At 70.4% G+C, this 428,407-nt stretch carries 450 protein-coding genes, 9 tRNA genes, 1 other RNA gene and 1 pseudogene; 169 read left to right on the forward strand and 292 right to left on the reverse strand.

Going from position 1 to position 428,407, the window contains the following annotated elements; genetic code table 11:
• Positions 1 to 123 precede the first annotated feature (123 nt).
• The gene (locus BK819_RS17110; protein WP_083391723.1) at positions 124 to 627 is read right to left on the reverse strand and encodes a helix-turn-helix domain-containing protein; all 504 of its coding nucleotides are present in this window, start codon (positions 625 to 627) and stop codon (positions 124 to 126) included.
• Positions 543 to 902 carry a hypothetical protein gene (locus BK819_RS16790; RefSeq protein ID WP_177173816.1) on the reverse strand — a complete coding sequence of 120 codons (360 nt, stop codon included), beginning with the start codon at positions 900 to 902 and terminating at the stop codon, positions 543 to 545. The genes BK819_RS17110 and BK819_RS16790 overlap by 85 nt, the downstream gene beginning before the upstream one ends.
• A gap of 109 nt (positions 903 to 1,011) precedes the next feature.
• Between BK819_RS16790 and BK819_RS08475 the strand changes: the two genes are divergently transcribed.
• Positions 1,012 to 2,007 (forward strand): Gfo/Idh/MocA family protein, encoded by a 996-nt coding sequence (locus BK819_RS08475; protein ID WP_071328783.1) that lies wholly within the window; start codon positions 1,012 to 1,014, stop codon positions 2,005 to 2,007.
• Positions 2,000 to 2,980 (forward strand): NYN domain-containing protein, encoded by a 981-nt coding sequence (locus BK819_RS08480; protein WP_071328784.1) that lies wholly within the window; start codon positions 2,000 to 2,002, stop codon positions 2,978 to 2,980. Before BK819_RS08475 ends, BK819_RS08480 begins: the two co-directional genes overlap by 8 nt.
• Positions 2,981 to 3,004: 24 nt before the next feature.
• Here the strand turns inward: BK819_RS08480 and BK819_RS08485 are convergent, their stop codons facing one another.
• The 7 genes from BK819_RS08485 to BK819_RS08515 form a co-directional block, all read right to left on the reverse strand.
• The gene (locus BK819_RS08485; protein WP_071328785.1) at positions 3,005 to 4,012 is read right to left on the reverse strand and encodes a sugar phosphate isomerase/epimerase; all 1,008 of its coding nucleotides are present in this window, start codon (positions 4,010 to 4,012) and stop codon (positions 3,005 to 3,007) included.
• 44 nt (positions 4,013 to 4,056) lie between these two features.
• A complete protein-coding gene (locus tag BK819_RS08490; RefSeq protein WP_071328786.1) occupies positions 4,057 to 4,908 on the reverse strand; it encodes a sugar phosphate isomerase/epimerase in 852 nt (283 codons plus the stop codon).
• A 78-nt stretch (positions 4,909 to 4,986) separates the two neighbouring features.
• On the reverse strand, positions 4,987 to 6,183 hold the full coding sequence (locus BK819_RS08495) for a substrate-binding domain-containing protein (protein WP_371259839.1): 1,197 nt from the start codon (positions 6,181 to 6,183) through the stop codon (positions 4,987 to 4,989).
• Positions 6,184 to 6,197: 14 nt separating this feature from the next.
• A complete protein-coding gene (locus tag BK819_RS08500) occupies positions 6,198 to 7,247 on the reverse strand; it encodes an ABC transporter permease (RefSeq protein WP_256209421.1) in 1,050 nt (349 codons plus the stop codon).
• Complete coding sequence (locus BK819_RS08505) at positions 7,244 to 8,380, reverse strand: ABC transporter permease (protein ID WP_025105580.1); 1,137 nt, start codon at positions 8,378 to 8,380, stop codon at positions 7,244 to 7,246. Before BK819_RS08505 ends, BK819_RS08500 begins: the two co-directional genes overlap by 4 nt.
• A complete protein-coding gene (locus tag BK819_RS08510) occupies positions 8,377 to 9,897 on the reverse strand; it encodes a sugar ABC transporter ATP-binding protein (RefSeq protein ID WP_071328787.1) in 1,521 nt (506 codons plus the stop codon). The genes BK819_RS08505 and BK819_RS08510 overlap by 4 nt, the downstream gene beginning before the upstream one ends.
• Positions 9,894 to 11,003: a Gfo/Idh/MocA family protein gene (locus BK819_RS08515; RefSeq protein WP_071328788.1), complete on the reverse strand. Its 1,110-nt coding sequence runs from the start codon at positions 11,001 to 11,003 to the stop codon at positions 9,894 to 9,896. Before BK819_RS08515 ends, BK819_RS08510 begins: the two co-directional genes overlap by 4 nt.
• Positions 11,004 to 11,118: 115 nt before the next feature.
• Between BK819_RS08515 and BK819_RS08520 the strand changes: the two genes are divergently transcribed.
• Positions 11,119 to 12,336, forward strand: a complete 1,218-nt coding sequence (locus tag BK819_RS08520) for an ROK family protein (RefSeq protein WP_071328789.1) — start codon at positions 11,119 to 11,121, stop codon at positions 12,334 to 12,336.
• Here the strand turns inward: BK819_RS08520 and BK819_RS08525 are convergent.
• Positions 12,288 to 13,424, reverse strand: coding sequence for a Gfo/Idh/MocA family protein (locus BK819_RS08525; protein ID WP_025105576.1), 1,137 nt, complete (start codon positions 13,422 to 13,424; stop codon positions 12,288 to 12,290). The two genes, BK819_RS08520 and BK819_RS08525, sit on opposite strands and share 49 nt — an antisense overlap.
• Positions 13,424 to 14,230, reverse strand: coding sequence for a sugar phosphate isomerase/epimerase (locus tag BK819_RS08530; RefSeq protein ID WP_071328790.1), 807 nt, complete (start codon positions 14,228 to 14,230; stop codon positions 13,424 to 13,426). Before BK819_RS08530 ends, BK819_RS08525 begins: the two co-directional genes overlap by 1 nt.
• 106 nt (positions 14,231 to 14,336) lie before the next feature.
• Here BK819_RS08530 and BK819_RS08535 point away from each other — a divergent pair, with 106 nt between their 5' ends.
• From BK819_RS08535 to BK819_RS08545, 3 genes are read left to right on the forward strand one after another with little or no spacing between them, the layout of a single operon-like run.
• Positions 14,337 to 14,978: a TetR/AcrR family transcriptional regulator gene (locus BK819_RS08535; RefSeq protein ID WP_071328791.1), complete on the forward strand. Its 642-nt coding sequence runs from the start codon at positions 14,337 to 14,339 to the stop codon at positions 14,976 to 14,978.
• Between the two features lie 9 nt (positions 14,979 to 14,987).
• Entirely contained in the window at positions 14,988 to 15,620 is a 633-nt protein-coding gene (locus BK819_RS08540) for a DUF4166 domain-containing protein (protein ID WP_071328792.1), read from the forward strand.
• Positions 15,617 to 16,603, forward strand: coding sequence for an epimerase (locus BK819_RS08545; RefSeq protein WP_071328793.1), 987 nt, complete (start codon positions 15,617 to 15,619; stop codon positions 16,601 to 16,603). The genes BK819_RS08540 and BK819_RS08545 overlap by 4 nt, the downstream gene beginning before the upstream one ends.
• 20 nt (positions 16,604 to 16,623) lie before the next feature.
• Here the strand turns inward: BK819_RS08545 and BK819_RS08550 are convergent, their stop codons facing one another.
• The 4 genes from BK819_RS08550 to BK819_RS08565 are packed head-to-tail and all read right to left on the reverse strand — an operon-like array spanning position 16,624 to position 19,231.
• Positions 16,624 to 17,568: a DUF1214 domain-containing protein gene (locus tag BK819_RS08550; RefSeq protein WP_071328794.1), complete on the reverse strand. Its 945-nt coding sequence runs from the start codon at positions 17,566 to 17,568 to the stop codon at positions 16,624 to 16,626.
• A gap of 33 nt (positions 17,569 to 17,601) precedes the next feature.
• Positions 17,602 to 17,988 (reverse strand): PLDc N-terminal domain-containing protein, encoded by a 387-nt coding sequence (locus BK819_RS08555; RefSeq protein WP_071328795.1) that lies wholly within the window; start codon positions 17,986 to 17,988, stop codon positions 17,602 to 17,604.
• A gap of 39 nt (positions 17,989 to 18,027) precedes the next feature.
• A complete protein-coding gene (locus tag BK819_RS08560; protein WP_071328796.1) occupies positions 18,028 to 18,957 on the reverse strand; it encodes an aldo/keto reductase family oxidoreductase in 930 nt (309 codons plus the stop codon).
• A gap of 55 nt (positions 18,958 to 19,012) precedes the next feature.
• Positions 19,013 to 19,231 carry a helix-turn-helix transcriptional regulator gene (locus BK819_RS08565; protein ID WP_256209422.1) on the reverse strand — a complete coding sequence of 73 codons (219 nt, stop codon included), beginning with the start codon at positions 19,229 to 19,231 and terminating at the stop codon, positions 19,013 to 19,015.
• 94 nt (positions 19,232 to 19,325) lie between these two features.
• Here BK819_RS08565 and BK819_RS08570 point away from each other — a divergent pair, with 94 nt between their 5' ends.
• From BK819_RS08570 to BK819_RS08580, 3 genes are read left to right on the forward strand one after another with little or no spacing between them, the layout of a single operon-like run.
• Positions 19,326 to 19,697, forward strand: coding sequence for a helix-turn-helix domain-containing protein (locus BK819_RS08570; RefSeq protein ID WP_240743011.1), 372 nt, complete (start codon positions 19,326 to 19,328; stop codon positions 19,695 to 19,697).
• A 24-nt stretch (positions 19,698 to 19,721) separates the two neighbouring features.
• Complete coding sequence (locus tag BK819_RS08575) at positions 19,722 to 20,117, forward strand: ImmA/IrrE family metallo-endopeptidase (protein WP_071328799.1); 396 nt, start codon at positions 19,722 to 19,724, stop codon at positions 20,115 to 20,117.
• A 38-nt stretch (positions 20,118 to 20,155) separates the two neighbouring features.
• A complete protein-coding gene (locus BK819_RS08580; protein ID WP_071329112.1) occupies positions 20,156 to 20,758 on the forward strand; it encodes a GNAT family N-acetyltransferase in 603 nt (200 codons plus the stop codon).
• Positions 20,759 to 20,782: 24 nt separating this feature from the next.
• Here BK819_RS08580 and BK819_RS08585 read toward each other — a convergent pair whose 3' ends face one another.
• Entirely contained in the window at positions 20,783 to 20,989 is a 207-nt protein-coding gene (locus BK819_RS08585) for a hypothetical protein (protein ID WP_025105563.1), read from the reverse strand.
• 88 nt (positions 20,990 to 21,077) lie between these two features.
• Between BK819_RS08585 and BK819_RS08590 the strand changes: the two genes are divergently transcribed.
• Complete coding sequence (locus BK819_RS08590; protein WP_071328800.1) at positions 21,078 to 21,689, forward strand: flavodoxin family protein; 612 nt, start codon at positions 21,078 to 21,080, stop codon at positions 21,687 to 21,689.
• A 9-nt stretch (positions 21,690 to 21,698) separates the two neighbouring features.
• Here the strand turns inward: BK819_RS08590 and BK819_RS08595 are convergent, their stop codons facing one another.
• The 4 genes from BK819_RS08595 to galU all read right to left on the reverse strand — a co-directional run bounded on the left by BK819_RS08595 (position 21,699) and on the right by galU (position 24,637).
• Positions 21,699 to 22,010 carry a hypothetical protein gene (locus tag BK819_RS08595; RefSeq protein ID WP_071328801.1) on the reverse strand — a complete coding sequence of 104 codons (312 nt, stop codon included), beginning with the start codon at positions 22,008 to 22,010 and terminating at the stop codon, positions 21,699 to 21,701.
• A gap of 148 nt (positions 22,011 to 22,158) precedes the next feature.
• Positions 22,159 to 23,010, reverse strand: a complete 852-nt coding sequence (locus BK819_RS08600; RefSeq protein ID WP_071328802.1) for a hypothetical protein — start codon at positions 23,008 to 23,010, stop codon at positions 22,159 to 22,161.
• Between the two features lie 82 nt (positions 23,011 to 23,092).
• Positions 23,093 to 23,704, reverse strand: a complete 612-nt coding sequence (locus BK819_RS08605; protein WP_060921801.1) for a GNAT family N-acetyltransferase — start codon at positions 23,702 to 23,704, stop codon at positions 23,093 to 23,095.
• 45 nt (positions 23,705 to 23,749) lie between these two features.
• The gene (galU, locus tag BK819_RS08610; protein ID WP_071328803.1) at positions 23,750 to 24,637 is read right to left on the reverse strand and encodes a UTP--glucose-1-phosphate uridylyltransferase GalU; all 888 of its coding nucleotides are present in this window, start codon (positions 24,635 to 24,637) and stop codon (positions 23,750 to 23,752) included.
• Between the two features lie 40 nt (positions 24,638 to 24,677).
• Here galU and BK819_RS08615 point away from each other — a divergent pair, with 40 nt between their 5' ends.
• From BK819_RS08615 to mscL, 3 genes are read left to right on the forward strand one after another with little or no spacing between them, the layout of a single operon-like run.
• Positions 24,678 to 25,274 carry a 5-formyltetrahydrofolate cyclo-ligase gene (locus BK819_RS08615; RefSeq protein WP_071328804.1) on the forward strand — a complete coding sequence of 199 codons (597 nt, stop codon included), beginning with the start codon at positions 24,678 to 24,680 and terminating at the stop codon, positions 25,272 to 25,274.
• A 15-nt stretch (positions 25,275 to 25,289) separates the two neighbouring features.
• Positions 25,290 to 25,562 carry an FmdB family zinc ribbon protein gene (locus BK819_RS08620; RefSeq protein ID WP_025105556.1) on the forward strand — a complete coding sequence of 91 codons (273 nt, stop codon included), beginning with the start codon at positions 25,290 to 25,292 and terminating at the stop codon, positions 25,560 to 25,562.
• A 24-nt stretch (positions 25,563 to 25,586) separates the two neighbouring features.
• A complete protein-coding gene (gene mscL, locus BK819_RS08625; protein WP_062636366.1) occupies positions 25,587 to 26,018 on the forward strand; it encodes a large conductance mechanosensitive channel protein MscL in 432 nt (143 codons plus the stop codon).
• A 69-nt stretch (positions 26,019 to 26,087) separates the two neighbouring features.
• Here the strand turns inward: mscL and BK819_RS08630 are convergent, their stop codons facing one another.
• Positions 26,088 to 26,285, reverse strand: coding sequence for a hypothetical protein (locus BK819_RS08630; protein WP_071328805.1), 198 nt, complete (start codon positions 26,283 to 26,285; stop codon positions 26,088 to 26,090).
• On the reverse strand, positions 26,278 to 29,958 hold the full coding sequence (locus BK819_RS08635) for an AAA family ATPase (protein ID WP_256209423.1): 3,681 nt from the start codon (positions 29,956 to 29,958) through the stop codon (positions 26,278 to 26,280). Before BK819_RS08635 ends, BK819_RS08630 begins: the two co-directional genes overlap by 8 nt.
• 227 nt (positions 29,959 to 30,185) lie before the next feature.
• Between BK819_RS08635 and BK819_RS08640 the strand changes: the two genes are divergently transcribed.
• Positions 30,186 to 30,698, forward strand: a complete 513-nt coding sequence (locus BK819_RS08640; RefSeq protein WP_071328807.1) for a methylated-DNA--[protein]-cysteine S-methyltransferase — start codon at positions 30,186 to 30,188, stop codon at positions 30,696 to 30,698.
• 62 nt (positions 30,699 to 30,760) lie between these two features.
• Here BK819_RS08640 and BK819_RS08645 read toward each other — a convergent pair whose 3' ends face one another.
• Both BK819_RS08645 and BK819_RS08650 read right to left on the reverse strand, forming a co-directional pair.
• Positions 30,761 to 32,398 (reverse strand): cation acetate symporter, encoded by a 1,638-nt coding sequence (locus tag BK819_RS08645; protein WP_071328808.1) that lies wholly within the window; start codon positions 32,396 to 32,398, stop codon positions 30,761 to 30,763.
• Positions 32,395 to 32,742: a DUF485 domain-containing protein gene (locus BK819_RS08650; RefSeq protein WP_071328809.1), complete on the reverse strand. Its 348-nt coding sequence runs from the start codon at positions 32,740 to 32,742 to the stop codon at positions 32,395 to 32,397. The genes BK819_RS08645 and BK819_RS08650 overlap by 4 nt, the downstream gene beginning before the upstream one ends.
• Positions 32,743 to 32,851: 109 nt before the next feature.
• Between BK819_RS08650 and BK819_RS08655 the strand changes: the two genes are divergently transcribed.
• A complete protein-coding gene (locus BK819_RS08655; protein ID WP_071328810.1) occupies positions 32,852 to 33,709 on the forward strand; it encodes a LuxR C-terminal-related transcriptional regulator in 858 nt (285 codons plus the stop codon).
• A gap of 89 nt (positions 33,710 to 33,798) precedes the next feature.
• A complete protein-coding gene (locus BK819_RS08660; protein WP_071328811.1) occupies positions 33,799 to 34,161 on the forward strand; it encodes an Lsr2 family protein in 363 nt (120 codons plus the stop codon).
• 17 nt (positions 34,162 to 34,178) lie between these two features.
• Here BK819_RS08660 and BK819_RS08665 read toward each other — a convergent pair whose 3' ends face one another.
• Complete coding sequence (locus BK819_RS08665) at positions 34,179 to 34,811, reverse strand: MarR family winged helix-turn-helix transcriptional regulator (protein WP_083391724.1); 633 nt, start codon at positions 34,809 to 34,811, stop codon at positions 34,179 to 34,181.
• 75 nt (positions 34,812 to 34,886) lie between these two features.
• On the opposite strand from BK819_RS08665, the gene idi reads away from it, so the two are divergent.
• The 8 genes from idi to BK819_RS08705 are packed head-to-tail and all read left to right on the forward strand — an operon-like array spanning position 34,887 to position 42,785.
• Positions 34,887 to 35,408, forward strand: coding sequence for an isopentenyl-diphosphate Delta-isomerase (idi, locus tag BK819_RS08670; protein WP_071328812.1), 522 nt, complete (start codon positions 34,887 to 34,889; stop codon positions 35,406 to 35,408).
• A 3-nt stretch (positions 35,409 to 35,411) separates the two neighbouring features.
• Entirely contained in the window at positions 35,412 to 36,494 is a 1,083-nt protein-coding gene (locus BK819_RS08675) for a polyprenyl synthetase family protein (protein WP_071328813.1), read from the forward strand.
• Positions 36,491 to 37,399, forward strand: a complete 909-nt coding sequence (locus BK819_RS08680) for a squalene/phytoene synthase family protein (protein ID WP_071328814.1) — start codon at positions 36,491 to 36,493, stop codon at positions 37,397 to 37,399. Before BK819_RS08675 ends, BK819_RS08680 begins: the two co-directional genes overlap by 4 nt.
• The gene (crtI, locus tag BK819_RS08685) at positions 37,396 to 38,988 is read left to right on the forward strand and encodes a phytoene desaturase family protein (protein WP_071328815.1); all 1,593 of its coding nucleotides are present in this window, start codon (positions 37,396 to 37,398) and stop codon (positions 38,986 to 38,988) included. Before BK819_RS08680 ends, crtI begins: the two co-directional genes overlap by 4 nt.
• Positions 38,988 to 39,335, forward strand: a complete 348-nt coding sequence (locus BK819_RS08690) for a lycopene cyclase domain-containing protein (RefSeq protein ID WP_071328816.1) — start codon at positions 38,988 to 38,990, stop codon at positions 39,333 to 39,335. Before crtI ends, BK819_RS08690 begins: the two co-directional genes overlap by 1 nt.
• Positions 39,332 to 39,667: a lycopene cyclase domain-containing protein gene (locus tag BK819_RS08695; protein ID WP_071328817.1), complete on the forward strand. Its 336-nt coding sequence runs from the start codon at positions 39,332 to 39,334 to the stop codon at positions 39,665 to 39,667. The genes BK819_RS08690 and BK819_RS08695 overlap by 4 nt, the downstream gene beginning before the upstream one ends.
• Positions 39,664 to 40,557: a prenyltransferase gene (locus BK819_RS08700; protein WP_071328818.1), complete on the forward strand. Its 894-nt coding sequence runs from the start codon at positions 39,664 to 39,666 to the stop codon at positions 40,555 to 40,557. The genes BK819_RS08695 and BK819_RS08700 overlap by 4 nt, the downstream gene beginning before the upstream one ends.
• A 41-nt stretch (positions 40,558 to 40,598) precedes the next feature.
• Complete coding sequence (locus BK819_RS08705; RefSeq protein WP_071328819.1) at positions 40,599 to 42,785, forward strand: MMPL family transporter; 2,187 nt, start codon at positions 40,599 to 40,601, stop codon at positions 42,783 to 42,785.
• A gap of 18 nt (positions 42,786 to 42,803) precedes the next feature.
• Here BK819_RS08705 and BK819_RS08710 read toward each other — a convergent pair.
• The 4 genes from BK819_RS08710 to BK819_RS08725 form a co-directional block, all read right to left on the reverse strand.
• Positions 42,804 to 42,877, reverse strand: a tRNA-Arg gene (locus BK819_RS08710).
• Positions 42,878 to 42,925: 48 nt separating this feature from the next.
• The gene (locus BK819_RS08715; RefSeq protein WP_060921795.1) at positions 42,926 to 43,423 is read right to left on the reverse strand and encodes an HNH endonuclease; all 498 of its coding nucleotides are present in this window, start codon (positions 43,421 to 43,423) and stop codon (positions 42,926 to 42,928) included.
• Positions 43,424 to 43,730: 307 nt separating this feature from the next.
• Positions 43,731 to 44,456, reverse strand: a complete 726-nt coding sequence (locus BK819_RS08720; protein ID WP_256209424.1) for a M23 family metallopeptidase — start codon at positions 44,454 to 44,456, stop codon at positions 43,731 to 43,733.
• A gap of 342 nt (positions 44,457 to 44,798) precedes the next feature.
• Positions 44,799 to 45,500 (reverse strand): metal-dependent transcriptional regulator, encoded by a 702-nt coding sequence (locus BK819_RS08725; RefSeq protein WP_025105536.1) that lies wholly within the window; start codon positions 45,498 to 45,500, stop codon positions 44,799 to 44,801.
• A gap of 101 nt (positions 45,501 to 45,601) precedes the next feature.
• Between BK819_RS08725 and serC the strand changes: the two genes are divergently transcribed.
• Entirely contained in the window at positions 45,602 to 46,714 is a 1,113-nt protein-coding gene (gene serC / locus BK819_RS08730) for a phosphoserine transaminase (protein ID WP_071328820.1), read from the forward strand.
• Between the two features lie 9 nt (positions 46,715 to 46,723).
• Here serC and BK819_RS08735 read toward each other — a convergent pair whose 3' ends face one another.
• Together BK819_RS08735 and BK819_RS08740 are read right to left on the reverse strand one after the other, a co-directional pair.
• Positions 46,724 to 47,356, reverse strand: a complete 633-nt coding sequence (locus tag BK819_RS08735; RefSeq protein WP_071328821.1) for a DUF3027 domain-containing protein — start codon at positions 47,354 to 47,356, stop codon at positions 46,724 to 46,726.
• Positions 47,340 to 47,720 carry a cold-shock protein gene (locus BK819_RS08740; RefSeq protein WP_025105533.1) on the reverse strand — a complete coding sequence of 127 codons (381 nt, stop codon included), beginning with the start codon at positions 47,718 to 47,720 and terminating at the stop codon, positions 47,340 to 47,342. The genes BK819_RS08735 and BK819_RS08740 overlap by 17 nt, the downstream gene beginning before the upstream one ends.
• 113 nt (positions 47,721 to 47,833) lie before the next feature.
• Between BK819_RS08740 and BK819_RS08745 the strand changes: the two genes are divergently transcribed.
• The 3 genes from BK819_RS08745 to BK819_RS08755 are packed head-to-tail and all read left to right on the forward strand — an operon-like array spanning position 47,834 to position 51,500.
• On the forward strand, positions 47,834 to 48,109 hold the full coding sequence (locus tag BK819_RS08745; protein WP_071328822.1) for a multidrug ABC transporter ATPase: 276 nt from the start codon (positions 47,834 to 47,836) through the stop codon (positions 48,107 to 48,109).
• Positions 48,110 to 48,119: 10 nt separating this feature from the next.
• Positions 48,120 to 49,823 carry a helicase-associated domain-containing protein gene (locus BK819_RS08750; protein ID WP_071328823.1) on the forward strand — a complete coding sequence of 568 codons (1,704 nt, stop codon included), beginning with the start codon at positions 48,120 to 48,122 and terminating at the stop codon, positions 49,821 to 49,823.
• Positions 49,824 to 49,859: 36 nt separating this feature from the next.
• Positions 49,860 to 51,500, forward strand: a complete 1,641-nt coding sequence (locus tag BK819_RS08755; RefSeq protein WP_071328824.1) for a DNA repair helicase XPB — start codon at positions 49,860 to 49,862, stop codon at positions 51,498 to 51,500.
• 15 nt (positions 51,501 to 51,515) lie between these two features.
• Here the strand turns inward: BK819_RS08755 and BK819_RS08760 are convergent, their stop codons facing one another.
• On the reverse strand, positions 51,516 to 52,523 hold the full coding sequence (locus BK819_RS08760) for a CPBP family intramembrane glutamic endopeptidase (protein ID WP_071328825.1): 1,008 nt from the start codon (positions 52,521 to 52,523) through the stop codon (positions 51,516 to 51,518).
• A 118-nt stretch (positions 52,524 to 52,641) separates the two neighbouring features.
• Here BK819_RS08760 and BK819_RS08765 point away from each other — a divergent pair, with 118 nt between their 5' ends.
• The 3 genes from BK819_RS08765 (at position 52,642) to BK819_RS08775 (ending at position 55,493) form a co-directional block, all read left to right on the forward strand.
• Positions 52,642 to 53,334 (forward strand): response regulator transcription factor, encoded by a 693-nt coding sequence (locus tag BK819_RS08765; RefSeq protein WP_025105529.1) that lies wholly within the window; start codon positions 52,642 to 52,644, stop codon positions 53,332 to 53,334.
• 61 nt (positions 53,335 to 53,395) lie between these two features.
• Complete coding sequence (locus BK819_RS08770; RefSeq protein WP_071328826.1) at positions 53,396 to 55,084, forward strand: cell wall metabolism sensor histidine kinase WalK; 1,689 nt, start codon at positions 53,396 to 53,398, stop codon at positions 55,082 to 55,084.
• A gap of 121 nt (positions 55,085 to 55,205) precedes the next feature.
• The gene (locus BK819_RS08775; protein ID WP_060921915.1) at positions 55,206 to 55,493 is read left to right on the forward strand and encodes a WXG100 family type VII secretion target; all 288 of its coding nucleotides are present in this window, start codon (positions 55,206 to 55,208) and stop codon (positions 55,491 to 55,493) included.
• 68 nt (positions 55,494 to 55,561) lie between these two features.
• Here BK819_RS08775 and groL read toward each other — a convergent pair whose 3' ends face one another.
• The 4 genes from groL to BK819_RS08795 all read right to left on the reverse strand — a co-directional run bounded on the left by groL (position 55,562) and on the right by BK819_RS08795 (position 59,201).
• Entirely contained in the window at positions 55,562 to 57,181 is a 1,620-nt protein-coding gene (groL, locus tag BK819_RS08780) for a chaperonin GroEL (protein WP_071328827.1), read from the reverse strand.
• 124 nt (positions 57,182 to 57,305) lie between these two features.
• On the reverse strand, positions 57,306 to 57,872 hold the full coding sequence (locus BK819_RS08785; protein WP_256209425.1) for a LytR C-terminal domain-containing protein: 567 nt from the start codon (positions 57,870 to 57,872) through the stop codon (positions 57,306 to 57,308).
• A gap of 66 nt (positions 57,873 to 57,938) precedes the next feature.
• On the reverse strand, positions 57,939 to 58,199 hold the full coding sequence (locus BK819_RS16520) for a DUF3263 domain-containing protein (RefSeq protein WP_071328829.1): 261 nt from the start codon (positions 58,197 to 58,199) through the stop codon (positions 57,939 to 57,941).
• A 9-nt stretch (positions 58,200 to 58,208) separates the two neighbouring features.
• A complete protein-coding gene (locus BK819_RS08795) occupies positions 58,209 to 59,201 on the reverse strand; it encodes a DUF2332 domain-containing protein (RefSeq protein ID WP_071328830.1) in 993 nt (330 codons plus the stop codon).
• 71 nt (positions 59,202 to 59,272) lie between these two features.
• Here BK819_RS08795 and msrB point away from each other — a divergent pair, with 71 nt between their 5' ends.
• Together msrB and BK819_RS08805 are read left to right on the forward strand one after the other, a co-directional pair.
• Positions 59,273 to 59,677: a peptide-methionine (R)-S-oxide reductase MsrB gene (msrB, locus tag BK819_RS08800; RefSeq protein ID WP_071328831.1), complete on the forward strand. Its 405-nt coding sequence runs from the start codon at positions 59,273 to 59,275 to the stop codon at positions 59,675 to 59,677.
• A complete protein-coding gene (locus BK819_RS08805; RefSeq protein ID WP_083391727.1) occupies positions 59,674 to 60,357 on the forward strand; it encodes a nitroreductase family protein in 684 nt (227 codons plus the stop codon). Before msrB ends, BK819_RS08805 begins: the two co-directional genes overlap by 4 nt.
• On the opposite strand, the gene BK819_RS08810 is transcribed toward BK819_RS08805, so the two are convergent.
• Entirely contained in the window at positions 60,354 to 61,268 is a 915-nt protein-coding gene (locus BK819_RS08810; protein ID WP_071329115.1) for a DMT family transporter, read from the reverse strand. The genes BK819_RS08805 and BK819_RS08810 overlap by 4 nt on opposite strands.
• A 164-nt stretch (positions 61,269 to 61,432) precedes the next feature.
• On the opposite strand from BK819_RS08810, the gene BK819_RS08815 reads away from it, so the two are divergent.
• From BK819_RS08815 to BK819_RS08830, 4 genes are read left to right on the forward strand one after another with little or no spacing between them, the layout of a single operon-like run.
• Positions 61,433 to 62,344 (forward strand): ABC transporter ATP-binding protein, encoded by a 912-nt coding sequence (locus BK819_RS08815; protein WP_071329116.1) that lies wholly within the window; start codon positions 61,433 to 61,435, stop codon positions 62,342 to 62,344.
• On the forward strand, positions 62,341 to 63,165 hold the full coding sequence (locus tag BK819_RS08820; protein WP_083391728.1) for an ABC transporter permease: 825 nt from the start codon (positions 62,341 to 62,343) through the stop codon (positions 63,163 to 63,165). Before BK819_RS08815 ends, BK819_RS08820 begins: the two co-directional genes overlap by 4 nt.
• Positions 63,166 to 63,173: 8 nt before the next feature.
• Positions 63,174 to 64,442 (forward strand): sensor histidine kinase, encoded by a 1,269-nt coding sequence (locus BK819_RS08825; RefSeq protein WP_256209426.1) that lies wholly within the window; start codon positions 63,174 to 63,176, stop codon positions 64,440 to 64,442.
• On the forward strand, positions 64,439 to 65,107 hold the full coding sequence (locus BK819_RS08830; protein WP_071328832.1) for a response regulator transcription factor: 669 nt from the start codon (positions 64,439 to 64,441) through the stop codon (positions 65,105 to 65,107). The genes BK819_RS08825 and BK819_RS08830 overlap by 4 nt, the downstream gene beginning before the upstream one ends.
• A gap of 7 nt (positions 65,108 to 65,114) precedes the next feature.
• On the opposite strand, the gene BK819_RS08835 is transcribed toward BK819_RS08830, so the two are convergent.
• The 4 genes from BK819_RS08835 to BK819_RS08850 all read right to left on the reverse strand — a co-directional run bounded on the left by BK819_RS08835 (position 65,115) and on the right by BK819_RS08850 (position 67,704).
• The gene (locus BK819_RS08835; protein ID WP_071329119.1) at positions 65,115 to 66,068 is read right to left on the reverse strand and encodes an aldo/keto reductase; all 954 of its coding nucleotides are present in this window, start codon (positions 66,066 to 66,068) and stop codon (positions 65,115 to 65,117) included.
• 146 nt (positions 66,069 to 66,214) lie between these two features.
• Entirely contained in the window at positions 66,215 to 66,520 is a 306-nt protein-coding gene (locus tag BK819_RS08840) for a hypothetical protein (RefSeq protein WP_071328833.1), read from the reverse strand.
• Between the two features lie 115 nt (positions 66,521 to 66,635).
• Positions 66,636 to 66,711: transfer RNA gene (locus tag BK819_RS08845), tRNA-Thr, on the reverse strand.
• Between the two features lie 42 nt (positions 66,712 to 66,753).
• Positions 66,754 to 67,704 carry a thioredoxin domain-containing protein gene (locus BK819_RS08850; RefSeq protein ID WP_071328834.1) on the reverse strand — a complete coding sequence of 317 codons (951 nt, stop codon included), beginning with the start codon at positions 67,702 to 67,704 and terminating at the stop codon, positions 66,754 to 66,756.
• 228 nt (positions 67,705 to 67,932) lie between these two features.
• On the opposite strand from BK819_RS08850, the gene BK819_RS08855 reads away from it, so the two are divergent.
• Entirely contained in the window at positions 67,933 to 69,036 is a 1,104-nt protein-coding gene (locus BK819_RS08855) for an ABC transporter ATP-binding protein (RefSeq protein ID WP_060921924.1), read from the forward strand.
• A 78-nt stretch (positions 69,037 to 69,114) separates the two neighbouring features.
• Positions 69,115 to 70,416, forward strand: coding sequence for a DUF4032 domain-containing protein (locus BK819_RS08860; RefSeq protein ID WP_071328835.1), 1,302 nt, complete (start codon positions 69,115 to 69,117; stop codon positions 70,414 to 70,416).
• A 36-nt stretch (positions 70,417 to 70,452) separates the two neighbouring features.
• Here the strand turns inward: BK819_RS08860 and BK819_RS08865 are convergent, their stop codons facing one another.
• The 5 genes from BK819_RS08865 to BK819_RS08885 form a co-directional block, all read right to left on the reverse strand.
• Complete coding sequence (locus BK819_RS08865) at positions 70,453 to 71,094, reverse strand: NAD(P)-dependent oxidoreductase (RefSeq protein WP_071328836.1); 642 nt, start codon at positions 71,092 to 71,094, stop codon at positions 70,453 to 70,455.
• Positions 71,095 to 71,109: 15 nt separating this feature from the next.
• Positions 71,110 to 72,114 (reverse strand): 23S rRNA (guanosine(2251)-2'-O)-methyltransferase RlmB, encoded by a 1,005-nt coding sequence (gene rlmB, locus BK819_RS08870; protein WP_071328837.1) that lies wholly within the window; start codon positions 72,112 to 72,114, stop codon positions 71,110 to 71,112.
• Positions 72,107 to 73,513, reverse strand: coding sequence for a cysteine--tRNA ligase (cysS, locus tag BK819_RS08875; RefSeq protein WP_071328838.1), 1,407 nt, complete (start codon positions 73,511 to 73,513; stop codon positions 72,107 to 72,109). Before cysS ends, rlmB begins: the two co-directional genes overlap by 8 nt.
• Positions 73,514 to 73,522: 9 nt before the next feature.
• Positions 73,523 to 74,770, reverse strand: coding sequence for a 2-C-methyl-D-erythritol 4-phosphate cytidylyltransferase (ispD, locus tag BK819_RS08880; protein WP_071328839.1), 1,248 nt, complete (start codon positions 74,768 to 74,770; stop codon positions 73,523 to 73,525).
• Positions 74,771 to 74,838: 68 nt separating this feature from the next.
• Positions 74,839 to 75,321, reverse strand: coding sequence for a CarD family transcriptional regulator (locus BK819_RS08885; RefSeq protein ID WP_045255828.1), 483 nt, complete (start codon positions 75,319 to 75,321; stop codon positions 74,839 to 74,841).
• Positions 75,322 to 75,455: 134 nt separating this feature from the next.
• Between BK819_RS08885 and BK819_RS08890 the strand changes: the two genes are divergently transcribed.
• Positions 75,456 to 75,926: a DNA modification methylase gene (locus BK819_RS08890; RefSeq protein WP_071328840.1), complete on the forward strand. Its 471-nt coding sequence runs from the start codon at positions 75,456 to 75,458 to the stop codon at positions 75,924 to 75,926.
• A gap of 54 nt (positions 75,927 to 75,980) precedes the next feature.
• Here BK819_RS08890 and BK819_RS08895 read toward each other — a convergent pair whose 3' ends face one another.
• Together BK819_RS08895 and BK819_RS08900 are read right to left on the reverse strand one after the other, a co-directional pair.
• The gene (locus tag BK819_RS08895) at positions 75,981 to 76,664 is read right to left on the reverse strand and encodes a response regulator transcription factor (RefSeq protein WP_071328841.1); all 684 of its coding nucleotides are present in this window, start codon (positions 76,662 to 76,664) and stop codon (positions 75,981 to 75,983) included.
• On the reverse strand, positions 76,661 to 77,884 hold the full coding sequence (locus tag BK819_RS08900) for a cell wall metabolism sensor histidine kinase WalK (protein WP_071329120.1): 1,224 nt from the start codon (positions 77,882 to 77,884) through the stop codon (positions 76,661 to 76,663). The genes BK819_RS08895 and BK819_RS08900 overlap by 4 nt, the downstream gene beginning before the upstream one ends.
• 214 nt (positions 77,885 to 78,098) lie before the next feature.
• On the opposite strand from BK819_RS08900, the gene phoU reads away from it, so the two are divergent.
• Complete coding sequence (gene phoU / locus BK819_RS08905; protein ID WP_025104304.1) at positions 78,099 to 78,797, forward strand: phosphate signaling complex protein PhoU; 699 nt, start codon at positions 78,099 to 78,101, stop codon at positions 78,795 to 78,797.
• Positions 78,798 to 78,877: 80 nt separating this feature from the next.
• On the opposite strand, the gene BK819_RS08910 is transcribed toward phoU, so the two are convergent.
• A complete protein-coding gene (locus tag BK819_RS08910) occupies positions 78,878 to 79,627 on the reverse strand; it encodes a phosphoglyceromutase (protein ID WP_071328842.1) in 750 nt (249 codons plus the stop codon).
• A gap of 59 nt (positions 79,628 to 79,686) precedes the next feature.
• Here BK819_RS08910 and BK819_RS08915 point away from each other — a divergent pair, with 59 nt between their 5' ends.
• Complete coding sequence (locus BK819_RS08915; RefSeq protein ID WP_071328843.1) at positions 79,687 to 80,508, forward strand: class I SAM-dependent methyltransferase; 822 nt, start codon at positions 79,687 to 79,689, stop codon at positions 80,506 to 80,508.
• 142 nt (positions 80,509 to 80,650) lie between these two features.
• Positions 80,651 to 82,168, forward strand: coding sequence for an amino acid permease (locus BK819_RS08920; protein ID WP_083391729.1), 1,518 nt, complete (start codon positions 80,651 to 80,653; stop codon positions 82,166 to 82,168).
• A 15-nt stretch (positions 82,169 to 82,183) separates the two neighbouring features.
• Here the strand turns inward: BK819_RS08920 and BK819_RS08925 are convergent, their stop codons facing one another.
• The 3 genes from BK819_RS08925 to BK819_RS08935 all read right to left on the reverse strand — a co-directional run bounded on the left by BK819_RS08925 (position 82,184) and on the right by BK819_RS08935 (position 84,352).
• On the reverse strand, positions 82,184 to 83,299 hold the full coding sequence (locus BK819_RS08925; protein WP_071328844.1) for a folate-binding protein YgfZ: 1,116 nt from the start codon (positions 83,297 to 83,299) through the stop codon (positions 82,184 to 82,186).
• Between the two features lie 12 nt (positions 83,300 to 83,311).
• Entirely contained in the window at positions 83,312 to 83,914 is a 603-nt protein-coding gene (locus BK819_RS08930; RefSeq protein ID WP_071328845.1) for an FABP family protein, read from the reverse strand.
• Positions 83,915 to 84,061: 147 nt separating this feature from the next.
• Complete coding sequence (locus BK819_RS08935) at positions 84,062 to 84,352, reverse strand: hypothetical protein (protein WP_062636289.1); 291 nt, start codon at positions 84,350 to 84,352, stop codon at positions 84,062 to 84,064.
• A gap of 74 nt (positions 84,353 to 84,426) precedes the next feature.
• Here BK819_RS08935 and BK819_RS08940 point away from each other — a divergent pair, with 74 nt between their 5' ends.
• The 8 genes from BK819_RS08940 to BK819_RS08975 all read left to right on the forward strand — a co-directional run bounded on the left by BK819_RS08940 (position 84,427) and on the right by BK819_RS08975 (position 93,688).
• On the forward strand, positions 84,427 to 85,110 hold the full coding sequence (locus BK819_RS08940) for a response regulator transcription factor (RefSeq protein ID WP_060923071.1): 684 nt from the start codon (positions 84,427 to 84,429) through the stop codon (positions 85,108 to 85,110).
• Between the two features lie 45 nt (positions 85,111 to 85,155).
• Positions 85,156 to 87,324, forward strand: a complete 2,169-nt coding sequence (locus BK819_RS08945) for an RNA degradosome polyphosphate kinase (protein WP_071328846.1) — start codon at positions 85,156 to 85,158, stop codon at positions 87,322 to 87,324.
• The gene (locus tag BK819_RS08950) at positions 87,321 to 88,307 is read left to right on the forward strand and encodes an NUDIX hydrolase (RefSeq protein WP_071328847.1); all 987 of its coding nucleotides are present in this window, start codon (positions 87,321 to 87,323) and stop codon (positions 88,305 to 88,307) included. Before BK819_RS08945 ends, BK819_RS08950 begins: the two co-directional genes overlap by 4 nt.
• Before the next feature lie 220 nt (positions 88,308 to 88,527).
• Positions 88,528 to 89,631: a phosphate ABC transporter substrate-binding protein PstS gene (locus BK819_RS08955; RefSeq protein ID WP_071328848.1), complete on the forward strand. Its 1,104-nt coding sequence runs from the start codon at positions 88,528 to 88,530 to the stop codon at positions 89,629 to 89,631.
• A gap of 106 nt (positions 89,632 to 89,737) precedes the next feature.
• The gene (gene pstC / locus BK819_RS08960; protein ID WP_071328849.1) at positions 89,738 to 90,721 is read left to right on the forward strand and encodes a phosphate ABC transporter permease subunit PstC; all 984 of its coding nucleotides are present in this window, start codon (positions 89,738 to 89,740) and stop codon (positions 90,719 to 90,721) included.
• 1 nt (position 90,722) lies between these two features.
• The gene (gene pstA, locus BK819_RS08965; protein WP_060923076.1) at positions 90,723 to 91,820 is read left to right on the forward strand and encodes a phosphate ABC transporter permease PstA; all 1,098 of its coding nucleotides are present in this window, start codon (positions 90,723 to 90,725) and stop codon (positions 91,818 to 91,820) included.
• A gap of 29 nt (positions 91,821 to 91,849) precedes the next feature.
• Positions 91,850 to 92,629 (forward strand): phosphate ABC transporter ATP-binding protein PstB, encoded by a 780-nt coding sequence (pstB, locus tag BK819_RS08970; RefSeq protein WP_062636281.1) that lies wholly within the window; start codon positions 91,850 to 91,852, stop codon positions 92,627 to 92,629.
• A 246-nt stretch (positions 92,630 to 92,875) separates the two neighbouring features.
• Complete coding sequence (locus tag BK819_RS08975) at positions 92,876 to 93,688, forward strand: endonuclease domain-containing protein (RefSeq protein ID WP_071328850.1); 813 nt, start codon at positions 92,876 to 92,878, stop codon at positions 93,686 to 93,688.
• A gap of 119 nt (positions 93,689 to 93,807) precedes the next feature.
• Here BK819_RS08975 and BK819_RS08980 read toward each other — a convergent pair whose 3' ends face one another.
• The 5 genes from BK819_RS08980 to BK819_RS09000 all read right to left on the reverse strand — a co-directional run bounded on the left by BK819_RS08980 (position 93,808) and on the right by BK819_RS09000 (position 98,642).
• Complete coding sequence (locus BK819_RS08980; protein ID WP_071328851.1) at positions 93,808 to 94,692, reverse strand: aminodeoxychorismate lyase; 885 nt, start codon at positions 94,690 to 94,692, stop codon at positions 93,808 to 93,810.
• A 171-nt stretch (positions 94,693 to 94,863) separates the two neighbouring features.
• Positions 94,864 to 95,493: a DNA-directed RNA polymerase subunit beta gene (locus BK819_RS08985; RefSeq protein ID WP_071328852.1), complete on the reverse strand. Its 630-nt coding sequence runs from the start codon at positions 95,491 to 95,493 to the stop codon at positions 94,864 to 94,866.
• Between the two features lie 29 nt (positions 95,494 to 95,522).
• Positions 95,523 to 96,299, reverse strand: a complete 777-nt coding sequence (locus tag BK819_RS08990) for an anti-sigma factor domain-containing protein (protein ID WP_071328853.1) — start codon at positions 96,297 to 96,299, stop codon at positions 95,523 to 95,525.
• A complete protein-coding gene (sigK, locus tag BK819_RS08995; RefSeq protein WP_177173817.1) occupies positions 96,296 to 96,898 on the reverse strand; it encodes an ECF RNA polymerase sigma factor SigK in 603 nt (200 codons plus the stop codon). Before sigK ends, BK819_RS08990 begins: the two co-directional genes overlap by 4 nt.
• A 31-nt stretch (positions 96,899 to 96,929) precedes the next feature.
• Entirely contained in the window at positions 96,930 to 98,642 is a 1,713-nt protein-coding gene (locus tag BK819_RS09000; protein WP_071328854.1) for a cytochrome c biogenesis protein DipZ, read from the reverse strand.
• A gap of 167 nt (positions 98,643 to 98,809) precedes the next feature.
• Here BK819_RS09000 and BK819_RS09005 point away from each other — a divergent pair, with 167 nt between their 5' ends.
• From BK819_RS09005 to BK819_RS09020, 4 genes are all read left to right on the forward strand, one after another.
• Complete coding sequence (locus tag BK819_RS09005; RefSeq protein ID WP_071328855.1) at positions 98,810 to 99,469, forward strand: fasciclin domain-containing protein; 660 nt, start codon at positions 98,810 to 98,812, stop codon at positions 99,467 to 99,469.
• Positions 99,470 to 99,604: 135 nt separating this feature from the next.
• Positions 99,605 to 99,677: transfer RNA gene (locus tag BK819_RS09010), tRNA-Lys, on the forward strand.
• Between the two features lie 158 nt (positions 99,678 to 99,835).
• Entirely contained in the window at positions 99,836 to 100,585 is a 750-nt protein-coding gene (locus tag BK819_RS09015; RefSeq protein ID WP_256209443.1) for an FRG domain-containing protein, read from the forward strand.
• Complete coding sequence (locus tag BK819_RS09020; RefSeq protein ID WP_071328857.1) at positions 100,582 to 101,676, forward strand: DUF262 domain-containing protein; 1,095 nt, start codon at positions 100,582 to 100,584, stop codon at positions 101,674 to 101,676. Before BK819_RS09015 ends, BK819_RS09020 begins: the two co-directional genes overlap by 4 nt.
• 700 nt (positions 101,677 to 102,376) lie before the next feature.
• Here the strand turns inward: BK819_RS09020 and BK819_RS16795 are convergent.
• Positions 102,377 to 102,841, reverse strand: a complete 465-nt coding sequence (locus tag BK819_RS16795; protein WP_071328858.1) for a hypothetical protein — start codon at positions 102,839 to 102,841, stop codon at positions 102,377 to 102,379.
• Between the two features lie 155 nt (positions 102,842 to 102,996).
• Here BK819_RS16795 and BK819_RS09030 point away from each other — a divergent pair, with 155 nt between their 5' ends.
• Positions 102,997 to 103,542: a type 1 glutamine amidotransferase domain-containing protein gene (locus BK819_RS09030; protein ID WP_025104283.1), complete on the forward strand. Its 546-nt coding sequence runs from the start codon at positions 102,997 to 102,999 to the stop codon at positions 103,540 to 103,542.
• 3 nt (positions 103,543 to 103,545) lie between these two features.
• Here BK819_RS09030 and BK819_RS09035 read toward each other — a convergent pair whose 3' ends face one another.
• Positions 103,546 to 104,064 (reverse strand): CGNR zinc finger domain-containing protein, encoded by a 519-nt coding sequence (locus tag BK819_RS09035; protein WP_071328859.1) that lies wholly within the window; start codon positions 104,062 to 104,064, stop codon positions 103,546 to 103,548.
• Positions 104,065 to 104,089: 25 nt separating this feature from the next.
• Here BK819_RS09035 and BK819_RS09040 point away from each other — a divergent pair, with 25 nt between their 5' ends.
• Complete coding sequence (locus tag BK819_RS09040) at positions 104,090 to 104,308, forward strand: hypothetical protein (RefSeq protein WP_071328860.1); 219 nt, start codon at positions 104,090 to 104,092, stop codon at positions 104,306 to 104,308.
• On the opposite strand, the gene BK819_RS09045 is transcribed toward BK819_RS09040, so the two are convergent.
• The 12 genes from BK819_RS09045 to BK819_RS09100 form a co-directional block, all read right to left on the reverse strand.
• The gene (locus tag BK819_RS09045; protein WP_071328861.1) at positions 104,289 to 104,822 is read right to left on the reverse strand and encodes a DUF1697 domain-containing protein; all 534 of its coding nucleotides are present in this window, start codon (positions 104,820 to 104,822) and stop codon (positions 104,289 to 104,291) included. The genes BK819_RS09040 and BK819_RS09045 overlap by 20 nt on opposite strands.
• Entirely contained in the window at positions 104,819 to 105,400 is a 582-nt protein-coding gene (locus BK819_RS09050; protein WP_071328862.1) for an isochorismatase family protein, read from the reverse strand. The genes BK819_RS09045 and BK819_RS09050 overlap by 4 nt, the downstream gene beginning before the upstream one ends.
• 78 nt (positions 105,401 to 105,478) lie before the next feature.
• Positions 105,479 to 105,551 (reverse strand) — tRNA-Thr (locus BK819_RS09055).
• 69 nt (positions 105,552 to 105,620) lie between these two features.
• Positions 105,621 to 107,174 (reverse strand): alpha/beta hydrolase, encoded by a 1,554-nt coding sequence (locus tag BK819_RS09060; protein WP_071328863.1) that lies wholly within the window; start codon positions 107,172 to 107,174, stop codon positions 105,621 to 105,623.
• Entirely contained in the window at positions 107,171 to 108,328 is a 1,158-nt protein-coding gene (locus BK819_RS09065; RefSeq protein ID WP_071328864.1) for a DNA polymerase III subunit delta', read from the reverse strand. The genes BK819_RS09060 and BK819_RS09065 overlap by 4 nt, the downstream gene beginning before the upstream one ends.
• Before the next feature lie 84 nt (positions 108,329 to 108,412).
• Complete coding sequence (gene tmk, locus BK819_RS09070; protein WP_071328865.1) at positions 108,413 to 109,042, reverse strand: dTMP kinase; 630 nt, start codon at positions 109,040 to 109,042, stop codon at positions 108,413 to 108,415.
• Positions 109,039 to 111,894: a type I DNA topoisomerase gene (gene topA, locus BK819_RS09075; RefSeq protein ID WP_071328866.1), complete on the reverse strand. Its 2,856-nt coding sequence runs from the start codon at positions 111,892 to 111,894 to the stop codon at positions 109,039 to 109,041. The genes tmk and topA overlap by 4 nt, the downstream gene beginning before the upstream one ends.
• A 78-nt stretch (positions 111,895 to 111,972) precedes the next feature.
• On the reverse strand, positions 111,973 to 112,302 hold the full coding sequence (locus BK819_RS09080; RefSeq protein ID WP_071328867.1) for an Rv3654c family TadE-like protein: 330 nt from the start codon (positions 112,300 to 112,302) through the stop codon (positions 111,973 to 111,975).
• On the reverse strand, positions 112,302 to 112,682 hold the full coding sequence (locus BK819_RS09085) for a TadE family type IV pilus minor pilin (RefSeq protein WP_071328868.1): 381 nt from the start codon (positions 112,680 to 112,682) through the stop codon (positions 112,302 to 112,304). The genes BK819_RS09080 and BK819_RS09085 overlap by 1 nt, the downstream gene beginning before the upstream one ends.
• Positions 112,679 to 112,885 (reverse strand): DUF4244 domain-containing protein, encoded by a 207-nt coding sequence (locus BK819_RS09090; RefSeq protein WP_071328869.1) that lies wholly within the window; start codon positions 112,883 to 112,885, stop codon positions 112,679 to 112,681. Before BK819_RS09090 ends, BK819_RS09085 begins: the two co-directional genes overlap by 4 nt.
• A 29-nt stretch (positions 112,886 to 112,914) precedes the next feature.
• The gene (locus tag BK819_RS09095) at positions 112,915 to 113,808 is read right to left on the reverse strand and encodes a type II secretion system F family protein (RefSeq protein ID WP_071329123.1); all 894 of its coding nucleotides are present in this window, start codon (positions 113,806 to 113,808) and stop codon (positions 112,915 to 112,917) included.
• Entirely contained in the window at positions 113,808 to 114,812 is a 1,005-nt protein-coding gene (locus BK819_RS09100) for a TadA family conjugal transfer-associated ATPase (RefSeq protein WP_071328870.1), read from the reverse strand. The genes BK819_RS09095 and BK819_RS09100 overlap by 1 nt, the downstream gene beginning before the upstream one ends.
• Before the next feature lie 398 nt (positions 114,813 to 115,210).
• Between BK819_RS09100 and acs the strand changes: the two genes are divergently transcribed.
• Positions 115,211 to 117,178: an acetate--CoA ligase gene (gene acs / locus BK819_RS09105; protein WP_071328871.1), complete on the forward strand. Its 1,968-nt coding sequence runs from the start codon at positions 115,211 to 115,213 to the stop codon at positions 117,176 to 117,178.
• Between the two features lie 99 nt (positions 117,179 to 117,277).
• Here acs and BK819_RS09110 read toward each other — a convergent pair whose 3' ends face one another.
• Both BK819_RS09110 and BK819_RS09115 read right to left on the reverse strand, forming a co-directional pair.
• Complete coding sequence (locus BK819_RS09110; RefSeq protein WP_071328872.1) at positions 117,278 to 117,736, reverse strand: RidA family protein; 459 nt, start codon at positions 117,734 to 117,736, stop codon at positions 117,278 to 117,280.
• Complete coding sequence (locus tag BK819_RS09115) at positions 117,733 to 117,957, reverse strand: hypothetical protein (RefSeq protein WP_060921874.1); 225 nt, start codon at positions 117,955 to 117,957, stop codon at positions 117,733 to 117,735. The genes BK819_RS09110 and BK819_RS09115 overlap by 4 nt, the downstream gene beginning before the upstream one ends.
• 89 nt (positions 117,958 to 118,046) lie before the next feature.
• Here BK819_RS09115 and BK819_RS09120 point away from each other — a divergent pair, with 89 nt between their 5' ends.
• From BK819_RS09120 to BK819_RS09140, 5 genes are all read left to right on the forward strand, one after another.
• The gene (locus tag BK819_RS09120) at positions 118,047 to 120,608 is read left to right on the forward strand and encodes a transglycosylase domain-containing protein (protein ID WP_071328873.1); all 2,562 of its coding nucleotides are present in this window, start codon (positions 118,047 to 118,049) and stop codon (positions 120,606 to 120,608) included.
• Entirely contained in the window at positions 120,599 to 121,540 is a 942-nt protein-coding gene (locus BK819_RS09125; RefSeq protein ID WP_071328874.1) for a metallophosphoesterase, read from the forward strand. The genes BK819_RS09120 and BK819_RS09125 overlap by 10 nt, the downstream gene beginning before the upstream one ends.
• Positions 121,541 to 121,623: 83 nt before the next feature.
• A tRNA-Pro gene (locus BK819_RS09130) sits at positions 121,624 to 121,700 on the forward strand.
• 68 nt (positions 121,701 to 121,768) lie between these two features.
• Positions 121,769 to 122,245, forward strand: coding sequence for a VanZ family protein (locus tag BK819_RS09135; protein WP_083391731.1), 477 nt, complete (start codon positions 121,769 to 121,771; stop codon positions 122,243 to 122,245).
• On the forward strand, positions 122,242 to 123,009 hold the full coding sequence (locus BK819_RS09140; RefSeq protein ID WP_071328876.1) for an HAD-IIB family hydrolase: 768 nt from the start codon (positions 122,242 to 122,244) through the stop codon (positions 123,007 to 123,009). Before BK819_RS09135 ends, BK819_RS09140 begins: the two co-directional genes overlap by 4 nt.
• An 85-nt stretch (positions 123,010 to 123,094) precedes the next feature.
• Here BK819_RS09140 and BK819_RS09145 read toward each other — a convergent pair whose 3' ends face one another.
• The 16 genes from BK819_RS09145 to ffs all read right to left on the reverse strand — a co-directional run bounded on the left by BK819_RS09145 (position 123,095) and on the right by ffs (position 142,327).
• A complete protein-coding gene (locus BK819_RS09145) occupies positions 123,095 to 124,372 on the reverse strand; it encodes an alpha-hydroxy acid oxidase (protein WP_071328877.1) in 1,278 nt (425 codons plus the stop codon).
• Between the two features lie 10 nt (positions 124,373 to 124,382).
• On the reverse strand, positions 124,383 to 125,105 hold the full coding sequence (locus tag BK819_RS09150) for a FadR/GntR family transcriptional regulator (protein WP_071328878.1): 723 nt from the start codon (positions 125,103 to 125,105) through the stop codon (positions 124,383 to 124,385).
• A gap of 154 nt (positions 125,106 to 125,259) precedes the next feature.
• On the reverse strand, positions 125,260 to 125,913 hold the full coding sequence (locus tag BK819_RS09155) for a thymidine kinase (RefSeq protein WP_071328879.1): 654 nt from the start codon (positions 125,911 to 125,913) through the stop codon (positions 125,260 to 125,262).
• A gap of 9 nt (positions 125,914 to 125,922) precedes the next feature.
• Positions 125,923 to 127,395: a malate:quinone oxidoreductase gene (locus BK819_RS09160; RefSeq protein ID WP_071328880.1), complete on the reverse strand. Its 1,473-nt coding sequence runs from the start codon at positions 127,393 to 127,395 to the stop codon at positions 125,923 to 125,925.
• 45 nt (positions 127,396 to 127,440) lie between these two features.
• Positions 127,441 to 128,511: an aspartate-semialdehyde dehydrogenase gene (locus BK819_RS09165; protein ID WP_071328881.1), complete on the reverse strand. Its 1,071-nt coding sequence runs from the start codon at positions 128,509 to 128,511 to the stop codon at positions 127,441 to 127,443.
• Between the two features lie 353 nt (positions 128,512 to 128,864).
• A complete protein-coding gene (locus BK819_RS09170) occupies positions 128,865 to 130,145 on the reverse strand; it encodes an aspartate kinase (RefSeq protein WP_025104257.1) in 1,281 nt (426 codons plus the stop codon).
• A gap of 81 nt (positions 130,146 to 130,226) precedes the next feature.
• Positions 130,227 to 131,141, reverse strand: a complete 915-nt coding sequence (locus BK819_RS09175) for a DMT family transporter (protein WP_071328882.1) — start codon at positions 131,139 to 131,141, stop codon at positions 130,227 to 130,229.
• A complete protein-coding gene (recR, locus tag BK819_RS09180; protein WP_025104255.1) occupies positions 131,138 to 131,731 on the reverse strand; it encodes a recombination mediator RecR in 594 nt (197 codons plus the stop codon). The genes BK819_RS09175 and recR overlap by 4 nt, the downstream gene beginning before the upstream one ends.
• Positions 131,731 to 133,980, reverse strand: coding sequence for a DNA polymerase III subunit gamma and tau (locus BK819_RS09185; RefSeq protein ID WP_071328883.1), 2,250 nt, complete (start codon positions 133,978 to 133,980; stop codon positions 131,731 to 131,733). The genes recR and BK819_RS09185 overlap by 1 nt, the downstream gene beginning before the upstream one ends.
• A 126-nt stretch (positions 133,981 to 134,106) precedes the next feature.
• Positions 134,107 to 136,614, reverse strand: coding sequence for a glycoside hydrolase family 65 protein (locus BK819_RS09190; protein WP_071328884.1), 2,508 nt, complete (start codon positions 136,612 to 136,614; stop codon positions 134,107 to 134,109).
• Entirely contained in the window at positions 136,611 to 137,369 is a 759-nt protein-coding gene (locus tag BK819_RS09195) for a beta-phosphoglucomutase family hydrolase (RefSeq protein ID WP_071328885.1), read from the reverse strand. The genes BK819_RS09190 and BK819_RS09195 overlap by 4 nt, the downstream gene beginning before the upstream one ends.
• A gap of 100 nt (positions 137,370 to 137,469) precedes the next feature.
• The gene (locus BK819_RS09200; RefSeq protein ID WP_071328886.1) at positions 137,470 to 138,690 is read right to left on the reverse strand and encodes an acetate kinase; all 1,221 of its coding nucleotides are present in this window, start codon (positions 138,688 to 138,690) and stop codon (positions 137,470 to 137,472) included.
• On the reverse strand, positions 138,687 to 140,816 hold the full coding sequence (gene pta, locus BK819_RS09205) for a phosphate acetyltransferase (protein ID WP_071328887.1): 2,130 nt from the start codon (positions 140,814 to 140,816) through the stop codon (positions 138,687 to 138,689). Before pta ends, BK819_RS09200 begins: the two co-directional genes overlap by 4 nt.
• A gap of 62 nt (positions 140,817 to 140,878) precedes the next feature.
• Positions 140,879 to 141,577, reverse strand: a complete 699-nt coding sequence (locus BK819_RS09210) for a hypothetical protein (protein WP_071328888.1) — start codon at positions 141,575 to 141,577, stop codon at positions 140,879 to 140,881.
• Positions 141,574 to 142,182 (reverse strand): rhomboid family intramembrane serine protease, encoded by a 609-nt coding sequence (locus BK819_RS09215; RefSeq protein WP_071328889.1) that lies wholly within the window; start codon positions 142,180 to 142,182, stop codon positions 141,574 to 141,576. Before BK819_RS09215 ends, BK819_RS09210 begins: the two co-directional genes overlap by 4 nt.
• Positions 142,183 to 142,230: 48 nt before the next feature.
• Positions 142,231 to 142,327: signal recognition particle sRNA small type (gene ffs / locus BK819_RS09220), an RNA gene on the reverse strand.
• A gap of 116 nt (positions 142,328 to 142,443) precedes the next feature.
• Here ffs and BK819_RS09225 point away from each other — a divergent pair.
• Genes BK819_RS09225 through BK819_RS09235 form a run of 3 tightly spaced genes read left to right on the forward strand, consistent with a single transcriptional unit; the run spans position 142,444 to position 146,888 of the window.
• Positions 142,444 to 143,433, forward strand: a complete 990-nt coding sequence (locus tag BK819_RS09225) for a MoxR family ATPase (protein WP_071328890.1) — start codon at positions 142,444 to 142,446, stop codon at positions 143,431 to 143,433.
• Between the two features lie 10 nt (positions 143,434 to 143,443).
• Positions 143,444 to 144,634, forward strand: coding sequence for a DUF58 domain-containing protein (locus BK819_RS09230; RefSeq protein WP_071328891.1), 1,191 nt, complete (start codon positions 143,444 to 143,446; stop codon positions 144,632 to 144,634).
• On the forward strand, positions 144,621 to 146,888 hold the full coding sequence (locus BK819_RS09235) for a DUF3488 and transglutaminase-like domain-containing protein (RefSeq protein ID WP_071328892.1): 2,268 nt from the start codon (positions 144,621 to 144,623) through the stop codon (positions 146,886 to 146,888). The genes BK819_RS09230 and BK819_RS09235 overlap by 14 nt, the downstream gene beginning before the upstream one ends.
• 19 nt (positions 146,889 to 146,907) lie before the next feature.
• Here BK819_RS09235 and BK819_RS09240 read toward each other — a convergent pair whose 3' ends face one another.
• From BK819_RS09240 to mpaB, 12 genes are all read right to left on the reverse strand, one after another.
• Positions 146,908 to 147,816 (reverse strand): rhodanese-related sulfurtransferase, encoded by a 909-nt coding sequence (locus BK819_RS09240; RefSeq protein ID WP_071328893.1) that lies wholly within the window; start codon positions 147,814 to 147,816, stop codon positions 146,908 to 146,910.
• 29 nt (positions 147,817 to 147,845) lie between these two features.
• The gene (locus BK819_RS09245) at positions 147,846 to 148,577 is read right to left on the reverse strand and encodes a hypothetical protein (RefSeq protein ID WP_071328894.1); all 732 of its coding nucleotides are present in this window, start codon (positions 148,575 to 148,577) and stop codon (positions 147,846 to 147,848) included.
• On the reverse strand, positions 148,574 to 149,302 hold the full coding sequence (locus BK819_RS09250; RefSeq protein ID WP_071328895.1) for an ABC transporter permease: 729 nt from the start codon (positions 149,300 to 149,302) through the stop codon (positions 148,574 to 148,576). Before BK819_RS09250 ends, BK819_RS09245 begins: the two co-directional genes overlap by 4 nt.
• Positions 149,299 to 150,021 (reverse strand): ATP-binding cassette domain-containing protein, encoded by a 723-nt coding sequence (locus tag BK819_RS09255; protein ID WP_143049269.1) that lies wholly within the window; start codon positions 150,019 to 150,021, stop codon positions 149,299 to 149,301. Before BK819_RS09255 ends, BK819_RS09250 begins: the two co-directional genes overlap by 4 nt.
• Entirely contained in the window at positions 150,018 to 151,703 is a 1,686-nt protein-coding gene (mpaP, locus tag BK819_RS09260; RefSeq protein ID WP_071328896.1) for a daptide biosynthesis intramembrane metalloprotease, read from the reverse strand. The genes BK819_RS09255 and mpaP overlap by 4 nt, the downstream gene beginning before the upstream one ends.
• Complete coding sequence (mpaM, locus tag BK819_RS09265) at positions 151,700 to 152,512, reverse strand: daptide-type RiPP biosynthesis methyltransferase (RefSeq protein ID WP_071328897.1); 813 nt, start codon at positions 152,510 to 152,512, stop codon at positions 151,700 to 151,702. The genes mpaP and mpaM overlap by 4 nt, the downstream gene beginning before the upstream one ends.
• Before the next feature lie 68 nt (positions 152,513 to 152,580).
• On the reverse strand, positions 152,581 to 152,700 hold the full coding sequence (mpaA3, locus tag BK819_RS17075; RefSeq protein WP_292788270.1) for an MpaA3 family daptide-type RiPP: 120 nt from the start codon (positions 152,698 to 152,700) through the stop codon (positions 152,581 to 152,583).
• 10 nt (positions 152,701 to 152,710) lie between these two features.
• Complete coding sequence (mpaA2, locus tag BK819_RS16985; protein ID WP_256209429.1) at positions 152,711 to 152,836, reverse strand: MpaA2 family daptide-type RiPP; 126 nt, start codon at positions 152,834 to 152,836, stop codon at positions 152,711 to 152,713.
• A 43-nt stretch (positions 152,837 to 152,879) separates the two neighbouring features.
• A complete protein-coding gene (gene mpaA1, locus BK819_RS16990; protein WP_256209430.1) occupies positions 152,880 to 153,014 on the reverse strand; it encodes an MpaA1 family daptide-type RiPP in 135 nt (44 codons plus the stop codon).
• Between the two features lie 5 nt (positions 153,015 to 153,019).
• The gene (gene mpaC / locus BK819_RS09270; protein WP_071328898.1) at positions 153,020 to 154,192 is read right to left on the reverse strand and encodes a daptide-type RiPP biosynthesis dehydogenase; all 1,173 of its coding nucleotides are present in this window, start codon (positions 154,190 to 154,192) and stop codon (positions 153,020 to 153,022) included.
• On the reverse strand, positions 154,189 to 155,448 hold the full coding sequence (mpaD, locus tag BK819_RS09275) for a daptide-type RiPP biosynthesis aminotransferase (protein ID WP_071328899.1): 1,260 nt from the start codon (positions 155,446 to 155,448) through the stop codon (positions 154,189 to 154,191). Before mpaD ends, mpaC begins: the two co-directional genes overlap by 4 nt.
• Complete coding sequence (gene mpaB / locus BK819_RS09280) at positions 155,445 to 156,512, reverse strand: daptide biosynthesis RiPP recognition protein (RefSeq protein WP_071328900.1); 1,068 nt, start codon at positions 156,510 to 156,512, stop codon at positions 155,445 to 155,447. The genes mpaD and mpaB overlap by 4 nt, the downstream gene beginning before the upstream one ends.
• Positions 156,513 to 156,677: 165 nt before the next feature.
• Between mpaB and BK819_RS09285 the strand changes: the two genes are divergently transcribed.
• Positions 156,678 to 156,765, forward strand: a tRNA-Ser gene (locus BK819_RS09285).
• Between the two features lie 52 nt (positions 156,766 to 156,817).
• Here the strand turns inward: BK819_RS09285 and BK819_RS09290 are convergent.
• From BK819_RS09290 to BK819_RS09320, 7 genes are all read right to left on the reverse strand, one after another.
• Positions 156,818 to 157,420 (reverse strand): GNAT family N-acetyltransferase, encoded by a 603-nt coding sequence (locus BK819_RS09290; protein WP_177173819.1) that lies wholly within the window; start codon positions 157,418 to 157,420, stop codon positions 156,818 to 156,820.
• A gap of 18 nt (positions 157,421 to 157,438) precedes the next feature.
• Positions 157,439 to 158,080 carry a phosphatase PAP2 family protein gene (locus BK819_RS09295; protein WP_256209431.1) on the reverse strand — a complete coding sequence of 214 codons (642 nt, stop codon included), beginning with the start codon at positions 158,078 to 158,080 and terminating at the stop codon, positions 157,439 to 157,441.
• A gap of 47 nt (positions 158,081 to 158,127) precedes the next feature.
• Complete coding sequence (locus tag BK819_RS09300) at positions 158,128 to 159,288, reverse strand: cystathionine gamma-synthase (protein WP_071328902.1); 1,161 nt, start codon at positions 159,286 to 159,288, stop codon at positions 158,128 to 158,130.
• Between the two features lie 54 nt (positions 159,289 to 159,342).
• Complete coding sequence (locus BK819_RS09305; RefSeq protein ID WP_071328903.1) at positions 159,343 to 160,713, reverse strand: cystathionine beta-synthase; 1,371 nt, start codon at positions 160,711 to 160,713, stop codon at positions 159,343 to 159,345.
• 104 nt (positions 160,714 to 160,817) lie between these two features.
• Entirely contained in the window at positions 160,818 to 161,786 is a 969-nt protein-coding gene (locus BK819_RS09310; RefSeq protein ID WP_025104231.1) for a carbohydrate ABC transporter permease, read from the reverse strand.
• Positions 161,786 to 163,123, reverse strand: coding sequence for a carbohydrate ABC transporter permease (locus BK819_RS09315; RefSeq protein WP_025104230.1), 1,338 nt, complete (start codon positions 163,121 to 163,123; stop codon positions 161,786 to 161,788). Before BK819_RS09315 ends, BK819_RS09310 begins: the two co-directional genes overlap by 1 nt.
• 111 nt (positions 163,124 to 163,234) lie before the next feature.
• Positions 163,235 to 164,563, reverse strand: a complete 1,329-nt coding sequence (locus BK819_RS09320; RefSeq protein ID WP_071328904.1) for an ABC transporter substrate-binding protein — start codon at positions 164,561 to 164,563, stop codon at positions 163,235 to 163,237.
• Positions 164,564 to 164,846: 283 nt separating this feature from the next.
• On the opposite strand from BK819_RS09320, the gene BK819_RS09325 reads away from it, so the two are divergent.
• Positions 164,847 to 165,851 (forward strand): LacI family DNA-binding transcriptional regulator, encoded by a 1,005-nt coding sequence (locus BK819_RS09325; RefSeq protein ID WP_071328905.1) that lies wholly within the window; start codon positions 164,847 to 164,849, stop codon positions 165,849 to 165,851.
• Between the two features lie 66 nt (positions 165,852 to 165,917).
• On the opposite strand, the gene rplL is transcribed toward BK819_RS09325, so the two are convergent.
• From rplL to BK819_RS09340, 3 genes are all read right to left on the reverse strand, one after another.
• The gene (gene rplL / locus BK819_RS09330) at positions 165,918 to 166,301 is read right to left on the reverse strand and encodes a 50S ribosomal protein L7/L12 (RefSeq protein ID WP_025104227.1); all 384 of its coding nucleotides are present in this window, start codon (positions 166,299 to 166,301) and stop codon (positions 165,918 to 165,920) included.
• Between the two features lie 48 nt (positions 166,302 to 166,349).
• Positions 166,350 to 166,838 (reverse strand): 50S ribosomal protein L10, encoded by a 489-nt coding sequence (rplJ, locus tag BK819_RS09335; RefSeq protein ID WP_025104226.1) that lies wholly within the window; start codon positions 166,836 to 166,838, stop codon positions 166,350 to 166,352.
• 318 nt (positions 166,839 to 167,156) lie between these two features.
• Positions 167,157 to 168,131: a hypothetical protein gene (locus BK819_RS09340; RefSeq protein WP_143049270.1), complete on the reverse strand. Its 975-nt coding sequence runs from the start codon at positions 168,129 to 168,131 to the stop codon at positions 167,157 to 167,159.
• Positions 168,132 to 168,371: 240 nt separating this feature from the next.
• Here BK819_RS09340 and BK819_RS09345 point away from each other — a divergent pair, with 240 nt between their 5' ends.
• The gene (locus BK819_RS09345) at positions 168,372 to 169,052 is read left to right on the forward strand and encodes a YqaJ viral recombinase family protein (RefSeq protein WP_071328907.1); all 681 of its coding nucleotides are present in this window, start codon (positions 168,372 to 168,374) and stop codon (positions 169,050 to 169,052) included.
• A 41-nt stretch (positions 169,053 to 169,093) separates the two neighbouring features.
• On the opposite strand, the gene BK819_RS09350 is transcribed toward BK819_RS09345, so the two are convergent.
• Positions 169,094 to 169,978 (reverse strand): LysR family transcriptional regulator ArgP, encoded by an 885-nt coding sequence (locus BK819_RS09350; protein WP_177173820.1) that lies wholly within the window; start codon positions 169,976 to 169,978, stop codon positions 169,094 to 169,096.
• A 69-nt stretch (positions 169,979 to 170,047) separates the two neighbouring features.
• Here BK819_RS09350 and lysE point away from each other — a divergent pair, with 69 nt between their 5' ends.
• Positions 170,048 to 170,701, forward strand: a complete 654-nt coding sequence (gene lysE / locus BK819_RS09355; protein ID WP_071328909.1) for an L-lysine exporter — start codon at positions 170,048 to 170,050, stop codon at positions 170,699 to 170,701.
• Positions 170,702 to 170,705: 4 nt separating this feature from the next.
• Here lysE and BK819_RS09360 read toward each other — a convergent pair whose 3' ends face one another.
• The 9 genes from BK819_RS09360 to BK819_RS09400 form a co-directional block, all read right to left on the reverse strand.
• Complete coding sequence (locus tag BK819_RS09360) at positions 170,706 to 171,062, reverse strand: iron chaperone (protein ID WP_071328910.1); 357 nt, start codon at positions 171,060 to 171,062, stop codon at positions 170,706 to 170,708.
• Positions 171,063 to 171,102: 40 nt separating this feature from the next.
• On the reverse strand, positions 171,103 to 171,906 hold the full coding sequence (locus tag BK819_RS09365) for an amino acid ABC transporter ATP-binding protein (RefSeq protein ID WP_071328911.1): 804 nt from the start codon (positions 171,904 to 171,906) through the stop codon (positions 171,103 to 171,105).
• A complete protein-coding gene (locus BK819_RS09370) occupies positions 171,893 to 172,558 on the reverse strand; it encodes an amino acid ABC transporter permease (RefSeq protein WP_025102334.1) in 666 nt (221 codons plus the stop codon). Before BK819_RS09370 ends, BK819_RS09365 begins: the two co-directional genes overlap by 14 nt.
• Before the next feature lie 3 nt (positions 172,559 to 172,561).
• The gene (locus BK819_RS09375; RefSeq protein ID WP_071328912.1) at positions 172,562 to 173,377 is read right to left on the reverse strand and encodes an amino acid ABC transporter substrate-binding protein; all 816 of its coding nucleotides are present in this window, start codon (positions 173,375 to 173,377) and stop codon (positions 172,562 to 172,564) included.
• A gap of 198 nt (positions 173,378 to 173,575) precedes the next feature.
• On the reverse strand, positions 173,576 to 174,265 hold the full coding sequence (rplA, locus tag BK819_RS09380; protein ID WP_025102336.1) for a 50S ribosomal protein L1: 690 nt from the start codon (positions 174,263 to 174,265) through the stop codon (positions 173,576 to 173,578).
• 11 nt (positions 174,266 to 174,276) lie between these two features.
• On the reverse strand, positions 174,277 to 174,708 hold the full coding sequence (rplK, locus tag BK819_RS09385) for a 50S ribosomal protein L11 (RefSeq protein ID WP_025102337.1): 432 nt from the start codon (positions 174,706 to 174,708) through the stop codon (positions 174,277 to 174,279).
• A 264-nt stretch (positions 174,709 to 174,972) separates the two neighbouring features.
• The gene (gene nusG / locus BK819_RS09390; protein WP_025102338.1) at positions 174,973 to 176,007 is read right to left on the reverse strand and encodes a transcription termination/antitermination protein NusG; all 1,035 of its coding nucleotides are present in this window, start codon (positions 176,005 to 176,007) and stop codon (positions 174,973 to 174,975) included.
• 42 nt (positions 176,008 to 176,049) lie between these two features.
• A complete protein-coding gene (gene secE / locus BK819_RS09395) occupies positions 176,050 to 176,322 on the reverse strand; it encodes a preprotein translocase subunit SecE (RefSeq protein ID WP_025102339.1) in 273 nt (90 codons plus the stop codon).
• Between the two features lie 39 nt (positions 176,323 to 176,361).
• A tRNA-Trp gene (locus BK819_RS09400) sits at positions 176,362 to 176,434 on the reverse strand.
• Between the two features lie 192 nt (positions 176,435 to 176,626).
• Here BK819_RS09400 and BK819_RS09405 point away from each other — a divergent pair.
• Both BK819_RS09405 and BK819_RS09410 read left to right on the forward strand, forming a co-directional pair.
• On the forward strand, positions 176,627 to 178,447 hold the full coding sequence (locus tag BK819_RS09405; RefSeq protein WP_071328913.1) for an HSP90 family protein: 1,821 nt from the start codon (positions 176,627 to 176,629) through the stop codon (positions 178,445 to 178,447).
• Positions 178,448 to 178,475: 28 nt separating this feature from the next.
• Positions 178,476 to 181,268 carry a hypothetical protein gene (locus BK819_RS09410; protein WP_071328914.1) on the forward strand — a complete coding sequence of 931 codons (2,793 nt, stop codon included), beginning with the start codon at positions 178,476 to 178,478 and terminating at the stop codon, positions 181,266 to 181,268.
• Positions 181,269 to 181,330: 62 nt separating this feature from the next.
• On the opposite strand, the gene poxB is transcribed toward BK819_RS09410, so the two are convergent.
• From poxB to gabT (BK819_RS09450), 8 genes are all read right to left on the reverse strand, one after another.
• Positions 181,331 to 183,055 carry a ubiquinone-dependent pyruvate dehydrogenase gene (gene poxB / locus BK819_RS09415; protein ID WP_071328915.1) on the reverse strand — a complete coding sequence of 575 codons (1,725 nt, stop codon included), beginning with the start codon at positions 183,053 to 183,055 and terminating at the stop codon, positions 181,331 to 181,333.
• Positions 183,056 to 183,095: 40 nt separating this feature from the next.
• Positions 183,096 to 183,533: a pyridoxamine 5'-phosphate oxidase family protein gene (locus BK819_RS09420; protein WP_071328916.1), complete on the reverse strand. Its 438-nt coding sequence runs from the start codon at positions 183,531 to 183,533 to the stop codon at positions 183,096 to 183,098.
• A 122-nt stretch (positions 183,534 to 183,655) separates the two neighbouring features.
• A complete protein-coding gene (locus tag BK819_RS09425) occupies positions 183,656 to 185,020 on the reverse strand; it encodes an NAD-dependent succinate-semialdehyde dehydrogenase (RefSeq protein ID WP_071328917.1) in 1,365 nt (454 codons plus the stop codon).
• A gap of 25 nt (positions 185,021 to 185,045) precedes the next feature.
• A complete protein-coding gene (locus tag BK819_RS09430) occupies positions 185,046 to 186,512 on the reverse strand; it encodes an NAD-dependent succinate-semialdehyde dehydrogenase (protein ID WP_071328918.1) in 1,467 nt (488 codons plus the stop codon).
• 14 nt (positions 186,513 to 186,526) lie between these two features.
• The gene (locus BK819_RS09435) at positions 186,527 to 188,083 is read right to left on the reverse strand and encodes an APC family permease (protein ID WP_062765097.1); all 1,557 of its coding nucleotides are present in this window, start codon (positions 188,081 to 188,083) and stop codon (positions 186,527 to 186,529) included.
• Positions 188,083 to 188,967, reverse strand: a complete 885-nt coding sequence (locus BK819_RS09440) for a universal stress protein (RefSeq protein ID WP_071328919.1) — start codon at positions 188,965 to 188,967, stop codon at positions 188,083 to 188,085. The genes BK819_RS09435 and BK819_RS09440 overlap by 1 nt, the downstream gene beginning before the upstream one ends.
• Complete coding sequence (locus tag BK819_RS09445) at positions 188,967 to 190,349, reverse strand: NAD(P)/FAD-dependent oxidoreductase (RefSeq protein WP_071328920.1); 1,383 nt, start codon at positions 190,347 to 190,349, stop codon at positions 188,967 to 188,969. The genes BK819_RS09440 and BK819_RS09445 overlap by 1 nt, the downstream gene beginning before the upstream one ends.
• Positions 190,350 to 190,439: 90 nt before the next feature.
• A complete protein-coding gene (gene gabT, locus BK819_RS09450) occupies positions 190,440 to 191,801 on the reverse strand; it encodes a 4-aminobutyrate--2-oxoglutarate transaminase (RefSeq protein ID WP_071329126.1) in 1,362 nt (453 codons plus the stop codon).
• Between the two features lie 93 nt (positions 191,802 to 191,894).
• Between gabT (BK819_RS09450) and BK819_RS09455 the strand changes: the two genes are divergently transcribed.
• Entirely contained in the window at positions 191,895 to 193,403 is a 1,509-nt protein-coding gene (locus tag BK819_RS09455) for a PucR family transcriptional regulator (protein ID WP_071328921.1), read from the forward strand.
• 158 nt (positions 193,404 to 193,561) lie between these two features.
• On the opposite strand, the gene BK819_RS09460 is transcribed toward BK819_RS09455, so the two are convergent.
• Together BK819_RS09460 and BK819_RS09465 are read right to left on the reverse strand one after the other, a co-directional pair.
• A complete protein-coding gene (locus BK819_RS09460; protein WP_071328922.1) occupies positions 193,562 to 193,951 on the reverse strand; it encodes a riboflavin kinase in 390 nt (129 codons plus the stop codon).
• Positions 193,948 to 194,457 carry a flavin reductase family protein gene (locus tag BK819_RS09465; protein WP_071328923.1) on the reverse strand — a complete coding sequence of 170 codons (510 nt, stop codon included), beginning with the start codon at positions 194,455 to 194,457 and terminating at the stop codon, positions 193,948 to 193,950. Before BK819_RS09465 ends, BK819_RS09460 begins: the two co-directional genes overlap by 4 nt.
• A gap of 103 nt (positions 194,458 to 194,560) precedes the next feature.
• On the opposite strand from BK819_RS09465, the gene BK819_RS09470 reads away from it, so the two are divergent.
• A complete protein-coding gene (locus BK819_RS09470; protein ID WP_071329127.1) occupies positions 194,561 to 195,154 on the forward strand; it encodes a PadR family transcriptional regulator in 594 nt (197 codons plus the stop codon).
• Between the two features lie 23 nt (positions 195,155 to 195,177).
• Here the strand turns inward: BK819_RS09470 and BK819_RS09475 are convergent, their stop codons facing one another.
• The 7 genes from BK819_RS09475 to BK819_RS09505 form a co-directional block, all read right to left on the reverse strand.
• Positions 195,178 to 196,062, reverse strand: coding sequence for a ribokinase (locus tag BK819_RS09475; RefSeq protein WP_071328924.1), 885 nt, complete (start codon positions 196,060 to 196,062; stop codon positions 195,178 to 195,180).
• Positions 196,055 to 197,434 carry an NtaA/DmoA family FMN-dependent monooxygenase gene (locus BK819_RS09480; protein WP_071328925.1) on the reverse strand — a complete coding sequence of 460 codons (1,380 nt, stop codon included), beginning with the start codon at positions 197,432 to 197,434 and terminating at the stop codon, positions 196,055 to 196,057. The genes BK819_RS09475 and BK819_RS09480 overlap by 8 nt, the downstream gene beginning before the upstream one ends.
• Before the next feature lie 109 nt (positions 197,435 to 197,543).
• On the reverse strand, positions 197,544 to 198,392 hold the full coding sequence (locus tag BK819_RS09485; RefSeq protein WP_071328926.1) for an ABC transporter permease: 849 nt from the start codon (positions 198,390 to 198,392) through the stop codon (positions 197,544 to 197,546).
• On the reverse strand, positions 198,385 to 199,182 hold the full coding sequence (locus BK819_RS09490; protein WP_083391732.1) for an ABC transporter ATP-binding protein: 798 nt from the start codon (positions 199,180 to 199,182) through the stop codon (positions 198,385 to 198,387). The genes BK819_RS09485 and BK819_RS09490 overlap by 8 nt, the downstream gene beginning before the upstream one ends.
• Positions 199,182 to 200,285 carry an ABC transporter substrate-binding protein gene (locus BK819_RS09495; RefSeq protein ID WP_256209432.1) on the reverse strand — a complete coding sequence of 368 codons (1,104 nt, stop codon included), beginning with the start codon at positions 200,283 to 200,285 and terminating at the stop codon, positions 199,182 to 199,184. The genes BK819_RS09490 and BK819_RS09495 overlap by 1 nt, the downstream gene beginning before the upstream one ends.
• Positions 200,286 to 200,508: 223 nt before the next feature.
• Positions 200,509 to 201,636 carry a DUF6226 family protein gene (locus BK819_RS09500; protein ID WP_071328929.1) on the reverse strand — a complete coding sequence of 376 codons (1,128 nt, stop codon included), beginning with the start codon at positions 201,634 to 201,636 and terminating at the stop codon, positions 200,509 to 200,511.
• Positions 201,637 to 201,658: 22 nt separating this feature from the next.
• Positions 201,659 to 203,104, reverse strand: a complete 1,446-nt coding sequence (locus tag BK819_RS09505) for a helix-turn-helix transcriptional regulator (RefSeq protein ID WP_071328930.1) — start codon at positions 203,102 to 203,104, stop codon at positions 201,659 to 201,661.
• 242 nt (positions 203,105 to 203,346) lie between these two features.
• Between BK819_RS09505 and aceA the strand changes: the two genes are divergently transcribed.
• The 3 genes from aceA (at position 203,347) to BK819_RS09520 (ending at position 206,958) form a co-directional block, all read left to right on the forward strand.
• The gene (gene aceA, locus BK819_RS09510) at positions 203,347 to 204,672 is read left to right on the forward strand and encodes an isocitrate lyase (RefSeq protein ID WP_071328931.1); all 1,326 of its coding nucleotides are present in this window, start codon (positions 203,347 to 203,349) and stop codon (positions 204,670 to 204,672) included.
• Positions 204,673 to 204,803: 131 nt separating this feature from the next.
• The gene (aceB, locus tag BK819_RS09515) at positions 204,804 to 206,438 is read left to right on the forward strand and encodes a malate synthase A (RefSeq protein WP_071328932.1); all 1,635 of its coding nucleotides are present in this window, start codon (positions 204,804 to 204,806) and stop codon (positions 206,436 to 206,438) included.
• An 88-nt stretch (positions 206,439 to 206,526) separates the two neighbouring features.
• Positions 206,527 to 206,958 carry a hypothetical protein gene (locus BK819_RS09520; protein ID WP_071328933.1) on the forward strand — a complete coding sequence of 144 codons (432 nt, stop codon included), beginning with the start codon at positions 206,527 to 206,529 and terminating at the stop codon, positions 206,956 to 206,958.
• A gap of 16 nt (positions 206,959 to 206,974) precedes the next feature.
• Here the strand turns inward: BK819_RS09520 and BK819_RS09525 are convergent, their stop codons facing one another.
• Positions 206,975 to 207,493, reverse strand: coding sequence for an Lrp/AsnC family transcriptional regulator (locus BK819_RS09525; RefSeq protein WP_083391733.1), 519 nt, complete (start codon positions 207,491 to 207,493; stop codon positions 206,975 to 206,977).
• Positions 207,494 to 207,599: 106 nt separating this feature from the next.
• On the opposite strand from BK819_RS09525, the gene ald reads away from it, so the two are divergent.
• Both ald and BK819_RS09535 read left to right on the forward strand, forming a co-directional pair.
• Positions 207,600 to 208,694, forward strand: coding sequence for an alanine dehydrogenase (gene ald / locus BK819_RS09530; protein ID WP_071328935.1), 1,095 nt, complete (start codon positions 207,600 to 207,602; stop codon positions 208,692 to 208,694).
• A gap of 81 nt (positions 208,695 to 208,775) precedes the next feature.
• Positions 208,776 to 209,978, forward strand: coding sequence for a pyridoxal phosphate-dependent aminotransferase (locus BK819_RS09535; protein WP_071328936.1), 1,203 nt, complete (start codon positions 208,776 to 208,778; stop codon positions 209,976 to 209,978).
• Positions 209,979 to 210,060: 82 nt separating this feature from the next.
• On the opposite strand, the gene BK819_RS09540 is transcribed toward BK819_RS09535, so the two are convergent.
• The 17 genes from BK819_RS09540 to BK819_RS09620 all read right to left on the reverse strand — a co-directional run bounded on the left by BK819_RS09540 (position 210,061) and on the right by BK819_RS09620 (position 226,532).
• A complete protein-coding gene (locus tag BK819_RS09540) occupies positions 210,061 to 210,462 on the reverse strand; it encodes a glyoxalase/bleomycin resistance/extradiol dioxygenase family protein (protein ID WP_071328937.1) in 402 nt (133 codons plus the stop codon).
• Positions 210,463 to 210,556: 94 nt separating this feature from the next.
• On the reverse strand, positions 210,557 to 211,978 hold the full coding sequence (locus BK819_RS09545) for a GntP family transporter (protein ID WP_071328938.1): 1,422 nt from the start codon (positions 211,976 to 211,978) through the stop codon (positions 210,557 to 210,559).
• Between the two features lie 39 nt (positions 211,979 to 212,017).
• On the reverse strand, positions 212,018 to 212,908 hold the full coding sequence (locus BK819_RS09550; RefSeq protein WP_071328939.1) for an NAD(P)-dependent oxidoreductase: 891 nt from the start codon (positions 212,906 to 212,908) through the stop codon (positions 212,018 to 212,020).
• Positions 212,905 to 214,332 (reverse strand): four-carbon acid sugar kinase family protein, encoded by a 1,428-nt coding sequence (locus tag BK819_RS09555; protein ID WP_071328940.1) that lies wholly within the window; start codon positions 214,330 to 214,332, stop codon positions 212,905 to 212,907. The genes BK819_RS09550 and BK819_RS09555 overlap by 4 nt, the downstream gene beginning before the upstream one ends.
• Before the next feature lie 132 nt (positions 214,333 to 214,464).
• On the reverse strand, positions 214,465 to 215,175 hold the full coding sequence (locus BK819_RS09560) for a FadR/GntR family transcriptional regulator (protein ID WP_083391734.1): 711 nt from the start codon (positions 215,173 to 215,175) through the stop codon (positions 214,465 to 214,467).
• Positions 215,172 to 216,302, reverse strand: a complete 1,131-nt coding sequence (locus BK819_RS09565; RefSeq protein ID WP_071328941.1) for a UDP-N-acetylmuramate dehydrogenase — start codon at positions 216,300 to 216,302, stop codon at positions 215,172 to 215,174. Before BK819_RS09565 ends, BK819_RS09560 begins: the two co-directional genes overlap by 4 nt.
• Complete coding sequence (locus BK819_RS09570) at positions 216,299 to 216,703, reverse strand: MaoC/PaaZ C-terminal domain-containing protein (protein WP_062632840.1); 405 nt, start codon at positions 216,701 to 216,703, stop codon at positions 216,299 to 216,301. The genes BK819_RS09565 and BK819_RS09570 overlap by 4 nt, the downstream gene beginning before the upstream one ends.
• Complete coding sequence (locus BK819_RS09575; protein ID WP_036292129.1) at positions 216,700 to 217,155, reverse strand: MaoC family dehydratase N-terminal domain-containing protein; 456 nt, start codon at positions 217,153 to 217,155, stop codon at positions 216,700 to 216,702. Before BK819_RS09575 ends, BK819_RS09570 begins: the two co-directional genes overlap by 4 nt.
• Before the next feature lie 60 nt (positions 217,156 to 217,215).
• Positions 217,216 to 218,418, reverse strand: coding sequence for a glycerate kinase (locus tag BK819_RS09580; protein WP_071328942.1), 1,203 nt, complete (start codon positions 218,416 to 218,418; stop codon positions 217,216 to 217,218).
• Between the two features lie 99 nt (positions 218,419 to 218,517).
• A complete protein-coding gene (locus BK819_RS09585) occupies positions 218,518 to 220,077 on the reverse strand; it encodes an SLC13 family permease (RefSeq protein ID WP_071328943.1) in 1,560 nt (519 codons plus the stop codon).
• Entirely contained in the window at positions 220,074 to 220,733 is a 660-nt protein-coding gene (locus BK819_RS09590) for a response regulator transcription factor (protein ID WP_062632846.1), read from the reverse strand. Before BK819_RS09590 ends, BK819_RS09585 begins: the two co-directional genes overlap by 4 nt.
• Before the next feature lies 1 nt (position 220,734).
• Positions 220,735 to 222,204 carry a cell wall metabolism sensor histidine kinase WalK gene (locus tag BK819_RS09595; RefSeq protein ID WP_071329129.1) on the reverse strand — a complete coding sequence of 490 codons (1,470 nt, stop codon included), beginning with the start codon at positions 222,202 to 222,204 and terminating at the stop codon, positions 220,735 to 220,737.
• Positions 222,197 to 222,487 carry a hypothetical protein gene (locus tag BK819_RS16800; RefSeq protein ID WP_071328944.1) on the reverse strand — a complete coding sequence of 97 codons (291 nt, stop codon included), beginning with the start codon at positions 222,485 to 222,487 and terminating at the stop codon, positions 222,197 to 222,199. Before BK819_RS16800 ends, BK819_RS09595 begins: the two co-directional genes overlap by 8 nt.
• A 72-nt stretch (positions 222,488 to 222,559) precedes the next feature.
• The gene (locus tag BK819_RS09605) at positions 222,560 to 223,357 is read right to left on the reverse strand and encodes a sulfite exporter TauE/SafE family protein (RefSeq protein ID WP_071328945.1); all 798 of its coding nucleotides are present in this window, start codon (positions 223,355 to 223,357) and stop codon (positions 222,560 to 222,562) included.
• Positions 223,358 to 223,403: 46 nt separating this feature from the next.
• Positions 223,404 to 224,951: a tripartite tricarboxylate transporter permease gene (locus tag BK819_RS09610; protein ID WP_071328946.1), complete on the reverse strand. Its 1,548-nt coding sequence runs from the start codon at positions 224,949 to 224,951 to the stop codon at positions 223,404 to 223,406.
• The gene (locus BK819_RS09615; RefSeq protein ID WP_071328947.1) at positions 224,951 to 225,511 is read right to left on the reverse strand and encodes a tripartite tricarboxylate transporter TctB family protein; all 561 of its coding nucleotides are present in this window, start codon (positions 225,509 to 225,511) and stop codon (positions 224,951 to 224,953) included. The genes BK819_RS09610 and BK819_RS09615 overlap by 1 nt, the downstream gene beginning before the upstream one ends.
• A 1-nt stretch (position 225,512) precedes the next feature.
• On the reverse strand, positions 225,513 to 226,532 hold the full coding sequence (locus tag BK819_RS09620) for a tripartite tricarboxylate transporter substrate binding protein (protein WP_071328948.1): 1,020 nt from the start codon (positions 226,530 to 226,532) through the stop codon (positions 225,513 to 225,515).
• Between the two features lie 160 nt (positions 226,533 to 226,692).
• Between BK819_RS09620 and BK819_RS09625 the strand changes: the two genes are divergently transcribed.
• On the forward strand, positions 226,693 to 227,913 hold the full coding sequence (locus BK819_RS09625) for a PAS domain-containing protein (RefSeq protein WP_071328949.1): 1,221 nt from the start codon (positions 226,693 to 226,695) through the stop codon (positions 227,911 to 227,913).
• A 54-nt stretch (positions 227,914 to 227,967) separates the two neighbouring features.
• Here the strand turns inward: BK819_RS09625 and rplQ are convergent, their stop codons facing one another.
• The 45 genes from rplQ to BK819_RS09845 form a co-directional block, all read right to left on the reverse strand.
• Positions 227,968 to 228,540, reverse strand: coding sequence for a 50S ribosomal protein L17 (gene rplQ, locus BK819_RS09630; RefSeq protein ID WP_071328950.1), 573 nt, complete (start codon positions 228,538 to 228,540; stop codon positions 227,968 to 227,970).
• Positions 228,541 to 228,574: 34 nt separating this feature from the next.
• Positions 228,575 to 229,564, reverse strand: a complete 990-nt coding sequence (locus BK819_RS09635; protein WP_025102386.1) for a DNA-directed RNA polymerase subunit alpha — start codon at positions 229,562 to 229,564, stop codon at positions 228,575 to 228,577.
• Positions 229,565 to 229,694: 130 nt separating this feature from the next.
• Positions 229,695 to 230,093, reverse strand: coding sequence for a 30S ribosomal protein S11 (gene rpsK / locus BK819_RS09640; protein ID WP_017829189.1), 399 nt, complete (start codon positions 230,091 to 230,093; stop codon positions 229,695 to 229,697).
• 30 nt (positions 230,094 to 230,123) lie between these two features.
• Entirely contained in the window at positions 230,124 to 230,498 is a 375-nt protein-coding gene (rpsM, locus tag BK819_RS09645) for a 30S ribosomal protein S13 (protein ID WP_025102387.1), read from the reverse strand.
• A 177-nt stretch (positions 230,499 to 230,675) separates the two neighbouring features.
• Positions 230,676 to 230,792 (reverse strand): 50S ribosomal protein L36, encoded by a 117-nt coding sequence (gene rpmJ / locus BK819_RS09650; RefSeq protein ID WP_005050492.1) that lies wholly within the window; start codon positions 230,790 to 230,792, stop codon positions 230,676 to 230,678.
• A 97-nt stretch (positions 230,793 to 230,889) separates the two neighbouring features.
• Positions 230,890 to 231,111, reverse strand: a complete 222-nt coding sequence (infA, locus tag BK819_RS09655) for a translation initiation factor IF-1 (RefSeq protein WP_017201569.1) — start codon at positions 231,109 to 231,111, stop codon at positions 230,890 to 230,892.
• Positions 231,112 to 231,285: 174 nt separating this feature from the next.
• The gene (locus BK819_RS09660) at positions 231,286 to 231,957 is read right to left on the reverse strand and encodes a thioredoxin domain-containing protein (RefSeq protein ID WP_062632864.1); all 672 of its coding nucleotides are present in this window, start codon (positions 231,955 to 231,957) and stop codon (positions 231,286 to 231,288) included.
• Positions 231,957 to 232,808, reverse strand: coding sequence for a type I methionyl aminopeptidase (map, locus tag BK819_RS09665; RefSeq protein WP_071328951.1), 852 nt, complete (start codon positions 232,806 to 232,808; stop codon positions 231,957 to 231,959). The genes BK819_RS09660 and map overlap by 1 nt, the downstream gene beginning before the upstream one ends.
• A 1-nt stretch (position 232,809) precedes the next feature.
• Positions 232,810 to 233,415 carry an adenylate kinase gene (locus tag BK819_RS09670; protein ID WP_071328952.1) on the reverse strand — a complete coding sequence of 202 codons (606 nt, stop codon included), beginning with the start codon at positions 233,413 to 233,415 and terminating at the stop codon, positions 232,810 to 232,812.
• On the reverse strand, positions 233,412 to 234,734 hold the full coding sequence (secY, locus tag BK819_RS09675) for a preprotein translocase subunit SecY (protein ID WP_025102391.1): 1,323 nt from the start codon (positions 234,732 to 234,734) through the stop codon (positions 233,412 to 233,414). The genes BK819_RS09670 and secY overlap by 4 nt, the downstream gene beginning before the upstream one ends.
• A gap of 153 nt (positions 234,735 to 234,887) precedes the next feature.
• Entirely contained in the window at positions 234,888 to 235,505 is a 618-nt protein-coding gene (rplO, locus tag BK819_RS09680) for a 50S ribosomal protein L15 (protein ID WP_082758410.1), read from the reverse strand.
• Complete coding sequence (gene rpmD, locus BK819_RS09685) at positions 235,505 to 235,690, reverse strand: 50S ribosomal protein L30 (RefSeq protein WP_017201575.1); 186 nt, start codon at positions 235,688 to 235,690, stop codon at positions 235,505 to 235,507. Before rpmD ends, rplO begins: the two co-directional genes overlap by 1 nt.
• On the reverse strand, positions 235,690 to 236,364 hold the full coding sequence (rpsE, locus tag BK819_RS09690) for a 30S ribosomal protein S5 (RefSeq protein ID WP_200838869.1): 675 nt from the start codon (positions 236,362 to 236,364) through the stop codon (positions 235,690 to 235,692). The genes rpmD and rpsE overlap by 1 nt, the downstream gene beginning before the upstream one ends.
• A 20-nt stretch (positions 236,365 to 236,384) precedes the next feature.
• Positions 236,385 to 236,744 (reverse strand): 50S ribosomal protein L18, encoded by a 360-nt coding sequence (gene rplR / locus BK819_RS09695; RefSeq protein WP_025102394.1) that lies wholly within the window; start codon positions 236,742 to 236,744, stop codon positions 236,385 to 236,387.
• A gap of 2 nt (positions 236,745 to 236,746) precedes the next feature.
• Positions 236,747 to 237,283, reverse strand: coding sequence for a 50S ribosomal protein L6 (gene rplF / locus BK819_RS09700; protein WP_025102395.1), 537 nt, complete (start codon positions 237,281 to 237,283; stop codon positions 236,747 to 236,749).
• A gap of 6 nt (positions 237,284 to 237,289) precedes the next feature.
• On the reverse strand, positions 237,290 to 237,688 hold the full coding sequence (rpsH, locus tag BK819_RS09705; protein WP_025102396.1) for a 30S ribosomal protein S8: 399 nt from the start codon (positions 237,686 to 237,688) through the stop codon (positions 237,290 to 237,292).
• Between the two features lie 132 nt (positions 237,689 to 237,820).
• The gene (gene rplE / locus BK819_RS09710; RefSeq protein ID WP_025102397.1) at positions 237,821 to 238,411 is read right to left on the reverse strand and encodes a 50S ribosomal protein L5; all 591 of its coding nucleotides are present in this window, start codon (positions 238,409 to 238,411) and stop codon (positions 237,821 to 237,823) included.
• Positions 238,411 to 238,770, reverse strand: coding sequence for a 50S ribosomal protein L24 (gene rplX / locus BK819_RS09715; RefSeq protein ID WP_025102398.1), 360 nt, complete (start codon positions 238,768 to 238,770; stop codon positions 238,411 to 238,413). The genes rplE and rplX overlap by 1 nt, the downstream gene beginning before the upstream one ends.
• 2 nt (positions 238,771 to 238,772) lie before the next feature.
• Positions 238,773 to 239,141 (reverse strand): 50S ribosomal protein L14, encoded by a 369-nt coding sequence (gene rplN / locus BK819_RS09720; RefSeq protein ID WP_025102399.1) that lies wholly within the window; start codon positions 239,139 to 239,141, stop codon positions 238,773 to 238,775.
• Complete coding sequence (gene rpsQ / locus BK819_RS09725) at positions 239,138 to 239,455, reverse strand: 30S ribosomal protein S17 (protein ID WP_025102400.1); 318 nt, start codon at positions 239,453 to 239,455, stop codon at positions 239,138 to 239,140. Before rpsQ ends, rplN begins: the two co-directional genes overlap by 4 nt.
• Positions 239,455 to 239,772 (reverse strand): 50S ribosomal protein L29, encoded by a 318-nt coding sequence (rpmC, locus tag BK819_RS09730; RefSeq protein ID WP_025102401.1) that lies wholly within the window; start codon positions 239,770 to 239,772, stop codon positions 239,455 to 239,457. The genes rpsQ and rpmC overlap by 1 nt, the downstream gene beginning before the upstream one ends.
• Complete coding sequence (gene rplP / locus BK819_RS09735) at positions 239,772 to 240,191, reverse strand: 50S ribosomal protein L16 (protein WP_025102402.1); 420 nt, start codon at positions 240,189 to 240,191, stop codon at positions 239,772 to 239,774. The genes rpmC and rplP overlap by 1 nt, the downstream gene beginning before the upstream one ends.
• Complete coding sequence (gene rpsC / locus BK819_RS09740; RefSeq protein WP_025102403.1) at positions 240,191 to 240,943, reverse strand: 30S ribosomal protein S3; 753 nt, start codon at positions 240,941 to 240,943, stop codon at positions 240,191 to 240,193. Before rpsC ends, rplP begins: the two co-directional genes overlap by 1 nt.
• Complete coding sequence (rplV, locus tag BK819_RS09745) at positions 240,943 to 241,341, reverse strand: 50S ribosomal protein L22 (protein WP_025102404.1); 399 nt, start codon at positions 241,339 to 241,341, stop codon at positions 240,943 to 240,945. The genes rpsC and rplV overlap by 1 nt, the downstream gene beginning before the upstream one ends.
• A gap of 25 nt (positions 241,342 to 241,366) precedes the next feature.
• Positions 241,367 to 241,648 (reverse strand): 30S ribosomal protein S19, encoded by a 282-nt coding sequence (gene rpsS / locus BK819_RS09750; RefSeq protein ID WP_017201589.1) that lies wholly within the window; start codon positions 241,646 to 241,648, stop codon positions 241,367 to 241,369.
• A gap of 12 nt (positions 241,649 to 241,660) precedes the next feature.
• Complete coding sequence (gene rplB, locus BK819_RS09755; protein WP_025102405.1) at positions 241,661 to 242,500, reverse strand: 50S ribosomal protein L2; 840 nt, start codon at positions 242,498 to 242,500, stop codon at positions 241,661 to 241,663.
• A 20-nt stretch (positions 242,501 to 242,520) separates the two neighbouring features.
• Positions 242,521 to 242,844, reverse strand: coding sequence for a 50S ribosomal protein L23 (rplW, locus tag BK819_RS09760; protein ID WP_025102406.1), 324 nt, complete (start codon positions 242,842 to 242,844; stop codon positions 242,521 to 242,523).
• The gene (gene rplD / locus BK819_RS09765; RefSeq protein ID WP_025102407.1) at positions 242,841 to 243,503 is read right to left on the reverse strand and encodes a 50S ribosomal protein L4; all 663 of its coding nucleotides are present in this window, start codon (positions 243,501 to 243,503) and stop codon (positions 242,841 to 242,843) included. Before rplD ends, rplW begins: the two co-directional genes overlap by 4 nt.
• Before the next feature lie 2 nt (positions 243,504 to 243,505).
• Positions 243,506 to 244,165, reverse strand: a complete 660-nt coding sequence (gene rplC / locus BK819_RS09770; protein WP_025102408.1) for a 50S ribosomal protein L3 — start codon at positions 244,163 to 244,165, stop codon at positions 243,506 to 243,508.
• 8 nt (positions 244,166 to 244,173) lie between these two features.
• On the reverse strand, positions 244,174 to 244,482 hold the full coding sequence (gene rpsJ / locus BK819_RS09775) for a 30S ribosomal protein S10 (protein ID WP_017201594.1): 309 nt from the start codon (positions 244,480 to 244,482) through the stop codon (positions 244,174 to 244,176).
• An 858-nt stretch (positions 244,483 to 245,340) separates the two neighbouring features.
• A complete protein-coding gene (locus tag BK819_RS09780) occupies positions 245,341 to 245,553 on the reverse strand; it encodes a hypothetical protein (RefSeq protein ID WP_071328953.1) in 213 nt (70 codons plus the stop codon).
• A gap of 147 nt (positions 245,554 to 245,700) precedes the next feature.
• Positions 245,701 to 246,894 (reverse strand): elongation factor Tu, encoded by a 1,194-nt coding sequence (gene tuf / locus BK819_RS09785; protein ID WP_025102410.1) that lies wholly within the window; start codon positions 246,892 to 246,894, stop codon positions 245,701 to 245,703.
• A 166-nt stretch (positions 246,895 to 247,060) separates the two neighbouring features.
• Entirely contained in the window at positions 247,061 to 249,175 is a 2,115-nt protein-coding gene (gene fusA / locus BK819_RS09790) for an elongation factor G (protein ID WP_025102411.1), read from the reverse strand.
• Between the two features lie 87 nt (positions 249,176 to 249,262).
• Entirely contained in the window at positions 249,263 to 249,733 is a 471-nt protein-coding gene (gene rpsG, locus BK819_RS09795) for a 30S ribosomal protein S7 (protein ID WP_017201608.1), read from the reverse strand.
• A 5-nt stretch (positions 249,734 to 249,738) separates the two neighbouring features.
• The gene (gene rpsL / locus BK819_RS09800) at positions 249,739 to 250,107 is read right to left on the reverse strand and encodes a 30S ribosomal protein S12 (protein ID WP_018187369.1); all 369 of its coding nucleotides are present in this window, start codon (positions 250,105 to 250,107) and stop codon (positions 249,739 to 249,741) included.
• 227 nt (positions 250,108 to 250,334) lie between these two features.
• Positions 250,335 to 250,982: a spermidine/putrescine ABC transporter substrate-binding protein gene (locus tag BK819_RS09805; RefSeq protein ID WP_071329131.1), complete on the reverse strand. Its 648-nt coding sequence runs from the start codon at positions 250,980 to 250,982 to the stop codon at positions 250,335 to 250,337.
• A gap of 49 nt (positions 250,983 to 251,031) precedes the next feature.
• A complete protein-coding gene (locus tag BK819_RS09810) occupies positions 251,032 to 251,460 on the reverse strand; it encodes a hypothetical protein (protein ID WP_256209433.1) in 429 nt (142 codons plus the stop codon).
• Positions 251,461 to 251,531: 71 nt separating this feature from the next.
• Positions 251,532 to 252,647 carry an ABC transporter gene (locus tag BK819_RS09815; RefSeq protein WP_071328954.1) on the reverse strand — a complete coding sequence of 372 codons (1,116 nt, stop codon included), beginning with the start codon at positions 252,645 to 252,647 and terminating at the stop codon, positions 251,532 to 251,534.
• Between the two features lie 113 nt (positions 252,648 to 252,760).
• On the reverse strand, positions 252,761 to 252,913 hold the full coding sequence (locus BK819_RS16805) for a hypothetical protein (RefSeq protein ID WP_177173821.1): 153 nt from the start codon (positions 252,911 to 252,913) through the stop codon (positions 252,761 to 252,763).
• A 64-nt stretch (positions 252,914 to 252,977) separates the two neighbouring features.
• Positions 252,978 to 253,628, reverse strand: coding sequence for a hypothetical protein (locus tag BK819_RS09820; protein WP_071328955.1), 651 nt, complete (start codon positions 253,626 to 253,628; stop codon positions 252,978 to 252,980).
• Between the two features lie 2 nt (positions 253,629 to 253,630).
• Entirely contained in the window at positions 253,631 to 253,957 is a 327-nt protein-coding gene (locus BK819_RS09825; RefSeq protein WP_025102416.1) for a PadR family transcriptional regulator, read from the reverse strand.
• A 49-nt stretch (positions 253,958 to 254,006) separates the two neighbouring features.
• Positions 254,007 to 254,915, reverse strand: a complete 909-nt coding sequence (locus BK819_RS09830) for a sugar ABC transporter permease (RefSeq protein WP_071328956.1) — start codon at positions 254,913 to 254,915, stop codon at positions 254,007 to 254,009.
• Position 254,916: 1 nt separating this feature from the next.
• Positions 254,917 to 256,521, reverse strand: a complete 1,605-nt coding sequence (gene malF / locus BK819_RS09835; RefSeq protein WP_071328957.1) for a maltose ABC transporter permease MalF — start codon at positions 256,519 to 256,521, stop codon at positions 254,917 to 254,919.
• A gap of 72 nt (positions 256,522 to 256,593) precedes the next feature.
• A complete protein-coding gene (locus BK819_RS09840; protein WP_071328958.1) occupies positions 256,594 to 257,805 on the reverse strand; it encodes a maltose ABC transporter substrate-binding protein in 1,212 nt (403 codons plus the stop codon).
• A 170-nt stretch (positions 257,806 to 257,975) separates the two neighbouring features.
• Positions 257,976 to 258,449 (reverse strand): NUDIX domain-containing protein, encoded by a 474-nt coding sequence (locus BK819_RS09845; RefSeq protein ID WP_071328959.1) that lies wholly within the window; start codon positions 258,447 to 258,449, stop codon positions 257,976 to 257,978.
• Positions 258,450 to 258,534: 85 nt separating this feature from the next.
• Here BK819_RS09845 and BK819_RS09850 point away from each other — a divergent pair, with 85 nt between their 5' ends.
• On the forward strand, positions 258,535 to 259,023 hold the full coding sequence (locus BK819_RS09850; protein ID WP_025102421.1) for a YajQ family cyclic di-GMP-binding protein: 489 nt from the start codon (positions 258,535 to 258,537) through the stop codon (positions 259,021 to 259,023).
• An 856-nt stretch (positions 259,024 to 259,879) separates the two neighbouring features.
• Here BK819_RS09850 and BK819_RS16535 read toward each other — a convergent pair.
• From BK819_RS16535 to BK819_RS09865, 3 genes are all read right to left on the reverse strand, one after another.
• Positions 259,880 to 260,314 carry a hypothetical protein gene (locus tag BK819_RS16535; protein ID WP_143049271.1) on the reverse strand — a complete coding sequence of 145 codons (435 nt, stop codon included), beginning with the start codon at positions 260,312 to 260,314 and terminating at the stop codon, positions 259,880 to 259,882.
• Positions 260,311 to 260,811 carry a hypothetical protein gene (locus BK819_RS16540; protein WP_143049272.1) on the reverse strand — a complete coding sequence of 167 codons (501 nt, stop codon included), beginning with the start codon at positions 260,809 to 260,811 and terminating at the stop codon, positions 260,311 to 260,313. The genes BK819_RS16535 and BK819_RS16540 overlap by 4 nt, the downstream gene beginning before the upstream one ends.
• A gap of 891 nt (positions 260,812 to 261,702) precedes the next feature.
• Positions 261,703 to 262,008 carry a helix-turn-helix domain-containing protein gene (locus BK819_RS09865; protein ID WP_071328962.1) on the reverse strand — a complete coding sequence of 102 codons (306 nt, stop codon included), beginning with the start codon at positions 262,006 to 262,008 and terminating at the stop codon, positions 261,703 to 261,705.
• Between the two features lie 441 nt (positions 262,009 to 262,449).
• Between BK819_RS09865 and BK819_RS09870 the strand changes: the two genes are divergently transcribed.
• A complete protein-coding gene (locus tag BK819_RS09870; RefSeq protein WP_071328963.1) occupies positions 262,450 to 263,082 on the forward strand; it encodes a GntR family transcriptional regulator in 633 nt (210 codons plus the stop codon).
• Here BK819_RS09870 and BK819_RS09875 read toward each other — a convergent pair.
• The 6 genes from BK819_RS09875 to BK819_RS09900 are packed head-to-tail and all read right to left on the reverse strand — an operon-like array spanning position 263,073 to position 269,025.
• Entirely contained in the window at positions 263,073 to 264,083 is a 1,011-nt protein-coding gene (locus BK819_RS09875; RefSeq protein WP_071328964.1) for an alpha/beta hydrolase, read from the reverse strand. The two genes, BK819_RS09870 and BK819_RS09875, sit on opposite strands and share 10 nt — an antisense overlap.
• Before the next feature lie 35 nt (positions 264,084 to 264,118).
• On the reverse strand, positions 264,119 to 265,150 hold the full coding sequence (locus BK819_RS09880) for a hypothetical protein (RefSeq protein ID WP_071328965.1): 1,032 nt from the start codon (positions 265,148 to 265,150) through the stop codon (positions 264,119 to 264,121).
• A gap of 60 nt (positions 265,151 to 265,210) precedes the next feature.
• Positions 265,211 to 266,584, reverse strand: a complete 1,374-nt coding sequence (locus tag BK819_RS09885) for an FAD-dependent oxidoreductase (RefSeq protein ID WP_071328966.1) — start codon at positions 266,582 to 266,584, stop codon at positions 265,211 to 265,213.
• A gap of 56 nt (positions 266,585 to 266,640) precedes the next feature.
• Positions 266,641 to 267,702 (reverse strand): polyprenyl synthetase family protein, encoded by a 1,062-nt coding sequence (locus BK819_RS09890; protein WP_062632900.1) that lies wholly within the window; start codon positions 267,700 to 267,702, stop codon positions 266,641 to 266,643.
• 43 nt (positions 267,703 to 267,745) lie between these two features.
• Positions 267,746 to 268,405, reverse strand: a complete 660-nt coding sequence (locus BK819_RS09895; protein ID WP_371259840.1) for a class I SAM-dependent methyltransferase — start codon at positions 268,403 to 268,405, stop codon at positions 267,746 to 267,748.
• A gap of 56 nt (positions 268,406 to 268,461) precedes the next feature.
• The gene (locus tag BK819_RS09900; RefSeq protein WP_071328968.1) at positions 268,462 to 269,025 is read right to left on the reverse strand and encodes a DUF402 domain-containing protein; all 564 of its coding nucleotides are present in this window, start codon (positions 269,023 to 269,025) and stop codon (positions 268,462 to 268,464) included.
• A gap of 35 nt (positions 269,026 to 269,060) precedes the next feature.
• On the opposite strand from BK819_RS09900, the gene BK819_RS09905 reads away from it, so the two are divergent.
• Positions 269,061 to 270,314, forward strand: coding sequence for an isochorismate synthase MenF (locus tag BK819_RS09905; protein WP_071328969.1), 1,254 nt, complete (start codon positions 269,061 to 269,063; stop codon positions 270,312 to 270,314).
• Between the two features lie 12 nt (positions 270,315 to 270,326).
• Here BK819_RS09905 and BK819_RS09910 read toward each other — a convergent pair whose 3' ends face one another.
• The 3 genes from BK819_RS09910 to BK819_RS09920 are packed head-to-tail and all read right to left on the reverse strand — an operon-like array spanning position 270,327 to position 273,200.
• Positions 270,327 to 271,169: a polyphosphate kinase 2 family protein gene (locus tag BK819_RS09910; RefSeq protein ID WP_071328970.1), complete on the reverse strand. Its 843-nt coding sequence runs from the start codon at positions 271,167 to 271,169 to the stop codon at positions 270,327 to 270,329.
• 16 nt (positions 271,170 to 271,185) lie between these two features.
• On the reverse strand, positions 271,186 to 272,853 hold the full coding sequence (gene menD / locus BK819_RS09915) for a 2-succinyl-5-enolpyruvyl-6-hydroxy-3-cyclohexene-1-carboxylic-acid synthase (protein WP_071328971.1): 1,668 nt from the start codon (positions 272,851 to 272,853) through the stop codon (positions 271,186 to 271,188).
• Positions 272,850 to 273,200 (reverse strand): PLD nuclease N-terminal domain-containing protein, encoded by a 351-nt coding sequence (locus tag BK819_RS09920; RefSeq protein ID WP_025102432.1) that lies wholly within the window; start codon positions 273,198 to 273,200, stop codon positions 272,850 to 272,852. The genes menD and BK819_RS09920 overlap by 4 nt, the downstream gene beginning before the upstream one ends.
• A 76-nt stretch (positions 273,201 to 273,276) precedes the next feature.
• Between BK819_RS09920 and BK819_RS09925 the strand changes: the two genes are divergently transcribed.
• From BK819_RS09925 to BK819_RS09935, 3 genes are all read left to right on the forward strand, one after another.
• Positions 273,277 to 273,696: a hypothetical protein gene (locus BK819_RS09925; protein WP_071328972.1), complete on the forward strand. Its 420-nt coding sequence runs from the start codon at positions 273,277 to 273,279 to the stop codon at positions 273,694 to 273,696.
• 64 nt (positions 273,697 to 273,760) lie between these two features.
• Entirely contained in the window at positions 273,761 to 274,414 is a 654-nt protein-coding gene (locus BK819_RS09930; RefSeq protein ID WP_071328973.1) for a thioredoxin domain-containing protein, read from the forward strand.
• A gap of 49 nt (positions 274,415 to 274,463) precedes the next feature.
• A complete protein-coding gene (locus BK819_RS09935) occupies positions 274,464 to 276,536 on the forward strand; it encodes a bifunctional lysylphosphatidylglycerol flippase/synthetase MprF (RefSeq protein WP_071328974.1) in 2,073 nt (690 codons plus the stop codon).
• Positions 276,537 to 276,574: 38 nt separating this feature from the next.
• Here the strand turns inward: BK819_RS09935 and BK819_RS09940 are convergent, their stop codons facing one another.
• Positions 276,575 to 277,852: an MFS transporter gene (locus BK819_RS09940; RefSeq protein ID WP_256209435.1), complete on the reverse strand. Its 1,278-nt coding sequence runs from the start codon at positions 277,850 to 277,852 to the stop codon at positions 276,575 to 276,577.
• Positions 277,853 to 277,922: 70 nt separating this feature from the next.
• Here BK819_RS09940 and BK819_RS09945 point away from each other — a divergent pair, with 70 nt between their 5' ends.
• Positions 277,923 to 278,588 (forward strand): TetR/AcrR family transcriptional regulator, encoded by a 666-nt coding sequence (locus BK819_RS09945; protein ID WP_071328976.1) that lies wholly within the window; start codon positions 277,923 to 277,925, stop codon positions 278,586 to 278,588.
• On the opposite strand, the gene arfB is transcribed toward BK819_RS09945, so the two are convergent.
• From arfB to BK819_RS09955, 3 genes are all read right to left on the reverse strand, one after another.
• Positions 278,554 to 278,994 (reverse strand): alternative ribosome rescue aminoacyl-tRNA hydrolase ArfB, encoded by a 441-nt coding sequence (gene arfB / locus BK819_RS09950; RefSeq protein ID WP_071328977.1) that lies wholly within the window; start codon positions 278,992 to 278,994, stop codon positions 278,554 to 278,556. The genes BK819_RS09945 and arfB overlap by 35 nt on opposite strands.
• 42 nt (positions 278,995 to 279,036) lie before the next feature.
• A tRNA-Met gene (locus BK819_RS16810) sits at positions 279,037 to 279,112 on the reverse strand.
• A gap of 59 nt (positions 279,113 to 279,171) precedes the next feature.
• The gene (locus BK819_RS09955; RefSeq protein ID WP_071328978.1) at positions 279,172 to 280,164 is read right to left on the reverse strand and encodes a YafY family protein; all 993 of its coding nucleotides are present in this window, start codon (positions 280,162 to 280,164) and stop codon (positions 279,172 to 279,174) included.
• Positions 280,165 to 280,227: 63 nt separating this feature from the next.
• On the opposite strand from BK819_RS09955, the gene BK819_RS09960 reads away from it, so the two are divergent.
• The 3 genes from BK819_RS09960 (at position 280,228) to BK819_RS09970 (ending at position 283,061) form a co-directional block, all read left to right on the forward strand.
• Complete coding sequence (locus BK819_RS09960) at positions 280,228 to 281,274, forward strand: ABC transporter ATP-binding protein (RefSeq protein ID WP_071328979.1); 1,047 nt, start codon at positions 280,228 to 280,230, stop codon at positions 281,272 to 281,274.
• Positions 281,271 to 282,053, forward strand: coding sequence for an ABC transporter permease (locus BK819_RS09965; RefSeq protein ID WP_071328980.1), 783 nt, complete (start codon positions 281,271 to 281,273; stop codon positions 282,051 to 282,053). The genes BK819_RS09960 and BK819_RS09965 overlap by 4 nt, the downstream gene beginning before the upstream one ends.
• Positions 282,054 to 282,233: 180 nt before the next feature.
• Positions 282,234 to 283,061: an SDR family oxidoreductase gene (locus BK819_RS09970; RefSeq protein ID WP_071329133.1), complete on the forward strand. Its 828-nt coding sequence runs from the start codon at positions 282,234 to 282,236 to the stop codon at positions 283,059 to 283,061.
• Between the two features lie 18 nt (positions 283,062 to 283,079).
• Here the strand turns inward: BK819_RS09970 and BK819_RS09975 are convergent, their stop codons facing one another.
• The 5 genes from BK819_RS09975 to BK819_RS09995 form a co-directional block, all read right to left on the reverse strand.
• On the reverse strand, positions 283,080 to 284,486 hold the full coding sequence (locus BK819_RS09975) for a DUF6716 putative glycosyltransferase (RefSeq protein WP_071328981.1): 1,407 nt from the start codon (positions 284,484 to 284,486) through the stop codon (positions 283,080 to 283,082).
• On the reverse strand, positions 284,483 to 285,355 hold the full coding sequence (locus BK819_RS16910) for an N-acetylneuraminate synthase family protein (protein ID WP_025102446.1): 873 nt from the start codon (positions 285,353 to 285,355) through the stop codon (positions 284,483 to 284,485). The genes BK819_RS09975 and BK819_RS16910 overlap by 4 nt, the downstream gene beginning before the upstream one ends.
• 93 nt (positions 285,356 to 285,448) lie before the next feature.
• Positions 285,449 to 286,609 (reverse strand): acylneuraminate cytidylyltransferase, encoded by a 1,161-nt coding sequence (locus BK819_RS16915; protein WP_071328982.1) that lies wholly within the window; start codon positions 286,607 to 286,609, stop codon positions 285,449 to 285,451.
• Between the two features lie 11 nt (positions 286,610 to 286,620).
• Positions 286,621 to 287,985 carry a polysialyltransferase family glycosyltransferase gene (locus BK819_RS09990; protein WP_071328983.1) on the reverse strand — a complete coding sequence of 455 codons (1,365 nt, stop codon included), beginning with the start codon at positions 287,983 to 287,985 and terminating at the stop codon, positions 286,621 to 286,623.
• On the reverse strand, positions 287,982 to 288,995 hold the full coding sequence (locus BK819_RS09995) for a glycosyltransferase family 2 protein (protein ID WP_071328984.1): 1,014 nt from the start codon (positions 288,993 to 288,995) through the stop codon (positions 287,982 to 287,984). The genes BK819_RS09990 and BK819_RS09995 overlap by 4 nt, the downstream gene beginning before the upstream one ends.
• 337 nt (positions 288,996 to 289,332) lie before the next feature.
• On the opposite strand from BK819_RS09995, the gene BK819_RS10000 reads away from it, so the two are divergent.
• Both BK819_RS10000 and BK819_RS10005 read left to right on the forward strand, forming a co-directional pair.
• Positions 289,333 to 290,259, forward strand: coding sequence for a hypothetical protein (locus BK819_RS10000; RefSeq protein ID WP_071328985.1), 927 nt, complete (start codon positions 289,333 to 289,335; stop codon positions 290,257 to 290,259).
• 9 nt (positions 290,260 to 290,268) lie between these two features.
• Positions 290,269 to 290,559, forward strand: a complete 291-nt coding sequence (locus BK819_RS10005; protein ID WP_071328986.1) for a DUF4229 domain-containing protein — start codon at positions 290,269 to 290,271, stop codon at positions 290,557 to 290,559.
• A gap of 235 nt (positions 290,560 to 290,794) precedes the next feature.
• Here BK819_RS10005 and BK819_RS10010 read toward each other — a convergent pair whose 3' ends face one another.
• The 3 genes from BK819_RS10010 to BK819_RS10020 are packed head-to-tail and all read right to left on the reverse strand — an operon-like array spanning position 290,795 to position 292,464.
• Positions 290,795 to 291,763 (reverse strand): 1,4-dihydroxy-2-naphthoate polyprenyltransferase, encoded by a 969-nt coding sequence (locus BK819_RS10010; protein ID WP_071328987.1) that lies wholly within the window; start codon positions 291,761 to 291,763, stop codon positions 290,795 to 290,797.
• Between the two features lie 36 nt (positions 291,764 to 291,799).
• The gene (locus BK819_RS10015) at positions 291,800 to 292,090 is read right to left on the reverse strand and encodes a DUF4287 domain-containing protein (RefSeq protein WP_071328988.1); all 291 of its coding nucleotides are present in this window, start codon (positions 292,088 to 292,090) and stop codon (positions 291,800 to 291,802) included.
• A 14-nt stretch (positions 292,091 to 292,104) separates the two neighbouring features.
• Positions 292,105 to 292,464 carry a cupin domain-containing protein gene (locus BK819_RS10020; RefSeq protein ID WP_071328989.1) on the reverse strand — a complete coding sequence of 120 codons (360 nt, stop codon included), beginning with the start codon at positions 292,462 to 292,464 and terminating at the stop codon, positions 292,105 to 292,107.
• A 45-nt stretch (positions 292,465 to 292,509) separates the two neighbouring features.
• Between BK819_RS10020 and BK819_RS10025 the strand changes: the two genes are divergently transcribed.
• Positions 292,510 to 293,535, forward strand: a complete 1,026-nt coding sequence (locus BK819_RS10025) for a DUF5937 family protein (RefSeq protein WP_071328990.1) — start codon at positions 292,510 to 292,512, stop codon at positions 293,533 to 293,535.
• Positions 293,536 to 293,542: 7 nt separating this feature from the next.
• Here the strand turns inward: BK819_RS10025 and BK819_RS10030 are convergent, their stop codons facing one another.
• Positions 293,543 to 294,001 carry an Lrp/AsnC family transcriptional regulator gene (locus BK819_RS10030; protein WP_060922394.1) on the reverse strand — a complete coding sequence of 153 codons (459 nt, stop codon included), beginning with the start codon at positions 293,999 to 294,001 and terminating at the stop codon, positions 293,543 to 293,545.
• Between the two features lie 72 nt (positions 294,002 to 294,073).
• Here BK819_RS10030 and BK819_RS10035 point away from each other — a divergent pair, with 72 nt between their 5' ends.
• Positions 294,074 to 295,525, forward strand: a complete 1,452-nt coding sequence (locus BK819_RS10035) for a DUF6421 family protein (protein ID WP_071328991.1) — start codon at positions 294,074 to 294,076, stop codon at positions 295,523 to 295,525.
• Positions 295,526 to 295,627: 102 nt separating this feature from the next.
• A complete protein-coding gene (locus BK819_RS10040; protein ID WP_071328992.1) occupies positions 295,628 to 296,287 on the forward strand; it encodes an SDR family oxidoreductase in 660 nt (219 codons plus the stop codon).
• 18 nt (positions 296,288 to 296,305) lie between these two features.
• Here the strand turns inward: BK819_RS10040 and BK819_RS10045 are convergent, their stop codons facing one another.
• Positions 296,306 to 297,739, reverse strand: coding sequence for an MFS transporter (locus tag BK819_RS10045; RefSeq protein WP_071328993.1), 1,434 nt, complete (start codon positions 297,737 to 297,739; stop codon positions 296,306 to 296,308).
• Between the two features lie 60 nt (positions 297,740 to 297,799).
• Between BK819_RS10045 and BK819_RS10050 the strand changes: the two genes are divergently transcribed.
• On the forward strand, positions 297,800 to 298,867 hold the full coding sequence (locus BK819_RS10050; protein WP_071328994.1) for a low specificity L-threonine aldolase: 1,068 nt from the start codon (positions 297,800 to 297,802) through the stop codon (positions 298,865 to 298,867).
• 109 nt (positions 298,868 to 298,976) lie between these two features.
• Here BK819_RS10050 and BK819_RS10055 read toward each other — a convergent pair whose 3' ends face one another.
• Together BK819_RS10055 and BK819_RS10060 are read right to left on the reverse strand one after the other, a co-directional pair.
• Positions 298,977 to 300,758, reverse strand: a complete 1,782-nt coding sequence (locus tag BK819_RS10055; RefSeq protein ID WP_071328995.1) for a hypothetical protein — start codon at positions 300,756 to 300,758, stop codon at positions 298,977 to 298,979.
• Between the two features lie 209 nt (positions 300,759 to 300,967).
• Positions 300,968 to 301,573 carry a DUF4916 domain-containing protein gene (locus tag BK819_RS10060; RefSeq protein ID WP_071328996.1) on the reverse strand — a complete coding sequence of 202 codons (606 nt, stop codon included), beginning with the start codon at positions 301,571 to 301,573 and terminating at the stop codon, positions 300,968 to 300,970.
• Positions 301,574 to 301,638: 65 nt separating this feature from the next.
• Here BK819_RS10060 and BK819_RS10065 point away from each other — a divergent pair, with 65 nt between their 5' ends.
• Complete coding sequence (locus BK819_RS10065; RefSeq protein ID WP_071328997.1) at positions 301,639 to 302,319, forward strand: alpha/beta hydrolase; 681 nt, start codon at positions 301,639 to 301,641, stop codon at positions 302,317 to 302,319.
• Here BK819_RS10065 and BK819_RS10070 read toward each other — a convergent pair.
• Positions 302,292 to 302,561, reverse strand: coding sequence for a hypothetical protein (locus tag BK819_RS10070; protein ID WP_071328998.1), 270 nt, complete (start codon positions 302,559 to 302,561; stop codon positions 302,292 to 302,294). The two genes, BK819_RS10065 and BK819_RS10070, sit on opposite strands and share 28 nt — an antisense overlap.
• Before the next feature lie 281 nt (positions 302,562 to 302,842).
• Between BK819_RS10070 and BK819_RS10075 the strand changes: the two genes are divergently transcribed.
• The 7 genes from BK819_RS10075 (at position 302,843) to BK819_RS10105 (ending at position 311,905) form a co-directional block, all read left to right on the forward strand.
• Positions 302,843 to 304,525 (forward strand): ABC-F family ATP-binding cassette domain-containing protein, encoded by a 1,683-nt coding sequence (locus BK819_RS10075; protein ID WP_071328999.1) that lies wholly within the window; start codon positions 302,843 to 302,845, stop codon positions 304,523 to 304,525.
• Between the two features lie 150 nt (positions 304,526 to 304,675).
• Positions 304,676 to 309,259, forward strand: a complete 4,584-nt coding sequence (locus tag BK819_RS10080) for an ATP-dependent helicase (protein WP_071329000.1) — start codon at positions 304,676 to 304,678, stop codon at positions 309,257 to 309,259.
• Between the two features lie 57 nt (positions 309,260 to 309,316).
• A complete protein-coding gene (locus BK819_RS10085) occupies positions 309,317 to 309,565 on the forward strand; it encodes a type II toxin-antitoxin system Phd/YefM family antitoxin (RefSeq protein ID WP_071329001.1) in 249 nt (82 codons plus the stop codon).
• A complete protein-coding gene (locus BK819_RS10090) occupies positions 309,562 to 309,828 on the forward strand; it encodes a Txe/YoeB family addiction module toxin (RefSeq protein WP_071329002.1) in 267 nt (88 codons plus the stop codon). The genes BK819_RS10085 and BK819_RS10090 overlap by 4 nt, the downstream gene beginning before the upstream one ends.
• A gap of 20 nt (positions 309,829 to 309,848) precedes the next feature.
• On the forward strand, positions 309,849 to 310,643 hold the full coding sequence (locus BK819_RS10095) for an EI24 domain-containing protein (RefSeq protein WP_071329003.1): 795 nt from the start codon (positions 309,849 to 309,851) through the stop codon (positions 310,641 to 310,643).
• A complete protein-coding gene (locus BK819_RS10100; RefSeq protein WP_071329004.1) occupies positions 310,643 to 311,416 on the forward strand; it encodes a DNA-formamidopyrimidine glycosylase family protein in 774 nt (257 codons plus the stop codon). Before BK819_RS10095 ends, BK819_RS10100 begins: the two co-directional genes overlap by 1 nt.
• An 81-nt stretch (positions 311,417 to 311,497) precedes the next feature.
• Positions 311,498 to 311,905, forward strand: coding sequence for a DapH/DapD/GlmU-related protein (locus BK819_RS10105; RefSeq protein WP_071329005.1), 408 nt, complete (start codon positions 311,498 to 311,500; stop codon positions 311,903 to 311,905).
• Positions 311,906 to 311,911: 6 nt separating this feature from the next.
• Here BK819_RS10105 and BK819_RS10110 read toward each other — a convergent pair whose 3' ends face one another.
• Positions 311,912 to 312,571, reverse strand: a complete 660-nt coding sequence (locus tag BK819_RS10110) for a response regulator transcription factor (protein ID WP_071329006.1) — start codon at positions 312,569 to 312,571, stop codon at positions 311,912 to 311,914.
• A complete protein-coding gene (locus tag BK819_RS10115; protein ID WP_071329007.1) occupies positions 312,564 to 313,790 on the reverse strand; it encodes an ATP-binding protein in 1,227 nt (408 codons plus the stop codon). Before BK819_RS10115 ends, BK819_RS10110 begins: the two co-directional genes overlap by 8 nt.
• Before the next feature lie 114 nt (positions 313,791 to 313,904).
• Here BK819_RS10115 and BK819_RS10120 point away from each other — a divergent pair, with 114 nt between their 5' ends.
• From BK819_RS10120 to BK819_RS10140, 5 genes are read left to right on the forward strand one after another with little or no spacing between them, the layout of a single operon-like run.
• A complete protein-coding gene (locus tag BK819_RS10120; protein WP_071329008.1) occupies positions 313,905 to 315,467 on the forward strand; it encodes a PspC domain-containing protein in 1,563 nt (520 codons plus the stop codon).
• Positions 315,464 to 315,739: a hypothetical protein gene (locus tag BK819_RS10125; protein ID WP_071329009.1), complete on the forward strand. Its 276-nt coding sequence runs from the start codon at positions 315,464 to 315,466 to the stop codon at positions 315,737 to 315,739. The genes BK819_RS10120 and BK819_RS10125 overlap by 4 nt, the downstream gene beginning before the upstream one ends.
• Before the next feature lie 10 nt (positions 315,740 to 315,749).
• Entirely contained in the window at positions 315,750 to 316,499 is a 750-nt protein-coding gene (locus BK819_RS10130) for a LysR substrate-binding domain-containing protein (RefSeq protein ID WP_071329010.1), read from the forward strand.
• Between the two features lie 40 nt (positions 316,500 to 316,539).
• Positions 316,540 to 317,256 carry a GMP synthase gene (locus BK819_RS10135; protein ID WP_071329011.1) on the forward strand — a complete coding sequence of 239 codons (717 nt, stop codon included), beginning with the start codon at positions 316,540 to 316,542 and terminating at the stop codon, positions 317,254 to 317,256.
• A gap of 45 nt (positions 317,257 to 317,301) precedes the next feature.
• Complete coding sequence (locus BK819_RS10140) at positions 317,302 to 317,487, forward strand: hypothetical protein (protein WP_071329012.1); 186 nt, start codon at positions 317,302 to 317,304, stop codon at positions 317,485 to 317,487.
• A gap of 78 nt (positions 317,488 to 317,565) precedes the next feature.
• Here the strand turns inward: BK819_RS10140 and BK819_RS10145 are convergent, their stop codons facing one another.
• Entirely contained in the window at positions 317,566 to 318,036 is a 471-nt protein-coding gene (locus BK819_RS10145; RefSeq protein ID WP_071329013.1) for a glutaminase, read from the reverse strand.
• Positions 318,033 to 319,247: a cation:proton antiporter gene (locus tag BK819_RS10150; protein WP_071329014.1), complete on the reverse strand. Its 1,215-nt coding sequence runs from the start codon at positions 319,245 to 319,247 to the stop codon at positions 318,033 to 318,035. Before BK819_RS10150 ends, BK819_RS10145 begins: the two co-directional genes overlap by 4 nt.
• 83 nt (positions 319,248 to 319,330) lie before the next feature.
• Here BK819_RS10150 and purU point away from each other — a divergent pair, with 83 nt between their 5' ends.
• Positions 319,331 to 320,182, forward strand: a complete 852-nt coding sequence (gene purU / locus BK819_RS10155; protein WP_071329015.1) for a formyltetrahydrofolate deformylase — start codon at positions 319,331 to 319,333, stop codon at positions 320,180 to 320,182.
• An 11-nt stretch (positions 320,183 to 320,193) separates the two neighbouring features.
• Here the strand turns inward: purU and BK819_RS10160 are convergent, their stop codons facing one another.
• From BK819_RS10160 to BK819_RS10170, 3 genes are read right to left on the reverse strand one after another with little or no spacing between them, the layout of a single operon-like run.
• Complete coding sequence (locus tag BK819_RS10160) at positions 320,194 to 320,583, reverse strand: type II toxin-antitoxin system VapC family toxin (RefSeq protein WP_071329016.1); 390 nt, start codon at positions 320,581 to 320,583, stop codon at positions 320,194 to 320,196.
• Positions 320,580 to 320,837, reverse strand: coding sequence for a type II toxin-antitoxin system Phd/YefM family antitoxin (locus BK819_RS10165; RefSeq protein WP_071329017.1), 258 nt, complete (start codon positions 320,835 to 320,837; stop codon positions 320,580 to 320,582). Before BK819_RS10165 ends, BK819_RS10160 begins: the two co-directional genes overlap by 4 nt.
• A gap of 31 nt (positions 320,838 to 320,868) precedes the next feature.
• On the reverse strand, positions 320,869 to 321,906 hold the full coding sequence (locus BK819_RS10170; RefSeq protein WP_071329018.1) for a nitronate monooxygenase family protein: 1,038 nt from the start codon (positions 321,904 to 321,906) through the stop codon (positions 320,869 to 320,871).
• A 93-nt stretch (positions 321,907 to 321,999) separates the two neighbouring features.
• On the opposite strand from BK819_RS10170, the gene BK819_RS10175 reads away from it, so the two are divergent.
• The gene (locus BK819_RS10175; protein ID WP_071329019.1) at positions 322,000 to 322,272 is read left to right on the forward strand and encodes a DUF6412 domain-containing protein; all 273 of its coding nucleotides are present in this window, start codon (positions 322,000 to 322,002) and stop codon (positions 322,270 to 322,272) included.
• A gap of 64 nt (positions 322,273 to 322,336) precedes the next feature.
• The gene (locus BK819_RS10180) at positions 322,337 to 323,101 is read left to right on the forward strand and encodes a membrane protein insertase YidC (RefSeq protein WP_071329020.1); all 765 of its coding nucleotides are present in this window, start codon (positions 322,337 to 322,339) and stop codon (positions 323,099 to 323,101) included.
• Between the two features lie 22 nt (positions 323,102 to 323,123).
• Here the strand turns inward: BK819_RS10180 and BK819_RS10185 are convergent, their stop codons facing one another.
• From BK819_RS10185 to BK819_RS10195, 3 genes are all read right to left on the reverse strand, one after another.
• On the reverse strand, positions 323,124 to 324,041 hold the full coding sequence (locus BK819_RS10185) for a DMT family transporter (RefSeq protein ID WP_071329021.1): 918 nt from the start codon (positions 324,039 to 324,041) through the stop codon (positions 323,124 to 323,126).
• A gap of 59 nt (positions 324,042 to 324,100) precedes the next feature.
• Entirely contained in the window at positions 324,101 to 325,000 is a 900-nt protein-coding gene (locus BK819_RS10190; protein ID WP_071329022.1) for an SDR family oxidoreductase, read from the reverse strand.
• A 112-nt stretch (positions 325,001 to 325,112) separates the two neighbouring features.
• Positions 325,113 to 325,451 carry an ATP-dependent DNA ligase gene (locus BK819_RS10195; RefSeq protein WP_071329023.1) on the reverse strand — a complete coding sequence of 113 codons (339 nt, stop codon included), beginning with the start codon at positions 325,449 to 325,451 and terminating at the stop codon, positions 325,113 to 325,115.
• A 198-nt stretch (positions 325,452 to 325,649) separates the two neighbouring features.
• On the opposite strand from BK819_RS10195, the gene BK819_RS10200 reads away from it, so the two are divergent.
• A complete protein-coding gene (locus BK819_RS10200; RefSeq protein ID WP_071329024.1) occupies positions 325,650 to 326,183 on the forward strand; it encodes an FHA domain-containing protein in 534 nt (177 codons plus the stop codon).
• Here BK819_RS10200 and BK819_RS10205 read toward each other — a convergent pair.
• Entirely contained in the window at positions 326,159 to 326,836 is a 678-nt protein-coding gene (locus BK819_RS10205; protein WP_071329025.1) for a DUF6766 family protein, read from the reverse strand. The genes BK819_RS10200 and BK819_RS10205 overlap by 25 nt on opposite strands.
• 265 nt (positions 326,837 to 327,101) lie before the next feature.
• Between BK819_RS10205 and BK819_RS10210 the strand changes: the two genes are divergently transcribed.
• Positions 327,102 to 327,611: a CinA family protein gene (locus BK819_RS10210; RefSeq protein ID WP_071329026.1), complete on the forward strand. Its 510-nt coding sequence runs from the start codon at positions 327,102 to 327,104 to the stop codon at positions 327,609 to 327,611.
• A gap of 4 nt (positions 327,612 to 327,615) precedes the next feature.
• Here the strand turns inward: BK819_RS10210 and BK819_RS10215 are convergent, their stop codons facing one another.
• Genes BK819_RS10215 through phnD form a run of 6 tightly spaced genes read right to left on the reverse strand, consistent with a single transcriptional unit; the run spans position 327,616 to position 334,100 of the window.
• Entirely contained in the window at positions 327,616 to 328,704 is a 1,089-nt protein-coding gene (locus BK819_RS10215) for an alcohol dehydrogenase catalytic domain-containing protein (protein WP_071329027.1), read from the reverse strand.
• A 10-nt stretch (positions 328,705 to 328,714) separates the two neighbouring features.
• Positions 328,715 to 329,422, reverse strand: a complete 708-nt coding sequence (locus BK819_RS10220; RefSeq protein ID WP_071329028.1) for an HAD family hydrolase — start codon at positions 329,420 to 329,422, stop codon at positions 328,715 to 328,717.
• On the reverse strand, positions 329,419 to 330,558 hold the full coding sequence (locus BK819_RS10225) for a TIGR03364 family FAD-dependent oxidoreductase (protein WP_071329029.1): 1,140 nt from the start codon (positions 330,556 to 330,558) through the stop codon (positions 329,419 to 329,421). Before BK819_RS10225 ends, BK819_RS10220 begins: the two co-directional genes overlap by 4 nt.
• Complete coding sequence (gene phnE, locus BK819_RS10230; RefSeq protein WP_071329030.1) at positions 330,555 to 332,324, reverse strand: phosphonate ABC transporter, permease protein PhnE; 1,770 nt, start codon at positions 332,322 to 332,324, stop codon at positions 330,555 to 330,557. Before phnE ends, BK819_RS10225 begins: the two co-directional genes overlap by 4 nt.
• Positions 332,321 to 333,148 carry a phosphonate ABC transporter ATP-binding protein gene (gene phnC, locus BK819_RS10235; protein ID WP_071329031.1) on the reverse strand — a complete coding sequence of 276 codons (828 nt, stop codon included), beginning with the start codon at positions 333,146 to 333,148 and terminating at the stop codon, positions 332,321 to 332,323. The genes phnE and phnC overlap by 4 nt, the downstream gene beginning before the upstream one ends.
• Before the next feature lie 28 nt (positions 333,149 to 333,176).
• Positions 333,177 to 334,100, reverse strand: a complete 924-nt coding sequence (gene phnD, locus BK819_RS10240) for a phosphate/phosphite/phosphonate ABC transporter substrate-binding protein (RefSeq protein ID WP_071329032.1) — start codon at positions 334,098 to 334,100, stop codon at positions 333,177 to 333,179.
• Between the two features lie 170 nt (positions 334,101 to 334,270).
• Here phnD and BK819_RS10245 point away from each other — a divergent pair, with 170 nt between their 5' ends.
• On the forward strand, positions 334,271 to 335,014 hold the full coding sequence (locus BK819_RS10245) for a GntR family transcriptional regulator (protein ID WP_071329033.1): 744 nt from the start codon (positions 334,271 to 334,273) through the stop codon (positions 335,012 to 335,014).
• A gap of 215 nt (positions 335,015 to 335,229) precedes the next feature.
• Here the strand turns inward: BK819_RS10245 and BK819_RS10250 are convergent, their stop codons facing one another.
• Positions 335,230 to 336,372, reverse strand: a complete 1,143-nt coding sequence (locus BK819_RS10250; protein WP_071329034.1) for a sensor histidine kinase — start codon at positions 336,370 to 336,372, stop codon at positions 335,230 to 335,232.
• 226 nt (positions 336,373 to 336,598) lie between these two features.
• Here BK819_RS10250 and BK819_RS10255 point away from each other — a divergent pair, with 226 nt between their 5' ends.
• On the forward strand, positions 336,599 to 337,252 hold the full coding sequence (locus BK819_RS10255) for a response regulator transcription factor (protein ID WP_256209438.1): 654 nt from the start codon (positions 336,599 to 336,601) through the stop codon (positions 337,250 to 337,252).
• Positions 337,253 to 337,261: 9 nt separating this feature from the next.
• Here the strand turns inward: BK819_RS10255 and BK819_RS10260 are convergent, their stop codons facing one another.
• Entirely contained in the window at positions 337,262 to 338,125 is an 864-nt protein-coding gene (locus BK819_RS10260) for an EamA family transporter (protein ID WP_071329036.1), read from the reverse strand.
• Positions 338,126 to 338,352: 227 nt separating this feature from the next.
• Here BK819_RS10260 and BK819_RS10265 point away from each other — a divergent pair, with 227 nt between their 5' ends.
• The 3 genes from BK819_RS10265 to BK819_RS10275 are packed head-to-tail and all read left to right on the forward strand — an operon-like array spanning position 338,353 to position 341,707.
• Positions 338,353 to 339,636, forward strand: a complete 1,284-nt coding sequence (locus tag BK819_RS10265; protein WP_071329037.1) for a M18 family aminopeptidase — start codon at positions 338,353 to 338,355, stop codon at positions 339,634 to 339,636.
• A gap of 44 nt (positions 339,637 to 339,680) precedes the next feature.
• The gene (locus tag BK819_RS10270; protein WP_071329038.1) at positions 339,681 to 341,120 is read left to right on the forward strand and encodes a cytosine permease; all 1,440 of its coding nucleotides are present in this window, start codon (positions 339,681 to 339,683) and stop codon (positions 341,118 to 341,120) included.
• Positions 341,117 to 341,707, forward strand: coding sequence for a cysteine hydrolase (locus BK819_RS10275; RefSeq protein WP_256209439.1), 591 nt, complete (start codon positions 341,117 to 341,119; stop codon positions 341,705 to 341,707). The genes BK819_RS10270 and BK819_RS10275 overlap by 4 nt, the downstream gene beginning before the upstream one ends.
• Positions 341,708 to 341,945: 238 nt before the next feature.
• Here the strand turns inward: BK819_RS10275 and BK819_RS10280 are convergent, their stop codons facing one another.
• The gene (locus BK819_RS10280) at positions 341,946 to 342,656 is read right to left on the reverse strand and encodes an MBL fold metallo-hydrolase (protein ID WP_071329039.1); all 711 of its coding nucleotides are present in this window, start codon (positions 342,654 to 342,656) and stop codon (positions 341,946 to 341,948) included.
• A gap of 78 nt (positions 342,657 to 342,734) precedes the next feature.
• Between BK819_RS10280 and BK819_RS10285 the strand changes: the two genes are divergently transcribed.
• The 5 genes from BK819_RS10285 to BK819_RS10305 all read left to right on the forward strand — a co-directional run bounded on the left by BK819_RS10285 (position 342,735) and on the right by BK819_RS10305 (position 347,479).
• Entirely contained in the window at positions 342,735 to 343,259 is a 525-nt protein-coding gene (locus BK819_RS10285) for a TetR/AcrR family transcriptional regulator (protein ID WP_071329040.1), read from the forward strand.
• 298 nt (positions 343,260 to 343,557) lie between these two features.
• A complete protein-coding gene (locus BK819_RS10290) occupies positions 343,558 to 344,409 on the forward strand; it encodes a tryptophan 2,3-dioxygenase (RefSeq protein WP_071329041.1) in 852 nt (283 codons plus the stop codon).
• Positions 344,409 to 345,395: an amidohydrolase family protein gene (locus tag BK819_RS10295; RefSeq protein ID WP_071329042.1), complete on the forward strand. Its 987-nt coding sequence runs from the start codon at positions 344,409 to 344,411 to the stop codon at positions 345,393 to 345,395. The genes BK819_RS10290 and BK819_RS10295 overlap by 1 nt, the downstream gene beginning before the upstream one ends.
• A gap of 1 nt (position 345,396) precedes the next feature.
• Positions 345,397 to 346,668, forward strand: a complete 1,272-nt coding sequence (locus BK819_RS10300; protein ID WP_071329043.1) for a kynureninase — start codon at positions 345,397 to 345,399, stop codon at positions 346,666 to 346,668.
• A complete protein-coding gene (locus BK819_RS10305; protein WP_083391739.1) occupies positions 346,658 to 347,479 on the forward strand; it encodes a PaaX family transcriptional regulator C-terminal domain-containing protein in 822 nt (273 codons plus the stop codon). The genes BK819_RS10300 and BK819_RS10305 overlap by 11 nt, the downstream gene beginning before the upstream one ends.
• Here the strand turns inward: BK819_RS10305 and BK819_RS10310 are convergent.
• A complete protein-coding gene (locus tag BK819_RS10310; RefSeq protein WP_071329045.1) occupies positions 347,476 to 347,970 on the reverse strand; it encodes an FBP domain-containing protein in 495 nt (164 codons plus the stop codon). The genes BK819_RS10305 and BK819_RS10310 overlap by 4 nt on opposite strands.
• Before the next feature lie 291 nt (positions 347,971 to 348,261).
• Between BK819_RS10310 and BK819_RS10315 the strand changes: the two genes are divergently transcribed.
• The gene (locus BK819_RS10315) at positions 348,262 to 348,609 is read left to right on the forward strand and encodes a hypothetical protein (RefSeq protein ID WP_071329046.1); all 348 of its coding nucleotides are present in this window, start codon (positions 348,262 to 348,264) and stop codon (positions 348,607 to 348,609) included.
• A gap of 21 nt (positions 348,610 to 348,630) precedes the next feature.
• Here the strand turns inward: BK819_RS10315 and BK819_RS10320 are convergent, their stop codons facing one another.
• Entirely contained in the window at positions 348,631 to 349,032 is a 402-nt protein-coding gene (locus BK819_RS10320) for a hypothetical protein (protein ID WP_025102514.1), read from the reverse strand.
• Positions 349,033 to 349,242: 210 nt separating this feature from the next.
• Here BK819_RS10320 and BK819_RS10325 point away from each other — a divergent pair, with 210 nt between their 5' ends.
• Complete coding sequence (locus BK819_RS10325; RefSeq protein WP_370670658.1) at positions 349,243 to 349,431, forward strand: CsbD family protein; 189 nt, start codon at positions 349,243 to 349,245, stop codon at positions 349,429 to 349,431.
• A 69-nt stretch (positions 349,432 to 349,500) separates the two neighbouring features.
• On the opposite strand, the gene BK819_RS16815 is transcribed toward BK819_RS10325, so the two are convergent.
• Positions 349,501 to 349,665 carry a hypothetical protein gene (locus tag BK819_RS16815; RefSeq protein ID WP_164498167.1) on the reverse strand — a complete coding sequence of 55 codons (165 nt, stop codon included), beginning with the start codon at positions 349,663 to 349,665 and terminating at the stop codon, positions 349,501 to 349,503.
• A 121-nt stretch (positions 349,666 to 349,786) separates the two neighbouring features.
• On the opposite strand from BK819_RS16815, the gene BK819_RS10330 reads away from it, so the two are divergent.
• The 6 genes from BK819_RS10330 (at position 349,787) to BK819_RS10355 (ending at position 354,794) form a co-directional block, all read left to right on the forward strand.
• The gene (locus BK819_RS10330) at positions 349,787 to 350,053 is read left to right on the forward strand and encodes a Rho termination factor N-terminal domain-containing protein (RefSeq protein WP_025102516.1); all 267 of its coding nucleotides are present in this window, start codon (positions 349,787 to 349,789) and stop codon (positions 350,051 to 350,053) included.
• A gap of 5 nt (positions 350,054 to 350,058) precedes the next feature.
• Positions 350,059 to 351,135, forward strand: coding sequence for a YbdK family carboxylate-amine ligase (locus BK819_RS10335; RefSeq protein ID WP_071329047.1), 1,077 nt, complete (start codon positions 350,059 to 350,061; stop codon positions 351,133 to 351,135).
• A 38-nt stretch (positions 351,136 to 351,173) separates the two neighbouring features.
• Complete coding sequence (locus BK819_RS10340) at positions 351,174 to 352,580, forward strand: MFS transporter (protein ID WP_071329048.1); 1,407 nt, start codon at positions 351,174 to 351,176, stop codon at positions 352,578 to 352,580.
• Positions 352,577 to 353,440, forward strand: coding sequence for an endo alpha-1,4 polygalactosaminidase (locus BK819_RS10345; protein ID WP_083391752.1), 864 nt, complete (start codon positions 352,577 to 352,579; stop codon positions 353,438 to 353,440). Before BK819_RS10340 ends, BK819_RS10345 begins: the two co-directional genes overlap by 4 nt.
• A gap of 104 nt (positions 353,441 to 353,544) precedes the next feature.
• Positions 353,545 to 354,591: an iron-containing redox enzyme family protein gene (locus tag BK819_RS10350; RefSeq protein WP_071329049.1), complete on the forward strand. Its 1,047-nt coding sequence runs from the start codon at positions 353,545 to 353,547 to the stop codon at positions 354,589 to 354,591.
• Positions 354,588 to 354,794 carry a CDGSH iron-sulfur domain-containing protein gene (locus BK819_RS10355; RefSeq protein ID WP_071329050.1) on the forward strand — a complete coding sequence of 69 codons (207 nt, stop codon included), beginning with the start codon at positions 354,588 to 354,590 and terminating at the stop codon, positions 354,792 to 354,794. Before BK819_RS10350 ends, BK819_RS10355 begins: the two co-directional genes overlap by 4 nt.
• 7 nt (positions 354,795 to 354,801) lie before the next feature.
• On the opposite strand, the gene BK819_RS10360 is transcribed toward BK819_RS10355, so the two are convergent.
• Complete coding sequence (locus BK819_RS10360; protein WP_071329051.1) at positions 354,802 to 355,581, reverse strand: YggS family pyridoxal phosphate-dependent enzyme; 780 nt, start codon at positions 355,579 to 355,581, stop codon at positions 354,802 to 354,804.
• A 73-nt stretch (positions 355,582 to 355,654) separates the two neighbouring features.
• On the opposite strand from BK819_RS10360, the gene gabT (BK819_RS10365) reads away from it, so the two are divergent.
• Complete coding sequence (gabT, locus tag BK819_RS10365; protein WP_071329052.1) at positions 355,655 to 356,998, forward strand: 4-aminobutyrate--2-oxoglutarate transaminase; 1,344 nt, start codon at positions 355,655 to 355,657, stop codon at positions 356,996 to 356,998.
• Here the strand turns inward: gabT (BK819_RS10365) and BK819_RS10370 are convergent.
• Positions 356,982 to 357,662 (reverse strand): HAD-IA family hydrolase, encoded by a 681-nt coding sequence (locus BK819_RS10370; protein WP_071329053.1) that lies wholly within the window; start codon positions 357,660 to 357,662, stop codon positions 356,982 to 356,984. The two genes, gabT (BK819_RS10365) and BK819_RS10370, sit on opposite strands and share 17 nt — an antisense overlap.
• A 26-nt stretch (positions 357,663 to 357,688) precedes the next feature.
• On the opposite strand from BK819_RS10370, the gene BK819_RS10375 reads away from it, so the two are divergent.
• Positions 357,689 to 358,402 carry a glutamine amidotransferase gene (locus BK819_RS10375; protein ID WP_071329054.1) on the forward strand — a complete coding sequence of 238 codons (714 nt, stop codon included), beginning with the start codon at positions 357,689 to 357,691 and terminating at the stop codon, positions 358,400 to 358,402.
• Between the two features lie 65 nt (positions 358,403 to 358,467).
• Here the strand turns inward: BK819_RS10375 and BK819_RS10380 are convergent, their stop codons facing one another.
• Complete coding sequence (locus BK819_RS10380) at positions 358,468 to 359,013, reverse strand: carboxymuconolactone decarboxylase family protein (RefSeq protein WP_071329055.1); 546 nt, start codon at positions 359,011 to 359,013, stop codon at positions 358,468 to 358,470.
• A gap of 122 nt (positions 359,014 to 359,135) precedes the next feature.
• Between BK819_RS10380 and BK819_RS10385 the strand changes: the two genes are divergently transcribed.
• Positions 359,136 to 359,987, forward strand: coding sequence for an AraC family transcriptional regulator (locus tag BK819_RS10385; protein WP_071329056.1), 852 nt, complete (start codon positions 359,136 to 359,138; stop codon positions 359,985 to 359,987).
• Between the two features lie 2 nt (positions 359,988 to 359,989).
• Here BK819_RS10385 and BK819_RS10390 read toward each other — a convergent pair whose 3' ends face one another.
• From BK819_RS10390 to BK819_RS10405, 4 genes are all read right to left on the reverse strand, one after another.
• Positions 359,990 to 361,102, reverse strand: a complete 1,113-nt coding sequence (locus tag BK819_RS10390) for a DegT/DnrJ/EryC1/StrS aminotransferase family protein (RefSeq protein ID WP_071329057.1) — start codon at positions 361,100 to 361,102, stop codon at positions 359,990 to 359,992.
• 44 nt (positions 361,103 to 361,146) lie between these two features.
• Positions 361,147 to 361,217: transfer RNA gene (locus tag BK819_RS10395), tRNA-Cys, on the reverse strand.
• A 13-nt stretch (positions 361,218 to 361,230) separates the two neighbouring features.
• Complete coding sequence (locus BK819_RS10400; protein WP_071329058.1) at positions 361,231 to 362,478, reverse strand: aminotransferase class I/II-fold pyridoxal phosphate-dependent enzyme; 1,248 nt, start codon at positions 362,476 to 362,478, stop codon at positions 361,231 to 361,233.
• The gene (locus tag BK819_RS10405) at positions 362,475 to 363,830 is read right to left on the reverse strand and encodes an aminotransferase class I/II-fold pyridoxal phosphate-dependent enzyme (protein WP_071329059.1); all 1,356 of its coding nucleotides are present in this window, start codon (positions 363,828 to 363,830) and stop codon (positions 362,475 to 362,477) included. Before BK819_RS10405 ends, BK819_RS10400 begins: the two co-directional genes overlap by 4 nt.
• A 182-nt stretch (positions 363,831 to 364,012) precedes the next feature.
• Here BK819_RS10405 and BK819_RS10410 point away from each other — a divergent pair, with 182 nt between their 5' ends.
• Positions 364,013 to 364,702, forward strand: coding sequence for a DedA family protein (locus BK819_RS10410; protein WP_071329060.1), 690 nt, complete (start codon positions 364,013 to 364,015; stop codon positions 364,700 to 364,702).
• 3 nt (positions 364,703 to 364,705) lie between these two features.
• On the opposite strand, the gene BK819_RS10415 is transcribed toward BK819_RS10410, so the two are convergent.
• A complete protein-coding gene (locus BK819_RS10415) occupies positions 364,706 to 365,608 on the reverse strand; it encodes a phosphotransferase (RefSeq protein WP_177173822.1) in 903 nt (300 codons plus the stop codon).
• 52 nt (positions 365,609 to 365,660) lie between these two features.
• Here BK819_RS10415 and BK819_RS10420 point away from each other — a divergent pair, with 52 nt between their 5' ends.
• The gene (locus BK819_RS10420) at positions 365,661 to 366,446 is read left to right on the forward strand and encodes a DNA/RNA non-specific endonuclease (protein WP_071329062.1); all 786 of its coding nucleotides are present in this window, start codon (positions 365,661 to 365,663) and stop codon (positions 366,444 to 366,446) included.
• 16 nt (positions 366,447 to 366,462) lie between these two features.
• On the opposite strand, the gene BK819_RS10425 is transcribed toward BK819_RS10420, so the two are convergent.
• The 8 genes from BK819_RS10425 to BK819_RS10455 all read right to left on the reverse strand — a co-directional run bounded on the left by BK819_RS10425 (position 366,463) and on the right by BK819_RS10455 (position 372,899).
• The gene (locus tag BK819_RS10425) at positions 366,463 to 367,575 is read right to left on the reverse strand and encodes an alkene reductase (protein WP_071329063.1); all 1,113 of its coding nucleotides are present in this window, start codon (positions 367,573 to 367,575) and stop codon (positions 366,463 to 366,465) included.
• 39 nt (positions 367,576 to 367,614) lie between these two features.
• Positions 367,615 to 368,082 (reverse strand): MarR family winged helix-turn-helix transcriptional regulator, encoded by a 468-nt coding sequence (locus BK819_RS10430; protein ID WP_071329064.1) that lies wholly within the window; start codon positions 368,080 to 368,082, stop codon positions 367,615 to 367,617.
• 52 nt (positions 368,083 to 368,134) lie between these two features.
• On the reverse strand, positions 368,135 to 368,590 hold the full coding sequence (locus BK819_RS10435) for a MarR family winged helix-turn-helix transcriptional regulator (protein WP_071329065.1): 456 nt from the start codon (positions 368,588 to 368,590) through the stop codon (positions 368,135 to 368,137).
• 1 nt (position 368,591) lies between these two features.
• On the reverse strand, positions 368,592 to 370,319 hold the full coding sequence (locus BK819_RS10440) for an MDR family MFS transporter (RefSeq protein ID WP_071329066.1): 1,728 nt from the start codon (positions 370,317 to 370,319) through the stop codon (positions 368,592 to 368,594).
• 75 nt (positions 370,320 to 370,394) lie between these two features.
• Positions 370,395 to 370,763, reverse strand: a complete 369-nt coding sequence (locus BK819_RS10445; RefSeq protein WP_071329136.1) for a hypothetical protein — start codon at positions 370,761 to 370,763, stop codon at positions 370,395 to 370,397.
• 56 nt (positions 370,764 to 370,819) lie between these two features.
• On the reverse strand, positions 370,820 to 370,984 hold the full coding sequence (locus BK819_RS16820) for a hypothetical protein (protein ID WP_177173823.1): 165 nt from the start codon (positions 370,982 to 370,984) through the stop codon (positions 370,820 to 370,822).
• Positions 370,985 to 371,090: 106 nt separating this feature from the next.
• Complete coding sequence (locus BK819_RS10450; RefSeq protein ID WP_071329067.1) at positions 371,091 to 372,416, reverse strand: NAD(P)/FAD-dependent oxidoreductase; 1,326 nt, start codon at positions 372,414 to 372,416, stop codon at positions 371,091 to 371,093.
• A gap of 108 nt (positions 372,417 to 372,524) precedes the next feature.
• On the reverse strand, positions 372,525 to 372,899 hold the full coding sequence (locus BK819_RS10455) for a VOC family protein (RefSeq protein WP_071329068.1): 375 nt from the start codon (positions 372,897 to 372,899) through the stop codon (positions 372,525 to 372,527).
• A 171-nt stretch (positions 372,900 to 373,070) separates the two neighbouring features.
• Between BK819_RS10455 and soxR the strand changes: the two genes are divergently transcribed.
• Both soxR and BK819_RS10465 read left to right on the forward strand, forming a co-directional pair.
• A complete protein-coding gene (gene soxR, locus BK819_RS10460) occupies positions 373,071 to 373,505 on the forward strand; it encodes a redox-sensitive transcriptional activator SoxR (RefSeq protein ID WP_060922707.1) in 435 nt (144 codons plus the stop codon).
• A gap of 151 nt (positions 373,506 to 373,656) precedes the next feature.
• On the forward strand, positions 373,657 to 373,995 hold the full coding sequence (locus BK819_RS10465; RefSeq protein WP_071329069.1) for an ATP-dependent DNA ligase: 339 nt from the start codon (positions 373,657 to 373,659) through the stop codon (positions 373,993 to 373,995).
• Between the two features lie 37 nt (positions 373,996 to 374,032).
• On the opposite strand, the gene BK819_RS10470 is transcribed toward BK819_RS10465, so the two are convergent.
• Positions 374,033 to 375,472, reverse strand: a complete 1,440-nt coding sequence (locus BK819_RS10470) for a serine/threonine-protein kinase (protein WP_071329070.1) — start codon at positions 375,470 to 375,472, stop codon at positions 374,033 to 374,035.
• Between the two features lie 134 nt (positions 375,473 to 375,606).
• Between BK819_RS10470 and BK819_RS10475 the strand changes: the two genes are divergently transcribed.
• Positions 375,607 to 377,007, forward strand: a complete 1,401-nt coding sequence (locus BK819_RS10475) for a threonine/serine exporter ThrE family protein (RefSeq protein ID WP_071329071.1) — start codon at positions 375,607 to 375,609, stop codon at positions 377,005 to 377,007.
• A 10-nt stretch (positions 377,008 to 377,017) separates the two neighbouring features.
• Here BK819_RS10475 and BK819_RS10480 read toward each other — a convergent pair whose 3' ends face one another.
• Positions 377,018 to 377,533, reverse strand: coding sequence for a GNAT family N-acetyltransferase (locus tag BK819_RS10480; RefSeq protein ID WP_071329072.1), 516 nt, complete (start codon positions 377,531 to 377,533; stop codon positions 377,018 to 377,020).
• A gap of 86 nt (positions 377,534 to 377,619) precedes the next feature.
• The gene (locus BK819_RS10485; RefSeq protein WP_071329073.1) at positions 377,620 to 378,111 is read right to left on the reverse strand and encodes a DUF1269 domain-containing protein; all 492 of its coding nucleotides are present in this window, start codon (positions 378,109 to 378,111) and stop codon (positions 377,620 to 377,622) included.
• Positions 378,112 to 378,279: 168 nt separating this feature from the next.
• Between BK819_RS10485 and BK819_RS10490 the strand changes: the two genes are divergently transcribed.
• Complete coding sequence (locus tag BK819_RS10490) at positions 378,280 to 379,110, forward strand: zinc-ribbon domain-containing protein (protein WP_083391741.1); 831 nt, start codon at positions 378,280 to 378,282, stop codon at positions 379,108 to 379,110.
• 16 nt (positions 379,111 to 379,126) lie between these two features.
• Here BK819_RS10490 and BK819_RS10495 read toward each other — a convergent pair whose 3' ends face one another.
• Positions 379,127 to 380,722 (reverse strand): DHA2 family efflux MFS transporter permease subunit, encoded by a 1,596-nt coding sequence (locus BK819_RS10495; RefSeq protein ID WP_071329075.1) that lies wholly within the window; start codon positions 380,720 to 380,722, stop codon positions 379,127 to 379,129.
• 105 nt (positions 380,723 to 380,827) lie between these two features.
• On the opposite strand from BK819_RS10495, the gene BK819_RS10500 reads away from it, so the two are divergent.
• Positions 380,828 to 381,172, forward strand: a complete 345-nt coding sequence (locus BK819_RS10500) for a hypothetical protein (RefSeq protein WP_071329076.1) — start codon at positions 380,828 to 380,830, stop codon at positions 381,170 to 381,172.
• Positions 381,173 to 381,198: 26 nt separating this feature from the next.
• On the opposite strand, the gene BK819_RS10505 is transcribed toward BK819_RS10500, so the two are convergent.
• On the reverse strand, positions 381,199 to 381,855 hold the full coding sequence (locus tag BK819_RS10505; RefSeq protein ID WP_071329077.1) for a metal ABC transporter ATP-binding protein: 657 nt from the start codon (positions 381,853 to 381,855) through the stop codon (positions 381,199 to 381,201).
• A 55-nt stretch (positions 381,856 to 381,910) separates the two neighbouring features.
• Between BK819_RS10505 and aztB the strand changes: the two genes are divergently transcribed.
• From aztB to aztD, 4 genes are read left to right on the forward strand one after another with little or no spacing between them, the layout of a single operon-like run.
• Entirely contained in the window at positions 381,911 to 382,777 is an 867-nt protein-coding gene (gene aztB / locus BK819_RS10510) for a zinc ABC transporter permease AztB (RefSeq protein ID WP_071329078.1), read from the forward strand.
• Between the two features lie 20 nt (positions 382,778 to 382,797).
• Positions 382,798 to 384,021 carry an ABC transporter gene (locus BK819_RS10515; protein WP_071329079.1) on the forward strand — a complete coding sequence of 408 codons (1,224 nt, stop codon included), beginning with the start codon at positions 382,798 to 382,800 and terminating at the stop codon, positions 384,019 to 384,021.
• 1 nt (position 384,022) lies between these two features.
• The gene (gene aztC, locus BK819_RS10520) at positions 384,023 to 384,937 is read left to right on the forward strand and encodes a zinc ABC transporter substrate-binding protein AztC (protein ID WP_071329080.1); all 915 of its coding nucleotides are present in this window, start codon (positions 384,023 to 384,025) and stop codon (positions 384,935 to 384,937) included.
• A gap of 29 nt (positions 384,938 to 384,966) precedes the next feature.
• Positions 384,967 to 386,166 carry a zinc metallochaperone AztD gene (aztD, locus tag BK819_RS10525; RefSeq protein ID WP_083391743.1) on the forward strand — a complete coding sequence of 400 codons (1,200 nt, stop codon included), beginning with the start codon at positions 384,967 to 384,969 and terminating at the stop codon, positions 386,164 to 386,166.
• Positions 386,167 to 386,230: 64 nt separating this feature from the next.
• On the opposite strand, the gene BK819_RS10530 is transcribed toward aztD, so the two are convergent.
• The 5 genes and pseudogenes from BK819_RS10530 to BK819_RS10545 all read right to left on the reverse strand — a co-directional run bounded on the left by BK819_RS10530 (position 386,231) and on the right by BK819_RS10545 (position 391,093).
• Positions 386,231 to 389,008, reverse strand: coding sequence for a hypothetical protein (locus BK819_RS10530; protein WP_143049273.1), 2,778 nt, complete (start codon positions 389,006 to 389,008; stop codon positions 386,231 to 386,233).
• Positions 389,009 to 389,271: 263 nt separating this feature from the next.
• Positions 389,272 to 389,787, reverse strand: a complete 516-nt coding sequence (locus BK819_RS10535) for a hypothetical protein (RefSeq protein WP_071329082.1) — start codon at positions 389,785 to 389,787, stop codon at positions 389,272 to 389,274.
• Positions 389,788 to 389,800: 13 nt separating this feature from the next.
• Entirely contained in the window at positions 389,801 to 389,950 is a 150-nt protein-coding gene (locus BK819_RS16545) for a hypothetical protein (RefSeq protein ID WP_143049274.1), read from the reverse strand.
• Positions 389,951 to 390,149: 199 nt separating this feature from the next.
• A pseudogene (locus tag BK819_RS17115) lies at positions 390,150 to 390,287 on the reverse strand (aminoglycoside phosphotransferase family protein); the annotation flags it as partial.
• Between the two features lie 188 nt (positions 390,288 to 390,475).
• Entirely contained in the window at positions 390,476 to 391,093 is a 618-nt protein-coding gene (locus BK819_RS10545; RefSeq protein WP_071329084.1) for a cyclodeaminase/cyclohydrolase family protein, read from the reverse strand.
• 64 nt (positions 391,094 to 391,157) lie between these two features.
• Between BK819_RS10545 and BK819_RS10550 the strand changes: the two genes are divergently transcribed.
• Positions 391,158 to 391,547 carry a hypothetical protein gene (locus tag BK819_RS10550; RefSeq protein WP_071329085.1) on the forward strand — a complete coding sequence of 130 codons (390 nt, stop codon included), beginning with the start codon at positions 391,158 to 391,160 and terminating at the stop codon, positions 391,545 to 391,547.
• A 16-nt stretch (positions 391,548 to 391,563) separates the two neighbouring features.
• Here BK819_RS10550 and BK819_RS16830 read toward each other — a convergent pair whose 3' ends face one another.
• The gene (locus BK819_RS16830) at positions 391,564 to 392,235 is read right to left on the reverse strand and encodes a hypothetical protein (RefSeq protein WP_071329086.1); all 672 of its coding nucleotides are present in this window, start codon (positions 392,233 to 392,235) and stop codon (positions 391,564 to 391,566) included.
• Between the two features lie 90 nt (positions 392,236 to 392,325).
• Between BK819_RS16830 and BK819_RS16835 the strand changes: the two genes are divergently transcribed.
• A complete protein-coding gene (locus tag BK819_RS16835; RefSeq protein WP_071329087.1) occupies positions 392,326 to 392,580 on the forward strand; it encodes a type II toxin-antitoxin system VapB family antitoxin in 255 nt (84 codons plus the stop codon).
• Complete coding sequence (locus tag BK819_RS10565) at positions 392,577 to 392,981, forward strand: hypothetical protein (RefSeq protein WP_071329088.1); 405 nt, start codon at positions 392,577 to 392,579, stop codon at positions 392,979 to 392,981. The genes BK819_RS16835 and BK819_RS10565 overlap by 4 nt, the downstream gene beginning before the upstream one ends.
• A gap of 8 nt (positions 392,982 to 392,989) precedes the next feature.
• Here BK819_RS10565 and BK819_RS10570 read toward each other — a convergent pair whose 3' ends face one another.
• The gene (locus BK819_RS10570) at positions 392,990 to 394,798 is read right to left on the reverse strand and encodes an oleate hydratase (protein WP_071329089.1); all 1,809 of its coding nucleotides are present in this window, start codon (positions 394,796 to 394,798) and stop codon (positions 392,990 to 392,992) included.
• A 131-nt stretch (positions 394,799 to 394,929) separates the two neighbouring features.
• Here BK819_RS10570 and BK819_RS10575 point away from each other — a divergent pair, with 131 nt between their 5' ends.
• The 3 genes from BK819_RS10575 to BK819_RS10585 all read left to right on the forward strand — a co-directional run bounded on the left by BK819_RS10575 (position 394,930) and on the right by BK819_RS10585 (position 396,255).
• The gene (locus BK819_RS10575) at positions 394,930 to 395,244 is read left to right on the forward strand and encodes a hypothetical protein (RefSeq protein ID WP_083391744.1); all 315 of its coding nucleotides are present in this window, start codon (positions 394,930 to 394,932) and stop codon (positions 395,242 to 395,244) included.
• Positions 395,245 to 395,278: 34 nt separating this feature from the next.
• The gene (locus BK819_RS10580; protein WP_071329090.1) at positions 395,279 to 395,896 is read left to right on the forward strand and encodes a hypothetical protein; all 618 of its coding nucleotides are present in this window, start codon (positions 395,279 to 395,281) and stop codon (positions 395,894 to 395,896) included.
• An 83-nt stretch (positions 395,897 to 395,979) separates the two neighbouring features.
• Positions 395,980 to 396,255, forward strand: coding sequence for a hypothetical protein (locus BK819_RS10585; RefSeq protein WP_025102568.1), 276 nt, complete (start codon positions 395,980 to 395,982; stop codon positions 396,253 to 396,255).
• A gap of 364 nt (positions 396,256 to 396,619) precedes the next feature.
• On the opposite strand, the gene BK819_RS10590 is transcribed toward BK819_RS10585, so the two are convergent.
• Positions 396,620 to 398,194: a histone-like nucleoid-structuring protein Lsr2 gene (locus BK819_RS10590; protein ID WP_071329091.1), complete on the reverse strand. Its 1,575-nt coding sequence runs from the start codon at positions 398,192 to 398,194 to the stop codon at positions 396,620 to 396,622.
• 269 nt (positions 398,195 to 398,463) lie between these two features.
• On the opposite strand from BK819_RS10590, the gene BK819_RS10595 reads away from it, so the two are divergent.
• The 3 genes from BK819_RS10595 to BK819_RS10605 all read left to right on the forward strand — a co-directional run bounded on the left by BK819_RS10595 (position 398,464) and on the right by BK819_RS10605 (position 400,728).
• Entirely contained in the window at positions 398,464 to 398,814 is a 351-nt protein-coding gene (locus BK819_RS10595) for a hypothetical protein (protein WP_071329092.1), read from the forward strand.
• Between the two features lie 68 nt (positions 398,815 to 398,882).
• Complete coding sequence (locus BK819_RS10600; RefSeq protein WP_071329093.1) at positions 398,883 to 399,692, forward strand: hypothetical protein; 810 nt, start codon at positions 398,883 to 398,885, stop codon at positions 399,690 to 399,692.
• Positions 399,682 to 400,728 carry an ImmA/IrrE family metallo-endopeptidase gene (locus tag BK819_RS10605; RefSeq protein ID WP_083391745.1) on the forward strand — a complete coding sequence of 349 codons (1,047 nt, stop codon included), beginning with the start codon at positions 399,682 to 399,684 and terminating at the stop codon, positions 400,726 to 400,728. The genes BK819_RS10600 and BK819_RS10605 overlap by 11 nt, the downstream gene beginning before the upstream one ends.
• Before the next feature lie 322 nt (positions 400,729 to 401,050).
• Here the strand turns inward: BK819_RS10605 and nrdF are convergent, their stop codons facing one another.
• The 4 genes from nrdF to nrdH are packed head-to-tail and all read right to left on the reverse strand — an operon-like array spanning position 401,051 to position 404,886.
• Complete coding sequence (gene nrdF / locus BK819_RS10610) at positions 401,051 to 402,031, reverse strand: class 1b ribonucleoside-diphosphate reductase subunit beta (protein WP_060922463.1); 981 nt, start codon at positions 402,029 to 402,031, stop codon at positions 401,051 to 401,053.
• 39 nt (positions 402,032 to 402,070) lie between these two features.
• Positions 402,071 to 404,215 (reverse strand): class 1b ribonucleoside-diphosphate reductase subunit alpha, encoded by a 2,145-nt coding sequence (gene nrdE, locus BK819_RS10615; protein WP_029989124.1) that lies wholly within the window; start codon positions 404,213 to 404,215, stop codon positions 402,071 to 402,073.
• The gene (nrdI, locus tag BK819_RS10620) at positions 404,212 to 404,646 is read right to left on the reverse strand and encodes a class Ib ribonucleoside-diphosphate reductase assembly flavoprotein NrdI (RefSeq protein ID WP_071329095.1); all 435 of its coding nucleotides are present in this window, start codon (positions 404,644 to 404,646) and stop codon (positions 404,212 to 404,214) included. The genes nrdE and nrdI overlap by 4 nt, the downstream gene beginning before the upstream one ends.
• A 6-nt stretch (positions 404,647 to 404,652) precedes the next feature.
• Positions 404,653 to 404,886 carry a glutaredoxin-like protein NrdH gene (nrdH, locus tag BK819_RS10625; RefSeq protein WP_017202656.1) on the reverse strand — a complete coding sequence of 78 codons (234 nt, stop codon included), beginning with the start codon at positions 404,884 to 404,886 and terminating at the stop codon, positions 404,653 to 404,655.
• A gap of 377 nt (positions 404,887 to 405,263) precedes the next feature.
• Between nrdH and BK819_RS10630 the strand changes: the two genes are divergently transcribed.
• From BK819_RS10630 to BK819_RS10650, 5 genes are read left to right on the forward strand one after another with little or no spacing between them, the layout of a single operon-like run.
• Positions 405,264 to 406,472, forward strand: coding sequence for an MFS transporter (locus tag BK819_RS10630; protein ID WP_177173824.1), 1,209 nt, complete (start codon positions 405,264 to 405,266; stop codon positions 406,470 to 406,472).
• On the forward strand, positions 406,469 to 407,386 hold the full coding sequence (locus tag BK819_RS10635) for a sugar kinase (RefSeq protein ID WP_071329097.1): 918 nt from the start codon (positions 406,469 to 406,471) through the stop codon (positions 407,384 to 407,386). Before BK819_RS10630 ends, BK819_RS10635 begins: the two co-directional genes overlap by 4 nt.
• A gap of 40 nt (positions 407,387 to 407,426) precedes the next feature.
• Entirely contained in the window at positions 407,427 to 408,185 is a 759-nt protein-coding gene (locus BK819_RS10640; RefSeq protein ID WP_071329098.1) for an alpha/beta fold hydrolase, read from the forward strand.
• Entirely contained in the window at positions 408,182 to 409,342 is a 1,161-nt protein-coding gene (locus BK819_RS10645; RefSeq protein ID WP_071329099.1) for an acyl-CoA dehydrogenase family protein, read from the forward strand. The genes BK819_RS10640 and BK819_RS10645 overlap by 4 nt, the downstream gene beginning before the upstream one ends.
• Before the next feature lie 54 nt (positions 409,343 to 409,396).
• The gene (locus BK819_RS10650) at positions 409,397 to 409,864 is read left to right on the forward strand and encodes an Lrp/AsnC family transcriptional regulator (RefSeq protein ID WP_071329100.1); all 468 of its coding nucleotides are present in this window, start codon (positions 409,397 to 409,399) and stop codon (positions 409,862 to 409,864) included.
• A gap of 9 nt (positions 409,865 to 409,873) precedes the next feature.
• Here the strand turns inward: BK819_RS10650 and BK819_RS10655 are convergent, their stop codons facing one another.
• Positions 409,874 to 411,412: a PucR family transcriptional regulator gene (locus tag BK819_RS10655; protein ID WP_256209441.1), complete on the reverse strand. Its 1,539-nt coding sequence runs from the start codon at positions 411,410 to 411,412 to the stop codon at positions 409,874 to 409,876.
• A 100-nt stretch (positions 411,413 to 411,512) separates the two neighbouring features.
• Between BK819_RS10655 and BK819_RS10660 the strand changes: the two genes are divergently transcribed.
• A complete protein-coding gene (locus BK819_RS10660) occupies positions 411,513 to 412,997 on the forward strand; it encodes a CoA-acylating methylmalonate-semialdehyde dehydrogenase (RefSeq protein WP_071329101.1) in 1,485 nt (494 codons plus the stop codon).
• Positions 412,998 to 413,012: 15 nt separating this feature from the next.
• Entirely contained in the window at positions 413,013 to 414,401 is a 1,389-nt protein-coding gene (locus BK819_RS10665; protein ID WP_071329102.1) for an aspartate aminotransferase family protein, read from the forward strand.
• Between the two features lie 21 nt (positions 414,402 to 414,422).
• Here BK819_RS10665 and BK819_RS10670 read toward each other — a convergent pair whose 3' ends face one another.
• A complete protein-coding gene (locus BK819_RS10670; RefSeq protein ID WP_060922948.1) occupies positions 414,423 to 414,695 on the reverse strand; it encodes a metal-sensitive transcriptional regulator in 273 nt (90 codons plus the stop codon).
• A 36-nt stretch (positions 414,696 to 414,731) separates the two neighbouring features.
• Between BK819_RS10670 and BK819_RS10675 the strand changes: the two genes are divergently transcribed.
• The gene (locus tag BK819_RS10675) at positions 414,732 to 416,009 is read left to right on the forward strand and encodes a DUF445 domain-containing protein (protein WP_071329103.1); all 1,278 of its coding nucleotides are present in this window, start codon (positions 414,732 to 414,734) and stop codon (positions 416,007 to 416,009) included.
• 1 nt (position 416,010) lies between these two features.
• Positions 416,011 to 416,925 carry an agmatinase family protein gene (locus BK819_RS10680; protein WP_071329104.1) on the forward strand — a complete coding sequence of 305 codons (915 nt, stop codon included), beginning with the start codon at positions 416,011 to 416,013 and terminating at the stop codon, positions 416,923 to 416,925.
• Positions 416,926 to 416,955: 30 nt separating this feature from the next.
• Here BK819_RS10680 and BK819_RS10685 read toward each other — a convergent pair whose 3' ends face one another.
• Complete coding sequence (locus tag BK819_RS10685; RefSeq protein ID WP_071329105.1) at positions 416,956 to 417,960, reverse strand: LacI family DNA-binding transcriptional regulator; 1,005 nt, start codon at positions 417,958 to 417,960, stop codon at positions 416,956 to 416,958.
• Between the two features lie 116 nt (positions 417,961 to 418,076).
• On the opposite strand from BK819_RS10685, the gene BK819_RS10690 reads away from it, so the two are divergent.
• Genes BK819_RS10690 through BK819_RS10705 form a run of 4 tightly spaced genes read left to right on the forward strand, consistent with a single transcriptional unit; the run spans position 418,077 to position 423,128 of the window.
• Positions 418,077 to 419,327: an extracellular solute-binding protein gene (locus tag BK819_RS10690; RefSeq protein WP_071329106.1), complete on the forward strand. Its 1,251-nt coding sequence runs from the start codon at positions 418,077 to 418,079 to the stop codon at positions 419,325 to 419,327.
• A 2-nt stretch (positions 419,328 to 419,329) separates the two neighbouring features.
• Entirely contained in the window at positions 419,330 to 420,427 is a 1,098-nt protein-coding gene (locus BK819_RS10695) for a carbohydrate ABC transporter permease (RefSeq protein WP_071329107.1), read from the forward strand.
• Positions 420,424 to 421,263, forward strand: a complete 840-nt coding sequence (locus BK819_RS10700) for a carbohydrate ABC transporter permease (protein WP_256209442.1) — start codon at positions 420,424 to 420,426, stop codon at positions 421,261 to 421,263. The genes BK819_RS10695 and BK819_RS10700 overlap by 4 nt, the downstream gene beginning before the upstream one ends.
• A complete protein-coding gene (locus BK819_RS10705) occupies positions 421,260 to 423,128 on the forward strand; it encodes a glycogen debranching N-terminal domain-containing protein (RefSeq protein ID WP_071329108.1) in 1,869 nt (622 codons plus the stop codon). Before BK819_RS10700 ends, BK819_RS10705 begins: the two co-directional genes overlap by 4 nt.
• Positions 423,129 to 423,140: 12 nt before the next feature.
• Here the strand turns inward: BK819_RS10705 and hutI are convergent, their stop codons facing one another.
• The 3 genes from hutI to hutH are packed head-to-tail and all read right to left on the reverse strand — an operon-like array spanning position 423,141 to position 427,496.
• Positions 423,141 to 424,307, reverse strand: a complete 1,167-nt coding sequence (gene hutI, locus BK819_RS10710) for an imidazolonepropionase (RefSeq protein ID WP_071329109.1) — start codon at positions 424,305 to 424,307, stop codon at positions 423,141 to 423,143.
• Complete coding sequence (gene hutU, locus BK819_RS10715) at positions 424,304 to 425,962, reverse strand: urocanate hydratase (RefSeq protein ID WP_071329110.1); 1,659 nt, start codon at positions 425,960 to 425,962, stop codon at positions 424,304 to 424,306. The genes hutI and hutU overlap by 4 nt, the downstream gene beginning before the upstream one ends.
• Positions 425,955 to 427,496, reverse strand: coding sequence for a histidine ammonia-lyase (gene hutH / locus BK819_RS10720; protein ID WP_071329111.1), 1,542 nt, complete (start codon positions 427,494 to 427,496; stop codon positions 425,955 to 425,957). Before hutH ends, hutU begins: the two co-directional genes overlap by 8 nt.
• A 94-nt stretch (positions 427,497 to 427,590) precedes the next feature.
• Here hutH and BK819_RS10725 point away from each other — a divergent pair, with 94 nt between their 5' ends.
• Positions 427,591 to 428,328, forward strand: a complete 738-nt coding sequence (locus BK819_RS10725; RefSeq protein ID WP_256209444.1) for an IclR family transcriptional regulator — start codon at positions 427,591 to 427,593, stop codon at positions 428,326 to 428,328.
• The last annotated feature ends 79 nt before the right edge of the window (positions 428,329 to 428,407 follow it).

Genomic DNA, 428,407 nt, shown 5'->3' on the forward strand with positions numbered 1-428,407 from the left:
CATGTCCGAAGAGCCCCCAATGGCTCTGGCGGAGGAGCGACCTACGACATGGAGTCGTGGCGCCCAGATGTGTTCTGGTGGGTTCAGGTGGCGCAAGGATGCAACCCCTGATGCCGAGTTAGCTCACTGATCGAGCGTGCCCCGGGGGTCTACCCGGGGCACGCTCCGTCGCTCACACCCGATGTGCACGACCACAGGGACCCAAGAGCGTGCATCTGGCTGTCGCACTCTCGCTTGATATTGACGAGGCAGCAATCCCGTAGCGGCCTTGAACCGGTTTCTGAAAGTGTTCGAATCGTTAAATCCCACCGTTTCGGAAACATGCCGAAGTGGCAGATCCGGTCGCTCGCGAATGATCTTCAATGCGGCACCAATACGCACGTGAGAGATCGTCGACGAAACTCCGATTCTGCCACACGTTCGGAATGCTCTGGAAAGGTGCCTTCTCGAAACATGGAGCTTCTTCGCCAAGTTAATCGGGCAGAGTCGCGGATCGGCGAACTTCAGGTTGATTATTCCTATTGCCCGGGAGCGAAGCCTGATCACACCTGAGGGGTACTTTCCCAGGCGAAGATCGCCGCTGCAAGCATGATGAGGAGTGCGCCTCCAACAAACCACGCACCCCATACGACTCGTTTGCTCGGCTGGCGGACTGCGGCCACAATACCGAGCCCGACCGTCAAGAAAGCCCCGGCAGTGGCGATTCGGTAGGCCATCTCACCGGTTTGCCAAGTGGCCAACTCAGCAGGAGTCGGATCGTATGCCTCAATTTCGCCACCCATGGAGCCGAAATTGATGGCAGTGATGACAATCGGGATGAGAGTCAGGAGCAGGCTAACCGCAAAGGCGAGGAGCCACCATGACCATCTGAAAGTTCTGGTTGTCGGCATGGGTTCAATCACTCCTTCACCCTACGAATTGGTCGAGTCAGCCGCACGAGACTTTCGTCCTGGGAAGCTGACAAAGTTCTGTGAGAGAGCGATCGCCCGCCGCACCCCCTACGCTGAGACCATGACAGGTCTTCGGTGGGGAATCCTCGCGACCGGCGGCATCGCCGGCGCCTTCGCATCCGATCTGCGCACGGCCGGCCTCGACCTCGTCGCGGTGGGCTCGCGCTCGCAGGAGTCGGCCGACGCCTTCGCCGCACGCTTCGACATCGCGCACGCGCATCCGTCGTACGAGGCGCTGGTCTCCGATCCCGACGTCGACATCGTCTACGTCTCTACGCCGCACCCGATGCACCACGAGAACGCCCGGCTCGCCCTGGAGCACGGCAAGCACGTGCTCGTGGAGAAGGCGTTCACCCTGAACCGCACGCAGGCCGAAGACCTCCAGCAGCTCGCCGCCGAGCGCGGGCTGCTCGTGATGGAGGCGATGTGGACGCGCTACCTGCCGCACATGGTCCGCATCCGCGAGCTCCTCGCCGACGGCGCCCTGGGTGAGATCCGCGCCGTGAGCGCCGACCACACGCAGCAGCTGCCCACCGACCCCGCCCACCGTCTGAATGCGCTCGAGCTCGGCGGCGGCGCGCTGCTCGACCTCGGCATCTACCCGATCTCCTTCGTCTGGGACGTCCTCGGGGCACCGACCACCATCCGCGCGGTGGGGCGTCTGGTCGAGACCGGAGCCGATTCCGAGGTCGCCACCGTCATGATCCACGAGAGTGGAGCGGTCTCCACGACTCTCTCCTCCTCGCGCGGCGCCGGCCCCAACGCCGCGAGCATCGTCGGCACCGAGGCCCGCATCGACATCGATCGGGTCTGGTACACGCCCACCACCTTCCGTGTCGTGCGGCCGGACGGCACCGTGCAGGAGGAGTACGTCTCGGAGGTCGAGGGCCGCGGCATGCAGTACCAGGCGCTCGCGGCCGAGCGTCTGGTCCGCGACGGTCTCCTCGAGGGCGACATCCTCCCCATCGCGGAGAGCGTCGCCATCATGGGCGCCCTCGACGAGATCCGCGCGCAGATCGGCGTCCGGTACCCCGGTGAGGAGGACGACCGTGGCTGAGACGACCGACGCCCGCGTGGCGGTGTACCTGGACTTCGACAACATCGTCATCTCCTGGTACGACCGCGTCCACGGCCGCAACTCCTACGGCAAGGATCGCCAGCGCATCACGGAGCACCCGAACGACCCCGAGGTCGCCGAGCGACTGAACCGGGCGATGATCGAGGTCGGCGCCATCATCGACTACGCGGCGTCCTTCGGCACGCTCGTGCTCACGAGGGCCTACGCGGACTGGTCGTCGCCGGTCAACGCCGAGTACCGCTCGCAGCTCGTGGCGCGCGCGGTGGATCTCGTGCAGCTCTTCCCGGCCGCGGCGTACGCGAAGAACGGCGCGGACATCCGGCTGGCGGTCGACGCGGTCGAGGACATGTTCCGCCTGCCGGACCTGACCCACGTCGTCATCGTGGCGGGCGACAGCGACTACGTCCCGCTCGCGCAGCGCTGCAAGCGCCTCGGCCGCTACGTGATCGGCGTGGGCGTCGCCGGGTCCACGGCGAAGTCTCTCGCCGCCGCCTGCGACGAGTTCGAGTCGTACGACTCGCTCCCCGGCGTGGCGCGTCCGACGAAGACCACACAGCCCGCCGCCACCCCCGCGGTCGAGGTTCCGGCGGAGCCGTCCGCCCCGGCCACCTCGGACGCGGGTGCCGCGAAGCCCAAGACCGCGTCGAAGTCGCGCGCGAAGGCCAAGAGCAAGCCCACCGCCGAGGAGCCCAAGGTCGAGGAGAAGATCGACGACCAGGGCGAAGCCACGCGGCTGCTGGAGCGCGCGCTGCGTCTCGGCCACGACAAGGCGGACGCCGACGAATGGCTGCACAGCTCCGCGGTCAAGACGCACATGCGCCGCATGGACCCGTCCTTCAGCGAGAAGGCCCTCGGCTACCGGTCGTTCTCCGACTTCCTCAAGTCGCGCGACGACATCGCCGAGCTCGAGGAGACTGGGCACGAGCGCCTGGTCCGCCTGCGGGAGCCCTGAGCACAGCGGTCGTCCTCCCTGCCGTCACTGGTGGCGGAACGCGGCGTCGAAGGCAGCTTCGGGCTGCGGCCACAGCAGGGAGCGCACGAAGGCCAGAGCCTCGGGCGCTCCGTGCAGGCGGTCCATGCCGGCGTCCTCCCACTCGATCGAGATCGGCCCCTCGTAGCCGACCGCGTCCAGCGCACGGAAGGCGTCCTCCCACGGCACGTCGCCGTGGCCGGTGGAGACGAAGTCCCAGCCGCGCCGGGGGTCGCCCCACGGCAGGTGCGAGCCGAGCACCCCGGCCCGGCCGTTCCGCGGGCGCAGACGGGTGTCCTTGCAGTCGACGTGGTAGATCCGGTCGGCGAAGTCGACGATGAAGCCGACCGGGTCGATGTTCTGCCACATCATGTGCGAGGGGTCCCAGTTGAAGCCGAACGCGTCACGGTGGTCGATCGCATCGAGGGTGCGGACGCTCGACCAGTAGTCGTACGCGATCTCCCCCGGATGCACCTCGTGGGCGAAGCGCACTCCCTCCCCGTCGAACACGTCGAGGATCGGATTCCACCGGTCAGCGAAGTCCTGGAAGCCCTGGGCGATCACCGTCTCCGGCACCGGCGGGAACATCGCGACATAGGGCCAGATCGACGACCCGGTGAAGCCGACGACGGTGTCGACGCCGAGCTTCCTGGCCACCCTGGCCGCCCGCTTCATGTCCTCCGCGGCCCGCTGCCGCACGCCCTCAGCCTCGCCGTCGCCCCAGATATTCGGGCGCAGGATGCCCTCGTGCCGGAAGTCGATCGGGTCGTCGCACACCGCCTGCCCTGCCAGGTGGTTGGAGATCGCGAACACCCGCAGGCCGTGCCGGTCGAGGATCTCGCGCCGGGAGGCGACGTAGGCGTCGTCCTCGTCCGCCCGACGGAGGTCGAGGTGGTCGCCGGACGCGGCGATCTCCAGACCGTCGTAGCCCCACTCCGCGGCGAGGCGGGCCACCTCCTCGAACGGGAGGTCGGCCCACTGGCCGGTGAACAGGGTGACCGGGTGACTGCTCATGGATACTCCTTCGTCTCGCGGGGCTTCGTGTCGCGAGCGGGGGTTCAGGCCCCGAGGGCGCGCAGGTGGGCGATGCTGCGGGCGGCGAGGTCGTCCTGGCTCGCGGCGAGCGGTCTCCACACGGAGGCGGCGACGGCGATCGTCGCGTTCTCGCCCGTGAAGCTCTCCAGTCCCAGGGCGCCGCGGTAGCCGGCATCGTCGAGCGCGCGGAGCATCTCCGGCCAGTCGGTGTGGTCGTCGCCCACGGCACCGCGGTCGCTGCCGCACACCTGCACGTGCGCGATGGCGGCGCCGGCCGCGCGGACCGCGTCGGCCGGCCGCTTCTCCTCGATGTTGAGGTGGTAGGTGTCGAGGGCCAGCCCCACCCCGGCACCGAGCAGCGGCGCCAGCGCATCCAGACTCTGCGCCACGGTGTTCAGCACGCTGGTCTCGTAGCGGTTGAGCGGCTCGACGGCCAGCGTCACGCCGATCGCCGCGGCCTCCCGGGCGAGCGGAGCGAGGTTCTCCCGGAGCTCGCCGACGACCTTCGCCCGTTCCGCCTCGTCCATGCGCCAGGTGACGCCGGTCGGCGCGTAGAAGGGTCCGGCGACGATCGAGGCCCCGAGCACGGCCGCGGCGTCCAGGCACGCACGGAGGTAGTCCTGCGTCGCGGCGACGTCTCCGGCGCGCGCGAGCAGCGAGCGACCAGGACCCATCGCGCCGACCACGACCGCGCCCATGCCGAGGCCGTCCAGCACGGTGCGGGCCCGGAGCGGATCCCAGTCGCCGACGCTCTCCAGCGGCAGCTCCAGGGCGTCGTAGCCCATCCGCGCCGCCGTGCGGGCGAGCGGCTCCAGGGTGTCGTCCGTCAGCGGAGACGTCCAGACCCAGGTGTTGACGGCGATCGTGCGGGGCATCGTTGTCCTTGTGATCGTACGGGTGCTCCCACCCTCCCATTCGGCGCGGGCCGAGCGGAAGGGCGGGAGCACACGGGGTTACGGGATCTGACGCTCCTGCCAGACCGTCGGGTAGCCGGGGAGGTCCTCGCCGCCGAACTTGGCGTAGTGGCCGTCGGGCATCCCCTCGTTCGCCGCGAGGTAGTCGTCCAGCTCGGCCTCGGTGATCGGCTTCTGCGGGAGCACCCACTCCTTCGGCACCTCTTCACCCGCGAAGATCATCTGCGCCGCGAGCAGCGGGGTGCGCCACTGGAAGTTCGAGTACACCGGAGCGAGGCCGGTGAGACCCGTGTCCTTCCACTTGCGCAGGAAGCTCATCTCGTCCTCGCCGGTCATCACCGGGTAGTCGGCTCCGGCATCCTCGAAGGCCTCGATGGCGGCGACGGCACCGTCACCGGCGTCCATCCAGATGCCCTGCACGTCGCCCTTGGCGAGCTCGTCGCTGATGATGCTCTTGATCTCGGCGGGGTCGGCACCGGTGAAGTGGTCGACGGCCTCGATCCCGGCCTCCTCGAACAGCTTCTCGGCGCCGGCCCAGCGGTGCTCCAGCACGTCGACGCCGGGGAGGATCCGGAGAGCCACGACCTTGTCGCCCTCCTCCAGGTTGTCGATGAGGAACTCCGCGGTGTCGATGCCCCAGGCGAAGCCGCCGATCGGGTGGATGAACGTGACGGGGCAGTCGGTGTTCACGCCGCGGTCGAACACGACCACCGGCTTGCCCGTCTCGCACGCCCGCTCGACCGCGGGGGTCATCGCCGCCGTGCTGTTCGGCGAGATGAGGAAGACGTCGCAGTTCCCCTCGGAGATGAAGTAGTCGATGTCGGCGATCTGGGTGTCGTCGGAGTCCTGCGCGTCGCGGGTCTCCATCTCGCTGATCGCGCCCGACTCCTGCAGCACCTTCAGCTGCTCGTTCATCGTGATCCAGCCCGTCTGCCGCCACGGGTTCGAGATCGAGGCGTTCGCGAAGCAGGCCTTCTTGGCGCCGGTGCTGGCGAACTCCGACGTGTCGACCATCTCGGCGTTGATGTGCTGCAGGTAGGGCTGGTCGGCGGGGCCCTGGGGGTCGACGCCGCGCTCCTCGTCCTGCTTGTCGAAGAGCTCCTGGTCGAACCACTCGGTGGTCTCGGCCGACTCCTCGGGGTTCTCCGACTCCGCCGGCGCCACGGACGGGTCGGTCGTGCACCCGGCGAGCGCGATGAGGCCGAAGAGGGCCACCCCTGCGGTGGCGATCTTCATCGATCGTCGCATTGCTAATCTCCTCTGGTTGTAGGGCTTGATGCGGTGGTGCGGTTCTCGGCGTTCTCGGTCCCCGCGGTCGGGACGTCCGTCGGCTGGGGACCGCGCCGGCGGCGGGCTCGGAAGGCGACCCCCGCATAGGCGACGGCCGCGATGATGATGACGCCCTGCACGGCGTCGCGGAGCGTGGAGGGCACGCCCGCGATGTTCAGGAGCAGGAACAGCGCTTCCAGCGCGAACGCTCCGGCCACGGCGCCGACGATCCACCCTCGTCCTCCGCCGAGCACGACGCCGCCGAGCACCACCGCGGTGATCGCGGTGAACTCGTAGCCGCGGCCGACGGACGGGTGCACCCCCGCGTACCCGACGAGCAGGACGGCGGAGAGGGTGGCGGAGAGGGAGGACAGCACGAACGCGCGGGTCGTGACCCAGGCCCGGCGGGCACCGGCGTAGTCCACCGCGCGGGCGTTGTCGCCGATCGCGATGAGGGTCTTGCCCAGCGGGCGCGTGGTGATGACGATGCCGAGGGCGAGCCAGGCGGCGAGCAAAAGGACGGCCCAGGGCAGGAACTCCAGCACGGGGAGGTCGCGGATCCCGCCGCGACCGATCTCCCGGAAGCTGTCGGCCGGGTTCCCCGTGGCCGCGCCGCCCGTCCACCACATCACGCCGCCGAGCAGGGCGAGCATCATGCCCAGCGTCACGATGAACGACGGCACCTTGAGCAGCGTCGTGAGGACGCCGTTCACGAGCCCGACGACCACACCGAACACGATCATGAGCAGCAGGACAGGGAGGGTGCGGGCGTCGTCCTGGCCGACGAGGTTGCCGGCGATGATGACCTGCGCCGTGATGAGCGATCCCTGGGAGAGGTCGAACTCCCCCGCGATGATCACGAAGTACTGCCCGATCGCGACGATCGCGATGGGGGCGACGCGCTGCAGGTACCGCATGAACTGCCCGGGCTCGGCGAAGCTCGGGTTGAGCACGGCGACCGCGACGAGCAGGATCACGAGCAGCAGGAAGACCGCCCCGCGGGGGCTGACGAGCGTGCGCAGCGCGTTCATGAGCGTCCTCCTTCCCGCACGGAGGCGGTATCCCCGGCGCTGTCGACGGCGGCGACCTCGGTGGTCGGATCCGCGAGCTCGGCGGCCGCGACCGCCATGTCGGCTTCGGCCGCCTTCGCGGCGTCGTCTCCCCCGGTGCGCGTGCCGCCGGCGCCGAAGCGGGGACGACGCCGCACGATGGCCCGGCGGCTGTAGACGGCGACCGCGGCGACGATGACGATGCCGCGCACCACGTCCTTGAGGAAGGGATTCACCTGCAGCACGCTCATGACGTTGTCGACGACGGCGAGGATGGCGACGCCGCCGATGGTGCCCCAGATCGAGCCGCGTCCGCCGAGGAGCAGGGTGCCGCCGAGCACGACCGCGGCGATGGAGAGCAGCGCGTAGCCACCCTGCTGACCGACCGTCGGGCTGCCGACGCCGAGACGGCTGGCGAGCAGGAGTCCGGCGAGGCCCGCGAACACGGAGCACAGCACGTGCGCCCAGATCAGCGGGAGGCGGGTGCGCACACCGCTGAGCCGCGCGATCTCGGGGTCGCCGCCGACTGCGTAGAGATGGGCGCCGGTACGGGTGCGGTTCAGCAGCACCCAGACCAGCACGGCGAGCGCGATCATGATGAGCGTGGACACCGGGATCGGTCCGACGCCGGTCGCGCCGATGAGCTGGAACGCCCACGGGACCTCGCCCGCCGAGCCTTCGAAGTTCGTGTTGAGGATGCCCTGGAGGATCAGCCCGACGCCGAGCGTCGCGATGAAGCCGTTGACCTTGAGCACGGTCACGATGAGCCCGTTCACGAGCCCGATCCCCGCGCACACGAGGAGCGTCACGATCACCGCGAGCGGGATGTTCCCCGCGTTCCCGGCCATCATCGTCGCCGCGAGCAGGCTCGACAGGCTGATGACGTAGGTGACCGACAGGTCGAGCGAGGCCCCGAGCACCACGAGCGTCTGCCCGATGGCCACGAGGCCGAGCACGCTCATCCCGGTCAGGATGTCGCGGATGTTCCCCGGGCTGAGGAAGTTGCGACCGACCGTGGCGACGAGGATCGCGCCGACCACGAGCGCGAGCAGCAGGATGCCGAGCACGATGACGGTCGAGTCGATGCGGAGACGGGCTCCGGTGCGGCGGCTCATCGCGCACCCCCGTTCGTCGAAGGACCGCGGTCGGCGCCGGTGGCCGCCGCGAGGATCTCGTGCTCGGCCGCACCGGCCGGCAGCTCGGCGACGAGTTCGCCGTCGTGCATGACGAGGATGCGGTCGCTCATGCCGATGACCTCCGGGAGCTCGCTCGAGACCATGAGCACGGCCTTCCCCTGTGCCGCCAGCTCGCGCATGAGCTGGTAGACGGCGTACTTGGCCCCCACGTCGATGCCCCGGGTCGGCTCGTCGAAGAGCACGATCTGCGGCTGGGTGAGCAACCACTTCGCCAGCACCACCTTCTGCTGGTTGCCGCCGGACAGGAAGCGCACCTCCTGGTCGAGACCGCGCGAGGACACCTCCAGTGTGCGGAGCACCCCCGGCACCTCCCGGCGCGACGCGGCGGTGCGTCCCGCGAACACGTTCCGCACCACGAGCAGGGCGTTGTCGAGGATCGACTGCCCCAGCGCGAGCCCCTGCGCCTTGCGGTCCTCGGAGACGAGGGCGAGTCCGGCGCGCACAGCCGCGCGTGGTCCGCCGATCCGCACCGGCTTCCCGTCGATCCGCACGGCGCCGCGGGTGAAGGCCTGGATGCCGAACACGCCCTCCACCAGCTCGGTGCGCCCCGACCCCTGGAGCCCGGCCACCCCGACGATCTCCCCCGCACGGAGCGTCAGCGACACCCCGTCCACGTAGGCGTTCCCGCAGCCGTCGAGTTCGAGTCGGGGCGCGCCGACTGCGGTGCCGGCCACCGGGTCAGGGAAATACGACTGGATCGACCGCCCCACCATCCGGCGCACGAGCTCGTCGGTGGTCAGCGCCGCGGTCTCGTCCGTGGAGACGAGGGCGCCGTCCTTCAGGATCGTGATGCGGTCGCAGAGGTCGAAGATCTCCTTCAGCCGGTGCGACACGTAGATGACGGCAACCCCTCGGGACGTGAGCCGGCGGATGATCGCGTACAGCAGCTCCACCTCGCGGTCGCTGAGGGCGGCGGTCGGCTCGTCCATCGAGATCACCTGCGCGTCGAACGACAGCGCCTTCACGATCTCGACGATCTGCTGCTCGGCCACCGTCAGCGAGCCCACCCGGGACTGCGGATCGATGAAGGAGACGCCGAGGTCGCTCAGCAGCTCCCCGGTACGCACGTTCATGGCCCGGACGTCGATGAGCCCCGCGCGCCGCGGCTCCCGGCCGAGATAGACGTTCTGCGCGACCGTGCGCTCCGGGAGCAGGGTGAACTCTTGGAACACCGTGACGATGCCGGCGTCCATCGCCTGCCGCGGGTGCGCGTGGCGCACTTCCGCGCCACGGTACGTGATCGTCCCCTCGTCGGCCGGCTGCACGCCCGCGATAATCTTCATGAGGGTGGACTTGCCCGCGCCGTTCTCGCCGACGAGGCCGTGCACCTCCCCGGGCCGCACGTCGAAGTCGATGCCCTTCAGCACCTCGACGCCGAAGAACGCCTTGCGGATCCCCGCCACCTGCAGCACGGGCTGCGTGGTCGTCACGGTCATGCCGGCACCTCCGTCCAGCGGCCCTGGTGGGCGGCGGAATCGAGCACCGCCGCGGTCAGCACGGCGGCGCGGTGGCCGTCGGCGAACGTCGGCAGTCCGTCAGGGACCTCGCCCGCGATCGCGGCGTAGACGTCGGCGACGAAGCCGTTGAAGGCGTCCTGATACCCCATGGCATGCCCGGCCGGGACGCGCTGCAACCGGGCGGACTCCGGGTCGGCCGTGGCGGGGTCGCGCAGCAGCAGCCGCGACTCCTCGCGCATGCCGACCCAGAGCTCCTCCGGCCGTTCCTGCTCGAACCGCAGACTCTGCCGCGTGCCGTGCAGCTCCAGGGTGAGGGCGTTCTTCCGGCCGGCCGCCATCTGGGAGATGAGCAGCGTGCCGAGGGCCCCCGCCGTGGTCTCGACGAGCACGGCGACGATGTCCTCCGTGTCGACGGCCTGCCCGGCCCGCTCGGCGAAGACCCGGCGGGTGCGGGCGCTCAGCGCGCGGATGCGGTCTCCCGTGACGAACTCGAGCAGGTCGCACAGGTGCGAGCCGATGTCGGCGAACGCCCGGGAGGCGCCGCCGGACGAGGATCGCACGCGCCAGTCGTCGTCGGTGGGCCGCAGCATCCAGTCCTGCAGGTAGGAGCAGTCGAGCGTGAGGAGGTCGCCGGCCTCGCCGCGGGCGACGCGGGCCCGGGCCTCGCGCACCATCGGGTGGTAGCGGTAGACGAAGGGGACGGCGGCGACGAGGCCGGTCTCCTCGGCGGCCCGGGCGAGCATCGCGGCGTCCGCGGCGGTGGTCGCGAGCGGTTTCTCGCACACGACGTGCTTGCCGGCACGCAGCGCCCGCAGGGCGAGGTCGGCATGCGTCGCGTTCGGGGTGCAGATGTGGACGACGTCGATGTCATCCGCGGCGAGCAGGTCATCCGCGTCGTGCGCGGCGCGTTCGGCTCCGAGCATCTGCGCGGCGTCCCTGGCTCCCTGGGCGGATCGGGTGGCGACGGCGCGCAGCGCGCCGCCCGCGTCTCGGGCGGCCGTGCGGTGCACGCGGGCCATGAAGCCCCCGCCGAGGATCCCGGTTCGGATCGTCCCGAGACCGGTGTCAGTGACATCCGTTGTCATGCCGGTGAGTCTGACACAGCCGTACCTACTTTTACTAGCACCTCGTCAAAAGTTGTTTGTAACGAAACCGAAGTCGCACAACCGACTGCGAGAAGTGCTGTGCTTTACTGACGCCATGGTTGACGTGCTGAGACCGCTCGCGGCGCCCTCCCCCGGGACCGGCGAGATCTTCCAGATCCTCCGTGACGGACACGCGCGCACCAAGGCGGAGCTCGCCGCCCTCACCGGCCTCGCCCGCTCCACCGTCGCCTCCCGGGTCGACGCGCTGCTGGCCGCCGACCTCCTCCGCCCCGCCGGTGAAGCGGTGTCGACCGGCGGCCGCCCTCCCGCCCGCGTGGCGTTCAACCCGCGCGCCGGACTCGTCCTCGCCGTCGACCTCGGAGCCACGCACGCGACCGTTGCCGTAGCCGACCTCGCCGGCGTGATCCTCGTCGCGCGCACCCGCACCTTCGACATCGGCGACGGCCCCGAGGCCCTGCTCGACGCGATCCTCGCGGAGGGGACGGCCCTGCTCGCCGCGACCGCCGACGGCCTTCCCCTCGTGGGCGTGGGCATCGGCGTGCCCGGCCCCGTCGAGCACTCCACGGGGCGCCCGACGAACCCGCCGATCATGCCGGGCTGGGACCGCTTCGACGTCCCCGGCTACGTGCAGCGCACGTTCGACGTCCCCGTCCTCGTCGACAACGACGTGAACATCCTCGCGCTCGGCGAGCAGGCCACGAGCTGGCCACGGGTGGACGACCTCGTGTTCGTGAAGGTCTCGACCGGCATCGGCGCCGGCATCATCGCCGGCGGTCAGCTCCAGCGCGGTGCCCAGGGGTCGGCGGGCGACATGGGTCATGTCCAGGTGCCGATGAGCGCCGGCTCGGGGCGGGAGCCGGGCGACGAACGGGATCTCGAGGCCCTCGCGAGCGGTTCGGCCCTCGCCGTGGCGCTGCGCGCCGAAGGCCACGACGTGCACAGCGCCTCCGACGTCGTCGACCTCGTCCGCGCCGGCAATGCGGCGGCCATCGAGGCCACCCGCCAGGCGGGTCGCGATGTCGGCGAGGTGCTCGCGACGGTCGTGAACCTGCTCAACCCGTCGATCATCGTGCTCGGCGGCAGCATCGCCCGCGCGGGCGAGCACCTGCTCGCCGGTGTCCGCGAGGTCGTCTACCGCCGCTCGATCCCGCTCGCCACCCAGCACCTCGCGATCGTGCAGTCGCAGGCGGGCGACCGCGCGGCGGTGCTGGGGGCGGCGATCATGGTCGCCCGCGAGGTGCTCTCCCCCGCGAACGTGGACCGCTACGTCGCCGCGAAGGGATCGAAGTCGGCGGGCAGCGCGCCCACCTGATCCAGCGTGCTCGCGACCTCCACGAACGTGCGCCGCGCTGCGGCTTCCTCGATCGAGAGGAGCGTGTCGAGCACGTGGTACCCGAAGTCGCCGGTGGCGACGTGCGGTCGGTCCTCCGCGATCGCGCGCACCATGTCGAGCAGCCCGAGCCCGCGCCCCGCGAGCACCCCCTCCGGCGCGACATCGACGACCTCCTGCACCACCGGCTCCGGCGGCACGAAGTGCCGGGACAGCGGCCGGGTGATCGTGATCGGCCCGCCGAACGTGTTCGGGTCGGGGATGACGAGGGTGCCCTCGGTTCCCGTGATCTCCACGATGCCCTGCCGCACCAGCGGCGAGTCCGTGCTGTAGAGGCTCTGCGCCTGACCGCCGCCTTCGAAGTCCATCAGGACGCTGAGCGTGGACGGGATCTCGACCGGGAACTCCTCCCCGGCGCGGTCGCCGACCTGCACGCGGCGGGTCGGCGACCCCTGCAGCCCGAGGGCGGCCACGGCGGCCACCGGCCCGAAGACGTGGACCAGGGTCGAGACGTAGTACGGCCCCATGTCGAGGAGCGGCCCCGCCCCCTTCGCGTAGAGGAATGCGGGGTTCGGGTGGAAGATCTCCGGCCCCTGCCACTGGAAGGTCGTCTGGCCGAACAGCGGACGGCCGATGTCGCCGCGCGCGATCGCGCGCTTCGCGGTCTGCACACCGGGGCCGAGGACGGTGTCGGGCGCGACGCCGACACGGAGTCCGGCCGCTGCGGCCGTCTCCAGCAGGCGTCGCGCCTCCTCGCGGTCCACGCCGAGCGGCTTCTCGGTCCACACGTGCTTCCCGGCGGCGACGATCGCCTCCGAGACGGCGACGTGCGCGGCGGGGATCGTGAGGTTCACGACGATGTCGATGTCGGGATCGTCGAGCACGACCTCGACGCCCCCGGCCCGCGGTACGCCGTACGCCGCGGCCTGCGCGCGCGCTCGCTCCTCGACGAGGTCGCCGATCGCCCGCACCTCCACGTCCGGGAAGCGCGTGAGGTTCTGCAGGTACTGGTCGCTGATGTTGCCCGCGCCGATGAGGCCGACGCCGACGACTCCGCCCCCGCGCACCATCAGTGCGCCGCCTCGGCGTCGAGGAAGACCCGGCTGCGCTCGATGGCGTCGAACAGATCGCCGTCGTAATGGTCGAACTCCACGATGGCGAGCTCGAGCGCGGACGCGGCGGCGATGGCCTCCCGGAGCGGCACGGCCCCGTCGCCCGCGGGCACCTGATCCGCCGGCGGGTAGGCATCGAGCAGCGCGGGGTCGAGCGTGCCGTCCTTCGCGTGCACGGCGATCACGCGCTCGCCCAGGCGCTCCAGGAGGGCCACCGGATCGACGCCGCCGCGGGCGACCCAGTACAGGTCGACCTCCAGCACGACGCGCTCGTCGAGGTGCTCCGCGAGGATCTCCAACCCGGTCACCCCGTCGAACACGGCCTCCAGCTCGTGCGCGTGGTTGTGATAGCCGACCCGCACACCCGCCTCGGTGCCGATCTCCGCCGCTTCGTTGAGCAGCCGCGCGGTCTCGACGATCTGGTCGACCGATTCCCAGCGCGCCGGCTCGGTGTAGGGATCGATCACCGTGTCCATCCCGAGCGTCTTCGCGGCCGCGAAGACCTCGGCGGGCGGCGGGACGGGAGCCGTGGTGCCGGAGCCGTCAGGGCGCACGAAGGTCGGCGTGGCCAGGAACGCGTGCCCGGAGGGGGCGGTCAGTCCCGCGGCCGACACCGCGGCGGCCATGGCCTCCGCGCGCCGCACGAAGTCGTAGGGCTCGACCGCGGTGAACCCACGCGCCGCCACCGCGGCGAGCGTGCCCTCGAGGTCGGCCTCCAGCTGCTCGCGGATCGTGAACAGCTGCAGAGAGGTCTGGATCGTCATCGGTCGTGCTCCTCGGTCGTCGGTGACAGGAGGGCGTCGCGCGCCCTGCAGGCACGCTAGCACCGAATACCTCCAAGTGGAAGTTTCTAGTCGGTAGACTCGGGATATGCCCGCCGCATCCTCCGACGACTCCGGACGCCCGCGTCCCCGCGGGGCGTACGCCAAGGGCATCGCCCGCCGCCAGGAGATCCTGGACCGCGCGATCGAGGTCTTCGCGGCCCGCGGCGCCGACCGCACGAGCCTGCGGGCGATCGCGAAGGAGGTGGGGGTGACGCATGCCGCCCTCACCCACTACTTCGGATCGCTGGAGGAGCTGCTCGTCGCGGTGTACGTGGAGAGTAACGCCCCGGGACGGAAGACCGAGCCGGAACCCGCGAACCCCGTCGAGGGGATGATCCGGTCGGCCAGGGCCAACCGCGAGGTCCCCGGTCTGGTGCAGCTGTACTCCACGCTCGTCGCCAGCGCGCTCGAGGAAGGCCATCCCGCCGCCCGCGGCTTCGCGACCGAGCGTTTCGCCCGCCTGCGGGCCGACATCGCCGAGACGGTCAGGGAGCAGCAGACGGACGGGCGCATCCGGGCCGACGTCGATCCTCTCGCGGTCGCCGCCCTCGTCGTCGCCGCTTCGGACGGCCTGCAGACCCAGTGGCTCCTGGATGACACGGCTCCGCAGCACGAGGCCCTCGCCCTCCTCGACCGTCTGCTCCGCCCGGCGGACGGCGCGGGTCGGGACAGCGTCCCCGAGGGCTAGGCTCGAACCGTGACGCCCGTGCCGCAGTCCCCGTACGCGAGGGCCCTCGGCGAGCGCCTCGCCGAGCTTCATCCCCGGCTCCGGACCTACTTCCAGGCGGTCCCGGACGGGATGGTCGGCGTGGGCGAAGGCACGTTCCAGCGCGTCGGCACGCCGCGCCGCGCGCTGTGGCCGCTCCTCCGCCGCCTCGAGCGGCGCGGGGTGATCGCCGCCCGTTGGGAACGCGACGTGCCCTTCCGCATCGAGAACCGGACCATCGCCTCCCGCGCGATCGCCGAGCGCACCTTCCGGTTCGCGAGCGGGCCATGGGTGATGCGCGACGCCGTCGCGCCGACGCGGCACGGCCGCATCGTCGACGAGCTCGGCGAGCCCGGGCTGGTCGTGGCCTGCTTCACCGTGGAGCCCCGCGCGGGCGCCCTGCACCTGACCAGTCTCGCGGTGGGCATCCGCCTCGGGCGCTTCCGGCTCCGCATCCCGCGGATCGTGGCTCCCGTGGTCCGGCTCGTCGAGCGCTGGGACGACGAGGCCGGTCGCCAGCGGGTGCGCCTGACGGTCGACGCCCCGCTCCTCGGCCGCCTCTACGAGTACCGGGGCGATTTCGATTACGCCCTCGAACCCGATCGGAAGGACGACAGCGCATGAGCACGGACCGGGTGGTCATCGGCGGGGCCACAGGATTCATGGGGCGCTTCCTCACGGCCCGTCTCCAGGACGCCGGCCGCGAGGTCGTCACGATCTCCCGTTCGGGAAGCGACCTCACCTGGAGCGATCAGGACGGCATCGACGCCGCCGTCGACGGGGCCTCGCTCGTGATCGGCCTCGCGGGCAAAAGCGTGAACTGCCGCTACACGCCGCGCAACCGTGCCGAGATCTTCCGCTCCCGCCTGGACACGACCGCGGCCCTGAGCCGCGCCATCTCCCGCGCGGCCACCCCGCCGCCGCTGTGGATCAACTCCTCGACGGCCACGATCTACCGGCACGCGGAAGACCGGCCGATGACGGAGTCCTCCGGCGAGATCGGCACGGGCTTCTCGGTCGAGGTCGCCAAGGCGTGGGAGCGTGCCCTCTTCGCCGAGGCGCTCCCCGGCACCCGCCGCGTGGCCCTCCGCACCGCCATCGTCCTCGGCGACGGCGGGGTGCTGGAACCGCTGCGCACCCTCGCGCGGCGGGGCCTCGGCGGCCCGCAGTACGACGGGTGCTGGCCGGTCGGTCCCGCGCGCCGCGCCGCCGGCACCGCGCACCTTCCCGGCGCCCGTCGCGGGCGACAGCGCTTCAGCTGGATCCACATCGAGGATGTGGCGCGCATCATCGAGTTCCTCGAAGAGTCCCCCGCTCTGGACGGGCCGGTCAACGCCGCCTCACCGCACCCCGTCGACAACGCCGCCTTCATGGCCACCGTGCGCCGCGTGCTGGGGGCGCAGGTCGGCCCGCCGATGCCGCGCTGGATGCTCGAGCTCGGCGCCATCGGCATCCGCACCGAGACCGAGCTCGTGCTCAAGAGCCGCTGGGTCCTCCCCGAGAAGCTCACCGCCGCCGGCTTCACCTTCCGCTACCCGGACCTCGAGGAGGCCGTCCGCGCCTCCTTCGCCGCCGCCGACGCGAACGCCCGGACGCACGCGGCGTGACCCGGCGGGCGCAGAGCTCGTCAGTCCGATTCCCGGAGCGTCGGGAACGTCCAGGTCCCGTCGAAGACCTCGGGGCGGGGTCGATAGAGGCGGACGAGGTAGTTCCAGCCCTCCGTGATCGGCAGCACGTTCGGCACGCCCTCCGGATGGTCGCCGAAGCGGACGGTGATCGTGCCGTCGTCGTTGCGGACGCCGGTGATGTCGTTGATCGTGTAGGCCTCGCGATCGTTCGGCTCGAAGAAGCCGTCGGCGTTGTACACCGAGATCGACCAGAAGCCGTCGACCGGCACCTCGCCGACCGTGAGCTCGTACCGGCCCACCGGCAGACGCGGATCGACGCCGATGTAACTCGCCTCGGATGACGGCAGCCCGCCCCAGCCCGCCGCCGTGCCGATGAGGTGCCGCACCGGGTCGACCTCGTCCTCGCTGCCGAACATGCGGTCGAAGCCGCGCAGGTTCCGCGCCAGCGCGAGCAGCGCCTGGCGGGTCTCGTCGAGGCTGACGGTGTCGTAGTCCGGCATCGCGAACGGCGTGGCCGACCCGCTGCGCAGCGCGATGCGGTCCTGCAGGGCCCCCACCTCCGCCACGTCCGCCGGGTCCGCCGGGTCCACGAGGATGCGCACGGCCAGCACGACGTACGGCGTCCCGAACTGCGCCACCGTCAGCGTGTGCTCGCCCGCCTCGTGGAAGATCGCATCGACGTAGTGGTTCTCGTCGACGACCATCGCCGAGAGGTAGCGGTCGCCGTGCTCCGGGATGGTGAACGTCGCGCCCTCCCTGATGTCGAGGACCGCGAAGCTATACAGGGTGTCCCGGTTCAGCCGGATCACGGTCTGCCGGTCGATCGCGGCCGGAGCCCTGTTATGCAGGAACCGATCCACACCCCCGGCCTCCTTCTGGAGGTCGCGCATCATGCGGTGGGTCTCGGCGAGGGCGAAGTTGTCGACGTTCACGAGGATGCTCATGACGGCATCCTGGCAGGCCGGACCGCTCGGCGGCTAGGACGAAGGAAGAGCGTCGTCTCCCCGTTCCCGACGCCGCTTCTCGATCTCCTCGCGGAGCCGCCACTCCTCGATCTCGCGGTCGAGGTCCGCGATCTGCTGCTCGGTGGAGCGGACGTCGACCGGCGGCGCGGGGCGTGCGACCGTGGCCGTCGGGGCGGTCGGGCGCTCGGCGCGCCGCATCCGCGGGAGCCGGACACCACCCTCCCCGTACTCGCGGCCGATCGCGAACCACAGCGCGCTGCCGATCAGCGGCAGGAGGATCACGATGATGATCCAGACCATCTTCGGCAGATACTTCACCTGGGAGTCGTCGCGCGTGATGATGTCGATCAGCGCACCGATCATCAGCGCGATGACCAGAAGCGAGAACAGGAACGGCATGGGTTCAGGGTAGACGACGCGGAGACCGGAACCGCGACCTCACGGCAGCAGGTGTCCGGCGGCGCGGAAGAGCTCGTACCACTCGGCCCGGGTGAGCACGAGGTCCACCCCGGCTGCCGCCTCCTGCACGCGGTGCGGCGTCGTGGTGCCGAGCACGACCTGCATCCCGGCGGGGTGCCGGGTGATCCAGGCGGTGGCGATCGCGGTCGGTGTCACTCCATGGATTCCGGCCAGACGCTCGATCACCGCGTTGAGCTCGGGGTAGTCCGGGTGTCCGAGGAAGACGCCGCCGCCGAAACCGCTCTGGTAGGGCGACCAGGCCTGCATGGTGATGCCGTGGATCCGGCAGTAGTCCACGATGCCACCGCCGTCGCGCCCGATGCTCTGATCGTGCCCGGCCATGTTCGCGGCCACCGGCTGCGCGATGATCGGCGCGTGCGTGAGGGACAGCTGCAGCTGGTTCGCGACCAGGGGCTGCCGCACCGCGGTCTTCAACAGCTCGATCTGCGAGGGCGTGTGGTTCGACACCCCGAACGCCCGGACCTTGCCGGAGGACTCGAGGTGGTCGAAGGCACGAGCCACCTCGTCCGGCTCGACGAGCGCATCCGGCCGGTGCAGCAGGAGCACATCGATGTGGTCGGTGCGGAGGGCTGCGAGCGAGCCTTCCACCTGTCCGACGATGTGGTCGTAGGAGAAGTCGAACATGCCCTGCGCCGGCACGATGCCGCACTTGGTCTGCAGCACGATCTCGTCCCGCTCCGCGCCGCCGAGCTGCAGGGCATCCGCGAAGCGCGCCTCGCAGTGGTGCATCTGGCCGCCGTAGATGTCCGCGTGGTCGAAGAAGTCGATCCCGGCGTCGCGTGCGGTCGTGTACAGCGCGCGGATCTGCTCGTCATCGAGGCTGTCTATGCGCATCATCCCGGCGATCAGGGCCGGAGCGGTCGTCGATCCGAAGGAAACGGTCTTCATGCGCCCACGCTACTTCATCGCGTCCCGGCCGCCCGTGGCACGAACGGGCCTCTCCTCAGGGCGCGCAGGGGAGCAAGCGCGTGACGGGGACGCCGAGGACCATCGCGATCCCCGCGACATCCTCCATCGTGAAATCCGCACGCTCCTCGAGGAGGTCGGCCAGGGTGGCAGGGGCGATCCCGGCCTGCTCGGCGAGCTCCATGAACGACACTCCGGCGTGCAATCGCGCCGCCTCCACCGCTGATGCCATCAGATGACGCAATTCTGTCCCCATGCGCCTACGGTACCGCCCCGCACGGACACCCACACTCCCACAACCCGCCAATATGACGGCATCCTGCTCTCGGTGCGCTGCTAAGGTGAGCCGGATGAAGACACCAGCCGAGCAGTTCAACGAGGCGATCGGTCGTCAGATGCGGGCGGAGATCGCGGCGGCACGCAGCAGCATCGCTGCCATGGCGCGCGACGTGGGCATCGCCCGGAGCGCGCTCGACAACTACGTGACGGGCAAGCGCGCCATTCCCGTCCCCGTGGTCTACGCGGTGTGCGCCACGCTCGGGGTCGAGCCGCACGTCCTCGTCGCCCGGGCCGAGGAGCGCCTGGCCGCCGACGGCATGTCGGCGATCATCACCCCCTTCCGGCGCCGCACCGATGTCGCCACCCCGCGCGACAATACCCGCGAGGTCGCCTTCGAATCCGGATCCACCCGCGAGACGGACACCGACGACCTCTACGAGTAGACGACATCGACCGGACGGAGGCCCATGCAGCAGCTCCTCCGCCTGGCCGACGAACTCGATCTCCGTGTGATCGAACGCACAGGTCCCACCCCCGGGGGCTTCCAACCCGTCACCCGGACCATCCGGCTCGCTCCCGGGATGAGCAGGCGTACCGCCCGCAGCGTGCTCGCCCACGAGCTCGGCCACGCCCATCTCGGCCATCAGCCCACATGGCAAGCCACCTTCCGCGCGCGACAGGAGCGACAGGCCGATGAGTGGGCCGCGCGATGTCTGATCACGCCGGCGGCGTACGCAGCAGCGGAGCAGCTCCGCGGCACCCACCTGGCCAGCCTGGCGTTCGAACTCGACGTGACGATCGAGATCGTCCTCGCGTTCCAGCGTGTGCTCCTCCGGAAGCACCCGTCCGAGCCCGCCGCCTGATGATCGGCGACGGCGGGCGACGCTGGTTGAATGACACCATGGCCTTCCTCGTCGCCCCCGCCCCCGTCACTCTCACCGGCGAGCTCGTCGAGCTCCGCCCTCTCGACCGGTCGCACGTCGACGGCCTCGTCGAAGCGGTCACCGAGGGCGACCTGTGGAGGACGGCCTGGTACACGTCGGTTCCGGCGCCCGACGGCGTCGCGGCTGAGGTCGACCGCCGCCTGGGCCTCGTCGCCACCGGCGAGATGGTGCCCTTCACGGCCTTCGACGTCGCGGGACGCGTGCTGGGACTGACGTCGTACTACGACATCGTCGCCGACGTCCCCCGGCTGCACATCGGATACACCTGGAACCGCCCGTCCGCCCATGGCACGGGCACCAACGCGGAATCGAAGCTGCTGCTCCTCCGCCACGCCTTCGAGACGCTGGGGGTCTTCCGAGTCGGACTGACGACCCAGTGGGTGAACTTCCAGTCCCGCGCCGCGATCGAACGGCTGGGAGCGAAGCAGGACGGCGTGATGCGAGCCATGAGCCGCTACCGCAACGGCGCACTCCGCGACAGCGTGGAGTACTCCATCATCGAGCCGGAATGGCCCGCGGTGCGGGCGAACCTCGAAGCGAGGCTCGCCCGGCGACGGTGAGCGCGGGGAGCCACCCCGCGGCGGTCACTCGGTCGGGCTGCCGGTCCAGTTCTTGGAGCGACGCGTGGCGGAACCGCGCTGACGCATCGCGAACCCGAGAGCCAGCGAGACGAGCAGGATGCCGCCGACGAAGGTGAGCGCGGCGAGCGTGTCCGGCATCTCGTGGGCGATCCCCAGCAGCCAGAAGCCTCCGAGGAACATGATCATGAAGAAGAGGAAGCTGAGGATCACGGGATCTCCTGTCGTCGGTGCTCTACCAGGATAGCCCGGACCCGGAAAGGCCCTGTGCCGCCGCCCGGATGTCTGGTGGAGTCGGACCATGGACACCTCCCTCACCGCCCTCGCGATCTCCTGCACCCTCAAGCCCTCCCCCGCATCGTCGAGCTCCGATCTGCTCGCACGTCAGCTGCTCGATGCCCTCGCCGAGCACGGGGTGACGGGTGACCTCGTCCGCGCCGTCGACCTCGACATCCGCCCCGGCGTCGAGAAGGACATGGGCGACGGCGACCAGTGGCCGACCCTGCGTCAGCGCGTCCTCGACGCCGACATCCTCGTGTTCGTCACGCCGACGTGGATGGGGCAGCACTCCAGCGTCGCCCAGCGCGTGCTGGAGCGCCTGGACGCCGAGCTCAGCGAGACGGACGAGCAGGGCCGCCCGATCCTCTTCGACAAGGTCGCGATCGCCGGTGTCCTCGGGAACGAGGACGGCGCGCACCACATCTCCGCGATCCTCTTCCAGGCGCTGAACGACATCGGCTACACGATCCCCGCGCAGACCTCGGTGTACTGGAACGGCGAGGCCATGCAGACCGTGGACTACAAGGACCTCGACGAGACCCCGGAGGCCGTGAGCTCCGCGATCACGACGGCGTCCCGCAACGCCGCGCACCTCGCCCGGCAGCTCGCCCGGCAGGCGTACCCCGCCGAGTAGCGGCTGCGCTCAGTCGGCTGGGCCGTCGACGACCTCGTCCACGAGGCTGATGCCTCCCGACGAGCTCGCCTCCACCATGAGGGCCTGGACCCACTTCACGTTCAGCTCCGGCGTCTCCGGCTCCGCGAAGGTGAAGCGCAGCGGGATCGACGGGTGCAGCCAGATCGTCGAGCGCCCGGGTACGTCGCCGTCCGGGTGCCTCCAGGACAGCGTGAAGCTCTCGTTCCGGCGGAGCTTGGTCGCGATCGCGACCTTCAGATGGGCCAGGGCGCGGTCCTCGATCTGGATCTCGCTGCCGGAGCCGTACTGCATGGTTCCCATCCCACGACTCTACGGGCGGACACGGCGCCGACGCGAGCAGCGACACTCGTGGTCGTCGTCGGCGCGCCGGCACGGACGAGGTGTCGGCATCGCTCTCGCTGAGCGGCACCGAGGCGTCAGCGGTGCAGACCCGCGCTCACCGCGACGGTCATCCGGCGGCCCGACGCTGGAGGAGCTGGCGGACGTGCGCCTCGATCTCGGCGTCGTCGACGAAGCCCATGCGGGCGTACGGGGATTCCGGTGCTGCCGGGAGGCTGACGGGCGCGGCCGGCGCCATCTCCTCGGCGCGGGCACGGAGCGCGGCGACCCGAGCGGCCTTGCGGCGCTCCTCCTGCGCATCGATCTCGGCGCGAGCCGCCTGGGCGCGCGATCCCGTGACCGACACCATCGGCTCCGGCAGCGGACGCGGGGTCCAGGTGGCGGGGCCCTGGTCATGCAGAGCCGGAGCGACCCTCTCCGCGACGGTCTCGACGGCCGCGGGCTGCGGACGCCGTGCAGCGCGCACAGCGACCGCGGCCATCCGCTGCAGGACGATGGTGGCGATGAGGGCTGCCACCCCACCGCTCCAGAGGAGCACCGCTCCCCCGGTGGCCAGGAGCTGCCAGATGCCGAGCCCGACGGCTGCGAGGCCGAGGCCGAGCGCGACGGTCGCCGTCAGCCGCACCCGTCGGCGGGCGCGAGCCCGACGGATCACGGGATCGGCGCGGGTGGCGGCGAGTTCCTGGCGGAGCGCCTCGAGCTCCGCGGCTTCCCGCTGGGCCTGCAGCCGCTTCGCGAGCTTCTGCTGGGCGACGACGGTCCGGGCGTTGAGCTCCATGTGCACCTCGCTGGGCGTCTCGCTCGTCTCGGCGAGGATCCGCAGCGCCTGATTGAGCCGCACGGCGTTCCGCTCGGCCGCGTTGTACTGGAAACGACCGCGCCAGGAGGGCAGCAGGTACAGCATCCACAGGAGCACGGCGACGAGCACGATCACTCCCCCGCTCAGCACCGGCCCGTCCATAGGTCAACGGTAACGGCGGCGGACCGGCCGCGCCGTGCAGTCGGGGCGCGTGTCGCGGCGTGTCCTTCCGTAACGGGCGACGTCAGAGGCTGATGCGGTCCGCCGGCGGGATCGTCGCCGCGTGCGGCGGCACCTGCCCGTGGATCCACCGGGCGAGGACGCCCTGGGGAACCTCCTCCTGCGTGAGGGCGAAGGCGTAGTGGTCGCGCCAGTCCCCGTCGATGTGGATGTACCGACGGCGCAGCCCCTCGTACCGGAAGCCGAGCTTCTGCACGACCCGCAGGCTCGCGGCGTTCTCGGGCCGGATGCAGATCTCCATCCGATGCAACCCGTACTCCGTGAAGCAGGCATCGGTCGCGAGCGCGACCGCGGTCGGGGTGATCCCCCGCCCCGCGAAGCGCTCGCTCACCCAATAGCCGATCGTCGCCGAGCACAGCGAGCCCCGCGCGACGCCCCAGACGTTCAGCTGTCCGGCGACCTCACCGTCGTACTCCATGACGAACGGGTAGCCGCCGCCATCCCGGTACTGCTGGAGCAGCCGGCGAATGCTGACCCGCATGTCGAAGGAGACCGCCCCGTGCGGGATCGTCGCCTCCCACGGCTGCAGCCACGCGCGGTTCGCGAGCAGCTCCTGCTGCAGAGGCCGCGCGTCCTTCGTCCGAATCAGACGCAGTTCGACCGGTCCGTGCCGCATCCCCGTCGACAGCTCCACGCCGCACCTCCGCCGACCGCGAGGCGCCTAGAGGCGCTCCGCGAAGTCCTTGAGCCAGGGGCGCAGCTCCGAGCCCAGGTCGTCGCGGTCGGCCGCGAGCTGCACGATCGCCTTGATGTAGTCCACACGGTCGCCGGTGTCGTAGCGGCGGCCCCCGAAGACGACGCCGACCACGCCGGGACCGCCGTCCGCCGTCGCGAGCTCCTGCAGGGCATCGGTGAGCTGGATCTCGCCGCCCTTGCCAGGCTCGGTGCGCTCGAGGATCTCGAAGACGGACGCGGGGAGCACGTAGCGACCGATGATCGCGAGGTTGGACGGGGCGTCCTCCTTCGCGGGCTTCTCGACGAGGCCCGTGACGCGCACGGCGTCGGATCCCTCGATCGCCTCGACGGCGGCGGCGCCGTACATGTGGATGCTGTCCGGGTCGACCTCCATGAGGGCGATGACGGCGGCGCCCGTACGCTCGTGCTCCGCGATCATCTCCGTGAGCAGCGGGTCGCGCTCGTCGATGAGGTCGTCGCCGAGCAGCACGGCGAACGAGCTGTCGCCGACGTGCGTCCTGGCGCGGAGCACGGCGTGGCCGAGACCCTTGGGCTCGCCCTGGCGGACGAAGTGGATGTCGGCGAGGTCGCTCGACTTCATCACGCGCTCCAGGCGACCGGTGTCGCCCTTCTCCATGAGCTTCACCTCGAGCTCCGGCACGGAGTCGAAGTGGTTGGAGATCGCGTTCTTGTTGCGCCCGATGATCACGAGGATGTCCTCGATCCCGGCGTTCGCCGCCTCCTCGACGACGTACTGGATCGCCGGCTTGTCGACGACGGGGAGCATCTCCTTCGGCATCGCCTTCGTCGCGGGCAGGAATCGTGTCCCCAGTCCGGCGGCGGGAATGACAGCCTTGATCTTCTCGTGAGCCATTCCCACAGCCTACCGGTGGGGGCCGCCCTAGACTCGGACCATGGCTAACGACGTCGAGCACGCCAAGCGAGCCCTCCGCGCGGAGCTGCGCGAGCGGCGTCAGCTGCTGTCCGATCCGCAGCGCGAGGCCGCTGCCGCGGCGATCGGCGAGCGCCTCGACGCCCTCGTCGACGAGCTCGGCGCCCGCTCCGTCTCCTGCTTCCTCTCCACCACCACGGAGCCGGGCACCAGGGAGTTCGTCACCCGCGCGGTCCGCCGCGGGATCCGGGTCCTCCTCCCCGTCACTCGCTCCGACGGACTGCTCGACTGGGCGGTCGCCGACGACACCGACGAGATCGCGGAAGGCCTGTACGGGCTACCGGAGCCGACCGGCGAGGTGCTGGGACCGATCGCGGTGAACGACGTCGACCTGATGATCGTCCCCGCCGCCGCCGTCGACCGCTCGGGGATGCGCATGGGCTGGGGCCGCGGCTACTTCGACAAGACCATCGGCTCCATGGAGAAATGCCCTCCGGTGTACGCGGTGATCTATGATTCCGAGGTACTCGACGAACTGCCGCGCGAGGTGCACGATCAGCCGGTCGACGGCATCGTGACCCCGTCGCAGACGCTGCATCTGTCGCCTCGGCGACGCTGACCCGCAAGGACCGCCATGCCTACCTACGCCTATGCCTGCACCGCGTGCGGGCACCAGTTCGACGCCGTCCAGAGCTTCTCCGATGACGCGCTCACGGTCTGCCCCGAGTGCGGCGGCGCACTGCGCAAGCAGTACGGCTCGATCGGCGTGACCTTCAACGGCTCCGGCTTCTATCGCACGGACTCGCGCGCCAAATCCGGGGGTTCGAAGGATGCTTCGGCATCATCGAAGTCGGATTCGACGACGAGCGCCAAACCGGCTGCTGCGTCGACTCCCGCCTCGAACTGAGGCCCAGTCGACTTGGGGGTTTCCATGCTCAAAGGTTTCAAGGACTTCCTGCTCCGCGGGAACGTCATCGATCTCGCCGTCGCGGTCGTCATCGGCACCGCCTTCACGGCCGTCGTGACGGCCGTGGTGAACAGCGTCATCAACCCGCTCATCGCGCTCTTCCTCAAGGCCGATGCGGCCGGCAAGTTCGGCATCCAGATCACGAACATCTACGGCGAGAAGGTCACCTTCCCGATCGGCGACCTCATCTCGGCGATCATCAGCTTCCTCGCCGTCGCGGTCGTGGTCTACTTCGTCTTCGTCCTGCCGATGAACACGTTCAAGGCCCACGTCGAGGCGCGCAAGGGCACGCCGGCCGAGGAGCCGGAGGAGGAGCCGGCCGCCGCGACCGAGGCGGAGCTGCTCGTCGAGATCCGCGATCTGCTCAAGACCCAGCAGGGCCCACGCGGCGTCTGACCGCACCGGCCTGACGACCCACGGCTCTCCTCGGAGGGCCGTGGGTCTTCCTCTTTCCGGGGGGCCGCGTCAGTAGTGCGGAGGCACGTCGCGGAGGAGCTGGTCGTCGTTGGGCCCCTTCCGATCGCCGGGGGCGGACCGGCGCGGCGTCTCACCCTCCGGGACCTCCGGCGTCGGGTCGCTGCCCTCGACGGGCGTCAGACGCGCCCGCCGGGAGCCCGGCACCCGGACGACCCGCTGACGCGGCTCGTCACGGCCGTCAGTCATTCCGGTGGTCGCCGAGGTCGAGGGGCTGCGTGTCGTTCTCCGCGCGCGGCGCCGACTCCGAGATGCCGAGCACCGTCGCGATCCGCGACGCCACGGTGCGCGGGTCGCTGTAGAGGTCGAACGCGTGCACGCGGACGTAGTGCCAGCCGAGGCGGCGGAGCACATGAGGGCGCAGTCGGAGCGTCTCGCGCAGCGACTCCCCCCGGGACTCCGGATCGGACTCGATCACGACGGCCTTGCCCTTGTGCTGCGCCACGAGCGGCAGAAGCCCCCGGTAGTCGACGTCGACGGAGGCCCCGAGACGCCGGAGCTCCCTGGCCAGTGCGAGCGTGAGCGGGTCGGCCAGATCCTCCAGCCTCGCATCGCGGGCACGAGCCGCGAGACCGCCGAGGATCGACATGAGCGTGGCCGCGCCGTGCTCGAGACGCCCGTCGTCGAAGGCCGAGGGGCGGATGGACGAGACGATCACCATGGAACGCCGCGCCCGGGTCATCCCGACCGTCAGCAGCCGCTCGCCGTCCGGCGTCGACAGGTCGCCGAAGTCGCTGAGGACCCGGCCGTGCTTGGTGAGCCCGAAGCCGAGCGAGAAGATGACGCGGTCGCGGCTCTCCGCGACGGACTCCTCGAGCGTGAGCACGGCGAACGGCTCCGCGGTGTCGCGCGCGACGAAGTCCGCGACGTCGGAGCGGCCGGCGAAGGCGGCGGTCACAGCGGCGCGCACACGCTCCGCGTGACGGGTGCTGGCGGTGACCACCATGAGCGACTCCGTCGGGCGATGCACCGCGTGCTCGACGACCAGCGTGACGACGCGGGCGACCTCGGCGTCCGGGCTCTCGACGGCGCCGGAGACGGGATCGGGCGTCCCGGTGCCTCCTTCGACGTAGTCGACCGTGAGGCTGCCGCGGCCCAGGTACGATCCGGCCCACGGAAGGGAGACGATCTCACCGCCGTAGAAGGCGTCGTTGATGAGCTCCGCGAGATCCTCGCCGCCGGCACGGTAGCTCCGGGTCAGCGTCATCACGGGGAACAGCTCGGACAGGCGCTCGAAGACGGAGACCTCGTCGAACGGGACCTCCTCCTCCCAGTCCTCCACGGGGTCGACCGCGATGCGGAAGGGAGAGGGCCGCTGCGTGACCGGGTCTCCGAAGGCGACGACCTGGCGAGCACGGCGGATGGCCGGGGCCGCCTCGGCGAGGTTGATGGCCGCGGCATCGACGAGGAGCACGGTGTCGAACTCCACCGCGTCCGGGATCTCCGGGACGAGGTAGGGCGACGAGATCCAGACCGGAGCCAGCACGTCGACGAGGGTCGGTGCGGCGCTGACGACCTCGGCCGCCGTCGTGGCGGACTGGGTCAGGGCGCGGCGCAGGTTCTGGGACTGCTCGGGCTCGTCGACGATGGCGATGCGCCACTGGTTCGCGAGCTGCCAGGCGAGCAGCGGTCCGGCCATGGCCGCGTGCGCCTCGTCGACCAGCCGGAAGTCGCGCTCGAGGCGGTCGACCACCGCGGTGTTCGCTCCGAGCAGCGCACGGTTGTCCTGCAGCGCTCGTTCGAGGAGGGACTGCCACCAGGCGTACTCGAGCTCGTCCCCCACCCGCGCTTCGGAGACGTGGCGCACCGAGAGCTCGGTCAGCAGGGGCTCCAGGCCGAGAAGGGCGAGCTTGTCGCGCAGCTGCGCGCGCTCGACGAGGTTCTCGAAGACGTCGGACTTCGCGGCGAGACCCGCGAGCATGCGCACGAGTCGCGCGACCGGCAGCGAGGACAGCGGTTCGCGGCGGCCGAGTGCCGCGTCCAGCTCGGCGAGCTCGGCCTCCACCCGCTGCCAGGCGGCGAACACGTCGGCGAGCCCGAGCGGGATCTCCGGGGCGACGCCCGCGTCCACGTAGCGCTGCCACTGGGTGCGCTGGGTCTGGATGCGCAGCAGCGCCTCGTGCATCTCCGTCACGTGCACGCCGGGGCGGACATACTCCTTGGCGAGGCGGCGGAGCCGACGGCGGTTGGCCCCGGACATGCCGGGCGCGTCCCGTCGCGAGCCGTGCGCCTGGATGAGCTCGCCGAGCGGACGCTCGAACACCGTCGGGCTGAACCGGTCCAGGGTGTCGCGGATCCCCTGCAGCAGCTCGAGGTAATCGCCGAGCTCGTCGATCGTGGAGAACGGCCGCATATGGGTCTGCGCGATGAGCTCGTACCCGCGCTCGAGCAGGGCGGGCACGCTGTCGGCGTGGAGGCGTCCGGCGAGCTCATGGGCGGCGCGGGCCGCTTCGGTGCTGCCGAAGGTGACCCCGTACCAGGGCGAGTCGTTCGGTCCGACGCGGAATTCGCCGAGGCGAGCGGCCTGCGCCAGCGCTGCGGCCGCCTCCGTGCGGTCCTTGGCGAGCCTTCGCAGGGCGTCCACGCTCAATCGAGCCGTGGTCGACGGCGGGATCGACAGGGACGCGAGGCGGGTGAGGTGGCGGGTCGCGTCCAGGACGGAGGCGTCGAGACCGGGGACGGGGACGGTCAGCGCATCACGGTAGTCGCGCAGTACCGTGCGCAGCCGCACGAGCGCGTCGTCGACCTCGCTCACCTTGGGTGCGGTGGCCTTCTCGTTCCTGCCGATCGCACGGACGAGGTCCCGGCGCAGGCTCGCCGGGGACACTGCGAGGCCATCGAGGCCGATGCCGGCGAGGCGGTGGCGCACACCATCGAGCGTCGACCGGCGAGCCGAGACGACGAGCACCTTCTTGCCCGCGCGGACGAGCTCGCCCAGCGCGTTGATGACGGTCTGGGTGCCCCCGGTGCCCGGCAGCGTCGCCACGGTGAGGGAGTGACCGGCGGTGATGCGGGCCAGCACCGCCTCCTGCTCGGCATCCGCGTCGAGGAGCAGCGTGTCCGAGGCGGGCGCGCGGTCGTCCGGACCGACGTGGTGCGGGACGGCGCGCGGTGCCGTGACCTGCTCGCGATCGCCGACGTGGCCGCCGAGCGCGTTGAGGACCGGGTGGTCGAGGGTGCCGCCGTCCTGGGCCATGGCTCCCGCGACGTCGGCGAAGGTGGAGACGACGAGTCGCGGCTCGACGGAGAACGTCTCGATGGATCGGGTCAGGCCGCGCAGGCTGTCGATCACGGGCTGCGGCTTGAAGATGCCGCCGTCGTAGGCGAGCGCGGCGAGGGCCGCGGCGTCGAGGGACAGACCGAAGTGCTCGCGGGCGACGCGGACGAGCTCCGGATTCACCTCGAACGCGCCCTGCAGCTTGAGCTCGAAGTCGGTGTGGTGGCGGCGGATCGCGAGCGGGCGCAGCAGGACGGGAGCGGCGAACGTCGCCCCGCCGATGCGCCATCGGGCGACGCCGACGGCGAGGTGCACCGCCTCGATGCCGCGAACCGTGCGCAGCTCGGTGTTCTTGGCCGTGATCCGCTCCGCGGCCAGTCGCGCGGTGCGCAGGCCCACCTCGTCGCGGAAGAGGTTGGACAGGAGCGTCGACTTGCCGGTGATGAACTGCGGAAGACTGCCCGGGTGCGCCTTGGAGATGTCGATCCCGGATTCGGGCCCGTCGCGGAAACTGCTCAGCGGCGAAGGACCGCCCAGATCGGCGGCTTCGGCCCGCAGACGCGTGCGCTCGGCCTCGGCGGCGTGCGCGATGCCGACTCCGGTGGACGAGTCGTGCAGGTCACCGAGGGACACAGCGCTGTCCACCGCTGTGTTGTTCGCAGACCTGCTTTCCCGTCGCCACACACTCACACCCTAGGCGCGACACCGTCGGAGATCGGTATCCACGGCGGGTTTCCGGTGAAAAACAGCCGGTACGACGCCCGCTCGGACTGCTCCTCCCCGCGCGGTCGTGCGCTCACGTTGTCCACGGAACGCGCGACCAGGCCGACGACCGGTTCTCTCGGGTCGAACGGGCCGGTCAGGATGGGGACATGACTTTCCGCTACGACTTCGCTCCGACGCCCTTCGGCGACGCCCTCGCGGTCTTCTCCGACGAGGGCATCGTGCGCTTCGATCTCTCCGAGTCCGCAGACCCGCAGGTGCCGTGGCTGCTCGAGAGCGTGTCGCGACAGCTCGGTGCAGTCCCGGAGCCCGACCCCGGCGCCGCCGACGAGCTCGTCCCGCTCCTCGACGCGTACTTCGACGGCGAGCCCGTGCGCTTCGACGAGCACATCCGCCTCGACTGGCGCCTCGTGGACGGGTTCCACCGGACGGCGCTGCACACCGTGAGCGACATCCCCTGGGGCCAGACCCTGAGCTACGGAGACGTCGCGGTGCTGGCCGGCCACCCAGGGGCAGCGCGCGCCGTCGGGACGGCGTGCCGCCTCACGCCGTTCTCGATCATCGTGCCCGTGCACCGGGTCGTGCGCTCCGACGGTTCGCCGGGGCACTACGGCGGCCACCCGGAGCGGAAGCGCTTCCTGCTGGACCTCGAGTCTCGGTGAGACCGCCCCTGGGGTGCGGGCCCGGCGAGTAGGCCGCCGGGCCCGCACCCGAGGAGGTCGCGTCAGTGGTCGACGGCCTTCTCCGCACCGAAGCCGGTGAGCGAGCGGACCTCCATCTCGGCTGCCAGCTCGGGAGACTCGCGCCGGGTGCTGGTGACGGTTCCGAGCCAGCCGAGGGCGAACCCGAGCGGTATGGACACGATGCCCGGGTTATTCAACGGCCAGATGGCGATGTCGATCCCGGGGATCATCGACGTGGGCGTGCCGGAGAACACGGGCGACAGGATGATGAGGATGATCGCCGAGCCGAGCCCTCCGTACATGCTCCACACCGCGCCCCGCGTCGTGAACCGGCGCCAGAACAGGGAGTAGAGGATCGTCGGCAGGTTGGCCGACGCCGCCACCGCGAAGGCGAGCGCCACGAGGAAGGCGATGTTCTGCCCCTGCGCCCCGATGCCGCCGACGATCGCGAGGATGCCGATGACGATGACCGTCCGGCGAGCGACGCGCACCTCGCCGTTGGGATCAGCCTCGACCGGCTTGCCCTCCGCGTCTTTCCGTCCCTTCTGGATCACGTTCGCGTAGATGTCGTGCGCGAACGACGCCGCCGCCGTGATGGTGAGTCCGGCGACGACCGCGAGGATCGTGGCGAACGCCACCGCGGAGATGAACCCGAGGAGCACGGGACCGCCGAGCTTCAACGCCAGCAGCGGCGCGGCGGAGTTCACTCCCCCTGGTGCCGCGGCGATCACATCGGCGCCGACGAGCGCACCGGCTCCGTAACCGAGCACCAGCGTGAGCAGGTAGAACCCGCCGATCAGCCAGATCGCCCATACCACCGAACGCCGCGCCTCCTTGGCGGTCGGCACGGTGTAGAAGCGCATGAGCACGTGCGGCAGCCCCGCGGTGCCGAGCACCAGTGCCATGCCCAAGGACAGGAAGTCCCACGGGTTGGCGCCGTACTGCAGGCCCGGCGCCAGCACCGCCTCGCCCTTGTCGGAGTTGGCCACGGCAGCCTCCAGCAGGGTGTTCAGGCTGAAGCCGTTGATCGCGAGGACCCAGATCGTCATCGCCAATGCGCCGCCGATGAGGAGGACCGCCTTGACGATCTGCACCCAGGTGGTGCCCTTCATCCCGCCGATCAGCACGTAGACGATCATGAGGATGCCGACGACGGCGATGACGACCGACTGCCCGACGCGCCCGTCGATCCCGAGCAGCAGGGATACGAGACCGCCCGCACCCGCCATCTGCGCGAGGAGGTAGAAGAAGCAGACAGCGAGCGTGGTGATCGCCGCCGCCATCCGCACCGGGCGCTGCTTCAAGCGGAACGAGAGCACGTCCGCCATCGTGAACTTGCCCGTGTTGCGCATGAGCTCCGCCACGAGCAGCAGCGCGACCAGCCAGGCGACGAGGAATCCGATGGAGTAGAGGAATCCGTCGTACCCGTTGATCGCGATGGCACCGCAGATGCCGAGGAACGATGCCGCGGACAGGTAGTCGCCCGCGATCGCGAATCCGTTCTGGGGTCCCGTGAAGGAGCGTCCGGCCGCGTAGTAGTCGGCGGCCGTCTTGTTGTTCCGGCTGGCGCGGATGACGATGAACAATGTCACCGCGACGAAGGCCAGGAAGATCGAGATGTTGAACACCGGGTTGATGTCGAGTGCGACATCCTCGGTGGCCGTGCGGATGATGGTCATGCGTCCGCCTGCGCCTTCTCGAGTTCTTCACGGATCTCCGACGCCAGCGGATCGAGCTTCCTATTCGCGAATGCGACGTACGCCATCGTGATGGCGAATGTCGTCACGAACTGACCGAGCCCGAAGAGCAGCCCGACGGTGATATCGCCCCAGACGCGCTGGGCCATGAAATCGCGGGCGAATGCCGCCAGCAGCACGTAGACGAAATACCACACGAGGAAGAACGCGGCGAGGGGGAAGATGAAGGACCGCTGCGTCCGTTTCAACCGCAGGAATCGGGGGGATTGCTCGACGGCGACATAATTGATCGCACCGTTCTGAGGGGTCGGAATTGGTTCGCTCATGGGGCCTCCTTGCCACATGTCCGCTGCACGCGCGGCCGTCGCCGCCCGAGTGGTAGGGTCGACGCTACGAAACGGGGAACGGTGCCGTCACCCCCGAAAGTAGGTATTCGTGAGCTCTCCGATCACCGTCGAATCCGAGGCGGAGCTCGTCGCCAACGCGGTGCGCGAGCTGGCGCGGCGCACCCGCTTCCCCGTCGCGTTCGGCGGGCTGATCGACGAGGGCGTCGTGAGCGTCACGAGCATCGTCGGGGCCCGCACGCGTGCTCTCGACGGGCTCCGCGTGCGCCCCGAGCGTGGCCTCGGGGGCCGGGCGATGATGGAGCTGCGTCCGCGGATGACGAGCGACTACGGGTCCTCTCGCCAGATCACCCACGACTACGACGTCTTCGTGCTCGGCGAGGGTCTGCGGACGCTGCTCGCCCTGCCGATCGTCGTCCAGGGCCGCCCTCGCGGCGTGCTCTATGCCGGAGCCTGGGCCGAGGAGAGGATCGGCGGCGTGACGACGGCCCCGGCCATGCAGGTCGCGCAGTCCGTCGCCGACGAGCTGCGCATCCGGGACGAGGTGCAGCGCCGCCTCCGCGCTGCATCACCCGCGCCCGCAGCGGTCGCGCCCGCGCAGCGCGAGGAGCTGCGCGAGAGCTTCGCCGAGCTCCGCAGCATCGCCGCCGCGGTCGATGACGCCGACGTCCGCGCACGACTGGCGCAGGTCGAGCGCCGGCTGCTGACCCTCGCCGGAGACGACCTCCCGATCACGACCGGGCCGGTCCCTGTTATCCACCTCTCCCCGCGCGAGACGGACGTGCTCGCGTGCGCGGCACTCGGATCGACGAATGCCGAGATCGCCGCCCATCTCGGTCTGCGCGAAGGCACCGTCAAGGCCTATCTCGGAACCGCGATGTCGAAATTGGACGCGTCGACGCGGCATGCCGCCGTGACCAAAGCGCGTCGCGCGGGCCTGCTCCCCTGAATCGGCATTCTCCGCGGATGCGTCACACGGCGCCATGAAGGAAGCGCCTTTGTTGTGCGCATTCCCGCCGCCGCGATAAAGTCGCTGGCATGGCGAGAAGAATTGTGCACCAGCTGGTCGACGATATCGACGGCACCGTCCTGGAGGTCGGAGAAGGCGAGACCGTGCATTTCTCGCTGAACGGCACCTCCTACGAGATCGATCTGAATTCCGCGCACGCCGAGGAATTGCGCCAGGCACTCGAGCCGTACATCACGGCTGGGCGTCGGGCGGGATCCGGAGCGTCCTCCGGCGGGGGCCGCTCCTCGTCCTCGTCTTCGTCGCGGAAGCGGCCCTCACGTAATCCCGAGGTCGCGGCGATCCGCGCCTGGGCGAAGGAGAACGGGTACACGCTCTCGGAGCGGGGCCGCGTTCCGGCCCCCATCCTCGACGCGTACCGCGCCGCTCATTGATCCGGTCCCGCCCCACCTCACGGTCGGGCGGGATCTTCTTTCGCGCCCTCGATCGCCCAGGCCTCGTCCCGGAGGGTGATCTCCTCCGTCATGTCCTGCAGGAAGCGGATGACCACGTCGCGCTCCGCCGCCGACAGCCGCGCGGCCGCGTAGAAGCGCTTGGCCTGCTGACGCCCGACCGTCTCCATCGCGGCATGCCTGGTCTCCGGGGTGATGGTGATCGCGAGGGCGCGGCGATCGGTGGGATGCGGCGCCCGCCGGATGTGCCCGCCCTTCTCCAGCCGGTCGAGGAGCTTCGTGGTCGCCGCGGTCGAGACGCCGAGGTGGTGGGCGATCCCGCTGGGCGTCGCCACGACCGAGCGGTTGTCGCACACGATCAGATAGTGCAGCGCCCGCATGTCGGTCTCGTTCAGCTGCATGTACCTCCGCGACGCCTGCGAGAGACGCTGCTCGGCCTCGCGCAACCCGCCCAGCGCCTCCATGAGGCGCCCGATCTGACGCAGGTCCTCCGGAGCGACACCGGAGCGATCGACGAGCGTGCTGCGGGGGTCGCTGGCGTCGACGTCGTAGATGGAGCCCTGGGCGAGCCCGTCGGGCCCTGCGGTCGCCGAAGCCTCGGCGACCGGGGTGGTGCGGGGCTCGGAGGGCATGCGATCATGTTACACACCAACAGCTTCATGCTAAGTTGATATTTCGCCAGGTTAGCTAAACGACGAGAGGGAGCCATGGACAACGTCACACTCCTCGCCGAAGACGGGACTGCCGTCGGCATCCTGCCGAAGAGCGAAGTCCACACGACCGACACCCCCCTCCACCTCGCCTTCTCCTGCTACGTGCAGGATCGAGAGGGACGCCTGCTCGTCACGCGTCGCGCCCTCGGCAAGCGCACGTGGCCGGGCGTCTGGACCAACAGCTTCTGCGGTCACCCGCAGCCCGGCGAGGACATGATCGAGGCGGTGCGCCGCCGCGGCTCCGAGGAACTGGGGATCCAGGTCACCGACGTGCGGCTCGCCCTCCCCGACTACCGCTACCGCGCCGTGGACGCGAGCGGCATCGTCGAGAACGAGATCTGCCCGGTACACATCGCGGTGGTCGACGGGCAGCCCGTCGCGAACCCCGACGAGGTGGCGCAGTGGGAATGGGTCGATGTGGACGACCTGCTCGCCGCGGTCACCCGCACCCCCTTCGCCTTCAGCCCCTGGCTCGCGGAGCAGCTCCCGCTCCTCCGGCGACACGGAGAGGTCTGAACCATGGTCGTCACGCTGACAGAGGAAGACCTCGGCACCCGCATCGAGGCGGTGCTGCGGCAGCGGTTCACCGAGCGCACCGCCGCCGCCGAGCACTACGGGTCAGAGTTCGCAGCACTGTGGCAGACCGCCGCAGAGCACGCCCTCGGCGGGAAGCTCCTGCGTCCGCGCATGCTCATGGACCTGCTCACCGCACTCACCGCGGCTCCGCTCACGGAGAAGGACACCGCACGGGCGATCGATGTGGCCGCTCATGTCGAGCTGCTGCACTTCGCGTTCCTCCTGCACGACGACGTCATCGACGGCGACCTCACGCGCCGTCGTCGTCCCAATCTCATCGGCTCTCTCGTCTCCCGTCGTCCCGACGAGTCCGGCGACGCGGCTCTGCACTGGGGCCGCTCGAGCGCCATCCTCCTCGGAGACCTCCTGCTGTCCAGCGCCGTGCTCGGCTTCGCGCGCGCCGACCTCCCCACCGCGCGACGGGAGCGGCTGCTCTCCCTCCTCGAGACGACCGTGTTCGAGACCGTCGCCGGCGAGCACTCCGACGTGGCCCTCAGCGATGGCATCATCGCGGCGGACCTCCGCACCATCCTCGCCACGAGCGCGTCGAAGACCGCCGCCTATTCCTTCGTCCTCCCGCTCCGCGCGGCGGCGATCCTGTCCGGGGCGCCGACGGCAGCCGAGGAGCAGCTGACCGAGATCGGCGGCCACCTCGGGCTCGCCTACCAGCTCCAGGACGACCTTCTTTCCGTGTTCGGAGACCCGGACCTCCACGGCAAGGACCCCTATTCCGACCTCCGCGAGGGCAAGGAGACCGCGATCATCGCCTATGCACGGATGACCAGCCACTGGCCCGGCATTGAACTGCGGTTCGGCGAGACCGACCTCAGCATCGACGACGCGGCGGAGATGCGCGACCGCCTCCGCGAGTGCGGCGCGGAGGGCTTCGTCCGCGGACTTGTGGAGGAGCAGCTCGCCGCCGTCTCGAACGTCCTCGCGGAAGCCGAGGAGGCGGGCACGCTCTCGGCCGACGCCGGACGCGTCGTCCTCGCGCTGGCCGACCGGATCGAGGGCCGCAGCCGATGACCGCGACCCCCGCAGAGCACCGCGACGACGCGGCGCTGCGCCGCTTCAGCCGCACCGCCGAGATCGCGACCTCCGATGTGATCCGCACCTACTCGACGTCGTTCGGCCTGGCCACCCGCCTCCTCGGGCGACGCCACCGTCAGCACGTCCGCAACATCTACGCCATGGTGCGCATCGCGGACGAGATCGTCGACGGAGTCGCCGCCGAGGCCGGGCTCGACGCGGGCGCCCAGGCCGCCGCCCTGGACTCGTACATCGCGGAGACCCATCGGTCGATGCGGACCGGCTACAGCAGCGACCTCATCCTGCACGCGTTCGCACGGACAGCGCGCGAGTGCGGGATCGGCGAAGAGCTCACCCAGCCGTTCTTCGACTCGATGCGCGCCGACATCGCCGGCCCCTCCGGCTTCACGGCCTACGACGCCGACGCGCACGCCGCGTACGTCTACGGGTCGGCGGAGGTCGTCGGCCTCATGTGCCTGCGGGTCTTCCTCCGCGATGCCACGCGCACGCCGGCCGAACTCGAGATCCTCGACCGCGGGGCGCGACGGCTGGGAGCCGCGTTCCAGAACGTGAATTTCCTCCGCGACCTCGCCGACGACACCGACCGCCTGCAGCGCGGCTACCTCGGCGGCTCGGAACGTCTCACCGACGAGGACCGCGACGCCTGGGTCGACACCGTCCACCGTCAGCTCGCCGACGCGAGAGCCGCGATCCCGCTGCTCCCGAAGGACGCCCGTGCCGCTGTCCGGAGCGCCCTCGCCCTCTTCGCCGCCCTGACCCAACGCGTCGCGCGGACCCCTGCAGCCGAGCTGTACCGCCGCCGGGTCCGCGTGCCGGATCCGATCAAGGCGCTGCTCGCCGCGCGCGCCGTCGTCGTCACGAGCCTGGAGCGGGACCGATGAGCCGCATCGTTGTCATCGGCGCCGGTGTGGCCGGTCTGGCCACGGCCGGGCTGCTCGCGCGCGACGGGCACGACGTCGTGGTGCTGGAGAAGAACGACCGCGTCGGCGGACGGGCGGGCACCATCGAGCGCGACGGCTTCCGGTTCGACTCCGGCCCCTCGTGGTACCTCATGCCCGAGGTGTTCGACCACTACTTCGCGATGATGGGGACCAGCACCGCGGAGCAGCTCGACCTGACGCTGCTCGATCCGGGCTATCGCGTCTTCCGCTCCCCCGAGTCCGGCGACGATCCGGTGACGGTCCCCGCCGGACGGGGCGCCGTCGCGGAGCTGTTCGAGTCGATGGAACCGGGGTCCGCCGCCGCCCTCGACACCTACCTCACCTCCGCGCACGACGCCGGCGCCATGGCACGGAGCTACTTCCTCTACAACCCGTTCACCCGGACCAGGACGCTCGCCGCGGCCGAGGTGGTGCGCGCGCTGCCTCGGCTCTTCTCGCTGCTCGGCACGCGCCTCCAGGCGTTCGCCGCCCGGCGCTTCCGGCACCCGGTGCTGCGGCAGATCCTCGGCTACCCCGCCGTCTTCCTGGGCACCGACCCGCGGACGGCGCCGGCGATGTACCACCTGATGAGCGCGCTCGACCTCGACCAGGGCGTGCTGTATCCGCAGGGCGGCTTCTGGCGTGTCGTCGAGCGGTTGGCGGCGCTGGCCCAGGATGCCGGCGCGCGCATCGTCACCGGGGCGGAGGTCACCGGGATCCGCACCCAGGACGCGGACGGCGCAACCCATGCGACCGGGGTCGGCTGGACGGACCGCGACGGCCACCAGCACGTCGAGGACGCGGACATCGTGGTCTCCGGCGCCGATCTGCACCACACCGAGACGACGCTGCTGCCCCCCACGCTGCAGTCCTACCCCGAGTCCTGGTGGGCGCGGCGCACGAGCGGCCCTGGCGGCGTGCTCGTGATGCTCGGCGTCCGCGGCACGCTGCCCCAGCTCCCGCACCACTCGCTCTTCTTCACCGACGACTGGGACGCGAACTTCGACGCGATCTTCGGTCGCACCCCTGCCGTGCCGACCCCGGCGTCCACCTACGTCTGCCGCCCCAGCGCCACCGACGCCGAGGTCGCGCCCGACGGGTACGAGAATCTCTTCGTGCTGGTCCCGGTGCCGGCGGACGTCGAGCTCGGGCACGGGGGAAGCGACGGCGCCGGTTCCCCGGCCGTCGAGGAGGCCGCGGACGCCGCGATCGAGATGATCGCGACGTGGGCGGGGATCCCCGATCTGCGGGAACGGATCGTCGTCCGGGAGACGGTGGGGCCGGCCGACTTCCGCGACGACTACCACTCCTGGCGGGGCGGCATGCTCGGCCCCGCGCACATCCTCTCGCAGAGCGCCATGTTCCGCGCGCAGAACGCCTCCCGCCGGGTGCAGGGGCTGTATTACGCCGGGGCGACCACCGCACCGGGCGTCGGGGTGCCGATGTGCCTCATCAGTGCCGAGATCGTGCTCAAGCGCATCCGGGGCGACCACTCCCCCGGTCCGCTGCCGGAGCCGGCCCCACGACCGGCGAGCGCGGAGCGGGCATGATGGGCGCGATCTACCTGACGGCGCTCCTCGTGTCCCTCGGCTGCATGCTGCTGCTGGACTGGCGGTTCCGCCTCTTCTTCTGGCGCGACGCCGTGGCGGCGGCCGTCGTCACCGCCGTCGGCCTCGCCTTCTTCCTCGTCTGGGATGTGGCCGGCATCGCGGCGGGGATCTTCTTCCGAGGTGAGGCGGCGATCGCCACGGGCATCGTCCTGGCCCCCGAACTCCCCCTCGAAGAGCCGATCTTCCTGGTCTTCCTCGTCGTCTGCACCATGGTGCTCTACGGCGGCGCCGTGCGCCTCCTCGACGGCCGCCGTGGCCGTACTGACGCGGAAGGAGCGTCGGCATGAGCTACCTCCAGCTGTCGGCGGTCTTCCTCGCCGTCGCCGCCGTGGCCGCGGTCGCGCTCTGCGTCGGCGCGCGGCGGACCCCGCACCTCGGCGCCCTCACGCTCACGGCCCTCGCCCTCCTCGTGCTGACCGCCGTGTTCGACACCGTCATGATCGCCACCGGGCTCTTCCACTACGCCCCCGGCCCACTCGCCGGCGTGCACATCGGGCTCGCCCCGATCGAGGACTTCGCCTACCCGCTGGCCGGGGTGCTGCTGCTCCCTGCACTGTGGACCGCCCTCCGCGGGCGCCGCTCCCGGACGCGCGCCGCCGCCCGACAGGAGCAGGCATGACCGATCAGACGTCCCGCACCGGGGGCCTCGGCCGCGACATCGCCCAGATCGTGCTCTCCTCCCGACCGATCAGCTGGATCAACACGGCTTTCCCCTTCGCCGCCGCTTACCTGTTGAGCACCAGGGAGATCGACGCGACGTTCGTGATCGGCACGCTGTACTTCCTCATCCCGTACAACCTCGCCATGTACGGCATCAACGACGTCTTCGACTACGCCTCCGATCTGGCCAATCCGCGCAAGGGCGGGATCGAGGGCGCGCTGCTGTCCCCGCGGATCCATCGCGCGACGCTGTGGGCGGCCGCGGCGACGAACGTGCCGTTCCTCGTCTACCTGTTCGCGGTCGGCACCCCGGCGTCGTGGCTGTGGCTCGCCGTCAGCGTCTTCGCCGTCCTCGCCTACTCCGCGCCGGTGCTGCGGTTCAAGGAGCGCCCCTTCCTGGACTCCGTGACCTCGAGCACGCACTTCGTCAGCCCCGCCCTCGTCGGACTCTCGCTCGCCGGAGCCCCCGTCACCACGACCGCCGTCCTCGTCCTCGTCGCCTTCTTCCTCTGGGGTATGGCCGCCCACGCCTTCGGCGCGGTGCAGGACATCGGGCCCGACCGTGAAGGCGGGATCTCGTCGATCGCGACCGTGATCGGAGCCAGGGCCACCGTCCGGCTCTCCCTCGTGCTGTGGGCGATCGCGGGCGGCGCGATGCTGCTGACCCCGTGGCCCGGCCCGCTCGCCGCCGTTCTCGCCGTGCCCTACATCATCAACGCCGCGCCGTGGTGGAACGTCACCGACGAGACCTCGGCCGGCACGAACCGCGCCTGGCGCCGGTTCATCGCGCTGAACTACATCGCGGGCTTCCTCGCCACGATGATCCTCATCCTCGCCTGGGTCTCCTGACCCGTCGCACCCTCCCCCGACCGCCGCCTGAAAGGACCCCGATGTCCCGCCCCGCCCCCGCACCGACGCCGCCGACCCGCGAGCGCACCCGACGCCATTCGTGGCTGCGGGTGTTCCTGCCCGTCGCCCTCATCCTGGTGTGGCTGGCGGGTGCGTCCCTCGGCGGTCCGCTGTTCGGGAAGGTCGACGAGGTGTCGTCGAACGACCAGACCACCTACCTCCCGGAGTCTGCGGACGCGACGACCGTCCAGCAGCTCCTCGGCGAGTTCACCGACAGCGACGCGATCCCGGCGATCGCGGTGTTCACCTCGGAGGAGGAGCTGACGCCGTCCGAGCTCGAGGCGATCTCCGACGCGGTGGCCGACGCGCCGGACGTGGAGGGCGTCGCGGACGACGTCTCCCCCGCGATCCCGTCCGAGGACGGCCGAGCCGTGCAGGCCTTCATCCCGATCGACGGCGACGCCGAGCTCAGCGATGCCACCGCCGCTCTCGGCGACGAGCTGCGCGCCGCAGTGCCGGACCGCATCACGGTCTCCATCACCGGACCTGCAGGCTTCACGGCCGACCTCGCCGCCGGCTTCGCCGGTATCGACGGCCTCCTTCTCGGCGTCGCGCTGCTCGCCGTGCTCGTGATCCTCGTCCTCGTCTACCGCTCGTTCCTGCTGCCCCTCGTCGTGCTCTCCACGAGCCTGTTCGCGCTCTGCGTCGCACTGCTCGTCGTGTGGTGGCTGGCGAAGTGGGAGATCCTGCTGCTCAGCGGGCAGACCCAGGGCATCCTCTTCATCCTCGTGATCGGCGCCGCCACCGATTATGCGCTGCTGTTCGTCGCGCGGTTCCGGGAGGAGCTGCGGGTCGCGCAGGACAAGGGCGTCGCCCTTCTCGCCGCGTGGAAGGGATCGGTCGAGCCGATCGTCGCCTCCGGCGGCACGGTGATCGCGGGACTCCTGTGCCTGCTGCTCAGCGATCTGAAGTCGAACAGCACCCTCGGCCCGGTCGCGGCGATCGGCATCGTGTTCGCGATGCTGTCCGCGCTCACGCTCCTGCCTTCGTTGCTGCTGCTGTTCGGGCGCGCCGTCTTCTGGCCCCGTCGCCCCCGGTTCGAGCCGGAGGTCGTGGCCGAGGAGCACGGCATGCGCACCACCGGCCTCTGGGCGCGGCTGTCCGGCCTCATCAAGAAGCGCCCCCGCGTGATCTGGATCGCGACCACACTCGTCCTCCTCGCGGGCGCGGCCGGGGTGACCCAGCTGGACGCGCAGGGTGTTCCGCAGTCCGACCTCGTCCTCGGGGCGTCGGAGGCGCGCGACGGCCAGGTCGCGCTCGGCGAGCACTTCCCCGGAGGCTCGGGGAGCCCGGTCTCCGTGATCGTGGACGAGGACCGCCTGCAGGATGCCGCCGACGTGCTCCTCGCGAACGACGGGATCGACGGGGTGACCGTCACCGCAGCCGATTCCCCGAGCGGCTCCGCTCCGGTGACGGCCGACGGGATCACGGCCGTCGGCCCTCCCGGGACCCCGGCTCCCGAGCCGACGACGGTCGACGGTCAGGTGCTCCTGCAGGGGACGCTGACGGACGCCGCCGACTCCGCTGCGGCGGCCTCCACCGTGCGCGAGCTGCGGGGAGAGCTCGATGACCTCGGCGCCGTGGTCGGCGGGGTGACGGCCACCTCGATCGACACGAACGACGCGTCCATCCACGACCGCAACCTCATCATCCCCGTGATCCTCGTCGTCATCATGATCATCCTCATGCTCCTGCTGCGCTCGATCCTCGCGCCGGTCCTGCTGATCCTCACGACAGTGCTGTCCTTCGGCACGGCCATGGGGGTCTCGGCACTCGTGTTCAACGGCATCTTCGACTTCCCCGGCGCCGATCCCGCCGTCCCGCTTTACGGCTTCGTGTTCCTCGTCGCCCTGGGCATCGACTACAACATCTTCCTCATGACGCGGGTGCGGGAGGAGTCGACGCAGCACGGGACGAGGGAGGGCATCCTCCGCGGGCTCTCGATCACCGGAGGTGTCATCACGTCCGCGGGCCTGGTGCTGGCGTCGACCTTCGCGGCGCTGTCGGTGATCCCGATCCTCTTCCTCGTGCAGCTTGCCTTCATCGTCGCGTTCGGAGTGCTGCTGGACACCTTCGTGGTGCGCTCGCTGCTCGTGCCGGCGCTGGCCTACGACATCGGCAAGGCCATCTGGTGGCCGTCGAAGCTCTGGCGGCGCGGTCGGCCCTGACGCGCGCGGAAGCGGGAGTGCCCTCGACAGGATTCGAACCTGCGACCTGCCCTTTAGGAGAGGGCTGCTCTATCCTGCTGAGCTACGAGGGCGCGCAGCCCAGTCTACGGGACCACGGCTGCGCGCCCTCGCGCTGTCCGTCACGCGGCGAGGGCGAGGTAGGGCTCCCAGCGGGGATCGCTGCGCTCCACCCCGCGCACCGTCCACGCCGTGCCGTGCGGCGGGCGCGGCGTGAACCGCAGCTGCCACCGCATCTCCTGCGGGGTGCGGTTGCTCTTGAGGTTGTTGCAGCGCAGGCAGCACGCGACGAGGTTCTCCCAGGAATCCGCGCCGCCGCGCGACCGTGGCAGGACGTGGTCGATGGTCGCAGCAGCCTTGCCGCAGTATCCGCAGCGATGCCCGTCACGACGCAGCACGCCACGTCGGGTGACCGGCACGCGACGGCTGAGGGGGACGCGCACGTAGCGGGAGAGGATGATCACCGCCGGGCGATCGTAGACGCCGTGGGTACCCCAGACAGGGTCGTCCTCGACTCTCTCGATGACCGTCGCCTTGTCGTTCATCACCAGGACGAGGGCTCTCTTGAAGGACACGATCGCCAACGGCTCGTATCCGGCGTTTAGGACCAGTGTGCGCATTCGTCATCCTCTCGATCCGCCGGGACGGCTTCCCGGCACTCTCGACTCACACGACGTCGTGCAGGAGGAAGAGTGTTCGCAGGGACGAGAAAAGGCGCCGTCTACAGACGGCGCCTCTCGCGCGCGGCAGCACCGCGGCGTCCCTGCGGGCAATGCCGAAGGACGTGACGACCGAGAGCGTCCATGGTTCGGATGCTCGGTGTTCGCTCCATCAGCCTCTCCCGTCTGTATGACGACGGGTTCAGGCTAACCCATCCCGCGAGGACCGAGGCGAAACGGGAGATGAATGCTCGAGAACGTGTCCCGCTCAGCCGGCGTTGACGGAAAGCCAGGACATCGGCTCGACCAGACCGCCGTTGATCCAGACCTCGAAGTGGAGGTGGTTCGCGGTCGACCGGCCCGTGCTGCCCACGTAGCCGATCAGCTGCCCGGCGGCGACGGTCTGGCCTGCCTGCACCTGGCGCGACCCGTAGAGCATGTGGCCGTACGTGGTCTGGACCTGCTGTCCGCCCACGACGCTGTCGAGCATGACGGCGACGCCGTAGCCGCCGATGCTCTCCGCGGAGGCGCGCACGACGCCGGCGGCGGCGGCATAGATCGGTGTACCGGCCGGCGCGAGCATGTCGGCACCGTTGTGCCCGCCGCCGACGGTACGGCTCACGTTCCACGAACCGAGCGGCAGGGGGTAGCGGACCTGGCCGGAGCCGGGGGCGACGAGCGCGTAGCCGGACGTGTTGAAGGTGCCGGAGGACGGCGCGGACGCGGATGCGGACGCGGCAGCAGCGGCAGCACGGGCCGCGGCGGCGGCCGCTTCTTCTGCCTTCTTCTTCTCGATCTCCTCCGGCGTGGTCGCGCTGAAGGCCCCACGGACGAGCGGAGCCGCCGTGGCCTCCGATGCGACGACGAGCGACTGTGCGTCGACTGCGGCGAGCTGCTGCACGGTCTGCGCCGTGGCGTCCGTCGGCTTCGAGGCCGCGTAGGCGGGCAACGCGACGGCCGCGACGAGAGCACCGACGGCACCGAAGATCGCCACCGACCGGAGAGGGGCTGCGATCTTCCGAGCACTGACCCTGGCACCGGTGCGCCGGGCGGGTACTCGATCTTCAGATGTCTTCGCGGTCGGTTCGATGTCTGCGGCCAAAACGTGGTCCTCCTGAGCCTTCGCACCTCGGGTGGCGCTGGCTCGTCGGCCTCTGCCCGAGGGCAGAGATGCACTGCTCGGGTTCGAGCGCATCCCTCTCGGGAAGACGACGAGCCGGAAGGCGGATCTTCGCGGTTCGCCCCCAGCGGGCTTCTTCGCTGAGGACCTGACCGAGGTTACCGGAAGATAACGATCATGTCACCCTGGGAAACTGACAATCCTCGGTGAGGGTTCTCAGGCCGGTTCGCCGACGAGGAAGATGTGCGAGGCCAGCTCCACCGGAAGCTCCAGGCCCTCCTCCTTGCCGTCCATCTGGATGAGCACGTAGCCCTCGTTGAAGCGGAAGTCTCCGCGCGCACCCGGGACGACGCCCGCGTCGCGCAGCTGCTCCAGGAGCTCGGGGTCGACCTGGGCCGGCTCGGCGAGACGGCGGACCGTCCCCTCGACAGGCTCGCCTGCTGCATTCAGCCGCTGCACGAGACCGATCACACCCTCGTCGAAAGTGCGGGCGGGAAGGTCGCCGAGCTGGTCGAGGCCCGGGATCGGGTTGCCGTACGGTGACTCGGTGGGGTGACCGAGCAGCTCGACGAGACGGCGCTCGACCTGCTCGCTCATGACGTGCTCCCAGCGACAGGCCTCCTCGTGCACGAACGCCCAGTCCAGCCCGATCACGTCGGACAGCAGGCGCTCGGCGAGGCGGTGCTTGCGCATGACGTCGACGGCCTTGCGGCGTCCGGCGTCGGTGAGCTCGAGCGTGCGGTCTTCGGACACCACGACGAGGCCGTCGCGCTCCATGCGCCCCACAGTCTGCGAGACGGTGGGACCGGAGTGGCCGAGGCGCTCCGAGATGCGCGCCCGCAGCGGCACGATGTTCTCCTCCTCGAGCTCGAGGATGGTGCGGAGATACATCTCCGTGGTGTCGATCAGATCCGTCATGTGGCCCTCCGAAAGTTCTTAGGCAAGCCTACATTCCTCCGGCGACATCGGACGGGGCGGGGGCGGGAGGAACGGCGGCGTGATCCCCCTAGAATCTAGCCATGGCGATCGAGATTCCCCGTGACCTCCTGCCCACAGACGGCCGCTTCGGCTGCGGTCCCTCGAAGGTGCGCGGCGCGCAGCTCGAGGCGCTCGTCACGACGGGAGCCTCGATCCTGGGCACATCGCATCGCCAAGCGCCCGTGAAGAACCTCGTCGGCAGCGTCCGCGAGCAGCTGGCCGCCCTCTTCCGTCTCCCGGAGGGATACGAGATAATCCTCGGCAACGGCGGCTCGACGGCGTTCTGGGACGCCGCGGCCTTCGGTCTGATCGAGCGCCGCAGCCAGAACCTCGTGTTCGGCGAGTTCGGCGGGAAGTTCGCCAAGGCCGCAGGCGCCCCCTGGCTGGAGGCTCCCGACGTCCGTTCCGCCGACCCCGGCTCGCGCAGCACCGCAGAGCTCGTCGAGGGTGTGGACGTGTACGCCTGGCCGCACAACGAGACCTCCACCGGCGTGGCCGCGCCGATCGAGCGCGTCCACGCGGAAGGAGCGCTCACCGTGATCGACGCGACGAGCGCCGCGGGCGGCATCGACCTCGACATGGCGCAGGCCGACGTCTACTACTTCGCCCCGCAGAAGAACCTCGGCTCCGACGGCGGACTCTGGTTCGCCGCGGTCTCCCCCGCCGCGATCGACCGCATCGAGCGGATCGCCGCCTCGGGGCGGTACATCCCGGAGTTCCTGAGCCTGAAGCACGCGGTGGACAACTCGCGGCTCAACCAGACGCTCAACACCCCCGCTCTGACGACGCTGCTCCTCCTGGACGACCAGCTGCGCTGGATCCTCGACAACGGCGGGCTCGCCTGGGCTGCGGCACGGACGGCGGAGTCGTCGTCGGTGCTCTACGACTGGGCGGAGGCGTCCGCCGTGGCGACCCCGTTCGTGGCGGACCCGGCGCACCGCTCGCCCGTGGTCGCGACCATCGACTTCGACGAGAGCGTCGACGCCGCGGCGATCGCGAAGGCGCTGCGCGCCAACGGCATCGTCGACACCGAGCCATACCGCAAGCTCGGCCGCAACCAGCTGCGGGTGGCGACCTTCGTCTCGATCGAGCCGGACGACGTTCGTCAGCTCATCCGGGCCATCGACTTCGTACAGGAGAACCTGGGCGGCTGACCGCCCGGCTCACTCCTCGTCGTCGCCGGCGTCCGCATCGCGGGCGTCGGCGTCGTCGTCTTCGGAGTCCTCCGCCTCGTCGTCTTCGGCTTCGTCGTCTTCCTCGGCGTCGTTGTCGATGTCTTCAGCCTCGGACGCATCGTCGTCGTCGGAGTCGTCGAGCTCGTCGATGTCCACGCCGTCGAGATCGCCGGCGTGGAGGATGTCGGAGCCATCCTCATCGAGCTCGTCATCGTCGACGCCGTCGTCGAGGTCGCCGTCGGTGTCGTCCCCGTCGGCGTCTTCGTCCTCACCGCCGGCTGCCGCAGCCTCGGCCAGCTCCGCCTGGTGCGCACGGTACTCGGCAAGGCGCTCCGCCCACGGGACCCATTCCGGGGCCAGGAGCGCTCCGTCGCCGGGGAGCAGCTCGACCTCGAGGACGGTCGGCTCCTCGTCGTCGACCCGAGCGACCGTCACGGTCCAGTACCAGCCCGGGTAACCGGGGAGACGGTTCTCGAACCGCAGCGAGACGGATCCGTCGTCCTCCGACGTGAAACCCGCAGCCGGCCCGATCGTGGCGGCGGGAGTGATCTCACGCAGAGCGGAGAGCGCGAGGTCATGCGCCTCGACGAGACGCGCGTCGGCGTCAGGCTTCGAGGTCATCGGCGACCTTGCGCAGGACGGCCGCGATCTTGCGGCCATGGCTGGAGGAAGGGTAGCGGCCGCGGCGCAGATCGCCGCCGATGCCGTCGAGGAGCTTCACGAGGTCCTCGATGATGATGGCCATGTCGTCGGCGGGCTTGCGCTTCGCCTTCGCCAGGCTGGGCGGCGCTTCGAGCACGCGCACCGACAGGGCCTGGAGGCCGCGCTTGCCGTCGGCCACGCCGAACTCCACGCGTGCACCGGCCTTCACGGCGGTGCCGGCCGGCATCGCGGAGGCGTGCAGGAAGACATCCTGGCCGTCATCGCTGGCGATGAAGCCGAAACCCTTGTCTTCGTCGTAGAACCTGACCTTGCCGGTGGGCATGGGAGAACCTCGCTGGATCGAATGCTGACGGAACGCGCTCGTGCGCGTGCTCCCAGCCTACCGGTCACGGGCGGAACGGAACCGCTCCCGCGCGTGCGAGTAGGCTGGGGCCGATGAGTACGCAGAGTCCCGGACCGGAGGTCCCCATCCGTCGGATCGACCGCATCCTGGCGTTCACCGCGCTCGGCATCGCGGCCGCGTCGGTGATCTGCTTCTTCGTCATCATCATCGGCACGGCACTGGGCATGGACCGGGCCGCGTTCGGCGAAGGCCTCTGGCCGGTGATCGCGGCGATCCCGTACTGGGGACTGCCTCTCGCCTTCGTCATGATCATCGTGCTGCTGGTGATGAGCTTCGTGCGGAAGGGCCGCGCCGAGTCGCGTCGTTGAGGCCGCATCGATGAGCACGCACGCACGCCCGTTGGCCGACGACCTGGCTGCGGCGAGCGATGACGAGCTGGCGGCGCTGCTGACCGCGCGCGGCGTGCGCCCTGACGCCGCCTGGCAGGATCTCTTCGACGCCGCGGAGGCTCTGCTGGAGCCCTCGTCGATCGGCCGCGTGCTCCCGACCCTCACCGCCGGGGAGGCCGCCGCGCTCGTCGATGCTGCGACGGGAGGCGACGCCGGCACCGGGCGTGAGCGCCTGACCGCACTCGCCCTGCTCCGCCGCGACGGCACGCTGCATCCCCCGGTCGCCGACGCCGTCGCCGGGAGACCACGGCCTGCTCCGCTCGATGAGACGCCCGCACCGGCCGCGGAGGAGTCCGCGGCCGCGCACGCCGCCGAGCGCGCGTTCACCACTGTCGGCGTGCTCGCCGACATCCTCCTGCTCGCCAGAGAGCAGCCGTTCGCACTCCTCATGGGCGGGGCGGTGAGCGCAGGACAGAAGCGCCAGCTCGCCGAGGCGGGTCTCGCCGTCGAGAGCGTGGACCCGCTGGTAGCTCTCGCCGTGCGAGCCGGCCTGGCCACCCCCGTCGAGCGGCTGCTGCGCACCACACCGGCAGCAGAGGACTGGCTCCGCTCCCCCGCTCCCGCCCGCTGGGGCCTCCTGGCCACGGCCTTCCGCGACACCCTCCCTCACGGGATCCGCACCGCGACGGGCGGCTGGCTGCCACCCAGCCAATGGCCTCTGGCCCACCCGTGGGATCCGGCCTGGCCGGAAGAGGCAGCCCGACAGCTCGAGGCCGCCCGTCTGCTCGGCCTCATCGCCGAGGACGGCTCCGAGCCCCCGTGGTCCCCGCCGTTGCGAAGCGGCGAGGCTGCGGACCCCTCGCCCCTGGCGACGGTCCTGCCCGCAGAAGTGGACCGGATCTTCCTCCAGAACGACCTCACGGCGATCGCCCCCGGTCCGCTGCAGCCCGCACTGGACGTGCGCCTGCGCACCATGGCCCGCCGAGAGTCCGCCTCCCAGGCCTCGTCGTACCGGTTCACGGCGGAGTCCGTCGCACACGCCTTCGCCGCCGGAGAGGACGAGGCGTCGATCCTGGAGTTCCTCGGTGGAATCTCGCTCACGGGCATCCCGCAGCCCCTGGGCTACCTCGTCGCGCAGACCGCGCAGCGTCACGGGCTCGTACGGGTCTCGGTCGATGACGAGACCGGACGCACACGGGTGGAGAGCGCTGATGCGCACCTCCTCGAGGCCATGGCGGTCGACCAGTCGCTGCGCCCCCTCGGGCTCGCCGTGCACGTGGGATCGTTGACGACCAAAGTCGGGCAGGACACCGTCTACTGGGCGCTGACCGACGCCCGGTATCCGGCGACGCTCGTCGAGCGCGACGGGACCGTCGCGGTGCGCACACGCCACCCGGCCGCCGTGCCGGATCCCGACTCCGACCCCGGCTACGGACCGCTGATCGCCCGACTGCGCGAACGTCAGGGTCCTGACGCGGACGCCGCGTGGCTGGACAGGGAGCTGGAGGCGGCCGTGCGCGCGAAGGCCGTGCTGCGGGTGACGGTCGGCATGCCGGACGGTTCCACCAGGGACCTCCTCCTCGAAGCCACCGGGATCGGCGGTGGACGACTGCGCGGGAGGGACAGGGCGGCTGACGTCGAGCGCACCCTTCCGGTGTCGAGCATCCGCGCCGCGACCGTCGTCCCGTCCTAGGCCCCGTGCAGCCAGGGGCCGGTAGACTGGTCAGCTATGTCTGATGGCCCCCTGATCGTCCAGAGCGACCGCACCGTGCTCCTCGAGGTCGCCCACGCCGACGCCGAGAGCGCCCGCCACGAGCTCGCGATCTTCGCCGAGCTGGAGCGCGCGCCCGAGCACATCCACACGTACCGGATCACGCGGCTCGGTCTGTGGAACGCCCGCGCGGCCGGGCACACCGCCGAGGACATGCTGGAGACGCTCGACCGCTGGTCGCGCTTCCCCGTGCCGCCCTCCGTCGCGGTCGACCTGCGCGAGACGGTCAACCGGTACGGGCGCCTGGTCATCGAGCGCGACGACGAGGGCGTGCTCATCCTGCGCTCGACCGACCCCGCCGTGCTGGCCCAGGTCGCGAACAACAAGCGCATCCAACCGCTGCTCATCGGGCACCCGACGCCGGAGACGTTCGTCGTGGACGCCTGGGCACGCGGTCAGATCAAGCAGGAGCTGCTGAAGATCGGCTGGCCCGCGGAGGACCTCGCCGGCTACACGCCGGGCACCCCCCACGAGATCGAGCTGGCCGAGGACGGGTGGGCCATCCGCCCCTATCAGCAGGACGCCGTCGACGCGTTCTCGAAGGACGGCTCGGGCGTGGTCGTGCTCCCCTGCGGCGCAGGCAAGACGATCGTGGGCGCCGGGGCCATGGCGGCGACCAAGACGACGACGCTCATCCTCGTGACGAACACGGTGTCCGCACGGCAGTGGCGGGACGAGCTTCTCAAGCGCACCAGCCTCACCCCTGAGGAGATCGGCGAGTACTCCGGCCAGGCCAAGGAGGTCAAGCCCGTCACGATCGCGACCTACCAGATCCTCACGGCGAAACGGAAGGGCGAGTACGCACACCTCGCGCTCCTCGACGCGCTGGACTGGGGGCTCATCGTGTACGACGAGGTACACCTGCTCCCGGCGCCGGTATTCAAGCTCACCGCCGACCTGCAGGCGCGGCGTCGGATCGGCCTGACCGCGACCCTGGTCCGGGAGGACGGCCGTGAGGGCGACGTGTTCAGCCTCATCGGCCCGAAGCGCTTCGACGCCCCCTGGAAGCAGATCGAGGCACAGGGGTTCATCTCCCCCGCCGCCTGCTTCGAGGTGCGGGTCGACCTTCCCCCGGCGGATCGCCTGGAGTACGCGGCGGCCACCGACGACGAGCGCTACCGGCTCGCGGCCTCCGCCCCGGCGAAGATCGACGCGGTGCGCGAGCTGATCGCGGCGCACGAGGGCGAGCAGATCCTCGTCATCGGACAGTACCTCGACCAGCTCGACGCCCTCTCGCAGGCGCTCGACGCTCCGCAGATCACCGGGTCCACCCCGGTCGAGGAGCGTGAGGAGCTCTACCGGGCGTTCCGCGAGGGCGACATCTCGCTGCTCGTGGTATCGAAGGTCGCGAACTTCTCCATCGACCTCCCCGAGGCGTCGGTCGCCATCCAGGTGTCCGGCTCGTTCGGTTCGCGGCAGGAGGAGGCCCAGCGTCTCGGACGACTCCTCCGCCCCAAGCAGTCCGGCCACACCGCGAGCTTCTACACGCTCGTGGCCCGCGACACGATCGATCAGGACTACGCGCAGAACCGCCAGCGGTTCCTCGCGGAGCAGGGCTACAGCTACACGATCATGGACGCCGAGGCGATCGCCGCCTGACCGGCGTGCGGGCGCTCAGCCGCGCAGCATCCGCGGGAGCTGATGCGTCCCCGCCGCGCCGTCGCTGATCGCCGCGGTCCGAGTGATCCCTCGTCGGCGCGCCCACCGATCTGCGACGGCGGCGAAGACGACCATCGCCGCCGCCGAGCCCAGCAGATCGACGGGCGTCCCCGAGGTCGCGTTCGCATCGACCACGGCGACGGAGCCGAGCAGGAAGATCATCAGATTGTTGACGATGTGCAGCGCGATGGCCGCCTCCAGCCCACCGGTGCGCCACGTGAGCCACGCGGCGACGACGGCGAAGAGGCCGACGCTCGCCGCGCCCCAGACGTCGTACCCGTGTCCCAGCACGAACAGCGGCACCGGCAGCAGGATGGCGAAGGCGGGGTGCCGGAGCCAGCTTCCGACGAGCTGCATCAGGTAGCCACGGAACACATACTCCTCCGCGGCGGCCTGGAACGGGATCAGCACGAGCAGGAGCACCACCATGAGCAGGAGCCCCGGATGGGAGAAGTCCGGCGTCACGGCATCGCCCGCGGCCGCCGACCAGCCGAGCACCACCGCGAAGTAGACGACGAACACCGCGAGCGCCAGCGCGAGGGTCCGGCCGAGCCAGCCCATCCGCAACCGCCCGGTGACCGACGACAGCAGGCCGACGCCTCGTCCCTGGACGACCCGCGAGGCCAGCAGCAGCGCCGGGATCATGAGGATGAGCGGGAGCACGAGCGCCACCAGGAGCCACGGACGGTCGACCTGGAAGAAGGCGGTGGTGCGGAAGAGCATCTGCAGCTCCGCTCCCCATTCCGGGGCGAGGGCCGCCACGATCACGAGCGGCACGATCACGAGCACGAGGATCGCGAGGTAGAAGGCGATGCCGAGGAGGCCGGTGAGCAGCGGCTTCCACCAGCGGGGGCGCGGGCGGAGGAGCGCCAGCCGGTGGTACTCGACCCCGCGAGCGGACACCTCCGGCGAGGGGGCGGACGGGGAGACGGGGGCGGCGGTGGCGTCCTCGATCGAGCTCATGCCTCGATCCTCCCCCGGACGGCTGTGCAACACATCCACCGGCCGGCGGATGGGCCGCATCCACGCCGTTCCGCAGGATAATCAGCCCGCGCATGGCCGAAGTCACCATAATGGGGTCATGACTGCTGCGCGCATCCTGGTCGTCGACGACGAGCCCAACATCCGCGACCTGCTTTCCACGGGTCTCAGCTTCGCCGGGTTCCAGGTGAAGACGGTGGCCAACGGCGCCGCCACGATCTCCGCCGTCCTCGAGGAGGAGCCGGACCTCATCATCCTCGACGTCATGCTCCCCGACATGAACGGGTTCAGCGTGACCAAGCGCCTCCGCGGCGCCGGCTTCACCGCACCCATCCTCTTCCTCACCGCCAAGGACGGCACGGAGGACAAGATCGAGGGCCTGAACGCGGGCGGTGACGACTACGTCACGAAGCCGTTCAGCCTGGACGAGATCGTCGCCAGGGCCCAGGCCATCCTGCGCCGCACCATGCAGGCCGACGAGGAGTCGATCATCCGCGCCGGCGAGCTCTCCATGGACCAGGACACGCACGACGTGCACGTCGGCAAGGAGCCGATCGACCTCAGCCCCACCGAGTTCAAGCTCCTGCGTTACCTCATGCTGAATCCGAATCGGGTGCTGTCGAAGGCGCAGATCCTCGACCACGTCTGGGAGTACGACTTCAACGGCGATGCCGGCATCGTGGAGAGCTACATCTCGTACCTCCGGCGCAAGATCGACCCGCACACGGAGGAGTCGCTGATCCAGACGAAGCGCGGCTTCGGTTACATGCTGAAGGTGGGCAAGACGGTCTGACACCGTCGACCCCGTACCCGCCGTCCGTCGACGGCACCGCCGTCGCAGCAGGGAGGACCGCATGGCGCACAAGCCGGATGCGGTCACCGCGTGGTGGCGACGGATCAGCCTTCGCGCCAAGGTCACCGGTGTCACCGTGGCCGTCCTCGCGCTGGGCCTGCTCGTCGCGGGTATCGGCACGGTGCCGCTGCTGCGCAACGCCCTCGTGGAGAACATCAATGCGCAGCTCCCTGCACTGGTGACCAGCGACCTCGTCAACCGCTATTTCGACACGACGACGATCGACGGCGTCACCACCTATACGCCGAGAGACGAGAAGCCCCGTGACTTCTCGTTCGCCATCTACGACGCGGAGGGCGCCCTGCGCGCGACCGCGCCCAGTGCCTCCGGCCGGGCTCCGGTCTTCCCCGCCGAGTACTCCCTGTCCGACGCCCAGGCGAACGAGGACCAGGTGCTCGCTCTCGAGGACACGGACGGCCGGGTCTACCACGCCGCCGCGGCCGTCGTGCAGCAGGAGGGCGACCCGCTCAGCATCCAGATGGTGGCACTCCCCCTCGCCGAAGCCGACCGCATCATCAGCCAGTACTTCGGGATCTACATCACCATCGCCCTGATCACGATCCTCGTCGCGGCGCTGCTCACCCGCGGTCTCGTGACCCTGACCTTCCGACGACTCGGACAGGTGGAGCAGACCGCCATGTCGATCGCCGCCGGCGACTTCCGACAGCGGCTCACCGACCTGGAGCCGACCACGGAGGTCGGCCGCCTCAATGCGGCCATCAACACCATGCTCGACCGCGTGGATCGCTCCCTCGCGCAGCGCGACCGCACGGTGCAGCACATGCGCCGATTCATCGGAGACGCCAGTCACGAGCTGCGGACGCCGCTGGTCAGCGTCCGCGGGTACGCGGAGCTGTACCGCATGGGCGCGATCAAGGGTGAGGAGGACACCGCCCGGGCGATGGAGCGCATCGAGAAGGAAGCCATCCGCATGGGCGTCCTCGTGGAGGACCTGCTGGCGCTCGCCCGTCTGGATGAGGAGCGGGAGCCGCAGATCGTTCCTCTCGACCTCCGTCCCATCGCCCGCGACGCCGCCTTGGACGTGCGCGCCGCCGCCCCCGGCCGGGTGATCTCCGTGATCGACCGCACGGTCGAGAACGTGCCGACAGCTCCCATCCGCACGCCTGTGGTGCCCATCGCCCCCGAACCCGCCCCCAAGACGCGCCCCCGGGCCACCCTGTCGCGGCTGCGCCGTCGTCCGCGGACGCCCGAGCAGCCCCCGGCCATCGATTTCACCGAGGTGGCGGACATCCCGGTCCGGACGCCGCCGATCGTGCTCGGCGAGGAGAACAAGGTCCGACAGGTGGTGACGAACCTCCTGGGCAATGCGCGCCGATTCTCGCCGGAAGACAGTCCGATCGAGATCGTCGTGGACTCGGATCGCGTCGCCGGGACCGCGAGCATCTCGATCGTCGACCACGGCGAGGGCGTGCCACCGCAGATCCGCGAGCAGATCTTCGAGCGGTTCTGGCGCGCCGACACGTCGCGGGCGCGCGAGACCGGAGGATCCGGTCTCGGGCTCGCCATCGTCGCCTCGATCCTCAAGGCGCTCAATGGCGACATCGCCGTCTCCGAGAGTCCAGGAGGCGGGGCCACCTTCACCGTGACCCTGCCGCTGGCTCCGGCGCGTTCGACACCGGAGCATCTTCTGGAGGACACGCAGCCGTTGGACCGCCTCGACCAGCCGTAGCGGCCGCTTCTGCACAGACGGCCCTCATGGCGCGTTCTCCCGCCTCCGGCGCGGTGATCCGACCCCCGACTCGTCGTCGCTGCCGTCGGCGTATCGTCGGCCTTCCTCGAAGGGAGTTCCCATGACCGTCTTCACCGTCGACACCGACGCCGTCCATGCGGCGGAAGCCGCGACCCGCGCCACCATCGAGCGCCTGCGCACCGAATCCGCCACCCTCATGTCCCAGCTCAGGCAGCTGCAGACCGCATGGGTCGGCACCGCCGCCACGGCGTTCCAAGGCTGCGCCGAAGAGTGGCAGGGCGCTCAGCAGCACGTCGAGCTCGTCCTGGACGGGATCGGGACGTCGCTCGGCGCCGTGGCCACCCAGTACGCCGAAGCGGATCAATACTCGGCGAGCCTGTTCCGCTGAGACGCAGAAAGCCCCCGGCCGGAGCCGGGGGCTTTCTGTGAGACGGAGTCTCTGAACCTCTCAGAGGATCAGAAGTCCATGCCGCCCGTGGGGTCACCCGCGGGAGCAGCGACCTTCTCCGGCTTGTCGGCGACGACGGCCTCGGTCGTCAGGAACAGACCGGCGATCGACGCGGCGTTCTGCAGCGCAGAGCGCGTGACCTTCGCCGGGTCGATGATGCCCTGTGCGAACATGTCGCCGTACTCGCCGCTGGCGGCGTTGAGGCCCTGGCCCGCGGGGAGCTCGGACACCTTGTTGGCGACGACACCCGGCTCGAGACCGGCGTTCAGCGCGATCTGCTTCAGCGGAGCCTCGATCGCCACGCGGACGATGTTCGCACCGGTCGCCTCGTCACCCTCGAGCGAGAGAGCGTCGAGAGCCTTCGTGCCGGACTGGATGAGGGCGACACCACCACCGGGGACGATGCCCTCCTCGACGGCGGCCTTCGCGTTGCGTACGGCGTCCTCGATGCGGTGCTTGCGCTCCTTGAGCTCGACCTCGGTCGCAGCGCCGGCCTTGATGACGGCCACGCCACCGGCGAGCTTCGCCAGACGCTCCTGCAGCTTCTCGCGGTCGTAGTCGCTGTCGGTGTTCTCGATCTCGCGACGGATCTGCGTGACGCGACCCTCGATCTGGTCGGCCTCGCCGGCACCCTCGACGATCGTGGTCTCGTCCTTGGTGACGATGACCTTGCGCGCACGACCCAGCAGGTCGAGCGTGGCGTTCTCGAGCTTCAGGCCCACCTCTTCGGTGATGACCTGGCCACCCGTGAGGATCGCGATGTCCTGCAGCTGCGCCTTGCGACGGTCGCCGAAGCCGGGAGCCTTGACGGCGACCGACTTGAAGATGCCCTTGAGCTTGTTCAGCACGAGGGTCGCGAGGGCCTCACCCTCGACGTCCTCGGCGATGATGACGAGCTCCTTGCCGTCCTGGATCACCTTGTCGACGATGGGCAGGAGGTCCTTGATGTTGGAGACCTTCTGGTTCGCGATCAGGATGTACGGGTCTTCGAAGACGGCTTCCTGGCGCTCCGGGTCCGTGACGAAGTACGGGTTCAGGTAGCCCTTGTCGAAGCGCATGCCCTCGGTGAGCTCGAGTTCGGTGCCGAAGGTCTGCGACTCCTCGACCGTGACGACGCCTTCCTTGCCCACCTTGTCGATGGCCTCGGCGATGAGCTCGCCGATCGCGGGGTCGGCGGCGGAGATGGAGGCGGTCGCGGCGATCTGCTCCTTGGAGTCGATCTCCTTCGCCGAGCTCAGCAGCTCCTCGGTGATGGCGGCGACGGCCTTCTCGATGCCGCGCTTGAGGGAGATGGGGTCGGCGCCGGCCGCGACGTTGCGCAGGCCTTCGCGGACCAGGGCCTGGGCGAGGACCGTGGCGGTCGTCGTGCCGTCGCCGGCGACGTCGTCGGTCTTCTTGGCGACCTCCTTGACGAGCTCCGCGCCGATCTTCTCGTACGGGTCGTCCAGCTCGATCTCCTTGGCGATGGAGACACCGTCGTTCGTGATCGTGGGGGCGCCCCACTTCTTCTCGAGCACGACGTTGCGACCACGCGGGCCGAGGGTCACCTTGACCGCGTCGGCGAGGATGTTGAGGCCACGCTCGAGGCCGCGGCGGGCCTCCTCATCGAAGGCGATGATCTTTGCCATGAGTTTTGTCGTCCCTCCTGGACGTAGACGGTGGGTTTAGCACTCAGAGTGAGAGAGTGCTAACGCCATTCTGGCACTCGACACCATCGAGTGCAAGCCGCGTCGTCCGGGAGTCGGGCGAGGGTCAGGGCGCGGGAGTCTCGGGCACCGATGCCGCCCGGTCGACGCCGATCACGATGGTGAGCTGCTTCTGCCCGTCCTCCGTCTGGCCCGCGTAGTAGTCGCTCTGCTGCACCTCGGCGCCGCCGATGACGCCGGCGAGGCCCTTCGCCGCCTCCTCGTCCTCGGCGCTGACGTAATAGACGGTCGTGGTCTCGAAGTCGTCGCTGGCGCTGTCGCTGGCGAGCACGGTCGCCGCCGCCCAGCCGGCGTTGATGAGGGTGTCGCGCATCTGGTCGTCCAGCCCGCTGTCGGGGGTCGCGTTGAGGATGAGCACCGAGTAGGTCGGGTCGATCACCCCGGTCTGCTCGGGCGTGGGAGCCACGGACGACGTCGGCTCCGGAAAGAGGTCGATCCGTCCCATGACGACCAGAGCGCCGAAGATGCCGGCGATGATGAGCACGAGAGCGGCGACGAACGACCACAGGAGCACGACCCAGCCGTTCATCCCCGGAGCTTCGGCACGGTGTGCTCCCACACGTCCGGTGGAACGGGGGACCTCGTCGAAACGGTCACGGGGGGGCTTGGACACCCCTCGATGCTAGCGGCACGTCGCTGGGAAACCGTTCCATGACGAGCACGACCCCGCAGGATCAGGTCATCCGGTGAACCCGGGGATCCGGGACGTGCGCCGGGCGCTTCTGGCGTCCCGCAGTCGACGCAGTCGGCCGACGAGGATCGGATCGAAGGCGAGGGCCGCCTCGGAGTCGATGAGACGGGCGAGCAGCTGGTAGTAACGCGCCGCGCTCATGCCCAGTCGCGCACGGATCGCTTCCTCCTTCATACCGCCGTGGCGCGGCCAGGCGGCCTCCAGGGCGAGGATCGCGCGATCGCGTTCCGTGAGGTGGTCAGCGGGCATGCCCTCAGATTAGGTCGTGGTCGACGGATCGCCCGCGCGCCACTCCCACCGGGCGCCGAGCGGGTCGGCAGCGGCGCGCACCCGCCCGTCGAGCGCGACGACGAATCCGGGCCAGGCCTCCGCGACGACCGGTGGGTCCCAGACCTCGAGGAGAGCGGGCGGGTCGATCGTGACCCAGCGCGCGGGCAGCGTCGCGATCGTCTCGATCAGCGCCTCCCGCTGCTCCCGGGGGATGTGCACGAGAACCCCGGGGGTCGTGATCACCAGCGTGGCATGCGCCGGCGCGGATCCTGCCAGCTCCTCCAGATGGGCGGCTGCGTCTCCGGCGACGAGAAGCGGCGGCTCGGCGGCCGCGATGTCGAGCGCGGCGGTGATGCGCTGCTCCCTCCCCTCCTCTCCCGGCCACACGAGCGCCCGCAGCCAGCGCCGATCCTCTTCGTCGGCGGCGTCCAGCGGGGCGAGGTCGATCCCGGCGCGCCACACCACCTCCGGCATGCGCAGCGGGGGGAGGTCGCCGGTGACGGTGCTCTCCAGCACCACGGTGGAGGGACCGTCGAGGGGGTCGAGCGCGCGACGAACGGACCCGCCGTCGTCGATGAAACGGTATGAGTAGCGATCGGGATAGAGGCAGAGGCCGGCGGAGGCGCCGACCTCCAGCAGCGCGATCGGGCCCTCGATCTCGGAGAGCACCGGCAGCAGTGCCGCGGTGCGGAGGGGCTCGTTGGTCTGCAGGGCGCGGCTCGTGCATTCCTCGACGAGTCGAGAGGCATTGGTCAGGACGAACCGACGCCACTCGCGGTACGGACCGTGACCGGCGCCGAGCAGGCGGGACACGGCGAACACGAGCGGAGGCTGGCGACGGGTGGCGGGAATCCGCAGCAGAACCTCGCTGATCTCGTCGTCTTCGGCGACCCCGGCCGCCCACTCCCCGTACAGCGCACTGCGCCCCGGAGCCTCCACGGCCGCGAATCGGGCATAGCGCTCCTGCACGGCATCCTTCATGCGTCCATTCTGACGGGGAGCGCCATGAGGGCCCTGCACAAGGGAGAATGGAGAGGACTCAGGAGGACACGATGCCCTACAGCGTGAACAAGACCGAAGACGAGTGGCGCGACGAGCTCGGCGAAGAGCAGTACGCCGTGCTGCGCCAGGCGGCGACCGAGCGGGCGTGGACCGGCGAGCTGCTCGATGAGGAGCGCGCCGGAGTCTACACCTGCGGCGCCTGCGGCGCCGAGCTCTTCAAGAGCGGCACGAAGTTCGATTCCGGCTGCGGCTGGCCGAGCTTCTACGAGTCGGTCCGGCCGGACGCCGTCGAGCTGCTCGAGGACGACAGCCTCGGCATGGTCCGCACCGAGGTCCGCTGCGCCTCCTGCGGTTCGCACCTCGGCCACGTCTTCCCGGACGGCTTCGGCACCCCCACCGGTGACCGCTACTGCATGAACTCGATCGCGCTGAACTTCACGCCCGACGAGTCGTGAGCGCCCTCGACGCCGTCCGCGCACGGCAGTCCTGGTCGAAGGTCGGGGACACCGCCCCGGGACGCGAGGAGCTGGTGACGCTCATCGGCGCCGCCGGTCGCGTCGCCGATCACTCGTCCCTGCGCCCCTGGCGGCTGATCGAGCTGCGCGGCCAGGACCGCGAGGCGCTCGGCGCCGCGATCGCGGAGGCGCAGGGGGACGCCGAGCCGTCGGCGAAACCGCTGCGGGCCCCGCTCCTCATCGCCGTGGTCGTGAGCTACCGGGCGAGCGAGAAGGTGCCACGCTGGGAACAGGAGGCGGTGGCCTCCGGCGTCGCCCACGTCCTGAGCCTGCTGCTCGACGAGGCGGGATGGGGCGTCATCTGGCGCACCGGCCAGTACACGCGCTCGGAACCGGTCGCGCGCATGCACGGGCTGGGGCCGGACGAGGAGCTTCTCGGTTGGCTCTACGTCGGGGCGAAACCCGAGGGCAAGAGCCCGGGCCGCCGCAAGACCGTCGACGCCCGCGCGCTCCTGACCCGACCGCCGAGACTCTCGCCGGAGGCGCGGGCCGCTGCTGAGGCGGCCGCACGGGAGGCCGAGAAGCAGAAGGCCGAGAAGGCCGAGAAGAAGGCCCGCAAGAGGGCGAAGAAGAAAGAGAAGAAGAAGGCCAAGAAGGCCGCCAAGAAGACCCGCTCCTAGAGCCGGCGGCGTCGCCAGGGCACCGCGACCAGCACCGAGCCGACCGCCACGATCACCATCGCGACCACCTGCCACAGCGCCGGTCCCGCCTGCGCCGGCCAGAGCAGGTCGATCACGACGGACGTGACGAGCTGCCCGAGCACCGAACCCAACCCCATCAGCAGCACGCCGGTGTGCGCGACGATGAACGCGCCGAGCAGGATGTAACCCGCCCCCAGGAAGCCGCCGAGGTAGAGCCAGGGCTCGGTCGGCAGCGCGGCCGGCCATCCCCGCACGGCGACGCTGATGCCGGCGGCGACCGCGAGCACCAGGGTGCCGGCGATGAAGCTCATGAGCGTGGCGGCGATCGGCGACTGCACGCGTTGAGCCAGCCGCCCGTTCGTCGCCGCCTGCCAGGCGATGCCGACACCCGCGGCGAAGGGCAGCAGGAGCATCCACAGCGGAGCGGTCGCCAGCACGTCGCCCGAGAGGGAGATCCCGACCGCGGCGAGCGCCAACACCCCGCCCATCACCCGACCGGGGGTGACGGCCACGACACCGGCCGGCCCGAAGCCGATGCGGTCGAGGACGAGGCCGTGCAGGGTCTGCCCTGCCACGACACCCACCGTGAAGAGGGAGACGCCGAGGATCCCCGCCGTCAGACCCTGGGTGGACACGGTGAGAGCGCCGCAGGCTCCCCCGAGGAGCATCCAGAACGGGATGCTCCGATCGCGGATGCCGCGCCCGAGGCGCAGGGCACCACGTCGCGCCGAAGGCAGGAAGGAGATGACCACGGCGAGGGCCACGAGTCCTACCGCGAAGGAGAGGAAGCCGGCGACGATGCCGTTGTCGACGCGCACGCCCAGGACCCCGTTGATGCGCGCCTGGATCGCGGTCATGACTCCGATCGCGACGGCTCCCCCGAGCGCCAGAGGAGCAGGGATGCGGCGGGCGGGGGTCACCTGTCGACACTATCGGAGCCTCCGCGCGCACCTGTCCTCCACGGTGCCGTCCTCCTGGAGGACGAGCGCACCGCATCAGGGAATCGTCCTGCAGGAGGACGCGCGCCGGCCCGATGATCCGTAGCGTGGTGCCCATGATCACCGCAGAAGGCCTCACCAAGAGATTCGGGGACAAGACCGCCGTCGACGGCGTGTCCTTCACCGTGCAGCCGGGGAGCGTCACCGGCTTCCTCGGACCGAACGGCGCAGGGAAGTCGACGACCATGCGCATGATCGTCGGGCTGGACCGTCCGACGGCGGGCCGGGCCACCGTGGCCGGCCAGGAGTATCGCAAGCTCCGCGCCCCGCTTACCGAGGTCGGCGTGCTCCTCGATGCCAAGGCCGTGCACACCGGTCGGACAGCGCGGGATCACCTCCGCGCGATGGCAGCCACGCACGGCATCCCGACCTCCCGTGTCGACGAGGTCATCGAGCTCGCCGGCATCGGCGCGGTCGCCCGCAAGCGCGCCGGGAAGTTCTCGCTCGGCATGGGGCAGCGACTGGGGATCGCCTCCGCGCTGCTCGGCGATCCGCACACCCTCATCCTCGACGAGCCGGTCAACGGCCTCGACCCGGAGGGCGTCCGCTGGGTGCGGCAGTTCGTCCGGCATGCCGCCTCCGAGGGACGGACGGTCCTGCTCTCCAGCCACCTCATGAGCGAGATGGCGCAGACCGCGGACCACGTCATCGTGATGGGACGGGGCAAGGTCCTCGCCGACGCCCCGCTCGCGGAGCTCGTCCGCTCCTGGACGACCAACCGCGTCCGCGTGCGGACACCCCGCCCGACCGACCTCGTGGCCGCTGTGGGCGGTCCGGACGTGGAGATCGTCAGCGCGGCTCCCGATCTGCTCGACATCGCAGGGCTCCCGGCAGCCCGCATCGGCGACCTCGCCGCGGAGCGCGGCATTCCGCTGCACGAACTCACCCCGACCACCGGATCCCTCGAAGAGGCCTACCTCGCCCTCACCGGCGACGCCGTCGAGTACCGCACGAAGGAGCTCTCATGACCGCCGCCCCCGCCGTGACGACTCCGGCCGTCGCGCCCCCCGCCACCGACTCGGGCCGGCGCCTCACCTTCCCGCGCGCCGTGCGCGGTGAGGCGATCAAGCTCATCACCCTCCGGTCCACCTGGTGGTCCATCGCGATCGCCGCCGCGCTCACGATCGGCATCGCCGTCCTCATCGCTCAAGCGATCGACGCCCCCGGCTTCGACCCGATCCAGGCCGTCGTCATGCCGATCCAGTTCACGATGCTGCTCGCCGGCATCATCGGAGCGATCTCGGTGACCGGCGAGTACTCCACGGGCATGATCCGCTCGACGCTGACGGCCGACCCGATCCGCGGGTCCGTGCTGCTGGCGAAGTCGCTCGTGCTCGCGGCCTTCCTCTTCCTGTCGTCGCTGGTCATCTTCGGCGTCGCCGCGGTCGCTGTGTCCGCCGTGGTCGCAGGACGGGAGCAGGGCATCGACTGGACGGACCCCGCGACCTCCGTCCTGCCGATCGTCGTCGCCTCGCTCGCCATGGCCGTCTTCGCGCTGATCGGCGTGGCCTTCGGCTTCATCCTGCGCTCGGGCGCCGGAGCGATCGCGGCGACCGTCGGTCTGCTGTTCGTGCTTCCGATCGTCGCGAGCTTCTTCTCGATGGCGGGAGAGGCCTGGGCCTGGGTCATCGACGCGTCGGCCTACCTGCCGGTCGCCGCCGCGCAGAACGCGATCCTGCCGGGTGACACCGCGACGCTGGATGCGCCGGTCGCCTTCCTCACCCTCGGCTGCTGGGTGGTCGGCGGTCTGCTGGCCGCGTGGGCGGTCCTCCGCACGCGGGACGCGTAGGAGACCGGGTGCCGGCGAAGCGACGCGGAACGGACACGGTCCGGGAGGACGGGGGGCTGCGGCTCCCTCGTCCTCCCGGCGTGTTCCGGCGTTTCTGGGCGCGCCATCCCGTCCTCGCCGACGTCCTGCTCGCCCTGCTCTGCATCGTCCTCACGATCACACCCGCCGCGCGCATCGACGATGCCGACCGCGGCCCCGTCGGGCTCGTGCTCGCCGCCCTGCTGCCGCTCTGCGTGGTCGTGGCCTCCGCCACCCTGCTCTGGCGCCGACGGAAGCCCTGGCTCCCCGCGATCGCGGCGATCCTGCTCGACGTCTTCCTCCTGTTCACCGCGCTGCCGGGGAGCAGCCCGCTGCTGCTGTTCGCCGGCTACTCCCTCGCCGTCTACCGCTCCACCCGTGCCGCGTGGACCGCTTTCGGCATCGGCGTCGCAGCCAGCGCCTCGGGAGCCGGGCTTCTCCTCTGGGCGGGCATCTTCACATTGCAAGAGGCGGTCAACGCCCTGCTCGGCACGGTCGTGCTCGGTCTCATCGGCACTCTGATCGGCGCGAACGTCGGGAGTCGGAAGCGGTATCTCGACGCTGTCATCGACCGCTCGCGACAGCTCCTCGTGGAGCGGGACCAGCAGGCGCAGCTCGCCGCGGCGGCGGAGCGGGCACGGATCGCGCGGGAGATGCACGACATCGTGTCGCACTCCCTGACCGTGGTCGTGGCACTGTCCGAGGGCGCGGCCGCCACTCCGGACCGCGAACAGGCACGCGCGGCGGCCACCTCTGCGGCGGATACCGCCCGCAGCGCGCTCACCCAGATGCGGGCGATGCTCGGCGTGCTGCGGGATGACGACGCCCCGCTCCTGCTCGCGCCGGTCTCGCCCGCCTCTCCGCAGGAGACGGTCGCGGCCGCGCAGCGGACCGGGTATCCGGTCACCCTCGCCACAGCGGGCCAGGCGGAGGTGTCGTCCGATGTCGCCCATGCGCTCGGCCGGATCGTGCAGGAGGGACTGACGAACGCGATGCGGCATGCGCCGACCGCTTCGACCGTGTCCGTGCGCCTGGAGTACGCGCCCGGTACCGTGGTCATCGAGATCGTCAACGACGGTGTCGCAGGCACTCCCGGAGAAGGGGGCTTCGGCCTCCGGGGTCTCCTGGAACGCGCCGCTCACGTCCGCGGCACACTGGAGTCACGGCCGGACGGTGCGGGCCGCTGGCTCCTGCGCGCCGTCCTGCCGACATCGTCCGAGGCGCCGGCCGTGTCGCCGCGCGGGGAGGGGAACACATGACATCGCCCATCCGTGTGCTCCTGGTCGACGATCAGGAGCTGATCCGTCTGGGGTTCCGCATGGTCCTGGAGGCGGAGCCCGACATCGTCGTGATCGGAGAGGCGGGGGACGGGAAGGCGGCGATCGCGCAGAGCGCCGCGCTCGCCCCCGACCTCGTGCTCATGGACATCCGCATGCCGGAGCTCGACGGGATCGCGGCGACGACGGCCATCGTCGGCGCCCACCCCGAGACGAAAGTGCTCGTCCTCACGACCTTCGATCTCGACGAGTATGCCTTCGGTGCGATCCGCGCCGGAGCCAGCGGGTTCCTGCTCAAGGATGCGCAGCGCCAGGAGATGCTCTCCGCCGTCCGTGCCGTGCATCGCGGGGACGCCGCCTTGGCGCCGAGGATCACCCGCGTGCTGCTGGAGCACGTCGGCACGCAGCTCGGGACCGTCGCTGTCGACGAGGTCGCGGATGCCGGGTACCGGTCCCTGACGGAACGCGAGCGCGAGGTGTTCGTCGCGATCGGCCGGGGGCTCACCAACGCCGAGATCGCGACGACTCTCTACGTCGGCGAGTCCACCGTCAAGACGCACGTCGGGCGGATCCTGGCGAAGCTCGGGGCACGCGACCGGATCCACGCCGTGATCCTCGCGCACCGGCTCGGCCTCGTCGGTCGGTGAGAGCGGGTCAGCCCTGCGGCGGTGTCCAGGCCGAGACGCGATTCAGGCGCTCGACCTCTTCGGGCGAAAGCTCCAGCCGCGCACCGGCGAGCAGATCCGGCACCTGATCCACCGTCCGGGCACTCGCGATGGGCGCGACCACGGTCGGCTGCGCACGCAGCCAGGCCAGGGCCGTCGCGGCGACCGAGGCGCCGTGCGCTCCGCCGATCTCGTCGAGGGCGTCGATGATCCGCAGCCCTGCCTCGGTGGCGTACTTCGCGGCGCCGGCGGCCCGCGGAGATCCCTCTCCCCCGGCGTCCGTCGAGCGGTACTTGCCCGTGAGGAAGCCGCTCGCCAGCGCGTAGTACGGCACGAGGCTCAGCCCGAACTCCTCGGCGACGGGGATGATGGTGTCCTCGACGTCGTTGCGGTGCACGAGGTTGTAGTGCGGCTGAATGGCGACGGGACGCGCGACGCCGAGTCGGTCCGCGATGTCGATCCACTGACGGATGCGGTCGGCCGTGTAGTTCGACACCGCCACGTGCCGCACGAGCCCGTCCGTGACGAGGGCGCCGAACGCCTCGACCGTCTCCTCCAGCGGCACGGACTCGTCGTCGAAGTGCGCGTAGTAGAGGTCGATCTCGTCCACTCCGAGGCGAGCGAGCGACGCTTCGGCCGCCCGACGGACGTTGCCGGCCGACAGACCGCGGAAGGCCGGATGCTGGCTGACCTTGGTCGCGACGACGACCCCCTGGGGCCGCCGCGACGCGAGCCACGCACCGATGATCGTCTCGCTCTCGCCGCCCTCGTTGCCGGCAACCCATGCGCTGTAGGAGTCCGCCGTGTCGATGAAGTCGCCACCCCCATCGACGAAGGCGTCGAGGACGGCGAAGGAGGCGTCACGGTCGGCCGTCCAGCCGAACACGTTGCCGCCGAGGGCGAGGGGGAAGACGTCGAGGTCACTGGAGCCGATGCGGGTCATGTTCGAGACAACCGCGACGAGCGGCGCGAACATTCCCGGAAGCGGAACACGAAGATGCGCAGGTGGCCGGGGCGGGGTGCCGACCACCTGCACCCCAGTAACATAACACCCTCCGAAGTTATACGCGATATGCGAGCGGTCGGACGTCACGGAGCACCCGCCAACCACTGGCGGCCCGCGTCCGCTCCGTGTCGCGCTTCGAAGTCTCGGATGTCCCGCAGCGCGCGCCTCACCGTGAGCACGTACGCGATCGCCAACACCATGCTCACCGTCCCGACGGCCACTCGCATCACATCGAGGGCGCGCGCGTCCGTCAGAAGACCAGAGCTCAGCCACCAGGCGGCGCTCACCGTCCAGAACACGGCGAGCACGATCGCCCACGTCCTCCGTCGCTGCAGTGCGAGCCGCTGCTGGATCAGCGACGGGCCGGGCTCGTCCGCGGGTTCGCTCATGCGCAGAGCCTAGCGCTGGGGCCGTGGGTGCCGGTGAAGTGGGCAGCGCTCCTGGCCTAGACACGAGAAAGGCCCGCATCTCCCGTGTTTCCAAGGAGACGCGGGCCTTCATGTGTGGAGCCGACTACGGGACTCGAACCCGTAACCCCCGTATTACAAGTACGGTGCGCTACCAATTGCGCCAAGTCGGCGGATGCCATCACAGCTTAGCGATGGCGGGCGCGTGCGACGGACTACTGCGCCGGCGCCGAGGTGGCTGTCGGGGTCGGCGTTGGAGTCGCCGACTCGTAGTAGGCCTCGCTGGCGACCGACATGACGAACGTCGACAGCTCCTGCGGGTCGTCCAGCGCGCCGACGTAGGCCTCGCCGTTGACGACGATCATCGGGGCGGCGGTGAGCACGAGGTCGTCGGAGCCGGGGAGCGGCCCCTCGAGCGCGCGGGTCGTCGCCTCCTTCGCCCAGCTGACGTAGTCGCCGTCCTGGATGCAGGAGCGCACGGTCTTGGCGTTGTCCACGCCGACGGCGCCCGCGAGATTGGCGAGCTCCTCGTCGGACATCCCGTCGCTGCCCACATCGGGCTGGTCGTCGAGGAGGTCGTGGTTGAACGCGTAGAACTGGTCCGGCGAGTGCGTCGCCACGCAGGCGGCGGCCGCGGCGGAACGCAGCGAGTACTTGGTGCCGTTGGAGCTGGCGGTGAGGAGAGCGACCGGGTGGTAGCTGACGGTCGCGGCACCGTCCTCGATCCACTGCGCGAGCAGCCGGGCGTTGGCGCGCTCGAACTTGCCCGCGTCGGGCGAGAGGTAGTCGACGTACACGTGGACCTCGACAGCACCTGCCGCCGACGGCTCGGGCGACGGCGTCTCGCTGGTGCCGGCCTCGCTGGGCTCGGGGTCCGGCGTGGGGGAAGCGGTACCGGCGATCGCCGCGGACGCGATGTCGGTCACCACGACGCCGTCGGCCTCCATGCCGGTCGGGCTGAGCTGCGGCTTGGACGTCTGCGAGGTCACGGCGAGCGTCACGGCGGTCCCGATCGCGCCGACCGCGATGATCGCGACCGCACCGATGATGATCCGTCGCATGAGACGCGCCCGCGACTGCTGGGCGTGCACCTTCTGTGCCTTCTCCCGCACGGCCTCGCGCGAAGTGCGAGGGGCGGGGACGTTCGGCGTTTCGTCGCTCGACATCGTTCCTCTTGAGTCTCAGGGGGTCCGGGTTGGCCCCGACCACCGTCGGGCGGTGATCGCCGCTGCGCACGGCCGGGTTCGATGCTAACCAGTGAGGCTGAGAAATACCCAGGTGCGAGGGTTCGTGCCATACTGATTCCGACCCGATGAAGGGTCACGGCGGGTCGCTCCGCCGCTTCATTCACTACGGATCGTCCGGCACGTACCTGCCGGTGAAGGAGAAACACGATGGCATCTGTGACTTTCGACGAGGCCACCCGCCTGTACCCCGGCGGCACCCGTCCGGCTGTCGACAAGCTCAACCTCGAGGTGGGAGACGGCGAGTTCCTCGTCCTGGTCGGTCCCTCCGGTTGCGGTAAGTCCACCTCCCTCCGCATGCTCGCCGGCCTCGAAGAGGTCAACTCCGGCCGCATCCTCATCGGCGACCGCGACGTCACCGACGTGCCGCCGAAGGACCGCGACATCGCGATGGTGTTCCAGAACTACGCGCTGTACCCGCACATGACCGTCGCCGAGAACATGGGCTTCGCGCTCAAGATCGCCGGCGTCGGCAAGGAGGAGCGCGCCGCGCGGGTCCTCGAGGCCGCGAAGCTCCTCGACCTGGAGCAGTACCTCACCCGCAAGCCGAAGGCCCTCTCCGGTGGTCAGCGTCAGCGTGTCGCCATGGGTCGCGCGATCGTCCGTCAGCCCCAGGTCTTCCTCATGGACGAGCCGCTGTCGAACCTCGACGCGAAGCTCCGTGTCCAGACCCGCACGCAGATCGCCTCGCTGCAGCGTCGTCTCGGCGTCACCACGGTCTACGTCACGCACGACCAGACCGAGGCGCTCACCATGGGCGACCGCATCGCCGTGCTCAAGGACGGTCTGCTCCAGCAGGTCGGCTCGCCGCGCGACCTGTACGAGAAGCCGGAGAACGTCTTCGTCGCCGGCTTCATCGGCTCGCCCGCGATGAACCTGTTCTCGGCCGACCTGGCCGACGGCGGCGTGCGCTTCGGCACCGAGATCGTCCCGCTCGACCGCGACACCGTGGGCCGCGCCAACGGTTCGCAGGTCACGGTCGGCGTCCGCCCCGAGGACATCACCGTCGGCCCGGCCGACGGCCAGGGCCTGTCGGTCGTCGTCGACCTCGTCGAGGAGCTCGGCGCCGACGGCTACCTGTACGGCCACACGGAGATCAACGGCAAGCGCACCGACCTGGTCGCCCGCGTCGACGGCCGCAACCACCCGAACGCCGGGGAGACCGTCACCCTCGCCGCGAACCCGGGCCACGTGCACGCCTTCGACCTCGAGTCCGGCGACCGCCTGAACGACAAGCCGGTCGTCTCGGCCTGATCGGACACCTCCACCGCGGCGCGGGCTGACTTCGGTCGCCCGCGCCGCGTCGTTTCCCCGGCACCCTCAGGAGCCCCCATGCAGGAATCCCTCCGGATCACGGCCAAGACGGTCGACCCCGGTCTGCTCGCTCTGCCCTGGTCGACGCCTCTGGAGAAGTGGCCGTCCGAGCACATCGTCTCCCTCCCCAAGGGCCTCTCGCGCCACCTCGTCCGCTTCGCCGACCTCTCGGGTCGCGTCGTGGCCGTCAAGGAGACGACGACCGAGATGGCGCGGCGTGAGTATGAGATGCTCGGCAACCTCGCGCGCCTCGACGTACCGTGCGTGGAACGTGTCGCGGTCATCGCGGGGCGCACCGACGCGTCGGGGGCGCCGCTCCCCGCGGCACTGGTCTCCTCGCATCTGCGCTTCTCGATGCCCTATCGGGCGCTGTTCACCCGGGTGCTCCGTCCGGACACGGCCACCCGCCTCGTCGACGCGCTGGCGCTGCTGCTCGTGCGCCTGCACAACGTCGGCTTCTACTGGGGCGACGTCTCGCTCTCCAACACCCTGTTCCGCCGGGATGCCGGAGCCTTCGCGGCGTACCTCGTCGACGCGGAGACCGGAGAGCTGCACGAGGAGGGCCTGACGGACGGACAGCGCGCCTACGACCTGGACCTCGCGCGCACGAACATCGCCGGCGAGATCATGGACCTCGCCGCGGGCGGTCGCCTGGAGCACGGCGTCGACGCCGTCGCCATCGCGGACGGCATCGTGTCGTCCTACCGATCGCTGTGGGCCGAGCTCACCGCGCAGGAATCGTTCTCCGCCGCCGAGACCTGGCGCATCACGGAACGCGTCGAGCGGCTCAACGCCCTCGGCTTCGACATCGACGAGATGTCGATGTCGACGACCGCCGACGGCACCGTGGTGGAGATCCAGCCGAAGGTCGTCGATGCCGGGCACCACCAGCGCCGGCTCATCCGTCTCACTGGTCTCGACGTCGAGGAGAACCAGGCCCGGCGGCTCCTCAACGACCTCGACGAGTTCCGTGCCCGCTCCACCAAGCAGTGGGCGGACGAGGAGATGTACGCGCACGAGTGGCTCACGCGCGTCTTCGAGCCCGTCGTGCGAGCCATCCCCTACGACCTGCGCGCCAAGCTGGAGCCGGCCGAGGTGTTCCACCAGGTGCTGGAGCACCGCTGGTACCTGTCGCAGGCGCAGGGACGCTCTGTGGCCCTCGCGGAGGTGCTGACGAGCTACATCAACGACGTGCTCCGCCACCGGCGCGACGAGGCCACCATCATGGGGCCGCCGACCGAGACGATGGGCCTCCCCGTCGTCACCGGCACGCTGGCGCTCAGCGACGACGAAGAGGTGGACTGGCGCGACCTCGTCTGAGACCGTGCCCGCACGTCGGCGCCGCGCCCGACGGCGTCAGTACCCGACGGTGAACCGCTCGCGGTGGTGGTTGGCTTGCTCGATCTCGTCGACGATGGCGACGGCGAAGTCCGCCCCGGAGATGTACGACTTCCCGTCCTCGTCGCGGACGAGCACGTCACCACCGTCCCGGTAGTGGCCGGTGCGCTCGCCCTCCGCCCACGGCCCGAAGACCTCGGCCGGGTGGACGAAGAACCAGTCCAGGCTGTCCGCGGTGCGCTCCAGGAGCGCGAGGGAGTCGATGCCGACCTGCGCCTCGTGCTTGTACTCCTCCGGGAACCCCTGATCGAACAGACGGGGGCCACCGGGCGCGACGAGGCTGCCGCCCGCGCCGCCCACGACGCCGAGCCGGGTCTCGGTGCCGTCGAGCAGCCCGACCACGTTCGTCAGCGCCTCGAGGACACGGTCCTCCATGTCGCCGCGCGGGGAGAGCGCGGAGACCACGGCATCGGCACCCGCGAACGCCTCGGTCAGCGTCGCAGGGTCGAGCGCGGACCCCTGCACGTAGGCGGCACCCGCGACCGGATCCGCCGGAGTCGAACGCGAGATGGCGACGACCGCGTGATCACGACTCACCGCCTCCGCGACGATGTGGCGTCCGGCGTAGCCGGTTCCTCCCAGGACGATGATGCGGGCCATGCGTATTCCTCTCGGTCAGTCCGCGGCGCGGACGGTCGCGACCTGGTACAGCGCGACCGAGGCCGCGATTCCCGCGTTCAGCGACTCGGTCGCCGCGGAGATGGGGATGGAGACGATCTGGTCGCAGGTGTCGGTCACGAGGCGAGACAGGCCCTTGCCCTCCGAGCCCACGACGATGACGACGGGGCGGTCCGCCAGCTCCAGCGCCGGCAGCGAGACGTCGCCGTCGCCGTCGAGTCCGAGCACGAACACGCCCTGCTTCTTGAACTCCTTGAGCTGCGTGGTGAGGTTCGAGGCCAGCGCGACCGGGATGCGCGCAGCCGCGCCCGCACTGGTCTTCCACGCCGCCGAGTTCACCCCGGCGGAACGGCGCTGCGGCAGGATGATGCCGTGGCCCCCGAACGCCGCCGTCGAGCGGATGATCGCACCGAGGTTGCGAGGGTCGGTGATCCCGTCGAGGGCGACGAACAGCGGCGTCTCGCCGCGATCGATGACCTGCTCCAGGAGGTCCTGCGGGTGCGCGTACTCGTACGGCGGCACCTTGAGGGCCACGCCCTGGTGCACGCCGTCGAAGCCGGCCATGCGGTCGAGCTCCTGACGCGTGACCTCGAGCACCGGGATGTCGCGGTGGGTCGCGATCGACAGCATCTCCTTGACGCGGTCGTCCATCTCGACGCGCTGCGCGATGTACATCGCCGTCGCCGGGATCTTCGCGCGCAGCGCCTCGAGCACGGAGTTGCGGCCGGTCACCGTCTCGGTGTCGGTGGTGTTGTCCTTCGACCGGGCGCTGCGGTTCGGGTTGCCTCCGGAGGCGGGACGCCCTCCGGGCTTGCCCTTGCCGCCCGCAGCCGCGTAGCGCTCGGCCGCGGCCTTGCGCTTACCGGCGGGGTGCCACGCGCGGTCCTCCGCCTTCGGCGTGGGGCCACGCCCCTCGAGCGCCTTGCGCCCGAGACCGCCGGTGCCCTTGGTGGGGCCCTTCTTGTTTCCCTTGCTCGCGCCGGGGCGCCCTGGCTTAGCCATCGATACTCCAATGAGTTCCGGCCGGAGTGTCCTCCAGCGTGATTCCTGCGGCGGCGATCGCGTCTCGGATGCGATCCGCCGCCGCCCAGTCCTTCTCCGCGCGCGCGGTGGCGCGCTGCGCGATCATCTCCTGCACCAGCGCGTCGAGCGCCGCTGCCTGCGCATCCCCGGCCTTCCGGGAGCCTGCGTCCTCCACGAGGCCGAGCACACCGGTCATGGCGAGCACCGCCTGCGCCGCGTCCAGAGCCGCCGCGGTGTCACCTGCGTCGAGAGCCGAGTTCCCGGCCCGCACGCTCTCATGGACGACGGCCAATGCCTGGGGCACGCCGAGGTCGTCGTCCATCGCCTCGACGAAAGCGGCGGGCAGGCTCTGCGCGTCACCGCCACCGAACCCTTCTTCGGCCCCCCGGAATGCGCGATCGAGGAACGAGCGGATGCGGCCGAGCGCCGCCTCCGCCTCGGTCCAGGACGATTCCGAGAGGTCGAGGCTCGACCGGTAGTGCGCGGCGGCGAGGGCGTAGCGCACGACCAGCGGGTCCCGCTCCGCGAGCACGTCCCGCGCGAGCGTGAAGTTGCCGAGCGACTTCGACATCTTCTGGCCATCGACGGTCACGAGGCCGTTGTGCACCCAGTAGCGGGCGAAGCCGTCTCCTGCTGCGGTCGACTGCGCCAGTTCGTTCTCGTGATGAGGGAACCGCAGATCCAGACCGCCGCCGTGGATGTCGAACTCCGCGCCGAGGTATCGCTTCGCCATGGCCGAGCACTCGATGTGCCAGCCCGGGCGCCCCGGCCCCCACGGCGACGCCCACGTCGCGTCGGTGGGCTCGTCGGACTTGGCGCCCTTCCACAGAGCGAAGTCCTGGGGGTTGCGCTTGCCCCGCGGGTCGGCGTCCTGCGCCGCCTCCATCGCGTCCACGGACTGATGGGTGAGATCGCCGTAGGACGGCCAGGAGCGCACATCGAAGTACACGTCGCCCGACCCGTCGGGAGCGGGGTACGCGTGGCCCCGGTCGATGAGCAGCGCGATGAGCTCCTGCATCTGCGGGACGGAGGCCGTCGCCCGCGGCTCGTACGTGGGCGGCAGGATGCCGATGCCGGCGTAGGCCGTGGCGAACTCCTGCTCCATCCGATAGGCGAGCGCCCACCACGGCTCGGCTTCCGTGGCGTTGGCGAGCACCTTGTCGTCGATGTCGGTGACGTTGCGCACGAAGGTCACGCGGCCGTGACGGTGCGTCAGCCAACGGCGCAGGAGATCGAAGCTCAGGGCCGCCCGGACATGGCCGATGTGCGGGCCGGACTGCACGGTGGGTCCGCACACGTACATCGTGATGTTCTCGGGATCGAGAGGCACGAAGTCGCGCAGCAGCTGTGCGCGGGTGTCGTAGAGGCGGAGAGTCACCGCTCAAGCCTACTCGGCGGGCGCTGAGAGACCCCGCTCCGGTCGCGGGATGACGACCGCGACGGCCGTGACCGCGATTCCCTCGCCCCGCCCGGGGAAGCCGAGGCCGTCCGTCGTGGTGGCCGTCACGGCCACCGGAGCACCCCAGAGCGCCGCCGACAGAACCGCCTCGGCCTCCTTTCGACGTGCGCTGAAGCGCGGACGATTGCCCTGGAACTGGACCGACACGTTGCCGATCGCGAAGCCCGCCTCCGCCAGGAGCTCCGCGGTACGGGAGAGGAAGACGTCGGCGTGGGCCCCCGCATACTCCGGATGGGCGGTGCCGAAGTGCTCGCCGATGTCGCCGAGCCCGGCGGCGCCGAGCAGGGCATCGACGATCGCGTGGGCGACCGCGTCCCCGTCCGAATGCCCGGAGAGCGCGGGCTCCCCCGGCCATTCCAGCCCGGCCAGCCACAGCGGTCCGTCGCCGCCGAACGCATGCACGTCCGTGCCGATGCCCACGCGGGGCGCGCCCCCGACGACGGCCGACGTACGAGGCGCAACGGAAGGCGTGGCGGGCGCGGTCGCAACGAGCAGGCGGGCGCGCTCCAGATCGGCAGGGGTGGTGATCTTGAACGAACGCTCGGAGCCGGGCACCAGCCGCACCGCGTGCCCCGCCGAGGCGAAGAGCGCCGCGTCATCCGTGTACTCGACACGCTGAGCCGTCGCCTCCGCGTACGCCGCTTCCAGCGGGCCACGAGGGAACCCCTGCGGCGTCTGCGCGGCCGCGAGCTCCGCACGATCCAGGGTGCCCACGACGAGACCGTCCGCGACCCGCTTGAGCGTGTCCACGACCGGCAGGCTCGGCACGGCGCCGGCGTCGCCGATCACGGCCTCCGCCACGGCGTCGATCACCTCGGGCGGGGTCAGCGCGCGCGCAGCGTCGTGCACGAGCACTGTGCGCACGTCCCCCCACAGCGCCGCGAGTCCGGCGGCGACGGATTCCTGCCTCGTCGCGCCTCCGGTGACCACGCGGCCCAGGTCGGCACGATCGCCGGCGGCCGCGAGCAGCTCGGTCTGCGCGTCGCCCTCGTAGCCTGCGGGCGCGACGACGACGACCTGCAGGGGTGCCGCCGCGAACACGCCGTCGAGGGCGTGCCGCAGGATGGTGCGGCCGTCGATGCCGACGAACGCCTTGGGCGCTCCGGCCTCGAGACGGGTGCCGGAACCGGCGGCGACGACGATGATCGCGGTATGCGGGACGGGGAGGATGCTCACAGCTTCACGTTACCCGCGGAGACGACAGAAGGCGGGTGCCGCAGCACCCGCCTTCCGTGAAGGACGTCTCAGGACGCGAGGACCTCGTCGAGCAGTGCGCCCGCCTTGTCCTCGTCGATCTTCTCGGCCAGGGCCAGCTCCGAGATGAGGATCTGCCGGGCCTTGGCCAGCATCCGCTTCTCGCCCGCGGACAGGCCGCGGTCCTGGTCGCGGCGCCAGAGGTCGCGCACGACCTCGCTCACCTTGATGACATCGCCGGACGCGAGCTTCTCCAGGTTCGCCTTGTACCGGCGCGACCAGTTGGTGGGCTCCTCGGTGAACGGCGCGCGCAGCACCTCGAACACGTGGTCGAGGCCCTCCTTGCCGATCACGTCGCGGACGCCGACGAGGTCGACGTTCTCGGCCGGGACCTCGATGATGAGATCGCCCTGCGTGACGTTGAGCTTTAGGTACTTCTTCGCCTCGCCCTTGATGATGCGCTCCTTGACCTCGATGATGGTCGCAGCGCCATGGTGCGGATAGACGACGGTCTCGCCAACCTCAAAAAGCATAAAAACATGTCCTTTCGGCAACCTCAAGGATACCACAGGGGATATGCGCTAAGGTTCGCGCTCCCTGTTCCCTGCGCGCTCCCGACTTACCCATAGAATGGGGAGGGATATCCCGTCGGACCTCAGGAGGACCCGTGAAATCGCGCCTTGTCGCGTCTGCCGCCATCAGCGCCCTCGTTCTGCTCGGCGCGACCGGGTGCACGTTCATCACACCGCAGTCGACGAAGATCGAGTACGCGGCCTCCGACGGCGTGAACGTCTCCGATCAGGACGGCCCCATCGCCGTGCGCAACGCCCTGATCATCGCGAACGAGGACGGCACGGTCGGCAACTTCGTCGGCGCCGTCGTCAACCCGTCGCAGGACCGCGCCACCCTCACTGTCTCGCTGGAGGGCGGCGATCCCTTCATGATCACCGTGCCGGCCGGCGGGACCGTCAGCTTCGGCGCCGACGAGGAGCCCGTGGAGATCACGGGGCTCGACACCATGCCCGGTGCCACCGTCGCGATGCACTTCCAGTCCGGCGACTCCGCCGGCGTCACGACCGAGATCCCGGTCCTCGACGGCACACTGCCGTACTACTCGGACCTCGCTCCTCAGGACTGAGTCCCCGGGGACGCGAGAGGCCGGCACCCGTGGGTGCCGGCCTCTCGCGTCTCCTCAGCCTTCGAAGCGGTAGCCCAGCCCTCGGACCGTGACCAGCATCACCGGCTCGCTGGGGTTCTCCTCGATCCGCGAGCGGATGCGCTTGATGTGCACGTCGAGCGTCTTGGTGTCGCCGAAGTAGTCGCTCCCCCACACGCGGTCGATGAGCTGGCCGCGCGTGAGCACGCGTCCCGAGTTGCGCATGAGCACCTCCAGGAGTTCGAACTCCTTCAAGGGCATGTTGATCTGCTCGCCGGCGACCGACACCGTGTGCCGATCGATGTCGAGCGAGACGCGCCCGCCTTCCAGCACCCGCTCGTCCAACTCACCCTCGGCCTGCACGACCCGTCGCAGCACCGCCCGCATCCGGGCGAGGAGCTCCCGCGACGAGTAGGGCTTGGTGATGTAGTCGTCCGCTCCGAGTTCGAGCCCCACGACGATGTCGACCTCGGAGTCCTTCGCCGTCAGCATGATGATCGGCACGGCCGAGGTGGAGCGGATCTGACGGCACACCTCCGTCCCGGGCATCCCCGGGAGCATGAGGTCGAGCAGCACGATGTCGGCGCCGCGCTCCCGGAACGCCGTGAGGGCACCGGGGCCGTCCTCGGCGATCTCCACCTCGTAGCCTTCGCGACGGAGCAGATACGCGAGCGGGTCGGCGAGGTCGGGTTCGTCTTCGACGAGAAGGATGCGGGTCATGCGGTCTCTCCGTTTCGGACGCGCGTCGCCCCGGTCGCGGGGGCGGCCTTGCGCGCGCGCTTCTTCTTGCTCTTCTTGCCCTGTCCGGCGTTCGCGGGAGCATCGATCCGGGGCAGGCGGATGGTGAACGTGGACCCGCGGCCGGGGCGCGACCACAGCCGCACCTCTCCCCCGTGCCGCTGGGTGGCGTGCTTGACGATGGACAGCCCGAGGCCGGTGCCGCCGGTGCGCCGGGAGCGGGCCTCATCCGCGCGATAGAACCGCTCGAAGATGCGCTCGCGATCGGCCTCGGCGATCCCGATGCCCTGGTCGGACACGGCGATCTCCACGACGTCGTCGTCGGCCTTCACCCCGACGCCCACGCGGGAGCCGCGGGGCGAGTAGACGATGGCGTTGGCGATCAGGTTGCCGACCGCCTCGATGAGGATCTGCGCGTCGCCGCGGACCCACACCCCGCGATCGCCGCCGCGGGCGAGTTCCACACCCGCGGAGTCGGCCTGCACGACGTGGGCTTCGATCGAGGAGGCGATGACCTCGTCGATCGAGACCGGGGCGACCTCGGTCAGCCCGTCCTCCGCCTGCAGCCGGGACAGGCTCATGATGCGTCCGGTGAGCTGACCGAGGCGGCCCGCCTCCGCCGAGATCCGGGACGCGAACGCCCGCACCTGGGCAGGGTCGTCGGCGGCGGATTCGATGGCCTCCGCGAGCAGACTCACGGCCCCGACCGGCGTCTTGAGCTCGTGGCTGGTGTTGGCCACGAAGTCCCGGCGCATCTGGTCCAGGCGCTCCTGCTCGGTCACGTCGCGGATGATGAGGAGCACCAGGCGCGTGCCGATCGCGCTCGCCCTGGCCGACACCAGGCGAGGGTCGAGGCTGAGACCGCCGCGGGTGATGCGCAGGGACTCGGTCGCCGTCTCCCCCGTCGAGCGGACGCCCCGCACGAGCTGCCGGAGCTCCGGGTTCTCGAGCGTCGATCCGACCTCGATCCCGAACCGCGCGGCGGCTTTCGACGTGGCGAGCACGAGGCCGGAGACGTCGACCACGCACGCGGCGTCATCCATGCTGCGCAGCACGTCGGTGATCCCGGTCGGGATCGTCATCGACGTCTCCTCCTCCGCCCGCGCCCGCGCCCGATAGGCCCAGACGACCAGGAGGGAGAGGCCCACCCCGATCGCCAACCCGATGGCGAGGGAGGACAGCGCGAGCTGCGGCAGGGTCATGACTCCAGCGTAGAGCGCGTTCACCGTCGATCCGGCGGGTTCCCGCGCCATCCCGGGGAGCGGAGACGTACTATTCACTCGCCGGGCACCGTTCGTTAACCTTCGGAGCAGACAATCGCTTCAGGCCTGCGCGCGCGCAGCCCTCCCCCTGCGGACGCCCCGCCGCCCCGCGCTGGACCGTCAGCCGGGATCCGAACGAAAGGTTGCGCCCACCATGCGCGAAGTCTTCCACCAGTCCCTCGAGGACCTGCAGTCCCGCCTCGTCGAGATCGCCGAGCTCGTCACGGTCTCCATCGACAAGGCCACCCGCGCGTTCGCCACGAGCGACGTCGCGCTGGCCGAGGAGGTCATCGCCGACGACGCGAAGATCGACGAGCTCGCTGTCGCGCTGGACGAGCAGGCCATCGAGATCCTCGCCCGCCAGCAGCCGGTCGCGCGCGACCTCCGGATCGTCGTCACGGCGCTCCGCGTCAGCGCGTCCCTGGAGCGGATGGGCGACATGTCCGAGCACATCGCCCAGCTCGCCCGCCTGCGCTTCCCGGAGCGCGCGATCCCGAAGGGCCTCAAGGGCACGTTCGTGAAGATGGGCGAGCTCGACGTGGAGATCTCCCGCACGCTCACGGAGCTCCTCCGTACCCAGGACCTGAAGTTCGCGGACGCGATCCGCAACGCCGATGACGACGTCGACGAGCTGCACGCCAGCGTCTTCGAGAAGGTGCTCAGCGACAACTGGAAGGGCGAGGCCGTCGCCACGGTCGATGCGACGCTCGCCAGCCGGTACCACGAGCGCTTCGCGGACCACGCGGTCGCCGTCGCCAAGAAGGTGGTCTACCTCGCGACGGGCGACTGGCACGTCGAGGAGGAAGACATCGCCCTCGCGGTGGAGCAGCAGGAGCAGCTCGGCCACGCCTGACCGAAACCCCGCCTTATCGCCGAGACCCCCTGCTGCAGTCGCCTGCAGCAGGGGGTCTCGGCGTGAAACCGGGGTCTCGGTTACTTCTTGCCCTGGGCGGCGACGGCCGCGGCACCGGCGGCGGCGGCCTCCGGGTCGAGGTAGCGACCGGGACCGGTCGGCGCGTTGTTCTCGTCGAGCTCGTACACGAGCGGAATGCCGGTCGGGATGTTGAGGCCGGCGATGTCGTCGTCGCTGATGCCCTCGAGGTGCTTGACGAGGCCGCGCAGCGAGTTGCCGTGCGCCGTCACGAGCACGGTCTTGCCGGCTTCGAGGTCGGGAACGATCTCCGCGTCCCAGTAGGGAAGGAGGCGGTCGATGACGAGCTTCAGCGACTCTGTGCGCGGCACCTCGCCGTCGATGCCCTCGTAGCGGGCGTCGCCTACCTGGCTGAACTCGCTGGCGTCGTCCAGAGGGGGCGGCGGCACATCGAACGAGCGTCGCCACAGCTGGAACTGCTCAGGACCGAACTCTTCGAGCGTCTGCGCCTTGTCCTTGCCCTGCAGAGCCCCGTAGTGGCGCTCGTTGAGCCGCCACGAGCGCTTCACCGGGATCCACAGCCGGTCGGCGGCATCCAGCGCGATGTCGGCGGTCTGGATCGCCCGGCTCAGCAGCGACGTGTGCAGCACGTCGGGCAGGATGCCGGACTCGGCGAGGAGCTCACCGCCGCGACGGGCCTCGCTCTTCCCCTGCTCGGTCAGGCGGACATCCACCCAGCCGGTGAAGAGGTTCAGCTCGTTCCACTCGCTCTGGCCGTGGCGGAGCAGGATCAGGGTGCGCTTCGCAGTCATGTCGTCAGTTTATCCGGGGTACGGAGCGGGCACGGCGGCGGAGGAGGGAGGATGGACGTATGGCGTCATCTCCCCTCGGTCGGCCGACCCGCGGCACGACCGGGACGAACCGGCTGCGTCGGAACGACCGCTGGATCGCCGCCTCCCCCGCCTTCCGTCGTGCGGCGGACCCGCTCGTCGTCGACCTCGGTTTCGGAGCGAGCGGGGTCACCGCGTTCGAGCTGGCCGCACGGCTGCGACGCGTACGGCCGGATGCGGAGGTGCGCGGTCTCGAGCTCGATCCGGACCGGGTGGCGACCGCGGAGCAGCAGCTCGCCGAGGTCAAGGCCGGCCAGAGCCCCTTCCCCGCCGACCTCCGCGTCTCCTTCGGCCGCGGCGGGTTCGAGGTGCCGCTCCCGGGCGGTCGGCGGCCCGCGGTCATCCGGGCGATGAACGTCCTGCGGCAATACGACGAGGAAGAGGTCGCCGCCGCCTGGCGGACGATGGCGCACCGCCTCGCTCCGGACGGGCTGCTCGTGGAGGGGACGTGCGACGAGATCGGACGCGTCGCGAGCTGGGTGGACGTGGATCCGCTGGGTACTCCGGTCCGCTTCACGGTGTCCCTCCGGCTTCGCGAGCTCGAGGTCCCGAGCATCGTGGCGGAGCGGCTGCCCAAGGCGCTCATCCACCGCAACGTCCCCGGCGAGCGCATCCACGCGCTGCTGGTCGATCTGGACCGAGAGTGGGAGCGCGCCGCTCCGCTGTCGACCTTCGGCGCCACGCAGCGATTCCTCGCCGCGGTGGCCGCGCTGCGCGCGCAGGGCTGGCCCGTGCAGGGCGGGCGGAGCCGCTGGCGACTGGGTGAGCTCACCCTGCCGTGGGAGGCCGTGGCACCGGCCTGACGGCACCCCGCGAGGACGCACTCCTGCTGTATACCGGTGCGCACCTCACCCCGGGCCTGCGCACCGCTAGCGTCGTACGCGGCGGGCCGTACCGACGCGTGCGCCGACTCGATCGCCATGCGTTCCCAGGGCAGGAGAGGCGATGACCACCGAGAACGCGAAGGCGGAAGGATCCGCGGAGGCACAGGAGAACGACCGCGAACGACTCGGCGACGTCCTGACGTCGGCACAGGACTTCGCCCACGAGCAGTCCGGCTACCGGACCGCGCTGAAGGCACGGCATCTGCAGATGATCGCCCTCGGGGGCGCGATCGGGACCGGACTGTTCATGGGGGCGGGAGGACGCCTGAACGCCGCGGGTCCCCTGCTGGCCGTCTCGTACCTCGTGTGCGGCGTGTTCGCCTTCTTCATCCTTCGCGCCCTCGGGGAGCTCGTCATCCACCGCCCCTCCTCCGGATCGTTCATCTCGTATGCGAGGGAGTTCTACGGCGAGAAGCTGGCCTTCGCCGCCGGCTGGCTGTACCTGCTGAACTGGGGCATGACCGCGGTCGTCGACTCCACGGCCGTGGCCCTGTACGTCCACTACTGGTCGGCGTTCCGCGTCGTCCCGCAGTGGCTGCTCGCACTGATCGCCCTGATCGTCGTCGTCGGCCTCAACCTCGTCTCGGTCCGGCTGTTCGGCGAGATGGAGTTCTGGTTCTCGCTCGTGAAGGTCGCCGCGCTCGCCCTCTTCCTCGTGATCGGCGTGGTGTTTCTCGCGGCCGGCTGGCAGACGGATCAGGGACCGACGGGAGTCGCGATGCTCGCCGCACACGGGGGCTTCGCGCCGGAAGGGGTGCTCCCCGCCGTGATCGTGATGCAGGGAGTCGTCTTCGCCTACGCCTCGATCGAGCTGGTCGGCACCGCCGCGGGCGAGACCGAGAACCCGGAGAAGGTGATGCCCCGGGCCGTCAACTCGGTGATCCTGCGCATCGCCGTGTTCTACGTCGGATCGGTCCTGCTGCTCGCCCTCCTGCTCCCGTACACGGTGTACCGCGCCCGGGAGAGCCCGTTCGTGACGTTCTTCTCGCACGTGGGAGGGCCGGACGTGGGAGCGGTGGCCGGCAGCACCATGAACTTCATCGTGATCACCGCCGCGGTCTCGGGGCTGAACGCCGGCCTCTACTCGACCGGCCGGGTCTTCCGCTCGCTCGCGGCCTCGGGCGCCGCACCACGGGCGACCGGCCGGATGAGCCGTCGCGGCGTGCCCGTCGTGGGCATCCTTCTCACCGCGGTGTTCGCCCTCGCCGGTGTCCTGCTGAACGCGGTGGTTCCGACCCAGGCCTTCGAGATCGTGCTGAACCTGTCCGCCCTGGGGATCATCGCGGCCTGGGCGACCATCATCCTCTGCCACCTCCGGCTGTACCGGCTTTCGCGGCGCGGCCTCGTCGAACGACCGTCGTTCCGCCTCTTCGGCGCGCCCTACACCTCATACCTGACGCTGGCGTTCCTCGCGTCCGTCGTCGTGCTCATGGCCTTCGACTATCCGACGGGCACCTGGACCGTCGCCAGCCTCGGCGTGCTGATCCCTGCGCTCATCGGCGGCTGGTTCCTGGCCCGAGCACGGATCGCGGAGCTCGCCGCACAGCGCTCGGCCGGCGGCTCGGACGCCAACGGCTGACCGGCTCCCGTCGGCTCAGACGCCGGCGTCGCGGGGATCGGGTGCCGTCGGTCGGCGGGACAGCCGCGTCAGCCGCGGGATGTCCGCGGTGGCGCCGGCGTCGGCCGGGACGATGATCTGCTGGGACGCGGCGATGTCGATCCCCTCGGCCCGGACGACGAGGTCGCCGACGGGAGCGCGGCGGGAAAGGAGGGCGAGGGCGATCGGCCCGTCCTCATGATGCCGCGCGGAGGAGGTGATGTGCCCGACCTCGTCGTCGCCCGCGAACACCGGGGCTCCGGGTTCCGGAAGCACGGCGTCGCTGCCGTCGAGCTGGAGCAGGGCGAGCCGCCGCGGCGGATGACCGAGGTTGTGCACCTTCGCGACGGTCTCCTGCCCGCGGTAGCAGCCCTTGTTCAGGTGCACAGCGCTGCGGAGCCAGTCCGACTCGTGCGGCAGCGACCGCTCGTCCACCTCGGCCGCCCACCGCGGACGCCAGGCGGCGATGCGCAGCGCTTCGGCGGCGAGGAGACCAGCGGCGTCCTCCCGATCGAGCTCCGCGGCGAGCGCCCGCGCCACCGTCTCGGGCACGATGGCGACCCGCCAGGCGAGGTCGGCCCCGGGGTGCGCGGCCACGTCGGCGTACTGATGCCCGCCGACGGCGACCTGCTGCCACGGGTCGACCCAGATCCGGGCGTCGTCGAGGCCGCGCACGCGCTCGGCCGCGGGACCCCCGTCGACGAAGCCGAGGAGCGCGAGGTCGGAGCGCAGCTCGACCGTGGCCTGGGTGCGGAACTTCATCCGCGTCAGCCAGCTCGCCAGACCCTCGGCGTCGCCGGCGTCCGCCAGGAGCCAGGTCGAGGTGCCGTCGTCGAGCACGCCCGCGGCGTGCTCCACCCGTCCCTGCGGATCGAGGACGAGGAGCTCGGTGCTCTCCCCCGCTCGCAGATGACCCACCGCCTGCGACGTGATGGAGTCGAGCCAGGGAAGGCGTTCGGGGCCGGATACCTCGATGACCGTCCGGTCGTCGAGGGGCGCGATCGCCGTTCCGGCCGCGAGGCGGCGCTGCTCCCGGAACGGATCGCCGAAGTGGGCGATCCCGCGCTCCCCTGCTGTCGCGCCGGGGACGCCGTCGAAGACGCTGGTGCTCACGGTGTGCTCCGTTCAGACGCGGGCGAGACGCGCCGAGGCGTGCGCCCGCAGAGGTGTGCCGAGGGCGGCGATGTCCCACGCCCACAGCAGGTGCCCGTCGACGAGTCCGTACATCCGCGAGGCGGAGCCGTAGTCCTTGGCGCCGGCGCCGCGCACGATCGCGTCCGACGCGAGGTCAACCCGCGGTCCGTTGATCTCGCCGAGGTAGTACTCGAGCATGCCGTCCGAGCGCGCCAGCGACACCTCGAGCGGGAACGCGCCGTTGGCCGACCGCAGCGCCTCCACGTCGTCGACCGTGCGGGCGACGGGCGTCGCCGTCGGCGGCAGCAGCGCCGGTCCCGCGTGGGTCGCCGCGGCCGGACGCGCCAGACGCCAGAAACCGGACTCGGCGGTCAGCGGGACGGCGGGCGCACCCTCGTCACCGACGAAGGTCGCCGTGGCCGCATAGTTGAGGAACGGCCCCCCGTCGTGGCTGAAGCTGACGCGATGCGTGAACTCGCCCTGCAGACGCTCCTCGCCGACCGGGTAGTCGATCACCCCGGACCCCTCCCACACGCCGATCAGCCACGCCAGCGGGGCGAGGTCGGCGGGAAGGTCGGTGGGGAGTTCGATCATGTCGTCAGCGCTGGCCGCGGAAGAGGTTGCGCAGCACCACGGCCGAGACGAAAACGATCGCGAGGCTCGCCAGGCCGAGCAGGCCGATGAAGAAGATTTCGAGCGCCATGATGTCCATGACCTCCACCTTACCCCCGGCGATCCGGGTCAGGAGGGGATGAGGGCGGCCAGCCCGAAGCCGACCGAGATGATCCCCATCAGCAGCAGCGCACCGGTCACGCTGCTCGCGACACGGAAGATGAAACCCTGCGTGCGGCCGTACCAGAGCTGCACGGCGAAGGAGAGCAGCACGACCGCCCCGAAGCCCACCAGCATCCAGGGGATGCGCCACTCCTCGGGAGCGAAGATCCCGATGACGATACTGCCGACGAACGCGGTCGCCCAGACCGCGATGACGCCGGTGAAGGCGTTGCGGGGCGCGAGTGCCGGTTCTGACATGTCTCCATTCTTGCGCATCGGTGGCCGCTATCATGGCGGCACGGCGTCGATCCCCCCGCCGGTGAGGAGTGCGCGTGGCCCTGGTGCTGGTTCTGACCAATGCTCCGCTCTCGGAGCAGGTGCTGCCCGCCCTCGAGCTGCTGAGCCATCGCACCCGGCAGATCCCCGCGGAGCCCGCGCAGCTCATCAACGCCCCGGAGTACGACATCGTGATCGTCGACGGCCGTCACGACCTGGTCGGGGCGAAATCGCTGTGCCGTCTGCTGCGGGCCACCGGCCAGGATGCGCCGCTGCTGCTCGTGGTGACCGAGGGCGGCATGAGCGCGCTCTCCGGCGAATGGGGCATCGACGACGTGCTGCTGTCCACCGCCGGCCCCGCCGAGATCGACGCGCGCGTGCGCCTCGCCCTCGCCCGGCGGGACGAGGTCGCGGAACCGGCGCGGGTGCAGGCCTCCGGCGTCACGATCGACGAGCAGTCCTACTCGGCGAAGCTGCACGGCCGGCCGCTGGACCTCACCTACAAGGAGTTCCAGCTCCTGCACTTCCTCGCCACGCACCCCTCGCGGGTGTTCACCCGCGAGCAGCTGCTCAGCGAGGTGTGGGGGTACGACTACTTCGGCGGCACCAGGACCGTGGACGTGCACGTGCGCCGGCTGCGCGCGAAGCTCGGCGATCAGGAGCAGATCATCGGCACCGTGCGCAACGTCGGGTACCGCTTCAACGTCTACGAGGACGACAGCCTGGTCGGCTCGCGCTGACCGCCGTTCACACGCCCGACACCTGCCGGTGCTTAGATGTACCCCATGATCGATCCCGCACTCGCCGACGCCGGACTCGGTGACGCAGAAGACGACGACTTCGACGACGCCGTCGAGGCGCCGGACTCGCAGCTCCCCGACCACCGCTATCTGGACCGCGAGCTGAGCTGGCTCGCGTTCAACCAGCGGGTGCTCGAACTCGCGGAGGACCCGTCGCTGCCCGAGCTGGAGCGGGCGAACTTCCTGGCGATCTTCGCCAGCAACCTCGACGAGTTCTTCATGGTGCGTGTGGCCGGCCTCAAACGGCGCATCATGACCGGCCTCGCCGTGCCGACCAACATCGGGCGGTCGCCCGTCGACGCCCTCGCGGACATCTCGCGGGAGGCCCACGCGCTGCAGCTCCGCCACGCGGACGCCTGGACGAAGCTCGTCCGTCCTGCTCTCGCCGACTCCGGCATCGAGATCACCGACTGGTCCGATCTCACCGACGACGAGCGCCGGGCACTGTCGGACTACTTCGGAGCGCAGGTCTTCCCGGTGCTGATGCCCCTGGCGGTCGACCCGGCGCACCCGTTCCCCTACATCTCCGGCCTCTCCCTGAACCTCGCCATCCGCATCCGCAACGCGCGGACCGGCCGCCAGGAGTTCGCGCGCCTCAAAGTGCCGCCCATGCTGCCGCGCTTCGTCGAGGTCCCGGGCGGCGGGGAGATCAAGCGTTTCCTGCGGCTGGAGGAACTCATCGCCAACCACCTCGGCGACCTCTTCCCCGGCATGGAGGTGCTCGACCACCACGCGTTCCGCCTCACCCGCAACGAGGATGTGGAGATCGAGGAGGACGAGAGCGAGAACCTCATCCAGGCGCTCGAGGCCGAGCTGCTGCGTCGTCGGTTCGGTCCGCCCATCCGGCTCGAGATCACCGACGACATGGACGACGTCACCATGGACCTGCTGGTCAGGGAACTCGACATCACCGACCTCGAGGTGTACCGCCTCCCTGGACCGCTCGACCTCCGCGGACTGTTCGACCTGTCGCGGATCGACCGTCCGGACCTGCGGTATCCGCCGCACCTGCCCACCACCGCCGTCGCCTTCCAGCCCGCGGGGTCGAGCAATCGCGCCGACATCTTCAAGGCGATCCGCAAGTCCGACGTCCTCGTGCACCACCCGTACGAGTCGTTCACCACGAGCGTCCAGGCGTTCCTGGAGCAGGCCGCCCGCGACCCGCATGTGCTCGCCATCAAGCAGACGTTGTACCGGACCTCCGGCGACAGCCCCGTCGTACAGGCGCTCATCGACGCCGCCGAGGCGGGCAAGCAGGTGCTCGCGCTCGTCGAGGTGAAAGCGCGATTCGACGAGGCGAACAACATCGTCTGGGCGCGCAAGCTGGAGAAGGCCGGCGTGCACGTGGTGTACGGCCTCGTCGGGCTCAAGACCCACTGCAAGCTCGCCCTCGTCATCCGCGAGGAGGACGGCCGGCTCCAGCACTACTCGCACGTCGGCACGGGCAACTACAACCCGAAGACCAGCCGAATCTATGAGGACTTCGGACTGTTCACCGCCGACGCCCAGGTGGGCAAGGACCTCACCCGGCTGTTCAACGAGCTCAGCGGTTACGCCATCGAGAAGAAGTTCAAGCGCCTCCTCGTCGCGCCGCTGCACCTCCGCAAGGGTCTCGTCCGGCTGATCGACGCCGAACGCCGGATCGCCGAGGCGGGCAAGCCGGCGCACATCCGCATCAAGGTCAACTCGATGGTCGACGAGGAGATCATCGACGCGCTCTATCGCGCGAGTGCCGCGGGGGTGAAGGTCGACGTGTGGGTGCGCGGTATCTGCAGCCTGCGGACCGACCTCGACGGGATCAGCGACAACATCACGGTCCGCAGCATCCTCGGCCGCTATCTCGAGCACTCCCGGATCTTCACGTTCGAGAACGACGGCGACCCGCAGGTGTACATCGGCAGCGCCGACATGATGCACCGCAACCTCGACCGTCGCGTGGAGGCCCTGGTCCGGGTCACGGACCCCGCGCATCTCAAGGAGCTCATCGCCTTCTTCGACCTGGCGATGGACGACCGGACCTCCTCGTGGCACCTGGGCCGCGACGGCGTCTGGGAGCGTCACGCCGTGGACGCCGACGGCAAGCCCCTCGTCGACCTGCAGGATACGACCATGGGGATGATCCAGCGACGTCGTCGGGCGCGGGCGGTTCGATGACGGCGCGGCAGGTCCAGCTCCCGCCGTCTGCGGCCGAAGCGAAGTGGGCGGACAAAGCCGTGTACGCGGCCGGTGCCGTCGTGTGGCGTCTGGTCGACGGCAAGCTGCGGATCCTTCTCATCCACCGCACGAAGTACCGCGACGTCACCCTGCCGAAGGGGAAGGTCGACCCGGGCGAGATGCTCGCGGAGACCGCGGTGCGCGAGGTGCACGAGGAGACCGGCATCCGGGTGGCGCTCGGCGTGCCGGTCGGGGTCAGCCGCTACCACCTCGCGTCCCGCAAGCAGAAGGTCGTCCACTACTGGGCGGCCGAGGCCACGGACGCGGCGATCCGCGCCTCGACCTTCGTGCCGAACCGCGAGATCGCCGCCCTCGAGTGGGTCAGCGTGAAGAAGGCCCGCGCCGCGCTGAGCTACCCCGTCGACCTCGAGATCCTCGATGCGTTCGCGGCGCTGGTGGACGACGGCGTGCTGCGGACCTTCCCGGTGATCGCCCTCCGGCACGCGAAGGCCCTGCCCCGCTCGGAATGGGACAAGGCGGACGCGACCCGACCGCTCACGGACCGCGGGAAGCGCCAGGCCAAAGCCATCGTCGGGCCGCTCCGCGCTTTCGGCGTGCGCAAGATCGTCACCAGCGACGCGGTGCGCTGCGTGCAGACCGTCACGCCGCTCGCCAAGGCCCTGGACCGCACGCCGGTCCTCACCGAGAAGATCAGCCAGGACGCCTGGGAGGACGGCGTCGCCGACCTCCGCTCCGTCGTCGGCCGCCGCATCCGCGCCGGTAAGCCCGCCGTACTCTGCAGCCACGGCCCCGTGCTACCCGCGCTCCTCTCGGAGATCGCCCTCGCGACCGGCACCGTGCACGGCTCGTACGTCGGCAGTGCTGCCGATCTGGAGACCGGCGCGTTCTCCGTAGTCCACGTCTCGGCGACCAACCCCGGCTCCGGCATCATCTCGATCGAGACCCACGCGCCGAAGGTCTGACCCTTCCCGTCGTTCGAGTCGCGCACTTCGCTGCATCTGTGCTCGAAATGGCGCAAAGTGGGCGATTCAAAAGGGCGCGCGGTGACGGGGGCCGGCTCCAGAGAGTCGCCGGCCGTTCACCTGCCGTTCACCTGCGCGGGAGAGTCTCGTTAACCGTCGCCCCTAGCGTCACTGTGTGCCCTGCACCGGGCCCCACCCCTCCAAGATCGAAGGATCCACAGTGAAGATCTCCCGAATCGCACGAATCGGCGCCATCGGCGCCGTCGCCGCTCTCGCCCTCGCCGGCTGTGCCGCGAACGAAGGCGGAGCCGGTGGCTCCAGCGAAGAGCCCTCGGAGTCCACGCTCTCCGGCACGATCGACGCGACCGGCGCGTCCTCGCAGACCGCAGCCCAGGAGGCCTGGGTCGCCGCGTTCCAGACCGCCCACCCCGACGTGACGGTCAACTACGAGCCCACCGGCTCCGGCACCGGCCGCGAGAACTTCCTCGAGGGCGGCAGCAACTTCATCGGATCCGACCGCGCGTTCAACGACGAGGAGATCGCCGCCGGCGGCTTCGGCGCCTGCACCACCGACGACATCGTCGAGGTCCCCCTCTACATCTCCCCCGTCGCCGTCGCCTTCAACCTCGAGGGCATCGACACGCTGAACCTCGACGCCGCCACGATCGCGGGCATCTTCGCCGGCACGATCACCAACTGGAACGACGAGGCCATCGCCGCCCTGAACGACGGCGTCGAGCTCCCCGACCTGGCGATCTCCCCCGTGCACCGCTCCGACCCCTCGGGCACCCAGGAGACCTTCGCCAAGTACCTCAGCGCGACGGCCCCCGACGTCTGGACCTACGAGGTCTCCGACGAGTGGCCGATCCAGGGTGGCGAGGCCGCGCAGGGCACCTCCGGTGTGAAGCAGGCCCTCACCGCCGGCAACGGCGCAATCGGCTTCCTCGACGCGTCCCAGGCGGACGGCCTCGGCCAGGTCGCCGTGGGCGTCGGCGAGGACTTCGTCTCCTACTCGGCCGAGGCGGCCGCGAAGCTCGTCGAGGGCTCGCCGCTCGCCGAGGGCCGCGGTGAGGGCGACCTCGTCTTCGACGTCGACCCGGCCGCTGCTGCGGACGGCGCCTACCCGATCGCCCTGGTCAGCTACCTCATCGGCTGCGAGCAGTACGAGGACAGCAACGTCGCGGAGCTCGTGAAGGAGTACTTCACGTACATCGCGAGCGCCGAGGGCCAGGACGCCGCCGCCGAGAACGCCGGCAGCGCCCCGATCTCGGACGGCCTGCGCGAGCAGGTCCAGGCCGCGATCGACCTCATCCAGGTCGGCTGATCCTGCCGATCCACTGACGACGGTGCCCCCGCGTCCCCGAGCGGGCGCGGGGGCTCCGCCAGGTCAGCACCCGATCCATCTCCACCCGGCCCGAAACAGGGAGATCATGAGCACGACCGCGCAGGAGCCGACAACGGCACCGGCACCGACACCGGCGCCGCCCACACCGATCAAGGCCAAGCAGCGCCTCGGCGACCGGGTCTTCTCCGGCACCGCGCTGGCGGCCGGCATCATCATCCTGGTCGTGCTGGCGCTCGTCGCGGCCTTCCTCATCATCCAGAGCCTGCCGGCCTTCCAGCTCGACACCACCGACAACCACATCCTCCGGGGCGAGTCTTTCTGGGTGTACGTGTGGCCACTCGTCTTCGGCACCCTCTGGGCCTCGTTCATCGCCCTGCTGATCGCGGCCCCCATCGCCATCGGCATCGCGCTCTTCATCTCTCACTACGCCCACCGACGGCTCGCGTCGTTCCTCGGCTACATCATCGACCTGCTCGCCGCAGTCCCCTCCGTGGTGTTCGGCCTCTGGGGCGGCCTCGTGCTCGCCCCCATGCTCCAGCCGATCTACGTATGGCTCAACGAGAACGCCTCGTGGGTGCCGTTCTTCGGCGGCCAGGTCTCCGCGACGGGCAAGACGATCCTCACCGCCGCGCTCGTCCTCGCTGTGATGTGCATCCCGATCATGACCGCGATCTGCCGCGAGGTCTTCCTGCAGACCCCCAAGCTCCACGAGGAGGCGGCCCTCGCCCTCGGCTCCACGCGCTGGGAGATGGTCCGCATGGCCGTCCTCCCCTTCGCCCGCGGCGGCATGGTGTCGGCGGCAATGCTCGCCCTCGGCCGCGCGCTCGGCGAGACGATGGCCGTGACGATGGTGCTCTCCCCCTCGGCGGTGGTCAGCTTCCTCGTGCTCACCGCCACGAACCCCACGCCGATCCCCGCGAACATCGCGCTCGCCTTCCCGGAGGCGCACGGCACCGGCGTGAACACGCTGATCGCGACCGGCCTCATCCTCTTCGTCGTGACCTTCGCGGTCAACGCGCTGGCGCGCTGGATCGTGGCCCGCCGCGCCGAGTTCTCGGGAGCGAACTGACATGACCGCCCTCACCAGCGCTCCGCCCGCCGCGAGCACCACCGCGCTCACCTCCGGCCGCCTGCCGAAGTGGGCTCCGTGGGCCCTCCTCGGCGTCTCCTTCGTCGTGTCCGCCGCGGTCTTCGGTGTCGCCGCCGCCGGCTCGGACACGCCGCTCGCCGACTTCAACATCGCGGGCACCGTCATCGTCGGCATCCTGCTCTACATGGTGATCATCACGGTGATCTCGTCCATCGCCGAGAGCCGTCGCAAGGCCGTCGACCGCCTGATGACGGCCCTCGTCGCCACGGCCTTCCTCATCGCCCTGCTGCCGCTGATCTCCCTGCTGTGGACCGTGGTGGCGAACGGCCTCGAGCGCTTCGACGCCGAGTTCTTCACCTACTCGATGCGCAATGTCGTCGGTGACGGCGGCGGTATCGTGCACGCCATCTGGGGCACGGTCCTCATCACGCTGACGGCCACGATCATCTCGGTGCCGGTCGGTCTGATGACCTCGATCTACCTCGTCGAGTACGGTCGCGGCAAGATCGCCAAGGCCATCACGTTCTTCGTCGACGTGATGACGGGCATCCCCTCGATCGTCGCGGGTCTGTTCATCTACGCGGTGTTCGCCCTCCTGATCCGCCCCGGCATCTCGATGGGCTTCATGGGCGCGCTCGCCCTCGCCGTGCTGATGACGCCGGTCGTCGTCCGCGGCAGCGAGGAGCTGCTCCGGATCGTCCCGAACGAGCTGCGCGAGGCCTCCTACGCCCTGGGCGTGCCGAAGTGGCTCACGATCCTCAAGGTCGTCCTGCCCACCTCGATCGCCGGCATCATGACCTCCGTCATGCTCGCCATCTCCCGCGTGATCGGCGAGACGGCCCCGCTGCTGCTCACCGCCGGCTTCACGCAGAGCCTCAACACGAACATCTTCGACGGTCAGATGATGACCCTCCCGGTGTTCGCCTACAACCAGTACATGAACCAGGGCACGAGCCCGGACGCCGCCGTCGCGCGCGCCTGGGCCGCCGCCCTCACCCTCATCCTCATCGTCATGGTGCTGAACCTGCTCGCCCGCCTGATCGCGAAGCTGTTCGCCCCGAAGGTCAACGGCCGCTGAGGCCCCGACCACTCAGAATAGGAATCCACGTGTCCAAGAGCATCGAAGTCAACGACCTCAACGTCTACTACGGCAACTTCCTCGCGGTCGAAGGCGTCTCCCTCGACATCCAGCCGCGCAGCGTCACGGCCTTCATCGGCCCGTCCGGCTGCGGCAAGTCCACCTTCCTCCGCACCCTCAACCGCATGCACGAGGTGATCCCCGGTGCCCGCGTGGAGGGTGAGGTGCTGCTCGACGGCAAGGACCTCTACGGCGCCGGCGTCGACCCGGTGCTCGTGCGTCGCCAGGTCGGCATGGTGTTCCAGCGCCCGAACCCGTTCCCCACGATGTCGATCAAGGAGAACGTGCTCGCCGGCGTGAAGCTCAACAACAAGCGCATGTCGAAGAGCGAGCAGGACGACCTCGTCGAGAAGTCGCTCACCGGCGCGAACCTGTGGAACGAGGTCAAGGACCGCCTCGACCGTCCTGGTTCCGGGCTCTCGGGCGGCCAGCAGCAGCGTCTCTGCATCGCCCGCGCGATCGCCGTCTCCCCGGAGGTGCTGTTGATGGACGAGCCGTGCTCCGCCCTCGACCCCATCTCGACCTACGCGATCGAGGAGCTGATCGGCGAGCTCAAGAACGAGTTCACGATCGTCATCGTGACGCACAACATGCAGCAGGCGAGCCGGGTCTCCGACAAGACCGCGTTCTTCAACATCGCCGGCACCGGCAAGCCCGGCAAGCTCATCGAGTACGACGACACCACGAACATCTTCACGACCCCGTCGGTGCAGGCGACCGAGGACTACGTCTCCGGCCGCTTCGGCTGACCCGCACACCCTTCGGTCTTCGGGCCCGTCCGTCCTCTCCCCCTCCGCCCGCGGGCACAACTTCGGATATGCCGTGCGAAACGCCGGCACCCGCTCCAGGGCCGCGGCGCGTCCCCTTCGGTCTCCGAAGCCGTGCACGGGTCGTGAGTCCTGCACCGACGGGGCCGTGAGGAGGATCGTCCACAGAGGGCGGACTCTGAGGTCGCGACCGGGCGGAGAGGCCGAGGCGGCGCGAATGATGGCGGGATGTGCACGGGGCGAGGGACGCAGGTGTGGACGTATGCCGCGCTCCGCGCCCGGCACGGACGACGGCAGATCGAGCGTCAGGTGCGCGGCGGCTCCCTCGTCTGGGTGCGGCGCGGGGTCTACGCGACCGCCGCTGCGTGCGTGGAGGTCGTGACCGCCGCCGCTCACGGCGGGGTCCTCGGCTGTGAGTCCGCCGCCCGGCACCTCGGGATCTGGGTGCTCGACGAGCCGGCTCTGCACGTCTGGATGCACCACGACCGTCATCAGTATCCGCACGAGGACTGCGACTGCGTGACGCACTGGGATGCCGCGAGGTCGAGCAGTGCCTTCGAGCAGCCGGGGGTGCCCCTCGTGCTCCGGCAGATCTACGGCTGCCGAGGGCCGGAGGCGTTCTTCGTCGCTCTGGAGTCCGCCCGGCGGCTCGGACTCATCGATGCGGTCGGGCTGCGCCGACTCGGTGACCGGCTCGGGCCCGAGGGGCGCGACCTCATCGCCTTCTCGCGGGCCGACGCCGACAGCGGCCTGGAATCCTTGGTGCGGCTGCGGATCCGGCGCCACGGGTGGCGCGTGCGGACACAGGTCGGCGTGGTCGGGACGGGCCGGGTGGACCTCCTCATCGACGATTGGCTCATCATCGAGACGGACGGACGCGCCAACCACGAGGAGGGCTCGCTCCGGCACCGCGATCTGGTCCGCGATGCGACCGCCGCCGGCTGGGGCCACCCCACTCTCCGCTTCGACTACGCGATGGTCCTCCACGACTGGCCCCTCGTCGAGCGCGCCATCGTCGAGACCATGCGTCGCCGTCCCTGACCCGGTCACCCCTGTGCCGTGCACAGCTTCGGAGTCCGTCGACGACACGCCGGTGTCGGGGCCGGGGCCACGGCGTGTCGTCCGGCATCTCCGAAATCGTGCCCGGGGACCCCGGAGGCTCAGTCGCGCGGGGAGAGGAGGTAGGCGTTGAGGTCGTCCGTGAGGGCGGTGTCGACGGGCACCGGCGTGCCGTCGATCGCGGTGATGGCGGTGGCGAGACGCACGCTCGACACGAGCCATGCGGCGTCGGCCCGCGTCAGATCGGCGGCGGGGATGCGGTCGTACCCGACCTCGAAGCCGCGCGCGAGGAGGTGGTCGTAGACGCTGAGCTGCGTGGTGCCGTGCAGGATCCCGCCGTTCGGGGCCGGCGTCGTGAAACGGTCGTTGAAGCGCAGGATGAGCGAGGCCGTCGGAGCCTCCAGCACGAAGCCGTCGCTCGACAGGAAGATCGCGTCGTCGGCTCCGCGGCGCTTGGCCTCGCGCAGGGCCGCCATGTTCACGGCGTAGGACAGCGTCTTGGCTCCGAGCAGCAGCCAGGGTGCCCGTTCTGCGGCCCCGAGGTCGTATCCGCGGTCGAGGGTCACGACCTTGACGCCGTTCCGCCGTACCGCGGCGAAGTCCGCCGCCGGAGCCGCCGTGACCCAGGCGGTGGGCGTCGGCCCGTGCTCGACGCCGCGACTGAGGATCAGCTTGATGACCGACTCCCCCGCCCCGAGCTGTGCGGCGGCTTGCTGGATCGCCTGCCGCCACTGCTCCTGGTTCGGCACCGGGAGGTCGCAGAGTCGCGCCGAGTGCGCAAGGCGTTCCAGATGCGGGACGACCTCCTGCGCATGTCCGTCGACGACCCCGATGGACTCGAACACACCGTCGCCGCGCTGCGTGCTCAGCTCGCCGACGCTGAGGGCGGGGGCCGCGGCGTCCACCTGCGTGAACGTGTCGGCATAGTCGGCACGCTGCTCGTCGGCGGCGACGGGATCGATCATGAGGGCGAAGCGACGGGTCATGTCACGAGCCTAGGCCGCTGGGAATACCCACCGCGTCCTCGCGTTACACTGGAGTGGCCGGGCCGCATAACCCCGGGCTCCAATTTTCGCCGCTGCGAGCGGCCTTCCGCCGAGAGGCGTTCTTGCGGCCCGGTCTTTCTCTGTCCGGATGCTGTTCCGCCCCGCTCGGACTCAGGCCAGGGCGCCGGTGCGCCACAGAACTGCCGACGCCGCGAGGTCCTGGGCATAGCTGCTCAGCCGCAGCGCCCGCGTGGTGAGCTCGCTCGCCCGGGCGGGCTCCGTGGGCTCGTAGTCGTCCGCGGTGTGCGTCGCCCCCGAGGCCTGGACCCGGCAGAACGCCGCCGCGCGCTCCAGTGCCACGGCGAAGTCGCCGCGGAAGGCGCCGCGCAGGATCGTGTCGATGAGCGCCACGAGCTCGTCCGGGCTCGCCGGCACCGGCGCCCCGGCGACCACGGCGTCGGCAGACGGCAGCTCGACCCGTCCCCGGTCATAGAGCAGGGCGGCGGTGCGCGGATCGCCGTGGATCGCGAGCTGGAGCACGTACAGCCGCCACAGCGACCCGGGGAGGGTGCGCGACGGCGCCTTGGACCACAGCTCCGCGATCTCGTCGATGCCGTGCTCGCTCGTGAAGGCAATCAGCCGCTCGACGCTCGCCCCGCTCTCGTCCTCGCGGACGCGGGTCAGCAGTGCGGAGGCCGTGGCGTGTGCGACACGCGTCTCCTCGACGGGATCATGGGCGCCGACGATGTTGTCGAAGGCGCTCGTCGGACGGCGCACGGGGCGATGGTGCTGCTCGGGCATCCCTCCAGGGTACGCCCCGCCTCCCGCGCTCAGGCCGTCGGGATGACGATCACCGGGTCGGTCGTGGGGAGCCCGGACGGCGATCCGCCCTCCTGCTCGACCGTCACCGCGATGGCGTCGCCGGCCTGCATCTCGCCCTCGAGGAGCGCGGTGGCCTCCCCGCCGTCGACGTCGAACACACCCGCGGCGATGGGGTCTTCACCGCGGACGAACCACAGCTCGTAGGTCTTCCCGTCGGCCGCCTCGGGCAGCCCGTCCGTGACGAGCACGGCCTTGCCGACCGAGCCCGACCAGTGCGCCGTCGCCGTCGCGCCGTCGTCGAGCTCGACCGTCGCCTTCTGCGCGTCGCCCGCGGACTCGATCTCCTGCAGCGCGACGACGCTCTCCGGCCTGTTCAGCTGATCGTTCAGAGCCACCGCACCGATCCCGACGCCCACGAGGAGCGCGAGGCACGCGGCGAGCGCGAACGCGAGCCGGGTCCAGCGGCGAGCCGGGCCGGGAGAGGCGGCGCCGGAGGCAGGGCTCTCGTCCGCGGGTCCGTCTGGCTCGGAGGCGGGGGCGGGCTCGGAGGCATCGCTCTGCGGAGTCTGGGCGATCTGCGCGAGCAGAGCCGCACGGATGCCGGCGGGCGGAGCGACCGGAGCCACGCCGTCGGCGAGGACAGCGGCCGTCTCGATGTCGGTGTCGTCCTGCGCCGCCCACTCCGGGTGCTCGGCGAGGGCACGGCGGTACCGGCGCTCGTCGTCCGCCGACAGCGCGTGGAGCGCGGCACCTGCCGCGAGTTCTGCGAAGTCCTTCTCGTTCATGCCGTCACCCCCATCGCCGTGCGGAGCCGGGTCAGCCCGTCTCTCATCCGTGTCTTGATCGTTCCGAGTGGCGCTCCCACGAGCGCCGCGATCTCGTTCTGACTGTAACCGCCGTAGTAGGCGAGGACGAGCGCCTCCCGCTGCGCCTCCGGAAGCCCGGTCAGCGCCGCCACGACCCGCTCTCCTTCGATCCCCAACTCGACCCGTTCCGCCACGCTGTCGTGCGCGACGCCGAGGTCCTTGAAGCCCGCGCGCACGTCCCGGTCCGCACTCGACTGCGAAGCCCGCACCCGGTCCACGGCCCGGCGATGCGCGATGGTCATCACCCAGGTTCGTCCCTGTCCCTTGTTCGGAGCGAACCGGGAAGCGGATTGCCAGATCTCGAGGAAGACCTCCTGGAGCACTTCCTCGCTCTGCGCGCGGTTCACGAGCACGCGGAGGATGAGGCCGAACACGCGGGAGGAGAGGGAGTCGTACAGCGCCGCGAAGGCAGCCTGATCACCGGAGGCGACGCGGACGAGGAGGTCGGCGACAGCATCCTGCGGCGCCGCCCCGTCCTCGGGGACGTCCATCCCATCGATGACCATCTCCATAAGCATGCCGTATCTCCTCCCTCTTCCCGTGCAGACGTCACCCGAATGTGAACGAATACACCTCGACGCCGGTGGGGACCTCGAGCGTGAACGTGCCCTTCGCGATGTCGTCCTGCTCGAGCAGGCCGTAGGAGCGTGGCGTCCCGTCGATCCGGATCGTCTGCGCGTTCCCGTCGGCGTCGGTGACCACCACCTCGCCCGACCCCGCGACGACCATGCGCACCTCGGCCGCCCGATACTGCAACCGGATCCGCGCGTCGTCAGCGGTCGGCGTGACGTACTGCGTGTCCACGGTCCAATCGCCGTCCAGCGCGAAGCTGTCGTCGGGCTGGTCATCGGGGAAGCGGAAGCTGCCCTCGCCGCGGCGGTACTCGTCGCCACCGCCGTAGTTGACATCCTTCGAGGAGCCGAGGAAGGTCTCCCGGGTCGTGGCGCCCACCTCGGGGGTCTCGTCCTTCACGTCCGTGGCGGCGGGCAGCTCGACGTCGGGGTCGGCATCCTGCAGCAGTTCCCGGATCATCGCCTCCGTCGCGGCGTAGTTGCCCTCGCCGAAGGAGATGTGGCGGACGGTCCCCTCCGCGTCGATGAGGTAGTGCGCGGGCCAGTACCGGTTGCGGTAGTTGGTCCAGGTCGAGAGGGTGTTGTCGAGGGCGACGGGGTACTCGATGCCGAAGTCGCGGGCGCCCGCCGCGACGTTCCCCGGATCCTTCTCGAACGCGTACTCGGGCGAGTGGACGCCGATCACCTGCAGCCCGGCGTCCCGGTAGGTCTCATCCCAGGCCACGACGTGCGGGATCGAGCGCTGGCAGTTGATGCAGGAGTACGCCCAGAAGTCGATGAGAACCACCTGTCCGCGCAGGTCCTTCAGATCGATCGCCTCCCCGTCCGGGGTGTTGAGCCACTGCTGGATCCCCTTGATAGACGGCGCCGTCCCGCAGGACTCCAGCTCGGTCGCGCCGTTCGTGCACTTGTCGAGGTCTTTGTTCTCGTCGTTGACCAGGCCGCCGAGGTCGAGGGCGTCCTGCACCTGCTCGGAGTCGGCGATCTGCTCCTGCAGCGGTGCGGTGTAGTCCGGCAGCAGCCGCTGCAGCGCCTGTGGCACGTTGAAGACGAGACCCACGGCGAGCGCGATCATCGCGACACCGGCGGCGATCCGCAGCGCACGCTCCTTGGTCCGGAAGGCGCGGATACGCTCGATGACGCTGCGACCCGCGAGCGCGAAGACCAGCAGGGGCACGGCGACGCCGATCGCGAACGAGACGGTGAGCAGCACGGTGCCCACCCCGATCTGCCCCGTGGAGCCGGCGACGATGATGGCCGCGAGGACCGGGCCCGCGCACGGGACGAACACGGCCCCGAGAGCGAGGCCGACGCCGAAGCCGTTGCCGCGGTTCTTCACCTCGCGCTGTCCGAAGCGCTGGAACGGCCGCTCCAGGATGTGCTGGAACCGCGGCACGATGAGTCCCACCCCGATGACGACCAGCACCGCGATGCCGACCCAGCGGATGATGTCCTGCGGCAGGTTCAGCAGGCCCAGCAGGAGCGACCCGGCGAGCGTCACGAGCGTGAAGCTCAGCACGAGGCCGGCGATGACGAAGTAGGGGCGGCTGCGCTTCGCCGGCACCGCCTCCCCCTCGTAGGACGCCGACTGGGCACCGCCGGTGAGGAAGATCACCGGGAGCACGGGCAGGATGCACGGCGAGATGCCGGTGATGAGCCCGCCGAGCAGGCCGATGATGATCAGGTCCATGAGGTCCTCGTCTCTGTCGGGTGCTGTTCGCGCCGACCCCCCGGAGCGGATTGGATCGGATCTGATTTCGGAGAATCTCGAAATTCCTCCCATCCGATCCGGGGAGGCTTCCGAACAGCCCTCGACGCCACGGAGAGGCCGTGGCCGGAGTTTCGAAGGAGCTCGACATGTTCAGCACCAAGAAGAAGGTCACCGCAGCAGTCACCCTGGGTCTGGCGAGCGCATTCCTGCTCTCGGCATGTTCCATGGGCAGCGGAACGAGCACGGAGGAGTCGTCGGAGCCGACGACCCCGGAGTCGTCGGAGTCGACGCCGATGGAGATGGATCCCGCCGCGAACCTCGTCGGTCCCGGCTGTGCGGCCTACGCGGAAGAGGTCCCGGACGGTGCCGGTTCCATCCAGGGCATGTCCCAGGACCCGGTGGCGGTCGCCGCCTCGAACAACCCCATGCTGACGACGCTCGTGTCGGCGGTCAGCGGTGAGCTGAACCCCGACGTGAACCTCGTCGACACGCTCAACGGCGACGAGTTCACCGTGTTCGCCCCGGTCGACGACGCCTTCGCGAAGATCGACCCCGCGACCATCGAGACGCTGAAGACCGACAGCGACCTGCTGACCTCGATCCTCACGTACCACGTGGTCCCCGGCCAGATCGAGCCGTCCGACATCGAGGGCACGCACACCACCGTCCAGGGCGCCGACCTGGAGGTCACCGGCAGCGGTGACGAGTGGATGGTCAACGACGCCAACGTCATCTGCGGCGGCGTGCAGACCGCGAACGCGACCGTGTACCTCATCGACTCGGTCCTGATGCCCCCGGCTGAGTAAGCCAGGGATGGTGCCGGCGACCCGACCGGCACACGGCCTCCCCTGTTGTCAGGAGGGACACGGGGCAGGTGAAGGGGCCGTCGGCGGCTGTGGCGCCGACGGCCCCTCGTCGTGCGCCCCCTAGACTGGGAGCACGGGCCTCTAGCTCAGTTGGCAGAGCATCGGACTTTTAATCCGCGGGTCGTGGGTTCGAGCCCCACGGGGCCCACCGCGCAGGCGCTGGGATCGCGTGGTGCCCCCGGAAGCCGAAATCAGAAATCCCGGCGAGAACCCGTCCTGCGCCCAGACAGGGCGCAGGGATATATTGAGCTCGTGCCGCCAGTCAATGCCGAACCTCTAGACGACATACCTGCCCTTGTGACGCATGTGGCCAGCTTCCCTGACCAGCGCCAGTATTGGTTCCGCGGACAAGGTTGCGACTCATTCAGCCTGTCACCTTCGCTCTGGCGACACTTGAAACCCAAAGTGGGTGCCGCTGAGGTTGAGCCGTCTCAGGTCTTGGACATGGAGCGGCGCCTGCTAACTCGGTTCCGACAGCGCAGTCTGCCCTACTGGCCCGCGGGATACCCGCAGACCGACTGGGAGCACCTGTTCGCGATGCAGCACTACGGCGTGCCGACAAGGCTGCTCGACTGGACCACCAATCTGCTGATGAGTGTGTACTTCGCGCTCGACCATGACGTCGCGCGATGCCCTTGTGGCACGGGAGCCTGCAAACCGACGATCTGGTTGCTCGACCCCGTGTTAATGAATCAGTCAAATAAGCGGCTCGACGGGGTGCCAGTCGGGATACTGGCAACGAGCGACGAAGATATCGCACCGTGGGAGCCAGGTGTAGCGGAGACTCGGTTTGCTCCAGATCCCGTCGCCATTTACGGAACGTACAACAGCGATCGGATTGCCGCCCAGCACGGGGCTTTCACCGTGGGTGGAAAGACCGTGAAGCCGATTGACGATCTCGACCTGGAGGACGGAGTGCTTCGCAAGATTACCTTGGAGTCTCCTCCGACTAACGTCAAGCGACAGCTACAACTGCTCGGCATCACAAAGTCCGCGGTCTATCCTGGCCTCGCTGAAGCCGCCTACGACATCACACAAGAGGAGATCTTCTCGTGACGCTTGAGCTTCAGATCGCCGACGCACGGCGAGAAGTCTCCGCAGATATCATCAGCATGTCTGTCAGCGAACTGACGAACCTCTTCAAGGAAGAAATTCTCGTCATACGCCCCGAGTTTCAACGGCTGTTTCGCTGGACAGCCGATCAGAAGAGCAAGCTGGTCGAGAGCATGCTTCTCGGCATTCCGATCCCATCCATCTTCGTATCGCAGGACGAAAGTGGCCGGTGGGAGCTCGTGGATGGGCTGCAACGCGTGAGCACGTTGCTTGAGCTACAAGGGCTCCTCCCTGCAAAGACCGGTGTGCGTCCTGAACTGGAGTTGACGGCCACTGAGTTTCTACCGGATCTTGAGGGTCGCAGTTGGAGCGGCAGCCTGCCCTTATCGGACGCGCAGAAACTCGACTTGCGGCTCGCCCGGCTCGATCTTCGCGTGATTAAGCGCGGCTCCGACCCAAAGGCGAAGTTCGATCTGTTTCAGAGACTCAACAGCTACGGCTCACCTCTCACAACTCAGGAGATTCGAACTGCCCTCATCGCGGGCATGAATGGCGATGCTCTCGCCTGGATGCAGAGGCTCAGCGAGCACGAGACTTATGTGCAATCGCTTGCGCTCGGAGACCGTCTCATAGAGGAGCAGTTCGACCTGGAACTTCTTCTGCGATTCTTGATGCTCCACAACCGGCCGATCATCGGCAAGCGCGGCGGCCTAGGAGACTTCCCTACCAAGCTGGACAACTGGGCCGTCGACTTCGCGACCAAGTTTCCGGAGTCGTCCTCCGAACTCGAGCGAGTCTTCACGCAGACATTCGACGCGATCGCAGAGTATGGTTCTGAGCAAATCTTCCGCAAGTGGGACGCCAAGTACGGCGCATTCCGCGGCGGCTTTTCGAGCACCTCGTTCGAGACGTTGGCGCTCGGCATCGGGTTCCACATCGCCAATGCGGATCCGTTCCGAACCGACCTCGTCGCAGCAGCCACAGAGCTCTGGACAACTGCGATCCCCCTGCATCTCGGAACGACAACAGGATTGGCGACCGGTGATCGGTTCGCGAAGACGGTCCCGCTTGGGCGGGATTTGATGCGCCCATAGCCAACGGCCACAAACCGCTCAAACCGAGCGATGTGCTGCGCGTGGTCAGTCGGGTAGAGATGGCTGTAAACCGTGTCCGTCGTCACGACGCTCGCCTGGCCGAGCCACCCGGCTTACCTGGTACGGCGGGAACCCCGCGGCGAGCCACAAGCTGGCCGCGGCGTGGTGGAGGTCGTGGACGCGGATCGCGGGTGGCTCGGCGCGGACGCGACCGCAGGCTTGAAGTAGTTGCGGCGGAAGCTGGCGAGGCCCCAGACCCGGGCCAACCGCGACCGCTCACCACGAATGAGCGCGCCCGCGCCGTCCGCGCGGCGGGACTCCAATCCAACACCGACACCGATCTCGGCGACACCGGCGAGCGGGTGGCCTGAGGTAGGCGGCGCTGTGCCCGAGCAGTAGCGCAACAAGCCCGCGACTCCCGGGGCAGGGAAAGTCCGGGCCTCCTACGTCGGCAGATGGGCGCAGGCGACCGCAGCACCCCGGCCCTCTCGCCGCGGAAAACCCGGCGGAATCCCTTCCGCCCACGCCAGCCCAAGGCCGACCGAAGCCGTTCGGAAGCAGGCCGATCTCCGCATCGTTCCGGGGCCAGTCCGCTCAGAGCGGACTCTCCTGGGCACCTCTGGTTCGCTGAGGAGAGCCGCCCCTGCCCTCTCTTAATCCGCGGGTCGTGGGTTCGAGCCCCACGGGGCCCACCGCATCCTCAGTCCTTTCCGTCGTCCTTCCCGGCGAGCAGGTCGTCGCGGATCCCGGCGACGCCGTCCGGCAGGGTCTCGCCGTGCAGCACGAAGTCCGGGGCTTCGGGGCTCCCCCCGATACCGCAGACGGCGACGTTGTCCTGACCGTCGATCGTCTCCGGGACGGCCACGAACCACACCGCCGACTGTTCCAGCCACTCGGTGGTCGCCATGTCGGCGAAGAAGGTGGCGTTCGGCGAGATCGTACGGATCTTCTCGGTGCAGAGGGAGACGAGCTGCCCCTTCGCGAAGGCGCCGGCGGTCGGCGGCGACGACGACTCCGTGGGCGTCGGCGAGGAGTCGGGCGTCGGCGAGGACGACGGCGTCTCCGAGGGGGTGGAGGTCACGGTCGGCGTCGGCTCCGGAGCCGGCGTGCACCCGGCGAGGACGACCAGCACCGGCAGGAGGAGGAGAGCAGGGCGGAGGCGCATGTCTGGATCGTATCGAGTCGCCGCTGCCATTCCCTCCAGCGCGGCCGCTGTATCACCGTCGTCCACGGCTGGCCACCCCCTGGCGACGACCGAGGCCGTGCGAGAGGGTCGAGGAGTCCCCGGAACAGGGCGACTTCCCACCGAAAGGACGGACCATGACTCTCACCGGAAACCGCGTGGCATTCCTGGCGACGGACGGCTTCGAGGACAGCGAGCTCACGAGCCCCTGGGAGGCGGTGACCACGGAGGGCGCCAGCGCCACCCTCATCGCCCCGGACGGAGCGGCGATCACCGGCAAGAACGGCCACGAGCAGGCCGTCGACCTGAAGGCCGCCGACGCCAGCGCCGACCAGTTCGACGCGCTCGTGCTGCCTGGCGGCGTCGTGAACGCCGACCACCTCCGCATGGATCAGGCCTCGATCGACCTGGCCCGAGCGTTCTTCGAGCAGCACAAGCCCGTAGGCGTCATCTGCCACGGCGCCTGGATCCTCATCGAGGCCGGCGTCGTGGACGGCCGGACGATCACGAGCTATCCGAGTCTGAAGACCGACCTCCGCAACGCCGGGGCGAGCTGGGTGGACGAGGAGGTCGTGGTCGACGAGGGGCTCGTGTCGAGCCGCACCCCGGACGACCTCCCGGCGTTCAACGCCAAGCTCGTCGAGGAGATCGGCGAGGGCAAGCACGCAGGGCAGACCGCCTGACCCTCAGCTGACGCGCGCCCGATGGCGCCGCACGGCCGCCCGGTTCGCGCACCTCACGGAGCAGAACCGCTGGCGGCCGTTGCGCGTCACGTCCGCGACGACGTTGGTGCACGGCGGCGCGTCGCAGCGCCCGAGTCGGTTCATCCCCCGGGTCACGAGGTGCAGCGCCGTGCCCAGGTTGATGATCGCGCGCAGCACGAAGGGGAGCGAGCGCACGTCGTCCCGGTAGTGCAGGTGCCAGCCCTCGTCATCGTGATTGGTGAGCCGCGGATAGGCGCCCGCGGTGGCGAGCTGATTATTGAGCAGGGCGGCCCGCGCATCGGGGTCCTCCTCATCCACGATGGCCAGCCAGTCGTCGATCACGGCGCGCACCTGCGCGTGATCGTCGGGGGCCGGCGGAAACGTCTGCGTCATCCCGAGCGCGAGCGACCGCTCCTCGATCCCCGCGCGGTCCTCCGGCCAGTCGTTCGCGAGGGAGGCAGCGAGGAGCACCGCATACTCGCCGTAAGGGTTGAGATGCATAAGACCATTACATCACGCTGGTCCCATGACCTCCTCCGACACCCTCCCGATCCCCCGGCTCGCCTCCCCTGCCGACGCCCACGAGCACGCCTGGCTGGTCGAGTCTCGCCATCCCACCAGCGAGGGCGTCGTGCTGTACGTCCGGTGCGCGGGCTGCGACTCCCGCCGGGTCGACCTCGCCCCGCGTGCCGAGATGCCGCCGACCGCGCTGAGCCGCGCCGTGGTCACGCCGTCAGCGCGATGAGCTTCCGCACCGTGCGCAGGTTGCGCGCCGTGCCGGGAACCCCGAGCGCCCGGTCCAGCACGGCTTTCGTGAGCTTGGTCGTGTGCACCCCGCCGGGGGCGTAGTCGATCCACAGATCGTGTCCGACCAGAGCGAGACGCTCCCCTGGCACCAGGCGCTCGTGCAGAGCTTCGAGGGCGCCCGCGGCGGGCTCACCCTCGAGGAACATCGCGTGCACGAGCTTCAGCTCTCCCTCCGGGAAGGGCTGGGCCGCCTCGGACTCGGCGAGCTCGGCGTGCGTGCGATGGATGACCGGCGTGTCGACACCGAACTCCGCCGCGATGAGCGCCCGGACCGTCGCGCAAGCCGCCGCGGGTTCTCGCGGCGTCGCGCAGAGGATGTTGCCGCTCGCGATGTAGGTCGAGACGTCACCCAGGTCGGTCTCGGCGACGAGCAGCTCGCGCAGCCGCATCATCGGCACGCTGTTGCGGCCGCTGACGTTGACCGCGCGGAGGAGGAGGACGCTGCTACTCACGCCTTCGCGCTCTCGAGGAGCTCGGCACCGGCGTGCGCGAGCTCGGCGAGGGCCGCGGCACTGGGTTCGGGCGCGACTCCGGCGACCAGGTCGGTGAGGACGCGGACGCGGACGCCGTGCGCGATCGCATCGAGTGCGGAGGCACGGACGCAGTGGTCCGTGGCGATGCCGACGATATCCGCCGTGACGACGCCGGCCGCGCTCAGCACGGCGGCGACCGTGACACCGTCGTCGGTCACCCCCTCGAACATCGAGTAGGCCGGACGGCCCTGGCCCTTGCGCACGTGGTGGGTGACGCGGTCGGTCACGAACAGCGAATCGTACTCCGCTCCCGCGGTGCCGGCGACGCAGTGCACCGGCCAGGAGTCGGTGTAGTCGGGAGTGGCGGAGAAGTGGCCGCCGTTGTCGCCGTCGGCATCGTGCCAGTCGCGGGAGGCCACGACGACCTCGTAGTCGTCGGCGTGGGACGCGAGGTAGGCGGAGACGGCGGCGGCCACCGCGTCACCGCCCGGGACCGCGAGGGCGCCGCCCTCGGTGAAGTCGTTCTGCACGTCGACGATGAGAAGCGCTCTGCTCATGCTCCGAGCGTACGCCCCGCGGCCGAGCCCGGAGACGAGGAAACCCCCGGGACCACGAGGGTTCCGGGGGTTTTCCTGAGCCGCTTGTCAGAATCGAACTGACGACCTTTTCATTACGAGTGAAATGCTCTGCCGACTGAGCTAAAGCGGCGTGCGACGCGTGAGCGGCGCGATCACCGATATTACCCTGTCTCGCGCTCGCTCGCGAATCGAGGCGCGATCACTCGCAGCGCAGGCCGTCTTCCGGCACCACGTCTTCGAGGAGAAACGCCTCCACCGCCTCGTCGACGCAGACGTTGCCCTTGTTGTAACCGGTGTGGCCCTCGCCCACGCGGGTGATGAGGACACCCTCGGAGAGCTGGTCGGCGAGCGACTCCGACCACTCGTACGGGGTCGCAGGATCGTTGGTGGTGCCGACGACGACGATGGGACCCGCGCCTTCCGCGGTGATCTTCTCGCGGGTGCCGGTGGGCGGATACGGCCACACCTCGCACGGGTCCGGCCCGGACCAGTACGGCGCGATGGTCGGCGCCCCGTCCGCGATCTTCTTCTCGGTGGCCGCCTCGGCCGCGGGGTCGTCCTCGACCGGGTAGTCCATGCAGTTGTACGCGCGGAAGGCCTCGGTCGAGTTGTCGATGTAGGTGCCGTTCTCCCGGCCGTTGTAGTAGTCGGCCAGGCGGAAGGCCGTCGAGGGGTCCCCCTGCAGCGCCTCGTCCAGGGCCTGGGTGAGGATCTCCCAGCTGTCCTCCGAGTACAGCGCCGCGATGATCGCCGTCATCAGGGCGTCGGCGCCCATGAGCCGGCCGTCGCCGTTCTTCAAGGGCGTGCGATCCGCGCTCGCGAGCAGGGCGCCGAGATCGGCCATCGCCTCGTCCACCGTGCCGTTGAACGGGCACGAGCCGGAGTCGAGGCAGTTCTGCATGTAGGCCCGCAGCGCCGACTCGAAGCCGAGTGCCTGCGTAGCACCGACCTCGAGGCCGGGGACGGAGGGATCGATCGCTCCATCGAGCACAAGCCGTCCGGCCTTCTCCGGGTAGAGCTTGGCGTAGGTCGCCCCGAGGAACGTGCCGTACGAGTACCCGAGGTAGTTGAGCTCCTTGTCGCCCAGGACGGCACGGAGGAGGTCCATGTCGCGGGCGGCGTTGACCGTGGTGATGTACGGCAGGATCCCCTCGCTGTTGGCGTCGCACGCCTCACCGAAGGCGCGGGCCGAGTCGAGCAGCTCGGACTCCCACTCCGGGGTGCCCCGCGGCGCGGAGGGGATGCCGTAGAGGTACCCGTCCATCTCCTTCGCGTCGTAGCAGGTGACCGCGGTGGAGGCGCCCACCCCCCGGGGATCGAAGCCGATGACGTCGTAGTTCTCGATGAGCGCCGGACCGACCGCGTAGTCGAGGCTGCCCTGGATGAGGTCGACGCCGCTGGAACCGGGGCCGCCGGGGTTCGTGAGCAGCGAGCCGATCGCCTCGCCCTCGGCGCGGTGCCGCACCACGGCGAGCTCGATCTCTCCCGCGCTCGGGTCTTCCCAGTCGAGCGGCGCGGTGACGGTCGTGCAGTCGAAGCCCTGACCGCAGTCGGTCCAGTCCAGCCCCTGGGAGTAGAACGGCAGCAGATCTTCCGCGACGCCCTCGGTGTCCGGCGTCTTCTCCACGGCCGGCTTCGAGGACTGCTCCGGGATCATGGCGTACAGGCAGCCGGAGAGCGCGACCGAAGCCGCGGCGAGACCGGCGACGATCGCCGCGGTGCGACGGAAGCGGGACAGGGATCGAGTCTTCACGGTTTCCTCCCGCTCGTGACGGTCACGAGCAAACTCTCGAGTGCGAGCAGCGGGGCGACGTTGCGCTCCAGCGCCTCACGGGTCTCGGCCAGGTGGTCGAGCACGACCAGCGTGCGCTCCACACTCCAGGCGGCGGCGAGGCCGGCCACCTCGGTGTGCAGTTCGCGGTTGATGAGATCGTCACCGCGACCGTACTGCAGCATCACGACGTCGCGGAAGAGCGACTGCAGGTCGGTGAGGACCCGGTCGATGCCGTCCCGCAGACTCCGCGTCGCCCGTTTCTTCTGGTCGTCCTCCAGCGCCGACACCTGAGCACGCAGCGCCGGAGGCACCGCCTGCCCCTCGGCGACCCCGACGGTGCGCAGGAGAGCGGCGCGTTCCGCCGCGTCCCGCTCGGCGGTGAGCGCCTTGGCGTCTTCCGTCGCCGCCTGGATGATGCGCCCGGCGACCTCGACCGCGTCGTTGACGCCGCGCACCCCGATCACGGCACGGAGCGTCTCGTCGCGGCGGCGGCGTGCGGCATCGTCGGTGGCGAGACGCTGGGCCATGCCGATGTGGCGCTGCGCGTGGCGGGCGGCCTGCTCGGCGACGGCCTCGTCCACGCCCGTGCGGAGGCTGATGAGGCGGGACACGTCCGCCACGTCGGGTTCGCGGAGTCGGAGCGACCGCACGCGTGACCGGATGGTCGGGAGGAGGTCGGCCTCACTGGGCGCGCAGAGGATCCAGACGGTCTGCTCCGGCGGCTCCTCCAGCGCCTTGAGCAGCACGTTCGAGGTGCGCTCGACCATCCGGTCGGCGTCCTCGACGACGATGACCCGGTAGCGCCCGGCAGAGGGCGCGAAGTAGGAGCGTTCGACGAGGGCCCGCGCCTCGGCGATGGTGATGATCACCTTGTCAGTGCGCAGCGCCGTCACATCGGGGTGCGTGCCGGCGAGGACCTGCCGCATCGTGGCCTCGTCATCGGGCCCCTCGGCGATGAGCGCGGCGGCGAAGGCGTAGGCGAGGGTCGAGCGTCCGGAGCCCGGAGGGCCCGTGATCAGCCAGGCGTGCGAGAGCGCGGCGGGATCGGACGCGGCGGCGCGCAGCGTCTCGACGGCGGCCTCCTGCCCCCAGACGTCGGCCCAGGGAAACGGCGGGGCGAGGGTCGAGGGCATGCACTCAGCCTAATCGCGACCGCCGACGCTCCCACCACCCGCCGGGGACTGGGCCTCCCAACGGACGAGGCCCCCGATGAAGGATCAGTCGAACAGTGCGGAGACGCGGGCGCGGATGCGCTCGGCGATGCGCTCGGGCGACGCCGCAGCGTCGATCACGAGGAACCGGGCAGGCTCCGCGCGGGCCAGTTCGAGATAGGCGTCGCGCACACGGGCGTGGAAGGCCTCCTTCTCGGCCTCCAGCCGATCGAACGGCTTGTCGGCCGAGTCGAGGCGCGTGCGCGCCATGGACGGATCGAGATCGAGGAGCACGGTGAGATCCGGAAGCGCCCCCTCGGCCGCCCACAGCGACAGATCGCGAATCTCCGCGGCATCGAGGACGCGTCCGGCGCCCTGGTACGCCACCGAGGAGTCGAGATAGCGGTCCTGCAGCACGATCTCGCCGCGAGCGAGCGCGGGGCGCACCACCGTCGCGACGTGGTGCGCGCGGTCGGCGGCGTAGAGCAGCGCCTCCGCGCGCGGTGCGATGTCGCCGCGGTGGTGGAGCACGATGTCGCGGATGAGCTGCCCGACCTCGGAGCCACCCGGCTCCCGGGTGCGCACGACCGTTCGACCGCTCTGCTCCAGCCAGATGGCGAGGAGGTTCGACTGGGTCGTCTTCCCGGAGCCGTCCCCGCCCTCCAGCGTGATCCAGAAGCCGGGGCCTGCGGTCACGAGTCCGCCTTCTCTGCCGCCTTCGCCGCCGCGTTCGCGGCCCGGGTCGCCGCCGCCTTCTTGGCCGCCGCCGAGCGGGCTGCCGACGTGGTCGACGCCTTCGCCGTCGAGGACTTCTTCGCCGTGGAGGCCTTGGCCGGGGACTTCTTGGCCGGGGCCTTCTTGGCCGGAGCCTTCTTCGCGGGAGCCTTCTTCGCCGCTCCCCGCTTGGGCGCCGGACCCTTGGCGCGCTTGTCCGCGAGCATCTGCACGGCGATCTCGAACGTGATGTCGTCCGGGGTCTGTCCCCGCGGGATGGTGACGTTCGTCTCGCCGTCGGTGACGTACGGCCCGAAGCGGCCGTCGCGCACGCGGATGGGCTTGCCGCTCACCGGGTCGGCTTCGAACTCGGCCAGCGCGCTCGACGCCCGCCGGGCGCCGTACTTGGGCTGCTGGTAGATCTCCAGCGCCTGTTCGAGCGTGACGTCGAAGATCTGCGACTCGCTCTCCAGCGACCGGGAGTCGGCACCCTTCTTCAGGTAGGGACCGAAGCGGCCGTTCTGCGCGGTGATCTCGTCCCCCGTCTCCGGGTCGACGCCGACGACACGCGGCAGGCTCAGCAGCTGCAGCGCGGTATCGAGATCGATCGTGTCCACCGACATCGAGCGGAACAGCGAGGCGGTGCGGGGCTTGGGCGCCGCTTCCTTCTTCGCGCCGCGCTTGGGCTTAGGGGCCTCGACGACCTCACCGGTGGCCTCATCGACGGCGGCATCGTCGGAGACCGGATCGTTCTCCTGCACGTAGGGGCCGAAGCGTCCGTCCTTGACGACGACGACCTTGCCGTTGTCCGGGTTCACCCCGAGGACACGGTCGCCGGCGACCGGCGCATCGATGAGCTCCTGGGCCTTCTCCGCCGTGAGCTCGTCAGGCGCGAGATCTTCGGGGACGTTGACGATGCGCGGCTTGGCCTCCGGATCCTTCGGGTCCGTCACCTCGAGGTAGGGGCCGTACTTGCCGAACCGGAGGGTCGCGGTATCGGTGATCCGCGTCGAGTTCAGCGCCCGGGCGTCGATCTCCCCGAGGTTGTCGACGACCTGGCGGAGACCCACGTGCGAGTCGGAGCCGAAATAGAACGACTTCAGCCATTCCACGCGGTTCTGCTCGCCGCGTGCGATGGTGTCGAGGTCGTCTTCGAGCGCCGCCGTGAAGTCGTAGTCGACGAGCTCGGCGAAGTGCTCTTCGAGCAGACGCACCACGCTGAACGCGAGCCACGTCGGAACGAGGGCCTGGCCGCGCTTGACCGCGTACCCGCGATCGAGGATGGTCTCCGGGATGGTGGCGAAGGTCGAGGGACGGCCGATGCCCTTCTCCTCGAGCACCTTCACCAGCGAGGCCTCGGTGTAGCGCGGCTTCGGCGTGGTGCGGTGCCCCTTCGCCTCTGCGGCGGACACCGCCAGCTCGTCTCCGACGGAGACCGCGGGGAGGGACTGATTCTCCGCGGCGTCGGCGTCGCTGCGCTTCTCGTCGCGGCCCTCTTCGTAGGCCTCCAGGAACCCCTTGAAGGTGTAGACCGTGCCCGAGGCGGTGAACTCCGCCGTCTGCCCGTCCGCCTCGACCGCGACGGTGACGGTCGTCGTCTCGTACTTGGCGTCCGACATCTGGCTGGCGACGGTGCGCTTCCAGATGAGGTCGTACAGCCGCTGCTCCTCGCGGTCGAGCTCGCCGGACAGCGAGGACGGTGTGCGGAAGTTCTCCCCCGAGGGGCGGATCGCCTCGTGCGCCTCCTGCGCGTTCTTGCTCTTCGACTTGTAGACGCGCGGCTTGAGGGGCACCGCGTTGTCGCCGTAGAGAGCCACGGCCTGACTCCGGGCCGCTTGCACCGCCTGGGTGCTCAGCGCCGTGGAGTCGGTACGCATATAGGTGATGTAGCCCTTCTCATAGAGGCGCTGGGCGACGCTCATCGCCTGCTTCGCGCTCATCGAGAGCTTGCGGCCCGCCTCCTGCTGCATGGTGGAGGTCGTGAAGGGCGCATAGGGGCTGCGGGTTCCCGGCTTGGCCTCGACCTTGGTGACGGTTCCCGCCCCGGCGGCATCCACGGCGCGCGCGAGGGCGGCCGCCCTCGCCTCGTCGAGGACGACGACCGCCTTCTTGAGCTTTCCGGTGTCGTCGAAGTCGGAGCCTCGGGCGAGCTGGCCGCCGTCCACGCGCACCAGGCGGATGCGGAAGGACGTACCGGTCGCGGCCGCGTCGGCGTCGACGTCCCAGTACTCCGCAGAGACGAACGCCATGCGCTCACGCTCGCGGTCGACGATCAGGCGGGTCGCGGCGGACTGCACCCGGCCGGCCGAGATCCCGGTCTTGACCTTGTACCAGAGCACGGGCGAGACATCCCACCCGTAGAGGCGGTCGAGGATGCGCCGGGTCTCCTGCGCGTCGACGAGGGCGTGGTCGAGTTCACGGGTGTTGCCGACGGCGGCCTGGATCGCGTCCTTGGTGATCTCGTGGAAGACCATGCGCTTGACCGGCACCTTGGGCTTGAGCGTCTCCAGCAGGTGCCAGGCGATCGCCTCGCCCTCGCGGTCCTCATCAGTGGCGAGCAGGACCTCATCGGCGTGCTTGAGCGCGCGCTTGAGCTCGGCGACCGTCTTGGTCTTGCGGTCCGAGACCACGTAGTAGGGGTCGAAGCCGTTGTCGATATCGATGGAGTACTTGCCGTACGCCTTCTTGTCCTCGGCCGGGATGTCCTTCTTGTCGGCGAGGTCGCGGATGTGCCCGACGGAGCTGAGCACCTCGTAACCGTCGCCGAGGTATCCCTGAATAGACCGCATCTTCGTCGGGGACTCGACGATGACGAGCTTCTTGCCTTCAGCCAAGGGGCGTCCTTTCTTCGAAGCACACCATACACACCGCTATCAGGGGTCGTTCACAGCGGGCGAGGGGTAGAGCCGCCGTCATGGTTCCTCGGGTGGCCCGGCACGAGCGCGGGAGACGGCAGCGAGTCCAGCGTACGCCGCCTCCACCGACACGGTCGCCACATACCCTTGCAGCGAACAGCTCGTCAGGGCCGCCCCGCTCGCCGCGGCGACCCTGGCGGCCAACGCACACGGCTCGTCCGCCGTCGGCACCGCGCCGCTCGCGGCATCCGCGGCGGCGAGCGCGGCGGCGTCGGCAGCGCCCGCCGCCCGCTGTGCCGTGACCGCCGCACCGCCCACCGCCGCAAGACCGACGGACAGCGTGGCGCTCACCACGAGGAGCGCGGCCGCGAGCGCCGAGCCCGCCATCAGCGACCCCCGTCCAGCGCACAGCTCGAGGCGCGCAGCGGGACGCTGACGACCGCTCCGAGAGAGAGCCGGAGCGTCGCCGTGGCGCACACGAGGTCGCCCGCAGGGGCGAACGCGGCACCGGCGCCAGGGATCGCCTCGTGGACGACCCGGGCTGCCGCCGCCGGGTCCTCGCCGCGGCCGAGCAGCCGCGCGGCGTCGGCGGCCGCATCCTGCAGCGCGACCTGCCTCGACGCCGCCACGAGAGCACCCGCCCCGAGCAGCAGCACCAGCACGATGGCCGGCAGCGCCAGGGCGAGCTCCGCCGCGACGGCGCCACGGTCACCACGCCACCGCCAGGGTGCCGGGGTCGCATCGGCATCGGGTACGCCGCCCGTCATGAGACAGTCAGAGCTCGACGGACGAGGCCCGTGAGGATTCCCCGCACCTCGTCCGAGCGCATGATCGCCACGAGCAGACCGGCGAAGGCGACCGCGGCCATGGTGGTGATGGCGTACTCGGCGGTCGCTGCGCCGGTGTCGTCTCCGAAGAGAGCCCGGGCGCGGCGCCGGTTCAGGGTGGGCAAGGTGTCGTTCATCTTCATACCTCTTTCTTTGGGTGATCACGGAAGGGTCAGGTCGGCAGGGGTGTAGAGGCGAGCACACTGAGCAGGAGGGGCGCCACACCGAGCAGGAGGAACGCCGGGAGCGTGCAGACCCCGAGCGGAAGCAGCAGCCGCGTGGAGAGGCGCGCGGCGCGAAGACGCCCCTGGACCCTCGCACGATGCCGGTCCTGTGCCGCCGCCGCACGCAGCAGCTCCACGGCGGGGACGCCAGCGGCACGCGAGAGCTCGAGAACCTGACCGACGCGGTCGCGCTCGGCGGGATCGACGACTCCGGTCTCGGTGACGAGCGCGACGGCGCGGTCGATCGGTGCACCACCCGTGAGCGCGACCGCGACGAGCTCCGCCGTCATGCCCGGCGTCCCCGGCTCGGGACGCGCACGGCGCAGCAGTCGTCTCGTCCACAGCCGGGCGACCGCGACCAGCAGCAGGCCGGCGACGACGCACGCACCCCCGAGGGGGTTGCCGATGATCGCCCCCAGGGTGTCGAAGCCCAGCGCGACGCCGAGCAGCAGACCGGCCAGCGGCATCCAGAGCAGCAGTCGCGCCATGCCCGCCGGTTCGGCCAGGGCCACCCGGACGTCGTCCGCCGCCGACGCGGCATCGCGCAGCGCCTCGGCGATGGTGCGGAGCACGTCGGCCAGGGGCGCTCCGACCGTCGTGGCGACCTCCCATGCCGCCGCCAGCTCCGTCCACATGCCGCCCTGCGCCTCGATCGCCGCGACCAGGGGCACCCCCTCGTCCGTTCGTTCCAGCACCGCCGTCGCAGACGGGTCTCCCGTTCCCGCGAGGTGCCGCCAGGCGACGAGCGGGATCGCCCCGGCCTGCAGGAGCACCGCGAGCGTCTGGACGGAATCGGCGACATGCGGACCGGCCGCCGATGCCGGCCTCGGCACACGGGGCATCACCACGGCTCGACCTCCTCGATCGCCAGCCGCTCACCCGCGAGCACGAGACGACCGGTCTTCGCGATGCGTCGCGCCCCGCCCGGGGTGCGTTCCAGGTGCAGCACGATGGTGAAGGCGCTCACCGCCTGACGCGCGAGGGCGACCGCGTCCATGCCGGCGAGCGCGCCCAGGGCCTCCAAGCGCGCGGGCACGTCCGCCAGACCGCTGGCGTGCAGGGTGCCCGCACCACCGTCGTGCCCGGTGTTGAGCGCGGTGAGCAGCTCGCGGACCTCCTCCCCTCGGCACTCGCCCACCACGAGGCGGTCCGGACGCATGCGCAGGGACTCACGGACCAATCGCGCCAGATCGATCTCGCCGGCGCCTTCGAGATTGGCCTGACGGGCCTCCAGTGCGACATGGTGCGGGTGCCGCGGCCTCAGCTCCGCGACGTCTTCGATGGTGACGATGCGCTCATCGGGCGGGACCTCCGACAGCAGGGCCGACAGCAGCGTCGTCTTGCCGGAGCCCGTGCCGCCGGTGAGCAGGAGGTTCGCCCGGTCGCGGACGAGCACGCCGAGCCAGCGCCTCTGCCGCGCATCGAAGGCCCCGCGCGCCGCGAGCGCATCGAGGTCGGCCGCGTGTACGCGAGGGACGCGGATCGACACGGCTGTGCCCAATGCCGACACCGGAGCGAGGGCGGCGTGCACCCTGACGCCCGAGCCGAGCCGCACATCGACGCACGGCGTCTGATCGTCGAGGTGTCGCCCTCCGATCGCGACGAGCGCCACGGCGAGCTCGCGGACCTCACGTTCCGTGGCCCGCCAGTCCGGCACGCGTTCCGCCCCGCTCCCTCTATCCACGAACAGCGCGTCCGCGCCGTTCAGGAACACGTCCGTCACCTCGTCGTCGACGAACGGCGCGAGCAGGGCGAATGCCGGCTCGCTCCGGAGCGCCTCCTGCGGAGCCCGCGATGCAGCACGAGTCCCGGAAAAGCGAGGGCGGATGACGAATCGATCAGGCATACGGCGACGGTAGGCCGCGGCTGTGCGCGTCGACCGCGAGGGGCGTGTGCTCCGTCGGACCCTGTGCACAAGCAGACGCCACCCGCAGCGGTGCAGGAGCCGACCGCGGCGGACGAGGAGGCGGGAGCGCTCCCATGAGAAAGGGCGGCACCTCACGGGGGGAATGAGATGCCGCCCACGGCGGCTCTCGATCGGGGGAATCGGGCACGCCAAGGCCGGAATGAGATTTCGGCTGTCGTCGAGTGTACGCAAGGCGACCGTCCTGACAAAACCCACTCGACTACCGACTTTCGGCAGTATTCGAGGGTCAGGGGCGGGGATAGATTCACCCTGACCTGGTCGCACTCCCCCTGCGGCCATGCCTGCACGACCCGAACGCCGCAAAGGAGCGCCTGCCGATGAGCAGTCAGATCGATCACCTTCTCGACGAGACCCGGCGCTTCGCGCCGTCGGAGGAGTTCGCCGCCCAATCCGTCGCCTCGCAGGAGCTCTACGAGCGCGCCGCCGCGGACCGCGAGGGCTTCTGGGCCGACCAGTCACGCGAGCTCTTCCACTGGCACAAGCCCTTCACGCAGGTCCTCGACTGGAGCAACCCGCCCTTCGCCAAGTGGTTCGACGACGGGGAGCTCAACGTGGCGTACAACTGCCTCGACCGGCACGTCGAGGCCGGCAACGGCGACCGCGTCGCGCTCTTCTGGGAGGGTGAGCCCGGCGACAGCCGCCGCATCACCTATGCCGAGCTGACGGACGAGGTCAAGCGCGTCGCGAACGTGCTCGACGAGCTCGGCATCGGTCAGGGCGACCGGGTCGCGATCTATCTGCCGATGATCCCCGAGGCGATCGCCGCGATGCTCGCCGTGGCGCGCGTGGGCGCCATCCACTCGGTCGTCTTCGGCGGGTTCAGCGCGGACAGCCTCCGCTCCCGGATCGACGACGCCGGCGCCAAGCTCGTGATCACCGCGGACGGCGGGTACCGCAAGGGCCGCGTCTCCGCGCTGAAGCCGGCGGTCGACCAGGCGCTGGCCGACCGCGGCGAGGGCGAGCAGCAGACCGTCGAGCACGTGCTCGTGGTCAAGCGCGGTGAGAACGAGGTGGAGTGGACGGAGGGCCGCGACCTGTGGTGGCACGACGTCGTCCCCGCCGCCTCCGCCGACCACACCGCCCTGGCGTTCCCCGCCGAGAACCCGCTCTTCATCCTGTACACCTCGGGCACGACAGGGAAGCCGAAGGGCATCCTGCACACCTCCGGCGGCTACCTCACCCAGGCGGCCTACTCGCACAAGAACGTCTTCGACCTGAAGCCGGAGACCGACGTCTACTGGTGCACCGCCGACATTGGCTGGATCACCGGACACAGCTACGTCACCTACGGTCCTCTCGCGAACGGCGCGACGCAGGTGCTCTACGAAGGGACGCCCGACACCCCGCACCCCGGCCGCTGGTGGGAGCTCATCGAGAAGTACAAGGTCTCGATCTTCTACACGGCGCCGACCGCCATCCGCTCGTTCATGAAGATCGGTCGCAGCGTTCCCCAGAAGTTCGACCTGTCCTCGCTCCGCGTGCTCGGCTCGGTCGGCGAGCCCATCAACCCCGAGGCCTGGATGTGGTACCGCGAGGTCATCGGCGCCGGCTCGACGCCGATCGTCGACACCTGGTGGCAGACCGAGACCGGCGCGATCATGGTGTCGGCGCTCCCCGGGATCACCGCCACGAAGCCCGGCTCGGCGCAGGTGCCCCTGCCCGGCATCTCGATCGATGTGGTCGATGAGCAGGGCGTCGAGGTCGGCAACGGCAACGGCGGGCTCCTCGTCATCACCGAACCCTGGCCGAGCATGCTGCGCGGCATCTGGGGCGACCCGGAGCGTTTCCGCGAGACGTACTGGGAGAAGTTCGAGAAGCAGGGCTACTACTTCGCCGGCGACGGTGCGCGGCTCGACGAGGACGGCGACCTCTGGCTGCTCGGACGCGTCGACGACGTGATGAACGTCTCGGGCCACCGCCTGTCGACCGCGGAGATCGAGTCCTCGCTCGTCGCGCACGAGGCCACGGCCGAAGCCGCCGTCGTCGGCGCCTCGGACGAGACCACGGGTCAGGCGGTCGTGGCGTTCGTGATCATCAAGGAGAGCTACCTCTCCGCGCACGACCCGGCGGGACTCGCTCAGCAGCTGCGGCTCTGGGTGGGCGAGCAGATCGGCGCGATCGCCCGTCCGCGTGACGTCTACATCGTCGGCGAGCTGCCGAAGACCCGCTCCGGCAAGATCATGCGGCGTCTGCTCCGCGACGTGGCCGAGGGTCGCGAGGTCGGCGACACGACGACGCTCGCCGACACCGCCGTGATGAGCATCATCTCCGCCCAGGTCAAGTAGCGCCAGCCCCCGGGTTCATGTCGAGACCCCCTGCTGCAGACGTCTGCAGCAGGGGGTCTCGACGTGCACCCGGGGGCTCGGCGAGCCGGGGCACGGGAACTACGCGAGGCGGAACGTGACCTCGACCTCGACGGGACTGCCGAGCGGGAGCTCCGCGACGCCGACCGCGGCGCGGGCGTGCCGGCCTTCCTCGCCGAAGATCTCGCCGAGCACCTCGCTCGCGCCATTGATGACGGCGGGCTGTCCGGTGAAGCCCTCCGCCGAGCCGACGAACCCGCCGACGCGGACCACACCGGCGATCCGATCGACACCGCCCGCGACATCGGCGGCCGCGGCGAGCGCGTTCAGGGCGCAGGTCCGGGCGAACGCCTTGGCGTCCTCCGCAGAGACCTCCGCACCGACCTTGCCGGTTGCCGGAAGGGCACCGTCGACGAACGGGAGCTGGCCCGAGGTGTACACGAGTCCGCCGTGCACGACGGCCGGCACGTAGGCGGCGACGGGAGCGGCGACGGCGGGCAGCTCGATGCCGAGCTCGGAGAGGCGGGTGGCGACGCTCATGCCTGGCCTCCCTCGAACTGGCGCGAGGCCTCGGCGGCGGCGGCGAGACCGGCGTTGGCCGAGCCGTCCGTCGTGACGGGGCGCTTGAAGTAGGCGACCAGACCGCCTTCGGGGCCCTGCACCACCTGGACGAGCTCCCAGCCCTGCTTGCCCCAGTTGTTGAGGATGGCCGCGGTGTTGTGGATCAGCAGCGGCGTGGTGAGATACTCCCACGTGGTCATGGCACTCCTGTCGATCAGGGCGCGTCCAGGGCAGACCGGGCCGCGCTCGTCAAAGCCGGTATTCAGGGAACTCCCCTACGATCAAGCGTATGCCCCAAAAGAACCGCACGGTGAAGGGCGTGCTCGGCGGTCTCGTCGGGCTCGTCGGACTGAGCGCCATCGCCGGTCTGCTGGTCACCGCCAGCGTCACCCCTGTCCTCGCGATGACCGGCGTCGCCGGCTCCACGGCGCTGACGATCTTCGATGAGCTGCCCGAGGTGCTCAAGGTCGACACCCCGATGGAGCAGTCGACCATCTACGCGACCAACCCCGAGGGCAAGCCGGTCGTGCTGGCGTCGTTCTACGAGCAGAACCGCGTGCCGGTCACCTACGAGCAGGTCGCGCCCGTCCTCTACGACGCGATCCTCTCCAGTGAGGACAAGAACTTCTACACCCACGGCGGCGTCAACCTCGGCGCGACCGTGAAGGCCCTCGTCGACAACGTGCGGGGCACGTCCAGCCGCGGCGCCTCGACGATCAGCCAGCAGTTCGTGAAGAACGTCCGCATCCAGCAGTGCGAGCAGAACGTCAACACGGCCTCCGAGACGTACGCGGACGAGCTGCAGCAATGCTGGCAGGACGCCACCAACGCCTCCGGTGTGGACGGCATCGAGCGCAAGCTCCAGGAGATGCGCTACGCCATCCAGATCGAGAAGGACTACTCGAAGAACGACATCCTCCTCGGGTACCTGAACATCGCGAACTTCGGCGGCACCGTCTACGGCATCGAGGCCGCCGCGCGCTACTACTTCTCCACGTCCGCGGCGAAGCTCACCGTCGGCCAGGCGGCGACACTCGCCGGGATCGTGCAGAACCCGAACACGTATCGCATCGACAAGCCGGGCGGGACCTACACGACCAAGGACGGGGTCGCGCACAACTCCGAGGCGGACGGCTACAAGGACGCGAAGGACCGCCGCGACTACGTGCTCGGCCGCATGCTCACGGACGGCAAGATCACCCAGGCGCAGCACGACGAGGCGAAGGCCGCCGCGATCACGCCCGCCATCAAGGTCCCGACCCAGGGCTGTGCCGCCGCCGGTCGCAACGCCTACTTCTGCCAGTACGTGAAGTCGATCGTCGAGAACGACGAGGCATTCGGTGCGGACATCCAGGAGCGTCGCGACCTGCTGCGCCGCGGTGGCCTGAAGATCTACACGACCCTCGACTTCCGCGTGCAGGACCCGGCGGCCGAGGAGATGGCCAACGTCGTCCCGGCGAACTTCGACAACAAGTACTTCGGTGCTGCCGGCGTCTCGATCGAGGTCGGCACCGGCCGCATCCTCTCGATCACGCAGAACACGAAGTTCTCGGAGACCCCGACCACCGACCAGCAGTACTCGTCGCTCGTCTTCGCCGGTGACCAGAAGTACGGCAACTCCGGCGGCTTCCAGGTGGGCTCGACCTATAAGCTCTTCACCCTCATCGACTGGCTCGAGAAGGGCCACTCCGTGCGGGAGAACCTGAACGGGACCGTGCAGACGAACCTGCAGATCCCCGTCTGCGGCAGCCCCCAGCCGACGGACACCGCGAAGATCGGCAACTTCGGCCGCAGCCGCGGCTATCCGGGGACGCCGATGACCTTCACGGCGCAGTCGCTCAACAGCGGCTACTTCGCAATGGCCTCCAAGCTCGACGTCTGCGACATCAACAAGGTCGCCGACAAGATGGGCGTCACGCTCGCCAGCGGCGAGAAGGTCACCGAGGAGAACGTCCCCTACGACGTCCTCGGCCCGAAGAACATCTCTCCCATCGCGATGGCCAACGCCTACGCGACGGTCGCCAGCGGCGGCACCTACTGCACGCCCCGCGCGATCGACAAGGTGATCGACGCCGAAGGCAAGGAGCGCCCGCTTCCCAAGGCCTCCTGCACCGAGGGCGTGCTCTCGAAGGAGGTCGCGGCGACCGCGGCCTATGCGCTGCAGGGCGTCATGGCCGGCGGTGGCACAGGCTCGCGAGCCAACCCGTTCGACGGCACCCCGCTGATCGGCAAGACCGGTACGCACGACCTGTGGTCGACCATGATGATCGAGTCCAGCACCAAGGTCGCGACCGCGGTCTGGGCCGGCCGCTCGAACGGCAACCACGACAACGTGTTCAACGTCTGGACCGGCAGCCACCTCCTCAACGAGGTGCGGTACCCGCTCGCCCGCGCCGCGCAGCACGCCGCGAACCAGGCCTACGGCGGTGACCGGTTCCCGGAGCCGGACGGCAACCTCATCCGCCAGATCCGCGTGGACGTGCCCGATGTCGTCGGCCAGACCGTCGAGGAAGCGACCGCGACCCTCGAGCGGGCCGGTTTCCAGGTCTCCGTGGGCGATCCGGTGGACAGCGACAAGGCGACGAACATCGTCGTCGAACAGAGCCCGTCCGGTCAGGCCACTGCCGGGGCCACCATCACGATCTCGCCCAGCAACGGTAACGGCGCGACCGTCCCCGATGTGACAGGGCAGAGTCCGACCGAGGCCAACGCCGCGCTCGTCGCCGCCGGCTTCACGACGGTCGAACGAGAAGGCTCCTGTAACGCGGAAGACGCGACGGTGACTGCGACGACCCCGGCCGCGAACTCTGCGGCGACGAAGGCCACGCCGATCCGAGTGTCGTGCAAGTAGGCACGTCCCGCGCGGCGCACCCGGCCCTCATCGCGCTCGGCGCGGTGGGGGCCGTCGGTGCGGCCGCCGCGATCTGGGGTATCGGCATCGAGCGATACCTGTTCACGGTGCGGGAGGTCTCGGCGGAGGCGCTTCCGGCAGGCGCGGCGCCGCTGCGCATCCTGCACCTCTCCGACGCGCACATGGCGCCCTGGCAGCACCGGAAGCAGGACTGGCTCGCGTCCCTGGCCGATCTGAAGCCCGACCTCATCGTCAACACGGGCGACAACCTCGGGCACGAGGAGGGCTTGCAGGGCATCCGCCGAGCGTTCGCCCCCTTCGCCGGTGTTCCCGGGGTGTTCGTGCACGGCTCCAACGACGTCAACGGCCCCTCCCCCCGGAATCCGCTGCGGTACTTCGCCGGACCATCGCAGAAGCACCGCGAGCCCACTCTGCTCGACACCGCCGCGATGGACCGCTACTTCACGGACGAGCTCGGCTGGGCCGACCTGAACAACACGGCGACGCGTCTCACGGTGCGCGGCGAGACGGTCGACCTGTTCGGCGTCGACGACGCCCACCGTGACTGGGAGCGCCTGGACGTGCTGCCCGCGGCGCTCGAACAACTCGGGTCCCGGTCGGACGCCACCCCCGTGCTCGGCGTCACGCATGCGCCGTATCAGCGCGTGCTCAACGGCTTCGTCGACCTCGGCGCGGACGCCATCCTCGGCGGGCACACCCACGGCGGACAGGTCTGTCTTCCCGGTTTCGGCGCCATCGTGGCCAACTGCGACATCCCCCTGAAGCAGGCCAAGGGACTCAGTACCTGGACACATGGCGACCGTTCGGTGCCCCTCAACGTCAGCGCAGGCTGCGGGCACTCCATCTACGCGCCCGTCCGCTTCGCGTGCCGTCCCGAGGCGACACTGCTCACGCTGACCCCGCACGCGTGACCCCGCGAACGGTTCCGCCACGCGGGTGGACGGCTCGATTCGGCGCTGGAGACATTTCGCTGTAGACTCGGAGGGTTGCAAAACGGGGTGTGGCGCAGCTTGGTAGCGCGCTTCGTTCGGGACGAAGAGGTCGCAGGTTCAAATCCTGTCACCCCGACCAGTGACACGAGAAGGCCGCCCGCAGGGGCGGCCTTCTCTGTATCGGGATGTCGTGCGAGAGGGGAACGCATGGGGAGGCTCCTGCCACCGCCGCGGCGTTCGACGCGCGTGTGGGCCGTCGCCCTCGGACTCCCCTTCCTCCTCGGCGTCGCCCTCCTCACGCTCACGCCCGCGCGCGTGGAGCAGACGATGCCCAACCTGCTCGACCTCCTCCTTCGCGCGATCCAGCGTCTCGGCTGGACGAGCCTCGACTTCACGCGACTCGAGGTTCTGGCGAACGTCGCCGTCTTCATCCCCGTCGGGGTGCTCGCGTTCCTGCTCGTGCCCCGGCGCGCGTGGCTGCTATCGCTGCTCGTGGGTCCGGCCCTCTCGCTGGCGATCGAGACGGCGCAGTACCTCGCCCTCCCCCACCGCGCCGCGACTGTGAGCGACGTGCTGGCCAATTCCACCGGGGCGAGCATCGGCGTCGTCCTTGCGATATTCTGCACGCTGCTCGCGGCCACACCGTCCTCCCGGCCGCGAACACCTACAGTGGAGGCATCATGACTTCGCCCTCTCTCGTCGCCTTCGACCTCGATGACACCCTTGCCCCTTCCAAGGGCACGATCGACCCGCAGATCGCCGCACTCCTGGGTGAGCTGCTGCGTTCGGTGGACGTCGCGATCATCTCCGGCGGCAACGAGGCGCAGTTCCGTACGCAGGTGGTGGCGCAGCTCGCCGACGCCGACCCGGCGGCCCTCGCCCGACTGCACCTGCTCCCGACCTGCGGCACGCGGTACCTGCGGCATGACGGCACCGATTTCGTCGCGGTGTACGCCCATGACCTGAGCGACGAGGAGAAGACCGCCGCCCTCACCGCGCTGCGCGAGGAGGCCGAGCGTCTCGGGCTCTGGGAGGCCGAGCCCTGGGGCGAGATCCTCGAGGATCGCGGCTCGCAGATCACGTTCTCCGCGCTCGGCCAGCAGGCCCCGCGCGACGCGAAGCATGCGTGGGATCCGACGGGTTCGAAGCGCGGCGCGCTACGCGATGCCGTCGCCGCGCGGCTCCCGGGCCTCGAGGTGCGCTCGGGCGGCTCGACCTCGATCGACATCACCCGCGCCGGGATCGACAAGGCGTTCGGCATGCAGCAGCTCGCCACCCACACCGGGATCGATCTGACCGCGATGCTGTTCTATGGCGACCGCCTCGACGAGGGCGGCAACGACTACCCCGTCCTGGCGCTCGGAGTGCCAGCGGTGGCCGTCGAGGGCTGGGAAGACACGGCTGCCCGTCTGCGGGAACTGCTGCCGACCCTCTCCACCCGGGTCTGACGGGCACAGCCGCACGACGAGACGACGCCTGCACGACGGGAGGACCGAATCCGTCGTGCAGGCGTCGTCTCGTCGTGCAGGTGGGTCAGTGCACCTCGACGCCGGCCGCGCGGGAGACGGGCACCAGGCGAGTGAGCTGGGTCACATGCCCGGGCTCCAGCTCCGCGAGCGAGGCCACGCCCAGCAGCCGCATCGTGCGCTCGATCTCGCCGCGCAGGATGGCGATCGTGCGGTCGACGCCCTGGCGACCTCCCGCCATCAGGCCGTAGAGGTAGGCGCGACCGATCAGCGTGAAGTCGGCACCCAGCGCGACGGATGCCACGATGTCGGCGCCGTTCATGATGCCGGTGTCGATCATGACCGTGAAGTCGTCGCCGACCGCCCGACGGACCTCGGGCAGGAGATGGAACGGGATCGGGGCGCGGTCGAGCTGACGGCCGCCGTGGTTCGACAGCACGATGCCGTCGACGCCCGCGTCGCGCAGGCGCACGGAGTCCTCGACGTTCTGCACGCCCTTGATGACGATCTTGCCGGGCCAGATGTCGCGGATGACCGCGAGGTCGTCATAGCTGATCGTCGGGTCCATCGCCGCGTCCAGGAGCTCGCCGACGGTGCCGCCGGTCGTGCTCAGCGAAGCGAACTCGAGCTTCGGCGTGGTCAAGAAGTCGAACCACCACCAGGGCCGCGGGATGGCGTTGATGATCGTGCCGAGGGTGAGCTGCGGCGGGATGCTGAAGCCGTTGCGCTTGTCGCGGAGACGGGCGCCGGCGACCGGGGTGTCGACGGTGAACTGCAGCGTGTCGAAGCCCGCGGCGGCGGCGCGGCGGGCGAGCTCGTACGAGATCTCGCGGTCGCGCATGACGTAGAGCTGGAACCAGTTCCGACCGGGAACGGGGCCCTGCGGCTCCCGGACCGTCGCCGCCTTGACGTCTTCGATCGAGGTGGTCCCGAGGGTGGACAGCGTGAACGGGATGCCCGCAGCGGCCGCGGCGCCGGCGCCCGCGACCTCGCCCTCGGTCTGCATGAGCCGGGTGAAGCCGGTCGGCGCGATGCCGAACGGGAGCGCGGACGGGCCGCCGAGGATCTCGACGGCCGTGTCGACATCCGGCGCCGGCTTGAGGATGCCGGGGTGGAACTCCACGTCCTGGAACGCCTGGCGTGCCCGGCTCAGCGACAGCTCACCCTCGGCGGCGCCGTCGGTGTAGTCGAAGGCGGCCTTGGGCGTGCGGCGCTTGGCGATCTTCCGCAGATCGTCGATGGTGAGCGCGGCGTCGAGGCGGCGCTTCCGTCCGTCGAGCTCCGGCTTCTTGAACTTCATGAGCTCCAACAGCTCGGCGGGATTGGGGAGCTGGCGCTGGACCATGTTCTGCCTCTCAGTTCTGCGGGGTGATGGCGCGGGTGAGGCCCGCGGCGGTGTAGTAGCCGGTGATGTGAGCGCGGACGAGACGGCGCGCGGCATGGGCATCGCCCTCGTCGATCGCCGCGACGAGGGCGCGGTGCTCGGAACGCAGACGCTCGGCCATCCGATCCCAGTCATCGACGGTCGCCGCGCCCGCGAGCACGTACGACTCGATGGCGGAGCGGAGTCCCGCCATCATCGCCGCGATGACCGTGTTGCCGCTGCCCTCCGCGAGGGAGAGGTGCAGCTGCGCGTCGAGGGCGAGGAACTCGGCCGGTGTGAGGGCGCCGTCATCCATGGCGGTGAGCAGCTCGTGCGCCCGCGTGGTGTCGCGATGGACAGCCGATGCCATGGCGTCGACGACCGCATCCTCGAGCACGAGCCGCGTGCGGACGACGTCGTCGAGGGGGAAGCCCTGCGCGGCCACCTGGAGCCGGAGGAGCGCCGACATCCCGCCGGTGGGGGTGGCGATGACGATGGCGCCCGCCTGAGGGCCCGAGCCGGTCGCCGTGCGGATGAGGCCGAGCACCTCGAGCACGCGGAACGCCTCGCGGACGCTCGATCGTCCGACACCGAGGTCGCCCGCGAGGTCCCGTTCGGACGGCAGCCGGTCCCCCGGCCCGAGACGACCGTCGAGCAGATCACGCTCGATGTGCTCGAGCACGAGTCGCCATGCGCGCGCCGGCTGCTCCGTCATCCCGCCTCCTGTGGTCAGACCACAGGCTAGCGCGTGTGGTCAGACCACGCAATACGACGATGCCGCGCACGCGATCCACCCCTTTCCGTGCGCCCCGGCCCGGTGCGTACGCACGCAGAGGGGTGGGGCGACCGGAAGGGGGTGGGTCGACGGGTCAGCCGAGGCGGCCGCCAGACTCCTCCAGGTAACAGGTGCCGCACAGCGACTCGTAGGTCGTGAGCTCGGGCGAGGCGGAGCCGTCGGCGCCCTCGTCGATCGCGACCTGGTCGCCGTCGAAGACGAAGCGGCCGCCGACCACGCGGCCGTTGAACACCGCCTTGCGCCCGCAGCGGCAGATGGTCTTGAGCTCTTCCAGGGAGTGCGCGATCGCGAGAAGACGGGCGGAGCCGGGGAACGCGTGGGTGCGGAAGTCGTTGCGGATGCCGTAAGCCATCACCGGGATCCCGTCCTCCACCGCGATGCGGAACAGGTCGTCGATCTGTGCGGGCGTCAGGAACTGCGCCTCGTCGATGAGCAGACAGGCCACGTCGACAGGCCCGGTCGGGAGGAGCTCCTCCTCCGTGGACCGCCGCATGCGCTCGCGGTGGACTGCGAAGAGCGCGCGGGCGTCGTCGTCCGGGCCGATGAGTAAGTCGACCGGTCGCGTGACCCCGAGGCGACTCTCGATCTCGCCGGCGCCCTTGGTGTCAATCGCGGGCTTGGCGAGCAGCACATGCTGGCCGCGTTCCTCGTAGTTGTACGCAGCCTGGAGCAGGGCAGTCGACTTGCCCGAGTTCATCGCGCCGTAGCGGAAGTAGAGCTTCGCCACGGTCCGAGGTCAGGCGTTGATGCCGAGGACGGCGGCGGTCGCGGTGGTCGACTCCTCCGCGAGCTCCGCGTCGCCGTTGAGCTTCCGGCCGAAGGTGGGGATGAGCTCGCGCAGCTGCGACTCCCAGCCCGGGTACTCGCCGGGGAAGCACTTCTTCAGCAGATCGAGCATGATCGGCACGGCCGTCGAGGCCCCGGGGGATGCTCCGAGGAGACCGGCGATCGAACCGTCACCCGAGGCGACCACCTCGGTGCCGAACTGCAGCACGCCACCCTTCTTCGGATCCTTCTTCATGACCTGGGCGCGCTGACCGGCGTCGATGAGCGTCCAGTCCTCGTCCTTGGCCGTCGGCATGAACGTGCGGAGGCTGTCGACCTTCTTGCGGTGGTTCTTCATCAGCTCGCTGATGAGGTACGTGATGAGGTCGGGGTTGGCGAAGGCGACGCGCAGCATCGGCCAGAGGTTGTGCGGCCGAACCTGCGTGACGATGTCGAGCATCGAGCCGTTCTTGAGGAACTTCGGGCTGAACGTCGCGAACGGCCCGAACATCAGCGACGCCTCACCGTCGACGACACGCGTGTCGAGGTGCGGGACCGACATCGGCGGCGCGCCGACCGAGGCCTGCGAATAGACCTTCGCCTTGTGCTGCGCAACGATCTTCGGGTTCGTCGTCTTGAGGAACTGGCCGCCGATCGGGAAGACGCCGTAGCCCCTGATCTCAGGGATGCCGGAATTCTGCAGGAGCTTCAGCGCCCACCCCCCGGCCCCGACGAACACGAACTTCGCCTTGATCTCGTTCGGGGTGCGGCCGACCGTCGTGCGGTACTTGATGAGCCAGGTGCCGTCCTTCTGCCGCTTGAGCGACTTGACCTCGTGGTTCGTGCGCACGGCGACGCCCGAGTCACGCAGGTGATCGAAGAGCTGGTGCGTGAGGGCGCCGAAGTCGACGTCGGCGCCGGCGGGCACCCGGGTCGCCGCGAACGGCTCGCCCTTCCGGCGCTTCTGCATGAGCAGCGGCGCCCACTGGTTGATGACGCGGGAGTCTTCGCTGTACTCGATCCCCGCAAACAGCGGCTGCTCCTTGAGCACCTCGTAACGCTTCTTGAGGTAGGCCACATCCTTCTCGCCCCGCACGAACGTCATGTGCGGGGTCGCGTTGATGAAGGTCGACGGCTCGTCCAGCACGCCCTTCTCGACGAGGGACGACCAGAACTGGCGGCTCTGCTGGAACTGCTCGTTGATCGAGATCGCCTTGGCGGGGTCGAGCGGAGCGTCGCCCTGTTGCGGCATGTAGTTCAGCTCGCACAGCGCGGCGTGCCCGGTCCCGGCGTTGTTCCAGGGGTTCGAGCTTTCCTGCGCCACGTCCGACAGCCGCTCGAAGGCGACGATCTTCCAGTCCGGCTGCAGCTCGTGCAGCAGGGTACCCAGGGTGGCGCTCATGATGCCACCGCCGATCAGGACGACATCGACGTTTTCAGTCACTCGAACAGTCTAGTTCGCGGCCAGGACACCGCAGACCATGCAGCCTCAGGAGACCGGGGCGAGCCGCTCCGCGAGGACCTCGGCGATCTGCACCGCGTTCAGCGCCGCTCCCTTGCGGAGGTTGTCGTTGCTGATGAAGAGCACGAGACCCTTGCCCTCCGGAGCCGACTGGTCCGCGCGGATGCGACCGACGAAGCTCGGGTCCTTGCCCGCGGCCTGCAGCGGGGTCGGCACCTCGTCGAGCACGACGCCGGGCGCCGCGCTCAGCACCTCCGCGGCGCGTTCCGGAGTCAGGTCGCGGGAGAACTCCGCGTGGATCGAGAGCGAGTGACCGGTGAAAACCGGCACACGGACGCAGGTGCCGGCGACGCGCAGGTCGGGCAGCTCGAGGATCTTCCGGCTCTCGTTGCGGAGCTTCTTCTCCTCGTCGGTCTCGTTGTCCCCGTCGTCGACGAGGTTCCCCGCGAGCGGGATCACGTCGAAGGCGATCGGCGCGACGTACTTCTCGGGCTCGGGGAAGTCGACCGCGGAGCCGTCATGCACGAGGCGGAGGGTGTCGCCCTGCGCGAGCACGCCCTCGACCTGGCCGAGCAGTTCCTGTGCGCCGGCGAGTCCGGAGCCGGACACCGCCTGGTAGGTCGACACGATCAGACGCTCGAGTCCGGCCTCGGCGTCGAGGACCTTGAGCACCGGCATCGCCGCCATCGTGGTGCAGTTCGGGTTCGCGATGATGCCCTTGGGCCGGTCGTCGATCGCGTGCGGGTTCACCTCGCTGACGACAAGGGGGACCTCGGGATCCATGCGCCAAGCGCTGGAGTTGTCGACGACCACGGCGCCGGCCTCGGCGAAGCGGGGGGCGTAGGCGCGGCTGGCGGTGGCCCCGGCGGAGAACAGCGCGATGTCGATCCCGGACGGGTCGGCGGCCTCGACGTCCTCGACGATGACCGTCTGTCCGCCGAACTCGATCGCCGTGCCCGCGGAACGCGCCGAGGAGAACAGCCGCAGCTCGCGGATCGGGAACGAACGCTCCGCGAGAATCTCGCGCATCACGGTGCCCACCTGGCCGGTGGCGCCGACGATGGCGACGGAGAGTCCTGATTCGGAGATGCGGGTCATGATGTTCCTTGGCTTCGTGCGGTACGGCGTACGAGGCTTCGGGCGCGGCGTCGGGATGCTGAGGCTGCGCCTGGCGCCGGTGTCAGGGTTTCCGCGAGTCTATCGCGCCGCGACCACCCCGAAGCCCGCCTGTTTCACGGAGGTAGGCCACCCCGGCGAATCAGGCGAACGCGGGAGATCAGGCACGCGTGCACAAGACGCCCTGAACCAGCGCGAACGCCTGTGCTGGCGCGGCCCCTGGAGAACAGGCAGACCCGCGCGAACAGGCGAACGCGGGAGATCAGGCACGTGTGGACAGGACAGCCTGAACCCGCGCGAACGCCTGTGCTGGCGCGAGGTGAGAGTGGCCGGGGTCAGCGGCCGGTGCCGGCGTGGACCGTAGCCTCCGCGTCGCCGTCGAGACCGTAAGCGGTGTGCACGGTGCGCGCGGCTTCGGTGAGGTCGGTGTCACGGAGCACGACTGAGATGCGGATCTCCGAGGTGGAGATCATCTCGATGTTGATGCCGCCGGCGGACAGGGCCTCGAAGAGGGTCGCCGAGACACCGGAGTGCGTGCGCATCCCCGCGCCGACCACGGACAGCTTGCCGATCTGGTCGTCGTGGATGAGGTTCTGGAAGCCGACCTCGGTCTGCTCGCCGGCGAGGGCCTTGAGCGCGGCAGCGGCGTCGGCCTTGGGGACCGTGAAGGAGATGTCGGTGCGCCCGGTGGCGGAGACGTTCTGCACGATCATGTCGACGTTGGCACCGGACTTCGCGACGATCTTGAAGATCTCGGCGGCCTTGCCCGGGACGTCGGGCACCCCGGCGACGGTGATCTTGGCCTGGCTGAAGTCGGTGGCGACGCCGGCGACGATCGGTTCTTCCATGACTGCTCCCTCGGCTTCGCGAGGGTTCTTCATGCCCTCGCCCAGAACGTATGTGCCCTCGGCCGACGAGAACGTCGACCGGGCGTGGATGAGGACGCCGTGCCGGCGGGCGTACTCCACGGCACGGATGTAGAGGACCTTGGCGCCGTTGGCGGCGAGCTCCAGCATCTCCTCGCTGGAGACGTGGTCGAGCTTCTGCGCCTTCGGGATCACCCGCGGGTCGGCCGTGAAGATGCCGTCCACATCGCTGTAGATCTCGCAGACGTCCGCCGACAGCGCGGCCGCCAGCGCGACGGCCGTCGTGTCCGACCCGCCACGGCCGAGCGTGGTGATGTCGCGGGTGTCGCGGTTGAAGCCCTGGAAGCCGGCGACGATGACGATCGCGCCCTCGTCGAGCGCCTCGCGGAGCCGCACGGGTGTGACGTCGACGATGCGCGCCGCCCCGTGCTGCGAGTCGGTGATCATTCCAGCCTGGCTGCCGGTGAACGACCGCGCTTCGAAGCCCATCGAGTGGATCGCCATCGCCAGCAGCGCCATCGAGATCCGCTCGCCGCTGGAGAGGAGCATGTCGAGCTCGCGCGGGGCGGGGATCGGCGCGACCTCGTTCGCGAGGTCCAGCAGCTCATCGGTCGTGTCGCCCATGGCGCTCACGGCGACGACGACGTCGTGACCGGCGCGACGGGTGTCGACGATGCGCTTGGCGACGCGCTTGATGCTCTCTGCGTCGGCGACGGACGAGCCGCCGTATTTCTGCACGATGAGGGCCACGTTCACTCCCTGGGATGTCGGGCGGATCCGCCCACGGTCATTCTACGATCGGCGCGCATGCCGCCCCGCGCATGTGACGGCTCAGGCGGGGGCGGGCGGAACGGGCGTCACCGGGCGCAGCCGCCCTCCGGTGGCGGCGAACCAGCACCCGATGATGATCAGCGGGAATCCGAGGAGGAGCCCAGGGGTGAGGGGTTCGGCGAGGACGATGGCCCCGAGCACGATCGCCACGACCGGGTTCACGTAGGTGAACAGCGGCGCCCTGACCGGTCCGACCTCGCGGATCAGCGCGAAGAAGGCCAGGAACGCCAGCGCCGTGCAGATGACGGCGAGGGCGAGCAGGGCGCCGATCGACGGGAGCGTGGGCACCTGGTGCTGGGTGAGCAGACCGATCGGGAGGTAGAGCATGCCGATCATGAGCAGCGACAGGGTGATCGTGCCGAGCGAGGGGACGTCATTCAGCTTGCGGGCCACGATGAACGGCGCGATCGCGTACAGCACCGCGACGAGCAGCACCTCCCCCGCCGCGAGCAGGCTCACCTCTCCCCCGAAGAGCCCCGGCCCCGCCACGACGACGGCGACGCCGATGAAGCCGACCAGCAGGCCGATGCCGCGGGCAGGACGCAGCACGCCGCGGTCGCCACCACCCAGCGCGATGAGGGCGGCGAACAGCGGCACGGTGGCGACGAGGAGTCCGGTCATTCCGGAGGGCAGCGTCATCTCGGCGTGCCCGAGGAGGAGGAACGGTCCGGCCATCTCCACGGCCCCGAACGCCAGCACCCACGGCCAGTGTCGCAGCGCCGCGCGGAGGGCGCCGCTGCGCAGGGCGAACGGCAGCAGGAGGAGAGCCGCGATCAGCGTCCGTCCCGCCACGATCGCGGGCGGGGAGATCGAATCCACCGCCACGCTGATGAAGAGGTAGGGCACGCCCCAGAGCAGGGCCATGACTCCGAAGAGCAGCCAGCCCCGGCGGGAGAAGCCGGACTGCGGGGTCACAGCACGCGCCGGCCCTCGAAGGCCCGGCCGAGCGTCACCTCGTCCGCGTACTCGAGGTCGCCGCCGACCGGGAGGCCCGAGGCGAGCCGCGAAACCGTGATCTGCATCGTCGTCAGGAGCCGGCTCAGGTAGCTCGCCGTCGCCTCTCCCTCCAGGTTGGGGTTTGTGGCGATGATGACCTCCTGCACGGTGCCGTCGGCGAGCCGCGTCATGAGCTGGGCGATCCGGAGGTCGTCCGGGCCGATGCCCGCGATAGGACTGATCGCGCCGCCGAGCACGTGGTACAGGCCGCGGAACTCCCGCGTGCGCTCGATCGCGGCGACGTCCTTCGCATCCTCGACCACGCAGATCAGCGCCTGGTTGCGGCGTGGGTCGCGACAGATCGCGCAGCGTTCCTGCTCCGCGACGTTGCCGCAGATCTCGCAGAAGCGGACCCGGATGCGGATCTCGGTCAGCAGCTCGGCGAGACGGGCGACGTCGAACGTCGGCGTCTGCAGGATGTGGAAAGCGATGCGCTGCGCCGACTTCGGGCCGATGCCGGGAAGGCGGCCGAACTCGTCGATCAGCTCTTGGACGATGCCGTCGTACATCAGGAGAACCTCGTGGGGGGCTCGTAGGGCTCTTCGCGAAGGAACGTCGCGCCGAGCACCTGGCGGATCACGGCCTCTCCGTAGCGCTGCACGCCGCCGGCGGCGGGGGTGCGCTCGACGACGACCGGTGCAGCGGCCGCGGGGGCGGCCGCCTGCGGGGCCGCCGCCGGAGTCGCGCGAGGGGAGGGAGGGCGGTCGTACGGAGCCGGGGGCTCGTAGGCCGGATCGTACGGCGGCTCCTCGTCGAACGCGGGAGCGTCGTCGTCGCCGGGCAGCGGCGGCTCATCGCGATCGATCCTGCCGTCGGCCGGCGGGGTCGGCGCGGCGGAGGCGGCCTCGACCTCCTCCGGCTCCTCGTCGACGGCGAGGGGCGCTGCCGGCGCGGCGGCCGCTGTCGTCGGGATGGGTGCGACCGCCCACTCCGTCACGGGGGCCGCGGCGGCGCGGGTCTGCGGGCGGGAGGGACGCGCTGACGCAGGCTCCGATGCGGGAGCGGTGTCGGCCGGGGCGGCGGATCCCGAGGAGGCGGGCTGCCGCGGCGCACCGCCGGGCGGCATCGGGGCCGGCAGGTACTTGACCCGCACCCCGACCTCCTGCTCGATGGCCGTGCGGAGGTGGTCGGACGGTCCGGAGCCGGGCGTGGTCCCCTTGAACTTCGCGACGTCGTGCTGACTCGTGAATCCGAGGGTCAGTACCTCGGACTCGCCGTCGTACGCGAGCGGCTGGACGGCGGTGGCGAGCAGCCAGGACGTGCGGCTGATGCCTTCGAGGCGCTTCAGCACGGCCGGCCAGGCGTCGCGGACGCGGTCGAACGTGACGGGAGCGGACGGCGCGGACGACTCCGGGGCCGGAGCGGGTGCGGGTTCCGGGGAGGGCTCGGGCTCGGCGGCCGGCGCAAGACCGGAGGGGGCCGGCGCAGGAGCCGAGGGGGCCGGCGCAGGAGCGGAGGGGGCCGGCGCGGACGAGGCCGATGCCGTGGGCGTCGCCGTCTCGGGCTCGGGCGCGGGCGCGGGCGCGGGCGCGACGGTCGTCGAGGGCGGTGCCGAAGTCGGCGGGATCACCGGCGGATGCGTCGTCGCCGGCGGGTGCAGCGCACCCGATGCCGAGGCGCCGGAGGGGGCCGAGCCACCGGGAGCGGCAGCGAGGACGCGGGCGACCATGAGCTCGAGGTGGAGCCGCGGTGACGTGGCGCCGGACATGTCGTCGAGCGCCGCGCTGACCACGTCGGCCGTGCGGGAGAGCCGCGCGGCGCCGAAGGACTCGGCCTGGCGGCGCATCCGGTCGAGCTCGTCCTCGGCGATGCCGCGCAGCACGGCGGACGCGCCGGAGCCGACGGCGGCGATGACGATGAGGTCGCGCAGGCGCTCCAGGAGGTCGTCGACGAAGCGCCGCGGGTCCTGCCCGGTCTGCACCACGCGGTCGATGGCCGGGAAGGCGGTCGCGGCATCGCCCGCCGCCAGCGCGTCGACGATCTCGTCGAGGAGCGCCCCGTGGGTGTACCCGAGCAGCGCCACCGCCCGCGCATAGCCGACTGTGACGGTCTCGGAGCCGGCCGGGGCATCCGATCCCGCGATCAGCTGATCCAGCAGCGACAGCGTGTCGCGGGGAGAACCGCCTCCGGCGCGGACGACGAGCGGCAGCACACCCTGCTCGACGATCACGCCCTCTTCCGCGCACAGCTTCTCGACGTACTCGAGCATCGCGGCGGGCGGCACCAGCCGGAACGGGTAGTGATGCGTGCGCGAGCGGATCGTGCCGAGCACCTTCTCGGGCTCCGTCGTGGCGAAGATGAACTTGACGTGCGGCGGGGGCTCCTCCACGAGCTTCAGCAGCGCGTTGAAGCCCTGCGGCGTGACCATGTGCGCCTCGTCGAGGATGAAGATCTTGAAGCGGTCCCGGCTCGGGGCGAAGGTGGCCCGTTCCCGCAGGTCGCGCGCGTCGTCGACGCCGTTGTGGCTCGCGGCGTCGATCTCGACCACGTCGAGCGATCCACCGCCGGCCCGGGAGAGCTCGACGCAGCTCGGGCACGTCCCGCAGGGGGTGTCGGTCGGCCCCTCGGCGCAGTTCAGGCACCGCGCGAGGATGCGCGCGGAGGTGGTCTTGCCGCAACCGCGCGGGCCGGAGAACAGGTAGGCGTGGCCCACGCGGTCGCCGCGCAGCGCGGTCATGAGCGGATCGGTCACCTGCGACTGCCCGATCATCTCGCCGAACGTCTCGGGTCGGTAGCGGCGGTAGAGGGCTGTGGTCACCCCTCCAGCCTACGGCGTGCCACCGACGTTGCTCCCCTCCCGGTCGACCCGGCCCCTTTCACGCGAGCCACCCCTCTGTGTGCGTCCGCAAGGGGGTGGGACGCACGTAGAGGGGTGGGTGGGCGATCAGTCGATCGTCTCGATGACGGGGATCGCGCTCGTGATCACGGGGACCGAGGCGGAGAGCCGCGTGCCGTCGTCGCGGCGGGCGTCGGCGAACTCCTGCAGGGTCGGGCGTCCGGGGATCACGGGTCCCTGGTTCGAGAGGGGGACGATGACCTCGTCCTCCAGGGTCGCGATGTACGCGTTGTCACGCACGCTGAACGGCACCGGAGGTCCGCTGCGCACCTGCACCCGCAGCTCGTGCCGCGTGACGGTCACCTGCATCGCCGTGCCCTGCCACTGCAGCGGGAACGACAACGACGGCCAGGACTCGGGGAGCCGCGGGTCGAAGCTGAGGTCGCCGCCGTAGTCGCGCATGCCGCCGAATCCGCAGACGAGGGCCGTCCACACGCCACCGGCCGAGGCGACGTGCACGCCGTCGGCCGCGTTGTGGTGCAGGTCGTGCAGATCGACGAACAGCGACTGCTCGAAGTACTTCTGCGCGAGGTCCTGATAGCCCACCTCAGCCGCGAGGATCGACTGCACGACCGCCGACAGGGTCGAATCGCCCGTCGTCAGCGGGTCGTAGTAGTCGAAGTCGGCCTTCTTCTCCTCGGGCGAGAAGTGGTTGCCCTGCAGGAACAGCGCCAGCACGACGTCGGCCTGCTTGAGCACCTGGAAGCGGTAGATCACGAGCGGGTGGAAGTGCAGCAGCAGCGGGCGCTGGTCGGCCGGGGTGTTCGCGAGGTCCCAGACCTCCCGCTCCAGGAACAGCGAGTCCTGCGGGTGGATGCCGAGGCTCTCGCTGTACGGGATGTACATCGCCTCCGCCGCCCTCTCCCAGGACTCCGCCTCACCCGAGCCGAGGCCCGTCCGCTCGACGAGGGCCGCGTAGTCCTCCGGGTAGCTGTCGCGGATCTCCCGCACGACCTTGGCCGCGTAACGGAGGTTGTACCGCGCCATGACGTTCGTGTACAGGTTGTCGTTCACGACGGTCGTGTACTCGTCCGGGCCGGTGACGCCGTGGATGTGGAACGTCTGGAGGCCGTCGCCGGCACCGGACTGCTCCACGAGCCGCGATCCCCGCCAGAAGCCGAGGGTGGCCCAGAGCCGCGCGGTCTCGATCGCGACGTCGGCGCCCTCGCGCCGCAGGAAGGCCTCGTCCCCGGTCGCCCGCACGTACTTGCCGAGCGCGAAGCTGATGTCGGCGTTGATGTGGTACTGCGCGGTGCCGGCGGCGTAGTACGCCGAGGCCTCTTCGCCGTTGATCGTGCGCCACGGGAAGAGCGCGCCCGCCTCGTTGAGCTGAGCGGCCCGGCGGCGCGCCGCGGGGAGCATCTTCACCCTTGCTCGCAGCGCGTTGTAGGCCCAGCGCGGCGTCGTGTAGGTGAGGAACGGGAGCACGTAGATCTCGGTGTCCCAGAAGTAGTGGCCGCTGTAGCCGGAGCCGGTCAGCCCCTTCGCGGGGACACCGGCGCCGTCCGCCCTGGCCGAGGCCTGAGCGAGCTGGAACAGGCACCAGCGGGTGGCCTGCTGCAGGTCGTCGCGCCCGCCGATCTGCACGTCGCTGCGCTCCCAGAACGCGTCGAGCCACTCGCGCTGGCGGCGGAAGACCGTCTCCACGCCCTCGTCCGCTGCCCGGTCGAGCGAGCGACGGCAGCGGTCCACGAGCTCCCGCGGGGGCACCCCGCGGGACGAGTGGTAGCTGACGAGCTTGGTGATCGTGATGGGGACGCCGGCCTTCGCCTGCACGCGGAAGACGTTCTTGGCGATGTCCGGCTCGATGAGCGTCCGGACGTTGTAGTCGTTCTCCGTCTCGATGACGTGATCGGCGACGACGGCGACGGTCATCCCGGACGCGGCGACCCGGTACGACAGCGCGGAGCGCAGCCCGTCCTGCCAGTGCTCGGCCGGCTCCAGCACACGGTCCGCGATGCGTTCGGCCTTGCGCGGGTCGAAGGCGGCGCCCTTGGTCGTCATCGGGGAGCCGGCGTAGACGCCCGCCCCGTCCTGACGGTTGAGCAGCTGGCAGCTGATCGTGACCGGGGCGTTGGCGTTCTCGACGACGACCTCGAGCCGCAGCACCGCGAGGTGCCGCTCCTCGAAGCTCACGAGACGCTGATCCCGCATACGCACCCGCTTGCCGGAGGGGGTCTCCCAGACCACGCGCCGCTCCAGCACACCCGTGCGCATGTCGAGGGTGCGGGCGTACTCGCGCACGTCGGCGTCGTCGAGGGAGATCGGCTCGTCGTCGACGTAGAGCCGCATCACCTTGGCGTCGGGGGCGTTGACGATCGTCTGGCCGACCTCGGCGAAGCCGTAGGCCTGTTCGGCGTGCCGGATCGGCCACGTCTCGTGCAGGCCGTTGATGAAGGTGCCGTGCTCCTGCGCGCCGCGCCCCTCGATGTGGTTGCCCCGGAGCCCGAGGTAGCCGTTGCCGACCGAGAACAGCGTCTCGCCGACGCCCTCCTCCGAGTAGCGCGTCTCGATGAGACGCCACGGGTCGACGGGGAAGCGGTCGCGGTCGATCATGCGGTCTCCGGGGTGTCGGTGCGGGCGGCGGAAAGCAGGATACCGAGGTCGTCGACGACGTGGGTCGCGCCGGCGGCGCGGAGTGCATCCGCGCCGGCGCCCCGGTCGACGCCGATGACGACGGCGTAGCCGGCGGCGGCGGCGGAAGCGGCACCGGAGGTGGCGTCCTCGACGGCGATGCTGCGGGCCGGGTCGACGCCGAGGGCCGAGGCACCGGCGGCGAACATGTCGGCCGCGGGCTTGGACGCGAGGTGCTCGCGCTCGGCGACGACGCCGTCGATCACGACGCGGAAGAAGGACCGGATACCGGCGGCCGCCAGCACCTCCTCGGCGTTCTTAGAGCTGGAGACGACGCCGAGCGGGATTCCCGCGGCGTGCAGCGCCTCGACCACGGCGAGGGAGCCGGGGAACGGAGCGATGCCCTGGCTGCGGAGGGACGTCGCGAACGCGGCGTTCTTGCGGTTGCCGATCCCGCAGATGGTCTCGGCGGACGGGTCATCGTCCACGGATCCCCAGGGGACCTCGACGTTGCGGCTGCGCAGCAGGCTCGCGACGCCGTCGTAGCGCTTCTTGCCGTCGACGTAGGCGAAGTAGTCCTCGTCGGTGTACGGCGGCGTGATGTCCCAGCGGGCGAAGACGTCGTCGAAGACCGCCTTCCAGGCGCGCATGTGCACCTCGGCGGTCGGCGTGAGGACGCCGTCGAGGTCGAACAGCACACCGTCGGCGTGGAACAGGTCGGGCAGCGCGTCTGGCACAGAGCCTCCAGGAGAAGGACGAGGGTCGGGAAAGGCACCTCTCCGTGCCACTGTGCAAGCGTAATGGCGCTGGCGCGCGCGGGGTAACCCCGGACCCGGATCAGAGCAGCTCGGCGGTCTGTCTGGCGATCTGCAGCTCCTCGTCCGTGGGCACGACGAGCACGGTCACGGGCGAGGCATCGGTCGAGATGACGCGGACGCCGCGCCCCTTCGCCTCGTTGCGGGCGGGGTCGATCTCGATCCCCGCGAAGCCGAGCGTCGCCATCGCCGCCGCGCGCACCGGCGCGGCGTTCTCGCCGACGCCGGCGGTGAAGGACACGACGTCGACCCCGCCCAGCTGGGCGATGTAGGCGCCGGCGTAGGCCCGCAGACGGTGGACGTATACGTCGAAGGCGAGCGTCGCGGCCTCCTCGCCCGCGGCGACGCCCGCGAGGATGTCGCGCATGTCGCTGCGGCCGGCCAGACCCGCGAGCCCGCTGCGGGTGTTCAGCAGCGCGTCGAGGTCGTCGATGGTGTAGCCGGCGCGGCGGGACAGATGCACGAGAGCGGCCGGGTCGAGGTCGCCCGACCGCGTGCCCATGACGAGGCCCTCGAGCGGAGTCAGGCCCATCGAGGTCTCGACCGAGCGGCCCCCGTCGATCGCGGTGACCGAGGCGCCGTTCCCGAGGTGGAACACGAGCTGCCGGAGGGTCCCGAGGTCGCGCCCGAGGAAGCGCGCGGCGGTCTCGCTGACGTACTGGTGGCTCGTGCCGTGGAAGCCGTACCGACGGACCCGGTGCTCGGCGGCGAGCGCCGCATCGATCGCGTAGGTGTAGGCCGCCGGCGGGAGCGTCTGATGGAACGCGGTATCGAAGACCGCGACGTGCGGGACGTCGGAGAACACGGCACGCGCCGCCCGGATCCCGGCGAGGTTCGCCGGGTTGTGCAGCGGCGCGAGCACGGCCAGCTCGCCGATCTGCCGCTCGACATCGGCGTCGATCAGGGTCGGCGCGTAGAAGCGCGCACCACCGTGCACGACCCGATGCCCCACCGCGACCGGCGCATGGGCGTCGAGCGAGGGACCGTGCGCGGCGAACTGCGCGCGCATGACCTCGAAGGCCGCGGCGTGGTCCGGGATGGACTGCTCGTCGCGGTAGGTGGCGTCGAGCATCGTCGCCGACGGTCCGTCACCCGGCTCCGGGCGCACGGTGTGGGCGACGGGGCTGACATCCTGTCCGATGCGCTCGATGAGCCCGCTGGCGAGCTCGTCCTCGTGCGCAGTGTCGATGAGGCTGTACTTCAGCGAGGACGAGCCGCTGTTGATGACGAGGATCGCGCTCACGCCTCCTCCCCCGATCGCTCGTCGCCCTGGGCCTGGATCGCCGTGATGGCCACCGTGTTCACGATGTCGTCGACGAGCGCACCGCGGGACAGGTCGTTGATGGGCTTGTTGAGTCCCTGCAGCACCGGACCGATGGCCACGGCGCCGGCGGAGCGCTGCACCGCCTTGTAGGTGTTGTTGCCGGTGTTGAGGTCGGGGAAGACGAACACGGTCGCCCGCCCCGCCACCGCCGAGTCGGGCAGCTTGGCCTTGGCGACCGCCGCGTCGGCGGCGGCGTCGTACTGGATGGGGCCCTCCACGAGGAGTTCGGGAGCGCGCTCGCGCACGAGCACCGTCGCCGCCCTGACCTTGTCGACGTCGGCCCCCGACCCGGACTCGCCGGTGGAGTACGACAGCATCGCCACGCGGGGGTCGATGCCGAACTGCCGGGCGGTGGTGGCGGACGAGATCGCGATGTCGGCGAGCTGCTCGGCCGTGGGATCCGGGATGACCGCGCAGTCGCCGTACACGAGCACGCGGTCGGCGAGGGCCATGAGGAACACGCTGGAGACGACGTTCACTCCCGGCTTTGTCTTGATGATCTCGAAGGACGGACGGATCGTGTGCGCCGTGGTGTGCGCGGCACCGGAGACCATGCCGTCGGCGAGCCCGAGGTGCACCATCATCGTCCCGAAGTAGGAGACGTCGGTGACGGTGTCGGCGGCCTGCGCGAGCGTGATCCCCTTGTGGGCGCGCAGCCGGGCGTACTCGGCGGCGAAGCGCTCCACGAGGGCCGGGTCGGTGGGACTCAGCACCTGCGCGCCGGCGAGGTCGAGGCCGAGTTCCGCCGCACGAGCGCGGATCGCACCGTCGTCGCCGAGGATGGTGAGCTCCGCCACCTCGCGGGACAGCAGCGCCGCCGCCGCCCGGAGGATGCGGTCGTCGTCGCCCTCGGGGAGGACGATGTGGCGACGGTCGGAGCGCGCGCGTTCCATCAGGCCGTACTGGAACATGAGCGGCGTGACGACGTGCGACTCGGCGAGCCCGAGCTGCTCGGTGAGCTCGGCCACGTCGACATGCGCTTGGAAGAGTCCGAGCGCCCGGTCGTAGCGACCGCGCGAGTCGGCGGAGATGCGGCCGCGGGTGCCCATCACCCGTACCGCCGTGTCGTAGGTGCCGAGGTCGGTGGTGACGATCGGCACCGAGGAGGCGAAGCCGTCGAGCAGCTGGAGGATCGGGTCCGGCAGGGGGAACGGCCCGTTGAGGATGATGCCGGCGATCCGCGGGAACGTGCCGGAGGAGTCGGCGAGGAGGGCGGCGAGCAGCACCTCGGTGCGGTCAGCGGGAATCACGACGACGGCCTCGTCGGTGAGGCGAGGCAGGACGTTCACCATCGACATGCCGGCCACGACGATCGACAGCGCGACCGCGGTCAGGCGATCCTCGTCGCCCTTGAGGAGCGTCCCGTCGACCGCGGAGACGATGCCGCGGATGGACGGCGCGACGAGCGCGCGATCCTCGGGGAGCGCCCAGACCGGGGTACCGGTGGGGACGACGGCCCGCACCGCGTCGACGATGGCATCGAGCGCGTCGGGGTCGGCCCTGTTCACGGCCACCGCGAACAGCTCCGCGCGCTCCTCGGCGAGTTCCGGCAGCGCCAGGGCGGCGATCTGGCCGACGGCGGCGGGCACCCGGGCGGTCGTGGTGCCGAGCTGCTCGGCCTGCCGCTGCTGGTCCCGTCCGCTCAGCACGAGCAGGACGGGGGCGCCGAGGTTCGCCGCGATCCGGGCGTTGAAGCCGAGCTCGGCGGGGCTCGCGACGTCCGTGTAGTCGCTGCCGACGATCACGACGGCGTCGCACTGCGCCTCGACGGCCTTGAAGCGCGCGACGATGGTCGACAGCGCGCCCTCCGGATCGGCGCGCACATCGTCGTAGGTGACCCCGATGCAGTCCTCGTAGTCGAGCTGGACGCCGTCATGGGCGAGCAGCAGCTCGAGGATCTCGTCCCGCTCGGCGACCGCCCGGGCGATCGGGCGGAAGACGCCGACGCGCGGCGACACGCGCATCAGCGCGTCGAGCACCCCGAGGGCGATCGTCGACTTCCCGGTGTGGCCTTCGGCCGAGGTGATGTAGATGCTCCGCGACACGGCTCCAGCTTAGGCGGGCACCCGGACACCGCACCCGGCCGCTGCCGTGACAAACGTGTGCGTCACTCGCACGGGCCGGACAGCACGTCGACGACGGCCGTCGCATCCTCCTGGTACCGCGTGTAGTAGTCCCGATCGGTGTTCACCTGCACCCGGTGGATCGCGTGCGACGGCGCCATCGACCGCCAATCGGGGATCCGCCCGAGGCGCTCGAAGAACAGACGGGCCGCGGTGGCGGGATCCATCCGCTGCTCCGCGCTGCCCCACCAGTCCTGCTGCTGGAAGAGGCCGATGCTCGTCGTGCGCGATCCATCCGGATTGGTCCAGCCGCGCGTCTCCCAGTCCCCGTAGGCGATGTTGCGCAGGCTGCTCTCCCCCATCGCGGTCATGACGCCGAGGATCTGGCCGTCCCGCGCGAACCCGAGCTCGTCGGCGGTGCGGATGATGGTCGCGGCGTTCTCGAGCTGTTCGCCGCTCCATCCGGCGACGCCCGCCTGGGGGAAGGTCGACGGGCGGTCGAGGCAGACCGGCGCCGGATCCCTCGCCAGCCCCAGGGGGATGAGCACGAACAGCACCGCCACAGCGGCCACCACCGCGGCCGACACGGCGACGCGCTGCAGGATCCGCTTCCGCCGGGCACGCCGGGCGGCCCGACGGCGAGCCTCGCGGCGCCGTCGGTTGGTGGCCTCGCGCGAAGCGGCGGGCCGCCGGGTCGATGTGGTCCGCGTCCCCGCCGTCCCCCTCGTGCGCGGGGCCGTCATCGTCCGACGGCGCGGCGCCGGTCGGGACGCCGTCCGGCGAGCGCGGCCGCACCGCCCCCGATCGCGCCGAAGAGATGGCCCTGCCAGGACACGCGGTCCGCGACGCCGAACACCCCGGCCAGCATGGTGCCGCCGTACAGGCCGATCACGACGACGGCGATCACCGCGTAGAGGATGCGGTGCGAGACACGACCGGGAGCGAACACCCGCATCACCACGTAGCCGAAGTACCCGAAAACGAGTCCGGAGGCGCCGACCGTCAGCGTGCCGGGGGCGTTCACGAGCCAGGTACCCAGCCCGCCGACGACCGCGACGATCACGGTGACCGCCCAGAACCGCCGCGTGCCCTCGACCGCGACCAGGCAGCCGAGCACGAGGAACGGCACGGAGTTCGCGATCAGATGCGCCCAGCTCGCGTGTAGCAGCGGGGCGAAGACGATGCCCAGCAGTCCCGCGGGGTCCCACGAACGGATGCCGAGGCCGCTGAAGGAGCCCGGCAGCACGGCGTCCGCGAACTGCACCGCCCACATGGCCGCGAGCAGCAGCACGGGCGACGCGAATCGCCGCAGCGGATGCTCGGGCCTGGCCGACGGAGGAACGGTCACCGCTCGATTCTCGCAGGAGCACCCTGGCGCCGGCTGGACGCAGGGAAAAGAAAAGACCCTCCGCGCACCCAGCAGAGCCCGGTTACCCTTGCTGCGTTTCCGCCCTGGGGGAATTGGCCTGGATGCCGCCACGCGGAGAGCCGTCGTCCACTCTACCCGACGCCGACGGGACCCGACGACCGCAGCCCGGCATGGTCCCGCAGGGTGTGCGGAGCGTACGATCGATGCACGCGCATCGTTGCGCCGGACGAGAGGGAACGCATGCCAGAGAACGCCCCCCTGAGCCCGGTCGCGATCGACGCCGACGGATTCGCCGCCCAGACCGCGGCCATCCTCGGCTCGATCAGCCAGGTGATCGACGGGAAGCCCGAGGCTGTGCGCAGCGCCCTCGTCTGCCTGCTCGCCGAAGGCCATCTGCTCATCGAGGACGTGCCCGGCGTCGGGAAGACGATGCTGGCCCGCGCCCTCGCCGCGACCGTCGACGCCACCGTCCGCCGTATCCAGTTCACCCCTGACCTCCTGCCCGGCGACGTCACGGGGGTCTCGGTCTACAACCCCGTCGATCGCGAGTTCGAGTTCAAGCGCGGCGCCGTCTTCGCCCACATCGTCATCGCCGACGAGATCAACCGTTCCTCCCCCAAGACCCAGTCCGCACTCCTGGAGGCCATGGAGGAGGGGCAGGTCACGGTCGACGGCTCCACCCACCGGCTCCCCGACCCGTTCCTCGTCGTCGCCACGCAGAACCCGCTGGAGATGGAGGGCACCTACGCGCTTCCGGAGGCGCAACGCGACCGGTTCATGATGCGCATCTCGATGGGCTACCCCGACCCCGCGGCCGAGGCCCTCATGCTCCGGCAACGCGATGTCGTGAACCCGCTGGCGACCGTGACCCCGGTCGCGGACGCCGCCGCGATCTCGCAGCTCATCGCCTGGGCCCGGGCCGTGCATGTGGCTCCCGCGCTCGAGGAATACGCCGTCTCCCTCGCCCAGGCGACGCGGAACGACCCCAGCCTGCACCTCGGCGCCAGCCCGCGGGCCACGTTGCAGCTCGTCCGCGCCGCGAAGGTCTGGGCCGCCCTGGACGGGCGCGACTACGTCATCCCGGACGACATCACCGACCTGCTGATCCCGGTGTTCGCCCACCGTCTGCTCCCGGCCCGCGGGGCCCACCGTGCGGGCGCGCAGCCGGTCGAGGCGGCGCTCACCCAGATCGCGGAGCGCGTCCGCGTCCCCGTCGCGACCCGTTCCTGAGCACGCGATCATGCGCCGACGTCGACTGCTCACGCCGCGCGGCACCGGTGCGTTCCTCGCCGCCCTCGCGTGCGTGATCGCAGCCAACGTCCTCGGCGCCCGGATCCTCCTGTACCTCGGGATCCTGCTGGGCGCTCTCACGCTGTTCGCCGCCCTCGCCGTGCGCCTCCCGCGGCGTTCCGGGACCGTCAGTCGGCAGATCTCGACCGACCTGCTCACGGTGTCCGAGACCTCGCGGGTCACGGTCCGCTTCACGTTGCGCGCCCTCCGGGTCCCGCACGGGCTGTGGCACGACATCCTTCCCCCCGCGGTCACCGGAGACTCGAGCGGCGAATACCCCGCGGACACACCCCAGCTCAGCTATCTCGTCACCGGCGTGCGCCGCGGCGTCTGGCCCCTCGGGCCCCTCGTGCTGCGGACGGTCGATCCGTTCGGTCTCGCCCAGCGCGAGCAGGCGTTCGGCGACACGCGCACCGTCACCGTCGTCCCGGAGGTCTTCGCGCTCACCCCGCTCGCCGTGCGGATCGGCGCCGCGGGCGGGACGGCGCACACCTCGTCCACCCGTCTCGGCCAGGGCAGCGACAACCTCTCGCCCCGTGGCTACGCGCCCGGCGACTCGATGCGACGCATCCACTGGAGGGCCACGGCACACCGCGGCGAGCTCATGGTCCGGCAGGAGGAAGAGGAATCGAGCCCGGACGCGGTCGTCGTGCCCGACCGCGCTGCCGGTGGCTGGGCGCCGGGAACCGATGTCGTCGACCCGGCGTTCGAGGCCGCCGTCTCCCTGTGCGCATCCGCCGCCGTCCACCTCGCAGCGGAGGGGTACAGCGTCGATGTCCTGGACAGCGCCGGCACGCTCCTCGGCGCGCTCCGCGGACACGAGGACGACCGGGACGGACTCCTCGTCGCCCTGGCGATGGTGATGCCGCGCGGTGAGAGACGCGATCTCGTCGCCCTCCTGGGCGGGACTCCCCCGGGACCGCTCGTCTACGTGACAGGACGGCTGGACGAGGAGGACGCCGCGCTGCTGCGCCCGGCCGGCGCTGCGGCGCCGCTGCTGTTCAGCACGGATCCGCTTCCGGGAACGGAGGCCGCCGCCCGCCACCACGGCTGGACGGTGACGCGGCTCGGCGTCGACGTGGCGGACGCCTGGGACGACGCCCTGTCGGCACGGACGGGAGCCGCCGATGTTCCGCGCTGAGCGCCCGCAGCCCGCTCCCGTCCCCGCCGACACGAGCGCACGTTGGCATCGCGACCGGGAGGAGCCGCCGCCCGGAGTGCTCGCGCCTGCGGCCCTCGCCGGGCTCGCCGCACTCACGGCGCTGTGGCCGTTCACCGCCGTCATCGCTCCGGGGACCTGGTCCTTCGTCGCGACCGTCGTCATCATCGCGGTCGTGGGGGTCGGCGCGCTCGTGCGTCACCTGCTGCGCGGGCGCTCGGAGGGCGTCGCCGGGCTGGCGGCCCTCCTGGCGCAGATCGTCGTGGCGGTCGGCGTGCTCACGCTGCTCCTCGCGGGGGACACCGCGGTCGCAGGGGTCGTGCCGACGTCCGCGACGCTGAGCCGGTTCCAGGTCATGGCTGCGGCGGCAGCGGAGGAGATCGTCTTCGGCTCCGCCCCGCTGGAGGCCTCTCCGGGACTCGCAGCGGCCCTCGGCGCGGGCTTCGCGGTCGTCGCGATCCTGCTCGATCTCCTCATCGCGAACCGATCCGCCGTGCTCACGACCGTGCTGATGGGCGTCACCGGCGCGGTGCCCATGATCATCACCCTGGGCGCCCCGAACCTGGGGTGGTTCGTCGTGGCCGCCGTCGTGGCCCTCCTCGTGTTCCACTTCACCGCCCGCCGCCATCCGGAGTCGCCACGCCGATCGTCGCCCGGGGTCGCGGTCGCCGTGGGCGCCGCCGCCCTCGCGACCACCTTCGTCGTGACGCCGCTGCTCCCGGTCGGCTCGACCATCACGGGCACCGGGGTCGGTGTGACCGTCGATGCCTCGCTGCGGCTGGGCGACGATCTGCGGCAGCCGAGCCCCGTCGAAGTGCTGACCGTGGCCGCGAAGGCGGACGCCGCCCCGTACCTCCGCCTCACGACGCTCTCCCGATTCGACGGCCGCGTGTGGCAGCCCGATCGTGGCGATCTGCAGTCTCAGGTCGACGGCTTCGGCGAACCGGAGTGGGGGGACGACATCACCACCGCCGAGCAGACGACCTCGATCCGAGTGCTGCGCATGTCGAGTTCCTGGCTGCCGCTGCCCTACCCCGCCACCGACGTGCAGGGACTCAGCGCTGCATGGCGCGTCTCGCCCGAGAACCGCACCCTGTTCTCCCGCCGCGCCGATGCGGTCGGCAACGACTACACCGTGACCTCGCTTCGGGTGACGCCGACGCTGGAGCAGATCCGCGCGACGGAGGCGGCCCCGCCCCGCGACGACGCGGAGGGCGAAGAGGTGGAGCTGCCCGGAATCATCTCGCAACTGGCGACCGAGGTCACCGCGGACGAGGAGACCGACTACGACCGCCTCATCGCCCTGCAGGACTGGTTCCGGTCGGAGTTCGAGTACTCGCTGGAGACGCCCGTCGACGAGGGGTTCGACGGCACCGGCGCCGACGCGGTGGCCCGTTTCCTCGAAGAGCGGTCCGGGTACTGCGTGCACTTCGCGGGCTCCTTCGCTCTCATGGCCGAAAGCCTGGGAATGCAGGTGCGCATCGTGGTGGGGTACCTCCCGGGGGCTCCGACCGACGAGAAGCGCGGAGACGAGTCGATCTTCTCGGTGTCGAGCGACCAGCTGCATTCGTGGCCCGAGGTGCTGTTCCCCGGGATCGGCTGGGTGCCGTTCGAGCCGACCGCCTCGCTCGGCGTCCCCACGGCTTTCCGTGCGGGGATCACCGGAGGGGGGACCGACGGCAGCCCGACCACCCCGGCGCCGACGACGGCGCCTCAGACCGAGGAGACATCGGGCCCTGAGGTCGACCGGAGGGACGCCGATGCCGGCTCCTCGGACTCCGGGGAGCTGCGCCGGCTCGACCCGACGCCGGTCCTCCTCACGACACTCGGCGTGGTGATCGTGCTCCTCCTGCCCGCCGTCGTCCGGCTCCTCGAGCGGCGCCTCCGGATGCGTCGCGCCGCCCACGGAGACGCCGCCGCGGCGTGGGCGGAGCTGCGCGACACCCTGATCGACCTCCGGATCCCCGTCTCGGACGCGGAGAGCCCGCGGTTGCGTGCCGCAGGGCTCGTCAGGGAGGCAGGTGCGGACGAGGCCGCGTTGGGCCGGTTGGTCAGGGCGGTGGAGCGCGCGAACTACGCACGATCGTCCGCCGCTGCCGACGACCTCGCCGTCCCCCTGCGGGCCGTGCTCGTCAGCCTCCGCGCGCACGTCGCCGGAGGAACTCGGGCCGAGGCGCTGCTGTTGCCGCGGTCGCTCTATGCGCCGCGGGGTTCCGACTCCCGGCTCCTGGTCTGACGGCCGGCAGGCGCCGCGGTCAGAGGTGCGCGGCGGACGGCTCCGCGTGCGTCGGGCAGGCGACCGCGTCGCAGTCCGCGCAGACCACGAACTGCATCCGGCATGAGAGGTCGGGGCAGTTCGCGGTGCGTTTGGTCGCCGCACCGCACCCTGCGCACACGCCGATGACGCGCGCGTGATCGGAGAAGTCGACGGACCCTCGCCCATCGAAGACGTAGAGCGATCCGTCCCAGAGACCGTCGTCTCCATAGGTCTCGCCGTAGCGGACGATGCCGCCCTCGAGTTGATAGACCTCGCCGAATCCGCGGGAGACCATGAGGCTCGAGAGCACCTCGCAGCGAATGCCCCCGGTGCAGTACGTGACGACGGGCTTGCCCTTCAGATCGTCGTAGGCGCCGGAGTCGAGCAGACGCACGAAGTCCCTGGTAGTCTCGGTGTCCGGCACGACGGCGCCGCGGAAGCGTCCGATCTCGGCCTCCAGCGCGTTCCGGCCGTCGAAGAAGACGACCTCGTCCCCCCGTTCGGCGACCAGGGCGTGCAGCTGGTCGGGGGTGAGCCGCGCGCCTCCGCCGACGACGCCGTCCGCGTCGACACGGAGCTCGTCCGAGGCACCGAAAGACACGATCTCGTCGCGCACCTTCACGCTCAGCTTCGGGAAGTCGAGGCTGCGGCCCGCCGCGTCGAGTCCGGTGCCCTCGCTCCACTTGATGTCAGCGTCGCGGAAGGGCGCATAGGAGCGGAACGAGCGTGCCCACTTCTTCAGCGCCGGGAGGTCGCCGCCCAGGGTTCCGTTGATGCCGTGTGCCGAGATCAGCAGCCGTCCGCGCAGCCCCAGCGCCTCGCCGAGGTCACGCTGCCAGACGCGGATGGCCTCCGGGTCGGCGAGCGGCGTGAACGCGTAGAAGAGGACGATCTTGGGGGTGGCCACCCAGGAATCCTACGTCGCCGCCGGGAACCCTACGACACGTCCCGCCGCAGGAACACGGCCGCCCCCGCGCCCACCGCGAGCAGGACCCAGCCTGCCGCGATCGGCACCGCCGCGGGTCCGAGGCCTCGATCCGCCGGAATGCCGATGACGGACACGTCGAACCGGAAGGCGTCGAGCAGGGCCGGGAGAGGCAGGTACGCGGCGCCCGCGCTCCAGAACAGCGCGACGAGCATCCCGAACCCCATCGTGAGCGCGGCGACGAACAGCGCCGCGAGATGCGCCTGCACGACGATGCCGACGCCCAGACCCCATAGAGCCGCGGACGCACCGAGGGCGACAGCCGACGCGACGGCGGACCCGTGCACGGGCACGCCGCCCATGGTGACGAGCAGCGCCGTGCGACCGCCGACCACCGCGGCGCCCGCGACGACCGCGCCGCCGAGCGCCGCGGCGGGCACCCGCGCGACGAGCATCACCCGTCGGGACTCCAGCATCAGCCGCTGCGCGACGACGCCGTCCCGTCGGTCGATCGTGTAGCGGAAGGAGCCGTAGACGGCCGCGAGGATGCCGGCGTAGGTCGCGAGCACCGCGTCGAAGGGGGCGACGAGCTCTTCCCGGGCTGCCGGCGGAGCGTCGGCGAGATCCGCCGGGATGCCGGCGGCGAGGGAGAGGGACAGCACGAGCGCCGCCAGCGCCATGCCGAGGAGGACGACGTCCCCGACGGCCCCGCGCGCCTGCGCGCGCAGCGCCCGACCGATCATGCGAGGCTCCGGCGTCCCCGGACGGCCGCGAGCACGACGAGGCCGACCGCCCACGTGATCCCGATGGCGAGGGCGGGCGCGAAGGCGAGCAGTCGGCCCTGGTACTCCGGCACGCTCAACGCCGCGATGGCCATTCCCGGCGAGAACCGCGCGACCTCGGGCGCCGTCCGCAGCATCGCGAACTCCAGTGCCATCGGGAAGACGAGGACGATGATCGCCGTCGCGTAGTAGTTCCGGGTGATCCAGCCGATCGCGCCGCCGATGAGGGCACCGAGGACCGCGCCGAGCAGGGCCCCGGCGACGATGCGCCCCGCGTCCGCGGTGAGCACGAGAGCGAGCCCGTGCCGAGCCAGGAAGAACGAGATGCCGAGCATCCACAGCAGGACGACGACCATCGCGAGCGCGAGGGCGACGAGGACGCCGGCGACCAGCTTCCCGGGGAAGGCGCGGCGGAACCCGACCGTCGTGAGCGTCCGGTCCATGGAGCCGTAGTAGTACTCCCGCGTCACCGGGTACGCGCCGACGAACGCCGCGGAGATGACCGACCACGCGAGCGGCTCCAGCAGCCGGGCCGTCGCCGTGCCCGCGTCAAGTCCGTCCACCGCGAGACGGGAGCCGTCGGAGAAGAGCACGAAGGCCGGCATGAGGACCGCGACGAGGTACACGGCCAGGATCGACAGCCCGCTCACCGCGCGCAGCAGCTCGCCACGGATCACGCCGCTCACGCGGGCGCTCCTTCGACGAGATCGAAGTACCGGCTCTCGAGCGAGTCGACCCCACCCGTGACGAGGTCGTCCAGCCTCCCGGCGAAGAGCGCGCGGCGTTTGATGACGACCACCTCGTCGACGACCTGCTCGAGCTCCGGGAGCTGATGGCTGGAGACGAGCACCGTGCCGCCGCGTTCGGCGAAGCCGCGGAGGAACCGGCGCAGCCACCGGATGCCGTCGGGATCCAGACCGTTCGCCGGCTCGTCGAGGATGAGCGTCCGCGGCGCACCGATCAGCGCCGCGGCCAGGCCCAGTCGCTGCGCCATCCCCGTCGAGTAGGTCTTCACGCGGCGGCGCGCATCGGCGGCGAGGCCCACCTCGTCCAGCACCTCGTCGACGCGGTCGCGGGGCATCCCGGCGGCGAGCCGGCAGATCTCCAGGTGCCGTCGCCCCGAGATGCCGGGCTCGAAGCCGAACCCGTCCATGTGGACGCCGACGTGCGCCGCCGGGTTGTCCAGTGCCCCGAACGGCACCCCGTCGACGATGGCCTCGCCGCCGGTCGGCCGCACGAGTCCGACGATCGCACGCAGCGTCGTCGACTTCCCCGCGCCGTTCGGGCCGAGAAGCCCGACGATCGCGCCGCGGGGCACCGCGAACGACAGGTCTTCGACGGCGGTGCGGCGCCCGTACCTCTTCGTGAGACCGTGCACCTCGATGGCGTGCTGCTTCATGGTCATCCTCTCTCCTTCTCGCTCGTGAGAGCTGCCAGCGGCGACGCGACCGTCGCCCAGATCGCCTGCCAGAGCGGGGTCGTGCCGAGGTCGACGCGCGCCTGTCCGGCTGCGGGCAGGGCACTCCGCTCCCCCGTCATCTCCGCCTCCGCCACCACCGTCACCGCGACCGAGGCCCCGGGCATCCTGACCGGGAAGAGCGCCTCGATCGGCACCTCGGTCTTCGTCGCCGGGCGGGTCCGCATCGTCCCCACGCCGCGGTACTCATTCGCGAGGATGCCCCGCGTCGACAGGACCACCGGTGCACCGTCCGGGAGGTCGATGCCGGTGTCCCGGCCGCCGTGCACCAGGACCACGCGGCCGTCATCCACGGAGAACCCCAGCGTCGCGGCCGTCGGGACCGGGATGAGGAGGCCGGCGGCCCCGATCCCGAGCGCGAGCGCGGCGGTCACCCCGGCAAGGCGGGACCGCGAGACACCGGATCGCCGCACCCGGAGCAGAGCGCGCGCCAGGAGGGCGACACCCACCGCGACCACGACGACCTCGAGGGCGAGCACGAGGAGGCTCGCCGCCGGACCGCCCCCGGCGAGCAGCTGGGCAGCCCGGACGACCGCGAACAGCACCAGGACGACCGGAGCCCCCAGGCAGCAGAGGCCGAAGGGCACGCTCCACCACCGCTCCAGCGCCCGAGGCTGCCGCGGCGCCCCGAACAGGAGGCGGGCGAGGAAGGCCGCACCGTCGCGTACCGTCCTCCCCCGCAGATTCGGCTCGTCGAGGGCGCTCATCAGGGCGAGGTACCCGTCGAAGCGCACGAAGGGGATCAGGTTCACGAGCACCACGACCGTACAGGAGATCGCGAGGAGCAGCAGCGTCTCCCTGGCCACCGACGACGGCAGGGCGAGAGCGACCACCATCGCCACCGCCGCCACAGTGGCGTGGACGGCCGGACCGGCGAGCGCGATCGCCACCCGGTGCCGGCGGTCGGGGAGCCGCCAGCCGTCCGTGACGTCGACGAAGAAGGCGGGTGTCAGGTACAGCAGCATGAACCCGGCGCGTCGCGGTCGGCCGCCCAGCCGGGTGAGGGTGAGACCGTGCGCGGCCTCGTGCAGCAGCGTCGCGAGGCCGAGCGCCACGACGGCGAGCGTGAAGCCGGCGAGGGGGACAGGACGGGCGAGCACGGCCCCCAGCTCGCCGGCGAGCAGGACTGCGGCGATGAACCCGGCAGCGAGCACCGCGACGACGGCCACGAGGACCCCGCGACCCGGGACGGGGACGACCAGACGGTCGAGACGGGCGAAGAGCGCGGGAGCGCGGAGGGTCGCGAACTGCACGGTGAACGGCGGCCGATAGGCGACACGACCGGGCGGCCGAGATGCGCCCCCGTCCAGGAGTCCGTTGTCACGGAAGCGCGCCACCAGTCGCAGCACCTCCTCGTCTGTCTCCCCCGGGGCGAAGCGCGTCTGCAACGCCGAGACGGGGGTGCGGCCGTCCATCGCCGTCAAGAGGTCGACCACCGCTCGGGACAGCCGGGCGGTCGGCACGCCCTGGACGGTGGCGAGCCACCCGGATCCCTCCGCCGTCGGCTCGAACGCGACGCCGGCGGCGAGAGACGGGCACGAGTGCGCCGTGAGGGACGCGCGACCGTCCCCGCGGCGACGCCGTCCGGGTCGAGGTCCTGCCGTCGTCATCGCCCGCCCCTTCCATCCCCGGCGAGGGAGGTCGTGAGGAGCAGGATCTCCACGCCCGCCGGCGTCCGCACGGCAGACCTCTCCGGCGCCGTGAACCCCGCGGCCACGAGCTCGCCCGCGAGGACCTCGGGGCACAGCACGTGCAGGCGGCTGGTGAGGACGGGCACCTCCGCGCGCGGGGCGATGTCCGCGAGGCGGACCCAGTTGACCACCCGCACGGCACCGTCGTTCTCGATCTGCTGCGCGAAGAGGTAGGGCTCCTCCCCTGCGCCGCCCGGGACGGTGATCTCGCGATCGGTCGCCAGGCCGAGACTGACCGCCGAGGCGCCGTCCGCGACGGTGAGGGCGAAGACACCGGTCGCGGTGAGATGACGCCGGACGCCCGCGTAGAGCCGCGAACGGCCCTCGCGGTCGAGCAGCGTGATCGAGGTCGCCCCGAGGACGACGAGACCGAAGTGCCCGGCGAGTGCGAGGTCGCGGATGTCCGCCATGATGCACTCGACCGTCGCCTTGGGCGGAACGGCGCCGCGGAGGCGCGCGAGCATGTCCGCGGAGAGATCGACCGCCGTGACGCGATGCCCGGAGCGAGCGAGCGGGATCGTCAGGCGGCCGCTTCCTGCGGCGAGGTCGAGGACGGGACCGGGGACCGCGCGCGCGAGTGCCAGGACTTCGCGGATCTCCGCCCGGTCCGGGCCGACGAGCCGGTCGTAGAAGTCGGTACCGGCCCCGGCATACAGGTCCTGTTCAATGGCGGTCGCGCCGACGAGGTCGAGCCGTGCCGCCACGGTCTCGGTGATCAGGGACGTCATCCGTGCATCGCCTCTCCTCGGATGGATGGTCGGGGAGTGCGGGCGGGTGGTCCCGCCCGCACCCTCGGTCAGGTCGCGATGGCGGCGGCTCCGCCGATGATCGCGATGATGTAGCTCGCGTGCTCCCACCACTCGAGCGGGGTGTCGATCTGTTCGAGTTCCAGGAACTCCAGCGACGTGGTCTGCAACGTGCACCTCCTAGGTCAGAGCGAGAATTCCGATGATCACGCCCACGGCGAAACCGCGGATGTAGTCGTCGGCATCGCCCGGCGCATCCATGGCGTCGAGTTCCGTGAACTCGAGCGTCGGCAGTGCTGCGGTCATGTGTCCCTCCTTCCTTTCTGTGATCCGGTGCTTCCGGTCGACATCACGTGGCGGCCGCCGCACCGATCCCGATGAGGACCAGCGCACCGATCACGCCCTGGTAGAAGCTGTCCCAACTGGGGGCCTCCATCGGGTCGAGCTCCTGGAATCGGATGCTCGTCTCCGTGCTTTCGTTCATTCCCGTCACCTCCTCTCCACGGCTCGGGGCCGGCGGTCGCCGACCGGAGACGTGCTCCACCGGGAGTCGTGGAGCACGTCGCGGACGTCCGCAGCACGGATACCGCGCAGCATGGGGCGGTGATCCCCCCACGCGGTCTCCACGGCGGCGGCGATCCGGTCGATCTCCCGTGCGCTCGGGCGCGGCGGTGACGGGAGCCCTCCCTGATCAACGACGACGGCGATGCCGGCTGCCGGGTCACGAGGCAGCGCTGTCTCCGCTGCGACGACGGCCCAGAAGGCATCGAGGCTGGTGCGGTCGCCCCAGCGCGGATCGCCCGCACCGATCCGCCGCCAGACGGCGGCGATGACCGCCGCCGTGGCCGTCATCTTGCGGACGCCGAGATGGAAGGCGACCTCGTTCGCGAGATACCAGTGGCGGGCGCTGTACGGATCGGGGCCGCGAAGGGCAGCCGTGCGCTGGGTGGCGGCACTCAGGCGTGCCAGGCGCAGGCGTCCCGTCGTCGACATCGCGTCCCCCGCGGCCGCCTCGAGCAGCGCCCGACCGAGGATCCGCGCGTCGCGCTCGGCCCGCTCGGTCCGCGGACTCGTCGAGGCGCCGGCCACCCGGAGGAAGGCCTCCAGCGCGCCCTCCCGGACAGCCGCGGGGGTGAGCGTGGCGAGCCGTTCGGGATCGAGGACGGCGTGGCGGGGGCGCAGCGGGCGACCGACGAGGAGCCGGGTCCCGCGGCGGTTCCGGAGGATGGCGACGCTGTTCGTCTCGGAGGACGTGCCGAGCGTCGTCGGCAGGGCGATGATGTCGACCGGCGGGGGCGCGTCGGGCAGGATCGTGAGCGCCGCGGTCGCCGCGTGCCGCAGGGCGAAGTCCAGGAGGCGTCCGGGGCTGAGCGCGAGGGCCGCGATCTTACTCGCATCGAGGACGCTTCCGCCGCCGACGGCCACGATGACCTCGGGCGGTCGCCGGACGATCTCCTCGGCGATCAGGAGGATGCCGAGCTCGTCCACCGCCGAGGCCTCCACGGTCATCGTCCGGGCCGACGCTGCGGCGGGAAAGGCGTGCGCGACGGCCGCGTCGGCGATCACCAGCGTGTCGCGTCCGGCCGTCAGACGCGCCGTCGCCTCCGGTGCGCGCGGCCCGTGCCACAGCGTGGGGACGTGCGCGGCGTACGGCGCGGTCATGCCGCGGCCTCCTGCACGTGCGCAAGGCCGGCCCGGACGGCCCGGTCGGTCTCGGACACCTCCGCGGCGGTGAAGCCGTAGCCGGGGATGAGCTGGAAGGAGCTCGGACCGGGGTGCACCACGACGCCGCTGTCGGCGATGGCGGACACCACCTCCAGGACGTCGGTCCCAGAGAGCGGGGACCCGTCCGGGCGGCGGAGCCCCACCCCGACGAAGCAGCCGCTGCCGGTGACGTCGGAGACGATCCCTTCCTCCTGCCAGGTCCGCGCGAGGCGGTGCAGCGTCGGCGCCAGGGCCTGCGTGGTGGCCTCGACGTCGATACGACGGAGTTCGTCGATCACGGCGAGGACCGCAGCCGCGCAGGCGGGCGTGCCCGCCTGCGTCTCCCCGTGGACGAACGTCCACCCGCCGCGCACGAACGCCGTCGCGATGCGGTCGCCGACGAGGAGCGCGGCAGCCCCCATCGCGCCGTTCGTCAGCGCCTTCGACACGAGGAGGATGTCCGGTGCGGCCGCCCAGCGGTCGGTGGCGAACATCGCACCGGTGCGCCCGAAACCGGTCGCGACCTCGTCTGCCACCAGCAGGAACCCATGCCGCTCCCTCAGCTCCAGCAGGCGCTGGACGAAGGTGGTGGACAGCGCGTGAGCGCCGCTGCCGAGGACGGGCTCCACGACGACGGAGGCGACGCGGGAGCCTTCGCGTTCTAGCAGCGCGGCGAGCTCCTCCCCGTCGTCGGCGTGCGACACGTGCCGCACCGTGCGCCGGTCGACGCCGTAGACCGACTGCAGCAGGTCGTCACCGCTCAGTACGTGGCTGCCGTACATCGTGCCGTGGTAGCTGCCGCGCAGGCCGACGACGAGCGACCGCGACCCGGCGCTCTGCTGCGCCCAGTACTGCCGGGCGAGCTTCATGGCGGCGTCGTTGGCCGCCCCGCCGGAGGTGGAGAAGATCACCCGCCGGTAGCGGTCGGAGCCCGCGAGGGCGATGAGGGCATCGGCGGCGTCCTCGGCGTACCGGTGCGGGGCGCGGAACAGCGAGAGGTAGGAGGCGTCGCGCGTCGCCCTGCTCACGGCCTCGGTCACCGCCGGGTTGCCGAAGCCGAGGGGCACGTTCCACAGCCCGCTGGTCGCGCAGAGGCGGTCGGAGCCGTCGGCGTAGAAGAGGCGATGCCCGGAGGCGCCGACCGCTACCCGATCCGGAGAGAAGGCGGTGTCGGCGGGGAGCATCGACGTCCACAGCGCGTGCGGCGCGTTCATCGCACACCGTCCTGCGAGGCGTCCTCGATGGGAGCACCGAGGTGGACGCCGAGCGCCGTGAAGGCGTCGAGACAGAGCCGGCGAGCGTGGGCGTCAGGAACGCCGCAGGCGCGGGCCACCCGCGCCGCCGCTCGCCCGCGTGTGCCGGAGGTCTGGATCGCGTCGACCACCGCAGCGGTCAGCGGGGACAGGAGGTGCCGGCGGAGCGTCCGGACATCGGCGAGCAGGAACCCCTCGGCGGTGTCGAGCAGGAACGGGTCGTCGGTCGGAGGCTCCGCATCCGCGAGCTCGTCGTCGAGGAGCGTCCATCCGAAGCCCGCGATCCGAGCAGCGCCGTTCGGCAGGCGGAGCATCTTCCGGAGATCGGCGGCGTCCAGGTATCGGCGGAGCCACGGCCGGGTGTCGAGTTCGGCGACGAGGTCGGCCGAGCCGGGCACGCCGCCCAGCGCCGACGCCCGCGGGCGGGCCCGTCCGAGAGCGGCGGGAAGGTCGTCCACGTGGCCGACCGCCTCTCCCTGCAGCCCGAGATGCACTCTCCCGTCCGCGTCGATGCGGAGGGCGCGCGGAGTCTGCACCTCCTGCGGCCGCGCGAGAGCGGAGCGATCCGCCAGCAGCACCCGGGGGTCGAGCATCGCGGCGGCGAAGACCCCGGTGCCGCGAGCGAGGTCGGCGTCGTCGAGGAAGGCACGCCAGCTCGCCTCGTCGAAGAAGCGCATGACCGTCGGTCCGACGATCTGGACGAAGGAGGCCGCGATGTAGTCCTGGAGCTCGACGCCGCGCTCCCCGAGGAAGAGCTCATCGCCGAGGTCGGCGAGCCGCCCGCCGTAGCCGACCGCACGAGCCGCCCCGTGCCGGGGCACGGATCCCGCGGGCTCGAGGATCACGTCCTCGGGGTCGGCCGCAGCCGTGACGGCCTCAGCCCCGGTCTCCGCCTCGCGCAGGAACACGCGACCGCGTGCCGCATGCCCGCCCGTCACCCACGCCCGCAGGGCCTGCGGCCCGAGGAGCGGGTCTTCCCCCGTCGCCCCTTCGTCGTGCCGTGCCGTCGTCGCACTCGTCCCCATGATCCCCCCAGAGAACCGGATCCGCCTGACGCGTTTGCGTCTTCATATGAAGATATAGAGCCCTCTTTTGACGTGCAATATAACAGCTTTCGCGGCCGTAGAGCTGGATCGCCGGTATGTCACGAGGCCCCCGGGAGATCGGATAGGATGGACAGGTTGTTCCCTGGTGACGTGTCCGAGCGGCCGAAGGAGCACGCTTGGAAAGCGTGTGTTGTGCAAGCAACCGCGGGTTCGAATCCCGCCGTCACCGCCACAGACGAAGAAGACCTCCGCATCGCGGAGGTCTTCTCTCGTCTCGGGCGGCGTCAGCCGTCGAAGCGCACCCCGTACGTCAGGCCACCGGGCGCGGACGGGAGCACGGTCATGCCGAGCCGCTCGTAGAACGCGGCCGCGCCGGAGTTCGCGGGGTCCATGCCGAGGTGCAGCGCCGGGACACCGCGCCGACGCAGCTCGACGAAGAGCGTCTCGATGAGGCCCCGACCGAGCCCCTGCCCCTGGGTCTCCGGCAGCAGGTCGATGTGCAGATGCGCCGGGTACTCCGCAGCGTGCGGCTCGACCCCCGGCTCCCGCGTGTAGCCGTACTCGATCAGCTTCTCCTCACGCGTCTGCGGGTCCGCCGATCGCGGATAGCGCGCGTGCAGGCCGGGCCACCATTCGTCGCGGAACCAGGCGTAGAAGGCGTCGGTGTCATCGGTGGCGACGATGTAGCCGATGGTGCGCCCGTCCTCCGCCTCCACGACCCAGGCGAGGTCCGGGTGCCGCTCGACGTACGGCACCGCGAAGAGGTTCCCCCACAGCTCGTCATCGGACAGCACCCCGGTGGCGTCTCCCCCGGCGTCGGCCGTCCGCAGGCAGATCTCGAACATCGCCGGGCGATCGGTCGGACGGTAGGGACGGATGCGCGACACGGGGTCTCCTCGGACGGGTCAGGTTCCGCTCAGCCTATCGGCGCGGGCGGTCGCCTCGACATCGCGTCGCACCCACGGCACCAGCCAGGCCGCGAGCACGAGGACGACGCCGGCACCGACGAACGCCCCGCCGACCGTGTCCGTCGCCCAGTGCACCGACAGGAAGGTGCGCGAGAGCGCCATGAGCACGATCCACGCGGCACCCACGATCGCCACCCACACCCGCGGGAAGAGCACCCAGAGCACGAGAGCGATGGTCGCCGCGTTCGCGGTGTGCCCCGACGGGAAGGAACCGTAGTCGCTCACGACGAGCATGTCGTGCGGCCGAGCGCGGCCGAAGACGTTCTTCAGGAGCTGGACGGCACCGGCGCTGACGAGGAAGCACAACGCGGCGAACAGCGCCCCCCGCCACCGGCGCAGCAGAAGCAGGAGCAGGATCGTCAGCAGCGGAACGGCGAGGATGGCGACCCAGCCGCCGCCGATCCAGTTCAGCGCGAGGGCGAAGCTCAGCATCCAGTCCGCGCGGACGGCGGCGATGGTGTCGTTCCACCACTGGTCGAGCCCCGGCGTCTGCGGATACACGAAGACGACGAGAGCGCCGAGGGCAGTGGCCAGGAGGAGGCAGGCGACGCCCCACCACAGCAGCATCCGTCGATTCATCGTCCCATTGTGACGGACGCCCCCGCGATCGCGGGTCGGCGTGCCGGTCAGCGGGCGATGCGGGCGAGCCCCTCCTCGAGGTCCGCGATGAGGTCGGCCACGTCCTCGATGCCGACCGAGAGGCGCACGACGTTCTCCGGCACCGCGAGCTCGGTGCCGCGGACCGACGCGTGGGTCATCTCCGGCGGGTAGCCGATGAGCGACTCCACGCCGCCGAGCGACTCGGCGAGCTGGAACACGCGCGTGCTCTCGGCGAAGGCCCGGGCGGCGTCCGCACCTGCGGCGAGGCCGAGCGACAGCATCCCGCCGAAGCCGCTCATCTGCCGTGCCGCGATCTCGTGACCGGGGTGCGACGGGAGGCCGGGATAGAACACCTGGGCGAACTCCGGCCGCGCCTGGGCCCATTCGGCGATGGCCTGCGCGTTCTCGGAGTGCTGGCGCACCCGCACCGCGAGGGTCTTGATGCCGCGGGTCGTCAGCCAGGCGTCCAGAGGCGCCGAGACCGCGCCCACCGCGAACTGCTGGAACTTCACGGCCTCGACGAAGCGGTCGTCACCGAAGACGACGGCGCCGCCCAGCACGTCGGAGTGCCCGCCCAGGTACTTCGTCGTCGAGTGCACGACGAGGTCGGCGCCGAGCGCGAGCGGCTGCTGCAGAGCCGGCGAGGCGAACGTGTTGTCCACCACGACGAGGGCACCGGCCGCGTGCGCCACCTCGACGATGAGCGCGATGTCGACGACCTTCAGCAGCGGGTTGCTCGGCGTCTCCAGCCACACGATGCGCGTCTCGGGACGGATGGCCGCCCGGATCACGTCGACGTCGGAGAGCTCGACCGTGGTCGTGTCGATCCCCCAGGGCGCGAGCACCTTCGTGAGCAGGCGGTAGGTGCCGCCGTAGACGTCGTTTCCGAGGAGCACGTGGTCGCCCGGCTTGAGGATGCCGCGCAGCAGCGCGTCCTCGGCCGCGAGACCGGACGCGAACGACAGCGCCCCGACCCCGCCCTCGAGTGCGGCGAGCTGCGTCTCCAGCGAGGAGCGCGTCGGGTTGCCCGCGCGGTTGTACTCGTAGCCGTCCCGGAAGCCGCCGATGCCGTCCTGCACGTGCGTCGACGACTGGTAGATCGGCGGGATGATCGCCCCGGTGATCGGGTCGGGCGCCTGTCCGGCGTGGATGGCTCGTGTGGCGAAGGCGTGGTCGTGGTCGGACATGCTCTCAGCCTACGTCCGGGCCCTCCGACGGGCCCCGGCCTGTTACGTCCCGCGTCACCGGGAGAGGTAGCCGAGCAGGTCCTGTCGGGTCAGCACGGTGTGCGGCTTGCCGTCCTCGGTGACGAGGAGGGCGTCGGCGTCGGCGAGCGCGGCCCGTGCCTGCGCGACCGACGCGTGGATGCCGATGAGCGGCAGCCGCTCCCCCACGTGCGCGCCGAGGGCATCGCTCGGCTCGGCCTCGCCGCGGAAGAGCAGGTCGAGCAGTCCCTTCTCGTCGACGGTGCCCACGACCTCGCCCATCATCACGGGCGGCTCCGCGCTGAGGACGACGAGCTGCGACACCTCGTACTCCGTCATCATGCCTATCGCCTCGAGCACCGTGTCGGTGGGATGCGCGTGCACGAGGTCGGGAAGGCCGTGACGGGAGGACCGGGCCGCGAGCACATCCGCGACCGTCTCCCCCTCCTCCACCTCGCTGAACCCGTAGGAGCGCATCCACCCGTCGTTGAAGATCTTGCCGAGGTAGCCGCGCCCGCCGTCGGGCAGGAGCACGACCATGACCGCGTCCGCCGGCAGCTCCTTCGCCACCCGCAGCGCCCCGACGACGGCCATGCCGCTGGAGCCCCCGACGAGGATGCCCTCCTCGCGGGCCAGGCGCCGCGTCATCGCGAACGACTCCGCATCGCCGACCGCGACGATCTCGTGCGGGACGGCGGGATCGTAGGCACCAGGCCAGATGTCCTCGCCCACGCCCTCGACGAGGTAGGGACGGCCGGTGCCGCCACTGTAGACGCTGCCCTCGGGGTCGACGCCGACGATGCGCACCGCGTCGTCGGACACCTCGCGCAGGTAGCGCCCGGTGCCGGTGATGGTGCCGCCCGTCCCCACGCCGGCGACGAAGTGGGTCACGCGCCCGTCGGTGTCGCGCCAGATCTCCGGTCCCGTCGTCTCGTAGTGGCTGCGCGGCCCGTTCGGGTTCTCGTACTGGTTCGGCTTGAAGGCCCCGGGGATCTCGCGTGCCAGGCGGTCGCTCACGCTGTAGTACGACTCCGGGCTGTCCGCCGGGACGGAGGTCGGGGTCACGACGACCTCCGCGCCGTAGGCACGGAGCACGTCGATCTTGTCCTCGCCCACCTTGTCCGGGAGCACGAAGACGCACCGGTAGCCACGCTGCTGGGCCACGAGGGCGAGCCCGACCCCGGTGTTGCCGCTCGTGGGCTCGACGATCGTCCCGCCCGGCTGCAGATCGCCCGCGGCCTCGGCGGCGTCGATGATGCGCGCGGCGATCCGGTCCTTCGCCGACCCCCCGGGGTTCAGGTACTCGAGCTTCACGAGCACCGTGCACGCGATGCCCTCGGTGACGTGCTGGAGCTTCACCAGGGGGGTGTCGCCGACGAGGTCGACGATGGAGTCCGCATACTTCATCTGTTCAGGGTACGGCGCGGGCTCCGGCCACCGGGGCTGTGTTTCACCCGCGCTCCGACAGGCTCAGCGACCCGGAAACCTGGGTCCCTGAGCCTGTCGAAGGGTCAGCCCTTCGTCGCGCCGGCCAGCAGGCCGCGCACGAAGAAGCGCTGCAGGGCGAAGAACACGATCAGCGGGACGATGATCGAGATGAACGTTCCCGCCGACTGCAGGAACCACTTGTTCCCCCAGGTTCCGGAGAGCGAGTTCAGCGCCTGGGTGATCGGCAGGGCGCCGGGCGAGGCGAAGATCGTCGCGACCAGCAGGTCGTTCCACACCCAGAGGAACTGGAAGATCGCGAAGGAGGCGATCGCCGGAGCAGCGAGCGGCAGGATGATGCGGAAGAACACCTGTCCGTGCCCGGCCCCGTCCACGCGCGCCGCCTCGATGATCTCGCCCGGGATCTCGGAGATGAAGTTGTGGAGCATGAACGTCGCGAGCGGCAGAGCGAAGATCGCGTGCGCGATCCAGACGCGCGCGAAGCTGTACTGCACCTCGTTCAGGCCGAATCCGGGGAAGATCGGCACGTCGTTGATCGTCAGCCCATCCGAGAACAGGCTCAGCAGCGGCACGAGGGCCATCTGCAGCGGCACGATCTGCAGCGCGAACACGAAGATGAAGAGCATGTTCCGACCCTTGAAGTCGATCCATGCGAACGCGTACGCGGCGAGCGACGCCATCACGATCGGGAACACGGTCGCCGGGATCGTGATCGCCAGCGAGTTGATGAACGCCGTCGCGAGAGTCGTCGAGGTGCCGCCCGAGTTCCACGCCTGCACGTAGTTGTCGAACGTGAACTCCGGGTTGGAGAAGACCGTCCACCAGCCGCTGTTCTGCGTGTCGGCGCCCGGGCGGAACGACGTCACGAAGAGGCCGAAGGTCGGGATCGTCCAGAAGAGCGCGATGACCGCGGCCGCGATCGTCGCCCCCTTCGAGGTGAGCTTCTTGTGGGCGGTCGCCTCGTTGCGGCGCGTGTCCCGCGCCACCTGGCGCTTGGTGCGGTTGTCCACGACGGTGGCCTGCGTTGCGCTCATCAGCGGATCTCCCTCTGCTTGGCCATCGATCGGGCGTTGTAGATGATCAGCGGCAACACGAACAGGAACAGCACGACGGCGAGCGCCGACGAGTGCCCATAGCTCTGGAACCGCTGCTGCTGGTTGACCATCTCGAAGCCGAGGACGCTGGTCTCATCCCGTCCGCCGGTCATCACGGCGACGATGTCGTACACCTTCAGGGAGGCGATCGTGATGGTCGTGAGCACGACGATCAGCGACGACCGGATGCCGGGCACGGTCACGTTGCGGAAGCGCTGCCAGGCGTTCGTGCCGTCGAGCTCGGCCGCCTCCATCTGCTCGACCGGCACGGCCTTGATCGCGGCCGAGAGGATGACCATGGCGAAACCGGTCTGGGTCCAGATGAACACGATGAGCAGCATCAGCGTGTTGAGGATCGGCTTGATCGCCAGCCACTGCACGGGGTCGCCGCCGAAAGCGGTCACGATCGCGTTGAGGAGACCGATCTGGTCACCCTGCCGGGCGTCGTACATGAACTTCCAGATGATGCCGGCGCCGACGAACGAGATCGCCACCGGCATGAAGACCAGCACCTTGAGGAACTTCTCGCCGCGAGCCCTGTCGATGAAGACGGCGTAGGCGAGGCCGATGACCACCGAGATCACCGGAGCGAGCAGCGCCCAGATGATCGTGTTGATCACCGACGACGTGCCGACCGGGTTGGTGAAGACCCAGATGTAGTTCTCGAGCCCGACGAACTCGTCGCCGGTCTTGTCGAAGAAGGACTTGAAGATCGTCGAGATCGCCGGGTAGATGAGGCCGAGCAGCAGCATGATGGCCGCCGGGGCCATGAACAGCACGAGCTGGAAGAGATAGCCAGCTCCCTGCCGCGCGCGGAAGTCGGCGAAGAAGAGGAGCGCCCCGACGAGGAGCGCGATCGCGACGACGTACACGACGGCGTTCGCGTAGGGACGGAGCAGCAGCAGCGCGAGCACCGGGATGACGAGGCACGCGACCAGCCGCATGATGAAGTAGCCGCGACCAGGGCGGGGCGCGAACTCGATCAGCACGAGGATGATCGCAACGACTACGCCGAACACGAGCAGCACGGCGGGGATCTGCACCAGCGGATTCAGACCGCCCAGCCACAGGAAGAAGCTGTTGAGCGAGAACCCGATCGTGATCCGCGAGGACTCCTCGGTCGGAGCAGTGAAGACGAGGAGGAGAGCCAGCGCGACGACGACCACGAAGCCGATCGCGAGGATCGTGCGTGTGGTCTTCCTCCCCTTCTCGTCGGTGCCGTGGGTCGTCGGCGGCGCGTCAGCCTCGACGGGTTTCTCGATGGTCGCGTGCGACATGAACGTCCCCTTCTGGATCATGCTGGGTTCCCGCGCAGTATGGATGGGTGGAGCGGGGCCGGGCTTGTGCAGCCCGGCCCCGCTCAGCCTGAGAAGATCGCGTCGAGGCGATCAGTTCTCGTAGCCGGCCTGGATGTCGGAGAGCACCGTTTCGGTGTCCTTGCCGTCGATCCAGTCGACCATCCCCTTCCAGAACGAGCCCGAGCCGACGGTCGACGGCATCAGGTCGGAAGCGTCGAACCGGAAGGTCGTCGCGTCGTCCTGCATGATGGTCATCGCCTCCTGGAGGAACTCGCTCGAGGCGAGGCTCGGGTCGGCGTTCTTGTTGGCGGAGATGACGCCGCCGAGCTCGACACGGGCGTCGGCGAACTCCGGCGATGCCATGAACTCGAGCACCTTCTGGGTGGCCTCGTCGTCGGAGAAGGCCGCGACGAACTCGCCGCCGCCCTCGACCTGGAGCTCACCGGCGGTCTCGCCCGGCATGATGAACGCGTAGACGTCGCCGTCCGGGGCGACCTCGGGGACGTTGCCGTCCGCGGTCTCCGTGTCGAGGAAGTTCGCCGACAGGAACGAGGCCTGGTGGGTCAGCGCGCAGTCGCCCTTGGCCACCGCGTTGGCGACGTCGCCGAAGGCGGTGGAGTTGATGCTCTTGACGTCGCCGTAGCCCGCGTTGACGTACTCCGGGTTGAGGAGGATCTCCCCCACCGCGTCGAACGCCTGCTTGATCTCGGGGTCGGTGAACTTCACGTCGCCGGCCACCCAGTCGTCGTACACGTCGGGGCCCGACTGGCGCAGGACGAGGTCCTCGATCCAGTCCGTCCCCGGCCAGCCGGAGGCAGCCTCGGAGGCGAAGCCGGCGCACCAGGCGGGACCGCCGGTCTTCTCGACGATCGTGTCGGTCAGGGCGATCATGTCGTCCCACGTCTCCGGGACCTCGACGCCCCACTCGGCGAACTGCTTCGGCGAATACCAGACGTAGCCCTTGAGGTTCGCGAGCATCGGCGCCGCGTAGAAGGTGTCGTCGAACGTGCCGTACTTCTTCCAGTCCTCGGACCAGTTCTCGTCGACGGCGGTCTCCACGGCCTCCGGTGCCGGCATGACCTTGCCGGTGTCGACGAGGGTCTTGAGCAGACCGGGCTGCGGGACGATCGCGATGTCGGGGGCGTCGCCACCGGTCACCTTGGTGACGATGTTGCCCTCGAAGCCCTTGTCGCCGGTGTACTCGACCTTGATCCCGGTGTCCTTCGTGAACTGCTCGAAGGAGGCGTTCAGGTCGTCGGCCTCGACGCCGGTGATGCCGCCGGAGATCCGGACCGTGTCCTTGGTCTCCCCGCTTCCGCCCTCGCCGCTTCCGCCCTCGGCGCAGCCGGCGAGCGCGAGAGACGCGACGCCGACGAGTGCGATGGGGGCGAGCAGGCGGTATCGCTGTGACAAAGCCATGTACTTCTCCTCTTCAGGTGGATCTTCAGTCCGCCCAAGGAGAGCAATCGCCGCAACCATTGGGGAACCGATTCCAGGCCAACCTACTCGCGTTCCTTCCCGCCGTACAACTGGGGAAGGTTACAAGATCACAACCGTTTGAGGGCGCTGTCGCCGGCATGATGGGAGCGCTCCCAGATCCAGCCGTCTGGAACCGGTTCCTCCTCGCGTGTGGAACGGCTACGATTGCTCCCGGCGAGCGCCCGATGGCTCGCCGTCGTGGAACCGGGTCGAGGAGGACACGATGAGCACGATCGCCGACGTCGCGACGCGCGCCGGCGTGTCCAAGGCGACTGCGAGCCGCGCGCTCAGCGGCCGCGGCTACGTCTCCGACGAGACGAGACAGCGCGTGGAGGAGGCGGCGCAGGAGCTCGCGTACGTCGCGCACTCCTCCGCCACGAGTCTGGCCACGGGGCGCACCGGCACCATCGGACTGGTGATGCCGCCGGTGGACCGGTGGTTCTTCTCCGAGCTGCTGGCAGGCGTGCAGGAATCGCTGCTCGCGCTCGATCACGACCTGTCGCTCTACGGCGTCCCCGAGCGCTCCGAGACCAGGGAGCGCCTGTTCGAGAGCGTGCTGCCCGGCCGGCGGTTCGACGGCATCATCGCGGTCAGCATCCAGCCCAGCGCCCGGGAGCTGGAGCGACTGCACCGCACCGGGCGCCCGCTCGTGAGCGTGGGCCCGTACAGCGCCGGATCGAGCGCCGTGTCGATCGACGACGCGGCCGCCGCCCGGATCGCCACCGAGCACCTGATCGAGCTCGGCCACACCGACATCGCCTTCGTCGGCGGTGCCACGGACGACACCGACCTCAGCTACGGCGACGCCCGACGCCTGGCCGGCTACCGGGAGGCGCTGCACGCGGCGGGACTGACCCCGCGAGCGCGGGTGGCCGGAGCGGCCCCCACGATGCCCGGCGGCTACGCGGCGGCGGCGGGGCTGCTCGGCGACCGCCGGCACCGACCGACCGCCATCGTCGGCGTGTGCGACGAGGCGGCCATCGGCGCCGTGATCGCCGCTCGCCGCCTGGGGATCGCGGTTCCGACCGAGCTCAGCGTCGTCGGCATCGACGACCACGAGCACGCGGAGATGTTCGCTCTCACGACCATCGGGCAGTCGCCGCGGGACCAGGGCCGGGAGGCCGTGCGCCTGCTCATGCGGCGGATGAGTGAGCCGGATGCCCCGATCGAGCGCGTCGAGGCCGCCTCGGCTCTCGTCGTCCGCAGCTCCACGGCGGCGCCGCGCTGACCCCGCAGACACACGAAGGCCCCGGGCGGAACCCGGGGCCTTCGCAGAAGCGCTGGTGCGCTGGAATTACTTGAGGGTGACGGTCGCGCCGGCCTCTTCCAGAGCAGCCTTGGCCTTCTCGGCCGTCTCCTTGTTGGCGCCCTCGAGGACGGCCTTCGGAGCACCGTCGACGACGGCCTTGGCCTCGCCGAGGCCGAGCGAGGTGAGCTCGCGGACAGCCTTGATGACCTGGATCTTCTTGTCGCCAGCGGCCTCGAGGATGACGTCGAAGGAGTCCTTCTCCTCCTCGGCCGCGGCCTCGCCTGCGCCGCCAGCGGCACCGGCGACGGCGACGGGAGCAGCAGCGGTGACCTCGAACTTCTCCTCGAACGCCTTCACGAACTCGTTGAGCTCGATGAGGGTCAGGCCGGCGAACTGCTCGAGCAGCTCCTCGGTGGAAAGCTTCGCCATGATGTATCTCCTAGATAGATGGGGTTTGTAGACGAGATCGCCGGTCGCTTACGCGGCCTCGGCGGTCTCCAGCTTTTCGCGAAGCGCGTCGATGGTGGCCGCAGCCTTGCCCATCGTCGCCTTCATCATGCCCGCGGCCTTCGCCAGCAGAACCTCGCGGCTCTCGAGCGAGGCGTACGTGTTGACCTCGTCGGCGGTGAGGGCCTTGCCCTCGAAGATGCCCGACTTGATCACGAGAAGCGGGTTGGCCTTGGCGAAGTCACGCAGAGCCTTGGCGGTGGCGACGAAGTCACCGTGCACGAACGCGACAGCCGACGGCCCCTTGAGGTCGTCGTCCAGCGCGGAGATGCCGGCCTTGTTGGCGGCGATCTTGGTCAGCGTGTTCTTCACCACGGCGTACTCAGCGTCCTGACGGATGCTGTTGCGCAGCTGCTTGAGCTGGGCAACCGTCAGACCGCGGTACTCGGTCAGCAGGACGGCGTTCGAGTTCTCGAATGACTTCGTGAGCTCGTTGACCGATGCATCCTTCTGCGCCATGGTCACTCCTTGGTGTGTACGAGGCGCCGCACGGTGGTGGGGCGCCGGCCTCCGACCCCCTGCAAAAGAGAAGAGCTCCGGCGCAAGCGCACGGAGCTCGGAAGTTCGTGACACCTGCGCGGGCCCCTGCGATGCAGAGCTTCGATCCTGTGCACTCACGCGCACACGATGACCAGCGGTCTTCGGTTATGACCACTGTACCCCACCCCCACCTCTCCCCCAAATCCCCTGCCGTCGACCCACCCCCTTCGGTGCCTCCCGGCCCCCTACGGCCGCACGCAAGAGGCCGGGGCGCGCGGAAGGGGGTGGCTCGACGGCTCAACGGGCGAAGAGGCGGAAGGCACGGAAGTGCACGTCGGCCGCAGCGAGGGTGGCGACGTGCGCGCTGGTCACCCGGATCACCCGCCAGCCGGTGGTCCCGCGCACCCAGTCCTCGCGGATCTTCTCGTCGAGCACGACGCTCTCCGCGGTGCGGCCCCCGCGGAACTCGTCATCCAGGTACTTGTCCCGGCCGTCGCACTCCACGAAGGTGCGGGACTGGTCGACGGCGATGTCCAGCCAGAACCGACCGCCGCGCGGTGCGTCCACCGGCACCTGCAGCCGCGGTCTGCCGAAGCCGAGCTGATGGAGCCGGTACCGCGTCACGCTCTCCAGCGGAAGCTGCGCGCGACCGTCGGCCAGACTCACGATCCGGCGAGCCTGCACGATGCCGCGGAGCCGTGGACGACGCACCCGATCCGCGAGGTCCGCCAGGAGAGCCTGCTCCGCGGTGTCGTCGAACTCCCACGGGTCACCGCCGACCAGAGCGAGAGCGGCATCGGCTGCCGCGAGAGCCGCCTCCGGAGAGACCGTCCGGGCGAGGTCGACGACCGTCCGGGCGAGGGAGGTGCAGCGGATGCCGTCGCGCTCCACGATGTCGCCGGGTGAGACAGTGCCCTCGTGCCGCAGGATCCCGGACGTGCTGTGCCGACGGTCCGGTGGCGCCGTCACATGGACCCTCGTCGGACGCACCCGGTACAGCGGCAGTCCCCACAGCACCGCGGCCGAGGCATGCGAGAACACAGGCCGAGTCCCCGAGGCCGCGAGGTCGGCGGCCACCACCTCCGCACGGTGCCGGGACTCCGGGGCGAGCTCACTCCAGGTCCGCAGCGCGAGGTACCACCCCCGTCGCACGTGATGCAGCTGCCGCCCCTCCACCGCGGCGTGGAGCGTCCGAGACCCCCACCCCTCCTCCTCCAGCCGCCGACGGCCGAGGAGCATCCCCCGTATCTCGTCCACACTCACCTGTCTCATCCCCCCGACTCTCGCCCCTCCTCTCGCCACTCCCCCGCCTTCCCCCAGTTCCCCACACCCTTTCTCTCCCTTCCCGCTCCTGTGCAGGAAGACACCCCTCGCCCTCGGCCCACCCCCTTGCGTGCGAGCCACCCCCTTGCGCGCGTCCGTAGGGGGCCGGGATGCACGCAAGGGGGTGGGTCGGGCGAGGGGGCGGCGTGTACGGCGGGAGCGGGGGTGGGGGAGAGTTAGAGTCTTCTGGTGACCCCGGAACTCCAAGCTCGCATCGTCGCGGACTCGCGCGACCGCGTGGCCTGGATGAGGGCACGATCGCGCGGCATCACGGCGACCGACGTCGCCGGACTCACCAGCGAGCGCTCGATCGCCCGTGCTGCTGACGCCAAGCTCGGCGGCGGGCCGCGGTTCGGCGGCAACGCCTACACCGACCACGGCCGGCGCCGCGAGCCGGAGATCGCCGCCTGGGTCGCGGCCACGCACGGCATCTTCCCCTCCTCCGCGCTGTTCCGCGCCGAGGTCGAGCACCGCCACCTGGCGACCCCCGATGGCATCTCGGTGGACGCGGATGGTCGCGTCAGCCTCGCGGAGATCAAGACCACCAACAAGGCCTTCCGGGGGATCCCCCGCACCTACCTGCGCCAGGTGTGGTGGCAGCAGCACGTGCTGGGTGCCGAGCGCACCCTGTTCGTGTGGGAGGAGCACGTCGACTTCTCCCCCATCCACGACGAGCCCCGCTGCGTATGGATCGATCGCGACGAGCGCGAGATCGCGAAGCTCGTCGGGCTCGCCACCGATCTCATCGACGAGCTGTACCGCCGCACGACCGGACGCACCGTCCCGGCCCGCTCCGCCTCCCCCGTGGATAGCCGCCGCGAGCAGCTCCGCGAGCGCGACGCCTTCCGCGCTCTCGCCCTCGCCGACTGAGTCGACCGAAGCCCCGCAGCCGCCGGGACGCTCACTCTCCGTCAGGGTTCGCGAGAGAGCACGCGGGCCGCCTCCCCCGCGACCTCGGACGCGATCGTGTCGAGGAGCGCGGAGCGCAGGTTCCATTGCTGCCAGTACAGCGCCACGCGCAGGGTCGGACCGCCGAGCGCCACGAGACCGGGCACCTCCTGCAGTCGCGGCACCATCCCCCATCCGAGGCCGAGACCGACCGCGAGCGCATAGTCGTGCGATGCGGGCACGTAGTGCCGGGGAACGCCGGCCGCCGGCACCCCCCGCGCGGCCAGCCACTCGTGCTGCAGGGTGTCCCGGCGGTCGAAATCGACGAACGGCGCGCGCGCCAGAGCATCCCGGGTCACCCCGTCCGGGAACCAGCGACGGGCATAGGCGGGTTCGGCCATGGCGCGGTATTCGAGCACGCCGAGCGCCGTGACCGTGCAGCCTGCGACCGCCGTGGCCTCGCTCGTCACCGCCGCCATGACCGTGCCCGATTCGAGCAGGCGGGCGGTGAAGTTCTGATCGTCGCGGTGCAGGTCGACATCGATGTCGTGCGCGGCGGAGAGCCGGGCCATCGGAGCCAGGAACCAGGTCGCCATCGAATCCGCGTTGACGGCGAGCGGCACGCTGATGCGCCGCCCCTCGGCACTCCCCTCGATTCCGACTCCCGCGAGAGCATCCTCTTCGAGGAGGGCGATCTGCCGCGCGAGCCGCACGACGGATTCTCCCGCCTCGGTGAGGCGGACCGGCTTGCTGCGCACGAGGAGGATCCGTCCGAGGTGCTGCTCCAGCGCCTTGAGACGCTGACTGACCGCCGACGGGGTGACCTGCAGCCGACGCGACGCGGCATCGAGGGTGCCCTCGTCGGCGACGGCGGCAAGCGTGGCGGCGAGCTCCGGGTCGATCCTCACATCAGTGATGCTAATGGTGCGGAAGGAATCTTCGCTGCACCTCATGCTCAGCCCCCATAGGCTCGACACATGCTCACTGTCCTCGCCGGTCTCGGCCTCGGCCTGTCGCTCATCGTCGCGATCGGCGCGCAGAACGTCTTCGTGCTGCGCCAGGGGATGCGGCGCGAGCACGTCCTCGCCGTCGTGATCGTCTGCGCCCTCTCCGACGCCGTGCTGATCATCGCCGGCGTCGCCGGGCTCGGGTTCCTGTTGTCCGCCGCACCCTGGCTCGTCGTCGTGGCGCGCTGGGCGGGGGCGCTGTTCCTGCTCGGATACGGACTGCTCGCGGCGCGGCGGGCCTGGCGGGGCGGCGAGGAGCTGGTGGTCGACGGGGGCGACGCACCGGTCCTCGAGTCGTCCGGGGGCACCGGCACGCTCACCCGCACCCGCCTCGCCCCGGTGATCCTCACGACGCTGGCGTTGACGTGGCTGAACCCGCATGTGTACCTCGACACGGTGCTGATGCTCGGCTCGATCGCGGCGACGCACGGGGAGGAACGGTGGCTGTTCGCCGCCGGCGCGGTCGCCGCGAGCCTTCTCTGGTTCACCGCTCTCGGCTTCGGCGCCCGCTACCTCGGACGGTGGCTGCGCACCCCGCGCTCCTGGCGGATCCTCGACGCGGTGATCGCGGTCGTGATGATCACGCTGGCGGTGAGCCTCGTGCTCCCGGTGCTGGGCGCCTAGCCCCTCACGCCGCGTCGATCTGCGACACCCGCGCCCGGATGAGCGCGCGGACCGCCTCCACCGGCAGGGGATGCTCCGGCTGGAACCGGATCGTCCCCTTGTCGAGGCTGACCCCGGGGTGACCTGCGAGGAGTTCCGCCACGGCAGCGACCGCCACGGGGCTGAACGGGTAGACGCCGATGTGCTTCTTCGCACGCATCACCGAGAGCAGCGGCTTGCCGGCGTACACGAGCGCCGGCATGCCGTAGCCCTTGCCCTGCTCCGCCTCCGGTACCTCCTCCGTGGCGATCCCATACACGCCATCGATCACCGCACGATCCGCGGCGTCGAGGTCGGTCAGATAGTCGTCGATGGTGCCCACGCACCGCATCCTGCCATCGAATCCCGTCGGGGTCGAGGGCTCACGCGCCGTCGAGGGGCCGGAGGATGCGGGTGAGGAACCGTTGCGTGCGCTCGTGCTGCGGGGCGCTGAAGAGCTCGGCGGGCGGCCCCTGCTCCACGACGACACCGCCATCCAGGAAGAGCACGTGGTCTGCGGCCTCGCGAGCGAAGCTCAGCTCGTGGGTGACGACGGCCATCGTCCATCCCTCGTCGGCGAGCTCCTTGATGACGAGCAGCACCTCTCCCACGAGCTCCGGGTCGAGCGCGCTCGTCGGCTCGTCGAACAGCAGCAGGTCCGGCTGCAGGGCCAGCGCCCGCACGATGCCCACCCGCTGCTGCTGCCCGCCGGAGAGCTGATGCGGCCGCGCGTCCGCCTTGTCGGCGAGACCGACCCGGGCGAGCAGCGCCTGAGCCTCGGCGACGACGTCGTCCTTCGGACGGCCCTGCACCCGCCACGGCCCTTCGATCACGTTCTCCAGCACGGTCAGGTGCGGGAAGAGGTTGTGGTGCTGGAAAACCATCGCCGACCGGTCGCGCAAGGCGAGCCGCTGCTGCTTCGCGACGCGGGGCTTCGGGCGGACCTCCGGTGCGAAGTCGATCTCCGGACCCCCGGCCATCGCGATGGTGCCGGCGTCCGGCGTCTCCAGGCCGTTCAGGGCCCGCAAGACGGTCGTCTTGCCAGAGCCGCTCGGCCCGATGAGCACCACGACCTCGCCGCGGTGCAGGGTGAGGTCGAAGCCGCGGAGCACCTCGGTGGCGCCGAAGCTCTTGTGCAGCCCGCGGGCGGTGAGCAGCGGTCCGGTCGTGGGGTCAGTGCGCGACACGGCTGTCGAGCCTCCTCTCCAGGGCGCTCTGCCCGAAGGAGAGCACCAGGCAGATCACCCAGTAGACGAGCGCCGCGGCAAGATACACCACCATGAACTCAAGTGTGGTGGAGGCGATCTGCTGCGCCACCTTGAACAGCTCCGTCACGAGGATCAGCGACGTGAGGGAAGTGTCCTTCACGAGCGAGATGAACGTGTTGGACAGCGGCGGCACCGACACCCGGGCGGCCTGCGGCAGGATGATGCGGGTCAGCGTGCGGGTGCGGTTCATCCCGACCGTGTACGCGGCCTCCCACTGCCCCTTCGGCACCGAGAGGATCGCCGCCCGCACGACCTCGGCGCCGTAGCCGCCGACGTTGAGCGAAAGGGCGATGATGGCGCTCGGCCACGGATCGAGGGTCACCCCGACGGACGGCAGTCCGTAGAAGATCACGAAGAGCTGCACGAGCATCGGCGTTCCGCGGATCACCGAGATGTAGAACCGCGCGATGCCGGACACGACCGGATGCACCGAGATCCGCATCAGCGCCATGCCGATCGCGATCACGAGCCCCAGGGCGAACGACACCAGGGCGAGCGGGATCGTCGCCGTCAGCCCCGCCCAGGCGATCGGGCCGAGCGAGGAGAAGAAGAGCTCCCAGGGATTCTGCATCGCCTACTGCGAGACGTCTTCGCCGAAGTACTTCTCGCTGATCTCGGCCAGGGTGCCGTCGGCCCGGAGCTTGTCGAGCGCTTCGTCGACCGCATCGACGAGCGCCTCCTTGTCCTTCGTGAACACGAAGGCCTGCTCCCCGGCTTCGTCGGTCTCCGCGGCGATCTTCAGGCCCGTCGGGCTGTTGGTCGTCTCATAGTCGAGGAAGGTCAGCTTGTCGTTGACGGTCGCGTCCACACGCCCCTGGCGGAGGAGCTCCACGGCCTGCGCCCAGCCCTCGACGCCCTCGACCTTGGCGCCGGACTCTGTGGCCAGCTCGTACCAGTTGCTCGTGAGGGATTGGGCCGTCGTCTTGCCCTCGAGGTCGTCGAAGGACGAGATGGAGTCGTCGTCCTCCTTGACCACGATCACGCCGGGCGACACCGTGTACGGGGCGCTGAAGAGGTACTTGGCCTCGCGCTCGTCGTTGATCGACACCTGGTTCGCGATCACGTCGAAGCGGCCGGCATCGAGTCCCGCGAAGATCGCGTCCCACTGCGTCTCCTGGAACTCGACCTTCAGGCCGAGCTCGTCGGCGACGGCCTGGATGATCTCGACGTCGTAGCCGGTGAGGTCACCGGAGCCGCCGTCGTCGTGGAAGCTGAACGGGCGGTAGGTGCCCTCGGTCGCGACCGTCAGCGTGCCGTCCTTCACCAGGCCGAAGTCGGAGCCGGCGGCGCTCTCGCCGTCGGTGCTCGTGGGCGTGCTCGATCCGCTGCAGGCGGTCAGGGCCGCGGCGGCGACGACGAGTGCGGTGACGGCGATGAGACGACGGGACATGGACCCTCCTGGGGCGAGAAAGCGCGGATGCGAGTTTACGCGACGACCGCGGGAACTCCCCCACAGTACGCGTCGCCTCCGACCTTCCCCGCATTGGATGACGCCGGATGTCGGGGGCGCGACGCCTCCGGGAACGCAGAACGCCCCCGGGCGGACCCGGGGGCGTTCGGTGCGACGGGTGCGAGACCCGGCGACGCGTCAGATGGCGTTGACGTCCAGCGGGATGCCGGGGCCGAACGTGGTCGACACCGCACCCTTCTGGATGTAACGGCCCTTGGCGCTGGACGGCTTGAGGCGGACGATCTCCTCGAGAGCGGCGTCGATGTTCTCGTTCAGCTGCTCGGCCGAGAACGAGGCCTTGCCGATGACGAAGTGCACGTTGGCGTGCTTGTCGACGCGGAACTCGATCTTTCCGCCCTTGATCTCCTCGACGGCCTTGGCCGGGTTCGGAGTCACGGTTCCGGTCTTCGGGTTCGGCATCAGGCCACGGGGACCGAGCACCTTGCCGAGACGGCCGACCTGGCCCATGAGCTCCGGGGTCGAGACCGCGGAGTCGAAGTTGGTCCAGCCGTCGGCGACCTTCTGGATGAGCTCGGCACCGCCGACCTCATCGGCGCCGGCCGCGATCGCAGCCTCGGCCGCGGGGCCGGTGGCGAACACGATGACGCGGGCGGTCTTACCGGTGCCGTGGGGCAGGATGACGGTGCCGCGCACCATCTGGTCCGCCTTGCGGGGGTCGACGGCGAGCTTCAGCGCGACCTCGACGGTCGAGTCGAACTTCGCCGAACCGGTCTCCTTCGCGAGCGCGACGGCCTCGGACGGCGTGTAGAAACGGTCTGCCTCGATCTTCTCGGCGGCAGCCTTGTAAGCCTTGGACTTGGTAGCCATGATTATTCTCCTCAGCCCTCGACCGTGATGCCCATGGAACGGGCGGTGCCGGCGATGATCTTCGAGGCGGCCTCGATGTCGTTCGCGTTCAGGTCGGCCTGCTTCTGCTCGGCGATCTGACGGACCTGGTCCTTGGTGATCTTGCCGACCTTGACGGTGTGCGGGGTGGCCGAGGCCTTCTGCACGCCGGCCGCCTTCTTGATGAGCTCCGCCGCGGGCGGGGTCTTCAGGACGAAGGTGAAGCTGCGGTCCTCGTAGACGGTGATCTCGACGGGGATGACGTTGCCGCGCTGCGACTCGGTCGCGGCGTTGTACGCCTTGCAGAACTCCATGATGTTGACGCCATGCTGACCGAGCGCGGGGCCGATCGGCGGCGCCGGGTTGGCGGCACCGGCGTTGATCTGAAGCTTGATCAGGCCGGTCACCTTCTTCTTCGGTGCCATTCTCTTTCCTTTCCTCGAGGCGGATGCGAGCATCCGCTTCTCCCACGGCTCCGGCCTCTCCGGCCCGTGGTCGTCTCTGTGCACGCCGAAGCGGCACACAAACCACGTAAGTCTACCCGATCACTCCCCCACTCGCGAGCCGGCCCCTTTCGCGCGAGCCGGCCCTGTGCGTGCGTCCGCAACGGGCCGGGAGACACGAAAGGGGGTGGGGCGGGGGAAAAGAGAACGGCCGCCTCGGAAGAGGCGGCCGTTCTCGTGACAGTGTCAGATCATCTTGGTGACCTGGTCGAACGACAGCTCGACCGGGGTCTCGCGCTCGAAGAGGGAGACGAGCACCGTGAGCTTGCCGCTCTCGGGCTTGATCTCGCTGATCGAACCCGGAAGACCCGCGAACGAGCCCTCCTTGATCGTGATGGTCTCGCCGACCTCGAAGTCGACCTCGGCGGGAAGCGGACGGGCGACGGCGACGCCCCCCTTGGCCGCGATGTTCTTGGCGGTCGGGACGTCCTTGACCTCGACGAGGGACTTCAGCATGTTGAAGGCCTCTTCGAAGCGCAGCGGCGTCGGGTTGTGCGCGTTGCCCACGAAGCCGGTGACGCCGGGGGTGTGCCGCACGACCGACCAGGTGTCTTCCGTGAGCTCCATGCGCACCAGCACGTAGCCGGGGATGCGCACGCGGGTGACCATCTTGCGCTGGCCGTTCTTGATCTCGACGACGTCCTCCATCGGGACCTCGACCTGGTAGATCTCGTCCTCGACCTCGAGCGTCGACTTGCGCTGCTCGATGTTCGCCTTGACCTTGCGCTCGAAGCCGGCGTACGAGTGGATGACGTACCACTTGCCCGGGAGCATGCGCAGGTCCATGCGGAAGGCCTCGTACGGGTCTTCCTCGGACGCCGATTCGTCCTCGTCCGACTCGGCGGCGGGACGGTCGTCCTCGCCGTTCACGTCGGGACCCTCGTACGGGGTGACCTCGTCGGCTGCTTCGGCCTCCTGCTCCGCGACCTCTTCGGCCACGGAATCGTTGAGGACCTCGGCGGCGGCTTCGGACTCCGCGGCTTCGTCCAGGTTCAGAGCGTCGTTCACGATGGCGTCCGCCTCCGGGTCGTCGATGTCGATGTCGATGTCTTCCGTCTCCTGCTCGCCGTCCTCGTCCTCGACGTGGACCGCGACGTGCTCGGCAGAGGTGACCGAGAGCTCCTCGGCGGCGAGCACGTTGCCCTCCTGGGCCTCGTCCTCCTCGCTGGACTGCTCTGCGGCGGTCGCCCAGTCGGCGTCGTCGGAATATCGTTCAGACACGTTGCTTCTTCTCCATAGCTGCGGCGGTTGCCGCGGGGGTCATCAGCCAGGGATTCCGAACACGTAGTGCGTCAGGAGCCCGAAGACGTAGTCGAGACCGTAGACGATGCCCATGACGATCAGGACGAAGACGAGCACCACACCCGTGAACTTGAAAAGCTCCTTGCGGGTCGGGGTGACGACCTTGCGCAGTTCGGCGATGACCTGGCGGATGAACAGGGCGATGCCCCCGAAGAACCGGGAGAAGGGGTTGCCCTTCTTCTGGCGCGTGGCGCCGGCCGCGACGACGTCGCCGCGCGGTTCGTCCTGATCCATCCTGAATGTACCTTTCGTGTGTCAGCGTGCGCTGACGCGCAGGGCGGACAGGAATCGAACCTGCAACCTGCGGTTTTGGAGACCGCTGCTCTGCCAATTGAGCTACCGCCCTAGAGACCCGGAGGTCTCGGGGATGCCCTCCCCACCCTGCCACCGGCCGATGTCGTAGACGCCAGGCACGGCGAAAGAATGCAGAGAACAACTGCTCACCAAGCATACGGCATCGATCCGGTGGTGCCGAACAGGAAGCGGAACCGGCGTTGTTGCTAGGCTCGGCGGGCGGACGAAGCAGGAAGGGACGCATGTGAGTGGGGATGTGCAGCAGTTCCAGGTGGACCTGCGCGGAGTCGTCGATCTGCTCAGCCGGCACATCTACTCCAGCCCCCGGGTCTATCTGCGGGAACTGCTCCAGAACGCGAGGGACGCGATCGCCGCGCGCCGTGAGGTCGACGGCGGCGGCAGCCGCATCCGGATCACGCCGCTGACCGTGCAGTCGGGCGAGTTCGTGCTCCGCGACGACGGCGTGGGATTGACCGCCGCCGAGGTCGCCGATCTGCTCGCGACCGTCGGGCGCAGCTCCAAGCGGGACATCTTCGACCTCCCTCGGAGCGACTTCCTCGGCCAGTTCGGTATCGGGCTGCTGAGTTGCTTCATGGTCGCCGACACCATCGTCATCCGCTCCCGCAGCGCCAGAGGCGGCTCCGCGGTGGAGTGGACGGGCAGCGCGGACGGCACCTTCCGCGTCACGGAGATCGACGACGACCTCCCGATCGGCACCAGCGTGCACCTCGTGCCGCGCTTCGACGCCGACGAGCTGCTGCGGCCGGCGGCCGTGCACGAGCTCGCGACCACGTTCGGGGAGTTCCTGCCGGTGCGGGTGACCATCGACGCGCCCGGTGGGGACATCGACGTGACGCGCGAGCCTCCTTTCCTCGACCCCGCCGCCGACGTCGAGGCGGCCGTGCAGTACGGTCGCGACCTGCTCGGGGCCGCCCCGCTGGACGTGATCCCGCTGAGCGAGCCGGCGACCGGGACGCAGGGCCTGGCGTACGTCCTGCCCTTCGCTCCTCCGCCCGGCGCCCGGCAGGCGACCCGCATGTACCTCGGACGCATGCTGCTGTCCGAACGCGTCGACGACGTGCTGCCCGACTGGGCCTTCTTCGTTCGCGCCGTCGTCGACTCCACCGGCCTCGCGCCGACCGCGAGCCGCGAGTCCCTCGTCGAGGACACGGCCCTGGAGCACGTCAGGGAGCAGCTGGGTGCCGGGATCCGCCGCTGGGTGCTCGAGCTCGGGCTGCGCGAACCGCATCGCCTCGCGCAGTTCGTCGCGGTGCACGAGGTCGGACTCAAGTCCCTGGTGCGCCACGACGAAGAGCTCGCGCGCTTCATCACCCGCTGGCTCACCGTGGAGACGACGCACGGCACGCTGCGGATCGGCGAGCTCGTGGAGCGTTACCCTCACGTGCGCTACGCCCAGACCGTGGACGAGTTCCGCCAGGTGGCGGGCATCTCTCCCTCGGACGAGGTGCTCGTCAACGGCGGCTACCTCTATGACGCGGATCTGATCCGCCTGCTCCCCGACCTCTACCCGCAGGTCACGGTGGAGAAGGTCGACGTGACCGGGGAACTCGACCGCCTCGACCCGCCGCCGCTGGACGACCGGGACATCGCGATGTCGCTGGAGTCCCGCGCCGGCGCCGTGCTCGCCGCGTCCGACTGTGCCGTCGTCGTCAGAGCGATCGATCGCCCCGAGTTGACCGGACTCTACGTCGCGGACCCCGAGGTGCTGCGCACGATCGACCGCGGGCGCACCAAGGGCATCGCGAGCACGCTCTGGGGCGGGGTGCTCGACCGGATCGATCAGACGCTCTCCTCCGCACGGGACGACGACCTCACGGCGCGACTGTGCCTGAACTGGTCGAACCGCGTCGTCCGCGCCCTCGTCCGCGTCGAGGACGACGCCGTGTTCGCGCGCACGGTCCAGCTGCTCTACATCCAGGCGCTCCTCGCAGGACACCACCCGCTCTCTGACGCCGATCGGGCGCTCATGACCAGCGCCCTCTCCGACCTCGTCTCGCTCTCCGCCGGCATCGAGGGGGACACGCTTCCCTTCGACGCGCGCTGACACCCCCGACTACCCGAAAGGGCCCTCCATGGCACGTCCGAAGAAGCGCTTCCAGCAGCTCATCGAGGAGATCGATCGCACCCCCTGGGGCCCAGCCGAGCAGGCCCTCGTGGCGGAAGCCGTCGCGCTGGCCATCGAGATCGGCGACGAACGGCTGGAGTACGAGGCCCGGATGCGTCTGACCGCGTCGGCGAACATGGTCGGGGCCACCGACGTCATGCTCAACTCCTTTGCCTGGTGCCTCGCGCACCACGACGCCGACCCGCAGCGGTTCCCCGCCGACCTCGACAACGGCGGCGCCGACCTCATGTGGCAGTTCAAGTGGATGGCGTCGTCCCTGCGCTCCTCCCCCGCCTTCTCGCAGGAGCAGATCGCCGCGGTGCTCGACGACATGGAGGCGCACTACCGCGCCGCAGGGCTCGGCCTCAGCGGCGTGCTGACCGCCCGTTTCGAGGATGCCTGGGACGCGGGCCGGTTCGACGCCGCCGAAGCCCTGCGCGTGCAGCTCGAGGCCACGCCGCGCGACGAGCACAGCCACTGCGACGCGTGCAGCCGCAGCCAGTTCGCGGGCTTCTTCGCGGAGACCGACCGCGACGCCGACGCCATCCGCCTCGTCGAGGAGATGATCGAAGGCGGCTTCTCCTGCGGCGAGGAGCCGGAGCATGCGCTCTCCCGCGTCCTCCTCCCCTACCTCCGCGCCGGCCGCACGGAGGAGGCGAAGACCGCGCACCTGCGCAGCTACCGCCTGGCGAAGGACAACCCCGACAACCTGCGCATCGTGGCCAACAACATCGTGTTCGCCGCGATCACCGGCAACGAGGCGCGGGCACTGGCCCTGATCGAGAAGCACATCGCGTGGCTGGCCCACGACGGCCTCAACGTCGACGCGCACTTTGCCGCCCTCACCGCCTTCGCGGTCGCTCTGGACCGCGTCACCGCCGCCGGTCACGGCGACACCCCGGTCCGCGGCGCCGATGCCCCGGCGCTCGTGTCGCTGCTGGGCGCGCACGACGGCCCGTGGAGCGCCGCCGACCTGGCCGCGACCGCCTGGTCGACGGCGGAGCGCATCGGCGCGGACTTCGACAAGCGGGACGGCACCGACGGCCACGCTCGCAGCCTCGCCCGGATGCGTGCTCTCGCCGACGAGAGCTACGACGTCCCGATCCGCTCCGACGCGTTCGTCGCTCCCGCTCCCGCCACCGCTCCGGCAGATCCGCAGGCCTGGTACGAGCGGGCGATGCAGCTCGCGCAGTTCGGCGCCGAGCAGGAGACCCTCGCCGCACTCCCGCACGCCCTGGAAGTCGATGACGCCGCCCAGCGCGCGCAGCTCCTGTCGATGCACCTCGGCATCCTCGTCGCTCTCGACCGAGTGGAGGATGCCGAGCGCCTGCTTCCCGACCGGATCGCCGCGCTGCGGGCCGCCGGGAACGACGTGCAGGCCGACCTCGAGGAGCGTCTGGGCCTGGCGACGTTCGGCCTGCACACCGACGAGACCATGGCGGCGCTCGAAGAGGAGCTGGCTGAGGCCGACCGTCTTCCCGCGTGGTCGCGAGGCGACCTGGCGATCAGCCGCGCGTCGCTGCACCTCCGGGCGGAGGAGCCGGATGCGGCGCTCGACCTCGCCGAGCTCGCCGCCCGCTCGTTCGCCGAGGCCGAGGACACCCGGCTGTCCAACACCACGACGCTCGTGGCGATCGGCGCGGTGCTGAGCAAGGGCGACCTGGACGCCGGTCGCACGCTCCTCGACCGCTTCCTCGCCCAGGACGACCTCTCCGCCGGCCATCGGGCCCACGCGCTGCAGACCCGGGCCCGCGTGCGCGGCGGCACGGGTGCGTACCAGGACGGGGCCGTCGACGCCGACGAGGTGTGCCGCCTGCTCGCCGAACTCGGCGCCACCCGCGCTCTCGCCGACGCGCACGTGCTCGCGGGTGCGCTCTGGGAGGACGCCGAGCAGCCCGAGAAGGCCGTCACGCGCTACCGTCTGGCCGCCCGGCTCCAGGACGAGGGCGATCGCACCGGCGTCGACTTCCGGCTGGCCAGGGCGATGCTCCGTGCCGGAGACGCGGAAGAGGCCGCGGAGCTCTTCGGCGACGTGCTCCAGCGCGAGGAGATCGCCGAGACCCCCGCCGGCTCCCGCGCCATGACCGCCTCCCTCCTGGCGCGGTCGCTCGCCGAGTCCGGAGAGTACGGTCAGGCGGTCGGAGCGCACGGCTACGCGGCCGAACTGTTCGGACAGGCGGAGGCGCACGCCGACCAGGCCATGGCCATGACGGAGCAGGCGAAGATCCTCGCCCGGTTCGAGGAGCACGACGACGCGGTGCGGCTGCTGGAGGGCGCTGCGGACATCGCGCGGCGTGCCCCCGAGGCCGTTGGCGCGCTGTCCGAGGTGCTGCACAGCCTCGGCCAGGCCTACGCAGGCCGGGGTGATGAGCGCGCGTTCCCCCTCTTCGACGAGGTCGCCGCCCTCGCCCAGGAGCACGAAGCCGGCTGGCTGCTCGCCGACGTGACCGACTCCCGCGGCCGCGCACTGGCCCAGCTGGGCCGGATCGATGAGGCCGTCGCCGCCGCCCTCACCGCCGCCGACGGTTTCGCGGCGCTCGGCGACCAGGGGGCGGCCGGCAGCTCGGAACTGTTCGCGGGCCGGGTGCTCGCGGGGAACGACCGCCCCGCCGATGCCGTGCCGGTGTACCGGAGCGCCCTGGAGCATGCCGAGGGCTTCCCGCCGCTGCGTCAGGTGGCGGCGCTGGAGCTCGGCGATGTGCTGGAGGCGCTGGGGCGACACGCCGAGGCCGCCGAGGTCAGGACCCTCGTCGAGAGCTGACACGACACCGGCTCGGGATCCGCAGAGGGTCCCGAGCCGGAGTCGCGTGGCGGAACGCCGCGTCAGAAGAGCTGACGCCAGTTCGCCCGTGCGAGGTCGAGCAGCTCGTCACCGCGACCCGACATGACCGTGCGGATCGCGTAGAGGGCGAAGCCCTTGACCTGCGCGGCCTCGATGGTCGGCGGCATGGACAGCTCCTGCCGCTCGGTCACGACGTCGAGCAGCGCGGGGCCGTCGTGCGCGAGGACCTCGCGGACGGCCTCCGGCAGATCCTCGCTGCGCTCCACCCGACGGGCGAAGATCCCCATGGCCTCGGCGATCGCGGCGAAGCTGGGGTTGTCGAGCCCGGTGCCGTAGGTGACGAAGCCGGCGGCCTTCATCTCCAGCTCCACGAAGTTCAGCGACGAGTTGTTCACCACGATCGTCTTGACCGGGAGCCCGTTCTGGGTGAGCGTGAGCAGCTCGCCGAGCATCATCGCGAGGCCACCGTCGCCGGCGAGCGCCACGACCTGACGGTCCGGATGCGCGACCTGCGCGCCGATCCCGTGCATCAGAGCGTTCGCCATCGAGCCGTGCGTGAACGATCCGATCAGCCGGCGCCCCTCGGTCATGGACAGATACCGCGCGGCCCAGACGGTCGGCGACCCCACGTCGGCGGTGAAGATCGCGTCGTCGGCGGCGTACTCGTCCAGCAGGCGCGCCAGGTACTGCGGGTGGATGGGCCGCGTGCCCTTGGCCGGCACCGCGAGCTCGTCGAGCTTCTTCCGCGTCTTCCGGTAGTGGGCCACGGCGTCGTCGAGGTGGCCGCGGTCGTCCTTCCGCGCGAGGCGGGGCAGCAGGGCTTCGGCGGTGGCCTTCACGTCACCGACGAGGCCGAGGTCGAGCGGGTGGCGCTTGCCGAGCTGGGACCCGCGGATGTCGACCTGGATGGTGGTCGCGTGCTCCGGGTAGAACTGCTCGTACGGGAAGTCGCTGCCGAGGACGAGGAGCGTGTCGGCGGCCTCCATGGCCCGGTAGCCCGACGCGAAGCCGAGCAGCCCGGTCATCCCGACGTCGAACGGGTTGTCGTACTCGATGAACTCCTTGCCGCGCAGCGCGTGGACGATCGGGGCTCCGAGCGCATCGGCGAGCGCGATCACCTCGTCGTGCGCGCCCTCCACGCCGGCCCCGGCGAGGATGGTGACCTTCTTGGCGGCGTTCAGCATGGTCGCGGCCTTCTCCAGCTCCGGGCCGCTGGGCTGGATCAGCGGGCGTGTGCGCTCGATCACCACGGCGCGGTCGTCCGCGATCTCCGACAGCGCCACGTCACCGGGGATCACGAGGACGGCGACGCCGCGCTGCTCGATGGCCGCGCGCATCGCGATCTCCATCAGCCGCGGCATCTGTGACGGGTCCGCGACGTATTCGACGTAGACGCTGCACTCGCGGAACAGCTCCTGCGGGTGGGTCTCCTGGAAGTACCCGGTGCCGATTTCGACGGTCGGGATGTGGGCGGCGATGGCGAGCACCGGCACCCGGGAGCGCTGCGCGTCGTACAGGCCGTTGATGAGGTGCAGGTTGCCGGGGCCGCACGAGCCCGCCACGACGGCGAGGTCTCCGGTGGTGCCGGCGTCGGCCGCTGCGGCGAAGGCTGCGGACTCCTCATGGCGCACGTGCACCCACCGGATCCGGCCGTCCTTGCGGAGGGCGTCCGTGAGTCCGTTCAGGGAGTCGCCCGGGATGCCGTAGACCCGGTCGACTCCGTTGGCGTTCAGAGTCTTGACGATGTTCTCAGCGACGTTGGCCATACCCCGACCCTACGCCCGCCGAGGCCTCCCCGGGCCGGGCTCAGTACTCCTGCGGGCCGTCCCGGTCGGGCTCGGGATCGCGCTGGAACGCGCGGCCGGACACCGATGCCGGGGCGATGCGCACGTACACCCGCTTGTCGGTCGGGATCCACGGGCGCAGGCCCGCCGCCTCCGCCCGCTCGAGGTCGGCGTCGGTCTCCAGAGCCTGCGCACGCCCGCGCACGATGACGCTCCAGGCGGCGGTGTCCGTGTGGTCGTCGACCTCGAAGAGCACGTCGGCGTTGACCGTCAGCTCGAACAGCTTGCTCCCCGGGGCCGTGCGGAACAGGAGCCCTTCGCCGTCGACGGCGTAGTTCACGGGGAAGATGTCGATGGTCTCGCCGACCCTGGTGACGAGCCGCCCGAGTTCCTGGCTGCGCAGGTGCTCCCAGCTTTGCTCCGCGGTGAGGGTCTGGACCGGATCCGTGTGCGCACTCATGCCGCCATTGTGCCTCGTCCGTCCTCGACGCGCACCCCACTGGCCCGGCCCCTCTCGTGCGAGCGGCCCCCTTGCGTGCGTACGCAAGGGGGCCGCTCGGCCGCAAGGGGGTGGGTCGACGGTCAGCCGATGCGGATCAGCTTCTTGTTGACGAACTCGTCGGCGGCCAAGTGGCCGAGCTCGCGGGCCGTGCCGCTGCGCTTGATGCCGCCGAACGGGAGCTCGGGGCTGTCGGCGAGCACGAGGTTCACGTAGACCATGCCCGCCTCGATCCGGTCGGCCACCCGCTCCGCCTGCGCCTCGTCCGTCGTGAAGACGTAGGAGCCGAGACCGAACGTGGTGTCGTTGGCCAGCGCGACCGCCGCATCCTCGTCCGCGACGCGGTACACGACCGCCGCGGGGCCGAACAGCTCCTCGCGGTAGACGTCCATCTCCGGGGTCACGTCGGCGAGCACGGTCGGTGCGAAGAACGCCCCGTCGCGCGTGCCGCCCGTGAGGAGGGTCGCACCCTGGGCCACGGCGGTGTCGATCTGCTTCTGCAGGTTCTCGGCCGCCGCCTCCGACGAGACCGGGCCGAGGACCGTGTCCTCCAGCGTGGGATCGGTCGCCTCGACGGCCGCCATCGCCGCCGTGAACTTCTCCACGAACGCGTCGTAGAGGTCGTCGACGATGATGAAGCGCTTGGCGCCGTTGCAGGCCTGACCGTTGTTGTCGAGCCGCGCGTCCACACCCGCCTGCACGGTGGCGTCGAGGTCGTCGGTGGAGAGCACGATGAACGGGTCGGACCCGCCGAGCTCCAGCGCGACCTTCTTGAGATTGCGCCCGGCGACCTCGGCGACCGCGGCGCCGGCGCGCTCGGAGCCGGTCAGCGACACGCCCTGCACCCGCCAGTCCGCGATCATCGCCGCGATCTGGTCGTTCGTGGCAAGCACGTTCTGGTACGCGCCCTTCGGGAAGCCGGCGTCGTGGTAGATCGCCTCGATCGCGCTCGACGACTCCGGGCACTGCGGCGCGGGCTTCAGGAGGATCGTGTTGCCGACGATCAGGTTCGGCGCGGCGAAGCGCACGATCTGGTACGCCGGGAAATTCCACGGCATGATGCCCACGAGCGGCCCCAGCGAGGAACGGCGGATGATCGCCGACCCCTCCCCGAGGATCTTGATGGGCTGGTCGGCCATGATGTCCTCGGCCTGGTCCGCGTAGTACTCCGCGATGTCGGCGGCGAAGTCGACCTCGCCGAGTGCGGCTTCCCGCGGCTTGCCCATCTCGCGCACGAAGATGTCGGCCAGCTCCTCGCGGCGCTCGCGGTGCAGCTCGGCTGCACGGCGCAGCAGCGCGGCACGGTCGGCGACCGTGGTGGAGCGCGACCACTCGCGGTGCGCCTCGTCGGCGGCCGCGACGGCCTCCTCGATCTGCGCGTCGGTGAACGTGTCGTACGACGCCAGGGTCTCGCCGGTGGCGGGGTTGACGACGGCGTAGTCGGTCATGTCTCTCCTCCTCTTGCCGTGCCGGTCAGGAGACCGGGATCAGCGTGTACTTGGTGGACAGGTACTCGTGGATGCCCTCGAAGCCGCCCTCGCGACCGACGCCGGACTGCTTGACGCCGCCGAAGGGAGCCGCCGCGTTGGAGACGACACCCACGTTCAGACCCATCATGCCGGTCTCCAGCGCGTCGATCATCCGCTGACCGCGCTGCAGGTTCTCGGTGAAGACGTAGGAGACAAGGCCGTACTCGGTGTCGTTGGCGAGGCGCACGGCCTCGTCCTCGGTCTCGAAGGTCGCGATCGCGAGCACCGGGCCGAAGATCTCCTCGCGGAGGATCGCGGACCCGGGGACCACGTCGGTGAGGACCGTGGGCTCGTAGAACGTGCCGGTGCCCTCGAGCGCCTTGCCGCCTGCGAGCAGGGTCGCGCCACGCTCGACGGCGTCGTCCACGAGCTCGCCGGCCTTGGCCACGGCGTCCTCGTCGATGAGCGGGCCGATCGCCACACCCTCTTCCGTGCCGCGGCCGATCTTCATGCCGTTGACGCGCTCGGTGACGCGCTTGGCGAACTCGCCCGCGACGTCCTTGTGCACGATGAAGCGGTTCGCCGCCGTGCAGGCCTGACCGATGTTGCGGAACTTCGCGGCGAGAGCGCCGTCCACGGCCTTGTCGAGGTCCGCATCGTCGAACACGACGAACGGGGCGTTGCCGCCGAGCTCCATCGAGACCCGCAGCACGCCCTCGGCCGCCTGGGCGATGAGCTTGCGGCCGACCTCGGTCGATCCGGTGAAGGACAGCTTGCGCAGCCGAGGGTCGGCGATGATCGGGGCGGACAGGGCGCTCGACTTCGCGGTCTGCACGACGTTGACGACGCCCTTCGGCAGACCGGCCTCCTCGAGCAGGGTCGTGAAGAAGATGGTCGTGAGCGGCGTGAGTGCCGGGGGCTTGATCACGACGGTGCAGCCGGCGGCGAGGGCCGGGGCGATCTTGCGCGTGGCCATCGCGAACGGGAAGTTCCACGGCGTCACGAAGAACGACGGGCCGACGGGGCGCTGCGACACGATCATGTGACCGGTGCCCTCGGGGTTGAGGCCGTAGCGGCCGCTGATGCGCACGGCCTCCTCGCTGAACCAGCGGAGGAACTCGCCGCCGTACGCGACCTCGCCGCGGGCCTCGGCGAGGGGCTTGCCCATCTCGAGCGTCATCAGCAGCGCGAGGTCCTCCTTGCGCTCCTGCACGAGGTCGAACGCCCGGCGCAGGATCTCGCCGCGCACGCGCGGCGCCGTCGCGGCCCACTCGTCCTGCGCGGCGACGGCCGCGTCGAGCGCCCGAATGCCGTCCGCGGGGGTGGCGTCGGCGATCGTGCGGATCACCTGGTTGGTCGAGGGGTCCTTGACGTCGAAGGTCGCGCCGGTCTCCCCCTCGATCCACTCCCCGCCGATGAAGAGGCCGGTGGGGATGCTGTCGAGCAGCGCCTGCTCGTTCTGAGTGCTCATGGATTCTCTCTCTTTCAGACGGACGTGGGACGACGGCGGCGGCTGGGCGGAGCGTCCATACCCAGCGTCTCACCGCGGAAGAAGGCGGGGCGGCGGATGGCGTTCCAGATCATCACGGCGATGCCGACGACGATGATGAGGATGCCGAGGATGAAGACGATCCCGATGCCGCCGATCTCCGACCCGGAGCCGTAGGCCGGGTCCATGGAGTCGATCAGCGTGGTGAAGAACAGGATCGCCAGGATGATGCCGCCCACCAGCGGGAACAGGAAGGTGAAGAAGACGTTCCGCGCCGAGTCGAACCACTGCTTGCGGAAGTACCAGACGCAGGCGAACGCGGTGATCCCGTAGTAGAAGCAGATCATCATGCCGAGCGTGAGGATCGTGTCCCACAGCGTGTCCTCGCTGACCACGCGCATCACGGCGTAGAACGCGGAGGCCACGATGGCCGACACGATCGTGGCGTAGCCGGGGGTGAAGAACCGCGGGCTCACCTTCGCGAACGACTTCGGGAGCGCACCGTAGTGGCCCATCGCGAGCAGGGTACGGGCCGGACCGACGAACGTCGACTGCAGCGACGACGCCGAGCTCGTCAGCACCGCGAGCGACACGAGGAACGCGAGCGGACCGAGGATCGGTCCGGAGAGGTGGAAGAACACGTTCTCCTGGATGTCGCCGTTGCCGAGGCCGAGCTCCCCCGTGCCGACGCCCGCGAACATGATCATCGCGACGGCGAGGAGGAGGTACAGCGAGACGATCGTGAGCACGGTGACGGTGGCCGCGCGCCCCGGGGTCTTCTCCGGGTCCTTCGTCTCCTCGTTCATGGTGAGGGTGACGTCCCAGCCCCAGAAGATGAAGATCGACAGCGACAGACCGGCGGCGACGGCGCTGAACGACGAGATCGCGAACGGGTTGAACCAGTTGAGGTCGAACGGCTGGTAGTCGAAGCCGTTGCCGCCCACGGCCTGCACGATCGCGGCGACCGCGAAGAACACGAGCACGAGGATCTGGAATCCGACCAGCCAGTACTGCAGCTTCTGCGTGGTCTGCATGTCGCGGTACGACACCCACGTCGCGCCGAGCATGAAGAGCAGGCAGACGCCGATGTTGATCCAGGTCACGCCGGCGAGATCGGCGATCTCCGGATTGCCCGTGATCTGCGACAGCAGCAGGAACAGGAAGTCGACCGCGACGCCGGCCAGGTTGGAGAGCACGAGGATCGTGGCGACCACGAGGCCCCAGCCGGCCATCCAGCCCACCCACGGTCCGAACGCCCTGGCGGCCCAGGTGAAGGACGTACCGGAGTCGGGCATGCGGTTGTTGAGCTCGCGGTAGCCGAAGGCCACGAGGAGCATCGGGATGAAGCCGACGAGGATGATCGCCGGGATCTGCGCGCCGACCTCGGACGCGGTGGGGCCGACGGCGGCCGTGAAGGTGTAGGCGGGGGCGATGCACGAGATGCCGATCACGACGGCGCCGATCAGACCGACGGTGCCGGCGCTCAGGCCCTTCGTCGAGATTCCGGTCGTGACGCCGGATGCGGGCTCCGTCGCCCGGTTGGTGCTGCTCATCAGCGGTCTCCTGCTTCATCGCGGGTACGCGGGACGACGATCATGGGGACGGGCAGCTCGTGCAGCATCTTCGCCGCCGTGGAGCCCAGGAAGAGGCGGCGCGGCTGCGCCAGCCGGCTGGAGCCGACGAGCACGACCTCGCCGGGGAGCCAGGAGAGCCCGGCCACGGCGTCCTCCACCGTCTCGCCGGGGGCCTCCTCGACGACGGCGCCGAGACCGTCCGGCAGCCGCTCGGCGGCCACGGCCAGCACCTTGTGCGCGTGCTCGCTGCCGGCGAGGCGGATGGCGCCGGTGTCGAGCCCCGGCGGCACGTCGAACGGAACGAGGGACACCAGGCGCAGGCTCACCTCGGCGGCTCCGGCGAGGGCGACGGCCTGGTCGAGCACGCCCTCCGCGCCGGGACGGGTGCCGACGGCGACGGTGACGCGCGGGAGCACGTGGTCGTCCTGCTGCGCGAGACCGGCCGGCGCGAGAGCCACCGGGATCGGCGAGGAGTGCAGCAGCTCCGAAGCGACACTGCCCAGGCGGTGCCGTCCGAAGAGGCCCCCGCCGGCCGTGCCGATCACGATGACGCTGGCGTCGAACTCCTCACCGGCGGCGATGAGGCCCTCCGCGAACGACTCCGAGAAGCGCACGTGGCCGCTGCGCACGAGCTCCTGCGGCAGACGCACGACCGCGTCCTGCAGCCAGCTCCGCGCCTGCTTCCGGATGACGTCCTCGTAGGCGCGCTCCGGCGGCACGGCGGCGCTCCGGGTGCCCTCGGTCGGCAGCACGATCACGAGGTGCAGGGTCGCGCCGATGCTGCGCGCCAGTCGCGCGCCCAGCGCCGCGGCGTCCGCCCCCGCATCCGTCGCCGTGTAGCCGACGACGACCGAGCCGGTCATCAGCCGATGCTCTCGGGAGCGCCGGTCTCGCGACGGGCGTCGACGATGTTCGCGGCGACGAGGTGGCCCATGCGGATCGCCCCGTCGACGTGCTGGTACCCCGCTCCGGCCATGTCGCTGCAAGCGAAGTGGATCGGGCCGACCGGCGTGCGCAGGTCGGCGCCGTAGCGGTGCAGGCCCCCGAGGTCGAAGCTCGCGGCGTACGCGCCGCGGGTCCACTCCTCGCTGCCCCAGTCGCTCTCGTAGTAGACGACCGGGTTCTTGGCCTCGGGACCGTAGTAGTGCGAGAGCGACTCGAGGATGCGCTCCTTGCGCTCCTCGGCCGACAGCTCGAACACGCCGTCGGCGTTCGCGTCGGACACGAAGCCGACCAGGGTGCCGCGCTCGTCGCCGTGGTTGGTGTTGTCGTACGCCTCGTGCGAGAGCTCGTACGGGCTGAACGCCGTGCCGCTCAGACCCTGCTCGCGCCAGAACGGGCGGTCGTAGACCGCGTGCACCTTGATGACGAAGCCCATCGACAGGTGCTGGTGCAGCTGGTGCTGACGACGCGGCAGCGGCGGGACGAACGAGATGCGGTTGTAGAGGATGGGGGCGTGCGCGAGGATCGCATACCGCGCCCGGACCGTGAGGTCGTCGGTGGTCGCCACGACCCCGTCATCCGACCACTCCAGGCTGCGGACGGGCTGGTTCAGCAGCACGTCGTCGCCCAGGCGCTCGGCGAGACGCAGCGGCACCTGCTGCAGCCCGCCGACGACGCGCTTGTCGAGGATGAAGTCCGCGTCGACGAGGTTCGAGTACGAGCCGGCCGAGGCCGCCATGAGCAGCGACTGCAGCAGCGAGAACGCGTGGGTCGGCTTGGTCAGCATCGCCGAGCCGGTGGCGAAGGCGAGGTTGCGAACAGCCTCGTCGTCATCGGTCTGCGCGCGCAGCCAGGCGTCCCACGAGATCGAGTCCCACTCGGCCGCGTTCGGGTGCTCCCACGGGCGGTCCGGGTCGATCTCGGCGACGAGGGCGTCGAGGATGCCGGTGATGCGGGCGATCACGGCCTCGGTCTCCGCCGACACCGGGAACATCTCACCCGTGAAGCGGTGGGCCTGGCCATCCGGGCCGACGTAGACGCTGTCGCCCTCGCGGTACCGGCTGTAGGTCTCGAGGCCCAGCTCCTCGATCGTGTCCTTGAGCGCGTCCTGATCGGGCGAGACCCACTGGCCGCCGATCTCCAGCATCGCACCGTCGATCACGTCGGTCCACAGCCGGCCGCCCACGCGGTCGCGGGCCTCCAGCACGGCGACCGACAGTCCGGCCTTCCGCAGGTCGTTGGCCGCCGTGAGCCCTGCGGCTCCGGCGCCCACGATCAGCACGTCGCGCGTGATCTCAGCCATCTGCAACTCCTTCGTCGTCGGGGGATGCGGGGGATGAAGTACCGGTCGCGTCCCGAAATCCCCCGATCCGGGGACGCGACCGGACAGATGTCAGGCGCCGGCGAGCGCCTCGGCCACGACGTCGAGGCCCTCGTTCAGCAGCTCGTCGCCGATGGACAGCGGCGGGAGGAAGCGGATGACGTTGCCGTAGGTGCCGCAGGTGAGGACGATGACGCCCTGCGCGATGCACGCCTTGGCCACGGCGGCCGTGAGCGCGGCGTCCGGAGCCTTGGTCTCCGGGTCGACGAACTCGGCGGCGACCATCGCGCCGTGACCGCGGACGTCGCCGATGCGGGCGTCCTCGGCCTGGAGGGCGCTGAGCCGCCCGATGAGGATCTCGCCGATCTCGCGGGCCCGCTCGATGACGCCGTCGTTCTCGAACACGTCGATGGCCGCCAGCGCCGCGGCACAGGCGATCGGGTTGCCGCCGTAGGTGCCGCCGAGGCCGCCGGAGTGCGAGGCGTCCATGATCTCCGCGCGACCGGTCACGGCCGCGAGCGGCAGCCCGCCCGCGATGCCCTTGGCGGTGGTGATGAGGTCGGGCTCGATGCCGAAGATCTCGCTGGCGAACATGTGGCCGGTGCGGGCGAAGCCGGTCTGCACCTCGTCGGCGATGAAGACGACGCCGTTCGCGCGGCACCAGTCGACGATCGCGGGGAGGAAGCCGTCGGCGGGGACGATGAAGCCGCCCTCGCCCTGGATGGGCTCGATGATGACGGCCGCGAGGTTGTCGGCGCCGATCTGCTTCTCGAGCTGGAGGATCACGCGGGCCGCGGCCTCGCCGCCCTCGAGTCCGTCGCGGAACGGGTAGGACATCGGCGCGCGGTAGACCTCGGGGGCGAACGGGCCGAAGCCGCTCTTGTAGGGCATCGACTTCGCGGTCAGCGCCATGGTGAGGTTCGTACGGCCGTGGTAGCCGTGGTCGAACGCGACGACGGCCTGGCGTCCGGTGTGCTTGCGGGCGATCTTGATCGCGTTCTCGACGGCCTCGGCGCCGGAGTTGAACAGGGCGCTCTTCTTGGCGAAGTCGCCGGGGGTGACGCGGTTGAGCGCCTCGGCGACGCCGACGTACGACTCGTACGGCGAGATCATGAAGCAGGTGTGCGTGAACTGCGCGGCCTGCGCGGCGACGGCCGCGGCGACCTTCGGGTGCGCGTTGCCGACGGTGGTCACGGCGATGCCGGAGCCGAGATCGATGAGCGAGTTGCCGTCGGCGTCGACGACCACCCCTCCCCCGGCCGCGACGGCGGCGACGGGAACGGTGTGTCCGACACCGGCGGCGACCGCGTCCGCCTTGCGGGCGAGGACCTCGGCCGACCGCGGGCCGGGGAGTTCCGTGACGAGGCGACGCTCCTGCGGGAGGTCGGGGCCGCCGAGGGGGACTGCGGGTGCTGCGGTGTCGAGGAGAGCCATGTCGCGAGCGTACGGCGGCAGCGGAGACGCCCGCATTCGCCAGAACGTACAATCGGAGAATTGATTTCGCCGTCTCGTACAATCGGAGATCGCATGGCCCCCACCGATCCGCCCACGCTGTCCGCCCTGCTGCGGCGTCGGGATCTGGACCTGCGCCTCGTCTCCGCCGCCGCCGACCTGCCGGACGGCGCCCTCGACCGTCCGCTGCGCTGGGTGCACAGCTCGGATCTCGCAGACCCGACCCCCTTCCTCGCGGAAGACCTGGTGCTCCTGACCACGGGTACCCAGTTCGACGACGCGGACGCCATCCCGCCCTACGTCGTGCGCCTCGCCGAGCGCGGGGTGCTGGGCCTCGGGTTCGGCACCGACGTGCATCGCTCGGGAACGCCGGAGGAGTTGATCGCGGCGTGCGCCGACCAGGGCATTCCGCTGTTCGAGGTTCCGTACCGCACGCCGTTCATCGCCGTGGCCCGCGCGCACTCCGAGGCGATCGCGGCACAGGCTTACGCCCGGCGCACCTGGGCGCTGGACACCCAGCGCGCCCTCGCCCTCGCCGCGCTCCGACCGCGCGGACTGGACGCCATCGTCATCGAGCTCGGCCGTCGTCTCGGAGCCTGGGCCGGCATGTTCGACGCGGCGGGCGACCTGCTCGTCGCCCATCCCCGCGATGCCTTCTCGACGACTGTCCGGGAAGAGCTCGGGACGCGGGTCCAGGAGATCCTCGACCGCGGACTCGAGGCGGGGCAGTCCCTCACCCTCGAGGCGCACACCTTCATGCTCTTCACGGTGGGGCGGGGCGGGCACCTGCGCGGCGTCCTCGCCGTGGAGGCCGACACCCTCGACCAGGAGGCCAGAGCCGTCGTCACGTCGGTCATCGCGATGGCCGGACTCGCGCGGGAGCAGAGCGAGCAGCTCGCCCGCGGCCGACGGCGGCTGCACACGCAGCTGCTGCGCTCGCTCCTGGGCGACGACCCCGGCCTCGCGCGCCGGGTGCTCGGCAGCCTCCCGCCCGCCCCCGTGGTGGTCGCCGTGACCGGAGAAGCCCCGGCGGAACCGCTGCTGGACTGGTGGGAGCGCCGACGCCTCGAGCACGGGACCCCGGCCTTCCTCGCGGACTCCGAGGACGGCGTGGTGATCTGCATCTCCGTGACCGACGAGCCGCTTCTCGACGATGTGGCCGCCCGCTTCACCGCCCGCATCGGCGTCTCCGCTCCGGAGGGCTACGACGCCTTCTCCCGGGCGCACGCGCAGGCCCTCGTCGCCCTCCGTCAGCCCGGGACGAGCGGCGCCGTCCGGTACGCCGACACGGTCGGGTCGAGCCTGCTCACCGCTCTGGCCACGGATGAGGCCCGGCTCGTCGCGGAGTCGCGGCTCGCCCCGCTGCGGGAACACGACGCCGCCCACGGCACCGCGCTCGAACACGCGCTGCGCACCTGGCTCGACCACGACGCGCGCGCCGAGCAGGCCGCAGCCGCCCTCGGCATCCATCGCCACACGCTCCGCTCCCGGGTCTCCCACGCCGGAGCCCTCCTCGGGGTCGACCTGACGACCTTCCCCGCCCGGGCCGAGGTGTGGGCCCTCCTGCAGACCGCCCGCGACTGACCCGGCCCCCTCCGTCCCCGCCACTCCCTCCTTCCTCCGCGACGCCTGCACGACCGCGCGGCACCTGCGCGACGGATCGGGCCGATGGGTCGTGCACCCGGACCGGGGCCGTGCAGGCGAAACTCGGAACCCGAACCCCGGAACCGGAGCCGACGGGCTCAGCGGGCGAGCAGCCGCCGGGAGGCGGCGATATCGGCGGCGGTGCGAGCGACGAGCTCCTCGACCGCATCGAAGCGGAGCGTCGGCCGGAGCAGCGCCACGAGCTCGACCGACAGCCGCTGCCCGTAGAGGTCGCGGTCGACGTCGTGCAGGTGCACCTCGAGACGCCGCGCCCGGTCGCCGCAGAACGTGGGATTGACGCCGACGCTCGCCGTCGCCTCCCACCGCCGGTCGTCGCCGGGCAGCCGCGCCCAGGCCGCATAGATGCCGTCGTCGGGCAGCAGCCGCTCGGGCAGGGCGAGGTTCGCGGTCGGGAAGCCGAGCAGCCGGCCGCGACCGTCGCCGGATACGACCAGGCCGGAGAGCACCGGGAGTGCCGGTCCGGTCACACGTCTGCGACGGGCGAGATCGCGCGGTAGCGGCTCTGGTGGAACACGAGCGGCTCGACGTCGTCGAAGAGCGTCACGTCCTGGATCTCGTAGAGCGCGATCTCGTGGTCGCCACCGTCGAAGGTGCTGTGCAGGCGGCAGGTGAGCCAGAGCGCGGCGTCGTCGATCAACACGGCCCCGCCCTCCGAGCGATGCCAGGCATGGCCGCCGAACCGGTCCCCTTCGCGCGCGGACAGCGAGCGGCTGAGCGGCTCGTGGTGCGCGGCGAGGACGCTCATCCCCAGTTCCGGGACGGCGCGCAGCACGGGCCACGTCTTCGAGGTGCGGGCGGCGCTGACGGCGACGAGCGCGGGCTCCAGCGAGATCGAGGTGAAGGAGTTGACCGCCATGCCGACAGCGCGGTCCTCGACGTGGGCGGCCAGCGCGACCACACCGGTCGGGTAGACGGAGAAGGCGCGACGGAGAGCGCGGTCGCGCGGCAGGGCGTCGGTCACGGCAGTGGTCATCACGAAGTCCTTTCGTTAGTCAACTTTGACTAGTTTGAATCATATGCATTTTTGACCATGCAAACAACAGGTTTCGTGACACCGAGCCGTTAGCATGAAGCGCATGTCGACCACCCGCCTCGTCGTCCTCGGCGCCGTCAAGCAGTTCCAGCCCGTGCACGGCTACTTCCTCCGCCGCGAGCTCATGACCTGGCACGTCGACGAATGGGCGCACATCCAGCCCGGGTCGATCTACAACGCCCTCCGCGCGCTCGAGGTCGACGGTTACGTGGCGGAGAGCGGCACCGAGACCGAGGGCAAGCGCCCGGCGCGCACCACCTACCGCATCACCCCGGCCGGCGAGGTGGAGCTGCAGCGCATGCTGCGCGAGAACCTGTGGAACGTCGCGGCATTCGACACCCAGGCGATCATGACCGTGGCCTCGTTCATGTTCGTCCTCAGCCGGCAGGAGGTCATCGCCGGCCTCGAGCACCGCCTCATCAAGAGCGACGCCATCATCACGCAGAACGGCTTCGACGTACAGGACACCCTCCGCTCGGAGACGACCCCGGAGTACGTCCGCGAGATCTTCGACCTCTCCACCGCCCGACTCACCGCCGAGAAGGAGTGGCTTCTGACGCTGCTGGAGCGGCTCCGAGCCGGGGCGTACACGTTCGCCGGTGAGACGACGGAGACCGAGCCCGCTCCCCCGCGCTGACAACGGAAGGCGCACGGCGGGACTCAGCGCCCGGCCACCATCACCTCCAGGGCGGCGACGGACAGCGCCGGAGTGGTCGCGCCGCGATGCCGGGCCACGATCGCCCCCGCGGCACAGGCGCGCACGAGAGCGTGCTCGATGTCGTGACCCTGGGCGAGTCCGGCGGCGAGGGCGCCGCAGAAGGCGTCCCCGGCTCCTGTCGTGTCGACGGCCTCGATGCGGAAGGCCGCCACGTGCACACCGGGGTGTCCCGACCGATGCAGCGTCACCCCCGCGGCCCCCTCCGTGAGCACGACCGCTCCGGCACCGGCGCTGAGGAGTCGCTCGACGCCGCCGAGCTCCGCGCACTCCGTCTCGTTCACGACCAGCACGTCCACCTCCGGCAGCAGCGCGACCGCCGCCTCGTGCGCGGGGGCGGCGTTGAGGATCGTGCGCGCCCCCGCACCCCGGGCGACCACGAGGGCGGCGGCGACCGCGGCGAAGGGCACCTCGAGCTGAGCGAGCACCACAGCTGCCCCGGCGATCCCGGCGAGGGCATCCTCTGGAGTGAGCTCGCCGTTCGCGCCGGCCGCTACGAGGATGCTGTTGTCGCCGTCGTCGAAGGCCAGCACATGCGCGACCCCGGTCGGCGCGGACGCGGAGCGGCGGAAAGCGGCCGCCACGCCCGCCTCTGTCAGCGCCGCCTCCAGCACGGCCCCGGCCTCGTCCGCTCCGACGACACCGCAGAACCGCGTCGCCGCTCCCGTGCGCGCCGCCGCGACGGCCTGGTTGAGACCCTTGCCACCGGGGAAGCGTCCCCCGGCCCGGCCGAGCAGCGTCTCGCCGACGCGGGGTGGGCGCGAGACCTCGACCACGAGATCGAGGTTCGCGCTCCCCACGACGGCGACGCCGGCAAGGGCCTCAGACACGGGCCATCGTCCGCCGGAACGACGAACCGATGTGGGACTCGGCCAGTGCAGGCGTCGGAGTGCCCATCAGCCGTTCCCGCAGCGACTGCGGCTCGGCGGCGGGGTCGCTGATCGCCCCGCGCTCCTTGAGGATCGGCAGCACGTGCTCGATGAAGTCGGCGGTCGACGCCGGCGGGATCACCGGGGCGAAGAGGAAGCCGTCGAGGTCGGCGCCGTCGGCGAGCTCCATCATCCGGTCCGCCACCTGCTCCGGCGTGCCCACGATCGGTCGGGCGCCCACCCCGTGCGCGTGCCAGTCGCCGAGCACGTCACCCACCGTCTTGTCGGCGAAGCGGGCGACCTGCGTCTGCGACAGTTCGGTGCGGAGCTCGGACATCGGCGTGCTCGGGTCGTACGACGACAGGTCGAGCCCGGTGAACCAGGCGTAGGACGCCACGGTGACCTCGGGGTTCTGCGCGTCGGCGACCTCCGCGTAGGTGCGGCGCGCCTCCTCCTCGGTGCTGCCGACGACCGCGGCGAACGCCGACATGATCTTCACCTCGTGTGCGCCACGGCCGTTCTTCACCGCCTCCTCGCGGATCGCCGAGGAGTGCGCGCGGAGCTGCTCGACCGAGCCGCTGCCCACGAAGATCGCCTCGCCGTGCTTGCCGCCGAACTCGCGGCCGGCGGGCGACGCGCCGGCCTGGAACAGCACCGGCGTGCCCTGCGGCGAGCGCTGCGTGTTGCCGTAGCCGTGCGAGCGGAAGTAGGGGCCATCGTGCGCGATGCGGTGCACCTTGGCCGGGTCGGCGAAACGGCCCGCCTTGTCGCGCTCCAGGGCGCCTTCCTCCCAGGCCTCCTCCCACAGCTTGTAGACGACCTGCATGAAGTCGTCCGCCATCAGGTAGCGCTCGTCGTGCCCGACCATCGGCACGCCGAAGCCCTGCACTGCCGTGTCGGCGGTGCCGGTGGTGACGACGTTCCAGCCGATCCGGCCGCCGGACAGGATGTCGAGGGTGGCCAGGCGCCGGGCGAAGGAGTAGGGAGGCTCGAGCAGGGTCGACCCGGTGGCGACGAGGCCGAGGCGGGTGGTCTCCGGGATGAGCGCGGCGAGGATGATCGCCGGGTCGAGCCGGGGCAGGTCCAGGCCCTCGACCGAGCAGATGTCCGGGCGCTCGCCGGCGACGTCGGCCCAGCCCCACGCATCGGCGAGGAAGAGGAAGTCGAAGCCCGCGTCCTCGACCAGGCGCGCGGTGTCGCGCCAGTAGTCGAGCTTGTCGAAGAGGTAGCGCCGGTTGTCGGGGTGGCGCCAGGTCGCGGTGCCGGAGTCGTTCGCCTGGGCGTTCTCGAAGAGTCCGAGCCGCAGGGTCTTCACGGGGTGCTGAGCGGTCATGGCGGATGCCTTCCTGGGAGTGGGGGATGGTGTCGTTCGGAGTTTCCGGGCACGCCGGGGGAACCCGGGGGCGCAGGGGTCGCGCCCCCGGGACCGGGGGGTCGTATGGTCAGCCCTTCGCGGTGACCTCGCCGTCGCTCCACCACAGGACGCGCCGGCGCACGACCGCGAGGAGCACGATGAGCAGCACCCCGAGCAGGCAGAGCAGGGCGATGCTCGCCCAGGTCACGGGCAGGTTCGCCTGCGCGGCCGACGTGGTGACGAGGGAGCCGAGTCCGGCCTGCTGCCCAGCCGCGACGAACTCCGCCACGGCCGCGCCGACCACGGCGAGGGGCAGCGCGATCCGCAGACCGGCGAACACGTACGGCATGCTGCCGGGGAACCGCAGCTCGCGGAAGATCTCCCACCGCGAGGCGTGCAGCGTCGTGAACACGTCCATGGCCTTCTGGTCCACGTCGCGGAGACCGGCGAGCGAGTTCACGAGCATCGGGAAGAACACCACGAGGCCGGTGACGATGAACTTCGGCACCATGCCGAACCCGAAGGCGACGACCAGGGCGGGAGCGATCGCGACGATCGGCGTCACCATCACGATGATGACCAGGGGCATGACGGCGCGCTCGATGATCTGGAACTCGGCCATCACGACCGCCAGGAGGAAACCCGCCAGGATGCCTGCCGAAGCGCCGACGACGACCTCGAGCAGCGTCACGAGGAAGTTGGACCAGTACATCCCCGCGTCCTCGACGAGGCTGGCGCCGATGGCCTCCAGCGTCGGGAGGACGTACGGGTTGGTCCACGCCACGATCTGCCAGAGCAGGGCCGCGATCACGAACGTGATCAGGGTCGGCACCCACGAGCCCCAGCGGAGCCAGCCGGGGATGCCGCGGCGGGGCTGCGCCTTCAGCCGGGCGGTGGCGAGGGTGGCGGTGGTGTCTCTCATCGTCAGCTCAGACATGGGCCTTCTCCGTCTGCGCGCGCAGCGCACCGCGCACGACTGCCTCCAGGTCGCGGAACTCGTCCGTCGCGTACGCCTCCTCGGTCCGCGGCCGCGGGAGGTTCACATCGATCACCTCGGCGATGCGGCCGGGGTGGGCCGCCATGACCACGATGCGGTCGGAGAGCATGATCGCCTCCGGCACCGAGTGCGTGACGAACATCACGGCCTTGCGGTTCGACTGCCAGAAGTCCAGCAGGGCGATGCGCTGCAGGTCGCGGTTCATCTCGTCGAGGGCGGAGAACGGCTCGTCCATCAGCATGATCGCCGGGTCGAACACGAAGGCCCTGGCGATCGCGGCGCGCTGCTGCATGCCGCCGGAGAGCTGCCCCGGGTACTTCTTCAGCGCATGGCCGAGGCCGAACGTCGACAGCACCTCGGCCGGATCGCGGAGGGCGCGGTCGCCGTTGGCCCCGCGGTTGATCCGCACGGGGAGCTCGACGTTCTCGCGCACCGTCTTCCACGGCAGCAGCGCCGGAGACTGCGGGACGAGACCGATCTTCTTGTCGCGGGAGGCCGCCGTGACGCTCTCGCCGTCGATCGTGACGGTGCCGGAGTCGGCGTCGAGGAGTCCGGCGACCACCTTGAGCAACGTGGACTTGCCGCACCCGCTGGGCCCGATCACCGACACGAACTCGCCCCTCCCGATCGTGAGGCTCACGTCGTCGAGCACCGTGACCTTCGCCCCGTCGACGCCGAAGGACTTCGAGACGTTCGTGACCTCGACGCCCGCGCCCTGTGCCGCGGTCATCACTTCTCCGTCCAGATGAGGGTGTCGCCGTCGTACAGGTCGGCTACGAGGTCCGGGTCCATCATGTCGGCGATGGCGGGGAGGTCCTTGACGTCGCCGTACTCCTGCACGATCTCGTACTCGGGCTGCCACATGTCCTCGGTCTGCACGCCGGGGTTGCCGCCCGCGCTCTCGCGCACCCAGGCCGACTCGACCTCCCACGTACGGGCGAGCTGATCGCGCGGGAACGCCGCACCCTGACCGTTCTCCTCCGCCAGGGCCGCCAGCATGTCGATGCATTCGTCGGCCTCGTCGAGGCAGAACTGCAGGGCTTTGAGGCTCGCGCGCATGAAGTCGGCCGCGACCTCGCGGTGCTCGTCGAGGAAGCGCGAGTTCACCTCCATGACGTTGTACGTGCCCTCGACGCCGAGGTCGGAGGGCAGGAACTCGCTGAACGGGAGGTCCTGCGCCTTGAGCGTCTGCGGCTGGTTGGAGGCGTAGCCGACGATCGCGTCGACCTGCTCGCGCACCACGACGGTCGGGTCGTAGTTGGTCATCTTCACCATCTCGACCTTCGAGACGTCGACCCCGGCCTCGTCGAGCATGGCCGAGGCGATGGGAGTGAGGTTGATGAAGTAGCCCAGCGAGCCGCCTTCGAGGTCGGTGAGGTCGTCGAGCTTCTCGTTGCCGAAGATCGAGAACGGCGGGGTGGTGCCGTAGGTGGCGACGGCGGTGAGGTTCTTGCTGTTCGCTGCGGCGAGCATCACATCGGAGGCGGAGCCGAGAGCGGTGAACTGCGCCTGCCCCGAGGCGACGAGCTGCTGCCCGTTCGCGCCGGAGGCGTTGATTTCCACGTCGAGGCAGAGGTCGTCGAAGTAGCCCAGCTCCTTCGCCAGGAACACGTCGAGCTGCCCGGCGCTGGCGGAGTAGCCGTAGCCGGAGATGTAGGTGATGGTGCCGGCATCCTGGTTGCGCTGGCAGGCGTCGCTGCCGCCCGCGCTCGTGGGGGCGGTATCGCCGCCGGGCGCCGGCGAGGAGCATGCTCCGAGCGTCAGCGTGGCGGCGAGAACGCACGTCAGGGTGGCAGTGGTGCGGAATCGGGTTTCCGCAGAGGAAGTAGCCATGAGGGTCCCTTCTCGGCCGTTCGTCATTGATGGCTCGATGAAAGTAACATAGTCAATCTTGACTAAGCAAGATCAAACTAACATCGTTCTGCACGATCCGGCGACGGACGCACGACCCTGCCGCCCACTGGGTCGTGCACGCGCAACCCCGTCGTGCAGGCGAGGCACGGACGGGACGGGATCGCAGGGGTGGGGCCGGGGCCGGTCCGTGTCGGGTCCGGGTTCAGGCGGGGGTTTCGCGGAGCGGCCAGGCGGGCCACCAGCCGTCGTCGAGCCCGCGCAGCAGGGCGGTCGCGCGCTCCCGCTCCTCCGCGGGCAGCTCCGGGAGCGGGCCCGAGCTGCTCTCCCGCCGCTCGCCGTCCGGCGACCGGACCTCCGTGTACAGCCACGCACGGCGACCGACGGGGTACTCCTCCCGGAAACCGCCAGCGGCGATCGACAGCACGATCCGCTCCAGCTCGTCCGCCGCGGTCTCGGCGGTCTCATCGCACGCATCGCAGATGCACGACGGAACGATCGCGTGGAACAGGGCGCCGGCCTCGACGCAGACGGAGGGAACGGCCGGCCTGATCGTGATCTGCGCACCACGCGCCGGTGCGAGCACGATGCGCTCCGCCCCGTCCTCCCCCACCTCTCGCCGCACCTCGACCACGTACTCGCGGGAGAGGTGCTCGACGAGCGCGTCGACCACGAGAGACAGCGGTGCGAAGCGCTCCGGGTGGGACTCCTGGGAGTACGACTCCTCCGGCGCGATGCCGTCGGGCCAGCGGTGTCCGTAGCGGATGACCTCGCCGCGGTCGTCGTGGAAGGTCAGGATCGGGAGAGCAGGCCGGACATACGCGCGCGCCGGGACGATGACGGCAGCGGGAGCGGAATCCTGCGCGGACAGCGCCCTCATCTCCTCGTCGTCGATGTCGTCCTGTTCCCACGACGCGAGCATCTGCAGGAACGCATCCCGCTGGTCGGGCTGCTGCACCATCCCCTGCACGAGACCCGTGACCGGGATCGAGAGGGTGTTGGTCCCGATCTCCGGCTCGCTCGTCATCCGCCATGTCGCGGCGGGGTGCACGACCGCGATGACGTTCCCCACGAACCGCGCCGCCGCCGTGGCCAGCGTCTCGCTCTCGAGCACCTCAGGATGACCGGCGATGACGTCCCACGTCGCCCCGAGGTCGACGGCGAGCACTGCGGGGTCGGTCCCCTGGCCCCGCGCGAATGCGGCGAAGGGCTCGAAGCCGTCGACGAAGCGGACCGGCCCCGGAGCGTCCGGCTGCGGGGGCATCCACAGGATCGCGGCGGCACCCGCCTCGGGCATCGGACCGAAGGGACCGGGGAAGACGTCGCTGCTCATCGACCGAGCGTACCGAGCGGGATCACCGGGGCGCGTGGGACTCCAGGAACTCGTACACGTCGGTGGTGTCGACGCCGGGGAAGGCTCCCGTAGGCAGAGTCGCCAGCAGCGTGCGCGGCGTCTTCACGTTGGGCCAGGAGTTCTCGCGCCACCGCTCCTCCAGCTCGGCGGGAGCCCGACGGCAGCACACCTCGACCGAGTGCTTCGAGACGCCGCGGTGCGGGGTGTCCCTGCCCACGAACCACCTCGTGTCGTCGAACCGTACCCCCACGCTCACCGAGTGCAGGCCCTCGCTCGACGCCTCGACGCGGGCGGTGCACCAGTAGGTGCCGTTGCCGGTGTCGGTGTACTGGTAGTACGGGTTGAAGCGGTCATCCTCGTCGAAGACCACCCGGGAGGTCCACCGGCGACAGCACATCTGCCCCTCGATGGCGCCGAGGCGGTCGGTCGGGAAGTTCACGTCGTCGTTCTCGTACGCCTTGGTGATCGTGCCCGACTCGTGCACCTTGAGGAAATGGACGGGGATGTCGAGGTGCCGCGTGGCGAGGTTCGTGAACCGGTGCGCCGCCGTCTCGTACGACACGGAGTACGCATCCCGGAGGTCTTCGATGGAGATCGCGCGCCGCTGCTTCGCGTCCTTCAGGGCGGGGACGACGTCGGCCTCCGGCATCAGCAGGGCGCCGGTGAGGTAGTTCGTCTCGACGCGCTGCCGGAGGAACGCGGCGTAGCTGCGCGGCTCGGCGTGCCCCAGGATGCGACTCGACAGCGCCTGCAGCACGGCGGTGCGGGCATCCCCCTTCGCCGGCACGCTGCTCGACAGGTACAGCCGTCCGTTGGCGAGGTCGGCGACGCTGCGGGTGGTCTGCGGCAGGTCGGCGGCGTAGTGGAGGGTGAAGCCGAGGTACGCCGCGATCTCGGAGGCGGTGCGCTGGGTGAGCGGCCCCCCGGGATGGCCGACGGCAGCGAGGATCTCGGCCGCCTTCGCCTCGAGGTCGGCGAAGTGGTTGTCCTGGCGCCGCATCAGGTGTCGGAGCTCCACGTTGGCACGTCGCGCCTCCTCGGGCGTCGCCGCGCGCTCGTCCTTCAGCCGATCGATCTCAGCCTGCAGGGCGAGCAGCGCCTTCAGCGCCTCCGTCGGCACGCTCTTGGCGATGCGGAACGGCGCGATGCCCAGCGCCTGGAACGTCTGCCCCTTCATCGCTCGCTCCAGAGCGATCTCGATCGCGCTGCGCTCGTCGAGTGGTTCCCCGGAAAGCAGCGCGTCGATGGTCACCCCGAGCGCGCGGGCGATGGCCTGGAGCTGGGTGAGCTTGGGCTCGCGCTTGCCCGTCTCGATCATCGACAGCTGGCTCGGCGCCCGATCGACCGCGGCGGCGAGCTCCTCCAGTGTCAGGCCCCGTGCTGTGCGCAGCTGGCGGATGCGTCGTCCGACGGTGAGGGCGTCGGTCTCTTCCGTGGTGTCGTCCATCTCGGCTCCTCTCAGCCCGCTGTCCGCGTCGGTGCCGGATCGGGAATGCTCCGCGCGAGGCTTTGCCGGGATCCTTCTTGATCCCACCAGCCTGGGCGAGCGGTGCGTGAGGGCTGAGTCTGTCACGAAAACAGAAATTCGCGCAAACTTCTCCTCGATTCAGCGTGGGAGAGCAGGGGAACTTCACACAGAGTGGAGGCACGCCATCGGCACCGACGCCGATTCCCATCCGAGGAGACACCATGACGAACACCGCAGCGACCCCCACCCCGCGCCCCGCCGGCCTGCGCGCCGGCGATCAGGTCCAGACGGCCGCGGAGCTCCAGGAGATCTGGGACACCGACCCCCGGTGGGACGGCGTCGAGCGCACCTACTCCGCGGAGGACGTCCTCCGCATCCGCGGTTCGGTCCGCGAAGAGGCCACCCTCGCCCACCGCGGGGCGGAGAACCTCTGGAACCTCCTGCACACGGAGGACTACATCCGGGCTCTCGGCGCCTACACCGGTGGCCAGGCCGTCCAGCAGGTGCGCGCGGGCCTCAAGGCCATCTACCTCTCCGGCTGGCAGGTCGCCGCCGACGGCAACCTCGCCGGTCAGACCTACCCCGACCAGTCGCTCTACCCCGCGAACTCGGTGCCGGCGGTCGTGCGCCGCATCAACAACGCCCTGCTTCGGCAGGACCAGCTCGAGTACGCCGAGGGCGAGGTCACCCAGGACTGGCTCGCGCCCATCGTCGCCGACGCCGAGGCTGGATTCGGCGGGCCGCTCAACGCCTACGAGCTCGCGCAGTCCCTCATCCAGTCCGGTGCCGCGGGCATCCACTGGGAGGACCAGCTCGCGAGCGAGAAGAAGTGCGGCCACCTCGGCGGCAAGGTGCTCGTGCCCACCCAGCAGCACATCCGCACGCTCAACGCGGCGCGCCTCGCGGCGGACGTCGCCGGCGTGCCGACCGTCATCATCGCCCGCACCGACGCCCTCGCCGCCGATCTGCTCACGAGCGACGTCGACGAGCGGGACCGGGAGTTCACCACCGGCGAGCGCACCTCGGAGGGCTTCTACCGGATCCGCCCGGGCATCGAGTCGGTCATCAGCCGCGGCCTCGCGTTCGCCCCCTACGCCGACCTGCTCTGGGTCGAGACCGGGGAGCCGGACATCGCGCTGGCCCGGGAGTTCGCCGCGGCGATCCACGCACAGTTCCCCGGTAAGCTCCTGGCCTACAACTGCTCGCCGAGCTTCAACTGGAAGCGCCACCTGTCGGACGCCGAGATCGCGACGTTCCAGCAGGAGCTGGCAGACCTGGGCTACAAGTTTCAGTTCATCACCCTGGCCGGGTTCCACGCCCTGAACCACTCCATGTTCGACCTCGCCCGCGGTTACGCCGAGCGCGCCATGAGCGCCTACGTCAAGCTGCAGGAGGCCGAGTTCGCCGCCGAGGCCGACGGCTACACCGCCACCAAGCACCAGCGCGAGGCGGGCACCGGCTACTTCGACGTCATCTCCACCGCGCTCAACCCCGACAGCGCGACCCTCGCCCTGGCCGGCTCCACCGAGACCGCCCAGTTCCACTGATTCTCCCCTGTATTTCTCCCCCCACTTCCCCCGAGACCCCCGGTTCTCGTCGAGACCCCGCCCCGCACACGCCGCGAGCCCGGGGTCTCGACGACAACCCGGGGGCTCGGCATAAGGCAAAGGACACCATCATGACCACCGCACCGATTCAGACGACCCGGCAGGGGCCCGCGATCGAGATCACCGGCCCCATGCGCGACCGCTACGACGAGATCCTCACCCCGGAGGCGATCGCCTTCCTCACCGAGCTCCACCACCGGTTCGCCTCCCGCCGCCATGACCGGCTGGCCGACCGGATGCGTCGCCGCTTCGAGATCGGCAACGGGCACGACCCCCAGTTCCGCGAGGACACCGCGCACATCCGCCAGGACTCCACGTGGCGGGTCGCCGGCGCCGGCCCCGGGCTCGAAGACCGCCGCGTCGAGATCACCGGACCCACCGACCCGAAGATGACGATCAACGCCCTGAACTCCGGGGCTCGCGTCTGGCTCGCCGACCAGGAGGACGCCACGAGCCCGACCTGGAAGAACGTCATCGAGGGGCAGCTCTCCCTCCGCGACGCGATCCGCGGCAAGCTCTCCTTCACCTCCCCCGAGGGCAAGGAGTACCGCGTCACCGCCGAGCGCACCCCCACGATCGTGATGCGTCCGCGCGGGTGGCATCTGCCGGAGAAGCACCTCGCCTTCATCGACCGCTCCGGCCGCCGCACCTCGGCGTCCGGCTCCCTGGTCGACTTCGGCCTCTACTTCCTCCACAACGCGCAGGCGCTGATCGACGGCGGCCGCGGCCCGTACTTCTACATCGCGAAGCTCGAGTCGAGCGAAGAGGCGAAGCTGTGGGACGACGTGTTCTCGTTCAGCGAGGAGTACATCGGCATCCCGCACGGCACCATCCGCGCGACCGTGCTGATCGAGACGCTCCCGGCCGCGTTCGAGATGGACGAGATCCTGTACGAGCTGCGCGACCACTGCGCGGGCCTCAACGCCGGGCGCTGGGACTACATCTTCTCCATCATCAAGAACTACCGCGGCCGCGGCGCCCGCTTCGTGCTCCCCGACCGCAGCGAGGTCACGATGACGGTGCCGTTCATGCGGGCCTACACCGAGCTGCTCGTGCAGACGTGCCACAAGCGCGGCGCCTTCGCCATCGGCGGCATGAGCGCGTTCATCCCGAACCGCCGCGACCCTGAGGTGACAGCACGCGCGGTCGAGAAGGTGTCGGCCGACAAGAAGCGCGAGGCCGGAGACGGCTTCGACGGCACCTGGGTCGCCCACCCGGATCTGATCCCGACGGCGCAGGCCGAGTTCGACGCCGTGCTCGGAGACCGCCCGAACCAGGTCGACCGCCAGCGCGACGACGTGCACGTGGAGGCGCGCGACCTGCTCGACCTGCACATCGGTCGGCCGATCACGGCGCAGGGCGTGCGGGACAACGTCTCGGTCGCCATCCGCTACCTGGAGGCCTGGCTGCGCGGGCTCGGCGCCGTGGCGATCGACAACCTCATGGAGGATGCCGCGACCGCGGAGATCAGCCGCTCGCAGGTGTGGCAGTGGATCCACCAGGACCGCACCACGCAGGACGGCACGCCCATCACGGTCGAGTACGTCGAAGGGCTGATCGGCGAGGTGCTGGACGAGGTCGAGCGACGCGAGGGCGACCGCTTCGACGACGCCGCCGAGATCTTCCGCGAGGTCGCCCTCCGCGAGGAGTTCCCGACCTTCCTCACCCTGGGCGCCTACAGCCGGTTCCTGGTCGACGAGGACTGACGACGCCGGATGCCGCGGGCCGCCAGGCCCGCGGCATCCTCACGTCCCACCCGGCCCGCACGCTCCCTGCCGGGCGTAGCCTGGAGCCATGAGCGCCGTCTGGGACAGCATCGCCGAGGAGTTCCTGCACCTCTATCCGCGGGGGCGGCGGCTGGTCGCGGTCGCCGGGGCGGACGCCGAGCGTTCGCGCACGGCCGCGGATGGCCTGGCCACCGCTCTCACCGCCGCCGGCCAGACCGTCGAGCGCGCACACACCGCCGACGGGGAGGAAGCCGCCCTGCGCACCGACGTCGTGGGGCCGTTCCGCGCCACCGACAGCGATGCCGTGCTCCTCGTGTCCGGACCGGGCGCGATCGTGTCGCCGAGCGCACGCGGGATGTGGAACTACGTCCTCTGGCAGCTCGCCGGAGACGAGGCCCCGCACACCGCCGCGAACGCCCTGGTCGACGTGACCGATCCGGCCCATCCCACCCGGCGTTTCGCCGACTACTGCGCCGTCCCCTCCTCGTTCGAGACCTGAGTCGCCGCGCGCCGACTCAGTGGAACGACGCGGCGACCGAGTTGCGGTGGTAGTCGAACACGATGCTCGTGCGGGTCGATGCCACGCTGCTCTGCGCGGACAGGTGCTCGAGCACGAACTCGCGCATCTCCGACGAGTCGGCGACCGCGATGTGCAGGAGGAAGTCGTCGTCTCCGCCGAGGAAGAACACCTGGATCACCTGCGGCAGCGCGCGCACGCGATCCGCGAACTCGACGATGCTCTCCCGCCGGGCGGCCGGGCGCAGGCTGACGCCGATGATCGCCTGGAGTCCTGCGCCGAGCTCGCGTTCGTCGACGCTCGCATGGAACCCCGTGATGACCCCGCGCTCGATCAGCCCGCGCAGGCGTGCGTGCGCGGTCGACGGGGCGACTCCCAGTCGTCCGGCCAGCTCGGCGTTCGTCATCCTCCCGTCGGCGGTGAGGAGCTGCACGATCCGCGCGTCGATGGGGTCGAGCGCGGGGGCCCGAACGCTGTTCGGCTCGGACGACGCGGCGGCGGTGGTCATACGAAGCATTATTCAGGATCGAAGTCTTCACCGAAGAGTCTTCATCGAATCTGTCGATGTCTCGACGTTTCTGCGATCCTTGTCTGCACCCTGCGCCCCGACACCTGGAGGATCGATGAAGATCGGCGTCCCGACCGAAGTCAAGAACAACGAGAACCGCGTCGCCCTCACCCCGGCCGGCGCCGATCGGCTCGTGCGGGAAGGCCACCGGGTGCTCGTGCAGTCGGGTGCCGGCGTCGGGTCGAGCATCGATGACGACGCCTACCGCGCGGCCGGGGCGGAGATCGTCGCGACGGCCGCCGACGCGTGGGGCGAGGCCGATCTGCTCATCAAGGTCAAGGAGCCCGTGGCCGAGGAGTACGGCTTCCTCCGTCCCGACCTCACGCTGTTCACCTACCTTCACCTCGCGGCCGACCGCCCGCTGACCGAGGCGCTCGTCGCGGCCGGCACGACCGCTGTCGCCTACGAGACCGTGCAGCTGCCGGATCGCACCCTGCCGCTGCTCGTGCCGATGAGCGAGATCGCCGGCCGCCTCTCCGTCATCATGGGGTCCCACTCACTGCTGCGCTCGCAGGGCGGTCGCGGCATGCTGCTGGGCGGCATCGCCGGCACCCCGCGGGCGAAGACCGTCGTGATCGGCGGCGGCGTCGCGGGCGAGCACGCCGCTGCGAACGCGCTCGGCCTCGGCTCGAAGGTCACCGTCGTCGACGTGGCACTCCCCCGGCTGCGCGAGCTCGAGCACCGCTACGGCGGCGCGCTGGAGACGCGCGCGTCGAGCCGGTACGACATCGCCGAGGAGCTGACGACGGCGGACCTCGTGATCGGCTCGGTCCTCATCCCCGGCGCCGCGGCACCCAAGCTGGTGACCGACGACATGGTCGCGGCCATGAAGCCGGGGTCCGTGCTCGTCGACATCGCGATCGACCAGGGCGGGTGCTTCGAGGGCTCCCGTCCCACGACCCACGACGACCCGACTTTCGCCGTGCACGACTCGATCTACTACTGCGTCGCGAACATGCCGGGGGCCGTGCCGACGACCGCGACCCGGGCCCTGACGAACGCCACGCTCCCCTACGTCTCCGCGATCGCGGCGAAGGGCTGGGAGCGGGCGGCGTCCGAGGACGCCGCCCTCGCGAAGGGCCTCAACGTGCAGGGGGGACGCATCACGCTGGACGCCGTCGCTCAGGCGCACGGCCTCACGACCGACTGACCTGTCGAACCCGAAAGAACCTCGGATCTTGGCGTCATCCCACACCTCACCCGCCGCATCGACCCGAGTACGCTCGTAACCGTGACCGAACGCGCTCCACTCTCCCGCAAGCTGTCCGCCATCGCCGAGTCCGCGACCCTGAAGGTCGACGCCAAGGCCAAGGCCCTCAAGGCCGAGGGCAAGCCCGTCATCTCGTATGCCGCGGGCGAGCCCGACTTCGCCACGCCGCAGTTCATCGTGGATGCGGCGGCCGAGGCACTGGCCGACCCCGCGAGCTACCGGTACACCCCCGCTCCCGGGCTCCCGGCGCTGCGTGAGGCGATCGCCGCCAAGACGCTCCGCGACTCCGGACTCGAGGTCTCCCCCGGGCAGATCATCGTCACCAACGGCGGGAAGCAGTCGGTGTATCAGGCGTTCCAGGCGGTCGTGAACCCCGGCGACGAGGTGCTGCTCCCGGCCCCGTACTGGACGACCTACCCGGAGGCGATCCGTCTCGCCGACGGCACCCCCGTCGAGGTCTTCGCCGGCGCCGACCAGGAGTACAAGGTGACCGTCGAGCAGCTCGAGGCGGCGCGCACCGACCGCACCACCGTGCTCGTGTTCGTGTCGCCGTCGAACCCCACCGGCTCCGTGTACACCGCCGAGGAGACGAAGGCCATCGGCGAGTGGGCGGTGGAGCACGGCATCTGGATCATCAGTGACGAGATCTACCAGAACCTCACCTACGAGGGCGTGAAGGCGACCTCGATCGTGGAGGCCGTGCCGGAGGCCGCGAACCAGACGATCCTCGTCAACGGCGTCGCCAAGACCTACGCGATGACCGGCTGGCGTGTGGGCTGGATGGTGGGTCCGGCCGACGCCATCAAGATCGCCGGCAACCTGCAGTCGCACCTCACGAGCAACGTGAACAACGTCGCGCAGAAGGCGGCGATCGCGGCTCTCAACGGCCCGCAGGACGAGGCCGAGAAGATGCGCGAGGCCTTCGACCGCCGCCGTCAGCTCATCGTGTCGGAGCTGTCGAAGATCGACGGGCTCGTGGTCCCGAACCCGCTCGGCGCGTTCTACGTCTACCCCGACGTGCAGGGTCTGCTCGGTCGCACGTGGGGCGGCGTCACCCCGACGACGTCGCTGGAGCTCGCCGACCTCATCCTCGACCAGGCCGAGGTCGCCGTCGTCCCCGGTGAGGCCTTCGGTCCGTCGGGCTACATCCGCATGTCGTACGCGCTCGGCGACGACCAGCTCCTCGAGGGCGTGCAGCGCCTCCAGCGTCTGTTCTCTTCCTGACCCGAGACCCCGCTTTAGCGCCGAGACCCCCTCGTACCTGCGCAGGTACGAGGGGGTCTCGGCGCGAAGCCGGGGTCTCGGGTCAGTCCTCGGGATGGAAGCCGATCAGCCAGCGGATGCCGTAGCGGTCGACGAGGGTGCCGTCGACATCTCCCCACGGGCGCTGCTGCAGCGGATCGATCACCCGGCCAGCGGCGGAAAGCTCGTCGTACCAGCGGGTGAGCGTCCCTGGATCGGCGGTGCCGAGGAGCGAGAGGAACATCCCGCTCATCTGCACCGCGTCGTCATCGGCGCCCGCGTCGGCCCCGGCGAGTTCGACTGGCCCGCCGAGCTGGCCGTGCGCGACCGCGTCACCCGGACCGTCGTGACGACCGGCGCTCGCGTAGTCCATCAGCTGGAGCTCCCCTCCGAAGACGTCGCGGTAGTGGCCGAGCGCTTCTGCGGCGTTGCCGGGGAACAGCAGGTACGGGATCAGTCCGCTCATCCCGCGAGCGTAGTCGGCGGCGGCTCCGGCGGCCACCCGACGGGAACGACGAACGGCCGCCGCCCGGAGGCGACGGCCGTTCGTGCGAGCGCGGTCAGGAGACGGGGATCACCGCGTAGAGGATCCAGGTCAGCGCGAACCCGGCCACGCCGAGCACCGTCGTGAGCGGCGTCCAGGTGCGCAGGCCGTCCTTCACCGACAGACCGAGGTACCGCGTGACCACCCAGAAGCCCGAGTCGTTCACGTGGCTGAGACCGAGGCCTCCGTAGCCGATCGCGACCGCGAGCAGCGCGGTGTGCACGGTATCGAGTCCCATCGCGGAGACCGACGGCAGCAGGAGCCCTGCGGTGGTGGCGATCGCGACGGTGGCAGACCCCTGGGCGGCACGCATGATGAGCGAGATGAGGAAGGCCGCGAGCAGCAGAGGCATCCCGCTGGACGCGAGCACCTCGGCGACCGCTCCACCGATCCCGGTCTCGGTCAGGACCCGGCCGAAGGCACCACCGGCACCGGTGACGAGGATGATGACCGCGGCGGCCGGCAGCGCCGACTCCATGACCTCGCCGAGGTGCGCGGCCGACCAGCCGCGGCGCACGCCGAGCAGGTACATCGCGGCGGCGATCGCGACCATGAGGGCGAAGATCGGCTGACCGACCATGCTGAGGAACCCGTTCCAGAACGTGCCCGCCTCGAACAGCGGCGCGACCGCGGTACCGAGCATGATGAGCACGAGCGGCAGGAGGATGAGCCCGAGGACCGTGCCGGCACCCGGCGCCTTCTCGCCCTCGCCGAGCCCGCCGGTGAGCGTCGACTTCTCCGTGCCGAAGTTGTCGTACATCTCCTTGGTGGCCGCGAGCATCGCGAACTCGCGGGTGTTGATCCACTTCGCCACGAGGTAGGACAGCACGCCGAGGGGCACGGAGATCGCGAGGGAGAAGATCGTGACCCAGCCGATGTCGGCGCCGAGGATCGCGGAACCGCCGACGATGCCCGGGTGCGGGGGTACCGCGACGTGCACCGCGAGCATGATGCCCGCGACCGGCAGGCCGAACTTGATCGGGTTGAGACCGGCCACCTTCGAGAAGGCGAACACGATGGGGATGAGGATGATGAAGCCGGCGTCGAAGAACACCGGGATCGCCAGGATGCCGGCGGCGATGACGAGCGCGATGCCGACGCGCTTCGGGCCCAGCCAGCTGGTGAAGCGGCCGGCGAGCGACTCGGCGCCGCCGGACAGCTCGATGATCTTGCCGAGCATCGAGCCGAGGGCGACGAGCACCGCCACCGAGCCCAGCGTGCCGCCGACACCGGCGATGATCGCCTGGATGACGCCGAGCTGCTCGGGGGTATCGCCGTCGGCGGGGATCGTGGTCAGCGGCAGGCCTGCCGCGATGCCGACGATGATCGACACGAGGATGAGGGCGTAGAACGCCTGCATCTTGAACCGGATGATGAGCAGGAGCAGCAGGCCGAGGCCTGCCAGGCCGATCAGGATGAGGATCGGAAGAGGAAGCATCTCTGGATCTCTTCTTTCAGTGAGGGCGCGACGTCGCGCTCAGGACAGTCGTTCGGGTGCGACGACGCGGATGACGGCGGAGTCGTCCAGGGCGCCGAGGCCCTGCGCTTCGCCGAGGAGGAACAGCTGCTCGGCCGCGGCGGCGACCGGCGTGGACAGGTGCGCCCGGCGGGCGGCGTCGCCGACGATGCCGAGGTCCTTGACGAAGATGTCGAGGCGGCTGAGCACCTCGGCGCCGTCCTCGTCGTAGGCCTGCAGGGCGCGCGGACCGCGGTTGCCGAGCATGAAGGAGTTCGCGGCACCGGCCGTCAGCGCGTCCAGCGTGCGCGCGCGGTCCAGCCCGAGGGCGTCGGCGAGCGCGAGTGCCTCCGCGGCCGCGGCGATGTGCACGCCGCAGAGGAGCTGGTTGACGGTCTTCAGGGCCTGCCCGTCGCCGGGCTTGTCGCCGACGATGGACAGCGTGGAGGCGAGCTGGTCGAGCACGGGCTGCGCGGTCTCCAGAGCGCTCGGGGTGGCGCCGACGACGATGAGGAGGTCACCCTCCCCCGCACGGACCGGGCCACCGGAGAGCGGGGCGTCGACGAGCTGCGCACCGTGCGCGGCGAGCTGGGTGGCGATGGCGTCGATGCCGTCCGTGCCCACCGTGCTGGTGAGGATCACGACCGCGCCGTCGGCGAGGTGCGGGGCGAGCCCGTCCTCGCCGAAGAGCAGCGCCTCGAGCTGCTGGCCGGTCCGGACGGCGACGAGCACCGCGTCGGCACCGTCCACGGCGTCGGCTGCGGACGCCGCCGGCGTGACACCCGCCTCTGCGGCGAGGGCGACGCGTTCGGCGGCGATGTCGAAGCCGCGCACCGCGAAGCGCTCGGCGAGGCGGGTGGCCATCGGCAGCCCCATGGCGCCGAGTCCGATGACAGCGACGGTGGATGTCATGAGTGTCCTTCCGGGTTGTTTCCATCGTCGCCTGCGAGCGTGGCGACGACCGTGACGAGGGAGTCCGCGTCGCCGACGTTGCCGGCGAACACGACGTACGGGATGCCGACCGCGGGACCGGTCTCCGGCTGCCACAGCGAGACGAGGCCGGGCAGCATGGGGCCGAGCACGGTGGCCCGGCGGATCTCGAGGGCCTCGCTCGCGACATCACTGGAGGTGATGCCGCCCTTCGCGATGACGAAGCGGGGCGGGGCGATGGCGAGCACCCGACGCACGAGCTCGACCACGCCGCTGGAGATGCGGCGGGCGATCGCGAGGCTCTCGTCGCCGTCGGAGCCGGTGACGAGTTCGCGGGTGGTGTGCACGATCACGGTTCCCGTGGCGAGCGCCTCGGCGACGGCGTGGGCCTGCGTCTCGAGATGGGTCTCGCGCTCCGAGCCGATGAGGGCGCGCACGTCGAGCTCGATCGTGCGGGTGTTCGGCCGTGCCGCCGTGAGTGCTTCGAGCTGAGCGGTGGTGAGCGGCACGTGGCTGCCGACGACCACGAGACCGCCGCGGTCATGCGCGAAGGGGATGTCCTCCGCGCGCACCGGCTCGGCGATCTCCTGTCCGATATGCGCGCGCACGTAGGGCGGGCCGACCCGGAGGAGCACGTCGCGGTCCCGCAGTCGGTGCAGCGCGAGCGCGACGACGCGCATGTCCGATTCCTCGACTACGTCGACCGCGACGACCGCGCCGTCGGGCAGCGCCTCGAGGAAGCCGGCAACGGCGTCCACCCCGGCGCGGATGGTGCGGATGTCGAGACCCGCGACCTCCGGTGCCGGGATGCGTCCGCCCGTCTTCTCAGCGACCCACGCGCGAAGATCGGAGGAGGCGTAGCCGAAGGTCGCGTCCGCCGCGAAGGGCGTCTCGCCGACCGGGGTGGCCTCGCCGTCGGTGACCCAGTAGTGCACGGAGTCGACCGTGATGCGGCCGGCGTCGGGGAACGCGGGCATGAGCAGGGTCAGCGCGGGGGCGTGGCCCGTGCGGGATCCGATCTCCGCGGCGAGGACGTCGGTCTCGAGCGGGAAGTGGCCGCGCAGCGTCGAGTCGCCCCGGGAGACGAACGTGACGCGCCGCCCCTGCGCCTCGGCGGCGGCGAGGGCCACGTCGACGATCTCGCGGTTGCGGGCGGCGGCGGCGTCCTCGTCGAGGGACCGGGTGTTCGTGAGCACATACACGGCGGCGGCGCCGGTCGCGAGAGCCTCGTCCAGATCGGCGCGCTCCCATCGGGTGAGGACCGGGAGGTTCGCGACCGACTGCGTGCCGGTCGGGTCGTCGTCGAGGACGAGGAGCACGTCGGTGGGGTCGACCTCGGTGCGGACATCGGCCGCGGTGACGGCGACGGGTGCGGGCAGGGGGGCCAGCAGGTCGTCGATGTGCACACGAACTCCTTCGTTCCGGAGATGGCCCGTGGTGGGGGCCACGGACCGGGGATCTGCACCGTTATCCGATATCAGATAACGATGAGCGTACCCCACGATCACGCCGACTCCAAACCGATGGCAGCCGTGCGGTCAGCGACCGTGGACGTAGTTCAGCAGGTCGTCTCGGGTCTGGCGCATGTGGCTGCGCATCGCCTGGCGGGCGGCCGCACCGGACCCGGTCCGCATCGCCTCCAGCACCGCCGCGTGCTCGGCCAGCGCGTGCTCGCGGATGTCCGGGATGGCACTGGTCTCGCTGCGAGTCGCCTGCAGCATCGTCGTCAGGGGGCGCATCGAGGCGACGAGGATGCGGTTCTCCGCCGCGCGGATGATCACGTCGTGGAAGGCGAGGTCCGCGGCCACGAAGGCGTCCACGTCGGCCCGCTCGTGCGCCGCCTGCATCTCCGCGAGGAGCGCGGCCATCTCGGCGAGGTGCTCTTCCGTGCGCCGCCCCGCCGCGAACTCGGCCGCCCCGGTCTCGAACATCATGCGCATCTCGAGCATCTCCAGCGAGGAGCGCTCCCGAGCACCCGCGCTCTGGGCGTGCCGCACGACCGCGTCGAGGCCCGTCCACTCGTCGGTCGGCGCGATGCGGTGTCGCGTGCCCGGCACCGCGACGATCACGCCCTGCGCCTGCAGGAGGCGGACGCCCTCGCGCATCGTGAGGCGGGAGACCCCGAACTGCTCCGCCAGCTCCCCCTCGGGAGGCAACGGCTGTCCGGCTTCGAGCCGACCCGCGATGATCGCATCGAGCAGTCCGTCCACGACGGCCTGCGTCCGCGACACCCGCTCGACCTTCGTCACAGGTCGACGCCCACCAGCACGGGCTCCGGCTGCAGCACCAGACCGAATTCGGCGTGCACGCGGTTCTGGATGAAGCGGGCGAGCTCGGCGACCTCGGCCGCCGTGGCGCCACCCCGGTTGGTGAGCGCCAGCGCGTGCTTGGTCGAGACGGACGCCCGCGAGCGGGGCAGCGTGAACCCCTTGCGGATGCCGGCCTGCTCGATGAGCCAGGCGGCGCTCACCTTCACGTCCGGGGCCTCGGTCTTCGTCGGCGGCACGTGTCCGTCGTAGGAGGCGAGGGGGATGACGGTCACGGCATCGAGGTCAGGGGCGACCGGCCAACGCGGGCACTCCGGCGGGAGGGACCGGGCCTGGGCGGCCGTGACGATCGCGTTCTGGAAGAAGGAGCCGACCCCGTGCGTATCCGGGTCGTCGGCGTCGAGCAGCATGCCCTTCGATGCGCGCGTGGCGAGGATGCGCTCTCGGACCCATGTCAGGGGCACCGGGGTGTCGTCGGTCAGACCGAGAGCGCGGCGCAGCTGCTCCCCACGGACCACGCGTTCGCGGGCGACGAGGAGATCGACCGTGAGAGACAGGATCACGGCCCGGCGCTGCGGCGCGCTCCCGTGATGGTGCTTGAGCACCGAGGTGCGGAATCCGAGCCCGAGCTCGGTCGCCGGAACAGTGGAGATCTCGCCGGAGTCCTCGTCGATCAGCTCGACCTCGACCAGGGTCTCCTGGATCTCCTGTCCGTAGGCGCCGATGTTCTGCACGGGCGCTGCGCCGACCGTGCCGGGGATGCCGCTCATGGCTTCGAGCCCGGCGTAGCCCCGCTCGACCGCGTAGGAGACCAGGTCGTCCCAGCCGTGTCCGGCCTGCGCGCGCAGGCGGAGGCGGCCGGCGTGCGGCGACGGGAGCTCCTCGATGCCGCTCGTCCGGATGCGGATGACGGTGCCCTCGAACGGCTCGTCGCCCACGAAGAGGTTCGACCCCCCTCCGAGCACCAGCCAGGGGTCGCCCTCCGCCCAGGTCTCCCGGAGGACGGCGACGAGCTCCGCCGTCGTCGTCGCCTCGCGCATGCGCGCGGGGGCGGCGCCGGTGCGGAGCGTGGTGAGCTCGGACAGCCGGATCGGCTCGACGTCGCTCATCGGACGGCGACGCGCAGCTGCGCCTTGACGAGCACGGTGGTGTCGCCGGTCGTGACCTTGAGGTCGATGCGCGCGGACTCCTCGTCCACCGCGCCGACCGTCGCGACGACGTGCACGTCGGCGCCGGTCTCGGGGTCGACCACCACGGGCTTGGTGAAGCGCACGCCGTAGTCGAGGATCCGGGTCTGCGGGTCGAGCGCCGCCACGACCACCGAGGAGGCGATGCCCATGGTCAGCATGCCGTGCGCGAGCACGCCGGGAAGGCCCACCGCGGCGGCGACGTCGTCGCGGTAGTGGATCGGGTTGAAGTCTCCGGAGGCACCGGCATAGCGGACGAGCGACTCTCTCGTCAGGTGCACGGTGCGCTCGGCCAGCACGTCTCCCACGGTGAACGCGCTCATGCGGTCTCCTCCTCGGCACCGACGAGCAGGACGCTGGTGGCGGTGACGACATGCGCGCCCCCGTCGTCGGTGATCTCGGCCTCGCTCGTGATCATGGCGTTGCCGCCCATCATGCGGATGCCGGTGACGCGCAGCTGCGCCGTCAGCTCGTCTCCCGCGACGATCGGCCTGGTGTAGCGGAACCGCTGCTCGGCGTGGATGGTGCGCGCCAGGACGATGCCGGAATCCGGCTCGGCCAGCAGCTGCTGCAGCGTGAGGTCCTGCAGGACCATCGCGAAGGTCGGCGGCGCGACGACGTCGGCGAAGCCCGCCGCACGGGCGGCCTCGACGTCGGTGTGCTGGGGGGCGTCGGCGAAGACGGCGCGCGCGAACTCGCGCACCTTCTCCCGCCCGACGAGGTAGGGGGCGGTCGGCGGGAACTCCCGGCCGACGAGTTCTTGGTTCACTGCCACCCGTCGATCCTACCGAGGGCGACGGACGGCCCGCCGCGCGGCGGGCCGTCCGAAAAGCCCTCAGGCGGCTCTGGCCGACATCGCCGAGCCGAGCAGGACGAGACGCATGGTGCGCTCGGCAGCATCACGGAGCAGCTCCTCCCCGTGCTCCACCGCCTCCTCCAGCGGCATCGGCACGGTGAGGATGGAGGCGATCGCGTCGATGCCGATGTCGTGCACGGCCGGGGCGCCGCGTCCGAGCGAACCCGCCAGACCGAGCACCGGCACCCCGGCGACGCGGGCGCGCATCGCGATCTCCGCCGGGACCTTGCCGCGCGGCGTCTGGAAGTCGATCGCGCCCTCCGCCGTGATCACGAGGTCCGCCTCCCCCATCAGCGCGTCGAGGTCGTGCGGCATCAGCCCGCCGTCGAGGAGCACCTCGAAGCGGGGTGCGAGCCGGGCGCCGAAAGCGGCGGCGAGCCCCGCACCGAGCCCTCCGGAGGCGCCGGTCCCCCCACCGGTACGCACGTCCATCCCGCCTCCGAAGGGGCTCTGCTCCTCCAGCAGCGTGGCCCAGGCGTCGAGCGCGTCCGAGAGCCGCTCGACCTCCGCCGGCGACGCCCCCTTCTGCGGGCCGAACACCCTGGCCACCCCGCGAGGACCGCAGAGCACGTTGTGGATGTTGCAGGCGAGGACCATCTCGACTTCGGCGAGCCGCGGGTGCACGCCCGAGAAATCGAGGGATGCGGCCTCCGCCAGATGTCCGCCGCCCGCTGGGACGACACGGCCCGCCCGGTCGAGGATGCGCACGCCCAGCGCCGACAAGGCACCCGCTCCCCCATCACTCGTCCCCGAGTCGCCGCAGCCGACCACGATGCGCTCGGCGCCGTCGTCGAGGGCCGCGGCGATGAGCTGTCCGACCCCGGAGGTCGTGGTGGCCGCCGGATCGCGACGGTCGCGCGGCACGAGTCGGAGCCCGGCCGCGGCCGCCATCTCCACCACCGCGGTCCCGCGCGCCGCCCCTCCGAGGCGCGCCCAGTGCGCCACCACCGGTTCCCCGACCGGTCCGGTCACGGTCGCGGGCACGAGCGCGCCCCCGGTGCTCGCGGCGAGCGCGGCCGCCGTCCCCTCGCCGCCGTCCGGTACGGGGAACTCGTCGACGCGCACGCCGGGGATGACGCGGCGCACGCCGGCCGCGATGGCTCGGGCCACGGCGTCGGCGCCGAGGCTCTCCTTGAAGCCGCTCGGGGCGACGAGGATGCGCTGGGGAGCGTGGATGGACATGAGGACCTCCTTCTGCGCCCGGGGGCGCGAGACAGCCCGGGTGCGGGCACGACGGACACCGGTACGCCGGCGGCGCACGCGGAACAGCGGTGACGGTGGTCAGCGCAGCAGCGGCAGACCCTGGAGCGGCCAGATCCAGAGGGCGAAGACAGCCACGAGGACGAACATGGCCGGCGCGAGCACCACGGACAGCCGGCGCAGGTCGGAGGCATCGAAGCCGCCGGAGACGACCTCGGGATCGGCGAACATCGCGACCGGTTTGGCGGAGCTCGGCAGGGTGTGGCAGAACCCGGCCGCCGCCGTCGATGCGAAGGCGGCGGCCATGGGCTCCACGCCGAGTCCCGGTGCGAGGGCGATCACCGCGGGGATGATCGCGGCCGAGCGCGCGGAACGGGAGGGGATGAGCAGGTGCGCGAGCGTGGACAGGGCGATCACGGCGAGGAGGAAACCGACGGCACCCGCCGCTCCGAGCCCGCGTAGAGGCTCGAGGGCGGTCGTGCTGAGCCAGGCGGCCGCCCCCGAGTCGGTGAGCGCCGTGGCGAGCGCGAGTGTAGCGGCCAGGAACAGCAGCAGCGACCAGGGCACGCGCGCGACCGCGGCCGGGAGGGTGGTGCAGCCGATGCCCGGGGTGACGGCCGCGACGGCACCGAACAGCGCGACGAGCGCCGGGGGGATCCCGTGCAGAGGCTCACTGCTCCACAGCACGATCGCCGCGCCGACGAGGAGGGCCGCGCGGCGCTCCAGCGCGGTGAGGGGACCGGTCACCTGCCGGCCGGCGGCCTTCTCGATGTCGTCCGTGGTCACCCGCACCGGGGCGGCGCGGTCGTCGCGGTCGACGAAGCGCCAGAGGATGAGCTCCGCAGCCAGATGAGACGAGACCACCGCCAGCGGCAGTCCGAGCCACAGCCACGAGAGGAAGGAGAAGCCGGACTCTCCCGCCGCCCGCAGGAGCTGATCGGTGATGATGTGCGCTCCGGCGCCGAGCAGCGAGGCGACGGCCGAGAGGAGCACCACCGTCGGCATGAGCAGCGCGAGGGCCCGGATGACGCGCCCTCGCCCGTCGAGCGCCGTCGACAGGGCTCCGAAGACCGGGACCGCGAGCGCCGCCCTCCCTGACGTCGCGGGCACCGCGAAGGCCGAGAGGGTGAGCGCGACGGTCGTGAGGTGGAACAGGCTGCGGGGGCCACGAGCGAAACGGACGAGGTGCGCGGCCGCGCGCAGCGGGAGCCCGGAGGTCGAGACCGCTGCCGCCATCACGAACGCGCCGATCAGCAGCCAGATCGTCTCGTCTCCGAGGGATGCGAAGAACTCGTCGACCGGGAGGACGCCGGCGACGATGAGCGCGATCGCCGCGAGGAACGCCACCAGGGTGTCATCGAGACGCGTCGCGCTCCACGCCCAGACCGCGAGGAGGAACACCGTCAGCGTGACGGCGATCGGCACCGTGATCCCGCGCACGCTCGCGCCCGGGCCCAGTGCGCCGATGACCATCGCCGCGCCCATCGCCACGACGAGCACGAGACCGATGAGGCGCAGGGCGCGTCGCGGCTTCGCCGCATCCGGACGGTGGATGATCGGGAGGGGGTCGGTGCGTCGCGGAGGAACGGTCGCGAAGCGGGTGCGTGCCGCCGAGGCGGGAAGAGCGACGGGATCGTTCATCGGAACCGGTACCCCGCACCCCGCACCGTCTCGATGCGGTCGGTCCCGATCTTGCCGCGGAGCGCGCGCACATAGACGTCGACGACGTTGGACGCGGGATCGAAGTCCATCCCCCAGACGTGGCCGATGAGCTGGTCGCGGGAGAGCACCTGACCGGCGTTCTGCAGGAAGACCTCCAGCAGCGCGAACTCGCGGGACGTCAGCTCGCGCACCTCGCCGGCGACGGTCACCGTCCGCGACCGCACGTCCACGCTGACGTCGCCATGTGTGAGCGCGGCCCCGCCGCTGCGGCCCTCCCCGTCGCCGATCCGCAGCCGCACGCGGGCGAGCAGCTCGGCGAACTGGAACGGCTTGGTCATGTAGTCGTTCGCGCCCCCTTCGAGACCTCGCACGGTATCGATCACGGAGTCCCGTGCCGTGAGGATGACGACCGGCGTGGAGACCCCCTCGCCGCGGAGGTGGGCGAGGACGTCGAAGCCGTCGATGCCGCCGAGGCCGATGTCGAGGACGACGAGGTCGAACAGCCCGCTGCGGGCCATGAGCAGTGCGGTGTGGCCGTCGGTCGCGTCGGCGGTGTCGTAGCCCGCGGCGCGGAGTCCGCGACGGACGAAGGAGGTGATGTGCGGATCGTCCTCCGCGATGAGGATGCGGCGCATGTCAGCTCTTCCCTTCGATCTCGCCGGTGTCCAGGACGGGTGCGGGCACGTCGATCCCGAACGTGGCCCCCTCGCCCAGCACGCTGTCGACCCAGGCGGAGCCGCCGTGCCCGTCGGTGATGGCCCGCACGATCGCGAGGCCGAGCCCGGAGCCGCGTCGCGCACCGGCGCTGTCCCCGCGGGTGAACCGGTCGAAGATGCGCTCGGCGTCGGCCGGTGCCACACCGGGACCGGTGTCCTGCACCCACAGCCGCAGCCGCCGCTCGGGGCCGTCCCCCTCGAAGCGCGAGCCGATCCGGATCGTGTCGCCGTCCGCGGTGACCTGGACCGCGTTGGCGGCGAGCTGGAGCACCGCCTGCGTCACGCGCTGCGGATCGAGGGGGACGACGCCTTCGGCGACCTCCATCAACTGCCAGCGTCGCTCGCCCAGCATCTGCGCCTTCGCCTCGATGTCGAGTGTGAGGGTCGCGATGTCGCAGGCGGCGAGGCGCACGAAGTCGGGCTGTTCCGCGCGCGCCAGCACCAGGAGGTCCGTGACGATCCGGCTCATGCGGTCCAGTTCCTCGCTGACGAGGCGCAGGGTCGCCGCGCGCTCCTCGGGGTCTTCGCTGAGGAGCTCGAGGTGACCGCGGACGATCGTGATCGGCGTGCGCAACTCATGACCCGCGTCGTCGACGAAGCGCTGCTGCGTGGCGTGCACGGCCTCCAGCCGGTCGAGCATCTGATTGAACGTCGTGGCGACGGCGGCGATGTCGTCGCTGCCTTCGACGGGGACGCGCGCGGTGAGGTCGTGCTCGCCGATGTCCCGCGCCACGCGATAGACCTCCCGGACCGGCGCGAGGATCTGACCGGCGACGAGCCAGGCGACGCCGGAGCTGAGGAGCACCCCGATGAGGGCGACCCAGGCGATCGCCCCGAAACTGCGGTCGACCTGTGCGCGCGGCTCCGCGGTGAACTGCACGATGAGCACCGCTCCGTCCTGTCCTCCGCCCGTGAAGTCCATCCGTCCCCAGCGGACCGGGCCGGTCTCGGGCGTCGCCAAGGCTCCTGAGACCGCGGTGTCCGTGAGCATCCGCTCCACCAGCGCCGCGTGGGTCTCCAGCGTGCGCGCGCCGCCGTCCTCGGCGACCGCGATCGGGGTGCCGTCGAGGGCCGCGATGACGACCTCGTCCTCGTGCACGGACTGGCGGGCGACGTACTCCCGCAGCAGCTCCTCGGCGGTCGTGAGCCCTCCCGATGCGGCGTCCTCCGCGAAACGCGCGAACTCCGCCGCCTCCTGCTCGATCTCGCCGTTCGCCGTCTGCTCGACCGCGGCGAGGAAGACGCTGCGGCCGATGAGCCCGATCGCCAGCACGGTGATCATGGTGCTGAGGATGATCCAGAGCGTGATCCGCCAGCGGGCGGGGAGCGTGCGGCGGCGCAGGGTGCGCAGCGGGGCGCCGGGTCTCTGCGGGGCCTGGGGCTCAGTCATCGTCGCCTCCGTCGTCGTCATCGTCGTCGTCCACCGGCGGAGCCGGTGCGGGAGCCGGCGCGGGGGCCGGCGCGGGCGGCGGGGCGGGGGCGGGGGCGACCGACTCCGTGGGTGTCGGCGTGGGAACGGGCGTCGGCGTCGGCGTCGCGAGCCGGACGGTGAGCGGGGTATCCGGCAGCCGGGGGGACGCCGGCATCTGCGCGAGCGCGACACTCCCGATCGCGAACGCCACGGGCACCGCGATCAGCGCGCCGGGGATCAGGATGCGTCGTGCGGTGCTCATGCCTCCATCGTGCCCGGGGCGGATGAGGAGGAGATGAGGTGAGGATGAAGATCTCTTCATCCTCACGGACGGTCAGCCGCGCCGACGCCCGCGGACGGCCTTGAGGGCCATCTGCACCGCGATCACGACGAGGTAGGCGGCGAAGAGGAGGTTGCCGACCGTCGGGTCGACGACGGTCGCCAGCCAGGCGCCGAGGGCCGTCGTGGTGCACGCCGAGACGCCGATGAGCAGCGCGGCCAGGAGATCGACGTTGCGGTTGCGGAGATTGCCGACCGTGCCGGAGAGCGCGGTCGGGATCATCATGAGCAGCGAGGTGCCCTTGGCGACGAGGTCGCTCGTGCCGAACGCGAGCATGAGCACCGGGACGACGATCACACCGCCGCCCACGCCGATGAGCCCGGCCAGGACGCCCGTGCCGACGCCGACGGCCACCAGGGCGATCGCGGTCAGCCAGGTGAGCTCGAAGACGGCGTCGCGCGAGGGGATGACGAGGAAGAGACTCACGATCACGACGATGAGGAAGCCGACGAAGCCCCAGCGGAGGGCGGTCTGCGAGATCCGCGGGAGCAGGCGGGTGCCGATCTGCGCGCCGACCACGGCCCCGGCGGCGAGGATCAGCGCCGGGATCCAGGCGACGGAGCCCGACGCCGCGTACGAGATGACCCCGACGGTCGCCGTCGGGACGATCGCCGCCAGCGACGTCCCGGCCGCCAGCCGCTGGTCGAACGCGAGCAGGAGCACCAGCAGCGGGACGATGACGGTGCCGCCGCCGACGCCGAAGAGACCGGAGAGGAGGCCGGCGAGAAGGCCGATGCCGATGAATGCCGCGTAGGCGCGGGGCCCGCGTTTCAGGACCGTCGCATCGTTCACCGGATCAGCCTACTCCCGGCCTCTCCCCTCCTCGAATCGAACGGCCTCAGACCTCCGAGTCCGCTTTGACGGGCACCGCGATGGACTCCGTGAGCGCCTGCTCGTACCGGCGCTGCCGGCGCCGCAGCCACAGCCCGCCGGCGATGAGCAGCGCGAGGATGACGTAGGCGACCGCGGAGAACGGCTGCGCGATGAGCGTCGTCAGGTCGCCCTGGCTGAGCTGCAGCGCACGGCGCAGCTGCTCCTCCCCCATCGGCCCGAGGATCATGCCGACCACCAGCGGCGCCACCGGGAACCCGTACCGCCGCAGGAAGTAGCCGAGGACGCCGATGATCAGCAGGATCAGGATGTCGACGACCGCGAAGTTCAGCGCGTACGCCCCGAAGGCGGCGAACAGGAGGATGCCCGCGTACAGGTACGGCCGCGGGATCTGCAGGAGCTTCACCCACATGCCCACGAGCGGCAGGTTCAGCACGAGCAGGATCACGTTGCCGATGTAGAGGCTCGCCACCAGTGCCCACACGAGGTCCGCCTGTCCGGTGAACAGCTGCGGCCCGGGCTGGAGCCCGTACGTCTGGAACGCGGTGAGGATGATCGCGGCCGTCGCCGTCGTCGGCAGCCCGAGCGTCAGCAGCGGCACGAGCACACCGGCGGCGGCCGCGTTGTTCGCCGACTCCGGACCCGCCACGCCTTCGATCGCGCCCCGGCCGAACTGGTCCTTGCGGCGCGAGAGCTTGCGCTCGGTCGCGTAGGACAGGAAGGTCGCGACATCGGCACCACCGGCGGGGATCGTGCCGATCGGGAATCCGATGGCGGTGCCGCGGAGCCAGGGCTTCCATGAACGACGCCAGTCGTCCTTCGTCATCCAGCTCCGCCACCCGCGCGACACCGGGATCACGTCGATCGCGCCGTGCCGCAAACGCGCCGCGACGTACAGGGTCTCGCCGACCGCGAAGAGCCCCACCGCCACGAGCACCACGTCGATGCCGTCCGCCAGGGGCAGCAGGCCGAGCGTGTACCGCTGCTGACCCGAGAGCCAGTCGGTGCCGACCAGGCCGAGGAACAGACCGACGCCGAGCGACAGCAGACCGCGCGGCACGGATGACCCCATAAGCGCACCGACCGTGACGAAGGCCACGACGATGAGAGCCACGTAGTCGGCCGGCCCGAGATTCACGGCGAATTGCGCGAGCACCGGTGCGAGCAGCGTCAAGCCCACCGTGGCGAGGGTTCCGGCGACGAACGACCCGAGGGCCGCGGTGGCCAGGGCCGCCGCGCCCCGCCCGAGCTTCGCCATCTTGTTGCCCTCGATCGCCGTCACGATCGACGACGACTCCCCCGGGGTGTTCAGCAGGATGCTCGTGGTCGACCCGCCGTACATGCCGCCGTAGTAGATCCCCGCGAACGTGATGAGCGCTGCGGCCGGTTCCAACGTGTAGGTGAGGGGAAGGAGCAGGGCGACGGTCATCGCCGGCCCGATCCCGGGGAGCACGCCCACGGCGGTGCCGATCAGCACGCCGAAGAAGGCGAACACGAGGTACTGGGGCTGCAGCGCGGTCGCGAACCCCTCGAGGAGCAGACTCCAGCTGTCCATTAGAACATCCTTCCCAGCCAGCCGAGCGCCGGTCCCCAGGGGAGCGACAGCCCGAGCAGACCGCCGAACACGACCTGGACGACCAGCGCGAGGATGGCGCCGATGAGGAGCGCCATCCACCAACGACGGGCGCCCAGCGCCCACGCGACGCCGCCGAACAGCAGAGCCGCCGCCGGGGCCCAGCCGAGCGGCTCGATGAGAAGCAGATGGGCGACCACGAGCGCGACGATCTTGACGAGCGTGAGCCAGTCGGTCGGCAGGCTCTGATCGACGTCCTCCCCCTCCTCCGGAACTCCGCGGTGCCCGCGGAGGATGCTCACCACGACGGCGAGAGAGGAGCCGAGCAGCAGGATCGAGACGAACAGCGGGAAGACCGTCGGGCCGACCTGGCCGCCCGCGGGCACATGGATGGTGAAGACCCCGGCGAGAGCGAACACGCCGAGGGCCACCATGAGCAGGGCGAAGACGAGCTCACCCCGCGGCAGGGACGCGACGAGACGTGCGGACCGACGGGCGTCGGTCCGCACCTCCTCGCCGGGTCCGGAAGACCCGGTCGTCATCTCAGCCGACCAGCCCGATGTTCTGCAGCGTCGTGGTGACCTCGGCGATGTTGCCGTCGAGGAACTCGTCGAACTCCGCGCCGGTGAGGAAAGCGTCCGCCCACCCTCGCGTCTCCAGCTCGTCCTTCCACGCGTCGGACGCCTCCAGCTCGGTGACGAGGCGCTCGAGCTCCGAGCGCTCGGCGTCGCTGATCCCGCCCGGGGCGATCACGCCGCGCCAGTTGGTGAGCACGACGTCGTACCCGGAGTCGGTGATCGTGTCGACGTCCGGCAGCTGCGTGACCGGCTCCTCCGACGAGACGGCGAGGGCCTTCATGGTGCCGGCCTCGATGTGCTGCAGGAACTCGCCCACGCCGGAGATGCCGGCCGAGACCTTGCCGCCCAGGATCAGCGAGGTGGCCTCGCCGCCGCCCGAGTTGGGCGTGTAGTTCAGCTTCTCGGCGATCTCCGCGCCGTCGAGTCCCGCCTCCTCGAGCAGCAGCCCGGCGAGGATGTGATCGGCTCCCCCGGCGGAGCCGCCCGTGATCGTGACCTCCTGGCCCTTGTCCACGACGTCCTCGACGAGGTCCTCCAGGGTGTCGTACTCGGAGTCCGCTGGCACGACCACGACGAGGGGCTCGTCGGTGAGGCGGGCGATCGGGGTCATGTCCTCGATGCGGACGGCGGAGGCGTTGGTCTCCACCGCACCCACCATCACGAGGCCCATGACCATGAGGGTCGCCGGGTCCTTCTCGTTGGCGAGCTGCGCGAGGCCCACCGTGCCTCCGGCGCCGCCGACGTTGGTGACGGGCGCCGAGCCGACGATGTCCTCCTGCGTCAGCAGCTGCGAGAGGGCGCGTCCGGTCTGGTCCCAGCCGCCGCCCGGGTCGGCGGGGACGACGATGTTGACGTCGGCGATGGCGACCGCCTCGTCGCCGCCGTCGGAGCCGGCTGACCCGCCGTCGGCGGTCGAGCACGAGGTGAGGACGAGGGCGGTCGCGGCGACGGCCGCGGCGAGGGTCCCGATGCGGGCGTGATTCATGGCGCTCCTCCTTGAGCGTTCGGGTGCAATCCGTCCACTGTCGAGGCGCGGATGCGCCCGCTCAAGCTTCGGAAACCATTGGTCGCGTTCCGAAACTATTGGTCGCGACCAGCTGCGTCGCCGGCTCGCGGCCCGTCCACCCAGGCGGAAGAATGGGGCCGTGGCCTCGAAGATGACGCTCCGTGTGCAGCTGCTCGCGCTGCAGGCGCTGATCGTGTTCCTGGTGACCCTCGGCACCGGCATCGCCGCCGGGGCGTTCCAGGAGAACGCACTTCGCGAGGCCTACAAGGACCGCATGCAGGCGGTCGCCCAGTCCGTCGCCGCGCTCCCCGTCGTCCTCGATGCCTTCGACGACGAGGATCCGGCCGCCGCCATCCAGCCGGTCGCCGAGGTCATCCGCGAGGCCTCCGACCTCGCCTACGTGGTGGTCGCCAACGACGAGGGCATCCGGTACTCGCATCCGAACACCGACCGCATCGGCGAGCGGGTGTCCACCGACCCGTCGATCCCGCTCGGCGGCGAGATCTTCGTCGGCACGCAGACCGGTACGCTCGGGACCTCGTGGCGGGTGAAGGTGCCCATCCGCGACGAGGACGGCGCCGTCATCGGCACGGCGTCCGTCGGCATCCTGGAGTCCGAGCTGAACGAGGAGTTCACCAGCAATCTCGTCGGACTCATCTCCGCCATGCTCGTGGCAGCGGTCCTCGGGGTCTTCGGGGCCGCGTGGGTGACGTCGTTCATCCGGCGACGCATCTACCGGCTCGAGCCGCACCAGATCGCGGCGCTGGTCAAGAACCAGGAGACGACCCTGCACGGGCTCAGCGAAGGCGTGGTGACGGTGGACGGTGCCGGGCGGATCACCCTGGTCAACGACGCGGCTGCGCGGTTCCTCGGTCGCGATGCCGCCGACCTCGACGGTGCTCCCGCCGACGAGGTGCTCGGCGCCGACCTCGCCACCGTGCTCCGGGAAGGCGAGGCCGCGGGCCGTCCCGTGATCGTCGGCTCGCATGTGCTCGTCGCCCGCAGCACCGCCTCCGGAAACGGTTCCGCCGACGTCGGGGCGACGCTCCTGCTGCGCGACCACACCGAGCTGCACGACGTCGTCCGCCGGGTCGAGACGGCCGACGCGATCATCGCCTTCCGGGAGCGGTACGGGTTGCCGAAGGGCTTGAGCGCGGAGACCCTGGAACGGGTCTCCGCTGCCCTCGCCGCCCGACCGGATGCCTCGGCGACCGAGATCGGGGAGGACCTCGCCATCTCCCGCGTCAGCGCCCGTCGCTATCTCGAGCACCTCGCCGCCACGGGCCAGGCCGTGCGGTCCCTGGACTACTCCACCAAGGGGCGCCCCGGAGCGCGCTATCGGATCACCGATCCCCGCTGAACGACGAAGCCCGCCACCCCGAGAGGGGCGGCGGGCTTCGTCGCAGAGCGGTCCTTACTCGGACTTCTTCTCGACAGCGTCCTCGGCGGCGGCCTCAGCGGCCTCGCCCTCGGCCTGCGACTCGGCGCCGGCCTCGGCAGCCGTGTCGTCGGCAGCGGTCTCGTCCGCGGGAGCCTCGACGGTCTCCTCGGCGGGAGCCTCCTCGGCAGCAGGCTTCTCGTCCTTCGGAGCCGCGGCGGCCTTCTTGGTCGACTTCGCCTTCGGGGTGACGGGCTCGAGGACGAGCTCGATCACGGCCATGGGAGCGTTGTCGCCCTTGCGGTTGCCGACCTTGGTGATGCGCGTGTAGCCACCCTCGCGGTCCGCGACGAGCGGAGCGATCTCGTTGAACAGGACGTGCACGACTTCCTTGTCACCGATGACCGACAGCACGCGACGGCGGGCGTGCAGGTCTCCGCGCTTGGCGAAGGTGATGAGGCGCTCGGCGAGGGGACGGAGGCGCTTGGCCTTCGTCTCGGTCGTCTTGATCGACTTGTGGGTGTACAGCGCAGCCGCGAGGTTGGCAAGCAGCAGGCGCTCGTGGGCGGGGCCGCCTCCGAGGCGGGGACCCTTGGTGGGCTTGGGCATAATCGTCTAACTCCTGGTCAGAAAGGGTCGGGTATCAGAAGGACTCGTCTTCGCTGCCGCCGTAGAAGTGGGCGCCGTCGAAACCGGGCACCGAATCCTTGAGCGACAGACCGAGCGAGATGAGCTTGTCGCGCACCTCGTCGACCGACTTCTGGCCGAAATTGCGGATGTTCATGAGCTGCGTCTCCGACAGGGCGACGAGCTCAGAAACGGTGTTGATGCCCTCACGCTTCAGGCAGTTGTACGAGCGGACCGACAGGTCGAGGTCCTCGATCGGCATCGACAGCTCGCTGGAGTTCACAGCCTCCACCGGCGCCGGGCCGATCTCGATGCCCTCGGCCTCGACGTTCAGCTCGCGGGCGAGACCGAACAGCTCGGTGAGCGTCTTGGCGGCCGACGCGACGGCGTCGCGGGGGCTGATCGCCGACTTGGTCTCGACGTCGAGGATGAGCTTGTCGAAGTCGGTGCGCTCACCGGCACGGGTGGCGTCGACGCGGTAGCTGACCTTGAGCACGGGCGAGTAGATCGAGTCGATCGGGATCTGACCGGCCTCGGCGTACTCGTTGCGGTTCTGCGTCGCGGAGACGTAGCCACGGCCGCGCTCGATGGTGAGCTCGAGCTCGAACTTGGCGGTGTCGTTGAGCGTCGCGATGACGAGCTCGGGGTTGTGCACCTCGACACCGGCCGGAGCCGAGATGTCGGCGGCGGTCACTTCACCGGCACCGGTCTTGCGGAGGTACGCGGTGATGGGCTCGTCGCGCTCGCTGGAGACGACCAGCTGCTTGATGTTGAGGATGATCTCGGTGACATCCTCCTTCACGCCGGGGATCGTGCTGAACTCGTGCAGCACACCGTCGATGCGGACGCTGGTGACAGCGGCGCCGGGGATCGACGACAGCAGGCTGCGACGCAGCGCGTTGCCGATCGTGTAGCCGAAGCCGGGCTCCAGAGGCTCGATGATGAACCGGCTCCGGTTCTCGACGATCTTTTCCTCGGTCAGTGTGGGACGCTGTGCAATAAGCACTCTGTGTTCCTTTCGATCACATGCCCGCTATATGACATGTGGTGGGGTGAGGTCTTGAGTTGTGGAAGTCGATGCCCCACGCGGGGCGCCGAGCCGCTCGACCCGAAGGACGAGCGGCTCGGCACACGCATCAGACGCGGCGGCGCTTCGGCGGACGGCAGCCGTTGTGCGCCTGCGGGGTGACGTCCTGGATCGAACCCACCTCGAGGCCGGCGGCCTGCAGCGAGCGGATCGCGGTCTCGCGGCCGGAGCCCGGACCCTTCACGAGGACGTCGACCTTCTTCACGCCGTGCTCAGCGGCCTGGCGGGCAGCGGACTCCGCTGCCATGCCGGCGGCGTAGGGGGTCGACTTGCGGGAGCCCTTGAAGCCCACGCCACCCGACGAGGCCCAGGCGATGACGGCGCCGGACGGGTCGGTGATCGAAACGATGGTGTTGTTGAACGTCGACTTGATGTGGGCCTGGCCCAGCGCGATGTTCTTCTTCTCCTTGCGGCGCGGCTTGCGCGCGGCGGCCTTGGGTGCAGCCATGAAAGTGTTCTCCTAGTCCCTGGCCGCTGCTTAGCGGGCCTTCTTCTTGCCGGCGACGGTGCGCTTCGGGCCCTTGCGGGTACGGGCGTTGGTCTTGGTGCGCTGACCGCGGACCGGAAGGCCACGACGGTGGCGGAGGCCCTCGTAGGAGCCGATCTCGACCTTGCGGCGGATGTCTGCGGCGACCTCGCGGCGCAGGTCACCCTCCACCTTGTAGTTGCCTTCGATGTAGTCGCGGAGGGCGATGAGCTGGTCATCGCTGAGGTCCTTCACGCGGATGCTCTCGTCGATGTCGGTCGCCTTGAGGATCTCGACCGAGCGGGTACGGCCGACGCCGTAGATGTAGGTAAGGGCGATCACCACGCGCTTGTCGCGCGGGATGTCAACGCCGGCAAGACGTGCCATGCGGTTCTCCTGGGTGTTGTGGAGGTGTGGAGCAGGATCGGTGCCCGGGCCTCCGCCCCGAGGTGTCAGCCCCACGGCTCCGCCGGTTACCCGGTCGCTGAGCCTGTCGAAGCGTCTGATCCTGCCGTTTCGTATTGAGTTATGAGATTGCGAGAGCGGCGCTCACGCAGCGGGGGCTCAGCCCTGGCGCTGCTTGTGGCGCGGGTTGCTCTTGCAGATCACCATGACGCGGCCGTGGCGGCGGATCACCTTGCAGTGGTCGCAGATCGGCTTGACGCTGGGGTTGACCTTCATGATGTTTCCTGTTCGCTGTCTTCGTGCTGCCCGATGTCCGACCTCGGAGACCTGGGTCCCTGAGCCCGTCGAAGGCCAGCCGTTACTTCTCGACCGATCAGCGGTAGCGGTAGACGATGCGGCCGCGGGTCAGGTCGTAGGGGCTGAGCTCCACGACCACACGGTCCTCGGGGATGATACGGATGTAGTTCTGCCGCATCTTTCCGGAGATCGTTGCCAGGACCTTGTGTCCGTTGCTGAGCTCAACGCGGAACATCGCGTTGGGAAGAGCCTCGGAGATCACGCCCTCGATCTCGATGACACCGTCTTTCTTAGCCATAGCCTCGCTGACGCTTCTGCAGATCGGTCGATCTGCGGTGGGTGGGTGGTGTGCGGTACCGGGCCGGATCGGACACGCCGAACGCATGGCACAAGGCACCAAAGATCCATGTTATCCGACGACGCCCCATCCGGCAACTTGGCCGAATGGGGCGTCGAGCGGGGTGAGCGCGTGTCAGCCGAGCAGGTCGGTGAACCGCTTCATGTCTTCCTGGTTCTGCAGGTCGAGCCGCTCGCCGTCGATCTCGACGGTCGGCGTGCCCTGGATGTCGTTGGCTTTCGCCTGCGCGGCACCGAACTTGCGGTACGTCTCGTCGGTGATGCAGGACACGACGTCGTCGCCCGCGCCGACCTGGGTGGCGAACTCGGCGAGCTGCTCGTTCGTGAGGCCGGGGCTGTTCTCCGCCGGCTGGTTCTCGAACAGGACCTTCGCGTAGTCGAAGTAGAGGTCGGAGTCCGACTCGGCGACGCAGAACGCGGCACCGGCCGAACGGGAGGAGAACTCCGTGCCCTGCGAGAAGCGGTCCAGGATCGCGATGGGGTGCTGCTCGAGCGTGATCTCTCCGCTCTGCGCCTTGGCCTCGAGGGCGGCGCCGAACTGGTCCTCGAAGGACTTGCAGACCGGGCACTGGAAGTCGAGGAAGACCGACACCGTGGTGTCGCCGTCTCCCATGGAGATGGAGCCGGCCTCGGCGTCGAAGTTGTCGCTGGCGGTCGGGGTGGCGCCGGGCGAGGTCGCCTGGTTGTTGAGGAACACCACGAGTCCGCCGAGGGCCACCAGGACCACGACGACGGCGATGGAGACGCCGATCGCGAACCAGTTGGTGTTGCTCTTCGCCGCTGCCATTACTTTCCGATCTCTCGAGGCTCGACCCCGAACGGGGCGAGTCCGGCTCTTCCACCATCGGGCGCGGTGAGCACCCAGATGCCCCCATCATGCCGGGCGACGCTATGTTCCCAATGTGAGCCGTCAGTGCCGTCGACCGTCGTGACGGTCCAGTCGTCGTCCTCCACGAAGGTCGCCTCGCCGCCGGCGGTGACCATGGGCTCGATGGCGAGCACGAGCCCGGGCTTCACGTCCGCGCCGCGGTCGGGCGTCCGGTAGTTGAAGACGCTGGGCGCCTCGTGCATCTTCCGCCCGATGCCGTGGCCGACGTACTCGCGGAGGATCCCGTAGGGCTCGCCGCTCACGGCGGACGGCCCCTGCGCCTCGATGTAGTCCTGGATGGCAGCCCCGATCTCGTCGATCGACGACGCTGTGGCCATCGCGGCGATCCCCGCCCACATCGAGCCCTCGGTCACGCGCGAGAGCTCCTCGCGGCGGGAGACGAGCTCCGGACGCTCGGGATCGGGGACGACGATGGTGATCGCGCTGTCGCCGTTCCAGCCCTCGAACTGGGCGCCGCAGTCCACCGAGACGATGTCGCCCGGTTGAAGCACCCGCTCCCCCGGGATGCCGTGCACGACCTGCTCGTTCACCGAGACGCAGATCGTGTGGTGGTAGCCCTTGACGAGCTGGAAGTTCGACTCCGCTCCCCGCTGCACGATCGCGCGGTTCGCGGCGGCGTCGAGCTCGATCGTCTTCACCCCCGGCTTGACGAGCGCCCGGACGGCGTCGAGGGCCTCGGCGGTGATGAGGCCAGGCTCGACCAGGGCTCGCAGCTGAGCCGGGGTCTTGTAGATCGAGCGGCGGAACATCTCAGACGGCGGAGGTGGCGGAACGCAGCCCGCGAGCGGCCAGGGCGGCGGCGATGCGCTCCGTGATCTCCTCGAGGGAGCCCACGCCGTCGATGCGGTCGACGATGCCGCGGCTGCTGTAGAGCTCGATGATCGGCGCCGTCTCCTTCTCGTAGATGTCGAGTCGGTGCGCGATGGCCTCGTCCGTGTCGTCGGAACGCCCCTGCTCCGCAGCGCGGAGGGTGAGGCGGGCGATGCTCTCCTCGCGCGGGACGTCGAGGAGGATCACCGCGTCCAGCGCCTCGCCGCGTCCTTCGAGGAATGCGTCCAGGTGCGCGACCTGAGCGGTGTTGCGGGGATAGCCGTCGAGGAGGAAGCCGTTCTGCGCGTCGTCCTGGCTCAGCCGATCGCGCACGATCTCGCTCGTCAACTCGTCCGGGACGAGGTCGCCCTTGTCGAGGATGGCCGTGACCTGCTGGCCGAGAGCCGTCCCCTCCTTGATGTTCGCGCGGAAGATGTCGCCGGTCGAGACGACGGGGATCCCGTAGGACTCGGCGATGCGCACACCCTGCGTGCCCTTGCCGGAACCCTGGGGGCCGACGATGAGAAGACGTGCGGATGCTGTCATCGGAGAAGTCCTTCGTAGTGTCGCTGCTGCAGCTGGGCATCGATCTGCTTGACCGTCTCGAGACCAACGCCGACGATGATGAGGATCGACGCGCCACCGAACGGGAAGTTCTGGTTGGCGCCGACCGTGGCGAGGGCGATCAACGGGATGAGGGCGATCAGACCCAGGTAGAGGGAACCGGGGAGCGTGATGCGGGTGAGCACGTAGTCCAGGTACTCCGCGGTCGGACGGCCGGCCCGGATCCCGGGGATGAAGCCGCCGTACTTCTTCATGTTGTCGGCGACCTCGACCGGGTTGAACGTGATCGCGACGTAGAAGTAGGTGAACCCGATGATCAGCAGGAAGTACGCCGCCATGTAGATCGGGCTGTTGCCGGTGGTGAAGTTCGCGCTGATCCAGCTGACCCAGGCGGGCGGCGTGGAGCCGTCCTGGGGGGTGTTGAACTGCGCGATGAGTGCGGGGATGTACAGCAGCGACGAGGCGAAGATGACGGGGATCACGCCCGCCATGTTCACCTTGATCGGGATGTACGTGTTGGTGCCGCCGTACGTCCGGCGTCCCACCATGCGCTTCGCGTACTGCACGGGGATGCGCCGCTGGGACTGCTCGACGAAGACGACGAGACCCATCACGATGATGCCGACGAGCAGCACGAGGAGGAACACCTCGAAGCCGCGGGTCTGCCAGATGATCGACATCGCACCGGGGAACGTCGCGGCGATGGAGGTGAAGATCAGCAGCGACATGCCGTTGCCGATGCCGCGCTCGGTGACGAGCTCGGCGAACCACATGATCAGACCGGTGCCGGCCGTCATCGCCATGATGATGAGCACCTGCGCCCACCACACGTCGTTGGTGAGGAGCTGGGTGCACGCCCCGATGTCGGTCGTTCCGAAGAGCTGACCGGTGCGGGCGACGGTGACGAGGGTCGTCGACTGCAGGAGCGCGAGCGCGATCGTGAGGTACCGCGTGTACTGGGTGAGCTTGGCCTGTCCGGCCTGGCCCTCCTTGTGCAGCGCCTCGAAGTGCGGGATGACGACGCGCAGGAGCTGCGTGATGATCGTCGCCGTGATGTACGGCATGACGCCGAGCGCGAAGATCGACAGCTGCAGCAGAGCGCCGCCGGAGAAGAGGTTGACGAGTCCGAGCAGACCCTCGGTGCCGGCATTGGCCGCGAGACACTGCTCCACGTTCGGGAAGTTGACGAACGGCGCGGGGACGTTCGAGCCGAGACGGTAGATCGCGATGATCGCGAGAGTGAAACCGATCTTCCGACGCAGGTCGGGCGTGCGGAAGATCCGCGCGATGGCGCTAAACAAGAACGTTCCTCCTGAAAAGGTGGCCGAACCCCCGAGGGGCGGCTGAAACACCAGGGTAACCCACTCCGAGGTCCGGGGAATGCGAGCGGTCGGCTTCTCCCCCGCCGAACCAGAAGAGGGGCCGGAGAATCTCCGACCCCTCTTCCGCAGTGGTTACTTGACGGATCCGCCCGCAGCCACGATCTTCTGCTCGGCGGAACCCGAGACCTTGTCGACCGCGACGGTGAGCTTCACGGCGATGTCGCCGTTGCCGAGAACCTTGACCTTCTCGTTCTTGCGAACCGCACCCTTTGCCACCAGGTCGCTCACGGTGACGTCGCCACCCTGGGGGTAGAGCTCCGCGAGCTTCTCCAGGTTCACGACCTGGTACTCGACGCGGAACGGGTTCTTGAAGCCGCGCAGCTTCGGCGTGCGCATGTGCAGCGGCATCTGGCCACCCTCGAAGCCGACGCGCACGGTGTTGCGGGCCTTGGTGCCCTTCGTGCCGCGACCGGCGGTCTTGCCCTTCGAGCCCTCACCGCGACCGACACGGGTCTTCGCGGTGTTGGCACCCGGGACCGGACGCAGGTGGTGGACCTTCAGCACGCCGGGGCGGGACGCCGGGGCGTCCTTCTTCGGCGCAGCCTTGGCGGAGCCGTCGGCCTTCGCGTCGGCGGCAGCGGTCTTGGCCGGTGCCTTCTTCGCGGCGGGCTTCTTGGCGGCGTCGGCCTTGGGAGCCGCCGCCTTCTTCGTGGCCTTCTCGGCCTCGACGGCCTCGTTCTTCTCAGCCATTAGTCGATCTCCTCAACCTTGACGAGGTGGGCGACGGTCTTGACGTAGCCGCGCGTCTGCGCGTCGTCGGGGCGGACGGTGGTGTCACCGATCCGCTTGAGACCGAGGCTGCGCAGCGTGTCGCGCTGGTTCTGCTTCTCGCTCACCTTGGACTTGATCTGCGTGACCTTGAGTCGCGCGGCCATCAGGCACCTACCTTCTGTGCGGCGATGGCCTCGGCCTCGGCGCGGACGAGCCGGGCCGGGGCGACCTGGTCGAACTCGAGACCACGACGTGCGGCGACGGCGCGGGGCTCCTCGAGCTCCTTCAGGGCGGTGACCGTCGCGTGCACGATGTTGATCGTGTTCGACGAGCCGAGCGACTTGGACAGCACGTCGTGGATGCCGGCGCACTCGAGCACGGCGCGGACCGGACCACCGGCGATGACACCGGTACCGGCGGCGGCGGGGCGCAGGAGCACCACACCGGCGGCCGACTCACCCTGCACGGGGTGCGGGATGGTGCTGCCGACGCGCGGGACGCGGAAGAAGTTGCGCTTGGCCTCTTCGACACCCTTCGAGATCGCCAGGGGGACCTCACGGGCCTTGCCGTAGCCGACGCCCACCAGACCGTTGCCGTCGCCGACGACCACGAGAGCGGTGAAGCTGAAGCGACGACCACCCTTCACGACCTTCGAGACACGGTTGATGGTGACGACGCGCTCCAGGAACTGGTTGTCGCCGCGGTCGCGCGAGTTGCGGTCGCGGCCGCCCTGGTTGCGGTCACGTCCGCCGCGGCGGCCGTCCCGCTGGTCGCGAGTGGGCTCAGCCTGCGTGGTGCCGGCGGCCGTCTCGGAAGTGGCAGCAGCCGCTTCGGTCACTTCGTTCTCCTTGTTGTCACTCACAGTGCCAGACCCCCTTCACGGGCGCCGTCGGCGATGGCGGCGACACGACCCGCGTAGCGGTTGCCGCCACGGTCGAACACTGCCTCGGAAACGCCTGCGGCCTTCGCACGCTCGGCGAGGAGCTCGCCGACCTTGCGAGCCTTGGCGGTCTTGTCGCCATCCAGCGAACGCAGGTCGGTCTCGAGCGTCGAGGCCGAGGCGACCGTGTGGCCCTTGCTGTCGTCGACGAGCTGCACGAAGACGTGACGCGCCGAACGGTTGACGACGAGGCGCGGACGCACCTCGGTGCCCACGATCTTCTTGCGAAGACGGGCGTGACGACGCGCGCGGGCGTCGGACTTCGACTTCACAGCCATGGTTACTTACCAGCCTTTCCGGCCTTGCGACGCACGACCTCGCCGGCGTAGCGCACACCCTTGCCCTTGTACGGCTCGGGCTTGCGGATCTTGCGGATGTTCGCAGCCGCCTCACCGACGGCCTGCTTGTCGATCCCGCTGACGGTGAGCTTGTTCGTGCCCTCGACCGTGAGCGTGATGCCGGCGGGCGGGTCGACCAGGACCGGGTGCGAGAAGCCGAGAGCGAACTCGACCGAGTTGCCCTTCTGCTGCACGCGGTAACCGGTGCCGACGACCTCGAGACCCTTGGTGTAGCCCTGGGTCACGCCGATGATGTTGTTGTTGATGAGCGTGCGGGTCAGGCCGTGAAGCGACCGGGACTCGCGCTCGTCGTCGGGGCGGGTGACGAGAACCTGGTTCTCCTCGACCGACACCTCGATGGGGCTGGCCACCGTGAGGGTGAGCTCACCCTTGGGGCCCTTCACCGCGACCTCACGGCCGTCGACCGAAACGGTCACGCCCGCGGGAACGTCGATGGGAAGTCGTCCAATACGCGACATTTCGGATTACCACACGTAGGCGAGAACTTCTCCGCCCACGCCCTTCTGCTCAGCCTGGCGGTCCGTGAGGAGACCGGAGGAGGTGGACAGGATGGCCACGCCGAGGCCGCCGAGGACCGTGGGGATCTCGGTCGACTTCGCGTACACGCGGAGGCCGGGCTTCGACACGCGCTTGATGCCCGCGATCGAGCGCTCGCGGTTCGGGCCGTACTTCAGCGTCAGCGTGAGGTTCTTGCCCACGCGCGCGTCGGAGGTCTCCCAACCGGCGATGTAGCCCTCCTGCTGGAGGATCTCTGCGATGTGCGTCTTGAGCTTGCTCGACGGCAGCGTCACGGTGTCGTGGTGCGCCGAGTTCGCGTTGCGCAGACGGGTCAGCATGTCTGCGACCGGGTCTGTCATTGTCATTGTTGTCTACTTTCGTTCATGAGGTTCCGGCTGCCGTTACACGACAGACGGCCTGCGATGAGCACGCAATCTTCAATTGTACGTGCACATCGACGGGCTCAGTGACACGAGACCACTGAGCCCGTCGAAGGGTCACGCCTGGGCGTCGTCCGCGCGGAACGGGAAGCCGAGGTGACGGAGCAGCGCCCGACCCTCGTCGTCCGTCTTCGCCGAGGTCACGACGGTGATGTCGAAACCACGGACGCGGTCGATCTTGTCCTGATCGATCTCGTGGAACACGCTCTGCTCCTGGAGACCGAAGGTGTAGTTGCCGTTGCCGTCGAACTGCTTGGCCGACAGACCGCGGAAGTCGCGGATGCGGGGCAGGGCGAGCGAGACCAGGCGGTCCACGAACTCCCACGCACGGTCGCCACGGAGGGTGACGTGCGCGCCGATGGCCTGGCCCTCACGCAGCTTGAACTGCGCGATGGACTTGCGGGCCTTGGTGACGATCGGCTTCTGGCCGGTGATCTTGGTGAGGTCGTCGACCGCCCCATCGATCACCTTGCTGTCGCGCGCAGCCTCGCCGACACCGGTGTTCACGACGACCTTGACCAGGCCGGGGATCTGCATGACGTTCTCGTAGCCGAACTCGTCCTGCAGAGCCTTCTTGATCTCGGCGTTGTACTTCGCCTTCAGGCGGGGCTGGATCTTGCCAGCCACCGCAGCGTCGGTCGTTGCCATCAGAGGTCCTTACCGCTCTTCTTCGCGAAGCGCACGCGGACGGTGCGCTTCACGCCGTCCTTGGTCTGCTCCTCGACCCGGTGGCCGACCTTGGTCGGCTTCTTGGTCGAGGGGTCGACGAGTGCGACGTTCGAGATGTGGATGGGCGCCTCGACGGTCTCGAGACCACCCGTCTTCGTGCCACGCTGCGTCTGACCGACGCGCGTGTGCTTGGTGACGTAGTTGACGCCTTCGACGACGACACGGTTCTGCTCGACGAGGACGTCGAGGACCTTGCCCTGCTTGCCGCGGTCGCCACCACGCTCGGGCTTGGCGCCCGAGATGACCTGAACCAGGTCGCCCTTCTTGATCTTCGCCATGATCAGATGACCTCCGGTGCCAGCGAGACGATCTTCATGAACTTCTTGTCGCGAAGCTCACGGCCGACCGGCCCGAAGATACGGGTGCCGCGGGGCTCCCCGTCGTTCTTCAGGATGACGGCGGCGTTCTCGTCGAACTTGATGTAGGAGCCGTCGGGACGACGGGTCTCCTTCTTGGTGCGGACGATGACCGCCTTGACGACGTCGCCCTTCTTGACGTTGCCACCGGGGATCGCGTCCTTGACGGTCGCGACGATGGTGTCGCCCAGACCGGCGTACCGGCGGCGCGAGCCACCGAGGACGCGGATCGTGAGCAGCTCCTTGGCGCCGGTGTTGTCGGCGACCTTGAGACGGGACTCCTGCTGAATCACTTGGCCTTCTCCAGAATCTCCACCAGACGCCAGCGCTTGGTGGCGCTCAGCGGGCGGGTCTCGTTGATCAGGACCAGGTCGCCGATGCCGGCGGAGTTCGCCTCATCGTGCGCCTTGACCTTCGACGTCCGGCGGATGACCTTGCCGTAAAGCGGGTGCTTCACGCGGTCCTCGACCTCGACAACGATCGTCTTGTCCATCTTGTCGCTGACGACATAGCCACGACGGGCCTTGCGGTACCCGCGGGCGTCGGCGTCGCGCACGTCGTGAGCGGCGTGCTCAGCCTCGACGGCGGCTTCCTTCTTGGTGGCCATCACTCAGCCTCTTCCTTCGGGGCGTCCTCGGCGGCGTCCGCCTTCTTCGCCTTCGACTTGGTCGCCTTCTTCGCGGGAGCCTCGACCGGAGCGGGCGTCGCACGGATGCCCAGCTCGCGCTCGCGGATCACCGTGTAGAGGCGCGCGATGTCGCGCTTGACGGCGCGGATGCGGCCGTGGCTCTCCAGCTGGCCGGTGGCCGACTGGAAACGGAGGTTGAACAGCTCCTCCTTGGCCTTGCGCAGCTCCTCAACGAGGCGCTGGTCTTCGAACGTGTCGAGCTCTGCCGGAGCGAGCTCCTTGGTGCCGATCGCCATTACGCGTCGCCCTCCTCGCGCTTGATGATGCGTGCCTTGAGCGGCAGCTTGTGGATTGCACGGGTCAGTGCCTCGCGAGCGAGCTGCTCGTCGACACCCGCGACCTCGAAGAGGACGCGGCCCGGCTTGACGTTGGCGACCCACCACTCGGGGGAACCCTTACCGGAACCCATGCGGGTCTCGGCAGGCTTCTTCGTGAGCGGACGGTCCGGGTAGATGTTGATCCACACCTTGCCGCCACGCTTGATGTGACGGGTCATCGCGATACGAGCGGACTCGATCTGACGGTTCGTCACGTACGCGGGGGTGAGGGCCTGGATGCCGAACTCGCCGAAGGAGACCTTCGTGCCGCCGGTGGCCTGACCCGAGCGCCCCGGGTGGTGCTGCTTGCGGTACTTGACCTTACGGGGGATGAGCATTATGCCGAAGCTCCTTCTGCAACAGGTGCCTCGTTGCGCGGGGCACGGCGGCGGTCACCACGGTCGTCACGGCGCGACTTCGGCGCGTTGGCCTGCTCGCGCGCGAGCTCCTTGGCGGTGAGGTCGCCCTTGTAGATCCACACCTTCACGCCGATGCGGCCGAAGGTGGTCTTGGCCTCGTAGAAGCCGTAGTCGATGTTCGCGCGCAGCGTGTGCAGCGGCACACGACCCTCGCGGTAGAACTCCGACCGGCTCATCTCGGCGCCGCCGAGACGGCCCGAGACCTGGATGCGGATGCCCTTGGCGCCGGCGCGCTGCGCGCCCTGCAGACCCTTGCGCATCGCGCGACGGAACGCCACGCGAGCAGAGAGCTGCTCGGCGATGCCCTGGGCGACCAGCTGAGCGTCGGCCTCGGGGTTCTTGACCTCGAGGATGTTCAGCTGGATCTGCTTGCCCGTGAGCTTCTCGAGGTCGCCGCGGATGCGCTCGGCCTCTGCACCACGACGACCGATCACGATGCCCGGGCGGGCGGTGTGGATGTCGACGCGGACGCGGTCACGGGTGCGCTCGATCTCGATGTTCGAGACGCCGGCACGGTCGAGCTGCGTCTGCAGCAGGCGACGGATCTTGATGTCCTCGGCCACGTAGTCGGCGTAACGCTGACCCGGCTTCGTCGAGTCGGAGAACCAGCGCGACACGTGGTCCGTGGTGATGCCGAGGCGGAAGCCGTACGGGTTGACCTTCTGTCCCATTACTTGCTCGCCTTCTTGTTGCTGTCGCCGGCCGCGGCAGGAGCCGCCTCCGGCGTCGAGAGCACGACCGTGATGTGGCTCGTGCGCTTCTTGATCTGGAAAGCGCGACCCTGTGCACGGGGCTGGAAACGCTTGAGCGTCGTGCCCTCGTCCACGTACGCGTTCTTCACGTACAGGTCCTGCTCGTCGAGGTACTCGCCGTCACGATCCGCCTTGACCTGCGCGTTGGCCATGGCCGACGCGACAAGCTTGTAGATCGGCTCACTGGCGGACTGCTGAGCGAACTTCAGGATCGCCAGAGCCTCCTGGGCCTGCTTGCCCTTGATGAGCGCGACGACACGACGAGCCTTCTGAGGGGTCACGCGGATGTGTCGCACGCGTGCGATGGACTCCACCATTTCTCTCTCCTCTATCGCCACCGCGTCAGCGGCGGCGGCCCTTCTTGTCGTCCTTCTCGTGGCCGCGGAAGGTGCGGGTGGGCGCGAACTCGCCCAGCTTGTGACCGACCATGGTCTCGGAGACAAACACGGGGATGTGCTTGCGACCGTCGTGGACCGCGATCGTGTGACCCAGCATGGCCGGGATGATCATGGACCGGCGGGACCAGGTCTTGATGACGTTCTTCGTGCCGGCTTCGTTCTGCACGACCACCTTGCGAAGCAGGTGCTCGTCGACGAAGGGGCCCTTCTTGAGACTGCGAGGCATCTTCTCTTACTCCTACTTGCGCTTCTTGCCGGCGTTGCGACGACGCACGATGTACTTGTCGCTTTCCTTGTTGGCGTGGCGGGTGCGGCCCTCGGCCTGACCCCACGGGGAGACGGGGTGACGTCCACCGGACGTCTTGCCCTCACCACCACCGTGCGGGTGGTCGACCGGGTTCATCGCGACACCGCGGACGGTCGGGCGGACGCCCTTCCAGCGCATGCGGCCGGCCTTGCCCCAGTTGATGTTCGACTGCTCGGCGTTGCCGACCTCGCCGATGGTCGCGCGGCAGCGCGCATCGACGTTGCGGATCTCGCCGGAGGGCAGACGCAGCTGGGCGTAGGGGCCGTCCTTGGCGACGAGGCGGACCGACGCACCGGCCGAGCGCGCCATCTTCGCGCCGCCGCCGGGGCGGAGCTCGATGGCGTGGATGACGGTACCCGTGGGGATGTTCTTCAGCGGGAGGTTGTTTCCCGGCTTGATGTCCGCCGCGGGGCCCGACTCGACGATGTCGCCCTGCTTCAGCTTCGCCGGCGCGAGGATGTAGCGCTTCTCGCCGTCGAAGTAGTGCAGCAGCGCGATGCGCGCGGTGCGGTTGGGGTCGTACTCGATGTGAGCGACCTTGGCGTTCACGCCGTCCTTGTCATTGCGACGGAAGTCGATGACGCGGTACTGGCGCTTGTGGCCACCACCGATGTGACGGGTCGTGATGCGGCCCTGGTTGTTGCGACCACCGGTCTTCGAGATCGGGCGCAGCAGCGACTTCTCCGGCGTCGATCGGGTGATCTCGGCGAAGTCAGCCACCGACGAGCCGCGACGGCCCGGGGTCGTGGGCTTGTACTTGCGAATAGCCATGATTGTCCTTATCCCCCGGATCAGCCGATTGCCGTGAAGATGTCGATGGTGCCCGACTTCAGGCTCACGATGGCGCGCTTGGTGTCCTTGCGCTTACCGGTGCCGAAGCGGGTGCGACGGGCCTTGCCGACGCGGTTGATCGTGTTGACGGACGCGACCTTGACGCCGAAGATCTTCTCGATGGCGAGCTTGATCTCGGTCTTCGAAGCGCGCGGGTCGACGAGGAAGGTGTACTTGCCCTCGTCGATCAGGCCGTAGCTCTTCTCGGACACGACCGGCTTCAGGATGATGTCGCGCGGGTCCTTGTTCAGGGCCGTCTGGAGAACAGATGCCTGCTCGCTCATGCGGAGACCTCCTGGTTGGCGCCGGACTTGGAGGCGATGAAGCCCTCGAGCGCGGCCTGGGTGAAGACGATGTCGTCGGAGACGAGCACGTCGTAGGCGTTGAGCTGGTCGAACGTCAGCACGTGGACGTGGCCGAGGTTGCGGATGCTCTTGAGCGCGAGCTCGTCGCCGCGCTCGATGACCACGAGGACGTTCTTCGACGTGGCGACCTGGGCGAGGAAGCCCGCGGCGGCCTTGGTCGACGGCGCGCCGTCGGTGCCGAAGGTGTCGATCGCGTGCAGACGGTCACCGCGGAAGCGGTCGCTGAGCGCACCCAGGAGGGCGGCCGCGATCATCTTCTTGGGGGTGCGCTGCGAGTAGTCGCGCGGCTTCGGGCCGTGCACGATGCCACCGCCGGTCATGTGCGGCGCGCGGATCGAGCCCTGACGGGCGTTACCCGTGCCCTTCTGCTTGAAGGGCTTGCGGCCGGCGCCCGAGACCTCGCCACGACGCTTGGTCGAGTGCGTGCCCTGGCGAGCCGCCGCGAGCTGCGCGACGACGACCTGGTGGATGAGCGGGATGTTCGTCTTGACGTCGAACAGCGCGGCGGGAAGCTCGACGGAGCCTGCCTTCTTGCCGTCTGCCTTGAGGACGTCGAGCGCGAGAGTGGAGTCAGCCATGATCAGGCACCCTTCACTGCGTTGCGGACGTAGACGATGCGGCCGCGAGCACCGGGGACGGCGCCCTTGACGAGCATGAGTCCCTTCTCGATGTCGATGGCGTGCACCGTGAGGTTGAGGACGGTCACGCGCTCGCCACCCATACGGCCGGCCATGCGCATGCCCTTGAAGACGCGGCTCGGGGTCGACGATGCGCCGATGGAGCCGGGCTTGCGGTGGTTGCGGTGTGCACCGTGCGATGCCGAGACGCCCTTGAAGTTGTGGCGCTTCATGACACCGGCGGTGCCCTTGCCCTTGCTCGTGCCGACGACGTCGACGAGCTGGCCGGCCTCGAACGTGCCGTCCACCGTGAGCTCCTGGCCCAGGGTGTAGTCGGCGGCGTCGGCCGTGCGGACCTCGGTCACGTGACGACGCGGCGTGACGCCGGCAGCCTCGAAGTGAGCCGAGAGGGGCTTGTTCACCTTGCGGGGGTCGATCTGACCGTACGCGATCTGCACGGCGTTGTAGCCGTCCTTCTCGGGGGTACGGATCTGGGTGACCACGTTCGGCGCGAGCTCGATGACGGTGACGGGAACGAGCTTGCCGTTCTCGTTCCAGACCTGGGTCATGCCGAGCTTGGTGCCGAGCATGCCCTTGGAAACCTTGGAGTTGATGTCAACCATGGCGGACCTCAGAGCTTGATCTCGATGTTGACGTCGGCCGGAAGGTCGAGACGCATCAGCGAGTCGACAGCCTTGGGCGTCGGGTCGACGATGTCGATCAGGCGCTTGTGGGTGCGCATCTCGAAGTGCTCGCGGCTGTCCTTGTACTTGTGGGGCGACCGGATGACGCACACGACGTTCTTCTCGGTCGGAAGGGGCACGGGTCCGACGACGGTCGCGCCCGCACGGGTCACGGTGTCGACGATCTTGCGTGCGGACGTGTCGATGACCTCGTGGTCATACGACTTCAGGCGAATGCGGATCTTCTGTCCCGCCATTGTCTGCTCTCTCTCTTTAAGCGTCTTACCGTCCGAGACCGGGTGGCCTTGGGGCATTGGACGCACGTCGGCGCTGTTCGCGCCTCGGCACTCGTCTTCTCGGGCTCTCGACCTCGCGGTCAGGGAGCCTGTCGAAGAGGCTGCACCACTGTTCTGCTGTCAGCCGCACACCCGAAGGTGACGGATGCCCGACGCCCGCCGCGCACGGCAGTGCCCTCGCTGATGAAGGTGTCGGGATTGTGTTCTGCTGCCCGCGGCCTAGAACCCTGCAGCCTCCCGGAGGAGGAGCCGTCTATGCACTGCCCTGGCAGTGATCCGGCGCACGCACAGCGGCGACGGAATATCGAACCTGTCTATTCTGCCACGGCGGATTTCACTTCTGCAAACCCGGGCGTGTCGCGCTCACCGGACTCCCCGTGAACGCCTCCTCCCCTGGTACCTCAGCTCGCGGAGGAGCGCGGGGCGAGGCATCCCCATGCCTCGCCCCGCTTGGGGAGGGCGTCCGGTGCGAGGGGGCACACCGAACGCGAGGAATCCGGCGTGAAGGGACGCCAGACGCCTCGACCGAGGGCGCGGCGGAAGACCCGCCGCGCAGGCGGGGAGACGCTCAGGCGCAAAGAGTGCGCGCGTCGCACGATGATCCCCAAGATCGCTTTCCCCAGTGTGAACGCGGACGAACCCGCGTGATTCGGGAGCCGAACCCCTTCGGCACCCCGACCGCAAGATCCCCAGGCGGTCGAGACGATCCTACTCGATGTCTTCGAGAATCCGCCACATCCGAGGGCGCGATGCGTTCCCTCGACACGGAAGAGCGGCGACCCCTCTCGGGACCGCCGCTCTCCACGGAGATGTCGGGCTCTATTCGTTGCCGACGCTCTTGTCAGCGCTCTCGCGGATCTCGTCGATCTTGTCGGCGGCGCCGGGTGCGATCTTCTTCGCGAAGTCGGCGACGCCGTCGAGCACCTTGTCGCTGATGTCCTCGGCCTGCTCGCTCTTGACCGCTTCCGCCAGCTTGTCCTTGTTCTGCTCGTACAGGTCCTTGCCCTTGTTGACGGCGTCCTCGATACCCATGTGAATCCCCTTCGGAGGTGTGTGCGCCCGGCGATCGCACCGGACACCTCATTGTGCCGGGCGGAACCGGGCGACGGAACCCTCGATCCGGAAAACGACAGAGGGGCCGAGCCCGAAGGCTCGACCCCTCTGCGAGGAAGCGGCTGCTTACTTGATGATCTTCGTCACCGTACCGGCGCCGACCGTACGACCACCCTCACGGATGGCGAAGCCGAGGCCCTCCTCCATGGCGATCGGCTGGATCAGCTCGACCGTCATGTCGGTGGTGTCGCCGGGCATGACCATCTCGGTGCCCTCGGGCAGCGAGATGACGCCGGTGACGTCCGTGGTGCGGAAGTAGAACTGCGGACGGTAGTTCGTGTAGAAGGGGTTGTGGCGGCCACCCTCGTCCTTGGACAGGATGTAGGCCGTGCCCTCGAAGTTGGTGTGCGGCGTGACCGAACCCGGCTTCACGATGACCTGGCCGCGCTCCACGTCCTCGCGCTTGGTGCCGCGGAGGAGCAGACCACAGTTCTCGCCGGCCCATGCCTCGTCGAGCTGCTTGTGGAACATCTCGATACCGGTGACGGTCGTCTTCTGCGTCGGGCGCAGACCCACGATCTCGACCTCGGAGTTGATGGCCAGGGTGCCACGCTCGGCACGACCCGTGACGACGGTGCCACGACCGGTGATCGTGAAGACGTCCTCGACGGGCATGAGGAACGGCTTGTCACGGTCACGCTCCGGGTCCGGAACGCTGTCGTCGACAGCCTGCATGAGCTCGAGGATCGCGTCGACCCACTTCTCGTCGCCCTCGAGGGCCTTGAGAGCGGAGACGCGAACGACGGGAGCGTTGTCGCCGTCGAAGCCCTGGCTCGAGAGCAGCTCGCGAACCTCGAGCTCGACGAGCTCCAGGATCTCCTCGTCGTCAACCGCGTCGGACTTGTTCAGCGCGACGAGCAGGTAGGGGACGCCGACCTGCTTGGCGAGCAGAACGTGCTCGCGCGTCTGCGCCATCGGGCCGTCGGTGGCCGCGACGACGAGGATCGCGCCGTCCATCTGCGCCGCACCCGTGATCATGTTCTTGACGTAGTCGGCGTGGCCGGGGGCGTCAACGTGGGCGTAGTGGCGCTTCGGGGTCTCGTACTCGATGTGCGAGATGTTGATCGTGATACCGCGCTGGCGCTCTTCCGGCGCCGAGTCGATGGAAGCGAAGTCGCGCTGCACGTTCGTGTCGGACGGGTACTTGTCAGCAAGCACCTTCGAGATCGCTGCGGAGAGCGTGGTCTTGCCGTGGTCGACGTGACCGATCGTTCCGATGTTGACGTGCGGCTTGGTCCGCTCGAACTTGGCCTTAGCCACTGGGTCCTCCTCAGGACGTCGTTGTAGAGGTGCCGGGCACTGGTTTGCGACCGGTTCTCTACGGGTTAGGTTCTCAGTTTAGTAGAGAGGGAATGTGAAGTTGTAGGTGACCTGGGAACCCCGGGTGCTTCGACTGGCTCAGCACCCAGGGCTCCCAGAAGAGCGATTACTCGCCCTTGGCCTTCTGGACGATCTCGTCGGCCACCGCGCGCGGGACCTCGGCGTAGCTGTCGAACTCCATGGAGTAGACGGCACGGCCCGAGGTCTTCGAGCGCAGGTCGCCGATGTAGCCGAACATCTCGGATAGCGGCACCGCGGCACGCACGACCTTGACGCCGGCGGCGTCCTCCATCGACTGGATCTGGCCACGACGCGAGTTCAGGTCGCCGATGACGTCGCCCATGTACTCCTCCGGAGTACGGACCTCGACGGCCATCAGCGGCTCGAGCAGCACGGGGTTGGCACGACGCGCGGCCTCCTTGAAGCCCATGGAGCCCGCGATCTTGAACGCCATCTCCGAGGAGTCGACGTCGTGCGCTGCACCGTCGACGATGGTCGCCTTGACGCCCACCATCGGGTAGCCCGCGAGGACACCGACGTTCATGGCGTCCTGGAAACCGGCGTCGATCGAGCCGATGTACTCGCGCGGGATGCGGCCACCGGTGACCGCGTTCACGAACTCGTACGTCTTCTCGCCGTCGAGCTCGAGCGGCTCGATGTTGAACTGGATCTTGGCGAACTGGCCCGATCCACCGGTCTGCTTCTTGTGCGTGTAGTCGTGCTTCTCGACGGCCTTGCGGATCGTCTCGCGGTACGCGACCTGCGGCTTGCCGACGTTCGCCTCGACGCGGAACTCGCGCTTCATGCGGTCGACGAGGATGTCGAGGTGCAGCTCACCCATGCCCTTGATGGTCGTCTGACCGGTCTCCGGGTTGAGCTCCGTGCGGAAGGTCGGGTCCTCCTCAGCGAGCTTCTGGATCGCGAGACCCAGCTTCTCCTGGTCGGCCTTGGTCTTCGGCTCGATGGCGACCTCGATCACCGGCTCCGGGAACGTCATCGACTCGAGGACGACCGGCTGCGCGATGTCGGCGAGGGTGTCACCGGTGGTGGTGTCCTTCAGACCGATGACGGCGTAGATGTTGCCGGCGGTCAGCTTGTCGACCGGGTTCTCCTTGTTGGCGTGCATCTGGAAGATCTTCCCGATGCGCTCCTTCTTGCCCTTGGTCGAGTTGATGACCTGCGCACCCGACTCGAGCTCGCCCGAGTAGACGCGCACGTACGTCAGACGACCGAAGAACGGGTGCACGGCGACCTTGAAGGCCAGGGCCGCGAACGGGTCCTTCGCGTCGGGGTGACGCTCGATGATCTTCTCCTCGTCCTTCGGGTCGTGCGCCTCGATGGCAGGCACGTCCAGCGGGGACGGGAGGTAGTCGACGACGGCGTCCAGCATCGGCTGCACACCGCGGTTCTTGAAGGCGGAGCCGCAGAGGACCGGGTAGATCTCGCTGGCGACGACCATCTTGCGGATGGCGCCCTTGATCTCCGCGACGGTGAGCTCCTCGCCGCCGAAGAACTTCTCGAGAAGCTCCTCGTCGGTCTCGGCGACCGTCTCCAGCAGCTGCTGGCGGTAGTCCTCGGCCTTGTCCTTGAGGTCGGCCGGGATCTCCTGCACCTCGTAGGAGGCGCCCATGGTCACGTCACCCTTGGCGTCGCCGGGCCACACCAGAGCGCGCATCTCGACGAGGTCGATGACGCCGACGAAGTCGTTCTCGGCACCGATCGGGAGCTGCAGCACCAGCGGCTTGGCGCCGAGGCGGTTGATGATCGTGTCGACCGTGAAGTAGAAGTCTGCGCCGAGCTTGTCCATCTTGTTGACGAAGCAGATGCGGGGAACGTTGTACTTGTCGGCCTGACGCCACACGGTCTCGGACTGGGGCTCGACGCCCTCCTTGCCGTCGAACACGGCGACCGCACCGTCGAGGACGCGGAGCGAGCGCTCCACCTCGACCGTGAAGTCCACGTGACCGGGGGTGTCGATGATGTTGATCTGGTTCTTGTTCCAGAAGCAGGTCACGGCGGCAGACGTGATCGTGATGCCGCGCTCCTTCTCCTGCTCCATCCAGTCGGTGGTCGACGCACCGTCGTGCGTCTCGCCGAGCTTGTGGTTGACGCCCGTGTAGAACAGGATGCGCTCGGTCGTCGTGGTCTTGCCGGCATCGATGTGCGCCATGATGCCGATGTTGCGGACCTTGCTCAGGTCCGTGAGCACGTCTTGTGCCACAGGAGTGTCCTTATCTTTTGGAGCAGGTGTACTGCGAAGAGGGGGTGCCCGCCCCTCGGCGAGTGGCCGAAGGGCGGGCGAAGCTGTTTACCAGCGGTAGTGAGCGAACGCGCGGTTCGACTCGGCCATCTTGTGGGTGTCCTCGCGGCGCTTGACCGCGGCACCCAGGCCGTTCGACGCGTCCAGGATCTCGTTCTGGAGACGCTCGGTCATCGTCTTCTCACGACGACCCTTGGCGTAGCTCACGAGCCAGCGCAGCGCGAGGGTGTTCGCGCGGTGCGGCTTGACCTCGACCGGAACCTGGTAGGTCGAGCCACCGACGCGGCGGCTGCGGACCTCGAGCGTGGGGCGCACGTTGTCGAGCGCCTTCTTCAGGGTGGCGACGGCGTCCTGGCCGTTCTTCGCCTCGACGCCGCGGAGGGCGCCGTAGACGATCGACTCGGCCAGCGACTTCTTGCCGTCGACGAGGATCTTGTTCACCAGCGAGGTGACGATCGGAGCGCCGTAGACCGGGTCGTTGACGACGGGGCGCTTGGGGGCGGGACCCTTACGAGGCATCTAACTCAACCCTTCTTCGCGCCGTAGCGGGAACGAGCCTGCTTACGGTTCTTGACGGCCTGGGTGTCCAGAGCGCCACGGACGATCTTGTAACGCACACCGGGGAGGTCCTTCACACGACCGCCGCGGACGAGCACCAGGGAGTGCTCCTGCAGGTTGTGGCCCTCACCGGGGATGTACGCGGTGACCTCGGTCCCGTTGCGGAGCTTCACACGAGCGACCTTGCGCATCGCCGAGTTCGGCTTCTTCGGGGTGGTGGTGTAGACGCGGGTGCAGACCCCGGCCTGCTGCGGGTTCGCCTTGAGCGCGGGCGCCTTGGTCTTGGTGACCTTGGGCGAGCGACCCTTGCGAACCAACTGCTGAATGGTTGGCACGTTCTCTCCTCATAGTGCTGCACGGTGACAGCGTGATGGGTTTCACATCATGACCCACCGGCACGCCGGAACCGACGAGCTTTTGGTGTGGTGGGTATGCCGTGGGGGCGGACCGGCGAGGTGCCGACGCCCAGCGCGCACGTCAGGACGTGCACACACCTGATCAAGTGTAATGCCGCGTAACCTGACGGTCAAATGACGGTCGCACTCCCCCGCGCCGCCCGAAGTCAGGGGATGTCGGGGTCGAACGGCGAGTCCAGCGACTCCGTGAGCTCGGCGAGAAGCGCCTCGATCTGCGGCTCGACATGTCGCGACACCGCCGCCTGGATGGTGATCCGGTGTCGGAGCAGGATCCCGCAGATCTCGCGCCCGACGAGGTTCGCGTACTCATCCGCCAAGGCGACTTCCTGCCGCAGCGCGGTCTTCGCCTCGTCCGACAGCGGGGGCAGCGGCGGCAACTCGGCGGCGGAGTCGTCAGCGAGACCGGCGATCGTGAAGAGGAAGGGGGCGCCGGGTACGGGCTCCGGATCCAGGGGCAGGCCCTCGAACTCGGGGTCGAGGTCCTCCGTCGGTCGGTAGCTGCGGGCGCGGTTGCGCGCGGCCTGCTGATCGAGCTCGCGCTGCAGGGTCGGGAGGTTCCGCGCGGTGTACTCCGCGACCGCGTGGTCGACGATCGTCTTGATGCGCGTCGACAGCCCATGCTGGACGCCGTGCGGCGTGGTGCCCGCGATGCCTGCGGCGGCGAGGACGGGCGAGCCGAGACAGCGTCGGCACGGCGCAGTCCTTCCGCGGTGGGTCGCCGGCTCCCAGCGCGGCACCCAGCGCAACCAGGCCTCGACGGCCTGGTCGACCTGCGCCTCCAACGAGCGCTCCACCCCACCAGCGTACGGCGCGTCGCCGCTCACGGCGCGGATTTGCGGGGTGTCACTCCCCCTCGTCGCGCTCCCACGGCCATCTCGGCCGTGCAGACCTCGTTCGGCGGAGGGCTATCCCGCCCCAGGCGGCCACCGCTGCGGCGGCGAGGAGCACGAGGCTCGCGCCGCCGCGGACGAGATCTCCGGCGACGGCCGTGGCCACGACCACATCGCTCGTCGCGACGAGCACGGCGATCCAGACGGTGACCACGTGCACGAGGGCCGTGAGCAGCGCGATCACGGGAGCGGAGCCGAAGGAGGCGTGTCCCCGCCGCACCGTCGCCCACAGCGAGAGGGCGAACACGATGACGGCCATGACCATGCCGGACACTCCAGGGATCTGCCCCAGGCCCGGGACGTCGATGATGTCGCGGTCGGTGGCGACGCTCAGGGCGCCGAGACCGAAGACGGCGAGGGCGAAGAAGGCGATGGTCGCCATCACCGCCGCCAGGACAGCCGAAACCCCCGCGGACTCGGGCCCGCGGGGGTTCGGCGTGGTGGTGTTCGTGATTACCTCGACAGGGTGGGACCGGCCTCGAGGGTGCGCTCGTACTCGCGCTGCGCCTCCTCGTTCAGCTCGGTCTTGCGGGCACCGCTGCGGGCCACCCAGGCACCGAACCAGATGGTGAGCTCGCGAGCGAAGACGAAGGCCGCGATGGCCAGCGGGGCGAGCAGCTGCTCGCCCGCGAGTTCGAGACCCTGCGACGCGGTGAGCTTCCAGAAGGGCGCCTCGAAGAGCTGGCCCAGGATGTGTCCGGCGTAGGCGATCAGCCCGACCACGATGCCGAACACCACCCACAGGCCCCAGCGGCCGCGGTTGATGATGGCTCCCAGGAGCCAGAAGCCGAGGAAGAACACGACCACCGGGGTCCAGAACCCCCACGTGAGGAGCGGGGCGACGAGCGCCTCGCCGATGTTCTCCCCGTTCACGTCGCCGGCCAGGGCGCCGAGGCCGAGCGTGGTGGCGAGGTAGAGCAGCGCGAAGGCGACGGTGGCGAGCAGACCGATGGCCCCGGCGGTGCCGCGGTTGCCGCGCTCGCGCGGCGGCTCCGGTGCCTGCACGAAGATCGGCTGCGGCTGCTGCGGTGCGGCGGCCGCGCCGTTCGTGAGCGGTTCGGACGGCACGATCCGGGTGTCGGTGTCGTCGGCGTGCGATGCGTAGGCCGCGCCGGCCATGGCCGACTCCTCGTGCGCGTGACTGCTCGGCGTGGAGTACAGCGAGGTCTCCGGCGTCGCGTACAGCGAGGTCTCGGGGGTCGCATCGCGGCGGTCGGCGTCGCGGAGGTCCGCGTCACGGCGGTCGGCGTCGAAGCGGTCGCCGTCGGTGCGCGAGGGCGTCGGGGCGGCGGAGCTGAAGGTGCCGGGGTGGTCTCGCTCGGCGGCCTCGAAGGCGGCGAGATCGGGGTCGACGGCGGGCTCCTGCCGCGTCGCGGACTGGTCGGCCGCAGGCTCGGAGGAGGCCGCGGTGGCCTCTGCGGCGCGGGAATCATCCGCACGGGCGTCGTCGGCGTGGCCGGGGACATCTCCGCGGGCCACCGCCGCGGCGTCGAGACCGGCGTTCGCGCTGCCGACGACGTCGTCGACGTCGTTCGACTTCTCGGGCTGACGAGCCTCGGGATCACTCATGGGGTGCGCCTCTCATCGGGGATGTGCAGTGCGAGATTACCGCCGCGGCTCCCGACGCTTCCTTAGGCGTGCCGACGTGTCGCCATACGCGTGCTTCCGCGGGTCCATGCCGTTCACGGGAAGGTGTTGCGAAGCGCATCCCCGGCGAACTGCGCGAGGATCGGCACCATCGGCAGCGAGAGCCAGACGAGCCCGGCGACGATGCCCGCGCACACGATGCCGGCGAACCAGCTCATCCCGAGGTTCCGACCACCCACCCGTGCCATGATCCCACCGTAGGCCCGAGCCCCCGCGCAGGCCGTGAGCAACGCCGCGACGCGGCGGCCTCGGTCAGCGGACGCCGCGACCGCGCATCCGCCACAGCAGCCAGAGCCCGGAAGCCGGGACCAGCAGGAACCCCAGCAGCAGGAGCAGGTGCCACTCCCCGAAGGAGGGCACGAGCGGGTTCACCACCTCCGGCATCGTCTCGCCGCCGGTCGAGCTGCCGGACGCCGATCCGGTGGAGAAGCCGGTCATGGTCGAGGTGATCAGGAAGGACAGACCGGTGGCGACGAAGGGCACCAGGATCGCGACGGCCTTCTCCCAGGTCCGCCACATCGCGCTCAGGCTCACGAGCACCGCTCCCACGAACCAGCCGACGATCGGCACCACGATCCCGCCGAAGCTCAGCGTGAGCGCGGCCGCGATCGCGAAGCCCCGCGTCGCGGTCGTCGGCGTTCGCGGTGCCGACGGAGCGGGAGTGGGCGCAGGGAACACGACGGGCGGTGCCGTCGGCACCTCGTCCTCCGCCTCACGCGCGATCCCCCGCGGGTCTCCGAGGCGGTCGATCCGCTCCGCGGTTGCGACCGCGTCGAGCCCGTCGAGCTCCTCTGCGATCCCGCCGCGGATCTCGGACGCGACGCCGTGCGGAAGTCCGCCCATCGCCGCGTCCAGCCGGGCCAGGTAGTCGTCACGCAGCTCGGCTGCGGTCTTCTCGGTCATGGTCATCCTTCCCCCACCATGCCCGTGACGGCACGGGCGAACGGCGCCCACTGCGCCCGGAAGCGCGCGAGCTGATCGATACCGGCATCCGTGAGCCGGTAGTACTTGCGCACCGGACCGCTCTCCGACGGCCGGTCGAACGTCGTCACCCAGCCGTTGTCGCGCAACCGCCCGAGGAGCGGATACAGCGTGCCGATACTGGCGATCAGCCCGGCGCCGGTGAGTGCATCCGACAGCTGCCAGCCGTACATGGGCTCGCGCGAGAGCAGGCCGAGTACGCAGTACTCGACCACCCCCTTGCGCATCTGCGCACCGACGTCCGCTGTCATGCCTCACAAGGTAGCATGTGACGCAGGATAGCGGGGAGCGGTTCTTCGATCAGCCCTTGGTCGCTCCGGCGGTCAGACCGCCGACGATGTACTTCTGCAGGAAGAGGAACAGCACCATGACCGGGATCGCGGCCATGACCGCGCCGGCGGAGAAGGCCGACCAGTCGGCGTAGCGGGGGTTCGCCACGAGCTTGGTCAGACCGACGACGAGGGTCTGCTGGTCCACGTCGACGAGCATGACGCTGGCGATCACGTATTCGTTCACCGTGCCGATGAAGGAGAGCAGGCCGACGACCGCGAGGATCGGGGCGACCAGGCGCAGGATGATCGTGAAGAAGATCCGCGCGTGCCCGGCGCCGTCGATGCGGGCGGCCTCGTCGATCTCCTTCGGGATCGTGTTGAAGAAGCCGTACATGAGGTAGGTGTTCACGCCGAGCGCGCCACCGAGATAGACGAGGATCAGCCCGGTGTGCGTGTTGAGCCCGATCGCCGGGAACCAGTCCCCCAGTGTCGACATCAGCAGGAAGATCGCGACGACCGCGAGGAGCTGCGGGAACATCTGCACCACGACGATGGTGACGAGCCCCACGCGGCGGCCCGCGAACCGCATGCGGGAGAAGGCATATGCCGCGCAGGCTCCGATGAAGACGGTGACCGCGCCCGTCACGACCGCGATGAGCAGGGTGTTCAGGAACCACGTCCCGTACGGATTCTGCGGGTCGCTGAGGATGCGCACGTAGCTGTCGATCCCGATGGCCGAGAAGAGCTGGTTCGACCCGGTGAGCGTGCCGTTCGGATTGAGGGAGGCCGACACGACGTACAGGAGCGGGAAGAGGGCGAAGGCGCTCACCACGATGGCGACGAGGTGACGCCATCCGGTGTCGGCGAACCAGGCGCCGAACGAACGACGCGGCGGAGCGGTGCGCGGGGCGGTGGCGGTGCTGGGGGCGGTGCTCATGTCAGTTCAGCTCCTCGAGGGCCTTGGTCTTGCGGAAGCTGATGATCGAGATCGTCGCGACCACGACGAAGATCAGGATCGTGAAGGCGGAGGCGAGCCCGTAGTCGCGGGTCTGTCCGGTGAAGGCCACCTTGTAGACCATCGAGATGAGGATGTCGGTGTGGCCGACGGGGATCGACACATCGCTGAAGCGCGGGCCGCCCTTGGTGAGCATGTAGATCAGGTTGAAGTTGTTGAAGTTGAACGCGAACGACGAGATCAGCAGCGGTGCCACGGTCACCAGCAGCAGCGGCAGCTTGATCCGGCGGAAGATCTGCCACGCGTTCGCGCCGTCCATGACGGCGGCCTCGTTCACGTCGTCCGGGATGCCCTGCAGCGCCCCCATGCAGACGAGGAACATGTACGGGAAGCCGAGCCAGAGGTTCACCAGGAGCACGGACACCTTCGCCAGCACCGGATCGGTGAGCCACGGGATGGCCGCGCCACCGAACAGCACCTGGTTGATGAACCCGAAGCTCTCGTTCATCATCCCGGCCCAGACGAGCGCGGAGAGGAACGCGGGGAAGGCGTACGGGAGGATGAGGATGATCCGGTAGCCGTTGCGGAAGCGCATCCGCGTGTTGTTGAAGACGAGCGCGAGCAGCAGGCCGAGGAAGAAGGTCGTCGCGACGGACACCAGCGCGAACACGAAGGTCCAGACGGTGACGGAGATGAGCGGGCCGCGGATGGACTCGTCGGTCACCGCGCGGACGAAGTTGTCGAAGCCGACCGTGGTCTGCCAGCCGGGCAGCAGCTGCTCGCCGTCCTCCGCGGTGAACGCACCGTCACCGGTGTCGCTGTAGACGGTGCCGGTCGCGGTGTCCGTGATCGTGTCGGCAGCGGCGTCGTAGGTCAGCGTCGAGACGTAGAGGTAGCCGTTCTGCCCATCGGGCGCACGGAGGCTGCCATCGTTAGGGTCGTCGCTGAACGGGACCGAGAGCTGCTCCAGCTCCTCCGACAGGGTGAAGACGGTGGCGAGCGGAAGCGTGGTCCACCCGTCCACGGCGACGGCCTTGCCGCCTTCGAACTCCGCGTCGACCGCGGCGAGAGGCTGCTCCGCCGTGCCGAGGAGCGCATCGCCATCCTCGGGATCCGTGACGAGGAGGCCGTAGGTGCCGAACTGCTCGACCACCGTGACGGGGTACGTCGGAGAGTCCTCCACGCGCTCCTGCGCGGAGGCGAGCAGCGACGAGATCGCCTGCTCCTTGCTCCCGTTGTGGCCGGTGCCGTAGTTCGTGAAGCCGATGTAGCCCGTGTAGAGGAGCGTGAAGACCTGGAACAGGACCAGGAAGATGATGCCGGGGGTGAGGTACTTCGCCGCGATGCGCTTGCGGGAGAAGTAGATGTAGTTGACGACGACCGTCACCGCGACGACGAGGCCGAGGACCAGCCACTCGTGCTGCACGAGCAGCACGAACACGGCGTAGACGGCGATCGCGTCCACGATCGCCAGCAACAGGATCTTGAGCAGCATCCACCCGATCGGTCGGGAGGCCGCCTCGGCGATCTTCGCGGCCTGGCGCTGCCGAGGAGTGGGAGGCGCGGTGCGCTCTTCGGTGTCTGTCATGTCGTCCTCGTCATGGTCCTGCCGGGGCGGGCCGGTCGGCCCGCCCCGGCAGGGTCGTCATCTTGTCGGCCGTTACTCGATCGCGGCGGTCACGTCGTCGACGAGCTTCTGCCACGTCGTCTGCGGGTCCTCGCCGTTGATGATGGCGGCCTCGGCCACGCCCCAGAACTGCCAGACGGCGCCCATGGCGGGGATCGCCGGCATGGGGACCGCGTCGGCGCCGACGGCCTGGAAGCCGGCGATGATCGGGTCGGACGCCGCGGTGTCTGCGGCAGCCGTGAGGGCCGGGAGCACGTTGCCGGCCTTGAACAGCTCCAGCTGCACGTCCTCCGTGCCGAGGTAGTTGACGAGGAAGTCGTTGGCCGCGACCTTGTTCTTCGACTCGGCGCTCACGAAGAAGCCCTTGACGCCGGCGAACGGCGAGGCCGTCTCCCCCGTCGGGCTCGGGATCGGATCGATCTCGACGTTGATGCCCGCCTCGGTGGCTGCGCCCACGTTCCACGGGCCGGTCAGCCAGAAGGCAGCGGTGCCGTCGAGGAACTGCTGCTTGGCGATCTCACCGTCGATGTCGGTGTTCAGCGTGCCGGCCGCGCCCTGCGCACCCAGCCAGTCGGCGAAGGCGAAGCCGCCCTCGCTGCCGAGCTGCAGGTCGGTCGGGTCGTAGCTGCCGCTGTCGTCGGTGCCGAAGACCGGAGCGCCGAAGGCGGTCTGGAACGGGTACAGGTGGTACGGGTTGCCCTCGGCGCCCTGCTCCACCACGAAGGTGCCCTTCGAGACCATGTCGTCGAAGCTCGTCGCGGGCTCGGGGACGAGGTCGGCGTTGCGCAGGACCGCGATGTTCTCGACGGCGTACGGGAGCATGTAGACGGTGCCCTCATAGGTCGCCGCCTGGAGCGCGACGGGGAGGTAGTCCTCGGAGCTGTCGCCGAGCTCGATCGGCGCGACGACGCCGTTGGTCGAGAGCTCGCCGAGCCAGTCGTGAGCGCCCATGACCACGTCGGGGCCCTTGCCGGTCGGGACCTGCTGGATGAAGTCGTCCTTCATATCGTCGACGGACTTCCCCACCAGCTTGACCGTGACACCGGTCTTCTCCTTGTACGCGTCCGCCGCGCCCTGCAGCGCGTCGACCCGCTCGGCGTCGACCCAGACGGTCAGCGTGCCGCCGCTGTCCCCACCGGAGGAAGAGTCGTCGCCGCCGGAGCCGGTCGAGCAGCCGGCGAGCGTCAGAGCCGAAACGATGGCGATGGCGCCCGCGGCGACCATGCCCCTCTTGTTCACCTTCATTGGTGTGTGCCTCTCTCAGTGCTGAGCGCCTGCAAGACTGCAAGCGCTTACAGTATGCATCGTTTCGAAAGGCGATCACAATCCGCGAGCGCGTTGATATCAACCCGTGATCGGCGCGGCGAGACTCTCCTGATATGAAAACGCTTCCATATCAGCCGATGGTGAGGGCATCAGCGCGCGGTGTCACCGCCAGCACGATGCGGTGCATCGCGGATGACGCGATCGATCCAGTCACGCCGCGGCAAGGCGGCGATGGCCTCTCGCGGGAACCAGCCCAGTTCGACGATCTCGTCCATGTCCGGTGCCGGGTCGCTGAGCAGCTCGCACTCGTAGGCGACCGTGACGTAGCCGACCTGGTCGCCGTTCGGATAGGTCACCGCCATCGGGTCGCCACCGTACGCACCGATCAGCCCTGTGATCCGCAGACTCGCTCCCGTCTCTTCGAGGACTTCCCGGACGACCGCGTCCGCGGGCTCTTCACCGGGCTCCACCCCGCCCCCGAGCAGACTCCACGCCCCGGAGTGCGCGTGCCGGGCCAGCAGGAACCGTTCGCCGTCGCGGATGACGGCGGTGACTCCGGGCAGCAGGAGGAAGTCGTGTCCGATCCGCGCACGGATCGCCTCGACGTAGGGGGACATCGGCATCGATGAAGTCTAGGCGCCGGGACGGCGCGCGCCCCGGGGAGCCCGCCCACGGGACTTTCCGCACCCCCGCGGATACAGTTGAGTCATGGCTGACAGTTCCTTTGACATCGTCTCGAAAGTGGATCGCCAGGAGGCCGAGAACGCCCTGAACCAGGCGCGCAAAGAGGTGGAGCAGCGCTACGACTTCAAGGGGACCGGCGCTTCGATCGCCTGGAGCGGCGAGCAGATCCTCATCACCGCGAACACCGAGGAGCGCGCCAACGCCGTCCTCGACGTGTTCCAGTCCAAGCTCATCAAGCGCGGCATCTCGCTGAAGAGCCTCGACTCGGGCGAGCCCTTCGCCAGCGGCAAGGAGTTCCGCATCCTGTCGAGCCTGAAGGACGGCATCTCCTCCGAGAACGCGAAGAAGATCGGCAAAATCATCCGCGATGAGGGTCCCAAGGGTGTGAAGAGCCAGATCCAGGGCGACGAGCTGCGCGTGCAGTCCAAGAGCCGCGACGACCTCCAGGCCGTGATCGCGCTCCTCAAGGGCAGCGACCTCGACATCGATCTGCAGTTCATCAACTACCGCTGACTGCCCGGGCCGATCTGGGTTTTCTCATCAGGAGTCCGCGAGGAATCCGCGACGTCCAGCGTCGTTGCGGTCGGCCCGTGATTCTTGTTCCACAGCTCTGTTAGCGATTTGATACGCTTTCGGGCCTCCCGCTCGACTCGGCGCCCCTTCTTAGACCAGCCTTTTGGGAGATCTTGTTCGATCTCGAAGGTCACCAGGTTCAAGGTGAGTCGCTTCATCGATAGCCCGGGGATTTCGATGTGAGCGTGCGGCGGGTCATGATCGCCAGAGAACACGCGGAGTGTCACTCCGTTGCCCAGATCGACCCCGTCTGCAGTCAGCGCAGAGACGAAGCCCTCTTCGTCCTAAGCGACCGGGTCACCGTCATGCACCCCGTAATGGTGCTGGACGATGCCTCGCACTCGGACTGCGATGTGTGCAGGCGTCACCCAACCGCTAGCTAGCGCTTCGTCCCAATCCCGCCGATAGATGGTCTCCGGCTGATCGTGGCTCTGGCACCAGTGCACCGCGAATGGTCTCGACCGAACCAGCTTCGCGTCTCGTCGGATAGCTTTGGCTCGAACCGCACCCACGCTCGCACCTGTTCTGTAGCCCGTCTGGGCAGACCCTTACAGGTTGCGCTCGTAGGGCAACCCATCGGTCGGTCAGCGACTACGTAGACCTGGGTTGGCTGCGGTCAGGATCGACTGGTGTGGCGCCTTCATGCCATCGAACGGTGGGAGTCTCCTGCAGGTTCTCGCCTGCGCCTCTCGCCGGCGCCTTCCCTCTGCCCTGCCACGAGCCCAGCGACAATCGAACATGGCTGCCAACGACATCCCGACCGGACAACGCCTTCTGGCCGAAGAGAGCGCCCGAGCTATGCGCCCTCTTCTTGGATCGCTTTGAATCTCAAATAGGTCAGACGCGTCTCGTTCACGAACAACTCTACTCGGTATGTTCCAGCGCGCGGTATCTCAAGCTCGTGCGAATCGATGGGCAGCGAAAGCAAATATGAGTCGAACTCAATGGACTTCTTCGCGGGGTCAGGCTGAATATTTACCGCAGTAGTGAACGGATTGATTCCCGAATCAACCCCTGACTCGTCAAAGATCTCAATTCGGACAACAGCGTCGAACGATTCTTGAATGCCATCAATCTCAATCGAAACCGCAATGCTGGCGTCGAGTGGACTCGGATACTCTTCGCGAGAAATGCGCCCGTGACCAGCATTGACCGCGGTTATCAGCCCGCTTCGGATCGTCGCCGAATCGCACAGGTCGAACATTCGAACCGATACTGTCGGCTGATTCATTGTTTCGCTCCTCGGGGGACTCGGTGCGCTTGCGGTGCAGAGGCATTGGTCTGCTCGGCCGTTGCTGGCGGCTTGATACCTTTGTCACTCCGGCCCCACACGAATTGGCTCCCTGGCCGCCTAGCCTCACTCATAATATGGGCGGCACCCGCGCGCCAGTCGTGATCGCGCATGGTAACCGGATAGATGGTCGGCGCTCGACGCTCGCGCATCGACGCCGACACCTCACCGCGATACACCGGCACGAGTTCTACCTCAAGATCGAGCACGCCGAGATACTCTGCAAGCGTCTGCAGAGTCACATTACCGCTCCCGCTGAGAGTGTGCTGAACGGCGGATCGGCGCACGCCGAGTCTCGCAGCGAGCGTCGCCTTCTGCACATTACTTGCCCGCATTGCGCCATCGATCAACGCCAGAGCACGAAGACGAAGGCGGCTCGCGGCCAATAGAACCGATCGGTCGATCGCCTCCGCCTTTTCGACTTCCGTCCTAGACATCTCGGTCAATCCTTTCAATTGCTTCACCCAATTCCAAGTGCTTTCGCGGGAGCTTGCCGCGCGAGGTCTTACTCACTCGCTTCTCGCACGCATTGGTCAAACGAACAGCGCGCCTATGGTTGGCTGTAGCTGGCACCTCATAAAAGAGAACTCGATCTTGTTGCGTCTTAATTTCTTGGAGGTTGCCGCGAAGGTAGTTCAGCTCGCGCGGTGGTTCCAGTTCTCCGTAGATACTGAAAGCCTCGAATCGGACAAGAATGCCGGCGAATCGAATTTGCTTTTTCCTGTCATTTGACGAACTCAGTTCGTCGAGGTACGCGTAAACTTGCGGAGGAATGTCTTTGGAGATTGCCTGCTCGATAGTCAAAGCACTCCCATCGGCGTACACCCACCTTCGACATTCCGCGCAGCTACGATCTCCTCCGAGATTGAATCGTACAGTCATGACTGTACCTCACGATCCTTGAGAACTTGCTCGAGCCCGCGTGAGAGACACATGCCTTGTTCGAGAACGCCGTTCATTCTGGGCTCCGCAGCGGTGTGCCCGACATCTCCGCGCATCCGGGCGGTCCAGTGGGGTTCCATCATGAACGCATGCTATCTGGATGGCCGAGGCGTCCCAGCGCCTGGCGCAAGAACTCGTCAAGCCGGCGGCCGGCTGCGCGATTCTGCACCTTCCGACCCCAGGTGTCGGGGGCCGAGTCTCCGAAGGGATTGTTGGGAAGGAGCGGTTGGGCGCCAGGAAACAGGCCCAGAGCGGGGGCCAACTCGAACGCCGTCCGCATGCGCAGGTATCCAGAGTCATACTCGAATGAGCCTGAGGCCCGAGTGCGATAGATCTTGCCCGCAAGGACCTCGCTCCCGTTGACAACGGTCGTGACATCGTAGACGTCAACCATCGGAGCGCACCCGTACGCGTTCGGGGAGCTTCTCATCCGCCATGAGGCGCCCCCGCTCGGTATTGAACGGATCACTGGCCGCGACGACCGCATCCATGAGCCCGAGAACGCGCATGACTCGGAGCGTTACCTCGAGAGTCGTGCCTTCGCCGTTCTCAAGCCGGCTGATCGTCTGAGGAGTAGTTCCGGCCCGCTCAGCGACCATCTTGGCGGTAAGACCCAGCAACTTGCGCTGGATCGCGAGGTTCTGCCCTATCGTGCGCACTGCGCGCTTCACGGGGATGGGTGTCATGGCCATGCGATTAGTTTAGATCACTAAATAGTGATCTAAAAGTACTTTAGATCCGAATAGTTAGACAGGAAGTTTCACGCATCTTTTCCCCGGTCAACGCATACCGAGATATCGGTGTTCTTCGTCGAGACTGGAAGCGGTCGTGATTGGTCACGACTCCGACGCCATCCCCGCCCGACACCCGATCGCCGCGGTGGATGCGCTTCGAGGATGCCACGCCGACTCAGGGGAGGGAGCGGCGCGGGCCCTCGAAGCTCGCGTCGGCCTGGGATCTGCCGACGTCGCACGCCGACCGGTCCCGGGTTCATGACAGGCCTCCCCGCCCGCTGCGCGCCCCCACGCGGATCGGCCCCCCGAGGAGGCAGGACGGCAATCCTGCGACCGCCGCGCCCCTCCCACCCGAGAGTGGACGCCGGTGGCAGACCAAGAACGACCGGGGGCTGGGCCATGGGGCAGATCGAGTCGAAGAGCATCGGAGAGAACAAGCAGCTGCTGGCGGATGAGGTGTTCCACCACATCGGGCGGCTGATCACGGAGGGAGAGTTCGCCGAAGGCGACCGGATCCGGGACGTCGACGTGGCGGACGAGCTCCACGTCTCGCGGACGCCCGTGCGCGAAGCGCTCCAGCGTTTGGAGCGACTGGGACTGGTGACGATGTACCCGAGCCGGTACACGGAGGTGACGACGGTCACGCCTCAGGTGATGGCCGAATCGCTGGAGTTCGCCGGCTACCAGGGCGGCATCACGGCGCGGATGGCGGTGCCGAGACTGAGCGCCGTCCAACGCGAGCGGGCGCTGGAGCTCATCGCGCGGATGCAGGGCTCGCTCACCGACGGCGCGTCCACGGCGCGGGCGCGGTGGGCCGTCTTCGCCTACCTCGCCGACCACAGCGGGAACCGCCAGCACCGGATGCTCATCGATGATGTCGCCGTCGCCGTGACCCGGAACCTGCGCGGGTGGGTGGTGCGTGCCGGCGACCGCGAGCGGATACGACAGGTCTATGCGGATTTCGCCGAGGCGGTGCGCACCGGCGACGGCGATGAGGCGGAGCGTCTCGCACGCGCGATGTACTACGTCTGAGCGGCGCGCCAGCCGACGACCCAGCGGTGCAGGCGGCGGTACGCGTCCTCCCGGGCGTCGTGCCGGGACAGGAACACGTCGTGCAGGGCGCCGTCGATCCGTTCGACGGTGACCGTGGCACCCAGCCGCAGGGCCGCGCGGGCGATGTCGTCGACGACGAGGACGGAGTCGGCGGAGGTCAGCTCCTCCGACCACCGGGTCGGCGCCACGAACCGCTTCGACAGCAGGACGCAGACCGGCGCCGCGATGTCCAGACCGGCGGCGACGGCCTTGTGCCCGGTGAGGATCGCATTGAGCCACCCGGCGTAGACGGCCATCGTCTGCACCGGGCGCCACGTGGTGTTGACCTCCATCGGATCGTCCGGGTCGGCCACCTCCTGCTGCGCCCGCGTGTAGTAGCCGAGATCGACCTGCGGCGCGACGTCGAGCGGCCGGATCCGCGCCTGGAACTCCACCATCGGGGCGATCGCGGCCCGCACGGGAGCGAACTGGAACTCGAGCCACGGACTGTTCAGGATGAGGGCGTCGGCCGCACCGGGATGCCGCGACGCCCACAGGCTCAGCGTCAGCCCGCCGGTCGAGTGTCCGAGCAGGATCAGGCGTCGCCCGCTCTCCTCGCCATCCTCGCCGCGCCCCATCGCGTCCAGTGCCGCGGCGATGTCCTCGTCGTAGGTGGACAGGTCGGTGATGTAACCGGGGGTCTGACCCTCGCGCAGGCTGCGCCCGTACTTGCGCAGGTCGAGGGCGAAGAAGCGGGCGCCACGAGCGGTCCAGAATCGGGCCAACCGCTTCTGGAAGAAGTAGTCCGACCACCCGTGGATGTAGAGCACGTCCACGCCCTCGAGCAACGGGCGTCGGCGCCGAGCGCGCTCCCACCACGGAACCGGAGTCGGCAGCGCCCGCACGAGAGTGGCCACCACCGGGCCCTGCTCGTCGCTGCCGAGGTCGAGGGTGAGCTGGGCGAACTCATCGCCGAGAACATCCGGGACCCACTCGGCCATGCGTCCTCCCCTCGCGCCCAGGCTAGCCCACGACGTCACTCACCGCCGGGACGGGCGACGGCGAAGTCGTCCGCGATGGTGGCCGCGATCGGCGCGAGGTCGGCGATCCCCGACCCGTCGAAGGTCGTGAGACGCAGCCAGTCCGCACCCACGCGAAGATCGAGCACCGGACGGCGGAGTGCATCGACGCCGGCGCGGGCGGCATCCGCGCCCTCGATCGCGATCTCCTCTCCGTCCTGGAGCTCGTCGAACGCCCACGCGCCACCGGGCAGCGTGGTGAGCATCATGTACCCCTGCGCGGCGTACTCGTCGTCCCCGGAGGCGTAGTAGCAGATCCGCGCACCGTTGCGCTCCTGGTAGACCTCGGCCGGGATGGACCACCCGCCGAACGCGTCGATCACGTGCACCTCGGCGTCGACCTGCTCTGCGAGCTCCGTCGCGGTGAGGAACCGCGTGCAGTCCACGCCCTCGACCGCGCTCTCCGGCACATCCACCTGCCGCAGCGACGCCACGGCTGCGGCGCCGAGTCCGCGCAGGGCCTCCTCGAGCGTCGCCGTGTCGTCCGGCCCCTTCTCCGGGTCCACGACGGTCGCCGAGACCAGGACATCGCCGTCGACCAGCTGGAAGAAGCAGTATCCGCCGCTCTCGCAGCGGGACTCCTCACCGTAGTATCCACCGCGGGACTCCGCGCCGGTGATCGTCTCCTCGGCACCGGGGAGGATCGTGACCTCCCAGTTGTGCTCCGCCGTCCCCGCCGAGCAGGCGATGCCGCCCGCCCGCTGGAACATGTGCTGCGCGGGACCGGGATACCAGCTCGGCGACGACCACACGCCCAGCACCTCCGCCACCTCACCCTCGACCTCGCCGGCGGAGCCCGACATCGCGTCGGCGACATCGGTGCAGTCCACGTCGAAGGCCGGAGTCGGCGCTTCCGCCGACGCGGGAGTGGGCGCGACCGTGGCGGCGGCCGTCGGAGTGCCGGTGGGCTTCACCTCGGGCTCGGGCGCACAGCCGGACAGCAGGAGCACGGCCACGGCGCCGAGGGCCAGAAGTACACGAGGTCGCATGGCCTCAGCCTAGGGCTGCGCGGACCCGGTGCCGGGGAGCGCTCCCGGCACCGGGACGACTCACTCGCCGCGCGAGACGCGCACCATCTCGTCGCGCGGGACGACCTTCACACGTGCCCGCTCCTGCGGGGCGCCGAGGCCGATCTCGTGCTCGTCGAGGCGGTGCCAGCCGTCCAGATCGGTCCAGGCGACGCCGCGCTCGGCGAGCAGCGCCGGGATGGCTTCCTCGGACGGGTCTTCCGGGTGCCACCACGAGCCCTGGTCGTTGATGAGGTGGCGGACGGTCTCCATGGCGTCGGACTTCGTGTGGCCGATGAGGCCGACCGGGCCGCGCTTGATCCAGCCGGTCGCGTACACGCCGGGGACGCGGTCGTTCGAGTCCTTCGCGAGCACCTGGCCCTCGTGGTTGGGGATGACGCCGTGCTTCTTGTCGAAGGGGACGCCGGGCAGCGGCGAGCCGAAGTAGCCGATCGCGCGATACAGCGCCTGCACGGGTACCTCGCGCAGCTCCCCGGTGCCGACCGCACCACCCTGGCCGTCCGGCTGGGTGCGCTCGTACACGAGAGCCGCGACACGGCCGTTCTCGTCGGTGCGGACCTCGACCGGCCGCGCCCAGAAGTGCAGGTGCAGACGACGCGAGGCCGTGCCGCCGGCGTTGTTGACGGAGTCGCGCTTGCGCCACGACTGCAGGATGCGGTCGATGACCATGACCTGCTTGTTGCTCGCGACCGCGTCCTTCGAGGCCTCGTCGTAGTCGAAGTCCTCGTCGTAGACGACCATGTCGACGTCGCGCAGCTCCCCCAGCTCGCGGAGCTCCAGCGGCGTGAACTTCACCTGGGCCGGGCCCCGGCGGCCGAACACGTGCACGTCCGTGACGGCGCTCGCCTTGAGTCCCTCGTACACGTTCTCCGGGACCTCGGTGACGAGAAGGTCCTCCGCATGCTTCGCGAGCATGCGGGAGACGTCGAGGGCGACGTTGCCGTTGCCGAGGACCGCCACCGATGCGGCGTCCAGCGGCCACTCACGCGGCACGTCGGGGTGGCCATCGAACCAGCTCACGTAGTCGGCGGCGCCGTAGGAGCCCACCGCGTCGATGCCGGGGATGTCCAGCGACGTGTCGCGGATCGCTCCGGTGGCGAAGATGACCGCGTTGTAGTGCTTCTTGAGGTCGTCGAGCGTGATGTCCTCACCGAAGCGGACGTTGCCGAAGAGGCGGATGTCGCCGCGGTCGAGCACATCGCGCAGCGCGGTGATGATGCCCTTGATGCGCGGGTGATCAGGGGCGACGCCGTACCGGACGAGTCCGTACGGGGCGGGGAGCTGCTCGAACAGGTCGATGGAGACGTCGAACTTGCGCTCGGCCTTCAGCAGGATGTCCGCGGCGTAGATGCCCGCGGGGCCGGCGCCGACGATGGCCAGTCTCAGCTTGGTCATGGAGGTCCTTTCGTGTGCCGTCGCGGCAGTCACCCGGGCCCAGGGCCCGTGCGGTGTCAGCTGGAGCGCTCGGCGAGGGTCTCGGCGAATCGGGTGAGCGCTTCGCGCACGGTGCCGCGCGGCAGGGCCGTGAGGGCGTCGATCGCCTCCTGCGTCCACGCGTGCGCGAGCTCGAGGGTCTTCTGGGTGACGGCGTGGTCACGGAGTTCGTCCAGCGGTCCGTCGAGGATCGCGGGGTCGGCACCGTCGGCGATGAGGGCCACGCCGTCGTCGATGCGGGCAGCGAGATCGGCCGCCGCCGCATCCCCCTCCGCCTTGAGCAGGAGGTAGGGCATGGTCGGGACGCCCGCGCGCAGGTCGGTGCCGGGGACCTTGCCGGTCTCCTCGGGCTTGGCCGACAGGTCGATCACGTCGTCGAGGAGCTGGAAGGCGACGCCGATCTTCTCGCCGTAGACGCGCAGCGGCTCCTCGTACTCCGCGGGGGCGTTCGAGAAGATCACGCCGCCCTGGGTGGCCGCCGCGATCAGCGAACCGGTCTTGTCCGCGAGCACCTGGATGTAGAACGCGATCGGGTCGTCATCCGGCTGCGGACCGAGGGTCTCGTGCATCTGCCCGAGGACGAGGCGCTCGAACGTGTCGGCCTGGAGCCGGATGGCGCGCTCGCCGAGCCGCGACATCAGCTGGCTGGCGCGCGAGAAGAGGATGTCGCCGGTGAGGATGGCGATGTTGTTGCCCCACACCGTCTGCGCTGCGGGGACACCGCGGCGGCGGTCGGCTCCGTCCATGACGTCGTCGTGGTAGAGCGAGCCGAGGTGCGTGATCTCCAGCGCCTTCGCGACGTCGATCACCTCTCGGGTGTTGCCGTCGCCGAGCTGGGCCGCGAGCAGCGTGAGGACGGGGCGGATGCGCTTGCCGCCGGCCTCGTACAGATAGCGGCTGGCGGCGTCGGCGAGGGGATCGGCGACGCGCACGTCGTCCGCGAGCCCGGTCTCGACCAGCTCCAGTCCGTCCTCGATCGTGCGGGCGATGCGACGCGCGGCGGGACCGACGAAGACGCGATCGCTGAAGCCGAGACGGCTCGCGAGTCGCGAACCCGGGGCGCTGGGGCTCGAAGTCACGCTCCCAGCCTACCTGCGTCGGGTGCCGCCGTTCGCGCCGTGCTCACGCGGGCTTGCGCGCCCGGTGCAGGGCCACGATGCCGAAGGTGAGGTTGCGGTAGGCGACTTCCTGCCAGCCGGCCTCCCTGATCCATTCGGACAGCCGCTTCTGGTCAGGCCAGTCGCGGATCGACTCGTTCAGATAGTCGTAGGCGTCGCCGTTGGTGCCGGCGACGCGGGCCACGCGCGGGAGCACCTGCGCGTTGTAGAACCGGTAGGCCCCGCGGAAGAGCTTCCCCGGCGGGGTGGAGAACTCGTTGATGACGAGGCGGCCGCCCGGCTTGGTCACCCGGTAGAGCTCGCGCAGCGCCTTCTTCGGGTCGTTCACGTTGCGCAGCGCGTACGACATCGTCACCGCGTCGAACTCGTCGTCCGCGAACGGCAGGGCGGTGGCGTCCGCCTGCACGAAGGAGAGGTTGCGCATCGCGCCGTGGCGGCGCCGGCCCTCGGCGAGCATGCCGGGCGAGAAGTCCGCCGCGACGACCTGCGCCCCGCTGCGGGCGAGGCAGGCGGAGGAGGATGCCGTTCCCGCGCCGAGATCGAGGATGCGCTCCCCCGGCTTCGGGGCGACGGCGCGGGTGGTCGCGGCCCGCCACAACGCGTCGTTGCCGAAGGTCATCGCGGTGTTCGTGCGGTCGTATCCGGCGGCGACCTGGTCGAACATGCCGCTGACGCGGGCGGGGTCCTTGCCGAGATCGGCGCGGTTCTTGTCGTTCGCGGTCACGCGTCCAGTCTAGGCGCGAGCTCCAGCGCTTCGAGCCGGTCCAGCCAGGGATCGGCCGTGGCGTCGTCGAACGGCGCCGTGCGTTCCCTGACCCGCGTCTCGAGGTCGAGCGCCAGCTCCTCCAGATGGCGCATGACGGCGGCCGGGTAGCCGTAGCGGGCGCTGTGCTCCACCCATTCGTCACGGTCGTCCACCCAGGTGCCGCGCTCGCCCTCCACGCGGACGACGTCGAGGTCCATGTCGATCCCGGTCGCGAGCAGCGGGTCCTCCGACCACCGCACGTCCCACCCGAGGTCGATGTAGATACGCATCCCGCGGGGATGCCGGCGATTGACGGTGAGCGCGAAGTCGGCGCTCGGCGGGACGAGGGTGACGTTCGGCGTGGCGGCGTGGAACTCGGCTCCCGGGCGGACGCTGTGCCATCCGGCGGGCTGCCCCACCCAGTCGCCCCAGCGATCGGCGCCGAGGTACACGCACTCGTGGCGCCAGTGCGGCGACCCGTCCCACTTGCGCCACTGGAAGATCATCTCGGCACCGGCTGCGGGTCGCGCATCGCTCATCCGCCCACCCTACGGCCGCGGAATATGCTGGAGTTGTGCACCACACCCCCCTGATCGTGGAGACCCGAGAGATCGACCCGGTCGAAGACCTCCTCTCCTATGCGGACCCCGCCCGCCCCCTCGCGTGGTTCCGCCGCGGCGACGGGATCGTGGCGGTGGGCGAGCCGTTCGCCGAGCTCCGCCCGTCGGCCGAGGAGGGGCGCACCCGCGCCGAGACCCTCGCGGCGCTCTGGGAGAGCCTCGCGGCGGCGGCCGAGGTCTCCGACCCGCTGCGACTCCCGGGAACCGGACTCGTCGCGTTCGGGGCCTTCACCTTCGACGAGGACTCGCACGCCGACAGCGTGCTCACGATCCCCTCGCGGATCCGCGGCCGCCACGGCGACCGCTTCTGGGAGACCCGTATCCGCCGGTCCGACGACGAGCGCGCGCCGGGTGACGTCGAGCCGGCGGAGTACGGACCGCACTGGGCGGGCACCATCGGCCCCGGAGCGCAGAGCCCGCAGGGCTACCAGGACGCGGTGCGCGGAGCGCTGGGCCGCATCGCGGACGGCGAGCTCAGCAAGGTCGTCCTCGCCCGCGACCTCCAGGGCACCATCCCCGCCAGCTCCGACCTGCGACGCCTCGTCCGTGCGCTGGCCACCGGGTACCCGGACACCTGGGTCTTCGCCGTGGACGGGCTGATCGGCGCGAGCCCGGAGACCCTCGTCACGGTGCAGGACCGCACGGTGACCGCGCGCGTGCTCGCCGGGACGATCGGACGCGGGGCCGACGCCGACGCCGACACCACGGCCTCCGCGCACCTCGCCTCCAGCACCAAGGACCTCGACGAGCACCAGTACGCCGTGCAGAGCGTGCTCGCCTCCCTCCGCCCGTACACCAGGGCCCTGGCGGCGAGCGAGCAGCCCTTCCTCCTCAAGCTGCCGAACCTCTTCCACCTCGCGACCGATGTGGAGGGCGAGCTGGAGAACGGTCGGTCGGCCCTCGATCTGGTGCGCGCACTCCACCCGACCGCCGCCGTCGCCGGCACCCCGACACCGACGGCCATCACCGCCATCCGGGAACTCGAACCGTTCGACCGCGGGCGCTACGCCGGACCGGTCGGCTGGGTCGACGCGGACGGCAACGGCGAGTGGGCCATCGCGCTGCGGTGCGCGCAGTTCACGACGACGGACGACGCGATCGCGGTCACCGCCTACGCCGGGGCCGGAATCGTCGCCGGATCAGATCCCGAGAGTGAACTCCTCGAGACGCGGGTGAAGTTCCGCCCGCTCGTCGACGCGCTGGCCTGAGTCCCCGCGCGGTCAGCTCGCGGCGAGGCGCTTCTTCTCGGCCTCGACGTCGAAGTCGGCCACCGGCCACTGCGGATCGATGTCCTCGAGGGCGGCGAGCAGCAGCTCCTGCACGGCCAGCCGGGCATACCACTTCGCATTCGCGGGCACGACGTACCAGGGGGCGGCCTCCGTGGACGTACGGTCGAAGACGGTCTGATACGCCTCCATGTACTCGGGCCACAGCATCCGCTCGTCGACGTCGCCGGGGTTGTACTTCCAGTGCTTGTCGGGGCGTTCCAGGCGTTCCATCAGCCGCGCCTTCTGCTCCTCCGGGGAGATGTGCAGCATGACCTTGACGATGCGGACGCCGGAGGCCGCGACGCGCTCCTCGAACGCGTTGATCGCGTCATAGCGCCGCTCGATCTCCGCGGGATCGGCGAGGTGCCGCACCCGTCCGATGAGCACGTCCTCGTAGTGCGAGCGGTCGAAGACTCCGATGAACCCGGGCTCCGGAACCCGCTTCTCGACGCGCCACAGGAAGTCGTGCCGGCGCTCCTCCTCCGTCGGCGCCTTGAATGCGGCGAGTGCGACGCCCTGGGGATCGACGCCCCCGACGACATGGCGGACGATGCCGCCCTTGCCCGCCGAGTCCATCGCCTGCAGGACGAGCAGCACCGCATCCTGGGCGGCGCCCACCCGGCTCTGGGCGAACAGCCGCTCCTGCAGGGTGTTCAGCTGTTCGAGACCGGCCTCCAGGTCGGCCGTGCCGCGGGACTTGCCGTGGTCGTAGCCGGGCTTGCTGTCGGGATCGACGTCGGCGAGGCGGAAGCCGGGTCGCACCCGCAGGTTCTGCGTCCAGGTGTGCGCGTTCATACGCACATGATGCCAGTCACCGCGGCAGCGGCACCTCGATGATCTGGCGGCCGCCGCGCGGCGTCGTCAGCGCCTGATCGAGAGCGGTGCGCGTGGTGACCCGCTGATACTCCCAGCCGTAGGCGAGCGCGAGGTGCTCCAGACGCACCCCGTGCGGGGTGTAGAACACGCGATCGAGGTGTGCGGCAGGCGCGGTGCCCGCCACCTCGAGGCCGTCGAAGATCGTCCCGCCTCCGTCGTTGCCGACGATGACCTGGAGGCGCGGCTCCGTCTCGTCGTCCGGGAACAGCATCGCCCCCACGTCGTGGAGGAACGCGAGGTCGCCGAGCAGCACGCGGGTCACGCCGGGGGCGCCGGCGGCCTGGCTCGCGACGGCGATGCCCGTGGCGGTGGCGATCGTGCCGTCGATCCCGGCCAGTCCGCGGTTGGCGTGCACCGGGACCTTCTTGCCGCCGAGCACCTCGTCGGCGACGCGCACCAGGCGCGACGATCCGAAGACGAGACGGTCGTGCGGCCAGGTGGCCCGCCACACCGCATCCACGAGGCGCTCGCGGTCGAGCGGGCGCCGCACGGCGTCGAGTTCCGCGCGCACGGCGTCGCGGCGGGCAGCGAAGTCGGTAGAGGAGAGCCCTTCGGTGTCGGGGGCGTTCTCGCTGAGATCCACGGCCTCGTCGGCGGCGGCCCGCATCCAGGCGCCGAGCCACTCCCGGTCGGTCTCCCCCGGCGTGACCGTGACGGCCGAGACGGCGCGGGTGCGGTGGTTGAGGTTCAGCTCCTCGCCGCCCTTGCGGACCGCGATCACCTCCACGTCCGCGCGGGACAGCAGGCGCGCGGCCTCGCGGCTGAGCGTGGGGTGCCCGAGCACGACCACCCGCTCGATACGTCCGCCGAGGTCGTCGCGGGACAGCAGCCGACGATACCCGTGGACAACCTGGCGTCCGAACCGCGCGCCGCTGACGATCTCCGCGATGAGCGGCCACCCGCCGGCATGGGCGATCTCCTCCGCCGCGGCGCCCGCATCGGCGCCCGCGAGGACCACGGTGCGCGGGCCGCGCTCCAGCGCGCACGCCTCCGGCTCCGGCAGGCGCGGGGCCTCGCCCAGCGACAGCGTGCGCGCCGGCATCGCCCCCGACAGCGGCTCGCGGGACGGCAGGTTCAGGTGCACGGGGCCGGCGACGCCAGGAAGCCCGGACTCCGATTCCGCCGCTCCGAGCGCGAGGGCGACCGCGCGCGCGGCGAGGCCGTCCCACTCGCCGTCTCCGGGAACGGGCGCGTCGATCTGCGCCCGGATCCAGGGGTGGAACAGACCCTCCTGGAGGGTCGCCTGGTTCGCACCGACCCCCCGCAGCTCGGGAGGCCGATCCGCGGTGAGCAGCAGCAGCGGCACCCCGGAGTGGAACGCCTCCATCGTCGCCGGGAGGAGGTTCGCGACGGCCGTGCCACTGGTGCACACGACCGCGACGGGGACCCTCGTCTCCCTGGCGATGCCCAGGGCGGTGAACCCGGCGACCCGCTCGTCGATCCGCACGTGCACGCGGAGCGCGCCTTCGTCGGCGAAGGTCGCCGCGGCGAGCGCGAGCGCCTGCGAGCGTGACCCCGGGGACAGCACGACGTCACGGACGCCGTGGGCCACCAGATCGGCGAACAGGGAGGCCGCGGCCTCCGTCGCCGGTGACGAGGTCACGGGCGCGGGTCCGCGGCGGGCGGCTCGTCGGTCTCCTCGTCGAGCCGCGCGAGCTCCTCCTCGAGGCGACGGATGCGGGCGTCCTGCTCCGCCTTGCTGATGCTGCGGAGGAACGCGGGGTCGTCGTCGGGAGCGACGGTGCGCGGCACGCCCTGGTCGTTCGCCCGTCGGCGGCCGATGACGAACCAGAGGATGCCGCCGATGACGGGGATGAGGACGACGATGGCGACCCAGGCGGCCTTGGGCACGCCCCGGTGCCGCGTCGCCGGCTGCACGGCGCAGTCGACGATGCTGTACACCCAGAAGACGGCGGCGAGGAAGCCGCCGACGATCAGTAGTCTCGCCACCCCTCCAGTCTAGGCATGTCGGGGTCGGACGGGCCTCGGGGGACGGCAAAGGCCCCGTTGTTAGACTGCGCAGGACATGCCGCCCCTCGCCCCCGTCCCGACGCCGCGAGCGCGCGCCGAGCGGATCCTGCGCAGCCGGATCATGATCGCCGTCGGCCTCGCGCTCCTCCTCGTCGTCGGCGCCTGGTCGGCCTCCCACGGGTCGGCGGATGCGCACGCGACCCTGTGCCTCGCCCCGGGCGTCTCGCAGCCGGTCGACACCTCGGCGGAGGGACCGATCGCGGAGACCGCACCGGCGGATCCGGCCGCGGCGGCGGCGTGCGCCGCGGCTGCCCTCTGCTGCGTCGCCCTCGTCCTCCTCTTCCGGCAGCTGCGCACCCGCAGCGGCCTGCGGTTCCGCGGTCTCCTTCCGCGGACGACCGCACGGTTCCGTGCCGGTCCCCGTCCGTTCCTGCCCGCGGTCTCGCTCATCCAACTCTCCATCTCCCGCACCTGATCCGACGCCGGCTCCGGCCGCCTCCGCGGCACCCCTTGTCGTATCCCCCGTGTTTGGAGACCCCATGAAGACCCCCGTCAAGGCGACCCTGATCGCCGTCGCCGTCGCCGCCGTGCTGCTGGTTGCCGGCATCGTCTACGCCCTCAGCCAGCAGCCCGCGCAGCCCGATCCCGAGGCCGGCGAGAAACTGCCCACCGTCCGCACCGACTCCCACGTGCTCGACGAGGGCGGCCCCGACGCCGTCACCGTCGTCGAGTTCCTCGACTTCGAGTGCGAGGCCTGCGGCGCCTTCTATCCGATCGTGGAGGAGCTGCGCGCCACCTACGAGGGCGACATCCGCTACGTGACCCGGTACTTCCCCCTGCCCGGGCATGTGAACTCGACGCAGGCCGCTCTCGCCGCCGAGGCCGCCGCGCAGCAGGGCCGCTACGAGGACATGTTCCACCGGCTGTTCGAGACGCAGGCGCAGTGGGGCGAGCAGTCGACGGAGACGCCGGAGGTATTCCGCGCGTTCGCCGAGGACCTCGGGCTCGACCTGGCCGCGTACGACGCCGCGGTCGCCGATCCGGCGACCCTCGCCCGGGTGCAGCAGGACAAGCGCGACGGCGAGCGGCTGGGCGTGAGCAGCACCCCGACTTTCTTCGTCGACGGCGAGAAGGTCGAGATCGTCGAGTGGAACGACCTGGAAGAGGCGATCGCGAAGGCCGTCGCCGAATGATGCGGTCGGTGGGGTCGCCGTGCGGCGGCCCCACCTCTACGCTGAGCGCATGACCTCGGAGCGCCCCTCGTCGGCCCGCCTCCTGTTCGGGGCCCTGCGGACCACGCCGGCGACGCTGACGATGATCGGTCTCGTGCTGCTCACCGGCGTGATCTGGCAGGGGCTGTGGCGGCCGTTCGAAGACTCGGCCCTCTTCCCCGCCGTCGCCTACGGGCTGCCGAGCCTGGCCGAGGGCAAGTGGTGGACGCCGGTCACGGGGACGTTCTTCGTCAACGAACCCTGGGTGTACGTCTTCACCATCGCCGGGTTCTGGGGGATGGGCTTCCTGGAGCACCGTCGCGGCACCCGGGTCGCCATCGCCTACTTCGCGGTCGGACAGCTCTTCGCCGTCTTCGCCACCGCCCTGTTCCTGCTGCTGGTGTCGCAGCTGCCGTGGGCGTGGGCGCAGACCCAGGCACAGGCCCTCGACGTCGGGGCGTCCGGCGGCACCATGGCCTGCATCGCCGCTGCCGTCGGCCTGTTCCGGCCGCCCTGGCGGGTGCGCGCGTGGCTGGTGCTCCTCGGATTCGTGTTCGTCGCGATGATGTTCTGGGGAAAGCTGGCCGACCTCGAGCACCTGTTCGCGGTGCTGCTCATCCTCTTCGTCGACCGGAGCCTGCGCGTGCGGCGCACGACCGTCCGGGAGCAGCGGCTGATCGCCGTGATGGCGGTGCTCACGCTCGTGGCCATCGAGATCATCACGGTCCTCGTACCGACCGATGGTCCGTTCGGCCCGACCGAACCGGCGTCCGGCGGGTTCATCGACACGGCGATCGACGTCGCGGTGATCCTGTTCATCGCGAACGGCCTGCGGCGCGGTCGCCGCTGGGCCTGGGTGGTGGCCATCGTCCTCGGCCCGCTCAACGTGCTGGCCGCCACGCTCGTGCTCGTCCTCATCATCCTCACGAGTGAGGCGCAGCTGGAGACGGTGATCGATGCGGAGACCGAGCTGACGCTCGCCACGGGCGTGCTCTGGGCACTGGTGCTCGTATATCTCGTGGCAGTGCGGCGGGCGTTCCGCGCGCGCCGCTCGACAGCTCTCGGACGACAGCCTGCCCCGACCGGAGACGAGCTCCGCCGCGAACTGCGGGCGCACGGCGGCGGCACCCTCTCCTGGATGACGACGTGGGAGGGCAACGGCTATGCCCGCGTGGACGGCGGGATCGTCGCGTACCAGCGCCGCAACGGCGTCGCGCTGGCGCTCGCCGACCCGATCGGCCCGGCGGAGTCCCGCGCGACGGCGGTGCGCGACTTCATCCGCGCGGCCGAGGACGCCGGCCTCGTGCCGTGCTTCTTCAGTGCGGACGAGGCGACGAGAGCGGCGGTCCCGGAGACGTGGCGCAGCCTCGTGGTGGCCGATGACACGATCGTCGACCTCCCCGGTCTCACCTTCACCGGCAAGCGCTGGCAGCCGGTGCGCACCTCCCTCAACCGGGCGGGGCGGGAGCAGATGACCTTCCGGCTCACCCATCTGGCCGCGGAGACCTGGGGCCTGCGGCAGCAGCTCCGCGGGATCTCGGAGGCGTGGGTCGGCGACAAGGATCTCCCGGAGATGCGGTTCACGCTGGGGACTCTGGAGGAGGCGGAGGACCCCGAGGTGCGACTCGCCCTCGCGATCGCTCCGAACGGCGACGTCGACGGCTTCCTGTCCTGGTTGCCCGTGTACGGGGAGGGCGGGGTGGTGCGCGGCTGGACCCTCGACCTCATGCGGCGCCGCGAGGGCGGCTTCGGACCGGTGATGGAGTATCTGATCGGCGCCTCCGCCCAGCAGTTCTCGGAGGAGGGCGCCGAGATCATGTCGCTCTCCGGCGCTCCCCTCGCGCACGACTACCCGCCGGACGCGGGGGTGATCGCCGCACTGAGCGAGCGCCTGGCCGACGCGCTCGAGCCCGTCTACGGCTTCCGCTCGCTGCACCGCTTCAAGGAGAAGTTCCACCCCCGCTACGAGACCATGTACCTCCTCTTCCGCGACGAGAGCGACCTCACCCGCATCGGCGGCGCCCTCACCCGGGCCTTCCTCCCCGATGCCACGCTGCGGCAGTTCGCCGGGGCAGGAGTGGAGCTCGTCCGCGGCGAGCGCTGACCCCCGCGGACCCCCGACGCCGCTCCGGACCCCTCGGCTCAGACCCGCGCTTCGGCGACTCCGACGGCGTCCTGCGCCTCCGAGACGGGACGCTTCGCGGTGTTCGCGATATGCGCCCGCGCGACGACGAGCGCGGCGACGACCATGATCCCGACGCCCAGCCAGTACGGCGCGGCATGGCTGACCGCGGTGTACAGAGCGGCCGCGATCAACGGCGCGATCGTGCCCATCGCGGCGTTGAGGGACTGCGTGGCGCCTCCGAGCCAGCCCTGCTCGTCGTCGCCGACGGCGTTGGACATCGCGCCGTCCATCGCGGCCTGGGCAGCGCCCTGACCGGCGGCGAGCAGGAGCGCGCCGACGATGAAGAGCCACGGCTGGGCGAGCAGCGAGGCCACGACCGCGAGACCGGCGAGACCGATCGCCTGCGCGGTGATGGCGCTGACGATCACGCCGCGCTCCCCCATCCGCGGTAGCAGGATGCCGAGCAGCACGCCCTGGATGAGGATGTCGATGATGCCGACCCCCGCCGTGAGCAGGCCGATCTGCGTCGGTCCCCACTGGATGGCGTCGAGGGCGAGCACGCTGAAGTTGTTCACGAAGAAGCCGAACGGCAGCGCGAGCAGTGCGAACGCGATCATCAGTCCGCGGAGCTCGGGCCGACCGAGCGCGGTACGGAACACGCCGAACGGCTGGACGTCGTGGAGAGCGATCCGGGCGATGCGGTTCTCCGGGCGCAGGCTCTCCGGCAGCAGGAAGATGCTGAGGACCGCGATCGTGAGACCGACCGCCGCGGTGAGGAACACGGGCAGACGCAGATCGATCGCGGCGAGCAGACCGCCGATGGCGGGACCGATCATGGTGCCGATGCCGGTCAGTGCGCCGAGGAGGCCGAAGCGCTGCGCGCGCTTCTCGGGCGGCGTGATGTCGGCCAGGTAGGCGAACAGGGCGGGAAGGTCCCCGGCCGTCAGCCCCTGGATGACACGGGCGAGCACGAGCACCCAGATCGCCCCGCCCACGCCGAACAGCGCCATCGAGAAGGCCGCGCCGAACGCCGCGACGATGATGACGGGTCGTCGTCCGAACCGATCGGAGAGGCGGCCGAGGAGCGGTGCGGCGAGGAAGGCGCACAGCCCGTTGACCGCTTCCAGCACGCCGACCCAGAGAGCGAGGTCGTGTTCGTGCGCGACGTACTGCAGCACGACGAACGGCAGGACGGGGAGGACGACGGTCATGCCGATGACCGTGAGCATCGTCAGGACGACGAGCATGACCCAGGCGCGGCCGGCGCCGCGAACGGGAAGATGAGGTGAAGTCATATCAAAAGTGTAGCGATACCAGTTTTGGTGTCAATACACTTTCTGGTCGAGTGCACGATAAGGTGGCCGCATGACGACGCCCCCGCCCCTGGGCCGCCGCGAGCGCAAGAAAGCCGCGACCCGCAAGAACATCTCCGACGTGGCCACCCGGATGTTCCTGGAGCGCGGGTTCGACAACGTGAGCATCCGCGAGGTCGCCGACGCCGCCGATGTCTCCCCCACCACCGTGTTCGCCCACTTCCCGCAGAAGGAGGCGCTCGTCTTTGACGAGGATGACGAGCAGCGCGATCGCCTCGTATCGGCGGTGCGCGACCGGCCGACCGGCGTGACGATCAATCGGGCCATCCACGACTTCTACGCGGCCGAGATCGGCGCCAACCTCGACGAGCACGGCGACGACGTGGCCCGCGTCTTCCTGCGCTTCCTCAACGAGACCCCGGCGCTCCGCGACTACGCGTCGAAGATGTGGCTGCGCCATGAGGATGCACTCGCCGCGGCCATCGCCGACGAGCTCGGCATCCCCAGCCCCACCCCCGAGGTCCGGGTGTACGCACGATTCGTCCTGCAGATGCAGATCCTCGTCACCGAGAGCGACGACCAGCAGGAGGTGCTCGACGCCGGCTCCGCGCTCCTCGAACACGGCTGGGCCCCGATCGAGGAGCAGCTCACCGGCTCGCGGAGCGCACAGACGGGTCCGGACGTCAGTCCTCGCGGGGGCGCCGCCGCAGGCTCTTGACGTCGGTGCGGCGGTGCTTCGCCGTCAGCCGCCGCTCCTTCGATCCCCGACTCGGCTTCGTCGCCCGTCGGGCCGGCGCCGGCGGACGTATCGCCTCCGCGACGAGCGCGGCGAGCCGTTCCCTGGCCGCCTCCCGATTGCGCAGCTGCGCACGGTGCTCGGAGGCGGCGACCGTCAGCACGCCGTCGACCAGTCGTCCGCGGAGCCGCTCCAGGATCCGGCCGCGCTGCGTCGGGGACAGGGCCGCGGAGTTAGCCGCATCCCACACCAGCTCGACCCGGGAGTCGGTGGTGTTCACGCCCTGACCGCCGGGCCCCGACGATCGGGAGAACCGCCAGGACAGCTCGGCCTCCGGGATCGTCAGACCCGCGGAGACCCGGAGTCCGGGGCGAGGGGCGGAAGGCATGCCTCCATCATCGGGGATGAGCGGCCGCGCAGAGGGACCGAGTGGACGCGACGGCGGGAGTCGAACCCGCAACGCCTCCGGATATGAGCCGGGGCCCGGGACCGCCCGGATCGCCGCGATGGGGTCGACGTTACCCGGCCGTGATCATCCCCACCAGGACCGTTGCCTGGGATAACACTATGAGTCGCCGGATAACGCGGAGGGCGTCGCGTCGAGCGCTCGCAGGAGACGCTCCACCGCTTCGCGCAACTCCGACCGATGCGGCTCCGGGAAGCTCGTCGTGTACTCGACACCCGCGGGGATCCAGAGCAGCCCGTACATCGCCTCGCGCCAGTCCGAGCCGCCGACCGGCCAGCGCGTACGCTGAGCGCCCTCTGCCGTCGCGCCCTGCGACCACGGTCCGAAACGGGCCTGCATCTCGGCGAGCGGCAGGTCCATCACGGCGTCGGTCTCGACCTTCTGCGGAGACCACGACGAGGCGATGAGGACCCGCTCCTCGATCTCCTCCTCGGTCAGGGGCCTCCGCGTGAACAGCACCCGCGTGTGCTCCACCGCCGCGATCCGATCGACGCGGAACGTCCGCCAGTCGTCGCGGTCGAGATCCCAGCACAGCAGGAACCACCGGCGGCCGGCGGGCGCGAGGGCATGGGGCTCGACCCGGCGCACGCTCTCTGTCCCCTCCCCGTCGACGTACCGCACGCGCAGGCGTTCGGCGTCCCGCGTCGCCAAGGCGACCTCGCCGATCACCACGGGCGAGACGGCGGGGGCGTCGCCGATGCGCGGCGGACGCACGGAGGCCGCGAGCGCGTTCACCCGCTGTCGCAGCGGCGACGGCAGGACCTGCTCGAGTTTGGCGAGTGCGGTGAGGGTGACCTCCGCGCCCCCGATGACCTGTTGCGTCGCGGCGACCCTCAGGCCGATGGCCATGGTCACAGCTTCGTCGTCGGTGAGGAGCAGTGGCGGGACGGCGCTCCCCGCTTCCAGCCGGTACCCGCCGGCGGCCCCCGGTGTCGACTCGACGCGATATCCGAGCTCGCGGAGCCGATCGACGTCGCGCCGGACGGTGCGCTCGGTGACACCGAGGCGCGCGGCGAGCTCGGTTCCCGGCCAATGCCGATGCGTCTGCAGCAGGTTGAGCAGGGCGAGGGCCCGCACGGTGGTGTCGCTCATGTTCGCCAGACTGCCAGATATCGCGGACAGTATCTGTCCTGGTTCGCTTCTACGCTCGCGGTCATGAACGAACCCCTCATCGAGACCGAAGGCCTCACCAAGACCTTCACCGTCAAGAAGACGCCGGTCCATGCCGTGACCGACGTCTCCTTCACCGCCGTCCGCGGAGAGCTCGTCGCGTTCCTCGGCCCGAACGGCGCCGGCAAGTCGACGACCCTGCGGATGCTGACCACGCTGATCCCGCCCACCTCGGGGCGTGCGAGGGTGGTGGGCCACGACATCCATGCCGACGCGGCGGGCGTACGGGCCCGCATCGGCTACGTCGGACAGCTCACCAGCGGCAGCTTCTCTCAGCGCGTCCGTGATGAGCTGCTGAGCCAGGGCGCCTTCTACGGAATGTCGAAGCGGGACAGCGCGCGCCGGGCCGACGAACTCATCGAGTCGCTCGACCTCACATCGTTCGCCACGCGCACCGTCCAGCAGCTCAGCGGCGGGCAGAAGCGTCGGCTCGACATCGCGCTCGGGCTCATGCACGCGCCGCCGCTGATCTTCCTCGACGAGCCGTCTACCGGACTCGACCCGCAGAGTCGGGCGAACCTCTGGGAGCACATCCTCGACCTGCGCACGCAGCACGGCACCACCGTGTTCCTCACCACGCACTACCTGGAGGAGGCCGACCGTTACGCCGAGCGCGTGATGGTCATGGACAGGGGACGCATCATCGCCGACGACGACGCGGCCTCCCTCAAGGCGACACTCGCCGGGGACGTGCTGACGTTCGGGTTCGCGGATGCCGCAGAGGCGGAGAGGGCCCGTGCCGTGGTCGCCGGGCTCAGCACGGCCGAGGTCACGATCGACGGGGCCGCCGTGTCGCTCGCGGTTCCGGACGGCGACCGCCTGCTCCCGGTCATCGTGCGCGAACTCGACGGTGCCGGCATCCTGGTCCGCCGCGCGACGGGGGTGCCGCCCACCCTGGACGACGTCTTCCTCGCCCTCACCGGCCGCACCCTGCGCGAAGCCGGAGAGGGCGCAGATGCCGCGGATGACGCATCCGCCATGGAAGCGGCACCCGCCGCCTCCCAGAACAGCACGACAGGAGCCCGCTCATGACCATCCCCACCGACACCCTCGTGCGTCCGAACCTCGCGCGCGACACCAGGAACGTGCTGAGCCGGGAGCTCAAGCCCGTGCTCCGCGACCCGTTCACGCTGATCTTCAGCCTGCTCCAGCCGCTCGTCTTCCTCGGCCTGTTCGCTCCGCTGCTGATCGGCGACTCCGGGCGTCCGGCCGGGGAGACGCTGGCCTGGTTCGTCCCGGGCGTCCTCGTGATGATCGTGCTGTTCGGCACCGGCTCGACCGGGTCGAACCTGCAGTACGAGATGATGACCGGCTCGCACGAGCGCACTCTCGTCGCCCCACTGGCACGATCCTCGCTGCTCGTCGGCCGCGCACTGAAGGAGATCGCGCCGATCGTCGTGCAGGCACTCATCATCGTCCTGATCGCCTGGCCGTTCGGCTTCGCCGCCGACATCCCCGGCCTGCTCATCGGCCTCGCGCTGCTCGCTGTGTTCGGCGTGGGCCTCGGCTCGCTCTCGTACTCCCTCGCCCTGGCGACGAAGGATCGCGAGTGGCTGTTCTGGGGCGTGCAGCAGTCGCTGATCTTCCCGCTGCTGATCCTGTCCGGGATGCTGCTCCCTCTCGATGCGGCTCCCGACTGGATGCGCGTCGTCGCCGCGGTCAATCCGGTGAACTGGGTGGTGCAGGCGGAGCGCGCCCTCTTCGCGGGCGAGCTCGGCGATGTCACCGTCCTGTGGGGCTGGGTGTCCGCACTGGCGGTCGCCGCGGTGGGCCTCGTGGTCGGTGTGAGGGCGATCCGCCGAAGCAGCTGAGCTCGGACGCGGGTGCCGCCGCCCTCCGCGGCGGCACCCCGTCCCGCTAGCGTCGCCGTCGCTTGTCGTCAACCGGTTCGACCGCGCCGCGCCGCCCCCGTACCGTCGCTCGCACCGATGACGCCCGAGCAGGAGGCCGACATGTCCGAATCTCAGCACAACGACAAGACCCCGACGCCGATGGCGGAGGCCGGAGACCCGCAGGCACGGCTGGAGGCCGAGGCCCGCCGCGCGATCGTGACCGGGGCCGACTCCGGGATCGGCCGGGCCACCGCCGTCGCCCTCGCCGCAGCGGGCATCGACGTCGGCATCACCTGGCACAGCGACGAGGCCGGTGCCCAGGACACCGCGGACGAGGTGCGCAGCCACGGCGCCCGCGCGGTGGTGACACAGCTCGACGTCTCCGACATCCCCGCGTGCGGCGACGTGGTCGACGGGCTGATCGCAGAGCTCGGGGGCGTCGACGTGTTCGTCAACAACGCCGGCGCCGGGCTCCAGACTCCGTTCCTCGACGTGACGCTCGACGAGTGGAACCGGGTGCTCGATACCGACCTCACCGGCGCCTTCGTCTGCCTGCAGCGGGCGGCCCGTTCGATGGTCGCCGCGGGGCGCGGGGGGCGGCTCATCTCCGTGACCAGCGTGCACGAGCACCAGCCGATGGTGGGTGCGAGCGCGTATGACACCGCCAAGCACGGCCTCGGCGGGCTCATGAAGAACCTCGCGCTCGAGCTCGGCCGGTACGGGATCAGCGCCGTCAGCGTCGCCCCGGGCGAGATCGCGACCCCGATGACCGGGCAGACCGACACCGACCCGCACGCCGAGGACCGCCCCGGCATCCCGCTCGGGCGCCCCGGCGACGCGCGCGAGGTTGCCGCCCTGATCGCCTTCCTCGCCTCGCCGGAGGCCGCCTACATCTCGGGGGCCTCGGTCGTGATCGACGGCGGGATGCTGCAGATGGGGCCACAGGCGGGTGCGGCGATCGAGAGCCATGACTGGCGCACGGTCTGAGCGCGGACCGGCCGCGACTCAGCGGCGGATCGAGTCCTGGAACGGGTTTGGTTCGAGCGTGTAGTCCGTGGCCGGGTCGGCCCAGGTGTCCTGACCGCTCCGACGCCGGCCCGAACGCAGCACCGAGAGCGCACGCGTCGCGGGCACGCCGGCGGCGAGCGCGAGGCGGCCGGTGAGGGAGCGGTCCGTGCGGCCGAGCACGCTCGCGCGATGCCAGGCCTTATGCCAGGTCCCACCCCGGGCCGCGGGAACCCGGCGATGCGGCAGGGCCCCGGCCCTCCGCAGGGCCACGAGCTCCTGTGCCCGGTCCCACCAGTCCGACTCCGCCTCCGCGTGGAAGTAGTTGTCGCGGAGCCAGGACGGGTGCGGGTGGCGGAATCGGCCGGCGACGACCTCGCCCGCGCCGCCCAGCAGACCGCTTCCGATGAAGACCGTGTTGAGCAGGCTCTTGTGCACCCCGAAGCGGTCGAGCGCGATCACCGGGACCCCGTGGGCCAGCGCCTCGACCGCAGCCGTCGAGCTCACCGTGACCAGGCCGGCGGCGGACTCGAGAGCGGTCGCCATCGGCACGTGCGAGAACACGAGGTTCGCCGGGCCGCCCCCGGCGAAGAGCCGGGTGTACGGATCACGGTCGAGGTGGGTCTCGGCCTCCCCCGGCCGGGACCGCAGCTTCACGACCACCCGGCGCGACGGGTCGGCCTCCGCGGCGCGCACGAGCAGGGCGGCGATCGCCGCTCGCTGCTCGGGGCGGGCGGGCACGAGGGCCTGCGCGGCGAAGACGACGTCCGTCGCCCCGGGCCGCCGGAGCGCCGCCGGCGTCGGGGCGACACGACGCTCCGCGAGAGCGACTCCGCCCGTCCCCGCGGAGAGGGATCCGGCTGCCCCGGACTCCCGGAGACGGCTGCCGCCCCACCGCTCGCGACCCCGCGCGAAGGGGAGGGTCGCCAGCGCGATCGGCATCTGCACCCCGATGCGCTCGCCGAGGTCGGCGAACGCTCGGCGCTCGCGGTGGGAGTGCACGACCAGCAGGTCGGTGTGTCGCCGGTAGTCGAGCGCCCCGCGCTGGGCGGGGATCGCCATGCCGGGAAGCCCGGAGACGGTCACGGGGCGATGCGGCAGCGCATCGACGACTCGGCCGAGGAGCCGGACGAACGGTCCCCGCCCGGCGAGCAGCACAACGTCAGGGCGCTCGACCTCGAGCCATCCGGCCACGCGGTCGAGGTCGAGCCGGGTGACGGCATCGGCATCGAGGCCGGTGCCCGCCAATGCCGCATCCTGCTGCGCTCCGCTCACCGTCAGCGGCGTGCGCACCAGCAGGAGCTGCGGCCGCAGGCCGGGCACGGCCCCCAGCAGGGATGCCGCCCACTTCACGAACGAGTCGGCGTCCGCGATGGCGACCACACGCATCCCGGCGCCGGCGGTCATGCGGGCACGCGGCGGAGCTTCGCCATCGGCGCGCGCTCGCTGTCGAACACGCGCTTGACGCCGTCGCCCACCGCGCTCTCGATGACCCGGATGTCGCGGACCAGGTGCTCCAGCCCTCCGGGCTCCAGGGATGCGGCGTGGTCGGAGCCCCACATCGTCCGGTCCAGCGTGATGTGACGCTCCACGGCGACCGCCCCCATCGCGACCGCGGCGAGCGAGATCTGCAGGCCGCGCTCATGTCCCGAGTAGCCGACGGGGATCCCGGGATAGCGGTCCCGCAGGGTCGCGATCACCCGCAGGTTCGCCTCCTCGGGCTCGAGGGGGTAGGTCGAGGTCGCGTGCATGAGGACGACGCGGTCGGTGCCGAGCGTGTCCAACGCACGATCGATCTGCTCCATGGTGGACATGCCCGTGGAGAGGATGACGGGCTTCCCGGTCTCCCGCAGCGCGACGAGCAGTTCCGTGTCGGTCAGGCTCGCCGAGGCGACCTTGTGCGCCACGACGTGGAGGTCTTCGAGGAACGCGACGCTCGGCACGTCCCACGGCGAGGCGAACCAGTCCAGGCCCTGCATCGTGGCGTGGTCGCCGATCTCGACGTACTCGTCGCGGCCGAACTCCACCCGACGGCGATAGTCGAGGTACGTCATCGTTCCCCACGGCGTCTCCCGCGGCACGTCGCGCATGTGCTCCGGCGTGGAGATCTCGGGCGTGCGCTTCTGGAACTTCACCGCGTCCGCGCCGGCTCGGGCCGCGACGTCGATGAGGCGCTTGGCGATGTCGACGTCGCCGTTGTGGTTGAGGCCGATCTCCGCGATGACGTAGGCGGGACGGCCGCCGCCGATCACATGCGATCCGATGCTGACAGTCATGATTCCTCCGGTCGTCGAGCGGTCTTCCACCCCGTCCTTCCTGAGTACGGGCCGCGGGTGAACACCGGCCGACCGGACGGTTACCGGGGGCGGTCAGCTCGACAACACCCGCTCGACGAGCTCGCGCACGGCCCCGTCGCCGCCTCGCCTCCCCAGCACGACGCGCGCCTCCGCCCGGACGAGCGGGTGCGCGTCCGCGACGGCGACCGGCCAGCCCACGATCCGCATCGCGGGAAGGTCGTTGACGTCGTTGCCGAGGTAGGCGACGTCGGCGAGCGCCACATCCTGCTCTCCGGCCCACTGCCGGAGCGCGGACTCCTTGTCATCGATCCCGTGCAGGACGGGGACGCGGAGCTTGTCGGCGCGAGCGCGCACCACCGCGTTCACCTCGGTGGAGAGGATGAGCATGGGCACTCCGGCCCGCCGGAGCAGCGCGACGCCCATCCCGTCCTCCCGGCTGACCCGCACCCGCTCCCCACCCGCGGCGTCGATGATCGCCGTGTCGTCGGTGTGCACCCCGTCGAAGTCGGTGACCACGGCGCGGGCGGGGATGCGCCCTGGCCGTTCGTGCAGGACGGCGAGGGCCCGCGCGGCCTGGAGCTGAGCGGCGTCGTCGATCTCGATCGCCGTCTCCTCGGGCACGGGAGCGATCCCGATCCGCCCGAAGAAGCGGTGTCGGTGGGCGCGGAACCCGTCGACGCGGAACGCGTAGAAGGCTCCGGTCTCCAGGTAGTGCGGCTCGCGGTCCTGGCGGCGAGGGCGGTGGCCGGCCTCGTGGTTGATCGCCTCGGCGGTACCGTCGGCCCGCCGTCTCCAGAGGAAGCCGTAGGTCTCTACGGCGGAGAAGACGCTGTCCGATCGCCCCCGCCGCACGTCGCCGACGGCACCGGCCAGCACCGCGCTCGGGAGGAAGGGCGAGGTCGCCTGCAGGAAGGCGACGATCTCGAAACGCTCGCCGTTGCTCTCCAGGTCATCGAGTGCATGGAGGATCGCCGCCTCCGAGGCCGCGGTGTCTCCGGAGAGCTCGGCCGGGCGCCGGACCACCCGTGCGCCCGCCTCCTCGGCCACCGCGGCGATCTCGTCGTCGTCGGTCGAGACGACCACGAGATCGAAGCACGCCGCCGCCCGCGCGGCGTGCACGGCCCTGGCCACCAGCGGAACCCCTCCGACACGCTCGAGGTTCTTCCTCGGGATCTGCTTCGACCCGCCCCGCGCGGGGATGATCGCCACCGCCGGCTGCACGGGTTCGTCCATGTCGTGTCTCCTCATCGTCCCCGGATCTCCCGCCAGGCTCGGCCCGCGCGGCGGCGGGCGCCGACAGCCGTGAGCCGCCATTCCTCGATCCGACCCACGCCTCCGCGCGGACGCAGCAGGCCGCGCGCGCCGCGCAGTGCCGAGCCCCCGGGAAGGGCGAGCGCAGCCAACCGGTCGGGGGCGAAGTAGCGGCGACGTTCCTCCTCGTCGAGGCCGTCGAGCAGCTCCTCGGCCCGGACGCGGAGGTGTCCCGCGATCTCCGGCTGCATCATGTAGCCCACCGCGTCGACGAGGAGCTGCAGCCGATCCGCGTCGGCGTAGGGCGAGGGGGTCCTGGTGAGGGCATCGACGATCGTCAGGGGGATGCGGTTGCTGTTCTCCACCGGGGCGAGGGTGCGGAGCAGTTCCGTCGTGCCTGCGGCACCGATCGTCCGCCCGAACAGGGTACGGACCGTGGGCAGAGCCGTCGAGAAGGTCGCCACGACGGCGCGTGCGTCGAGGCGCTCCGCCAGGAGTTCGGCAGGCAGGCGGCCGCGCTCCTCCACGAACCCCAGTCCGCGACTCTCGGCATGCGCGCGCACGGCGTGGGCGAGCTGCGGCGGTGCCGCGGGATGGGGCTTGAAGACGATGCGCTCCGCGTGCTCTTCCACCGCCCGGTCGACCAGGCGCTGTTGGAGCGCGATCTCCTCGGCCATGGTCAGGAGGCCGAGAGCTGCGAGGTACTGTCCGAGCACGAGAACGGTCGCCGGCCCTGCGGCAGCGGGGCCCTCTGAGGATTCACCCGTCTCGCGCAGAGCGGCGGCGAAGGACTCGGGAGGCACCGGGACAGGCACCGCGTGCGGAGACCCCGCCAGCGGACGGACGCCGGGCACCACGTCGGCGTACACGACGCGCTCGATGCGTGCGGAAACCGCATGCGGCAGCCGGACCCGCATCGGCGCGTAGGTCATGAGGCCGTCGCCGACGATGGTCACCCTGGCCTCCGGGAACATCGAGAGGAGTGTGCGGGCCGGCGCGACCTGAGGGCTCTGCACGAACAGCTCGACCTCGCGGGGGTCGAACCGCCAGGCGCGCGCGAGAAGTCGGCCCACGACGGGGAGGTCGGCGTCCGTCGGCTCCCAGGCACTCGGATGCAGGGGACCGAGCACGTCGGCCAGCGCCTCCACCCGATCGAAGCGGCCGCGGAGAGAGCCCAGCGCAGGATCCTCGGCGATGCCCACGACCGTCTCCGGGACGCGCGACGAGGTGAACGGCACGAGCACCCGCTCCGCCATCCGACCGTCGCCGTCGGCGCCCTCGTCGAGCAGGCCGGCGTCGATCGCGGCGGCCGCCGTCGCGAGTCCGTAGGCGCTGTGCAGGGCGAAGAGGCGACTCATCCGGCGTGACCTCCGCGGCGCAGGCTGCGCGCCAGCACCCGCCGCCGTGGACCGTCGAGCCGGGCGAGCACCCCGGCGACCTCCGCGGCGGGGAGGTCTTGCACCAGCAGCCGGATCCGCCGGCGCATCTCCCTCCGCACGGGCGGCGGCATGCGCCGTGAGCGCACCAGGTGATGCGCGCTGAGGGCGAGCGCGGTCCAGACGGCCTTCGGAAGGAAGCGGTCGGCCTCGCGGTCCGCCCGGACGAGGTCGAGCACCTGGGTCAGCGCCGGGGCGAAGTCGAGCTGGCGGCGGTCGTGCACCTGGGTGAGGGAGCTCTCGATGCCACGTCGGTAGAGCAGCGCCGGGGCGTCCACCACGGCGAACGAAGCGGCCTCCAGATGCAGGCGCCAGACCCATGGGCGGTCCTCGGCCGTGAAGAGGCCGGAGGGGAATGCGGCCAGCCCGCGGTCGAGCACGCGGCGGTGCAGCAGTCCCGCCCAGGCGAACGGGTAGTCCACCATGCTCGGCTCATCGACCGGGAGGATCGCCTCCCGGGGCGGCACGACCCGTTCCCGCCACGGATACGGAGCACGCACGAGCGCGCGCCGCATCCCGGAGACGGTCACATGATCCGTCCGGAGGAAGTCGCAGCGGAGCTCTCGCAGACGCGCGGCGAGCACCGCGAGGCGCTGCGGCTGCATCCAGTCGTCGCCGTCGACGAAGCAGAACGCCTCGCCCTCCACATGCGCGAGCCCCTGGTTGCGTGCCGAGGCGAGCCCGCGCGGCTCGGGGTTCCGCAGCACTTCGGCGTGCGGGAACCGGCCCGCGTAGTGGTCCAGGAGCGCGCCGGTGTCGTCTCGCGAGCCGTCGTCTATCGCCACGAGCTTGAGGGCGGCCGGATCATCGAACTGCCGGGTGAGCGTCTCCAGCGTGGTGCCGATGTACGGACCGGCGTCCTTGGCAGGCAGGATGACGGTGACGAGGGGCGTGCGCACGGGGCTCCCGGGATGGACGATACGGCTCGTCATCGTGACAGGCGACGGTGGCCGGAGAGCGACCGGGGGGTGAACGTCCGGTGACGGCGCGAGGCGAACGCTGAGGTGTGGCCCGCACCCGAACGAGCCACACCCCCAGTGCGTTGCACTGCCGGATGCGAACACCCGGTGAACCGCCGCCGTGAGGCGTCGGCCGCCCCGCGGCAGTACTGGCCCCCACCAGCGGACCGCGAGGCGTCGTCGAGAGCGACTCCATGAAGATCAGCACTCAACACGTAACACGATACAACTGTCTGTTCGATCGCGCGAATCGACCTAGGTCAATCCGTGAAAATTCGCACACCACCGTCGGATCGGGGACGATGGAGGCATGCGGTGGCCCTGGAACACGATCTCGCGACCGGTGCTGCGGCGTCGTCGGAGCGGCGGCGTCGAGGTGCGCTGGCTGACCGCGCGTTCCTGGACGCAGCGGTGGTACCCCCAGGGCATCGACGTCGGGAAGCGCCGTGGACGGCGAGCGCTCGCGGTGAGCTGGTTCCGCCAGGATGCCTCAGGGCGCCACCTCGCCTCCCGGGTGACCCTCGTGGATCGCGAACGCGCCCGCCGTATCGACATCGTGCTGGCCGTCACCGACGAGAACGATGCCCTTCAGCCGGCCCCGATCCACGCGGGCGGTCTCGCCTGGTTCGGAGACCGGCTGTTCGTCGCCGCGACGGGGCAGGGCATCTGGGAGTTCGACCTCGGCGCACTTCGACGTGTGCACGGCGCCGACGCCCAGCGGGTGCGCGGCGGGGCACGCCGTAGGGACCGACGGACGGCCGTGGTCGCGGTGCGGACCCGCCGTCATCCCGTCGCCCTCCGGTGCTCCTTCGTCGGTCGGGTGTTCGACGCGGACGGGACACCGCTCCCCCGCGTGCTCATCGGCGAGTACCGGGGTCAGGAGACCGGGATGGTCGGCGAGTTCGCGATCCCCGAAGACTCCGCTGCCGGATTCGTCGAACTCGAGCGCTTCACCCCCGGCATCCGGCATATGCAGGGAGCCGTGCGGTGGGGCGACCGCTATCTCGTGTCGCAGTCAGACCACCTGCGTCCCGGGGTGCTGTGGTCGGGACCTCGCCAGGCCCTCACCAGACACCCCGTCGCGCTGCCCGTCGGCTGCGAGGATCTGGCCCTCGACCCGGATGATGAGCTGCTGTGGACCCTGGGCGAGCATCCGTGGCGACGCGTCGTGCGGGGGATCCCGTTCGCGCCCCTCGGGCTCCGGCGTCACAGCGGGAGCACGGAGCAGCGAACGTAGACTGAGGGGGTGAAGAAGCCCGCCCCCCTCCTCGTCTACACCGTGCTGCGCCTGCTGGCGTTCCTCGTCCCGCTGGCCATCCTGTGGTTCTTCTTCCCGATCTTCCGCGAGTTCTGGTGGCTGGCGGCGATCTTCGCGGCCCTCATCGGCGCGAGCATCTCGATGCTGTTCCTCCGCACCCCGCTCTCCGACGCCTCCGCGCGCCTGCACGAGCGCCGGCAGGGCAAGATCTCCGGGCAGCAGGCCGACGCCGACGCGGAGGACGAACTCGTCGACCGCGCCCCCGACGACCGCCCCTGACGCGGGACCGCCGTACACAGCTTCGGAGACCCGAGGCAGATCCGATTGTTGGACCGAGTCTCAAAACTCTCGGCTGACCCATAAGTTCGACCGGCATCTCGGTCCCTGCGCCCAGGTCGCCGGGCACGACTTCGGAGCGACCGCACGGCGCGCCCAAGGATAGGTCCGAGACGACGGCGTGTCCGTCGCGCGCTCCGAAGCTGTGCCCGGCGAGGCGCGGGTGACCGGGGGCGGCTCAGCCAGCGAAGGCCCAGAACAGGGCGCCGGCGTAGAGCAGTGAGGTCAGAGAGGTGAGCGCGAGGGCGATCACCAGTTCCCGCGGCTGACGGTAGGTCCAGACGATCACGATCGCGGGGAGGCCGGCCAGGAGCGCGAGCAGCGCGAGCCAGGCGATCGGGAACAGCAACGCGAGGAACACGGCGATGCCGAACGGCACGAGCACGAAGAGCGTGAAGAGGACCTGCGTGGCCCGGCGTCCGATGAGGACCGTCAGCGTGCGCTTGCCGACCTCGCGGTCCTGATCGATGTCGCGGAGGTTGTTGGCCAGGAGCACGGCGCAGGCGAACAGTCCGGCGGCGATCGCCCCCAGCCAGGCCTGCTGCGGGAGCAGGAAGACCTGCACCCAGGTGGTGCCGAGGGTGGCCACGAGCCCGAAGAACACGAAGACGAAGACCTCGCCGAGGCCGTAGTACCCGTAGGGCCTCTTGCCCCCGGTGTAGAACCACGCGGCGACGATGCAGGCCGCGCCGACCGCGAGCATCCACCACTGTTCGGTGCGCACGACGATCGCGACGCCGACCACGGCGGCGAGCGCGAAGAAGACGAGGCCGATGACGAGCACCGTGCGCGGCTTCACGCGACCGGAGGCCGTGAGCCGCGCCGGGCCGACACGATGGGCATCGGTGCCGCGGATGCCGTCGCTGTAGTCGTTGGTGAAGTTCACGCCGATCTGCAGCAGGACCGCCACGGCGAGGCACGCGAGCGCGATCACCCAGTGGAACTCGGGACCCGTGCTCCGCGCGGCTCCCGTACCGATGACGACGGGGGCGATCGCGAGGGGCAGCGTGCGCAGACGTGCCGCACCGATCCAGTCGCCGATCGTCACGGGACCCGCCTCGACGACCGGCCGCTTGGCCGGGTTGCCGCTGGTGCGCGGCGGGGTGCGACGACCGGACTTCTTCTTGCGCTGGGAGGATGCTGCCATCCACGGAATCCTAGTCGTCGCGGCGAGGCGGCAAACTCAGCGGTGCGGGTTGCTGTCCTTGCCGTCGAGCCAGAGCTCGTCGGTCTTGTCGGCATGCGACCCGGTCGTGCCGACGTGCTTGTCGCTGATCTTCGGCCCCTTGAGGATGACGTGGACCATCGCCTGCGCGTGGCCGTGGCCGAGGCCGTACTCCTGCTTGAGCCAGTTGAGGACGACGGTGGCCTTCGTGCTCTCGTCGAACCCCTGCTCGTGGGCGAGGTCGATGAACTGCCGCGGCGTGAGGCCGGTCTGGGTCTCGACCTTGTCGAGGTATGCCTGGAAGGACATGGTGGTCTCCGCTCTCAGTCCTCGTCGAGGAACGTCTGGATGATCGTGTCGGACGCGTGGATGCAGAGGATCCGGAGGAGCCCGGTCCCCGCGTTGGTGAAGCAGTGTGGCGTGAAAGCGGGCGCGGTGGCGGTATCTCCGGCTCGCGCGATGAGGGCGTCGTCGCCGATCCGGATCCGCACCGTGCCCTCGAGCACGATCCAGGTCTCAGAGTAGGGGTGCCAGTGCAGCCCCGGCCCCTCCCCTGGCTGGTTCTCGACGAAGAAGTAGGAGACGGCGGCTCCGTGGTCGGCGCCGACGAATCGGCGGCTGCGCCCGGCGCCGATGCGGATCGCGCCACTCGAGACAAGGGCGGGAACGGGGATCTCGGTCATGAACCCAGTGTCGACAGCACGCGTCGCACCTCCTAGAGTTTCGATGTGGATCGAAACTCCGCGCCGGTCGAGGGCGTCGACCACCCGGATCACCGGGTCGAGTTCCACCTGAGTCCCGGCGACATCCAGGCCGTGCGGTTCGGCATCTCCCCCGGGCACGAACTGGCGCATGCGGTACGCGTGCTCCTCCGCCCGGCGGCGCACCCCCTGCAGTGGGGGTGGCTCCGCACCGCGCGGGAGGGGCTGCCGCGCGACGCCTTCGCGCTCCTCGCGACGGTGATCGGCGACGACGGCTACCTCCCGGACTTCCTCACCAGCACTCCACGCGACGATCTGACCCCCGAGGACGAACTCGCCGCCCTGCGGGAGGCGGCGCTCGACCCGCTGCGCGTCGACCTCGGCAAGAGGATCCAGCGTTCGACGGGCGCACAGCGTCAGGCCCTGCGCGACCTGTCCGACCGGCCCCAGCGCGCCCGTGCGATGATCGCCGATGCCTGGGAGGAGGTCTGGGAGGCCGCGTTGGCTCCGGCCTGGCCTCAGCTGGAGCGCCTCCTCCGGGCCGACATCGCCGTTCGTGCCCGGGTGATCGCGACGACCGGCATCGCCGGGATGGCCGGCGCCCTCCATCCCCAGGTCTCGTGGGGCGCGGGTGCGGTGCGGGTCTCGCTCCGTCGGCACAGCGAGGACGTGGACTGCCGCGGCAGCGGTCTCGTGCTGGTGCCCTCCGTCCTCTCGTCCTGGGGCTGCCTGGTGCTCACCGAGCCGCCGGCACAGCCGACGCTGTTCTATCCCGCCCGTGGCGTGACCGCGGGGTGGGCACGGGACACCACCGAGACCGTGGCCGCCCTGGGCGCCCTGCTCGGCCCGGCGCGCGCCGGCATCCTTCTCACCGCGGGATCGCCGCGCACGACCTCGGAGGTGGCCGCCGATGCGGGGCTCGCGCTGTCGACGGCGTCACACCATCTCACCGTGCTGCGGGACGCCGGGCTCGTGGCGAGCGAGCGGGACGGCTCCCGCAGGCAGCACGTGCGCACGCCCTTGGGCGAGGCGCTCGTCGGCGCGCTGCTCTGACGCCGCCCTACTCGGCGGTCGAGACCGGGATGATCGGCCGGTGCTCGTAGTAGGTCTGCAGGACCACGGTCGTGCGCGTACTCACGTTCGCCGCGAGCCGGACGTCGCGGACGAGTTGCTCCAGGTCGCGCGGCGTCGGCACGCGGACGAAGAGCATGTAGCTCGCGTCGCCGGCGATGGAGTGGCAGGCCTCGATCGCGTCGAGGTGCTCCAGGAGCTCGGGGGCGTTGTCGGGCTGGGCGGGATCGAGCGGCGTGATCTCGATGAAGGCGGACAACGGAGTGCCCGCCTGCTCGGGGTCGAGGATCGCGCGGTAGCCGGTGATGACGCCGCGGGTCTCGAGCCGCCGCAGCCGGGACTGCACCGCCGACACCGACAGCCCGACGGCGTCGGAGAGCTGCGACAGCGTCGCCCGCCCGTCACGAGAGATGGTCGCCAGGATCGCACGGTCGACAGAATCATCCATGGCTGTAAGATTATCGTCAGGATTCCGTTATCACCGGAATCTTTCCGTTTTTCACTGCGATCGGAGGTTCCGATGTCCCTCGTTTCCGCCAACAGTTCCGCTGTTCAGGCCGTCGTCGGCGAACCCGAGGTCGTCGAGGATGCGTCGATCGCGGAGAACTCCGCCGCCTGGGCACAGCTCAAGCAGGCCGCGATCGCCCTCCGTGAGCTGCAGATCAAGGACGGCTCGATCCCTGGCGCTTCGACGAGCTCAGCGACCCGGGACCAGGCGACCGCGCTCGTCGGGCAGATCACCGCCGCGATCCGGGCACTGGCCCCCGCCTTCCCCCACGACGCGGACTACCTCGCCGCCTCCGTCGCCGACTTCGAGCGCTGGGCGGCCGAGGACTTCGGCGTGCCGGACTTCCTCGACTCGCTCGTGGCGTTCCAGCCGCAGCAGCACCGCATCGACGGGATCCGCCACCTCGTGGTCTTCCCGATGTACACGCAGAACGGCTCCAGCGACCGCCTGGTCGAGGCGCTCATCGTCGAGACCATCTGGCCGGAGTTCATCGCCGCGCTCGAGGCCGGCGACTACGGCAACAAGCTCTTCGTCTCGCTGCGCCTCGTGGACTTCACGCCCGGCTACGACACGAACTCCGCGGTGCTCTTCCCGGAGACCGTCGCCATGCGCGAGATCCCGACCTTCACCTGGGGCGCGATCTTCCAGGACCGTGAGGCCGCCCGTTACCGCCGCGTGGTCCGCGCGGCCTCAGAGATCACCAACCTCGACCTCCCCGAGCGTGCGGCGGCGATGCTGGAGGATCAGGAGGTCGCCGAGAAGACCTTCGTGATGTGGGACATCATCCACGACCGCACCCACATGCGCGGAGACCTGCCCTTCGACCCGTTCATGATCAAGCAGCGGATGCCGTTCTTCCTCTACTCGCTGGAGGAGATGCGCTGCGACATGACGGCGTTCCGCGAGTCGGTGAAGATCGAGCGGGCCCTGGATGCCCGGGTCGCCGCGGGCGAGGAGCTCACGGAGACCGAGCGGGAGATGCACGAGTACGCGCACCTCGTGCAGTACGCCGTGATCTTCGACCGCATCTTCCGCTTCGCCATCACCGGCACGCGCGTGCGCAACTACGACGCGGTCGGCGGTCAGCTCCTGTTCGCGTGGCTGCACCAGCGGGGCGTGCTGCACTGGACCGACACGGCGCTGGCCTTCGACTGGGAGAACGTGCCGGATGCGGTCGTGGCCCTCGGCGACGCGATCGACGACCTGTACTGGCACTCGATCGACCGCCCCAAGGTCGCGCACTGGCTCGCCGCGTACGAGCTGGTCCGCGGCACGCTGACCCCGCATCCTGCCTCGCAGTGGGCGCGCGGCCTGTCGGACGAGATCCTCGCCGGGGCTCCGAAGGGCTACACCGACGCGGTCCTCGACGACGAGTTCCCGCTGTCGATGTTCTTCGAGACGCTCGACAAGAAGATGAAGCCGGTCATCGAGTCGACGGTCGGCATCCGCGGTACGGACGACTGATCCGCATCGCATCGTTGTGACGCTGGGGCGCACCACCTCTGCGGCCGGAGACCCGGATCCCGGGTCCGGCCGCAGAGGCATCTCCGACCGAGAGGACACCGCATGACGACGTCGAAGATCGAGGGACCGCAGGGCCGTGTGGTCGTGCTGGCGGGGGCCACGAGCGCGGCGGGCCTCGCGGCGACGAGGGCACTGCGCGATGCCGGGGCCCGCGTGATCGCCACCGGCCGCACGGACGAGCGGCTGCGTCCGCTGGCCGATGCGGGCGCCGAGACCGAGCTCGCCGATGCGACCTCCCTCGCCGAGATGACGGCGCTCGCCGATCGCCTCGAGACGGTCGATGCGGTCGTGCCCCTCGTGGGCGGCTGGCGCGGCGGCGGCGGACTCGCCGGGCAGACCGACGACGACTTCGCGGCGCTGCTGCCGGCGCTGGAGGCGGTGCGGACGACGAGCCGCGCCTTCGACGGCCCCCTCCGCGCCTCCGCCGCCGGACGATTCGCGATCGTGTCGTCGACCGCCGTCGCACGCCCCCTCGCCGGCGGAGCGAACTATGCAGCGGTCAAGGCGGCGAGCGAAGCGTGGACCCGTGCCGTCGCCCAGGGGTACGCCAAGGCGGCGCGCGAGGCCGACGAACCGCTGCGGGCCGCTGCCGTCGTGTTCCGCGCCAAGGCCCTCGACCCCGATGTCCTCGCGGCGCGTCTCGTGGGGCTCTGGGACACCGACGCCGCGGACCTCAACGACCGGGTGCTCGACCTGAGCTGAGTCCCGCTCGTCGGACGATCACCGGGGCTCGGGCGGTATGCCGGGGACGATCGGCGGGGCGTCACGGAACGTGTGCGGGCCGTCGCCCGCTTCGTCCACGGCGTCGGCTGCGGGTTCGGGAGCCTCCTCCGGAGCCGGATCGGGGGCGGTCGCGTACAGCTCGGTGAGGGTGCGGTACGACCGGGTGAAGAAGGCAAGGGTCGCGGCCACCACCATGATCAGCCCCGCGAAGAGGCAGATCAGCGCGATGCCCCGCGCCTCGCCCTCGCCGAGGAGCCACCCCCACTGCCGCTGCCCCTGCGCGCTGTCCATGTACGGGATCACGAGGAACTCGGCGATCGGGGCGATGAGGAACGCGGTGATCGGGGCCGCCGCCGCCTCCATCGCGGCCGCGGTGCCGAACACCCGTCCCTGGCGCGCGAACGGGACGACCTTCTGGATCACGGTCTGCTCCGCGGCCTCGACGGGCGGCACGAGCGCCATGTACACCCACATGCCGAGGACGTACAGCGGCCACCATTCGCGCAGCATGAAGATCGCCCCGAGGAGTCCCATCGCGATCACGATGAGCAGCATCGTGCGCACGGGCTTCCTGCCGAGGCCGAACTTGGCCACCAGTCCCCCGCCGATCAGGAATCCGGTCGACGCGAAGGCCAGGGCGAACCCCCACATCTGCGCGTCGAACAGGGTGAGACCGTACGGATCCATGAGCGCCATGTAGACGCCGCCGATGAGGTTGTTGAAGGTCGAGAAGATGATGAGCGCGAACAGTCCGGGAGCTTGGCGGATCGCCTGGACGCTGCCGCGGACGTCGACGGCGCTCTTCGCCTCCGGGTCGACCTCGGGCTCGGGCTCCGGGATCCGGATGAACAGCAGGTGCGCGAAGGTGAGGGCCATCGCCGCGATCGCGATCCCCAGGGTCCACCCCATGCCGAGGAAGCCGATGGAGAGGCCGGAGAAGACGCTCGTGACGAGGAAGGCGAGCCCCTGCACCGTGCCGACGAGACCGTTGGCGTTGGCGCGCTTCTCCTCCGGCACCAGCAGCGTCACCGTGGTGGACAGGGCGATGTTGCGGAGCTGCTCGATCACCCCGCCGAACAGGATGACGCCGGAGAACAGCCAGAACCACGGTCCGCCGAGGTCGAGCAGGGATGCCTCGGGCTGCCACAGGTAGAGGACGCCCGCGACAAGGAAGGCCGCTGCCGAGATGACACTCGACAGGAGCATGACGCGGTGCTTGCGATGACGGTCGACGATGGTGCCGAACACCATCGCGAAGAACGCGACGAACAGCATGTAGGCACCGCCGATGATGCCCGTGGCCAGCACCGACCGGGTCTCGATGTAGACCCAGAAGGTGAGGGCGAACCACAGGAAGCTCGTCGTGACGTTGGCGATCAACGTGTTGACGAGGACGTTCGCGAAAGCGGTCTTCGCCGCACTGCGTTCCATGGGTTCGAGGGTAGAGCGGGCCTCGGACATCCGGTAGGGGAAGGCGATTAGGCTTGTCCGGTGAGCATCCCGCACGACCCCGCCATCCGGGGCTTCGCCAGTGACAACTACTCCGGCATCCACCCCGAGGTCCTGGCGGCCCTCGCGGCCGCGAACGGGGGCCATCAGGTGGCCTACGGCGAGGACGCCTACACCGCCCGCCTGCAGGAGGTGTTCCAGGCGCACTTCGGTGACACCGCCGCCGCGTACCCCGTGTTCAATGGCACCGGGGCGAACGTCACCGGTCTGCAGTCGATGCTGCCGCGCTGGGGTGCCGTGATCGCGGCCTCGACCGCGCACATCAACGTCGACGAGGGCGGAGCGCCGGAGAAGATCGGCGGCTTCAAGCTCCTCACCGTCCCCACCGACGACGGCAAGCTCACCCCCGAGCTCATCGACCGCGAGGCCTGGGGCTGGGGCGACGAGCACCGCGCACAGCCGCTCGTGGTCTCGATCACGCAGTCCACCGAGCTCGGCACGCTGTACACCGCGGAAGAGATCCGCACGATCGCGGACCACGTCCACGCGCGCGGCATGAAGCTGCACGTCGATGGCGCGCGCCTGTCGAACGCGGCCGCCGCCCTGGATCTGCCGCTGCGGGCGTTCACGACCGACGCCGGGGTGGACGTGCTGACCTTCGGCGGCACGAAGAACGGCGCCATGCTCGGCGAGGCCATCGTCGTGCTGAACCCGGACGCCGCCGTGGGCCTCAACTACGCGCGCAAGTTCAACATGCAGCTCTCGTCGAAGATGCGCTTCGTCTCGGCCCAGCTCATCGCGCTGCTCGACGGCGACCTCTGGCTGCGCAACGCCCGGCACGCCAACGCCATGGCGGCCCGGCTCCGCGGACGGATCGAGGACGGTCTCGCCGACGGATCGATCGTCGGGGTGGAGTTCACGCAGCCGACGCAGGCGAACGGCGTGTTCGCGACCCTGCCCGAGGGCATCGCCGATCAGCTCCGCGACGTGTTCCGCTTCTACGACTGGGACGCCGCCCGCCGCGAGGTGCGCTGGATGTGCGGCTTCGACACCGAGGAGTCCGACGTCGACGCCTTCGTCGACGCCCTCGCCCGCCTCACCCGCCCCTGATCGCCCACGCCTGACGCCCCGAGACCCCGGGTTCGCGCCGAGACCCCGGGGTGCTCGCGGGTCTACGCCGGGGTGTGGGCGGGAACCCGGGGTCTGGGCGGAGGGTCGTCTACCGCTTCGACTTGCGGTAGCCGGCCTTGACGGCGGCGCTCTCCGTGGAGAAGCACACCTCGGGCTTGGTCTTCGCGTAGTACGCCCCGCTCCGCACGTGGTAGATCATCGACTGCGCGTTGCCCTTGATGGGAGCCCAGGCAGGGCAGTTCCAGGTCGAGATCGGCTTGGTGCGCCCCGGATAGACGACGGCGGCCGTCCGAGCCGATGTGCGCGCGGCGGAGATGTAGCCGCTCTTCGTTCCGGTGACGCGGACTGTGATCCTCGCCTTCACCATGGCCGGGGTGACGACGAGCGTCGAGCCGGTCGCCCGTGAGATGGCCCGGCCATTGAGATACCACTGGTAGCTCAGCCGGGTGCCGCTGGTCCAGGTATACGGCACGGCGGTGAGGCGAGAGCCCACGATCGCCGATCCGGTGATCCGAGGCGTCGGTGCGGACAGGATCCCCTTCACCGCGGCCGTCGGCTTCGAGCGCCGTGATGCGGCGGCGTACCCGGCTTTGGTCCCGGAGACGACGACCGTCACCGTCTTCACGGCCGCCGCCGACGGGAGCGTGAACGAGGCTGCGGTGGCTCGGGCGACAGCGGCGCCGTTGATGTACCACTGATACGTCAGCCGTGTTCCCGTCGTCCAGGTTCCTGTCCGGACCTTGAGGGTCTGCCCGACGGTCGGCGTACCGGTGATCGACGGCGTCGGCGCGACGAGCGGGCGGAGCACGGCAGCCGTCGCGGCGGAGGCGACCGTCACTGACGCGAAGGCGGCCTTCCTCCCGGTCACCTGAACGGTGATGCGCGTCCCCGCGTGCGCCGTCGTCAGCGCGAGGGAGGAGGCTGTCGCCTTGCTGATCGCCTTTCCGTTCGCGTACCACTGGTAGCTGAGCGCGGCCCCCGCGGTCCAAGCCCCCGGGAGCGCTCGAAGGGTCTGCCCGACGACAGGCGTACCGCTGATCGTGGGCACCGAGGTCTCCATGCGGTGCAGCGCCTCGAGTGCGGCATCGATCCCCGGCCGCGCCTCCCCTGCAGCCAGCACGAGCGGCCGCGCCTTCTCGAATCGAGGTGCGTCCTGCCACCACTCCGAGACCGCGCCCGCGACCGAGGACACGAAAGCGACGCGATACTCGCCCGCCGGCAGCCCGCCGACGGCGAAGGTACCGGCGTCCGTCACGACGTTGGCAGCGGCGACTGCGGCCCCCGCTCCGGCCACCGGGTAGACGGCGACGACGACCCGCTGTCCGGTGATGTCCACGCCCGCCGGCGCGGTGACGCGCCCGGAGACGAGGGCGGAGCGCTCCAGCAGCACGTCCCGCACGACCCCGTCGGGCCCCACGGACACGAGCTCGCCGCTCTGCGGACCACCCTGATCGAAGACGGCGCGTCCCTCCGACACCACACCGAGGACGACGTCACCCTGCGGGACGCGCAGGGTGTAAGACCCATCGATCACGGCGGCGGCCGCGAGCGGGGAACCGGCGTCCGCCCCCGGCGCATAGGCCGCGACGAACGTCCGTCCCGTGCGCAGATCGGTGCCGTCCGGGAACGTGACCCGTCCGGTGACGGTGGCGGTGCCCGCCGGATCCGCCTCACCGGGATCGGCGGCAGCGACCTTCGCGGCCGCTTCCACCGCCGCGGGAAGCGCTTCGGCGACCCCGGGGAAGGCGGGGTCGGGCGCAACCGTCGCCGTGGCGGGTGCCGCGACGAAGACGAGCCCGGAGGCGAGGACTGCAGCGGCGACCGTGACGGCCAGCGCGCGGAGGGTGCGGAGAGGAGCGGCGAACGCCATGGGCATCCTTCGGGACGGACGCGGTCGACGACCGCGCGGATCAGGGCGTTCTGAGCAGATCACCTTCGTCATGAATACAGGGTCCCTGGCTCGGAAGACAAGCCGGACCTTGCGCCGAGACCCCGGGTTCTCGCCCAGACCCTGCCCTATGCGCGCGCCGTAGCCGGGGTCTCGACGCGAACCCGGGGTCTCGGGGAGAAGGACGAGCGTCAGCGGAGGAGGCCGAGGCTGGCGAGCGCGTGGCGGATGAGGGTGCCGCGGCCGCCCTCCATCTCGGCGGCGACGGCGTCGGAGGCGGCGGCCTCGGGCGAGAACCATGTCACCTCGAGGGCGTCCTGGCGCGGCTCGCACGTCCCGGTCACGGGCACCACGAAGGCGAGGGAGACGGCGTGCTGACGGTCGTCGTGATACGCGCTCACCCCCGGGATCGGGAAGTACTCGGCCACCGTGAACGGCAGCGGCTGCGGCGGAAGGAGCGGGAAGGCCATGGGGCCGAGGTCGTTCTCGACGTGGCGGAACAGCGCGTCGCGGATCGTCTCGCCGAAGCGCACGCGGCCCGACACGATCGTGCGTGTGATCTCGCCGAGCGGGGTGGACCGCAGCAGCACGCCGATCTCGGTGACCTGACCGGACCCGTCCGTACGCACGGGGATCGCCTCGACGTAGAGCATCGGGAGGTGGCGCCGCGCCTCTTCCAGCTCGATGTCGCTCAGCCAGCCCGGGTTCGCATCCGGCGCCGGCGGGTTCGCATCGCGGAACGAACCGAGGCCCTCGTCTTCGGGCTCCGGCTCCGGATCGGGTGTGCGCACCGCCATGCCTCCTTTCTACCAGCCGTCCTCGCCGATGGCAGCACCGGCGCGAGCCCTGGCAGGATGACGATGTGACCGAGAACCTGACGATCGACGCTGCCGCGACGCGCTGGTCGCCCACCGACCGCGCCGGGCTCCCGCTGCTCGTGCTGCTGCACGGGTACGGCGCCGACGAGCACGACCTCTTCGGCCTCGTCCCGTATCTGCCCGCCGGCATCGCCGTGGCCTCCGTCGCCGCACCGCTCGCCCCACCGTGGCCGACGCCCGGTCGCTCCTGGTACCCGATCGAGGGGCTCGACGGACGCAGCTCCACCGCCGTCACCCTCGCGGCGGAGGCGTTCCTGCGCTGGCTCGACGACGCCGCGGCGGACGCGCCGTCAGTGGCGCTGCTCGGGTTCTCCCAGGGCGCCGCGGTGTCGCTCCAGGCGCTGCGGCTGGCCCCCGAACGGTTCGGCGCGGTCGTCGCGCTGAGCGGGTACGCCGCCCCGGACGCCCTCCCCGGCGATGCGCACCTCGCGGAGGTCAGCCCCCCGGTGTTCTGGGGCCGCGGTTCGCACGACGACGTCATCCCCGCGCCGCTGATCGCCCACACGGCGCAATGGCTCCCCGCGCACACGTCCCTCTCCGGTCGCGTCTACAGCGGACTGACCCACAGCATCTCCGAGGAGGAGCTCGGCGACGTGCACCGGTTCCTCACGACCTGGGTCGAGGGGATCGACGCGGATCAGGCGGAGGGGTCCCGGCCGTCCTGAGCGCCGTCTGCGGAGTCCGGGTCATCGGCATCGCCTTCCGCCGCGTCTCCCCTGCCGCCCCCGGAACCGCGGAACGCCACGGACAGGGCGACGCCGATCGCGAGACCGATCCCGATGCCCAGGATCCAGTTGCCCAGCGCCATCCCCATCGAGACGCCGATGGCCACGCCGAGCGCGAGACCGATGCCGAGGCCCGTCCGTGCGCGCATCTCGTCGGGACTGGGGTTCCGATCGTCTGCCATGCCTCCACGGTACGAGCCGTCCCGCGGCCCCGCATCCCCCGCGCGACGGAGCGGCGACATGCCCGGGAGTTGCGCGGCGTGACACGCCCGGGTATCGTCGTGGCGTCCTGTCCGCCGTGTCTGGAAGTCCTTTGATCTGAATCGTCGCCTCCGCGCCCCTCTTCTCGCGCGCTGACCCGACGATCGCCGACTCCCCGGCAGACGCCCTCCTCCGCTTCCGTGACTCCACGGCCCGAAGGGCTCGGTGTCAGTGCACCCTCGCACTCGACAGGAGACACCCCATGTCACAGCCCTCTTCCTCGCACGCCGCCGTCGTCCTCGACCGCCTCTCCCTCACCTGGCCCGACGGCACGGTCGCCCTCGACGGCGTGTCCGGAGCCTTCGGTGCCGGACGCACGGGACTGGTCGGCCGCAACGGCGCCGGCAAGTCCACGCTGCTCCGGCTGATCGCCGGGGAGCTCTCCCCCACCTCCGGAATCCTGAGCACCTCGGGCGAGGTCGCCTTCCTCCCCCAGCAGCTCACACTCGACGTGGACCGCAGGGTGTCCGACCTCCTCGGGGTGTCGGCAGCCCTCGATGCCGTGCGGGCCATCACCGCCGGTGACGTCGACCCCGCGCACTTCGACGCGGTCGGCGACGACTGGGACATCGAGGCGCGAGCGGAGGCCTCCCTCGCGGAGGCCGGGCTCGCCCCCGCATTCCTCGACCGCACGGTCGGCGAGCTGTCCGGAGGGGAGGCCGTGCTCGTCGCGATCGCCGGCATCCGGCTTAGGCGAGCCCCGGTCACCCTCCTCGACGAGCCGACGAACAACCTCGACCGCGACGCCAGGGCGGCCCTCGCCGCGATGGTGCAGTCCTGGAAGGGCACGCTCATCGTCGTGAGCCACGACCTCGCTCTGCTCGAGCTCATGGACGACACCGCCGAGCTGTACGGACGGAACCTCTCCGTGTTCGGCGGCCCCTACTCCGAGTGGCGCGCGTGGCTGGACGCGGAGCAGGACGCGGCGAAGCAGGCCGAGGTCGCCGCCGCCCAGGTGCTCCGCAAGGAGAAGCGCCAGCGGATCGAGGCCGAGGTCAAGCTCGCCCACCGGGCCCGGACCGCCAAGAAGGCCGAGGTCGAGAAGCGCGTCCCGAAGATCGTCGCGCACGGTCGCAAGATGGCCGCCGAGGTATCCGCGGGGAGGCTGCGCACCGAGGTCGGCGCGAAGGAGGACGCTGCCCGCGCGGCACACGACGCAGCGGGGCGGCGGGTCCGCTCCGACGCCTCGATGAAGATCGAGCTGCCGGACCCCGACGTGTCGCGGAGCCGGCGGATCGCCGAGCTCGGCGGGCCGGATCGGTCCTGGGTGATCCAGGGTCCGGAGCGTGTGGCCCTGATCGGCCGCAACGGTGCCGGAAAGACGACGCTGCTGGAACGGCTGGTCTCCGGGGCCGTTCACAACTCAGGACAAGAGCCGCCGGAACGTCCGAATCCGACGCCGGAGGCGGAGATCGGGCGCGATCTCCTGAGTTGTAAACGGCCGGAACTCCGGGCGGAGGCGCTCACCGACCGGATCGGCTACCTGCCACAGCGGGTGGACGGTCTCGACGAGGGCCTGTCCGTGTTCGAGAACGTGGCCGCCGCGGCACCCCAGGTCCCGGAGAAGGAGCTCCGCAACCGGCTCGCCCGGTTCCTCATCCGAGGCGGGACGACCGACCGCCCGGTGTCGGCGCTCTCCGGCGGGGAGAGGTTCCGGGTCGCCCTGGCCCGACTGCTCCTCACGGATCCGGCTCCGCACCTCGTCGTCCTCGACGAGCCGACGAACAACCTCGACCTCGACACGGTCGACCAGCTCGTCGAGGCGCTGCGGGCGTACCGCGGGGCGGTGCTCGTCGTGAGCCACGACGACGCCTTCCTCGCCCGACTCGACCTCGACCTCACCCTCGAGATCGATGCCGACGGCGGGTTGCGGGAGGTCGGGTGACCCCATCCCTCGTTCCGTCTGCACGACCTGGGTCCGCCCGCACGACCGAACCACGGTTCCGGTCGTGCGGGCGGAACGAGGTCGTGCGGGCGAAACAGGGGGCTGTCAAGGTCCGGGCCGGATGTCGGTGGGGTCGGGAATGATGGAGGCATGAGCGACGTGCTCGACCGCTTCGCCCCGGCCACACAGGACTGGTTCCGGGGTGCCTTCACCGCCCCCACGCCGGCACAGGCGGGCGCGTGGGAGGCGATCTCCGCCGGCAAGCACGCCCTCGTCGTCGCCCCGACCGGGTCCGGCAAGACGCTGTCGGCGTTCCTCTGGGCGATCGACAGCGTGTTCCGCGAGCGCGCCGACCTCCCGGAGGAGCCGAAGAAGGACGGGTCGCGCACGCGGATCCTCTATATCTCGCCGCTCAAGGCTCTCGGCGTGGACGTGGAGCGCAACCTGCGCTCCCCCCTCATCGGCATCGGGCAGTCCGCGCGGCGACTCGGTCTCACCGCCCCCGGCATCACGGTGGGCGTCCGTTCCGGTGACACCACGTCGAGCGATCGCCGCAAGCTCGTGTCCGATCCGCCCGACATCCTCATCACGACGCCCGAGTCGCTGTACCTCATGCTCACGAGCCGGGCCGGCGACACCCTGCGCGACGTGCACACGGTCATCATCGACGAGGTGCACGCAGTCGCCGCCACCAAGCGCGGCGCGCACCTCGCGGTGAGCCTGGAGCGCCTCGATGCCCTCCGCCGGTCCCACGGCGCGGAGACCGCAGCGCAGCGCATCGGCCTCTCGGCCACCGTCCGCCCGATCGACGAGGTCGCGCGCTTCCTCGGCGGCGCCGACCCGGTCGAGATCGTCGCTCCCCCGGCATCGAAGACCTTCGAGCTCGGCGTCGTCGTGCCGATGGACGACATGACCAACCCGCCACCGCCGCCCGGGGCGCCGCCGGAAGCCCCGGCGATCGATGCGGAGTACACCGAGGTCACCGGCTCGGTGTGGCCGCATGTCGAGGAGGCGATCGTCGACCGCATCCTCCAGAACAACTCGACCATCGTCTTCGCGAACTCCCGCCGCCTCGCCGAACGGCTGACCGGACGGCTGAACGAGATCTATGCGGAGCGGATCGGGGTCGCTCTTCCGGAGCCGACCGTGCCCGCCGCGATGATGGCACAGGCGGGGTCGACCGCCGGCGCCGATCCCGTGCTCGCCAAGGCTCACCACGGCTCGGTGTCGAAGGAGCAGCGCGCGCAGGTCGAGGAGGAGCTGAAGTCGGGGGTGCTCCGCTGTGTGGTCGCCACGAGCAGCCTGGAGCTCGGCATCGACATGGGTGCCGTCGACCTCGTGATCCAGGTCGAGGCACCGCCGTCCGCGGCCTCCGGGCTCCAGCGCGTGGGACGGGCCGGGCACCAGGTCGGCGAGATCAGCCGCGCGGCCCTGTTCCCGAAGCACCGGGGCGACGTGCTGCACACGGCGATCGTGACGGAGCGGATGCTCGCGGGGAAGATCGAGGCCATCCAGGTGCCGCGGAACCCGCTCGACATCCTCGCCCAGCAGACCGTCGCGGCCAGCGCCCTCGGAGCGATCAGCGTCGAGGAGTGGTTCGAGACCGTCCGCCGTTCCGCCCCGTTCCAGTCGCTCCCCCGCTCCGCGTACGAGGCCACGCTCGACCTGCTGGCCGGCCGCTTCCCCTCCGACGAGTTCGCCGAGCTGCGCCCGCGCCTCGTCTGGGATCGCGACGCCGGCACGCTCACGGGCCGCCCGGGGGCACAGCGGATCGCGGTCACCAGCGGCGGCACCATCCCCGACCGGGGACTCTTCGGCGTCTTCGTGGCCGGCGAGTCCACGGGTGCCCGGGTGGGCGAGCTCGACGAGGAGATGGTCTACGAGTCCCGGGTCGGCGACGTGTTCACCCTGGGCACCACGAGCTGGCGCATCGCCGAGATCACCCACGACCGGGTCAACGTCATCCCCGCCTACGGCCAGCCCGGCAAGGTGCCGTTCTGGCACGGCGACGGCATCGGCCGCCCGTTCGAGCTGGGCGAGGCGCTCGGGGCGTTCTCCCGCGAGGTGTCCGCCGCGAAGCCGGAGAAGGCGGAGCAGCGGCTCATCGCGGCCGGTCTCGACGAGCAGGCGCGCGCCAACCTCCTCGCGCATCTCTCCGAGCAGCGGGAGGCCACGGGCACCCTGCCGACGGACCGTACGCTCACCGTGGAGCGAGGACACGACGAAGTCGGCGACTGGCGCGTCATCCTGCATTCCCCGTACGGCATGAAGGTGCATGCGCCGTGGGCGCTCGCCATCAATGCGCGGGTGCGGGAGCGTCTCGGCGTCGAGGGCTCCGCGGTGGCGAGCGACGACGGCATCATCGTGCGCATCCCCGACGCCGAGTCGGAGCCGCCCGGGGCGGAGCTCTTCGTGTTCGACCCGGACGAGCTGGAGCAGCTCGTCACGCAGGAGGTCGGCGGCTCGGCACTGTTCGCCTCGCGGTTCCGCGAGTGCGCCGCGCGGGCGCTGCTCATGCCCCGCACGAATCCCAACCGCCGCACGCCGCTGTGGCAGCAGCGCCAGCGCTCGGCCCAGCTCCTCGAGGTCGCACGCCGCCACCCGACGTTCCCCGTGATCCTGGAGACCCTGCGCGAGGTGCTGCAGGACGTCTACGACCTGCCCTCGCTGCGGAAGCTCGCGACGAGCATCGCCGACCGCCGCATCCGCCTCGTCGAGACCCAGCCGGGGCAGCCGTCGCCGTTCGCGCGCGACCTCCTCTTCGGCTACGTCGGCGCTTTCATGTACGAGGGCGACTCGCCGCTGGCCGAGCGCCGAGCGGCCGCCCTGTCCGTCGATCCCGCGCTGCTCGGCGAGCTGCTGGGCACGGTCGAGCTGCGCGAGCTCCTCGACCCCGACGTCATCGCGCAGTTCGAGCGCGAGGCCCAGCGCCTCGACCCGGAGCGTCGGGCACGCGGCCTGGAGGGCGTCGCCGACCTGCTCCGGCTGCTCGGCCCGCTCGACGCCGACGAGGTGGCGGCACGCCTCGATCCGGAGTCCACCAACGGAGCGACCGCGGCGACGCTGCTCGACGACCTCGTCACCGCGCGGCGGGCCATCCCCGTCACGATCGCCGGGGTGACCAGGGTCGCCGCGATCGAAGACGCGGGGCGCCTGCGCGACGCTCTCGGAGCGGCCCTGCCGACCGGCATCCCTGTGGCCTTCCTCGAGCCCTTGGCGGATCCTCTCGGCGACCTCGTGGCCCGTCACGCCCGCACCCACGGGCCGTTCACCACCGCAGCCGTCGCCGAGCGCTTCGGTCTCGGCACCGCGGTCGCCCGGCACACCCTGCAACGCCTGGAGACGAACGGCCGCCTCACGAGCGGGTACTTCCTCCCCACCGCGGCCGGCAGCGGCGACGACATCGAGTGGTGCGACACCGAGGTGCTGCGGCGGCTGCGCATGCGGTCGCTCGCGGCGATCCGCGGGTCCGTCGAGCCGGTCTCCCCGGAGGCCTACGCGCGGTTCCTTCCGGACTGGCAGCACCTCGGTCGGCCTCTGGAGGGCATCGACGGCGTGCTCACGGTGATCGAGCAGTTCGCCGGCGTCCCTATCCCCGCCAGCGCCTGGGAGTCGCTCGTCCTGCCGTCGCGGGTGCGCGACTACAGCCCGGCGATGCTCGACGAGCTCACGGCCGCGGGCGAGGTGATCTGGTCCGGACACGGCACGCTTCCCGGTCGCGACGGGTGGGTCTCGCTGCACCCGGCCGATCTCGCCCCGTTCACCCTCCCCGATCCGGACACGGAGATCGCCGCGGAGTCGCTGGAGGCACGCCTCCTCGCGGCCCTCGCGGCGGGCGGCGCGTACTTCGCCGCGCAGCTCAAGGAGATGACCGGCGCCGAGAACGAGCAGTCGGTGCTGGAGGCCCTCTGGTCGCTGACCTGGTCCGGGCACGTCACCAACGACACGTTCGCGCCGATCCGCTCGCTGCTTACCGGGGGCTCCCAGGCCCATAAGGTCAAGCGCCGGGCTCCGCGTGCGCGCACCTACCGCGGCATGTCGCTCACGCGGACCGCTCCGCGCCCGACCTCCATCGGCGGTCGCTGGTCGCTGCTCCCCGAGGTCGAGACCGATCCGGCGCGGCGCGCGACCGTCACCGCCGGACTGCTCCTCGACCGCTACGGCGTGGTCACCCGCGGGGCCGTCCAGTCGGAGGGCGTCCCCGGCGGTTTCGCGCAGGCATACCGCGTGCTGGCCGGGTTCGAGGAGGCGGGCCACTGCCGCCGCGGCTACGTGATCGAGAAGCTCGGCGCCGCGCAGTTCGCGGCATCGGCCACGGTCGACCGTCTCCGCACGTACGCCGGCCTTGCCGACCCCCCGCCGCGGACGGCCGTCACCCTGGCGGCCACCGACCCGGCGAACCCGTACGGCGCGGCGCTCGGGTGGCCGAAGCTCGAGGGCGTCTCGCATCGCCCGGGGCGCAAGGCCGGCGGGCTCGTGGTGCTCGTCGACGGCGCCCTCGTCCTGTCGCTCGAGCGCGGCGGACGGACCGTGCTGTGCTTCACGGACGACGAGGAGGTCCTGGAGGCCGCCACCGCCGATCTCGCGACGACAGCCAGGGACCGCCGACTCGACACCCTCACCGTCGAGAAGGTGAACGGCGAGGGGGTGTACGGCACGATCCTCGGGCGGGCTCTGCAGGAGGCGGGCTTCGTGCAGACCCCGCGCGGCTTCACCCTCCGCAAGGCCGTCTGACCCCGGCCTCATCACGACCACGAGTGGTACCATATTCCGTACCAGAAGGGGAACAACATGGCCATCACGACGAGCGAAGCGCGGCGCGATCTCTTCGGCCTGATCGAGCGGGTGACCCAGGATCACAACGAGGTCGAGATCACGTCCCGCCGCGGCAGCGCCATCCTCATGTCCAAGGCGGAGTACGACTCCCTGGTGGAGACGAGTTATCTGCTGCGCTCGCCCGCGAACGCCCGGCGACTCCTCAGCGCCCTGGCCGCGGTCCACGACGGCGACGTCTCGGAGCACGACCTCGACGAGGCATGACTGTTCGACTTCTCGTCTGGACCCCCCAGGGGTGGGAGGACTACGTCCACTGGCAGACCGAGTACCGGCGCACTCTCAAACGGATCAACCTCCTGATCGCCGACACCCTCCGCGACGATCCCTTCCAGGGGATCGGAAAGCCCGAGCCCCTCAAGCACGCTCTCGCCGGCGCGTGGTCACGGCGCATCGATGAAGCTCATCGCCTCGTCTACACGGCGACCGATCGCCACGTGACCATCCTGCAAGCCCGCTACCACTACTGACCCACCCCTACCCTGGAGCCATGATCCGAGAGTTCGCCGCCGGCGTCCGCACCCTGTTCCGCGGCTTCGGCGTGTGGCGCACCCGCCCGGGGCTGATGGCGCTCGGGCTCGTCCCCGCGATCATCGCGCTCGTGCTCCTCGCCGCTGTCCTCGTGCCGCTGATCCTGTCGCTGCCGTCGCTGTCCGCCTGGCTCACCCCCTTCGCCGACGGATGGGTGGAGCCCTGGCGCGGGTTCCTGCGGACCGCGGTCAGCCTCGTGGTGGTCGCCGCCGCGCTCGCGCTGGCCAGTTCGGTGTTCAGCGCCCTCACCCTCACGATCGGCGACCCGTTCTACCAGCGGATCTGGCACGCCGTGGAGAAGGATCTCGGCGACCCGCCCCCCGCCGACGGCGGCAGCTTCTGGACCACCGTGGGCGAGGGGCTCCGGCTGGTCGTGCTCGGCATCCTCATCGCCCTCCTCGTGCTCCTCATCGGCCTCGTTCCCGGGGTGGGCGGCGTCCTCGGCGCGGTGTCCGGCGTCGTCCTCACGGGCCGCCTGCTCGCGCGGGAGCTGACCGGTCGCGCCTTCGACGCCCGGGATCTCAGCCCCGCCGCCCGCGCCGCGCTGTTCTCGGGCAGTCGCGCCCGTGTGCTGGGCTTCGGCGTCGCCACCCAGCTCTGCTTCCTCATCCCGGGCGGCGCGGTCGCCGTGATGCCGGCCGCGGTCGCGGGAAGCACGATGCTGGCACGCGACATGCAGGTCCGCACCCCGCTCGCCGTCGCTGCCCCCGCACCGACCCCGGGACCGCACGACCGCACACCCGGGGTCGCCTGATGCCCGAGGGCGATACCGTCTTCCGCACGGCCCGCCGTCTGGACGAGGCCCTCGCGGGCGGGGAGGTGACCCGCTTCGACCTCCGTGTTCCGCGCTACGCGACCCTCGATCTCACCGGGCAGCGTGTGCAGGGCGTCGTCCCCCGCGGGAAGCACCTTCTGCTGCGGATCGGCGAGAGCACGCTGCATTCGCATCTGCGCATGGACGGCGCCTGGTTCGTGTACCGGCCGGGTGAGAAGTGGAGGCATCCGGCCTTCAAGGTGCGGGCGATCGTCGGCACGGCCGAACGCGAGGCCGTGGGCGTGGACATCGCCGACATCGAAGTCGTCGCCACCCGCGATGAAGACGACCTCGTCGGCTACCTCGGCCCCGACCCCCTCGCCGCCGACTGGGACCCGATCGAGGCCGCGCGACGACTCGGCGCCGACACCCGGGCCATCCACGTCGCCCTCCTCGATCAGCGCAACGTCGCGGGCTTCGGCAACGAGTACGCGGCAGAGCTCCTGTTCCTCCGCGGAATCCTGCCGACCACGCCGACTCCGGAGGTCGACGTCGCCGCCCTGCTCGACCTGGGCGTGCGGACCATCCGCGCGAACCGCGACCGCCGCAACCGCACCTTCACCGGCATCAATCGTCCGGGCCAGGCGACGTGGGTCTACGGACGCGCTGGACGCCCCTGCCGACGCTGCGGAACGCTCATCCGCCGCGGGGAGCTGGGGGCCGATCCGACCCGCGAGCGGATCACGTTCTGGTGCCCTCGATGCCAGCGCTGAGCCGTATCCATCCGCGGGAATGAATCTCCCCCTCCCGTGGTTGTTGATATATCCGGAGAACTCCGGAGCACGGGAGGAATCGTGGGCAAGAACTACGTCGACATCGAGAACGACCACGGAGCGACGCTGCGGTACCGCAAGCACGCCAACGGTCGCGGTCTCGTCGCGCATGGCGCCAAGGTGCATCCGAAGGCGCACATCGAGGCGGGAGCCTACATCGAACCGGGAGCACGCGTCGGGGCGGGGGCCGTCATCGCCCGCGGTGCGTGGGTGGACGAGGATGCCGTGATCGGCGAGGGCGCGTACATCGACGCCCACGCGCACGTCGGGCAGGGCGCAGCGATCGGCGATCACGCGCACGTCGGCGTCCGCACCGACATCGGCGCCGGGGCCCGCATCGTGCGGGGCGCCCGCATCGGCGACGACGAGACGGTCGCGGCGGGACTCACCGTCGCCACCGATCAGAAGGGCCTCTGGCTGGCGGCCTGACCGCCCTCAGAGCAGGCGCCGCTCCGACGCCCAGGCGGTGAGCTCGTGGCGGGAGGAGAGCTGCAGCTTGCGCAGCACTGACGACACGTGCGTCTCGACGGTCTTGATCGAGATGAAGAGGGCTGCGGCGACCTCTTTGTACGCGTAGCCGCGGGCGATCAGCCGCATCACCTCCTGCTCGCGCGAGGAGAGGCGGTCGAGTTCGTCCGTCGCGGTGGCGGTCTCGCCGGCGACGGCGCCGAACGCGTCGAGCACGAATCCCGCGAGCCGCGGCGAGAACACCGCGTCCCCCTCGGCGACGGCATGCACGGCGGCGCTCACCTCGCGACCCGAGGAGCCCTTCGTGATGTAGCCGCGCGCGCCGGCCCGGATCACCCGCACGACGTCGGCCGCCGCATCGGAGACGCTCAGCGCGAGGAACCGCGTCGTGGTCGGTCCCGTCCCTCGGATCACGGCCTCCCCGCCCGCCGCGTCGTCGCCCTCGCCGCCGGGGAGGTGCACATCGAGGAGCACCACGTCGGGGGCTGTCTGCACGATCACGGCGATCGCCGAGGGCACGTCCGCCGCGTCGCCCACCACCTCGACGCTCGCATCGAGATCGGTCCGCAGGCCTGAGCGGAAGATGGAGTGGTCGTCGACGATCACGACGCGGAGGCGGTCAGCCACGGGGCTCCTGTCGGATCGGTCCCCGCTCCGGGGATGAGACGGTGGGCAGGCGCAGATGCACCTCGGTACCGGCGTCGTCGCTGCGGACCGACCCCGTGCCGCCCGCGCGACGCAGCCGCCCGATGATCGACTCCCGCACGCCGAGCCGATCGCCGGGCACCTCGTCGAGCCGGAATCCGGGACCGCGGTCGCGGACGAACACGTCGACGCCGTCGACACGACCCTCGATGTAGACGGAGATCTCGCCGCCCGCGTGCCGGGCGGCGTTCAGCATCGCCTCCCGGGCTGCGGCTGCCAGTTCCCCGCTCGCCCGCTCCGCCGACAGCCCGGCGGAGACCACGTCGATCCGGACCGGGTGGTCGATCTCGAGCGCTCCGGCGTAGTCCCTCAGGTCGGTCGGCAGGTCGCTGTCGGCCGGGGCGTCGCCGTCGTACAGCCACGCACGCAGCTCCCGCTCCTGTGCACGGGCCAGCCGTGCCGCCTCGCTCGATGCCCCGGACCGGTTCTGGATGAGGGCGAGCGTCTGCAGCACCGAGTCGTGCAGGTGGGCGGCCATGACGCTGCGCTGCTCCTCCCGGATGCGGCGCACGCGCTCCCCCGCGAGCTCCCGCCAGCGCGGGATGAGGGCCGAGGCCACCACCGCCACCAGCCCGGCCAGCGGGAGCAGCACGAGCACGACGCCCGAGCGTGCGATCGGCCACGAGAGGAGCAGGAGGACCACGAGGCCGAGGATGAGCACCGCGAGGATGCGGACGGTGGTGGTGTGCCGAGGACCGCGGGCCGTGTCGGTGCGATCGATGAGCGTCGCCCACAGCCCGGAGGCGGTCGCGCACAGCGTGGTCCCGCCGACGACCACAGCCGCCGTCCCCGGGGGGATCGAGCCGTTCAGCCAGTCGCTGCCCCCGCGCCACACCACGACGACGAGGGCGCCGACGGCCGCGGGGACCAGCAGGAGCCAGGCGACCGGGAGACGACGCGTCGGAGCCGTCGTCCCCTCCGTCCACGGCATGAAGGTCCAGCACCACGCGTACAGGAGCACGCCCGCACCCCCGCAGAGCGTCAGGGCGACGAACAGCGCCCGGACCAGGCGCGCGTGCACTCCGAGGTGGCGTGCGAGCCCGGCGCTCACTCCGGTCACGAGGGCGTCGCGGTCGCGGGTCAGCGCCGGACGCACGGTCGCCGGCGCGGGGCCGGGGAGCGTGGAGACGGCGGAGGGCATACCGTCATCCAATCATCCGCCTCCCGTCTCCGGGACCTCCCCGGCGCGGAATCAGGGTGCGCTCAGGGGATCCCCCCATGGCCCCACGGCACCACCGACCGCGAGGATCGACTCATGACGATTCCGACCGCTCCGCCACCGCCCGCCGACCAGGAGGCGCCGGCACCGGATGTCCCCCGCCGACCACGCGGCGCCGACCGGTTCCTGCTCTGGGTCGCCGGCCTCGGCGTGGTCCGCACGGACGGCTGGCTGGGTGGCGTGGCCGCCGGCATCGCGATCCGCCTCCGCATCGATCCGCTGATCGTGCGCGGAGTCCTCGTCGTCGCGGCCCTCTTCGGTCTTCCGGCCCTGTTCCTGTACGCCCTCGCCTGGGCGGTGCTGCCGGACGTCGACGGCCGCGTGCATCTGCGCGATCTGCTGCAGCGCCGGTACGACCCCGTGCAGCTCGGCATCCTCGCCCTCGCCGTGATCGGTCTCTTCCCGACGGCTCCGCTCACCGGGCGCCTGTTCGGCCTCGGCTACGACGGGTGGTCGGCACTGTCGACGGTCACCTGGGTGGTCGGTCTCGTGCTCGCCGGTGCCTTGCTCTTCCTCATCGTGCGTGCCGCGCGCCGCACTCCGGGCGATTCCACGCCGGATCCGGCGGGGGCTTCCGCCGACCCGGCGGCCCCGGCCGCGTCCGCCCCCGACGCGGGTTCGGGTCCCGCCACGGGGGCGGACGCCATTCCTTCCCCGGCGACGGACACGCCGGTCTCGCTACCGCTCGCCGACGCCGTCGGGCACGACGTCCTCGCCATCCCCGCACCTCCGGCCCCCCTGCCTCCGGGCACCCAGGACCCCGCCGCGCTGGAGGCCTGGCGCGCCCAGCACGCCGCCTGGAAGGAGCAGGATCAGGCCTGGCGCCGCCAGCAGCAGGATGCGGAGCGCGCCGCACGCGACCAGCTCCGCCGGGAGCGTCAGGCCGAGGCGGCCGTGTTCGCCGCCGCAGCCGCGGAGCGCCGACGTGTCCGCCGCGCGTCGAATCCGCGCGCCGGCTTCGCCTTCGTCATGACCGCCCTCGGACTCGCGATCGTCGTCGGCGCCGGCGTGGGACTCGCCGTCGGTGAAGCCCTCGGCGGCGCGCTGGGCCTGTTGTCCGGCGCACTGGTCCTGGCCTTGGCGATGATCACGGCCGGAGCCCTCCGGCGCCGCAGTGGCGCCCTGGCCTTCCTCACCGTGCTGACGCTGGCCGCGGGTCTCCTCACGGGCTTCCTGTCCACGATGCCCGGTCTCACCCTCGGGTACGCCTCGCTCACGAACAACCAGGAGGCGCACGTCCGACAGCCGTTCGGCGACCTGTACCTGCAGCTCCACCGGCACGACGGCGGCCCCCGCCCCATCGAGATCGAGAAGGGGTCGGGGCGGACCGAGATCTTCGTCGACGCCGGGGTCCAGCTGCAGTTGCGCGGCACCGTCGGCGATGACGTGGAGGTGAGCTGGCTCCGCGTCGACCCGGACGATCCGATGGTCATGGACACCGGCGTCATCGCCGCGACGCCGCGGGGCGACGAGAACGTCATCTCCGCGAACATCTCCGCCGACCAGGGCAGTCCCTCCACGATCCAGCCCGTGACCATCGACCAGGCGAGCGGCCTCATCGTCGTGACCCTGCAGGAGCCCGAGGAGGGCCAGGAATGAGCACCGAGAGCATCACCGCACCCCGGGTGCGCTGGGCAGCCGTCATCTGGGGCACGACCTTCGCCGCGGTCGCCGCAGGGGCGCTGTGGTTCCTCGCCGACGCGGATCGCCGCGCCGCGCTGGCCGACGGCGTGGGGACGATGACTCCCGCCACCCTGCTCACGATCGTGCTCCTCGCCGCGGGGGCCCTGTTCCTCGTGGGCGGTGTCGCCGGACTGGTCCGGCGGACCCAGCGGAGCTCCCCCACCGAGGACTCGGAAGACGCCGAGTAGCCTGGATCCCATGGCGCACCAGGGACGACGGCCCGCGAAGGGCTCCGGCAAGGGCTCACCCGCCCACCGGGGCCGTGCCGCGGGCGGCGGCTCACGCCAGGGGAAGCCGGCTCCGCGTCGCACACCCCGCGCCGAGAAGGTCGTGTTCGACGCTCCGACTGCCGCACCCGAGGAGCCGCGGACGTTCCGCCTCGGCGCCGTGCCCGGAGCGACCCCGGGCAAGTGGATCGACACGTGGAAGCGGCGCCTGCCCCAGGTGGCCCTCGAACTCGTGCCGATCGAGGTCGCCGGGCAGCGAGAGGCGCTCGACGATCTCGACGCCGCCCTCGTGCGGCTGCCGCTCACCGACGACGCCCTGCACGTCATCCCGCTGTACGACGAGGTCCCGGTAGTGATCACGTCGACTGACTCCCACCTGCTCGCCGCCGATGAGCTGACGGCGGCCGACCTCGACGGCGAAGTGGTGCTCCCGCTGTCCGACGATGTGCTCGGCCCGCTGGCTCTGCCCGGCACCGCCCCCGCCCGCGTCGGACAACTGTCCACGGCGGATGCGATCGCCACCGCGGCGACCGGGGTGGGCGTGGTCATCGTGCCCATGTCGCTCGCCCGTCTGCACCACCGGAAGGACGCCGACTACCGGGTCCTCGCCGACGGCCCGGTCTCGACCGTGGCCCTCGCCTGGCCGCGCGACCGGACCACGCCCGACGTCGAGACGTTCATCGGGATCGTCCGAGGACGCACCGCGAACTCCTCCCGCTGAGCCGTCGGGCCGGGACGCTCCCCCTCGTTAGAATCGCCAGATGGCCTCGCTTCTCTACGTCTGCGTGCGACCCGAGACCGGGGCGGCGGACGCCGAGCACGCCTCGTTCCGGAGGGCGCTCGGAGTCGATGTGGTCGATCGTCTCGACCTGCTGCACGAGCCGCTGACCGAAGCCCACCTCGACCGCTACCGTGGCGTCGTCGTCGGCGGTTCTCCCTTCAACGTCACCGATGTCGAGAAGACCCCGGTGCAGCGGCGGGTGGAGGCCGATCTGGAGACGCTCGCCCGCGCCGCACGGGAACAGCGGATCGCCGCGTTCTTCACCTGCTTCAGCATCGGGGTGCTCACCCGGCTCCTCGGCGGCGAGGTCGTGACGACCATGCCGGAGCCGGCGAGCGCGACGGTCATCGACACGACAACGGAGGGCGCCGTCGATCCTGTGTTCGGCCCATCCGGTCCGGCACTCACCGTGTTCACTGCGCACAAGGAGAGTGCCGCGGCGACCCCGCCCGGGGCCGTGCTGCTCGCCACCAACGCGACCTGCCCCGTGCAGGCCTACCGGGTGGGCACCCACCTGTACGCCGCGCAGTTCCATCCCGAGCCGACGCCGCGCGACTTCGCCGATCGGATGACGTTCTATCGCACGACGGGGTACTTCGATCCGGCGCAGTTCGACGCGGTGCAGCAGGAGGTCCTCGCGGCCTCGGTCACCGAGGGTGCCGCCCTGCTCCGCCGCTTCGCCGAGCTGTTCGGCTGAGCGACACCCGGCGCGTGGAGGTGGCGTCGACGGCAGAATGCAGGGATGAAGTCTGTATGGATCGTGTTCGACGACGAGGATGACGCTGGTATCTACGGCGTCTTCGACAACCGCGCAGACGCGGATACCTATGCCGATGAGGTCAGTCACATGTCCTCGAATGGCATGAGGATTGCGGATTTTCCGGTGCCATGGCGCCTGACGGACAGGGCCACTCGCATAGAGATCTGACACCTTGCGGTGGGTCGGAGCGCATGTGCTCGCTCTTACAGACGAGGCGACGGTCGACGCCGAGATGTTCGGCGGAGATCAGGCCGGGGCATCGCCGCGGAGCAGCGGGATGCGCTCGCGCAGGTAGGCGTCCAGCGGCATGAACCCGCCTGCCTGACTCCAGCGCACCGACGGCACGCCGTCGATGAGCGCGAGCGGACCGGAGGATCCTCCCGCGTCCACCGCGTCGACGTCGATCACGCTCCAGCCGACGTGCACGACATCCCCCTCGTGGAAGCCGCCGCGGAGGGCCAGCGCGCGACGCTCGGCCCGTGCCCGCGCGGACTCGGCGGTGTATCCCCGACGCCCCGGGTCCGCCGCGCGGAGCACCTCCGCCGTCGCCAGCGCATGGGTGTCCGTAATCAGGAGAACGCCGAGGTGCCAGGCCTCGCCGACACGGACGATCCGAGGCCCGCGCCAGCGCGAGTCCCTCTCCTCGCCGAGGCCCTCGCGGGGTGCGCCGGCGAGCTCCTGCACGGCCTGGGTCAATAGGGCGGAGGCGGTGGTCACAGCTCCCCCAGGGTGGTCTGGTCGGCGAGGCGCGGGCCGGCGACCTGCGCCCGATCGCCACGCAGCGTCATCCCGATCAGCGGGTACAGGAGCACCGACAGCATGCCCGCCCCGACCAGCGCGGCCGCGGTCCCGGAATCGAGCATGTCCTGATCCACGCCGATCGCGGTGACCGCGACGATGATCGGCAGCCCGGTGGCCGCGAGCAGGCCGAGCGCGGCGCGGTCACGTCCGCTCGCGCCCGCCGGGGCGGAGAGCTGCGCAGCCGACCCGCGGATCACCAGGAGCGCCAGCAGGAACACCGGCACCAGCGACATCGCCGAGGGAGACGTCAGCAGCGCCTGCAGGTCGAAGGTCACCCCCGTGTAGAGGAAGAACACCGGCACGAGGAAGCCGAACGCGAGCCCCTCGATCTTGCTCTCGACCTCCGCCGCATCCTTCTCGGGCGCCCGCGCCATGATGATGCGCCAGATGGCCCCCGCGACGAAGGCGCCGAGGAGCATGTCCAGGTCGAGCATCACGCTGAGGCCGACGAGGGCCGCGATGAGGAGGATCACGAAACGCACCCCGAACTGGTCGGAGGTGTGGAGGGTCGCGCGCACGATGCCGTGCAGGCGCCCGTGCGGCACCCGGTGCGCGACGACGACGGCGAGGCCCGCCAGCACGACGAAGGTCAGCAGCACCGCAGTAGCCAGCGGTGTCGTCCGGGTGCTCAGGAAGATCGAGATCGCGATCAGCGGCAGGAACTCCCCCACGGCGCCGATGGTGCTGATGGCACGGCCGAACGGGGTGTCCAGCTCCTTCGCATCGCGCAGGATCGGCATCAGCGTGCCGAGAGCGGTCGAGCTCAACGCGATCCCGATGACGACCATCCCTTCGCCCGGGGCGAAGAAGAAACCGAGCCCGATGCCCAGCAGCACGCTGAGCAGCCAGCCCAGCGACGCCCGGGCCAGGGGCTTCCCGGCCACCTGGCGGAAGTCGATCTCGGAGCCGGCGACGAAGAACAGCACGGCCAGGCCGAAGTCGCTGAGCTTCTCCAGGAGGGGCCCTGGCTCCACCCAGCCGAACACGGCGGGACCGACGAGGATCCCGAGGACGAGCTCGAACACGACGATCGGCACCCGGACGAGCGGACGGACGCCGCGTGCGAGAAGCGGTGCGGCCACCGCCAGCAGCGGGATCAGCACCAGTCCGACGTCGCTCGCATCCACGGTCTCAGGGTAGCGACGCCGTGGGCGATTCGCTCCCCACCCGCGCGGCACGGCAGAATCGATGCACACCCCGAGGAGCAGCCATGACCCAGCCCGATACCGCCCGCCTGCTGATCGCCTGCGACGACCAGCCCGGCATCGTCGCCGCGGTCGCCGGCGTGCTCGCCCGGCACGGGGCGAACATCATCTCGCTCGACCAGCACTCGACCGATTCCGAGGGCGGGCGGTTCTTCCAGCGGACGGTCCTCCACCTCGACGGCCTGTCCGCCGCGCGTCCCGCCCTCGAGGCCGACATCGCGACGGTCGCGGAGCGCTTCGGCATGGAGTGGTCGCTGCACGACGTGGCCCGCCGCAAGCGCGTGGCGATCTTCGTCTCGAAGTACGACCACTGCCTGATGGAGCTGCTGTGGCGCACGCAGCGGGGTCAGCTCGACATCGACATCACCATGGTCGTCTCGAACCACCCCGACCTCGCCGATGCCGTCCGCTCCTTCGGAGTGCCGTTCATGCACATCCCCTCGACGGACAAGCAGGCGATGGAGGAGCGTCAGCTCGACCTCCTCCGCGGCAACGTCGACCTCGTCGTGCTCGCCCGCTACATGCAGATCCTCAGCGACGACTTCATCACGCGCCTCGAAGCCCCGGTCATCAACATCCACCACTCGTTCCTGCCCGCGTTCATCGGCGCGAACCCCTACGCCAGGGCGAAGGAGCGCGGCGTGAAGCTGATCGGGGCCACGGCGCACTACGCCACGGCCGACCTCGATGAGGGGCCGATCATCGAGCAGGACGTCACGCGGGTCACGCACTCCGAGTCCGCGGCCGAACTGCAGAGCCGGGGCGCCGACGTCGAGCGTCTGGTGCTGGCACGGGCCGTGCAGTGGCACGCCGAGGACCGGGTGATCGTGCACGGCCGCTCGACCGTCATCCTGTAGCGCCCGACCGCTCAGCGGTCGAGGATGTCCACGGCGAGCCCGTGCGACGCGGCGGCGAGGCGCCTGTCGTTCGTCCACAGCTCCGTGCACCCCGACAGCTGGGCGGCGGCGAGGTGCAGCGCGTCCGGGGTCTTCAGGCCGAAGTCGGCCCGGAGTTCGGCCGATCGGACGAACGCGGCCGTATCGAGCGCGACGATCTCCATCCGCTCGAAGAGAGCCAGGTACCGGTCACGGAGCTCCGGATTGCGCTCGCGGGCGGGGAGCACGAGGCATTCGTGGAGCGCCAGCGGACTCGACGCCACCTCGTCATCGACGTCGCGGAGCGCGTGCCGCACGGCATCCCCCCTCGGACCGCGGTCCTCGATGGCGTAGATGAGGATGCACGAGTCGAGATAGATCATTCCCAGGCGTCCCGGTTCTCGGCGACCTGCGCGTCCAGCTCCTCGGCGCTCCGTGCGAGCCGCGGCGGAAGCGGATGCTGTTCGATCCACTCGACGAGGAGGCGGCCGCTCCGCACCACGTCGACCGGCCCGATGGGCACCAGACGGGCGACCGGAGTGCCCCGCTTCGTGATGACCACGTCCTCACCCGCCTGGGACTCGGCGATCAGGCGCGAGAGGTTGTTGCGCGCTTCCAAGACGTTCTGCGTGGACATGATGCCATTCTAGCCAGGAACCTGGCGTTCTTCACCGGCCGGGGACTCCGGCTGCCAGCTCCGCGAAGACCTCGGCAGCGGTGGTCCCCCGGGCGAGAGGGGCGGCCTGCCCCATCCACAGCGACTGCAGCTCGCCGAGGTTCTGCTCTCCTGCCGCCGCGCGGAAGCGTCCGGTGAGCCAGTTCTGCATCGGGAACGGGGCGATCGTGCCGCTCGCCTCGATCGCCCGCACGGCGCGGTTGCGGGCTCCGCGGGCGAGGCGTCCGCTCATCGCCCTGGTCAGCACGGTCTCGTCGGCGGCGGTGCTCCGGATGGCGTCGCGGTGCGCGGTCGTCGCGGCGGACTCGGCGGTCGCGAGGAACGCCGTCCCCACCTGCACGCCGGAGGCACCGAGGGCGAAGGCCGCAGCGACCCCGCGGCGGTCCGCGATCCCGCCGGCGGCGATGACGGGCACGTCGACGGCGTCCACGACCTGCGGCACGAGCGCGACGGTTCCCACGAGCGACTCGGCCGCGGGGCGGAGGAACGACACCCGGTGCCCGGCCGCCTCGGCTCCCGAGGCGACGACCGCATCGACGCCGGCCTCGGCGAGCGCGACGGCTTCCGCGACGGTGGTGGCGGTGCCCACGACGCGGATGCCGCGGTCGCGGGCTTCGGCGACGAGAGCAGCGGACGGCACCCCGAACACCACACTCAGCACGGCCGGGGCGACCTCCCACACCGCGTCGAGCTGCTCGTCGAGGTCGGGGGTGTAGCGCTCGGGGCGGGCCGGCACCGGAACCCCGACGGCCTCGTAGAACGGCTCCAGCGCCTGGGCGAAGACCGCGTGCTGCGGGTTCGCCGCGACCTCGTCCCCCAGCGGCAGCCAGATGTTCAGGGCGAAGGGCCGGTCCGTGGCTCGGCGCAGCTCAGCCCCGACGGAGCGGATCCGGTCGCCGTCGTAGCCGTACAGCCCGTACGATCCCAGCCCACCGGCGGCACTGACCGCCGCCGTCAGCTCCACGGATGAGCTCCCCCCGAACGGCCCCAGCACGATCGGCTGCTCGACTCCTAGAAGTTCTGTCGCCATACCCCGACCGTACGCCCTTCGAATCGCCTGAATGGCTCCATCGGCGGCCCGGATACAGCAATTCAGGCGATTCGAACGGGGTAAGCTCGCGGCATGAGCGAGTGGTTCGGGCAGATGCTCGGCTTCGTCGCGGCCGCGATCGGCCTCGTGACGATGCCGGATGCCGCCGCGCTCGGCCTCGCCATCGCGATGCTCGCCGTCACGGTCCTCACGCTCGCGCTCGCGCTGAGCGTGCGCCACCAGACCTCCGCCGATGCCCCGCACCCGCTGCGGGCGATCGATGTCGGAACGCTCCTCCCGCAGAGCGATCCGGATGCCGCAGGACACCCTCGTCCGCGAGCGCCGGGAGTCGCGACCGCCGCGTAGTCCGTCCGACCGGGACCGCGCGGCCTTCGCCGACCCTTCCCGACCTCATCGAACGGACCGTCCCGTGGACATCTTCGCCTTCCCTCCCCTCGCCGCGCTCCTGGACGCCGCCTACGGTGCCCTGAACGGCCTCTCCACCCTTCTCGAACCCCTCGCCGGCCCCTCCGCCGCCGCCCTCGCCGTGGTCCTCGTGACCCTCCTCGTGCGCGCCCTCCTCATCCCCGTCGGCATCTCGCAGGCCCGGGCCGAGCAGACCAGGGCCCGCCTCGCCCCGAAGCTGCGCGCGCTGCAGCAGCGCCACCGGAAGAACCCGGAGCGCCTGCAGCAGGAGATGATGGCGCTCTACCGCGCCGAGAACACCTCGCCCTTCGCCGGGATGCTGCCCGTGCTGGCGCAGGCACCGGTCGTCGGCCTGCTCTACACGCTGTTCCTGCGACCGGAGATCGCCGGGCACCCGAACGAGCTGCTCACCCACGACCTCTTCGGCGCCCCGCTCGGCACGAGCCTGGTGTCTGCCCTGTTCGGCGGCACCGCGACCCCGGCGACGTTCGCGGTCTTCGGCGTGCTGCTGGCCGTGATGATCGCCGTCGCCGAGGTCACCCGGCGGGTGTTCCGACCGGCGCCCGTCGAGGGCGACGACTCCCCGCTCAGCTCCCCCGGCGTGCTCCGGATGATGGCGGCGCTGCACTACCTCACCGCGGTCTTCGCGGCCTTCGTCCCCCTGGCCGCCGCGCTCTACCTCACGGTCACGGTGGTGTGGACCCTCGTGCAGCGAGTGATCCTTCGCCGCCGTTACCCGCTGCCGCAGCCGGTGGCCGTCCGGGCGTGAGAGCCACCCGATCGGAGGGGCGTCAGTCGGGAAGCGGGATCGGCGCGGTGAACGGCCCCGCGGGGCCGTCGCCCCTCCGATCGCGGCGCACGCCCAGCGTCGTGCCCACGCTCGCGGCGATCACGAGCGCCACCGCGAGCAGCCGCAGCGGCGTGGCATCCTGTCCGAGGATGAGCCACCCGGCGAGGGTCGCGAACGCGGGCTCCAGGCTCAGCAGCACGCCGAACACCCGCTGCGGGAGCCGTCGGAGCGCCGCGAGCTCGAAGCTGTACGGGATCACGGACGACAGCACCGCGGTGACCGCGGCGAGCACGAGGAGCTGCGGGTCCAGCGCCACCGTCGCCGCCGCGGGCACGCCCACGGGGATGAGGAGCACGGCCGCGACGACGAGTCCCATCGCGAGCCCGCTGCTGCCGGGGATGAGGGCGCCGACACGCGCGCTCATCCGGATGTACATGACCCAGAATCCGGCTGCGATGAGGATGAAGACGACGCCGAGCGGGTCGAGGGGTTCGGCGCCGACGAGGCCGTCGACCCCGAGCAGCGCCATGCCCAGCAGGGCCACGCCCACCCAGACCGCGTCGGCGAGACGGCGGGTCAGCACGGCGGCGAGCACGAGCGGACCGAGGAACTCGATGGCCACCGCCGGCCCCAGGGGGATGCGGTCGATGGCCGCGTAGAAGAACCCGTTCATCGCGGCCAGGGACACCCCGAACAGCACGGCGGCGAGCCACTGCGACCGGGTCCAGGCACGGGGCCGTGGGCGCACGATGACGACCAGCAGCAGCGCGGCGATCGCGACGCGGAGCGACGTCACGCCCCACGGTCCGAGGACGGGGAAGAGCTGCGCGGCCACGGCGGCGCCGAACGGCAGCGAGAGGCAGGATCCGATGACGAGCGCGACGCCCACGAGGGGTCCGGAAGCCGCGGGTCTCTGCACCAGACAAGCTTAGGCGGCGGGGCCCTGCCTCCCCGCCGCCTGCGCCGTCCTCGCGCGGATCAGAGCGGCTTGCCACCCGTCACCGCGAGGACCGCGCCGGATACGTACGACGACTCCGCCGAGGCGAGGTACACGTAAGCACCGGCGAGTTCCGCGGGCTGCCCCGCGCGTCCGAGCGGGGTGTCCTGACCGAACGTCTCCAGGCGCTCCGGCCCCCATCCGGTCGCGGGGATCAGCGGCGTCCAGATCGGACCCGGTGCGACGGCGTTGACGCGCACGCCGCGCGGCCCGGCCTCCTCCGCGAGCGCCTTGACGAACGCGACCTGCGCCGCCTTCGTCATGGCGTAGTCGATGAGTCCCGGCGACGGCTGCGCCGACTGCACCGACGAGGTCACGATGATGCTGGATCCGGGCTCGAGGTCGGGGAAGGCGGCACGGGCCGAGAACACGAGGCCGGCGAGGTTCGTGTCGAACACGCGGCGCATCTTCTCGGTGTCGAGGTTCTCGAAGCCGTCGATGTCGTGCTGATAGGCCGCGTTGAGGACGAGCACGTCGAGGCCGCCGAGCTCGCGGCGCGCGCGGTGCACGGCGTCGGTCGCGAAGGCCTCCGCGCGGACGTCGCCGGGGATGCTGACGCCGGTGCGACCGGCTTCGCGGACGAGCGCGAGCGTCTCCTCCGCGTCCGCCTGCTCCTCGGGCATGTGCACGATGGCCACGTCGGCTCCCTCACGGGCGAACGCGATGGCGACGGCGCGGCCGATGCCGGAATCACCACCGGTGATGAGAGCGCGCCGCCCCTCGAGCCGCCCGTGGCCGACGTAGGACTGCTCGCCGTGGTCCGGCTCCGGGGTGGTCTTCTCGGTCAAGCCCGGCTGGTCCTGGCTCTGCGCCGGGAAGCCGTCCTCGTGGTGGGCGTGTCGGGGGTCGGTGAGGCCGCCGTCGCGGGTGGTGTCGGTCATGTCCGCTCCTCCTGTCATGGGGCTGTCGATCAGGTCGTGATCGAGCCTCGTGGCTCCGGAGGAGGGACGGCAGGGGGTTGACAGCCCGGGGCGGTCTCCGCGACAGCAGGTGTCAGCCGGCGGAGGGGACGTCGCCGTGCGGGGGCTCGGCGCCCTCGGCGGGCTCCGGGACGAGGTAGAGCCCGCTGGGGGAGTTCGCGGTGAAGGCGAGCGCTTCGACCCAGGCCCGGTTGACGGCGGGCTGGCGGCTGCCGAAGTACTTGAAGACGAGCGAGCTGCCCGGCTGGATCCAGACGGTGGTCCGGCCGCCCCCGACGCCGGCGTCCTCGCGCCAGCTGAACGGGAAAGGCTCGCCGCGACGCAGCTTGGCCGTGATGACGAGCTGCAGGTGCGTGAGCGCCCGATCCTCGATCTCGGTCTTCACGCTGCCTTCGTAGATGAACTTGCCCATCGGGTGATGCTCCTCGGTCGGGTGGTCCTCAGCCCGGCAGACACTGCCGGGATCGGCCTATGGGTAGAGGGTAAGCCCTCGGACGGGGCGCACGGCAAATCCGTCTGCAAGAGCGACGCGGCGGCCGAAGTCAAGGCCCTGCGCACGATCCGCGCGGCGATTAGCCTCGAAGCATCGACACCCGAGGAGGGCACCGCCATGACTGACCGCCACATCGACGACCGTCCCGAGGAGGGCTACACGCCCGGCACCACCCACGCCGAGCGCGGCGCCGGCAACCCGCGACTGCGCGTGCGGCGCGACGACGAGCGCACGGAGTTCGCGCTCGATGTGGAGGAGGTCCGCATCGGTTCCGCCGCCGGGAACGAGCTGCGCCTGGCCGACACCGAGCCCGTCCATGCGACGGTCGTGCACGACGACCGCGACGAGTACGTCGTGACCCTGCACGCCGACGGCGAGATGAACTCGAACCCTGACGCCGACGCGACCCACCCCGGCGAGCGCACCGAGACGCTGCGTACCGGATCGCGTTTCACGGTGGGCCCGTGGGAGCTGGTCTTCGCCCGCGAGGAGTTCGCCGACCACGGCCGTCCGTTCGGCGGACGCCAGGGCGGCGAGTACTCCGACCAGCCGCTGCAGGAGGCACGTCCTGGCTACGACGCCGACGACGAGCGGTTCTCGCAGGCCGACGTCAACGACGAGCGGTCTCAGTCGGACTCCCGGGACGACTGATGGTGCGGTGTGCCGACGGGCTTCGACTCCGCTGACCCCCGCTGGCGGAGGTAGATCGCGAACGCGACCATCGTCCCGACCGCGAGGAACTCGGACTGCCAGTTCTGCAGCGTGCGGTCCCAGAAGTCGGAGCTGGTCACGTAGTCGCCCCAGCTGATCGCGGCGAGGCCGTGCATCGCGTTCTCCTCGTTCATGACCACTGTCCCGGCGAGCGACTGCGCGAACCAGGACAGCACGAACACCGCCCCCATCACGAGCAGCAGCGAGTTGCCGAACACCGCCGCTCGCCACCCGCCCGCCCGGGACCACCGCGGAGAGTCCGGGCGGGCGTGCGCGCCGACGAGCTGATCCGCATCGCTGCCCGGCCCCTCGTCGCCTGGCTTCTTCGACTCCGGCGACCCCTTCTGCACGAACCAGATCGTCGCGGCGATGAAGAGGAAGAACTGCAAGAACTCCGACTGCCAGTTCTCGGCGACGTCCACGGCGAAGTCCGAGGACCAGAGGAAGTCGCCGAGGCCGATCGTGGGCTGCCCGTGGTCGAGGAGCTCGTCGTTGTTCCGGAAGTACCCGGCGACGGCCTGGCCGGCCAGAGCCAGCACGAAGAGCGCGAGGAAGAAGAGGCTGAGGGCGTGGTCCTTGATCCGCGAGCCCATCGTCATCGCCCTCCCAGCGGCAGGCCGATCATCACGGCGAGTCCGACGCCGATGATCCCCGCCCAGGTCCAGAAGACCGCCCGCATTCCCGCGGTGTCCCGCGCATCCTCCGCCATGTCCGCCTCCTTCGTCGCTGTGACTCCCTCGACGATGGCGCCCGGGACGATGGCCCTCCAGGGGCTTGACGCGGACGCCGTTGTCAATCCCCTGCGACTCGGCGCCGCCGGGTCCGTAGCGTAGGGGAACCGACGAGAGGAGCGCCCCGATGACCGCACCGAACGAGACCCCCGACCTCGAACACCTGGGCGAGCTCGCCCGCAGTCGTGGTCTGCGCGTGAGCGTGGCGGAGTCGCTCACCTCCGGACGCCTCGCGAACACGATCGGTGCGGGCGAGGGAGCCTCGGGCTGGTTCGCCGGCGGCATCGTCGCGTACTTCACGGAAGTCAAGGAGAGGGTGCTGGGACTGACCCCGGGGACCGACCCGACCTCCGCCGCCTGCGCCGAGCAGCTCGCCAGCGGGGCGCGCGAGCTCTTCGACGCCGACATCTGCGTCTCGACGACCGGTGTGGGCGGACCGGGCCCCGAGGGCGGCCACCCCGCGGGGACGGTGTACCTCGGCTGGGCGACCGCCGACGACGCCGGGCACCGGAGGCTGGCCCTGACCGGCGACCCGGACGAGATCCTGTCCGCGAGCGTCGACGCCGCGGTGCGGCTGCTCGCCTTCCACGCCGAAGGGCTGCACCCGGCAGGTCCCCGGCGCACCGGGTCCGACTGAGGGCTCAGCGCCCCGGCACCAGCCCCACCCGCAGCGGGGCGCTCGGCGCCGCGGCGTCCGTGAGGGCGGCGTCGATGTCGAGCAGCGGTCGCACGCTGCCCACGGCTTCGGCGAACGGATATGCGCGCCCGCGACCCGCGAGGAACGACGCCGCCGCCGCGAGGTCGTCGGCGCGGTAGTTGTGCACGCCGGCCACCGTGACGAGCCGGCGGACGAGATCCTCCGCGTCCAGCGGGACCGGTGCGGCCGGGAAGACGCTGCCGACGAGGACGACCGTGCCGCCGACGGCGACGCCGGCGAGGGCCTCCCCCACCGCATGCCCCGATGCCTCGATGACCACGTCCGGGTCGCGGTCGAGCGCGGTGGCCCCGAAACGGGAGGCGAAGGCCCGGCGATCGTCGTCCGGATCCCGGACCTCGACGACGGCACCCTGCTCGGCCGCGATCGCCGCGGCGCTGACCCCCACCAGTCCCGCGCCGTGGACGCGCACCGCGGCGCCGTCGAGATCGATGTCGCGGGCGGCCCTCGCCACAGCGGCCCACGCGGTCGCCGTCGCGCAGCCGGCCGGAGCCAGCGCCGCGGCGGGCAGCGCCTCCGGCACGCGCACGATCGCGGTACCGGCCCGCAGCTGCACGTGGCTCGCGAACGCCCCGGCCAGGTCGCCGTGGGCGCCGACCCGGTCGTGGCCGTACTTGCCGAGGTCGCGGCACTTCTGCGTGAGGCCCCGCCGACAGCGGTCGCAGGTGCCGCACGACACCGTGACCGACCACACCACGCGGTCGCCGATGCGCAGCGGGGTGCCGTCCACCGCCTCCGCACCGTCGTCGCCCATCGCGATGACCCGCCCGACACTCTCGTGCCCGAGGACGAGAGGGGCGGGCGCGGGCCGCCGCCCCTGCACGGTGTGCACGTCCGATCCGCAGATCGTCGACATCTCCACCGCGACGAGCACGTCGCGGTCCCCGAGTGCGACCCCGGGGACCGCGATCGTCTCGTGCGGGTGGCCCTCGCCGATCCAGACCATCGCGGTGGCGGCGGGGCGCAGCGCGACGTCCCTCCGGTGACCGGGTGGGCGGATGAGCAGCGTTCCCATGACCCGACCCTCAGACGGAGGCGACGGCAGGAAGGAGTTCGCGCTGGGCCAGAGCCCCACGCAGAGCCGTGACGTCGGAGAGCACGGCGTGGGCCCCGGCTCCGCTCAGGGCCGCCCGGTCGTGCGCCCCGGTGAGCACGCCCGCCACGAAGCCGGCACCCGCACGGCGGCCCGACGCGACGTCGCTCACGGTGTCGCCGGCGACGGCGACGGCCTGCACCGCGGATGCTCCCGTGCGCAGAAGGGCGGTGAGGACGAGGTCGGGCGCGGGGCGTCCGCGGCCGGCATCGACCGGGGAGAGCGCGAGGTCGACGAGTCCTCCCCACCCGAGCCCGTCGATGAGCGCCTGTCGCGTGACCGGAGCGAATCCGGTGGTGAGGACGACGGTCAGCCCCGCGTCCTTCAGCCCCTGGATCGCGTCCGCCGCTCCAGGGATCTCCGCGACGCCGCTCTCGGCGACGATCTCGGCGTATGCGGTCTCGAACGCCGCGGTGGCCTGCCGCGCCGCGCTCGCATCGCTGCCCGCGAGATGGAGGAAGACGTCGAACTTGGACTGCCCCATCGTCTCCCTGACGTAGCCCAGGGCGTCTTCCCAGGGCAGCCGCGCAGCGACGCCGGTGCGCTCGGCGGCGCGCTGGAACGCCTGCTCCACCACGCCGTCATCCACGACGGTGGTGCCGGCCATGTCGAGGACGACGAGTTCGATCGGAGTGGTCATGGTGTTCCTTCCAGAGCAGGGGTGCCGCCGAGGGCGGTGGTGAAGTTCAGGTCGGCGAGCCCGAGGCCGCAGGTCATGCCGATGCCGGTGGTCGCGGCGAGCACGAGGGCACCGTCATCTCCGCGGTCGACGAGGAACTCGCCGGGGGCTTTCGCGTACACGCCCTGCCAGCGCTCGATCACCCGAGGCGCCGTCCCCTCGAAGAGGGCTTCGGCCTCATCGAGGAACGCGGTGAAGGCGGCTTCCGGCTGGAACGGCGAGGGGGCCGCGTCGGTGACGTGCGAGTCGCCGAGGATGAGCGTGCCGTCCGGCATCTGCGTGTACATCTGGTTGAGATCGAGGGCCGCGAGGTCGGGGCGTTCGGCGTGCAGGCGCTCGCGGAGGGTGCGGGCCTCGGGGCTGTCGGCGAACCTCCCGTACCGGATGAGGGACCAGCCGGTCAGCAGGGGCGCGGTCAACGGTCGAGGGAAGGAGACGGCCGCCCGCATCATGTCCAGCGCACAGCGCACCACCCCGTGCCGTTCCGCGATCTCGGGAAGCAGCTGGTCGATGTCATGATTCACGGCTACGACCACCGCCCCGGTGTCGATCGCCCCGCGCGTGGTCTCCACCCGTCCCGCGCCGAGGGCCGTCACGGCGGTGCGGAAGCGGAATTCGACGCCCTGGGCTGTCAGGTAGCGCACGATCGCGGTCGCCGCCGTGCGCGGGTCCGTCTGCAGGTCGGCCTCGATGAGGGCACCACCGACGAGCCCGTCCCGGCGCAGCGGCGCACGGCGGAGGAGCTCGGCGGCCTCCAGCATCCGGATGCCGCCGTCCTGCGCCGCCGCGGAGAGCACGGCGAGCTCGTCCTCGTGGCGCGCGGCCACGAGGGTGCCCGACTCGCGGAGCCAGAACCCCGCGTCGCGGGCGAGCTGCAGCCAGAGCTCACGGGACGCATCCGCGTACCGCCGTGCCTCTCCGCCCTGCGCGCCGATGCAGAGGTGGCCGAAGTTGCGGATCGTGGCGCCGGTCGGGGCGGCGCTGCGCTCGACGACGACGACCCGGAGCCCGCGGCGCACGGCGGCGAAGGCGGCGCCGAGACCGACGATGCCGGCCCCCACCACGACGAGGTCGGGATTCTGCTTCGCCCCGGTCATCGGAACACCTTCCTCATCCACATCGCGAGCCCCTCGACCGCGAGCACGGTGACGAGGATCATCAGGACGATCGCGGTGACGGTCTCGTAGCGCGAACCCTGGCTGGCGTTCAGCAGGTAGTAGCCGACCCCGCCGCCGCCGACGATGCCGAGGATCGTGGCCGCGCGGATGTTGGTGTCGAGCATGTAGAAGCTGTGCCCGATGAGGGCTCGGGTGCCCTGTGTCAGCGTGGCCGACGTGTACGTCTGCATCCGTGTGGCGCCCACCGCCCGCAGCGCGCGCTCGGGCCCGCGGTCGACCTCCTCGAAGGAGTCGGCGATGAGCTTGCCGAGCAAACCGATCCCGCCGATCGCGAGCGCGATGACGCCGGCCTGCGCGCCGAGACCCGTGATGACGACGAGGACGATGGCGAGGATCAGCTCGGGGATGCCGCGGATGCCGACGAGCAGCAGACGGGCGGTGCCGCGCCCTGCGGCATGCGGGGCCACGTTGCGCGCGGCGAACGAGCCGAGCAGCAGCGAGGGCAGGAGGGTGAGGACGGTGGCGGCGAGCGCGATGGCGACGGTCTCCCGCATGGCCTCCAGCATCGCGACCGTGTCGTAGCTGCCGAACGACGGCGGCCAGAAACGGGCGGCGACGTCGGGCAGCTTCGCCCAGAAGGTGAACAGGTCGGACCAGGTGATCTGGCTCACGACGACACTGCCGACCACGACGAGGACCGCGACGATCCCGGCGGCGGTGTGGCGCATGCGTTGCGCGGTCCACGGACGACGCACCGCGGTCTCCGGGCTCGCCGCCCACGCCGGGCGGCCGTCGGCGGGCGCCTGCGACCGCCGAGGCAGGCGCGGGTGCACGATGCGGTCCATCCACGACCGGGTGTGCTTCTGCTCGCCGAGCATCGCGCCGCGCACCGTGCTCGAGACGATCTCCATCACGATGCAGAGCACGAAGATCACCAGCGCGATCCCGAGCCCCTTGCCGTAGTTCAGCGCCTTGAACGCATACGACATCTCGAGCCCGAGGCCGGCGACGCCCACGTAGCCGAGCACGACGCTCCCGCGCAGATTGATGTCGTTGCGGTGCAGCACGGTGGCCACCCAGCTCGGCAGCACCTGCGGGAGGATGCCCGCGGTGAACTCCTGGAGCTTCGAGCCACCGGCGGCGCGGATCGCGAGACGCGGCCCTTCGTCGATCTGCTCGATGGCATCCGCGAACATCTTGGAGATCATGCCGATCGAGTGGATGCCGATGGCGAGGATGCCCGGCAGCGTGCCGAGCGAGAACATGAGCACGAACGCCATGGCCAGCACGACGTCCGGCAGGGCGCGGGTGAGGACGCCGAGGAACCGGGCGGCCGCGCGCCACCCGGCGCCCGGGGTGGTGTTGGCGGCGGCGAGGAAGGCGAGGGGCACGGAGAGCACGGCCGCCAGCAGCGTGCCGACGAGCACGAGGCCCACGGTCAGGGCGATGAGCCAGGCGAGGTCGGCCGGCGCCGGGAAGGAGAGTCCGCCGACCCGGGCGAGGAAGTTCTCCGCGTTGCCCCAGCTCTGCACCATCGCGGGGATCGAGATGCCCACATCGCGCACCGCGAGGATCCCGAGCACGACGAGGACGACGAGGGTGAGGCCGGCGGCGATGCGCTCCGCCGAGAGCGTCCGCTTGGGCGCGCGCTCCGCGACGCTCCCCCTTCGCTGGTTCGCTGCGCCGCCTCCGTGGGTCGCTGAGCCTGTCGAAGCGCCCCGCGTCGAGGCTTCCACCGCCGTCATGACGCCGCCACCGTGGTCACGGCATCGACGAGCTCCACCTGCACGGCGCGGATCTCGGCCGTGGTCGTCGCGACGCGGCCGTAGATCTCCATCACCTCGGCCTTGGTGAGTCCGTCCGTCGGAGTGTCCAGGACGACTTCGCCGTGCCGGAGCCCGACGATCCGGTCGGCCCAGCTGATCGCGAGGTCGACCTGGTGCAGGCTGCACACGACGGTGAGTCCTTCGTCGGCGGCGATCTCGCGGATGAGGGCCATCACCTGCTCGCTCGACTCCGGGTCGAGGGAGGCGACGGGCTCGTCGGCCAGGAGGATCGCCGGCTTCTGCATGAGGGCCCTGGCGATGGCCACGCGCTGCTGCTGGCCACCGGACAGGGTGTCGCTGCGCTGGTAGGCGCGGTCGAGGAGGCCGACGCGGTCGAGGTGCTCCAGCGCGGTCAGCTTCGCCGCGCGGGGGTAGCTCCACAGCCCGAGCCGCGGGCCGCGCATCCGCGAGAGCGACCCGGTCAGCACGTTCTCGAGAACGGTCAGCGATGGTACGAGCTCGAACTGCTGGAAGATGAAGCCCACGCTGCTGCGGAGCTGTCGCAGCGCCCGGCCCTTCATCGAAGGCACGGACGCGCCGAGCACCTCGACGGACCCGGAGCTGGGCAGCTCCAGGCCGTCGAGATGCCGCAGCAGCGTGGACTTGCCGGAACCGGAGAGCCCGAGCAGCACGACGATCTCTCCCCGCGCCACCTCGAGCGTGACGTCCTTGAGGGCGGTGGTGCTGCCGAAGGTCTTCGTGACGCCGGCGAGGCGGATGAGGGTGTCGGATGCCGCGGTCATGGCTTCTCCTGTCGTCAGGCGCGGGGCGTCAGCCCTGGCACTGCTCGGCGTCAGTCTCGGCGCAGATGTCGCGGATGAGGTCGTAGTACGCGTCGTCCACCGGCTTAGTGGCGAAGAACACGCTGCGGAACGCGTCGGAGTCCGCGCTGTCGATGCCCGCCGCGATGATGTCGTCGATGGTGACCTCGCCGAGGGCGTCGACGAGCTGCTTCGCCACGTCGTCCGGCAGCGACGACGAGTAGACGAGCGGAGCACCCGGGACCATAGTCTCGGCGATGACCTTCACCTTGTCGGACTTCTCGACCTCGGAGTCCTCGGCGAAGCCGGCCTCGCACTCGACGCCCTCGCCGACCTTCTGCACGCTCACGTCGTGCTTGCCCGCGAACACGGGCGTGATGTCGGTCTTCGGGTCGACGCCCGCCTCGAGGAGGTTGTACGACGGGAAGAGGTAGCCGGAGGTGGACGAGGGGTCCACGAAGCAGACCTTCTTGCCCGCGAAGTCCTCGAGGCTGGAGATGTCGCTGTCCGCCGGCACGATCGCCTGCGAGTAGTAGCCGGGCTCCTGGCCCTCCTCGGTCACGATGGAGGAGATCGGGGTGAGCTTCGCGCCGTTGTTGGTCGCGGTGACGTAGGTGAACCCCGAGAACGAGGCGACGTCGACCTTGCCGGCGACGGCGGCCTCGATGAGCGCGGCGTAGTCGGTCGACTCGTGGTACTCGACGCTCTTGCCGGTGACCTCGGCGATGTAGTCCATGAGCGGCTGGTAGTTCGTCTCGGTGTCCACCGAGTCGGGGACGACGCCGAAGACGAGGGTGTTCTCGTCCACGGCGAATCCACCGGCGGACTGTGCGTCGCCAGGGGCGTCGGTGGCATCGGCCGATCCGGAACAGGCGGCGAGGCCGAACGCGAGGATCGCAGCGCCGGCGAGGGCGGGGAGAGCGCGGAGCTTCATGAGGACCTTTCAGGGTGGGAGGAGTGATCCAGGGACGACTCTCCCAGCCCTCGGGCCGACATGTATACCTATCTCGGAAGAGTTCAGGCGGCGTTCACCCGCGATTCTCTTGGATGAACGGCCCTACAACACGGGGACTCCGGGAGCGGCAGACGAAGTAATGTACCTATGTGGCCGAACCTGTGTACACCCAGATCGCCGACGACCTGCGCGCGCGGATCGTCGACGGCACGCTCCGGCCCGGCGACGACGTACCCACGGAGGCGGAGCTCGCGGAGCGCTGGCACACGTCGCGGGGTCCGATCCGCAACGCGCTGGCGGCCCTCCGCGCCGAGGGGTTGATCGAGACCGGTCGGGGGCGCCCTGCCCGCGTGGTGGCGCGCAAGGCGAATCAGGCGGTCGACGTCTCGGTCCCGTTCACCCGCTGGGCGCGGGATCTCGGCGTCACGCCGGGCGCGCAGACGCAGGAGTTGAGCCTGCGACGCGCGGGCGATCTCGGACCGGCACTGGGCGTCGGACCCGACGACACGATCGTGAGCGTGGTACGACTGCGGCTGCTCGACGGGCGGCCGACCATGCTGGAGCGCCTGGCCTACACCGAGGACGTCGGGCGCCGGCTGTTCGAGGTGGACCTCGACGAGGTGTCGATCACCGAGCACCTCGCGTCGGTCGGACACCCGATCGTCACCCTGCAGCACGTGATCGATGCCGTGGCCGCCGATGATCAGGACTCGGCGCTTCTGCGCGTGCCTCGCGGCACGCCCATCCTGCGGCTGACGCGGACGTCCAGGGACGCGGAGGGGCGCATCTTCGAAGCGTCGGAAGACCGCTACCTCAGTGAGGTGGTGCGCTTCACGGTGGCGGCGTCCGGGAGATCGACGGACGGGCACTTCATGAGAGCGGTGGGCGGATGAGACCCGGAGACAGATTCGCGACCGCGGGCGCGGGAGTCTAAGAAGCCAGAAAGATCGCGCCCGCGATCGCAGCGCTGGGGACGCTTTATCTGGGGAGCCTTCAGGATATGTCGGCTCCGCGCGGCCGCTGAAGTGCCGAATGTCGAGACACTCGTAGACTTTCGTCTACGGTCTCAGGCCCGGGATCACGGGCTTCATCTCAGGATACGCGGGGCTCACACCACCGGCAACACGGCGGACACGAGCCAGTGTCCGTCCACTTTACCGGCGCTGAACTCGCCACTGGCGCCCATGACGCGTTCGGCCATGCGCCCGAGCCCGGTCCGGCTGGAGGAGAGCTCACGACGCGGCGTCGTGGGCAGCGGGCTGCGCAACGACAGGTGGGCCTTGTCGTCGTCCACCGCGAGACGGATCTCGACGGTGCCGGGACCTGCGTACTTCAGGACGTTCGTGGCCGACTCGCGCACGATCCGCGCGAGCACGATCTCGACGGCACGAGGGATCCGTTCGTCGCCGGGGTCGCCGTCGAGGATGACATCGTGCCCTGCTGCTTCGAACTCGGCCTGCGCCTCCTCGACCGCAGCGACGAGGTCGCCCGTCGGCATGCCCGCAGCTCGCGGGCCGTCGTCGGCGAGGTCGATCACGAAGCGGAGGTCTGTCATGGCCTTGCGGGCGGCGACACGGATCGCCTCCCGGGAGCCGTCGCTGGCGTCGGGGTCTTCGAGCATCTGCACGTGCAGGGACACCACCGTGAGGTGGTGCGCGATGCTGTCGTGCAACTCGCCGGCGATCCATCGTCGCTCGGCGAGGACGGCTTCCCGTTCCTGCTCGGCCGCAGCCTCCAGCTGACGCTCGAGTCTGCTGCCGCGGGCGAACGCCAATCGGAGGGCGAAGCCGACGGCACCCGCGACTGCGGCGAAGACGAGATAGAGGGCGACGTTCACGCCGGAATCCGCATCGCCGAAGGCGACGATAGCGGCAGAGACGAGAAAGGCCCCCGTGTAGGACAGGATCAACGCGGTCCACCCGAGTCGCATGACCAGCCCGGCCGCGACAGCGGCGGCGGTCAAGACCTGGGATTCGGTTCCTGCCAGAAAAGAGAGGGCGAACACGACGCCGAGGGCGCATGTCGCGATGAGGGGTTTCCAGAGATAGAGGGCGAACACTGCCGACGACGCGATGCTCACCAGGACGGCCGCGGGATTCACACCCGGGGCGACGATGAGGCCGATGACGTCGACGGCGACGGTGATGGAGATGATCGCCAGAACGACGATGCGCTCGATGGGAGTGAGCTTCTCGCCTCGAACCAGTCGGAGCGAATCCGCGGAACCGCGAATCGAATGGTCGAAGGCCATGGTTCACTATCTCCTATTCGCCAGGTACTCTAGCGGACGAGACCAAAGAACTTGCCAACCTGCTGCCAGAAAGTCATTACATTCACCTCCGTTCTAGTGCCGTTTGTCGATGTCTGTATTCATCTTCTCGGCGGCGCGCGGAGCGCACATCTGGCGTTCGTCCAGACCTCGATAGCCAAAGGTCTACATCCTCAGAGCGCCCGCTTCACGCCGTTAGGCTTCCTCCATGCAGGAAATCCGCGTCGTGATCGTCGATGACGATCCTCTGGTCCGCTCCGCGCTGTCGCACTTCGTGTCGCGCGCGCCCGAGATCACGGTCGTGGCGCAGGCAGAGGACGGCCGGGAGGCCCTCACGACGGTCGAGCGCGAGAAGCCGGACGTCGTGATGATGGACGTCCAGATGCCGGAGATGAACGGCATCGAGGCGACCGCGGCGATCGCCGAGCGGTGGCCCGACGTGCGCGTCCTCGCCGTGACGACGCTCGATGGCAGCGACACCGTCCTGCCGATGCTGAGCGCCGGCGCCTCCGGCTACCTGCTCAAGGACTCCAGCGCGGAGGAGATCGTCACGGGTGTGCGCGAGGTGTTCGCGGGAGCGAGCTCGCTGTCCCCCCGCATCGCGTCGATGCTCATCCGCCACGTGCGCGACTCCACGCCCACCGCGGCCGCGGAGACCCTGGAACCGCTCACCGAGCGCGAGGAGGAAGTGCTCCAGTGCCTCGCGAAGGGCATGTCCAATGCCGAGATCGCCAAGGCGCTCATCGTCTCGGAGGGAACCGTGAAGGCCCACCTCGGTCGCATGATGTCGAAGTGGCACCTGCGCGACCGCGTGCAGATCCTCGTCACGGCCGCCCACGCCGGCCTCGTCACCTTCCGCTGAACCGCGGCGTCAGAGCGCGAGCAGCACGATCCCGACGAGGACGATCAGTGAGGCGCCGATCCGCCATCCCGGCTGGGACTCCCGCAGGACGAAGGCGCCGAACAGACTCACGAGCACGACGCTGACCTCCCGCAGCGGTGCCACGAGCGCCACCGGAGCGATCTGGATCGCGGTCAGCACGAGGATGTACGACAGCGGGGACAGGATGCCGAAGGCCAGGATGCGCCGCCACTGCGTGCGGCCCAGCGCCAGGACCGCAGCCCATCGTCCGCGCACCGCCACGGAGTAGAACGGCACCTGCAGCAGCGTGGTGCCGACCATGAACGCCACCGGGGACAGCTCCCATTCCCGCACCGCGTGAGCATCCCAGATCGTGTAGACCGCGATCGCCACGCCGGTGAGGGCGCCGAACAACAGGCCGGGGTCGATGCGGCGCCCGCTGCCCGCCGGACGACGGTCGACGAACCCGATCGCGACCACACCGGCGATCACCGCGGCGACGCCGACGAGCGCCAGGGCCGAGGGGCGTTCGCCGAGCAGGAGCACGGCGACGATCACGGAGAGGAAGGGGCCGGTGCCGCGTGCCGTCGCATAGACGGTCGACAGGCTGCCCTCCCGGTAGCCGCGCTGCAGCACGGCCATGTAGGCGACGTGCAGGACCGCGGAGACGGAGACCCCGAGTGCGAACGAGCCGAGGTCGGCCGCACCGAGTCCGCCCGTGAACGGCACGGCCCCGATCCAGACGGCGGTGCTGGCGACCGCACCCCACCACAGGAACGGCGAGCCGGCGCGGCTGATGCCGTGCGCGATGACGTTCCAGGACGCGTGGGCGATCGCGGCGGCGAGGACGAGGACGAGAGCGACAGCGGACATGGCAGACCCTTCCCTCCGCCGCGGGCGCGACGAATCGGGTCCTCCGGGCTTTTGTCCTGTCAGATGACGGCCCTCCTGCGGAGGAGGACCGTGGCGCCGCTCGGACCAGACGGGTGCAGACCCCGGAACCCTAGGCGCTATCGCCACCACCCTATCCCCGACCGGGAAGGGCGCGGTGACCGGGCGCGACTACGCTCGAAGGACACCCCGCGCAGGAAGGTCATGCCATGCCCGTCACCCCGGACGCCCTCGCCCACGCCGAGGACCTCGCCGACTTCGTCGCCGCTTCGCCGTCGAGCTACCACGCCGCCGCCGAGACGGCCCGCCGTCTGGAAGAGGCCGGCTTCGCGCGGCTGCAGGAGGAGGACGCCTGGCCCGCGCAGCCCGGCGGCCGGTACCTCGTGGTCCGCGACGGCGCGACGATCGCGTGGGTGGTGCCGGAGGATGCGACCGCCAAGACGCCCGTGCACGTGTTCGGGGCGCACACCGACTCCCCCGGCTTCAAGCTCAAGCCGCAGCCGACCACCGGAGCACGCGGCTGGCTGCAGGCCGCCGTCGAGGTGTACGGCGGTCCGCTGCTGAACTCCTGGCTCGACCGGGAGCTGCGCCTCGCCGGCCGACTGGCCCTCGCCGACGGCCGGGTCGTCCTCGCCGACACCGGCGCGCTGCTGCGCCTCCCCCAGCTCGCCATCCACCTCGATCGCGGCGTCAACAACGGCCTCGCGCTCGACAAGCAGACCGAGACGCAGCCGGTGTGGGGCCTGGGGGATCCGACCGAGGCCGATGTGCTGGGCGAGCTCGCCGACTCCGCCGGAGTGACCGCGGCGGAGATCCGCGGGTACGACGTCGTCGTCTCCGACGCCGCGCGGGGTGCCGTGTTCGGCAAGGACGACGCGTTCTTCGCCTCCGGCCGGCTCGACGACCTCGCCTCGGTGCACGCGGGCGTCGTGGCCCTTGCGGCTCACGAGCCCGCCGCGGGCGCGCCCGTCGCGATCCTCGCCGCGTTCGATCACGAAGAGCTCGGCTCCGAGTCGCGCTCCGGCGCCGCGGGCCCCTTCCTCGAGGATGTGCTGGAGAGGCTCTACCAGAGGCTCGGCGCCGACGGTTCCGCCCGCCGCCAGGCGTACGCGTCGTCGTGGTGCCTGTCCAGCGACGTGGGGCACTCCGTCCACCCGAACTACATCGGCCGGCACGATCCCGTCGTGCAGCCCGTGCTCGGCTCCGGACCCATCCTCAAGCTCAACGCCAACCAGCGCTACGCGACCGATGCGGTCGGCGCCGCGTCCTGGCGGAACTGGTGCGATCGGGCCGAGGTGGTGACGCAGGAGTTCGTCTCGAACAACAGCGTGCCGTGCGGCTCGACCATCGGCCCGATCACCGCGACCCGGCTCGGCATCCGCACGGTCGACGTGGGCATCCCGATACTCTCGATGCACTCCGCCCGCGAACTCGCCGGGGTCTCGGACCTGCACGACCTGACCCGCGTGGCCGGGGCCTTCTTCGCCGGCTGAATCGGGCCGCGCGGAGTGCGCCCACACAGTGCCAGGATGTGAGGATGACCGACATCAGGCCGGCTCTCATCGAGCGTGCAGGCATCGAGATCATCCCCGAGTCCGAGCGGACCGCCCAGCCCCGCGACCTGTTCTGGCCGTGGTTCGCGGCGAACGTCTCGGTGTTCGGGATGTCGTACGGCTCGTTCGTGCTCGACTTCGGCATCTCGTTCTGGCAGGCGACGGTGGTGTCGGTCGTCGGCATCGTCGTGTCATTCCTGCTGTGCGGCCTCATCGCGATCGCGGGCAAGCGGGGGTCGGCGCCGACGATGGTGCTCTCCCGAGCCGCGTTCGGCGTGCAGGGTCAGAAGGTCCCAGGGATCGTGTCCTGGCTCACGTCGATCGGGTGGGAGACGTTCCTCGCGATCATGGCGGTGCTCGCGACGGCGACCGTCATCACGCAGCTCGGCGGCGACGGCGACAGCCTCTGGCTGAAGATCCTCGCCACCGTCATCGTCGCGGCGCTGATCGTCGCCGCCTCGGTGCTCGGCTACCACACGATCATGCGGCTGCAGTCGGTGCTGACATGGATCACCGGCGTCGTGACGATCGTCTACATCATCCTCGCCGCGCCGACCATCGACCTCGCCGCGGTGCTGGCCCGGCCGGACGGCGGCATCGGCCAAGTGGTCGGCGCGCTCGTCATGGTGATGACCGGATTCGGGCTGGGCTGGATCAACATCGCCGCGGACTGGTCGCGTTACCAGAAGCGCACCGCGTCCGACGGGGCGATCATCGCCTGGAACACCATCGGCGGCTCGGTGGCACCGGTCATCCTCGTCGTCTTCGGTCTGCTCCTCGCGGGATCGGACGCCGAGCTCATGGACGCGATCGCCGCGGATCCGATCGGTGCGCTCGCGAGCATCCTGCCGGTCTGGGTCCTCGTGCCGTTCCTGTTCACGGCCGTGCTCGCGCTCGTCTCCGGCGCGGTGCTCGGCATCTACTCCTCCGGCCTGACCCTGCTCAGCCTCGGCATCCGCATCCCGCGGCCGTCGGCGGCGGCGATCGACGGCGCGATCCTCACCGCGGGCACCATCTTCGTGGTGTTCTTCGCGACCGACTTCCTCGGCCCGTTCCAGAGCTTCCTCATCACCCTGGGCGTGCCGCTGGCCTCCTGGGCCGGCATCCTCATCGCCGACATCCTGCGTCGTCGGAAGGACTACGACGAGGCGGCCCTGTTCGACAGCCGCGGCCGCTACGGCGCCTGGGACTGGACCTCGATCGGCACCATGGTCGTCGCGAGCGTGATCGGCTGGGGCCTCGTCCTCAACGGCTTCGCGGACGCCGCACCGTGGAACAACTGGCAGGGATACCTCCTGTTCCTCGTCGGCGGGACGGACGGGGACTGGGCGTACGCGAACCTCGGGGTGTTCGTCGCCCTCGTGCTGTCATTCCTCGTCACCTGGTTCGCGCGGGCGGGGAAGATCCGGCGGCAGGAGTCGTGAGCCCTTCGACAGGCTCCGGGACCCAGGAGGCGGCAGGCACCGGAGCCGAGAGCTGGCTCGTGGTGATCGACCCGCAGGTGATCTTCGCGTCGCCCGACTCGGCGTGGGGCTCGCCGTTCTTCGCCGACGCGATGACGAACATCCGGCGCCTCGCGGACGCCTTCGGCGAGCGCGTGCTCGTGACCCGGTGGCTTCCGACGGCCGACCGCTCCACCTCCTGGGGCGAGTACTTCGCCGCGTGGCCGTTCGCCGACCGCCCCGCCGACGACCCCTTGTACGCGCTGGTCCCCGAGGCGGAAGGCCTGTCTCCTCATCCCACCGTGGACCTGCCGACCTTCGGCAAGTGGGGCCAGGAGCTCGAGGCCATCGTGGGTAACGGCGGTCGGATCGTGCTCGCGGGTGTGTCCACGGACTGCTGCGTCGTGTCCACCGCTCTCGCCGCCGCGGATGCCGGGGCACGGGTGACGCTCGCCGCCGACGCCTGCGCCGGCTCCACGGCCGAGAACCACGTCGCCGCCGTGCAGGTCATGTCCCTGTATCCCCCGCAGATCACCGTGACCGACACCGCCACCCTCCTCTCCCCCTGACCCCGGCCCCGCCCCCGCGCCCCGCACCCGTGCGGGACGGAATTCGCACCTCCGCACACCGTTTCCCGCCCGTTTTCGATCCCGCACCCCGGCGAGCTCTCCCAGCGGGACGGATTCCGCCCCTCGCGTGGGTCCACCGGGCACGGTTTCGATCCCGCACGGAGCCTCCGTCGCGGGACGCGAAACGCACCTCGGCAGCCGCGGGGAGGAGCGTTATTGAGCCCGACTGGGGCGAGGGTCAGGCGTGGGCGCGGACCGCGGCGGCGATGTCGGCGGGAGATCCGTGCCAGGGCGCACCATGGCCGGGAAGGACCCACTCGGCGTCGAGCGCCGCGAGACGGTCGAGCGAGGCCAGGGCTTCCGCGGGCGCGTCGGTGAACGGGGCCGGTTGCGCGCCCTCCTCCCCCGTGAGCACATGCCGCGTGGTCAGAGCGTCGCCGACGAACACCGCGCGGACCGCCGGGATGTGCACTGCGACACTCCCCGGCGAGTGCCCCGGGAGCCCCACGACGACCGGGGCCCCGGGGAGGTCGAGCACATCACCGTCCGCGACCTCGGACACCTCGGTGACGTGGCGCGTGCGGACCGCACTCTTGCGGAGGCCGTAGGCCAGGAACCCGAGCATCGGACCGAGCCGGGCAGGACCCATCGGGGTCTTCGGCTTCTCCCCGGTACGCACGCGGTGGGCATCAGCACCGTGGATGAACACCGGTACGCCGGACTCGCGACGCAGTCGTTCCGCGAATCCGATGTGGTCGCTGTCGCCGTGGGTCAGCACGAGTCCGCGGATGTCGGACAGCGATCGCCCGATCGCGGCCAACTCCCGCTGCAGGTCATGCCAGTGCCCGGGCAACCCGGCGTCGACGAGGGTGATGCCCTCGGGCAGGTCGATGAGGTACGAGGCGACGATGTCGTTGCCGAGGCGGTGGAGGTGGGGGGCGAGCTTCATGATGATCCTCTCGGGCGATTGCGATGGCTACGTTACGTAGCTATCATGGCTACTGTCAATAGCCATCGAGGAGGATCCATGCCCACCCCCGAGCGCACATCGATCGATGCCATCGTCGCGGCCGGCCAGGAGATCATCGAGGCCGAGGGTCCTGCGGGTCTCACGATGCAGGCGGTCGCGGAGCGTGTGGGCGTGCGCGCCCCCTCCCTCTACAAGCGCGTGCGCGATCGCGAGGCCCTGCGCGCCGCGGTCGCCACGGCATCCGTCGATGCCCTCGCGACCCGGCTCGAGGCGGCCGGCGACGACCTCTCCACCCTCGCCCGGACCTATCGCACCTTCGCTCACGCGCACCCGGAGGGATTCCGCCTCATGTTCAACGCCGCGGTCTCCCGCGAGAGCCTGGAACGCTCCGCCGCCCCCGTCATCCGCGCCTGCGCCACCGCGGTCGGCGAGACGGACGCCCTCGACGCCGCGCGTCTCTTCACCGCCTGGGCCACCGGATTCCTGCAGATGGAGCTGTCCGGGGCGTTCCGACTCGGCGGTGATGTCGACCGCGCCTTCGAGTACGGCCTCCGGCGCCTCATCGGGAGCCTCGCCGGGTGAGGACGCCCGTCCTTCCCAGTCCACGACGGCGGATGCCGACGCACTGAGGCCGTGGACGGCGCCGCATCGTGCTGCGGGAGACTCCGCCGGGGCCCAGCTCGCCAGCCAGTTGGGGACGCTCATCACGAATCCGTCCCCCGGTCGTGCGGGCAGACCTGGGCACGGGCGCACGAGCCGGGCACGGATGCACGACCGAATCGGGGAGATACCCGTGCAACTGTCTCCGGATCGTGCAGGTGAGCCGAGACCGGACATAACAAGTCTGTGACGACCGGCACGGAAGTGATATGTTCGCGGGATGCACACCGAGAACGAACGCGCACTCGAGTCCGGGATCGTCACGGACCTCTCCGGCCGCATGACCTACGGCTCGTATCTCGCGCTCGACCAGCTCCTCACGGCACAGCATCCGGTGAGCGACCCGCAGCACCACGACGAGATGCTGTTCATCATCCAGCACCAGACGACGGAGCTCTGGCTGAAGCAGCTGCTGCATGAGCTCAGCTCCGCCCGGGAGCTGCTCGCGGCCGACGACCTGCGCGAAGCCCTCAAGCGCATCGCCAGGGTCAAGCGCATCCAGGATGTGATGACGCAGCAGTGGTCGGTCCTGGCGACACTGACCCCGACGGAGTACGCCCAGTTCCGTGGCGCGCTCGGCAACTCGTCCGGCTTCCAGTCGGTGCAGTACCGCGCCGTGGAGTTCGCGCTGGGCAACAAGAACGAGAAGATGCTGAGCGTCTTCCGCGACCACCCCGCGAACCTCGCGCTCCTCACCGCCGAGTGGGAGAAGCCCACGCTGTACGACGAGTTCCTCCGCTACGCCTCGCGCCGCGGGCTCCCCGTCCCGCGCGAGATCCTCGACCGGGACGTGCGGGAGCCGTACCGCGAGACCCCGGCCCTCGTGCCCGCCATCCGCGCGATCTACCAGGACCCGCGCACCCACTGGGACCTCTACGAGGCCTGCGAGGACCTCGTCGACCTCGAGGACAACTTCCAGTTCTGGCGATTCCGCCACCTCAAGACCGTGTCCCGCACCATCGGGATGAAGGTCGGCACGGGTGGATCGAGCGGCGTCGGCTTCCTGCAGCGTGCCCTCGACCTGACGTTCTTCCCGGAGCTCTACACCGTCCGCACCGAGATCGGCTCCTGATGCGCGCGGCGACGTTCTTCGACGGTGAGCGCTGGCGCGAGGGCGTCGCCGGGCTCGGCGTGGACGGGCGCCCCCAGCTCCGCGATGAGGCGCCTTCCCCCGGCACCCCGGCCCTGATCGGACGCATCGTCGGCGGCTTCACGGACCACCACGTGCATCTGCAGCTCGTCGACCATGCGCTCCTCGCCTCGTCGTGCCTCGGTCGGGTGGTCGACCTCGGCGGCGATCCGTCCACAGTCGCGGGGATCGCCCGGCACCACTCCGGAGATTCGTCGACCCGACACGGATCTGGAGCGTCGCGCACCGTCCACTACGCCGGCGCGTTCCTCACTCCTCCCGGCGGTTACCCTTCGGACCGCGCGTGGGCACCGGCAGGTTCGGTCCGGGAGATCGCCGACTCCGCGGCGGCGGCGACCGTGATCGAGGAGCTGGCGGCGGCCGGCGCCTCCGGCATCAAGGCCGCGAGCAACAGCACCGCCGGCCCGGTCCTCTCCGACGCCCTCTTCCGCGCGATCGTCGAACTCGCCGCGGCGCACGGCCTCCCCGTCGTCGCCCACGCGGAGGGCCCCGGCGAGGCGCAGCGCGTCGTCCGCCTCGGAGCGACGCAGCTCGCGCACGCTCCGTTCACCGAGCGTCTGGACGACGAGGAGATCGCGGAGCAGGCCGTCCAGTCCGCCTGGATCAGCACCCTCGCCATCCACGACCCCGCCGCGAGGGCCATCGCGATCGACAACGTCGCCCGGTTCCACGCCGCCGGCGGCACCGTCCGCTACGGCACCGACATGGGCAACGGCCCGACCCCCGTCGACCTGAACCCGACCGAGATCGCCGCCCTCCGCACCGCCGGCCTCGACGACGAGGCTCTCCTCCGCGCCCTTGCGCCCGTCGACCCGCTCGATCCCCGCTCTCTCCTCCTCCTGCTGCCACCGGGATCCGCCGATCCCCTGGCCGCCCGCCCGCTCACCCCCGCCGACCTGAAGGTGTGACATGACCGACCGCTCCGCCGATACCGCCCTCCTCGACGCCGCCCGCGCCCTGGACGAAGCGGACCCACTCGCCGCGCACCTCGACGCGTTCGTCGAGGCCCCGGGCGTCACCGCCTACCTGGACGGCAACTCGCTCGGCCGCCCGCTGCGCGACGTGCCGGAGAAGCTCGCCGCCTTCGTGCGCGAGGACTGGGGCACCCGCCTCATCCGCTCCTGGGACGAGCAGTGGATGGCCCTGCCGATGGAACTCGGCGACCGCATCGGCGCCGTGACCCTGGGCGCGGGGCCGGGGCAGACGGTCGTGTCCGACTCCACGAGCGTCCTCATCTACAAGCTCATGCGGGGGGCCCTTCGACACGCTCAGGGACCCAGCGGCGCGGCTCAGGGGCCCACGGGGCGGACGGAGCTCGTGATCGAGGAGGGGAACTTCCCCACCGACCGGTTCCTTGCCGAGGGCGTCGCGGCGGAGATGGGGGCCACGCTGCGCTGGATCACGCCCGATCCGGTGCACGGCGTCACGATCGACGACGTCGCGGCCGTGGTCTCCGGTCGGACGGCGCTCGTCTCGCTCAGCCACGTCGACTACCGCTCCGGCGCCCTCGCCGATATGCCCGGCATCACGGCCGTCGTCCACGAGGCCGGGGCGCTGATGATGTGGGACCTCTGCCATTCGGCGGGTGTCGTGCCGATGCAGCTCGACGACTGGGGCGTCGACATGGCCGTCGGCTGCACCTACAAGTACCTCAACGGCGGCCCGGGATCGCCCGCGTTCGCCTACCTCCGCCACGACCTGCAGGGCCTGCTGCGGCAGCCGATCCAGGGCTGGTGGAGCGCAGCCGACATCTTCGCCATGGGCCCGGAGTACGTCCCCGCCGACGGCATCCGTCAGCTCCTCAGCGGCACGCCCCCGGTGACCTCGATGCTCGCGATGCAGGGGATGATCGACCTCATCGAGCAGTCGGGGATCGATGGCGTGCGCGCGAAGTCGGAGTCGCTCACCGCGCTCGCGGTCCGGGCGTACGACGAGCTGCTCGCGCCGCTGGACGTCCGCCTGCTCAGCCCCCGCGACCCGGCGCGACGCGGCGGACACATCACGATCGGCCACCCCGATTTCCGGGAGGTCACCCGGAGGCTCTGGGCCGACGGCGTCATCCCCGACTTCCGCTTCCCGGACGGGATCCGGCTCGGGCTGTCGCCGCTCAGCACTTCGCACGCCGAGACCGTCGCCGGGGTGCTCGCGGTCAGGGATGCGTTGGAGTCCGGTGTCTCCTGAGCCCGCGGCGCCGGTCGTGCTCGATGACATCGACGCCCGCCCCGGCAGCACCGCCTCGCTCCTGCGCACCCTGATCGGCCTGTATCTGCGCCCGCTCGGAGGCTGGATCTCGGCCGCCGATCTCGTGGCGCTGGCCGCCGATCTCGGCATCCCCGCCGCTCCCGCCCGGACGGGCATCGCCCGTCTCAAGCAGAAGGGCCTGCTCCTACCGGAACGCCGCGACGCCGTCGGGTACCGGCTGAGCCCGGCGGCCGTGCCGATGCTGGAGCGCGGCGACCGCCGGATCTTCCGGATGCAGGAGATGACCGACGACGATCCGTGGTGCCTCGTGTCGTTCTCGATCCCAGAGAGCGCGCGCAGCGTGCGCCATCAACTGCGCCGTCGACTGCACTGGATCGGCGCCGGTGTCGTCTCCCCCGCCCTGTGGATCTGTCCCGGGCACCTCAGGAAGGAGGCGGAGCAGATCCTCGACGAGCTGGATGCCCGCCGCTGGGCGACCCTGTTCGACGCCTCGGCCCCGGCCCCGGCCGGCACCCTGGCCGAGGCCGCTGCGGCGTGGTGGGACCTGGACGGGCTGCGCGCCGAGCACGAGGCCTTCCAGGCGTCGCTCACGGCCATGCCCGATGCGCCGTTCCCCGCGTACGTGCACCTCATCGACCGGTGGCGGGTGCTGCCCTACACCGATCCGGGGCTGCCCCCGGCGATGCTGCCGGCCGACTGGCCGGGCGGACGCAGCTTCGAGGCGTTCGCCCGGCAGTCGGCGGCGTGGGAGGCACCCGCCCTGGCTCACGTGCGAGCCGTGACGACCTAGCCGTTCCGGGTGGCGACCTCGCGCACGAACCCGGTCACGTGCTCCTGCAGCCGCAGGATCCGCATCTCGCGCCCGAGCTCGCGGTCGTACCCCGGATAGGCCAGCGGCGGGAGCGTGCGCACCGCCGCGTTGCAGCCGAACTCGGCGCACGCGAGAACGCCGACCGTGTCGCCCTTGCGACCGGCGGCCCCGGCGCGTCGGGCCACGTACAGCTGCACGTCGTTGCGGAGCGTCACGTCCTCGCACCACGAGCACTGGGCGCGGGCGAGCACGCGCTGCTCGGCACGCTGCAGCACGACGCCCACGGGCTCGTCGTCGATCCAGACGACGACATAGGCGCGCCGCGGCAGCTTCGGGTCGACCCAGCCGAGGTAGTCAAGTCGGTCGAAGTCGGTCTCGGCGAAGCCGGGCGGCACGGTGATGTCGGAGACCTCCTTGCGGGAGGCGTTGCAGAAGGAGGCGCGCACGGCGCGCTCGTCGATGGGACGCATGAGAGAAGAGCTTTCGGTGTGATCGCCGGAACGGCGAGACGGATCGGAGGATCACCCGGACGATGCCGGGGTACGACGCAGCACCGGGGACGGGGTTCCGCCTCCGGCCGATCCTCAGCCTCTGCCTGCGGCGCTGAACGCGCCTACAGCTCCGCTCCGCGCCCCGAGGGCGCTCATCGACGACAGCACCCGGCGAGCCTACACCCGTTTGTTTCGTCGCGTGTCGAGAGCGCTGCGGGATCCCGACCTCGTCGGCGTACTCTGGCCGGACGCCGATCCGAAGGAGTCCCCGTGTCCACGCCGCTGCACCGCCGTCCGCCCCTCGAGGTGCGTGAGCGTGCGACGTGCATGTGCCGGAACGGCGGCCGCTGCTCCTCCTCGGCCCCCGGCCACGCCCTGCACCTGATCCAGGAGCGCCTCGCGGCGGCGACCCCGGCGCGATGGGCGGACGCGTTCGTGACCGCGGCCGATCCGGTCGCCGGAGACCTCGTCGTCCGCACGCTCGACGGCACCACCCACACGCTGTGGAACGGCTCCGGCGCCGCGCTGGAGGCCGCCGTCGGCAGCCCGGTCGCCCTCCATCTCGACTACGCCGTGCTCGCCGTGGGACGCACCCGCTTCAACGTCGCCGTCGTGTGACGAGGGCCTGATCCCCTCGGGTCAGGCGCTCGCCATCATCATGTCGCGGACCGCCATGCAGGCGTTCATGCAGGCCTGGCACGCCTGAGCGCACAGGCGGCAGACGTCGCTGTGATCGGCGTGCTGCATGCACTCGTCCATGCACATCTGGCACATCGCGATGCAGGCGTCCAGCATCGCCATCATCGTGGCCGGGGTCATCCCCTGCATGCGGAGCATGGATCGCATCATCGTGTGACACATGTCCGCGCAGTTCATGCACGCGGGGGCGCAGTCCATCTCCTGCGTCGCGCACACGGTGCAGGCCTGCTCGCAGGCCGCACACGCGTCCATACAGGCCTGCAGCACCGACATGTCCATCATCGCCATGTCCGGCATCGACTCCATGTTCTTGGACATGGCACCCATCATCATCGCGTCCATCGCACACCGCTCCCTTCGTCGAGGACGACGGGCAGGACACCCGCCTGGCGCCAGGCTAACCCCTGGGTGGGGCGGGAGTCGATGGGGGCGGAACGCTGACACGCCGCTCGGTGAATGTCAATCCCGTGGACGGACCGCACGCCCGGTGCGACGCTCGAAGAGCAATCGATCCGTCCAGGAGAGGAGCCTCTTATGAGTGGCGCAGATGACATGAAGAATTCCGCTGAGAAGCTGGGTGGCAAGGTCAAGGAAGGCTTCGGCAAGCTGACCGACAACGAGAAGCTCGAGGCCGAAGGCCAGGCGGATCAGGTCAAGGCCGACGCGAAGCAGGCCGGCGAGAACGTGAAGGACGCCGCGGGCAAGGCCGGCGACAGCGTCAAGGACGCGTTCAACCGCTGATCCCCCACCCGCTGATCCCATGAAGAGGGGGAGGCTCGCCGATGGCGAGCCTCCCCCTCCGCACTCGGGTCAGACCTTGCGGCTGCCGGTGATCGCTCGGATCAGCCAGGCGATCACGGCGATGGCCAGGAGCACCAGACCGACCCACAGCAGGAACTGGAGCGACTGCACCAGTCCTCCGGTGATCGCGAGGATCACGGCGATGACGATGACGATGATCAGGAGGATGTTCATCGGTCTTTCCCTTCTCTGGGGGCGCGGGCGCCCGACTGCGGTGACCTCACGCTAGACCCGAACCACACCCTCTCTGGAGGGGGTTGACTTCGACCCTCCCGATGCGCGAAGGAGCAGAGCAATGCCAGGACGACGCAACAACTCCCTGAAAGATCCGGAGCTGTACGAAGAGCTCCGCGACGACGGGGCTTCGAAGGAGAAGGCCGCCCGCATCTCGAACGCCGCCGCACGAGACGGCCGCAGCTCGGTCGGCCGCCGCGGCGGGAAGCACGGGGACTACGAGGACTGGACCGTTCCCGAGCTGCGCAAGCGCGCCAAGGAGCTGGGCCTCACCGGCTACAGCGGCAAGCGCAAGGCCGAGCTCATCTCCGAACTGCGAAACCACTGACCCGGATGACGCGCTTCGGGATCGAGGAGGAGTTCCTCCTGCTCGACGAGGATTCGCTCGTCCCCGTCGCCCTCAGCGGTGACATCCTGGAGCGCATCGGCGATGACGTCATCGCCGGACGCGTGACCACCGAGTACCTGGCCTCGCAGGTCGAGGCCCTCACCGATCCGGTGCGGACCGGCGCCGAGGCCGTCCAGCAGCTGACGGCGATGCGCACGGCCATCGGCACGCAGGCACGCGCCCGGCGCGCGATCGCGGCGCCGACCGGCTCTCCGTTCACCACTCTCCGCTCGCCGCGCCTCTCGCCGTCGGCGCACTACGACGACGTCGCGCGGCGGCTCGCGCACCTCACCCGCGAACACGAGGTGAACGGTCTGCACGTGCACGTCGAGGTGGCGGACGAGGAGGAGCGGGTCCGCGCCCTGAACCGTCTCCGCGCCTGGCTGCCGCTGCTGCTCGCTCTCAGCACGAACAGCCCGTTCGGCAACGGTCTCGACACGGGATTCGCGAGCTGGCGGAGCATGCTCATCCGCCGGCTCCCCTCGTCCTGGTGTCCGCCCCGGTTCGCCGACCTCGACGACTACCGGGCGCGCGTGGACCAGCTCCTCGCCCTCGGAACCATCGGCGAGGCCACCTCCCTCTCGTGGGCGGTGCGCCTCTCGGAGCGCTACCCGACGGTCGAGGCGCGCGTCGCGGACACTCAGCTCACTGCGGAGGACGCCGTTCTCTCCGCACTGCTGACCCGCGGGATCGCCCTGTCGTCCGGGCAGCGGATCGTCGCCGACGAGACGGAGGCGATCGACGCGTCGATCTGGATGGCGTCGAGAGCGGGGATGACGGCCCGCATCGTGGATCCGCTCACCGGAGAGGTCTGCCCGACCTGGACCGTGGCGGAGCACCTGATCGACGACATCGGGCCGGTGCTGGACGACCTCGGCGATGCGGCCGCCGTGCAGGAAGGTCTCGACCGGATGCGGGCCGACGGGACCGGTGCGGCCCGACAGCGCGCGGCGCACGCACGGGACGGGCTCCCCGCGCTCCGACGGCTCCTGCAGGGAGGTACCGGAACTCCGGCCGACTGACCGGCCCTCGCGTCCGTCGCCCGGAGTAAGGTCGGCCTGTGTCATCCTTCGCCCCGCTCCAGCGGCTCGTCATCGCGATTGCCGTGCTGGCCTCGTTCGTCACGTTCCTCGACGGGACTGTGGTGAACGTCGCCCTTCCCGCCATCAGTGAAGAGCTCGGCGGCGGGATCACCACGCAGCAGTGGGTCGTCGACGCCTACCTCATCACCCTCAGCGCGCTGATCCTGCTCGCCGGCTCCCTGTCCGACGCCTACGGACGGGTGCTGGTGATGCGGATCGGCCTCATCGCCTTCGGCATCGCGTCCGTCGCCGTCGCCGCCGCGATCGACCCGCTCATGCTCATCGTGGCTCGCGGGGCGCAGGGGGCGGCCGGAGCCCTGCTCGTCCCCAGCTCCCTCGCGCTCATCACCGCGACCATGCGCGGCGACCTGCAGGCAAGGGCCATCGGCGTCTGGACCGCCTTCACCACGGCCGCCCAGCTGGTCGGCCCCCTGCTCGGCGGACTCTTCGTCGACTTCCTGTCCTGGCGCTTCGTCTTCCTCATCAACGTCCTCCCCATCGGGGTGACGCTGGTGCTGCTCGCCCGCCTGCATCTACCGGAGCACCCGCGAGGCGTCCGCGTGGACTGGTGGAGCGGAGCACTGTGCGCGCTGGGTCTGGGCGCCATCGTCTTCGCCCTCATCGAGCAGCCGAACCTCGGATGGACCTCCCTCGCGATCTGGATCCCCGCCGTGGTCGGGGCCGTGCTCTTCGCCGTCTTCCTGTGGCGCCAGGGCCGCTCGGCCACACCGCTCATGCCGCTCTGGCTGTTCCGGGTGCGCGACTTCGGGTGGGGCAACCTCGCCACGCTCTTCGTGTACGCCGCGCTCTCCCTCAACGGCTTCGTGGTCGGCGTCTACCTCCAGCAGGGGGCGGGACTCAGCGCCACGGCGGCCGGGCTCGCGAGCCTGCCGATGACGATCCTCATGATCCTGCTGAGCTCCCGCGCCGGCGGGTGGGCGGGGCGCTGGGGCCCGCGCATCTTCATGACGATCGGACCGCTGATCATGGCCGTCGGCGCATTGATGCTGCTGACCGTGAACGCCACCTTCGACTACTGGGCGCAGGTGCTCCCGGCCATGATCGTGATGGGTCTCGGTCTGTCGCTCACCGTCGCCCCGCTGACGGCCGCGATCCTCGGGGCCATCGACGAGAACCACTCCGGCATCGCCTCCGCCGTGAACAACGCCGTCTCCCGCGTCGCGGGTCTGCTGGTGGTCGCGATGCTGTCGACCATCGTCGGGGGCACGCTCGACCTCGACGGGTTCCACAACGCAGCATGGGTCACGGCGGCGCTCCTCGTGCTCGGCGGCGTCGTGTCGTGGATCGGCATCCGCCGGAACCCCTCGGAGGCGGCGGCTCCGCCCGTCGGCGCTCCCGCGCAGCCGACGCCTCAGCCGCGATGAGCGTCCCGCGTCCGCGGCGCCGTCGAAGGACGACACACCTCTCCCTGGCGGCGTCGGTCGCGGTCGGGGTCTTCGCTCTCGCCGCCTGCACCGCGCCGCCCGCTCCCCCCGCGGAGGGAACGGGGTCGTCGGCCGATGTCGCACTTCCTCCGACCGGCGCCCTCCCCGACTACCAGCTCGGCGGCGCCTACGATCCGCCCGAGGGGGTGGGCATCGTCGGGCGCGACCGCAGCGCGGAGTCGGCTGCCGGCCTCTACTCCGTCTGCTACGTCAACGGCTTCCAGACCCAGCCGGGCGAGCTCGACGCCTGGCCCGACGACCTTCTCCTGCGCGACGGCGACGAGGTGGTCTTCGACCCCGATTGGCCCGACGAGGCCCTCCTGGACACCGGCAGCGCGGCGCAACGATCCCTCATCGCCGAGATCGTGATCCCGTGGATCGAGGGCTGCGCGGACTCCGGCTTCCAGGCGGTCGAGTTCGACAACCTCGATTCGTTCTCGCGCTCCGGCGGCGCCCTGAGCCTGGACGACAACCTCGCGCTCGCGGAGCTTCTCGTCGACGCGGCGCACGGTGTCGGGCTCGCCGCCGGGCAGAAGAACGCGGCCGAGCATGCGGACGTCCTGAAGGAGCGCGCGGGCTTCGACTTCGCCGTGACGGAGGAATGCGCCGCCTACGCGGAGTGCGGTGCGTACACCGCGGTCTACGGGGCGCACGTGATGGACATCGAGTACACGGATCAGCTCCCCCGGCCGTTCACTGAGATGTGCGCCGACCCGGACGCCCCGGCGTCGACCGTGCTCCGCGATCGTGACCTCGTCACTCCGGACGATGAGGGGTACGTGTTCGCCGGGTGCCCGTGACGGCGGGCGCGCTTGCCTGCCGACCGGCTCGGCGTCAAGTCCCTGGTGGTCTCCGCTCGCGCGCGTGAGGATGCGGGTGATCGATCCGATGGGAGCCCCTCCTCATGACCCTCTCCACCCTCGACGCCGACACCGCCGTCGCCTTCTCGCCGCGCGGCCCCCTGTCGAGCGCCGTCCTCGGCGTCCTCACGGGTCGCGGTGACGACGCCGCGACCCTCCCCGACCTCGCCGCCGCAGCCGTCGCCGCGAGCGACGACGTGGTCCGGGATGACGACATCCAGCTCGGCCTGTTCGTCCTCTACGCGTCGTCCTACGGCTCGCTTCCGCAGCTGGATGCGAGTCTCGAGTGGGATGCCGGGGTGGTCACGGCACGCCGCATCCTCGAGGACGCCTTCGAGGCCGCACTGCGTGACACCGTGCCGGTGCCCGAGCTTCCCGAACCCACGGTCGACGCCGTCGGTCGCGCCCTGTTCGCCCTCGCCGCCGCGGACACCGGCCCCAGCCTGTCCCGGCACATCGCCCGGAAGGCCACCCGCGAGCAGGCCGAGGAGTCCCTGATCCTGCGATCGGTGTACACGTTGCGGGAGGCCGATCCGCACTCCTGGGCGATTCCGCGGCTCACCGGCCGCCCCAAGGCCGCGCTCGTGGAGATCCAGTCCGACGAGTACGGCGGCGGCCGACCCCAGCGGGTGCATGCGGAGCTCTATGCGCGGGCCCTGCGCGCCGCAGGACTCGACGACACGTACGGCGCCTATCTCGACGACGCCCCGGCGATCACGCTCGCCTCGCACAACATGATGAGCCTGTTCGGACTCAACCGCCGGCTCGTCGGCGCCATCGTCGGCCATCTCGCCGCATACGAGATGACCTCGTCGATCCCCTGCCGGTTCTACGCCGACGGCCTGCACCGGCTGGGGTTCGCCGACGAGGTCGCCGCGTACTTCGAGGAGCATGTGGAGGCCGACGCGGTGCACGAGCAGATCGCCGCCCGCGACCTCGCGGGCAGCCTCGCCGAGGACCGTCCGGAATTGCTGGCGGACATCCTGTTCGGCGCGGCCGCGTGCCTCACGGTCGACGGGTGGGCCGGAGCCCACACCCTGGACGCCTGGACCGAGGGCCGCTCGGCGCTGCGGGAGAGGACGACGGCATGAGCGGTCGCGAGGAGCCGGTCACGGTCACCGCGTACCCCGACGGCCCGCTGCTCGTGCGCGGGGAGATCGAGCTGCGCGCGAGCGACGGCACGGTGATCGATCCTCGGCGCCGCACGGTGGCGCTGTGCCGCTGCGGTCTCTCCGCACTCAAGCCGTTCTGCGACGGCACGCACAAGGCGGCCGGGTTCCGCACCGAGGACTGAGCCGGGGTCAGCCCTCCGGCCAGTAGTGACTGTCGGGGACGGATCGCGCGCCGAAGATCGCCTGCCCGACGCGCACGCACGTCGCGCCCTCCTCGACGGCGATCTCGTAGTCGCCGGACATGCCCATCGACAGCGCACCGTCGCCGATGAGTTCGGGAGTCTCGTCGCGCGCCCTGTCGCGGAGCGTGCGCAGGAGCGCGAAGCACTCCCGCACCCGGGCGTCGTCGGGCGTGAGCAGCGCGAGCGTCATCAGGCCACGGACACGGAGGGCGCCGTAGGACGGCAGGGCCTTCAAGAAGCCCGGCAGCTCCTCCGGAGGCATCCCGAACTTCGAGTCCTCGGCCGAGGTGTTCACCTGCACGTACACGTCGAGGCTGCGGCCCGCGGCCTGCAAGCGTCGGTCGAGGGCCTCCGCGACGCGGAGTCGGTCGAGCGCCTGGAACTCGGCAGCGAAGGAGGCGATGTCTCTCGCCTTGTTCGTCTGCAGGTGACCGATGACCACCCAATCGACGTCGAGGTCGGCCGTCTCCCGGTTCTTGCGTACCGCCTCCTGCACCTTGTTCTCGCCGAGACGACGCAGGCCGGCACCGATGGCCACCCGCACCCGATCGGTCGGGACGGTCTTGCTCACGGGGAGCAGGTGCACCGCAGCGGGTTCGCGTCCCGCCCGCTCGGCGGCGGCGTCGATGCGCGCACGCACCGCCGCGACGTTGGCCTGGAAGTCGGCGGCGGTGAACGCCGTCGGGTAGCGATCGGCGCCGTCCTCCGCGGGTTCGAACTTTGACATAGGTCAAAATCTAACATAGCTTCGGGACCACGTCGCACGTCCGCCGACACCCCCCTCACGAAGGAGCCTGCCCATGTCCGCACCCGGCCTGTTCTCCGACACCTCGCTGTCGACTCCGCGCCTGCGCACCGAGGTGCCGGGGCCGCGGAGCCGCGCCCTGCACGAGCGCCGGCAACGCGTCGTCCCTCGCGGGGTCGGCAGCGTGCTGCCCGTCTACATCGAGCACGCCGACGGACCCTGGGTCACCGACGTCGACGGCAACCGCTTCCTCGACCTCGGCAGCGGCATCGGCGTGACGACGATCGGCCACACCAACCTCGCCGCCGTCACCGCCGCGACGGAGCAGCTCGATCGGGTCACGCACACGCTCTTCACCGTCACCCCCTACGAGGGGTACGTGCGCCTCGCCGAGCTGCTCGCGGAGAGGGTCCCCGGCACCCACGAGACCCGCACGGCCTTCGCGAACTCCGGGGCGGAGGCCGTCGAGAACGCGGTGAAGATCGCCCGACGGCACACCGGGCGTCGCGTCGTCGCCGCCCTGGACCACGCCTTCCACGGGCGCACCAACCTCGCGCTCGCGATGAACCACAAGGCGGCGCCGTACGGGACCGGGTTCGGCCCGTTCGCCCCCGACATCCACCGCGTCCCCAATTCCTACCCGTACCGGGACGGACTCGACGGCATGGAGGCCGCGGCGCGCACGATCGCCCATCTGGAACAGCGCATCGGCGTCCACGACCTCGCCGCCGTCATCGCCGAGCCCATCCAGGGCGAGGGTGGCTTCGTCGTTCCCGCCGCGGGCTACCTGCCCGCCCTGCAGGAGTGGTGCACCCGGAACGGCGTGGTGTTCATCGCCGACGAGATCCAGACGGGCCTCGGGCGCACCGGGACGTGGTTCGCGAGCACGCATTTCGACCTCGTGCCGGACCTCGTGCTCACGGCGAAGGGCATCGCCGGCGGGCTGCCCCTGGCGGGAGTGACCGGCCGCGCCGAGATCATGGACGCGCCCGACCCCGGCGGTCTCGGCGGCACGTTCGGCGGCAACCCGGTCTCGATCGCCGCCGCCCTCGCGGTGTTCGACGAGCTCGAGCACGGGACCTTCTTCGCGGACGCCCGACGGATCGGCGCCCACCTGTCCGCGCGGCTCGAGAGGCTGCGCGCCCGCCACGCCGTCATCGGCGACATTCGCGGGATCGGCGCCATGCAAGCCTTCGAGCTGAGCACGCCAGGTACGACACGACCGCTGGCCGGGGCTGCCTCCATGGTCGCGGAGTTCGCCGCCCAGCGCGGCATCCTGCTGCTCACCGCCGGGAGCGACGGCAACGTGATCCGCTTCCTGCCGACCCTCACGACGACGGACGAGCAGCTCGACGTCGCGGTGGACGTGATCGACGAGGCCCTCAGCGCGCTCCGTTGACCACCCGGAGACGCAGCGCCTCCCCCCTCCACCGCACCCGGGAAAGGTCCTGCACGACGAGGTCGGGGTGGGCCGTCGCAGAGGCTGCGCCCACCCCGACCACGAACCCCGCGCCGGCCGCCCTCGCCGCACGGATCCCCGGAGCCGAGTCCTCGAAGACCACGCAGTCCCCCGGGTCCCGCCCCAGCAGACGCGCGGCGCGGAGGTAGGGGTCGGGCGCAGGCTTGCCGCGGTCCACATCCTCGGCGGCGACGAGCACGGTAGGCGTCGGGATGCCCGCTCCGCGCATCCGCGCGGTCGCGACGGCCCTGTTGCTGCTCGTCGCGACCGCCCACCGGTCAGGCGGCAGCGCGGCCAGCAGGGCGGCGGCCCCGGGGATACCCGCCGTGGCCGACGCGACGTCGAGCTCCCGCGCGAGCAGGTCGGCCGTCGCCTCGTCCACCCGCTCCGGCTCCACGAGCGTCGCGACCACCTCACTCGGCCGCATGCCGTGCGGGGCGTCTCGGAGGAAGTCGAATCCCGGGGCATACCGACGGGCCCAGGCACCCCACGCGGTCGCGGCCGAGGGGACGGAATCAACCAGCACCCCGTCGCAGTCGAACAGGATCCCCGTCGTGCGCACGATCACCTCGGCACCCTGAACCTGGTGTGCTATTTTTGGCATAGGTCAAATCTATCCGAGGAGAGTGCATGTCTGCGTCCCGCACGCCCCGAACGGCCGTCGCCGTCCGCCACGTCCCCTTCGAAGACCTCGGCATCCTCGCTCCCCTGCTGGCGGAGCGCGGCTACGAGATCACCCTCCTCGATGCCGGCATCGACGAGCTCGACGCGCACACCGTCGCAGGAGCGGACCTGCTCATCGTCCTCGGCGGACCGATCGGGGTGTACGACGACGATCGCTACCCCTTCCTGCGCTCCTCGAAGGCCGCCGTCGCGGCGCGGCTGGACAGCGGCGGCGCCACGCTCGGTGTCTGCCTGGGCGCGCAGCTCCTGGCCGAGTCCCTGGGCGCAGCGGTCCGGCCGACCGGGGCGGTCGAGATCGGCTTCGGCCCGCTCACATTGACCCCTGAGGGCCGGGAGTCCGTCCTGGCCCCTCTCGACGGCGAGCCCGTGCTGCACTGGCATGGGGACGAGTTCGCGATCCCCGCCGGCGCGCAGTCCCTGGCGCACACCCCCGGCTTCCCCCATCAGGCCTTCGCAGTGGGGCGCACTCTCGGCCTCCAGTTCCACCTGGAAGCCGACCACCGCGCCATCGAGCGCTGGCTCATCGGCCACGCCCACGAACTGCATCACCACGGCATCGACCCGCGGGGGATCCGGGAACAGGCACGCACGCTCGGCCCCCGACTCGAGACACTCGCCACCCTCGTCCTCACCGACTGGCTGGATGCGGTCGAGGTCTAACGAGAACGCCCGGGCAGCGGAAGAGGCCGGACCCCCAGCGAATCCGGCCTCTGCTCCCCGCGACCTCAGGCGGCGCGACGCAGCGGCACCGTCGGGAAGTCGATCGGCACGTCGAGCGCGATGTTCACGTAGTTCGTGAAGAGGTTCAGCGCGACCTGGCCGATGGTCTCGACGATCTGCTCGTCGTTCCAGCCGTGCGCGCGGAGGGCGTCGACATCGGCGGAGGTCACCTGGCCACGCTCCTCGACGAGCTTGAGCGCGAAGGCCAGCAGCGCCGCGGTGCGCGGGTCGTCGGAGGTGCCTTCCTGCGCCTCGGCGAGGACCTCCTTCGACAGGCCGGCCTTCCTGCCGAGCGCGGTGTGCGCGGCAAGGCAGTAGCCGCACGAGTTGCGGTTCGCGACGGCGACGGCGATCTGCTCGCCCAGGGCCGCGCCGAGCGTGCCCCCACCGTAGGCGCCGAACGCGCTCCACATGCTGGTGAGCGCGGCGGGCGAGTTCGCGACCGCACGGAACATGGCGGGAACGGCGCCGAAGGCGGAGCCGATCTGCTCGAGCTGGTCCTTGACGGGGCCGGTGGCGGTCTCACGGTCGACGAGAGGGACGTTGGGCATGGGTTGCTCCTTTGTTTCGGGACGGGCCGGGTTCGGCTTCTCCTTAAGCTTTCCGCAAAAGAAAGTACGATACGCATCTTTTGGTCTTGCGTTCATCACATATCGTCCAGAAGAATGGGGGTATGCCGCCGCTCGACCGCCTCACTCCACTGCTCGACCGTTTCCGCGTGCGCAGTCGCCTGTTCCATACCGGACCGCTCTGCGGCACCACCGCCTTCGCGGCGAGCGCGGGACACGGCTTCCTCCACGTGCTGCGTCGCGGCGAGATGGAGGTGACGCACCAGCGCCCTGACGGCCGCACCGAGCGCGAGACGATCACCCGCCCCAGCCTGCTGTTCTTCCCCCGCCCGATCGATCACACCTTCCTCAACGCCCCGACCGAGGAATCCGACTTCGCCTGCGCGACGATCGACTTCGACGGCGGAGCGACGCATCCCCTGGTCCGCACCCTCCCGTCCGTGATCGTCCTTCCGCTCGACGAGGTGTCCACCCTCGGCCCGGCGCTCGACCTCCTGTTCGCCGAGGTCGACAACGTGCGCTGCGGACGCCCCCTCCTGGCCGACCGCATGTTCGAGGTCGTCCTCATCCAGCTCCTGCGCTGGATGCTCGACCACTCCGGCGATCTGACCCTGCCGCCGGGGCTGCTGCCCGGCCTGGCCGACGAGCGCCTCGCCCCGGCCCTCGTGGCGATGCACGAGGCGCCCGGCGAACCGTGGACGCTCGACTCCCTCGCGCGGACCGCAACGATGTCGCGCAGTGCCTTCGCGGCGCGCTTCAAGGACGTCGTGGGCCGCGCGCCAGGCGACTACCTCACCGAGTGGCGCCTCACGATCGCTCAGGAGCAGCTCCGCGCGGGGATGTCGGTGAGCGCTGTCGCCGCCGACCTCGGCTATGCGAGCGCCTCTGCCTTCTCCCGGGCGTTCACCCAGCGTCTGGGCCGCTCCCCCCGCGCCTGGCTCGGCCTCGCCGCCTGAAGTCAGCCGCCGGCCGACATCACCGCCGCGACCCCCGTCACGATCCGGTCGAGATCCCCGGCCGTGAGCGACGGGTGCACGGGAAGGGAGAGCACCTGCTGCGCCGCGCTTTCCGTCTCCGGCAGCTCATCGGTCGGAGCGAAGCGCGCCAGCGAGGGCAGCCGATGGTTCGGGATCGGGTAGTAGACGCCGGAACCCACCCCGTGCTCGTCGCGGAGAGCGTCGCGTACCCGGTCTCGCTCCCCCGCGGCGATCCGCACCGTGTACTGGTGGTAGACGTGCTCGGCGCCCTCCGCGACCGCGGGCACCGTGAGGCCGTCGATGCCGGCGAGCGCGGCGTCGAGGAACGCGGCGTTCCCCTGTCGCTGCCGGGTCCAGGCGGCGACCCGCCCGAGCTGCACCCGACCGACTGCGGCATGCACCTCGCTCATCCGGTTGTTGTAGCCGACGACCTCGTTCGCGTACTGCGTCTCCATGCCCTGGTTGCGGAGCAGACGGATACGGCGCGCCACCTGCTCGTCCGCACAGGACACCATGCCGCCCTCGATCGCCGTCATGTTCTTCGTCGGATAGAGGCTGAACATGCCGAACGTGCCGATGGTCCCCGCCGGCCTCCCTCGCCACGCCGCGCCGTGGGCCTGCGCAGCATCCTCGTAGATGGCGAGACCGTGGTCGTGAGCGACCTCCTCGATACCGTCCACGAGGAACGGGTGCCCGTACAGATGCACGGGCATGATGCCCTTCGTGCGGGCGGTGACCGCGGCACGGACCCGGGTCGGATCCAGGGTGAAGTGCGTCGGTTCGATGTCGACGAACACCGGCGTCGCTCCGGCCAGCACCACGGAGTTCGCGACCGCCGCGAAGGTGAAGGAGGGCACGATCACCTCGTCGCCCGGCCCCACACCGGCGGCGAGCAGTCCCAGGAGCTGCCCGCTCGTACCGGAGTTGACCGCGACGGTGGTGCGACCGTCCACGAACTGGGTCGCGAACTCGCGCTCGAACGCCGCCACCTCGGGGCCCTGCGCGAGCATCCCACTGCGGAGCACCCGTTCGACGGCTGCCACCTCGTCGTCGCCGATGAGCGGCGCGGCGGCCGGGATGAAGTCCTTCTGCATGGAGATGCCCTTCGTCGGGAACGGCTCGTCGAGAGCCGGATCGGAGGTGGAGGCAGGAATCGAACCTGCGTACACGGTCTTGCGGACCGCGACCTGGCCACTCGGTCACTCCACCGGGTCAGGTGTCCTCACGCGCCGGGCGGCGAGTACCCCTGCAGGAAGCGGCCGAAGCGCTGCACCGCATCGACCAGGGTCTCCGTCTCGGGCAGGAAGGCGATGCGCACGTGGTCGGTGTCGGCACCGTTGAAGGCGCGACCGTGCACGAGAAGGACGCGTTCCGCATCGAGGAAGTCGAGCACCAGGCGCTCGTCGTCGCGGATGCCGTAGACCTCAGGGTCGAGGCGGGGGAAGAGGTAGAGACCACCGCCCGCCTCGTGCACATCGACGCCGGGGATCGCGCGGAGCGCCGCCGTGGCGGCGTCGCGTTGCGCCGTCAGCCGCCCGTCCGCCGAGACGAGCGCATCGAGCGATGTGTCGTGCCCCAGTGCGGCCGTGATCGCATGCTGCGCGGGCACCGAGGCACACATCCGCATCGACGCCAGCAGCCGGAGGCCGGACAGGAACGGATCGTCCGCAGCGAACCCGGTCGCCAGCGCCCAGGCGGCCCGGTACCCGGCGACGCGATGGGTCTTGGACAGTCCGGCGAAGGTGATGCACGGCACGTCGGGGGCGACCTGCGCTGTGGAGACGTGCGTGAGCCCGGGGTACACGACCCGGTCGTAGATCTCGTCCGAGAGCAGCAGCAGACCGTGGCGACGGGCCAGCTCCGCGATGCCCTCCAGCGTCTCCCTGGGGTACACGGCCCCGGTGGGGTTATTCGGATTGATGACGACGACGGCGACGGTCCGGGGGCCGATCGCAGCCGCCATGGCATCGAGGTCGGGAAGCCACCCGGCCTCCTCCACACAGGGGTAATGCACGGGCTCGCCCCCGGCGAGGACGGTCGATGCGGTCCACAGCGGATAGTCGGGACTCGGGATCAGGACTTCGTCGCCCGGCTCCAGCAGCGCCTGCAGCGTGAGGCCCACCAGCTCGGACACGCCGTTGCCGACGGTCACCGCCTCGATCCCGAGGGACGGGAAGCCTGCCCGCCGTGCGTAGTGCGCGCGGATCGCCTCCCTCGTCTCCGGCAGCCCCGGGGATTCCGAGTATCCGTGGGCATGCGGAAGTGCCTCGCGGAGAGCCTCCACGATCACCGGCGGCGCCTCGAACCCGAACGGCGCCGGGTTGCCGATGTTCAGGCGCAGGATCCGTTCACCGCGGGACTCCAGCTCGGCCGCACGCGCGGCGACCGGGCCACGCAGGTCGTAGAGCACGCCGTCGAGGCGCGAGGATCGCCCGACCCGGAACGCGCTCCCGGCGTCTCCGGCCGTCATCCGTCCCCCTCGGCCGATGCCGGACCGGAGGCGGCGGCCACGTCGTCGGCCAGGCGTCGCAGGTCGGCGTCATCGAGGTCGTGCACGGTCAGCCGCAGGTGATGTTCACTGGCGGATTCGTCCTCCAGCGCGAACTCCGACCCCGGTCGCACGAGCCATCCGCGGTGCGCGAGCCGCGTGGCGACGACCCCCGCATTCTCCCGGACGTCGATCCACACGTTCAACCCGCTCTCCGCGGCGACATCCAGCCCTCGAGCGGACGCGAGGGCGGCGAAGGACCTGTTGCGCGCGGCATACCGGGCGCCTGCCTCCGCGACCAGCCGGTGCACTCCCTCGTCGCGCAGCATCGTCGCCGCGAGCTGCTGCATGACATGGCTCACCCACATGGTGCCGGGACTGAGCCGAAGGGCCAGCCGCTCAGCGGTGACCGGATCGGACGCCGTGAGGGCCAACCGCATGTCGGGGCCGAGGAACTTGGAGACCGACCGCACCAGCGCCCAGCGCTCCTGGGCGGGCCCGATGATGGTGGCGTACGGAGTCGGGGAGAGCAGCGAGAAGTGGTCGTCCTCGATCACCAGGACGTGGGGGTGCGGAGCGAGCACCTCGCGGAGCTCCTCGGCGCGGGCGGGAGTGATGCTGGCGCCGGTGGGGTTGTGGGCGCGAGGCGTGCAGATGATCGCGCGCACGCCGCTCTCCAGGGCCTCTCGGACACCCTCCACCGTCATCCCCTCCTCGTCGACCGGTATCGCGACCGGGGTGTAGCCGGCCAACCGCGCGGTCTGGATGCTGGACAGGAAGCACGGATCCTCCAGGCCCACCCGGTCGCCGTGCGCGAGCGTCTGGGCCAGCAGGCGCTCCACCGCGTCGACCGCGCCCGCGGTGACCGTGAGCCGGAAGGGACGAGGCTGATCCTCCGCGATCCATCGGGTCCCCCACTCGGCGAGCTCGGCATCGATGACGGATTCGCCGTAGAGGACGGGATGGGGACGCACGGTCGCGAGAGCGGCGACGAGGTCGGGCAGCAAGGCGGCCTGGGGGTTGCCGTTGGCGATGTCGCGGAGTGCCGTTCCGGGCGTGAAGCCCTCATCCGGCGTGGCTGCAGGGCCGAGCACGGTCGTCCCGGTGCGCCCGCCGGTGGTCGCGATGCGGGCGGTGACGAGTGCGCGATAGGCGGCAAGGACGGTGTTGCGATTCACGCCCAGCCGCTCGGCGAGAGTGCGGACCGGGGGCAGACGGTCCCCCGCGACGAGCGTCCCCCGCTCGACGAGGTCGCGCACGCTCTCCGAGATCTCCGCGGCGGTGACACCGCTGATCGCGTCGGTGTCGCCGTCTCTGCTCTCCGCCGTGGCCATGACTCGACGGTAGGGGAGATTTTGACCTATGTCAAAACCTGGGATCGGTCATTCCCGTCCGTCCCGCTGCCCGACGCACGCAGGCGGAGTCCAGGTACACCGGATACCGTTCAGGAGCGATCGGTCCCCCGGACCGCCCCCGCATCCCGCACGATCACCGCGATCCCCCGACAGAGGACACGATGACCCCCGGCACTTCGCCCCTCGCCGCTTCCGCCCCCGGCTACGACGGCTTCATCGGCTGGGTGCTCAGCCTCATCGAGACCCTCGGCGAGGTCGGTGTCGGTCTCGCGGTGCTCATCGAGACGTTCGTTCCCCCCATCCCCTCCGAGGCGATCCTCCCCGCAGCGGGCTTCCTGGCGTACGACGGGCGGATGAACGCCTGGGGCGCCTGGGCCGCAGCCACCATCGGCGGACTCGTCGGTGCGTGGCTCTGGTACGCGCTCGGCGCCGCGGTGGGCCGGGACCGCACGCGGCGCATCGTCGGGCGCATCCCCCTCCTCGACCACGACGACTTCGACAAGGCCGAGGCGTTCTTCGCCCGCTGGGGAGGCGGCGCCGTGCTGTTCGGCCGCTGCGTGCCTCTCGTGCGCTCCTTCATCTCGATCCCGGCAGGGATCGAGCGAATGGCCCTGTGGAAGTTCACGCTGTACACGCTGGTCGGCTCGGCGGTCTGGAACGGCATCTGGATCGGCCTGGGCTTCGCCTTCGGCCCCACCATCCGGCCGATCCTCGAGCAGTGGAGCGGCGTGATCTCCGACGTGGTCGTCGGCCTGCTCATCCTGCTGCTCCTGGTGTTCGTCGTCCTTCGCATCCGTCGCCGCATGCGCGAGGCCGCCGCACGGCGCGCAGAGGACAACGGAGCGGCCTGACGCTCAGCCGCCTCGCCGTGCTGCGCGCTGATGTCGCGCCTGCTCGAAGGCGCCGAGGCGCCGAAAAAACCATTCGTCGTCCCACCAGCCGGTCGCGCGCGCATGCTTGACGTCGTCCCAGATCCGGAAGAGGCCACGCCGCTCTGAGGCCCCGCGGGCGAGTGGACGACGGGCCGCTGCGCGCTCCCAGAGCCGGAGCCCCTCGGCCCCGTCGGCGAGGTGGAACAGGTCCAGCTCGCGGTGCGAGTACCGCGCGGCACCGGGATCGATCACTCCCGTCAACACGAACCCCTCCGGATCGACGAGGAAGTTGCCGGCGTGGCAGTCGTCGTGGATGAAGACGGGAGAGTCATCGGCGAGCGGACGGAGGAGGTCGGGCACCGCGCGTGCCGTCACACGGATACGCTCCCGGAGTCCTGGGTCGATGTGATCCGCCCCCTCGAGCCAGGAACCGAGGTCACGGACGTCCGCGGAGTAGCTGGCGAGGAAGCTGGGATGGGTGCCGCCGCGGAGGTCTTCGAACGCGGGCCCCTCCTGCGCATGCCAGTGGGTCACGACGTCCACGACCTGCTCGGCGAGAGCGTGCGCCGCCGCGGACGACGGCTCCGGCGTGGCTTCGGCGAGGGGCACTCCCGGCACATAGGTCTGCACCATGACCTCGCGGTCGCCCTCACGCCGCAGCGAGATCAGCTCCGGCACAGCGATCCCCGGCGGCGTCATCCGGCCGAGCGCGGCGAGGGCCACCGCCTCCCGCGCTGCGGTCCCCGGGCGATGGAAGGCCTTCACCACCCGGCGCCCGCCGGCGATGTCTTCGACACGGACGGTCGCATAGAACCCTTCGAAGACCTGCATCGACGCCCTCCCCGCGAACTCCGTCTCGCCCTGATCCTCGAACGTAGTCGGCACGCGACAGTCGGGAAAGCGCGGCGGTGTCGGCGGGGCAGGGCACGATGGGGTCATGACGGACGGCTACGACCCCGGGTTCCTCGGCATCCCGCTCCCCCTGCCCGCGCCTCCGATGACGGTGCGCACCCTGCCGGCGCCGCGGTTCACGGTGCTGCTGGACCCGGAGCGGCGGCTCGCCGCGGTGACAGCCGTCACCATCGACGGCGCCCGCCTGCGGGATCTCCCCCGGACGGGTGAGTGGCATCTTGACCCCCGGGTTCCCGAGGAGGAGCAGGCGGGGCCCGCCGTCTACGCCGGGAACGACCTCGACCGCGGGCATCTCGTCCGTCGCCGCGATCCGGGCTGGGGCGAGCTCGCCGACGCGCGCGCGGCCATGGAGGCCACATTCACCTACCCCAACGCCGCGCCGCAGGCCGCCGTCTTCAACCAGTCGAAAGACCTCTGGCTCGGACTGGAGGATCACGTGCTCGTGTATGCGGAGACCACCGCGCAGCGCCTCACGGTGTTCACCGCCCCCGTGCTCGACGAGGCCGACCCGCCGTATCGCGGCATCCGAGTTCCTCTGCGCTACTGGAAGATCGCAGCCTGGAATGCCGGGGGCCGACTCGCCGCCGCCGCGTTCCTCCTCGACCAGTCCGCGCTCGTGGACACCCGGGAGGGTGCTCTCGCCGTCGCGTCGCTCGAAGCCTTCCGCACCTTCCAGGTGCGGGTCGCCGAGGTGTCCGCCCTCACCGGGATCGACCTCGGCCCGCTGTCCGACGCCGACGTCCTCCCCCGACGCGGGATCCGAGAGAGCGGATGGCGCCCGCTGCACACGGCCGACGACATCGTCGTGTGACAGCGGGCGCTCCGCCTCACTCGCCGGCGCGCGCGACCTCCAGCGAGGGGTAGTCGATGTAGCCCTCGGCGGTCGAACCGTAGAACAGCTCCGGGCGCGGTTCGTTCAGCTCGGCCCCGGTCCGCCAGCGCTCCACGAGGTCGGGGTTGGCAATGACCGGACGCCCGGCCGCGACCGCGTCCGCCCAGTCCTCCGCCACCAGCTCCTCGGCCGCGGCACGGGTGGTCTCGACGCCGAAGCCGGTGTTGACGATGAGCGGAGCGCCCGACGCCCGGCGGATGGTCTGGACGAGTTCCCCGGCCGGCTCGGGGTGCAGCACATCGACGAAGGCCAGTCCCAGAGGGGCGAGTCCTTCGGCGAGCGCGGTGTAGGTCGCGAGGACGTCGGCCGCGTCGTCCTCGATGACTCCCTGGATGCCGTGGGCCGGCGAGAGCCGGATGCCGGTCCGGTCGGCACCCACCGCGGCGGCGACCGCCGTGGTCACCTCGATCGCGAAGCGCGCACGGTTCTCCGGCGAGCCGCCGTACTGATCGTCGCGGACGTTGGAGACGGGAGACAGGAACTCGTGGACGAGGTAGCCGTTGGCGCCGTGCACCTCGACGCCGTCGAAGCCGGCCGTGATCGCGTTGCGCGCGGCCTGGACGAACTCCTCGACGACCACAGGGATCTCGTCGAGGGTGAGGGCGTGCGCGACCGGCAGGTCGGCCTTGCCCTGGGGCGTCCGCGTCTGGCCAGGGGCGGCCAGGGCGCTCGGCGCGACGACGCGGGGCTCACCGGAGATCTCCGGGTGGCCCACCCGGCCGCCGTGCATGAGCTGCATGACGATGGTGCCGCCCTCGGCGTGCACGGCGTCGGCCACACGACGCCATCCGTCGATCTGCGCCGGAGTCACGATGCCCGGCTGCCCGGGGTACGACTTGCCTTCGAGGACGGGCCAGACCCCCTCCGAGATGATCAGCCCCTGCCCCGCGCGCTGGCGGTAGTACTCCTCGATGATCGCGGTCGGCACGCCGTCGGCGTCCGCACGCGTGCGGGTGAGGGGCGCCATGACGACGCGGTTGGACAGGTGCAGCGAGCCGAAGTCGGCGGAGTCGTAGAGAGTCACAGAGAGGCAAAGGACACGACCCATCGCTGTATTCCCGTGAATCGACCACGTGGTCCGGGTGCATCAACCGCCCAGGTCGGCGACGAGGTTCGCGAAGTGGTCGAGATCGGCGGCCGTCCAGCCGCGCAGGCGCTCGCCGATGCGTCCCTCGTAGCGGGAGCGGGCGAGGGCGACGCGCTCCTCGGCCAGCGGGGTCGCCACCAAGACGCGGGCGCGGCGGTCGTCCGGATCCGGGATGCTCTCGACGAGTCCGAGCTGCTCGAGCTGGCGCACCTGTCGGCTCACGGCGGATTTGTCCGTCTGCAGCCGCTCGATGAGGGCGCCGGCCGAGGTCGCCCGTCCGGCCAGGATCGAGGTCAGGACCTGGTAGCCCAGCGGCTGGAGGTCCGGATGCACGGTGACGGCGGCTTCCCGCCATCCCACACGAATGCGCGCGAACAGCCGGCCGAGCTCGTGCTCGACGCGAGCGACCGCCTGGTCGAGGTCGTCGATCGGGGCGCCGTCGGCGGAGTCGTCGGGCGAGGCGCTCATATCGCCAGTGTACGGCGAAGCCCCGCGACCGTACGCGGTCGCGGGGCTTCGCTCAGACCTCGGCGAGGAGTCGGAACACCTTGGAGGCGGCCTCGATCTCGGCGGGCGTGAGCTCGTCGATCACGGCGCGGAGCCGGGTGCCGTACGCCTGACGGACGTCGGCGAGTGCGGTACAGGCGGACGGCGTCGCGGTGAGCACCCGAAGCCGGCCGTCGTGCTCGTCCGGCACGGAGGCGATCAGCCCGAGGTCCTCCAGCATCCGCACCTGGCGACTGACGACGGACTTGTCCATCTCGAAGCGCTCGGCGAGCTCGTGCGCGTTGGCAGAGCCCGCGCGGTCGATGAACGTGAGCAGCTTGTAACCGGCCACCTGCAGCTCCGGGTGGACCCGGGACGCCGATTCCTTCCACAGCGACCGGGTCCGCGCGAAGATGAGGTTGAGATGCGCCTGGAGGTCACTGAGGGCGGTGTCGACGTCGGGGGTGCCGACCGCCTCGGACGCGATCATGTCAGCGCTCCTGCTTCCGATCCTCGCGCTCGAGCACGCTCACCGACCCCGTGGTGGTCGTCGGTCCGGCCTGCCCGGTGCGGATCGCCCCCGTCGAGAGGTTCGCGCCGACCTCGGCCTCGGAGACCTCGATGACGGACTCCTCGGCCTGCTCGCGCAGCTGCTCCGCGGCGTTCTTGGTGGACAGCGGCTTGTTCTTGATGAACGCGATCGCGATGATCGCGATCACGGCCAGCGGGATGGCGAGGATGAACGCGTCCGCGATGCCGTGCCCGTAGGCGCTCTCGACGATCGTGCGGATCGTGTCGGGCAGCTCGCCCACCTTCGGCACGTCTCCGGAGCCCAGGCGCTCCAGGGCGCTGATCTCGTCGGGCGTGGTCGGGACGAAGCCCTTCAGGCCGTCCTTCATGAAGTCGGCGACGCTGGTCGACAGCAGCGATCCCATGACGGTCACGCCGATGGTGCCGGCGATCGTGCGGAAGAAGTTGACGTTCGACGACGCGGCACCCAGCTGCTGCGGTGCGGTGTCGTTCTGCACGATCAGGGTGAGGTTCTGCATGACCATGCCGAGGCCGGCGCCGAGGACGAACATGTACACGGCCACCAGGCTGAACGGAGTGTCGTAGCGCAGAGTGGCCATCAGGCTCACACCGATGGTGGCGAGGATCGAGCCGGTGACCATCCAGCCCTTCCACTTGCCGAAGCGGCTGACGAGCTGTCCGATGATGATCGAGGCGCCCATCTGACCGATGATCATGGGGATGGTCATCAGGCCCGACTCGGTCGGCGTGGCGCCACGGGCCAGCTGGAAGTACTGCGCGAGGAAGACCGAGGTCGCGAACATCGAGACGCCGATCGCGATCGAGGCGATGACCGACAGCGTGAAGGTGCGGTTGCGGAACAGCGACATCGGGACGATGGGTTCCTTGACGAAGAACTCCACCGCGACGAAGGCGGCGATGGCGACGCCCGCGGTGACGGCGAGGGCGATGCTGGTCCCGGAGTCCCAGTCGAACTGGTTGCCGCCCATGGAGACCCAGATCAGCAGTGTCGAAACGCCGACGGCGAGCAGGACGATGCCGAAGTAGTCGATGGACACCTTGGTGCCGCGCTGCGGCTTGGGCAGGTGCAGCGTGAACTGCAGCAGGACGAGCGCGACGATCGCGAACGGGACGCCGACGAAGAAGTTGGCGCGCCAGCCCCAGGCGTCGGTGATGACGCCGCCGAGCAGCGGGCCGCCGATCGTGCCGAGGGCCATGATGCCGCCGACGACACCCATGTACTTGCCGCGCTCGCGCGGGGAGATGATGAGGGCCACGGCGATCATGACGAGCGACATGAGGCCGCCGACGCCGATGCCCTGCACGACGCGGACCGCGATGAGCATGTTCGTGTCGGTCGAGAAGCCGGCGATGACGGTGCCGACCGTGAAGAGGATGAGCGAGATCTGGATGAGGACCTTGCGGTCGACGAGGTCGGCGAGCTTGCCCCAGATCGGCGTCGAGACGGCGGTGGCGAGAAGGCTCGCGGTGATGACCCAGGTGTACTGCGACTGGGTGCCGCCGAGGTCGGCGATGATGACGGGCATCGAGGTCGAGACGACCGTGCCGGAGAGCACGGCGACGAACATGCCGACGATGAGGCCGGAGATCGCGGTGAAGACCTCGCGGGCCGAGCGCGCGGTCTCGGAAGAGGATGAGGTGTGTGTCACGGGGGAATGCTCCTGCATAGAAAGTTGATCGAGATCAACCATACGCCGATAGTTGCGGTTTCGCAACTATCGGCGTGCACTCCCCACCGCCGCTCAGCCGCAGAAGGAGGAGAGTCCGTCGTGGAGGCGCTCGATCGCCTCGACGGTCTCCGGGGCCTGAAGGTCGGTCATGCCGCCGAGCTGATCGGCGCCGGAGCGGATGAGGTCGCCGAGCTGCCCGTCCATACCGTCCGCGACGCCGTCGAGGGTGGCGACGAGGTCGTCGCGGGCGGCGTCAAGCTGTTCTGCGGACGCGTCGCCCTGACTCAGCAGCTCCTGATACTGCGTGTACGCGCCATCGATGGTCGCGCACGTCTCCACCACCGGGACCCCGAACGCATCACCCGCGGTCTGGGTGATCTGGGCGCACCCCGCGAGGAGGCCGACGGCGAGAAGCAGAGGGACGAGGGCGATTCGGCGCATGCCCCGAGGGTAGCCGCGCCGGCTGGGGCGCGGCTGACCCTCGGGCGGTGCGGCGGTCACCCGCCGGACGGATTCTCCAGGGGCTTGCCCTCGTCGTCCGTCGTCTCGCGCTCGAGCATGTCGTCGGTGTTCTCACCGCTGTCGTCGGGGGCGCCGCCGGACGCCGTGTCGGCTTCCTCGTCGGCGCCCGGAGTGCCCTGCGTGTTCTGGGGGTCGCTCATGCTCTCCTCCTCTGTTCGGTCCCCCGACCGTACGTGCGCCCGTCGCGGCTGATGCAGGGGGTTGACCGGGCGCGCGTCGGCGGCCACACTGCCGTCGCCCGCGGTGTCAGTCCAGGGCCCAGAGCCGCTCGATCGGGACCGCCCGCCCGAGGATGCGCTCCGCCGCACGATGCCCGGAGAACAGGGCCGCCGGCACCGTGGCCGGATCGTCGGTCCACGTGGCCTCGCCCGCGAGGTGCAGCACGCCGCCGACCGGGGTGGCGAGGTCGTCGTGGTCCGCGGTGGTCGACCCCACGGTCATGTACGCGTACGACCCGTGCGCGAACGGATCGTCCTGCCAGGCCGTGCGATGCAACGCGAGCGGATCGGGGATTGCGTCGCCGTAGAGCCGGCGGAGCTGCGCCATGATCGAGGCCTGCACCTGCGCGTCGGTCCAGTCCCGCGTCGCGAGGGCAGCGGGCCCGGCGGCGAAGGTGAGCAGGAGCGGCTCGTCGTGCAGCGCGGTGAGGTCGTACCAGGAGTGCCACCACCGCGCCTCGGAGCCTTGCTGCCGGAGGGCGTACACCCCGTCTTCCCAGAACCGCGCGGGGAACCGCAGGAACACCTTCTCGAAGGCGTTCATGCGCAGCCGCCCCAGCGCCTCGGCGTTCACCGGCGGCAGCGGAGGGACGATCTCCACGGTCCCGGCCTGCAGCACGCCGACGGGAACCGTGATGACGGTCGTGTCCCCGGAGAAGTCGCCATGCGAGGTCCGCACCCAGACGCCGTCGTCGCTCCAGTCGACACGGGTGACGAGGTGCTCCAGCCGGATGTCGAGGCCTTCGGCCAGGCGCTCCGGGAGCACGACGTACCCGTCGGGGAACACGACCTCGTCGCCCTCGATGGCGTCGTCGTCGAGGCCGTGCGCGGCGAGGTCCTCGATCCACGCCCCGTACTGCTCCTCGGCGCGATGCTCCAGGTACTCCCGCACCCGCTGCGTACGCTCGGCGCTCCATCCCTGGCGCGAGAGGGCCTCGTCCGTGACGTCGCGGTAGGAGGCCGTGGGGCGGGAGGCGGCGATGATGTCCGGGAGCACGGCGTCCACCGCGTGGACATCGGCGGCGAAGGCGCGTGTCTCCTCGGCGGAGAGCGGGCGCCCGTCGGGGCCGTGATAGGCGATCGGCCGGCTGTCCACCTGGAAACCGCCGACGGTGAACTCCACGGTCCGCATGCCGAAGGCCTCGGCGGCCGCCGCCACCGGACTGCCGTCGACACCGTGGATCCACGAGGCGCCGAGATCGACGACACCGTCGGTCCGATCCGTGTGCACTCTGCCGCCGATCCGGTCGCGCGCTTCGAGCACCACGACCGTCCGTCCGGCATCCTGCAGCAGCCGGGCCGCTGTCAAACCCGCCACGCCCGCGCCGACGATCACCGTGTCGACCTGCTCCATGCGCTCCTCCTCGCAGCCCCTCCGCAGGGAGCCGTGCCCCGACGATAGCCCAGCCCGGCACCCGCCGACAGGGCCGCGGAGCCCGACGACCCGCCCGCGATGCCGGGCTCAGGCGGCGTGCTGGATGAGTCCGAGCAAAGTGCCGTCCGGGTCGAAGAACTTCAGGAAGAGGGCGAAACCGCCGTCGTCGAAGCTCACCACGTCGACGCCCTCCGCCGCGAACCGCTCGGCGAGCGCATGGATCTCGGTCGTGCGCAGGAAGAAGAGCGGCCGCTCCTCCCCCGACACCGTGAGCTTCATCGGCGCGTGCCCTGGCGCCTCCCACAGCATGAGGTCGGGACCACCCTCGGCGCGGAGCATGGCGCTCGACCCGTAGTGGGTGAGGACGCGGAAGCCGAGCAGACGCTCGTACCACGCGATGGACGCCGCGAGGTCGGCGACGGGCAGCTGGATGTGATCGAGTCCGGCGAGGACGGATGTCATGGGAAAACCCTCCGTGGTCGTGTCCGTTCACGGTAGCGCCACCCACCGACCACACCGCGCGCCGGATGACAACCCCCTGGGCGTCGCACGCGGCACAGCGCACCCGCCGACCTCACGCTGACCGTTCCGCCCGTTCCTCAACTATTGTTGAGGTCTACGGAAGGGCGACGGATGGAACCGGACGATCTCCTCCCGATCGGGGAGGTCACCCGACGCACGGGCGTCGCGCCCTCCGCACTGCACTTCTACGAGCAGCTCGGCCTCATCGCCTCGACGCGCACGCCCGGAAACCAGCGGCGGTATCGCCGCCACATGCTGCGACGGATCTCGATCATCGTCGTGGCCAAACGCATCGGCATCCCGCTCAGCGAGGTCCAGGAACTCTTCCAGACCCTGCCCGTCGATGCCCCGCCCTCACACGGCGATTGGCGCCGCGTGGCGAAACGCTGGCGCGCCGAGCTCGAGGAGCGGCGGACCCAGCTCGAGCACCTGCAGCGCGAGCTCGCGGGCTGCATCGGCTGCGGCTGCCTGTCCCTGAAGGCCTGCCGCCTGCTGAATCCGGAGGACGCCCTCGGCGAGAACGGCCCCGGCCCCCGCCGCATCTGAGGCCGGGGGCGTCCGCCTCGGCCGGGTGCCCGAAGGTAGGGTGGTGCGGAGCTCGGATCGGTGAGAGCGTGGAGACATCCCCACCAGCGATCAGCGTGGTTGCGCCTCGTGGCAACGGGTTCCTGTGGAGATGGAACGAAGGATCCATCGAATGGGCAGGTTCATCTATGAGGGCGGTCCGAAGATCGAGATCGAGGACCGCCCTCTCACACACATCCAGCTCGTCATGACGACGAAGCTCCGGCGCGGCGAGCCGATGCCGTTCTCGTGGAAGGAAGACGCCTCTGTCGGGGGCGGTCGGACGACGGTCTGGGTGCATGCGCACTCGAACATCGTGTTCAAGTTCTTCGGCAACAGGCCTCCGGCCATCAACCGGCGGTGGGTGGACGCGCTCGCGTTCACCGCGAACACGCTGCACGGCCTATACCTGGTGCCGGAGCCGACCGAGTCGAGCAGCGCCTCCCGGCAGCTCGCGGGTCTCACCGTCTGACATCGGCACCGCCGAAGCGGAGGGCAGGCCCGAGGACTCAGTCCTCGAGGTCGGCGTCCTCCTCTTTCGCCTTCTCGGCCTTCTCCTGGGCCTTCTCCACGTCCTTCTCGGCGGCCTCCTGCGCCTTCTCGGCCTTCTTCTGCGCGTCCTCCTCGGCCTTCCGCTGCTCGTCGGCGGCCTTCTGCGCGGCCTTCTCGGCGGCCTCCTGCGCCTTCTCGGCCTTCTTGTCGTCCGGCAGGTCGGGCTTCGGTTCCGGGGCGGGGGCGTCGACCGGGGTCACCGGCTCGTCCGCCTCTTCCGGCACGGTCGCTGGCACGACGACTGCCGGTGTGGGCGACGAGCGCGGACTCGGCTCGGTGTCGACGGGGGTCACCACGGGATTCGGGTTGAGCGCTCCCGCGGCCCAGAGCGTTCCGGCGACGGTGAGGGCGACCGCGACCGCCACGGCTCCGGTCAGGAGTCCGCGGCGTCGCCGCGCACGCTGCATCCGCGGACCCCGAGTATGGAGAACGACCCCGTCGGGGGGCTGGCGGCGAGGAAGCACGAGGGTCGGCGTCGGCGCCGACGGCGCGGTCGACGCCTGCTCCGCGAACGCTGCCGCGGCGATCGGAGCCGGCACCGCGGGCCGCGGGGGAATCGAGGGGTCGTGCGCGAGCGCGGACACCGCCGCGAAGACGCCGGCGGCGCTCGGCCGGTCCCCGGGGTCCGTTGCGGTCATCCGCTGCAGCAGCGCGGACCAGGCGGGACCCACTGAGTCCGGGATCGTGGGCGGTTCGATCAAGCGGGCCAGGGTGGCACCGATCCCCTCCGCCTCCGCGAAGGCGCGCTCGCCCGTGAGCGCTTCGCGCAGGACAAGCCCCAGTGCGTAGATGTCGGCGGGCGGCGCGGGCGCGGCGCCGTTGAGCTGTTCCGGCGCCAGATACGCCGCGGTGCCGATCACTGTCCCCGGCGACGTCAGCCGGGCCGCATCCACGAGCACCGAGATCCCGAAATCGGCGAGCTTGGCGCCCGACCGGCTCCCCACGAGGGAGCGCCCCGTGAGGAGGACGTTGGAGGGTTTGATGTCGCGGTGCACGATCCCCGCGCCGTGCACGACGTGCAGGGCCTCCGCGAGATCGGCCGCGAGCGCCGCCACCTCGGACGAGGACAGCGGCCCCTGGGCGATCCGCTCCGCGAGGGTCGGACCGTCGACGAACTCCATCACCAGGTACTCGGCCCGTCCCGGATGCAACTGCGCGTCGTACAGCGTGACCAGCGCGGGGTGGTTGAGTGAGGCGAGCACGGTCATCTCGCTGCGGGCCCGATCGGAGGCGGCCCCCTGCTCGGTCTCCGCGCGGAGCATCTTGATGGCCACCGTGCGCCCGAGCAGCGAGTCCTCCGCGCGGTACACGCGCGCCATCCCGCCCTGCCCGACGCACTCCCGGAGGTGGTAGCGACCATCGAGCAGCGCCTCCGTGGGAAGCGAGTCATCCGTCATCGTCGAATCCTCCTGCCGCGGCGTCGGGAGCGGCGCGGCGAGACCCCACTGTAGAAGCGCGGTCGGCAGCCGTCTCGGGCCTTGACAGACGGGCCGTCGATGGGGAGGTCTCAGACCGCGGGAGAATGGGACATATGCCCGCGCGTTCTCCCCAGCGACTGCTCCTCTCCGTCCGCCGGCTGCTGCACACCGATCCGTCCGCGGTCGCCCACACCGAGGCGATGCCCGTGATCGACGAGCACACGGTCCCGCGGGTCCTCGATCTGGCGACACGCATCGGAGAGTCGATGTTCGCGGTCGGCGCCTCGGCGCACGAGGTCACGCTCGCGATCACCCGCGTCTGCGAGGCGTACGGCCTCAAGGGCGTCCAGGTCGACGTGACCTACAACTCGATCACGGTGTCCTTCCACCTCAGCGGGGAGGTCTGGCCGGAGACGCTGGTCCGCGTGGTCCGGGTCGCCGCCCCCGACCACGCCAAGCTGCAGCGCGTGCAGGCGCTCGTCGCCGACATCGACGGCGGACTGGATCTGGAGTCCGCGCGCACCGCGTTCCGAGTCATCCGCCGCGTGCCCTTCCGCTATCAGCAGCCCGTGGTGATCGTCGCACGGGCGCTCCTCGCGGTCGGGGTGAGCATCATGCTCGGAGCCTCTCCGCTCATCGTGGGTCTCACGTTCGTCGCCGCGCTGGCGGCGGCGCTCACCCAAGCGGGCCTGGCCCGGCTGAGGGTGCCGCTGTTCTTCAGCCAGATCGCCGGAGGCCTCGTCACCACGGTCGTCGCGGTCGCCGTGTCGGCGCTCGGCAGCGCGGGGATCGATCCGTTCGTCGGCATCCGCCCGTCGATCATCGTCGCCTCCGGAATCGTGCTCATGCTCGCGGGACTCACGGTGGTGGGCGCCGCGCAGGATGCCATCGACGGCTTCGCGCTCACCGCCGGCGGCCGCATCCTCGACCTGACGATGCAGACGCTCGGGGTGGTGATCGGCATCCTCGTCGGCCTGGAGCTCGGCGGCGTGCTCGGCTTCACGATGGAGCTCCCGGACGACCCCGCGCCCTTCGGGCCCCTGCTCAACCAATTCGCGGGGGCCATCATCATCGCGGTCGCCGTGGCCGTGTTCAACGGCGCGGGCATCCGCATCATCCTCGTCAGCGCCCTGCTCAGCGCCGTCACCCTTGCCGGGTACGCCGGCACCGTCGCGCTCCAGCTCCACCCGGCCGCGGCGAGCGCGGTCGGAGCGCTGCTGGCGAGCTTCATCGGCATGCTCATCGCGCACAACCTGCACGTGCCCTCGGTCGCGGTGACGACCGCCGCGATCGTCCCGCTCGTTCCCGGTGTCGCGGTCTTCCAGGGCCTTCTCGAGGTCGTGCACGCAGCGGGCACCTCCACCGGGATGCTCACCGTGGGCGGATCGCTGATCGACGCCGCCGTGATCGGCATCGCCCTCGCCTCCGGCGCCTCCCTCGGGCTCTACCTCGGAACGCCGGTGCGAGCGACCCTCGCCGGCGTCGCGAAGACCAGGGCGCGCGTGCGCCGCTGACCCGACGGCGTCATCCCGCCGGGGAGTCGGCGGCGAGGTCGAGCACCCACGCGTTGATCGTGAGCTCAGCGCCGCGGAACTGCTCCGTGAGGGTTCCCTGACGAGTGAATCCGCCCCGCCGACACACCGCGTTCGACGCCGGGTTGTCGACCCCGGGGAACGCGAGCAGCGAACGCCCGTCCCCTGCGCGATCGCGGAGGAGATCGACGAGCAGAGCCAGAGCCCGGGCAGCCACTCGCCGGCCCTGTGCAGCGGGCAGCACGAACCAGCCGGTCTCCCACGCCGGTTCGTCCTGCCACGTGATCCGCCACGCGCCGATCGAGCCGAGAGGCTGCCCCTCGTCGTCGACGATCGCGAACATCAGGGCCTCGTCCTCCGCGACGAGGCGCAGATACCTCTCGTGTCGCGCCTGCACCTCCGCTGCGCTCTCCGGCCCGTTGAGGTGCGCCGTCATCTCCGGGGTGTTCGCCGCCCGCAGGAGAGGGAGATCATCGGCCGACCAGGGCCGGAGGCTCAGTGTGTCCACGCTCGGAGCCTCGCACGCCCCACCGACACCGGAGACGACGGTGCGCCCGCCGCGGACGGCTCCACGACGGGCGCATCGGCCGGGGCTCAGTGGCCGCCGAGATCCTTGACCAGCTCGGCCTCGTCCTCCTTCGACAGCGAGGTCTGCACGACCGTGCCGTTGTACGGGGCCAGCGCCTCGGCGAACTTGTCCTCCGTGAGCTTGAGCGCGTAGATGACGACGGCGGACTTGCCGGCCGTCACGGTGGCCTTCACGCGATCGCGGAAATCGGCGTCGATGCCGGTCTTGTCGAGTCCCGCGAAAAGCGCCCCGAGCAGACCGCCGAACACCAGCCCGGCAACAGGGATGAAGAACAGGATGCCGATCAGCGCACCGAACAAGGCGCCGGAGGCGACTCCGAGGCCGATCCTGCTCCCGGCCCCCGGGTACTCCACCTTCGTCTTGCCCTCGCCGTCCACCTTCACGAGCGCGAGGCCGGCGAGTTCGACGACGAGGTCGTCCTGCAGGGCCTGGACGCGGTTGTAGGCGCCCTCCGCGTCGCTCTCGGTGTCATAGGAGATGACGATCAGTTCAGCCATGGTTTCCTGCTTTCGGTTGCGATCGGAGATGCTCTCCACGCGCGCAGAGGCACCGGTCTTCGCCACCGACCCTAGGCGCGCCCCTGCGGACACGACAGAGCAGCCGCCGATGTTCACCCTGGTGACTCCGCAGCGGCGATGTCGGTGGCCTCGCCTAGCGTCGCTGTCGTGCCCGAGCCCGTGCAACAGTGGTGGGCGAGACGCCAGTTCTCGCGCGGACTCGACGTGCCCTACGCGGTGGGCACCTACCGGGCGGCGTGGGCGGCCTACCCCGAGCTCATCCGGCAGTACCACCCGGAGCTCAACCACGGCATCGCACTCTCGCAGATCCCGTTGGCGGCCGATGTGCTGCTCTGCTGGGAGTGCGCCGTCGGCCACCTGTTCGCGGCGACGCCGACCGAGCAGCGCGAACGCCCGGGGCGGGTGCGACGGCGCTCGTCCTGGTGCCCCGAGTGCACGGCGCTGGCGCGTCCGCAGTCCGTGGTCCTCGGAGAGGCGCGGGCGCTCCCCGCCCGTCCGAAGAAGGCGGCGCCGCCGCTGTGCACGAAGACCCCCGCGCTGCCGACGGGGACCGCGTTCCTGAGTGTGTGCGCTCCGAAACCGGCCTCGGCGGCCGAGGGGAAGCTCCGGCGGGCGCTCACCGAACGGCTGCTGTTCCCTGACGACGTCAACGCCATCAAGGTCGCGCGGCCGTTCTTCCGGCACACGGAGGTGTGGCCCGACATCCTGCTCCCGGAGCTGCGGATCGCGATCGAGTACGACACGGTCGGCCGGCACGGGCTGGAGCACGTCGGGAAGAGGGAGGAGACCGATCGCCGGAAGGACCGCGCAGTACGCGCCGCCGGCTGGGAGGTGGTGCGCGTGCGGATGGGGACGCTCGAGCCGCTCGGGCCGTTCGACCTCTCGCTCGCCTCCCTCGGCGCCAGCGGCATCACCCGGCTGGTCGACCGGCTCCGGGACATCCGCGGAGCGCTCCTGGTCGACGCCTACCTGCGCTGAGGGAGCCCGCTTCCCTTCACGATGCGACCGACTCGTCCCCGCGCCGCTCCCGGGGAGAGCCGAGGGCGACGGTGGAGAGCAGGCCGAGAGTGAGGAAACCGGCCGCCGTCCAGGCCGCGTAGCGGGTGCCGTCGGAGAACGCGCTGCGGGCCGCCTCGGCGAACGGCGCCGTCTCCGGGTTCTGGTCGAGCCCCGCGATGGCGGCGCCGGCGCTGTCCACGACGGCGGAGACCACCTGGTCGCGCGCCGCCGACGGCACGCCGCGGTCATCGAGTGCCGCCCCGAGCACGACCGCCGTGCTCGTGAACAGGACGGTGCCGAGCACGGCCACCCCGAGCGCCGCGCCGAGCTGACGAGACGTCGACTGGGTGCCGGACGCGGCCCCGCTGTCCGTAACAGGCACGTCGGCGAGCACGACGCCAGTGAGCTGCGCGGTCGCGAGCCCCACACCGAGCCCGTACACGAAGAGGAACGGAACGAGGGGCACCCAGGACGCCTCTGGGGCGATCACGAGCCCCACACCGGCGACGCCGACGATCTCGGCGAGGAGCCCGACCCTGACCACCCAGACCGGGGCGATCCGTCCGCTCGCGGCACCGGCCACTCCGCTGGCGAGGAAGGATCCGCCCGCGAGGGCGAGCAGCAGCAGACCGGTCTGCAGCGCGTCGAAGCCGAGCACGAACTGCAGCCAGAGCGGGAGCGCGAGGATGAGGCCGAACTCTCCGAGGGACACGACGGCGGCGGCGATGTTCCCGTTGCGGAACGACGGGATCGCGAACAGGCGCAGCGCGAGCAGGGTGGAGCGCCCGTGTCGTTGGCGGTGCAGGCCCCAGGCGATGAACGCGACCAGCCCGAGGCCCGCGAGGGCGAACGCGAACGGGATGGGCGAGAGCTCCCCCGGCCAGGTCCAGCCGCCGATCTGCGGGCGCTCGTCCACGAGCCACCAGCCGTACGTGCGGCCCTCGATGAGCGCGAAGACGAGACTGCCCATCGTCACGACCGAGAGCACGGCCCCCACCACGTCGATCCGTTCCGTGCGCTCTCCACGCGATTCGGCCACGGTCAGCAGGACACCGACGACGATCAGCAGGCCGAGCGGGATGTTGATGCCGAACGCCCAGCGCCAGGAGAAGGCGGTGGTCAGCCACCCGCCGAGGAGCGGTCCCACGGCCGCCATGCCGCCGATGGTCGAGCCCCAGACGGCAAACGCGATGCCGCGTTCCCGCCCGCGGAAAGTCGCGTTGATGATCGACAGGGTGGTCGGCAGGATCATGGCACCGCCGACGCCCTGCACCAGCCGGGCGAGGATGAGGATGCTCCCGCTCGGCGCGGTGGCGGCGAGGACGGAGGCGGCGGCGAACACGACGACACCGACGATCATGACGCGGCGACGACCGAAGCGGTCGGCGAGGCTGCCGAAGACGAGCAGGAGGGCGGCGAAGACGAGGGTGTAGGACTCCTGCACCCACTGCACCTCGGTCGAGGTGATCCCCAGGTCGTCGACGATGGCCGGGATGGCGACGTTGACGATCGTCGAGTCGACGATGATGAGGCTGACGGCGATGCTGATGAAGACCAGACCCGCCCAGCGCCGGCGTTGCAATCTGTCCATGTTCGCTAGCCTAGTTAGATACTTGAATGGAAAGCAGTTTTATCCGTTCTCTCTCGCGAGCGCAACCCCCGTGCGCACGGACGCGCGGAGCGCGATGATGCCCTCATGAAACTCGTCTCCTACGCCGGCCAGCAGCTCATCACCTCCGACGACATCGCGGAGACGCTGCTCACCCTGGCCGCCGCCATCGCCAGGGAGGGCGAGTCCGAAGCGGTCGAGATTCCGATCCTCTTGGAGGGCGAGAAGGACTGGGCCGATCTCCTCGTCGGCGTCGGCAACGACGTGCTCGTCAGCCCTCACCACGCCGTGGACGCCGACCCGGACTTCTCCGCCGAGGTCGATGAGCTGCGGTCCCACCGCCTGTTCCCGAAGCCGCCGAGCGAGACGTCATCGCCGGGCGACATCGAGGTCCCGGCGCTCTCCGACTTCGACATGGGCCACGGACTCTGATCGCGCTCCGCTGAGCGACTGCCCCCTCAGCGCGACGTGGGGAGCCGCGCACCGTCGCGGAGCGCGACCTCGCGGTCGGCATCGGCGATCAGGGTCGCATCGTGCGTGACACAGAGGACGGCCGCCCCGCGGTCCGCCTCCTCGCGCAGCACTGTCCGGATGCGACGGACCGATGCGGCGTCCAGGCCCGTCGTCGGCTCGTCCACGAGCAGGATGCCTGCTTCCCCCGCGAGCCCTTGAGCCAGGAGCACACGCTGCTGCTGGCCGCCGGACAGCGTCGCGAACGGCAGACGCTGCAGTGACGACACGGCGGTGCGCTCCATCGCCGCCGCCACCGCCGCACGCGACCGCCGATCCCGCCGCCGGAACGCCCCGAGCCGACGCCACGTCCCGACCGTCACGACGTCTCGCGCGGTGAGCGGAAGGCCCGGAGGCACCGCGGCGCGCTGCGGCACGAAGGCGATCGGACCGGTCACACTCCGCCACCCCCTGGTCGGTGAGCGCACCCCGGCGGCCACCTCCAGGAGCGTCGACTTCCCCGCGCCGTTCGGACCCGTGACCACGACGAACTCGCCCGCCTCCACCTCCAGGGTGACGCCGCGCAGGGCCTCGCGGTCGCCGAGCCGGACGGAGACGTCGTCGAGACGCAGGGCGCCGTCGGCGGTGCGGAGGGTTCTCGTCATGACTCCAGTTTATGAATTTGATAATCATTCTCAACTACGAATAGGCTCGCGTTCCGTGACCCCCTCGCTCGCCGCCCTGCTCACCCCGTTCACGCTCGAGTTCTTCCAGCGCGGACTCCTCGGCGGCGCTCTCGTCGCGGTCCTCTGCGGGGTCGTCGGCACCTGGGTCGTCGTCCGAGGGATGGCCTTCCTCGGTGAGGCCCTGGCCCACGGGATGCTGCCCGGCGTCGCGCTGGCCACGGTGCTCGGGGCGCCCGTGCTCGTCGGCGGGGCGGTCAGCGCCGTCGCGATGAGCATCGGCATCGGCGCCCTGCAGCGACGCGCCCGACTCTCCTACGACACGAGCATCGGACTGCTCTTCGTCGCGATGCTGGCCCTGGGGGTGATCATCATCTCCCACTCCGGGAGCTTCGCCACGGATGCGACGGCGATCCTCTTCGGCGACATCCTCGCGATCACCCGCCCCGACCTCCTCCTGCTCGCGGCGGCCGCGGTCGTGGGAGTAACGGTCGCCACCCTCTGCCATCGGCCGTTCGTCGCGCTCGCCCTCGACGCCCGCATCGCGACGGTGCTCGGGCTCCGCCCACGGTGGGCACAGGCGGCCCTCGTCGGACTGGTGACGCTCGCGGTGGTGGCGTCGTACCAGGCGGTCGGCTCGCTGCTCGTCGTCGGTCTGCTCCTCGCCCCCGCGGTCGCCGCCGGACAGTGGACGTCGCGCCTGCCCACGCGGATGGCGCTCGCGTGCGCCTTCGGCGTGGCTGCCGTCCTCGCCGGTCTCCTCGCGTCCTGGTATGCGGCCACCGCCGCGGGAGCGTCCGTCGCCGGCGCCGCGATCGCCCTCGCCGGTCTGTCCTGGGCGGCGCGGGTCGCCGTGCGAACACCGCGGCCGATCGCCCCTCCGGCCCCTGTCTCCGCCTCCTGATTCGTCCCGAAAGGCTCATCGTGCATTCCCGCCTCCTTCCCCTCATCACCGTCGCCGCCCTGACTCTCCCCCTCGCGTCCTGCGCCGGGTCCGCGGCGGAGAGTCCCGCCACTTCCTCCGCCGGAGACGGCCACGGCGCGATCGCCGGAGCCGAAGAGGTCGCCGAACCGCAGCTCGGACTCACGACCATCGACGCGCAGGGTCGGGTCACCCACCTCGACCTCCTGGACGAGAGCGTCACCGACATCGGCACGGTGGCCGCCCCGGAGGGCATGACGACCGACGGCCGGTATCTCCTCGCAGACACCGGCGACGGCGTCGAGGTCGTCGACAGCGGCGTCTGGACGTGGGACCACGTCGACCACTTCCACTACTACCGCGCCGATCCCGCCCTGCTCGGCGCGGTGGAGGGCGACGGCGCGGCGACGGTCGCGACGACGAACAGCTCGACCACCGGCGGCACCGGCATCTCCTTCTCCGGGTCCGGAGACGCCGTCCTCCTCGACACGGAGGCCCTGTCGAAGGGGGAGATCCGTGAGCTGTTCCGCATCGAGCGTTCCCCGCACGAGGGGCTGGTGGTGCCGGTCGGGTCGTTCGCGCTGGTGACCGAGGCCGACGGGGAGACGGGCGGAGTCGTCGCCGGCTACACGGCGGACGGCGAGCGCACCGGCCTCCGGGAGGACTGCGCCGCACCGACCGGCACGATCACGACCAGGGTCGGGGCGGTCATCGGCTGCGCCGACGGTGCCCTGCTCGCCCGCGTCGAGGCCGGGGCGCTCACCGTGGACCGCATCCCGTACCCGGACGGATCGCCGGCCGGAGCCGTGTCCGCGTTCCACAACCGCGAGGGGCGCCCCACGGTCGCCGGCCTCGCCGGACCGACCGACATCCGGGTCCTCGACACCCGCGCGCAGGCCTGGACGGTACTCACCGCCCCCACTCCCCTCGCGCAGGTCACCGCGGTCAGCGATGAGGACGACACCCTCCTCGCGCTGGCGCAGGACGGACGCGTGCTTGTGCTCAGCGCGCTCGACGGGACGGTGCGGGCGGAGACCACCCCGCTGGTGGCGGCATCGCTGGAGGCAGGAGAGGCTCCGGCCCTCATCGCCGATCAGCACCGCGCCTATCTGAGTGGCCCGGCGGAGCACCGGCTGTTCGAGATCGACTACGCCGACGACGCCCGCCTCGCGAGGACCTTCGATACCGCCGACGCCCCGGCGTTCGTCGCCGAGACGGGACGCTGACATGCGCCTCCTGCACCCCCTCGCCGCCGTTCTCGCCGCGCTCACCGCCGCCGTTCTCGCCGCCTGCGCCACCCCCGCCGATGCACGGCCGGTGGTCGTCGTCTCGACGAACATCCTGGGCGATGTGGTCGGCGAGCTCGTCGGCGATCAGGCTCGCGTCGTCACCCTCATGAAGCCGAACGCCGACCCGCACTCGTTCGAGATCTCGGCGCAGGAGGCCGCCACGCTGCGGGACGCCGACCTGCTCGTCTCCAACGGACTCGGGCTCGAGGAGGGCCTGCAGCAGCATCTCGACGCGGCCGTCGCGGCCGAGGTGCCGTCCTTCGTCGCGGGCGACGCGATCGGAGTCCTGGACTACCGCGACGGCGACGCTGCGGGAATGCCGGACTCGCACTTCTGGACCGATCCGGCGCGGATGATCGACGTCGTCGACGCCCTGGAGCCCGCCCTGGCCGCGCTCGACGGAGTCGACGCCGACATCCTCGCCGCCGACGTGGCCGATTATCGCGAGGAGCTGACGGCGCTCGACGCCGAGATGACGACCGCGTTCGCCACGATCCCGGAGGATCGCCGGGCGCTCGTGACGAACCACCACGTCTTCGGCTACCTCGCCGACCGCTTCGACTTCGAGGTCGTCGGCGCCGTCATCCCGGGCGGCACCACGCTCGCGGCCCCCTCGGCCTCCGACCTCGCCGATCTCGTGGGTGCCGTGGAGGAGACGGGTGTACCCGCCGTCTTCGCGGAGTCCTCCTCCCCCGACCGCCTCGTCCAGGCGCTCGCCGACGAAGCCGACGTCCACGTCGAGGTGATCGAGCTGTTCACCGAGTCGCTCACCGCGGAAGACGGCGGCGCCCCGGACTACCTGACCATGATGCGCGTCAACACCGAGCGCATCGCCTCCGGTCTCACCCGCTGAGACCATCCCTCACAAGAAAGAAGCACCGCATGAAGACACTCCCCCTGCGCCGGGCGCTGGTCGGGGCGGTCGCCCTCGGCGCCGCCGTGACGCTCGCCTCCTGCTCGACCACGGCCGGAGCCGGCTCCGCCGCGAGCGACGCCCCGGAATCGGACGCCGGCCCCCGGGTGGCCGTCTCGTATGAGGGCGGCATCCTCGTCCTCGACGGCGAGACCCTCGACACCGTCGCCGACTTCGACTCCGAGCCGTTCACCCGCCTGAATCCGGCCGGCGACGGTCGCCACGTCATGGTGACGATGAGTGAGGGCTTCCAGGTGCTCGACACCGGGGCCGGATCAGCCGACGAGGCGGTCCTGACCGACACGGTGTTCGAGGCCGACACCCCCGGCCACGTCGTCCGCCACGGTGGCAAGACCATCCTCTACTCCGACGGCACGAGCGACACCACGATCTTCGACACCGCTGACCTCGGCGACGGCGGTCTCCCGGAGGTGGAGACCGTCGACGGCGTCGAGGCACACCACGGCGTCTCGGTGCTGTTGGAGGACGGCACCTTCCTCACCACGGTGGGCGATGCGGACGGTCGCAGCGGCATCGTGGTGCGCGATGCGGACGGTACGGAGATCGCCTCGTCCGACCAGTGCCCCGGCGTCCACGGCGAAGGCACGGCGGCCGACGAGGTGGTCGTCTTCGGCTGCGAGGACGGCGCGCTGGTCTACAAGGACGGCGAGATCACCAAGCTCGCCGCTCCCGACCAGCCCTACGGCCGCATGGGCAACGCGTACGTGAGCGAGACGAGCCCGATCATCGTCGGGGACTACAAGAACGACCCCGACGCCGAGGGCTACCTGCTGGGCGCGGTCACGCTCATCGACACCGCGGCGATGACGTCCGAGGTCGTGTCCCTGCCCGAGGGGGCGGAGTACACCTTCCGCGACGTCGCGCGCGGCCCGGGCGACCTGGCCTACATCCTCGGTGCCGACGGCGCCATCCACGTGCTCGACCCGGAGACCGGCGAGATCACCGACTCCTACCCGGTGATCGAGGCGTGGGAAGGGCCCGCCGAGTGGCAGGACCCGCACCCCGCCATCGTCGTCGCCGGCGATATCGCGTACGTGACCGAGCCGGCCGCGAACAGCGTGCACGCCGTCGACCTCACCACCGGCGAGGTGCTCGCGAGCACGGAGCTGGAGGTTACGCCGAACGAGATCGCGCCGGCCGCCGGCTGATCCTCGTCACGGCGGGTCCGTCCTCTCCCGGGCGGACCCGCCGCGCGCGTGCGGAGGGGTCGGGTCAGCGCGATCCGGGATGCCCGTGGCGCGTGCGGCGAAGCCGCCGCGCCGCGAGGAGCGCGGCCCCGAGGAGGACGAGCAGACCACCGGCGCCGGCCGCCGCGGCCGCGCCCGGCGCAAGACCTGTCGTCGCGAGGCCGGAGGCGGATCCGCCGGTGGCCCCGGTCCCCGGCCCTGGTCCACCGCCCGTCCCGGGATCCGGGTTCTCGGGTTCCGGCTCGGGCTCGGGGTCGGGGCCGGAGCGGGGGTCGTAGACGTTCGTCACCGTGCACACGGTGTCGACCCCTGTGGTCACCTGGACGACGTCGCCCTCCAGCACTCCCCCGGTGCACTCCCAGCCGTCGCTGCGGTAGTCCGCGGTGGGCGCGCCCGCGACCGCCCGCTCCGAGAGCCGGAACGCACCGGCCCCGAGCGGAGCCAGGGTCACCGCCGTCTCGCCGGACGCTCCCTCGATGCGCGGGCGCGGGAACTCCCCGCCACCGATCGCACGCAGGGTCCAGTCCGTGGCGTCGGCGGGCCCGGCCGGTGCTCCCGGACCGTCCCCGACGACGGTCTTCCGGAGCGTCAGAGTGCCGCCGACGAAGGTGTTCGTGGCGGTGCAGATCGCGTCCTCCCCGAATCCCAGCGTCGCCGTGGTCCCGTCCCAGGTCGTGCCGGTGCAGGACCACTCACCCTCATAGCCGCTCGGGCCGTCCTCGGAGAAGATGTACTCCCCCGGCGGAAGCTGCATGTCGGTGACGAACTCCGAGCCGCTGGGGCCGGAGAGTGCCGCGTTGCCCGGGCCGCGGGCCTTCAGCTCGAAGTCGCCGGGCACCGCGCGTCCGCGCTCGCCGTTCACGACCTGCTTGACGAGAGTCAGGCTCGGCGTGATCGATGCGTTGGTCAGGATGCAGACGACATCAGCCGACGGAGGCACCTGGACCACGTCGCCGGTCACCGTCCCGCCCGAGCAGTTCCAGCCGAGCGGGTCGTAGCCGGTGGGGCCGTCCTGCTCGCTGAGCGTCCACGCACCGGGGGCGACGGCGGCCTGGGTGACCGCCGGCGAGTTCGCCGGTCCCGAGACGGTGGCGGTGCCATCGGTGGCGGACAGGGTCCACGCCGAGGGCAGGGCCGGAGTCCCGAAGGCGGAGGCGACCTGCTTGCGCAGCGTCAGGGTCGACTGGGTCCAACGGTTCGTGACGGTGCAGATCACACTCTCCAGCGGCACGACCTCGACGGTGTCGCCGGAGCCGACGGGAGTGCCCTCGTCATCGACGCACGACCAGCCCTCGCTCACATAGGACCCCGCCTTCGGAGCGGTGCTCGCCTCCGACAGAGTGAAGGTCCCCGGAGCCACCGCCGCGAAGCTCACCTTGCCCGAGCCGGAGACGCCGCTGATGACGGTGTCGGCCGATGTCGCGGTGAGCTCCCAGTCCTGCGCGGTGAGGAGACCGCCGCCGGCGTTCACGACGTTCTTCACGAGAGTGAGCTGGCCGACCTCGAGGGTGTTCGTGACCGTGCAGGTCACGTCCGCTCCGGCACCGACGGTCACGGTGTCGGCGGTCAGGGTGCCACCGGTGCACGACCAGGGGCCGTCCGCATACCCGGCAGGGCCGTCCGCCTCGGCGAGCGTGTAGTCGCCGACCGGCACCGGGACGCGGGTGACCGCAGCGGATCCCGAGGCGCCGGTGACGGTCTCCGGGCCTGCGGCGGTCAGGGTCCAGTCGGATGGCGGCTGGTCGCTGCCCACCACGTTCTTGACGAGGGTGAGCCAGCCGCCCGCGAAGGTGTTGGTGATACGGCACGTGATGTCGGATCCTTCGCGCACGTAGAGGAGTGCCCCGTCGATCCCACCGTCGCTCGTGGCGTCGACGCAGGTCCACGCGCCGCCGCTGTATCCGGCGGGACCGCTCTCGGCGAGCGTGTAGGCGCCGGGGTCGATGGAGGCGTGATCGACGGCGTCCGACCCGGAAGGGCCGGAGATCCGCTCGGGTCCGCTCGCAGTCAGGACGAAGTCCGATGGGGCGGCCAGTGGGAATCCGGTCGCCGCCGGGTCGACGACCTCCTTGACGAGCGTCAGGTGGGGCAGATCCCCGGTGTTGGTGATCTGGCAGGTCACCGCACCGCCGAGGGTCACCTCGAACTGATCACCGGCCACGGGAACGGCGGTGACCGCGCCGGTCGTCAGATCCCGCCGCTCGCAGGTCCAGGGTCCTGCCACATAGCTTCCCGGCCCGCCGGACTCGCTCAGCGTGTACGTGCCGATCCGTGCCGGCTGGTTCTGCACCGCGGCCGAGCCGCCCGCACCTTCGATGGTCGAGGGCCCCTGCGCCCGCAGGGTCCACTCCGACGGAGTCGCACCCCCGCCCTGAACGTTCTTGACGAGCGTGAGGCTGCTCCGGATCGCGTTGTTCTGCACCGTGCAGGTCATCGACTGGTTCGCGGTGATGGTGATCGTGCGCTCCGGCTGCGTCGTCACGTCGCCGTCGCAGTTCCACGAGAAGAAGGCGTACCCGGCCACGCCACCGGTCTCGAAGATGCGGTAGGTGCCGGGCGGGATGAGGCGCGACTGCACGCCGTTGAGGCCGTCGCCGGTGAAGGTCTCCCCCGTGGCCACGTTGACCGCGTGCATCGTCCACAGGGTGCGGTCTCCAAGACTGGCCCCCGTGTCGAGGTTCTCGATCGCCTTGAAGAGCGAGAGCCTTGCCGTGGGTTCGGCGGCGACGGCGGGAAGAGCACCACCGATGCCGACGACCGCGGCCAGCAGCACGCCCAGAACTCCGAATCGGACTCTTCTCATCGACTGGCCCCCGCCCCGGGTGCGGATGCCCACCCGTCACCTCACCGTAGGGGCGGGGGCCGCGGCAGGGCAAGGGCCGGTGGAGGCGGCGGTAGGCGGCGGTAGGCGGCGGAACGCACTCGCAGCGGAGCGCCCGCCGGGGGAGGGAGTTGGGTGGCAGGCGCTCCGTCGGCCGCAGCGTGACCGTCGAGGCCCCCCAAGCCGATCCCGTGCAGCACGTTCAGGATGAACCATGCGCAGGGCGCGCGCAACGGGTGTGTCCGTCAGTGTCCGTGCGCGAGCTGCTGGACGAGCACGACGACACCGCCGAGCCCGACGAGGATTCCCAGGGCGATGAGCTGCTGCCACCCGCTCACCCCGGTCCGGCGGACGGCGACGTACCCGATGAGCCCGAGGATCGCGACGTACACGATCGACGCGATGGTCAGCGCCGTCCGCAGCTCGATCCATCCGAGCACGGCCGCGAGGAGGACGAGCAGCGGCACCGCCGCCGAGCCGAGCGCCGTGCCGGTGAGCCCCAGGACCTCACGCAGGTCCGCTCCCCGGGGGAAGCTGCCATGCGTCGCGAGGTGCGCGACCAGATCGGCGGCGAGGCCCGCGAGCGCGATCGCGACGATGCCGATCAGCAGGGTCACCGTGGCCTGCAGGGCGCTGGTGTGCGCCACGTTGGCGTTCTGCACGAGCACGATGGCGAGCCCCGTGAAGGTCGCGTACACGCGCTCCTTGATCGCGGCGCGGTCGTGCTCGGGCCGAGCGGCATCGGAGTCCGGCGTGCTCATGGGCGGGATGCTATCAAGCCAGCCCTGCCGACCGCAGCGCATCGTCGAGCACCGTCGCGGCGGGAGCGATCGCGGGCTCACCGTCCTCGATGTCCCACAGTGTGTTCTGCAAGAGCCGCGCGGTCGTCCAGCGTGCCGCGCGGGCGCGGTCGAGGTGCAGCATCTCGGTGCAGGAACCGGCTGCCGGGCGTCGCGGGGACGTCCGCGACGAGGCGCCGCCACCGGTCGAACCGCCGTCGGTCCTCTCGGGTCAGCAGCGTGCCCGCCTCCGTCGCATCGTCCAGCATCTGCGACACCACCGCCTCCAGTCGCGGAAGGCCGGCCGGCGGGTCGACGCGATGCAGACGTGCGAGGAGGGATCTGACGATGCGCGTGGCCTCATCGTCATCGTCCATCGCCTCGAGGCTGCGCTCGGCATCGAGGCGCTCCAGGAGCATCGCTCCGCGATCCGGGGCGCTCGCGAGGAGGCGGACGATCCCTCGCCCGTCCCACCGCGCCAGCCCGAATACTGCCGCATCGACCTCCGGCCCCCGGCTGCTGCAGCTTCACCACGGCGGTGAGGCCGTCCGCCCGCCGGACCGGGACGACGATCCCCGCCTCGCCGGGCAGGAGGGGCCCGTCCGGAGAGAGACCCCAGGCGTCCAGGACCTCGGCGGCCCGTTCAGGCAGCGGACTTTCGTGCGCCATGTCAGTCCAGGCGCGCGGAAAGCTCCACGGTGATCCGGGCGACCTGAGTCCGCGCCTCCGCCAGTCGCCCGACCTCCTCATCGAGCCCTGCCTGCACCGCGGCCGACGCCCCGTGCCTGCGAGCGAGCTGCAGATTCGCGCGGAGGTTCAGGGACGCCCCTGCCAGCCCCGCGGCGAGCGCCTCCGTCGCCACCGCGAGGTCCACCGCGACGTGCGGGTTCCCGTGGGCGGCGAGCGTGCGCGCCTCGTCGACCACGGTGATACCGAGGCGACCGAGTCGCGCGACGGATGCGGCCGCCTCGAGGGCGGCGCCTCGCACCGCCTCCTCCCGCTCGGGGTCTTCCGGCACCCGTGCGAGCGCGGCGCCGAGATCCGCCGAGACCACACCGGCGGCTTCGACCGCCTCCAGAAGCTCTGCGCGAGTGCCGTCGAGACGGCCGGCGATCTCGGCGACGGCGTCGTCGCGGGTGTATCCGGCGACCATGCCCATCAGCCCGGTCGCCAGGCCGAGCATCACCCCCGTCGCGGCTCCGCCACCCGGCGAGCCGGTGGGCTGGCTGAGCGCGTCGAGCCAGGCGTCCAACGGTCGTGACGTCGGGATGTCTGCGGAATCCGTCATGCCGGTCAGACTATCCGCGTGCAGGCGTGACTCCCCCACTCGTTCCCCTCTCTACGATGGAGTCGTGCAGCTCGTGGATACCCTCTCCGTCGTCGGTGAGGTGCTGTCCTGGATCGGCCTCGGCGTCGGGATCCCGTTCCTCATCGTGGCCCTGCTGATCCGGCTCGTCGAGGGGCAGTGGGTCCCCGTCGAGATCGCCGTGATCGATCGGGACGGCCGCCCCACCGCTCGCTGGTTCGCGGGCGGCGACTTCCACGAGCGACCGTTGCGCCGCAGCGAGCCCACGGCCACCACCGATGGATGGGTCGACGGTTTCCACAGCTCGAACGACCCGGCTCGCATCCGGATCGGTGAGCCGCCGCATCTGCGCCGGGTGCTGCGGACTGTCGGAGTCGTCTTCGCCGCGGTCGGTGCCGTCGGCCTGATCGTGTCGTTCCTCCCGCTCGTCCTCTGACTCGGGCCGCTGGGCGTCACGCCCTCGACGGGCACTCCGAGGGACCTCGACCGAACGACTCCAGCGCCACGCGGTACGCGGCGGAATCGCTCCGCACCTCATCGGTGACCAGAAGGGCGTGCGGTCCGATCTGCCGGACGTACGTCCCCTGGGACGGCAGCGTCACCACCCTTCCGAGGCCGCGCCGCCAGGCGTCGGCCAGGGCGGACACGTCGCGGTGTTCGGGGCTGTCCGCCAGGGCCGTGAGGTGCGTCGCGAGATGTGCCTCGGAGCCGCGCCGCTCCCAGTCGCGGTACGCCGCATCATCGAACACCTCCACCCCGAACGCGTCCCGCGCTGTGGGCCCGACGATCCGCCCGAGCAGCGTCTCCCGCTCGTCAGGACTCAGCGTCGTGGCGACGGCGCGGTCGAGCAGCGCCTGGTCGGGCTCGGTCGCGGCGTGCGCGACAGCGTCGCCCCAGATCCGGGGCCACACCTCCGCCCAGCGCGCTCGGGTCTCCTCGTCCACGCGCCGCGCGGCTGCCGCCGGTCGGTCGACCAGCGGCGGTGGGAGCGCGTCATCGGCGGGATCCAGCCCGTGCGCCTCGCGGATCCAGAGGAGCTCCAGCAGCGTGTGCGGACGATCCTCGACGGTGATGATCATGTCGTGCGGCCACGGGTTCCCGGGCATCGGTCGGGTCGAACGCATGCGCCCTACCCTCCCCCCGTCAGCCGACGACCGCCGGCCGACAGCCTTATATACTGTCCTATACAAGAGCGCGGGGAGGAAGGAACGACCATGACCGTCACATCCATCGACATCGACCCCGACGAGTTGAAGCAGGCCAAGAGGCTCGCCGGCACGACCTCCAACCGCGAGACCGTGGATCTCGCCCTACGCACCCTCATCGCGGTACGTCGCCAGCCCGCCGCCGTCGAACGCATCATCGGCCGCCGTTTCGAGGCCGAACAGATCGACGCACCGACGGTGGTTCCCGAGCCGATGCCGGAGCGGCGCGAGGGCGCTGGACGGAGCGCGAGCACTCCCCGGTGACCATCTACCTCGTCGACAACAGCATCTGGCAGAAGGCAGGGAGAAGCGCCGCGATCGCCGACCGCCTCCGCTCCCTCTCGCCGAACCACCTCCTCATCACCTGCCCGCCGCAGGTGCTCGAGTACTGCCACTCGGCCCGTGACGCGGCGGAGTACGCCGCTCTGCGGGAAGACATGGAGGAGCTGCTCCCCGCCTGGGAGCATCCCGACGAGCGGATAGCCCTGGACATCCAGCAGGAGCTCTGGACCAACGGATTCCTGCGAGCCGCGGCTGCCTTCGACTGCCTGATCGCGGCGTACGCCGTCGTCAACGACGCCGTGATCCTCAACTCCGACCACGACTTTGGATACATCGAGCTGGCGACGGCGGGCCGAGTCCGCCAGGAGTACGTCGCCGCCTGAACGCATGCTCACGCGATCGCGTCGTCGTCCCGCGGGCGCGGCACCGTCGCGCCATGCGCGGGGATGAGCCCGAAGTCCGTCAGCAGCTCTCCCATCTGCGTGTTGTCGAGCTTGTCGAGGAGGCGGCCCTGGAGGAAGTTCGGGCCGGGGATGTGGACGGCCTCGCCGTCGCGCAGCCGCGCGGTCGCCTTGAGGAGGTAGCGGATGTCGTAGGTCGAGTTGAAGACCTCCGGCACGCCGCGTTCCACGTCGAGCAGCTGATAGGTGGCCTCCATCGCCGTGCGCACGGAGTACTCGGTGGTGAAGATCGTGTCGCGCGTCGTCTCGGCGAACTGTCCGAGGAAGGCGAAGTTGACGCTTCCCTCCGGGACCACCTGCGGACGGTCGCCGGCCCGGCGCGGCATGACGAAGGAGGTCACGTACGGCATCATCACCGGGACCGTCTTGGCCGCCGACGCGGCGAGCTCGGCGATGTCCTCCACCGGCACACCGAGGTGGTAGAGCCACTCCTGCGCGATCTCCTCGCCCGTGCACTCCTGCATCGGCTTCTTGACGTAGTCGCCGGGCGTCTCGACGAAGAGCCCGTACACCCAGACCACGATCTCGTTCGGCTTCTGCGCCTTGAAGTGCGGTTGCCGGTTCACCGTCCAGCTCATCAGCCAGGCCGAGTCCTTGGCGGTGACGATCCCGCCCGTGACGACCTTGCCGCTGAAGGGGTCGCGCTTGCAGATCTTCTCGATGTACTTCGGGATGCGCTCGTCGACGGTGGTGACCGTGGCGGACTCCCACTTCGTCTTGTCGATGTCGCTGCAGAACACCTCCGGTCGCCCGAACGCCGGCGACTTCGCGGCGATCCGCTTCCAGAGGTCCCAGGCCGGGGCCGGGCCGGTCTTCAGCTCCGGAGCGGTGTGCTGGTCGCCGTTGCCGGAGTTCTCCGTCAGCGACCCGATCGTCGCCAGACACAGGTCGTCCGGACCGAGGTCGACGCCGCCGGGCTCGCCGTCGGCGATCCAGTCGATGCGCGTCGCCTGGATGCGACCGTCCTCGATGTCGAACTGGATGTCCGTCACTGTGTGATGGAACCGGAACTGCACGCCGTGGTCGTCGAGGAACTTCCGCATCGGCAGCACGAGCGACTCGTACTGGTTGTACTTCGTGAACTTCAACGCGGAGAGGTCGGGCAGCCCGCCGATGTGGTGCATGAAGCGGTGCAGATACAGCTTCATCTCCAGGGCCGAGTGCCACTCCTCGAACGCGAACATGGTCCGCCAGTACAGCCAGAAGTTGCTGCCGAGGAAGTCGTCACCGAACACCTCGTCGATCCGCTTGCCCTCCATCTCCTCACGGGTGGCGAGGATGACGGCGACGATCTCCTTCTGCGCCTTCTCCGAGAGCGTGAAGAGCTTGTCCGTATGCGCATCCTGCCCCTGCTTCTCGGTCACCCGGCACAGGGACACGTTGGGGTCGTCCTTGTTGAGCCAGTAGAACTCGTCGAGCACGCTGGCACCCTCGATCTCCAACGACGGGATGGAGCGGAACATGTCCCACAGGCATTCCATGTGGTCTTCCAGCTCGCGGCCGCCGCGGATGACGAACCCCTTCTCGGGGTACTTGATCCCATCGAGCGCGCCGCCGGGCAGCCCCAGCTCTTCGAGGATCGTGATCCGCTCCCCCGCGACCTGCCCGTCGCGGATCATGAAGATTGCGGCCGCCATCGCGGCGAGACCGCCGCCGACCAGCCAGACCGTCTTGTCGTCGGCCCCCTCCGGCTTCCGAGGCCGTGCGAATGCTTCGTAGTTTCCATTGCTGCGGTACATCTGTCCCACCCTCCGATTGGTTCGACACCGATGCGCACAGTCCAGCCGAAACCGATGCGGAAGGGAAGGGCTTCCTCCGCGAGCGGCCGGGGCTCGCCCTCGCCGAGTCGCGTGATCGCTAGGATCGCGGGGTGACTCAGATCCCTCCGTTGCCCCGTCGCCGAGCCTTCGGATGCGGAGTCGCCTCCGCCGCCGTGGCGGTCGTCGGGATCCTGCCGACCGCGATCGTCTTCGTCCTGGCGGGGACGGCGGACCCGAACTACGGATGGCTGGTGTTCCTCACGCTGCCGCTCGCGGTCCTCTTCGGTGGCATCGCCCTCCTCCTCGGCGTGATCGGGCTCGTCTTCGCCCGCGCCGACGACGGAGGGTATGCGTGGCCGGTCGTCGGAGCCGTGCTCGGCGTCGTGGCGCTCCTTCCCGCCGCCGCGTTCCTGTGGGGCGGCTGATCTCGTGCGCCAGAACCCACCCGCCAACAGACTGATGCTCGCGATAGCTGCCGCACTGGCGGCGTTCTTCGTCTGGGGGGCGCTCGTGCGCCCCCTGTTGGACGGCGAGCCACCCGTCGCGACCTCGCTCGTGTTCGGCGCAGGGGTGGCACTCGCCGGTCTGATCATCTGGATCGTGCTCGGACGCATCCGACGACTGCAGCGCGCCCAGCGGCGAGCGCTGCGGGAGCGTGAGCCGCAGGCACGGATCTTCGGCTCCTACGCCCTCAACGGCGTGGCCGCGTACCTCTCGCGCACGATCCCCCTTCTCGGACTCGGCGCCGCACCGCGCGGCCTGCTCACGGCGAGCCCCACCGGGGTCATCGAGCCCTCGGGCTTTCGGCTGGTCCGCGGCGGAGCGCGTCTCCTCACGGCCTACAGCGTTCCCCGGGACCGGATCCAGGGCGTGACGAGGGGCGGCATCCAGGAGGGCGCCTTCCTCTATCCGACCCTGGTGATCGTGGTCTCGCAGGATGCGGGACAGGTCGCGATCCCGGTCCCGGTGACCAGGGACGACGCGCCGCTTCGCCGAGAGTCACCGGCCGGCATGGATCGCCTCATCTCCGATGCGGCACGGATCTGGGGCGTCCCTGTGCTCGGGGACGGCGACTGACGCGAGCGACTCCGCGACCGGAATCGACGCGCGAGCGCGGGTGACTGATGCGTAAATCGACAGCGTGGTGGTTGATTGCAGCGATGACCGCCGTCTCGCTCATCACTCTCGGCCTCGTCATGACCTACCGTTTTTCGACTCCGCTCGTCGATCCTGCTCCGCCGACGCCGGACTACGGGGTCCAGGCGCTCGTCGCCGGCGTGACGATGGCGGCAGCGACGGCGGGTGGCCTCGGCGCGGGCGTGTACGCGACGAAACGCGAGGTCGCCCGAGGCCGCATCGTCGGCTGGACCGCCGCCGCGATGCTCGCGGGCACCGTTTTGGGAGCGGTGCTGGCCTTCGTCCTGAGCGCACGCTGAGGTCTACCCGATAGCCGCCGGAAGGAAGAGACCCGCGACCCGGATCATTGCGATGATCTTCGACCTTCCATGAAGGAGGGGAAGTCGGAAGCACCGAGGCCGTCCGGCGCAAAGAACGACTGAACAAAACTCCGGGCCGCTCGTTCCAGCTGCTCGGCTGTGAGATTGCTACCTCCGAGCGAGAAACCGTACGTACCGTCTTCGGGCCCGTTGGTCCACGTGAAATGGTAGGCGTGCACCCCATCTGAAGGTTCTGATTCGCGTACGTCGAACATCTCCCCACTGACGTCCAGAACCGTGTTCACATCCGCCACGCTACTGCGCAGCACAGCGCCACAGAACGGTCCGCGCCATTCGAGCGATCTCACACCCCGGTCAGCGATGTCGCTTCCTCGTACGCGGCCTTCAGCTCCGCGGACAGTCTGCCTCGTACACCGACCGCATAGCCGTTAGCGATCCCCCACGCGCGGATCTCCGCCGGCGACCCGGCGGCCACCCCCGGATCATTGCGTTGCGCGGCCGGTGCTTTCGGTGCGACCTTCGGGGCGGCAGTGAGCGCGGGCTGCAGGTGCTTCAACAGGGCAGCATACGTCTCAGGGGCGACGATGCGGGTTCCCAGCTCGTGTGCGCGCTCGAGTTTTCCGCCGGAGAACGACCCGTCGGTGACCAGCATCGCCGTCAATCCCGATACCGAGCCAAGAACTCGCACACCCAGCTCCCGAGAGCGATCCTCGAGTCGTGCACGCTGTCGGTCCTGCCCCACGAAGCCCGTGAACACGACCTTGTCCCCCACGCGCAGAGGGTCTCCGTACACCCACGTTGCCGGCAGCGGCCGCAGGCCTGCGCTCAGACGCGCAGCGCGGGCAGCATCAGCTTCGGCGATGAGGCCCGGCACCATTTTCGAGGGCAGCTGCAATGCCGAAGCGATGGCCTCGAGCTGCGCTCGCTCATCACCAGAGACATGCCCGTCGTCGAGCGCGTTGTGGGCTAGCGCCAGGAGTAGCGCGGTGTGCGCCGCTGTGATGTCAGTCGCGTTGAGGTCGTACGCCTCGACGAGGTCTTGGAGCGCGGCCGCCTCAGCGTCGGTGATGACGCCGTCCTCAAGAGCGTCGAGGACGGTCTCGACGTAGGTGAGGGACCCGACTGGAGCGCCCTCGTCCAGTACTTCCGCGAGGCTCAGTTTCGTCAGCTGTGCGATGAGCGCGGGTCGCTCCGGTGCCGTGGCGGTCCGCCGAGTGCGGCGACGAGTCGCCGACTCGTCCGGCAAGAACGTGAGCGGCGGGCGGCTGGGCCCTGTCGGCCAGACGACGCCGCGCGCCTCGTTCGGAACCGACATGAGCGCGGGGTGCGGCGACACTCGCCCCTGAGCCTGGAGGTAGTGGCGCAAGAGGCCGGCTGTCGCACGAGCGTCCCCGAGAGCCGAGTGCGCGTCGTTCAGAGGTACTCGGGCGCTCCAACAGCAGTCGATCAGACGACGTCGATCGAGGTTCGGGAGATAGTGGTGGCTGCCGTCGAGCGTGCAGTATGCAGGAAGCCACGGGACGTCCCACCCCGCCCGTCGGAACTCCGCACGGAGGAACCCGAGGTCGAAGCGCGCGTTGTGTGCAGCGATAGGAAGACCGGAGATGTAAGGGACGATGGAGGACGCAACATCGCGGAACAGTGGCGCATGGGCGACGTCTGCCTCCGTGATGCCGTGGATGTGAGTCGCTCCGACGGGGCCCTCCGGGTTGAACCGCGTCGACCACTCGTCGACGATCTGGCCGCGCTGATCTATACGCACCACCGCGAGTTCGAGCACACGGTCCCTCTTGGGCGACAGGCCCGTGGTCTCCACATCGATGATGGCGAAGTACGGCGACTGGGCCCGAGTTCGCACGGCCGGTGCCTCGTCCGTCTTTGTCCTTCCGCCATCGAACAGCCTCTTGAACCAGCTCATCCCCGCCCCTTCGTCTACGCCGATCCCACGGCGCACGACACCATCATGCCGAAGCCTGGCGACAGCCGAGACGTCTGACACCGCACGACCGTCACCGCTCGGGCGTCGCTGTCCCCCATCCCGCTTGGGATCTTGCCGGTTTGCACTTCAGTCGGGTGCGGGACCGCACCGCGTGTGACCCGGGTCGGCGATTACAGAAACCGAGACGAACGCCGCGGCGGGAGTCGATGGCGCGATGACGATGTCCGCTACGTAGATACGATGCCTCTATGCCTAACCAGAACCCGGAGTTCGCCGACATCTACGGCGTGGCGCCTCACGTCGTCCCCGACGCCCACGACGCACCACGCCGAAACGTTGTCGTGCACCCGCGTTCTGATGTTGTCACCGTTCTCGGACGCACGTCGCAGCGCGGAGGGTTCAACGAGCAGCACTGCATGCTTAGCGAAGTGGACCTGTCCTGCCGTCTGGACCTGCCGGGCATGTTCGACGTGCGCCACAAGCACAGCATCTTCCGCGCACACTTCACCCGGCCCAGCGACTGCGAGTTCTACGGTTCTCTTGGAACGGACGAAGCCGGACAGCTGCGGGAGTTCTACGACCGCGTCAGCGGTTTCTGACGAGACCGCGCATTGATCAACCGTCAGATAAGCTGGCAGACTTTGCTTCTCCATGAAAGGGCACAATTGTGCACGCGACCGGAACACCCGACTGGATCACCGAGCTGACCGCAGAACACGCGGCGCTGGCGCCCGGTGACGCCTGGGCGCTGTCCTGGGACGGTGCCCATGAAGGCGTTGTGGTCATCGCTCAGGTGCACGACGAGTTCGTGCTCGGCATCCCTCTGACGCACGGTGAGGCCAGCTCGACAGAGATTCCCGCAGTTCTCGGTGAGGTGGCGGTAACCCTCTGGCCGCAGGCGGAGACCGGCCTCGGGACCTTCCTCCTCCATCGCCGGCTGGGATGCGTACTTAACGACACGCAGCTGCGGGAGATGCGTCGGTGGGCTGCAGGGCGTGGGGAGTTGCAGACGCTTGTCCCCGGCTCAGGCGCCGCCAATGTGGATGAACTCATGCAGGTCCTGCAGGACTACCAGCGCCGCTGCTTCATCGAATGGCCGTCAGAGACCGAGGTGACCATCGACGTCAACGCCACCGGCATGACGCCCCGCCAGTTTCGCGACGCGACCGGCCTCGACACCGAACGGGTGGTGGATCTGTGGGACGGCCATCTCCTCACCGCTGAGGAACGCGAACTGGTGGAGGCGTCCTGGACGACTCACGCCTCCACTATCTCGACCCGGGAACTGTCATCGCCTGACGTGAAGCTGCTCGTCGTTGAGCTCTGCGAAGCTGCGGGCACCTCCGAGCGTGAGGCACGTAACGCCGCACGGAGTGCGTACGCTCTCGCTGCCCGCACGGACAGCGTCTCGGAACGCGCATCGACACGCGCAGCAGACACACTCCGCCTCCTCATCCAAGACGCCCATGCTTCCTGACGTTCGCACTGCCGCTGAATGGTTGCAGCCAGACAACATCGCCGCCGCAGCCGAGCACCTCCTCGAACACATGCCGTTCGACCAGCCGCGGGAAGCTCTTGAGTCGGACGTGATCCGAGCGCTCCAAGACTCCGACCACATCGACTTCGAATGGAGCTCCCGGGTCGACACCACCTGCGAGCTTCACGGCACGTACTCCAGCCCGCCCGCACGTATCAGAGTGTCACGAAAGCAACCCACCGCTCGGGCGCACTTCACTGCAGCGCACGAGTTCGGACATCACCTACAACGCCACGATGACCAGTGGGCGATGGATGTCATGGCCGTTCTTCGCCGCAGCGACCCCGTCATGATGCGTCATGTCGAAGAGGCCGTCAGCAACTGTGTCGCGGTGGACCTGCTCATGCCGGAGCGCATCGTCGAAGACGCGTGGACCGGCCAGCTGACCCCTGCGTTCATTCGCGCGCTGACACGCAACGGGCAGGTGTCGCGACAGGCAGCTATCATCCGCGCCTCGGCATGGTCTCAGGAGAGCGAACCGCACGCCGTCATCATCGTCGCTGACCCGCTCACTGGACTCGTGCTGTCATCTGTATCGCACGAGACCTCGAGCCTGACGCGCCCGCCGAAGAACAGCGTGCAGCCAGACTTCCGCGCGCTTCCCGCAGGCCCCGAAGGTATACGCGGGGCCACCGAAGGCTTCATCTACTCCACGAACTCCGCCCGCTCCGACATCACCTACGACTGGGGGTGGGATGCGAGTGGTACGCATCTGCTGATTGTCGCGCGACCCACCTACCGGTTCGGCACGGCGCAGTGGGATCGCGACGACGTCGAGTGCCAGTCCGCGAGCTGTGACAGTTCGTTCTCCCGCAACGATGCGGTGCTCTGCCCGACGTGTATGCACCACGTCTGCCCTGACTGCGGGGCGTGCGGATGTGAGCGCCGGCGCGGGACGACATGCGCGGACTGCGGGATGGAGATGTCAATCCGCGAGTCCCAGATCGGCACCACCCACGAAGAGTGCCCGTTCTGATACCCGCGGCTCGCCGTTAGAGTGGCGGGAGGTTGTCCAGGTTGTTCTTCGTCGTAGCGTCAGCCGTCGTCTCAGAAACTTCTTCCCTGTCGGAGTCTGCTCGAGTAGACCTCCGCGCGCTGCGGGCAGCTAAGGTAGGCGTGTTCGTCTGGCCAAGACCTGGTGAGATCCTTGGGAGTGACGTGCCGCTTGTTCGGCATCTGTCTCGCGCTCCGCTCTTAATGGCGTCTTACGCCAACTAGCGAACCGGTGCCACGTCCTAAGGCGTGTGCCAACTTCACCGTGGTGCGGCGTCACAATGCGTGACGCCGCACACACGCACTCAGAAGTCCCAGTCGTCGTCTTCCGTGGCCTCGGCCTTGCCGATGACGTAGGAGGAGCCCGAGCCGGAGAAGAAGTCGTGGTTCTCGTCCGCGTTCGGGGAGAGCGCCGACAGGATCGCCGGGTTCACGTTCGTGACGCTGGAGGGGAACATCGCCTCGTAGCCCAGGTTCATCAGGGCCTTGTTGGCGTTGTAGTGCAGGAACTTCTTGACGTCCTCGGTCAGCCCGACGCCGTCGTAGAGGTCCTGCGTGTACTGCACCTCGTTGTCGTAGAGCTCGTAGAGCAGGGAGAACGTGTAGTCCTTGAGTTCGTCCTTGCGCGCCTGGTCGGCCGTCTCGAGTCCGCGCTGGAACTTGTAGCCGATGTAGTACCCGTGCACGGCCTCGTCGCGGATGATGAGGCGGATGAGGTCGGCGGTGTTCGTCAGCTTCGCCTTCGACGACCAGTAGATCGGCAGGTAGAAGCCCGAGTAGAACAGGAACGACTCCAGCAGCGTGGAGGCGACCTTGCGCTTGAGCGGGTCGTCTCCCTGGTAGTAGTCCATGATGATCTGCGCCTTCTTCTGAAGGTTCGCATTCTCCGTGGACCAGCGGAACGCCTCGTCGATCTCCTTCGTCGACGCGAGCGTCGAGAAGATCGACGAGTAGCTCTTCGCGTGCACCGATTCCATGAACGCGATGTTCGTGTAGACGGCCTCCTCGTGAGGCGTGATCGCGTCGGGGATCAGCGACACCGCGCCGACGGTGCCCTGGATCGTGTCGAGGAGCGTGAGCCCGGTGAACACCCGCATGGTGAGCAGCTGCTCGTCGGGGGTGAGCGTGTTCCACGACTGCACGTCGTTCGACAGCGGCACCTTCTCCGGCAGCCAGAAGTTGTTCACCAGACGGTTCCAGACCTCGAGGTCCTTGTCGTCCTGGATGCGGTTCCAGTTGATCGCCTGCACGCTGGAGACCAGCTTGAGCGGGGAGTGAGGAGTCATTCTTGTCCTAGTTCCTGGGTCACTGAGCCTGTCGAAGTGTCAGAGCATGCACGAGACGCACTCGGTCATGTCGGTGCCCTCGAGCGCCAGCTGACGCAGACGGATGTAGTAGATCGTCTTGATGCCCTTGCGCCATGCGTAGATCTGGGCCTTGTTGATGTCACGCGTGGTGGCGGTGTCCTTGAAGAACAGCGTCAGCGACAGGCCCTGGTCGACGTGCTGCGTGGCCGCGGCGTACGTGTCGATGACCTTCTCGTAGCCGATCTCGTACGCGTCCTGGTAGTACTCCAGGTTGTCGTTCGTCATGAACGCCGCCGGGTAGTAGACGCGACCGAGCTTGCCTTCCTTGCGGATCTCGATCTTCGAGGCGATCGGGTGGATCGAGGAGGTCGAGTTGTTGATGTAGGAGATCGAGCCCGTCGGCGGCACGGCCTGCAGGTTCTGGTTGTAGATGCCGTGCTCCTGGATCGACGCCTTGAGCTGGACCCAGTCCTCCTGCGTCGGGATGTGCTTGCCCGCGAAGAGCTCCTTGACCTTCTCGGTCTCCGGGACCCAGGCGCGGTCGATGTACTTGTCGAAGAACTCGCCGGACGCGTAGGTCGAGTCGGCGAATCCGTCGAACGCCGTGCCGCGCTCGATCGCGAGCTGGTTCGAGGCGCGCAGCGCGTGGAACAGCACGGTGTAGAAGTAGATGTTCGTGAAGTCGACACCCTCCTCCGAGCCGTAGAAGACGTGCTCGCGGGCGAGGTAGCCGTGCAGGTTCATCTGACCCAGGCCGATCGCGTGCGACCGGTCGTTGCCGTCCTCGATCGAGCGGACCGAGCGGATGTGGCTCTGGTCGCTGACCGCGGTGAGCGCGCGGATCGCGGTCTCGACCGTCTGGCCGAGGTCGTCGGCGTCCATCGACAGCGCGATGTTCATCGAGCCGAGGTTGCAGGAGATGTCCTTGCCGATCTCCTTGTACGACAGGTCGTCGTTGTAGGTGGTCGGCGTGTTCACCTGCAGGATCTCGCTGCAGAGGTTCGACATGTTGATGCGCCCCTTGATGGGGTTGGCCTTGTTGACCGTGTCCTCGAACATGACGTACGGGTAGCCGGACTCGAACTGGATTTCGGCGACGGTCTGGAAGAACTCGCGGGCGTTGATCTTCGTCTTCTTGATGCGCGGGTCGTCGACCATCTCGCGGTACTTCTCGGTGACCGAGATGTCGCCGAACGGGACGCCGTAGACCTTCTCCACGTCGTACGGCGAGAACAGGTACATGTCCTCGTCGTTCTTGGCGAGCTCGAACGTGATGTCCGGCACCACGACACCGAGCGACAGCGTCTTGATGCGGATCTTCTCGTCCGCGTTCTCGCGCTTCGTGTCGAGGAAGCGCATGATGTCGGGGTGGTGGGCGTTGAGGTACACCGCACCCGCACCCTGACGCGCGCCGAGCTGGTTGGCGTAGCTGAAGCTGTCTTCGAGGAGCTTCATGACGGGGATGATGCCCGAGGACTGGTTCTCGATCTGCTTGATCGGGGCGCCCGCCTCGCGGATGTTCGACAGCAGCAGGGCCACGCCGCCGCCGCGCTTCGAGAGCTGCAGGGCGGAGTTGATGCCGCGGGCGATCGACTCCATGTTGTCCTCGATGCGCAGCAGGAAGCAGCTAACGAGCTCGCCGCGCTGGGCCTTGCCCGCGTTGAGGAAAGTCGGGGTGGCCGGCTGGAAGCGACCGGAGATGATCTCCTCGACGAGGTTCACGGCGAGCTTCTCGTCGCCGTCGGCCAGGGCGAGCGCGGTCATCACGACGCGGTCCTCGAAGCGCTCGAGGTAGCGCTTGCCGTCGAACGTCTTCAGCGTGTAGCTCGTGTAGTACTTGAAGGCACCCAGGAACGTCTCGAAGCGGAACTTCTTCGAGTAGGCGAGGTCGTTGAGCTTCTGCACGAAGTCGAACGAGTACTTCTCGATGACGGCGCCCTCGTAGTACTCCTTCTCCACGAGGTAGTCCAGGCGCTCCTTGAGCGAGTGGAAGAACACCGTGTTCTGGTTCACGTGCTGCAGGAAGTACTCCCGCGCAGCGCGCTTGTCGGCGTCGAACTGGATCTTCCCGTTCGCGTCGTACAGGTTCAGCATCGCGTTGAGCGCGTGGTAGTCCAGGCCCTCGTACGCGGGGTTCACCTTGAATGCCACTGTCTCGGTCACTGAAGATTCCACCGTCGTTCCAATCCGTCGCTCACGCGATCCACGTCGTCCTGTGTGCCGAAGATCTCGAGCCGATACAAGTGAGGCACGTGGCACTTGCGGCTGATGATGTCGCCGGCGAGGCAGAACGCGTCGCCGAAGTTGGTGTTGCCCGCGGAGATGACCCCGCGGATGTGGCGCCGGTTGCGCTCGTCGTTGAGGAACCGGATCACCTGCTTGGGCACGGCCCCCTTCTCGACCCCGCGCCCGACGCCCCCGCCATAGGTAGGGGTGACCAGCACAAAGGGCTCGTCGACGACGAGGTCCTCTTCGTTCCGGTGGAGGGGGATGCGTCGGGCGGGAAGCCCGAGCTTCTCGATGAAGCGCGCGGTGTTACCCGACACGCTCGAGAAGTAGACCAGGAGCGGCGCTGCGGTCGCGACGGCGCTCATGGTCGGTCACGCCAGGCGAGACGCGAGCTCGTCGATCTTGTCGGGACGGAAGCCCGACCAGTGGTCCTCGTCGGTGACGACGACCGGCGCCTGCATGTAGCCGAGCGCCTTGACCTGCTCCAGCGCCGTCGGGTCCTCCGACAGGTCGTGGATCTCGTACTCGATGCCCTTGGCATCCAGGGCACGGTAGGTCGCGTTGCACTGGACGCAGGAAGGCTTGGTGTACACCGTGATCGACATCTGAACCCCTCAAATCTCTGGTTTCTCCGGCAGACCTCCGCCGGGATCTCAATACTACATATAGGGACGGACATTCGGTGCGACCACAAGGGGTAGTAGTTACATCCGTGTAGTTTTTCCACCGCTCTCTACAGATACAACACAGGTTGTCCACCGTTTCTTCCACAGGCGGACCCCCTCTCCCGAGGTCGTCCAGCCGCGGGAAATCGCGGCTGGGAGGAGCCTGTGAGGGATCCATCCACAGGCGGCACCTTACGACGGGCTTCGGACATCCCCAGGCCTGTGGAATTCGTCGGTCGGCGTGTCCACGGCGTGTCGCGGCACCTCGGCCACCGGCCCGTCTCCCCGACGTCCCCGCGGCCCGGTACCGTTGTCTGGTGGCGGGCTATCGGGATCTTCTTCGCACGCCGGGAGTGGGCCGCATGATCGCCGCCCAGCTCACCGCGCGCTTCCCCAACGGGATGATGTCCTTGGCGATCCTGCTGCACGTCGAGCAGCAGACCGGATCGTACGGATCGGCGGGCCTCGTGCTCGCCGCGACCAGTGTCGGCCAGGCGGTCGCCGGCCCCATCACCAGCCGCTGGATGGGCGCCTGGGGCATGCGGCGGGTGCTGACCCTCACGCTGTCCGTCTGCGTGATCGCGGTGCTCGGTCTCGGGCTGCTGCCCCTCTCGGTTCCCGGCTACATGGCCCTCGGCATGATCGCCGGCCTCTCCACGCCGCCCGTGCAGGCGGCCGTCCGCACGATCTACCCCAAGCTCGTGAACGCCGGCCAGCTCACGCCGCTGTTCTCCCTCGACGCGTCCCTGCAGGAGATCATCTGGGTGCTGGCCCCGGTGGTCATCACCCTCGTCTCCACCCAGGTCGGCACCATGGAGGGCCTGCTCCTGGTGGCGATCGTCCTCGTCGCCGGCGGCGCATGGTTCATCCTCTCCCCCGAGGTCGGCCGCGTGCGCATCCCCCGCAGCCGCAATGCGCTGGGCAAGGTCGTGCTCAAGCCGCCCGTGCTCCTCGCGACGGTCATCGGCTTCCTTCTCATCGGCGCCTGCTCGGCGGTCGAGGTCGGCGTGGTCGCGACGTTCGAGCACGGCAGCCTCGCGGCGGGCCTCGTCCTCGCCGTCTTCTCCGCCGGCAGCCTGGCCGGCGGCCTCGCCTTCGGTCATATCCCGATCGGCCCCTGGGCCATGGCGCGCCGCCTGCTCATCGTCACCGTGGGCCTGGCCCTCACGATGGTGATGCTCAACGTGTTCTGGCTGGGCGGCACGCTCATCCTCGCCGGCATCGGCATCGCTCCCGCCCTGGCGGTGCTGTTCGCCATCACCACGGCCAGCGTGAAGTTCAGCGAGACCGCCGAGGCCTTCGGCTGGGCGGGCACCGGACAGCTCATCGGCGCCGCGGCCGGATCGGCGGTCGCCGGCTTCCTCGTCGACGTCGGCGACTGGCGCGGCGCCTACCTGGCCGCCACCATCTTCGCGGGCGTCGGACTGCTCGTCTCGATCGTGTTCGTGCGCTCCTTCCCCGATCTGCGTCACCGCGACGCGAGCCCCCATCCCGACACCGAGCCCCTGGCGGTCACCCCCTCATGAGTCCCTCCGTCCCGTCCTCCTCCCCCGCGATCGTGTGCGTCGGCGAGTCGATGGCACTGATCACGCCGACCGGCGCCGACCTCGCGTCCGCCGACACGGCGTCGATCACGCACGCCGGCGCGGAGGCGAACGTCGCGGTCGGCCTGGCGGCCGCGGGCCACCGCGCCGCCTGGGCCTCTCGCCTCGGCGACGATCCCCTCGGCCGACGTCTCACCGCCGAGCTGGAACAGCGTCGCGTCGAGCTGTGGACCGAGCTCGACGCCGAGGCGCCGACCGGTGTGATGTTCAAGGATCCCGGCGTGGAGTCGTCGGCCGTCTACTACTACCGCCGCGGCTCGGCCGCCTCGCGCATGGCACCGGGGTTCCTGTCCCCCGCGCAGCTCGCCGGCGTGCGCATCGTGCACACCACGGGCATCACGCCTGCCCTGTCGCCGACCTGCCTGGCGATGGTCGACCAGCTCTTCGCCGACGCGCGCACCGCCGGAGCCGTCGTCTCCTTCGACGTGAACGACCGCCGGGCGCTGTGGAGGCCCGAGGAGGCGTCCGCCACCCTGGCTCGCCTGGCCGACGCCGCCGACATCGCCTTCGTCGGCCGCGATGAGGCCGAGCGCATCTGGGGCACCGCCACGGCGGCGGAGATCCGCGCCCACCTCCCGCACTGCGGTCTGCTCGTCGTCAAGGACGGCGACGTCGGCGCCACGGCCTTCCTCGGCGACGCGGACCCGGTGTTCGTGCCCGCCCCGACCGTCGACGTCGTCGAGCCCGTCGGTGCCGGAGACGCCTTCGCCTCCGGGTTCCTCGCCGCGACGCTCGACGGCGCCGACCTCGACACCCGCCTGGCCGCCGGACATGAGGCCGCCGCGCGGGTGCTCCGCATCGCGGCCGACCTGCCACCTCTGGAGCCCGCGCGCTGACGCCGCCCGCCGCGTCCCAGGGCGGTCGTAGGCTGGTGCCATGCCCGCTCCCGTGACCCTCCCCCGCCTGAGCTGGGGCGATGCCGCTGCACCGCGACGCGCACTCCTCGTGCACGGCCTGGGATCCTCCGGCGCGCTCATGTGGCGTCTCGGCGACGCCCTCGCGGCAGCCGGCTGGCACGCGACGGCAGTGGACCTGCGCGGCCACGGCGACGCCCCGCGCACGCTCGACTACTCCGTCGCGGCCTACGCCGCGGACCTCGCCGCCACGCGCCCTCCCGGTGCGGGCGCCTGGGACGCGGTCGTCGGACACTCGCTCGGCGGCGCCGCCGGGACGGTGGCCGCCGCGGAGGACGCGGACTGGACACGCCGCCTCGTCCTCATCGATCCCGCGATCCACATCGTCCAGCGGAACGCGGCCGACGTCCGCCGCAGCCAGGAGCGCGCCTTCGCCGACAACCGCCTCGACGCGGTGCGGCAGGAGCACCCGCACTGGCACCCGCAGGATCAGGAGCTCAAGGTCGACGCCGTCCGGCGGGCGAGCGCGTGGGCGGTCGAGCAGACCAGCGCACAGAACCAGCCGTGGGATGTCCGCGCACACGCAGCCCGTCTGACCGTGCCCACGCACGTGATCGGGGGCGATCCCGCCGTCTCCAGCATCTTCACCGGAGCCCTCGCCGACGAGGTGCTCGCGAGCAACCCCCGCATCTCCCTGTCGGTCGTGTCCGGCGCCGGCCACTCGGTGCATCGCGACCGCCCGGAGGAATCGATCCGACAGCTCCTGGAGGCTCTGGCATGACCGACTTCGACCCGTCGGTGTATCTCCCCGACGACCTGCTCGACCGCATCCGCGAGCGCGCCCCCATCCACGACAGGGACAACACCTTCCCCCAGGCCGACCTCGATGAGCTCCGCGCGGCCGGCTACCTGTCGATCCTCGTGCCCCGGGAGCGCGGTGGCGCGGGACTCGGCCTCGAGCAGGCCGCCCTCCTCCAGCAGCGGCTCGCGGGGGCCGCGCCCGCGACCGCCCTGGCGATCAACATGCACCTCGTCTGGACCGGCGTCGCCAAGGTCTTCTCGGACCGCGGGGTCCCCGGTCTCGAGTTCGTGCAGGACGGCGCCGTGGCCGGCGAGGTCTTCGCGTTCGGCATCAGCGAGGGCGGCAACGACCTCGTGCTGTTCGGGAGCGACACCGCGGCGGTCCCGGACGGCGCCGGGGGTTACGCCTTCACCGGCACCAAGATCTTCACCTCGCTCGCCCCGGTGTGGACGAAGCTCGGCCTGCACGGACTCGACACCACGAGCCCGGACGCGCCGAAGCTCGTGTTCGCCTTTGTCGACCGCACGTCCGCGGTCACCACCGCCGATGACTGGGACACCCTCGGCATGCGCGGCACCCAGAGCCGGACCACGCGCCTCGACGGGGCCGTCGCGGACGCGGCGCACGTCGTGCGGCGCATCGACCCCGGCCCGAGCCCCGACCCGATCGTCTTCGGCATCTTCGCGGTCTTCGAGATCCTCCTCGCCTCCGTGTACACCGGCATCGCCCGGCGGGCCCTCGAGCTGGCCGTGGCGACGGCCCACCGGCGTCGCTCCAAGAAGAGCGGCGCCGCGTACAGCCAGGATCCGGACATCCGCTGGCGGATCGCCGACATGGCGCTCGCCTACGACGCGCTCCCTCCGCAGATCGCCGTGGTCGCCCGCGATGTCGACGAGCGCGCGGACCGCGGCGCCGGGTGGTTCCCCGCGCTCTCGGGCGTCAAGCATCGCGCGGTGACGATGGCCAAGCAGGTGGTCGACGAGGCCATGCTGGTGGCCGGCGGCGGCTCGTACTTCAGCGCCAACGAGCTCTCCCGGCTCTACCGCGACGTCCTCGCCGGCGCGTTCCACCCCTCCGACCCGGAGTCGGCGCACACCACCGCGGCGAGCGCCTGGCTGGGCCCGATCGAGGCCTGAGCGGGCGCACGCGCACCCGTTGTCCACGACCGTCCGCGGTGCCAAGATCGCACCATGGCACCGTCGAAGAAGGACCATACCCTCGACGCGATCTCCAAGACCATCGTTGAGATGCTGCAGGAGGACGGGCGGCGCTCGTACTCCGAGATCGGCCGGATCGTCGGCCTGAGCGAGGCCGCCGTCCGGCAGCGGGTGCAGCGGCTCACCGAGTCCGGGGTGATGCAGATCGTCGCGGTGACGGATCCGATGCAGCTCGGCTTCCGTCGGCAGGCGATGGTGGGCGTCAAGGTGGCCGGGGACGCCAGAGGCGTGGCGGAGGCGATCGCCGCCATCGACGAGGTCGATTACGTCGTGATCACGGTCGGATCGTTCGACGTGCTCGTCGAGGCGGTGTGCGAGGACGACGACCATCTGCTGGCGCTCGTCAACGATCGCATCCGTCCCATCGCGGGCGTGGTGTCGACCGAGACCTTCATCTACGCGAAGCTCCAGAAGCAGCAGTTCGCCTGGGGCACGCGCTGACGGTCGGCCTCAGCGCGGCCGCGTCTCCTCGCGACGGCGGGCGAGGAGGGCGAGGTGCAGGGCAGCGAGGGTCTCCCCGTCGTCCAGATCCGCGCCGAGCAGGTCGCCGATGAGCGCGAGGCGCTGATAGAACACCGAGCGGGAGAGGTGGCTCGCGGCCGCCGCCGCGGAGCGGTTGCCGGGGTGTGCGACGAGGGCGGCGAGGACCGCGAGCAGGTCTCCGCGGCGATCCCGGTCGTGACGGACGAGCGGATCCAGCATCTGCTCGCTGTGCGCCTGGAGCCGCCGATCGTCGCGCAGGGCCGACACGAGGCGTTCGAGCGGCCGATCGGCGACGCGCCGGACCACCGGCACGTCGCCCCCGGACGGCCGTGCGGCGAGGTCGAGCGCGGCGCGGATCGAGGCGAGGAGCCCGAGGACGCCTTCGGCGCTCGGTCCGACGGTCACGGGCGCCCCGCCGGACAGGTGCGCGAGGACGGCATCGGTCAGCGCATCGGCTCCGGCGGCCACGAGCAGGACCACGTCGGCTCCGCGCCGGGCCCCCACCGCAGGCAGGCCCGCTGCACGGGCGCGGGCGACGAGCATCTCCGCGTCCTCGTCCGTGCGGAAGACGAGGCCGGAGACGCTCCCGCCCGACGGGTCGAGCCCGAGTCGCCGGAGTCGGACCTCGACGTCTTCCTCGCGGGCGAACCGCGCGCCGAGAAGATCCTCGACGAGGCTGCGATGGGCGAGCACGGTCCACGCCCCCTCCCCATCGGCGAGGCAGCCGAAGGCGAGGGCCGTCGCCCCCAGCTCCAGGACGGTGGCCCGACCAGCGGGATGCGGCGGGCCCTCCGCCGCGACGAGCCAGCCCCAGCGCACTCCGCGCGCCTGCACGGGCACCCGATCGCCGCCCCGCTCCCCCTGTCGGAGGGCCTCGGCGACCGGGACGCGGAGCGCTTCGATCGCGACGACCTCCCCCGCCGGATTCTCGAGGTGGACCGGGGCATCGAGTGCGCGGGCGACCTCGGACACGATGAGGTCGGCCGGCGCGCCACGGAGGCTGAGGGCGGTGAAGAGGTCGTGCAGTCGCTGACGCTCGCGGAGCGCCGCGGTCTGGGCATCGATCAGCGCGCGGTGCACGGCCTCGGTCACCGCGACGAACTTGACCTCCGCCCCGAGCGCGATCAGAGCGAGGCCGGAGGCGGCGCAGGCCTCGACGACCGCCGCCGGGACGCGGGGCATCCGCGAGCCGAGTTCGACGACGATGCCGGACACCCCGACCGCCGCCAGCTCCACGACGAGCACGCGCAGCGCTGCGGGGCTCGTCGGCCAGGCCGCGCCGGTCGTGAGCAGCAGCTCACCGCCGTCGAGCAGGCGGGCGACGGCGGCGCTGTCCGAGGCGTGGACCCAGCGCACCCCGGCGTCCAGTGCCGACCCGCCGACGAGGACGGTCGGCGCGCCCTCCTGCACCGCGGGGAGCGCGAGGACGTCTCCGACGCGCAACACCGAAGGCGGGAGTCCCGGACGATCTGTCCGATCCACCGAGAAGTCCTGACGCTCTGCCACTCCGCACCTGCTCCGTTTCCTGTCAGCATGGGGCAAGCCCCAGCGTAGCGACCCTCGGTCAGAGTGTGCGACACGCGATCCCCTCTGCGAAGGAGCCCCCGTGGACATCGTCCGTCACCTCATCAACGGCACCGAGACGGGCGAGGCCGCCCGTCGCGGCCTCGTCTTCGATCCGGCGACAGGAGCCGTCACGAAAGAGGTCGCGTTCGCCTCGGCCACCGAGGTCGACGCCGCCGTGGCCGCCGCTGCGGCGGCCCTCCCGGCGTGGCGGGAGACGAGCCTCATCAAGCGCGCCGACGTATTCTTCCGGCTCCGTCAGCTCCTCAAGGAACGGACGGACGAGCTGGCGGCCATCGTCACGTCCGAGCACGGCAAGGTCCTGTCCGACGCCGCCGGCGAGGTGTCCCGCGGCATCGAGAACGTCGAGTTCGCGGCCGGCCTCGTGCACCTGCTCAAGGGCGAGCGCAGCGAGCAGGTCGCCCGCGGGGTCGACGTGCACTCCGTGAAGCAGCCGGTCGGCGTGGTCGCGGCCATCACCCCGTTCAACTTCCCGGTCATGGTGCCGCTGTGGATGGTCGCCTCCGCGATCGCGTGCGGCAACACCGTCGTCCTCAAGCCCAGCGAGAAGGATCCGTCCGCCGCGGTCTGGCTCGCACGGCTGTTCCGCGAGGCCGGTCTCCCGGACGGCGTCCTCAACGTCGTGCACGGCGACCGGGAGGCCGTCGACGCGCTCCTCGAGTCCCCGCGGGTCCAGGCGGTGAGCTTCGTCGGGTCCACCCCGATCGCCCGCTCGATCTACGAACGGGCGTCCGCCGCCGGGAAGCGGGTCCAGGCGCTCGGGGGCGCGAAGAACCACATGGTCGTGATGCCCGACGCCGACATCGATGCGGCTGCCGACGCCGCCGTCTCCGCGGCCTACGGCTCCGCGGGCGAACGCTGCATGGCGGTGTCCGTGCTCGTGGCGGTGGGCGACATCGCCGACGACCTCGTCGCCGCGATCGCCCGCCGCATCGACGGCCTCTCGATCGGCCCCGGCACGGACCCGGCGAGCGAGATGGGCCCGCTCATCACCGCGGAGCACCGTGACCGGGTCGCCTCCTACGTCACAGAGGCACCCGGGGAGGGCGCCAGGGTCGTCGTCGACGGCACCACGAAGCGATTCGACGGCGACGGCTTCTTCCTCGGGGTGAGCCTGATCGACGACGTCACACCCGGCATGCGCGTCTACGACGACGAGATCTTCGGCCCGGTCCTGTCCGTCGTGCGCGTGGGCTCCTACGCGGAGGCGGTCGCGCTCGTCAACGCGAACGCCTACGGCAACGGGACCGCGATCTTCACGCGCGACGGCGGGACGGCGCGGAAGTACGAGTTCGACATCGAGGTCGGCATGGTCGGCGTCAACGTCCCGATCCCGGTGCCCATCGGCGCCTACTCGTTCGGCGGGTGGAAGGACTCGCTCTTCGGCGACGCGCACATCTACGGCCCGGAGTCCGTGCACTTCTACACGCGGTCGAAGGTCGTGACGACGCGGTGGCCCGACCACACCCCGTCGCAGATCGACCTCGGCTTCCCGAGCAACCACTGACGAGGAGCGATCACGATGACGACCTTCACCGACCGCCACGGACTCGCCTCCCCGCTCCCCGCCCCGGACGCCGAGGCGCAGGTGCGCGCCGACGACCGCGCTCACGTCTTCCACTCCTGGAGCGCGCAGGCGCTGATCGACCCGTTGCCGGTCGCCACGGGTCGGGGCTCGACGTTCTGGGACTACGAGGGCACCGCCTACCTCGACTTCTCCAGCCAGCTCGTGAACCTCAACCTCGGCCACCAGCACCCGGACCTCGTCGCCGCGATCCAGCAGCAGGCCGGGCGGCTCGCGACCATCCAGCCGTCGATGGCCAACGATGTGCGCGGTGAGCTCGCCCGCCTCATCGCCGAGGTCGCTCCCGACGGGTTCGAGAAGGTGTTCTTCACGAACGGCGGCGCGGAGGCGAACGAGTACGCGGTGCGCATGGCCCGGCAGGCCACGGGCCGCCGGAAGGTGCTGTCGATGTACCGCAGCTACCACGGCTCCACCGCGACCGCGATCTCCCTCACCGGAGACCCGCGCCGCTGGGCGAACGACGTCACGGACACCGGGGCCGTGCGGTTCTTCGGACCGTACCTCTACCGCTCCCCGTTCCACAGCGAGACGCCCGAGCAGGAGACGGAGCGCGCCCTCGCGCATCTGGAGCAGACCATCCAGCTCGAGGGGCCGCAGACGATCGCCGCGATCATCGTCGAGACGGTCGTCGGCACCAACGGCGTGCTGCTTCCGCCGCCCGGCTATCTGCCCGGGGTACGCGCGCTCTGCGATCGCTACGGGATCGTCTTCATCGCGGACGAGGTGATGGTGGGGTTCGGCCGGCTCGGCGAGTGGTTCGGGATCGACGCCTTCGACGTCCGCCCCGACCTGATCACCTTCGCGAAGGGCGTGAACTCGGGCTACGTGCCCCTCGGCGGCGTCGTGATCTCCGACCGCATCGCCGCGGCCTTCGACACCGTCCCGTTCGCGGGCGGACTGACCTACTCCGGGCACCCTCTCGCCTGCGCGGCCGGTGTGGCCACGTTCGAGGTGTTCCGCCGCGACGGCATCCTGGAACGGGTGCGCGACCTCGGCGAGCGGGTCGTCGGTCCGACCCTGCGCTCGTGGGCGCGATCGCATCCGAGCGTGGGCGAGGTGCGCGGCCGCGGTCTGTTCTGGGCGGTGGAGCTCGTGCGGGGTCAGCGGAGCAGGGAGCCGCTGGTGCCGTTCAACGCGAGCGGTGCCGACGCCGCACCGATGACCGCGTTCGCGACCGCCGCGAAGCGGGCGGGGGTGTGGCCCTTCACGCACTTCCACCGCGTGCACATCGCCCCGCCGCTGGTGATCGAGGAGGCGGAGCTGGTGCGAGGGTTGGCGGCGATCGAGGAGGCGCTGGCGGTCGCCGACGAGCACGCGGTCGGCTGAGAGGCGTCCCGCGCCGGCCGCTTATTTGCGGTCGAAGTCGAACGCCTTGAGGAGCTCGCCGACGGCCTTGTCGCGCTCCTCGCCGCCGTCCTCGAACATGTGGGTGACGTGCGTGCGCAGGTGGTTCTCCAGCAGCAGACGGTTGAGCGACTCGAGGGAGCGCTGGATCGCGCGGGACTGCGTGATGATGTCCATGCAGTACTCCTCGCTCTCGATCATCCGCGCGACGCCGCGCATCTGACCCTCGAGGATGCTGGTGCGGTGCAGGGCGCGCTTCTTGATGTCTTCGATCACGTATCGAGGCTACTCGCCCCGTGAAAGGATGACGTCATGCCGCGAACACCCACGACGCTGCTCTCCGTCGCCGACCAGGAGCGCCGGCGCGCGCTGCGGCGGATGAAGGCCGTCGCGCTCGGTGCTCTGATCTTCATGGCCCTCGCCTTCGTCGTCGCGTTCGCGTTCCAGGAGCGGGTCGGTGGGCTCGCGTACGTCCGCGCCGCCGCGGAGGGCGGCATGGTCGGCGCGCTCGCGGACTGGTTCGCGGTGACCGCGCTGTTCCGCCGTCCGCTGGGTCTGCCCATCCCGCACACCGCGATCATCCCGAACCGCAAGGACGAGATCGGCCGCACGCTCGGCGAGTTCGTGGAGACGAACTTCCTCGCGGCCGACGTGGTGCGCACCAAGCTCGCCAGCACCGCGATCGCCCTCCGCGCCGGCGAGTGGCTCCGCGAGACCCCGCATGCCGAGCGCGTCGCCGCGGAGGGGGCGACGATCGCGACGGCCGTGCTGAACGCGCTGAGCGACGACGACGTGCGCGATCTCCTCGCCGACCTCGCGCGCGAGCATCTCGTCGCGCCGGAGTGGGGGCCGCCCGCTGGAGCGTGGCTGGAGAAGATCGTGGAGGCGGAGGCGCACCACGGTGCCGTCGACCTCGCGGTGGACAGCATCGGGCGATGGCTCGACGCGAACGCCTCCTCCTTCACCGGACTCGTCTCCCGGCGGCTCCCCGGATGGATGCCGAAGATCGCGCACCGCCTCATCGACGACACGGTGTACAACGAGGCGGTCAAGTTCGTCCGCGCCGTCCAGGCCGACCCGCGGCACCCGGCCCGCCTCGCGATCGACGGGTACCTGTCCCGCCTCGCGGACGCCCTGCAGAACGATCCCGCGACGCGCGAGAAGCTGGAGAACGCCAAGGCCGCGCTCTTCGACAGCCCGCGCGTCGGCGCCCTGGCTGCAGAGGCCTGGAACACCGCCAAGAACGGACTCCTCACCTCCCTCGCCGATCCGGAGAGCGGGCTGCGGCGACGCGCCGTGCAGGCGCTGCAGGAGGTCGGCGAGCGGCTCACGACCGATGCCGCCCTGCAGCGCCGCGTCGACACGTGGGTCTCCGATGCGGCCGTCTTCCTCGTCGACCGGTACCGGCACGACATCGCCTCGATCATCACCGACACCGTGGAGCGCTGGGACCCCGCCGAGACCACCGAGAAGATCGAGCTCATGGTCGGACGCGACCTGCAGTACATCCGTCTGAACGGCACGGTCGTCGGGGCCCTCGCCGGCCTCGCGATCTTCACCGTCGCCCACGCCCTGATCCCGGGAGTCTGACATGGCGCTGTCCCACGATCCGCTCTGGCCGCGCGCCGGCGCCTGGCCCGCGTTCGAGGGCACGGCCGATGCGGTGCTCCTCGGCGTCCCGACCTGGCGCACCTCCCTGTCCCCGACCGGGGCGCACGCGACACCGGCCGCGATCCGCGAGGCGCTCCCCCGCTACGGCACGACGGTGCTCGGCCCGCCGACGATCGACCTGGACGAGGTGCTCCGCATCGCGGACGCCGGGGACGTGCCGGAGCCGGACGGCGACGCGGGAGAGGCGCGGACGATCGAGCGGGTCCGGGAGCTCGCGGGAGCGTCCGACCTCGTCATCGCCCTCGGCGGCGACAACTCCCTCACCTACCCGGTCGCGCTCGGAGCGGAGGCCACGGGCCTGATCACGTTCGACGCCCACTTCGACCTGCGCGACGGCGTCTCCAACGGCACCCCGGTGCGGCGGCTCGTCCAGGACGTTCCCGCCGCGGCAGGCGTCCCGACGGCCCGCGTCGACCCCACCCGGATCGTGCAGATCGGCCTCGCCGACTTCGCGAACTCCGCCGCGTACGCCCGCCGCGCGGCCGACTGGGGCATCCGGGTCGTCACCCTCGACGACGTGCGCCGTCGCGGCATCGCCGACGTCGTGGCCGAGGCGGTCGAGATCGCGGGGGCGGGCGACGCCGCCCGGGTGCACCTCGACATCGACGTGGACGTGTGCGACCGCGCGGTCGCACCGGGCTGCCCAGCCAGCGTCCCCGGAGGCCTGGCGGCGTGGGAGCTGCGCGCTGTCACCCGGGCGGTCGCCGCCGATCCGCGGGTCGTGAGCGCCGACATCGCCGAGGTGGATGCGACCGCGGACGCCGAGGACGGTCGCACCGTGCGACTCGCTGCCCTCTGCGTGCTCGAGCTGCTCGCCGGCCTCGCGGCACGCTGAGCAGGGGAGCGGCTCGGGCGACGCGCCGGATCAGCGCACGACCAGCTCAGGCGTGATGAGTGCGTGCGCCGAGCCGGACTCGACCCGGCGCGGTGCGACCACGTCCCCTGTCGGCCCCATGAGCAGCTGCAGGATCGCCTCCGCGACATCCTCCGGTCGTTGTTCGACGCTGGAGAATCCCAGTGCTTCGGCGGTGGGGGTGTTGTCGAACCCGATGACCGGGACGGTCTTCCCGGCGTCGGCGAGGCCGAGCAGAGCCCCCACGGCGAGAGAGTCGCTGGCGCAGACGACGGCGTCCGCCCGGATGCCGTCCTCCATCGCGCGGGTGATCGCCCGACGCGCTTCGGGAACCGAATCCTCGGCGATGACCCGGGCCCCGTGCGCCCCCGCCTCCGTGAGAGCCTCGCGCCACCCGCGTTCTCGGTCGTCCCCCGTGCCCGACCCCGACGGCCAGCCCAGGAAGGTCACCGCGCTCCCGTGCTCCAGCGCATACGTCGTCGCCGCCCTGGTGCCCGCCGCACCGTCCACGTCGACCCAGAGATGCATCGGATCGGAGATGTCGTCGTCCCCCCACGGCCGGCCGAAGGAGATGAACGGCAGACCGAGCGCGTCCAGCCGCATGACGCGGGGATCGTCGCGCACGGTGCCGGTGAGGATCGCGGCATCGATCTCGGATCCGTCCCACAGTTCGGCGAGCCGGCCGAGCTCCTCCTCCGGGGTCCGCGCCGCGTACACGAGCATGCGCATGCCGCGATCACTCGAACGCTCCGTGATGGCGTGCACGAAGCGATCCAGCACCACCCCCGAGATCCCGCCCAGATACGGGTCGAGCCGGATGCCGATCGTCGAACTCCGACGCAGGCGCAGCCGGCGGGCCGCCGCGTGCCGACGGTAGCCGAGCTCGTCGATGGAGGCGAGCACGCGCTCCCGGGTGGCCGGCCGGACGATGTCCGGGGTGTTCAGGACGTTCGACACCGTCTGGCGGGAGACGCCGGCGTGCGCCGCCACATCCTCCACCGTGGGGGCCTTGGCCATCGCACTCCTCGATCCCGGCGGCTTGACACGTCCGCACTGCCGCACCTAGCGTACTCCATGCAGAGTTTGATCGTTCAAATTCCTGCCCGCCGGCCCTCATCAAAGGAGAGAGAGACATGACACGGCAGACCACACGCGCCTGGCTCGGCGCTGGAGCGGTCCTGATCACCACCACCCTCGCGCTCACCGGGTGCGGGTCCGGGTTCTCGGGCGAGGAGCAGAGCGAGGGCGACACGGACCTCACCTCCTCCGACGACGGCCTCACGATCCTCATCGGCTCGTCCGGCGACGCCGAGACCGCCGCCGTGCAGTCGGCGCTCGACGCCTGGTCCGAGGAGTCCGGCACCGAGGTCGACCTCCAGGTGGCGAGCGACCTGGCGCAGGAGCTCTCTCAGGGCTTCGCCGCCGGAAAACCCGCCGACCTCTTCTACCTCGCACCCGAGCAGATGGCCGGGTACGCCTCGAACGGCTCCCTCCAGGCATACGGCGACGAGCTCTCGAACAAGGACGACTTCTACCCCTCCCTCGTGGAGAACTTCACCCTCGACGGCACGTTCTACTGCGCACCCAAGGACTTCTCCACGCTCGCGCTCGTGATCAACACGCGCCTGTGGGCGGAGGCCGGACTCACCGATGCCGACCTCCCGAAGAGCTGGGACGACCTCGCGGCCGTCGCGCAGAAGCTCACCACCGCCGACCACGTGGGCCTGGCCTTCGGCGCGGAATACCAGCGCGTCGGCACGTTCATGGCGCAGGCCGGCGGCGGGCTCGTGAAAGACGGCACAGCGATCGCGGATGACCCCGCGAACGTCCAGGCGCTGGAGTATGTGCAGTCCCACCTCGTCGACGGCACCTTCGCCTACGCCAAGGACGTCGGGGCGGGCTGGGGCGGTGAGGCACTCGGGAAGGAGCTCGCCGCGATGGTGATCGAAGGCAACTGGATCACCGGCGCGATGGCGAACGACTTCGGCTCCGTGGACTACACCGTCGCCGAGCTTCCCGAAGGACCGGGCGGCCCGGGCACCCTGCAGTTCACGAACTGCTGGGGCATGGCCGCCGACAGCCCCAACCAGCAGGCGGCCCTCGACCTCGTCGAGTACCTCACCAGTGCCGACAGCCAGCTCGCCTTCTCGAAGGCATTCGGCCCGATGCCGTCGATCACCTCCGCCGCCGACCAGTGGACCGCCGACAACCCGGACCTCGCGCCCTTCCTCGCGGGAGCGGACTACGCGCAGTTCCCGCCCAACCAGGACGGCGCTGCGGACGTGATCGCCGACTTCAACGCGCAGCTCGAGTCGCTGAAGACGGGAGACCCCGCACAGATCCTCGGCACCGTGCAGTCGAACCTCGAAGCGATCGTCGAGTAGCGATGGCGGGACACGCCCTGTCTCGCCGCGGGGGAGCCTCCGGACTCCGCCGCGGTGAGGCCGCAGCCGGCTGGCTCTTCACGGCGCCGGTCATCCTCATCCTCGGGGTCTTCCTGCTGGTCCCCGTGCTCATGGCCCTGTGGGTCAGCATGTCGGACTGGGCGGGGCGCGGCAGCCCCCTCTCGCCGTCGGTCTCGTTCGTGGGCACGGAGAACTACTCGGCCGTGCTGGCCGACGGCGGCCTCGCGACCAAGGACTTCGGGACCGCGCTGCGCAACAACTCCTGGTACGTGCTGCTCGTCGTGCCCCTGCAGACGGCCATCGCCCTGTTCCTCGCCGTCCTGGTGAACAGAGCGGTGCTGCGCGGCCGCGGGTTCTTCCGGACCGCGTACTACTTCCCCTCCGTCACGAGCTCGGTGGCGATCACGGTGCTCTGGCTCTTCCTGTTCTCCGCGAGCGGAGCGGTCAACAGCGTGCTCGCCTGGTTCGGCTTGAACGGTCCGAACTGGTTCAACGACCCCCGCGGCATCCTGCATCTCGCGCTCAGCGGCGTCGGCATCGACACGGGGCCCGCCGCGCTCACCGGCGGCGGGATGCTGGGCATCTCCTGGTGGGAGTGGCTCGCTGGTCCCTCGATCGCCATGAGCGCGTACATCCTGATGGCCATCTTCACGACCTCCGGCACCTTCATGCTGCTCTTCCTCGCCGGTCTGCAGAATCTCGGCGCGGACGTCGACGAGGCGGCCATGATGGACGGGGCGAACGGGTGGCAGCGGTTCTGGCGGGTGACCCTGCCGCAGCTGCGGCCGACGCTGTTCACGGTGCTCACCCTCGGCCTCATCGGCTGCTGGCAGGTGTTCGATCAGATCTACACCGGTACCCGTGGTGCCCCCAGCAAGACGACTCTCACCCCGGCGTACCTGTCGTACAAGACGGCGTTCACGGACCAGGAGTGGGGTCAGGGCGCCGCGATCGCCTTCATCCTCTTCGTCATCATCGTGATCTTCACGCTGCTGCAGCGCTGGGTGCTGCGCGACCGGCCGGTATCGCGGCGCCGCATCCGCGCGTACGAGGTCGCGCGCGAGGGAGGGACATCATGAGGCTCTCGCGCACGCAGCTCACCGGGCAGATCGTGCTGTACACCGTGCTGATCGCGCTCGCCGTCATCTACATCTACCCGTTCCTGATCCAGGTGTTCACGAGTTTCAAGACGGACGAGGATGCCGCGAGCTCGGGCGTGAACCTGCTCCCGGAGTCCTGGACCTTCGCCGCCTATGAACGGCTCTTCGCCAACTCCGACTTCCCGTCGTGGTTCGTCAACAGCGCCATCGTGACGATCTTCGTCACCGCGGGGCGGGTGTTCTTCAACTCCCTCGCCGGATACGCGCTGGCACGTCTGCGCTTCCGCGGTCGGGGAGTCGTGTTCGCGGCCCTCGTCGCCGTGATGTCGGTGCCGACGGTCGTCCTGCTCATCCCGAAGTTCCTCGTCATCAACCAGCTCGGCATCTTCAACTCCTACGCCGGTATGATCCTGCCGCTGCTGGTCGACGCCGCCGGCGTCTTCATCATGAAGAACTTCTTCGAATCGATCCCGGTCTCAGTCGAAGAGCAGGCGCGGATCGACGGAGCCGGCGCGTTCCGGACCTTCTGGTCGGTCGTGCTCCCGATGGCGACGCCCGCCCTCATCACGATCGTCATCCTGTCGTTCCAGGGGTCGTGGAACGAGCTCAGCCACTTCATCGTGTCCACGAACGACCCCGCGCTGACGACCCTCACGAAGGGTGTCGCCTCGCTCGCCAGCGGGCAGCTCAGCCAGGGCACCCAGTATCCGCTCAAGCTCGCGGCGGCGCTCATCATGACGATCCCCGTCGCCGTGATGTTCTTCATCTTCCAGCGCCGCATCATGAATTCCACCGAAGGAGCCGTCAAGGAATGACCGACCGCCCCCACCTCCAGCCGCTGCTCGACGACGCCGTGGTCGTGCTCGATGCCCCCACCCAGGTCTGGTCCGACCGCGACGGCGACGTCGGCGGCGCCCCGATCCACGGCGTCTACCACGGCGACGTCCGTCACATCGCCGCGATCGGACTCGAGGTGCGGGACACCGCCCTGGAAGCCATCGCCTGCTCGTCGCCGGTCCCGCAGCGTGCGCTGTTCACCAGCCTGCTGCGCGGACTCGACGATGCCGCCGCCGATCCGAAAGTGCGCCTGGATCGGGATCGCGCTGTCGAGCCGGGGAGACTGACCGAGGCCCTGCGGGTATCCTCGCACCTCGAGCACGAGGTGACGGCCGAGCTCGCGGTGCGCATCCGCCCGGATTTCACCCCCATGCAACTCGTCAAGGCGGGGGTGACCGGTGGCGAGGAGTGGTCGTGGGACGGCGAGCGCTGCCGCGCAGGGCAGGCATCGTTCACGCTGCGCGCTGTGGACGCCACCGTGTCGATCGACGGTCGGGAGCTGCTGCTCGCCTGGCGAGTGACCGTCCCTCCGCGCGGCGAGGCTGAGGTGACGTGGTCGGCCGACCTCGACGATCCGACCCTGGTCGTGACGTCGCCACCCCGGACAGCCGGCGTCCGGCGCGTCCCCACCGGAGCGGACCCTCGCACCGCGCGGTGGTTGGAGCGCGCCTGCGCCGACCTCGACGCCCTACGACTGGCCCTGCCGGACCAGCCGGACGAAGCGTTCTACGCCGCGGGTGCTCCCTGGTTCTTCACCCTGTTCGGACGGGACTCGCTCTGGGCAGCCCGTCTCGCCCTCGCCGCCGACCGCGACATCGCCGCCTCCACCCTGCGGGTGCTCGCGCGTCTCCAGGGCACGGTGCACGACCCCGGCACCGCGGAGGCTCCGGGCAAGATCGCGCACGAGCTGCGTAGCGCGGAGCTCTCCCTCCCCGGCGAGGGCGTGCTGCTGCCTCCGCTCTACTACGGCACGGTCGATGCAACACCGCTGTGGATCTGCCTCCTCGCCGACGCGCGCGCGGCCGGCCTGACGATCACGGAGTTGAGGGACCTGGAGCCCGCGTTGCGCGCCGCCTTGACGTGGATGATCGAGCACGGCGACGCCTCCGGCAGCGGCTTCATCGATTATGCGGATGAGTCGGGCCACGGCTTGGCGAATCAGGGCTGGAAGGACTCCGGCGACTCGATCCAGTGGCGCGACGGTCGTCTGGCGGAAGGTCCCATCGCGCTCAGCGAAGTGCAGGGATACGCCTACGAGGCCGCGGTGCGCGGAGCAGCGCTCCTCGACGAGCTGGGCACGGCCGGCGGCGACCATCTGCGTTCGTGGGCGGCGGACCTGCGGCGACGCTTCCGGGATGCCTACTGGGTCACTACGCCGGAGGGGCGGTACCCCGCCATCGCCCTCGACGCCCACGGCGCCGCGGTCGACACGCTCACCAGCAACATCGGTCACCTCATCGGCACCGGGCTGCTCGATCCGGACGAGGAGCGCGCCTGCGCGGAACTGCTCGTCGGTGAGACGATGTCGAGCGGCTACGGCGTCCGCACGATGTCCACGGAGGCCTCGGGGTACTGGCCGCTGAGCTACCACGGCGGCAGCGTGTGGACGCACGACACCGCGATCGCCGTGCACGGGATGCTCCGCGCGGGCCTCACGGATCATGCCGGACGCATCGCCGCCCAGCTGCTCGATCTCGCCGAGGGTTTCGACTACCGCGTGCCGGAGCTGCACTCGGGCGAGCCCCGCATCGTCGGCGGCCGACCGGTCCCCTATCCGGCCGCCTGCCGTCCACAGGCGTGGTCCGCCGCGGCCGCCGTGGTCTGCGCCGAAGCCCTGCGGTGACGGGCGGGACGGTCAGACGACGGCCGTCCCGTCCTTCCAGACGCGCCGCACCAGCGGCACACCCGGGCGATACGCCAGGTGCACGCGGGAGGGGGCGTCGAGCAGCACGAGGTCGGCGCGCGCCCCGGGGGCGATGCGGCCGATGTCGTCGCGCCGGAGTGCCCGCGCCCCGCCGGCGGTGGCGGCCCAGACCGCCTCCGCCGTGGTCATGCCCATGTCCCGCACGGCGATGGCGATGCAGAAGGCCATGGACGACGTGAAGCTGGACCCCGGGTTCGTGTCGCACGCGAGCGCGACCGTCACCCCTGCGTCGAGGAGCCGGCGCGCATCCGGATAGGGCTGGCGCGTGGAGAACTCCACGCCGGGCAGCAGCGTGAGCACCGTGTCCGATGCGGCGAGCGCGGCGATGTCCGCGTCGGTGAGGTAGGTGCCGTGATCCACCGACGCCGCCCCCAGCTCGACCGCCATCCGCACGCCGTCGCCCGGACCGAGCTGGCTCGCATGCACCCGAGGAGCGAGACCCCGGGTGATGCCCGCCTCCAGGATCCGTCGTGACTGCGCCACCGTGAACGCGCCGGTCTCGCAGAAGACGTCGATCCACCGGGAGTGCGGGGCGCAGGCGTCGAGCATCGGCCCCACGACGAGGTCGACATAGGCGTCGGGATCGTCGGCGTACTCGACCGGCACCACATGCGCACCGAGGAACGTGACCTCCGACGTCACCTCGGCGGCGAGGCGCACGAGGCGCTCCTCCTCCGCGACGGCGAGACCGTAACCGCTCTTGATCTCGACCGTGGTGGTGCCCTGTGTCCGCAGCTCCCCGATGAACCCGCGCAGTCGGGCGCGCAGGTCGTCGTCGGTCGCCGCCCGCGTCGCCTGGACCGTCGAGCGGATGCCGCCCGCCGCGTACGGCTGCCCCGCCATGCGCGCCTCGAACTCCGCCGCCCGATCGCCGCCGAAGACGAGGTGGCTGTGGCTGTCGACGAATCCGGGGATCATGGCCCGACCCCCGGCGTCGACGACCTCGTCGGCCGCGGGAGCTGTGGCGGACGATCCTACCCACGCGATCCGCTCGCCGTCGATCAGCACGGCCGCGTCGCGCAGCGTGCCGGTCGGGTCGCCCCCGGCGGCGACATTGGTCGTCAGCTCCCCGATCCCGGAGATGAGCGTCGTCGTCACAGCATCGGCACCTTCAGTCCGCGGTCGCGCGCGACCTCCTTGGCGTGGTCGTACCCGGCGTCCACGTGCCGCATGACGCCGGTCCCGGGGTCGTTCGTCAGCACCCGGGCGAGCTTCTCCGCCGCGAGAGCCGAACCGTCCGCCACCGTGACCTGTCCGGCGTGGATCGAGCGCCCGATCCCCACCCCGCCGCCGTGGTGCAGCGACACCCACGACGCCCCGGAGGCGGTGTTGAGGAGGGCGTTGAGCAGCGGCCAGTCGGCGATCGCGTCGGAACCGTCCTTCATGGCCTCGGTCTCCCGGTACGGCGACGCGACGGAACCGGAGTCGAGGTGGTCGCGGCCGATGACGATCGGCGCGGACAGCTCTCCCGAGGCGACCATCTCGTTGAACTTCAGTCCGGCGAGGTGCCGCTCCTGGTAGCCCAGCCAGCAGATGCGCGCCGGCAGCCCCTCGAAGTGGACGGCCGATCCCGCCTTGTCGAGCCAGCGGTGCAGGGCGGCGTCCTCGGGGAAGAGCTCGGCGATCGCGCGGTCCGTCTTGAAGATGTCCTCCGGGTCTCCGGACAGCGCCACCCAGCGGAACGGTCCTCGCCCTTCCTCGAACTGCGGGCGGATGTAGGCGGGGACGAATCCGGGGAACGCGAACGCCCGGTCGAAACCGCCGAGCTGCGCCTCCGCGCGGATCGAGTTGCCGTAGTCGAAGACCGCCGCCCCCGCGTCCTGGAAGCCGACCATCGCGGCGACGTGGGCGGCCATGGACTCCCTCGACCGCCGGGTGAACTCCTCGGGGTCGCGCGCGGCGTCCTCCTTCCAGCGGTCCACGTCGATGCCGATCGGCAGGTAGGCGAGCGGGTCGTGGGCGCTGGTCTGGTCCGTCACGACGTCGATCGGCACGCCCCGACGCAGGAGCTCGGGGAAGACCTCTGCGGCATTGCCCACGACGCCGACCGAGAGGGCGTGACCGGCCTCCTTCGCCGCGACCACCCGGGCCACCGCCGCATCGAGGTCGGTGGTGTACTCGTCGAGGTACCGGTGCTCCACACGGCGGGCCAGCCGCGTCTCGTCGACGTCCACGATCAGGACCGCGCCCTCGTTGAGGGTCACGGCGAGGGGCTGCGCCCCGCCCATCCCGCCCGCACCGGCGGTCAGCGTCAGCGTCCCCCGCAAGGAGTCCCGCCCGAGCGAGCGGGCGACCGCGGCGAACGTCTCGTACGTCCCCTGCAGGATGCCCTGCGTGCCGATGTAGATCCAGGAGCCGGCGGTCATCTGGCCGTACATGGTCAGCCCCAGCTCCTCCAGACGGCGGAACTCCGGCCAGGTCGCCCAGTCGCCGACGAGGTTCGAGTTGGCGATGAGCACGCGCGGCGCCCACTCGTGGGTGCGGAACACGCCCACGGGCTTCCCGGACTGGACGAGCAGCGTCTCATCCGGCTCCAGCTCGTCGAGCGTACGGACGATCGCCTCGTACGCCGCCCAGCTACGGGCCGCCTTGCCCGTCCCGCCGTAGACCACGAGGTCTTCGGGGTGCTCGGCGACCTCGGGATCGAGGTTGTTCATGAGCATGCGCTTGGCCGCTTCCGCGCCCCAGCTCTTGGCGGTGCGCTCGGCACCACGGGCGGCGCGCACCGTGCGCGCTGCGTTCTGCTCAGTCATGCATGTGCTCCTTTGCGACACGGGCGATGGCACCCGACTGGACGAGGGCGGTCACGGCTTCCATCTCGGGCGAGAGGTGGCGGTCGGGGCCGGGGCCTGCGGCGACCGTACGGACGAGGTCGCGCACGGCTCCGGTCGCCGGCCCCGCCTCCAGCGGCGTGCGGAGATCCAGGGCGCGGGCGGCGGTGAGGATCTCGATCGCCAGGACGCGGGAGAGACCGTCGATCGCCCGGCGCAGTTTCCGCGCTGCGGCCCAGCCCATCGAGACGTGGTCCTCCTGCATCGCCGAGGAGGGGATGGAGTCGACCGAGGCGGGGACGGCGAGGCGCTTCAGCTCGGAGACGATGCCGGCCGCCGCGTACTGCGCGATCATCAGGCCGGAGTCCACCCCGACCTCCGCTGCGAGGAAGGGCGGGAGTCCGTGACTGCGCGCCGGGTCCAGGGCCCGGTCCGTGCGGCGCTCGGAGACGGACGCGACATCGGCGATCGAGATCGCGAGGAAGTCGAGGACAGCGGCGACGGGCGCCCCGTGGAAGTTGCCGTTGGACTCGATGCGCCCGTCGAGGGTGATGATGGGGTTGTCGATGACGCTGGAGAGCTCGCGCTCCGCGATCATCGCCGCATGCCCCAGCGTGTCGCGTGCGGCGCCATGCACCTGCGGGGAACACCGCAGCGAGTACGCGTCCTGCACACGGCCGTCTTCCGGGCCCTTGTGGCTGGCGACCATCGGCGACCCGGCGAGCAGTGCCCGGAGGTGACCTGCGGATACGGCCTGTCCCGCCTGCGGACGCAGCGCCATGAGATCGGCGGCGAACACCGCATCGGTGCCGAGCTGCGACTCCACCGACATCGCCGCCGCCACATCCGCCGTCAGGAGCAGCGTCTCCAGGTCGTGGAGCGCGAGCACGAGCGTGCCGAGCATCCCGTCCGTGCCGTTGATGAGGGCGAGGCCCTCCTTCTCCACGAGCGTGAGCGGTGCGATGCCGGCGTCCGCGAGGGCGTCCGCCGCCGGGACGAGCCGGCCCGCGCTGTCACGCACATCGCCCTCGCCCATGGCCGCGAGGGCGATGTGGGCAAGGGGCGCGAGATCCCCGGAGCACCCCAGCGACCCGTACTCGCGGACCACCGGCACGATGCCGGCGTTGAGCAGCGCGGCATACGTCTCGACGACGACGGGACGAACCCCCGTCCGTCCCGACGAGAGCGTCTGGAGGCGCAGCAATTGGAGCCCGCGCACCACTTCCCGCTCCACCTCGGCGCCGGTGCCGGCGGCATGCGATCGGATGAGGCTCGCCTGCAACTGCAGTCGACGTTCCGGGGCGATGAAGGTCGTCGCCAGCGCACCGAAGCCGGTGGACACGCCGTAATGCGGGTGCGGGTCGGCGGCGAGGCCGTCGATCACGCGGCGGGTCTCAGCGACCTTGGCCAGCGCAGCCGGGTCCACGATGACGGGAGCATCGTGACGCACGACGCGGACGACCTCCGCCGGGGAGAGAGGGGCGGCGCCGACGAGGACAGGGGCAGGATCGCTCATGTCTCGATTCCACACCCGCCGGGTCGACGTGCGCGCGGCTTCGTGGCAACCTGTGTCTGTGATCCCAGACATTCCCGAGGCCGATGACGTCCAGGTGCCTGCCGCGGCGCAGACCCTGCGCATCCTCAGCTACCTGGCGGGCCGGCCGGCACCGGTGGCGGCGTCCGCGATCGCCCGCGAGCTCATGCTTCCGCGATCGACGGTCTATCACCTGCTGCGCACGCTCGCCGTGCACGGCTTCGTGCTGCACCTCCGCGAGGAGCGCCGGTGGGGACTCGGGACATCGGCTTTCGAGCTGGCCGGAGGCTATGCCCGGCAGCAGCCGTTGGCACGGCTCGGCCGTCCGCTCATCGCCAGCCTCTCCGACCAGCTCGGGGAGAGCGCGCACCTGGCGGTCATGAGCGGCGGCGACGTGCTGTACATCGTCGAGGAGCGTGCGCCACGGCGGCCAGCGCTGGTGACCGACGTGGGCGTGCGCCTGCCCGCGCACCTGACCGCGACCGGACGCGCGATGCTCGCCGCCCTCCCCCGCGAACAGGTGCGGGCGCTGTACCCGGATGCTTCCGCCTTCTCCGAGCGCACGGGGCGGGGCCCGCGACGGCCCGGCGAGCTGCGCGATCTCCTCCGGGAGGTGCGCTCGCGAGGCTGGGCGACGGAGGACGGAGAGGTCGCGGAAGGCCTGCGCTCCGTGGGCGCCGTCGTGCGCGACGCTGCCGGCTGGCCCGTCGCCGCGGTCGCGGTCACCTGGGCCGGGGACGACGGCGCAGAGGTCATGCTGGCGAAAGCGGTGCGCGAGACCGCAGCAACGCTCGAGGCGCGGCTAGCCCGCTGAGGCGACGCCTCACGCGTTAACGCAAGAAGGCCACCCAGCATTGGGTGGCCTTCTTGTTTAAAAGGAGTCCGGCGGTGTC

The sequence above is a fragment of the Microbacterium sp. LCT-H2 genome (assembly GCF_001866135.1).
Taxonomy (GTDB): Bacteria; Actinomycetota; Actinomycetes; order Actinomycetales; family Microbacteriaceae; genus Microbacterium.

Excerpts from the sequence above, each read along its gene's own strand:
- BK819_RS17110 (WP_083391723.1), bottom strand. The coding sequence starts at position 627 with ATGGGGTGCGTGGTTTGTTGGAGGCGCACTCCTCATCATGCTTGCAGC.
- BK819_RS08475 (WP_071328783.1), top strand. The coding sequence starts at position 1,012 with ATGACAGGTCTTCGGTGGGGAATCCTCGCGACCGGCGGCATCGCCGGC.
- BK819_RS08485 (WP_071328785.1), bottom strand. The coding sequence starts at position 4,012 with ATGAGCAGTCACCCGGTCACCCTGTTCACCGGCCAGTGGGCCGACCTC.
- BK819_RS08490 (WP_071328786.1), bottom strand. The coding sequence starts at position 4,908 with ATGCCCCGCACGATCGCCGTCAACACCTGGGTCTGGACGTCTCCGCTG.
- BK819_RS08495 (WP_371259839.1), bottom strand. The coding sequence starts at position 6,183 with ATGAAGATCGCCACCGCAGGGGTGGCCCTCTTCGGCCTCATCGCGCTC.
- BK819_RS08500 (WP_256209421.1), bottom strand. The coding sequence starts at position 7,247 with ATGAACGCGCTGCGCACGCTCGTCAGCCCCCGCGGGGCGGTCTTCCTG.
- BK819_RS08505 (WP_025105580.1), bottom strand. The coding sequence starts at position 8,380 with ATGAGCCGCCGCACCGGAGCCCGTCTCCGCATCGACTCGACCGTCATC.
- BK819_RS08510 (WP_071328787.1), bottom strand. The coding sequence starts at position 9,897 with ATGACCGTGACGACCACGCAGCCCGTGCTGCAGGTGGCGGGGATCCGC.
- BK819_RS08515 (WP_071328788.1), bottom strand. The coding sequence starts at position 11,003 with ATGACAACGGATGTCACTGACACCGGTCTCGGGACGATCCGAACCGGG.
- BK819_RS08520 (WP_071328789.1), top strand. The coding sequence starts at position 11,119 with ATGGTTGACGTGCTGAGACCGCTCGCGGCGCCCTCCCCCGGGACCGGC.
- BK819_RS08525 (WP_025105576.1), bottom strand. The coding sequence starts at position 13,424 with ATGGTGCGCGGGGGCGGAGTCGTCGGCGTCGGCCTCATCGGCGCGGGC.
- BK819_RS08530 (WP_071328790.1), bottom strand. The coding sequence starts at position 14,230 with ATGACGATCCAGACCTCTCTGCAGCTGTTCACGATCCGCGAGCAGCTG.
- BK819_RS08535 (WP_071328791.1), top strand. The coding sequence starts at position 14,337 with ATGCCCGCCGCATCCTCCGACGACTCCGGACGCCCGCGTCCCCGCGGG.
- BK819_RS08545 (WP_071328793.1), top strand. The coding sequence starts at position 15,617 with ATGAGCACGGACCGGGTGGTCATCGGCGGGGCCACAGGATTCATGGGG.
- BK819_RS08550 (WP_071328794.1), bottom strand. The coding sequence starts at position 17,568 with ATGAGCATCCTCGTGAACGTCGACAACTTCGCCCTCGCCGAGACCCAC.
- BK819_RS08555 (WP_071328795.1), bottom strand. The coding sequence starts at position 17,988 with ATGCCGTTCCTGTTCTCGCTTCTGGTCATCGCGCTGATGATCGGTGCG.
- BK819_RS08560 (WP_071328796.1), bottom strand. The coding sequence starts at position 18,957 with ATGAAGACCGTTTCCTTCGGATCGACGACCGCTCCGGCCCTGATCGCC.
- BK819_RS08565 (WP_256209422.1), bottom strand. The coding sequence starts at position 19,231 with ATGGGGACAGAATTGCGTCATCTGATGGCATCAGCGGTGGAGGCGGCG.
- BK819_RS08570 (WP_240743011.1), top strand. The coding sequence starts at position 19,326 with ATGAAGACACCAGCCGAGCAGTTCAACGAGGCGATCGGTCGTCAGATG.
- BK819_RS08575 (WP_071328799.1), top strand. The coding sequence starts at position 19,722 with ATGCAGCAGCTCCTCCGCCTGGCCGACGAACTCGATCTCCGTGTGATC.
- BK819_RS08580 (WP_071329112.1), top strand. The coding sequence starts at position 20,156 with ATGGCCTTCCTCGTCGCCCCCGCCCCCGTCACTCTCACCGGCGAGCTC.
- BK819_RS08590 (WP_071328800.1), top strand. The coding sequence starts at position 21,078 with ATGGACACCTCCCTCACCGCCCTCGCGATCTCCTGCACCCTCAAGCCC.
- BK819_RS08595 (WP_071328801.1), bottom strand. The coding sequence starts at position 22,010 with ATGGGAACCATGCAGTACGGCTCCGGCAGCGAGATCCAGATCGAGGAC.
- BK819_RS08600 (WP_071328802.1), bottom strand. The coding sequence starts at position 23,010 with ATGGACGGGCCGGTGCTGAGCGGGGGAGTGATCGTGCTCGTCGCCGTG.
- BK819_RS08605 (WP_060921801.1), bottom strand. The coding sequence starts at position 23,704 with ATGCGGCACGGACCGGTCGAACTGCGTCTGATTCGGACGAAGGACGCG.
- galU (WP_071328803.1), bottom strand. The coding sequence starts at position 24,637 with ATGGCTCACGAGAAGATCAAGGCTGTCATTCCCGCCGCCGGACTGGGG.
- BK819_RS08615 (WP_071328804.1), top strand. The coding sequence starts at position 24,678 with ATGGCTAACGACGTCGAGCACGCCAAGCGAGCCCTCCGCGCGGAGCTG.
- BK819_RS08620 (WP_025105556.1), top strand. The coding sequence starts at position 25,290 with ATGCCTACCTACGCCTATGCCTGCACCGCGTGCGGGCACCAGTTCGAC.
- mscL (WP_062636366.1), top strand. The coding sequence starts at position 25,587 with ATGCTCAAAGGTTTCAAGGACTTCCTGCTCCGCGGGAACGTCATCGAT.
- BK819_RS08630 (WP_071328805.1), bottom strand. The coding sequence starts at position 26,285 with ATGACTGACGGCCGTGACGAGCCGCGTCAGCGGGTCGTCCGGGTGCCG.
- BK819_RS08640 (WP_071328807.1), top strand. The coding sequence starts at position 30,186 with ATGACTTTCCGCTACGACTTCGCTCCGACGCCCTTCGGCGACGCCCTC.
- BK819_RS08645 (WP_071328808.1), bottom strand. The coding sequence starts at position 32,398 with ATGACCATCATCCGCACGGCCACCGAGGATGTCGCACTCGACATCAAC.
- BK819_RS08650 (WP_071328809.1), bottom strand. The coding sequence starts at position 32,742 with ATGAGCGAACCAATTCCGACCCCTCAGAACGGTGCGATCAATTATGTC.
- BK819_RS08660 (WP_071328811.1), top strand. The coding sequence starts at position 33,799 with ATGGCGAGAAGAATTGTGCACCAGCTGGTCGACGATATCGACGGCACC.
- BK819_RS08665 (WP_083391724.1), bottom strand. The coding sequence starts at position 34,811 with ATGCCCTCCGAGCCCCGCACCACCCCGGTCGCCGAGGCTTCGGCGACC.
- idi (WP_071328812.1), top strand. The coding sequence starts at position 34,887 with ATGGACAACGTCACACTCCTCGCCGAAGACGGGACTGCCGTCGGCATC.
- BK819_RS08675 (WP_071328813.1), top strand. The coding sequence starts at position 35,412 with ATGGTCGTCACGCTGACAGAGGAAGACCTCGGCACCCGCATCGAGGCG.
- BK819_RS08680 (WP_071328814.1), top strand. The coding sequence starts at position 36,491 with ATGACCGCGACCCCCGCAGAGCACCGCGACGACGCGGCGCTGCGCCGC.
- crtI (WP_071328815.1), top strand. The coding sequence starts at position 37,396 with ATGAGCCGCATCGTTGTCATCGGCGCCGGTGTGGCCGGTCTGGCCACG.
- BK819_RS08690 (WP_071328816.1), top strand. The coding sequence starts at position 38,988 with ATGGGCGCGATCTACCTGACGGCGCTCCTCGTGTCCCTCGGCTGCATG.
- BK819_RS08695 (WP_071328817.1), top strand. The coding sequence starts at position 39,332 with ATGAGCTACCTCCAGCTGTCGGCGGTCTTCCTCGCCGTCGCCGCCGTG.
- BK819_RS08700 (WP_071328818.1), top strand. The coding sequence starts at position 39,664 with ATGACCGATCAGACGTCCCGCACCGGGGGCCTCGGCCGCGACATCGCC.
- BK819_RS08705 (WP_071328819.1), top strand. The coding sequence starts at position 40,599 with ATGTCCCGCCCCGCCCCCGCACCGACGCCGCCGACCCGCGAGCGCACC.
- BK819_RS08715 (WP_060921795.1), bottom strand. The coding sequence starts at position 43,423 with ATGCGCACACTGGTCCTAAACGCCGGATACGAGCCGTTGGCGATCGTG.
- BK819_RS08725 (WP_025105536.1), bottom strand. The coding sequence starts at position 45,500 with ATGACGGATCTGATCGACACCACGGAGATGTATCTCCGCACCATCCTC.
- serC (WP_071328820.1), top strand. The coding sequence starts at position 45,602 with ATGGCGATCGAGATTCCCCGTGACCTCCTGCCCACAGACGGCCGCTTC.
- BK819_RS08735 (WP_071328821.1), bottom strand. The coding sequence starts at position 47,356 with ATGACCTCGAAGCCTGACGCCGACGCGCGTCTCGTCGAGGCGCATGAC.
- BK819_RS08740 (WP_025105533.1), bottom strand. The coding sequence starts at position 47,720 with ATGCCCACCGGCAAGGTCAGGTTCTACGACGAAGACAAGGGTTTCGGC.
- BK819_RS08745 (WP_071328822.1), top strand. The coding sequence starts at position 47,834 with ATGAGTACGCAGAGTCCCGGACCGGAGGTCCCCATCCGTCGGATCGAC.
- BK819_RS08750 (WP_071328823.1), top strand. The coding sequence starts at position 48,120 with ATGAGCACGCACGCACGCCCGTTGGCCGACGACCTGGCTGCGGCGAGC.
- BK819_RS08755 (WP_071328824.1), top strand. The coding sequence starts at position 49,860 with ATGTCTGATGGCCCCCTGATCGTCCAGAGCGACCGCACCGTGCTCCTC.
- BK819_RS08760 (WP_071328825.1), bottom strand. The coding sequence starts at position 52,523 with ATGAGCTCGATCGAGGACGCCACCGCCGCCCCCGTCTCCCCGTCCGCC.
- BK819_RS08765 (WP_025105529.1), top strand. The coding sequence starts at position 52,642 with ATGACTGCTGCGCGCATCCTGGTCGTCGACGACGAGCCCAACATCCGC.
- BK819_RS08770 (WP_071328826.1), top strand. The coding sequence starts at position 53,396 with ATGGCGCACAAGCCGGATGCGGTCACCGCGTGGTGGCGACGGATCAGC.
- BK819_RS08775 (WP_060921915.1), top strand. The coding sequence starts at position 55,206 with ATGACCGTCTTCACCGTCGACACCGACGCCGTCCATGCGGCGGAAGCC.
- groL (WP_071328827.1), bottom strand. The coding sequence starts at position 57,181 with ATGGCAAAGATCATCGCCTTCGATGAGGAGGCCCGCCGCGGCCTCGAG.
- BK819_RS16520 (WP_071328829.1), bottom strand. The coding sequence starts at position 58,199 with ATGCCCGCTGACCACCTCACGGAACGCGATCGCGCGATCCTCGCCCTG.
- BK819_RS08795 (WP_071328830.1), bottom strand. The coding sequence starts at position 59,201 with ATGAAGGATGCCGTGCAGGAGCGCTATGCCCGATTCGCGGCCGTGGAG.
- msrB (WP_071328831.1), top strand. The coding sequence starts at position 59,273 with ATGCCCTACAGCGTGAACAAGACCGAAGACGAGTGGCGCGACGAGCTC.
- BK819_RS08815 (WP_071329116.1), top strand. The coding sequence starts at position 61,433 with ATGATCACCGCAGAAGGCCTCACCAAGAGATTCGGGGACAAGACCGCC.
- BK819_RS08820 (WP_083391728.1), top strand. The coding sequence starts at position 62,341 with ATGACCGCCGCCCCCGCCGTGACGACTCCGGCCGTCGCGCCCCCCGCC.
- BK819_RS08830 (WP_071328832.1), top strand. The coding sequence starts at position 64,439 with ATGACATCGCCCATCCGTGTGCTCCTGGTCGACGATCAGGAGCTGATC.
- BK819_RS08835 (WP_071329119.1), bottom strand. The coding sequence starts at position 66,068 with ATGACCCGCATCGGCTCCAGTGACCTCGACGTCTTCCCCCTCGCCCTC.
- BK819_RS08840 (WP_071328833.1), bottom strand. The coding sequence starts at position 66,520 with ATGAGCGAACCCGCGGACGAGCCCGGCCCGTCGCTGATCCAGCAGCGG.
- BK819_RS08850 (WP_071328834.1), bottom strand. The coding sequence starts at position 67,704 with ATGTCGAGCGACGAAACGCCGAACGTCCCCGCCCCTCGCACTTCGCGC.
- BK819_RS08855 (WP_060921924.1), top strand. The coding sequence starts at position 67,933 with ATGGCATCTGTGACTTTCGACGAGGCCACCCGCCTGTACCCCGGCGGC.
- BK819_RS08860 (WP_071328835.1), top strand. The coding sequence starts at position 69,115 with ATGCAGGAATCCCTCCGGATCACGGCCAAGACGGTCGACCCCGGTCTG.
- BK819_RS08865 (WP_071328836.1), bottom strand. The coding sequence starts at position 71,094 with ATGGCCCGCATCATCGTCCTGGGAGGAACCGGCTACGCCGGACGCCAC.
- rlmB (WP_071328837.1), bottom strand. The coding sequence starts at position 72,114 with ATGGCTAAGCCAGGGCGCCCCGGCGCGAGCAAGGGAAACAAGAAGGGC.
- BK819_RS08885 (WP_045255828.1), bottom strand. The coding sequence starts at position 75,321 with ATGCTTTTTGAGGTTGGCGAGACCGTCGTCTATCCGCACCATGGCGCT.
- BK819_RS08895 (WP_071328841.1), bottom strand. The coding sequence starts at position 76,664 with ATGACCCGCATCCTTCTCGTCGAAGACGAACCCGACCTCGCCGACCCG.
- BK819_RS08900 (WP_071329120.1), bottom strand. The coding sequence starts at position 77,884 with ATGACCCTGCCGCAGCTCGCGCTGTCCTCCCTCGCCATCGGGTTGGCG.
- phoU (WP_025104304.1), top strand. The coding sequence starts at position 78,099 with ATGCGCGAAGTCTTCCACCAGTCCCTCGAGGACCTGCAGTCCCGCCTC.
- BK819_RS08910 (WP_071328842.1), bottom strand. The coding sequence starts at position 79,627 with ATGACTGCGAAGCGCACCCTGATCCTGCTCCGCCACGGCCAGAGCGAG.
- BK819_RS08915 (WP_071328843.1), top strand. The coding sequence starts at position 79,687 with ATGGCGTCATCTCCCCTCGGTCGGCCGACCCGCGGCACGACCGGGACG.
- BK819_RS08920 (WP_083391729.1), top strand. The coding sequence starts at position 80,651 with ATGACCACCGAGAACGCGAAGGCGGAAGGATCCGCGGAGGCACAGGAG.
- BK819_RS08930 (WP_071328845.1), bottom strand. The coding sequence starts at position 83,914 with ATGATCGAACTCCCCACCGACCTTCCCGCCGACCTCGCCCCGCTGGCG.
- BK819_RS08935 (WP_062636289.1), bottom strand. The coding sequence starts at position 84,352 with ATGTCAGAACCGGCACTCGCGCCCCGCAACGCCTTCACCGGCGTCATC.
- BK819_RS08945 (WP_071328846.1), top strand. The coding sequence starts at position 85,156 with ATGATCGATCCCGCACTCGCCGACGCCGGACTCGGTGACGCAGAAGAC.
- BK819_RS08950 (WP_071328847.1), top strand. The coding sequence starts at position 87,321 with ATGACGGCGCGGCAGGTCCAGCTCCCGCCGTCTGCGGCCGAAGCGAAG.
- pstC (WP_071328849.1), top strand. The coding sequence starts at position 89,738 with ATGAGCACGACCGCGCAGGAGCCGACAACGGCACCGGCACCGACACCG.
- pstA (WP_060923076.1), top strand. The coding sequence starts at position 90,723 with ATGACCGCCCTCACCAGCGCTCCGCCCGCCGCGAGCACCACCGCGCTC.
- BK819_RS08975 (WP_071328850.1), top strand. The coding sequence starts at position 92,876 with ATGTGCACGGGGCGAGGGACGCAGGTGTGGACGTATGCCGCGCTCCGC.
- BK819_RS08980 (WP_071328851.1), bottom strand. The coding sequence starts at position 94,692 with ATGACCCGTCGCTTCGCCCTCATGATCGATCCCGTCGCCGCCGACGAG.
- BK819_RS08985 (WP_071328852.1), bottom strand. The coding sequence starts at position 95,493 with ATGCCCGAGCAGCACCATCGCCCCGTGCGCCGTCCGACGAGCGCCTTC.
- BK819_RS08990 (WP_071328853.1), bottom strand. The coding sequence starts at position 96,299 with ATGAACGAGAAGGACTTCGCAGAACTCGCGGCAGGTGCCGCGCTCCAC.
- sigK (WP_177173817.1), bottom strand. The coding sequence starts at position 96,898 with ATGCTTATGGAGATGGTCATCGATGGGATGGACGTCCCCGAGGACGGG.
- BK819_RS09000 (WP_071328854.1), bottom strand. The coding sequence starts at position 98,642 with ATGGACCTGATCATCATCGGCCTGCTCGGCGGGCTCATCACCGGCATC.
- BK819_RS09005 (WP_071328855.1), top strand. The coding sequence starts at position 98,810 with ATGTTCAGCACCAAGAAGAAGGTCACCGCAGCAGTCACCCTGGGTCTG.
- BK819_RS16795 (WP_071328858.1), bottom strand. The coding sequence starts at position 102,841 with ATGCGCCTCCGCCCTGCTCTCCTCCTCCTGCCGGTGCTGGTCGTCCTC.
- BK819_RS09030 (WP_025104283.1), top strand. The coding sequence starts at position 102,997 with ATGACTCTCACCGGAAACCGCGTGGCATTCCTGGCGACGGACGGCTTC.
- BK819_RS09035 (WP_071328859.1), bottom strand. The coding sequence starts at position 104,064 with ATGCATCTCAACCCTTACGGCGAGTATGCGGTGCTCCTCGCTGCCTCC.
- BK819_RS09040 (WP_071328860.1), top strand. The coding sequence starts at position 104,090 with ATGACCTCCTCCGACACCCTCCCGATCCCCCGGCTCGCCTCCCCTGCC.
- BK819_RS09050 (WP_071328862.1), bottom strand. The coding sequence starts at position 105,400 with ATGAGCAGAGCGCTTCTCATCGTCGACGTGCAGAACGACTTCACCGAG.
- BK819_RS09065 (WP_071328864.1), bottom strand. The coding sequence starts at position 108,328 with ATGCCCTCGACCCTCGCCCCGCCGTTTCCCTGGGCCGACGTCTGGGGG.
- BK819_RS09080 (WP_071328867.1), bottom strand. The coding sequence starts at position 112,302 with ATGGCGGGCTCGGCGCTCGCGGCCGCGCTCCTCGTGGTGAGCGCCACG.
- BK819_RS09085 (WP_071328868.1), bottom strand. The coding sequence starts at position 112,682 with ATGACGGGCGGCGTACCCGATGCCGATGCGACCCCGGCACCCTGGCGG.
- BK819_RS09090 (WP_071328869.1), bottom strand. The coding sequence starts at position 112,885 with ATGAAGATGAACGACACCTTGCCCACCCTGAACCGGCGCCGCGCCCGG.
- BK819_RS09095 (WP_071329123.1), bottom strand. The coding sequence starts at position 113,808 with ATGCCCCGTGTGCCGAGGCCGGCATCGGCGGCCGGTCCGCATGTCGCC.
- BK819_RS09100 (WP_071328870.1), bottom strand. The coding sequence starts at position 114,812 with ATGCCTGATCGATTCGTCATCCGCCCTCGCTTTTCCGGGACTCGTGCT.
- acs (WP_071328871.1), top strand. The coding sequence starts at position 115,211 with ATGAGCAGTCAGATCGATCACCTTCTCGACGAGACCCGGCGCTTCGCG.
- BK819_RS09110 (WP_071328872.1), bottom strand. The coding sequence starts at position 117,736 with ATGAGCGTCGCCACCCGCCTCTCCGAGCTCGGCATCGAGCTGCCCGCC.
- BK819_RS09115 (WP_060921874.1), bottom strand. The coding sequence starts at position 117,957 with ATGACCACGTGGGAGTATCTCACCACGCCGCTGCTGATCCACAACACC.
- BK819_RS09120 (WP_071328873.1), top strand. The coding sequence starts at position 118,047 with ATGCCCCAAAAGAACCGCACGGTGAAGGGCGTGCTCGGCGGTCTCGTC.
- BK819_RS09135 (WP_083391731.1), top strand. The coding sequence starts at position 121,769 with ATGGGGAGGCTCCTGCCACCGCCGCGGCGTTCGACGCGCGTGTGGGCC.
- BK819_RS09140 (WP_071328876.1), top strand. The coding sequence starts at position 122,242 with ATGACTTCGCCCTCTCTCGTCGCCTTCGACCTCGATGACACCCTTGCC.
- BK819_RS09145 (WP_071328877.1), bottom strand. The coding sequence starts at position 124,372 with ATGGTCCAGCGCCAGCTCCCCAATCCCGCCGAGCTGTTGGAGCTCATG.
- BK819_RS09150 (WP_071328878.1), bottom strand. The coding sequence starts at position 125,105 with ATGACGGAGCAGCCGGCGCGCGCATGGCGACTCGTGCTCGAGCACATC.
- BK819_RS09165 (WP_071328881.1), bottom strand. The coding sequence starts at position 128,511 with ATGACCCGCATCTCCGAATCAGGACTCTCCGTCGCCATCGTCGGCGCC.
- recR (WP_025104255.1), bottom strand. The coding sequence starts at position 131,731 with ATGTACGACGGCATCGTCCAAGAGCTGATCGACGAGTTCGGCCGCCTT.
- BK819_RS09190 (WP_071328884.1), bottom strand. The coding sequence starts at position 136,614 with ATGATCGACCGCGACCGCTTCCCCGTCGACCCGTGGCGTCTCATCGAG.
- BK819_RS09210 (WP_071328888.1), bottom strand. The coding sequence starts at position 141,577 with ATGACGGCCCCGCGCACGAGGGGGACGGCGGGGACGCGGACCACATCG.
- BK819_RS09225 (WP_071328890.1), top strand. The coding sequence starts at position 142,444 with ATGCCAGAGAACGCCCCCCTGAGCCCGGTCGCGATCGACGCCGACGGA.
- BK819_RS09230 (WP_071328891.1), top strand. The coding sequence starts at position 143,444 with ATGCGCCGACGTCGACTGCTCACGCCGCGCGGCACCGGTGCGTTCCTC.
- BK819_RS09235 (WP_071328892.1), top strand. The coding sequence starts at position 144,621 with ATGTTCCGCGCTGAGCGCCCGCAGCCCGCTCCCGTCCCCGCCGACACG.
- BK819_RS09245 (WP_071328894.1), bottom strand. The coding sequence starts at position 148,577 with ATGATCGGTCGGGCGCTGCGCGCGCAGGCGCGCGGGGCCGTCGGGGAC.
- BK819_RS09255 (WP_143049269.1), bottom strand. The coding sequence starts at position 150,021 with ATGACCATGAAGCAGCACGCCATCGAGGTGCACGGTCTCACGAAGAGG.
- mpaP (WP_071328896.1), bottom strand. The coding sequence starts at position 151,703 with ATGACGACGGCAGGACCTCGACCCGGACGGCGTCGCCGCGGGGACGGT.
- mpaM (WP_071328897.1), bottom strand. The coding sequence starts at position 152,512 with ATGACGTCCCTGATCACCGAGACCGTGGCGGCACGGCTCGACCTCGTC.
- mpaA2 (WP_256209429.1), bottom strand. The coding sequence starts at position 152,836 with ATGACCGCAGCACTGCCGACGCTCGAGTTCACGGAACTCGACGCCATG.
- mpaA1 (WP_256209430.1), bottom strand. The coding sequence starts at position 153,014 with ATGAACGAAAGCACGGAGACGAGCATCCGATTCCAGGAGCTCGACCCG.
- mpaC (WP_071328898.1), bottom strand. The coding sequence starts at position 154,192 with ATGACCGCGCCGTACGCCGCGCACGTCCCCACGCTGTGGCACGGGCCG.
- mpaD (WP_071328899.1), bottom strand. The coding sequence starts at position 155,448 with ATGAACGCGCCGCACGCGCTGTGGACGTCGATGCTCCCCGCCGACACC.
- mpaB (WP_071328900.1), bottom strand. The coding sequence starts at position 156,512 with ATGGGGACGAGTGCGACGACGGCACGGCACGACGAAGGGGCGACGGGG.
- BK819_RS09295 (WP_256209431.1), bottom strand. The coding sequence starts at position 158,080 with ATGAATCGACGGATGCTGCTGTGGTGGGGCGTCGCCTGCCTCCTCCTG.
- BK819_RS09300 (WP_071328902.1), bottom strand. The coding sequence starts at position 159,288 with ATGTCCGACCACGACCACGCCTTCGCCACACGAGCCATCCACGCCGGA.
- BK819_RS09305 (WP_071328903.1), bottom strand. The coding sequence starts at position 160,713 with ATGAAGTATGCGGACTCCATCGTCGACCTCGTCGGCGACACCCCCCTG.
- BK819_RS09310 (WP_025104231.1), bottom strand. The coding sequence starts at position 161,786 with ATGAGCGCAACGCAGGCCACCGTCGTGGACAACCGCACCAAGCGCCAG.
- BK819_RS09315 (WP_025104230.1), bottom strand. The coding sequence starts at position 163,123 with ATGTCGCACGCGACCATCGAGAAACCCGTCGAGGCTGACGCGCCGCCG.
- BK819_RS09320 (WP_071328904.1), bottom strand. The coding sequence starts at position 164,563 with ATGGCTTTGTCACAGCGATACCGCCTGCTCGCCCCCATCGCACTCGTC.
- BK819_RS09325 (WP_071328905.1), top strand. The coding sequence starts at position 164,847 with ATGAGCACGATCGCCGACGTCGCGACGCGCGCCGGCGTGTCCAAGGCG.
- rplL (WP_025104227.1), bottom strand. The coding sequence starts at position 166,301 with ATGGCGAAGCTTTCCACCGAGGAGCTGCTCGAGCAGTTCGCCGGCCTG.
- rplJ (WP_025104226.1), bottom strand. The coding sequence starts at position 166,838 with ATGGCGCAGAAGGATGCATCGGTCAACGAGCTCACGAAGTCATTCGAG.
- BK819_RS09340 (WP_143049270.1), bottom strand. The coding sequence starts at position 168,131 with ATGAGACAGGTGAGTGTGGACGAGATACGGGGGATGCTCCTCGGCCGT.
- lysE (WP_071328909.1), top strand. The coding sequence starts at position 170,048 with ATGCTCACTGTCCTCGCCGGTCTCGGCCTCGGCCTGTCGCTCATCGTC.
- BK819_RS09370 (WP_025102334.1), bottom strand. The coding sequence starts at position 172,558 with ATGCAGAATCCCTGGGAGCTCTTCTTCTCCTCGCTCGGCCCGATCGCC.
- BK819_RS09375 (WP_071328912.1), bottom strand. The coding sequence starts at position 173,377 with ATGTCCCGTCGTCTCATCGCCGTCACCGCACTCGTCGTCGCCGCCGCG.
- rplA (WP_025102336.1), bottom strand. The coding sequence starts at position 174,265 with ATGGCTACCAAGTCCAAGGCTTACAAGGCTGCCGCCGAGAAGATCGAG.
- rplK (WP_025102337.1), bottom strand. The coding sequence starts at position 174,708 with ATGGCACCGAAGAAGAAGGTGACCGGCCTGATCAAGCTTCAGATCAAC.
- secE (WP_025102339.1), bottom strand. The coding sequence starts at position 176,322 with ATGGATCAGGACGAACCGCGCGGCGACGTCGTCGCGGCCGGCGCCACG.
- BK819_RS09410 (WP_071328914.1), top strand. The coding sequence starts at position 178,476 with ATGGCACGTCCGAAGAAGCGCTTCCAGCAGCTCATCGAGGAGATCGAT.
- poxB (WP_071328915.1), bottom strand. The coding sequence starts at position 183,055 with ATGGCCAACGTCGCTGAGAACATCGTCAAGACTCTGAACGCCAACGGA.
- BK819_RS09420 (WP_071328916.1), bottom strand. The coding sequence starts at position 183,533 with ATGAGTGCGCACACGGATCCGGTCCAGACCCTCACCGCGGAGCAAAGC.
- BK819_RS09425 (WP_071328917.1), bottom strand. The coding sequence starts at position 185,020 with ATGACCGACTACGCCGTCGTCAACCCCGCCACCGGCGAGACCCTGGCG.
- BK819_RS09430 (WP_071328918.1), bottom strand. The coding sequence starts at position 186,512 with ATGAGCACTCAGAACGAGCAGGCGCTGCTCGACAGCATCCCCACCGGC.
- BK819_RS09435 (WP_062765097.1), bottom strand. The coding sequence starts at position 188,083 with ATGAGCAGCACCAACCGGGCGACGGAGCCCGCATCCGGCGTCACGACC.
- BK819_RS09440 (WP_071328919.1), bottom strand. The coding sequence starts at position 188,967 with ATGACCGGCTCGGTCGTCGTCGGCTACACGGCGACGGATGCGGGGGCG.
- BK819_RS09445 (WP_071328920.1), bottom strand. The coding sequence starts at position 190,349 with ATGGCTGAGATCACGCGCGACGTGCTGATCGTGGGCGCCGGAGCCGCA.
- gabT (WP_071329126.1), bottom strand. The coding sequence starts at position 191,801 with ATGGCTCTCCTCGACACCGCAGCACCCGCAGTCCCCCTCGGCGGCCCC.
- BK819_RS09455 (WP_071328921.1), top strand. The coding sequence starts at position 191,895 with ATGGCCCCCACCGATCCGCCCACGCTGTCCGCCCTGCTGCGGCGTCGG.
- BK819_RS09465 (WP_071328923.1), bottom strand. The coding sequence starts at position 194,457 with ATGACCACTGCCGTGACCGACGCCCTGCCGCGCGACCGCGCTCTCCGT.
- BK819_RS09470 (WP_071329127.1), top strand. The coding sequence starts at position 194,561 with ATGTCGACCACCCGCCTCGTCGTCCTCGGCGCCGTCAAGCAGTTCCAG.
- BK819_RS09480 (WP_071328925.1), bottom strand. The coding sequence starts at position 197,434 with ATGACCGCTCAGCACCCCGTGAAGACCCTGCGGCTCGGACTCTTCGAG.
- BK819_RS09485 (WP_071328926.1), bottom strand. The coding sequence starts at position 198,392 with ATGTCTGAGCTGACGATGAGAGACACCACCGCCACCCTCGCCACCGCC.
- BK819_RS09490 (WP_083391732.1), bottom strand. The coding sequence starts at position 199,182 with ATGACCGCGGCACAGGGCGCGGGCGTCGAGGTCACGAACGTCTCGAAG.
- BK819_RS09495 (WP_256209432.1), bottom strand. The coding sequence starts at position 200,285 with ATGGCTACTTCCTCTGCGGAAACCCGATTCCGCACCACTGCCACCCTG.
- BK819_RS09500 (WP_071328929.1), bottom strand. The coding sequence starts at position 201,636 with ATGAGCAGCGACGTCTTCCCCGGTCCCTTCGGTCCGATGCCCGAGGCG.
- BK819_RS09505 (WP_071328930.1), bottom strand. The coding sequence starts at position 203,104 with ATGGACGACACCACGGAAGAGACCGACGCCCTCACCGTCGGACGACGC.
- aceA (WP_071328931.1), top strand. The coding sequence starts at position 203,347 with ATGACGAACACCGCAGCGACCCCCACCCCGCGCCCCGCCGGCCTGCGC.
- aceB (WP_071328932.1), top strand. The coding sequence starts at position 204,804 with ATGACCACCGCACCGATTCAGACGACCCGGCAGGGGCCCGCGATCGAG.
- BK819_RS09520 (WP_071328933.1), top strand. The coding sequence starts at position 206,527 with ATGAGCGCCGTCTGGGACAGCATCGCCGAGGAGTTCCTGCACCTCTAT.
- BK819_RS09525 (WP_083391733.1), bottom strand. The coding sequence starts at position 207,493 with ATGCTTCGTATGACCACCGCCGCCGCGTCGTCCGAGCCGAACAGCGTT.
- ald (WP_071328935.1), top strand. The coding sequence starts at position 207,600 with ATGAAGATCGGCGTCCCGACCGAAGTCAAGAACAACGAGAACCGCGTC.
- BK819_RS09540 (WP_071328937.1), bottom strand. The coding sequence starts at position 210,462 with ATGAGCGGACTGATCCCGTACCTGCTGTTCCCCGGCAACGCCGCAGAA.
- BK819_RS09545 (WP_071328938.1), bottom strand. The coding sequence starts at position 211,978 with ATGCTTCCTCTTCCGATCCTCATCCTGATCGGCCTGGCAGGCCTCGGC.
- BK819_RS09550 (WP_071328939.1), bottom strand. The coding sequence starts at position 212,908 with ATGACATCCACCGTCGCTGTCATCGGACTCGGCGCCATGGGGCTGCCG.
- BK819_RS09565 (WP_071328941.1), bottom strand. The coding sequence starts at position 216,302 with ATGAGCGACGTCGAGCCGATCCGGCTGTCCGAGCTCACCACGCTCCGC.
- BK819_RS09570 (WP_062632840.1), bottom strand. The coding sequence starts at position 216,703 with ATGAGCGCGTTCACCGTGGGAGACGTGCTGGCCGAGCGCACCGTGCAC.
- BK819_RS09580 (WP_071328942.1), bottom strand. The coding sequence starts at position 218,418 with ATGTCCATCCACGCTCCCCAGCGCATCCTCGTCGCCCCGAGCGGCTTC.
- BK819_RS09585 (WP_071328943.1), bottom strand. The coding sequence starts at position 220,077 with ATGAACGATCCCGTCGCTCTTCCCGCCTCGGCGGCACGCACCCGCTTC.
- BK819_RS09590 (WP_062632846.1), bottom strand. The coding sequence starts at position 220,733 with ATGCGCCGCATCCTCATCGCGGAGGACGATCCGCACATCACCTCCTTC.
- BK819_RS09595 (WP_071329129.1), bottom strand. The coding sequence starts at position 222,204 with ATGACTGAGCCCCAGGCCCCGCAGAGACCCGGCGCCCCGCTGCGCACC.
- BK819_RS16800 (WP_071328944.1), bottom strand. The coding sequence starts at position 222,487 with ATGAGCACCGCACGACGCATCCTGATCCCCGGCGCGCTGATCGCGGTG.
- BK819_RS09610 (WP_071328946.1), bottom strand. The coding sequence starts at position 224,951 with ATGGACAGCTGGAGTCTGCTCCTCGAGGGGTTCGCGACCGCGCTGCAG.
- BK819_RS09615 (WP_071328947.1), bottom strand. The coding sequence starts at position 225,511 with ATGACGACCGGGTCTTCCGGACCCGGCGAGGAGGTGCGGACCGACGCC.
- BK819_RS09620 (WP_071328948.1), bottom strand. The coding sequence starts at position 226,532 with ATGAATCACGCCCGCATCGGGACCCTCGCCGCGGCCGTCGCCGCGACC.
- rplQ (WP_071328950.1), bottom strand. The coding sequence starts at position 228,540 with ATGCCCAAGCCCACCAAGGGTCCCCGCCTCGGAGGCGGCCCCGCCCAC.
- rpsK (WP_017829189.1), bottom strand. The coding sequence starts at position 230,093 with ATGGCTGCACCCAAGGCCGCCGCGCGCAAGCCGCGCCGCAAGGAGAAG.
- rpsM (WP_025102387.1), bottom strand. The coding sequence starts at position 230,498 with ATGGCACGTCTTGCCGGCGTTGACATCCCGCGCGACAAGCGCGTGGTG.
- rpmJ (WP_005050492.1), bottom strand. The coding sequence starts at position 230,792 with ATGAAGGTCAACCCCAGCGTCAAGCCGATCTGCGACCACTGCAAGGTG.
- infA (WP_017201569.1), bottom strand. The coding sequence starts at position 231,111 with ATGGCTAAGAAAGACGGTGTCATCGAGATCGAGGGCGTGATCTCCGAG.
- BK819_RS09660 (WP_062632864.1), bottom strand. The coding sequence starts at position 231,957 with ATGGCAGCGGCGAAGAGCAACACCAACTGGTTCGCGATCGGCGTCTCC.
- map (WP_071328951.1), bottom strand. The coding sequence starts at position 232,808 with ATGTTCCGCCGCTCGATCTACAAGACCCCGGCTCAGCTGCGAGCCCTG.
- BK819_RS09670 (WP_071328952.1), bottom strand. The coding sequence starts at position 233,415 with ATGACAGCATCCGCACGTCTTCTCATCGTCGGCCCCCAGGGTTCCGGC.
- rplO (WP_082758410.1), bottom strand. The coding sequence starts at position 235,505 with ATGGCTGAGAAGAACGAGGCCGTCGAGGCCGAGAAGGCCACGAAGAAG.
- rpmD (WP_017201575.1), bottom strand. The coding sequence starts at position 235,690 with ATGGCCGCGCGACTCAAGGTCACGCAGATCAAGTCCAAGGTGAGCGAG.
- rplR (WP_025102394.1), bottom strand. The coding sequence starts at position 236,744 with ATGGCTGTGAAGTCGAAGTCCGACGCCCGCGCGCGTCGTCACGCCCGT.
- rplF (WP_025102395.1), bottom strand. The coding sequence starts at position 237,283 with ATGTCGCGTATTGGACGACTTCCCATCGACGTTCCCGCGGGCGTGACC.
- rpsH (WP_025102396.1), bottom strand. The coding sequence starts at position 237,688 with ATGACAATGACAGACCCGGTCGCAGACATGCTGACCCGTCTGCGCAAC.
- rplE (WP_025102397.1), bottom strand. The coding sequence starts at position 238,411 with ATGGCAACGACCGACGCTGCGGTGGCTGGCAAGATCCAGCCCCGCCTG.
- rplX (WP_025102398.1), bottom strand. The coding sequence starts at position 238,770 with ATGGCGAAGATCAAGAAGGGCGACCTGGTTCAGGTCATCTCGGGCGCC.
- rpsQ (WP_025102400.1), bottom strand. The coding sequence starts at position 239,455 with ATGGCCACCAAGAAGGAAGCCGCCGTCGAGGCTGAGCACGCCGCTCAC.
- rpmC (WP_025102401.1), bottom strand. The coding sequence starts at position 239,772 with ATGGCGATCGGCACCAAGGAGCTCGCTCCGGCAGAGCTCGACACGTTC.
- rplP (WP_025102402.1), bottom strand. The coding sequence starts at position 240,191 with ATGCTCATCCCCCGTAAGGTCAAGTACCGCAAGCAGCACCACCCGGGG.
- rpsC (WP_025102403.1), bottom strand. The coding sequence starts at position 240,943 with ATGGGACAGAAGGTCAACCCGTACGGCTTCCGCCTCGGCATCACCACG.
- rplV (WP_025102404.1), bottom strand. The coding sequence starts at position 241,341 with ATGGTGGAGTCCATCGCACGCGTGCGACACATCCGCGTGACCCCTCAG.
- rpsS (WP_017201589.1), bottom strand. The coding sequence starts at position 241,648 with ATGCCTCGCAGTCTCAAGAAGGGCCCCTTCGTCGACGAGCACCTGCTT.
- rplB (WP_025102405.1), bottom strand. The coding sequence starts at position 242,500 with ATGGCTATTCGCAAGTACAAGCCCACGACCCCGGGCCGTCGCGGCTCG.
- rplW (WP_025102406.1), bottom strand. The coding sequence starts at position 242,844 with ATGAGCGAGCAGGCATCTGTTCTCCAGACGGCCCTGAACAAGGACCCG.
- rplD (WP_025102407.1), bottom strand. The coding sequence starts at position 243,503 with ATGGCTGACTCCACTCTCGCGCTCGACGTCCTCAAGGCAGACGGCAAG.
- rplC (WP_025102408.1), bottom strand. The coding sequence starts at position 244,165 with ATGGTTGACATCAACTCCAAGGTTTCCAAGGGCATGCTCGGCACCAAG.
- rpsJ (WP_017201594.1), bottom strand. The coding sequence starts at position 244,482 with ATGGCGGGACAGAAGATCCGCATTCGCCTGAAGTCGTATGACCACGAG.
- BK819_RS09780 (WP_071328953.1), bottom strand. The coding sequence starts at position 245,553 with ATGGGTATCGAGGACGCCGTCAACAAGGGCAAGGACCTGTACGAGCAG.
- rpsG (WP_017201608.1), bottom strand. The coding sequence starts at position 249,733 with ATGCCTCGTAAGGGTCCCGCCCCCAAGCGCCCCGTCGTCAACGACCCG.
- BK819_RS09810 (WP_256209433.1), bottom strand. The coding sequence starts at position 251,460 with ATGGCGACCATCGCCTTCTTCGCCCTCGCCGTCTTCGGTCTCGGCGCC.
- BK819_RS09815 (WP_071328954.1), bottom strand. The coding sequence starts at position 252,647 with ATGAGTGATCCCGAGGCTCGTCAGCCCGAGAAGTCGAACGACGTCGAC.
- BK819_RS16805 (WP_177173821.1), bottom strand. The coding sequence starts at position 252,913 with ATGGCACGGGTGGGTGGTCGGAACCTCGGGATGAGCTGGTTCGCCGGC.
- BK819_RS09820 (WP_071328955.1), bottom strand. The coding sequence starts at position 253,628 with ATGACCGAGAAGACCGCAGCCGAGCTGCGTGACGACTACCTGGCCCGG.
- BK819_RS09825 (WP_025102416.1), bottom strand. The coding sequence starts at position 253,957 with ATGACAGCGGACGTCGGTGCGCAGATGCGCAAGGGGGTGGTCGAGTAC.
- BK819_RS09830 (WP_071328956.1), bottom strand. The coding sequence starts at position 254,915 with ATGAGCACCGCCCCCAGCACCGCCACCGCCCCGCGCACCGCTCCGCCG.
- malF (WP_071328957.1), bottom strand. The coding sequence starts at position 256,521 with ATGACAGACACCGAAGAGCGCACCGCGCCTCCCACTCCTCGGCAGCGC.
- BK819_RS09840 (WP_071328958.1), bottom strand. The coding sequence starts at position 257,805 with ATGAAGGTGAACAAGAGGGGCATGGTCGCCGCGGGCGCCATCGCCATC.
- BK819_RS09845 (WP_071328959.1), bottom strand. The coding sequence starts at position 258,449 with ATGCCGATGTCCCCCTACGTCGAGGCGATCCGTGCGCGGATCGGACAC.
- BK819_RS09850 (WP_025102421.1), top strand. The coding sequence starts at position 258,535 with ATGGCTGACAGTTCCTTTGACATCGTCTCGAAAGTGGATCGCCAGGAG.
- BK819_RS16535 (WP_143049271.1), bottom strand. The coding sequence starts at position 260,314 with ATGAATCAGCCGACAGTATCGGTTCGAATGTTCGACCTGTGCGATTCG.
- BK819_RS16540 (WP_143049272.1), bottom strand. The coding sequence starts at position 260,811 with ATGTCTAGGACGGAAGTCGAAAAGGCGGAGGCGATCGACCGATCGGTT.
- BK819_RS09865 (WP_071328962.1), bottom strand. The coding sequence starts at position 262,008 with ATGGCCATGACACCCATCCCCGTGAAGCGCGCAGTGCGCACGATAGGG.
- BK819_RS09870 (WP_071328963.1), top strand. The coding sequence starts at position 262,450 with ATGGGGCAGATCGAGTCGAAGAGCATCGGAGAGAACAAGCAGCTGCTG.
- BK819_RS09875 (WP_071328964.1), bottom strand. The coding sequence starts at position 264,083 with ATGGCCGAGTGGGTCCCGGATGTTCTCGGCGATGAGTTCGCCCAGCTC.
- BK819_RS09880 (WP_071328965.1), bottom strand. The coding sequence starts at position 265,150 with ATGCGACCTCGTGTACTTCTGGCCCTCGGCGCCGTGGCCGTGCTCCTG.
- BK819_RS09885 (WP_071328966.1), bottom strand. The coding sequence starts at position 266,584 with ATGACCAAGCTGAGACTGGCCATCGTCGGCGCCGGCCCCGCGGGCATC.
- BK819_RS09895 (WP_371259840.1), bottom strand. The coding sequence starts at position 268,405 with ATGTTCGACCAGGTCGCCGCCGGATACGACCGCACGAACACCGCGATG.
- BK819_RS09900 (WP_071328968.1), bottom strand. The coding sequence starts at position 269,025 with ATGAGCGATGCGCGACCCGCAGCCGGTGCCGAGATGATCTTCCAGTGG.
- BK819_RS09910 (WP_071328970.1), bottom strand. The coding sequence starts at position 271,169 with ATGAACGCGCACACCTGGACGCAGAACCTGCGGGTGCGACCCGGCTTC.
- BK819_RS09925 (WP_071328972.1), top strand. The coding sequence starts at position 273,277 with ATGCCGCCCCTCGCCCCCGTCCCGACGCCGCGAGCGCGCGCCGAGCGG.
- BK819_RS09930 (WP_071328973.1), top strand. The coding sequence starts at position 273,761 with ATGAAGACCCCCGTCAAGGCGACCCTGATCGCCGTCGCCGTCGCCGCC.
- BK819_RS09935 (WP_071328974.1), top strand. The coding sequence starts at position 274,464 with ATGACCTCGGAGCGCCCCTCGTCGGCCCGCCTCCTGTTCGGGGCCCTG.
- BK819_RS09940 (WP_256209435.1), bottom strand. The coding sequence starts at position 277,852 with ATGACTTCACCTCATCTTCCCGTTCGCGGCGCCGGCCGCGCCTGGGTC.
- BK819_RS09945 (WP_071328976.1), top strand. The coding sequence starts at position 277,923 with ATGACGACGCCCCCGCCCCTGGGCCGCCGCGAGCGCAAGAAAGCCGCG.
- arfB (WP_071328977.1), bottom strand. The coding sequence starts at position 278,994 with ATGCCTTCCGCCCCTCGCCCCGGACTCCGGGTCTCCGCGGGTCTGACG.
- BK819_RS09955 (WP_071328978.1), bottom strand. The coding sequence starts at position 280,164 with ATGAGCGACACCACCGTGCGGGCCCTCGCCCTGCTCAACCTGCTGCAG.
- BK819_RS09960 (WP_071328979.1), top strand. The coding sequence starts at position 280,228 with ATGAACGAACCCCTCATCGAGACCGAAGGCCTCACCAAGACCTTCACC.
- BK819_RS09965 (WP_071328980.1), top strand. The coding sequence starts at position 281,271 with ATGACCATCCCCACCGACACCCTCGTGCGTCCGAACCTCGCGCGCGAC.
- BK819_RS09970 (WP_071329133.1), top strand. The coding sequence starts at position 282,234 with ATGGCGGAGGCCGGAGACCCGCAGGCACGGCTGGAGGCCGAGGCCCGC.
- BK819_RS09975 (WP_071328981.1), bottom strand. The coding sequence starts at position 284,486 with ATGACCGCCGGCGCCGGGATGCGTGTGGTCGCCATCGCGGACGCCGAC.
- BK819_RS16910 (WP_025102446.1), bottom strand. The coding sequence starts at position 285,355 with ATGACTGTCAGCATCGGATCGCATGTGATCGGCGGCGGCCGTCCCGCC.
- BK819_RS16915 (WP_071328982.1), bottom strand. The coding sequence starts at position 286,609 with ATGGACGAACCCGTGCAGCCGGCGGTGGCGATCATCCCCGCGCGGGGC.
- BK819_RS09990 (WP_071328983.1), bottom strand. The coding sequence starts at position 287,985 with ATGAGTCGCCTCTTCGCCCTGCACAGCGCCTACGGACTCGCGACGGCG.
- BK819_RS09995 (WP_071328984.1), bottom strand. The coding sequence starts at position 288,995 with ATGACGAGCCGTATCGTCCATCCCGGGAGCCCCGTGCGCACGCCCCTC.
- BK819_RS10000 (WP_071328985.1), top strand. The coding sequence starts at position 289,333 with ATGCGGTGGCCCTGGAACACGATCTCGCGACCGGTGCTGCGGCGTCGT.
- BK819_RS10010 (WP_071328987.1), bottom strand. The coding sequence starts at position 291,763 with ATGGCAGCATCCTCCCAGCGCAAGAAGAAGTCCGGTCGTCGCACCCCG.
- BK819_RS10015 (WP_071328988.1), bottom strand. The coding sequence starts at position 292,090 with ATGTCCTTCCAGGCATACCTCGACAAGGTCGAGACCCAGACCGGCCTC.
- BK819_RS10020 (WP_071328989.1), bottom strand. The coding sequence starts at position 292,464 with ATGACCGAGATCCCCGTTCCCGCCCTTGTCTCGAGTGGCGCGATCCGC.
- BK819_RS10030 (WP_060922394.1), bottom strand. The coding sequence starts at position 294,001 with ATGGATGATTCTGTCGACCGTGCGATCCTGGCGACCATCTCTCGTGAC.
- BK819_RS10035 (WP_071328991.1), top strand. The coding sequence starts at position 294,074 with ATGTCCCTCGTTTCCGCCAACAGTTCCGCTGTTCAGGCCGTCGTCGGC.
- BK819_RS10040 (WP_071328992.1), top strand. The coding sequence starts at position 295,628 with ATGACGACGTCGAAGATCGAGGGACCGCAGGGCCGTGTGGTCGTGCTG.
- BK819_RS10045 (WP_071328993.1), bottom strand. The coding sequence starts at position 297,739 with ATGGAACGCAGTGCGGCGAAGACCGCTTTCGCGAACGTCCTCGTCAAC.
- BK819_RS10055 (WP_071328995.1), bottom strand. The coding sequence starts at position 300,758 with ATGGCGTTCGCCGCTCCTCTCCGCACCCTCCGCGCGCTGGCCGTCACG.
- BK819_RS10060 (WP_071328996.1), bottom strand. The coding sequence starts at position 301,573 with ATGGCGGTGCGCACACCCGATCCGGAGCCGGAGCCCGAAGACGAGGGC.
- BK819_RS10070 (WP_071328998.1), bottom strand. The coding sequence starts at position 302,561 with ATGGCAGACGATCGGAACCCCAGTCCCGACGAGATGCGCGCACGGACG.
- BK819_RS10075 (WP_071328999.1), top strand. The coding sequence starts at position 302,843 with ATGTCACAGCCCTCTTCCTCGCACGCCGCCGTCGTCCTCGACCGCCTC.
- BK819_RS10080 (WP_071329000.1), top strand. The coding sequence starts at position 304,676 with ATGAGCGACGTGCTCGACCGCTTCGCCCCGGCCACACAGGACTGGTTC.
- BK819_RS10085 (WP_071329001.1), top strand. The coding sequence starts at position 309,317 with ATGGCCATCACGACGAGCGAAGCGCGGCGCGATCTCTTCGGCCTGATC.
- BK819_RS10090 (WP_071329002.1), top strand. The coding sequence starts at position 309,562 with ATGACTGTTCGACTTCTCGTCTGGACCCCCCAGGGGTGGGAGGACTAC.
- BK819_RS10095 (WP_071329003.1), top strand. The coding sequence starts at position 309,849 with ATGATCCGAGAGTTCGCCGCCGGCGTCCGCACCCTGTTCCGCGGCTTC.
- BK819_RS10100 (WP_071329004.1), top strand. The coding sequence starts at position 310,643 with ATGCCCGAGGGCGATACCGTCTTCCGCACGGCCCGCCGTCTGGACGAG.
- BK819_RS10115 (WP_071329007.1), bottom strand. The coding sequence starts at position 313,790 with ATGCCCTCCGCCGTCTCCACGCTCCCCGGCCCCGCGCCGGCGACCGTG.
- BK819_RS10120 (WP_071329008.1), top strand. The coding sequence starts at position 313,905 with ATGACGATTCCGACCGCTCCGCCACCGCCCGCCGACCAGGAGGCGCCG.
- BK819_RS10125 (WP_071329009.1), top strand. The coding sequence starts at position 315,464 with ATGAGCACCGAGAGCATCACCGCACCCCGGGTGCGCTGGGCAGCCGTC.
- BK819_RS10130 (WP_071329010.1), top strand. The coding sequence starts at position 315,750 with ATGGCGCACCAGGGACGACGGCCCGCGAAGGGCTCCGGCAAGGGCTCA.
- BK819_RS10135 (WP_071329011.1), top strand. The coding sequence starts at position 316,540 with ATGGCCTCGCTTCTCTACGTCTGCGTGCGACCCGAGACCGGGGCGGCG.
- BK819_RS10140 (WP_071329012.1), top strand. The coding sequence starts at position 317,302 with ATGAAGTCTGTATGGATCGTGTTCGACGACGAGGATGACGCTGGTATC.
- purU (WP_071329015.1), top strand. The coding sequence starts at position 319,331 with ATGACCCAGCCCGATACCGCCCGCCTGCTGATCGCCTGCGACGACCAG.
- BK819_RS10160 (WP_071329016.1), bottom strand. The coding sequence starts at position 320,583 with ATGATCTATCTCGACTCGTGCATCCTCATCTACGCCATCGAGGACCGC.
- BK819_RS10165 (WP_071329017.1), bottom strand. The coding sequence starts at position 320,837 with ATGTCCACGCAGAACGTCTTGGAAGCGCGCAACAACCTCTCGCGCCTG.
- BK819_RS10170 (WP_071329018.1), bottom strand. The coding sequence starts at position 321,906 with ATGGCGACAGAACTTCTAGGAGTCGAGCAGCCGATCGTGCTGGGGCCG.
- BK819_RS10175 (WP_071329019.1), top strand. The coding sequence starts at position 322,000 with ATGAGCGAGTGGTTCGGGCAGATGCTCGGCTTCGTCGCGGCCGCGATC.
- BK819_RS10190 (WP_071329022.1), bottom strand. The coding sequence starts at position 325,000 with ATGACCGACACCACCCGCGACGGCGGCCTCACCGACCCCCGACACGCC.
- BK819_RS10195 (WP_071329023.1), bottom strand. The coding sequence starts at position 325,451 with ATGGGCAAGTTCATCTACGAAGGCAGCGTGAAGACCGAGATCGAGGAT.
- BK819_RS10200 (WP_071329024.1), top strand. The coding sequence starts at position 325,650 with ATGACTGACCGCCACATCGACGACCGTCCCGAGGAGGGCTACACGCCC.
- BK819_RS10205 (WP_071329025.1), bottom strand. The coding sequence starts at position 326,836 with ATGGGCTCGCGGATCAAGGACCACGCCCTCAGCCTCTTCTTCCTCGCG.
- BK819_RS10210 (WP_071329026.1), top strand. The coding sequence starts at position 327,102 with ATGACCGCACCGAACGAGACCCCCGACCTCGAACACCTGGGCGAGCTC.
- BK819_RS10215 (WP_071329027.1), bottom strand. The coding sequence starts at position 328,704 with ATGGGAACGCTGCTCATCCGCCCACCCGGTCACCGGAGGGACGTCGCG.
- BK819_RS10220 (WP_071329028.1), bottom strand. The coding sequence starts at position 329,422 with ATGACCACTCCGATCGAACTCGTCGTCCTCGACATGGCCGGCACCACC.
- BK819_RS10225 (WP_071329029.1), bottom strand. The coding sequence starts at position 330,558 with ATGACCGGGGCGAAGCAGAATCCCGACCTCGTCGTGGTGGGGGCCGGC.
- phnE (WP_071329030.1), bottom strand. The coding sequence starts at position 332,324 with ATGACGGCGGTGGAAGCCTCGACGCGGGGCGCTTCGACAGGCTCAGCG.
- phnC (WP_071329031.1), bottom strand. The coding sequence starts at position 333,148 with ATGACCGCGGCATCCGACACCCTCATCCGCCTCGCCGGCGTCACGAAG.
- phnD (WP_071329032.1), bottom strand. The coding sequence starts at position 334,100 with ATGAAGCTCCGCGCTCTCCCCGCCCTCGCCGGCGCTGCGATCCTCGCG.
- BK819_RS10250 (WP_071329034.1), bottom strand. The coding sequence starts at position 336,372 with ATGGCCTTCGACCATTCGATTCGCGGTTCCGCGGATTCGCTCCGACTG.
- BK819_RS10255 (WP_256209438.1), top strand. The coding sequence starts at position 336,599 with ATGCAGGAAATCCGCGTCGTGATCGTCGATGACGATCCTCTGGTCCGC.
- BK819_RS10260 (WP_071329036.1), bottom strand. The coding sequence starts at position 338,125 with ATGTCCGCTGTCGCTCTCGTCCTCGTCCTCGCCGCCGCGATCGCCCAC.
- BK819_RS10265 (WP_071329037.1), top strand. The coding sequence starts at position 338,353 with ATGCCCGTCACCCCGGACGCCCTCGCCCACGCCGAGGACCTCGCCGAC.
- BK819_RS10270 (WP_071329038.1), top strand. The coding sequence starts at position 339,681 with ATGACCGACATCAGGCCGGCTCTCATCGAGCGTGCAGGCATCGAGATC.
- BK819_RS10280 (WP_071329039.1), bottom strand. The coding sequence starts at position 342,656 with ATGAAGCTCGCCCCCCACCTCCACCGCCTCGGCAACGACATCGTCGCC.
- BK819_RS10285 (WP_071329040.1), top strand. The coding sequence starts at position 342,735 with ATGCCCACCCCCGAGCGCACATCGATCGATGCCATCGTCGCGGCCGGC.
- BK819_RS10290 (WP_071329041.1), top strand. The coding sequence starts at position 343,558 with ATGCACACCGAGAACGAACGCGCACTCGAGTCCGGGATCGTCACGGAC.
- BK819_RS10295 (WP_071329042.1), top strand. The coding sequence starts at position 344,409 with ATGCGCGCGGCGACGTTCTTCGACGGTGAGCGCTGGCGCGAGGGCGTC.
- BK819_RS10300 (WP_071329043.1), top strand. The coding sequence starts at position 345,397 with ATGACCGACCGCTCCGCCGATACCGCCCTCCTCGACGCCGCCCGCGCC.
- BK819_RS10310 (WP_071329045.1), bottom strand. The coding sequence starts at position 347,970 with ATGCGTCCCATCGACGAGCGCGCCGTGCGCGCCTCCTTCTGCAACGCC.
- BK819_RS10320 (WP_025102514.1), bottom strand. The coding sequence starts at position 349,032 with ATGGACGCGATGATGATGGGTGCCATGTCCAAGAACATGGAGTCGATG.
- BK819_RS10325 (WP_370670658.1), top strand. The coding sequence starts at position 349,243 with ATGAAGAATTCCGCTGAGAAGCTGGGTGGCAAGGTCAAGGAAGGCTTC.
- BK819_RS16815 (WP_164498167.1), bottom strand. The coding sequence starts at position 349,665 with ATGAACATCCTCCTGATCATCGTCATCGTCATCGCCGTGATCCTCGCG.
- BK819_RS10330 (WP_025102516.1), top strand. The coding sequence starts at position 349,787 with ATGCCAGGACGACGCAACAACTCCCTGAAAGATCCGGAGCTGTACGAA.
- BK819_RS10335 (WP_071329047.1), top strand. The coding sequence starts at position 350,059 with ATGACGCGCTTCGGGATCGAGGAGGAGTTCCTCCTGCTCGACGAGGAT.
- BK819_RS10345 (WP_083391752.1), top strand. The coding sequence starts at position 352,577 with ATGAGCGTCCCGCGTCCGCGGCGCCGTCGAAGGACGACACACCTCTCC.
- BK819_RS10350 (WP_071329049.1), top strand. The coding sequence starts at position 353,545 with ATGACCCTCTCCACCCTCGACGCCGACACCGCCGTCGCCTTCTCGCCG.
- BK819_RS10355 (WP_071329050.1), top strand. The coding sequence starts at position 354,588 with ATGAGCGGTCGCGAGGAGCCGGTCACGGTCACCGCGTACCCCGACGGC.
- BK819_RS10360 (WP_071329051.1), bottom strand. The coding sequence starts at position 355,581 with ATGTCAAAGTTCGAACCCGCGGAGGACGGCGCCGATCGCTACCCGACG.
- gabT (WP_071329052.1), top strand. The coding sequence starts at position 355,655 with ATGTCCGCACCCGGCCTGTTCTCCGACACCTCGCTGTCGACTCCGCGC.
- BK819_RS10370 (WP_071329053.1), bottom strand. The coding sequence starts at position 357,662 with ATGCCAAAAATAGCACACCAGGTTCAGGGTGCCGAGGTGATCGTGCGC.
- BK819_RS10375 (WP_071329054.1), top strand. The coding sequence starts at position 357,689 with ATGTCTGCGTCCCGCACGCCCCGAACGGCCGTCGCCGTCCGCCACGTC.
- BK819_RS10380 (WP_071329055.1), bottom strand. The coding sequence starts at position 359,013 with ATGCCCAACGTCCCTCTCGTCGACCGTGAGACCGCCACCGGCCCCGTC.
- BK819_RS10385 (WP_071329056.1), top strand. The coding sequence starts at position 359,136 with ATGCCGCCGCTCGACCGCCTCACTCCACTGCTCGACCGTTTCCGCGTG.
- BK819_RS10390 (WP_071329057.1), bottom strand. The coding sequence starts at position 361,102 with ATGCAGAAGGACTTCATCCCGGCCGCCGCGCCGCTCATCGGCGACGAC.
- BK819_RS10400 (WP_071329058.1), bottom strand. The coding sequence starts at position 362,478 with ATGACGGCCGGAGACGCCGGGAGCGCGTTCCGGGTCGGGCGATCCTCG.
- BK819_RS10405 (WP_071329059.1), bottom strand. The coding sequence starts at position 363,830 with ATGGCCACGGCGGAGAGCAGAGACGGCGACACCGACGCGATCAGCGGT.
- BK819_RS10410 (WP_071329060.1), top strand. The coding sequence starts at position 364,013 with ATGACCCCCGGCACTTCGCCCCTCGCCGCTTCCGCCCCCGGCTACGAC.
- BK819_RS10420 (WP_071329062.1), top strand. The coding sequence starts at position 365,661 with ATGACGGACGGCTACGACCCCGGGTTCCTCGGCATCCCGCTCCCCCTG.
- BK819_RS10425 (WP_071329063.1), bottom strand. The coding sequence starts at position 367,575 with ATGGGTCGTGTCCTTTGCCTCTCTGTGACTCTCTACGACTCCGCCGAC.
- BK819_RS10430 (WP_071329064.1), bottom strand. The coding sequence starts at position 368,082 with ATGAGCGCCTCGCCCGACGACTCCGCCGACGGCGCCCCGATCGACGAC.
- BK819_RS10435 (WP_071329065.1), bottom strand. The coding sequence starts at position 368,590 with ATGATCGCGTCCGAGGCGGTCGGCACCCCCGACGTCGACACCGCCCTC.
- BK819_RS10440 (WP_071329066.1), bottom strand. The coding sequence starts at position 370,319 with ATGCAGGAGCATTCCCCCGTGACACACACCTCATCCTCTTCCGAGACC.
- BK819_RS10445 (WP_071329136.1), bottom strand. The coding sequence starts at position 370,763 with ATGCGCCGAATCGCCCTCGTCCCTCTGCTTCTCGCCGTCGGCCTCCTC.
- BK819_RS16820 (WP_177173823.1), bottom strand. The coding sequence starts at position 370,984 with ATGAGCGACCCCCAGAACACGCAGGGCACTCCGGGCGCCGACGAGGAA.
- BK819_RS10450 (WP_071329067.1), bottom strand. The coding sequence starts at position 372,416 with ATGGAGCAGGTCGACACGGTGATCGTCGGCGCGGGCGTGGCGGGTTTG.
- BK819_RS10455 (WP_071329068.1), bottom strand. The coding sequence starts at position 372,899 with ATGACATCCGTCCTCGCCGGACTCGATCACATCCAGCTGCCCGTCGCC.
- soxR (WP_060922707.1), top strand. The coding sequence starts at position 373,071 with ATGGAACCGGACGATCTCCTCCCGATCGGGGAGGTCACCCGACGCACG.
- BK819_RS10465 (WP_071329069.1), top strand. The coding sequence starts at position 373,657 with ATGGGCAGGTTCATCTATGAGGGCGGTCCGAAGATCGAGATCGAGGAC.
- BK819_RS10470 (WP_071329070.1), bottom strand. The coding sequence starts at position 375,472 with ATGACGGATGACTCGCTTCCCACGGAGGCGCTGCTCGATGGTCGCTAC.
- BK819_RS10475 (WP_071329071.1), top strand. The coding sequence starts at position 375,607 with ATGCCCGCGCGTTCTCCCCAGCGACTGCTCCTCTCCGTCCGCCGGCTG.
- BK819_RS10485 (WP_071329073.1), bottom strand. The coding sequence starts at position 378,111 with ATGGCTGAACTGATCGTCATCTCCTATGACACCGAGAGCGACGCGGAG.
- BK819_RS10495 (WP_071329075.1), bottom strand. The coding sequence starts at position 380,722 with ATGGACAGATTGCAACGCCGGCGCTGGGCGGGTCTGGTCTTCATCAGC.
- BK819_RS10500 (WP_071329076.1), top strand. The coding sequence starts at position 380,828 with ATGAAACTCGTCTCCTACGCCGGCCAGCAGCTCATCACCTCCGACGAC.
- BK819_RS10505 (WP_071329077.1), bottom strand. The coding sequence starts at position 381,855 with ATGACGAGAACCCTCCGCACCGCCGACGGCGCCCTGCGTCTCGACGAC.
- aztC (WP_071329080.1), top strand. The coding sequence starts at position 384,023 with ATGCGCCTCCTGCACCCCCTCGCCGCCGTTCTCGCCGCGCTCACCGCC.
- aztD (WP_083391743.1), top strand. The coding sequence starts at position 384,967 with ATGAAGACACTCCCCCTGCGCCGGGCGCTGGTCGGGGCGGTCGCCCTC.
- BK819_RS10530 (WP_143049273.1), bottom strand. The coding sequence starts at position 389,008 with ATGAGAAGAGTCCGATTCGGAGTTCTGGGCGTGCTGCTGGCCGCGGTC.
- BK819_RS10535 (WP_071329082.1), bottom strand. The coding sequence starts at position 389,787 with ATGAGCACGCCGGACTCCGATGCCGCTCGGCCCGAGCACGACCGCGCC.
- BK819_RS16545 (WP_143049274.1), bottom strand. The coding sequence starts at position 389,950 with ATGCTGCACCTCGACCGCGCCCGCGCGGCACGCTGGACGACCGCGCGG.
- BK819_RS10545 (WP_071329084.1), bottom strand. The coding sequence starts at position 391,093 with ATGACGGATTCCGCAGACATCCCGACGTCACGACCGTTGGACGCCTGG.
- BK819_RS16830 (WP_071329086.1), bottom strand. The coding sequence starts at position 392,235 with ATGCGTTCGACCCGACCGATGCCCGGGAACCCGTGGCCGCACGACATG.
- BK819_RS16835 (WP_071329087.1), top strand. The coding sequence starts at position 392,326 with ATGACCGTCACATCCATCGACATCGACCCCGACGAGTTGAAGCAGGCC.
- BK819_RS10570 (WP_071329089.1), bottom strand. The coding sequence starts at position 394,798 with ATGTACCGCAGCAATGGAAACTACGAAGCATTCGCACGGCCTCGGAAG.
- BK819_RS10580 (WP_071329090.1), top strand. The coding sequence starts at position 395,279 with ATGCTCGCGATAGCTGCCGCACTGGCGGCGTTCTTCGTCTGGGGGGCG.
- BK819_RS10585 (WP_025102568.1), top strand. The coding sequence starts at position 395,980 with ATGACCGCCGTCTCGCTCATCACTCTCGGCCTCGTCATGACCTACCGT.
- BK819_RS10590 (WP_071329091.1), bottom strand. The coding sequence starts at position 398,194 with ATGAGCTGGTTCAAGAGGCTGTTCGATGGCGGAAGGACAAAGACGGAC.
- BK819_RS10595 (WP_071329092.1), top strand. The coding sequence starts at position 398,464 with ATGCCTAACCAGAACCCGGAGTTCGCCGACATCTACGGCGTGGCGCCT.
- BK819_RS10605 (WP_083391745.1), top strand. The coding sequence starts at position 399,682 with ATGCTTCCTGACGTTCGCACTGCCGCTGAATGGTTGCAGCCAGACAAC.
- nrdF (WP_060922463.1), bottom strand. The coding sequence starts at position 402,031 with ATGACTCCTCACTCCCCGCTCAAGCTGGTCTCCAGCGTGCAGGCGATC.
- nrdI (WP_071329095.1), bottom strand. The coding sequence starts at position 404,646 with ATGAGCGCCGTCGCGACCGCAGCGCCGCTCCTGGTCTACTTCTCGAGC.
- nrdH (WP_017202656.1), bottom strand. The coding sequence starts at position 404,886 with ATGTCGATCACGGTGTACACCAAGCCTTCCTGCGTCCAGTGCAACGCG.
- BK819_RS10635 (WP_071329097.1), top strand. The coding sequence starts at position 406,469 with ATGAGTCCCTCCGTCCCGTCCTCCTCCCCCGCGATCGTGTGCGTCGGC.
- BK819_RS10640 (WP_071329098.1), top strand. The coding sequence starts at position 407,427 with ATGCCCGCTCCCGTGACCCTCCCCCGCCTGAGCTGGGGCGATGCCGCT.
- BK819_RS10645 (WP_071329099.1), top strand. The coding sequence starts at position 408,182 with ATGACCGACTTCGACCCGTCGGTGTATCTCCCCGACGACCTGCTCGAC.
- BK819_RS10650 (WP_071329100.1), top strand. The coding sequence starts at position 409,397 with ATGGCACCGTCGAAGAAGGACCATACCCTCGACGCGATCTCCAAGACC.
- BK819_RS10665 (WP_071329102.1), top strand. The coding sequence starts at position 413,013 with ATGACGACCTTCACCGACCGCCACGGACTCGCCTCCCCGCTCCCCGCC.
- BK819_RS10675 (WP_071329103.1), top strand. The coding sequence starts at position 414,732 with ATGCCGCGAACACCCACGACGCTGCTCTCCGTCGCCGACCAGGAGCGC.
- BK819_RS10680 (WP_071329104.1), top strand. The coding sequence starts at position 416,011 with ATGGCGCTGTCCCACGATCCGCTCTGGCCGCGCGCCGGCGCCTGGCCC.
- BK819_RS10685 (WP_071329105.1), bottom strand. The coding sequence starts at position 417,960 with ATGGCCAAGGCCCCCACGGTGGAGGATGTGGCGGCGCACGCCGGCGTC.
- BK819_RS10690 (WP_071329106.1), top strand. The coding sequence starts at position 418,077 with ATGACACGGCAGACCACACGCGCCTGGCTCGGCGCTGGAGCGGTCCTG.
- BK819_RS10695 (WP_071329107.1), top strand. The coding sequence starts at position 419,330 with ATGGCGGGACACGCCCTGTCTCGCCGCGGGGGAGCCTCCGGACTCCGC.
- BK819_RS10700 (WP_256209442.1), top strand. The coding sequence starts at position 420,424 with ATGAGGCTCTCGCGCACGCAGCTCACCGGGCAGATCGTGCTGTACACC.
- BK819_RS10705 (WP_071329108.1), top strand. The coding sequence starts at position 421,260 with ATGACCGACCGCCCCCACCTCCAGCCGCTGCTCGACGACGCCGTGGTC.
- hutU (WP_071329110.1), bottom strand. The coding sequence starts at position 425,962 with ATGACTGAGCAGAACGCAGCGCGCACGGTGCGCGCCGCCCGTGGTGCC.
- hutH (WP_071329111.1), bottom strand. The coding sequence starts at position 427,496 with ATGAGCGATCCTGCCCCTGTCCTCGTCGGCGCCGCCCCTCTCTCCCCG.